At 33.2% G+C, this 461373-nt stretch carries 337 protein-coding genes, 3 tRNA genes, 3 rRNA genes, 1 pseudogene and 1 riboswitch (2 of these 345 cut by a window edge); of the genes and pseudogenes, 176 read left to right on the top strand and 168 right to left on the bottom strand.

The genetic code is table 11. From position 1 onward, the window contains the following. The 4 genes in view from AC3IPI_RS19125 to qhpG are tightly spaced (at most 45 nt apart) and all read left to right on the top strand, a layout consistent with a single transcriptional unit that may run on beyond the window. Window positions 1-1014, top strand: the 3' portion of a protein-coding gene (locus AC3IPI_RS19125; protein WP_489154955.1) for a ferritin-like domain-containing protein. 483 nt of this gene lie to the left of the window's left edge; only the last 1014 of its 1497 coding nucleotides appear in the window; its start codon lies beyond the left edge, outside the window; its stop codon occupies window positions 1012-1014. A 45-nt stretch (window positions 1015-1059) separates the two neighbouring features. Next, complete coding sequence (locus AC3IPI_RS19120) at window positions 1060-3366, top strand: hypothetical protein (protein ID WP_489154953.1); 2307 nt, start codon at window positions 1060-1062, stop codon at window positions 3364-3366. Then, window positions 3363-4748, top strand: a complete 1386-nt coding sequence (locus tag AC3IPI_RS19115) for a radical SAM protein (protein WP_489154951.1) — start codon at window positions 3363-3365, stop codon at window positions 4746-4748. The genes AC3IPI_RS19120 and AC3IPI_RS19115 overlap by 4 nt, the downstream gene beginning before the upstream one ends. 6 nt (window positions 4749-4754) lie before the next feature. Beyond that, the gene (qhpG, locus tag AC3IPI_RS19110) at window positions 4755-6248 is read left to right on the top strand and encodes a flavin-dependent monooxygenase QhpG (protein WP_489154949.1); all 1494 of its coding nucleotides are present in this window, start codon (window positions 4755-4757) and stop codon (window positions 6246-6248) included. A 107-nt stretch (window positions 6249-6355) separates the two neighbouring features. Here the strand turns inward: qhpG and AC3IPI_RS19105 are convergent, their stop codons facing one another. Together AC3IPI_RS19105 and AC3IPI_RS19100 are read right to left on the bottom strand one after the other, a co-directional pair. Continuing rightward, complete coding sequence (locus AC3IPI_RS19105) at window positions 6356-7426, bottom strand: TFIIB-type zinc ribbon-containing protein (protein ID WP_489154947.1); 1071 nt, start codon at window positions 7424-7426, stop codon at window positions 6356-6358. 186 nt (window positions 7427-7612) lie between these two features. After that, window positions 7613-8350 carry a MurR/RpiR family transcriptional regulator gene (locus AC3IPI_RS19100; RefSeq protein ID WP_489154945.1) on the bottom strand — a complete coding sequence of 246 codons (738 nt, stop codon included), beginning with the start codon at window positions 8348-8350 and terminating at the stop codon, window positions 7613-7615. A gap of 415 nt (window positions 8351-8765) precedes the next feature. On the opposite strand from AC3IPI_RS19100, the gene AC3IPI_RS19095 reads away from it, so the two are divergent. The 8 genes from AC3IPI_RS19095 to AC3IPI_RS19060 all read left to right on the top strand — a co-directional run bounded on the left by AC3IPI_RS19095 (window position 8766) and on the right by AC3IPI_RS19060 (window position 19367). Beyond that, window positions 8766-10241 carry an FAD-binding oxidoreductase gene (locus tag AC3IPI_RS19095; RefSeq protein ID WP_489154943.1) on the top strand — a complete coding sequence of 492 codons (1476 nt, stop codon included), beginning with the start codon at window positions 8766-8768 and terminating at the stop codon, window positions 10239-10241. Between the two features lie 22 nt (window positions 10242-10263). Further along, on the top strand, window positions 10264-11532 hold the full coding sequence (locus tag AC3IPI_RS19090; protein WP_489154941.1) for an MFS transporter: 1269 nt from the start codon (window positions 10264-10266) through the stop codon (window positions 11530-11532). Between the two features lie 216 nt (window positions 11533-11748). Beyond that, entirely contained in the window at window positions 11749-12525 is a 777-nt protein-coding gene (locus AC3IPI_RS19085) for an SDR family oxidoreductase (RefSeq protein ID WP_489154939.1), read from the top strand. 11 nt (window positions 12526-12536) lie between these two features. Next, window positions 12537-13973 carry an FGGY-family carbohydrate kinase gene (locus tag AC3IPI_RS19080; RefSeq protein ID WP_489154937.1) on the top strand — a complete coding sequence of 479 codons (1437 nt, stop codon included), beginning with the start codon at window positions 12537-12539 and terminating at the stop codon, window positions 13971-13973. A 201-nt stretch (window positions 13974-14174) separates the two neighbouring features. Beyond that, window positions 14175-15335, top strand: a complete 1161-nt coding sequence (locus tag AC3IPI_RS19075; protein ID WP_489154935.1) for a hypothetical protein — start codon at window positions 14175-14177, stop codon at window positions 15333-15335. 432 nt (window positions 15336-15767) lie between these two features. Continuing rightward, window positions 15768-16256, top strand: coding sequence for a MarR family winged helix-turn-helix transcriptional regulator (locus AC3IPI_RS19070; protein ID WP_489154933.1), 489 nt, complete (start codon window positions 15768-15770; stop codon window positions 16254-16256). Continuing rightward, window positions 16256-17131 carry an EamA family transporter gene (locus AC3IPI_RS19065; RefSeq protein WP_489154931.1) on the top strand — a complete coding sequence of 292 codons (876 nt, stop codon included), beginning with the start codon at window positions 16256-16258 and terminating at the stop codon, window positions 17129-17131. The genes AC3IPI_RS19070 and AC3IPI_RS19065 overlap by 1 nt, the downstream gene beginning before the upstream one ends. Before the next feature lie 214 nt (window positions 17132-17345). Beyond that, the gene (locus tag AC3IPI_RS19060) at window positions 17346-19367 is read left to right on the top strand and encodes a site-specific recombinase (protein WP_489154929.1); all 2022 of its coding nucleotides are present in this window, start codon (window positions 17346-17348) and stop codon (window positions 19365-19367) included. Window positions 19368-19571: 204 nt separating this feature from the next. Here the strand turns inward: AC3IPI_RS19060 and AC3IPI_RS19055 are convergent, their stop codons facing one another. Both AC3IPI_RS19055 and AC3IPI_RS19050 read right to left on the bottom strand, forming a co-directional pair. Then, the gene (locus AC3IPI_RS19055; RefSeq protein WP_489154927.1) at window positions 19572-20609 is read right to left on the bottom strand and encodes a serine hydrolase domain-containing protein; all 1038 of its coding nucleotides are present in this window, start codon (window positions 20607-20609) and stop codon (window positions 19572-19574) included. 691 nt (window positions 20610-21300) lie between these two features. Beyond that, complete coding sequence (locus tag AC3IPI_RS19050; protein WP_489154925.1) at window positions 21301-22281, bottom strand: GlxA family transcriptional regulator; 981 nt, start codon at window positions 22279-22281, stop codon at window positions 21301-21303. 138 nt (window positions 22282-22419) lie between these two features. On the opposite strand from AC3IPI_RS19050, the gene AC3IPI_RS19045 reads away from it, so the two are divergent. The 3 genes from AC3IPI_RS19045 to AC3IPI_RS19035 are packed head-to-tail and all read left to right on the top strand — an operon-like array spanning window position 22420 to window position 23511. Then, window positions 22420-22827, top strand: coding sequence for a VOC family protein (locus AC3IPI_RS19045; RefSeq protein ID WP_039112063.1), 408 nt, complete (start codon window positions 22420-22422; stop codon window positions 22825-22827). Between the two features lie 10 nt (window positions 22828-22837). Beyond that, window positions 22838-23251 (top strand): VOC family protein, encoded by a 414-nt coding sequence (locus AC3IPI_RS19040; protein WP_086896242.1) that lies wholly within the window; start codon window positions 22838-22840, stop codon window positions 23249-23251. Window positions 23252-23292: 41 nt separating this feature from the next. Then, window positions 23293-23511 carry a DUF4287 domain-containing protein gene (locus AC3IPI_RS19035; RefSeq protein WP_039112061.1) on the top strand — a complete coding sequence of 73 codons (219 nt, stop codon included), beginning with the start codon at window positions 23293-23295 and terminating at the stop codon, window positions 23509-23511. 91 nt (window positions 23512-23602) lie between these two features. Here AC3IPI_RS19035 and AC3IPI_RS19030 read toward each other — a convergent pair whose 3' ends face one another. The 4 genes from AC3IPI_RS19030 to AC3IPI_RS19015 form a co-directional block, all read right to left on the bottom strand. Continuing rightward, a complete protein-coding gene (locus AC3IPI_RS19030) occupies window positions 23603-25531 on the bottom strand; it encodes an OmpA family protein (RefSeq protein WP_489154924.1) in 1929 nt (642 codons plus the stop codon). Window positions 25532-25542: 11 nt separating this feature from the next. Continuing rightward, window positions 25543-26466, bottom strand: coding sequence for a PorP/SprF family type IX secretion system membrane protein (locus tag AC3IPI_RS19025; RefSeq protein WP_409416624.1), 924 nt, complete (start codon window positions 26464-26466; stop codon window positions 25543-25545). A 21-nt stretch (window positions 26467-26487) separates the two neighbouring features. After that, window positions 26488-36549, bottom strand: coding sequence for a PKD domain-containing protein (locus AC3IPI_RS19020; protein ID WP_489154921.1), 10062 nt, complete (start codon window positions 36547-36549; stop codon window positions 26488-26490). A gap of 421 nt (window positions 36550-36970) precedes the next feature. Further along, on the bottom strand, window positions 36971-38506 hold the full coding sequence (locus tag AC3IPI_RS19015; protein ID WP_489154919.1) for a peroxidase, FMP-type: 1536 nt from the start codon (window positions 38504-38506) through the stop codon (window positions 36971-36973). Between the two features lie 512 nt (window positions 38507-39018). Between AC3IPI_RS19015 and AC3IPI_RS19010 the strand changes: the two genes are divergently transcribed. The 5 genes from AC3IPI_RS19010 to AC3IPI_RS18990 all read left to right on the top strand — a co-directional run bounded on the left by AC3IPI_RS19010 (window position 39019) and on the right by AC3IPI_RS18990 (window position 44203). Then, the gene (locus tag AC3IPI_RS19010; RefSeq protein ID WP_489154917.1) at window positions 39019-39540 is read left to right on the top strand and encodes an RNA polymerase sigma factor; all 522 of its coding nucleotides are present in this window, start codon (window positions 39019-39021) and stop codon (window positions 39538-39540) included. A gap of 46 nt (window positions 39541-39586) precedes the next feature. Beyond that, complete coding sequence (locus AC3IPI_RS19005; protein WP_039112057.1) at window positions 39587-39796, top strand: hypothetical protein; 210 nt, start codon at window positions 39587-39589, stop codon at window positions 39794-39796. A 12-nt stretch (window positions 39797-39808) separates the two neighbouring features. Beyond that, window positions 39809-40651: a FecR family protein gene (locus AC3IPI_RS19000; protein ID WP_489154915.1), complete on the top strand. Its 843-nt coding sequence runs from the start codon at window positions 39809-39811 to the stop codon at window positions 40649-40651. 98 nt (window positions 40652-40749) lie between these two features. Continuing rightward, complete coding sequence (locus AC3IPI_RS18995) at window positions 40750-43359, top strand: TonB-dependent receptor (protein ID WP_489154913.1); 2610 nt, start codon at window positions 40750-40752, stop codon at window positions 43357-43359. A 4-nt stretch (window positions 43360-43363) separates the two neighbouring features. Then, on the top strand, window positions 43364-44203 hold the full coding sequence (locus AC3IPI_RS18990; protein ID WP_409416629.1) for a DUF4249 domain-containing protein: 840 nt from the start codon (window positions 43364-43366) through the stop codon (window positions 44201-44203). A 263-nt stretch (window positions 44204-44466) separates the two neighbouring features. Here AC3IPI_RS18990 and pgl read toward each other — a convergent pair whose 3' ends face one another. From pgl to AC3IPI_RS18970, 4 genes are all read right to left on the bottom strand, one after another. Then, window positions 44467-45183 carry a 6-phosphogluconolactonase gene (gene pgl / locus AC3IPI_RS18985; RefSeq protein ID WP_489154910.1) on the bottom strand — a complete coding sequence of 239 codons (717 nt, stop codon included), beginning with the start codon at window positions 45181-45183 and terminating at the stop codon, window positions 44467-44469. Beyond that, a complete protein-coding gene (gene zwf / locus AC3IPI_RS18980; protein WP_489154908.1) occupies window positions 45167-46702 on the bottom strand; it encodes a glucose-6-phosphate dehydrogenase in 1536 nt (511 codons plus the stop codon). Before zwf ends, pgl begins: the two co-directional genes overlap by 17 nt. Before the next feature lie 28 nt (window positions 46703-46730). Continuing rightward, window positions 46731-48140, bottom strand: a complete 1410-nt coding sequence (gene gndA / locus AC3IPI_RS18975) for an NADP-dependent phosphogluconate dehydrogenase (RefSeq protein WP_039112052.1) — start codon at window positions 48138-48140, stop codon at window positions 46731-46733. 356 nt (window positions 48141-48496) lie between these two features. Continuing rightward, window positions 48497-50104 (bottom strand): class I SAM-dependent methyltransferase, encoded by a 1608-nt coding sequence (locus AC3IPI_RS18970; RefSeq protein ID WP_489154906.1) that lies wholly within the window; start codon window positions 50102-50104, stop codon window positions 48497-48499. A 686-nt stretch (window positions 50105-50790) separates the two neighbouring features. On the opposite strand from AC3IPI_RS18970, the gene AC3IPI_RS18965 reads away from it, so the two are divergent. The 3 genes from AC3IPI_RS18965 (at window position 50791) to AC3IPI_RS18955 (ending at window position 56289) form a co-directional block, all read left to right on the top strand. Continuing rightward, complete coding sequence (locus AC3IPI_RS18965; protein WP_489154904.1) at window positions 50791-53964, top strand: SusC/RagA family TonB-linked outer membrane protein; 3174 nt, start codon at window positions 50791-50793, stop codon at window positions 53962-53964. Between the two features lie 12 nt (window positions 53965-53976). Further along, complete coding sequence (locus AC3IPI_RS18960; RefSeq protein WP_039112049.1) at window positions 53977-55401, top strand: SusD/RagB family nutrient-binding outer membrane lipoprotein; 1425 nt, start codon at window positions 53977-53979, stop codon at window positions 55399-55401. 291 nt (window positions 55402-55692) lie between these two features. Continuing rightward, the gene (locus tag AC3IPI_RS18955) at window positions 55693-56289 is read left to right on the top strand and encodes a murein L,D-transpeptidase catalytic domain-containing protein (protein WP_323489596.1); all 597 of its coding nucleotides are present in this window, start codon (window positions 55693-55695) and stop codon (window positions 56287-56289) included. Between the two features lie 338 nt (window positions 56290-56627). Here AC3IPI_RS18955 and AC3IPI_RS18950 read toward each other — a convergent pair whose 3' ends face one another. Continuing rightward, a complete protein-coding gene (locus tag AC3IPI_RS18950) occupies window positions 56628-58808 on the bottom strand; it encodes a TonB-dependent receptor (RefSeq protein WP_489154901.1) in 2181 nt (726 codons plus the stop codon). Window positions 58809-59085: 277 nt separating this feature from the next. Then, window positions 59086-59469, bottom strand: a complete 384-nt coding sequence (locus AC3IPI_RS18945) for a hypothetical protein (RefSeq protein ID WP_039118225.1) — start codon at window positions 59467-59469, stop codon at window positions 59086-59088. A gap of 557 nt (window positions 59470-60026) precedes the next feature. Between AC3IPI_RS18945 and AC3IPI_RS18940 the strand changes: the two genes are divergently transcribed. The 7 genes from AC3IPI_RS18940 (at window position 60027) to AC3IPI_RS18910 (ending at window position 66495) form a co-directional block, all read left to right on the top strand. Then, window positions 60027-61097, top strand: a complete 1071-nt coding sequence (locus AC3IPI_RS18940; protein ID WP_086895042.1) for a Ppx/GppA phosphatase family protein — start codon at window positions 60027-60029, stop codon at window positions 61095-61097. A gap of 58 nt (window positions 61098-61155) precedes the next feature. After that, window positions 61156-61761, top strand: coding sequence for a PAS domain-containing protein (locus tag AC3IPI_RS18935; protein WP_489154898.1), 606 nt, complete (start codon window positions 61156-61158; stop codon window positions 61759-61761). A gap of 53 nt (window positions 61762-61814) precedes the next feature. Next, entirely contained in the window at window positions 61815-63053 is a 1239-nt protein-coding gene (locus AC3IPI_RS18930; RefSeq protein ID WP_489154896.1) for an MFS transporter, read from the top strand. Between the two features lie 228 nt (window positions 63054-63281). Further along, on the top strand, window positions 63282-63872 hold the full coding sequence (locus tag AC3IPI_RS18925) for a TetR/AcrR family transcriptional regulator (RefSeq protein WP_489154894.1): 591 nt from the start codon (window positions 63282-63284) through the stop codon (window positions 63870-63872). 130 nt (window positions 63873-64002) lie between these two features. After that, window positions 64003-64695: an SDR family oxidoreductase gene (locus tag AC3IPI_RS18920; RefSeq protein WP_489154892.1), complete on the top strand. Its 693-nt coding sequence runs from the start codon at window positions 64003-64005 to the stop codon at window positions 64693-64695. Between the two features lie 8 nt (window positions 64696-64703). Next, window positions 64704-65468, top strand: a complete 765-nt coding sequence (locus tag AC3IPI_RS18915; RefSeq protein WP_489154890.1) for an SDR family oxidoreductase — start codon at window positions 64704-64706, stop codon at window positions 65466-65468. 25 nt (window positions 65469-65493) lie between these two features. Continuing rightward, window positions 65494-66495, top strand: a complete 1002-nt coding sequence (locus AC3IPI_RS18910) for an NADP-dependent oxidoreductase (RefSeq protein ID WP_489154888.1) — start codon at window positions 65494-65496, stop codon at window positions 66493-66495. A gap of 199 nt (window positions 66496-66694) precedes the next feature. Here AC3IPI_RS18910 and AC3IPI_RS18905 read toward each other — a convergent pair whose 3' ends face one another. The 4 genes from AC3IPI_RS18905 to AC3IPI_RS18890 form a co-directional block, all read right to left on the bottom strand. Beyond that, window positions 66695-67540, bottom strand: a complete 846-nt coding sequence (locus tag AC3IPI_RS18905; protein WP_489154886.1) for an alpha/beta hydrolase — start codon at window positions 67538-67540, stop codon at window positions 66695-66697. A gap of 16 nt (window positions 67541-67556) precedes the next feature. After that, a complete protein-coding gene (locus AC3IPI_RS18900) occupies window positions 67557-68597 on the bottom strand; it encodes an LLM class flavin-dependent oxidoreductase (protein WP_489154884.1) in 1041 nt (346 codons plus the stop codon). Between the two features lie 51 nt (window positions 68598-68648). Then, window positions 68649-68951, bottom strand: a complete 303-nt coding sequence (locus tag AC3IPI_RS18895; protein ID WP_489154882.1) for a hypothetical protein — start codon at window positions 68949-68951, stop codon at window positions 68649-68651. Window positions 68952-69080: 129 nt separating this feature from the next. Beyond that, on the bottom strand, window positions 69081-69656 hold the full coding sequence (locus AC3IPI_RS18890) for a TetR/AcrR family transcriptional regulator (protein ID WP_489154880.1): 576 nt from the start codon (window positions 69654-69656) through the stop codon (window positions 69081-69083). Between the two features lie 690 nt (window positions 69657-70346). Between AC3IPI_RS18890 and AC3IPI_RS18885 the strand changes: the two genes are divergently transcribed. The 7 genes from AC3IPI_RS18885 to AC3IPI_RS18855 all read left to right on the top strand — a co-directional run bounded on the left by AC3IPI_RS18885 (window position 70347) and on the right by AC3IPI_RS18855 (window position 90748). Further along, entirely contained in the window at window positions 70347-78107 is a 7761-nt protein-coding gene (locus AC3IPI_RS18885; protein WP_489154878.1) for a SpvB/TcaC N-terminal domain-containing protein, read from the top strand. Window positions 78108-78128: 21 nt separating this feature from the next. Continuing rightward, window positions 78129-78569, top strand: a complete 441-nt coding sequence (locus AC3IPI_RS18880) for an SUKH-3 domain-containing protein (RefSeq protein ID WP_052259567.1) — start codon at window positions 78129-78131, stop codon at window positions 78567-78569. Between the two features lie 181 nt (window positions 78570-78750). Further along, window positions 78751-79020: a hypothetical protein gene (locus AC3IPI_RS18875; RefSeq protein WP_039116224.1), complete on the top strand. Its 270-nt coding sequence runs from the start codon at window positions 78751-78753 to the stop codon at window positions 79018-79020. Window positions 79021-79092: 72 nt separating this feature from the next. After that, window positions 79093-79506 (top strand): hypothetical protein, encoded by a 414-nt coding sequence (locus AC3IPI_RS18870; protein WP_489154875.1) that lies wholly within the window; start codon window positions 79093-79095, stop codon window positions 79504-79506. A gap of 158 nt (window positions 79507-79664) precedes the next feature. Then, window positions 79665-80138 (top strand): hypothetical protein, encoded by a 474-nt coding sequence (locus AC3IPI_RS18865; RefSeq protein WP_039116223.1) that lies wholly within the window; start codon window positions 79665-79667, stop codon window positions 80136-80138. Window positions 80139-80168: 30 nt separating this feature from the next. Continuing rightward, window positions 80169-89333, top strand: a complete 9165-nt coding sequence (locus AC3IPI_RS18860; RefSeq protein WP_489154873.1) for a Tc toxin subunit A-related protein — start codon at window positions 80169-80171, stop codon at window positions 89331-89333. A gap of 392 nt (window positions 89334-89725) precedes the next feature. Further along, window positions 89726-90748, top strand: coding sequence for an LLM class flavin-dependent oxidoreductase (locus AC3IPI_RS18855; RefSeq protein WP_039116221.1), 1023 nt, complete (start codon window positions 89726-89728; stop codon window positions 90746-90748). A gap of 167 nt (window positions 90749-90915) precedes the next feature. Here the strand turns inward: AC3IPI_RS18855 and AC3IPI_RS18850 are convergent, their stop codons facing one another. Further along, the gene (locus AC3IPI_RS18850) at window positions 90916-91857 is read right to left on the bottom strand and encodes a PorP/SprF family type IX secretion system membrane protein (RefSeq protein WP_489154871.1); all 942 of its coding nucleotides are present in this window, start codon (window positions 91855-91857) and stop codon (window positions 90916-90918) included. 1 nt (window position 91858) lies between these two features. Then, window positions 91859-97312 (bottom strand): T9SS type B sorting domain-containing protein, encoded by a 5454-nt coding sequence (locus tag AC3IPI_RS18845; RefSeq protein ID WP_489154869.1) that lies wholly within the window; start codon window positions 97310-97312, stop codon window positions 91859-91861. 680 nt (window positions 97313-97992) lie between these two features. Here AC3IPI_RS18845 and AC3IPI_RS18840 point away from each other — a divergent pair. The 4 genes from AC3IPI_RS18840 (at window position 97993) to AC3IPI_RS18825 (ending at window position 104714) form a co-directional block, all read left to right on the top strand. Beyond that, window positions 97993-101430 (top strand): pyruvate carboxylase, encoded by a 3438-nt coding sequence (locus AC3IPI_RS18840; protein ID WP_489154867.1) that lies wholly within the window; start codon window positions 97993-97995, stop codon window positions 101428-101430. Between the two features lie 227 nt (window positions 101431-101657). Beyond that, window positions 101658-103082 carry an amino acid permease gene (locus AC3IPI_RS18835; protein ID WP_039116215.1) on the top strand — a complete coding sequence of 475 codons (1425 nt, stop codon included), beginning with the start codon at window positions 101658-101660 and terminating at the stop codon, window positions 103080-103082. Between the two features lie 337 nt (window positions 103083-103419). Continuing rightward, window positions 103420-103848, top strand: a complete 429-nt coding sequence (locus tag AC3IPI_RS18830; RefSeq protein WP_489154864.1) for a transposase — start codon at window positions 103420-103422, stop codon at window positions 103846-103848. Window positions 103849-103862: 14 nt separating this feature from the next. Next, a complete protein-coding gene (locus tag AC3IPI_RS18825) occupies window positions 103863-104714 on the top strand; it encodes an IS3 family transposase (protein WP_489154862.1) in 852 nt (283 codons plus the stop codon). 53 nt (window positions 104715-104767) lie between these two features. Here AC3IPI_RS18825 and AC3IPI_RS18820 read toward each other — a convergent pair whose 3' ends face one another. Together AC3IPI_RS18820 and AC3IPI_RS18815 are read right to left on the bottom strand one after the other, a co-directional pair. Further along, window positions 104768-104944 (bottom strand): histone H1, encoded by a 177-nt coding sequence (locus AC3IPI_RS18820; RefSeq protein WP_035621526.1) that lies wholly within the window; start codon window positions 104942-104944, stop codon window positions 104768-104770. Between the two features lie 72 nt (window positions 104945-105016). After that, window positions 105017-105631, bottom strand: coding sequence for a 3-keto-alpha-glucoside-1,2-lyase-like domain-containing protein (locus AC3IPI_RS18815; protein ID WP_489154860.1), 615 nt, complete (start codon window positions 105629-105631; stop codon window positions 105017-105019). A gap of 115 nt (window positions 105632-105746) precedes the next feature. Here AC3IPI_RS18815 and AC3IPI_RS18810 point away from each other — a divergent pair, with 115 nt between their 5' ends. After that, a complete protein-coding gene (locus tag AC3IPI_RS18810) occupies window positions 105747-106445 on the top strand; it encodes a DUF1826 domain-containing protein (RefSeq protein WP_489154858.1) in 699 nt (232 codons plus the stop codon). A 112-nt stretch (window positions 106446-106557) separates the two neighbouring features. Here AC3IPI_RS18810 and AC3IPI_RS18805 read toward each other — a convergent pair whose 3' ends face one another. The 5 genes from AC3IPI_RS18805 to AC3IPI_RS18785 are packed head-to-tail and all read right to left on the bottom strand — an operon-like array spanning window position 106558 to window position 109145. After that, a complete protein-coding gene (locus tag AC3IPI_RS18805; RefSeq protein ID WP_489154856.1) occupies window positions 106558-106962 on the bottom strand; it encodes a hypothetical protein in 405 nt (134 codons plus the stop codon). Window positions 106963-106986: 24 nt separating this feature from the next. Continuing rightward, on the bottom strand, window positions 106987-107460 hold the full coding sequence (locus AC3IPI_RS18800) for a hypothetical protein (protein WP_489154854.1): 474 nt from the start codon (window positions 107458-107460) through the stop codon (window positions 106987-106989). A 30-nt stretch (window positions 107461-107490) separates the two neighbouring features. Further along, window positions 107491-107970, bottom strand: a complete 480-nt coding sequence (locus tag AC3IPI_RS18795; protein WP_489154852.1) for a hypothetical protein — start codon at window positions 107968-107970, stop codon at window positions 107491-107493. Window positions 107971-107979: 9 nt separating this feature from the next. After that, a complete protein-coding gene (locus AC3IPI_RS18790) occupies window positions 107980-108405 on the bottom strand; it encodes a hypothetical protein (protein WP_086895056.1) in 426 nt (141 codons plus the stop codon). Between the two features lie 5 nt (window positions 108406-108410). Continuing rightward, window positions 108411-109145 carry a hypothetical protein gene (locus tag AC3IPI_RS18785; RefSeq protein ID WP_086895057.1) on the bottom strand — a complete coding sequence of 245 codons (735 nt, stop codon included), beginning with the start codon at window positions 109143-109145 and terminating at the stop codon, window positions 108411-108413. 272 nt (window positions 109146-109417) lie between these two features. Here AC3IPI_RS18785 and AC3IPI_RS18780 point away from each other — a divergent pair, with 272 nt between their 5' ends. The 4 genes from AC3IPI_RS18780 to AC3IPI_RS18765 all read left to right on the top strand — a co-directional run bounded on the left by AC3IPI_RS18780 (window position 109418) and on the right by AC3IPI_RS18765 (window position 114924). Next, window positions 109418-109900, top strand: coding sequence for an energy transducer TonB (locus tag AC3IPI_RS18780; RefSeq protein ID WP_489154849.1), 483 nt, complete (start codon window positions 109418-109420; stop codon window positions 109898-109900). 660 nt (window positions 109901-110560) lie between these two features. After that, entirely contained in the window at window positions 110561-112753 is a 2193-nt protein-coding gene (locus tag AC3IPI_RS18775; RefSeq protein ID WP_086895059.1) for an alpha-galactosidase, read from the top strand. A 150-nt stretch (window positions 112754-112903) separates the two neighbouring features. Beyond that, window positions 112904-113674, top strand: a complete 771-nt coding sequence (locus AC3IPI_RS18770; protein ID WP_489154846.1) for a GGDEF domain-containing protein — start codon at window positions 112904-112906, stop codon at window positions 113672-113674. A 104-nt stretch (window positions 113675-113778) separates the two neighbouring features. After that, window positions 113779-114924, top strand: coding sequence for a hypothetical protein (locus AC3IPI_RS18765; protein ID WP_489154844.1), 1146 nt, complete (start codon window positions 113779-113781; stop codon window positions 114922-114924). Between the two features lie 331 nt (window positions 114925-115255). On the opposite strand, the gene AC3IPI_RS18760 is transcribed toward AC3IPI_RS18765, so the two are convergent. The 3 genes and pseudogenes from AC3IPI_RS18760 to AC3IPI_RS18750 form a co-directional block, all read right to left on the bottom strand. Continuing rightward, window positions 115256-116551 carry a protein kinase domain-containing protein gene (locus tag AC3IPI_RS18760; RefSeq protein WP_489154842.1) on the bottom strand — a complete coding sequence of 432 codons (1296 nt, stop codon included), beginning with the start codon at window positions 116549-116551 and terminating at the stop codon, window positions 115256-115258. Continuing rightward, on the bottom strand, window positions 116548-117207 hold the full coding sequence (locus tag AC3IPI_RS18755) for a metallophosphoesterase family protein (protein WP_489154840.1): 660 nt from the start codon (window positions 117205-117207) through the stop codon (window positions 116548-116550). Before AC3IPI_RS18755 ends, AC3IPI_RS18760 begins: the two co-directional genes overlap by 4 nt. Window positions 117208-117487: 280 nt before the next feature. Further along, window positions 117488-117628 (bottom strand): annotated as a pseudogene (locus AC3IPI_RS18750) (XRE family transcriptional regulator); the annotation flags it as partial. A gap of 270 nt (window positions 117629-117898) precedes the next feature. Between AC3IPI_RS18750 and AC3IPI_RS18745 the strand changes: the two are divergent. Then, window positions 117899-119470, top strand: a complete 1572-nt coding sequence (locus AC3IPI_RS18745) for a lytic polysaccharide monooxygenase (RefSeq protein ID WP_489154838.1) — start codon at window positions 117899-117901, stop codon at window positions 119468-119470. Window positions 119471-119558: 88 nt separating this feature from the next. Here AC3IPI_RS18745 and AC3IPI_RS18740 read toward each other — a convergent pair whose 3' ends face one another. From AC3IPI_RS18740 to AC3IPI_RS18690, 11 genes are all read right to left on the bottom strand, one after another. Beyond that, on the bottom strand, window positions 119559-120905 hold the full coding sequence (locus tag AC3IPI_RS18740) for a TolC family protein (RefSeq protein ID WP_489154836.1): 1347 nt from the start codon (window positions 120903-120905) through the stop codon (window positions 119559-119561). A 10-nt stretch (window positions 120906-120915) separates the two neighbouring features. Beyond that, the gene (locus AC3IPI_RS18735) at window positions 120916-122055 is read right to left on the bottom strand and encodes an ABC transporter permease (RefSeq protein WP_039116201.1); all 1140 of its coding nucleotides are present in this window, start codon (window positions 122053-122055) and stop codon (window positions 120916-120918) included. 100 nt (window positions 122056-122155) lie between these two features. Then, entirely contained in the window at window positions 122156-123094 is a 939-nt protein-coding gene (locus AC3IPI_RS18730) for an HlyD family secretion protein (protein ID WP_489154833.1), read from the bottom strand. 16 nt (window positions 123095-123110) lie between these two features. Further along, window positions 123111-123815 (bottom strand): ABC transporter ATP-binding protein, encoded by a 705-nt coding sequence (locus tag AC3IPI_RS18725; protein WP_489154831.1) that lies wholly within the window; start codon window positions 123813-123815, stop codon window positions 123111-123113. A gap of 26 nt (window positions 123816-123841) precedes the next feature. Next, window positions 123842-124255, bottom strand: a complete 414-nt coding sequence (locus AC3IPI_RS18720) for a DUF2141 domain-containing protein (protein WP_489154829.1) — start codon at window positions 124253-124255, stop codon at window positions 123842-123844. A gap of 43 nt (window positions 124256-124298) precedes the next feature. Next, window positions 124299-125207 carry a DUF6268 family outer membrane beta-barrel protein gene (locus tag AC3IPI_RS18715; protein ID WP_489159245.1) on the bottom strand — a complete coding sequence of 303 codons (909 nt, stop codon included), beginning with the start codon at window positions 125205-125207 and terminating at the stop codon, window positions 124299-124301. A 116-nt stretch (window positions 125208-125323) separates the two neighbouring features. Beyond that, on the bottom strand, window positions 125324-126217 hold the full coding sequence (locus AC3IPI_RS18710; protein WP_039116196.1) for a helix-turn-helix domain-containing protein: 894 nt from the start codon (window positions 126215-126217) through the stop codon (window positions 125324-125326). A gap of 193 nt (window positions 126218-126410) precedes the next feature. Next, window positions 126411-127673 carry an MFS transporter gene (locus AC3IPI_RS18705; RefSeq protein ID WP_489154827.1) on the bottom strand — a complete coding sequence of 421 codons (1263 nt, stop codon included), beginning with the start codon at window positions 127671-127673 and terminating at the stop codon, window positions 126411-126413. Window positions 127674-127830: 157 nt separating this feature from the next. Then, window positions 127831-129198, bottom strand: coding sequence for an MATE family efflux transporter (locus tag AC3IPI_RS18700; RefSeq protein ID WP_323489620.1), 1368 nt, complete (start codon window positions 129196-129198; stop codon window positions 127831-127833). Between the two features lie 127 nt (window positions 129199-129325). Then, window positions 129326-130198 carry a helix-turn-helix domain-containing protein gene (locus AC3IPI_RS18695; RefSeq protein WP_039116192.1) on the bottom strand — a complete coding sequence of 291 codons (873 nt, stop codon included), beginning with the start codon at window positions 130196-130198 and terminating at the stop codon, window positions 129326-129328. 406 nt (window positions 130199-130604) lie between these two features. After that, window positions 130605-131147: a cysteine hydrolase family protein gene (locus AC3IPI_RS18690; protein ID WP_489154824.1), complete on the bottom strand. Its 543-nt coding sequence runs from the start codon at window positions 131145-131147 to the stop codon at window positions 130605-130607. A 406-nt stretch (window positions 131148-131553) separates the two neighbouring features. On the opposite strand from AC3IPI_RS18690, the gene AC3IPI_RS18685 reads away from it, so the two are divergent. The 26 genes from AC3IPI_RS18685 (at window position 131554) to AC3IPI_RS18560 (ending at window position 169184) form a co-directional block, all read left to right on the top strand. Continuing rightward, complete coding sequence (locus tag AC3IPI_RS18685) at window positions 131554-133074, top strand: catalase (protein WP_489154822.1); 1521 nt, start codon at window positions 131554-131556, stop codon at window positions 133072-133074. A 143-nt stretch (window positions 133075-133217) separates the two neighbouring features. After that, the gene (locus AC3IPI_RS18680; RefSeq protein WP_489154820.1) at window positions 133218-133736 is read left to right on the top strand and encodes an ankyrin repeat domain-containing protein; all 519 of its coding nucleotides are present in this window, start codon (window positions 133218-133220) and stop codon (window positions 133734-133736) included. Window positions 133737-134410: 674 nt separating this feature from the next. After that, window positions 134411-134590: a hypothetical protein gene (locus AC3IPI_RS18675; protein ID WP_489154818.1), complete on the top strand. Its 180-nt coding sequence runs from the start codon at window positions 134411-134413 to the stop codon at window positions 134588-134590. 48 nt (window positions 134591-134638) lie between these two features. Further along, on the top strand, window positions 134639-142072 hold the full coding sequence (locus tag AC3IPI_RS18670; RefSeq protein ID WP_489154816.1) for a T9SS type B sorting domain-containing protein: 7434 nt from the start codon (window positions 134639-134641) through the stop codon (window positions 142070-142072). 70 nt (window positions 142073-142142) lie between these two features. After that, complete coding sequence (locus AC3IPI_RS18665; protein WP_039116710.1) at window positions 142143-143072, top strand: PorP/SprF family type IX secretion system membrane protein; 930 nt, start codon at window positions 142143-142145, stop codon at window positions 143070-143072. A 12-nt stretch (window positions 143073-143084) separates the two neighbouring features. Further along, complete coding sequence (locus AC3IPI_RS18660; protein ID WP_489154814.1) at window positions 143085-145025, top strand: OmpA family protein; 1941 nt, start codon at window positions 143085-143087, stop codon at window positions 145023-145025. Between the two features lie 252 nt (window positions 145026-145277). Beyond that, window positions 145278-145928, top strand: coding sequence for a response regulator (locus AC3IPI_RS18655; protein WP_489154812.1), 651 nt, complete (start codon window positions 145278-145280; stop codon window positions 145926-145928). A gap of 202 nt (window positions 145929-146130) precedes the next feature. Continuing rightward, window positions 146131-147072: a hydrogen peroxide-inducible genes activator gene (locus AC3IPI_RS18650; protein WP_039116716.1), complete on the top strand. Its 942-nt coding sequence runs from the start codon at window positions 146131-146133 to the stop codon at window positions 147070-147072. Between the two features lie 194 nt (window positions 147073-147266). Continuing rightward, on the top strand, window positions 147267-147614 hold the full coding sequence (locus AC3IPI_RS18645) for a hypothetical protein (protein ID WP_489154810.1): 348 nt from the start codon (window positions 147267-147269) through the stop codon (window positions 147612-147614). Window positions 147615-147881: 267 nt separating this feature from the next. Then, the gene (gene katG / locus AC3IPI_RS18640) at window positions 147882-150098 is read left to right on the top strand and encodes a catalase/peroxidase HPI (protein ID WP_489154808.1); all 2217 of its coding nucleotides are present in this window, start codon (window positions 147882-147884) and stop codon (window positions 150096-150098) included. 744 nt (window positions 150099-150842) lie between these two features. Next, window positions 150843-152207 (top strand): hypothetical protein, encoded by a 1365-nt coding sequence (locus tag AC3IPI_RS18635; protein WP_489154806.1) that lies wholly within the window; start codon window positions 150843-150845, stop codon window positions 152205-152207. A gap of 97 nt (window positions 152208-152304) precedes the next feature. Beyond that, a complete protein-coding gene (locus AC3IPI_RS18630; RefSeq protein ID WP_489154804.1) occupies window positions 152305-152961 on the top strand; it encodes a hypothetical protein in 657 nt (218 codons plus the stop codon). Between the two features lie 654 nt (window positions 152962-153615). After that, window positions 153616-155129 (top strand): 16S ribosomal RNA (locus tag AC3IPI_RS18625). 120 nt (window positions 155130-155249) lie between these two features. Then, window positions 155250-155323 (top strand) — tRNA-Ile (locus AC3IPI_RS18620). 157 nt (window positions 155324-155480) lie between these two features. Further along, window positions 155481-155554 (top strand) — tRNA-Ala (locus tag AC3IPI_RS18615). Window positions 155555-155728: 174 nt separating this feature from the next. Next, a 23S ribosomal RNA gene (locus tag AC3IPI_RS18610) occupies window positions 155729-158613 on the top strand. 186 nt (window positions 158614-158799) lie between these two features. Beyond that, a 5S ribosomal RNA gene (gene rrf, locus AC3IPI_RS18605) occupies window positions 158800-158909 on the top strand. Together the 16S, 23S and 5S rRNA genes with 2 tRNA genes alongside form the textbook arrangement of a ribosomal RNA operon. A 601-nt stretch (window positions 158910-159510) precedes the next feature. After that, complete coding sequence (locus tag AC3IPI_RS18600) at window positions 159511-160068, top strand: TetR/AcrR family transcriptional regulator (protein WP_039118570.1); 558 nt, start codon at window positions 159511-159513, stop codon at window positions 160066-160068. Window positions 160069-160093: 25 nt separating this feature from the next. After that, window positions 160094-161275 (top strand): MFS transporter, encoded by a 1182-nt coding sequence (locus tag AC3IPI_RS18595; protein ID WP_489154801.1) that lies wholly within the window; start codon window positions 160094-160096, stop codon window positions 161273-161275. A gap of 542 nt (window positions 161276-161817) precedes the next feature. Beyond that, complete coding sequence (locus AC3IPI_RS18590) at window positions 161818-162606, top strand: SDR family NAD(P)-dependent oxidoreductase (protein WP_489154799.1); 789 nt, start codon at window positions 161818-161820, stop codon at window positions 162604-162606. Between the two features lie 230 nt (window positions 162607-162836). Beyond that, a complete protein-coding gene (locus AC3IPI_RS18585) occupies window positions 162837-163643 on the top strand; it encodes a phytanoyl-CoA dioxygenase family protein (RefSeq protein ID WP_489154797.1) in 807 nt (268 codons plus the stop codon). 154 nt (window positions 163644-163797) lie between these two features. Continuing rightward, window positions 163798-164484 carry a CDP-alcohol phosphatidyltransferase family protein gene (locus AC3IPI_RS18580; protein WP_489154795.1) on the top strand — a complete coding sequence of 229 codons (687 nt, stop codon included), beginning with the start codon at window positions 163798-163800 and terminating at the stop codon, window positions 164482-164484. 1 nt (window position 164485) lies between these two features. Next, a complete protein-coding gene (locus tag AC3IPI_RS18575; RefSeq protein WP_323491407.1) occupies window positions 164486-164902 on the top strand; it encodes a GtrA family protein in 417 nt (138 codons plus the stop codon). Window positions 164903-165134: 232 nt separating this feature from the next. Next, window positions 165135-165713, top strand: a complete 579-nt coding sequence (locus tag AC3IPI_RS18570; protein WP_489154792.1) for a DUF4833 domain-containing protein — start codon at window positions 165135-165137, stop codon at window positions 165711-165713. Window positions 165714-166111: 398 nt separating this feature from the next. After that, window positions 166112-167620, top strand: a complete 1509-nt coding sequence (locus AC3IPI_RS18565; protein WP_489154790.1) for a DUF1254 domain-containing protein — start codon at window positions 166112-166114, stop codon at window positions 167618-167620. A 46-nt stretch (window positions 167621-167666) separates the two neighbouring features. Continuing rightward, window positions 167667-169184 carry a DUF1214 domain-containing protein gene (locus tag AC3IPI_RS18560; RefSeq protein ID WP_489154788.1) on the top strand — a complete coding sequence of 506 codons (1518 nt, stop codon included), beginning with the start codon at window positions 167667-167669 and terminating at the stop codon, window positions 169182-169184. A gap of 417 nt (window positions 169185-169601) precedes the next feature. Here the strand turns inward: AC3IPI_RS18560 and AC3IPI_RS18555 are convergent, their stop codons facing one another. Together AC3IPI_RS18555 and AC3IPI_RS18550 are read right to left on the bottom strand one after the other, a co-directional pair. Beyond that, a complete protein-coding gene (locus AC3IPI_RS18555) occupies window positions 169602-170528 on the bottom strand; it encodes a DUF2806 domain-containing protein (protein ID WP_039118578.1) in 927 nt (308 codons plus the stop codon). 33 nt (window positions 170529-170561) lie between these two features. Next, on the bottom strand, window positions 170562-170969 hold the full coding sequence (locus AC3IPI_RS18550) for a helix-turn-helix domain-containing protein (RefSeq protein WP_489154786.1): 408 nt from the start codon (window positions 170967-170969) through the stop codon (window positions 170562-170564). A gap of 287 nt (window positions 170970-171256) precedes the next feature. Between AC3IPI_RS18550 and AC3IPI_RS18545 the strand changes: the two genes are divergently transcribed. Next, window positions 171257-171817, top strand: a complete 561-nt coding sequence (locus tag AC3IPI_RS18545) for a hypothetical protein (RefSeq protein ID WP_489154784.1) — start codon at window positions 171257-171259, stop codon at window positions 171815-171817. A gap of 317 nt (window positions 171818-172134) precedes the next feature. On the opposite strand, the gene AC3IPI_RS18540 is transcribed toward AC3IPI_RS18545, so the two are convergent. The 3 genes from AC3IPI_RS18540 to AC3IPI_RS18530 form a co-directional block, all read right to left on the bottom strand. Continuing rightward, on the bottom strand, window positions 172135-172413 hold the full coding sequence (locus tag AC3IPI_RS18540; RefSeq protein ID WP_489154782.1) for a type II toxin-antitoxin system RelE/ParE family toxin: 279 nt from the start codon (window positions 172411-172413) through the stop codon (window positions 172135-172137). Beyond that, window positions 172406-172651: a ribbon-helix-helix domain-containing protein gene (locus tag AC3IPI_RS18535; protein WP_039118581.1), complete on the bottom strand. Its 246-nt coding sequence runs from the start codon at window positions 172649-172651 to the stop codon at window positions 172406-172408. Before AC3IPI_RS18535 ends, AC3IPI_RS18540 begins: the two co-directional genes overlap by 8 nt. A gap of 114 nt (window positions 172652-172765) precedes the next feature. Beyond that, window positions 172766-172839: transfer RNA gene (locus AC3IPI_RS18530), tRNA-Arg, on the bottom strand. Between the two features lie 116 nt (window positions 172840-172955). On the opposite strand from AC3IPI_RS18530, the gene AC3IPI_RS18525 reads away from it, so the two are divergent. Together AC3IPI_RS18525 and AC3IPI_RS18520 are read left to right on the top strand one after the other, a co-directional pair. Next, window positions 172956-173468 (top strand): adenine phosphoribosyltransferase, encoded by a 513-nt coding sequence (locus AC3IPI_RS18525; RefSeq protein ID WP_489154779.1) that lies wholly within the window; start codon window positions 172956-172958, stop codon window positions 173466-173468. A gap of 39 nt (window positions 173469-173507) precedes the next feature. Then, window positions 173508-174287: a hypothetical protein gene (locus AC3IPI_RS18520; RefSeq protein ID WP_489154777.1), complete on the top strand. Its 780-nt coding sequence runs from the start codon at window positions 173508-173510 to the stop codon at window positions 174285-174287. A 64-nt stretch (window positions 174288-174351) separates the two neighbouring features. Here AC3IPI_RS18520 and pheT read toward each other — a convergent pair whose 3' ends face one another. After that, window positions 174352-176772: a phenylalanine--tRNA ligase subunit beta gene (pheT, locus tag AC3IPI_RS18515; RefSeq protein ID WP_086895997.1), complete on the bottom strand. Its 2421-nt coding sequence runs from the start codon at window positions 176770-176772 to the stop codon at window positions 174352-174354. A 276-nt stretch (window positions 176773-177048) separates the two neighbouring features. Here pheT and AC3IPI_RS18510 point away from each other — a divergent pair, with 276 nt between their 5' ends. The 3 genes from AC3IPI_RS18510 (at window position 177049) to AC3IPI_RS18500 (ending at window position 180090) form a co-directional block, all read left to right on the top strand. Then, window positions 177049-178554: an aldehyde dehydrogenase family protein gene (locus AC3IPI_RS18510; protein WP_489154775.1), complete on the top strand. Its 1506-nt coding sequence runs from the start codon at window positions 177049-177051 to the stop codon at window positions 178552-178554. Window positions 178555-178616: 62 nt separating this feature from the next. Next, window positions 178617-179651, top strand: a complete 1035-nt coding sequence (gene adhP / locus AC3IPI_RS18505) for an alcohol dehydrogenase AdhP (RefSeq protein ID WP_489154773.1) — start codon at window positions 178617-178619, stop codon at window positions 179649-179651. A gap of 64 nt (window positions 179652-179715) precedes the next feature. Next, window positions 179716-180090, top strand: coding sequence for a DUF779 domain-containing protein (locus AC3IPI_RS18500; RefSeq protein ID WP_039112151.1), 375 nt, complete (start codon window positions 179716-179718; stop codon window positions 180088-180090). A gap of 459 nt (window positions 180091-180549) precedes the next feature. Here AC3IPI_RS18500 and AC3IPI_RS18495 read toward each other — a convergent pair whose 3' ends face one another. From AC3IPI_RS18495 to recG, 6 genes are all read right to left on the bottom strand, one after another. Then, window positions 180550-181473: an AraC family transcriptional regulator gene (locus AC3IPI_RS18495; protein ID WP_489154770.1), complete on the bottom strand. Its 924-nt coding sequence runs from the start codon at window positions 181471-181473 to the stop codon at window positions 180550-180552. Window positions 181474-181546: 73 nt separating this feature from the next. Next, window positions 181547-182410, bottom strand: a complete 864-nt coding sequence (locus AC3IPI_RS18490; RefSeq protein WP_323491416.1) for a bestrophin family protein — start codon at window positions 182408-182410, stop codon at window positions 181547-181549. Window positions 182411-182437: 27 nt separating this feature from the next. Further along, entirely contained in the window at window positions 182438-183748 is a 1311-nt protein-coding gene (locus tag AC3IPI_RS18485) for a TolC family protein (RefSeq protein WP_489159244.1), read from the bottom strand. Window positions 183749-183839: 91 nt separating this feature from the next. After that, entirely contained in the window at window positions 183840-186938 is a 3099-nt protein-coding gene (locus tag AC3IPI_RS18480) for an efflux RND transporter permease subunit (RefSeq protein WP_039111941.1), read from the bottom strand. Window positions 186939-187028: 90 nt separating this feature from the next. Further along, window positions 187029-188090 (bottom strand): efflux RND transporter periplasmic adaptor subunit, encoded by a 1062-nt coding sequence (locus AC3IPI_RS18475; protein WP_039119214.1) that lies wholly within the window; start codon window positions 188088-188090, stop codon window positions 187029-187031. A 1045-nt stretch (window positions 188091-189135) separates the two neighbouring features. Further along, entirely contained in the window at window positions 189136-191244 is a 2109-nt protein-coding gene (recG, locus tag AC3IPI_RS18470; RefSeq protein WP_489154766.1) for an ATP-dependent DNA helicase RecG, read from the bottom strand. Window positions 191245-191664: 420 nt separating this feature from the next. Between recG and AC3IPI_RS18465 the strand changes: the two genes are divergently transcribed. The 3 genes from AC3IPI_RS18465 to AC3IPI_RS18455 all read left to right on the top strand — a co-directional run bounded on the left by AC3IPI_RS18465 (window position 191665) and on the right by AC3IPI_RS18455 (window position 193726). Continuing rightward, the gene (locus tag AC3IPI_RS18465; RefSeq protein ID WP_489154764.1) at window positions 191665-192216 is read left to right on the top strand and encodes an STM3941 family protein; all 552 of its coding nucleotides are present in this window, start codon (window positions 191665-191667) and stop codon (window positions 192214-192216) included. 48 nt (window positions 192217-192264) lie between these two features. Next, window positions 192265-193044, top strand: a complete 780-nt coding sequence (locus AC3IPI_RS18460; protein ID WP_039111945.1) for a hypothetical protein — start codon at window positions 192265-192267, stop codon at window positions 193042-193044. 130 nt (window positions 193045-193174) lie between these two features. Further along, a complete protein-coding gene (locus AC3IPI_RS18455) occupies window positions 193175-193726 on the top strand; it encodes a DUF1697 domain-containing protein (RefSeq protein ID WP_489154762.1) in 552 nt (183 codons plus the stop codon). A 13-nt stretch (window positions 193727-193739) separates the two neighbouring features. On the opposite strand, the gene AC3IPI_RS18450 is transcribed toward AC3IPI_RS18455, so the two are convergent. The 4 genes from AC3IPI_RS18450 to AC3IPI_RS18435 form a co-directional block, all read right to left on the bottom strand. After that, window positions 193740-194138, bottom strand: a complete 399-nt coding sequence (locus AC3IPI_RS18450) for a hypothetical protein (RefSeq protein WP_489154760.1) — start codon at window positions 194136-194138, stop codon at window positions 193740-193742. A 29-nt stretch (window positions 194139-194167) separates the two neighbouring features. After that, a complete protein-coding gene (locus AC3IPI_RS18445; protein ID WP_489154758.1) occupies window positions 194168-194857 on the bottom strand; it encodes an aspartyl/asparaginyl beta-hydroxylase domain-containing protein in 690 nt (229 codons plus the stop codon). A 3-nt stretch (window positions 194858-194860) separates the two neighbouring features. Further along, a complete protein-coding gene (locus AC3IPI_RS18440; protein WP_489154756.1) occupies window positions 194861-195373 on the bottom strand; it encodes a hypothetical protein in 513 nt (170 codons plus the stop codon). Window positions 195374-195538: 165 nt separating this feature from the next. Then, window positions 195539-196267: a Dph6-related ATP pyrophosphatase gene (locus AC3IPI_RS18435; protein WP_039111950.1), complete on the bottom strand. Its 729-nt coding sequence runs from the start codon at window positions 196265-196267 to the stop codon at window positions 195539-195541. Between the two features lie 96 nt (window positions 196268-196363). On the opposite strand from AC3IPI_RS18435, the gene AC3IPI_RS18430 reads away from it, so the two are divergent. From AC3IPI_RS18430 to AC3IPI_RS18420, 3 genes are all read left to right on the top strand, one after another. Continuing rightward, window positions 196364-197353: a transposase gene (locus tag AC3IPI_RS18430; protein ID WP_489154754.1), complete on the top strand. Its 990-nt coding sequence runs from the start codon at window positions 196364-196366 to the stop codon at window positions 197351-197353. Then, the gene (locus AC3IPI_RS18425; RefSeq protein WP_489154752.1) at window positions 197350-199437 is read left to right on the top strand and encodes a M1 family metallopeptidase; all 2088 of its coding nucleotides are present in this window, start codon (window positions 197350-197352) and stop codon (window positions 199435-199437) included. The genes AC3IPI_RS18430 and AC3IPI_RS18425 overlap by 4 nt, the downstream gene beginning before the upstream one ends. Window positions 199438-199560: 123 nt before the next feature. Beyond that, a complete protein-coding gene (locus tag AC3IPI_RS18420; RefSeq protein WP_039111952.1) occupies window positions 199561-200460 on the top strand; it encodes a patatin-like phospholipase family protein in 900 nt (299 codons plus the stop codon). A 78-nt stretch (window positions 200461-200538) separates the two neighbouring features. On the opposite strand, the gene AC3IPI_RS18415 is transcribed toward AC3IPI_RS18420, so the two are convergent. After that, complete coding sequence (locus tag AC3IPI_RS18415; RefSeq protein WP_039111953.1) at window positions 200539-201060, bottom strand: DUF7935 family protein; 522 nt, start codon at window positions 201058-201060, stop codon at window positions 200539-200541. Between the two features lie 124 nt (window positions 201061-201184). Between AC3IPI_RS18415 and AC3IPI_RS18410 the strand changes: the two genes are divergently transcribed. From AC3IPI_RS18410 to AC3IPI_RS18400, 3 genes are all read left to right on the top strand, one after another. Beyond that, the gene (locus AC3IPI_RS18410; protein ID WP_039119194.1) at window positions 201185-201952 is read left to right on the top strand and encodes a sulfite exporter TauE/SafE family protein; all 768 of its coding nucleotides are present in this window, start codon (window positions 201185-201187) and stop codon (window positions 201950-201952) included. 301 nt (window positions 201953-202253) lie between these two features. Beyond that, window positions 202254-204590: an ATP-dependent helicase gene (locus AC3IPI_RS18405; protein ID WP_489159243.1), complete on the top strand. Its 2337-nt coding sequence runs from the start codon at window positions 202254-202256 to the stop codon at window positions 204588-204590. 121 nt (window positions 204591-204711) lie between these two features. Further along, a complete protein-coding gene (locus tag AC3IPI_RS18400; RefSeq protein ID WP_489154749.1) occupies window positions 204712-205332 on the top strand; it encodes an L-threonylcarbamoyladenylate synthase in 621 nt (206 codons plus the stop codon). A gap of 434 nt (window positions 205333-205766) precedes the next feature. On the opposite strand, the gene AC3IPI_RS18395 is transcribed toward AC3IPI_RS18400, so the two are convergent. Genes AC3IPI_RS18395 through AC3IPI_RS18385 form a run of 3 tightly spaced genes read right to left on the bottom strand, consistent with a single transcriptional unit; the run spans window position 205767 to window position 208128 of the window. Then, entirely contained in the window at window positions 205767-206603 is an 837-nt protein-coding gene (locus AC3IPI_RS18395; protein ID WP_039111957.1) for an OmpA/MotB family protein, read from the bottom strand. A gap of 36 nt (window positions 206604-206639) precedes the next feature. Further along, complete coding sequence (locus AC3IPI_RS18390; protein ID WP_489154746.1) at window positions 206640-207659, bottom strand: glycosyltransferase family 2 protein; 1020 nt, start codon at window positions 207657-207659, stop codon at window positions 206640-206642. A 16-nt stretch (window positions 207660-207675) separates the two neighbouring features. After that, on the bottom strand, window positions 207676-208128 hold the full coding sequence (locus tag AC3IPI_RS18385; protein ID WP_039111959.1) for a type I restriction enzyme HsdR N-terminal domain-containing protein: 453 nt from the start codon (window positions 208126-208128) through the stop codon (window positions 207676-207678). 105 nt (window positions 208129-208233) lie between these two features. Between AC3IPI_RS18385 and holA the strand changes: the two genes are divergently transcribed. The 4 genes from holA to AC3IPI_RS18365 all read left to right on the top strand — a co-directional run bounded on the left by holA (window position 208234) and on the right by AC3IPI_RS18365 (window position 212804). Further along, window positions 208234-209238 carry a DNA polymerase III subunit delta gene (gene holA / locus AC3IPI_RS18380; protein WP_039111960.1) on the top strand — a complete coding sequence of 335 codons (1005 nt, stop codon included), beginning with the start codon at window positions 208234-208236 and terminating at the stop codon, window positions 209236-209238. A gap of 55 nt (window positions 209239-209293) precedes the next feature. Beyond that, the gene (locus AC3IPI_RS18375; RefSeq protein WP_035624132.1) at window positions 209294-209476 is read left to right on the top strand and encodes a CAL67264 family membrane protein; all 183 of its coding nucleotides are present in this window, start codon (window positions 209294-209296) and stop codon (window positions 209474-209476) included. A gap of 35 nt (window positions 209477-209511) precedes the next feature. Beyond that, entirely contained in the window at window positions 209512-211206 is a 1695-nt protein-coding gene (gene ettA / locus AC3IPI_RS18370; protein WP_039111986.1) for an energy-dependent translational throttle protein EttA, read from the top strand. A gap of 152 nt (window positions 211207-211358) precedes the next feature. After that, window positions 211359-212804 carry an IS1182 family transposase gene (locus AC3IPI_RS18365; protein WP_489153512.1) on the top strand — a complete coding sequence of 482 codons (1446 nt, stop codon included), beginning with the start codon at window positions 211359-211361 and terminating at the stop codon, window positions 212802-212804. Between the two features lie 458 nt (window positions 212805-213262). On the opposite strand, the gene AC3IPI_RS18360 is transcribed toward AC3IPI_RS18365, so the two are convergent. After that, window positions 213263-213706 carry a thiol-disulfide oxidoreductase DCC family protein gene (locus AC3IPI_RS18360; protein ID WP_489154743.1) on the bottom strand — a complete coding sequence of 148 codons (444 nt, stop codon included), beginning with the start codon at window positions 213704-213706 and terminating at the stop codon, window positions 213263-213265. A gap of 513 nt (window positions 213707-214219) precedes the next feature. Next, window positions 214220-216385, bottom strand: a complete 2166-nt coding sequence (locus tag AC3IPI_RS18355) for an endonuclease MutS2 (RefSeq protein WP_039111988.1) — start codon at window positions 216383-216385, stop codon at window positions 214220-214222. A gap of 111 nt (window positions 216386-216496) precedes the next feature. On the opposite strand from AC3IPI_RS18355, the gene ung reads away from it, so the two are divergent. Further along, window positions 216497-217168, top strand: a complete 672-nt coding sequence (gene ung / locus AC3IPI_RS18350; protein WP_489154740.1) for a uracil-DNA glycosylase — start codon at window positions 216497-216499, stop codon at window positions 217166-217168. A 154-nt stretch (window positions 217169-217322) separates the two neighbouring features. Here ung and AC3IPI_RS18345 read toward each other — a convergent pair whose 3' ends face one another. The 8 genes from AC3IPI_RS18345 to AC3IPI_RS18310 form a co-directional block, all read right to left on the bottom strand. Next, complete coding sequence (locus AC3IPI_RS18345; protein ID WP_489154738.1) at window positions 217323-217706, bottom strand: DUF4258 domain-containing protein; 384 nt, start codon at window positions 217704-217706, stop codon at window positions 217323-217325. A 36-nt stretch (window positions 217707-217742) separates the two neighbouring features. Next, window positions 217743-218942, bottom strand: a complete 1200-nt coding sequence (locus AC3IPI_RS18340; protein WP_489154736.1) for an alanine dehydrogenase — start codon at window positions 218940-218942, stop codon at window positions 217743-217745. 113 nt (window positions 218943-219055) lie between these two features. Further along, a complete protein-coding gene (gene tsaE / locus AC3IPI_RS18335; protein ID WP_489154734.1) occupies window positions 219056-219463 on the bottom strand; it encodes a tRNA (adenosine(37)-N6)-threonylcarbamoyltransferase complex ATPase subunit type 1 TsaE in 408 nt (135 codons plus the stop codon). A gap of 71 nt (window positions 219464-219534) precedes the next feature. Then, window positions 219535-221088 (bottom strand): T9SS response regulator signal transducer PorX, encoded by a 1554-nt coding sequence (gene porX / locus AC3IPI_RS18330; protein ID WP_039111993.1) that lies wholly within the window; start codon window positions 221086-221088, stop codon window positions 219535-219537. Between the two features lie 173 nt (window positions 221089-221261). Next, window positions 221262-222665, bottom strand: coding sequence for an efflux transporter outer membrane subunit (locus AC3IPI_RS18325; protein WP_086894660.1), 1404 nt, complete (start codon window positions 222663-222665; stop codon window positions 221262-221264). After that, window positions 222655-225825, bottom strand: coding sequence for an efflux RND transporter permease subunit (locus AC3IPI_RS18320; protein WP_039111995.1), 3171 nt, complete (start codon window positions 225823-225825; stop codon window positions 222655-222657). Before AC3IPI_RS18320 ends, AC3IPI_RS18325 begins: the two co-directional genes overlap by 11 nt. An 8-nt stretch (window positions 225826-225833) precedes the next feature. Beyond that, window positions 225834-226955, bottom strand: coding sequence for an efflux RND transporter periplasmic adaptor subunit (locus AC3IPI_RS18315; protein ID WP_039111996.1), 1122 nt, complete (start codon window positions 226953-226955; stop codon window positions 225834-225836). Between the two features lie 16 nt (window positions 226956-226971). Then, the gene (locus tag AC3IPI_RS18310) at window positions 226972-227469 is read right to left on the bottom strand and encodes a GbsR/MarR family transcriptional regulator (RefSeq protein WP_039111997.1); all 498 of its coding nucleotides are present in this window, start codon (window positions 227467-227469) and stop codon (window positions 226972-226974) included. Window positions 227470-227706: 237 nt separating this feature from the next. Here AC3IPI_RS18310 and AC3IPI_RS18305 point away from each other — a divergent pair, with 237 nt between their 5' ends. The 17 genes from AC3IPI_RS18305 (at window position 227707) to AC3IPI_RS18225 (ending at window position 244537) form a co-directional block, all read left to right on the top strand. Next, window positions 227707-228936, top strand: coding sequence for an HD domain-containing protein (locus AC3IPI_RS18305; RefSeq protein ID WP_039111998.1), 1230 nt, complete (start codon window positions 227707-227709; stop codon window positions 228934-228936). A gap of 40 nt (window positions 228937-228976) precedes the next feature. After that, a complete protein-coding gene (gene lpxD / locus AC3IPI_RS18300) occupies window positions 228977-230020 on the top strand; it encodes a UDP-3-O-(3-hydroxymyristoyl)glucosamine N-acyltransferase (protein ID WP_489154730.1) in 1044 nt (347 codons plus the stop codon). After that, window positions 230013-231401, top strand: a complete 1389-nt coding sequence (locus AC3IPI_RS18295) for a bifunctional UDP-3-O-[3-hydroxymyristoyl] N-acetylglucosamine deacetylase/3-hydroxyacyl-ACP dehydratase (RefSeq protein ID WP_039112154.1) — start codon at window positions 230013-230015, stop codon at window positions 231399-231401. Before lpxD ends, AC3IPI_RS18295 begins: the two co-directional genes overlap by 8 nt. A 72-nt stretch (window positions 231402-231473) precedes the next feature. Then, the gene (gene lpxA / locus AC3IPI_RS18290) at window positions 231474-232259 is read left to right on the top strand and encodes an acyl-ACP--UDP-N-acetylglucosamine O-acyltransferase (RefSeq protein WP_035624097.1); all 786 of its coding nucleotides are present in this window, start codon (window positions 231474-231476) and stop codon (window positions 232257-232259) included. Between the two features lie 94 nt (window positions 232260-232353). After that, window positions 232354-232920 (top strand): elongation factor P, encoded by a 567-nt coding sequence (efp, locus tag AC3IPI_RS18285; protein WP_039112000.1) that lies wholly within the window; start codon window positions 232354-232356, stop codon window positions 232918-232920. 142 nt (window positions 232921-233062) lie between these two features. Next, window positions 233063-233992: a UDP-3-O-(3-hydroxymyristoyl)glucosamine N-acyltransferase gene (locus AC3IPI_RS18280; RefSeq protein ID WP_489154727.1), complete on the top strand. Its 930-nt coding sequence runs from the start codon at window positions 233063-233065 to the stop codon at window positions 233990-233992. Between the two features lie 2 nt (window positions 233993-233994). Continuing rightward, a complete protein-coding gene (locus tag AC3IPI_RS18275) occupies window positions 233995-234357 on the top strand; it encodes a nuclear transport factor 2 family protein (RefSeq protein ID WP_039112002.1) in 363 nt (120 codons plus the stop codon). Window positions 234358-234443: 86 nt separating this feature from the next. After that, a complete protein-coding gene (gene sucD / locus AC3IPI_RS18270; protein WP_035624087.1) occupies window positions 234444-235316 on the top strand; it encodes a succinate--CoA ligase subunit alpha in 873 nt (290 codons plus the stop codon). Between the two features lie 142 nt (window positions 235317-235458). Next, window positions 235459-235887 carry a hypothetical protein gene (locus AC3IPI_RS18265; RefSeq protein ID WP_039112003.1) on the top strand — a complete coding sequence of 143 codons (429 nt, stop codon included), beginning with the start codon at window positions 235459-235461 and terminating at the stop codon, window positions 235885-235887. Window positions 235888-236009: 122 nt separating this feature from the next. Next, window positions 236010-236756 (top strand): 3-oxoacyl-[acyl-carrier-protein] reductase, encoded by a 747-nt coding sequence (gene fabG, locus AC3IPI_RS18260; protein WP_039119185.1) that lies wholly within the window; start codon window positions 236010-236012, stop codon window positions 236754-236756. Window positions 236757-236913: 157 nt separating this feature from the next. After that, entirely contained in the window at window positions 236914-238941 is a 2028-nt protein-coding gene (locus AC3IPI_RS18255) for a hypothetical protein (RefSeq protein WP_489154724.1), read from the top strand. A gap of 65 nt (window positions 238942-239006) precedes the next feature. Further along, on the top strand, window positions 239007-239840 hold the full coding sequence (locus tag AC3IPI_RS18250) for a DUF4846 domain-containing protein (RefSeq protein WP_489154722.1): 834 nt from the start codon (window positions 239007-239009) through the stop codon (window positions 239838-239840). Next, a complete protein-coding gene (locus AC3IPI_RS18245) occupies window positions 239841-240587 on the top strand; it encodes a M15 family metallopeptidase (protein WP_489154720.1) in 747 nt (248 codons plus the stop codon). Window positions 240588-240649: 62 nt separating this feature from the next. Continuing rightward, on the top strand, window positions 240650-241390 hold the full coding sequence (locus AC3IPI_RS18240) for an SH3 domain-containing protein (protein ID WP_489154718.1): 741 nt from the start codon (window positions 240650-240652) through the stop codon (window positions 241388-241390). Between the two features lie 8 nt (window positions 241391-241398). Beyond that, window positions 241399-242295, top strand: coding sequence for a LysR family transcriptional regulator (locus AC3IPI_RS18235; protein ID WP_489154716.1), 897 nt, complete (start codon window positions 241399-241401; stop codon window positions 242293-242295). A gap of 75 nt (window positions 242296-242370) precedes the next feature. Next, window positions 242371-243336 (top strand): YeiH family protein, encoded by a 966-nt coding sequence (locus tag AC3IPI_RS18230; protein ID WP_489154715.1) that lies wholly within the window; start codon window positions 242371-242373, stop codon window positions 243334-243336. A 202-nt stretch (window positions 243337-243538) separates the two neighbouring features. Beyond that, window positions 243539-244537 carry a zinc dependent phospholipase C family protein gene (locus AC3IPI_RS18225; RefSeq protein ID WP_323491436.1) on the top strand — a complete coding sequence of 333 codons (999 nt, stop codon included), beginning with the start codon at window positions 243539-243541 and terminating at the stop codon, window positions 244535-244537. Window positions 244538-244839: 302 nt separating this feature from the next. Here the strand turns inward: AC3IPI_RS18225 and AC3IPI_RS18220 are convergent, their stop codons facing one another. Then, window positions 244840-246933 (bottom strand): LTA synthase family protein, encoded by a 2094-nt coding sequence (locus AC3IPI_RS18220; protein WP_489154714.1) that lies wholly within the window; start codon window positions 246931-246933, stop codon window positions 244840-244842. 288 nt (window positions 246934-247221) lie between these two features. Here AC3IPI_RS18220 and AC3IPI_RS18215 point away from each other — a divergent pair, with 288 nt between their 5' ends. The 12 genes from AC3IPI_RS18215 (at window position 247222) to hisIE (ending at window position 258524) form a co-directional block, all read left to right on the top strand. Continuing rightward, the gene (locus tag AC3IPI_RS18215; RefSeq protein WP_323491438.1) at window positions 247222-247884 is read left to right on the top strand and encodes a response regulator transcription factor; all 663 of its coding nucleotides are present in this window, start codon (window positions 247222-247224) and stop codon (window positions 247882-247884) included. Between the two features lie 3 nt (window positions 247885-247887). After that, window positions 247888-249282 (top strand): sensor histidine kinase, encoded by a 1395-nt coding sequence (locus AC3IPI_RS18210; protein ID WP_323491439.1) that lies wholly within the window; start codon window positions 247888-247890, stop codon window positions 249280-249282. Window positions 249283-249619: 337 nt separating this feature from the next. Beyond that, window positions 249620-250477, top strand: coding sequence for an ATP phosphoribosyltransferase (hisG, locus tag AC3IPI_RS18205; RefSeq protein WP_489154711.1), 858 nt, complete (start codon window positions 249620-249622; stop codon window positions 250475-250477). Between the two features lie 109 nt (window positions 250478-250586). Beyond that, window positions 250587-251879: a histidinol dehydrogenase gene (hisD, locus tag AC3IPI_RS18200; protein ID WP_489154709.1), complete on the top strand. Its 1293-nt coding sequence runs from the start codon at window positions 250587-250589 to the stop codon at window positions 251877-251879. 269 nt (window positions 251880-252148) lie between these two features. Further along, the gene (hisC, locus tag AC3IPI_RS18195; protein ID WP_489154707.1) at window positions 252149-253198 is read left to right on the top strand and encodes a histidinol-phosphate transaminase; all 1050 of its coding nucleotides are present in this window, start codon (window positions 252149-252151) and stop codon (window positions 253196-253198) included. A 297-nt stretch (window positions 253199-253495) separates the two neighbouring features. After that, the gene (gene hisB / locus AC3IPI_RS18190; RefSeq protein ID WP_489154705.1) at window positions 253496-254632 is read left to right on the top strand and encodes a bifunctional histidinol-phosphatase/imidazoleglycerol-phosphate dehydratase HisB; all 1137 of its coding nucleotides are present in this window, start codon (window positions 253496-253498) and stop codon (window positions 254630-254632) included. Window positions 254633-254678: 46 nt separating this feature from the next. After that, window positions 254679-255323: an imidazole glycerol phosphate synthase subunit HisH gene (gene hisH, locus AC3IPI_RS18185; protein ID WP_489154703.1), complete on the top strand. Its 645-nt coding sequence runs from the start codon at window positions 254679-254681 to the stop codon at window positions 255321-255323. A gap of 61 nt (window positions 255324-255384) precedes the next feature. Continuing rightward, the gene (gene hisA / locus AC3IPI_RS18180) at window positions 255385-256146 is read left to right on the top strand and encodes a 1-(5-phosphoribosyl)-5-[(5-phosphoribosylamino)methylideneamino]imidazole-4-carboxamide isomerase (RefSeq protein WP_489154701.1); all 762 of its coding nucleotides are present in this window, start codon (window positions 255385-255387) and stop codon (window positions 256144-256146) included. A gap of 17 nt (window positions 256147-256163) precedes the next feature. Next, on the top strand, window positions 256164-256523 hold the full coding sequence (locus AC3IPI_RS18175) for a four helix bundle protein (RefSeq protein ID WP_489154699.1): 360 nt from the start codon (window positions 256164-256166) through the stop codon (window positions 256521-256523). Between the two features lie 26 nt (window positions 256524-256549). Then, window positions 256550-257305 (top strand): imidazole glycerol phosphate synthase subunit HisF, encoded by a 756-nt coding sequence (hisF, locus tag AC3IPI_RS18170; protein ID WP_489154697.1) that lies wholly within the window; start codon window positions 256550-256552, stop codon window positions 257303-257305. A gap of 28 nt (window positions 257306-257333) precedes the next feature. Continuing rightward, complete coding sequence (locus tag AC3IPI_RS18165) at window positions 257334-257900, top strand: STM3941 family protein (RefSeq protein WP_323491446.1); 567 nt, start codon at window positions 257334-257336, stop codon at window positions 257898-257900. Between the two features lie 24 nt (window positions 257901-257924). Next, complete coding sequence (hisIE, locus tag AC3IPI_RS18160; protein WP_323491447.1) at window positions 257925-258524, top strand: bifunctional phosphoribosyl-AMP cyclohydrolase/phosphoribosyl-ATP diphosphatase HisIE; 600 nt, start codon at window positions 257925-257927, stop codon at window positions 258522-258524. 125 nt (window positions 258525-258649) lie between these two features. On the opposite strand, the gene AC3IPI_RS18155 is transcribed toward hisIE, so the two are convergent. Further along, window positions 258650-259348: a carbohydrate-binding family 9-like protein gene (locus AC3IPI_RS18155; RefSeq protein WP_489154694.1), complete on the bottom strand. Its 699-nt coding sequence runs from the start codon at window positions 259346-259348 to the stop codon at window positions 258650-258652. Window positions 259349-259524: 176 nt separating this feature from the next. Between AC3IPI_RS18155 and AC3IPI_RS18150 the strand changes: the two genes are divergently transcribed. Both AC3IPI_RS18150 and AC3IPI_RS18145 read left to right on the top strand, forming a co-directional pair. Then, on the top strand, window positions 259525-261180 hold the full coding sequence (locus AC3IPI_RS18150; protein WP_323491460.1) for a M1 family metallopeptidase: 1656 nt from the start codon (window positions 259525-259527) through the stop codon (window positions 261178-261180). A 228-nt stretch (window positions 261181-261408) separates the two neighbouring features. Beyond that, on the top strand, window positions 261409-261618 hold the full coding sequence (locus AC3IPI_RS18145; protein WP_323491449.1) for a hypothetical protein: 210 nt from the start codon (window positions 261409-261411) through the stop codon (window positions 261616-261618). An 83-nt stretch (window positions 261619-261701) separates the two neighbouring features. Here AC3IPI_RS18145 and AC3IPI_RS18140 read toward each other — a convergent pair whose 3' ends face one another. Then, entirely contained in the window at window positions 261702-263246 is a 1545-nt protein-coding gene (locus AC3IPI_RS18140; RefSeq protein ID WP_086895136.1) for a hypothetical protein, read from the bottom strand. Window positions 263247-263401: 155 nt separating this feature from the next. Between AC3IPI_RS18140 and AC3IPI_RS18135 the strand changes: the two genes are divergently transcribed. The 14 genes from AC3IPI_RS18135 to AC3IPI_RS18070 all read left to right on the top strand — a co-directional run bounded on the left by AC3IPI_RS18135 (window position 263402) and on the right by AC3IPI_RS18070 (window position 279905). Beyond that, complete coding sequence (locus tag AC3IPI_RS18135) at window positions 263402-264577, top strand: 2-isopropylmalate synthase (RefSeq protein WP_039119225.1); 1176 nt, start codon at window positions 263402-263404, stop codon at window positions 264575-264577. Window positions 264578-264622: 45 nt separating this feature from the next. Continuing rightward, window positions 264623-265741: a 3-isopropylmalate dehydrogenase gene (gene leuB, locus AC3IPI_RS18130; RefSeq protein WP_039112027.1), complete on the top strand. Its 1119-nt coding sequence runs from the start codon at window positions 264623-264625 to the stop codon at window positions 265739-265741. Between the two features lie 270 nt (window positions 265742-266011). Continuing rightward, complete coding sequence (gene ilvD, locus AC3IPI_RS18125; RefSeq protein ID WP_039119159.1) at window positions 266012-267685, top strand: dihydroxy-acid dehydratase; 1674 nt, start codon at window positions 266012-266014, stop codon at window positions 267683-267685. Between the two features lie 124 nt (window positions 267686-267809). After that, a complete protein-coding gene (gene ilvB, locus AC3IPI_RS18120; RefSeq protein WP_039112157.1) occupies window positions 267810-269507 on the top strand; it encodes a biosynthetic-type acetolactate synthase large subunit in 1698 nt (565 codons plus the stop codon). Window positions 269508-269583: 76 nt separating this feature from the next. Then, on the top strand, window positions 269584-270108 hold the full coding sequence (ilvN, locus tag AC3IPI_RS18115) for an acetolactate synthase small subunit (RefSeq protein WP_039112029.1): 525 nt from the start codon (window positions 269584-269586) through the stop codon (window positions 270106-270108). Window positions 270109-270183: 75 nt separating this feature from the next. Then, the gene (ilvC, locus tag AC3IPI_RS18110) at window positions 270184-271653 is read left to right on the top strand and encodes a ketol-acid reductoisomerase (RefSeq protein WP_409416647.1); all 1470 of its coding nucleotides are present in this window, start codon (window positions 270184-270186) and stop codon (window positions 271651-271653) included. Between the two features lie 558 nt (window positions 271654-272211). After that, window positions 272212-274119, top strand: a complete 1908-nt coding sequence (acs, locus tag AC3IPI_RS18105; RefSeq protein ID WP_039112031.1) for an acetate--CoA ligase — start codon at window positions 272212-272214, stop codon at window positions 274117-274119. A 183-nt stretch (window positions 274120-274302) separates the two neighbouring features. Further along, window positions 274303-275436: an NAD(P)/FAD-dependent oxidoreductase gene (locus AC3IPI_RS18100; protein WP_489154689.1), complete on the top strand. Its 1134-nt coding sequence runs from the start codon at window positions 274303-274305 to the stop codon at window positions 275434-275436. Beyond that, window positions 275436-276149, top strand: coding sequence for a methyltransferase domain-containing protein (locus AC3IPI_RS18095; protein WP_086895133.1), 714 nt, complete (start codon window positions 275436-275438; stop codon window positions 276147-276149). The genes AC3IPI_RS18100 and AC3IPI_RS18095 overlap by 1 nt, the downstream gene beginning before the upstream one ends. Beyond that, window positions 276146-277198 (top strand): type III polyketide synthase, encoded by a 1053-nt coding sequence (locus AC3IPI_RS18090; RefSeq protein ID WP_489154687.1) that lies wholly within the window; start codon window positions 276146-276148, stop codon window positions 277196-277198. Before AC3IPI_RS18095 ends, AC3IPI_RS18090 begins: the two co-directional genes overlap by 4 nt. A gap of 12 nt (window positions 277199-277210) precedes the next feature. Next, window positions 277211-277639, top strand: a complete 429-nt coding sequence (locus AC3IPI_RS18085) for a 3-hydroxyacyl-ACP dehydratase FabZ family protein (RefSeq protein ID WP_489154685.1) — start codon at window positions 277211-277213, stop codon at window positions 277637-277639. A 226-nt stretch (window positions 277640-277865) separates the two neighbouring features. Next, window positions 277866-279134 carry a beta-ketoacyl-[acyl-carrier-protein] synthase family protein gene (locus AC3IPI_RS18080; protein WP_489154683.1) on the top strand — a complete coding sequence of 423 codons (1269 nt, stop codon included), beginning with the start codon at window positions 277866-277868 and terminating at the stop codon, window positions 279132-279134. A 31-nt stretch (window positions 279135-279165) separates the two neighbouring features. After that, window positions 279166-279420 carry an acyl carrier protein gene (locus AC3IPI_RS18075; protein WP_039119151.1) on the top strand — a complete coding sequence of 85 codons (255 nt, stop codon included), beginning with the start codon at window positions 279166-279168 and terminating at the stop codon, window positions 279418-279420. Further along, a complete protein-coding gene (locus AC3IPI_RS18070) occupies window positions 279417-279905 on the top strand; it encodes a 4'-phosphopantetheinyl transferase family protein (RefSeq protein WP_489154680.1) in 489 nt (162 codons plus the stop codon). Before AC3IPI_RS18075 ends, AC3IPI_RS18070 begins: the two co-directional genes overlap by 4 nt. Before the next feature lie 180 nt (window positions 279906-280085). On the opposite strand, the gene AC3IPI_RS18065 is transcribed toward AC3IPI_RS18070, so the two are convergent. The 3 genes from AC3IPI_RS18065 to AC3IPI_RS18055 all read right to left on the bottom strand — a co-directional run bounded on the left by AC3IPI_RS18065 (window position 280086) and on the right by AC3IPI_RS18055 (window position 283305). Further along, on the bottom strand, window positions 280086-280682 hold the full coding sequence (locus AC3IPI_RS18065) for a 3'-5' exonuclease (protein WP_039112037.1): 597 nt from the start codon (window positions 280680-280682) through the stop codon (window positions 280086-280088). 1 nt (window position 280683) lies between these two features. Further along, a complete protein-coding gene (locus tag AC3IPI_RS18060; RefSeq protein ID WP_039112038.1) occupies window positions 280684-282600 on the bottom strand; it encodes a DUF294 nucleotidyltransferase-like domain-containing protein in 1917 nt (638 codons plus the stop codon). 291 nt (window positions 282601-282891) lie between these two features. Beyond that, window positions 282892-283305, bottom strand: a complete 414-nt coding sequence (locus tag AC3IPI_RS18055) for a hypothetical protein (protein WP_039112039.1) — start codon at window positions 283303-283305, stop codon at window positions 282892-282894. Between the two features lie 150 nt (window positions 283306-283455). Here AC3IPI_RS18055 and AC3IPI_RS18050 point away from each other — a divergent pair, with 150 nt between their 5' ends. Beyond that, complete coding sequence (locus tag AC3IPI_RS18050; protein ID WP_489154677.1) at window positions 283456-284685, top strand: multidrug effflux MFS transporter; 1230 nt, start codon at window positions 283456-283458, stop codon at window positions 284683-284685. 343 nt (window positions 284686-285028) lie between these two features. Here AC3IPI_RS18050 and AC3IPI_RS18045 read toward each other — a convergent pair whose 3' ends face one another. The 4 genes from AC3IPI_RS18045 to AC3IPI_RS18030 all read right to left on the bottom strand — a co-directional run bounded on the left by AC3IPI_RS18045 (window position 285029) and on the right by AC3IPI_RS18030 (window position 290380). Continuing rightward, a complete protein-coding gene (locus AC3IPI_RS18045) occupies window positions 285029-286294 on the bottom strand; it encodes an NAD(P)/FAD-dependent oxidoreductase (protein ID WP_489154675.1) in 1266 nt (421 codons plus the stop codon). Between the two features lie 88 nt (window positions 286295-286382). Beyond that, window positions 286383-287717, bottom strand: a complete 1335-nt coding sequence (locus AC3IPI_RS18040; protein ID WP_409416638.1) for a DEAD/DEAH box helicase — start codon at window positions 287715-287717, stop codon at window positions 286383-286385. A gap of 482 nt (window positions 287718-288199) precedes the next feature. Beyond that, window positions 288200-289738 (bottom strand): DEAD/DEAH box helicase, encoded by a 1539-nt coding sequence (locus tag AC3IPI_RS18035; protein WP_039112043.1) that lies wholly within the window; start codon window positions 289736-289738, stop codon window positions 288200-288202. 108 nt (window positions 289739-289846) lie between these two features. Continuing rightward, window positions 289847-290380, bottom strand: a complete 534-nt coding sequence (locus AC3IPI_RS18030; protein ID WP_489154672.1) for a DUF6155 family protein — start codon at window positions 290378-290380, stop codon at window positions 289847-289849. A 104-nt stretch (window positions 290381-290484) separates the two neighbouring features. Here AC3IPI_RS18030 and AC3IPI_RS18025 point away from each other — a divergent pair, with 104 nt between their 5' ends. Together AC3IPI_RS18025 and AC3IPI_RS18020 are read left to right on the top strand one after the other, a co-directional pair. Next, a complete protein-coding gene (locus tag AC3IPI_RS18025) occupies window positions 290485-290769 on the top strand; it encodes a DUF3817 domain-containing protein (protein ID WP_039112045.1) in 285 nt (94 codons plus the stop codon). Further along, the gene (locus AC3IPI_RS18020) at window positions 290762-292018 is read left to right on the top strand and encodes a mechanosensitive ion channel family protein (RefSeq protein WP_489154670.1); all 1257 of its coding nucleotides are present in this window, start codon (window positions 290762-290764) and stop codon (window positions 292016-292018) included. Before AC3IPI_RS18025 ends, AC3IPI_RS18020 begins: the two co-directional genes overlap by 8 nt. 120 nt (window positions 292019-292138) lie before the next feature. Here the strand turns inward: AC3IPI_RS18020 and AC3IPI_RS18015 are convergent, their stop codons facing one another. After that, the gene (locus AC3IPI_RS18015; RefSeq protein ID WP_039117357.1) at window positions 292139-292522 is read right to left on the bottom strand and encodes an acyl-CoA thioesterase; all 384 of its coding nucleotides are present in this window, start codon (window positions 292520-292522) and stop codon (window positions 292139-292141) included. Between the two features lie 70 nt (window positions 292523-292592). Here AC3IPI_RS18015 and AC3IPI_RS18010 point away from each other — a divergent pair, with 70 nt between their 5' ends. Beyond that, window positions 292593-292994, top strand: a complete 402-nt coding sequence (locus AC3IPI_RS18010; protein WP_086895124.1) for a glyoxalase — start codon at window positions 292593-292595, stop codon at window positions 292992-292994. 233 nt (window positions 292995-293227) lie between these two features. Here AC3IPI_RS18010 and AC3IPI_RS18005 read toward each other — a convergent pair whose 3' ends face one another. The 4 genes from AC3IPI_RS18005 to AC3IPI_RS17990 all read right to left on the bottom strand — a co-directional run bounded on the left by AC3IPI_RS18005 (window position 293228) and on the right by AC3IPI_RS17990 (window position 298839). After that, the gene (locus tag AC3IPI_RS18005; protein WP_489154667.1) at window positions 293228-294970 is read right to left on the bottom strand and encodes a DUF885 domain-containing protein; all 1743 of its coding nucleotides are present in this window, start codon (window positions 294968-294970) and stop codon (window positions 293228-293230) included. 389 nt (window positions 294971-295359) lie between these two features. Next, window positions 295360-296634 carry a histidine-type phosphatase gene (locus AC3IPI_RS18000; RefSeq protein ID WP_489154665.1) on the bottom strand — a complete coding sequence of 425 codons (1275 nt, stop codon included), beginning with the start codon at window positions 296632-296634 and terminating at the stop codon, window positions 295360-295362. A gap of 432 nt (window positions 296635-297066) precedes the next feature. Beyond that, on the bottom strand, window positions 297067-298248 hold the full coding sequence (locus tag AC3IPI_RS17995; RefSeq protein WP_489154662.1) for an MFS transporter: 1182 nt from the start codon (window positions 298246-298248) through the stop codon (window positions 297067-297069). A gap of 96 nt (window positions 298249-298344) precedes the next feature. Continuing rightward, window positions 298345-298839, bottom strand: coding sequence for a hypothetical protein (locus AC3IPI_RS17990; protein WP_489154660.1), 495 nt, complete (start codon window positions 298837-298839; stop codon window positions 298345-298347). A gap of 351 nt (window positions 298840-299190) precedes the next feature. Here AC3IPI_RS17990 and AC3IPI_RS17985 point away from each other — a divergent pair, with 351 nt between their 5' ends. Together AC3IPI_RS17985 and AC3IPI_RS17980 are read left to right on the top strand one after the other, a co-directional pair. Continuing rightward, window positions 299191-299928 carry a hypothetical protein gene (locus AC3IPI_RS17985; RefSeq protein ID WP_489154658.1) on the top strand — a complete coding sequence of 246 codons (738 nt, stop codon included), beginning with the start codon at window positions 299191-299193 and terminating at the stop codon, window positions 299926-299928. 436 nt (window positions 299929-300364) lie between these two features. Next, the gene (locus tag AC3IPI_RS17980) at window positions 300365-301906 is read left to right on the top strand and encodes a hypothetical protein (protein WP_489154656.1); all 1542 of its coding nucleotides are present in this window, start codon (window positions 300365-300367) and stop codon (window positions 301904-301906) included. Window positions 301907-301984: 78 nt separating this feature from the next. Here AC3IPI_RS17980 and AC3IPI_RS17975 read toward each other — a convergent pair whose 3' ends face one another. From AC3IPI_RS17975 to AC3IPI_RS17905, 15 genes are all read right to left on the bottom strand, one after another. Next, a complete protein-coding gene (locus tag AC3IPI_RS17975; RefSeq protein WP_039112085.1) occupies window positions 301985-303013 on the bottom strand; it encodes a rod shape-determining protein in 1029 nt (342 codons plus the stop codon). 522 nt (window positions 303014-303535) lie between these two features. After that, window positions 303536-304486: a DUF8832 domain-containing protein gene (locus AC3IPI_RS17970; protein ID WP_489154654.1), complete on the bottom strand. Its 951-nt coding sequence runs from the start codon at window positions 304484-304486 to the stop codon at window positions 303536-303538. A 342-nt stretch (window positions 304487-304828) separates the two neighbouring features. Next, complete coding sequence (locus AC3IPI_RS17965; RefSeq protein ID WP_039112086.1) at window positions 304829-305050, bottom strand: heavy-metal-associated domain-containing protein; 222 nt, start codon at window positions 305048-305050, stop codon at window positions 304829-304831. Window positions 305051-305297: 247 nt separating this feature from the next. Beyond that, window positions 305298-307313 carry a heavy metal translocating P-type ATPase gene (locus tag AC3IPI_RS17960; RefSeq protein ID WP_489154651.1) on the bottom strand — a complete coding sequence of 672 codons (2016 nt, stop codon included), beginning with the start codon at window positions 307311-307313 and terminating at the stop codon, window positions 305298-305300. Window positions 307314-307678: 365 nt separating this feature from the next. Then, a complete protein-coding gene (locus tag AC3IPI_RS17955) occupies window positions 307679-308095 on the bottom strand; it encodes a Fur family transcriptional regulator (RefSeq protein WP_323490478.1) in 417 nt (138 codons plus the stop codon). 287 nt (window positions 308096-308382) lie between these two features. After that, complete coding sequence (locus AC3IPI_RS17950; protein WP_086895392.1) at window positions 308383-308949, bottom strand: DUF2652 domain-containing protein; 567 nt, start codon at window positions 308947-308949, stop codon at window positions 308383-308385. Between the two features lie 32 nt (window positions 308950-308981). Continuing rightward, on the bottom strand, window positions 308982-309182 hold the full coding sequence (locus tag AC3IPI_RS17945) for a heavy-metal-associated domain-containing protein (RefSeq protein WP_086895391.1): 201 nt from the start codon (window positions 309180-309182) through the stop codon (window positions 308982-308984). A gap of 434 nt (window positions 309183-309616) precedes the next feature. Then, on the bottom strand, window positions 309617-311044 hold the full coding sequence (locus AC3IPI_RS17940; protein WP_489154648.1) for an MFS transporter: 1428 nt from the start codon (window positions 311042-311044) through the stop codon (window positions 309617-309619). A 28-nt stretch (window positions 311045-311072) separates the two neighbouring features. After that, the gene (locus AC3IPI_RS17935) at window positions 311073-312449 is read right to left on the bottom strand and encodes a TolC family protein (RefSeq protein WP_489154646.1); all 1377 of its coding nucleotides are present in this window, start codon (window positions 312447-312449) and stop codon (window positions 311073-311075) included. Beyond that, on the bottom strand, window positions 312446-315550 hold the full coding sequence (locus tag AC3IPI_RS17930) for an efflux RND transporter permease subunit (protein ID WP_489154644.1): 3105 nt from the start codon (window positions 315548-315550) through the stop codon (window positions 312446-312448). The genes AC3IPI_RS17935 and AC3IPI_RS17930 overlap by 4 nt, the downstream gene beginning before the upstream one ends. A gap of 21 nt (window positions 315551-315571) precedes the next feature. Then, window positions 315572-316642, bottom strand: a complete 1071-nt coding sequence (locus AC3IPI_RS17925) for an efflux RND transporter periplasmic adaptor subunit (RefSeq protein WP_489154642.1) — start codon at window positions 316640-316642, stop codon at window positions 315572-315574. A gap of 463 nt (window positions 316643-317105) precedes the next feature. Continuing rightward, window positions 317106-317693 carry a helix-turn-helix domain-containing protein gene (locus AC3IPI_RS17920; RefSeq protein WP_039112092.1) on the bottom strand — a complete coding sequence of 196 codons (588 nt, stop codon included), beginning with the start codon at window positions 317691-317693 and terminating at the stop codon, window positions 317106-317108. Window positions 317694-318037: 344 nt separating this feature from the next. Then, on the bottom strand, window positions 318038-320458 hold the full coding sequence (locus AC3IPI_RS17915) for a heavy metal translocating P-type ATPase (protein WP_489154640.1): 2421 nt from the start codon (window positions 320456-320458) through the stop codon (window positions 318038-318040). 88 nt (window positions 320459-320546) lie between these two features. Continuing rightward, entirely contained in the window at window positions 320547-321110 is a 564-nt protein-coding gene (locus tag AC3IPI_RS17910) for a helix-turn-helix domain-containing protein (RefSeq protein ID WP_409416589.1), read from the bottom strand. A gap of 384 nt (window positions 321111-321494) precedes the next feature. Next, the gene (locus tag AC3IPI_RS17905) at window positions 321495-323357 is read right to left on the bottom strand and encodes a TonB-dependent receptor plug domain-containing protein (RefSeq protein ID WP_489154637.1); all 1863 of its coding nucleotides are present in this window, start codon (window positions 323355-323357) and stop codon (window positions 321495-321497) included. 64 nt (window positions 323358-323421) lie between these two features. On the opposite strand from AC3IPI_RS17905, the gene AC3IPI_RS17900 reads away from it, so the two are divergent. Continuing rightward, a complete protein-coding gene (locus AC3IPI_RS17900) occupies window positions 323422-324906 on the top strand; it encodes an aminotransferase-like domain-containing protein (protein ID WP_489154635.1) in 1485 nt (494 codons plus the stop codon). A gap of 71 nt (window positions 324907-324977) precedes the next feature. Here AC3IPI_RS17900 and AC3IPI_RS17895 read toward each other — a convergent pair whose 3' ends face one another. The 3 genes from AC3IPI_RS17895 to AC3IPI_RS17885 all read right to left on the bottom strand — a co-directional run bounded on the left by AC3IPI_RS17895 (window position 324978) and on the right by AC3IPI_RS17885 (window position 327776). Further along, window positions 324978-325361, bottom strand: coding sequence for a GreA/GreB family elongation factor (locus AC3IPI_RS17895; RefSeq protein WP_039112096.1), 384 nt, complete (start codon window positions 325359-325361; stop codon window positions 324978-324980). A gap of 471 nt (window positions 325362-325832) precedes the next feature. After that, window positions 325833-326441, bottom strand: a complete 609-nt coding sequence (locus AC3IPI_RS17890) for a hypothetical protein (RefSeq protein WP_489154633.1) — start codon at window positions 326439-326441, stop codon at window positions 325833-325835. A 297-nt stretch (window positions 326442-326738) separates the two neighbouring features. Next, window positions 326739-327776 carry an META domain-containing protein gene (locus AC3IPI_RS17885; protein ID WP_489154631.1) on the bottom strand — a complete coding sequence of 346 codons (1038 nt, stop codon included), beginning with the start codon at window positions 327774-327776 and terminating at the stop codon, window positions 326739-326741. A gap of 498 nt (window positions 327777-328274) precedes the next feature. Between AC3IPI_RS17885 and AC3IPI_RS17880 the strand changes: the two genes are divergently transcribed. After that, window positions 328275-328742: a hypothetical protein gene (locus AC3IPI_RS17880; RefSeq protein WP_039119736.1), complete on the top strand. Its 468-nt coding sequence runs from the start codon at window positions 328275-328277 to the stop codon at window positions 328740-328742. 66 nt (window positions 328743-328808) lie between these two features. Here the strand turns inward: AC3IPI_RS17880 and AC3IPI_RS17875 are convergent, their stop codons facing one another. Both AC3IPI_RS17875 and AC3IPI_RS17870 read right to left on the bottom strand, forming a co-directional pair. Beyond that, a complete protein-coding gene (locus AC3IPI_RS17875) occupies window positions 328809-329552 on the bottom strand; it encodes a DUF2490 domain-containing protein (protein WP_489154628.1) in 744 nt (247 codons plus the stop codon). Window positions 329553-329863: 311 nt separating this feature from the next. Next, on the bottom strand, window positions 329864-331240 hold the full coding sequence (locus tag AC3IPI_RS17870) for a sensor histidine kinase (RefSeq protein ID WP_489154626.1): 1377 nt from the start codon (window positions 331238-331240) through the stop codon (window positions 329864-329866). Between the two features lie 242 nt (window positions 331241-331482). On the opposite strand from AC3IPI_RS17870, the gene AC3IPI_RS17865 reads away from it, so the two are divergent. Both AC3IPI_RS17865 and AC3IPI_RS17860 read left to right on the top strand, forming a co-directional pair. Next, on the top strand, window positions 331483-332079 hold the full coding sequence (locus AC3IPI_RS17865; RefSeq protein WP_039112100.1) for a hypothetical protein: 597 nt from the start codon (window positions 331483-331485) through the stop codon (window positions 332077-332079). A 138-nt stretch (window positions 332080-332217) separates the two neighbouring features. Further along, complete coding sequence (locus AC3IPI_RS17860; RefSeq protein WP_489154624.1) at window positions 332218-332802, top strand: helix-turn-helix domain-containing protein; 585 nt, start codon at window positions 332218-332220, stop codon at window positions 332800-332802. A 163-nt stretch (window positions 332803-332965) separates the two neighbouring features. On the opposite strand, the gene AC3IPI_RS17855 is transcribed toward AC3IPI_RS17860, so the two are convergent. From AC3IPI_RS17855 to AC3IPI_RS17770, 18 genes are all read right to left on the bottom strand, one after another. Then, a complete protein-coding gene (locus tag AC3IPI_RS17855; RefSeq protein WP_489154622.1) occupies window positions 332966-334645 on the bottom strand; it encodes a DUF4983 domain-containing protein in 1680 nt (559 codons plus the stop codon). Between the two features lie 72 nt (window positions 334646-334717). After that, window positions 334718-335398 carry a phosphonatase-like hydrolase gene (locus AC3IPI_RS17850; RefSeq protein ID WP_489154620.1) on the bottom strand — a complete coding sequence of 227 codons (681 nt, stop codon included), beginning with the start codon at window positions 335396-335398 and terminating at the stop codon, window positions 334718-334720. Window positions 335399-335895: 497 nt separating this feature from the next. Continuing rightward, a complete protein-coding gene (locus AC3IPI_RS17845) occupies window positions 335896-337053 on the bottom strand; it encodes a TIGR03364 family FAD-dependent oxidoreductase (RefSeq protein ID WP_489154618.1) in 1158 nt (385 codons plus the stop codon). A gap of 40 nt (window positions 337054-337093) precedes the next feature. Then, window positions 337094-338374 (bottom strand): DUF5690 family protein, encoded by a 1281-nt coding sequence (locus AC3IPI_RS17840; RefSeq protein WP_117615801.1) that lies wholly within the window; start codon window positions 338372-338374, stop codon window positions 337094-337096. Window positions 338375-338564: 190 nt separating this feature from the next. Beyond that, a complete protein-coding gene (locus tag AC3IPI_RS17835) occupies window positions 338565-341441 on the bottom strand; it encodes a TonB-dependent receptor (protein WP_489154616.1) in 2877 nt (958 codons plus the stop codon). Between the two features lie 348 nt (window positions 341442-341789). Continuing rightward, the gene (locus AC3IPI_RS17830; protein WP_039112105.1) at window positions 341790-342077 is read right to left on the bottom strand and encodes a hypothetical protein; all 288 of its coding nucleotides are present in this window, start codon (window positions 342075-342077) and stop codon (window positions 341790-341792) included. Between the two features lie 202 nt (window positions 342078-342279). Beyond that, window positions 342280-343638 carry a S41 family peptidase gene (locus tag AC3IPI_RS17825; protein WP_489154613.1) on the bottom strand — a complete coding sequence of 453 codons (1359 nt, stop codon included), beginning with the start codon at window positions 343636-343638 and terminating at the stop codon, window positions 342280-342282. Window positions 343639-343679: 41 nt separating this feature from the next. Further along, window positions 343680-344468: a hypothetical protein gene (locus tag AC3IPI_RS17820; protein ID WP_489154611.1), complete on the bottom strand. Its 789-nt coding sequence runs from the start codon at window positions 344466-344468 to the stop codon at window positions 343680-343682. A gap of 60 nt (window positions 344469-344528) precedes the next feature. Beyond that, the gene (locus tag AC3IPI_RS17815; protein WP_489154609.1) at window positions 344529-345386 is read right to left on the bottom strand and encodes a T9SS type A sorting domain-containing protein; all 858 of its coding nucleotides are present in this window, start codon (window positions 345384-345386) and stop codon (window positions 344529-344531) included. A gap of 74 nt (window positions 345387-345460) precedes the next feature. After that, window positions 345461-346762 carry a hypothetical protein gene (locus AC3IPI_RS17810; protein ID WP_489154607.1) on the bottom strand — a complete coding sequence of 434 codons (1302 nt, stop codon included), beginning with the start codon at window positions 346760-346762 and terminating at the stop codon, window positions 345461-345463. Between the two features lie 470 nt (window positions 346763-347232). Continuing rightward, the gene (locus AC3IPI_RS17805; protein WP_489154605.1) at window positions 347233-348534 is read right to left on the bottom strand and encodes a hypothetical protein; all 1302 of its coding nucleotides are present in this window, start codon (window positions 348532-348534) and stop codon (window positions 347233-347235) included. Window positions 348535-348628: 94 nt separating this feature from the next. Next, window positions 348629-351475, bottom strand: a complete 2847-nt coding sequence (locus AC3IPI_RS17800) for a TonB-dependent receptor (RefSeq protein ID WP_489154603.1) — start codon at window positions 351473-351475, stop codon at window positions 348629-348631. Between the two features lie 29 nt (window positions 351476-351504). After that, complete coding sequence (locus tag AC3IPI_RS17795; RefSeq protein ID WP_489154601.1) at window positions 351505-351855, bottom strand: STN domain-containing protein; 351 nt, start codon at window positions 351853-351855, stop codon at window positions 351505-351507. A 174-nt stretch (window positions 351856-352029) separates the two neighbouring features. Continuing rightward, complete coding sequence (locus AC3IPI_RS17790) at window positions 352030-352878, bottom strand: FecR family protein (RefSeq protein ID WP_489154599.1); 849 nt, start codon at window positions 352876-352878, stop codon at window positions 352030-352032. Between the two features lie 225 nt (window positions 352879-353103). Further along, window positions 353104-353682: an RNA polymerase sigma factor gene (locus AC3IPI_RS17785; protein WP_489154597.1), complete on the bottom strand. Its 579-nt coding sequence runs from the start codon at window positions 353680-353682 to the stop codon at window positions 353104-353106. 192 nt (window positions 353683-353874) lie between these two features. Then, complete coding sequence (locus AC3IPI_RS17780; RefSeq protein ID WP_489154595.1) at window positions 353875-354471, bottom strand: hypothetical protein; 597 nt, start codon at window positions 354469-354471, stop codon at window positions 353875-353877. After that, the gene (locus AC3IPI_RS17775) at window positions 354468-355091 is read right to left on the bottom strand and encodes a hypothetical protein (protein WP_039119756.1); all 624 of its coding nucleotides are present in this window, start codon (window positions 355089-355091) and stop codon (window positions 354468-354470) included. The genes AC3IPI_RS17780 and AC3IPI_RS17775 overlap by 4 nt, the downstream gene beginning before the upstream one ends. Window positions 355092-355312: 221 nt before the next feature. After that, a complete protein-coding gene (locus AC3IPI_RS17770) occupies window positions 355313-356518 on the bottom strand; it encodes a CynX/NimT family MFS transporter (protein WP_323490448.1) in 1206 nt (401 codons plus the stop codon). 96 nt (window positions 356519-356614) lie between these two features. On the opposite strand from AC3IPI_RS17770, the gene AC3IPI_RS17765 reads away from it, so the two are divergent. Next, complete coding sequence (locus AC3IPI_RS17765) at window positions 356615-357385, top strand: helix-turn-helix transcriptional regulator (RefSeq protein WP_489154592.1); 771 nt, start codon at window positions 356615-356617, stop codon at window positions 357383-357385. Between the two features lie 181 nt (window positions 357386-357566). After that, on the top strand, window positions 357567-358640 hold the full coding sequence (locus tag AC3IPI_RS17760; protein WP_489154590.1) for a BamA/TamA family outer membrane protein: 1074 nt from the start codon (window positions 357567-357569) through the stop codon (window positions 358638-358640). 356 nt (window positions 358641-358996) lie between these two features. Here AC3IPI_RS17760 and AC3IPI_RS17755 read toward each other — a convergent pair whose 3' ends face one another. The 3 genes from AC3IPI_RS17755 to AC3IPI_RS17745 all read right to left on the bottom strand — a co-directional run bounded on the left by AC3IPI_RS17755 (window position 358997) and on the right by AC3IPI_RS17745 (window position 361629). Beyond that, window positions 358997-359485 carry a GNAT family N-acetyltransferase gene (locus AC3IPI_RS17755; protein WP_489154588.1) on the bottom strand — a complete coding sequence of 163 codons (489 nt, stop codon included), beginning with the start codon at window positions 359483-359485 and terminating at the stop codon, window positions 358997-358999. Window positions 359486-359619: 134 nt separating this feature from the next. After that, window positions 359620-361035, bottom strand: coding sequence for an aminotransferase-like domain-containing protein (locus AC3IPI_RS17750; RefSeq protein ID WP_489154586.1), 1416 nt, complete (start codon window positions 361033-361035; stop codon window positions 359620-359622). A gap of 183 nt (window positions 361036-361218) precedes the next feature. Beyond that, a complete protein-coding gene (locus AC3IPI_RS17745; protein ID WP_489154584.1) occupies window positions 361219-361629 on the bottom strand; it encodes a hypothetical protein in 411 nt (136 codons plus the stop codon). A 237-nt stretch (window positions 361630-361866) separates the two neighbouring features. Here AC3IPI_RS17745 and AC3IPI_RS17740 point away from each other — a divergent pair, with 237 nt between their 5' ends. Next, window positions 361867-366807, top strand: coding sequence for a hypothetical protein (locus tag AC3IPI_RS17740; protein WP_489154582.1), 4941 nt, complete (start codon window positions 361867-361869; stop codon window positions 366805-366807). Window positions 366808-366897: 90 nt separating this feature from the next. Here AC3IPI_RS17740 and AC3IPI_RS17735 read toward each other — a convergent pair whose 3' ends face one another. The 6 genes from AC3IPI_RS17735 to AC3IPI_RS17710 all read right to left on the bottom strand — a co-directional run bounded on the left by AC3IPI_RS17735 (window position 366898) and on the right by AC3IPI_RS17710 (window position 374935). Continuing rightward, window positions 366898-367845 carry a DUF4465 domain-containing protein gene (locus tag AC3IPI_RS17735; protein ID WP_052250143.1) on the bottom strand — a complete coding sequence of 316 codons (948 nt, stop codon included), beginning with the start codon at window positions 367843-367845 and terminating at the stop codon, window positions 366898-366900. A 79-nt stretch (window positions 367846-367924) separates the two neighbouring features. Then, complete coding sequence (locus AC3IPI_RS17730; RefSeq protein WP_489154580.1) at window positions 367925-369151, bottom strand: hypothetical protein; 1227 nt, start codon at window positions 369149-369151, stop codon at window positions 367925-367927. Between the two features lie 4 nt (window positions 369152-369155). Further along, window positions 369156-370397, bottom strand: a complete 1242-nt coding sequence (locus AC3IPI_RS17725) for a hypothetical protein (RefSeq protein WP_489154578.1) — start codon at window positions 370395-370397, stop codon at window positions 369156-369158. A 39-nt stretch (window positions 370398-370436) separates the two neighbouring features. Then, window positions 370437-371732, bottom strand: coding sequence for a cell surface protein (locus AC3IPI_RS17720; protein WP_489154576.1), 1296 nt, complete (start codon window positions 371730-371732; stop codon window positions 370437-370439). A gap of 12 nt (window positions 371733-371744) precedes the next feature. After that, window positions 371745-372890 carry a YncE family protein gene (locus AC3IPI_RS17715; RefSeq protein WP_489154574.1) on the bottom strand — a complete coding sequence of 382 codons (1146 nt, stop codon included), beginning with the start codon at window positions 372888-372890 and terminating at the stop codon, window positions 371745-371747. Beyond that, a complete protein-coding gene (locus tag AC3IPI_RS17710; protein ID WP_489154572.1) occupies window positions 372887-374935 on the bottom strand; it encodes a TonB-dependent receptor in 2049 nt (682 codons plus the stop codon). Before AC3IPI_RS17710 ends, AC3IPI_RS17715 begins: the two co-directional genes overlap by 4 nt. 117 nt (window positions 374936-375052) lie before the next feature. After that, window positions 375053-375261, bottom strand: a riboswitch (cobalamin riboswitch). A 350-nt stretch (window positions 375262-375611) separates the two neighbouring features. Between AC3IPI_RS17710 and AC3IPI_RS17705 the strand changes: the two genes are divergently transcribed. Both AC3IPI_RS17705 and AC3IPI_RS17700 read left to right on the top strand, forming a co-directional pair. Beyond that, window positions 375612-376454: a GNAT family N-acetyltransferase gene (locus tag AC3IPI_RS17705; RefSeq protein ID WP_489154570.1), complete on the top strand. Its 843-nt coding sequence runs from the start codon at window positions 375612-375614 to the stop codon at window positions 376452-376454. Window positions 376455-376817: 363 nt separating this feature from the next. Further along, entirely contained in the window at window positions 376818-377279 is a 462-nt protein-coding gene (locus AC3IPI_RS17700; RefSeq protein WP_489154568.1) for a DUF1810 domain-containing protein, read from the top strand. A 92-nt stretch (window positions 377280-377371) separates the two neighbouring features. Here AC3IPI_RS17700 and AC3IPI_RS17695 read toward each other — a convergent pair whose 3' ends face one another. The 12 genes from AC3IPI_RS17695 to AC3IPI_RS17640 form a co-directional block, all read right to left on the bottom strand. After that, entirely contained in the window at window positions 377372-377641 is a 270-nt protein-coding gene (locus AC3IPI_RS17695; protein WP_489154566.1) for a hypothetical protein, read from the bottom strand. Between the two features lie 138 nt (window positions 377642-377779). Continuing rightward, on the bottom strand, window positions 377780-378211 hold the full coding sequence (locus tag AC3IPI_RS17690; RefSeq protein ID WP_489154564.1) for a hypothetical protein: 432 nt from the start codon (window positions 378209-378211) through the stop codon (window positions 377780-377782). A gap of 189 nt (window positions 378212-378400) precedes the next feature. Beyond that, window positions 378401-379039, bottom strand: coding sequence for a peroxiredoxin-like family protein (locus AC3IPI_RS17685; RefSeq protein WP_489154562.1), 639 nt, complete (start codon window positions 379037-379039; stop codon window positions 378401-378403). 462 nt (window positions 379040-379501) lie between these two features. Then, the gene (locus AC3IPI_RS17680) at window positions 379502-379867 is read right to left on the bottom strand and encodes a hypothetical protein (RefSeq protein WP_489154560.1); all 366 of its coding nucleotides are present in this window, start codon (window positions 379865-379867) and stop codon (window positions 379502-379504) included. A gap of 289 nt (window positions 379868-380156) precedes the next feature. Continuing rightward, the gene (locus tag AC3IPI_RS17675) at window positions 380157-380420 is read right to left on the bottom strand and encodes a hypothetical protein (RefSeq protein ID WP_489154558.1); all 264 of its coding nucleotides are present in this window, start codon (window positions 380418-380420) and stop codon (window positions 380157-380159) included. A 12-nt stretch (window positions 380421-380432) separates the two neighbouring features. Continuing rightward, the gene (locus AC3IPI_RS17670; RefSeq protein ID WP_489154556.1) at window positions 380433-380579 is read right to left on the bottom strand and encodes a hypothetical protein; all 147 of its coding nucleotides are present in this window, start codon (window positions 380577-380579) and stop codon (window positions 380433-380435) included. 145 nt (window positions 380580-380724) lie between these two features. Beyond that, a complete protein-coding gene (locus AC3IPI_RS17665; protein ID WP_489154554.1) occupies window positions 380725-381225 on the bottom strand; it encodes a hypothetical protein in 501 nt (166 codons plus the stop codon). A gap of 11 nt (window positions 381226-381236) precedes the next feature. After that, window positions 381237-386756: a DUF6443 domain-containing protein gene (locus AC3IPI_RS17660; RefSeq protein ID WP_489154552.1), complete on the bottom strand. Its 5520-nt coding sequence runs from the start codon at window positions 386754-386756 to the stop codon at window positions 381237-381239. Between the two features lie 10 nt (window positions 386757-386766). Continuing rightward, a complete protein-coding gene (locus tag AC3IPI_RS17655) occupies window positions 386767-390030 on the bottom strand; it encodes a hypothetical protein (RefSeq protein ID WP_489154550.1) in 3264 nt (1087 codons plus the stop codon). Between the two features lie 10 nt (window positions 390031-390040). Beyond that, entirely contained in the window at window positions 390041-391699 is a 1659-nt protein-coding gene (locus AC3IPI_RS17650; protein WP_489154548.1) for a T9SS type A sorting domain-containing protein, read from the bottom strand. Between the two features lie 386 nt (window positions 391700-392085). Then, on the bottom strand, window positions 392086-392907 hold the full coding sequence (locus AC3IPI_RS17645; protein ID WP_489154546.1) for an alpha/beta hydrolase: 822 nt from the start codon (window positions 392905-392907) through the stop codon (window positions 392086-392088). A gap of 71 nt (window positions 392908-392978) precedes the next feature. Then, complete coding sequence (locus AC3IPI_RS17640; RefSeq protein ID WP_489154544.1) at window positions 392979-393551, bottom strand: Crp/Fnr family transcriptional regulator; 573 nt, start codon at window positions 393549-393551, stop codon at window positions 392979-392981. A 240-nt stretch (window positions 393552-393791) separates the two neighbouring features. On the opposite strand from AC3IPI_RS17640, the gene AC3IPI_RS17635 reads away from it, so the two are divergent. The 18 genes from AC3IPI_RS17635 to nagB all read left to right on the top strand — a co-directional run bounded on the left by AC3IPI_RS17635 (window position 393792) and on the right by nagB (window position 427619). Further along, window positions 393792-395006: a glycoside hydrolase family 88 protein gene (locus AC3IPI_RS17635; RefSeq protein ID WP_489154542.1), complete on the top strand. Its 1215-nt coding sequence runs from the start codon at window positions 393792-393794 to the stop codon at window positions 395004-395006. A 245-nt stretch (window positions 395007-395251) separates the two neighbouring features. After that, entirely contained in the window at window positions 395252-397234 is a 1983-nt protein-coding gene (gene hepC / locus AC3IPI_RS17630) for a heparin-sulfate lyase HepC (protein ID WP_489154540.1), read from the top strand. Window positions 397235-397381: 147 nt separating this feature from the next. Then, window positions 397382-400165, top strand: a complete 2784-nt coding sequence (locus tag AC3IPI_RS17625) for a polysaccharide lyase family 8 super-sandwich domain-containing protein (protein WP_489154538.1) — start codon at window positions 397382-397384, stop codon at window positions 400163-400165. A 122-nt stretch (window positions 400166-400287) separates the two neighbouring features. Then, window positions 400288-402270, top strand: a complete 1983-nt coding sequence (gene hepC / locus AC3IPI_RS17620; RefSeq protein ID WP_489154536.1) for a heparin-sulfate lyase HepC — start codon at window positions 400288-400290, stop codon at window positions 402268-402270. Between the two features lie 1460 nt (window positions 402271-403730). After that, a complete protein-coding gene (locus AC3IPI_RS17615; protein WP_039112141.1) occupies window positions 403731-406880 on the top strand; it encodes a SusC/RagA family TonB-linked outer membrane protein in 3150 nt (1049 codons plus the stop codon). A gap of 16 nt (window positions 406881-406896) precedes the next feature. Further along, window positions 406897-408783, top strand: coding sequence for a RagB/SusD family nutrient uptake outer membrane protein (locus AC3IPI_RS17610; RefSeq protein ID WP_489154533.1), 1887 nt, complete (start codon window positions 406897-406899; stop codon window positions 408781-408783). 11 nt (window positions 408784-408794) lie between these two features. Beyond that, window positions 408795-410222: an alpha-L-fucosidase gene (locus AC3IPI_RS17605; RefSeq protein WP_489154531.1), complete on the top strand. Its 1428-nt coding sequence runs from the start codon at window positions 408795-408797 to the stop codon at window positions 410220-410222. Window positions 410223-410250: 28 nt separating this feature from the next. Next, window positions 410251-410589 carry a hypothetical protein gene (locus tag AC3IPI_RS17600; protein ID WP_489154529.1) on the top strand — a complete coding sequence of 113 codons (339 nt, stop codon included), beginning with the start codon at window positions 410251-410253 and terminating at the stop codon, window positions 410587-410589. 180 nt (window positions 410590-410769) lie between these two features. Continuing rightward, window positions 410770-412149: a sulfatase family protein gene (locus AC3IPI_RS17595; RefSeq protein WP_039112145.1), complete on the top strand. Its 1380-nt coding sequence runs from the start codon at window positions 410770-410772 to the stop codon at window positions 412147-412149. Beyond that, window positions 412121-414853 (top strand): DUF4962 domain-containing protein, encoded by a 2733-nt coding sequence (locus tag AC3IPI_RS17590; RefSeq protein WP_489154526.1) that lies wholly within the window; start codon window positions 412121-412123, stop codon window positions 414851-414853. The genes AC3IPI_RS17595 and AC3IPI_RS17590 overlap by 29 nt, the downstream gene beginning before the upstream one ends. A 264-nt stretch (window positions 414854-415117) precedes the next feature. Continuing rightward, window positions 415118-419173, top strand: a complete 4056-nt coding sequence (locus AC3IPI_RS17585; protein ID WP_489154524.1) for a hybrid sensor histidine kinase/response regulator transcription factor — start codon at window positions 415118-415120, stop codon at window positions 419171-419173. Window positions 419174-419234: 61 nt separating this feature from the next. Continuing rightward, entirely contained in the window at window positions 419235-420077 is an 843-nt protein-coding gene (kduI, locus tag AC3IPI_RS17580; RefSeq protein ID WP_323490404.1) for a 5-dehydro-4-deoxy-D-glucuronate isomerase, read from the top strand. A gap of 6 nt (window positions 420078-420083) precedes the next feature. Next, window positions 420084-421214, top strand: a complete 1131-nt coding sequence (locus AC3IPI_RS17575; protein WP_489154521.1) for a BT3233 family polysaccharide utilization protein — start codon at window positions 420084-420086, stop codon at window positions 421212-421214. A gap of 471 nt (window positions 421215-421685) precedes the next feature. Continuing rightward, window positions 421686-422480 (top strand): gluconate 5-dehydrogenase, encoded by a 795-nt coding sequence (locus AC3IPI_RS17570; RefSeq protein WP_039116544.1) that lies wholly within the window; start codon window positions 421686-421688, stop codon window positions 422478-422480. A 6-nt stretch (window positions 422481-422486) separates the two neighbouring features. Next, a complete protein-coding gene (locus AC3IPI_RS17565) occupies window positions 422487-423497 on the top strand; it encodes a PfkB family carbohydrate kinase (protein ID WP_489154519.1) in 1011 nt (336 codons plus the stop codon). Next, window positions 423490-424155 carry a bifunctional 4-hydroxy-2-oxoglutarate aldolase/2-dehydro-3-deoxy-phosphogluconate aldolase gene (locus AC3IPI_RS17560; protein WP_489154517.1) on the top strand — a complete coding sequence of 222 codons (666 nt, stop codon included), beginning with the start codon at window positions 423490-423492 and terminating at the stop codon, window positions 424153-424155. Before AC3IPI_RS17565 ends, AC3IPI_RS17560 begins: the two co-directional genes overlap by 8 nt. Before the next feature lies 1 nt (window position 424156). Further along, a complete protein-coding gene (locus AC3IPI_RS17555) occupies window positions 424157-425428 on the top strand; it encodes an MFS transporter (protein ID WP_409416535.1) in 1272 nt (423 codons plus the stop codon). Between the two features lie 262 nt (window positions 425429-425690). Beyond that, window positions 425691-427619 carry a glucosamine-6-phosphate deaminase gene (nagB, locus tag AC3IPI_RS17550; protein WP_489154514.1) on the top strand — a complete coding sequence of 643 codons (1929 nt, stop codon included), beginning with the start codon at window positions 425691-425693 and terminating at the stop codon, window positions 427617-427619. A gap of 137 nt (window positions 427620-427756) precedes the next feature. On the opposite strand, the gene AC3IPI_RS17545 is transcribed toward nagB, so the two are convergent. The 9 genes from AC3IPI_RS17545 to AC3IPI_RS17505 all read right to left on the bottom strand — a co-directional run bounded on the left by AC3IPI_RS17545 (window position 427757) and on the right by AC3IPI_RS17505 (window position 435702). Beyond that, on the bottom strand, window positions 427757-428617 hold the full coding sequence (locus tag AC3IPI_RS17545; protein WP_131450977.1) for a hypothetical protein: 861 nt from the start codon (window positions 428615-428617) through the stop codon (window positions 427757-427759). Between the two features lie 236 nt (window positions 428618-428853). After that, a complete protein-coding gene (locus AC3IPI_RS17540; RefSeq protein ID WP_323490397.1) occupies window positions 428854-429960 on the bottom strand; it encodes an alkene reductase in 1107 nt (368 codons plus the stop codon). 25 nt (window positions 429961-429985) lie between these two features. Beyond that, a complete protein-coding gene (locus AC3IPI_RS17535) occupies window positions 429986-430369 on the bottom strand; it encodes a cupin domain-containing protein (RefSeq protein ID WP_323490396.1) in 384 nt (127 codons plus the stop codon). Between the two features lie 14 nt (window positions 430370-430383). Continuing rightward, the gene (locus tag AC3IPI_RS17530; RefSeq protein WP_489154510.1) at window positions 430384-431397 is read right to left on the bottom strand and encodes a zinc-binding alcohol dehydrogenase family protein; all 1014 of its coding nucleotides are present in this window, start codon (window positions 431395-431397) and stop codon (window positions 430384-430386) included. Between the two features lie 20 nt (window positions 431398-431417). Next, window positions 431418-431798, bottom strand: a complete 381-nt coding sequence (locus tag AC3IPI_RS17525; protein WP_489154508.1) for a VOC family protein — start codon at window positions 431796-431798, stop codon at window positions 431418-431420. A gap of 11 nt (window positions 431799-431809) precedes the next feature. After that, window positions 431810-432760: a polysaccharide deacetylase family protein gene (locus tag AC3IPI_RS17520; RefSeq protein WP_489154506.1), complete on the bottom strand. Its 951-nt coding sequence runs from the start codon at window positions 432758-432760 to the stop codon at window positions 431810-431812. A 314-nt stretch (window positions 432761-433074) separates the two neighbouring features. Continuing rightward, window positions 433075-433431, bottom strand: coding sequence for a hypothetical protein (locus AC3IPI_RS17515; protein WP_489154504.1), 357 nt, complete (start codon window positions 433429-433431; stop codon window positions 433075-433077). A 25-nt stretch (window positions 433432-433456) separates the two neighbouring features. Continuing rightward, window positions 433457-434878, bottom strand: a complete 1422-nt coding sequence (locus AC3IPI_RS17510; protein ID WP_489154502.1) for an L-dopachrome tautomerase-related protein — start codon at window positions 434876-434878, stop codon at window positions 433457-433459. 44 nt (window positions 434879-434922) lie between these two features. Continuing rightward, window positions 434923-435702 (bottom strand): acetolactate decarboxylase, encoded by a 780-nt coding sequence (locus AC3IPI_RS17505; RefSeq protein ID WP_489154500.1) that lies wholly within the window; start codon window positions 435700-435702, stop codon window positions 434923-434925. Between the two features lie 116 nt (window positions 435703-435818). Between AC3IPI_RS17505 and AC3IPI_RS17500 the strand changes: the two genes are divergently transcribed. Both AC3IPI_RS17500 and AC3IPI_RS17495 read left to right on the top strand, forming a co-directional pair. Continuing rightward, a complete protein-coding gene (locus AC3IPI_RS17500) occupies window positions 435819-436664 on the top strand; it encodes an AraC family transcriptional regulator (RefSeq protein ID WP_489154498.1) in 846 nt (281 codons plus the stop codon). Window positions 436665-436893: 229 nt separating this feature from the next. Next, complete coding sequence (locus AC3IPI_RS17495; protein WP_489154496.1) at window positions 436894-437628, top strand: tyrosine-protein phosphatase; 735 nt, start codon at window positions 436894-436896, stop codon at window positions 437626-437628. A gap of 100 nt (window positions 437629-437728) precedes the next feature. Here AC3IPI_RS17495 and AC3IPI_RS17490 read toward each other — a convergent pair whose 3' ends face one another. The 12 genes from AC3IPI_RS17490 to AC3IPI_RS17435 all read right to left on the bottom strand — a co-directional run bounded on the left by AC3IPI_RS17490 (window position 437729) and on the right by AC3IPI_RS17435 (window position 452717). Beyond that, window positions 437729-440089: a GumC family protein gene (locus tag AC3IPI_RS17490; protein ID WP_489154494.1), complete on the bottom strand. Its 2361-nt coding sequence runs from the start codon at window positions 440087-440089 to the stop codon at window positions 437729-437731. 7 nt (window positions 440090-440096) lie between these two features. Beyond that, window positions 440097-440861 (bottom strand): polysaccharide biosynthesis/export family protein, encoded by a 765-nt coding sequence (locus AC3IPI_RS17485; protein ID WP_489154492.1) that lies wholly within the window; start codon window positions 440859-440861, stop codon window positions 440097-440099. Window positions 440862-440896: 35 nt separating this feature from the next. Then, on the bottom strand, window positions 440897-441595 hold the full coding sequence (locus AC3IPI_RS17480) for a WecB/TagA/CpsF family glycosyltransferase (RefSeq protein ID WP_323490386.1): 699 nt from the start codon (window positions 441593-441595) through the stop codon (window positions 440897-440899). A 98-nt stretch (window positions 441596-441693) separates the two neighbouring features. Further along, window positions 441694-442749: a glycosyltransferase family 4 protein gene (locus tag AC3IPI_RS17475; RefSeq protein WP_323490385.1), complete on the bottom strand. Its 1056-nt coding sequence runs from the start codon at window positions 442747-442749 to the stop codon at window positions 441694-441696. A gap of 214 nt (window positions 442750-442963) precedes the next feature. Next, window positions 442964-444367 (bottom strand): hypothetical protein, encoded by a 1404-nt coding sequence (locus AC3IPI_RS17470; RefSeq protein ID WP_489154488.1) that lies wholly within the window; start codon window positions 444365-444367, stop codon window positions 442964-442966. A 30-nt stretch (window positions 444368-444397) separates the two neighbouring features. Next, a complete protein-coding gene (locus AC3IPI_RS17465; protein ID WP_489154486.1) occupies window positions 444398-445369 on the bottom strand; it encodes a glycosyltransferase in 972 nt (323 codons plus the stop codon). Continuing rightward, complete coding sequence (locus tag AC3IPI_RS17460; protein ID WP_489154484.1) at window positions 445370-446509, bottom strand: polysaccharide pyruvyl transferase family protein; 1140 nt, start codon at window positions 446507-446509, stop codon at window positions 445370-445372. Window positions 446510-446582: 73 nt separating this feature from the next. Then, entirely contained in the window at window positions 446583-447602 is a 1020-nt protein-coding gene (locus AC3IPI_RS17455) for a nitroreductase family protein (RefSeq protein ID WP_489154482.1), read from the bottom strand. After that, window positions 447599-449110, bottom strand: coding sequence for a lipopolysaccharide biosynthesis protein (locus AC3IPI_RS17450; RefSeq protein ID WP_489154480.1), 1512 nt, complete (start codon window positions 449108-449110; stop codon window positions 447599-447601). The genes AC3IPI_RS17455 and AC3IPI_RS17450 overlap by 4 nt, the downstream gene beginning before the upstream one ends. A 68-nt stretch (window positions 449111-449178) precedes the next feature. Beyond that, entirely contained in the window at window positions 449179-450402 is a 1224-nt protein-coding gene (gene wecC, locus AC3IPI_RS17445) for a UDP-N-acetyl-D-mannosamine dehydrogenase (protein WP_489154478.1), read from the bottom strand. A 31-nt stretch (window positions 450403-450433) separates the two neighbouring features. Then, window positions 450434-451567 carry a non-hydrolyzing UDP-N-acetylglucosamine 2-epimerase gene (gene wecB, locus AC3IPI_RS17440; RefSeq protein WP_489154476.1) on the bottom strand — a complete coding sequence of 378 codons (1134 nt, stop codon included), beginning with the start codon at window positions 451565-451567 and terminating at the stop codon, window positions 450434-450436. 73 nt (window positions 451568-451640) lie between these two features. Further along, on the bottom strand, window positions 451641-452717 hold the full coding sequence (locus AC3IPI_RS17435; RefSeq protein ID WP_165572116.1) for an MraY family glycosyltransferase: 1077 nt from the start codon (window positions 452715-452717) through the stop codon (window positions 451641-451643). A gap of 749 nt (window positions 452718-453466) precedes the next feature. Here AC3IPI_RS17435 and AC3IPI_RS17430 point away from each other — a divergent pair. Together AC3IPI_RS17430 and AC3IPI_RS17425 are read left to right on the top strand one after the other, a co-directional pair. Continuing rightward, window positions 453467-453775, top strand: a complete 309-nt coding sequence (locus AC3IPI_RS17430) for a helix-turn-helix domain-containing protein (RefSeq protein ID WP_489154474.1) — start codon at window positions 453467-453469, stop codon at window positions 453773-453775. A gap of 424 nt (window positions 453776-454199) precedes the next feature. After that, window positions 454200-458057, top strand: coding sequence for a M43 family zinc metalloprotease (locus AC3IPI_RS17425; RefSeq protein ID WP_489154472.1), 3858 nt, complete (start codon window positions 454200-454202; stop codon window positions 458055-458057). 170 nt (window positions 458058-458227) lie between these two features. On the opposite strand, the gene AC3IPI_RS17420 is transcribed toward AC3IPI_RS17425, so the two are convergent. Both AC3IPI_RS17420 and AC3IPI_RS17415 read right to left on the bottom strand, forming a co-directional pair. Beyond that, window positions 458228-459625: an MATE family efflux transporter gene (locus AC3IPI_RS17420; RefSeq protein ID WP_489154470.1), complete on the bottom strand. Its 1398-nt coding sequence runs from the start codon at window positions 459623-459625 to the stop codon at window positions 458228-458230. 224 nt (window positions 459626-459849) lie between these two features. After that, window positions 459850-460458: a nitroreductase family protein gene (locus AC3IPI_RS17415; protein WP_489154468.1), complete on the bottom strand. Its 609-nt coding sequence runs from the start codon at window positions 460456-460458 to the stop codon at window positions 459850-459852. A gap of 434 nt (window positions 460459-460892) precedes the next feature. On the opposite strand from AC3IPI_RS17415, the gene AC3IPI_RS17410 reads away from it, so the two are divergent. Next, a protein-coding gene (locus AC3IPI_RS17410) for an IucA/IucC family protein (RefSeq protein ID WP_489154466.1) crosses the window boundary here: on the top strand, window positions 460893-461373 show its start. 1361 nt of this gene lie beyond the right edge of the window; the window shows 481 of its 1842 coding nt (coding positions 1-481); it begins with the start codon at window positions 460893-460895; its stop codon lies beyond the right edge, outside the window.

The raw sequence follows: 461373 nt of genomic DNA, 5'->3' as shown, positions 1-461373 counted from the left end.
CTTGCTAAATATGTTTATGCCGAAGCTTCTTCGGATTGGTTGGATGGTGATGATCCTTTGGCTGCCGAAATTAAGAAATCCGTACAAACAACTGTAGATGATCCGCATACCGTTGGAGCATTGTTTATAGTATTACTTCAATTAATTAAGGATCCTGATGTAATATCCGATGAAACTTTTCAGGCTGCTACTTATAACTATCAGGCTAAATTTGGCGAATGGGGTCGTGGATATAAAGAAGGTGACAGAGGAAGTGATGGAAAAAGCATTTATACAAAAAGTCCCGACGTATTAGTTGCAGCATTATTATCTCGTGATGACGCTTATAATGCATTAAATGAAATTGCAGAGCAGGGAGAAGGTTTAGATGTAAAAGAAGGTACACCATCTCACTTCGAAAGGTTTTTACATATCTACAAAGAGTATAAAGAACTATTAGAAGATACCAAAGGTTCTTTTAATCCCTCTCGTGATGTTGCTACCAATCCTTATGTAGGCAAAAAAATCGAAGTAATAGAAGAATCAACGTTTAAAGCCTCGGCAGTAGAAGCAGAAAGTGAAAAAATTACAGATCCGCAGGCAATACTTTGGGCAAACTTGTGTGATATTCGTTATCGATTATTGCTTAATTTCTTAAATCATAGTTTTTTACTAGATGATGGTTATAATCATTCTGGGAATACTTCTCCTCGTGGTATGATTATCAATTCTTCATTTGGAGAAATGTATAATTTACGAAGTCTGGCTACTATATTGGTTCAGACTCCTATTGCTAAAAATAGCAGCAAAATGGCTGGACCACCATTTACACTCCCATATACATTTGATTTGCCTTTTGGAGAACACAATAGATGGAGATCACACAAAGACCTTCTCGAAGCATCAAATAATCTTATCGTACAGTTAAAGAACTTTAAAGACCAACCACATATTCAATATTTGAATGGATTACAAGAAGCTGATAAAAAGCTATTACAAGCAATTGTACACTTAACCCAGGAAAATCTGGTATAGTTTCAAATTAATTCAACTCAATTAAAACATTTAAAATACTACAATATGAAAATTATAGAATTACGAATTCTTCCTCCCATTGCAATTGGCAGACTAGGAGAATCAAATACACCAATGGAAGCGTATGACCTTGAATTATCTAAAGAAAAACCACTTGACTTTAGAGAAATAATACCAAAAACGACCTTAACAGTAGACCCCGTTTCAGGAGAAATTAAAGCTCATGACCCTATAAATATAAAATTTAAAGAGGTTACAAGTCTGGCAGATAGAAAAGGAAAAATACGTCCAGTTTCACCTTTCCTGGAAGTGTTTGCTATAACAGATGAAAACCCTGGCGAGTTAGTGCCTCTTACAGAAGAATTACTTGTTCAGGCAGGATTAAGTCTGAAAGACATTAGTTGGGATGTAGATGTGGCTAACATAAAAATATTTAGAAGAACCACCGATGTCAATGATAAAATGACAGCAAAAATTACTAACATTACCTCGCATGAATCAAAACCATTGCTAGCTGATTGTAATAACTTTTTGCCAAATAAAAAATTACCATTAGGTTCTGTTCAGTACATAAAACCAACAAAAGAGTTTCCAGAATTAAGATTACGATATACACCTGCAGGCGGTAAAGTTTATGGTTCAAATTTAAAAAGAAAGACAGGTCCTGGTGAAACAGAAATACAAGAAGACCCAACTTTTGAAAAGAAAGAAGATTTAATAATATACGATACAAGCGAAGGTAAAGGGACATGGCGTGGTTACCAGGAAAGTGGCACTCCTAATATATTTTACACTGCTCCGGCACAAATTTTTGCTGGTTATTCCTATACAGATGATAAACAAGTAAGCTGGCAAGTAAGCTGGGGATATATTGATGATGAATGTGATGGTTTTGTAACCGTTAAACTAAAGGTTTCAGATGAAAAAACATTAACAGCCAAAGCACATATTAGTGCAGGGCCACCATCTTTTGCTCCCGATACTTTACCAATTCGTGTAGTGTCTGATGAGTTAGAACAAATAATATTAAGTACAGATATAGATGGAGAAGTAAGTATAGAAGAAGCCGAAGAAATTATTCGCAGAGCTTTTGAAACCATTCGATTGATGAATACAACGATTATGAATGGGAATAGTTACGAAGGAAAACAAAATGTTGCAAGTACAATGGTACGCCAAAACACAAATGATTTCGGACGTTTTTTTGAACCCATTATGGCAACCTCCCTTGTAGATAATCTTGCTTTGCAATTATTACACGAAAGAGTTTTTAACGGGTTAAGTTCGGGTGCTTCGCCCTGGTTTGGTGATTTATTGCGAAAACCTACAGAAATAGGTGATTTATCGAGTAAAGCACTTCGAAAAATGCCTGCATTAATGCGTGGCGCCGATGGTAGATCACTAACTTTTACCTACCGCCAAATTAATACGATAATAAAGGCTGCAAGCACCTCTATTTTCAAGAATAATAATCCAGATACGCTGCCAGTATCATACGGTTCGCCATTAAAAGCTACAAATTTAACTGCACAATTACATTATAGAGGAACAGGAAACCCTATTGCAGTTTTGCCAAGAACGGCGATTTCGAATTGCTTTCCTGGGCTCGAATTTGATTTTAGAAATCTTTGGAGAAGAACATTTAATGGCATTGTTCTTATTGAAAATAATAATTATGTACTAGAAGCTACCGATATAAAATTTCAAAGTTTAGTAGGACATCGATTGGTAGCTATAGAAGGAAAACCTACAATGGTACAGACATTTGGGCCTGTTTTTCCCGATGGAGATAATACTCCCTTAAAGACGGATGCAAACCCTAACGGTGTTTCGTTTATGGAATGGTCGAACTCTATGGTTCACGTTTTGCAAAAACAAGGTCAGGAAGTAATATGTCATTTTACAGCTAAACCTTCAATGGAGGAAGTTGTAGTTGATCTAAAGGAATTACATGATGTAGAAAAATATATTGCTGTAATATTAGTAGTTAATAAAGTATTTGATGGTAATAGTGCTGCATTTTCAGATACTATTTTAAAACCCGGAGAATTAACTCAAGGACTTTGTGCGCCATGGCAAAATGATTACCGTGAATGTTCTTGCTATTATTGGGCAGCCAGCAGACCTGATTTTGTAAATATTGTACCAGATGAAAATGGCTTAAGTACAGGTGATTTATGGATGTCAAAAAAACGAACAGGCTCTTATATTCCAGACGATTGGAAAAATTCAAGATTAATTTCGTATCAAGACTTATTTGAGAATTGGCAAGGCGAACTCAACTTTATTATAAAAGGAAATGATGCAATAGAAAGCAGCAAAATAAAACCTAAATCAAACAAAACGAAATGATAGGAGTTATTGATACGTTTGCCGAACAGAAAAAAAATGCGTCGATTGCAACAAAATTGGCACAAATAATTGTCCCGCAATCAAAACCACGTTCAGCCAAAGCACATTTGATAAAAGGAGGACAATCGTCTCAGATTTTTATCCCAAATGGAAGCCGACTTTATACTATTTCTCCAGAAGTAGAGCAAAAAATAGCTTTCCTAATGGATAAAAAAGATGATAAAGGCCTGCAAGATGAACTAAACTTTTTGGGTCTGGATGCTCCCGAATACATTACAGATGAGCCTTTACAAAGTCCGCCATTGCATGCTTTATCATTAGCAATAGCGCAAAAATGTAATATGGGCTGTACGTATTGTTATGCCGATCAGGGTGATTTTGGAGGACCTACAAAAAACATGTCTTTAGAAACCGCTTATAAAGCCATCGATTTATTATTAAAAGATTGCCCGGAAGGAGGCAAAGCACAACTTACTTTTTTAGGAGGAGAACCACTAATCAACAGACAAGCAATTAGAGAAGCTACTGTTTATGCTGATACAATTGCAAAAAAGAAACAAATACAAGTCAGTTATTCCATTACTACAAACGGAACTTTAGTTACAGAAAGTGATGCTATTTTTTTTGAAGAATATGGTTTTTCAGTAACTATTAGTTTAGACGGAATAGGCAAAGATCATGACCTTAATCGCCCCATGAAAGGAGGTAAAGGAAGTTATGATAGAATCATAAAAAATATTCAGCCTTTATTGTCTTTGCAAAAAAAAATGCAAGTATCTGCAAGAGTAACCGTAACTCCCGAAAATACAAACCTTCCTGCTGTTCTGGATGAATTTATTAATATGGGTTTTCATGGTGTAGGTTTCTCGCCTTTGTTAAGATCTAGCAACGGACAAAATGAAATGAACAATGAGCAGCTAGCCATCATGTTAGAAAATATGATTGCTTGCGGACTTAATTTTGAGAAAAATGTACTGGCAGGAAAACGCTATCCTTTTTTGAATATGGTAAATGCTTTGAAGGAAATTTCCAAAGGAACACATAGACCTTATCCTTGTGGTGCAGGCGCGGGTTATATGGGCGTATCTGCGGATGAAGAATTATTTGCCTGCCATCGTTTTGTAAACGAAGACGTAGGGAAAATGGGCGACTTAAACAATGGTATACAAGCTGACTTGCAAAACAATTGGTTAGCTTCCAGACATGTAAACACACAAGAACCATGTTCTAAATGTTGGGCTCGATATCTTTGTGGAGGTGGATGCCATCATGAAGTAATCGAAAAAGGAAGACCAGCCTGTGATTATATACGTTCATGGTTGTTTTATACCATACAAGCCAATGAAAGATTATCACGATTAAAACCAAACTGGAATAATTAATTGTAAATGAAAACGGTACCTGATACTTTCGATGTCTTTATTCTTGGAGCTGGTCCTTCTGGATTATGTGCTGCAATACGCTTATTAGATATGGGATATACGGTTGGAATGCTAGAACAGGAACAATTTCCGAGACCACAAATAGGGGAGTCACTTTCACCAGGAATTCACAATATTTTCGAATATTTAAATGCAGCTCATTTACTGGAAGATTCTGCGTATTTAAGAAATATTCCCGCCAAGGTAATTTGGGAAAATACAACCGATATATACTATCGTTCTGCTCAAAATAACGAAGGGATAATTGTAGATAGAAGCAAACTGGATCAGGAATTACTAGAATTTGCTATTGCAAAAGGATTACATTCCATACAACCCGCAAAATTAAAGCAATCCATAAATACAGAAAACGGATTCATATTAGAAATCATAGCCGATTCAGTTGAAATTAAAGTTAATTCGAAAATAGTATTAGATGCACGAGGTCGCAAAGGGACGCTTTTAAGCGAGAGAGTTCCCATTGCACCTTCGGCTATTGCAGTATGGACACATATAGATAATAACTCAACTACCAAAGAAGCATTAATCGAAGCTGTTGATGATGGTTGGTTATGGGGATCTCCAGTTGCGGGAAATCGCTATCGCATTATGTGCTTTACAGATCCAATTACATTAAAAAATAATAGCGATTTGCATCTTTTAGATTTAATGAACAAGACCGAATTGTTTTCTCCATTAGCAAACAAAGCAAGAAACGGTCATATAGAAACTTGTTCCGTTACCTCGTTTGTTAATCAAAACCCATGGAATAAGCAGTTTGTAAAAATTGGAGAAGCCGCTTTTACATTAGATCCACTTTCTTCAACAGGTGTAGAAAAAGCAATGCGCTTTTCATTGCAAGTTGCTATTGCAATAAATACCTATTTAAAAAATCCCGATTCTCAGCATCCAAAGAATTTTTATGAAGAAAAGTTAATAGAATCGGTTGTTAATCACACACATTGGACAGCCGATTATTATCGCAAAGCATGGGCATACTCAGAAAAAAAAGAGTTTTGGATGAAAAGAGCAAACTTTCAACTTGATATTTTTAAAAACCAAACCAATTTTGCCTTCAAATTAGAAAAGGAGTACAATCAAGATCTGCCAATATTTGAAAAAAAACAAGTAGAACCAATTCCTGTAGATTTATTTTTATTTTCACTTTGGAACAAGGAAATTAATATTTCTTCGGATGTTACATTTAAAGATGTTTACGCAATTAATAATGATCGTATAATAATAAAACAAGCACTAATACATCCTAATTTAGAGCGGCCTACAGTTTATCTCGATCAAGTCGAATTATTTCCTTTTTACAAAAGTATGAATGGAAAAGTAGTTTCAAATGTTATAGCTGATTTAAATAAATTTATGGAAATAGAAAAATCTAAAAAAATATTAGTTTTTCTTTTATCAAATCAGCTACTTGTTGTTGACAAAAAATATGCAAATGTTTAAATCGTTATTTCGTGCTTTTTGACAAATCTTAAACGAATTTTAAATTTCGTAATGATTAATCTTTTGTATAGTTCTAAATAAACTATTTTGATGCATCTCCTAAATTTCTAGAGTAGTATAACAACAATTAAAATTAAGAATACAATAATAATAGCTAGTGCAATTTTTGTTGCACTATATGGTCTTTTACCTATCATTTTGCCATTTCTTCCATTTACATAAAAATGGTAAATTTTGCCATCATAATGATAAGAACTAACATAAACTGGCAGCAAAATATGTTTAAAATGTATGTTGCTATATTGTGTGTTAACAGAATTTATACGCTGATCATCTCCACCAATGTCATTATATATCTTTTTTGTAATGTTGTTATCAATGAGACCTTTTATAGATTGGAAACTTTCTTTTAATTTAATCTTATATTTTTCAGTTACAAAACCACTCAAATACTGGTCATTAACTTTCACCAAAGCATTTACATCCCAAGGCCCCAATTGTGCCAATGAATTTGGATCAATACTTCCTGATGCTGGAACCATGATATCATCAAAAAATATTGAAACATTGCCTGCTGTGTCATACCAACGGGTTTTAATTTTAGTTGTTTCATTATCACCACTACCAGTTGTAACTTTATAATTTTCTCCTCTTTCTCCCGTATACATAGTGTGAGTATTGACATCGAAAGTCCAATAAGGAACATAAACACCTCGTAATCCTATTGGAGAGAGAGCCGCCTTTTTTAAATTATTTGGAGCCCACCAAAGACCATCTACCCAACTCGAAAGTAAGTTATAAACTTTTGGAGTGTCTAAATTAAAAGGCAGTAAATAACTAGGTTTTATAACTCGTTCTTCTCGAATATCTTCCTCAACCAAAGGAGTACTGCAATAAGGACAATGAAAAGATTTTATGCTTTCATTGATAGAAGATGTAGCTCCGCAACTTTTACATTGAATCATTTTCTCTAATCCAAGACTTTCTGATTCAGATTTTTCTAGATAATCATTAAAATCGAGTTCTTCAATTATTGTTTTTTCCTGAGGAATTTCATTTTTAGTATTGCAGTGGTCGCAAACTAAAGTTGTAGTGCCAGGTTTGTATTTAAGTTCACCTCCACAATTAGAACAGGCAAAAACATTAAATTCTTTTTCTTTTAGCTCAATAGATTCCATTAGTTTTCTCTTGTAAGTTAGGCGCTCTTTTAAAATTTTTATTTACTGAATATCACTTACAAAAAAATGAAAAAATAACTTACTTTCATCCTAAATTTTTAGTTTTTTACTTTATTATCTTTTAAATTCTTACAGACAAGTTTGTATTTACGTTTACTTGATCTTGAACAAATTTTACACAATTACTTATAACTGCATTTTTTTTCTGGGTTTAGGTGTCTTTTCAGAAGATGAAGTTTCCAACTGTTTAATTACAGCTTCGATAAAAGTAAAAAAAGTAGTTCTTGTCTTTTCGTGTGGTAATAATTCTGGATTTTGCAGATAATTACTTAGAGTGATTGTGTAATCGTATGTATCTAAAAATTCAGCCCGACCTTCTTCTAATACAAAAGCTACTTTACCGTTTTTTGAAATAACATTCTCGTACAGTTCATTAAAAGATTTAAATTGTCCAGTAACAGAAAAAATAATAACCAGACTATTATTACTCAACATATCAGTTATTGAAGTTTCGTGAGCAACAGCCCATATCGGGATATCTAATAGGTTTCTTAATTTATATTCAAAATACTGCCCAGCAATAAATGAGGGACCGTAACCAAATAAAATGATTTTTTCGAACTTCTGGAGATGCTTAACAAAGTGATCAACAATATCTGGATTAAAATTATCTAAGAATTTATTTAAACGTTCGTTTTCGTCAAGGATTACAGTAAAGGCATTTCCGCTAGTAAATGCTAAATATTCCTTGTAGTTTTTAAATCCCAGCTTCTGCACAAATTTTGAAATTTTAGAAGGGGAGCAACTGCATATTATTGCCGCATCTGTAATAGATAGCGTATCGTTTTGTTTTATTTCTTTGAGTAGAATGGAATAAATATTTTTCTCTAATGGGTTGAGTAGATCTTTATTTACAATGTACATTTCCTTGATGTTTTTTAGTAAAAGTATTACATTTCCTTTAAAACAGGTATTCTTTCTGCTTTTTTATCAATTTTTTAAAATCTTCATTTTACAAATAAAGCATATTAATCTCATATAAATTGCTTTTATTTTCCATTTAAAATTATACTTATTTTTTGTTTTAACTGCTGTAAACCCCATTTAAAGCAGATGTATGCTCGTATAAGCTGCTTTCTATTTGATTATTTAGCATTGCAACCTTCCGTTTGTTGTTATCTATTCAATTTATTTTCCATTAATCTATATTAAATTAAAATTTAAGGAAAATTATTATTTTAATTGAAATACATTTCTTACGTTTGTTATGAAGTAAGTAATTTAATACAAATTAAAAGTAGGAATGAAGGCGGATTTTAATCAAGAAAGTTTAAATATTATGAAAGAAAATAAAACGATTTTAAAAGATTTAGATAAGATGCTTAAAAAAGAGCAGATAAACATCAATACTGATGATTTATATGAAGCATCGGCAGACAGATATAAAAAATATGCAAAAGCAAAGAAGGTGCTGAATGTTCCAGCTCCAATTGCGATTGTTTATCCTGATTCAGCAGAGCAAGTTTCTGAAATACTGAGATATTGTAATGCTTACGGAATTAATGTTATCCCAAGAAGTGGAAGAACAGCAACCGAAGGAGGTTTAGAAAACTGGAAAGAACAGACTTTAGTAGTTGACGGAAAAAATCTAAAAAAAGTAATAAAAATAGATCCTTATAATCTTCAGGTTACAGCGCAATCAGGTGTTGTATTACAAGAATTAGAGGATGAAGTTAGAAAGCATGGTTTAACAATGGGGCATTCTCCTCAATCTAAACCAGTTGCTCAAATGGGAGGTTTGGTTTCTACCCGCAGTATTGGGCAGTTCTCAACCTTGTACGGAGGTATAGAAGATATGGTTGTAGGATTAGAATGTGTTTTTCCTGACGGACATATTTCCCGTATCAAGAATGTACCAAGAAGAGCTGGAGGACCAGACATTAGGCATATTGTTATAGGTAACGAAGGGGCGTTATGTTACATTACAGAAGTAACGGTTAAGCTGTTTAAATATTTCCCAGAAAACAACCGCTTTTTTGGATACCTACTTAAAGATGTCGACACAGGAGTTAAGATTTTAAGAGAAGTAATGGCAAATGGATACAAACCTTCTGTAGCAAGAGTTTATTCTGAAGAAGATGCAGCGCAACATTTTGGCAACTTTCATAAAGGGCAGTGTGTTTTGATTTTTATGGCAGAAGGAAACGAAAATATGGTAGCTGCGAATGGTGTTGGAATAGAAGATGCCGTAGAGAAATTTAAAGAAGGTATCACGGAAAAAGTCGATCCTTCATTAATCGCAAATTGGTTTAATCATCTTAACTGGACTCAGGAGAGAATAGAGGAAGAGGTTAAAGATATGGTTACTAAAAATTCTCATGATGGTTTTACAACAGAAATATCTGCCGATTGGGAAAATGTTACTAAGATTTACTACAATGTAATCGAAAGAATCAGAAAAGAATTTCCAAGAAGTAAAGATATTACCATGCTTGGCGGGCATTCTTCTCACAGTTATATTAACGGAACCAATATGTATTTTGTATATAACTACAATATCAATTGCGAGCCACAAGATGAGATGCGTCTTTACCACCATCCAATACAAACCATTATTGTAGAAGAAACACTAAAACTTGGTGGATCTATGTGTCATCATCACGGAATTGGTAAGTACAGAAACGAGTGGACAAAAGAGGAGCATGGAAGCGCTTACTATATGCTTGAAAAATTAAAAGAAGCTTTTGATCCTAATGGAATCATGAATTTCGGAACCATTTTCCCTCAGGTTGAAGGTGAAAAATATCAAAAATAATAGCATTTAAAAAACGAAGCGTATGAAACGATATATTCAATTTATCCTCATAGTGCTGGCTGCCGGAGCAATTTATCCACTGATTTATTTAAGAACAAATTATCAGGAAACCATTCTATCTGTTTTTAATATTGGTTTAGATGATCTTAATATAATCTATACCGTGTTGGGTTTTATATTCATATTAGGATATTTCCCGAGTGGTATATTAAGTGATAAATTTTCTGCAAAATACCTACTGGTTTTTTCTTTGTTAGGTACAGCAGTCGGAGGATTTTGGTTTGCTCAGATTCCTGAATATACATCAGTCATAGGTATATTCTGTTTATGGGGAGTATTTTCCGTATTCACTTTCTGGGGAGCACACATGAAACTGGTAAAACTATTGTCTACTCCAGAAGAAGAGGGGCGATTCTTCGGGTTTCTTGATGGAGGCAGAGGTGTCGTAGAAGCTATATTAGCAAGTGTAGCATTGCTTATTTTTTCTCATGTTTTAGAAAAAGGAGAAACGCTGGTAAATAAAACCGAGGCATTACAGTATGTTATATATATGTATTCAGGCGTATTACTTGTTGTGGGGATTCTCATAGCTCTGTTTGTAGAAAAAGAAGTAGCTACATCAGGCAAAAATGAACTGACGACCATAAAAAGCTCTGAGGAAGAGGAAAAAGGCTTTGATTTTAAAGATGTCAATTCCGTTATAAAAAACAAGTTTGTGTACCTGATGGGAGCAATTATATTTTGCTCCTACGCGGTAACATGGGTAGTATATTATTACGGAGGTTTTATGGAAAAAAATCTTAAAATCACCCCCGTTACAGTAAATACTATTATGGTAATTGTATTATGGATGCGACCTGTAGGTGGAATTTTAGGTGGTTTTCTGGCAGATAAATTTGGGAAGACCTTAATACTAGTTTCCGCCTTATGCGGAGCAGTTCTTACTTTGTTTGCAATTGCTTTTCTTCCTATAACAACAAACTTCTATATCTATTACATATTAATAATATTGGGAGGAACATTTGTTTATGCTATTCGTGGTACGTATTGGTCATTACTGGGAGACAGCAGGATAGATAATAAAATAATGGGTACAGCGGTAGGTTTTATTTCACTTTTAGGATACTTGCCAGACATCTTTATACCGTATTTCAGTACGGTGGTTTTTAACAAATTTGGTCCAGAGGGAGGATACAACGCCTACTTTGTAATAAGTGCAGTTCTAGGAATAGCAGCAATTTGCTTTGTGACCATTTTTAAACAACAGACTCAAAAAAATAAATTAAAATAACCCATTGGGTTTAATTCTTTAAAAATATTCTTTAACACATAGAAACATAGATTTTACACTCTCAAAAAAGACGTTTCACTTATTTAAAATACATATAGCCTAGCTATACGAAAGAAATGTATTTCTTTTTTTGAGTTCTTTTTATACATGAAAGCTATGTTTCTATGTGTTAAAATCATTCACAGTCAAAATATTAATAATAAAAAAATATATAAAATGGAAATCACAGATTTTAACATGGGGTATTTTTCTCTAAAAGGGAAAAACGCAATTGTAACAGGAGGAAATACAGGATTAGGACAGGCTTTTTCTTTGGCTTTAGCCAAAGCAGGCGCTAATGTTTTTATGCCAAGTATAATGCCAGACGACGCTGCATTCAATAAATTGATAGAAAATGAAGGCGGAAAAGCTGTTTATATGGAAGCAGATATTACTAAAGACGGAATACCAAAAAAAATTGTTGAAGAATGCGTTTCAACATTAGGATCAGTAGATATCTTGGTGAACTGCGCAGGAATTTGCTTAATTGCTGATGTTCTTAATTTCGGAAGAAAAGAATGGGATCCGATGGTAAGCATCAATCTTACTGCAGCTTTTGAAATGTCAGCAGAAGTTACCAAGTTTTTCATTCCTCAAAAAAGCGGAAAAATCATTAATATTTGTTCTCTGTTTTCATTCTTAGGCGGACAATGGTCTCCAGCCTATGCCGCTACCAAACACGGATTAGCAGGTTTAACAAAAGCCTATTGTGACGAATTAGCGCAATATAACGTACAGGTTAACGGAATTGCTCCAGGTTATTTTAAAACAAAAGTAGCTCAGGCATCAATAGAAAATCCGGAACGTAATAAATGGATTGTAGATCATACGCCAGAAGGTCGTTGGGGAGATGTGGCTGATTTAATGGGAACTACAGTATTCTTGGCAAGTCAGGCTTCTCACTTCGTAAACGGACATATTTTATCTGTTGATGGCGGATTTTTAACGAGATAAACCGAATTGTTATGAACGAGCAATATTTTATTTCGATAGATAACGGGTCTCAAAGTACCAAAGTTTATATTATCAACTTAAAAGGGGAAATAATACATTCTGAAATTGAGCCTCTTAAACCTATGCTGTTCCGTAAAACCGGATATGTAGAGCATCCTGATGATGATTTGTGGGATAGTATACAGGTAGCTCTGATTAGGTTAATGAAGAATTTTAAAGGAGACGTAAACCTTATAAAAGGAGTTGGACTTTGTACTATTCGTTGTTGCAGGGTTTTTATGAAAAAGGACGGAAATCTCGCAGCTCCTGTAATGAGCTGGATGGATGTAAGAGCCTATGAGACTTTTAAAGATTCAGAAGAAATAGCATACACTTGTCCTACAACTGGATATATCACGCATCGTCTTACTGGAGAATTAAAAGATACGGCTGCAAATGCTTTTCAATGGCAATTTCCTGTAGATATGGATACCTGGAAATGGTCTGAAGACGCAGCTGTTCTGGACAATTTTAAAATTCCAAATGAGAAATTGCTACAACTACAAATGCCTGGGACTGTTTTAGGAACTATAACTAAAACTGCTGCTCAATTAACAGGTCTGCCAGAAGGATTACCTGTAGTAGCCACAGCCAATGATAAAGCGGTAGAAGCTTTGGGAGCAGGATTAATAGATTCGTCGAGAGGATTATTTTCTTTAGGTACATACATAACATCTATGGTTGTGGGTAATGAAAACAGACCAGCTCATGATAATTATTTTACAAACTTATCCTGTATACCAAATCGTTATTTATTCGAAAGTGGTGGAGTAAGAAGAGGTATGTGGTTAATTTCATGGTTTAGAGATCTTATTGGCGAAGAATTAAATAGCAAAGCAAAAGAAAAAGGAGTTTCGCCGGAACAAATTTTAGAAGAAGAAGCTATAAAAGTTCCCGTAGGATCAGATGGATTGATGATTGTACCAGATTGGCTCGCACCAGCATATCAGTCCTATAGAAAAGGAGTAATGATTGGTTTTAATGGTCATCAAGGTCGCGGACATATCTATCGTGCTATTTTAGAAGGAATTGCATTGACCTTGAATAATCATTATCAGTTAATGAATGAAACGCTGGGTCATAATCCTGAAAAAATCATCATATCGGGAGGTGGAGCAAATAGTAGTTTGTTTATGCAAATTTTTGCTGACATAAGCGGAACGCCAATTATACGGAATGAAATGAGCGGTTCAGCTGCTTTGGGAGCAGCTATTTGTGCAGCAGTAGCAACAGGATGTTATCCTGATTTTGAGACGGCAGTGAAAAAAATGGTAAAAGAAAAAGACGAGTTCCTTCCTGATTTAGATAATCATAAAAAGTATAAAAAAATCAATGATAAAGTGTACCATAAATTACCGCAACTATTAGAAAATACATTAAAAGAAATGCAAAGTCTGGAAGCAGAATAAATCCTTCCGTTTTCTTTTCAATATTTTAAAAATAGCTTTCTATTACCAGATTAGGGAGCTATTTTTTTCTCAAGTATAAAATCAATTTGGCTATAAAATGAAGGGATGATGTACCATTGTACATTTTATGCTCTCCACTTGTATGCACTTGACTGAAGCTTGAATTAGTCTGGATTTTATAATTTAAATACTATAAAAATTATGCGCTACACACATTTTAAATTGCTTTTAATTTTACTCACACTCTCTATAAGTAATTTTATTTATTCACAAGCTGAAATTAACGTCAAAGCAGATACTTTGGTTACAGATTCTGAAAAGCCAAAATTCACAATAAACGGTGCTTTTAGAGTACATTATAAAGATGAATTTTATAATGAAACAAGAAGAAAAGAAGGAGGGGAGTTTGGTTTCGACTTGTTTGGTCTTGTAATAAATGGCTCGTACAAAAAATTTAAAGTATTTGCCGATATGAGATTTATGCCCGCTACAGTTGGAGGAACAATGCCAAAAGAAGGCTGGATAGGTTATGATTTTGATAATGGCGATGATATTCAGGTAGGTTTAATACAAGATCCCTTTGGTAACTTAGACTATAATTCATATAGTTGGTTTTTAGGGATAGGATATGGTCTCGGCTTTGAAGGAAAATACAGTATGGGAGCAAAGTATCATCATAAAGGAAAGACCTGGGATTGGCAGCTTGCTTTCATGAAAAATGCAATGGAATCTTTTACAAACGATCCAGATTTAAGGGATAATCAATGGTCTGCAAGTGTGCTGGGCGATAATAAAGAGATCAATCAGGTCTCAGGGCAACTTGTATACAAGTTTAAAGCAAACGATTTCTCCCATAAAATAGGAGTTTCAGGACAATTAGGGCAACTATATAATTTTGTAGAAGACAAAATGGGAAGCCGAAATGCTTTTGCATTCCACTACAACATGGATTATAAAAACTTAGGAATAAAAGCGCAAGTTTATAGATATGAGTTTAATCCTAAAGGTGGAAATTCGGAATATGTAGACATGGGATCTTATAATTATACCTATCAAGTAGTTTCTAAAGCAGATGTTTATACTTTATCAGCTAAATATAGTATTCCTTTTAAAGGAAAATCTCTGAATGAAATAGCATTTTATAGTGAATACGGATATTTAGATAAAAAGTTTAATCTCAATGCAACGCATATGCTTACAAATGGGGCATTGATAAGAATATTAGATTCGATTTATACTTACGTAGAATATGTTGCAGGGTATAATCATCCTTTTTTAGGCGGTAGCCAAGCCAGTTTATATAATGAATTTGATAATAAATGGCACGCCCGTTTGCAATGTAACATAGGATATTACTTCTAATTAGAATCAAGTATTCTTTTAATTATAAAAGAGGATGTCTGAAAGTATTTTTCAGACATCCTCTTTACTTATACAAACAATCTTATTTCAAATATTTAAATTTCTCAATGATAGCGTGGAAATTCTTTCTGTGTCCACAATAGTGTCTTTTCGACGAAGGAGACCAGAGCGATAGCGAATAGCGAAGTAAATCTCCGTAAGTAACTCCACAACGGGAATCCGATCTTTGTCGAGCTTCTCGCGGAGATTTCTCCTTCGTCGAAAAGACAAACCTTTGCGATTTTGCGGCTTTGCGAGAGATTTATTCGACAAAGAGGGTGTCTTAAAAATTACTTTTTGGACTTCCTCCTTTTTTAAATTATTCCTCTTTTTTACAAACAACGTAACTAGTTACGTATTTTTTATATATTTGCGTAACTAGTTACGTAATTTATGATACAGAACGATTTTTTAATAGAATTACAGTTGGTGGGACTTACCAGCCGATTGAAGCGACTTACAGATAATATCCTTTATAGTACTAAAGATTTTTATAAAGCTGTTGGAGTAGATATTGAGCCGAATTGGCATCTTATATTCTTACTTTTAAAAAAACATGAAGAGCTCACGGTAACCGAAATATCAGAGCGTTTGCAAATGTCACATCCTGCAATTGTTAAGATTATCAGGAACATGAAAGAAAAAGGGTATATAGAAACCAAAACTGATACTACCGATTCACGGAAACAACTGCTATATCTTACAGAAAAAGCAAAGTTAGCCTTGCCTCAATTAGAAAAATGTTGGGAAGCTTGTATTCTTACCATGAACGAATTACTAGAAGGAAATGAACTTTTCTTGAAAAATCTAGAACTGATTGAGGAAAAAATCGGAAAGAAAAGCTACAAAGAGAGAACTTTAAATAATTTAAAAAAAATATAATGTTTAGATACGTTTTAATGGTACTTGTAGGCGCTGCAAGTTTTGGTATTCTTTCTTCATTTGTAAAACTTGCTTATCAGCAAGGATATACAACTCCTGAAATATCTTTTATCCAAGCTCTTTTAGGAGCAATTGTGTTATGGTCTATTGTTTTTTTTACAAATAAAGAACGTCGTAAACCTAAAGAAATAGGGTGGCTTTTAATCACAGGGGCAGCAATTGGTATTACAACTTTTCTTTATTACTTATCAGTAAAATTCATTCCTGCATCTATTGCAATTGTACTACTTATGCAGTTTACATGGATTGGTATCTTGCTAGAATGGCTTTTATACGGCAAGAAACCGCTTAAAATGGAATTAATAGTAACTGGAGTTGTTATTTTCGGGACGATTTTGGCAAGTGGAATAAATTTTAATGAAGAGAGTTCTTTATCGTTAAAAGGTATTGGATTTGTGCTGTTGGCTTCCCTTATTTACTCTATTTATATTATACTTAATAGCAAGACTGGAAAGGAAGGAAACTGGCAAAACAGAAGTGCATGGATTATGACAGGTTCTGCTCTTTGTATTTTGATAGTAAACTTTCAGCCTATTGTTTTCTCTAATCATTTTGACTTTCATTTATTAAAATGGGGGCTTTTCCTTTCTGTTTTCGGAACCATATTACCTCCGGCTTTGTTTGCAGTAGGTATTCCTAAAGTAGGAGTTACAACAAGTGGTCTTTTAATGACTGTTGAGTTGCCAGTAGCTGTTCTTACTGCTAGTTTGGTGTTAGGAGAAAATATAACTTTTGTCCAGATCATTGGAATTATAATTATGATAGCAGCAATTATAGCCATGAATCTAAAAAAGGCAAAAAGCACTTCTGTTTGACATTTTTTCCCCTTCAAAAGTAAAATCAGAAATCAGAAATGAATTAAAATTCTGTCTAAATAAACTATCGCGAGAATACTTTAAGAGAAAATTAAAATGACTATAATTCTTATACAGTATATTGCAAACTCAAACAAGCTCACTTTTTGTACCCGATATAAAAAGATTTGCTATAATAAATTTGATTAGAATGAAATTGAGGAGAAAACCAAAAATGACATTAAAATACTATTTTGAAAAAAACTTTAATAATGCCCAGTTATGGGAATTTAATAGCGAAAATGTAGAATTACTGGTAGAACTGGTGAATTTAATTCGCCCGAAAAACCCAAAAACTGTTACTTCTGTAGATCTATCAGAGCTAATTAGTCTACTTAAGGAGAATGAAAATTATCGTAACGGACTGATGGTTTGCGTTAATACCCATTTAGAAAAGAAAAAGTTTAATAAAATCCTTTCTGATGCAGGTATTCTTCAAGATGCCAATTTCTTTTTTGAAGTTCGCAAGAGGATTTTCGCTAAATTAATTCCCGAGCAACCTGAAAAGGACACATTACAATTTATTTTAAATCAAATATTCTTTGTTAATACTGACCCAATATGGATTAAAAAAATACCTCAAGAGCAAATTCTAGAGCTATTTTATTTGCTTAAATTTCATTCTATTTATGGATTCACTGACGAAAATTCCTCTTTTAATGAGTTAATTTTTGCAATGGAGGTTATTACTTATCGTATCTGTGGGTCTGCTATGGAGACTGATGTAATACAAATGGTGCCAGAATATGAAAATCTCGAAAGCCCGTTTATTGCTTTTCAGCGAGAATTGTTATTAATGAATGAGAAACTAATTGATTCTCCTGAGAATGCTATCAATGAAGATGATTTAGGTTACAAACAATTAATTATTCTGCACAAACAATGTGTAGATTATATAGAAACCGCATTTAAAAACAGTAATAAATTTGGTATTTCATTACACGTAAATCAAAGTCTTTTACGAATTCGTCAGCAACTTCAGCGACTTAAATCGCTATTACCACTTTTGATACAAGGCAATCAAGAAGATGCTAAAAGGAATACAATTTCTCTAGCATATAAACTGATTAAATACAATTGTGATAAAAATAATATCCAGAAACTAGTTAATGAGAGTACTCAGCTTTTATCTTATGAAATAACCCAACATACTGCCAATACTGGAGAACATTATATTACTAATAGTCGTAAGGAGTATTATAAAATGTTTTATTCTGCTGCTGGTGGAGGTTTTATCGTAGGAATACTGTGTATCATTAAACTGTTATTAGGTAAAGTAGAAGCAAGCGGATTTGGACATGTCTTTTTATACAGCATGAACTATTCTATCGGATTTATAATCATTTATATTCTTGGGTTTACGCTCGCAACAAAACAGCCTGCAATGACCGCTTCTGCACTGGTAAGGGCTTTACAAGAAGGATTTAAGCAAAAAACACAGGACAAAAAAGACTATAAGTATAAAGAATTTGCAATATTTTTTGCTCGTGTATTCCGCTCACAGTTTATAGCTTTTGTAGGGAATGTTATTATAGCTTTTCCAGTTTCATTACTCGGAATCTGGCTTATTGACCAAACTTTTCATTATAATATAGCTAAGGAAAAATGGCCAACTTTAATGCAAGATCTAAATCCGATTTATTCTGCAGCAATTTTTCATGCAGCCATAGCAGGGGTTTTTCTGTTCTTGTCAGGAATTATTGCGGGTAGTATCGCCAATCGTGATAAACACAATCATATATACTATCGTATTCAGGAACATCCATTATTAAAATTGAGTTTAGGTAAAAAATGGACTAAGAAATTAGCCTCTTTATATGAAAAAAAATGGGCAGGTATTATTTCTAATTTCTGGTTTGGTGTTTTTATGGGAAGTACAGCTTTTATTGGGATATTCTTCGGATTAAATATAGATATCAGGCACATTACTTTTGCAAGTGGAAACTTTGCGTTGGCTTTATACGGAACCGACTTTTATGTTACTCAATGGATGTTTATCTGGTCAGTATTAGGTATCGGAATCATCGGTTTGGTCAATTTCATGGTTAGTTTCAGCTTATCGCTTGGACTTGCATTTCGTTCTCGAAACATTCCGCTTTCAGAACTAAGACAAGTGGCAAGAGCAATCTTCAGGTACTTTTTAAGTAAACCTATGCATTTCTTTTTTCCACCAAAAAATAGCAGTATTTCACAATAGCTATTTACAAAACTCATTATTTCTTAAGTAATAAAAAAGGTGCTGTCTAATTTTTGGACAGCACCTTTTTTTTAGAAGTTTTAGAAAATTATAATCCGTAATTACTCCATCAGAACATTGTATTTATAGCACACATATCATAAAATTAAGGCCTAAATCTGCCATTATTATAGAGGTTATGTGCTGTTTTTTTTCTGTTTATATCTATTTATTTAGGTCTTCATATAATTTATCAACCACGTTTTCCAAAATTTCTCCTGTTTCATTAAAGCTGGTATTTGTTAATATAGATATTCCCATATTTTTTTTAGGATAAATCACAAACCAATTTTGCATTCCGTATATACCTCCGTGATGTCTATAAATTAATTCATTATCATTTTCTAATATATACCAATGATAACCCTCCCAAAAATCAGAACCTTCTTTGTATAATTTTTTATGAGATTCATTTACAACAAGATTTGACTTGTCAAGTTGTAATTTCATATATTTTACTAAATCCGTAGGCGTAGAGTGCAATCCTGAAATTCCGCCCCATAAAGTTCTATTGAAGTTTGGCATTAACTCGTTTTTATCATTGTAGCCCTTTACTAAAATTGCTCTTTCATTATCATTTAAGGTAAATTTGGTTTGGTTCATTTTATTTGGTTTCAAAACAAATTCAATTACCAATTCCTCATAAGGTTTTTGATATACTTTTTCAAGTATATATGCTGTTAACTCTGGAGCTGTGTTTGAATAGGAATATATTTCTCCAGGTTTCGTTTCAATTTTGATTAGTTTTAATCCTTCAAAAAAAGCTTCTTTATTTTCGCTTTTTATAGGAAAATTAGGAAACCCACTTGTATGCGTGAGGAGGTGCTTGATTGTTATACATTCTCCATTAAATTCTAAATTAGGATAAGGTTCGCTTAGATAAATTCTAATATCATCATCTAAATTTATTTTTTTATCAAGTACAGCTTTAGCGGCTACATAGCCCGTAAAAGTTTTAGTTACAGAAGCTAATTCATAAAGTGTAGAATCGTTTGGTTTGTTTCCTTTTCCAATAGATAATTCTCCAAAATGTTTTATTGTAGATTCTCCATCTTTAAACACAGCTATTGAAACAGAATGAAATCTTTTATCCTTTAATAACTGTAAGGCATTTTTTGTAATCGCATTTTCAACATTTTGCTGATTACTTTTACACCCAAGTAAGGCAAAAAACAAAAATATCGTTAAATGTTTTATTGTCATAATTTATAGTTTAATTATATGATTAGATTGCACATAACGTCAGTTTCTGAAAAAACTTTGGTTTTGTTGTAAACAAATATAGGAAAGTAATATTTTCAAAAAAGTCTTTTTTTACTTTAAGTGATGTAACATATGCAAGGAATTTCTCACTATTAAATATGATTTTCAAGTTTAGAAAATACTTTAGCTCTCAGGAAGTTTTAGAAAATTATAATCCGTAATTACTCCATCGGAGCATCATATTTATAGTAGATATACAGATTCTTGAGGCAAAACTACAGCGTAGTGACATTTAGTTTTTTTCTGCAGATTAATATATCACTCAATGGACAATGTTATTAAATTAAGAAAAATAGCTGCAATACTGTGTACCGAATAAATCTCACGCAAAGTCGCCAAGCCGCTAAATTTACGCCTAAAACCTTTGCGCTTTTGCGCAAAAATAATTCACCATAGTTAGATCAAAAGAGCTTAACTTAATGACATTGCCCTACGGGGTTTTGCAAAATATTTTTATGAATTTCTATAAATATAGCGTTCCTCTGAAATTTAAAATGATATAAACTTATATCTTGATTAAGAATTTCCGTGCTATCGGGTGTTATAAACATTGCCAACGGTTTTAACCGTTGGAGCGTAATCCATTATCGTAATCCGCATCACACGGTTGAAACCGTGAACTATATGAGTATTAATTAAGAACCATTTTATTGTACTTATTGCGGTATTCGATTGGGTTTAATCCTGTAACTTTTTTGAAAATACTACGAAATGCTTTGGTATCTGTATAACCTACATCGTACATTACTTCGTTAATATTCTTACGGCTGGTTTCAAAACTCTTTTTAGCAAATTCAATTTTTACTCTGTTTATATATTCTAAAACAGAATTATTGGTCGCAGCTTTAAATCGTCTTTCAAAACTTCTTCTGCCTAATAGTACTAGTTCTGCCAATTCATCAATTGTAATTTTCTCCTGAATATTATCTTCTATAAATTCCTGTACTTGTTTAATTGCAGCATCATTATGATTTTTTTGTCCCTGAAACATTGCAAATGCTGCCTGGCTATCTCTATCTATATCAATAGCAAAATATTTAGATGCCAATATAGCAGTTTGTCTATCAGTATATTTTTCTACCAGATGCAATAACAAATTCCAATAAGAATTTGCTCCTCCACTAGAATAAATACGCAGTTCTTCGGTAATTATGCTTCCATCTACAACTTCTACTTCGGGAAACATTTCTCTAAACTCGTTTTGAAAACCCCAATGTGTAGAACATTTTTTATTATTTAATAAACCTGTAGATGCCAATAAGAATGCGCCAACACATAAGGAAGCTACTTCGGCTCCTTTATCATATTGTTCGTTTATCCAAGGTAAAAATTGTTGATTTAGAGCTATTGCATTCTTCATATCCCCAAACAATGCGGGTATTACAATTAGATCAGTCTTTGTAATATCTTTTAAAAGATGAGATGCATTTACAGAATATAATCCGTCATTTAGCTTCACTTCATTTTTTAAGCCAACTAACTGCACATCAAACAGCGGTTCTTTACCTGATGAAACCATAAATTGGTTTACTGCCGAAAATAAATACTGAGGGTCTGCAATAGCTTGTAAAACAGAACTTTCAGGAACAAGAATACTAACTTTTTTTATCATAGCTTTAATTTCTTACTATTTCAAAGATAAATATAGTTTGTCGCAAATCACCCTTTTGTTGTCATTTTTGTATATTCATATTCTATTATTTCTGTTCGATCTTTGTATTAATCAATTAACAATTAAAAAATTAGACAAATGGCTACGAAAATTTTTATCAATCTGCCTGTAGCAGATTTACAAAAGGCAATGTCCTTTTATTCAGCAATCGGATTTACAAATAACCCACAGTTTACAGATGAAACTGCTGCTTGTATGGTTTTGACCGAAGAAATCTATGTAATGCTTTTAACGCATTCAAAATTTAATGAATTTACCAAAAAAGAAATCGGTAATACTTTTAAAACCGCTTCTGTAATTAACTCTTTATCTGTAGATAGCACTCAGGAAGTAAATACAATGATCGATAAAGCCGTAGGAGCAGGAGGTAAGGAATCATCTGAAGCTAAAGATTATGGTTTTATGCAACAACGAAGCTTTGAAGATTTAGATGGGCATCTTTGGGAAGTTCTATATATGGATCTAACTAAATTTCCACAACAATAACACAATAAAAATGGTACAGCTTAATTCTTATTTAACATTTAATGGCAATTGCCGGGAAGCTATGACATTTTACAAAGCTTGTCTTGGTGGTGAACTCAAACTACAAACCATAGCCGACTCACCAATGGCAAAAGATTTGCCTCAGAAAATGAAAAAATGTATTTTGCATGCCACACTTAAGAGTGACTCTATTGTAATTATGGGATCAGATATGGCTCCAGAAAATTTAGTTAAAGGTAATAATGTTGCTATGATGCTTACTTTTAACACTGAAGAAGAAATAAGAAATGCTTATGCTTATCTGGCTAAAGATGGCGTTGCAACTCATTCTTTAGAAGTAACTTTTTTTGGAGCCTTATTTGGTCATCTTACGGATAAATTTGGTTATCAATGGATGCTCTATTATTCATCTGCTAAAGATTAACTATTACTATAAATTGTATCACAAACTAAACCAACACGATTATGTCATTTCAAGCGTATATAGATAATATTAAAGCCAAGACTGGTAAAACACCAGCAGAATTTAAAGAACTGGCTGAAAAGAAAGGATTCCTGAAAGATGGAAACATTATTGAAACTGTAAAAGCCACCCAAATTACCAATTGGCTTAAAGAAGAATTTGAATTAGGTCATGGACATGCTATGGCAATCTACGCTTCATTCAAAGGGAAAACGGAATAAAATATTGTATAAAAGTAAAATAGAAAGAAGCCGTATCGATGTAATATTTGATACGGCTTCTTTTTTATTATAATATTTTTATTATTTTAAATTACATCTTAGTGATAATAAATTCACTACGTCTGTTTATTTGATGTTGTGCTTCAGTACAAGAAACTCCGTTTGAGCAATTATTAATAAGCTGTGTTTCTCCGTAACCAATCGCACTTTCGATTCTATCAGGGGCAATTCCTTGAGAGATTATATAATCTCTGGTTGATTTTGCTCGTCGGTCAGAGAGTTCAAGATTATATTGATCATTAGCTCTGGAATCGGTGTGGGATTCTATCTTAATAATTATTGTTGGGTATTGGCTCATTAATAAAACTACTTTATTTAATTCTATTGCGGCATCGTATCGGATATTCGACTTATCAAGATCAAAGAAAATAATACCAATTTTTATTTTTAATAAACCGTCTTTTCGTTCTATAAGAGCAGGGTCAAGGTCAATAGGAACTTGTATTACCCCAGAACTTTCGGCTGTTGTAATTGCTTTTGTATTTGTTGCAAAATTATCTTTTGCAGCTTCAATCGTGTAAGAAGTACTGCAAGCAATGTTTCCGTCAAACTCGTAACTGCCATCAATTTTAGAAACTGTTTCATCAATTTTTTGATTTTCTTTATTTTTAAGCGTAACAATGGCTCCCGCTATTTTAGCATTAGAAATAGCATCAAAAACATATCCTTTAATCGATTGTGTACAGCTTCTTTCGAAGGAATAAATATCATCATCACCTTTGCCTGTTTTTCTGTTGGAACAAACAAAACCTTTATTGGTTTCTTCGTTTACGATATAACCAAAATCATCCAGATTGCTATTTAATGGAGCGCCAAGATTAACTGGCGTATTAAAGATTTCGTTGTTTAATCGGCTTTCAAAAACATCAAGTCCACCCAGACCCAAAAAACCATCAGATGAAAAATATAATGCTTTATCTGTTATAAAAGGAAACATTTCGCGTCCGCTAGTATTTACTTTCTCTCCTAAATTTTTAGGATTCGAATATTGATCTTCCCCTAAAATATCAACAACAAAAACATCTGTAGAACCAATTGTTCCTGGCATATCCGAAATAAAGTATAGTTTCTTTCCGTCTTTACTTACAGATGGCTGCCCAACAGAATAGTTATCGCTGTTAAAAGGAAGTTCTTTTACGTTTTCCCATTTTACAGTACCGCTTCCATTTTCTACTGCTTTTGCCGAATACATTTTTAAATTATTGATTCCTTTAGCATCTCTTTTCAGTTTGCCGTTATAATTATTTCTTGTAAAATAAATTGTTTTTTCGTCAGGCGAAAAAGCCACACATGCTTCATGATATTGTGTTGTAATCTCTTTCCCAAAACGTTCTTTAAAAGTCACATCGGTTTGTGTCGGGCTAATTTTGCCTAGTTGAAGGTTTAAAAATGGCTGATCATTCCATCCGTATTTAGCTGTTTTTAAATAAGAGGAATCTACGGTTGTAGAGTAAACTAAATCGCTTTTATAAAACATTGGTCCAAAATCGGAATAAGCCGAATTTATATCCAGATTTTCGAGTATAAACTGTGGTTTTATAGCTTTAATATCTTCAAGTGTTACTGTTTTTAGTGAGAAATTCTCGCCTCTGGAATCTGATGCTTTTTGTTTTTCAGAAAAGCTTTTCATCCATTTTTTAGCCAATTCGTAATTCTGGATTCCTTGTAATGATTGTGCATAACGGAAATAATATTCAGCGGAAACTTCATTTGAATAATCGGCAAGGAGCTTACCATACCATTTACTTGCATTTTCCATTTGCGTATTAAAATAATGAGCATCACCAACACGCTGCAAAATCTCTTTAGAAACGTCTCCATTTTTTATAGACATTTCATACGATTTTGCTGCTTTTATATAATACATTTTATCAAATAGAGCATCGGCAGTTTTGTTTTTCGTTTGCGAATAAACCAACTGCATAACTAATAATACAAGTATAATAATCGTTCTTTTCATATAGCATAGTATTAAAAGAATCTAGGCGATTTTAATCCTTTTTTGCGTGATACCAATTCAAATCTTAGCATAATTTCATGTGTGCCACTATTGTAATTTTGTAATTCGGTTGTGGTATAATCATACGCATAACCTACTAGTATTTGCGGTGATATTTGCAAAGAAACCAATCCGCTTACTGAATCTGAGGTACGATAGGATGCGCCAAGAGTCAGACAATCGTTAAACATAAAGTTGGCCGAAAAATCAGCAATTAATGGTGCACCTGCAACGTACTTAAGCAAAGTTGCTGGTTTAAATTTTGTGTTAGCCGATAAATCAAAAACAATTCCACCAATAAGATATAAGTGCATGCGTTGGTTTACAAGATCGTCCGCAATATCATCATAATCATATCGTTCCCGTGTCATAAAATTCGGAATTGATAGTCCGATGTAATCTCTTTCTCCGTGCCAATATAAACCTGCACCAATAACGGGCAAGAATTTGTTGGTAATGTTTTCGCGAAACTGAGCATCAGGATCTCTATAACTTCCTTTTGTCCAATCGATATTTAATACTCGTCCGCCTCCTTTTATACCAAAAGATAATTGATGAGTTGGTCCTGATTGTATCGTATAAGAGAAATTAGCATCTATGTATTGTTCTTCCGAAGGTCCGATTTCTTCACTAATTACAGATAAGCCTAATCCAACACGTTTTCCTAGTGGCGTATCTAAACTAAATGATGCCGTTTTTGGTGCTCCTTCCAGACCAACCCACTGGGTTCTGTATATTCCGGTTACAGCCAAATGTCCTAACGATCCGGCATACGCAGAGTTAACACTAAGCGTATTATACATATACTGTGTGTATTGCGGATCTTGTTGTGCCAAACCGCTAAATACAGATAGCATCGTTATGATGGTGAAAATCTTTTTTATATTTTGAATCATAGCCAATTTAATTTTGGTTATTTATTTTAAATAAAGCCATCCTGAGGTTTTAGCCGAACCATCTCCGAGATCAAGGATGTAGAAATAGGTTCCTTCTGGAAGCACTTTCGCAGATCCATCTGCTTTTCCATCCCAAGTATTATTATATCCTTTTTTATTGTAAATTAAATTCCCCCAACGGTTAAATATCTGAAGGCGATTATCAGGATATTGTGATATACAATCGATATAAAAAGTATCATTTTGTCCGTCGTCATTTGGAGAAAACTCATTGTAAATTTTCAGGCAATTAGGAGAAATCGTTGCAGTATCCTGATTGTTTGACGGATTGGTATCTATCTGATCCATTTTTATTAGACTTGCCGTATTTAGATAATCTTTAAAGTCTAATACTTTTACATTAATTGTCAATGTTTGAGAACTTCCTGCATTTACACTTGGTATTGTCCAGATTCCTGTTGAACTATTATATGCTCCCGATGTTACAGTAAAACTAGTTAATGAATATCCTTTTGGGAGAATATCCTGCACCTCAACATTTGTAGCTGTTAAACCACCAAGATTTTCTGCTGTGATCGTGAAGATTACCTCGCTGCCCATAGGAACATCTGTTTTATCAACTTCTTTATTTATTGCAATATCAGTTGATGGAATGTTTATGAATTCTGAATCTTCGTCGTCTTCACTTTGATCTCCATTATCGTTATTTGGTTTACTATCTGGATCAAACTGATTACTAGCTGTAACCTGAGCAATATTTTGATAATCGAAGCTATCAAGTCCATGCGGATTCTCGACTGTTACCTGATACGTTAGCGTTATTCCGCCAACAGGTACGGTTAAATTCACCCATTTTATAATGCTTTTGCTAAATACTCCTCCGTTATTGATGTTGGTAATATGAGACAATCCTATAGGAATCATATCTTCTACAGCAACTCCTGTAGCTGTACTCGGCCCATCGTTGTTTAGTTGTATGGTATAAGTTACGACTTCATTTACATTTGCATTTTTATTGCTGACTGTTTTCTCTAAACTTAAATCGGCAACAGCTACTTTAATTTGTAAACTGTCATAATCATCTTCTGTTATAACTCCGTTATTTGGTGTAGAGTCAGGATCAGGCAGGTTACTAGCAATAATTTCGGTTGTATTTGTGTATTCATTAGCAACTCCTGTCGGAGGGTTTACTTTAGTATATATATCAAGAGATTGTGTTGTACCATTAGCAACTATTCCTGTATTCCAAATACCTGTAATATAGTCGTAAAGACCACTTGTAGGACTGCTGGTTGTATATTCAAAACCAGGCGGCAATAGATCTTTAACTAATACGCCAGTTGCATCTGCCGGACCATCATTGGTAACAGTAACAGTAAAAATAACTGTTGAACCTACATCATGAGTAGCATTTTCATTTAATGCCGTTTTACTGATAGATAAATCAGCCATAACAATTACTGGCGTTACTGATATGCTATCATAATCATCTTCTGTAGTAACTCCATTACCTGGAGTACTATCTGGATCTAATTGATCTGAAGTCATTATCTCGGCAGTATTAAGATATTCATCTGTAGCCCCAGTTGGATTTTTTACATAAACATTAATTAACAAAGTATGGCTATTACCAGACAAAATCGTTCCTGGCGACCATATTCCGTTAACGCGATTATAACTTCCAGAGGTTACATTATAGAATACAAAATCATATCCTGAAGGCAAAATATCTTTTATTGTTACACCAGTTGCAGTACTCGGTCCTGAATTGGTTACTGTTACCGAAAAAGTAATTAAAGATCCTACATTAGGTGTAAGGGTATTATTAACGACTTTTTTATCTATCGAAAGATCTGCAACAGCGGAAACTGGAGTAAGTACGAGTGTCGAAATATCATCTTCGTTAGGATCATTATTATTTGGAGTACTATCCGGATCTAATACATTTGAAGCATAAACCTCGGCCGTGTTAGCATAATTACCAGTAGTATTTACTTTTACAGTAACAAATAAAGATGCCGAAGTACCACTAGAAACAGATCCTATATCCCAAATTCCAGTTGTATTAAGATATTGTCCCACTGTTGAGCTGTAGGTGATATATTGATATCCGCTTGGCAATAAGTCTATTACTTTTACACCAGTTGCTGTTTGTGGACCACTATTACTTACCGTAATTTCAAAAGTAACTGTTGAGTCGAATACAGGACTTAAATTACCTCCTAAAACAGTTTTCACAAGGGATAAATCGGCCATGGGACTAGTAGGAGTAACTACGGCTGTTGCATAATCATCTTCGGTTACAACACCATTATTTGGAGTTGAATTTGGATCTGGCAAACTACTTGCCGTTACTTCAGCAACATTTACGTAATTACCTGTTGCATTTACAATGGCAGTAATTTGTAGCGTTTGTGAATCTCCATTTATCAAAGATCCAACATTCCATTTTCCGTTAGTCTTATTATAAGTTCCTTTAGTAGCTGTAAAACTGCTGTAAGTATACCCAGTAGGTAATAAATCAGTTACTTCAACTCCTGTAGCATTCTGAGGACCACTATTAGTTATTATTACTTCAAATACAACTTGATTACCAATTAACTGACTTAACTTATCTACAGTTTTAGTTAAAGATAAATTTGCAGCCTGATTGGTTGGAATCGTAGTTGTTGTTGCATAATCATTTTCTGTAGTAACTCCGTTATTTGGAGTAGAATTAGGGTCGGGAAGACCTGCTGCAATTACCTCAGCAATATTTAAATAATCGCCTGTTGTATTTACAGTTCCTGTTATTTGCAGTGTTTCTGATTTTCCGTTAATTAAATTACCAACTGTCCATAAGCCTGTTGTAGAATTGTAAGTTCCTGTAGAAACTGCAAAACTGTTATAAGTATATCCTGAAGGTAATAAATCGGTAACCTGAACACCAGTATTATCTTGCGGACCATTATTGGTCACTACAACACTAAATGTTACTTGTGAACCAACTAATGGTGTTGGATTATTAACTGATTTAGTCAAAGATAAATCCGAAGCTTGATTCATTGGTGTAATCGTTGCCGTTGCATAATCATCTTCTGTAGTAACTCCGTTATTTGGGGTAGAATCAGGATCAGGAAGACCAGCCGCAGTTACCTCGGCAATATTCATGTAATCGCCTGTTAGGTTTACAGTTCCTGTTATTTGCAGTGTTTCAGATTTTCCATTAATTAAATTACCAACTGTCCATAAACCTGTTGTAGCATTGTAAGTTCCTGTAGAAATTGCAAAACTGTTATAAGTATATCCTGAAGGTAATAAATCGGTAACCTGAACACCAGTATTATCTTGCGGTCCATTATTGGTCACTACAACACTAAATGTTACTTGTGAGCCAACTAAAGGCGTTGGATTATTAACTGATTTAGTTAAAGATAAATCTGAAGCTTGATTAGTTGGTGTAATCGTTGCCGTTGCATAATCATCTTCTGTTGCATCTCCATTATTAGGAGTAGAATCAGGGTCGGGAAGGCCTGCTGCAGTTACCTCTGCAATATTTAGATAATCGCCTGTTGTATTTACAGTTCCTGTTATCTGTAGGGTTTCTGATTTTCCGTTAATTAAATTACCAACTGTCCATAAACCTGTTATTGAATTGTAAGTTCCTGTAGAAACTGTAAATCCATTATAGGTATATCCTGAAGGTAATAAATCGGTTACCTGAACTCCCGTATTATCTTGCGGACCGTTATTGGTTACTACAACACTAAATGTTACTTGTGAGCCAACTAAAGGGGTTGGATTATTAACCGATTTGGTTAAAGATAAATCTGAAGCTTGATTAATAGGGGTAATGGTTGCTGTTCCGTAATCGTTTTCTGTTGGTACACCGTTATTTGGTGTAGAATTAGGATCAGGAAGATCAGACGCGGTTACTTCAGCAATATTTATATAATCTCCTGTAGCATTTACAGTCCCTGTTATTTGCAGCGTTTCTGATTCTCCATCGATTAAATTACCAATTACCCATAATCCTGTTACAGGGTTGTAAGTTCCTGTAGAAACTGTAAATGCGTTGTAAGTATATCCATCCGGAAGCAAATCGGTTACCTGAACACCAGTATCGTTTTGCGGGCCATTATTAGTCACTACAACTTTAAAAGTAACTTGCGCCCCAACTAAAGGTGTTGGATTATCAACCGATTTAGTTAAAGATAAATCTGTATAAGGCTGAATAGGGGTAATAAATACACTATCTTCATCATCTTCAGTCTGATTACCGTCATCATTATTTGGTGTACTATCAGGATCGGGTAAATCACTGGCTGTAACCTGAGTTATGTTTAAGTAAGTACCTGTAGGCAATACTTTTGCATCAAGAATAAGAGATTCTGAAACTCCTGTATCGATACTACCTACATTCCAAAAACCTGTACTTTCATCATAAAGTCCAGCAGATGAACTATAATTTATAAATTCATAACCAGATGGCAACAAATCTTGTACCTGAACACCTGTTGCATTGTTTGGTCCGCTATTGGTAATAATAAGTTCAAAAGAAATCTGAGTTCCTATAAAAGGACTTGAATTCCCTGCAACTACATTTTTAATCAAAGACAAATCTGCAGATGGACCAATAAAGATAATTTTTGCATTGGCTTCATCATCTTCACTCTGATCGCCATCGTCATTATTTGGTGTACTATCAGGATCAAGTAAATCACTTGCTGTTACCTGAGCCGTATTTAAATAATTGCCTGTAGGATTTACAGTTGCTTTAAATGTCAAGTTTGTAGAAGCACCGTTAGCCAATACTAAGTTTTTCCACTCGAGTTTTGCACTTGCTACTTCATATAATCCGCCATTAGATACTGATCCCGGAACTAAAGTATAACCAACCGGAATAACATCTTGTATGTTTACTCCAGTAGCATTTCCTGGACCTCTATTTACGAGAGTGAGGGTGAAATCTACTACATCGCCAGCTGCCGCACTTGTAGGCAATACTGTTTTGCTAAGTTCTAAATCTGCCAGTTTTAAAGTTATTGCGGCATCATCCATATCGTCCTCAGGGAGTCCGTTACCAGGAGTACTGTCAGGATCTAGTTGTCGGGCAGTTTGAATCTCGGCAATATTTATATAATTGGCAGAGGTTGCCACATTAACCTTTGCCGTAATTTGAAGCGAGATAGAATTCCCATTATTAAGATTCCCAACATTCCAGATACCTGTAGTATTGTTATATTTACCAGCACCATTATCGCTCACATAAGTATATCCTGGGGGTAATTTGTCCAGAACAGTTATTCCGCTGCCATTATTAGGGCCACTATTGGTAACACTTATAGTAAATATTACATTATCATTGATACTCACTACTGAAGGCGATACTGATTTGGCAAGTGATAAATCGACAATATCTAGTATTATAGCTGCTTTATCCTGATCATCTTCTGATGGGATATGATTATTTGGTGTACTATCCGGATCAAATTGATTTGAAGCAACAATCTCGGCAACATTTACATAAGATCCTGTTGAATTAATAGTAGCTTGAAAAATTAAGTTTAATCTGCCTCCGTTAGGAACAATTAGATTAGACCATAAAATTGTATTATCACCAATATTATATTGCCCAGCGAGATTAACAGAACCAGGCACTATAGTATAACCAGTCGGAAGGAAATCCCGAACAGCTACACCAGTAGCATCGACTGTACCACCCAGTGAGTTGTTATTAAAAACCTGAATATTAAAGGTTACAATATCACCTGCGCTTCCTTTACCAGGTGTAACTGATTTTGTTAATTCTAAATCAGCAACAGCAAGAATAGTTATGGTAACAGTATCTATAGAAGCAGCACAATTGCCATTAGTTACTGTCCATTGTAAAACATAAGTTCCTGAGATAGTTCCAGCAATAGCAGTTGTTGGAGATGTTTTATCATCAAACCCAATAACTGTTGGGCCAGAAACCTGACTCCAAACTCCTGTTCCTACTGTTGGTGGAACAGCATTTAGATTTACTGGCGAAAATTGCGGAATTGTCTGGTCTGGTCCAGCATTAGCCGTTGAAGGCAATTGATATATCGTAACTTTAACAGAATCCTGAGAAATACATCCATTTAAATTAAGAGTTGTTACAGTCCATAAGAATTCATACGTTCCGGGAATCAATCCCAACATTAAGGAATTTTCATTATTTGGCGATGCAATATTGGCTGTATTAGGGCCACCAGGTACTTGTGTCCAAGTTCCTAAACCTGAAGTTACAGCCACTGCATTCATAGTGGCAAGACTAACATCGCATAACTCTTGATCGGGTCCTGCGTTTGCTATAGAAGGAGGGATGTCATTAAACGTTATCTGAACAGTATCTGAGGTAGGCTGGCATAAAGACGGATTGCTAAATGGGCCATTTGTTACTGTCCATGTTAAGATATACGTTCCTAATGTAGTTATATTAGATAAGGTTGTTACGGGACTATTTGGACTGTCGATTACTACGTCTCCGCCGGATGGATCGTCGGTAGGGCTTGCAAAAGACCATGTTCCGATACCTACTGTTGGTGGCACTGCGGCAGTTTTATACGTTGTTTGGCAAGCAGCTGTATCATCAGGACCTGCATTTGCTGTACTTGGCACAGCATTCATCTCTATTCTTACAATATCTGATAAGGTACGGCAACTATTGCTTTCGAATACCCACTCTAAGATATAAAGTCCGGGAACAGTTAAACCTGAAACGGTACTATTGGGAGCATTAGGAGTATCAATAACGGCAACACTTCCTGAAGGCTGAAAAGCAAAACGCCACTGGGCTAAAGAAACATCAGGAGGTGGGGCATTCCCATTTAAAGATGTAATTCCTCCAACATCCTGAATACATAAAATTTGATCTGCTCCAGCATTAGGATCAACACTAGCTCCACTAAAAACATCAATATTTACTGAATCTGATGATCCGGGACAAACCGAACTATCTGGATAAGTAACAGGATCGGTCATATAAGTAAAAACATAACTGTTTCCGGGTACAACAGTAGCATTGGCAATATAACTGTCAGGTGGAGATTGCGTAATAATTACATCATTTACGTTTCCGGTTGTACTAGTAAGAACCCATGTTCCTGTCGAATTATTATTTCCTATAAGTTGTATACTGCTTACATCACAAAAGGACTGATCAGGTCCAGCATTGGCTGCAGGAGCAACTACAACAGTCATATCATCAAAACTACCAGTACATAGATAAATATTTTTTGCCAAAATAGTCCATCTAAAGATATAAGTACCAGCTACAAGTCCATTAATTACAGTGTTTGGATTTGATGGATTTAGAATATTTGGCTGATTAGGAGCTCCAGAGAGTAAAGTCCATTGTCCACTTTCAAAAAAATCATCATAATTATTTCCAACCATAGTAACACTCGTGTTACTACAAATATATTGATCTGGTCCTGCTACAGCAGTATGAGGAGGAATCCCGATTGATACGGTTACATCATCAAAGGCTACACCACAAACATCTGCATTTATAGTCCATCTAAAAATATAATAGCCGCTGTAAGTAAAAGTAAATACAGCATTTGGGTCATGTTCATCGCTTATGCTATAGTTTCCAGCACCCGAAATTCTTGTCCAGGTTCCAATTCCGCCACTACTGGCTGTTGCAGCCATGGTAATGGTGTTACCGCATATTTCCTGATCAGGTCCTGCATTTGCTGCTGGAGGAGTATTTGCTATAGTTACAGAAACGCTGTTTTTGTTGGGTTCGCATAGTCCGCTTACCGTTTCAATAGACCATGTAAAAACATAAGTCCCATTTCCGGGAACTGTCACCATCGTATTAGGATCATTTGGATCAGCGATTACAACTCCTGTCGTAGGAGTTACAGTCCAGGTTCCAGATTCTGATAGCGTAGGCGTATTACCTCCTAGATTAAAAGTACTTGTACCAGAAGGATAACAAGCATCTGGGCCTGCATCTGAGTTTGAGGCAGCCTGAGAGCTATTTGTAGTAATTGTAACTGTATCAGAAATAGATGCACTACAGGATGGACCAGGATGAAGATAAGATATCTTCCATTGAAATACATATGCAGATGAAACTGTAGCAAAACCTGTAGCAACAGCATTTGGATCATTAAGACTAGAAAATATAACTATATTAGGCCCACCTATCTGAATCCATTCTCCAATTTCACCACTTTGTGGGGGTGAACCAGCCATAGTGACTTGAGAGCTAGCACACACAATTTGATCAGGCCCCGCATCAATTGTTCCAAGAGCACTTGCAGAAACATATATTGTTACTGAGGCTACAGAAAAACCACAGGTTGCACCACCACCTTTTGTTATATATTGAAAAACATATGTTCCGGGAATAAGTCCGCTTATTTGTGTATCGACAGCAAAAACATCTGCAATAGTTGCGGTATTAGGACCACTTAACTGACTCCAAAAATGCATTCCATCATCTGTTACCACTCCAGATAACATTGCTGTGGTATCACCACAAGGCAAACTTACGTCAGAACCAGCGTTAGAAGGTGTTGGAGCTCCAGAAACCAGAATAGTCAGCGTGTCAAATCCGAAATCACAATTAACAGGAGATCCATTTTGGCTCCTGATAAATTCAACGCTATAATCTCCAGATGAGGTTAGGGTTAGGGTTAAAGAATTCCCAATATCTTGTAACGCAGTAGGGAATGGGCCTAATGGAGAACCGCTCGGGCCACTTACAATCCTGTACTGATTTACGCCAGTTCCTGTAACTGCAAGAGGAATCGTAAATACGGTTGCATTACAACTACCCACCATATCCTCACCATTATTAGCCAAAATGGTTCTTGTTGCGCCATTATATTGTACATTATAATCTTTGGTAAAAACACAACCTGTATTATTATTGGTTAGCGTATATCTAAAAGTATAAGGATTTCCTGCACTTGATATATTAGTCACCAATGTTGTGGAATTAGTTGGCGAAACAATGACAGCACCAGGATCTCCTGCAATCTGTGTCCATTGTACAGTTTCGCCAGTATACAAAGGTGTTTGTGCTATAAGTGTAACCTGAGTAATACTATTATTACAGAAGTATATATTTTCATCTCCTCCTGGCAAAGTAGTTACATTTTGCGTTGCAGCAGGAACAGTAATCGTAACCAAATCATTTCCAGACGCACAGGATCCTGTAACAGACCATCTAAAAGTATAGATTCCCTGAACAAGATTAGATATCTGAGTTTTATTTGAGTTTGGACTATCAATAGTAGGAGTATTAGGACCACTTACAAATGTCCATACACCTGCTTGCCCATTTATATTACATCCTCCGTAAGAACCAATAAGGTTTGTAGTTTGTGTTGTAGTATAACAATTGCTCAGGATTTGATCTGCACCCGCGGTAACGGGAGTAACTCCACCATAATTAGTCACAGTAATTTGCGATGTAGTTCGGCATCGTTGCCCTGGCGAATATTCTGGCCCTTCTATAACCCACTCAAGCGTACTAGTACCACAACTAGTTTGTGGTAATGTAATGGTTGATGTAGGTAGGTTTGGAAAATTAATTACAACTCCAGCACTATTAGCACCAACTATATCCCAAAATCCTGTTTCTCCAGAATTTTTTGGTGCATTTGCCATAATCGTAAGTGTTCCGTTACTATTAGGGCAGCTTGATATATTATTACCAGCGTTAGCAATCGTGATTGGTTGCACATTAACAACTTTATCCTGATAGGTTGCAATTCCGTCAGCGCAAGTGGCGCTATACCTAAAAATATAAGTGTTACCACCTGTGTAACCACCTACAGTTGTTGTGGGGCTATTAGGAGAATCTATAACTACAGTGGGGCCCGATATTTGAGTCCATAACACATTTCCAGTAATAGGAGATGGTGTGTTTCCGGCAAGGATTAAATCGTCTGTTGCACATATAGTGACATTAAGTACACCTGCGTTTACAGAACAGTTTTGTCCATAAGACCTCGTAGTAAAAGAAACAATTACAAGTGAAATAAAAATTAGTTTCCTGAAAAAAAACTTAAATAGTATAGATTGTTCCATAGACATTCTGGATTGAAAGGTGGACATGAACAATTTATTAAACCACGGCAACTTAAAATTTTAATACTGCTAAAATTTCAAAAAAAGGGGGTAAAAGAATATGTGGTCTCTCAAAATTAATTAAATATAACTTTGAGATATTTATTTATATGTTTCATATTATAACATGAAACATGAATAATACCATTGCTTAAATGTTATTATTTATATAATACAGAAAAAAATAAGTAAGAATGCCAGACTGGGTTAGTCTTTTTTTGAAAATTTATAATCAAAGTACTATTTCGATTATTTTATTGAAGAGAAAAACAAAAAAATCAATTTTGAGAAAATTATTGCTGCAAAACGGAAATAAGGCATAAAAAAAGCCCAAATTGGAGGGATTTGGGCTTTTAAACTAACACCAAAACACTTTAGTATAAAGGTGTAGTCGATTTTTTTTTAAATTTTATTCTTTTTTATAAGGACATTCCGAAGCTGCCCCAGAAGATTTAATTTTATTAGAGTTAAATTGCTCCTCGATTAAGCGTCTTTGATCCTCAGAAACATCTTCTATTTTGCGAAGCGTATTTACTTGTATATGTGGCCAGCTGGTAGTACCACCGTCATCACCAAAATGAAATTCAAATAATATAACTTGTTCGTATTGCAACTGAAGAATTTCTTTTCCGTCTTCTACAACCGTTTCAACCCACATTTGCATATTCATTTCGACAGTAGGCGCAAAACGATTCACAAACGGAACATTTAATATCCCACCCTGAGCACCCGTTTTATTTTTAGATGACATCTGGATGTGTACATGATTTATTATATCTTCTCCTTTGTTGGAATCACGAAGGCGTAAATCAGGTCTTACTGAATAAGGATATAAATGATGTGCAAGTATTCGTTGTGTGTATATTTTATTCTCTCTGGGGTCATTATCCGCGTTAAGTTCCTCAAATACCCAAGCAGGAGGAGCCGCATCAAGATTTATAGGCTCTTTTTTTGCATCAGCTCCACCCATAGTTTTCGAGATAGAAAGATGATCAAAGTCCCAAGCATTAAAACCTTCTGGAAATTTTGGAGCACCAGTATTTAGACCGCTAGGTCCAGTTTGAACTAAATCTCCCAATAAAGTTATCGTACTTCCATGTGGAATCACTCCGCTACGAGAAATAGAATAATCAGGTATAAAATAAGGACCTCTTTGACCATCTCCCGGTTTAAGTTCTTTCGCTGGGATAATTTCAGAATATTCTCGTCCGTTTAAATTCTCCTGAGTTACATATTCTTTACTACCTAAAGGCAAATAAAGAGTTTCATCTTTGTATCCGCTTTTATATAAATCTTTATGCTTGTCATCTGGATCTATAGGGTGCAAACCACGATCCTCTTTAATAGATTTTTCGGTAGCCGCATAGTTAAATATATCACTAAGCCATAAATACATACCGTTCTCCTCATGAATTGGAGTATATTTAAGCTTGGTATCGTTTGGTACTTTATTTACACTTTTAATACTTTGTTCGTATTTAACAGCGCCACAAAATTGTTCATTTACGCCACCGCGATTACGAACTCCGCCATCTATTAAATCAAATGTTAGTTTCTCTATATACTCCTCACATTCAAAACTATATTTCCCGGGAATACTACCTAAATTTGTACCTGGCGAAGGCATAATAGTAGTATGGATTCCAGTTCCAATTAATTTTTTCTTACTTGAGTCATTATTGCTATTATAGCTTACCCAGGTACCTTCTAATACTTTTAAAACACCATATTTTACATCATCTACTATATTCTGTAAATTACTTTCATGAAAAGCTCTAATTGGATCGTTAATTTGAACTTTTTCATATCCAAACATCAAATCATACAAAATATTTTTCTTATTCTTTTCAGCAGATTTTAATAATGTGTCGTTTCCTTCTTCTGTCAAATATGAAGATGCCTGGAACAAATCATTACCTTCTTCGGGGGCTTTACGTTTAAACATAATATTATTATTTTTTAAAGTTAATAGACTATTTATTAAAAAGTTACCCATGCATGATAGTACGCATCTAAAGACATCTTCATTAAACAAGCCTCAATAATGCTTTAACTTTTTTCGAAAATTATATTCTACAATGATAGAATTAAATTTCAAAAACCAACTAGGTATTTTTACTCGTTTTTCAATAAATACTCAACATTCACACAGATATAGAAAAAAACAGAATTACTTATAAATGAAATATGCCGATAGAGAAAGAGGTCTATTATTTAGTTATTGAATGTAAAATTTAGTCACGCCATTTATTTATATTTGAAGTGATAATGCAGTAGCAGAAACTGGGATATAATTTTTTTTAAACTATTTTTTTCCTGTTAAAAAATTTTAGAATAAAATTTCTGTTCTTTGTACCTAAAGGTTTATTAAAAAAATAAGCCTGTCAGACTTAGCTATAACTGTAATGTGCCATATTATTTTGGCGATTAGGTTAAGACTATGATCATATTTACGTTATGGACAACAGAAAGTTTATATTAAATTTAAAAAAAGGGAATGAAGCATCTTTCAAGGAGGCTTATCTTAATTACTATGATAAACTGATAAACATAGCCAGACGATTTAACTTTACAGTACTTACTCCGCAAGACTTTGTTCAGGAAACTTTTTTAAGATTATATAATAAAAGAGAATTACTTAATGAAGATGTTCTATTTGACAAACAACTGTTTACAATATGCAAGAACATCATTATTAATCATGTTAACCGAGAAAATAAAATAATTCAACTTGATACTTTACCATTACAAGTTGAAGAAGAGGATACAGAAACAATAATTTTTGAAGAAAGAAAAGAAAAACTTTATAATTTCATAAATCTTCTTCCCGAGCAACAACAAAAAATATACACTTTACACAAACTGGAAAACCTTAGCTATAAGGAGATTGCAGAAATGACGGATCTTTCTGAAAAGACCATTGCCAATCATATTTATCTTGCCAGTAAATTTATTCGAAAAAAAATAGAAGAGCATTAGGAACTTTTATGTTCTCGTTTGTTATAGATATAAACGGAAACATAAAATGCGTACTGAATCTTATAAAACAGATGTTAAAACCAAGGAAGAAGCAAGCTTTATTGTAGTTCTCCTGCAGTTTATCATTTCTGATTGTATAATGAATTTTGATTTGGATAATAGTGATCATATTCTAAAAATCGAAACCAACAGAGATATTAAAGAAATGGTTTATGGTGTTTTTAATAAACAAGGATTTTATTGTCAAAAACTTTAACGCACAAAAGATATGGACGAAAAGAAATTAGAAGAGGAATTAAAAAAATTATGGGACGAAACTCCCATTGCACATTCCGATACTGAAAAAGAGAATTCTTGGGAAGAATTTCAATTAAAAACATTCCCATCTCAAAAACAAAAAAATAAACCGTGGCGCTATTATGCAGCAGCGGCAGTTTTAATTTTTGCTCTTATAGGGACTGGATTATACTTTACTAATGATCCGATAAGTAATAATATTGAAATTGTTGAAAATACAATTGAAAACACAACTTCTATAATCAAAATTATTGACTTACCAGATAGTACAAGAGTAGAATTGAGTCCGAATTCTAAAATCATGTATGCCAGTAATTTTGCTATCAATAGAAAAGTAGAAATAAATGGAGAAGCTTATTTTAAAGTTAAAAAAGATAAAAAACATCCATTTCAGGTGTTTTGTAACGAAACCACAACTACAGTATTAGGTACCGCTTTTACAGTTAAAGGATATCCTCAAAAAGAAGTGGCAGTAGAACTTTATGAAGGAAGTGTTGAGATGAGTGTGAAAAACCAAGATAAAAAATGGATACTGAAACCTGGAGATAAATTTATCTACGGGAACGAAACTGCTTCAGTAACAGAATTTAACAGGTTTACGGATTTTGATAATGAAAAACTGAGTGTTATCAGTACTTACATCGAGTCTAATTATGGTTACAAAGTTATTATTCCAAAAGAATATTATGACCAACGAATTACTGTGCGAATAAATAAAAAGGAAGATTTAAAAACAATTGTTCTATTAATATCAGAAATGTATAACCTAAACTATGAAGTAAATGAAAAATTAAAACAGATTACTTTTCAATAGAAAAGAAAAGGATGCACTAGCCGCGAAACTAAACATCCTTCCTTAGTCAAGATAGTATAAAACTATCCATTTAATAATATTCAAAAATACAAAAATTCATGAAGCATATAATTTCAACATGCTTTTTTTTATTCAGTTGGACTATGTTCTCTCAAAACATAACCGTAACTGTAGATCAAACTGTAACATTAAAAGAGTTTTTTAAGCAAATTGAGAGTCAGACAGATTATAAATTTGCTTTTACAGATCAGATTAATATGAGCCAAAAATATTTTACCCAAAAAAAGGCTTATACTAATATCGAAATAAAACAACTTATAAATGAGCTTAACAAAAGTGGTTCAATCCACTTTTCGATCGTAGGTAATAATATTTTTGTAAAACAAAAAGTTACAAAAGGGTCCAAAAAGAATAAACTAACAGGGCAGGTTCTTGATCAAAATAGAGAACCTGTTATTGGGGCAAACGTATTTGTTGAAGAAATAGAAATAGGTGCTACAACCGATAAAAACGGAAAATATTCTTTAGACTTAGATAACGGAATTTATACTATTTTGGTTAGTTACGTGGGGTTTAAGAATAAAAAAAAACAAATTACGGTTTCTCAGGATGCAAAAAATGATTTCAGCATAGAGTCAGACAGTCAGGAGTTGGAGCAGGTAATTATAAGAACTAACAAAGCGGTTGATGTTAGAAACACCCAAATGAGTGTGAATAAGCTTTCGATGGCTGAGATTAAAAGATTACCGACTGCTATGGGCGAACCAGATCCTTTAAAATCATTATTGACGTTACCCGGAGTTACAAATGCCGGAGAAGCCTCATCGGGTTTTAATGTTCGTGGAGGTGCTGCCGATCAGAATTTGATTCTTTTAGATGGCGCTCCAGTATATGGTGACTCTCATATGTTTGGATTTTTCTCTATTTTTAATGCCGATGTTGTTAGCGGATTAGACTTATACAAAGGAGGAATTCCGTCTAAATTTGGAGGACGCGTTTCTTCAGTTCTAGATGTAAGTCAGCAAACAGGAGATCTTAATGAGTATAAAGTAAATGGAGGTATTGGCCTTATATCGAGTCGACTTTTAGTACAAGGCCCTATAAAAAAAGATGTTGGTTCGTTTATTATTGCCGGACGTGCTTCGTATGCACATTTATTTTTAAAACTCACTGATATTAAGAGTAGTGTCATGTTTTATGATATCAATGCCAAGTTAAATTATCGTTTGGGAGCAAATAATACAATTGCTTTTTCTGGTTATCTGGGAAATGATTTGTTTGATATCAACAATTTTTTCGCCAGTACATATGGTAATACTATGGGAACGGTTAGCTGGAAACATAAATTTTCGGAAAAGTTAAATACCAACCTTTCTGCTTTTTACAGTGATTATAAATTTAATCTGCAAATACCATTTCAGAAATTTGAATGGGATAGTAAAATAACCAATTACGGGGTAAAATATAACTGGAATCACACCATATCAGAAAACTTTAAACTTAACTACGGTATTGATGCTTTATATTATGATTTTAATCCAGGAACTGTAAAGCCGTTTGGTCTTAATTCGGGATATAATTATAATCAATTAGATAAAAAATACGCTTTAGAAACGTCTGCCTATCTTGATGTGGAACATCAGGTTACAGAAAAGTTGAATCTTCGTTACGGACTTCGTTATAGTTCATTTTATCGTTTAGGTGGCGAAAGTATCAGTACTTACGAAAATGATCAAGCAGTAGTATATAATCCGTTATATCATATTTATGAAGAAGCAACACCAACTGGAAGCAAGTATTACGGAAAAGGACAAACCATTAGCAGTTTTAATAATTTAGAACCACGATTGGCACTATCATACGCTTTTAATGATGAAACTTCTGTAAAGGCAAGCTACAACAGGATGGCACAATATATTCATATGTTGTCTAATACCCGTGCTCCGTTGCCTATGACTATCTGGACACCAAGCGGACCTTTTACAAAACCACAAATGCTGGATCAATATGCAGTAGGATATTTCAAAAATTTTAAAGAACGTGAGTATTCTTTTGAAGGAGAATTATTTTATAAAAAAATTAAAAACCGTATTGATTATATTGATGGTGCAAATCTATTAGGTAATAATAATATTGAGCAGGATATCCTGAACGGAGAAGCCAGATCATACGGTATGGAGTTATTATTCAGAAAAAATACGGGTCGTTTTACTGGATGGGTTTCTTATACTTTGTCTAAAGCTGAACAAAAAACTCCGGGAAGAACACCACAAGAACCTGGTATTGCTAATGGTGAATGGTATTTATCAGGATATGATAAATTGCATAATTTAAATATTACGGCAAATTATGATTTAAGCCCAAAATGGTCTTTTAATGCTAATTTCACCTTACAATCAGGTCAGCCGGTAACATATCCAAACGGTTATTATGAATTTGGAGGAAGAAATGTGCCTAATTATACGTTGAGAAATGCCAACAGACTTCCTGCATATCACCATTTGGATATTGGTGCAACCTATACTCCTAAACCAGATAAAAAGAAAGGATGGCAAAGCTATTGGGTATTTAGTATTTATAATCTTTATAATAGGCAAAATGCTGCATCGATGATGTTTTCACAAAATACTAACTCGGGAACTAATGAGTCCAGACAACTGTCTATTTACGGTTTAGTACCTGGTGTTTCTTATAATTTTAAATTTTAATAATATGCTAAGATTAAAAAAATACAACCTTAAAAGCAAAACAGTTACTTTATTTAGTCTTCTTTTTGTTTCACTTTTTTTATCCTGTGACAGGGTTGTTGAACTTGATTTAGAAACTGGTCCTCCCAGAATAGTTATAGATGCTGAGATAGTTTGGGAAAAAGGAACTAGCGGTAATGAACAGACAATAAAAATAAGCCGAATGGCTCCTTATTACAGTGCTGTTGTACCAAAGGTTTCAGGAGCACATGTAAGAGTTGAGAATAGTGAAGGGACTATTTTTACATTCAACGAATCAGCACCGGGTTTATATACCTGCACTAATTTTGTACCCGTGATTAATATGGAATATAAATTATTTGTAGAGGTTGATGGGCAAAGTTTAACAGCTACTGAAAAATTAATTGCTGTCCCGCCAATTGACAAGATAGATCAGGAATTTATGCCCGATATAACAGGACCTGATCTTATTGTGGTAACATTTTATTACAAAGACCCAGCAGATCAGACCAATTATTATCTTACAGATTACAAAAGTGATATCCTTGCTTTTCCAGAATACACATCAACAAGTGATGAATTTGTTAATGGGAATGTAATAGATGAAAAATTTTCTGACGCAGATCTTAAGCCGGGAAAAGTTCTTGATATAACACATCGTGGGATTTCTAAAAACTTTTATAATTATATGAATTTAATTTTAGAGGTAACAAATTCGAACCCTTTTGGTGCAGCACCAGGTAATATTAGGGGTAATGTTATAAACACAACTGACACTAATAATTTTGCATTGGGTTACTTCAGACTTTGTGAAACAAATCATATTATTTATACTGTAAAATAAGAATTTAATTGAAGGTTGATTTGTAAACACTTCTTGTTTAGGTTTGGATTCCGTAGAGTTATCTCTCTACGGGACTTCAAACTTTTTTATTTTTATAGATTTATGAAAACCTCTTAATTAATTCGGTTAGTATCGAAAACAGTATTATTACTAAGGTAAAAAACAAAAAAAGAGATAAAGAAGGAAATCTTCTCTATCTCTTTTTATACTTATGCTAATTAGTCTGTAGTATAATTTTAGCAAGAAATGTATAAAACAATTTCTTAATTTGTACCAGCAGCACTTTTATCTACAAGAAATAATAATTCGCCAGAAACAGGTTTAATTAACTGCATTGGGTAAAGTGTAGGATTATATGTTCCTGTTGTAACTTCTTTTAATGCTGGTGCTTTTTTCTCTCCAAAAGCCACTACTACAATTTTTTCTGCTTTGTTTATTAATGGTGCAGTAAGTGTAATTCTGTGCATTTTTTGAGGTTCAAGGTAGTAGGCAGAAACCCATTTGTTTTGTTCCTCTAATACTGCTTGTCCAGGAAAAAGTGAAGCTGTATGTCCGTCGTCTCCCATTCCTAATAAAATAAGATCAAACTTTCCTTCATTTCCTAATACCTCTCTAATAGACTCTTCATAAGTAACTGCATAATCTTCTGGTGTTACGCCATCCTTATACATTTCAAATATATTAGCTTTCGGAATAGGAACGTGGCTTAATAATGCAGCATAAGACATTTTTGCATTACTAAGATCATCATTAAGAGGAACCCAACGCTCGTCACCCCAAAATATAAAAACTTTACTCCAGTCTATTTTAGTTTTATAATCATCAGAAGCTAATAATTTGTAAATCCCTGCAGGAGATGAACCTCCGGTAAGTACGACTGTAAATTTGCCTTTTCCCACAATTGCTTTCTGTGCAGCAGCTACAAATAAATCTGCAGCTACAGTATTAATTTCTTCTGTGTTATTATATATCTGTATCATCTAATACTTCTTCTTTTATTTTATTTTGTGAGTTTTGAATCCAAGCGTGTCCTTGGCGAGCCAATAATTCGTCAGCTTCTTCCGGTCCCCAGCTTCCAGCTTTGTAATTAGGGAAATTGGTTGGCGCTATAGTTTTCCATACTTGCTGTATGGTATCAATAGCATCCCAAGCTTGTTCTACCTGATCCCAACGCATAAATAGGGTAGGATCTCCTGCCAGAGCATCGGCAATTAAGGTTTCGTAAGCTTCTGGCGACATTGTAGAGCAGGAGAAATAATCAAATATCATTTCTGCTGGTTCTAATGAAAGGGACAGTCCAGGTTTTTTGGTCATAAACTGCAACTTGATATCCATTGCAGGCTGAATATTGATAATAAGCCTGTTTGGTGTCATACCTTCTTTTCCATACGAAAATGAAGAATGCGGAACTGGTTTAAACTGTATGATAATAGAAGACTGTTTTTCTTCCATTCTTTTTCCTGTGCGCAAATAGAACGGAATTCCCTGCCATCTCCAGTTGTCCAGATAAATTTTCATCGCTACATAGGTTTCCGTATTAGAATCTGGAGCAATTCCTTTATCCTGACGGTATCCCAGAACTGGATTTCCCTTTATAAAACCAGCATCGTATTGACCTCTTACAATATAATGATCAACCTCATCAGGTTTAATGCGTCGAATAGATTTTAAGACATCTGCTTTGCGGTTTCGGATATCGTCTGCTTCTAATGATGCTGGAGCTTCCATAGCTGTCATACATAGAATCTGAAGAAGATGGTTCTGAATCATATCTTTTAAAGCACCGACTCCTTCATAAAATCCACCACGTTCTTCTACACCAACTTCTTCGGCTACTGTAATTTGAACAAAATCGATAAAATTACGGCTCCATAAAGGTTCAAACATCGAATTTCCAAAACGGAAGGCAAGTATGTTTTGAACGGTTTCTTTACCTAAATAATGATCAATTCTGTAAATCTGTTCTTCCTTAAAAGTGTGCGAAAGCATTTCATTAAGCTCAATCGCTGAAGTTTTATCGTAACCAAAAGGTTTCTCAATAATGATACGATCCTGCTTAGCATTAGCCGCAAGGCCAATTTTCTTAATATTACTAGATATTGTAGTGATAAAAGAAGGAGTAATAGAAAGGTAAAAAAGACGGTTAGCGCGTTCTTCAAATGCCTGATCAATACTATTTATTCTTTCATTTAATCTTTGATACGATTCTTCTTTATCTATATCAAAACTTTGGTAGATTATGTGCGAAAGAAATTCTTGAGTTTCTAAATCAGAAAGTCCTTTCTTTCTTGAAAAAGTATTTAGATTTTCTAAGACATAGCTGCGAAAGTCTTCATTGCTTTTTTCTGCTCTTCCCAGAGCGATAATCTGAAACTTATCAGACATACGGCCGTCTAGGTACAGATTTTGAAATGCGGGAAAGAGTTTTCTCTTTGCCAAATCACCCGTTCCTCCAAAAATAACAATGATTGTTGGATTTATATTTTTGAACTTATTCATTTTAGTGTGTTGTGTTGCTTAAAGTTCTTTATTCAGACCATTGTGTATGGAAAACTCCTGTCGTATCAATACGCTCGTAGGTATGTGCTCCAAAATAATCACGTTGTGCCTGAATTAAATTTGTTGGAAGATTTTCTGATCTGTAGGCATCAAAATAAGCTAATGAATTCATTAGTCCAGCTACAGGCAATCCTTTTTGAACAGCAAATTGTACAACTGCTCTCATCCCAGATTGGTTTTCTGTTAGTTTTGAAGCGATTCCAGAATCTAAAAGTAAGTTTGGCAAATCATTCTTAGTTGCAAATGCTTTTCTAAAATCTTCCAGAGCATTAGCACGAATAATACAGCCACCTCGCCATATCTTGGCAACAGTTTCGAGATTTAATCCGTAATTGTATTCTTTAGAAGCAGTATGAAGTTGTGCTAATCCTTGCGCATAAGTAACTACAATAGAAAAATATAAAGCTGATTTTAATGCCGCAATTGCTTCACTTGTATTTACATCTGTTTCGGCAGCGTTCCAAGCTAGTTTAGTAGCGGCTTCAATTCTTTCCGGTTTAGTTTTAGACATATCACGCATAAAAACTGCTGCATCGATAGTAGGAACTGGCACTTGTAAATCCATTGCGTTTTGCGAAGTCCATTTTCCTGTTCCTTTAGATTTTGCCCAATCAGAAATTTTATTAATCAGCCTGCTTCCGTCAGTATCTTTTTCTTTCAGTATGTTTCCTGTAATTTCGATCAAGTACGATTTAAGATCGTTTGTTTGGTTCCATTCCTCAAAAGTTTTCTGAATCGTATCTTCATCCAGATTATAACCTCTTTTCATTAGGTCATAAATTTCAGAAATCAACTGCATGATTCCGTATTCGATTCCGTTGTGAACCATTTTTACATAATTACCCGCAGATCCGTTTCCTAAATATTCTACGCAAGGTTCTCCATCTACTTTTGCTGCAATAGCTTCAAAAATTGGGCGAAGTCTCTCGTATGCTTTCTGATCTCCTCCAGGCATCATAGCCGGACCAAATCTTGCGCCTTTTTCTCCACCAGAAATTCCCATTCCAAAGAAGTGAATTCCCTTAGCAGATAATTCTAAAAATCTTCTGTCTGTATCGGTAAAATAAGTGTTACCACCATCAATTATAATATCTCCTTGGTCTAAATGAGGTAATAAGCTTGCTATTGCGCTATCAACAGGTTTTCCTGCAGGAACCAATAACATAATAGCTCTAGGTTTTTGTATAAGCTCTACAAAATGCTTAACATCTGTAGTAGCTTCAATTGTATGGTCAGAATCTGCTTCTTGTTGAAGTGAATTAACTTTTTCAGTATCTAAATCTAAACCTGCTGCCGCAAAGTTATGGCTCGCAATATTCAAAAGTAAATTACGTCCCATTACACCGAGTCCTACGATTCCAAAATCAAATTTATTCATAGTTTTCAATTAACTAAAATTATTATAAAAATGCTTTTCCAAAAAAATGTAAGAAAAAAAACAGTAACGCTTTTTCATTCAGTTCTTTGCGAAAAACAAAGTTTGTTTTAATCTTATATTTTAAGATTTACAGCGCTAAGTTAGAGAAAAATGATGAAACACTATATTATTTACTATCCTCTTTAAGCCTTTATTATGTTACTTTTTATGTGATAAAATAAATTTTATTGTCGAAAGTCTTTAGCAAATACAAAAAAGCTCCATTAGAAATAATGGAGCTTTTTATGTTTAATATTTAATACATATGTTTTTTCTTTCAGACAAGGATTATAAATTTATGTAACTGACATTATAGATTACTTTCCTTTTAATAAATTGATACTTACTGTAGCTATATCAGCATCTGGAAATCGTTTAAAAATTGATTTATCCGGGAATAATCCTGCTTCGGCAGCAACATTATTAAAAACATCTATCTCAACAATATATTGGTCAGAAAAACCATGAGTGGCATCGTACGCTGTTGCAGGAGTTTTACCTAAATTACTGGCAGCAAGTTTTGGATTTATGGTATGTAATTCGATAAGTAGCAATCCAAATTTACGCACATACGGCGACCATTTTTGTAAATGTTCCAGAAGATTATCTTCTACAAGGTTATTACTGACTCTTTTTCCTCTATAGGCAAATGCACCTGTAGATTCACTAATCCTGTCTTTGCGAATGTGTTCCGGATCTTTCCAAATTCGATTATGATCTAGAAAAGTCCTTACGTTAAGTAAATCTTTCAGATCAATATTATAATTTTCTCTTAAATCATCTGAGAGCATATCCGGACGACCAATGTCTCCCCAAATTACCTTTGCCCAAATATCTGCTTTTATAAGATTGGCTCTGGTTACTTTCAGCGCAGCTTGATTATAATCTGCCCCAACGAGAAATAATGGGTATTCATCGAGCATTTTACCTCGCAAGGTTTGCCTGTCGATTACTTCAAAAATATGTTGCAGAAAAGCGCCATTACCACAACCCATATCCAGGATTCCTTTTGGTTGTTCTTTAATTGGCAAATTGAAAAGTTTAACTATAATCTCATCTACGACTTTAAAATAAGTGTCGTGAGCACCACCGCTGCCCCAAACATTCATTTCGCGATCAACGTGAATTTCATTTTCGCCGTCAGCGATCATTCTTAACGCGGCTGGGTCGCCAAAAATTAACTCTTCAATTTTTGCAAATGTTGGCAAGTAAGAAACTGTAACACCGTAGGCACTGGCTCTTTTTGCAAAAAACAAACCGTCTTCGGTAAATTGATAATTGCCATTTTTTTCCAGAAACCATCCAAGATGCACAAAAAAGTCTAATATTTTTTTGAAATTTTCAGGAGATTTATGAAATTCTTCTGGCTTAAAAGAAGTCTCCATGAAATATTTATGAAACATTCCTTTCATTGCCAAACGCACTATCGTAGGTCCAATTAAATAGCCTTCTATATGTTTTAAAATCTGGGTCTGAATACTATTTATCAGAGCATCACTAGAAGGTTCAATTCCGTAGTTTTTTTTATATTTTTCAAAAATAGCATTGAGTTTTTCAAACGGCACATCTTCAAATAGGCGAGGGTGGAACTGGATAGAAAACTGAAGTAAATCAACAACATCTTCGTAAAGATGAAACATCGAAAAAGCTATTGCTGTCTTTTCATTTACCGAAATTTTAATTTCCTGTTTTTGGTTATCGACTTCATAATCTAAGAAACCTTGAGAAGCCAAAATCCTTAAGCCTACATTTAGATAACCTTCATTTGCTTTAAAAGCGATTGCAAGTTCAGTTAGTTGTACTTGCTTTTTGTTCAGGATAAACTCTAAAACATCTTTATTTCTTAATGCGATCGCCACTGGTGCAACTGCTAAGCCGTCTAGATGTCTGAAAATGGAACCTCGGAGTAGTGATTTATCGGTCATAGTAAAAGGTTGATGGTTTGATAAAAATAGTCATTTTTTTTAACAGAGAACATATCTGTTTTAGCAAATCACACTAGCATGGTATATCGCGTTTGATTCGGTAAAAACACGGCTTGTTTTTGATAATAACACGGTTTGGAAACTGCTAAGATCTCTTATTATTGCTATCCGTTTAGAAAAAATCTTACACAACAGAAAAGTATCTATTAGTATTAACTATTTTATTTTTAGATATTTAAATACTTCATAATATTTTAATTAACATTTTTTTACAAAAAAAACAGTTAAAATTTTGGGACTAATTTTTTTCAATATACTTTTGTTCTATCAAATTAGTAGAATTTAAATTTAAATAAATATAAAGTATTTCATTTTTTGAATAAGAGTAAGTCATTTATCGATCTAGATGACATATCGTTGATAAAAATTCTTCAATCTCTAATTCACGCAAATTTTTAAAAAGATAGGTTTTCAATTTTAGAGTTGAAATCTTATAAAGACCAATTCAAATAATAGTAATCCAAAATAAATAAAAATGAAAAGACGAATGCAATGCAGATAAAAAAAAACCATTTCTGTTGCAGCAGAAATGGTGAAGCTTAAAGAAATTGTACATCTCTATAAGGAAGCGAGAATGGATTAAATCCGTTTTCGGCTCGCCTTATTTATTAAACTAAAACAAAGTAATGAAAAAAAAAATAAATAGATATGCATGGCTATGCATTTTGTTGATTTCCATAGGGGTTAGAGCACAAGAAACCAAGCCATTAATTCAATCCAAACTAGAAGGAAAAGTAATCGATGCTATTACAAAGGAGCCTATTATTGGTGCTTCGGTAAATATTAAAGGTACTACACACGGAGTTATAACAGATACTGAAGGGCAATTTCATTTTCAGACAGGACAAAAACTTCCTTATACGCTAATAGTAAGCTATATGGGATATAAAAAGACGGAAATTGTAGCTAATGGAAATTCAATAACTATTAATCTAACTGAAGAGCAGAATGTATTATCAGAGGTTGTAGTTACTGCACTGGGTATTACAAAAGAAAAGAAATCTTTAGGATATACCACTCAATCACTTAAGGGCAAAGAGTTGGCAGAAACAAAAGAAACCAATTTCCTGAATAGTCTTACTGGTAAATTAGCAGGAGTACGTATTACAAATTCGCAAGGAGACATGGGGTCTTCACGTATCATTATACGTGGTGAAACCTCTATATCTGGAAATAACCAGCCTCTATTTGTAGTAGATGGAATTCCGGTAGATAACTCACAGTTAAACGCTGGTGGAGCTACCCGCGATTTTAAAAATGCTATTGCCGATTTAAATCCGCAAGATATTGAATCATTAAGTGTACTAAAAGGACCTAATGCTGCAGCTCTTTACGGATCGCGTGCTGCACATGGTGTTGTACTTATAACTACAAAATCAGGAAAAGGACAAAAAGGATTGGGCGTAAGCTTCAGTTCGGGTATAACTATCTCTCAAGTTGCTACTTTACCTAAATTTCAGAATTCATTTGGACAAGGATCCAATGGGAAATTTAGTTATGTAGATGGGAAAGGTGGTGGAATTAATGATGGTGTTGATGAAAGTTGGGGACCTAAACTAGATGGTCGTCTTATTCCTCAGTTTTATTCAAATGGAGAAGCAGTGCCTTTTGTGGCTAATCCTGATAATGTAAAAGACTTTTTTAATACTGGTCTTACTTATGATAACAGTATTTCGGTAGCTAAATCTGATGAGAAATCAGATTTTCGATTAGGAGTAAATAATCAAAAACAATTAGGAACTGTGCCTAATAGTGAAATAAACAAAACAAACTTTACGGTTAATACTAATTATCAAATATCTAAGAATATAAAAGTAGGAGTAACGGCAAACTATATTGTTACAGATGCTCCAGCACTACCAGGTGGCCCATTTGGTAGCCGTGCTGCTGGTGTAATGCTACAGTTTCTTTGGTTCGGGCGTCAGGTAGATATCAATGAGCTTAGGAATAATAGAGATGTAAACTGGAACAACAGCTATTATAGCAATCCGTATTGGAATGCTTATTATAATACTACCAGCCAGCAGCGTAACCGCTTGATAGGAGATATTCACTTAGATGCAAAAATTGCCGATGGGCTTAATTTTAAATTCCGTACTGGAGTTGACTATTATAACGATCGTAGAAAATACGAGATTAAATATGGCACAAATGGAACTCCTTTTGGGTCGTATGCAGAAGATGCTTATACGGTAAACGAAAGAAACACTGAGGGTATCTTGCAATATACCAAAAAACTGAGCCAGGATTTTAGTTTAGATGCTCTTGCCGGATTTAATATCCGTAACCACAGCGATGCAAACAATTATCAGAAAGCACCTCGTCTGGCTGTACCTGATTTATATACATTGACAAACTCTCGAGATCCGTTAACTTCATCAAACACATTCTCAGAATTAAAAGTATATAGTGTATATGCTTCAGCACAATTTGGTTATAAAAATTATGCTTTTTTAAACGTAACTGCGCGTAATGACTGGTCATCGACATTACCAAGCAGTAACCGTTCTTATTTCTATCCTTCTATTAATGGTAGTTTTGTAGTATCTGATGCCTTTAATCTAAAAAGCAATACACTCGACTTTTTAAAACTTCGTGGTGGTTGGTCTGAAGTAGGTAATGATGCAGATCCGTATCAATTGGCTACAGTTTACACTTTCAAATCTGCATTCGACGGAAATCCAATTCAAACCTCTTCTCAAAAGAAACTTAATGAGAACTTAAAACCAGAAACAACTCGCTCTACAGAGATTGGTCTAGAATCTTCTTTCTGGAAAAACAGATTACATCTTGATGTTGCTTATTATAACACCAATAGTTTTGACCAGATTCTGGAGATAAAAACAACAACTGCAAGCGGTTATAATTCGCAATTAATTAATGCAGGTAAAATAAACAATCATGGTATAGAAATTCAATTGGATGGAAATCCTATTCAAACTAAAGATTTTAAGTGGAATGTAGGTGTAAATTATTCAAAGAATATAAGCAAGGTAGATGTTCTTGACTATGAAGGAAACATTCAAAACTACACAATTGGTTCTTCTGGTGGTGTCGATGTATTAGCATCTGTAGGGCAAGCCTATGGCGCACTTTACGGTACTGCTTATCAGCGTGACGCAAACGGAAATATTGTAGTAGGGGCTAATGGATTACCAAAAGCTGATCCGCAAAAGAAAGTATTAGGACATTATACTCCTGATTATTTAGGTGGTATTACAAACACATTAACTTACAAGAATCTTGAATTTTCATTCCTTGTTGATGCTAGTGTAGGTGGGGAGCTTTTTTCGGGAACTAACAGAACTGGTAATTATACTGGTGTGCTAGCTCAAACTCTCCCGGGTCGTGATGCTGCCAATGGTGGATTAAATTACTACTATGCAGGTAATAACAAAACCTTATTAACAGGTGCAGCACCAAATGGAGCAACTGTATATGATGATGGTGTTATCTTTAATGGTGTATATGCAGATGGAACTCCCAATACTCAGGTAATTAGTGCACAAGAGTATTACAAAGCATCATACAATATCAGCGAAGCTTATGTTTATAGTTCAACTTTTGTAAAATTAAGAGAAGTAAGACTTACTTACAATGTCAACAAAAATTTAATTAAGAAATTTGGATTACAAGGAGCTAGTATTACTGCAACAGGGCGTAATCTGTTCTTTATCTACAAAGACGTACCAAATATCGATCCTGAATCGGCTTTTAATACAGGAAACGGACAAGGGTTGGAGAGTTTAGCCTTGCCAACTACCAGAAGTTTTAGCCTTAATGTTAATCTTAAATTTTAAAAATACGAAATCATGCTAAAAAAACTATCATATATAACACTATTTGCATTGTCTCTGTTTTCATGCAGTGACAGCTTGGATGAAATTAATAAAAATCCAAATGCAACAGAAACTCCATTGGCGCCTTACTTATTAACAGGATCATTAAAACAAGGTGCTGATTTATATTGGGGGTCAATAAATAACTTTGACTCGTCTTTATTATTTGTTCAGCATTGGGCTAAAATCCAGTATACAGAACCTGACAGATATGATGTATCTAATACTTCTTTCACTTCTTTATGGGATACGGGATACGCAACCTTAATTACAGATTTAAATACGATTTTGAATTTCCCAAACCAACAAGCAAATTCAAATTATAAAGGGATTGCACTAACGCTGCGTTCATGGACGTTTTTATTGTTGACAGATGCTTACGGAAGCATTCCTTATAAAGAAGCTGGTCTAAAAGTAACACCTGCATATAATACTCAAAAGGAAGTATATACAGGATTACTAGAAGATTTAAAACAAGCTCAGTCCTTGCTAAATCCAACAAATGGAACTGTAATTGGTGATTTGGCTTATAAAGGAGATATTACTAAATGGAAAAAACTGGTAAATTCGCTTCGTTTGCGTATTGCGTTAAGAATTTCTGATAAAGAACCTGCTTTAGCTAAGCAAACTGCGATTGAGGCAACAACCGATGCAGCGGGATTAATTAGCAACAATAGTGAAATCTTTAAGTTTACTTACACGAGTTCGCCTCAGCAAAATCCAGCTTCAGCTTGGTTCGAAACTAGAGATGATTATCGTATTTCAAAAACATTGGTTGATAAGTTAAATGCATTATCAGATCCTCGTTTGCCTGTTTATGCTCAACTACCATCAGATGCAAGCGTAGGCAAATATGTTGGAGGTGCCAATGGATTATCCAACAGTGATGCTAATAGTCAGGGGTTTGCTAAAACTTCAAAACCAGGTACGTATTTCTTAACCTCGGCATCACCAGCAGTAATTGTTTCTTATTCCGAAGTACTATTTAATCTTGCTGAAGCTGTAGCACGTGGCTATATTCCTGGAGATGCAGAGCAATTTTATAAAAATGCAATCACGGCATCGTTCAATCAATTTGGTATTACCGATGCAACAATTATTTCTAATTATCTTAATCAGACAACGGTTAAATATGATGCAACAAATTATGCAAAATCGATAGGTACTCAAAAATGGATTGCATTTTATGGGCAGGGTCTTGATGCTTTTGTAGAGTGGAGGAGACTGGATTATCCAGTTTTAACAGCTGGTCCAGCTACAGTTTTGGACGGACAGATACCTTCGCGCTTTTTTTATCCAGGTACAGAACAATCGCTAAACGGAAATAGTTATAAAGCCGCAGTAACTGCTCAAGGAAAAGACTTGCTTACTACAAAACTATGGTTTGATGTGAAGTAAACAGAATTCCGAAAGAGATATTCAACTTTAAGAATATAAAAAAGCTAAATCGAAGGATTTAGCTTTTTTTATGTCTAATAAATGCGACACATTGAAGCTCTATTTCCCAATGATATAAGATTAAATTAAAAAACGCCTCAGTAACTACTTGATATTTTGCTAACTAACTGTTTATTTAATAAATTTTAACATATTGTGTATTCTATAATTTATTATTTTTGCAGAGTAGATTAGAGCAGTGATTCTTTTTTGTTAAACGACTATCTTTAAATGCATTTAAAATTTGCTTTTATGAAAATACTTTATTTAATTTTATTTCTTAATATCGGATTTTTTTCTACCTCCAATAATAACAATTTAACGACTACATCTGGTACTGAAGTCGAAAGATTTAATAGTCAGTTAAGTGATCTTAAATGCATGATAGATGGAAATCCTAAATTTAATCCTAAGGTTGCCTTTTTTATCGATATGAAGATTAAATCAGGCATGAACCGCTTTTTTGTGTATGATTTAGAGAATAATAAAATCATAGATAAAGGATTAGTAGCTCATGGATCAGGGTCAGAAACAGGGATTAATGGAGATTTAAAATTTAGTAACATGCCAAATTCTAAATCTACTTCTTTAGGAAAATATATAATAGGTAAGGACTACAAAGGAATGTTTGGAAAATCTTATAAATTATTTGGTTTAGAGGAAAGCAATAATAATGCCTATAAAAGAGCTATAGTATTACATTCCTATTCTGCTGTTCCTTATGAAGAGCAAGATTATTACATTAGTCACAGCCAAGGATGTCCTATGGTAAATGAAGTGTTTTTTAAGAGAATAGAAAAAATAATAGATACTTCTAAATCGAGTATTGTTTTAGATATTTATTATTAAATAAAATACTGATATAGTTACAATAAGTCTTAATTTAATCCGTCGGGTGTAATTTTTTAACACATAGAAACATAGGTCTTGTACGCAGAAAAAAGGCGTTTTACTTGTTTTAGACGCACATAGCTAGCTATGTGAAAGAAATATATTTCTTTTTGCACTCTTTTTTACACATAAAATCTATGTTTCTATGTGTTAATAATTTTTTCACGACCCGAGCGAAGTGAATAGACGTAGTAATTGTACCCAACGAGTTTAATTTATTAAAAAATATCAAACCAAAAAAACCTCCAAAATCATTTGATTTTGGAGGTTTTTTAGTTCTAAATATGAAAGTTTTTTTAAAATGCTTGCGTAAAACTAATAGTCATACGCGTGCCATTTTCTTTCACATAATTCATGTTATTAGACTGCCATTGAGAAATAACAGTATAGTAATCTTTATTAAATAGGTTTTCTACACCTAAACGAATCGTGCTTTTTTCTCTAAAAGTATAACTAGAAGAAAGATTGAAAGCTGTAAAAGATTTAATTGGACCAGTTCCATAAGTATAAGCCCCATTAGTAGGTTCAAATCTATCCCTGCCTGTTGTACTTGTCATTTGTAAAAAGACTGACCAGGATTCCAGAGGTCTAAAAACGGTATAAGCTGCTATTTTAGGTGGATTTATGCGATCACCTCCTAAATATACTTTTTTGTCTGTAAGTTCACGTTTTCCTTCCGTAAAAGAATAATTAGCTCCAACATCAACTTTTGGATGAAGACGATATTTTGCTGACAACTCAAAACCATAAATTTTTTCAGGTGAACGTGAAATTTGTGGATTACCATCGACATAAACATAAGAAGCTCCTAATTTTGAAGTACTATAATATAAAGCTCCTTCATAAGAAAGTTTAGCCACAGATCCGGAAAATCCAAATTCATAATTGTTAGCTGTAACTGCTTTTATCGAAGTATTGTTTACTGTGTTTTCTTTGGCGGCACGTAGGACCAGACCTAAATCGGCTACACTGAAACTTTGAGAAAAACTAACAAAAGGTTTAAACAACTTCCATTTTGTATAACGCAATCCTGCATTAAACATAAGTGCATTAAAATCTAATGCACCGCCATTTACTGCAATACCGCCACCTACATAAGTTCCGTTTACATAATTACGAATACTAATAGTTGTATAATCTGGTACATCGATGTTAACATTTTCGAGCCTTAAACCCGTTTTTAATACCAAGTTTGGTCCAAACATATTTTTAAGCTGAAAATAAGGTGCCAGGTTTGTCATATTCATTTCAGGAATTACCAGTCTTCCATCTGTAAGATGTGTATCCGTTACATCTGAAAGAATGTCTAATCCATAAGTTATATTCCCAGATATAAGAGAATTGAATTCATACGGTGTATTTAAATTTAAACGAAAACCGAATTTCTTACTTTGTGTAGCTGGTTGTCCATTATTCTCAAAAAAATCACTGTAGTTAATTAGTGTAAGGTAATCTTGGAAATAAAGAGTAGCATTAAGATCCGTTTTCCCAATAAAATTCTGTCCAATATAACTTAAACTTGCGTTATGATTATAAGGCGTGCCTTCGGGATCACCTGGTCGTTGTCCTTTAATTCCTGTAGTTGGTGAATCAAAATTGCCATAAACACCAGCTTTAGCTATATAATCAGTATGCTGAGTACTCTCGAAATAGTTATACATTAATTCTAGACGATTGTTTGAATTAAAATCATAGCCAATTTTCGCGAAAGCGTTCCAATTTCGAAGATCATTCATTCCATATTCTGGAGAAAGTACACGCCCTTTAGCATCACGATAAAGTCCAGTCTCTTCATAGCGACCGCTAACTACATAATCTAACTTCTTTACTTTTCCTGTAAAAAGCTGAGATACAAAGAAACCAGCTGTCCCTCCAGGCTTAATAAGTGAGAAAGCAGTTCCTGCCTCTGTTGATCCGCTTATTGCCTTGTCTGTACTAGCTTTTTTAGTGATATAATTAATTAAACCACCATCTGCACCGTTGCCATAAATAGCGGTTGCTCCTTTAATTACTTCAACACGATCTAATACTGTAGGGTCTAGTGAACGCATGTCTTTAGCACCATCTCTCAGAGGTGTAGATTGCGGAATACCATCTATCATTACCAATACTCGGCGGCCACGTAAAGTCTGTCCCAAATTTTGAGTTCTATTAGTTGTAAAACCCAAACCAGGTACCGATGCTCCTAAGATATCACTAAGATTAGAACTTATACTTAGCTGCTGTTGCAACTGTTTTTTAGACAATAAAGTTACCGAAGAGGGAACTTCATCCAAAATTTCTGCTCGTCTGGTTGCAGATATAACAATTTCTTGTAATTCGTTATTTGCTGCAGGCTTATCTGTTAAGATAGTATCTTGGCTTTTAGTATTTACCTTTTTATCTTTTTCGTTATTCGTATTTGTTTTGGAAATCTGTTGCGCAGAAAGTGTACCTATTGTAAAGAACACTAGAAGTAAAGTAGAAATTCGTTTCATCTTCTTATTTAGACTTGTTTTAAATAATTGCAAATATAGAAAATGAAACACGAAAACAAACGCTGTGCTAAAAAAAAATATTCACGATAGTTTGGGTTATCATTAGGGTAATCGAAAGGATTTATCCTAAGTTATGCTATAATTTTTTATTTAAGAAAATAGAGCAAGACGATAATCTGAGGATTTCGCTAAGCTATAAGTCAAGAAGAATAGGAAAGGGTAGAGGCAATGGAATAAATAGTTAAAAAATGCATCAACAAATCCTCTAATTAGTTTTTTATTCAGAATGAAACATACTAGAAATCTCTGATATTTGTTTATTCAGAATGGCTTTTGTAAAAGTTAAATTTGCTTTTGAAGAATCGGCAATTAAATAAATAAAGTAACTATTATTTTTTGAAATTTTTAAAAACTGATACTGATTCGTTAATGTTATAGTAATATCGTCTATGCTTTGATTCAGTTTTAGAAAATCATTAGCATTTAACTGAGCTCGAATCATTTCTAATGCAAATTTTGATGCTACTTCTATATTAAAGCTATCATTAATTTTTTTTGAATAATATAGATTTCCACTTTTCACATCAATAACACTCAAAGCTACAAATCCGGGCATTTCCCTAGATATATTTTCTCCGAATAATTTTAAAAAATCTGACATCTATAAAAATTTAAGAAGCAAATTTAATTTTTTTCTGCTTCAAATACTACAAAACCTTTTTTATTCTTCTAAATATTTATTAATCTAATAACTGAAAGGCTGAGTACATTAAACACATAAAAAACATAGTAAAATTACTTACAATTCACATCTTTGTTTTATTAATTTAAGAACGGCTTGAAATATAGTTAAATTCTTATGATTAATGTAATGCTGAAATTGTATTAAACTGTAAATCACATCAAGAGATAAATTATATTTATCTAACATTAAAAAAAATCACTAACGAATTATATACTAAATAATTAAAGAAATATTCAGATGAAATCTTACATTTTATTCTTTAAAAATTGAGGTATGCTGATTTTTTTTTGTAGCTTCGCAGCCCAAAAACACTAGCAATTGCGATGAAAGTGACATCCAAAAATTTGCTTTACAACTAATTTAAAAAATCTTTCTTTTTCATTCTCAAAAGATATGATATTTCTGCATTACTAAATCACTATAATAAATTACGGGATTTTAAATGTCAACCCGAGACAAATAAAACTTAACCTATGAAAAATCTAAAATTGTATTTTACACTATTTCTTTTATTTTTTATTACACCAATACTTTTTTCACAAGAAAATATTTTTGCTGGAATTGAAATTGGAAGTAAAGGAATTAAAATGTCAGTTATTGATGTTTACAACATTAAAAGAGGAGACTTCACCGTCAAATCATTTTGGACAGAAAATGTAGCTATAGCAAAAGGTATTTCTATAGATGGAAATATGGCACTAGTTGATATTGATAGAGCTATTGCAGTTATTACAGCTAACTACAACAAAATGAAGACGACTATGAAAGTCCCTGATGAAAACATTTTTATAGTAGGTTCTTCTGGAGTAGCCATGGCACAAAACACTCAAATTCTTACCGATAAAGTAAAAGCTGCCACTGGTAAAGATCTTGAGTATATTGAAGTACAAATGGAAGGAAAAATGCTTCTAAAAGGTTGTATTCCTCCTGTTGATTATAAAAATTCTATAATACTAGACATAGGTGGAGGTAATACTAAAGGTGGTTATGTAGATGTTAGTAACAATAACACTTTTGTATTTTTCCCATTATCCCTTAATTACGGCAGTGTAACTCTTACAGAAAGTGTAAAAAAAATAGCTCGTAGTCAAGATATTGATGAATTCAACTCTAAATCATTCAGCTTCTTGCCAATCTTAAGAGAGCAGGTAAATGCGATGTACAAGTCTAGCCCTCAGGCTTTAGATAAAGATAAAGTCTATTTGTCTGGTGGAGCTGTTTGGGCATTTTATACTTTGTATAAAGGTGCTACTAAAGAAACATACAATCAGTTTAAACTTGAAGATGTTATAAACTATGATGCTATCTTAAAAAACAATTTCAAAAAATTTGAGGATCTGGCAAAAACAGATAATGAAGTCAAAAAAGTACTAGAAACATACTCGCAAAAATACTTAATTTCAGGTAGTAATATCTTATTGGTTAGCTTGGAAGCCTTTCCTGATATTAACAATAAAAAATTGTATTTTGCAAAAGAAGGACAAATAGCATGGTTAATATCTTATATTGCTGATCGTTCTAAAAGAGTAAAAAAAATCTACTAAATACAACGAACTCATATTTAATGAGTTATTTACTAATACCCAAATAAATTGAAATTTTATGGATAAAATATGTCCAACCCCAATTGATAAAGAAGTTAAGTGGGATACTACCAAAACTATTGTAAGTAAGGCAGACTTGTACGGAACTTTAGAGTACGTAAACGACACTTTTTCAAAAGTTTCAGGATATGATGAATCTGAATTGGTAGGTCAGCCACATAATATTATCCGTCATCCCGATATGCCTAAAGTGATTTTTAAAGTCTTATGGGATAATATTAAGATGGGAAGAAAATTTCACGGTATCATTAAAAACTTAGCCAAATCTGGAGAATACTACTGGGTAATTACTGATTTTGATTATATAGTAAATGAAGATGCAAAAATCACGAAATATATTGCTCGCCGTAAAGCTATTTCGGCTGGAGTAATAGAAAAAATCGAAGATTTGTATAGGAAACTATCTAAAATCGAACAAGTAAGCGGAATAGAGGCAAGTGAAAAATACTTAACTGGTTATCTTGAAGATCATAATCTTGATTATGTAGAATTGATTACAAAATTGATGATGGATGATTTAAATGAACAAATTAAATTAGAGTCATCTACTGAGGAAATTGAAGAAACTAAAAAAAGTTTCTTTGGTAGGTTCTTTGGAAATTAGTACTTCTTTAAAGTACTCAAAAAAATATATGCCCCAACTAAATATTTTTGAAAATGCTTAACCGTTATTTAGGAAATTTTAAAAATTTCCCAAGAGAAATATGGATTCTTGCCCTAATTACTCTGGTAAATAGAATAGGAGCTGTAGTAGTTCCTTTTTTATCTAAATATTTTAAAGACGAATTAAACTTAAGTTACTCAGAAATTGGTTGGGTTATGGTTTGTTTTGGAATAGGATCTTTATTCGGAACTTTCTTCAGTGGAAAATTATCTGATATTTTTGGGGCATATAAGGTCATGGTTTTTAGCTTGTTTTCTAGTGGACTAATCCTTCTTTCACTGCAATTTGTAAAAACTTTTGAACTATTATGTCTTTCCATTTTTCTTTTAACGGCAATAGCAGATATGTACAGGCCTGCAATGATGGTAAGTCTAAATAGTTATGTAAATAACGATTCACGACTGCGTGCCTTATCATTATTAAGAATGGCAACCAATGTTGGTCTTGTCGTTGGTCCTGTTTTAGGAGGACTACTAATTATAAATTCAGAGTATAATACCTTGTTTATTGTAGATGGTTTAACTTCTATTATTTCTATAGTAATTTTTGTCTTTTTTGTAAAAGAAAAGAAGCTATTGTATAAGCTTGAAATGAATACTGTAAATCAGGATAAATTTGCACCGCTAAAAGATTTTCCTTTTGTAATGAATTGGATAATTGCTTTAGTAACAGGATATCTCTATTTTCAGGTTTTTTCTATTGTACCCATTTATCATAAAGAAGCATATCATTTAACAGAATTTGATAGCGGAATGTTCCTTGGTTTTAGCGGAGTTATATTTGTCTTATTTGAAATGGTGGTGGTAAATTTTGTTCAAAAGAATAAAATCACTGATCTGGTTGCTATAATGATAGGATTATTATTAATAGGAACTTCATATCTCATGCTGTTCTTAGTACATCAGGCATGGGTATTTTGGATATTTATGTTTTTAATGTCTTTTGGAAATATGCTAACTTTTGCTTTTGCAAGTGGTTTTGTTATGAATAGAAGCCATAAAAACCTAGAAGGGATATTTATGTCAACTTTTCAAATGAGTTATGGTTTTGCACATGTATTTAGTTCTAAAACAGGTTTGACAATTATTCAAAATTACGATTACAATACAAATTGGATGTTTAATTATATACTTGCATTTGCTACAGCTTTTATTACTTATTTAATTTATTTAGTGGTTAAAAAAGAGCAAAAAAAGGTAAAAGAAGACATTGTAGTTTCCTTTTTTAAGTAATAAAATACTTCTATTATCACTCATGATGAGCATGGCTACTATTTTGACCATGTAAATCCTCCTGGAACAGTGCTACCTATTTGCCGGTATGAAAGGGGAGTGTGATTTTACCTTTGACCGTCTGGGTATTAGCGTTCCTAATATACAAGATAAATTATAAAGTTATCTTAATCTTTTTGTTTGTAAAATATACTTTTTAGTATATTTGTAATCAAATTATAAAAGACAATGTTGACAAAGGCAGAAAGAACGAAACAATTTATACTCGAAACAGCAGTACCGTTATATAATGAAAAAGGTATTTCGGGAGTGAATATAGATGATATCCTTAATGCAACCAAGCTTACAAAGGGTTGTCTGTACGGTCACTTTGAAAATAAAGAAGATTTGTCTGAACAAGTGATCGACTTATCGCTTAAGATGGTTTCTGACAAAATTAGAACTGCCGTTTATAACGGAAAAACGATAAAAGGTAAGATATTTGCCTTCTTGGATTTTTATAAAAACCCTATTCAAACCTATATAAGTGGGGGATGTCCAATATTTAATACAGCTGTAGAAGCTGATGATAATTATCCTTTTATAAAAGAAAAAGTTGCCAAAGTTTTTAGAAACGGACAGGAAGAAATTACTGGTTTGCTTCAGGATGGAATCAATAATGGTGAGTTTTCGAATACTCTTGATCCTGTAGTTTTTGCTTTTAAATTGGTAGCTTCAGTAGAAGGAGGAATTGTAATGTGCAGGGTTATGGATACAGCAAAACCTATGCAAGGACTTATTAAAAGCTTAAAAGCCGAGCTGGAACAATATACATTATAATTTTTTTTCTAATAAAATAGACTAAAAAGTATATTTAAAAATAGACTAAAAAGTCTAAATGTTAAAAAAAAGTTTGTATTGCAAATAGAAAAACAAATAAAATAGAAAAATTAATTTAAAAAATTAAAGAATGAAAACATCAGGAAATACAGTATTTATCAGTGGAGGAAGCGCTGGAATAGGGTTGGCAATAGCGAAAAAACTAAATGTTGCTGGTAATAAAATAATCATTAATGGACGTAATGAAGAACGTTTGCAAATTGCCTTAAAACAATTGGATAATGCAGTTGGTATACAAGGTGATTTATCTATTGAAGCAGATAGAATTCGCATTGCAAAACAATTAAAAGAAAACTATCCTGAGGTAAATATCATAATCAATAATGCAGGGGCAGCTTTTAGTTATCTTTTAAATGAAACTTTAAACGCACACGAAAAAGCAGCTATAGAGATGAATACAAACTATTTGAGTGTAATTCATTTTACAGAACTTTTATTGCCACATCTACTACAAAAAACTGCAGCTGCAGTTGTAAATGTTTCATCAATTGCAGTTTTTGGCAGTCATAAATTAGTACCAACATATGGAGCTACCAAAGCAGCATTGCACAGTTATACAGTTGCTTTAAGATATACTTATGAAGAAGAGAAAAATCTTCAGATATACGAAGTTTATCCTCCATTGGTAAATACAGCGTTTTCAGCAGAAATAGGCGGAGTCAATGGTATCCCACCAGAAGAGGTTGCTGATGAATTATTATTAGCCTTAGAAAAAAATCAGTTTGATGTTCCGGTTGGTGATTCAAAGCAATTTTTTAAATAACTTTAGATATGAATATAAAAGGTAAAACGATATTAATTACGGGAGGAGCTTCAGGCATTGGTTTAGAATCTGCAAAACAGTTTTTAGCCGAAGGATTAAAGGTTATTATCACAGGTAGAAATCAGGTTAAACTAGATGCAGCAAAAAAAATGTTTCCGTCGTTGATAGTAATAAAAAGTGATGTTGAAAATCAAGATGATGCAGCAGCGCTTTTTGAGAAAGTGGCTTCTTTGGGCGGAATTGACATTTTGTACAATAATGCAGGGGTTGGAAGCCCGCCACTTAATCTGGGAATTGCAAATGAGCAAATTTTGAAGAATGCAATCTATGAAATGAACATCAATTATTTTGGTGTTATAAGATTGAATACTCTTTTTATAGACATGCTGAAATCAAGAAAAGAAAGTGCTATTATAAATACAACCTCTATTTTGAGTTTGGTACCCGCCTTAGAAGAGCCAAGTTATTCGGCAACTAAAACCGCTTTAAGCTTTTATACCAGAACACTAAGAAAGAACTTGGAGATATTAGAAAGTAATGTAAAAGTATTTGAGCTGCTTCCGCCTGTTGTAGCAACAGAGATGACTGCTCAAAGAAATGACAAGAAAATGACTCCCGAGCAATTAGTAAAATCACTTATTTCAGGAATAAAAAAAGATCAATTTACGATTCGGGTAGGAGATGCAAAATTATTATATTTCGTGAGTAGGTTTTTTCCAAAACTGGCTTTCAATTTGGTAAACCCTAAAAAAATATATGCAAGCTTAAAGTAATAATTAGAACTCTAAAATATTTAAAATGAAAGCATTTATAATTAATAAGTATAGTAAAAATGGAAGTTTGCAGCTAGCCGAAATGCCTATACCGCAAGTAAACGATAATGATGTTCTGATTGATATTTACGCAACAGGAGTAAATCTTTTAGACTCAAAAATAAAAACTGGAGAGTTTAAACTCATTTTACCATATAAGCTTCCGTTAATTTTAGGACATGATGTAGCAGGCGTAATTACTAAGGTTGGGAAAAGTGTGAAAAAGTTCAAAGTTGGAGATGAAGTTTATGCCAGACCAGCAGATTATAGGATAGGTACATTTGCAGAATTTATTGCTGTAGATGAAAGAGATGTTGCTCTGAAACCTAAAAACCTTTCTATGGAAGAAGCAGCATCTATTCCGCTAGTAGCATTGACGGCCTGGCAGGTTTTGGTAGAAAGAGGACAAATAAAAAAGGGACAAAAAGTATTTATTCAGGCAGGTTCAGGTGGAGTAGGTACTATTGCGATTCAGTTGGCAAAGCATTTGGGTGCTACAGTTGCAACTACAGCAAGCACTAAAAGTTTCGATTTGCTTACTACACTTGGAGCAAATTTTATTATTGATTATAAGAATAGTGACTTTGAAAACAGTTTAAGTAATTACGATCTTGTATTGAATAGTCAGAATCAAGAGACACTCGAAAAATCATTACATATATTAAAATCAGGAGGAAAACTTATTTCGATTTCAGGGCCTCCAACACCAGATTTTGCTAAAGAAATTAATGCACCATGGTTTGTAAAAATAGTATTATCATTGTTAAGTTTCGGTATTCGTAAAAAAGCGAAAAAGAAAAATGTAGATTATTCTTTTTTATTCATGAAAGCCGATGGTGAACAATTAAGCAGAATTACAACACTTATCGAAGCTGGAATAATTAAACCAGTTCTTGATAAAATCTTTTCTTTCGAAAAAACGAATGAAGCCTTAGCATATGTAGAAAGTGGACGCGCGAAAGGAAAGGTAGTCATCAAAATAAAATAAATATCAGAATCATATACTGGTTGAGTACCACAAAAAGACATAAAAAACCAATTCCTAAGAATTGGTTTTTTCAGATTATGACCACCCAGCTGATATTAAAAAAAGCAACTTTAATAAAAAGCATTATATCTTTATCACAATTTTCAGCAAACGATGACTAAAAAACAGGAGTCTTTTACAAAATTCTATTGGTTTCAAACTATTTTGCTTCTGTCAGATTCATAATCCAATTTGTTATTAAATCCTTTGCCTGTTCTATGTATTGAAATTTGTTTCCAAACATATTAACTCCTTTAATTCCCCAACCGTGATCCCCCTGAGGAAATATAAATAAACTTGAATCTATCCCATTGTTTCTAAGTGCTTCATAATACATTATGCTATTAATGGGAGAAACAATGGTATCGTCATTACTTGTCAATATCAATGTAGGCGGGGTATTTACAGACACTTGGTTTTCACAAGAAAATGCTTCGATATCCTCTATTGATGGTTGATTTCCTAAAAGATTTTCTCTGGTATTTATTTGTGTATTACTATTCATGGTAATAACCGGATAAAATAAAATGGAGAAGTCTGGGCAGTATTCCATACCATCTTTAGAGGATAAGGTAGAGACTAATGCTGCAAGATGTCCTCCGGCAGAAAACCCAGCTATACCTATTTTGTTATCATCTAAATTTAATGTTTTTGAATTTTTACGTACATAACGTATTGCCTCCTTAACATCATCGAGAGGAATTTCTTTATTTGCGTTTGGCATTCTATACTTTAATACGATTGCCATAATACCAATTGAGGATAACCATTCTGCAAAATCATATCCTTGAGGAGTAATTGCTAAACCTGCATAAGCACCTCCTGGACAAATAATAATTGCCCTTCCACTATTTAAGGAAGGGGCAGGAGAATAGATAATAATCTCCGCTTGTGTAATATTACTGATTTCAATAACCTCATTAGGATGCAAAATTTCATTACCGATTAAGCCACTATTTGTTGGCATATTGTTATTCCAGAGATTAACTCTTTTTATTGTTTCCATTTTTTATAATTACGTATTATTTATTTGCTAATGCAGCTCTTACTTTAGGTGCAATTTTTGTCCCGAATATTTCAATAGATTTCATGATATGACTATGAGAAGGTGCACCTACATCCATATGAGCTGTGAAACGAGTCATTCCGTATAGTTCATGTGAATACAATATTTTATCGATAGCTTGGTTTTCATCTCCTACAAAAAGGGCAGCTTCTCTTGATCTTCCATAATCAAATTGGTTTTGACTAAAAGGTGACCATCCTCTGGTTTTTCCTATCCTATCCATTTGAGCAGCATATAATGGGAAGTAATATTTTGCTATGTCATTAGCATCATTACCAAATAACGAATGAGAAAACATACCCACTTGAAATTTGGACATATCATGACCAAATGCTAAATAAGTCTCTTTATAAAACTCAAAAAGAGGTTTAAAGTTAATTAAAGGAGTTCCAGCTACAATTGCAAAAACTAATGGCAATCCTAAACGACCTGCACGTTCTACAGACGCGGGAGTTCCTCCAGCAGCAATCCATACTTTTAGGTTATTATTAACTGCTCTGGGAAGCACTTGCTGATCGTGTAAATCTGGGCGAAATTCTCCAGTCCAGGTAATCTTTTCTTCATTATTGATTCTAAGCAGCAAGTCTAATTTCTCCTCATACAAAAGGTTATAATCTTTTAGATCATAACCGAATAGAGGAAAAGATTCTATAAAACTTCCTCTGCCGGCCATCAATTCAGCTCTGCCATTAGAAAGCAAATCGACCAATGCAAAATTCTGATACAATTTAACGGGATCCGAAGAGCTTAAAACAGTCACAGAACTTGTCAATTTTATATTCTTTGTTACTATCGCTGCAGCAGCAAGTACAATCTCAGGACTTGATACTGCATATTCTTTTCGATGATGTTCCCCAATTCCCGCAAGATCTAAACCCACTTCATCAGCAAGTTTTATTTCTTCAATTAATTCTTGTAAGCGCACTTGCGCAGATTGTATTTTGCCAGTAGTAGGGTTAACATGTAAGTCCCCAAAAAGGCTAATTCCTAATTCCATATAAAGTATTATTATTTTTAAAAATGCTGTTAAGTAAGATTTATTACTGTATTATCCTCTTTTTTGTTTCCATACCTCTAAGTAATCATACGTTAGATATGCTTCGGAATTAAAGGCGCCCCAAGCTCCTTTTTCGATGGCAAGATTTACTTCTCGTAATTGAGATGGAGCAAATCTGAGTGTGATTAAATGTCCAAGACCAACCAATACATTCCAACTCAGAACTTCTACATTAGGAGAAGGGAAAATTTCCCAGAATTTGTTATCCTCCAAAATCTCAGAAATGCTATCGAGATTTTTGTCTTGTTGATGCTTTAAGATGTAGCTAACTACTATTTTATTATTTTCTTCCATTATTATTACTATTATTATTTTTAAATATCACTTATTAGAACGATCGTTCTATTTTAAATCAAAAAAATATGGAGATTGTTTTTCTCCATTAAATAAGCTAATATGCTTTGATTATTAATTACATAAATATCATTTTAAACTTTCCAAAATACGTTCTGCCATTGCTTCGACCATGATTCTATCATTAAATAAAGACTGCATTTGCCAAAGTCCTGCAAAGCTTCCAACAATAAATTGAGCCGATTTTAATGCATTTTTTTCTGTTGAAATCTCACCAGCTTCCTGTGCTTTTATAATAAGATTTTCAAAAATTACAATTAGTCTTTGAGTGTGTTGTCTTAGTAAATCTCTCATGCTTTGATCTAGCGGAGCTAACTCAAATGAGGATTTAACAATCATACAAATTTTCTCCTTTTCAAACGAACGTTCAATTGCTTTTGATATAATGCCTTCTATGGCTTTTTTGGGTGATTTTTCTAATTGAACAATGCTATTAAATTCACCATATGTTTCGATTGCATAGCTTTCAAGACTTTGAATAAACAACTCATGTTTATCTCCATAAGTGTCATACATACTTCTTCTATTAACTTGCATTTGGTCTACCAAATCCTGTATAGAAGTTACATGATATCCTTTTTTCCAAAAAAGATCTCTAGCTTTTACTAGTTTTTCTACTGGGTTGAATTGTTTATTTCTTGACATAATGTGGCAAAGTTATGTAATTAGAACGACTATTCTAATATAAATTAAAAATATTTAGCGCTTCCCAGCTAGCATTGATTCTGTTTATAATTTTAAGCAGAACTTCTCTCAATACTGTTACTGGTTTTAAGAGCTAATTTGTCAATTACTTATGCTTTAATAAAGCTCTCATGAAGGACTTTTTTGGCATCATTTAAAAATGAAAAATAGAAGATGATAATTGCTTTTTTTAAACTGCTCATTAACATAATCTACGAAGATATTAAAACAGGTATTTTTACGTGATAGTATATAATTTTCTTTTTTTAAATTTGGTAATTACTTAGTTATCAATAGTTTGTTTCTTTATTGGACTTGTTTTTAATACAGGAACTAACCATTTAATTTTTATGGAGTTAATAAAACATATATCCCAATAAGGTAATTTTTTTGGTTTAATAGCAGGACTTAGACTTCTTCTTAAAGAACTTTTTTTAAACCATTTAACCCTTGTAATTTTTATCATTTTTATTAGATAAATAACATATAATCAGTGTATTATTTGTCATTAGAGAATTATATAAGAATCAATGACAATAAATTGAACAGCCAAGACAACACATTAGTAAAGTATAAAGTGTTGTAATCTCACCTACAAGTCGATAAAGTTACCCTCATTTGCTTTTGCCTCAACGCATTAAATAATAAGAAATGAAAGAACAGACTAAAAACAACTCTAACAATGAATTTCTCCAAACTGATGGAGGAAAAACTAAATCCAATGCAATAGAGGTTCCATCAATTTCTTTACCAAAAGGAGGTGGCGCTTTAAAGGGAATTGATGAAAAGTTTACTGTTAACGCTGTAAATGGCACATCTTCATTTTCAATTCAACTTCCGTTTTCATCTGCAAGGGGTACATCACCTTCATTAAGTCTTTCTTATAATTCAGGTACCGGTAATGGTATTTTTGGATTAGGTTGGGGGCTAAGTTTAGGGTCAATTAAACGTAAAACAGACAAAGGACTGCCTCAATATCTTGATTTAATTGATTCGGATACCTTTCTGTTTTCGGGTGCGGAGGATTTAGTTCCTGAATTTACAAAAGATCCGGATGGAAGTTTTCAGTTAGATGCTAATGAAGACTATATTATACACGAAAGAATCTCATCTGACGGACTATTTATTATAAGAAATTATAAACCCAGAATTGAAGGTCTTTTTGCTCGCATTGAACGCTGGACAGAAAAGGCGACTGGAAGAATTAAATGGCGGGTAATTTCAAGAGATAACGTTACAACTGTTTTTGGATGGACTAATAATTCTATTATTTCGAATCCAAAAGATCTGACAAAAATTTTTGAATGGTTTCCTGAATTTGTATTTGATGATAAAGGAAACTGCACTCAATATATTTATAAGAAAGAAAATGAGATTGGTTTTGATGATTCTTTATTGCATAACAAAAACCGATTTAAAGACGGTAAAATTACGTACACCAATCTTTATCTAGAAAAAGTTTTGTATGGTAATAAAACACCCTACAAAAAATTTGGTGATGCATTCCCAAGTGAATCTGATTATTTGTTTTCAACAGTTTTCGATTATGGAGAGTATAATGATGTCGCACCTTTCAATAAAATAAAAGATTGGATCTTCAGATTAGATGCTTTTTCAGATTACAAATCAGGATTCGAAATTAGAACGACAAGGCTATGCAACAGGATATTACTATTTCATCATTTTACCAATTCCAATGAATACGAAGGTTTGGTAAAATCCCTCAATATAGGATATGACCTTGCAACGGAGCAGGATTTTACATTTCTGAAATCCATAACTTCAATCGGCTATATTAAAAAAGGGGATGGTTCCTATTCTTCTAAAAAGATCCCTCCTATAGAGTTCGACTATCAAAGGCATGAATGGAATGATATTGTTAAATCCATAGATGCAGGAAATTTAGCTCATGCACCATCAGGCTTGGATGAACAGCAATATCAATTTACCGATTTATTTAATGAAGGATTGTCGGGTATTCTAACAGAACAAGCCAATGGATGGTATTATAAACACAATCTGGGAGATGGAAAATTTGAACATGCAAAATTAGTCTCCCCTAAACCCGCTTTTTCAGGATTGGGCAGTAGGATGCAACTAGTAGATTTAGATGCAGACGGTGGTAAACAACTAGTCAGTTTCAATACCGAACCTAAAGGTTATTTTGAATTGGATGACGATAATGCATGGCAGGGATTTCGCTCGTTTAAGGCGATTCCAAATATTGATTTTAACGATCCTAATACTCGAATGCTGGATCTGAATGGTGATGGAAAACCCGAAGTAGTTATTTCAGAAGATCAGGTTTTTACATGGTATGCTTCTGAAGGTAGAAATGGTTTTTCAGCTGCACAAAGAACACCTAAATCGTTTGACGAAGAAGCTGGCCCGCATATTGTTTTTGCCGATGCAAAGCAAACAATTTATCTAGCAGATATGTCAGGTGATGGTATGACTGACATTTTAAGGATTCGAAATGATGAGATCTGTTATTGGCCAAATATGGGTTACGGAAAATTTGGTGCAAAAGTAGCGTTGGATAATCCACCAATTTTTGATAGTGAGAACGATTTTAACCCTTCCTTTATAAAACTCGCAGATATTGATGGTTCTGGAACAACAGACATCATCTATTTGGGTAAAAACAAATTTACTTGCTGGAAAAACCTAAGTGGCAACCGTTTGAGTACAACTCCGTTTGAGATAGACTCCTTTCCAGAAATCGATTCCCATGCTAAAATTACTGTAACCGATTTATTAGGCAATGGCGTTGCGTGTATTGTATGGTCCAGCATATTATCAAAAAACACTCCCTCTCCATTAAAGTATATTGACCTAATGAACAGTAAGAAACCACACATCATGGTTTCCTATAAAAACAATTTAGGGAAAGAAGTATCATTAGAATATACACCCTCGACTAAATTTTACATCGAAGATAAGTTGGCAGGAAAACCTTGGATAACTAAATTGCATTTCCCTGTACATTGTGTTTCCAAAACCACCACCGAAGACAAAATATCAGGCTACAAATTTGTAAGCGAATACAAATACCATCATGGTTATTATGATCATTCAGAAATGGAGTTTAGAGGTTTTGGCATGGTAGAACAAATTGATGCCGAGAGTTTTGAACATTGGAAAAAGAGTAATGCCACTAACATTGTAGAAAAATCATTGCATCAGGAGCCCGTCGTTTCTAAAAGCTGGAATCATACCGGGGCTTTTTTAGAAAAGGATAAAATTCTGACTCAATTTTCGAAAGAATACTGGTATGAAGAAATGTCTCGCAATGGATTTGATGTTATTCATCATGAAATTCCTCTGCCAGATGCCCGATTGATAACCGCTCCCGAGGTTCAACCAACTATACTTAATCACCTTTCTGCTCAAGAATGGTGTGAGGCACTCCGAGCCTGTAAAGGCATGAGTTTACGCTCTGAAATTTTTGCAAAAGATGCTATTAATTTTGAAAACACAGCTGAAGCAAAAAGAAAAGAGCTTATTCCTTTTTCTGTAGCTTCACATAATTATGTTATTGAATTACTACAGCCCAAAGGAAAAAACAAACATGCCATTTTTATAGTTAAAGAAAATGAAGCAATAACTTATAACTACGAACGCAATCCAGAAGATCCGCGAATTGCTCATAACTTAAACATTAAACTAGATAAATACGGCAATGTATTAGAGTCTGCTGCGGTTGTCTACCCGCGATTGTTAACTGATGTAACTCTTCCTGTGGAAACACAGCAAGAGCAAAATAAAACTGTTATTATCTATACACAAAATCAGTTTACAAATGATGTCATTAATGCTGATACACTTCGATTGCGATTGCCTTCAGAGGCAAAAACATATGAACTAAAAGATGTCCCAAAAGCAAATGCATTTTATATACCAAATGATTTTAATGAAATACTCACTGAAGTAAAATCAGCAACAGCTTTATATCATGAAATAGATAAACCAACAATCCCTGGTTTATCGCAAAAGCGATTGATAGAACACACAAAAACGATTTACAGAAGCAATGATCTGAAAAGCCCTTTGGCTTTGTATAAATTAGAATCTTTAGCCATGCCGTTTGAAAGTTATCAATTAGCATATACTCCCGATTTATTGCAACATATCTACCATGAAAAAACAGACGATTGGGCACTTCAAAATTTAATGTTAGAAGGCAAGTTTACTCACGCATTAAATGAAAGTGGTTTAGAAGATGCTAATTGGTGGGTACGTTCTGGTACGATACAATTTCTAGCAGATGTAGAAGCTGTGATAGATGCAAGCAAAAGATTTTATGTCCCAATATCTTACACAGATCCTTATGGAGCCCTAACAAAAGTAAAATACTATGGGAATTATTTTCTGTTTATAGAAGAAACCGAAGACGCAATAGGGAACATGGTTAAAGTGAATTTATTCAATTTCCGAACACTATCGCCTCAGCGGATGAGTGATATAAATACCAACTTATCAGAAGTAATAACAGATGAATTAGGTTTGATAAAAGCTGTTGCAATAATGGGTAAGGGAAATGAAGCGGATGAATTGACCGATTTAACCGAAATAACAGATGCAGCCGAATTAATACTGATTAATAACTTCTTTCAGGCTTTTGACTCTGTTGATTTAACCAATATTGGAAAAGACTTATTAAATAAAGCAACGTCAAGATTTGTCTATGATTTTGATACTTATATCAATTCTGGTAAACCTGTTGTAGTAGCGTCAATAAGTAGAGAGCAACATTATAAGCAAGATAACAATTCACCAGTTCAAATTGGCTTTGAATACTCCAATGGTTTAGGTGAAGTAATAATGAAGAAAGTACAGGCAGAACCTGGGCTTGCCAAAAATGTTATTGTGCTTCCGGATGATACTATTACCGTTTCAGATATAGATACATCGAAAACTCTTCCTAAACAACTTCGTTGGATTGGCAACGGCAGAACCATCAAAAACAACAAAGGTAATGCTGTAAAACAATATGAACCTTATTTTTCGACAACGCATCAGTTTGAAGATCTAAAAGAATTGGTTGAAACCGGAGTAACGCCCATAATGTATTACGATGCAGCTGGACGATTGATAAAAACAGAAATGCCAAACGGTGCTTTGTCAAAAGTTATTTTTGATAGTTGGAAAGTAAGTATGTATGATCCTAACGATTGTGTATTGGAAAGTGAGTGGTATAAAAAAAGAACCAATATTGCACATCCAGAGTTTATCAATGACTTAAAAGAACAACAAGCAGCATTAAAAGCCGAAAAACATGCAGACACTCCAAGTATTCAATATTATGACACCTTAGGAAGACCAATACTATCTGTAGAAAATAATAAAAACGCTGTAACGAATAGTGCCGAATTACAATATACAAAGCAAAAATTAGATACCGAAGGAAACCTGCATTACGTAACCGATGCGCGATTTAATGCAGTCATGGAGTACAAATATGACATGTTGGGGAACAAAGTATACCAGCAAAGTATAGATGCTGGGCAACGTTGGTTATTAATAAATATTTTAGGCAATCCGTTACGCACTTGGGACGAACGAGAATATGAGTTTCAATATTTTTATGACACGCTGCACAGACCCCTTTACAGCATGGTTTTAGGTGGAGATGAAGTAGTCGCCTTAAATCACATATTTGATAAAATAATTTATGGAGAAGAACAGCCTGATGCCCTCCTTAAAAATTTAAAAGGAAAGATTTGGAAGCATTATGATACGGGTGGCGTAATAGAAACACCCAGCTATAACTTTCAAGGAAAATCAACAAGTACAAAAAGAACACTTTTTAAAAAATATAAAGAAGTCGCCAATTGGATCGATGATAATTTAGTCGATGATTTAGAAAATCAATCTTTTACTTTTATTACAGATACCGATGCATTGGGACGTATTATCAAGCAAATTGCACCTGACGGTAGTGTTATTACTCCTTTTTATAACGAGGCAGGTTTATTAGATAGTGAGAGTGTGTTGCATCCTGATAAAGTACAGGCAAATACCTATATCAAGAATATTGATTACAATGAAAAAGGCCAACGTAATAAAATTGTTTACGGAAATAATGTAACCACTAAATTTTATTACGATAAAGAAACGTTCCATATTAAACGATTGGAAAGTAAACGTCAGAATAATGAGCTATTGCAGAATTGTTATTATACATACGATCCTGTTGGAAATCTTACTCATATAGAAGACAGAAATATACCCGTTGTATTTTTTAACAACCAAAAAGTAACAGGTATTTCAGAATATACCTATGACGCATTATATCGATTAATAGCAGCAAGCGGAAGAGAAAATAATGCTGCACTAACGATAAATGGCCAAGACAATTGGAATGATGCTCCTTTTATGCAGCAATTAAATCCTAGTGACCCAATGGCTATTCGAAATTACACTCAAAATTATCGTTACGATAAAGTGGGAAATATGATGCAGATGAAACATGTTGCAGCTGGTAATAATTGGACACGCGATTATACTTATGAAACCAGTAATAATCGATTGAAAATGACACAGGTAGGTGGTGAAATGTTTACGTACCCACATCATGCGCAGCACGGTTTTATAACCACATTACCTCATTTACAGGAAATGGGTTGGAATTATAAAGAAGAATTAATTAAGACCATTAAGCAAAAACGGACTGATGGCGGTACACCAGAAACTACTTATTATCAATACGACGGACAGGGAGAACGCATCAGAAAAATAACCGAGAATACTGCCAATGAGGGAGAAATCCCCACATTAAAAAACGAACGTATTTATAATTCAGGTTACGAATTATATAAAAGCCATAGTGGTGCCGATGCCGGATTAGAGAGAATCAGTTTGAGTTTGATGGATGGAGGACATCGTTTTGTAATGGTAGATATGGAAACTAAACCTAAATATATTTTGGGTATTCCCTTTGGCAGAACATCGACTGAATTTACTACACGTTACCAGTTACATAATCATTTAGGATCTTCTGCTTTAGAACTTAACGAAACTGGTGATATTATCTCTTACGAAGAGTATCATCCCTTTGGTACCACTGCATATCAAGCTATAAATGCATCTATTAAAGCGGCAGCTAAACGCTATCGTTATACAGGTATGGAGCGTGATGAAGAAACGGGATTAGAATATCATAGCGCACGATATTATTTGCCCTGGTTGGGAAGGTGGTTGAGTAGTGACCCCGTTGGGATTGGAGATGGGGTGAATGTTTATATCTATGTACGGAATAATCCGATTAACACAACTGATCCTACAGGACAATGGGGTTGGAGAGAGGTTGCGGTTATAACAGCGGTAGTAGTGGTTGGTACAGTTCTTACAGTCGCAACAGCTGGGGCAGCTGGACCAGTAATAGCAGCAGCAGTTGCATCAGCTGGGGCAACTGGCTTAACGGGAGCCGTGATAACTGGAGCTGCAGTTGGAGCAGTTGCAGGTACTGTAGGAGGTTTGGCGGGAGGTTTGGCAGGTGAAGCTACACGTCAAACTGTACATCATAGTGCTTTAGGTTTAGGAAATGAACGTTATGATGGTGGTAGAATATTGAGTGAGGGTGGCAAAGGTGCAGCAGCAGGAGCAGTTGTTGGAGGAATAATTGGCGGTGCTGTCCCTCTATTGGCAGCAGCTATAGGGGCGGGCGCTAGTACAACTGTTGGTGCTGCTGCAATTGGAGCTGCAAGAACCACAGCCCAACGAGTGGCAACATCTACAGTTGGGAGAGCCATATCTTCAACAGGTCAACGTATTGCTAGTTCAACTACAGGTAGAGTAGTTACAGCAGTTGGAAGACAGGTAGCAAGACCTGCTCAAGCCATTAATAGGTCTCTTAATGCATTACAGCAAGGTGCTGAAGGTGTAGGAACAAGAGCTGCATCACTTATTCCAGGTAGAGGAGGTGATGCAGCAAGACGAGTATTAGCAGCAAGAGCAGCAGTAATAGAACATGCAAATGCAGTGCAAGGTTTATCTGGTAGTACGAGACCTCAAACAGTGGGAGCAATTGCAACAACAGATGGAAATGTTAGTGTAGCTGGTAGTATGAGAAGGGCAAATCCAGTTTTGGATAATGGTGTTCAAGGAAACTTAGATACAATAGCTGCTGGTGGTAGAACTGGAGTCGGGCATGCAAGATGCGCCGAGCCTCAATCTCTTACTGAATTAATTGAGGCAGGTTCTGAATTAAGAGGTAGTGTTTCGGCTAGTGCACTCGTTCGTAGTGCTGGAAATGCTAATCATGGACTTCCTATACCAGCTTGTCCCACATGTGAACAACTACTTCCTATGCATAACGTAGTAGATGCGAATGCAGTAATGGGAGTTACTCGAAGATTTGTTGATCAATTGCGTGGCGGAGTTGTCGGTAGAGCACTTCGAGCTGAATAAGAAAGATTATAAAATTTTAATATGGACACACCATTTTCAGAAGAATCGATTAAGATGCTGTTGGATTCAGGATGGAATGAAAACAGAAGAGTATTAGATAAAGTAAAACTTCCAAAGAGATACCATTTTCATGATGCTGCTCTAAAAATACTAAATGAATTTGGTAATTTAAGAATAGGCGATTATAAAAAAGGTAAAGGAAAATTTATGGCCAAATGTACTATTCAGTTTCTACCTATTCTGGCTAATTGCGAAGAAGACAGGTTTATCGAATTTTCGGATGCGCTAGGTGTTTCTTTATGTCCTCTTGGTGAGGTTAATGAAGGTTATTTTTTTCTTGCAGTTGATGAATACGGTAAAATATATGTTCTTGATCAAGAATTATTTCTAGCAGGAAATGATATTCGGGAAGGGATTGAAAATCTTATTACAGGGGGTAAAATAGAAAGAATAGATATTTAAAAATTAGTTATAAATACACATCCCGAGAGCATAGATCTGCAATCTGTACTCTCTGGAAAAATAGCTCCAATAATTAGAGTTAAATAAAAAATGGAGTACAAGAAAAATTAAGAAGATAAAAGGAATCTCATGACCATAGACTTTTAACACAATATTTTTTAACCATTTAAAATTTTAAATTATGACAGCAAAGAAAAAAAGTGACGAAGAATCGATCTTCTTAGTATCCTTAGAAGGGCTTGATTTATCTAAAGATCAGAAGAAAAGAATTGAAGAAGGTATAAAAAGCCTTGTTTTAAAGGAAATCGCGGGAATAGATTTTGAAGGTGACATAAAAATCAGTAGGAGATTTACAGGAAAGCCTGGCTGGGAAGATTTATGGAAAAGAGGACAACTAGCAGGTTTCTGGATTGGAGGTTTCCCAAACTTCCCATCTGAGATCCCAAAATAATGTTATCAAGGTTGCTAAAATTCATAATTATGAATTTTAGCAACTTATAATTGTCATTTAAAAAATAAAGAAATGGAAAACAATAAAGATAACGACAATAGTTATTGTCCTAGTTATGCCGTTAAACCAGGTGCAAAACTTTATGGTATTGTAAATGAAAACGGCTTCATTAATTATCTAAAAAGTCCCATTGAAATCAATCAGGATTTTATTGAAGAAGCTTATAAAGGGAGAGACCCCGAAAAAAGATTCAGATTTGCTGGCAATTGCTCCAAATCTGGTTGCAATCAATGGAATGGTACTTCAAAAGAATGTGGTCTGGTTGATCAATTGATTGATATCATAGGGAATGAAGAGTCTATACAGTTACAGGATTGCCCAATTCGGTCAAAATGCAGATGGTTTAGTCAACGTAAAGGTCATGCTTGTGCTCAGTGTAATGAGGTGATTCGGGATATAGAAATGAAAATTATTGGGGTTGATTGACATAATCGCTTCAAATAACTGATTTTATAAAACTGTCAAAATTCTAAAGTTTTGGTTTTTCGATAGCATGGATTTACACTCCATGTCACATCAAAGTATTTCTGCTAAGTCCAATAATTTAGGAAAAATTAGAGAATAATTTTAAAAAGTTGAAAATTATGAAACCTACAAACGATAAAAAAACACATCAAAATACACTACCCGTAAATGACAAAATATTTCAGGCAGTATATGATTCTCCCTCTTCATTACCAGGAAAGCAAAAATGGATAACAAAAGACGAAGATGTTCGCATAATAGAAAAATTATTAGGTATGCCGGACAAAACAATTGGTGCCCCGCTTTGGGTAAGTGGAGATAATAAAAAATGTCCAAAATGCAGACGCGAAATCAATTGGCTAGATATTGTTTCCTCCGCAGTAGATAGCATTCATGCTAAAGAAATGATTGCACAAGTTATTCTTGGCGAAACCAAATTTGTAAATATTGAAGTTCCAAGAGCTATAGCAAATCTACATTGCTTTAAATGTAAAACCGCTATTGAAAATCTTCGCAGTTTTAAATGCCATAATTGGGCTTATGCAAAACCAGCTTTGCTTAAAGTGCTGCAGGAAATGGAGAGAAAGCAATAACCGATTCAGAAAACATATAATAACAATATCATGGCAACACAATCTGACAACCAAGATCCAAATAAAAATAAACTCAATTTTTTTAAATTCGATTTAAAAGCCGGAAACCAACTCAAAGCATTCGATGCTATTTATAAAATACATCATGGCAATTGGGATGAGGTAAAAAGTGAACTATCCAAAGACAAAAGTTTTACACCAATACTGGTTAAGAATCTTGAGTTTACACACTACTTGTCTAAATGGAGTAATGATAATAAAGCGGTTGTTGAGCTTTTTCAGAAAGATGATAAGTTACTTTCGATGCGTGATATTGCTTTAAATTTTAATAAAGAAGCTTTTATCCAAAAAGTAAAAAGTAGTTCACCGGCAACATCAAACGAGGATAAAAAAGCATTTGCCATTGATTTGCATCATAAGCTTTTTGAGTTTGAACCCACTGCGGTTGTCGTAAACATGATAAAAGACCCACAAGTAACAGTGTTAAATACTGCTGTAGGAACAAAAGTTGCTACATTATTAGAAAAAAATCCGGATTTTAATATCAGAACCACTTCGATATATGAAGTATTCAAAAATAATAAGGAATTCAAGAAAATCCCGGTCGAATTACAACAACCTGTTCAAACAGAATTAAAAACGTTACAAAGAATTGTTGCTATTAGTCCCATAGCCGATGCTATTCCGGTTTTGTACGATGCCAAAATTCATACTGCATTTCAAATTTCAAACGTGCCACCTGCGCAATTCAAAACCGCAATGAGTGGTAAAGGATTGGATGAAACCGTATTGTTGCAAATTCATACCAATGCGCAGCATTTACGTGTACGTAATGAACACGCTTTAATTGCCTTAAAAGAAGCCAGTCAGAATACTGGTATTGACATGATTGACAGAAGTGTGCGCCTGGGTAATGGGGCTGAAATAAAAAAGGGGCTGGGAGCAATGAAGACAGAGAGTAATACCATTATATATTCTCCGGAAGAAGCTACAAAAGAGATTATAGAAAAAAATAATTTAACATGGGATATGCTTTTTGGCGATGCTGATATTTGCGAATGTGGCGAATGTACTTCCGTCTACAGTGCCGCGGCATATTATGTAGAATTATTACAATATTTACGCAACAACAATCTTGATCCTCTTGCCACGGGAGATATTGCAAAAAAATCTAACCAAAAGAATATTTCCGGAACTCCGTTAGAAAAATTATTTAATCGTCGCCCAGATTTAGGCTGTTTGGAATTGACTTGTAAAAATACCAACACTATTTTACCTTATGTAGATTTGGCAAATGAAGTCATGGAAAGTTATGTGGCATTCAAACATTTAAAACCTTTTAATGTAGCCGATGAAACTAGTAGTGAATTGCTTGCAGAGCCTCAGCATACAGAATATCAGGCGTATTGCATCCTGAAAAATGAAGTATATCCATTTACACTACCATACCATCAGCCCATTGATGCCACAAGAATATATCTGGATTATTTAGGAACAAGTCGTTATGAAGTAATAGATACATTCCGAAAAAACAATAGTAGTAACAATGCCAAATTAACTCAATTAAAAGATGAGGTTTTAGACAGGGCTTCTGATTCTGAATTTTTAAATATTACTAAAGAAGAATATATCATACTCACAAAGGAATGCTTTGAAAGTAAAGCCCTGATGAATAAGCTCAAAAATAAAACATTCACAGATTCAGAATATCAAGAACTGATTGGTGTAAAATCAGTAGGTGAATATTATGGCTATGATAATGATGCAACAATGTTGAGCGATAACGGACTCACATTAATCAAAAAAGAATTTTTACGACGCACAGGAATTGATTATTTCAACCTTGTTGATTTACTTAAAACACAATTTATCAACCCGTTTTTACCCAAAGGAAAATCAAAAAACATAACGGAAAGCCTGCATTTTAGCTATCGATTTTTACAAAACTATGCCAAAAAATACGGCATGGATAAAATGGCGGAAGATTTGGTAAAATTGGAAAAATTTGCTGATTTATTGCCAATGATTATAGATCAGATAGAAACATTAACCAACAAAAAAGTACTAAGCTGTCCTGATACATGCAAAGATAAAGTTGAAATAAGCGATAAAGATATTATTTGTTGGGTGAAATGCCATTTTGAGAAAATAGGCAAAATGATAGTCATAGAAAGCGGTAGAGGATGCGTGAACGGGGAAATACTGTTTGCAAATAATAATAGTTTATTTGATAATGACTTCAGCATAAGGGTTGAAAATTGTAAAATACTTTATGATACAGCAAAAGAAAAACTTCCACTTGGGCAAATCGATAAAAAAACAGGAAAAGTCACTTTTTTGATTGAGAATGGAGAAACGGATCCTAAAAGTTGGGAGCAAATAAAATTTGTAGGGGACAAGGGCGAAAAAGGCGTATTCTTAATAATAGACGGAGAAGTATATCTCATTTTCCTGGAACAAAAAGACAGTTGCGATTTAAATACGGCGCTATTGCAGCATTTAGACGGAACACCGCTGACTGTTGACGAATATGATCGTATACATCGTTTTATACGCTTGTGGAGAAAATTAGATTGGACAATTGATGAAATTGATAAAGCAATTATTGGATTAAGCATCCAAAAATCAGTAGATAATGAAGACGATGTAAGCGAGGATGATTCTATTTGTGATGATTGTGGTGATGAGTGCAATACTTCAGATTGTGATGAATGTGATTGCGATGATTGTAGCGAAGAATGTCATCATGATTATGCTATTTCAACAACCTTACTACATCAATTGGTAGCCGTAAAAAAACTATTGGATAAAACAGGAATTGAAGTAATAAAATTACTTTCTTTTTGGACAGATATCAGCACAGCAGGAGAAAATTCGCTCTACAAAAAACTTTTCTTAACACACAATGTATTAGGAATCGATAAGGTATTTAAGGCCAATGCAAATGGCAATTACCTTACTGTAAATACTACAATTACCGAACATTTTCCGGTATTAATGGCGGCTCTAAATTATACAGCCGATGATTTGCAAACTGTCATGCAGGCAACAGCAATGACAGATGAAATGACTATCAGCAACCTCTCAACACTATATCGCTACCGATTGCTTTCAAAAGTTCTGGGCTACAAGATTCCTGTATTTATGGATATCGTTCCTTTATTAGGTACTATATTTTATGATGCATACAGTACACTTGAATTTATAGAGAATCTATCTAAAATAGATGATGCAGGTTTTACACCACAAGAACTAAATTATATCATTAGCGATTTTGATGATATAAAAAAACCGTTTAAACCTACACAGAAATCAATTTTAATTTTAGCAAAATCCATATACGATGGATTAAACACAATCGACGAAACTCAACAGGATTTGAAGCCTGATGATAAAATAGGTAATGCAGCATTAGAACAAATTAATCTCAAAGAAAAAGCAACGTCAGAATTTGTAAGAGCTAAAGCAAGTTTGCTTTTTGAAACGGATATTGTAGAAAAAGTCATCGGTATATTGAATGGTACAAATGTATTTATAACCAATGCTCCTAAAAACATAGCGTTCATTCTAGGAGAAGATAAAACGCTTCAAAATAAATTAAAATATGATAAAATAAATGGTAGTATCCAAATTACAGGGATCTTAACCGAAGCTGAAAGCATTGATTATAAAGCAATCAGTAACGACCCAGAGTGGATATTTGCATTGATTAGGGTTGAAAAACAGCAAAACAAGCAATTCAAAGAATTATTGTCTAAAGTTTTTGAGACTGAAAAAACAAAAACAGACGCTCAAAAAGAAGCATTAAAAATAATAATTAAAGCAGGTGACATAAGTTTACCTATTGATAAAATACTTGATGGAGATCCTGATATTAATACAGCTCCTCAAAAAAGAATAACCTTTTTAGAAATTTTCATGCCTTACCTGCGTCAGGAACTGAGTCATCGTTTTATTGTAAACACTTTGTCTGGCATAGTAGGTTTACAATCTAATATTACTGACATATTGATTTCTGATATACTAAAAATTGGTAATATACCAGTTTCGTTATTCAGTATTTTTGAAAAAATAAAAGAAAGTAGTAAGCCTGTTGAAAGCAATTGGAACGGATACCTAATTCCTGCAACAACTGCTACATATACTTTTGTTATTAAAGAGAGCAATGTTCAACCCATACTCAGTATTGATGGAACAACATTGACTTTTACAGTTCAGGAAGATCCTACGAATGAATGGTGGAGTACTGATATTGTGCTCCAATCTGGCAAATTATATAAATTATCAACTACTGGTGTCGAATTAAAAAAGATTCATTGGAAAACAACAGCCTCTACTATTACAGCTGTTCCGTCATCGGCATTAATTCCCGACTTTGCCTCACAGCAATGCGAGCCCGCATTAATTGCATTAAAAAAAGCAGCCATGCTGGTTACTGGTTTTGATTTGAGTGCAGATGAAATTCAGTTTCTGGAAAAAAATAAAGTTCATTTTGATAATCTGGATTTTAATAAATTAACATTAATTCATTGGTTGCGACTGGAGGCATATACCAGATTGCGAAACTCTTTGCCTCAATCTGAATTCAATATACTGGATTTCTGGAACTGGACTTATAATCCATTATCTGATGTAACATCATTGAGCAGTAAAATTGATAAACTCACAACATGGAAAAAACAACGAATTGATAAGTTAATTACAACAAATCATTTCAATATAACACAACTACAAGATTACAACAACGAAAAAAATCTATTAAAACTGCAGTCTGCTCTAGTTGTTGCCGATAAGATAAGTGTAGATATCGATTTGCTTTTTGAATGGGCAATTCCTACTTCTAAATTCAATAAATGCAGAGTAATTGCCGATAGTATAAAAAATGCAATTCGTGCCAAATATAACCAAACCGATTGGGAACAGGCTGTAAAACCATTGAGTGATAAACTGCGTAATAACCAGAAAGAAGCCTTAATTGGATTTTTGTTGCAACAACAAACATTGTTAGATTGGGGAGTAACGGATGCAGACAGCCTATTTGAATATTTTCTGATAGATGTTCAAATGGATGCTTGCATGGAAACTTCACGTATTAAACAGGCATTATCATCGGTACAATTATTTATACAACGTTGTTTCTTGGGATTGGAAGAAGAATACAGCGGAATCGCGCCAGATATATTAGATAGAGAACGTTGGGACTGGATGCAGCGTTACCGCGTTTGGGAAGCTAATCGTAAAGTTTTCTTATATCCCGAAAATTGGATTGAAAGCAATCTACGAGATGATAAGAGCCCATTTTTTAAAGAATTAGAGGGCGAATTACTGCAAAAAGACATCAACAAGCAAAATGTTATTGATGCGTTAAAATCCTATCTCTATAAAGTGGACGAAGTGGCTAATATGGAAGTAGTAGGATTGTATATTGACGGCGAAAAAACATCCGAAAAATGGAATGAAGGAGCAAAATTGCATGTGTTTTCCCGCACCCGCAATGCTCCCTATTTTTATTATTATCGTTATTTGGCGTTGGATGAAATGAATTGGTATCCTTGGGAAAAAATGCAGGTGGATATACCAGGTTATGATTTGGAAGATGCAAGCGGGAAAGTTACCGATAATGGTTGTTTTTTAGCACCTGTGGTATGGAATGAACGCTTACTGATTTTCTTTCCTCAGATTGCAAAAAAAGTAAAGCCAGCTAAGACTGGTAATGATTCAATGAAAACTCTTGGAGATACAACAGTTAACAGTAATTTGCCTGTAGAATATTTTGAAATAAAAATGGCATGGAGTGAGTACCGAAATGGTAAATGGACACAGAAACAATTGAGCAAAGATGTTTTGGCTACAGGACCAAAAAGTAGCACACTCAATATTCAGTATTTTAAGCTTGTTCCTGTAATAAGTGAAAATGAAATACTGATAAGTGTAGGTAATCTTAAAGACGAAGATAAAAATTATTTTGGTGTATTTAAATTTGAAGGCAATACCATTAAAGTAGAATCAACGATAGGAACTGTACCAATTCCAATTCCAATTGATCAGTTTAATCAATCTGATGGGAAAATGTATTCATGGCAGCTCAATGACCCAACTTTTACACGTCATCTTGATTTTTATTTTAATGAAGAATCATCAAAAGAAAATTTAGTTTGGGATAATGTAAGTTCAAATACGGTAAAATTCCATCATTCTTTTACACACAAACTAATGGGTAAAATTAATTCTGGGAAACTGGAAGAATTTTTTAATTGTAATCTAAAAATAGTTGATAAAGAAGATGCTTTTGGTTGGTCAGACCATGACGGAGATCCAAATACACCCAAAATATACAATGAACTCAAACGTCCCTATTCGTTATATAATTGGGAGTTGTTTTTGCACACACCAATGATGTTGGCAGATGCATTAAGTAAATCGCAACAATTTGAAGATGCTATGAAATGGTATCATTTTGTGTTTAATCCTATTGCTGAAGGTTCTGATGATAAACGTTTTTGGCAATTTGCTCCCTTTAAAGAAACAGACAGCCAAAGAATTTTGGACAATATTTTTAATAATCTCAAACCAAATAAGGCTAATCAAACTATAAGCGAATGGCGTGATAATCCTTTTATGCCACACTTTGTAGCTCGTAACCGTCCGGTGGCATACATGAAATGGGTCGTAATGAAATATATAGATAATCTGGTAGCGTGGGGCGATTATCTATTCCGACAAGACACTATAGAAAGTATTAATCAGGCTACACAATTGTATATTTTGGCCATGCATATTATGGGACCTCGCCCCATGATTATTCCAAAGCGCGGTATTACAAAACCGCAAACCTATATTGGTTTATTAGACAAATGGGATGCTTTTGGGAATGCCATGGTAGAGTTGGAATTGGCAGCTCCATTCAGCAATCAAACTCCCTTACCTTTTGGGGCAGTAAATGGCGAATTGGCGTTTGCAAATATATTTGGTTTAGCTTCTTCACTTTATTTCTGTATCCCGAACAATCCTAAACTTATGGGCTATTGGGATACCATTGCCGATAGATTATATAAAATACGCCATTGTGAAAATATCGAAGGAGTATTCCGAAAATTACCATTGTTTGAACCGCCAATTGATCCTGCATTATTGGTAAAAGCTGCGGCACAAGGATTGAGCATTGCCTCGGTAATAAATGATTTAAATACTCCAATGCCTAACTATCGTTTTTACTATTTACTCCAAAAAGCATTGGAATTGTGCGGAGAATTAAAATCTATGGGAAATGCTTTGCTTTCCGTAATCGAGAAAAAAGATAATGAAGCCATTGCACTTATCCGTTCCAGACATGAAAATGCGATGCACAATCTGGTAATGGAAATTAAAAAAATGCAATTGGAAGAGGCACAGAAAAATATGGATGGTTTGGAACAGAATCGTAAAAGTCCGGAACATCGCATGAAGTATTACCTAAAATTAATAGGAGAGGACTTAGGCAAAGTACCAGGATTGGATGCTGAATTTGCTGAAATTGTAAATAGCATAGAAGCACCTGTAGATGAAAGCGGATTGAAACTTATACCTTTTGAGAAAGAAGATATGGATAAGGCCAGTGCTGCTGCCGATTGGCAAACTGGTATTGGAGTAGTAGAGACATTGGCTTCGGTTTTTCATGCATTACCAACGATAAATGGTCACGGAACACCTTTAGGAGTAGGAGTTGCTGTATCTTGGGGTTTCCCTAATTTGGCGAATGCTACATCAGCAGTTGCTAGAGGTTTACGAATTTATGCAGATCATCTTTCTTATCAATCCTCATCAGCTGGTAAAAAAGGGAATTTCAAACGTGCTTTACAAGAACGAGTTATGCAAGCTAATGCTGCTGGTTATGAATTGAAACAAATAGACAAGCAAATAACAGCTCAAAAAATCCGTATTGCCATTGCCAATCAGGAAATTACCAATCAACAAAAAATGATCGATAATGCACTGGAAATAGAAGATTTTTTAAAAAATAAATATACTAATGAAGAATTGTATACCTGGATGCGCGGAAGTCTTAAAACATTGTACCATCAGGTTTATAGTTTGGCACATGAACTGTCTAAAAAAGCAGAAAAAGTATATCGCTTTGAGCGAGGTATAAGCAATTCCAATTTCATACAATCAGGCTATTGGGATGCTGGACGAGAGGGTTTACTCGCTGGAGAACAACTTTATGTTGGATTAAAACAAATGGAAGCCGCTTATCAGAACGAACGTGGGTATGATTATGAAATCACAAAACATGTTTCTTTATGTTTATTAAGCCCATTGGCACTTATTCAGCTTAGGGAAACAGGCAAGTGCGAGTTTGAAATACCCGAAGTATTATTTGATATGGATTATCCGGGGCAATACAAACGTCGTATTAAATCGGTATCAGTATCATTACCATGTATTGCTGGACCTTATACAGGTGTCAATGCCAAATTCAGTCTGTTGGAAAATAAATTCAGAAATAATGCGATCGGAGGTAAGACATATGAGGAGAATACAGATGATACAGATGATCGTTTCAGTACATACCGAATACCAATTAATGCTATTGCCACCAGTACGGGGCAAAATGATAGCGGTATGTTTGAATTGAATTTTAAAGATGAACGTTACATGCCATTTGAAGGTGCTGGTGTTGTTAGTAAATGGCGTCTTGAATTACCAGAGATTCGTCAATTTGACTACGGAACAGTTACCGATGTTATTGTACATATTAGATATACATCCAACGAAGGTGGAGAACGATTAAAACTAAACGCTACAAAGACCGTATTTAAACAATTGGAAAATATTAAACAACAATTGAACGAAACTGGTCTCCATTTGGCATTAAACATGAAGCATGATATGGCTAATGAATGGCATTTATTAAAAAAATCAGGAACAGTTGAGTTGAATATTGACAAAGTACGATTGCCTTATTTGGCTCAGTCTATTAATTCAGTACATATTGAACAAGTTATGTTCTTGGCAAAAGTCAAAGACAATCCAGTTAGTTTTGTACTTAATATTGATGAAACCGAAACAATAGATCTTTCTAAAGTCAATGAATTGAATATGTGTCGTGGCATCAACTCGGATATTAAACTTAATATTCCATTTAGCCTATCTGTTGAAGAAGTCGATAAATTAAAATTGGAGGAATTGATAATGATAGTGAAATATGGTTTTTGAAGCTAAATGATTCTATATTTAGATGGAGAGGTAGTTGACCATGCCACAATATAATTGACTTTTTTTGTTGACTAAACAAAGACAGAGGATGGGTGTTTAGATATTTTAAATAGAGGTAATTGAGAATAATTGTAAACCAGATATACTAAATATTGATAAAAGAGGCTCAAATATCAGTACTGCCAGAGTTTATAGTAAACGTTTGTTTTCCAAAATAGCAATCCGACAGAACTTTATAATTTAACCATCATAAAATGGCGTCACTACAAAAGATTTAATTTTTTGTTGTAAATAAGGGGAGGAACTCCAATAAACACTTTCTATAAAAAGGCTGTAGACTCACTCGATAATGATGCGTATATTTGGAATTATAAATTATAATAATGCTATCTATGAAGAAAATAGGATTTTTATCGTTTGGGCATTGGGCCAATCATCCTTCCTATCAAACTCGTACTGCTGCTGATACACTGCTTCAATCTATTGATTTGGCCGTGGCTGCTGAGGAAATTGGTCTGGACGGCGCTTATTTTCGAGTGCATCATTTTGCTACACAGCTGGCATCGCCTTTTCCTTTACTTTCGGCCATTGGTGCTAAAACCAGTAAAATAGAGATTGGGACAGGAGTAATCGATATGCGGTATGAAAATCCGTTGTATATGGTGGAAGATGCTGGTGCTGCAGACTTAATTTCGGGAGGACGTTTGCAATTAGGAATCAGCAGAGGATCGCCGGAACAGGTCATTGATGGTTGGCGTTCTTTTGGTTATGAGCCCATGGAAGGTGAAACAGATGCCGATATGGGACGCAAGAAAGCTTTGGAGTTTTTGGATAAGTTAAACGGTGTGGGATTTGCTGAGCCAAACCCGTATCCGATGTTCCCAAATCCACCAGGTTTATTGCGCCTTGAACCACATTCTGAAGGTTTACGAGAACGAATCTGGTGGGGAGCAGCCTCTAATGCTACTGCCATTTGGGCGGCCGAAAATGGGATGCACCTGCAAAGTTCTACCCTGAAGTATGACGAAAATGGTAAACCTTTCCATGTTCAACAGGCCGAACAGATCAGGTTATATAAAGAAGCCTGGAAAAAAGCAGGACATAAGTACGAAGCACGAGTTTCGGTAAGCCGTTCTATTTTTGCACTGGTTAATGATCAGGACAAATACTACTTTGGAGATCAGGGTAAAGGATCAGATAGTTTTGGTAATATTGAGAGAGATAAACGAGCAATCTTCGGAAAGAGTTATGCTGCTGAGCCAGAGAAACTAATTGCAGAATTAGCACAGGATGAAGCTATTCAGGAAGCTGATACGGTGCTGTTGACCATACCCAATACATTGGGTGTTGACTACAATGTACATATACTGTCGGCTATATTAAAATATATTGCTCCAGAATTGGGTTGGCGTTAGTTTTTTATAAAAAGAGAACCTCCAAGATTAAATAATTTTGGAGGTTTTTTTGTTTCAAAAACTCTTAATACCATCGATTTATAAAAAGGAGGATACAAAATCACTTAGGCTCTAAAAGCTTTGAATCTGCAAAATAGAATGTTATATAATATATAAGCAATAGAACCTTAATTTACACAACTACAGTTACTTGATCTATTCTTAAAATCAAATCCAATAGTTAACATATGTGTTCCTGAGTTATGATTTTGAAGTTGATTTAAACTAATATTAAAGGAGTAAGCGGCATAAAACTTATTTTGTCTGAATCCTACTAAGGGTGCGATTGAATTGGGCTTAAATGATTGATCTGCTAACAATCGGAAGTTTATACCTCCCCAAATATAGTTTTCACCAGTCATTTTCCGAATCTTAAGGTTAAGATCAAGACTTGACCGACCATCGCTTTCGTATATTTGATATAGAATAGATGGTTCGTATTCTATAGAAGTAAATTTATTTTTTAAAAGAAATCCTGTATATAAATAATAGTTTCTAATATTCATTGGTTCTTTTAAGATTGTAGGTTTTACGGATTTATTTAAAATATTAACCGCATTGAAACTGACGAAAAAATTTTCTAAACGATATAAAAAGCTTAAATCAAAATTTGAGTTATTTACATTATAAGACTGGACACTCGGATCAGATGTGTTAATGTCGGATATATCAATATTAAAATTTGTAAACTTATAAGAGAGCCCAAATGACAAATACTGATTATTAAACTCTGATAAAGTAATATGATGAGCATAAGTTAACTGTCCTCCCTTTTGAGAAGTATTTCTATTTTTATCATTAAAAAAAATGGCACCAATGCCTGAGCGATCTGCAATTCTGGCATCAAAGGATAATGACTGTGTTTGTGGTGCATCTTCTACTCCTAACCATTGTGTTTCGCCAGTAAGACGTATTTTATAAAATTCACCAATACCCGCGTAGGCTCCAGCAATAACATACGGATTATCTGCTAAATATTGGCTAGTTGGTGCTAGTTGTAATTCTTGCCCATAAGTGGGAAGACTAGCTATTATGAAAAGTAATAATACTATTTTGTTTGTTTTTTTCATTTTATCTAAATAAAGTCATTCCGCCAATAAATTCTCTTCTATCCTTATCATTATTAGTTTTAATAACGTACCAATAATCCCCGGTAGGCAAAGGTTTCCCTTGATATGTACCATCCCATCCCATTGTTGTATTCCCTTTAAAATTCATGATTAATCTCTGATATCTATCAAATATTGAAACTTCTAAATTTGGATAATCTTCTATTCTTGTAGGATACCAATAATCATTACTTCCATTTCCATCTGGTGAGAAAAATTTAGGAAATTCTATTCCTTCATAAGCTAAATATGCTGTTTCAGTAGAGAAACAACCTTTGTTATCTTTAACATAAATGGTATAATTTCCAGAGTGATCAATCTTAAAAATTGGATTGGAGGCATAACTATTAGCGCTATTAATGCTATATTGATAAGGAGCAGTACCACCTGATGCAACAATTGTATATTGATTAACTCCTGTTTCGGAAAAAGAAAAATCTGGATTCTCAATATTTTGTGTAACTAAAACAGTATCACTAGAAGCACATCCCAAAATACTATTTGTGACTGTTAAAGTATAGACTCCACTGGAACTAACAACAGGAGTTAAAGTATTGGCACCACTATCGATAGTTCCCCCAGTCCATAAATAAGTAACACCCGAAATATCAGAACCAGCTCCATTAAGCATAATTGTTGATGAAGCACAAGTAATTATAGCTGGACTACCTGCTTCTGCAATGGGAGCTGTTTGAATATTTAAGGTTACAATAGCTGTAGCGGTTTGGCTGCAAGGAGAACTACTATTTACAGTATAAGTATAAATATTACCAACATTAGTCCAGATACCACCTGCATCTGGAGTTCCACCTAACTGAGCAAACAATTGTGCATTGGTAGGAGTAGTTCCTGAGCATAAAGTCAACGTTCCGTTTGTTCCTGCATTTGGAGTTGTTTGCCTATTTATAGTTACAGTAGCTGTAGCAGCTAGATTGCAAGGAGAAACAGCATTTACAGTATAAGTATAAATATTACCAACATTAGTCCAAATACCACCTGCATCTGGCGTTCCGCGTAACTGAGCAAACAATTGTGCATTGGTAGGAGTCGTTCCAGAACATAAAGTTAACGTTCCGTTTGTTCCCGCATTCGGAGTTGTTTGCCTATTTATAGTTACAGTAGCTGTAGCAGATAGATTGCAAGGAGAACTACTATTTACAGTATAAGTATAAATATTGCCAACATTAGTCCAAACACCACCTGTATCTGGCGTTCCGCGTAACTGAGCAAACAATTGTGTATTGGTAGGAGTAGTTCCAGAACATAAAGTTAACGTTCCGTTTGTTCCCGCATTTGGAGTTGTTTGTCTATTTATAGTTACTGTAGCTGTAGCAGATAGATTGCAAGGAGAAACAGCATTTACAGTATAAGTATAAATATTGCCAACATTAGTCCAAACACCACCTGTATCTGGCGTTCCGCCTAACTGAGCAAACAATTGAGCATTGGTAGGGGCAGTTCCTGAGCATAAAGTTAAAGTTCCGTTTGTTCCCGCATTCGGAGTTGTTTGTCTATTTATAGTTACAGTAGCTGTAGCAGCTATATTGCAAGGAGAAACAGCATTTACAGTATAAGTATAAATATCACCAACATTAGTCCAAACACCACCAGTATCTGGCGTTCCGCCCAACTGAGCAAACAATTGTGCATTGGTAGGAGTAGTTCCAGAACATAAAGTCAAAGTTCCGTTTGTTCCCGCATTGGGAACAGCTTGCGTATTTAAGGTTACAGTAGCTGTAGCAGGTATATTGCAAGGAGAAACAGCATTTACAGTATAAGTATAAATATTACCAACATTAGTCCAAATACCACCTGTATCTGGCGTTCCGCCCAACTGAGTAAACAATTGAGCATTGGTAGGAGTAGTTCCTGAACATAAAGTCAACGTTCCATTTGTTCCTGCATTTGGAGTTGTTTGAATATTGATAGTCTTAGTTATTCCTGTTAGAGCCTGACTACAGATACCATCTGTAGTATTTGTTAAATTTAAAGTCGTATTAGAACTTACTGAAGGAATTGTTACCACTACAGAACCTGTTGTTCCTATTACAGCTGTTCCTGAAACGGCTCCTGTATAACTCACATTATCACCAGTTTTCCCAGTTATTGTAAAATTAGCATCCGATCCTAAGCAAATGGAATTTGGAGCTGTTAATGTTGGAACTGTTGGTAATGAATATGCTCCTGTAACATTAACAGTTACCGGAAGAGAACTACAACCTCCACCAGCTGTATTGGTTACAATTAACTTATAAGTGCCTGCAGCATCAACAATTGGATTTAATGTTGTTGCTCCGCTGACAATTGAGCCATCAGTCGTTGTCCATTGATAATCGATACCAGCACCGGTTGTCGAGCCTGTACCGTTTAGTGTAACCGAAGGACTCAAGCAAGTAATTACCGCTGTAGTAACTACTTGTGCTACCGGAATGCTACAAGTTGGTGCTGTACTAGTCTGGCAACTATATTTTTCAACGTCAAAACAAGTACCAAGACTACCTACTGGAGTTACAAAAATATCGACATTATCAGATGGTTGCAATCCAGTTACACTATAGGTTAAGACATTACCAATGGCTCCAATATTTTGGATTAGATTAGTATTTACTTGATAAGAAATCGTATAATCGGTAGCTCCCGCAACTGCTTCCCATAGAAAAGATACCGCATTTTGTGATGGTACTCCGCATGAAATTTTAGGCTTTAATATTGAATTTATACCAACCTGTATCTGTTCTTTTTTTATAATGTCTGTACTACCATCACAATCCTTAACCGTGCAGGTTACTTCATAAATACCTGCATTAATTGTTTGCGCATTGGTAATACTCGGATTTTGGGTTGTATTAGAATAGCCGTTGGGTCCAGTCCATGAATAAGTAGTACCTGTAGGTAAAGTTCCGTTTACTTTTAAATCGATAATGCTGTTGGCACAAAGAGAAATTGGCGTAACAACGCTAGGCTCAAGAACCACGCTAGGAGTAACCACTAGTTCTTTGGTTCTTGTAATCAGGCAATCAAAAGAAGTAATTTCTAAGGTATAAATACCAGCATCTTGAGGTGTTACAGCGGAGATAGTATATTTATTAGACGTAGAAACGACTGTCCCCAATGGATTCTTCCATTTATAAGTAACTCTGGAATCTGTATCGAGATACTTTGGGAAATTATTTTCTACACTAAAATCTGCTTGGTATCCTTCGCATAATAGGGTAGGCATAGACTCGGTATAAAGTATATCTTCAAAATCATCTACATTAAACAAAAACATTTGTACACCCGAAACAGTACTTCCGTATGTAATATTCCTGAAGCCTATTTTTTGAGGTTTAGAACAATCACTGTTTACATAAATAGCATGCACTTTTCCAGGTTTAGAGTAGCGGGTATCAACTCTTCCTGCTTTAAATTGTGATTGGGTTTCGGCAATAGATGTCCAAATTCTTGGAGCGATGAGAGTTCCGTTATTTATAGTAATAGCCGTTTCTTCTCCTGCTATTGGGCTCACAGTATTTTTTTGTTCTACGTACATTTTACCTAAAACAGGAGTATCATCATTATTGCGCACCCCAGCATATAAGCCATCTTTACCTATAAAACCATTGCCATGTAATCGGTAGTATTTACCTTTAACGGCCCCACCAGATTGAAATTCAATATTATAAATATATAAACCAGTCGTTTGTATCTTGTAAATAATCCTGTCGGCATTAAGTCCCAATCCATTATACCAACTTCCATCGTTTATTCCCCCATTAGTGATTGCACGATCTGCAGATGTTGTGTACAAGCCATGACCATCTATTCCTGTTGGAAAACAAGGCGTACCTGTTAAACTTGGTGGCAAACAAGGACCTTGATTAGGTCCATAATATCCAGCATCATTGTTTCTAAAATTTAGCGTGTTATTAACCGCTCCAGTAGTATAATTTACTATATCAATTTTTCCAGATGAATTATTAAGTTGATGAAACCAACGTTGGGTAATATTACCAGAGTTATCTAATTTATCCCAGGACCACTCGTTTCCTCCAGGTAAATTTTGAGTTTCAATTAAATGGATTCTATTATCATGTCCCATATCGCGCACTCCATCGGCACCCTGAAAACTAAGCATATGCACTTTTTTCCCTGGGATCACTTTACAATCTAAAACACGTTGTTTGTCTATCCACAAATTGGTTTCTTTTTCTTCAACCTTAGGCAGTACCGTACTAAAAATGTCCACGAGTAAAGATCGCGATGTTAACAGCGTATGATCGGCATTCATTCTTCTGTAATATTCAGCATTGAATTTTTTGAAAACATCAGAATCTTCAACATACATTTTATAAAAAGCAGCCGAACTCGTACCATAGCGTTCCCAATGTGCTCCAATACCTTGATCACTTGACCAAAAATCAGTAGTGGTAAGTTGAGAGTGGTTCTGAAAATCATAATCCCAATCAAAGGCATAACCGTCCTCATGTCCCCAATGTTTATTTAGATAAGCAGTTCCTGCAGGGAAGTAATTAGGATATGCAGCAGCAAACTTATCCATTACAATCTGCGCAACACATTCTGCCATACCTTCTTCAAAACCACTTAAAGTATTTTGGTAATGCCAAAGATTATCAGAAGATAAACACACATTATCACGCCAGGCATGCAAAAGTTCATGAACCATTAAGCGTGGTTGAGTCATCTTACCAAAAGCATCAGCAGTATATTGAGTCGAAATCCAGTTAGGGCCATTATAAAATGTATTACTCCCAGAAGCATTACCATCATTCACTACATTTACTGTATAAGAGTGAGAAGACGGACCATATATTTGCGCTATAATGGGGATTACTTTACTGTAAAAGTCCATCATATTGGTAGCTTGCCAATTGGCAAAACCTCCCAATCCATTGACTCCAAATTGCGTCTCTATAGTAACATTTACCATATTGCCAGCTGTACCCAAATTTTGCCATGTAAAATTTAACGGACCAATCACTGTGTCTGTACCGCCATTTAATAAGTGAAAATAAAAATTTTGCCCTTGCATAAATGTAGTTCCCAAAGCGAGAGCCGTTAAACGTAATTCTTCATAGCTATAGCCGTAAGTCGTCTTATCTGTATTATTTAAACCTTGACTCCAACGAATATTTTGCGAATTAGGACCATTAGGAACTGAGCCTGTTCCGATAGAGAAGCTTGTAAATCCTCCAGTTTGCCAGTTTACAAAAGCACTATGAATACTTTCTACATTTCCTGTTATTCCTGTGGCTGCTACAGCCTTTAATTTGCTTTGTAGGTTTGATTTAATAGGAACCGGAGCAGGAACATTTGCCGGTTTACATCCCATTGGCAAAGTACCAGACTGTTGTACTTGAGCGACTAAAGTGAAGGAAAAAAAAGCAAACAAGGCTAGGATGTGTAATTTTTTCATTGCATAAAGTTGTAGGTTAATCGACAATGGACATGTTTTATCGAAGCACTACAAAATTAGTTTTGTCATGAAAAGAAAATAGTCATAAGTTATTCAGTATTGATATTAAATTAACATAAAAAATACACTTACAATAATTATTTACAATATATGTAGTATTAATCGTTGTTTTTGGTTTTCTGATTAATGAGAGATGAGGTATGGTTTATTAGTTGATGTAAGAGATCAAGCATTATAATCTGATTTAAACTTAGAACTAAATAAAAAATTAAAATAACGGCTGGGATCTCAAAGCCCGCTTCAAAAAAGTGATAAAAAAAATTAAATGACACTGTTTCTTTTTAGCTTGAATGTGGTCAACTCAAGAACTTTTATATATTTGTTGCGCCTTATAAATCAGTTTTTTATTGGGAATAAATGAACATTATTTATAAAATTATAACATATATAACAATGAATTTGAACACCAAATACGGGAAGAAAGAATTCCTGAAGCTATAAAAAATGTTTTTATTTTGAATGACCTGAACTAAGAGAATTACTTTATTTATTATCCATTCCATTGGAAGGAGTCTGAGAAGAATTGGATTTTAAGCAATATAAATTAATAGATTTTATCTTCAGAAGTTGTTCAGAATAAGCCGTTTTTATTTTGTGGATATTTAACTTAATTTATTAGAATGAGAACAATTTCTAAATTACTAGTTGCAAATAGAGGAGAGATTGCACTACGTATTTTTCGCGCTGCCGCGGAATTAAAAATTAAAACTGTAGCTATTTATACCTATGAAGATAGGTATTCCCTGCACCGTTACAAAGCCGATGAGGCGTATCAGATAGGCAAAGATACAGACCCCCTAAAGCCCTATCTTGATATTGATGAAATCATTAAAGTTGCCAAAGCTGAAGGAATCGATGCTATTCATCCTGGGTATGGTTTTTTATCAGAGAATGTACTATTTGCTACTAAATGTGCCGAGAATGGTATTTTATGGATTGGACCCAATCCAGAAGTCATGGAACAATTAGGTGATAAAGTGGCTGCCAAAAAAATTGCACTTGCTGCCAATGTACCTTTAATTGAAGACAGTAAGATAGACCTTTCTTCATTTTCTATTGCTCAGGAAGAAGCAAATCGCATTGGATATCCTTTGATGCTAAAAGCTGCTGCAGGCGGAGGAGGGCGCGGTATGCGAGTGGTTAGAAAGGCCAATCAGTTAGAAGCTTTGTTCAACGAAGCAAAAAGAGAAGCAAAAACAGCTTTTGGAGATGATACGTTATTCCTTGAAAAATTCATTGAAAATCCCAAACATATCGAAGTACAATTATTAGGAGATAATTATGGAAATATTGTCCATTTATTTGAACGTGATTGTAGTGTTCAGCGAAGATTTCAAAAAGTGGTTGAAATTGCTCCAGCCCCAAATTTAAAACAAGAAACAAAAGATAAGTTATATAAGTATGCACTTAGTATTGCAACTAAAGTAAACTATAATAATGCTGGAACGGTTGAATTTTTAGTCGATGCGGCAGAAAATATTTATTTTATAGAAGTAAATCCCCGCATTCAGGTAGAACATACCGTTACGGAGGAAGTAACAGGAATTGACATTGTTAGAAGTCAAATTCTTATTGCTTGTGGTCATAAACTCTCTAGTCCGGGAATTTATATTATGGGACAAGAAAGTTTAAAATGTAGTGGTTTTGCAATTCAATGCAGGATTACTACCGAAGATCCAGCAAATGATTTTACACCCGATTATGGGACAATTATTGCATATCGAAATGCTGGAGGTTATGGTATCAGAATAGATGAAGGTAGCTCATATTCGGGAGTTAAGATTTCGCCTTTTTTTGATTCTATGCTCGTAAAGATTACTGCCAGAGGAAGAACATTAGAAGGAACGAGCCAACGTCTTTTAAGAACGCTGAAAGAATTTACTATTGAAGGAGTAAAAACCAATATTCCTTTTTTAGAAAATTTAATTGTACATCCTGATTTTCAGGCAGGAAATATCACGGTGAATTTTATAGGAGATAATCCGTCATTGATGAAAATCAAAAGAAAATCTGATAATGTAACCAAGAATTTGGCATTTATTGGAAATATAATTGTCAATGGTAATGCAGATGTTCCTTTTATCGTTCCTGAGAAAAAATTTATGACACCAAAATTACCAATTCCATCAAGTGCCTTTCATGCTAATGGAACCAAACAACTACTAGATCAGTTAAAACCTAAAGGATTTTCGAACTGGATCAAAGAGCAAAAACAAATTTTGTATACAGATTGTACTATGCGAGATGCACACCAGTCATTACTTGCAACCAGAGTGCGTACGATCGATATGATGCCTTTTGCAGAAACATTTACAAAAGACTTTCCGCAAATGTTTTCTATGGAAGTTTGGGGAGGAGCGACATTTGATGTTGCGATGCGATTTTTGAATGAATGTCCTTGGAGTCGTTTGGAACAAATGCGAAAAGCAATGCCCAATGTACTGTTGCAAATGTTGATTAGAGGTTCTAATGGAGTAGGTTATACGGCATATCCTGATAACTTGGTTGAAAAATTTATTGAAGTATCCGCTCAAAAAGGGATAGATGTTTTTAGGATTTTCGATTCATTAAACAGTATCGACAATATGAAAAACAGTATTAATGCCGTACTTACAAATACAGATTCCCTTGCCGAAGTATGTATGGGCTATTCAGGAGATATCTTAAATCCTGAGCGTCCAAAATTTAATCTCAACTATTATTTAGATCTCGCTAAGAGAATAGAAGATACAGGAGCTCATATTCTTTGTATAAAAGATATGGCAGGTTTATTGAAACCGTATGCTGCCGAAAAATTAATTACCGAGTTAAAAAAATCTATTGACATTCCAATACATTTGCACACGCATGATACAGCAGGAATCCAGTCTGCAACCTATCTCAAAGCAGTAGAGGCAGGGGTTGATATTATAGATGTTGCATTATCCTCTATGTCAGGACTTACCTCACAACCCAATTTTAATGTATTTGCAGAAGCCTTAAAAGGAACTCCTCGTGATTCGGGGCTTGATGTCGAAAAACTAAATCAATACAGTAATTACTGGGAAGATATCAGGGAGTATTATTACCCTTTTGAGTCCGATTTAAAATCAAGTACGGCTGAAGTCTACAAGCATGAAATTCCTGGCGGACAATATTCTAATCTTAAACCTCAGGCTTATTCCTTGGGCTTAGAAACCAGAATGACAGCTATTAAACAAGCATATCAGGATGCCAATAGTTTGCTTGGAGATATTATTAAAGTAACACCATCCTCTAAAGTAGTGGGTGATCTGGCGATGTTTATGGTAAGTAGTAACCTGAGCAAGCAAGATGTTTTAGATCAAGGCACCACCTTGTCCTTTCCTAATTCTGTAAAAGGAATGCTTAAAGGAGAGTTAGGGCAACCAGACGGCGGATGGCCAATTGATTTTCAGCAAATGGTTCTCAAAAAAGAAAAACCATTTTTAGATTTGCCCAATGCACATTTAACTCCTATAGATTTTGATAATGAATTTGAAGCTTTTCAGGAAAAATTTTCATCATCCTGCACATTAGCTGATTTTATATCTTACCAATTTTATCCAAAAGTTTTTGAAGATTATTTTAAAACTATCGAAAAATATGGAGATGTGAGTGTAATTCCTTCGACTACATTTTTCTACGGATTAAAACCTAATGAAGAAGTAATCGTTAATATCTCGGAAGGAAAATCTATTATTGTAAAATTTTTGTATAAGTCAGAACCTGATTTACAAGGTGTCAGAACAGTCTATTTTAAGCTTAATGGCCAGACAAAAGCTATTGAAATAAAGGATAAGTCTATAAAGACAATGAATGTTCAGAACCGAAAGGCATTAACTGCTGCTGAAATTGGCGCTCCTTTACCAGGATTGCTGAGTAAAATATGGATCAAAGAGGGAGAGGAAATCAAACAAGACCAACCTTTATTTACTATTGAAGCCATGAAAATGGAAAATACAGTATTAGGAAAGTCTGGAATAATCCATAAAATCCATCTCAATGAAAATAGTTTGGTAGAAAAAGGAGATTTACTTATTGAGTATCTTGTTGAATAACATACTTATGTCAACTTTCAGTTTCGTCTAATAAAAAAAGCTCTTTTGTAACAAAAGAGCTTTTTTTTATAATTGATTTTGACCAATTAATTTTTAAACAACTTAAATACTTATTATTCGATTCTGACAGATGTGACAGAACTATGTTTTGTACGATTCCTTTTTTAACTTATCTTCGCTGTTTATACATTTGTGAGTACATTTAACTCATTTAAAAAATCTAATTTGTGAAAGAAAAACATGAAGACGTAAAAGAGAATCAGCTTAAACGTGGGCTGACTAACCGCCACATTCAGTTAATTGCCTTAGGCGGATCAATAGGAACAGGTCTTTTCCTAGGTATTGGTCCAGCAGCTGTATTAGCAGGGCCATCTGTTATTTTAGGATATGCTGTTGCCGGAATTATCGCTTTTTTTATTATGAGACAACTTGGCGAAATGGTTGTTGAAGAACCTGTTTCAGGAAGCTTTAGTCACTTTGCCTATAAGTATTGTGGTTCTTTTGCAGGTTTTGCATCAGGTTGGAACTATTGGATTTTATATATTTTAGTTAGTATGGCTGAACTTACAGCCATTGGTGTTTATGTACAGTTTTGGTGGCCTGAAATTCCGCTGTGGGCATCCAGTTTATTTTTCTTCCTGGTTATTAATGCTTTAAATTTTGCCTCTGTAAAAGTTTACGGAGAAACTGAATTTTGGTTTTCAATCATAAAAGTTGTCGCAATTATTGCAATGATTCTCTTTGGTACTTACTTGCTAATAAGTGGTACAGGAGGAGAACATGCTACAATTCATAATTTGTATAACGATGGAGGCTTCTTTCCAAAAGGAGTTTTTGAAAAAACGGGAGATGGTAATTTTCAGGGTTTATTATCAGCAATGGCTCTAATTATGTTCTCCTTTGGAGGTTTAGAACTAATTGGGATTACGGCTGCTGAGGCAGAAAATCCAGAAAAAAATATTCCAAAAGCAACAAATCAGGTTATCTACAGAATCCTTATATTTTATGTTGGTGCCTTAGTAATTTTATTTGCTTTGTCACCTTGGCAACAAATTACTACAGATAGTAGTCCATTTGTAATGGTTTTTCAAAATTTAAACGGAATGGAGTTTGAGTTGTTTGGTAACAAAATATTTTTTACAAGCCTTATCGCTAATGTGCTTAATTTAATTGTATTAACTGCCGCTTTATCAGTATATAATAGTAGTGTATATAGTAACTCACGTATGTTATATGGTTTAGCAGACCAAGGCAATGCTCCTAAGTTTTTAATGAAGCTAAACAAACAATCGGTACCAATTAATGCTATTTTAATTTCTTCCTGCTTTGCAGCGATTTGTATTTTAATAAATAAGCTAATTCCAAAAGAGGCTTTTAGTATTTTAATGTCTTTAGTGGTGTCTTGTTTAATTATTAACTGGGTTATGATTTCTTATACGCATCTAAGATTTAGACGTTCAAAAGATAAGGAAGGTACAAAAACTAAGTTTGCTTCATTATTTTATCCAGTAAGTAATTACATCTGTTTTGTATTTTTATTAGGTATTTTATCAATCATGTGGATTACTAATATGAAGTTATCCGTAGAATTAATTCCTATTTGGTTAGGTATTCTTTTTGTATGTTATAAAGTTTTTAAAACAAAAAAATAAGTAGTTTTTACTACATCATTCTAGCTATCTGTGTACATCTGCTAAAATCTTTTAAAATCTGCGAGAAACAAAACTAATATCTTCTAAGTATGCAGATATTAGATTATTAAACTAGCAACTTTAATTAAAGGATTTAACACCTAGTCGACAAAGATTGGATTCGTGTTGCGGAGTTATTTACGAAGTAACTGGACCCAATGGGTTAAAAAAAACAGATACAATTAAGATTTATAGTAAAAGTAAAATAAAAAAACCTTGCTTAAATAAAATTAAGCAAGGTTTTTTTATTTATTATGGTGTCTAGTCCTGAAATAACGATACATAAAAAAACATCGTTATGAAAGAGCACTCAAATTATGTAAAGCGTAGTCAACGCGACTACAGTATGTCATTAAAGCTTCAAATTGTTAGTGATATTGAGAAAGGATTTATATCTATTACTCAGGCAAAGAAACAATATGGTATTCAAGCCCGTTCAACTGTTGTTCAGTGGCTTATAAAATTTGGTAACTTTGATTGGGAGAACCAAACCCCAATCAAAATGATAAAAACACCCGAACAAAAGATTATGGAGCTTGAAGCTCAAGTCAAACTTTTAGAGAAACAAAAGGCATTCTTAGAGAGACAGGCTTTTGTTGCTGACAAAAAAGCGATTCTGTTTGATATGATGATTGATTTAGCTGAAAAGGAATATCATATTGATATCCGAAAAAACTCTGTGCCCGAACAATCGCCCATTTCAGACAAAGAGAACGAGAAACAATAGCATTTACCTGTTTTTTGTTCGGGATAGACAGACAGGTTTATTATCGAAAAATTAGAAGAACAACATCCAGTCAGAATAAAGCCAAAGAAGTTGTATCATTGGTTCATAATATTAGATCAGTAATGCCTAGAATTGGTACTCGAAAGCTCTATTATCTTTTATTGGATCAACTCCATTTAATGAAGATTGGAAGAGATAAATTCTTTGATATACTCAGAGCTAATCATTTGTTGATAAAGCCTAAACGGTTATATCATGTAACAACCAACTCGCATCATCGCTTTAGAAAACATGAGAATTTAATTTTAGATTTAAATATAATCAGACCCGAACAAGTTTGGGTATCTGATATCACATATATTGGAAAAAGAGATAATCCTCGTTATTTAAGTTTAATTACTGATGCTTATTCCAAGAAGATAATGGGGTATTATGTAGCTGACAATTTAAATACTCAAAGCAGCATAAAAGCTTTAAAAATGGCTCTTAAGCAAAGAAAAAATTGCAATTTACCTTTGATACATCATTCTGATAGAGGAATTCAATATTGTGCTAATGAGTATCAAAATGAACTTATTAAAAACAAGATTTTATGTAGTATGACTCAAAACTCAGATCCTTATGAAAATGCAGTGGCTGAAAGAATAAATGGAATACTAAAACAAGAATTTTGGATTGATAAGTATAATTCAAGAGATAAAATTGTAAATAAAATTATTAAGGAATCAATTGCTGTTTATAATGAACTTAGACCTCATTATTCCAACTATATGCTGACCCCTAATCAAATGCATTCTCAAAACAAAATAAACATGAGAACATATAAAGCAAAAAACAGCAGTAAAAACGTTTTTACTGCTGTTTAATATTTTAATTTTATTTAATAATTCGTATCGTTTTTTTAGGACGAGACATGGGCTTATTTTTTAGATTCTTCCACAGATACTTTTCTAAACTCTTTTAATAGTTTTTCAATTTCTAAAGTTGATTTACGAGCTCTTGGTCCTGCTGCTTTCACACCTTTCTCGATTAATGATTCTGATTCAGTTTTGAATGTTTCGAATTCTGCATTGATTTTTGATACTAGATCTTTCATGATGTTATTTTTAATTTAAGAATCCAAAAATATTCTTTTTGCTCTTAATACATAAATTAGATGCAATTAATTTTACTCAATGCTTTTAATCTTTAAATCAATTACTTTAATTTCACCGTCGGTTAAGAATCCTAGTTTTCCTTGTTGGCTTAAATTACTTTTTTCTATAGAACACTCTAATGTCTTTTCATTATTAACAGAGAAGTATAATTGATTGTTCGTTACCCTAATTTTTACCGAATACCATTTGTCATTTTCTAATTTCATTGGCTTATTAAACAAAGTAGGGCCGCCGCGTTTTTCGTATTCGTCACTTCCTTCTTTATAAACACCTTTCCCTATTACAATATTCTGATCAATATTATACAAATACGTTCTTATATATTGTTCTTTATCAATGTTTAGCATTACCTCAAATAGAGATCCTTTGGTCATGTTTACTCTAAATTCGATTTCATAATTTTTTGAGAGTTTCTTTTTAGATTCTATAACTCCCCAATGCATTGGTCCTCCAGTACCTATCAAGGTATCTTTTTTTAGTAACCATTCTTTTGAGTTAAAATTCCAATTTGATTTCAGTTTAGAAGCTTGAACAATTTTATATTCTTTTTTTGCAGTTGAAATTGTGCTAGAACACGAAATCATAACAAGAGATAGTATCAATAAACCGAAATATTTATTCTTCATTTTTGTTTTTAGTAAATTTATAATTATTTTTTTTAAGTCTTTTAGAAAACATAATTTTTAAAGGTAATTACATAATTTTGTAATGCACGAAGCAACTAGCTTCTTAAATTATACTATGAGCAATATATTTTCTGACAGCAACCAAATTGGGATGGTATCAACTTTCTCTGATCTTGTACAGACCAGTTTCATGGGAGAAATGAATGCGCTATGCTGGCACAGAAATTTGGATGGAGATTTTAACGAGATTGTAACCCAACTAGGTTTAAAAGAAAATATAACCGAAGTTTATCCTGAAGATCTAATTGCACTCCAACTATCAGAAAAGGGGAGTATAGCAAGAGAAATAATCTTAAATGATTTACAATTATTAACTGATTTTGGTGCTTCGCCAGCTCTTAATTTACTGAAGTGCTATGAACGTGATGATGAATTTGATTTCATATCTACAGATGTGTATTCTTTTCATGTTGATCGTTCGCCTATTGCAACAGATACTTTTTTATGTACTTATCACGGAGCGGCAAGTGATATTGTTTCTAATTCGGAAGCAGCCCAAAAAATCCTGATTCCGGAAATACGAGCAAAGCTAAAAGGCCTCTATGACGGACCAGAGGAAGAATTCGAAGACTTCTTGAGGGAAAATTATTTTGATTTGCATTATCAGATACACGACGATGCAGAGCCTATTAATTTAGGCATAGGACATCTTTGGCGATTGGCTGTAGATCATCCAAAACAACAAGTGCTGCCTTGTATTCATAGAGCACCAATAGAAAATGAAGGAGAGTATAGGCTGTTGTTGATTTGTTAGGGAAATTGTTGAGACAATGTAGTTGAGAAAAGCTTATTTAAATCCTTGAAAACCGAATAGATTTATGGCAATAAGTAAAGTAGCTAATCACGAAACCTCTTAATAATAGTATTTAATTTTTCTTTATTTTTGCGTTTTTATTAAATATATCTTCATCCTCTTTCTGTTTTATCCAAGTAAGATCATTAGTTTTTGTGGTGTAATTCCAAATCCTTTCCAAGTCGTTCATATATTTATATTTAATGTAAATCATACCATCTTTAACGATATAATCGTCTATCTGATGATCTAAAACAAATTTTATATTCTTGTAAAAATTTGGTGGTGTTTCATTTCTTTCAGCGATTCGATAGAAGTCATTTTGAAAAAATACTATATTACGACTAAACACTTTAACTCCGTGTATGTCATTATTTAAGATTACAGGACGAAGTTCTACATATCTATTTTCCCAATAATAGTAACCAGAAAACAAAAGAACTAGAGTGATTAAGGTTATGTATATTTTCTTTTTCATGAATAAACCTCTTAATAATAGTATTTAATTCTCTTTATTTTCCTGATCTCTATGGAATTTAATAGAGTCTGTCTTTATAGTTTTTAAAACAGAATCTATTTTTTTTCTCCGAGAATCTACATACTCCTTTTCGGAAATAAGATTGATGCTATCCATTTCTCTTTTTATTTTAAAATACTTCGTAGAGATAGCTCTAGTAGTGTAATTCCAAACCATCTCCATGTCGTTCAGAAATTTATTTCGAACATAAATAATTCCATTTTCTTCAATATAATCCACTCTGGAATCATTCAATACCCATCTTATGTTCTTATAGTAACTTGGAGAAATCTCATTTGGTTTTGCAAATTTATAGTAGTCATTTTGAAAGAATACTATTTGGCGATCGTATCCTTTTGAAATTACCGGCTTAAGTTCGACGTATCTATTTTCCCAATAATAGTAACCAGAAAAGAAAAGAACTAGAGCAATTAAGGTTATGTATATTTTCTTTTTCATTTTAATGAATAAATCCCTTAATAATAGTTTTTATTTCTCTTTATTTTCCTGATCTCTATGGAATTTAATAGAGTCTGTCTTTATAGTTTTTAAAATAGATTCTATTATTGTTTTTTGAGAATCTGTACGTTTTTTGATTCTAATAAGATATAGACTATCTCTTTCTCTTTCTTGTTTAAAATATTTCGTAGAGATAGCTCTAGTGGTGTAATTCCAAACCATATCCATGTCGTTCAGGAATTTATTTCGAACATAAATAATTCCGTTTTCTTCTATATAATCTACTCTGGAATCATTCAAAACCCATTTTATGTTCTTATAGTAACTTGGAGAAATCTCATTTGGCTTGGCAAATTTGTAAAGATCATTGTCAAAAAACGTTATTTGTCGGGTGTAGTTTTCTTCTGCTAAAATTACTGGACGAAGTTCAATATACCTATTTTGCCAATAATAATAAGAGGCATATAAAAGAACTATAACTATTATTGATATGTATATTTTCTTTTTCATTATTCTATTTTAATGAATAAATCCCTTAATAATACTATCTAATTTTTCTTTGCTTTCGTAATCTCCATTAATACTATCCATCTTTCTTTGCGATTTAAACCATTCGAGATTGTTAGTTTTAGTAGTATGGTTCCAAATCATTTCGTAATCATTCATGTATTTATATCTGATATAAATCACTCCATTTTTTACAATATATTCTTGATGTTCTCTTTCCAAAACCCACTTTATGTTTTTATAAAAATTTGGCGGAATTTCATTTGTTTTTGCGATTTTAAATAATTGATTATGAAATGTTTCTGAAAATAATACCGGTTCACGCAAATCCTCATTTACAAGTACAGGACGAAGTTCTACATATCTATTTTGCCAATAATAATAAAATGATAATAAAATAATTAGAATTGCTAAACCTATGTATATTTTTTTTTTCATTTTTTCTATTTCAATTTTATACTTAATCCTCCAAAAAATCCAGATTGAAAAGTTTTATTAAAACTTTGTTGCCATTGACTTCTCATTTCATACGGTCTTGCTCCGCAATGTTTTTCTACTAACAAAGCATCTGAGTCGTTAACATATCCAAAACCATTGATATAAGCATTTGCTCCTTTGTGCCAGTCGTACCTATCCCACCAATAATGAATTATTGTTCCTGATAATACAAAATTATTATTTACTCGGGTAATTTTAAAATCAGCCTTTGAGGTTATTGTACTTGTACCACAAACATAATATAATTCACGAAAAACACCGCCAACAAGTTGACGTTGCAATTCATTCTTATATTCTGAAAAATCTCCATTTTTAATTAATTTTTCATTAAAACGTTCAAGTCCAAGTCTTTCCTCGAATCGTTCAAGATTTACATTTTCTGCGGCAATAACCTCACTTTGCTTTCTCAACCAGTTAAAGTCTATGGTTTTTGTAAATCCTGTACCGTCTAACCACCATTGTAAACAATCTGCTGCCATATTGAAATTTCTTTCTCTGGCTTTTTTAATCATTTCAAGGTAATTCTTTTTTAACATTAAAGCTTTGTCTTTTTCGCTCAGCTGGAGATAAAAGTTTCTAGCTTTTGGACTTCCTTGTTCATTCCAAAAAGGATCTCCAAATAATTTTTTGTACTCTGAAGGATCTAAATTAGTTTTTGATTTAAAAATATCTTCATTCATATTTTATAATTATTTAATTATCTCTCAAATTTGAGATATCCAAATAACTACCATGCCTGAAATAAGATTTAAGAATGTTACTAAAAGTCTAAATATTGTTTTTTGTGTAAATCCGATCGCTCGGATATGCGCAACGAGAGCACGAAAAATCTTTCTGTGCCTGTAAAGCAATTAGTTTCGTCAAAATTAGATTTATGGATATTAAATTATTGACTTCTGAATGGAATAAATTTTGTTTTTTTACATATAAATTCTCCACTAAACAAAGAACTATGATAAGAAATTTTTTAATAGCCATTAGCTTTTTATTGTTATTGAGCTGTCAAAATACTACAGTTCCGGCAATGGCAGAGCCGGCTTCTGAAAATATCGAAAAGACTGTACCACAACAAACAATAAAATTAGAAAAGCATCACGATAGTAAGCCAAAAGATAATGAAGTTTATAATGCTTCTGCGGTAGAAACTCTGCCAAAATTCCCGGGAGGTATTGAAAAGTTTTATGCTTTTTTAAAGAAAAATTATGTTATGCCACAAGAATTAATGGATGATGAAGCTTCCAGAGGCGGTGTTTTTGCAACTATAAAAATTGAAAAAGACGGCAGTTTGTCTGAAATAAAAATTCTTCGTGATTTTGGTTACGGATCGGGGAAAGAATTAGAAAGGGTTTTAAGATTATCCCCAAACTGGATTCCGGCAATCAAAGATGGAAATCCAGTACGATGTTTATATAATATTCCGTATTATGTTCAATAATTAATAATAACTGTTGTTTATAATATTGTTTTTGAATTATTGAAACCACTGCTGCAAAGTCTCCCGACTTCTTGCCGTTCCGATATTCTATAATATGATGCTATTACTTTTTGAGACATCTCTTTGTTGATTCTCTATGCGGGTGCGAAGTCAGGAGACCTTCGCACAGCTTTTCATAAGAACTCTTCGGGGAGCGCGTTTTATTTAGTTCTATAATATATCTATACGAGAGGGGAGAACAGGGTCTGATAGTGTTTTGATTGCACTTTATCTTGTTTAATAGTGGCTGTTGTATTTTTTTTAAGTGTTAAGTTTTAAGCATAGTTCGATAGAAGTTTTGTTTGAGATTATACAATTTAGGATAATATAGTATTATTTGATGATAATATTGTATTTCTAAAATCTTATGAATTATTGTTTTTTTTGCTTAAAAATTAATTATGAATAATCATATATTTAAAAAGACTTCAAATACTATTTTGATTGCTAATGGCTATCATGCTTTAACATTATGAATGTAATAGAAGAAATAAGTAAATATAAACACTTGAGTTTTTTTATCAAACCAAACAGTGCAAATAAATATAAACCGAAAGATCATGGGAAAAGATGATTTTAATATCGAAGTTTCCCAATTTATTAATTTAAAATCCGCATAAAATGCATTCTAAACTTTTTAAAACCTGTTTCGTTGTGATGATATTTTTTACAGGCAAGGCTACTAGTCAGGAAACCATTACGGTATCCACTGAAAACACAGTTCTAGTACTGCAAACAGATAAAGACAGCTCTTTATTGGCTACCTACCTTGGGAAAAAACTAAAAAATACAGATGAATATGCAGTCATCAACTCACTGGATAAGTTTAAGGTGGGTAATGATGATTTGTTTAACAAGCGGGAAGCCTACGTAGCATCCGGCTCGCTTAACCTGATGGAGCCTGCCCTGTCTGTAACCCACAGCGATGGAAATAAATCCGCCGTGTTGAAGTATGTGAATCACGAAGTAAAAAAAATTGATGATAACCAGACGTTGACTACTATTGTGTTGAACGATGCGAGGTACAAATTCCAGGTTACATTATTTTACAAGGCCTATTATAAAGAAGATGTAATTGAACAATGGTCGGAAATAGAGCATAAGGAAAAGGGTAATGTTGTGCTGAATAAATATGCTTCTGCGAACCTTACACTTCAGGGTAAAAAGTTTTTCCTTAAAAATCATTACAGTGGCTGGGGGCGTGAGATGCTGTCGGAAGAACAACAGTTATTGCATGGCATCCGCACACTTGATTCAAAGCTGGGTACACGCAGCAACCTGTTGCATTCATCCTCCTTCATGATATCGATTAACAAGCCCGCAGGCGAAACAGAAGGTGAAGTAATTGCCGGTTCATTGGAATGGTCTGGTAACTTTAAAATTGATTTTGAAACCTTTGATGAATACTACTTGCGGGTAACAGCGGGCATTAATAATTTTTCATCGAACTACACATTAAAACCATCTGAGAAGTTCACTACACCACGTTTTGTTTACACTTATTCTGATGAAGGTAAAGGCAGGGCAAGCCGTAACTTGCAACGCTGGGCCAGAAACTATCAATTGGCGCAAGGCAGTGGCCAACGCCAAACCATATTAAACAATTGGGAAACCACTTATTTCGATTTCAATGATGAAAAACTGAGCGAGCTCACTAAAGACACAAAGAAACTAGGAGTGGATGTTTTTCTGTTAGACGACGGGTGGTTTGGTAATAAATATCCCCGTAACGGAGCCTCAGCAGGGTTGGGCGACTGGCAGTATAATAAACAAAAACTCAAGAATGGTATCAGCTCTATAGGTAAGGAAGCTACTGCCCATGGCGTAAAGTTTGGTATATGGATAGAACCCGAAATGGTGAATCCTAAAAGCGAATTGTATGAAAAAAATCCTGACTGGATCATCAGGCAACCAGGTATAAAAGAATTTTATATGCGCAACCAACTTGTGCTTGATCTTACTAATCCAGCGGTTCAGGATTTTGTGTACAACACTGTGGAGCAATTGTTTAAAGATGTACCTGAATTGGCATTCATCAAATGGGATTGTAATTCGCTTATCTATAATGCTCACTCACCATTCTTAAAAAACCAGGATCACTTTTATATTGAATATGTTCGTGGTTTAAACAAAGTATTGGAAAGAGTAAGAGCCAAACATCCAAAAACACCCATGATGCTTTGTGCAGGTGGTGGCTCAAGAGTTGATTATGCTGCCCTGCAGTACTTCACGGAGTTTTGGCCGAGCGATAATACCAACCCGTTTGACAGAATATTTATGCAATGGGAATATTCATATTATTTTCCTTCTATTGCAGTGGACAATCATGTAACGGATATGGGCAAACAATCCATCAAGTTTAAAACAGATGTTGCCATGATGGGCAAACTGGGTTTCGATATTCGGGTAAATGAATTAGATGCTAAGGATTTACTGTATGCACAAAATGCAGTGAAGCTGTATAATGGAATTAAAGATATCATTTGGCATGGCGATCAATATAGGTTACAAAACCCCGATGATGAAAAAGTGGCATCGATGGCATACGTAAAGGAGACTCAAGAAGAGGTAATTGTGTTTAACTATTATGTAGCCACCACATTCAATACCACCATTGGGTTGCCTATTAAAATGCAGGGACTGGATCCAAAAAAACAATATAGAATTGAAGAAGTAAATCTTTATCCCGAAACACAGTCACCCATTGATAGCTCTAAGATTTATTCGGGAGATTTTCTGATGAAGGTTGGTTTTAATCCTGAAGTCAATGCTAGAAGAACCAGTGTAATCTTGCAGGTGAAGGCTGTGAATTAAGTTAATTTTTATTTGTTTAGTCAAAAAAATAAGCTGAGGTTGAAGTTTAATAGAATTTCCATATTTTAATTGTATTTTCGGTTTCAGAAATTTTCGGTTCAAAAACTGTCAATTTTATAAAGTTATAATGTTCTAAACATAAATTCTATAATGATAAAATTTAAAGAAGCATTTAAGAAATTTCAGATTGATTTTTTACCTAAATTATATTACGATGCTTTTAAAATATTAATTGGATTGGTATTTGGATTCATAATTTTAAAGCTTTTTCAAAGAGAGGTAAAGGCTGAGGATTTTTTGGATAAAGTAATTTCCTTGAAATTTTATGAAATAATAATTATTTGTATAATTATTGTATTTATAACAATTGTAATTGTAAGAAATTTTCTTAAAAGGAAAATTGAACAATTAAAAAAGATAACTTATACAGATCAAAAAACAGGATTGAAAAGTCACCGCCTTCTTGAAGAATACCTTGAAGAAAAAATAAAAGAATCTAAAAAATCAGGGAAAGCTCTCTCAATTATTCTAATTGATATAGATGATTTTAAAGTATTTAATGAAACTTATTCTCCTTCAATAGGAGATTTGATTCTTTCAGAGGTTGGAAGATTATTACTAGATGACACTCGTATAACAGACGAAACATTTCGAAGATATGAAACGGGAGACGAATTTGTAGTAGTTAATTCAGATACTAATATAGCTCAAGCTAAAATTCCAGCAGAAAGAAAAAGGAAATTTATTGCAGATCATAATTTTCTTATAGATGATAAGGTATATAAAATTACCGTATGTTGTGGTTTAGCACAATTAAAAGAGACTGATACAGTTAAAACATTACTTGACCGAGCGAATTACGCAATGAGAAATATCGCAAAAAAAAGTCTAAATAAAAATACTACAGAACATACTTCTTAGGTGTTTTTTTGTAAATAACTTAAATGTTATAACCAAATTGATTCTTATAAATTAATATAATTAATGACATGATAAGATACCATCGAAATGCTCTAAAGAAGCTTTTGGATCAAGTAAAATTTGCTAGTAAAGAGCCATATTTAAATGCAGAAATGTGGAAACTAGTACAATTGAATATTATTAAAAAAATTATATCCTTAGAAAATAAAGTTAGAGCTAAAAAATCTGAAATAAAAGATTTAAATATTCGCAGGAAAAATCCTTCTCAAAAATTAACTAAAGAAGAATCGATAAAAATAAAAGCAAAAATTAAATCTTTAGAAAATAAACTTGAAGAAATAAGATTTGTGATAGATACTTATCGTAGCGTTGGTGATGCTGTAGCTTTTACTTTTATTAGCAAACTAGATATTAAGCCACAAAACTTTAAAAAATCTGCCGGTTTTATTTCAGAGAAGATAGGGTTAAAAAAAGAAATAAACACCTTTAAAAAAATTTATAAGGAAGGAATGATTGCTGTTTTCAACGATATTACTAGTGTTTTGAAATATTGTGATTTAACGATTGTTTATCCAGGAGGTTTTAGTCTTTTTGAAGTTAAATCAAGTACATTTGAAAATTCAAGAATTCATAGACAAAAAGAAAATGCTGATAAAATTGTTAAATATTTAGAAACCGACAAAACAGAAGGTTTGTATGGGATTCAAGGAGAAACAATACGTGTGGACTTGAATAGTAATGAAGTAAATTATATTAACGAATTAAATAAATTAATTCAATCTTCTAAAGAAACTAAAAACGCTGCTTCCGAAGTTGAAAAAGGAATTTATTATTTTGTTTCGAGAGAATTTGAAGAAGGATTCATGGAAGAAAATTTTAGACAATTTAAAAATCCAATGATGTTTTCTTTAAATAAGTATAAATTTTCGGGTCAAGGATATTATCCTTTTTCTTTAAGTATTTTAGATTCTAATGATTATTTGGATTTTATTAGCGGTAGTTTTGTCATCTTTATAATTATTGATTTAGAGGAAGTGAAAAATTACTGTTCCTTTAAAAACTATGATTTTATATATGCGGATGATGATAGGTATATTTTCACTATACAGCCACAAAAGAAAGAAAGTTCTGCTGGCATGATAAAAATTTCAGATCACTATTTTTTTCGTACTTGTACTGAATTTGTTTCTTTAAATTGGTTAATAGATGATTCAATTAGCCAATTTGAAAAGATGGAAAATTACAATTAAATAAAATTGTAATTTTTTTGTTTGATTTATTATAGCTTGTGAAAATTCCTTCCGTTTTAATTTCAAAGAGAATTTAAAAAGTTAAGATGGTAACTTCTTTAGTTTCCTCAATCCTCTTTATTTTTTTGTAAAGATTGGTTTCCATGAAATATCTTGACTCATAAGCTAGTGAGATACCCGATTATCAGATATGCGCAACGATAGCGCGGAAATTCGTTCCGTGCCCATTCCTATATTAATAAAAAGGTTGTAGATAAAAACCTGAGGTTTCTTTTTTTTAATCTGTTAATATACACTTTGCAAGCACGGATTTCAAATCCGCGCGATTGGGTTAAAATAAACTAGCAATTATTTCATGGTAATTGTTAACACTTAAGTTTATACCCTGTGCGCATCTATGAAAATTTCCTTTGTTTTTTGTATTAGAATCCATTTCAATAATAATTCTAAACGCTAAATCATCACTAATCTCCTTATTAGACATATTTAGTACATGACGCATTACGTACCATCTATTATGTGACTTCCCTAATTCAGCAGAAGTAACAACAGCTCTAGCTTTTACTTCCAAATCAAATGTTTTATTATAGATATCCAATATATATCCAATAATTACATCACAATAATCAAATTGATAGCTTGTTGAATAAACCCAATCAAAATACATTAAACAAAAGTCATTGAATAATTCAACATCAATTATATAAAGGTTGACTATTTTCTCTAAATTAGTTTCATAAAAAAATGAATGATGTAAAGCTTCATTTTTTTTCAAGAAAAAAACAAAACTTTCAAAAGTATCTACATTCCAATTTTGGGTATTTTTGAAATCTTCAAACCATTGATTATCTACAACAGCCTTTAAAATAGGCTTTTTAGATAAGACATATAAAAGTTTATTTCTTAATGTACTAATATCGCTAAAGCGATTTTCTTTTTTATGTTTAGTGCATTTCCCAATAATTACTCCAATTTCCCCATTCGCAGTAAGCTCGGAATAAGGAACTCTATTTCCATCAGTAAAAATATCATGTAGAATTGCTCCAAAAGAATATATATCAGCTTGAGGAGTTACTCGTCGAAATTCTGTAGTTTGTTCAGGTGCACAGTAATTAACAGTTCCAAACGCATTATTACTCGTAGTGATTGTTTGGGATAAAATTTCTTTATCTTGAGAAATTAACCCAAAATCTGCTAATTTCCATATGCCTTCGTGTTTTAATACGTTCTGCGGTTTTAAATCTCGGTGTACAAGCCCTTTACTATGTATAAATTCAAGAGAATTTAAAATATCACTTAATCCCTCAGGATTTCTATTTTCATTTTTGCAAGCAATTATCTCATTTACATATACATCTTCAGCTATTGGCATTAAAAACCAAGGATTACTGCTAATTAAATCGTGGAAGATAATTGGTATAAAATATTCTTTGGGCAATAATTTTTGCGTTTTTACTTCTCTTATAAATCTTATTTTTAATTTATCGCAAAGTTGTTTATCACTCAAAAATTGAGAAGAAGGACTAAAAGTTTTGCGAGCATAATTTTTCCCATCATCACATGTTACTTCTTCTATAATTCCAAATCCTCCCTGGTTAATTACTTTAACAACGTTTAAAATCTTCATCTAATAAAGTTATATTTATAATTTTCTAATTCAAGAATGCAGATACTGCCATACTCTTCCCTTTTTAAAAAGCTTCCATTATCAATGCATATAACTTTATTTTTATTTTCTATGCTAGAAGCTATAATGTTTTGTTCAGTTGGGCTATGCCCATGTATTAGTATTCTGTTTTTTATCCAGCTCTCATCATAATATTTAGATGGTTCTCTTTCCCATAAAATAGTTTCAATATCTGTGAAAGGATTTTCTATTGTCATGTTTAAAGACGCATGTACAAAAATAAAATTTTCATTTTCGTAGTAGTAAGTAAAAGATTTAATTAAATCAATGTACTTAGAGGGTATTTTGTTTATAGAACTTGTTAGAAAACTTAGTAAAGTTTTTTCTCCACCGTTCTTAAGCCAACTATTTAAATTATTAACATTATCGAAAGAGTCTAAAAGCATTTGTTCATGATTACCTTTCAAGCAGACTAGATTGAAATTATGCTCTTTTAGCAATAAAATTGTATCTAATACACCTTTACTATCTTCACCGCGATCAATAAAGTCTCCCAAAATAATTAGATGGTCAGTTTTTTTTAATTTAACATGTTTAAGTGCTTTTCTAAAAGCAACATTATTTCCATGTATATCGGATATAACAAAAGTTCTCATAAGTAAAAGAAACAAAAATAGAATAAAATACTTATTTTATTTTATAAAATAGATAATTTTAAAGTATTAAAAAGTATAGATTAGATTCAAAACTTTGTACGCGATTTAAGATACTTTAAATAATTAGCAAATATATAATTTCAAATTATTTGACAAAAGTATGGTTTAAATTATTTTTAACTTGTATTACCAAATCTATCCCCGTTGTAGTTCCAAAATACAAAGAGACTTCCAAGTCTCTTTTTGTAATTAATATATCTTCTATAAACGATTATCTAGTGATTAATTTTTCAAGCCTTGCCATAAATATTTTCTTCTGATTCCAGTCATTTCCCAGATTATAAGACACTGCTTCTTGTTTTATACCAAGCATTTCTCTGAAGAGTTTTAGGTTTCTTTCCTGATGTATTTTCTGTTCTATAATGAATATCAATTTTCTGAAGGCTCAAATTCCAAACCATTTTCTGCAGGATTTGAAGAAATAGGCATTTCTTTTTAGTGCATCCTTAACACTTAAAAAAGAGATTCTTAATATAGAATTCATTTTAAAAGTTCAATATTATCATTAATACAGGATATGCATATTTTCTTATTAAAATTTGTATTTTATGAGAAAAAAGTTTTAATTTTAAAGGAAATAAGGAATAAGATTAACCCAAATCTTACAATATTAACTTAAAACCTAAAAATTATGCAAGAAGCAAAATTAAAAACTGTTAAAAAAACCAGACATGGTTATGCATTCAACACGCGCGGAAGACTCGCTTATGATCTCGGTTGGTTACTCGATTGGAACATAAATCAATTTGAGGGAGGCAAATTTTTTACGACAATAGTAAGTTCCGGTTTAGATAAATATCCTCAAGATGAACAAGGTGGTCCTCACACCAGACCTGTACCTCCGGATAATTATATAAATAGCGGAGGGTGGACAAACGAATCTGGATCTGATTGGGATATCGTAAATTGTACTGACCGTGAGTTGCAAGCAAAAAAAGGGCAAGTATGGCCAAAAACAAAAGTTAATTCGGGTCAAAATTTTAGAATGAGATGGAGTTATAATGCTCCTCATGCCACCAGAGGATATAATCACTGGATTACTAAAGATGGCTGGAATCCTGATGAAAGAATAACTAGAGATCAGCTTGAGCCTGTACCGTTTAATATGCATCATTATGCAACTCCTCTACCATATGGAGCAGCACCAACCGAAACCAGTGTAGTACTTCCTCAAAAAAAAGGGCATCATGTAATGATAGTAGCATGGATTGTCTCTGACACTGCTCATGCATTTTATCAAACATTTGATCTTGATTTTGATGATTCCGAAAATCCAGAACCTGCACCTATAGTAAATATTACACCTAATGAAGTAGAGGTAGAAAAAGGAAACACAGCTTTTTTTAGTTGTTCTGCTGAGGGAGAAGCTCCATTTACTTATTTATGGAACTTGCCTTCAGGATTAGGTTCTAGTGGCAATAGTCTTGATAAAGAGAATGTAACCTATACTACAGATAATGTGGTAGGTAATAAAAGATTTGATATTACGTGTAAGGTGACTGATAAAAATGGTAAAACTACCGAAGCTTATGCTGATTTAATAGTAAAAGATAGTTCAGTTCCGTCATTACCTACATTAGAGATTATGCCTGCTTTGCTGACTGTAAAAAAAGGTGATGACGCTAAATTTAATGCTATGGTTTCAGACGGGGAGGGGCCATTTACTTATAAATGGAACTTACCTGATCCTTTGACATCTCCAGATATTGATCACAATATGTTTCATATCACTTATGTAACAGCTAATGTAGAAAATCATAGAGTATTTGATATTACATGTACAGTTACTGACAGTAAAAATCAGACTGCGACTGCTGTTGCAAAATTAACTGTATTACAAGATGACCCTGAACCAGGAAAATGTGTTGATGATACTGCAGGTGATTATCCGGTTTGGAATTCTACTATAGCTTATCCTGGAGAAAGAACTCATAAAGTAAGTTATAAGGGCTTAGTATGGGAGAACAAACATTATATTAATCCCGGAGAACTGCAACCAGATATAAATGATAGCTGGAAGTTGATTAGCAATATAGCAACAATCTGGAATAATATAAGAAGTTATGAAGCCAACAGTTATGTAAATCATAATCATTCTCAATGGAAAGCCAGTTACCAAGCTGAGCCAGGTAACGAACCCGGCAGCTCTACAGGTTCAATGTGGCAAGATCTTGGTTCAGAAGCATGTGAACCAAAATCATAAGACTACCTAAATTAATACTAGTGCAATAAATCCGACTCTTAAACAGAGTCGGTTTTTTTTGAAATTTTAATTAATCCCGTATTGAATATTATAAAACTAATTTTCCCGCAGCCTTTTTCCAATTAAGCCACGACACTATCAATTCTTTTTGAAGTTGATTATAGGCTAGTTCCAGATTTTGTAATTGAATCTCTTTATCATTTAGTTCATTAAACGATATTTGGTCAAACTTATATCGCTCCTGATAAACCAGTACCATTTCGGAAGTGAGTTTACTATTTTCACGTACCGTTTTTAACTGTTGCAAGACGTTATTATACGTAGCACTAGCATTCAGGGCATTGTATTTGTTTTTATTAACATCCTCAACAATTCGATTATTATTTTGCTCTTGCTGGAATTTTAATTGATCTATTCTTTTTGCCGTATTCTCTCCAAAAAAAATAGGTAACTTTAATGAGATACCAATATAACTATTCCCATACCAACTGTCTTGCTGAAAAGGGTTCATGTTTTCTGTGAACTGATCTGTTCCTAAATAACCATTGGCACTAATCATCGGACTATGTTTAGCTCTTTCTAGTTTCTTTTTATTCTCTAGTACTTCATTTTGTGTTTTCAAAATTTCGATCTGAGGTAAAGCCAGAATTTGATTTTCATCAAGATCAGTAATATTTTCATTTATATTATACTTCTCTAATATCATTGAAGACGCTAGAGAAGATTCATTTCCTGTAACATACAAAAGATACTGTTTTAGAACCAATACGTTATTTGTTGCATTAAGATATTTTTGTACAGCATTATTATGCGTTATTTTGGCGTCATTTATGTCAACTTTTAAAACTCTTTTATTATTATATTTTTGGGTTATAGTTTTCAGACTTAATGCTGTACGAGCGGTATCGCCTATAGCTTCTTTTACTTGTTCTTCTGTTACCAATATATTAAAATACACTTTTGAAACTTCATAAGTTAGTTCTAATCTTACTTCTTTTTCACTTAAATTGGCTAGTTTCTCGTGTAACTTAGACTCAGTAATTAATTTTGAAATAGAGATATCCAGTAAAGGTTGTTGCAGCAAAATACCTGCATTTTGAGAATAATTAGCGCCTAATTTTATCGGAATCATATCACTTGAAGAAGTTCCAGAGTTAAATGCGCTTGCAGGTAAAACATTTGTAGCAATAATTGGATTATACTGATAATTGTAATTCAGCGATACTCGGGGTAAATATTTTGCATTTAACTCTTTTGTCTTTAATTGATTGATTTTATATTCAGTTTCCAACGAAGCCAATAATTTTCGGTTTTTTTGTGCTTCTTCAATTGCTTTATTTAATGACCATACTACACTTTGCGCATTCATTTTTGAAATGCTTATTAGTATAAGACATCCTATAAAGAAGATATTAATTGAATTGTTTTTTATCATAATAACTTTTTTAGCCTCTAAATACTGAAGCTGGTTCTACATTTTTTATTCTTCTAATAGCAAACACAGCCCCAAAAAGCGAAATAGAAAAAGTGACCATTAGGATGGAGAAGAGTATTATTGGGCTAAAATCGATCACTATTCCCGATTGATACATGCCTTTTTTAAAACCCATTAAGAAAACCAGAGCAATTAGAAAGCCGACAACAGCAAACAAAGTAGCTTGAGTAAGTATTAACTTTCGGATGTACGAATCGGTAGCGCCAATTGCTTTTAAAGTTCCATAATCTTTAATCCTGTCAAGTGCCGACGAATACATCGTGAGACCAATAATAAAAAAACCGGCAATGATAGCAAATCCCACCAAAGATCCTGTGCTGGCACCTAAGCCAGTAGAAGCCAAAACACTTTTTATAGTAGAGGAACTTAGGGATGATGTACGCCAAGCTCTTACTCCATAAATAGAATTATTGATTTGATTTACAACATGATTCACATCTTCGCCTTCTTTTACATTGACCATTAAGGCACTTATATTAGTGGAAGAAATATTACCATAATATCTTGCTCTATCTATTGAGGTGTACATTAAATAACCACCCCAACCTCGTATTCCTTTAGTTTGTAGCATAATAACGGCTCTTTTTCCGTTAATTTCAAAATAGGTTCCAACATTTGATGAACCTCCAAAATTGCTCCGATCAAAGTAATCTGCAGAGACTCCCGCTTCTTGCAATAAATCAGGAAGTTTTCCCTCTATTATTTTAGTGCTGTCAGGACCTGCTTTAAAATAAGGGTATTCGCTGCCTATAATGTTTACCACAGCACTGGTTCCTCCAGAAAATTTAGCTTTTCCATTTGTCATAACAATAGGAAATGCTTCTTTAACACCTGGCAGGCTCTTAATCTCTTTTTCTTTTCTCGAGTCAATCAGGCTAAGTTGGTTGGCATCTGTCGTCTTATTATCAACAACCCAAATGTCAGATGTTGTATTTTTTACCAACACACTCATTAGTCCTGTCAAAAAATTAAATGTGCCGATTTGCTGACCAATAAGAAAGGTGCTTATCACTATCCCAACAACTACTCCTATACTTTTTGTTTTATCAAAGCGGATAAACTTCCAAGCTATTTTAATAATAGAATTCATTTTTAGAGGCTATTTGTTTATAATGGAACATTGTATTTGCATATTCAGATCGGTATTTGAAACCAATTTGAAGGTATATACAATTCCATTCTTGTTTATCTTACTTATTTGATGTTTGAATAACGCATTCAATCCTGGAATTAATTAAATACTTTGTTTGGTTTGCCAATAGAATTTTTATTTCCCGAACCCTTCTGTCTTCCTGATCGCCAGCCTTTTCAGAAAAAAGTGATTTGCGCTTAAGTGCCGAAGAAGTAAAAACTACAATACCAGAACCAATAGTTTTATTGGAACCAATTTGGCGGATAATAGCCTTTTGCCCTTTTTTAATTTTGTCTGCAAACAGCTCATCAATTTCACAAGTAGCAACCAATTTGCTTTTTGGAATAAAATCTGCAAATGATTGATTTGGTGATAGTGCGGCGCCTTTAGTAGCATTCATAGTTAAAATTTGTCCATCGTTTAGTGCTCTTACCAAATACTGTTGCAATTCCTTGTTTGAAACTTTCAACTCTTGTTTAATTTCCTGAAGTTGTGAATTTGCTATCAAAACCCGCGCTTGTAATTGTTCTACATTCGTTTGAAAAATTTTGGTTTCTGTTTCCAGATTATCAAAGTTTTGTTTTGTTTCAGCTCCTTCTTTAAGTAAGTTTCTCAATCGCTCCAACTCAATTTGTTTATTGGCTAAATTTATTTTCTGCTCTCTTAAGTTTAGTTGCGCTACATTAATTTCGATTCTTTGTGTTTCAATTCTACTCTTAATTTGGTCTTTTTTGGCATCCTGAACAGCATGATCCAATTCAATAATTAGATCCCCTTTAATAATCACATCATTTTCTTTCTTATGGATAGCTACAACAATGCCTCCCACTTCTGTCGCTAATGAGGATAGTTTCTCGTCAGGTTCTATGCGACCAAGACCTACAATACCTGATAGAGGAACTTCCTTGTGATCTGATGTCTGATTTGATATCTTTTCTTCTTTCTTACTACAACTGCAAAAAAATAGAGCTATTAGATAAATTAAAATATATTTCATTCTTTATAATATTGGTTTAATGATTTTCGTTATCGGTTGCAATCCCATTATCTACATAAATAATTCTGTCAGCAAATTGTTTAAGGCGCATATCGTGTGTAACAACAATAACACTCTTACCATTTTGGGCAAGTGCTTTTAACTCATTCATTACCAAACCAACGCTCTTAACATCTAATGCAGCCGTTGGTTCATCACAAAGCATTATTGGCGGATTAGTTACCAGGGCTCGTGCAATTGCAACTCTTTGCTGTTGACCACCACTTAGCATTTTGGGTAAGTTTTTCATTCGATCTTTCATCCCGACTAATTCCAATGCTTTCTCTGCTTTTTTCTTTGCTTCAGTATCACTTAAATTCATAAGTTGTAGCGGCATCATAACGTTTTCTAAAGAGTTAAGCGGAGCCAAAAGGTTAAAGCCTTGAAATACGAATCCTATTTTATTTAATCTCAAAAGCGATAATTCTTTGGCCGAAAGTGTATTTACCTGTTGACCATCTATAAAAACATCTCCTTTTGTGGGGTAGATAACACAACCTAACAGGGAGAGCAAAGTAGTTTTTCCTGAACCCGAAGGACCTACTATCAATGTAAGTTCTCTGGTTTTAAATTGAACAGTTGTAGGTTGTAAGGCTGTAATTAATGTATCGCCCGTTTGATATTCCTTGCAGGCACCTTTTATTTCTGCAATAATTCTATTTTTAAAAGTTGCCTCTTTCATAATTTGATATCATAATTTAAGTTTTCTTAATTGAGGTCAATTGTAATTGTAGAATCATTGTTTAAAACATAAATTGAGCAATCACTAAATGTTGGCGCTCCACCATCAGGCTTAAAATTAGTGCTGTTTCCCACAGGCTCTTTAGGAATCCCCAACCAGTTGCTATTAAGATTGCCGTTACTATCTAAATCCTGAAAAACGGTAATAGCATAAGTTCCTCTTGGCAAATCGATTTGAAATTTTATAGTTCCCTGATTTGCCTTTTGAACCTTGGTAAAGTAAGCGGTTTTAAGAAAATTTTCTTTTTTGTTGTAAACATTCAACACGACACTGCCTTTTCCTTTTTGAACATTGGTCACATCAACATTCATTTTTAATTGTTGCGCATTAGTAAAATACGACACTCCTAATAGTAGAACACTAAGAATTAATTTCATCATTTTTCCTTCTTTTTATTTATTGTTATTGATTTTTATTCTGTAATTATTTTCCAAAACGGTAGGTTAGCATCATCTTTACATAAGGCATTTCTTTTGCTTTATAGTTGCTAATGGTGTCATTATTAGAATTATATAAAGTGTATTTGTTTGCAAATCCGAGACCTCCTTGCAGTTGAAGCCAAAAACCATCAAAAAGACGTTGATTAATTTGTAAGCCTCCATGAATAGCCGAGAACTGAGCATAATCAATCTCCAGGTTCTCATCATTCTTGTAATTTTGTAAGTTGTGAAGCGTCCAGTCTATTGATCCCGCTACACCAATTTGTGTGTTATTGCCGAGATTTCGAAAAATATTAACTCTTGGCCAGTATAGCTGTGCAAACCACTTACCGTTGTTACTTTTATAATCGACAGATACGGCAGGTGTTATCAGAAATTTTCCAAAAGCATACATGATATGAGGACCAATCCCGATTTCGAGATTTGATTTTTCTCCGAATTTTCTTGAGACTCCAAAAATGCCATCATATACCATATCATTCATAGAAAAAGAGCTTTTAAAATCGGAAGCAATAGTTGGTATTAAAACTCCAAAAACTGCGCATCGTTTTCCAAAAGGATGCCGCACTACAATGGTTGGTTTTATCTCTTGTATTTTTGTGATGTAATTCGGACTAACTTCAATTTCCTTATTGAATGTAAAGTCTAAAATACGGTAGTTGACTGTTCCAAGAATACGAGTTTTTCCAATTTTAAAAGATGGTATTGGCAACCAAAAATCGTACGTATTATATTTGAATTTATTCCCATAATACGGATTTGCCGAAGATAAATTCTTAAAGCTGCTTTTTCCATTAACTGTAACGCCAATCCCCGCGCCATCGGTTATTAATTGAGCATAAAATTTATTAGGAAGGCAAATAAACAAGGTTAATAAAACCAATGATAGCACTTTTTTCAAAATAACATTTATTAAATTTAAACACACGAGCTGCATTAGCCCTCTAAGATTTTCTTAAGACAAAGGTGTGGTTAAAACAATAATTGTTGCTAGGATTTAGCTTGCCTTTATTCGGACAAATCGTGCCTAAGTGAACTTCGATACTGTGAAGGAGTTGTACCAGTTATTTTTTTGAAAAGTCGTCCAAAATACGAAGGGTCTTCATAATTCAATTCAAAAGCAATTTCGGAGATATCTTTAGTCAAATCTTGTAGAAGAATTTGGCTTTGCAGGATACTAACGTTGTTTATCCATTCTTTTGGGGCTATTCCTGTGGTTTGCTTAATGCATCTGTTGAGATAATTTACAGAAATTTTTAATTTATCTGCATAAAAGGATACCGATTTATCCTGGCTATGGAATTTATAAACCAACTCTTTAAAGGAAAAAGTGATTTCATTACCACGATGTACGGTTTTATTAAGTTCTTTATTTGAAGAAATTATTTTTTGAAAGGCTGCTTGCATAAGCGAATAACAAATTTCAATATTGGAATTTTCATTTCGAAATTCCTGACCTAATAAGCAAAATAATGAATTAAGCCATATACTAGTTTCTTTGGGTAGTTTAATAACCGAATTAGTGGCAAAAATTTGTATCAACTCTTGTTTAGACAAAATGTGATTGAGGACGCTTTCTTCAAATAAAATAAAATGACCCGTAATTACCAAATCAATTTCTTTCATTGCTGTAATATGGCCTTGTTTTATAAATAAAACATCATTTTCTGTTAATGATATTACCTCATTATCTACTTGCTGTTTTGCATTACCCTTAGTAACATGGACCATAAAATTATAATCAGGTCTAAAAAGGGGAGTTGGAATTTGTATATACTCTGTTGTTGTATTCAGATCATATATCTGTAAAGGAGTTTTTAAAAAATCAAACTCTAAAGAAGCATCAGACATAAATTGTCTTGGAAATTCTTCTGATGAAATAATTTTGATAGTCTTCTCCATGCTACAAACTTAATTATTTTTTTATTGGAATGATATGATTTATTTGTTTGAAGGTTGAGTAGGGGAGCTCATGTTGTGAGCCTTACGAGACAATTTATAAACCATTTCCTTTAAGATTTGAAGAAATGAGTGAATTGATCTCAACCAAGAAATAAAATTAATTAAATATTCACATCATAATTTAGGGCGTATTTTATATACCCTCTTGAGGTATTTTTGGAAGTGTGTTTTTTAGCCTCACTAATTGATTCACTCTCCAAATTAAAAATATGGTACAAAGCGTTATTGCGGCAAATACATATCCTAGTATATCATAGTTTTCCAGCGGTGATTGTTTAGTATCCTGATGTACAATAAACCCAGCACAGACAGCAGCAATCCCTCCGGCAATTTGTTGCAATGAAGAAGTTACAGACATATAGGCACCGCGATCTTTTATTTCTGGAATGGCTGTATTTAGAGTAGATGCAGGTATCATTCGGCTCATTATTGCCATATACAATACTATAGTTATTACTACGATTTCCCATAATGCTATGGGATTTAAATTGGTGTAGATTATGACCATAATTATCGAGAGAAGAGATGCTATTGTAAATAGCTTGAATTTATTAAACTTATCACTTAATTTCCCAATCAACGGCATTATTATAAGTATTGAAAGTCCTATAAGGAAAAATATCATAGGTAACTGGAGTTGACTAATATGTAAATTATTAACCATAAAAGCGGTTCCAAAGGGTTGGAGCATAAAAGCGCCAATAGACAAAAGAGCAATGGCTGTAAAACCTATCCTATATTCTTTATTGTTTAATGTGCCCCAAAGATGGAGAAAAGGATTCTTACTGGATTGGAATTCTAGATGCTTATTTATAGACTGCATTTGAGTCACTATCGCAATAAGGATTAAAATACCTATACCTGCAATCATAATAAAGGCCGAATGCCATCCCCAGTTATTGGCAAAATAAACACCTACCGGTATTCCTAAAATCAGGCTTGCAGCAAATGCCATTTGAATATAGGCCATAACACGTCCTCTTTGATTAATCAAAAATAAATCAGCTACTATGGCAAGGGAAATGGATCCGATTACACCGCCAAAGAGTCCTGTAACAATCCTTGCTATAAGAAGCATTAAGTAACTGGAAGAGATAGCACAGAAAATAGTACCAATAATAAATCCGGTATAGAAGAAAATTAAAATCTTTTTTCTATCAAATTTATCTGCAAATCCTGCAGCCAATAATCCTGATATTCCTGCACTAAAAGCATAAGCTGAAACTACAAAGCCAAAACTAGATGTAGTCATATCAAGGTTTTTAATCAGCATATCCCCGAGAGGAGAAATAACAATAAAATCTAATGTGACCGTAAATTGTAAAAGGAATAATATAACAATTATAAATTTTTGGTAAGGAGTAAAAGATGTACTCTCAACTATTGATTTTTTCATTTATAGGTGTGTATAAAATGATGTTTTTTTTCTCTCTTTTTTTTAAAGATATGGAGGTTCTGTTAAAATAGGATATTTCATTGCATCTAAAATCATTTTATCTGATTGATACATGACCATAGATTATCTTTTTATGCTGACTATTTAGAGATTAATATTAGCTTATAGATTTTTTTTCCAAGACCTTATTCATTACATATCTGAATCTTAAATACAGTAAGACAGACGATGTTAACAAACCAAGAGTCAGACCATACCAGATTCCATTTACACCTAAATTGAAGTGCATACCTAAGACATAGGCTGCAGGCAGACCAATAATCCAATATGCAACAAAGGTTATAAAAGTGGGAATGTTTACATCTCCCATTCCTCTTAGTGTTCCTAGTCCAACTACCTGTGTACCATCAAAGAGCTGGAATATTGCAGCAATTATTAATAATTGTGCAGCCAGCGCTACAACATTTACGTCATTTGTTATTAAGTAAGGTAAATATTGATTAAAGATTGTAAAAATTACAGCAAAGAACATCATGAAAATGATAACTAAATGATAGGATGCATAAGCAAACTTTTGAAGTCTTTTGTAATTTTTGTTTCCGAAACTATTTCCGACTTTAATAGTTGCAGCCGATGCAATTCCTCCTGCCATCATGTAGGTCATTGCGGCAAGGGTTATTGCTGTTTGATGGGCTGCCTGTTCTACTGCGCCTATATGACCCGCCATTAGAGCGGCAACTGCAAATACTCCAATTTCGAACACATACTGCATAGCAACAGGTAATCCTATTTTTACCACTTTTGCAATTTTTGAAAAATCAATAAACTTAACGGAGAAATGGTGCAGGTAAACTCTAAAGTTTTCTGAGCGAAGTACATACCACATCATAACCAGCATCATTAAAATCCTATCTATCAATGTTGCAATTCCAACTCCTTTAACTCCCATTGGCTCGATCCCAAACATTCCCTTTACCAGAATTACTGCGATAATTACGTTGAGCACATTTCCCCATATCGTTATGGACATTGCTTGTTTTGTAAAGCCCAGTCCTTCTGCAAACTGTTTAAAAGTTTGAAAGATCATTAAAGGTATAATAGATAAACTTAAAATAAGTAAATAAGGTTTTGCTGTTTCGACTACCTGAGGATCCTGATCTGCATGCTGCATGGCAAACATAGAACCATAGTACACTACTAAAAAAAGAAAAATTGAAGACGCGACATTAAGCCATAAACTGTTTGACAGAAGTTCGGCGCATTCCTTAAAATTTGATTTTCCATTTTCTTGTGCAATCAATGGCGTTAATCCGTAGGCAACTCCTAATCCTATGACCAAAACTACCATGAAAACAGAATGAACCAGCGAGACTGCTGCCAATGATATAGTTCCTGCATAATGCCCAATAATAACTGTATCAAGAGTCTGCACTAAGGTATGCCCCAGCTGAGAAATTACAACTGGTCCTGCAAGCGTTATTGTACTTTGGTAATATATCTTATTGGATTTGTATTTTTTGATCATATTGAAAAATTAATTGCCTTGAGGCAGATTTAAATGTATTGAAATTGCCATGCTGTAAACTTTCATTTAAAGTATAGTAATTCTTTTGTTGTAAAATTATCTTATTCTGTAACAGCTTTATAAAATGTTATGAAAATATACCATTTTGATAATCTGAGAGGAACTGACTGCTGGTTATTCCTGTCTGTGTTTTAAAAAATCGCATCATGTGTCCAGGTTCAGAAAAATGAAGATCATAAGCAATCTCAGCAATAGTCTTTCCGGAATGTATCAGGTCATTCTTTATCTCAAAAAGCAGTCTTTGTTTTATGAGCTCTGTCGCGGTTACATTAAACTGCTTTTTCACACAAGTGTTAATTGTAATCCTGCTCACATTTAATAAATCTGCATAGTAGTCAATTCGCTGCTTCTGCCTAATATGTATTTCTAATAACTGTTTAAATTGGTATGCAAAGTTATTTTCTGCCCTATCAATTGAAAGATTATTTGCATTAGCATATATTCTGTTAAACTTCAAAAGTAGGTAATAAGTAAGAGATCGTATAATATGAATACTATCTGTTTTGCTATTAACAAGTTCGTATTTGATTTCCATAAGCTGACCAAGTGCTTTTTGAAGCTCTTCCTTTTCAATACTAATATTTAAAGGATAATTCAATTGATAGAAATACAAAAGGCGATATGTAAAGAATTTGTCTGAGAAAAAATCATTAAGAAAATTTTCCTGAAAAACCAGAACCGTATAATCCAATCCCTCTTTCTCTAAAGTCCATTGCCTTTTTTGAAAGGGAGAAATAAAAACAATTGTATTGTCCCTTATATCGATCTTCTGCTGATTTAAAATCAGAGATCCTTTGGCAGTCTTAAAAAGCAATATTTCAAAAAAATCAGTATTGTAAGTATCGCGCTCTAGATATCTTTCGCTCAGCATATCGCCGTGCAATACATTTAGAAGCACTTCAACACCACATTCTGTTTTATGAAATTTGACCGTTTTCATTTTTTTAATTAGTTAATGTATTGGAATCTGTTCCTTGATTACTTTCTTTAAGAGGTGCTTAAAATATTATAATTAACCCGTTGGGTGTAATTAATTTTAACACATAGAAACATAGGTCTTGTACGCACAAAAAAGGCGTTTCACTTGTTTTAAATGCACATAGCTAGCTATGTGAAAGAAATATATTTCTTTTTGGACTCTTTTTTACACATAAAATCTATGTTTCTATGTGTTAAATAAATTTTTCACGACCCGAGCGAAGTGAATAGACACAGTAATTGCACTCAACGGGTTATAATTAAAGCAAATTTACAACTTCATTTACAAATTACTTCCAACCAAAAAAAATAAGCCGTAATAAATTACAGCTCATTTTATAAAAGTGATTCTTTATTTGCTCTTTATTTTACGACAGCAAATAATCTTCTGTAGTTATAATTTTTGCATAAAAGAATTCCAGTGCCGCCAAAAATGCATTATGAACATCTGCAGCCTTAACTTCCTGACCATTTATTTGAAGATTCAATGTAGCACAGGCATCTCCAATTACAGTACATTCAAATCCAAAGTCAACAGCAGCTCTTGTTCCTGCGTCAATACACATATGAGTCATCATCCCTGCAATTACCAAATGTGTTATTTCCTTTGACTGAAGATATTCTAATAAATCAGTCCCTCTAAAACTATTAGGAAACTGTTTTGTAATTACTTTTTCTCCTGCTAACGGTTTTACATTTTCATGAATATCCACTCCTTTTGTACCGGCAACAAAAATGGGAGCACCTTCTCCGGATATATGCTGAACATGAATAATAGTCCCATTTTCTTTTCTAAAATGCTCCAATAGTTTCTTGGCGTTTTCACTTGCAGCAATAGGATTTACAAGTTCTAATGCTCCGTTTTCAAAATATTCTTTCTGTATATCAATTAATAATAATGCCTTATTCATTTTATTTTTATTTTAAAATTTATATCTGACAAAATTAAAACTTAGACTAGCGATACCAGATACCAAAGCACTGCCAATACATACCATTTTGATAAGCACTGTTTTTTTTGTCTATGTTAATGGAAAAATTAGTAACTCGGATCACGCTCTTTCGGTAAAGTTTGAGCAGTAATTTAGAAAATATTGTTTAACACTTATGTAAACATCTAAAAAAGTACTGAAAGTAGCGTAAATCAGGATAGACCTCCTAAACTTTTTGTGACAAAAAAAGCAGCGATTTTACAGGTTATATCTTATAATCAATATGCATCCAAGGTGTTAGGTTTTACCTATGTCAACATTGTTTTTATCAGTTTGAATTTATAAATGTGCTCATATACATTTGTCCTCTAAAACAAAATGCTATATGAAAAAAAGATCAATTCTGTGTGCTTTGGTTATGTCATCAATATCAATAATGGCACAACAAAAACAGATTACAACTAATACAGGTACTCCTGTTGGTGATAATCAAAATTCAAAAACAATCGGTCAGAATGGACAGGTTTTATTAGAGGATATTCATTTAATCGAAAAACTGGCTTCTTTTGATAGAGAACGCATACCAGAAAGAGTAGTTCATGCCAGAGGTACAGGAGCTTATGGCGAATTTATAGCATCTGGAGATTTCTCAGGCTATACAAGAGCTTCATTATTTGAAAAAGGGAAGAAGAGTCCTGTTTTTGTTCGTTTTTCTACAGTTGTACACGGTACAGGTTCGCCGGAGACTTTGAGAGATCCAAGAGGATTTGCTACTAAATTTTACACAGATCAAGGGAATTATGATCTGGTAGGTAATAATCTGCCTGTATTTTTTATTCGTGACGCGATTAAATTTCCTGACATGGTGCATGCTTTCAAGCCATCACCCGTGACTAACAAGCAGGATGCAAGCAGAGTTTTTGATTTTTTTAGTAACATTCCCGAAGGAACACATATGCTTACACGTGTTTACTCTGATTACGGAATACCTGCTAATTACAGACAAATGGATGGTTCTGGAGTACATGCTTTTAAATGGGTTAATGATGGGGGCGAAGTAACCTACGTAAAGTATACATGGAAATCTCTACAAGGCGTAAAAAATCTAACAGCTGCAGAAGCTACCGAAATGCAAGGAAAAGACTTTCAGCACGCTACAGTAGATTTATATGAAAACATAAAGATGGAGAAGTATCCGTCATGGGAACTTTATGTACAATTATTAAAACCTAGTGACTTTGATAAATTGGATATCAACCCGTTAGATCCTACTAAAGTGTGGCCTGAAAGTATGATTCCCTTACAGTTGGTTGGGAAAATGACATTAAACAGAGTTCCGGATAATTTCTTTCAGGAAGTAGAACAGTCGGCATTCTCACCTGGAACATTAGTACCCGGAATAGAACCATCGGAAGATAAGTTATTACAAGGACGTTTGTTTTCTTATTTTGACACACAACGATACAGGATAGGAGCAAATTTTCAGCAATTACCTATAAATGCCTCTAAAGTAGCAGTAGTTACTAATAATCAAGATGGTGCTTTTTCTACAAAGAAAGGAAATGGAGATATTAACTATGAGCCTAGTGCTTCTAAAAATGGTTTTATCGATAACGAAAATTATCAGTATTCAAAATCAAGCTTTGTGAATACAACTACTGTTCAACAAAAAATTAGTAAGCCGAACGATTTTAAACAAGCGGGTGAATTTTATCGTTCTCTAAATGAAAAAGAAAAGCAAAATTTAATAAGTAATCTATCGGGTGATTTAAAAGGTGTAGCCAATAAAGATGTGGTTAAGAAAATGGTTGGTTATTTTTATATGGCTGATGCAGATTATGGAAAACGTTTGGCAAAGGAACTTGGTTTATCTAGAGAGGATGTAGAAAAAATGTTTTTAAGATAAACAGTCCAGATATACATTTAGAAGTAATATCACTCTAAAAAAAGGAGTTCAATTTTTAATTAAATGAACTCCTTTTTTTCTACTTCAATCATAACTAAATCAATAGTTTTTATGGCTATACTAATTTATAATACATCAAGAAAATGAAGACAAAACACAATATGCATATTTTGCTTTTAATGCTGTTTACATCTTTTATAACTTTTGCTCAAGAAGATATTTTTACAGCTGCACGTACCAATAATGTCAAACTATTGAACAAGCTGTTAGTTGAAGATATTAATAGAGCGGATGAAAGAGGGAGTACTGCATTAATAATAGCATGCTATAACGACAATTTTGAAGTTGCCGAATTGTTGTTAAAAAAAGGGGCGAACCCTAATATTCAGGATAAAATGGGGAATACGGCACTTATGGGAGTGTGCTTTAAACGATTGGATAAAATGGTTCAACTATTATTGAGTTATAAAACAACCATCAATCAAAGAAATTATAATGGAGCAACAGCATTAATTTTTGCAGCAACCTTTGGCACTGATTCAATAATAAAAATTCTACTTGATAAAGGAGCTGATAAAACAATACGAGATAGGTTTAATAAAACGGCATTTGATTATGCAATTCTTCAGGAAAATGAAATTGCAGTACAACTTTTAAAATAGATAAAAATGTTTATTGTTTCTCTTTAAAACTTAAATAGTTTTTTATTAACATGTCATCTTAATTGTAATAAGGTTTTTTTTAATTTGATATTTACTACTAAAAAAAAATTAAAAAAAAATATTCATTGTAATACAATTTAGATATATTTATATATAAATTCCTTATTTTCTTTTTGGAATATTAAAACGCCGAATCTTATTATACGCTGTTATTTTTAAACTTGTAAAACATTAAGTGTCTGTTTTATAAACGTATGAGTACCTATGTGGTATGTGTTTTTTAGGATGTTATCTAGTTTTTATAATATGTTTGCCTAACGTTTTTATGTAGTGTGAATATTGTTCCCAAATCAATCTCACATTATAAATTGCTTACTTAACCTCAAGAGCTATTGAGAAAATTTTTTAGTTTTTTACTTGTTAAAAAAAGTAACACAAGTACAAACCTAAATTTTATTTTCTTCTAAAAGAATTACTGAGTTATTAACACAAACTAAAAATTTAAGATATCCTTATGGGTATTGTTATTGACCAAAATCGCAAAGAAACTTGTTTTTCTTAACGTTTTTAGGCATGATGCAATATGACAATTTCAGTACCAGATAAATCTTAAATCTATAGCTAATAGCAGTAATCGCTTATTACGCATGTAATTTTTAAACAACTTATATATTATGGATCATTCTATTTTTTTGAGGCGCTTTGTGCCTTGGGCTAAATTGTTTTATAAAATATTTAAACCAATTAGTATTCGACATGGATTACAAATCCCGAATCATCAAGTAACGGCTAGTGGTAACAATAGTGCTTATAGTACTACACAGTCATTCTTGACAACACTGATCAGTTATTAACATTAAGCCCAATTTTAAATCAATTTAAAAACTTTATAACTGCGAAACATGAAAAAAATTACTTTAATTAAAAAATCCTGCTTGGCAAAGGTTTTTCACCGTAGATCGGTTTTATTGCTATTTCTACTGGTGAATTTTGCAATGCAAGCGCAAGTGACCTTGCCTACATTTACTCTCAGCGTGACGCCAACTCCAGAGACTTGCAGGAACAATGGCGCATTAGCATTTAGTACTACGGGAACAGATCCCGGTGCTACTGTTACCTATGCGATCTACAAAGCTCCAAATTTTAGTACGGCGCTTGTTACAACAACAAGCAATTCTCAGACGGGACTAAGCGGAGGTGTTTATCGTATCGTTGCCACCCAAAGTATGGTCGGACACACGAGTAACTCTCAAACTTGGGATGGCAATATAAGTGCAAATGTGAGTCCGCTAGGTTTTACTGTTACTAAAACAGATGTGACTTGCCCTAATTCAGGCGCAATTAATGTCACGATTAATGCAGGAAACCCAGCTGCTGTTAATGCGTATTCAATTACAGGCCCTATGAATGTAGGTCCTCAATCGAGCGGATCTTTTACAGGTCTTAGCGGAGGTTCTTACGTAGTGTCGGTTACAGATAATTGTGGGGAAATTGTAACTCAAACAGCTACTCTTACTGTATTTACACCTAATATAGAATTTGCTGATGGTAGTAATGGTATTAGTAGTTATAATACAGAAAGAAGTGCTTGTGGTTTTGGCGATTTTCGACAATTTATAAAAGCAGGAGCAGATAGTAACGTAATGGTTTACCCGCTTCAGTTTGACTATATTGTTCATCCACCTGGTGGAGGAGCAGACATAACAACTTCTAAAACAATTACAGGTCCTAATCGGTTTGGTAGTAGTACTGAGGACATAACTACCTCTATTCCTTTTTATACTGCACCTTTTGTATTAGATCTAAAGATCACAGATGCTTGCGGAAATGTCTTTCCTGCTACACGAAATATTAATAATCCTGCAGAAGTATTTGCTCAGATTTTACCTGCAGATTGTATGGGATCCTATATTTCTTTAGGCACTCAATATATGGTAAAAACTTTGCAATACGAGGTTTTATCGGCACCGCCGGGATACACCATTGGTGCACCATCTAACTCTAACCTTGTAGGAGGTGTTGGAAATCCAATACCAGATGGGGTTTATATGATTCGTGTAACGGATGCTTGTAATGTTTTTATTGATGAAGAGGTTACAGTATCTACTCCAACTCCGAGTGTATGGGTATTTCAGGGAATAGGTTGTGGAGCTGGAAATGGTACATTTTCGATATCACAAAATACGTCAACATATACTTTTGTAAGTGCAAGAATTTTGGCAGGACCTTCGGGTTTCTCTGGTTCTTATCCTGTTGACGTTACATCTCGTATTACTGCAGACGGATACAATGTTGTCTTTGATGATGTTGCAGGAGGAATATATAAAGTTGAAACGACAGATAATTGCGGACATATCATTCCTACCGATGTGACTGTTATAGGTTATGATCAAGGGACTGTAGTTGCAGCTAAAGTTCAAAAGTGTGGTAGTTTTGATGTTAATTTGAGTGTAACAGGAGATAATCTTGTTCAAGCTAATCAAAATGTGTTTTATTGGCTACAAATAAAAGATCCTTCAAGTAATAATTGGGGACATCCTACAGCAGGAGGTTTTTCCAGCGATGTACCTAGTGCATCAAATGCTCAATCATTAATAAATGGTCAGCAGCAAGGTTCTTGGACAGCACCGGGAACTTATAGAATAGTAAAGACTTTTACAACGCTTGAATTGTATCCAGGTGTTGCTAATTATGGTTATGGAAGAAATTGTTTTGATGTTCTTTCTACTTTTGATTATGCTACAATGGGGTTGAAACCGAAAGATTTATATTCGTTTAAATGTGCAGATGGGGTACATTATAACGCTTCTATAACTGGTTATGACGGTGTTGAACCTTATACGTATGCGATTACTACTAAAGATGGTAACCCATTTGTAGTAAATAATGGTAGCAGTAGCCTTTTTACAGGTTTAACCGGTGGTATCTATAATTTTAGGATTACAGATGACTGTGGTAATGTAGTTAACTCTTTACTTGATATTGAAAAACTAGGTTTACCAAAATTAACAGCTGTAAATATATGTAATGGTTCAACAACAGGAAAACTTTCTGTAGATGGAGTTCCATATCTTAATTTTAGCTGGACAAAAGACAATGATCCAACTGTATTGAGTACTACTTCAACGTTATCTTTTCCAACATTTAATACAGCTACCGATACGGGTACTTATCATGTAAGACTTACTTCGTCTCCTCCAGGATCTTGTGTAGATGTTGTTTTAGATTATCAAATAACCTCAAATTTAGATAACCCAAATTCTGGGGCAGATAGTTCAACAGCTGTTTGTAGATCAGTTACTACTTTAGATTTAAATACATTGCTTCCTGCTACAGCTGATCCTTATGGAACGTGGGTTGAAACAACAAACCCATCAAGCGGAAACTTAAATGGTCATCTTTGGTCACCATCAGTATCTGCAACAGGATCATTTACATTTACATATACTGTGAATGGGTTATGTTCAGGAACTTCTGTGTCAACTTATACAGTTGTTAATACAGCTGCTCCAGCTGCTCCAACAGCTGATGTAACGGAACCAACTTGTACTTTAAGCACAGGTACTATTACTGTTCTTACTCCCGTAGTAGCTCCGGATATTACTTATACGCTTACGGGAACAAATCCTGTAATTCCAGCTGTTACCAATGCAACCGGTATATTCTCAGGATTAGCATCGGGTATTTATGATCTTACTGCTTCTGCAGGAACATGTATCTCTGCAGCAGCTAGTTTTACCGTGAGTGCACAACCAGTAACACCTGCAATAGCTTTATTTGGTGCAGTAACACAACCAACGTGTACTGTTGCTACAGGTAGTTTTACAATTACCAATTATGATGCTACAAAGACCTATAATTTTACACCATCTGCAGGAGTTAGTATCTCTGCAGGAGGAGTTGTAACGGCACCTGCCGAAACATATACAGCAACAGTTACAGATGCAAATACAGGATGTACGTCGGCAGCTTCGGCTAGTTCAACAATAGATGTTCAGCCTGTAACGCCAGTTGCACCAACATTAGGAGCTGTAACACAGCCTACATGTGCCACAGCAACAGGAAGTTTTACAATTACCAACTATGATGCGACTTACACATACACTTTTACACCAAATACAGGAGTAAGTGTCTCTGCATCAGGAGTTGTAACAGCACCGGAAGGTAACTATACAGTTACGGCAACATTAGGAGCTTGTATTTCACCTTCGGCTAGTACAACAGTTAATGCGCAACCTGTTACACCAGTACAACCAACATTAGGAGTTGTAACACAACCAACAACTTGTGCTTCTCCAAATGGAAGTTTTGCAATTATCAATTATAGTGCAGCTTACACTTATGTTGTTACACCAAATACGGGAGTAACTATATCGGCTACAGGAGTTGTAACAGCACCGGCAGGAGATTATTCAGTAACAGCTACATTAGGAGCTTGTACTTCGGTAGCTTCTTTAGAGGTAACAGTTAATGCAGCACCATCTGCACCTGCAATAGCATTATTTGGAGCGGTAACACAACCAACGTGTACTGTCGCTACAGGTAGTTTTACCATTACCAATTATGATGCTACAAAGACCTATACTTTTACACCAAATACAGGAGTAAGTATCTCTGCAACAGGAGTTGTAACAGCACCGGCAGATTCATATACAGCCACAGTTACAGATGTAACTTCAGGATGTACGTCGGCAGCTTCGGCTATTTCAACAATTAATGTTCAGCCTGTAACGCCAGTTGCACCAACATTAGGAGCTGTAACTCAGCCTACATGTGCCACAGCAACAGGAAGTTTCACAATTACCAACTATGATGCGACTTACACATATACATTTACACCAAATACAGGAGTTAGTATATCAGCATCAGGAGTTGTAACAGCACCAGAAGGTAACTATACAGTAACGGCAACATTAGGAGCTTGTATTTCACCTTCGGCTAGTACAACTGTTAATGCACAACCAGTTACACCAGTACAACCAACATTAGGAGTTGTAACACAACCAACAACTTGTGCTTCTCCAAATGGTAGTTTTGCAATTACCAATTATAATGCAGCTTACACTTATGTTGTTACACCAAATACGGGAGTAAGCATATCAGGAACAGGAGTTGTAACAGCACCGGCAGGAGATTATTCAGTAACAGCTACATTAGGAGTTTGTACTTCAATAGCTTCTTTAGAGGTAACAGTTAATGCAGCACCATCTGCACCTGCAATAGCATTATTCGGCGCAGTAACACAACCAACGTGTACTGTTGCTACAGGTAGTTTTACAATTACCAATTATGATGCTACAAAGACCTATACTTTTACACCAAATACAGGAGTAAGTATATCGGCTACAGGAGTTGTAACAGCACCGGCAGATTCATATACAGCCACAGTTACAGATGTAACTTCAGGATGTACGTCGGCAGCTTCGGCTATTTCAACAATTAATGTTCAGCCTGTAACGCCAGTTGCACCAACATTAGGAGCTGTAACTCAGCCAACATGTGCCACAGCAACAGGAAGTTTTACAATTACCAACTATGATGCGACTTATACGTATACAGTTACACCATCTACAGGAGTAAGTGTATCTGCAACAGGAGTTGTAACAGCACCAGAAGGTAACTATACAGTAACGGCAACATTAGGAGCTTGTATTTCACCTTCGGCTAGTACAATTGTTAATGCACAACCAGTAACACCTGCAATAGCATTATTTAGTGCCGTAACACAACCAACTTGTTCTACTGCAACGGGTAGCTTTACCATTACCAATTATGATGCTACAAAAACATATACGTTTACACCAAATACAGGAGTAAGTATATCAGCAACAGGAGTTGTAACAGCACCAACAGGAGGATATACCGCTACAGTTACAGATGCAACTTCAGGATGTACATCAGCAGCTTCGGCTAGTGCAACTGTTAATGCACAACCAGTAACACCTGCAATAGCATTATTTAGTGCTGTAACACAACCAACGTGTTCTACAGCAACGGGTAGTTTCACCATTACCAATTATGATGCTACAAAAACATATACATTTACACCAAATACAGGAGTAAGTATATCAGCAACAGGAGTTGTAACAGCACCAGCAGGAGGATATACCGCTACAGTTACAGATGCAACTTCAGGATGTACGTCAGCAGCTTCGGCTAGTGCAACTGTTAACGCACAACCAGTAACACCTGCAATAGCATTATTTAGTGCAGTAACTCAACCAACGTGTTCTACAGCAACAGGTAGTTTTACCATTATCAATTATGATGCTACTTATACGTATACATTTACACCAAATACAGGAGTAAGTATATCAGCAACAGGAGTTGTAACAGCACCAGCAGGAGGATATACCGCTACAGTTACAGATGTAACTTCAGGATGTACATCAGCAGCTTCGGCTAGTGCAACTGTTAATGCACAACCAGTAACACCGGTAACACCAATATTAGGTACTGTAACACAACCAACTTGCGCCATCGCAACAGGAAGTTTTACTATTACCAATTATGATGCTACTTACACGTATACATTTACACCAAATACAGGAGTAAGCGTATCAGCTACAGGAGTTGTAACAGCACCAGAAGGTAACTATACAGTAACGGCAACATTAGGAGCTTGTACTTCACCTTCGGCTAGTACAATTGTTAATGCTCAACCTATTACACCTGCACAACCAGTATTAAGTACTGTAGTACAACCTACAACTTGTGCCATGACAGCAGGAAGTTTTACAATCACTAATTATGATGCAACTTACACGTATACAATTATACCATCTACAGGAGTAAGTATATCGGCTACAGGAGTTGTAACAGCACCAGCAGGAGATTATACAGTATCAGCTACATTAGGAGCTTGTACTTCAGTAACTTCTTTAAGTACAAAAATCAATGCAGCACCATCTGCACCTGCAATAGCATTATTCGGTACAGTGACTAAACCAACGTGTACTGTTGCTACAGGTAGTTTTGCAATTACCAATTATGATGCTACAAAGACATATACTTTTACACCATCTACAGGAGTTAGTATCTCAGCATCAGGAGTTGTAACAGCACCAGCAGGAACATATACTGCAACAGTTACAGATGTAACTTCAGGATGTGTTTCATCAGTGTCTGATGATGTAGTAATACAATCTGTAATTTGTGCCAAAATAGATGATTACACTCCAATGCCAATCATAGGAAGAGATGGAGGTACAACATTGAGTGTACTAAGAAATGATACTTTAAACGGATTAGCAATCATTGCATCTGAAGTGAACTTATCAGAAGTAAATGTACCAACAGGATTAACATTAAATGGTGATGGAACAATAACTATAGCTCCTAACACACCAGCGGGTATTTATGTTGTTACTTACAGGATTTGTGAGAAGTTGAATCCATCAAATTGTGATACAACAACTGCCACGGTAGTTGTAGTTACAGCTAGAATTGATGCAATAGTTGATGATTATTCTGCAACACCTATCAATGGGAAAAATGGCGGTACAACTACGAGCGTATTAACAAATGATACCCTTAACGGATTCCCTGTTATACCTGCTGAGGTAAACTTAACAGGAGAAAATGTACCAACAGGATTAACCTTAAATGCAGACGGAACTATCACGGTAGCACCAAACACGCCAACAGGTAATTATGTGGTTACTTACAGAATCTGTGAAAAGTTAAATTCATCAAATTGTGCTACAACAACTGCTACAGTAGTAGTAGCTACAACAGTAATTCAGGCAAACGATGATGATTATACTGCAACGCCAATTAATGAAAAAGATGGAGGTACAACGCCAAGTGTATTAACAAATGATACCCTAAACGGAGTACCGGTTATACCATCTGAAGTAAACTTAACAGAAGTATCTGTTCCGGCAGGATTTACATTAAATCCCGATGGTACAATCACGGTTGCACCTAATACGCCGGCAGGAAACTACACCATTAGTTACAGCATCTGCGAAAAAGCAAATCCAACAAATTGTGATACAGCGACAGTTTCAATAGTTATAGATCCATCTTGTATTATAGAAGTTTTTAATGCTGTTTCACCAAATGGAGACGGAGAAAATGATGTATTTAAAATTGATGGATTAGAATGTTTCCCTGATAACACAGTAGAGATTTATAATCGTTGGGGAGTTTTAGTATTTGACCAGGATCATTATAATAATTCAGACAGAGTCTTTAAAGGAATATCTGAAGGACGTGTAACGATTAATCAAAGTGCAGAGCTGCCAGTAGGAACTTACTATTATATTCTAAAATATAAAGACAACGCTTCAAATGCACATTCGAAAGCAGGGTACTTGTATTTAAACAGATAACAGATAAATTTAAATTAATCCCTGAGAGCTGGGAAAACTTTTCTTCTCAGGGATTTAAATAAAAAAACAGATGAAAAAAATAATATTAAGATTTGTTTTGCTACTGGCAACAATCGCAAGTTATGGACAACAAGACGCACAGTATACACAGTATATGTATAATACTATAAACGTCAATCCGGCCTATGCAGGATCAAGAGGAGTAATGAGTATTTTTGCTTTGCATCGTTCACAATGGGTAGGACTGGATGGTGCACCAGTAACTAATTCAGCATCGATAAATACCCCAATAAATGGAACTAATTTAGGAATAGGAGTTTCAGTTGTTAATGACAGAATTGGCCCATCAGACGAAAATAATATTGCTTTAGATGTTTCGTATACTATTCATACATCAGAGCGTTATAAATTATCTTTTGGAATAAAAGGAACAGCTAATTTATTGAATGTTGATTTCACCAAGTTGAATCAATACGATAAAAATGACTATGTTTTTGAAACCAACATTGATAATAAATTTTCGCCTAATATTGGAGCAGGAGTCTATTTGCATTCAGATAATACTTATGTTGGTTTGTCGGCACCACAATTGTTGGAGACCAAACATTTTGACAGATATGCTGATGCAGGATCTAATAGTCATGTGGCTAAAGAAAATATGAATTTGTATTTAATTGCAGGTCATGTATTTGATTTAAGCTATAATGTAAAATTCAAACCTTCTTTGCTAACCAAATACGTACAAGGAGCTCCTTTGCAAGTAGATGTATCAGGAAATTTTTTAATCAATGAAAAATTTGTTGCAGGTGTTGCTTATAGATGGAGTGCTGCATTAAGCGCCATGGTAGGATTTCAGGTAAGCAATTCTTGGTTTATCGGGTATGCATATGATTTAGACACCACCCGATTAGGAAATTACAATTCAGGATCACATGAAATCTTTTTGCGATATGAATTGTTCAATAAATATGATAAAATGATATCTCCAAGATTCTTCTAAACTACTACTATTATGAAAATAAAAACTCTACTTTATAGCACCATTTTTAGCGTTCTGGCTTTACATAGCTATGGACAAAAAGCAGGAATAGTTGCGGCCGACAAGAAATATGAAAGATATGCCTATGTCGATGCTATTGCCATCTATGAGCGTGTAGCCGAGAAAGGTTACAAAGATGAAAAAATGTTTCAAAAGCTTGGTAATGCTTATTACTTTAATGCTGAATTACCCCAAGCTGAAAAATGGTATGGTGAACTTTTTGCTATGAACCCAAACCAGGAACCTGAATATTATTATCGTTATTCTCAAACACTCAAGTCTGTAGGTAATTATGCCAAAGCAAACATGATGTTAGAGGAATTTAATAAGAAATCAGGCAATGACCTAAGAGCTAAATTATATGAGAATAATAAAAATTATCTGGAAATAATTACAGCCAATTCAGGTCGTTTTGATATAGCTGATCTCGGTATTAATTCTGCATCTTCAGATTATGGGAGTTCATTTTTAGACAATAAATTAGTTTTTGCCTCAGCAAGAGATACAGGAGGAGTTTCTAAGAAAGTGTTTAGCTGGACCAATCAATCGTTTACTGATATATATACTTCTGAAATAAAAGCTGGAGGAGAAATGGGGAAACCTGAGCGCTTTAGTAAAAAAATAAATTCAAAATTTCATGAGTCAACACCAGTATTTACAAATGATGGTCAAACGATGTACTTTACCCGAAACAATTATTTGAACAATAAAAAAGGAAAAGACAACAAGAGTATAACACTATTAAAATTATACAAAGCAACGCTAACGGATAATCAGTGGGGCAATGTAACCGAATTACCTTTTAATAGTAATGACTATAGCGTTGCACATCCTGCATTAAGTTTAGATGAGAAGACATTATACTTTGCCTCAGATATGCCAGGTACATTAGGGCAGTCAGATTTGTTTAGTGTAAAAATCAACAGCGATGGCAGTTATGGTGTTCCAATGAATTTAGGAAAGACTATTAATACTGAAGGAAGAGAAAGCTTCCCATTTATATCTGGAGATAATGAGCTTTATTTTGCAAGTGATGGACATCCCGGGCTTGGAGGTTTGGATGTATTTGTATCTAAGATAGGAAATGACAACAGCTTTGGCGAGGTTCAAAATGTAGGCGCTCCAATAAACAGTTCTCAGGATGATTTTGCTTTTTTGATAGATAGCAAAAATCGAAATGGATTTTTCTCTTCCAATCGAAGTGGTGGTAAAGGATATGATGATATTTATCGTTTTTTAGAAATGCGTAAACTAATTTGTGAGCAATTATTATCCGGAATTATAACAGATCGTGAAACTGGTGCTGTCCTTGCAGACTCAAAAGTAAGCTTGTACAACGAGAAAATGGAGTTAATAACTACCACAACAACCGATGATAAAGGAAGTTATAAATTTGATGTAGTGTGCGGAAAAATATATTCAGTACGAGCAGAGAAAAAAGACTATGAAACTAAGGAAGAAAGAATTACGATAAATAATGCAACGGGAAAAACGGTGCTATCATTGCAGTTAGAGCAACGAATCAAACCTATAGATGTAGGTACAGATTTAGCAAAAACCTTAAATATACCTATTATCTATTTTGATTTAGATAAGTCATTTATTCGCAAAGAAGCAGCCTTCGAACTAGAGAAAGTACTTGCTGTAATGCAACAATATCCAAAGATGAAAATCGATGTTCGTTCGCATACCGATAGTCGTGCAACATTTAAATACAATATTGCATTATCAAACAGAAGAGCCAAATCTACTATCGCATGGTTAGTGAAAAACGGAATTTCTTCAAGCAGGCTAACAGGAAAAGGTTATGGCGAATCGCAATTGGTAAACCATTGTTCTGATGGGGTAAAATGTACCGAAGAAGAGCATCAGGCTAATAGACGCAGTGAGTTTGTTATTGTTTCGATGCAATAGTGAAATAATGTTACACTATTAAAATTGCATTTATTTCAATAAATGATGGCATAAATATTTAGAAGGGATAGGCGATTTAGGATAATGATTTTAATTATTATTACAGCTGATTCCCTTCTTCTTAAATTTGGTTTGTAATTGTCATATTTATTTTAGTATTAGTCAAATCTTTAAATTGAAAATACAAATAGAGCCGTTATTCTCTTTACAATAACATTTTCCCCTTTTCAAAGTAAATATATTTAACCTAAAATGAAACAATCAAATAATTTTTGTTTTGTAGTTGCTGATCGTCATTGTGTAGTCCGGCATGGACTTTCTCTAATTATAAAAGAATCATTCTCAAACGCTTTAGTTTATCAAACAAAAAAATTTAGCGATATTATTAAAACCCTTACAGAAACTAAAGTTGATTTATTAATTCTGGATGTGAATTTTCCAGAAGGCAGTAGCCTGAATATTTTAAAAGAAATAAAAACAATTCAGCCCAATGTAAATATTTTAATATTCTCAATCTGTGATGAGGATTCGTATGCGATGCGATATTTAAACGCTGGAGCATCTGGGTTTCTAAGCAAGGAAAGCTCAGAAGAAGAAATAAAAAATGCCTTAAATGCAATGATTTTTTCAGGTAAGTTTATCACACCTAGTTTAAAAAATAAAATTTTAGAGTCTTGCATCTCAAAAAAACCAGTTAATCCACTAGATCTTTTATCTAACAGAGAACTTGAAATTGCTCGTTTACTAGTCGATGGGTATGGAAATTTAGAAATAATGGCATACCTAAAAATAAAATCAAACACTATTAGTACTTACAAATTTAGAATTTTTAAAAAATTAGAAATAGATAATTTGGCTAGTTTAATAAAGCTCTTTTTGCAATATTCAGATGTAGTAAATTAGTTAATTTCTATTCAAAAAAAATCATACAGAATTATGAATTCATTATTTATCTAATTTGTTTTAATGAATTAGTAATGAGTGATTTTGTAATGATTTGTTGTTGTTTTTATAAAGTTTCATCTTTAAAAAGACAAAAGTATATTTGCAGACTTATATACGTAAGCTAATAAATTTAATTATTATATAGATAAAATCTAACACAGTGAATATACAGCAATTAGAATACATAGTTTCATTAGATAAACATCGCCATTTCTTAAAAGCATCAGAAGCCTGTTTCATTACACAAGCGACCTTAAGCGGAATGATTAAAAAACTGGAAGATGAACTCAATGTCATCTTATTCGACAGGAGTAAGCAACCAGTTCGACCTACAGACATTGGCATGAAAATAATAGAGCAGGCAAAAATTGCTTTGCAGGAAACCAACAGGATAAAAGAGATAATACGTGAAGAAACAGGTGAGGTGAGGGGAGATCTCCGAATAGGAATTATACCATCACTAGCTCCATATTTATTACCTCTTTTTATAAAAGATTTTATGGCAAACTATAAAGAAGTTAAGTTGGTCATTAATGAGTTGACTACCGAAAAAATTCAGGAGAAATTGAAGGATGGCTCAATAGATGTAGCCATATTGGCAATTCCATTATTAGATAAAGGTTTAAAAGAAGAAACCTTATTTTATGAAGAATTCTATCATTATGGTGATTTGAATGCTGCTTCGGCTAAGAAAAAATACATTGTTCCGGAAGATATAAATCCTAATAAATTGTTACTGCTGGAAGAGGGGCATTGCCTTAGAAACCAGATTGTAAATTTATGTGAATTAAGAACCAAAGGCGCTTCAGATCTAAAAATAGATTATCAGTCGGGTAGTATCGAAACCCTCAAGCAAATGGTAGATTTGAATATGGGTACAACTATCCTCCCTGAGTTAACAGTACTAGCGTTAAATAAAGAACAAAAGAACAAAATTAGCCGTTTTGTATCCCCATACCCAGTTAGGGAAATAGGATTAGTTTATTACAATCATTTTGTAAAAAAAAGACTGATTGAGGCATTAAAAAAATCCATCCTTGAGACTATTCCCGACACCATGTTATTGAAGAAAAATATGTCTATTATTCCAGTAAAACAATAGTCACTTTGTTATAATCTGAATAACACAAAATAATAAATAAAATAAACGTGTATGAATTGTCATTGAAAAACTTTAATAGCCATTTCTGGATTATTACTAATGACAGTTTATAACAAAACTGAAAAAAAACAAATTCAGGAAAAGAAAGTACATGGAGAAGAATAAGTTAAATAGATGTAACGTTTAAATAATAAATGATGGAATCAAAACAGGTATTAGTGTATGATAATCAGCATGGTTATTCTAGATTTTTAAAAAAAGAATTTGGAAAAAGAATAGATTTTGAAGTTTATAAAAAATTTAATTTTATTAGCGATTTTGATAACAGTAAAAGTGATTACTCATTTATTTTTTTTGTAATTTATTCCGAGAATGATTTATTAGACTTTATTAAAATACATGACCAAGGACTTCCTATTGTCGTTTGTAGTTCTAAAGGAGTATTTGATAAGTTTGACAATAATTGCGGAGTAAATTTCATTGATATTTCTAAACCTAAAAAAGAACTAGTAAATGATTTTCAATCTTTTCTTTATAGATAACAACAAGCCATCAAAGAATACTAATATCTCATTTTTAGACTATTGATTAACTATTAGTTTTTAACTATATTATCATAGAAAATACCAGTTTGATTTAGATATACTTGTTTTGTAAATTTGCAAACAACTTGTTTACTGGGTCTTACAAAATAAGTAGAGATGATTTGTATTTTAATAATATCTTAAAATAAATACTTTAATTCGCTGTTTTATGGGTATCCTTTATGTTTATAAAATGTAGTTATCAATAATAAATTCATTAAAAAAATGGAAAATAATTCAAATGATATTAGTAAGTGTCCATTCCACAACTCAAGCAAAGAGCAAAGTATTGCGAATGGAGGCACAAAAAATCAAGACTGGTGGCCAAATCAATTAAAAGTTAATATACTACGCCAACATTCTTCTTTATCAAACCCGATGGGCGAAGACTTCGAATATGCCGAAGCTTTTAAAAGTCTAGATTTAGAAGCCCTAAAAAAAGATCTTCATTTTCTTATGACTGATTCACAAGATTGGTGGCCAGCAGATTTTGGACATTATGGAGGTTTGTTTATTCGTATGGCATGGCATAGCGCAGGTACGTATAGAGTAGGTGATGGTCGTGGTGGTGCAGGAGCAGGACAACAGCGTTTCGCTCCGCTTAATAGTTGGCCCGATAACGTAAACCTTGATAAAGCCCGAAGATTACTTTGGCCTATCAAACAAAAGTATGGAAGAAAAATTTCATGGGCAGATTTGATGATACTTACAGGTAATGTTGCACTGGAATCTATGGGATTCAAAACATTTGGCTTTGCAGGTGGTCGTACAGATGTATGGGAACCAGAACAAGATATATATTGGGGGTCTGAAAAGACATGGTTAGCTGGTGATGAAAGATATGCAGATAGTAATAGTACTCGTAATCTGGAAAAACCACTTGCAGCAGTCCAAATGGGTTTGATTTATGTTAATCCAGAAGGACCAGAAGGACAACCTGATCCAATAGCAGCAGCTAAAGATATTCGCGATACTTTTGGACGAATGGCAATGAATGATGAAGAAACAGTTGCTCTTATTGCAGGAGGTCACACTTTTGGTAAAACACACGGAGCAGCACCAACCGAACATGTAGGAGGAGATCCGGAATCTGAGAGTCTTGAAACGCAAGGTTTTGGATGGAAGAATAGTTTTGGTTCTGGAAAAGGTGCAGATACAATCTCAAGTGGTTTAGAAGTAACCTGGACAAAGACACCGACTCAATGGAGTAATAATTTCTTTGAAAATCTTTTCGGTTTTGAATGGGAACTTTCCAAAAGTCCAGCAGGCGCACATCAGTGGGTAGCAAAAAATGCTGAAGCTTTTATACCTGATGCCTATGATAGTTCAAAAAAACATCTTCCAACGATGTTAACTACCGACTTGTCTTTAAGATTAGATCCTGAATATGAAAAAATATCACGTCGCTTTCTAGAAAATCCTGATCAGTTTGCAGATGCATTTGCCAGAGCATGGTTTAAATTAACCCATCGTGATATGGGACCACGTGCTTTATATCTTGGAACAGATGTACCTAAGGAAGAGTTGCTTTGGCAAGATCCAATCCCAAGAGTTGACCATGACTTGATAAACGAAAGTGATATTACATTGCTTAAAGCAAAAGTATTAGCTACCGGATTAAGCATATCAGAACTTGTATCTACCGCATGGGCTTCAGCTTCAACATTTAGAGGTTCAGATAAAAGAGGTGGGGCTAATGGTGCACGAATTCGACTAGCTCCTCAAAAAGATTGGGAAGTAAATAATCCTGTGAAGCTGCAAAAAGTATTAAATGTGTTGGAAGGTATCCAAAGAGAATTTAATCAGACACAATCTAATACTAAAAAAGTTTCTCTTGCCGATATTATTGTATTAGCGGGTAGTGCAGGAGTAGAAAAAGCGGCCAAAGATGCTGGAAGCAACATTAATGTTCCTTTTGCTCCAGGTCGTATGGATGCTACACAAGAACAAACGGATGTAGAATCATTTGGATTCCTGGAACCAATAGCGGATGGTTTCCGAAACTATAAAAAAAATAAATACGCTGTTGCAACTGAGACTTTATTGATAGACAAAGCACAATTATTAACACTTACAGCACCCGAATTAACTGTACTTGTAGGAGGAATGCGTGTATTAGATTCCAATTTTGATGGTTCTAAAAAAGGTGTTTTTACAGAACGTCCCGAAGTATTAACTAATGATTTCTTTGTAAATCTGCTAGATATTGGTACAGTTTGGAAAGCAGTTTCCGAGGATAAAGAAGAATATAACGGACATGACTATACAACTGGGAAAGTGAAATGGACAGGTACACGTGCAGATCTTGTATTTGGTTCTAATTCAGAACTTAGAGCTCTAGCCGAAGTTTATGCTAGTGCAGATGTTCAGAAACAATTTGTTACTGACTTTGTTGCAGCATGGACTAAAGTAATGAATCTAGATCGCTTTGATCTGCTATAATGTAGTATATCGTACAGATAACCATTATAAATAAAAAGTTATTAAGTATAGAATGAAGAAAAGAAACAGCCTTAGGGCTGTTCTTTTTTAGATAATAAATCTCAATAAAAGATTGGGATTAATCAATTCTTGTTCGATTTGATTGAAAAGTAAGGTTAAAACAATAATTAATTTGTGAGGAATATTCCTGTAGTACAAAGTCTACAGAGCAATCGTTCACAGTTCTACTAATTTATAATTTTATTGATGCTATTTTTGCATGCTGATAAAACACCAGTTTTTAAAAGTTTTAAATCCCACTAAATCGAAAAAAAAAGTACTTACCATAAATACAAAAATCTTAACCTAAAACAGTATCCCACGTCTATTTTTACAATCAATAAAGGCTTTTTTTATACCATTAGCCATGTTATTGATTTTATTAAAACTAGATGTAAAATCACAATAACGCTTTAGTTTATAGCGAGTGTTTTTTATAAAGTTTACTTAATAATTTGCAATAAGATTTATCGAGAGAATAAAGTAAGAATTAAAGCCATTAATAAAATTGGTAGTACTCAACGATCAGTAAAACTAGTAAAAGTAGAGGGAATGCCTAATAAAAAAAAGAATAAATGAATAAACAATATGTCCCAAAATAAGTTTTTATTAGTAAAATATATGCGGTTATATTTTACTGTTTTTTATATTGTTTTTGGGTTATGGAATAGTTATGGTCAAAGAAAAAATTTGACTGTAAAGGAAATGGATAGCACTTTAAATTCGGTAAATCAGTATTTAAAAAAATCACCAAATGAAGGTTATGAAATTTCAAAAAATATATATCATATTGCACTAAAACAAGACTATCGTATAGGTTCGTGCTTCGCTTTATTAAACATGGGGAATTGTAAAGGGAAACTTCGTGACTTTGACAAGGCATTAAATTATCTAGAACAATCCAAAGAGATAGCCCAAGAAATAAGAAATGATTCTCTTTTGCTTTATGCAGATTTTGTTATTGCAGTTCAACATGGGAGAATGCACCTTAATAAATTAGCACTCTCCCAATTAGACAATTGCTTAACAAGAGTTAATTGTTTAAAAGGAAAATCAAAATACTGTTTTTTAGGTAGAGTGTATAGTTTTAAAGCTTGTTTCTCAGCTGGTCTCAAGAATAAACCAACTGTTGATGAATTTATAAAGTTACATAAAAAAGCAGCCTATTATTTTAGTAAGAATCCACGAGTTCCCAATTTTGCTTTGGTGAATATCGGAGATACGTATATGTCAGCGGGTAGACTTGATTCAGCCGAATACTATTTTAAAGTGGCATTGTTAGATTATAAAAAAAAGAACATAAGTTGCACAGAAATAGTACTAAGTAATCTGGGTGAAATTTATTATAAAAAGAAAGATTATGCTAGGGCAATTACATATTTAGACAAATCTACTGTCGTGGCCAAGCGCGAAAAAACTTATTACATTCTAGAATACAATTATGGATTATATAAAAAAATAGCAGAAGAAAAAGGTTTAAATCAGGCAGTATTTGATTATCAAAAACTAGAATTAATTTATAAAGACAGTACTCAAATAGCAGAACAAAAAAGTATGATTGCGGCAACTAATTATGTTGTTTCAAAAGCAGAAGCTGAAAAGGAAGTATTAGTAAACAGAAGTATGATTTTATTAATAATTGCAGGCTTACTTATAATTAGCTTGTTGGTATTTTCCTATTGGCAGTTTTGTTATAAAAATAAACTAAAATTAGATACTCAACAAAAAAAGAAAGAAATAGAACAAAAAGCGACTCAAATTGTATCCCTAAAACAGAAAGTAACAACATCTTATGATGAGGTAATAGAAATGGCTAAAAAGAATGATCCATTGTTTGTAGTTGTATTTAAAGAGTTGTATCCTGATTTTTATTTAAAATTGATTGCCATACAACCCGATTTAACGATTACCGAACAAAAAATTTGTTTTTATCTTAAACTTAAATTTTCAACTAAAGAAATTGCAGATTACACTTTTGTTACCGCTAAGGCAATACAGAATAGGAAAAATCGCTTGCGGAAGCGGCTTTTTCTGAAGGAAGGAGAAGATATTTACAAATATTTCGACTAACTAATATATTAAAGATAGTATAAGTAGATACTGAGGGGATTAGATATTCGAAGGCTACTTATCTTTTAAATCTAAGAACATAAAAAAAATAAAACAAATGAAAAAAACAATTTTGATCGTTGGAGCCATTGTAGTAATAATTTTACTGGCAGGAATTTATAAATTCAATTTTACAAATGACGACATTTATGTGAAAGATCCTGAGGGAAAGTCTATACCTATTGATGAAGCAAAAGACATTAGTAAGAATACAGATTCCAAGGAATTTAAAACTAAGACAGGAAAAATTATCATTATTACCGAAACTCATCCAGTTGGACAAAGTATTTCGTCTATAACCATTACCACAAAAGGATTCAAAGAAAATAAACTCATTGAATTAAGTGATATCGATCCAATTGAAAAAATAGAACTAAAAGATTTAGACAACGATGGTTTTGATGAGATATATTTGTTTACTCGATCTGTTGGATCTGGAAGTGGAGGTGATTTTTATGTATATGGCTCGGACAAAGATGATAGACTAATGGAATATGAAAAAGAAAAATTAGATGAAAAAGAATATCTAAAAGGAGGAAGACTAGAAGGATATATGGGACATGACACTTATTTCTTTGATAAACAAATGTTGGTAATGGAGTTTCCAATTTATAAAGAAAATGATGCAAATTTAAAACCTACTGGTGGGACAAAAAAAGTATATTATATGTTGAATCAATCAAAGTTCAAAATTAAAAAAATTGATATAAACTAGCTTAAAGTTTTACAATCTTAGAAAACGTGTAAGTTATCGTAAATAGGTTTTTAATTCGCACACGATGAGATAATATCAATAAGTATATTTAGCCAGTTGCTTCAAATCCTGAAAAAACAGGTTCGTAAAGACTGTTAAGAGGCTCCATTGTTACAAATGGAGTTTTTTTATGCTTTATTTTTATTGAACGGATTAGATTTTAAAAATTCTGAATCGCCTATACCTATATATAGTAGGTATGAAACAATAATTAAAGTGACTAAATTCGGAAAAACTCAGTCTTTTTAATAGTGACATTGCGAAAAATACAGTTGTAATAAGAAAATTCTTAAAAAGATAAAAAATGGATAAAATACAAATGTTACATTATCAGGTTGTTAGTAAAAAGTTTTAAAAAACATTCAAAAAAGTCTGTAAAAAGGCTTGCGAATCTAAATAAAGGGAGTACTTTTGCACCCGCAATGAGAAACAAACGAAACGAACAAAGCGAGAGTCACACAGAGTGAGACACATTAAAAAGAAGAACACGTTCCTAGACATATTGAATTGACAGCCGTTTTAAGAGAGATCTTAAAACAACAAAATAAGAGTAATAGAATCGAGAGATTTGAATAAAACCGATAGAATCATTAGTCGAATATAATATTAAAATATACGATGAAGAGTTTGATCCTGGCTCAGGATGAACGCTAGCGGCAGGCTTAACACATGCAAGTCGAGGGGTATGCTTCTTCGGGAGCAGAGACCGGCGCACGGGTGCGTAACGCGTATGCAATCTACCTTTTACAGAGGGATAGCCCAGAGAAATTTGGATTAATACCTCATAGTATAATAGCTCGGCATCGAGCAATTATTAAAGTCACAACGGTAAAAGATGAGCATGCGTCCCATTAGCTAGTTGGTAAGGTAACGGCTTACCAAGGCTACGATGGGTAGGGGTCCTGAGAGGGAGATCCCCCACACTGGTACTGAGACACGGACCAGACTCCTACGGGAGGCAGCAGTGAGGAATATTGGACAATGGGCGCAAGCCTGATCCAGCCATGCCGCGTGCAGGATGACGGTCCTATGGATTGTAAACTGCTTTTGTACAGGAAGAAACAGTTCTACGTGTAGAACCTTGACGGTACTGTAAGAATAAGGATCGGCTAACTCCGTGCCAGCAGCCGCGGTAATACGGAGGATCCAAGCGTTATCCGGAATCATTGGGTTTAAAGGGTCCGTAGGCGGTTTAATAAGTCAGTGGTGAAAGCCCATCGCTCAACGGTGGAACGGCCATTGATACTGTTAAACTTGAATTATTAGGAAGTAACTAGAATATGTAGTGTAGCGGTGAAATGCTTAGAGATTACATGGAATACCAATTGCGAAGGCAGGTTACTACTAATTGATTGACGCTGATGGACGAAAGCGTGGGTAGCGAACAGGATTAGATACCCTGGTAGTCCACGCCGTAAACGATGGATACTAGCTGTTGGGAGCAATTTCAGTGGCTAAGCGAAAGTGATAAGTATCCCACCTGGGGAGTACGTTCGCAAGAATGAAACTCAAAGGAATTGACGGGGGCCCGCACAAGCGGTGGAGCATGTGGTTTAATTCGATGATACGCGAGGAACCTTACCAAGGCTTAAATGTAGATTGACCGTTTTGGAAACAGAACTTTCGCAAGACAATTTACAAGGTGCTGCATGGTTGTCGTCAGCTCGTGCCGTGAGGTGTCAGGTTAAGTCCTATAACGAGCGCAACCCCTGTTGTTAGTTGCCAGCGAGTCATGTCGGGAACTCTAACAAGACTGCCAGTGCAAACTGTGAGGAAGGTGGGGATGACGTCAAATCATCACGGCCCTTACGCCTTGGGCTACACACGTGCTACAATGGCCGGTACAGAGAGCAGCCACTGGGCGACCAGGAGCGAATCTATAAAACCGGTCACAGTTCGGATCGGAGTCTGCAACTCGACTCCGTGAAGCTGGAATCGCTAGTAATCGGATATCAGCCATGATCCGGTGAATACGTTCCCGGGCCTTGTACACACCGCCCGTCAAGCCATGGAAGCTGGGGGTGCCTGAAGTCGGTGACCGCAAGGAGCTGCCTAGGGTAAAACTGGTAACTAGGGCTAAGTCGTAACAAGGTAGCCGTACCGGAAGGTGCGGCTGGAACACCTCCTTTCTAGAGCCCTACATGTTAGCATTTATGCACGTTAGGGAAAGAAGACGAATTGACCTATAGGTTAAATTGAAGATTATATTACTCTGCTGTTAGTTCAAATAATACAATTAAGTAAAACAGAGTCTCGTAGCTCAGCTGGTTAGAGTACTACACTGATAATGTAGGGGTCGGCAGTTCGAGTCTGCCCGGGACTACTTTTTTAGAGTTGTGAATTGATAATTATAAATTATGAATTTAAAACAAAAGAAAAGACTGTAAACTTAAAAAAAAAAGGAAATTTTAGAAGTTGAAAGATTAAGAATGATAAAGTTCATAATTTTTAATTCACGATTTTTAATTTTTAATTAAAATGGGGGATTAGCTCAGCTGGCTAGAGCGCCTGCCTTGCACGCAGGAGGTCAACGGTTCGACTCCGTTATTCTCCACAAAAAGCTATAAGCCGTAGGCTAAAAGCTTAATGCCTAAAGCGTAAAGCCTAAAGCATAATAAAGTTCATTGACATATTGAGATAAGAAAATAATAAAAAGTAGAAAGCATTTTTTATTGAAAGTAGTGATACAGACGATAAAGAAAACGGTCTTGATTTATCAAGACTGGTACAATAAGCAAAATAAGGGCGTATGGGGGATGCCTTGGCTCTCAGAGGCGATGAAAGGCGTGATAAGCTGCGAAAAGTTACGGGGATCGGCACACACGACTTGATCCGTAAATACCTGAATGGGGCAACCCACTATGTTGAAGACATAGTACACCGATAGGTGGGCAAACCCGCTGAACTGAAACATCTAAGTAGGCGGAGGAGAAGAAAACAAAAGTGATTCCGTAAGTAGTGGCGAGCGAACGCGGATTAGCCCAAACCAATGTTGTTACGGCAAGATTGGGGTTGTAGGACCACGACATTTCTTGCACAAAGAATTAGAATCTACTGGAAAGTAGAACCATAGAGGGTGATAGTCCCGTATAGGTAATGAGTGTAAAGGATAGTGGTATCCTGAGTAGGGCGGGGCACGTGAAACCCTGTCTGAATTTGGCGGGACCATCCGCTAAGGCTAAATACTCCTGAGAGACCGATAGTGAACCAGTACCGTGAGGGAAAGGTGAAAAGAACCGTGAATAACGGAGTGAAATAGATCCTGAAACCATACGCTTACAAGCGGTCGGAGCCCTTTCGTGGGGTGACGGCGTGCCTTTTGCATAATGAGCCTACGAGTTAACGTTGCTGGCAAGGATAAGTGGTTAAGCCACGGATCCGTAGCGAAAGCGAGTCTGAATAGGGCGCTTTAGTCAGTAGTGTTAGACGCGAAACCGTGTGATCTACCCATGGGCAGGTTGAAGCTGTGGTAACACACAGTGGAGGACCGAACCGGTTGACGTTGAAAAGTCTTCGGATGACCTGTGGGTAGGGGTGAAAGGCCAATCAAACTCGGAAATAGCTCGTACTCCCCGAAATGCATTTAGGTGCAGCGTTGTGCATAAAGTTATATAGAGGTAGAGCTACTGATTGGATGCGGGGGCTTCACCGCCTACCAATTCCTGACAAACTCCGAATGCTATATAATGTTTCACAACAGTGAGGGCTTGGGTGCTAAGGTCCAAGTCCGAGAGGGAAAGAACCCAGACCATCAGCTAAGGTCCCCAAATATATGTTAAGTTGAAAGAACGAGGTTTGTCTGCCCAGACAGCTAGGATGTTGGCTTGGAAGCAGCCATTCATTTAAAGAGTGCGTAACAGCTCACTAGTCGAGCGGACGAGCATGGATAATAATCGGGCATAAACATATTACCGAAGCTATGGATTTTGACTTAGGTCAAAGTGGTAGGGGAGCATTCTAACAGGGTTGAAGGTGTGTCGTAAGGCATGCTGGACTGGTTAGAAAAGAAAATGTAGGCATAAGTAACGATAATGCGGGCGAGAAACCCGCACACCGAAAGACTAAGGTTTCCACAGCTATGCTAATCAGCTGTGGGTTAGTCGGGACCTAAGGCGAACCCGAAAGGGACAGTCGATGGACCACGGGTTAATATTCCCGTACTACTTATTACTGTGATGGGGTGACGGAGTGATGAAAGCGCCGCGAACTGACGGAATAGTTCGTTGAAGTACCTACCTATAAGCTGCGCAGGCAAATCCACGCGGCTTGGGGAAATACGATAGTACTCGGAGACTTCGGTCAAAGAGATAGTGCGCCTAAGGGCTTCCAAGAAAAACCTCTAAACTTCAGGTAATAAGTACCCGTACCGCAAACCGACACAGGTAGTCGAGGAGAGAATCCTAAGGTGCTCGAGAGATTCATGGCTAAGGAATTAGGCAAAATAGACCTGTAACTTCGGGAGAAAGGTCGCCAGCAGCAATGCTGGCCGCAGTGAAGAGGTCCAGGCGACTGTTTATCAAAAACACAGGGCTCTGCAAAATCGTAAGATGAAGTATAGGGCCTGACACCTGCCCGGTGCTGGAAGGTTAAGAGGAGATGTTATCTTCGGAGAAGCATTGAATTGAAGCCCCAGTAAACGGCGGCCGTAACTATAACGGTCCTAAGGTAGCGAAATTCCTTGTCGGGTAAGTTCCGACCTGCACGAATGGTGTAACGATCTGGACACTGTCTCAGCCATGAGCTCGGTGAAATTGTAGTAGCGGTGAAGATGCCGCTTACCCGCAGTGGGACGAAAAGACCCTGTGCACCTTTACTATAGCTTAGTATTGACCTTGGATAAATGATGTGTAGGATAGGTTGGAGACTGTGAAGTGGCGTCGCTAGGCGTTGTGGAGTCATTGTTGAAATACAACCCTTTGTTTATCTGAGGCCTAACCCCGCTCAAGCGGGGGACATTGCTTGGTGGGTAGTTTGACTGGGGTGGTCGCCTCCAAAAGAGTAACGGAGGCTTCTAAAGGTTCCCTCAGTACGCTTGGTAACCGTGCGTAGAGTGCAATGGCATAAGGGAGCTTGACTGAGAGACATACAGGTCGATCAGGTACGAAAGTAGAGCATAGTGATCCGGTGGTTCCGCATGGAAGGGCCATCGCTCAAAGGATAAAAGGTACGCCGGGGATAACAGGCTGATCTCCCCCAAGAGCTCATATCGACGGGGGGGTTTGGCACCTCGATGTCGGCTCGTCACATCCTGGGGCTGGAGAAGGTCCCAAGGGTTGGGCTGTTCGCCCATTAAAGTGGCACGCGAGCTGGGTTCAGAACGTCGTGAGACAGTTCGGTCTCTATCTACTGTGGGCGCAAGAAATTTGAGTGGATCTGATTCTAGTACGAGAGGACCGAATTGGACAAACCTCTAGTGTATCTGTTGTTCCGCCAGGAGCACCGCAGAGTAGCTACGTTTGGAAGGGATAAGCGCTGAAAGCATATAAGCGCGAAACCCACCACAAGATGAGATTTCTTTTAAGGATCGTGGGAGATGACCACGTTGATAGGCTATAGATGTAAAGGCAGTAATGTCATAGTCGAGTAGTACTAATAATCCGTAAGCTTATGTACGCTTTTCCAGCCCCCTAACCCCCGAAGGGGGAACAAAGGGGCTGGGAGAAACTTTCTAAAAAATACTTTTTTCTTTATCTCAGTGTGTTAAGATATTTGCTCGACGCAGAGCAGTTGATGGTTAATAGTTGATAGTTGCTGGAGAAATCCATCAACCGACAACGAAAACCCAACAACTAACAACCTTAAGGTGGTTATTGCGGCGGGGCTCACCTCTTCCCATCCCGAACAGAGTAGTTAAGCCCGCCTGCGCAGATGGTACTGCAGTTATGTGGGAGAGTATGTCGTCGCCTTTCTTTAGAATCCTCATCAAGTAATTGATGAGGATTTTTTTTTGGCTTAACTTTTTGGGATTTGTAGAGATGAGAGTAATTAGGTAAAAAATACCGCAAAGAGCGCAAAGGATTACGCAAAGGTTCGCGAAGTTTAATCAATAGCTTTGCGAACCTTTGTGTTTTTCTCTTTCCTTACTTTGCGGTTAAAATGGATCAATTAGTAGCTCGACAATCTAAAAAAGCTTTGTGTTAGTATCTTGTGAAAACCCTTCGTTCCTCAGGATGACAAGACTGTGGTTGTTTTAATAGCAAAATAAACGCAAAGGATTACACAAAGGCTCACAAAGTTTTGTAAACCTTTGCGTTTTTTTATTTCCTTACTTTGCGGTTAAAACCGGAAGTATTATTTATGCTAAAAGACTTTACTAGATACTGTAATCTAAATTGATTTATATGCTAAGTTTTCTTTTGAACTCTCCGGTTTTATAATCTTACTATTAGCAACAATATTATTCTCCATGAGTAAAATGACAAATCGTAGACTCAGCTGCATATACATATAAAGATATATAATTGGAATATTTATTCCAATTGTATATCTTTGTCACATCATTATATTGTTATGACAAAAAAAGAAAAAATACTAGCTGCCACTTTAAAACTCATCGTATCGAAAGGAATAGACAATACTCCAATGTCTGAAATTGCTAAAGAAGCAGATACAGGAATGGGAACGATTTATAATTATTTTTCTACTAAAGAGGTATTGATAAACGAACTTTACTTCCATCTTAAAGTAAAAGAATCTGAAATCATCATTGATGGATATGATATCACACTTTCTGTTAAACAACGTTTTATCCATTTATGGAGGAAAATGGTTGATTATTTTATTCAGGAGCCCATGGATTTTTTGTTTTTGGAGCAATTTTATTATTCGCCAACTATAGATCCCGCTGCAAAACATAAGGGTGGATTATATGTGAGGGAATTAGATCAAGTCTATCTGGATGGGCAAAAACAGCAATTAATAAAAGAAGGAGATATCAAAGAATGGATTGGGTTTACGAGTGGATCTTTGGTGTCACTTGTCAAATTACATCATAGTAAATACATACATCTACAGGAAACAACCATAGATAATTATATTCAGGCAGCATGGGATGCCGTAAAATCGTGATTTATAAAAATGGAATAATCATTCCATGAAATACTACAACTTTATGTTTAAGAAAAAAATAGCTTACATAGGCTCCTTGAGCCTTATTGGGATGATTACGACTGAATTTGGAGTAATTGGCATTCTACCCCAAATAGCCTCATACTATCATATCAATATTAGTACAGCCGGCTTGTTACTAAGTGCTTATGCCATAACAGTGGCTATTGCAGGTCCGTTCATGACCATGTTCACTTCTGGAATTAATCGGAAAACATTAATGGCTGTGACGATGTTGATCTTTTTACTTACCGGTATTGTATCTTCCTTTGCTCCACCTTTTTGGTTATTAATGGTCGTGAGGATCTTACCAGCCTTTTTACATCCAGTGTTAGTATCAAATGCTGTTGCGGCAGCCACTAGTTCTGCAGATAAAAAAGTGGCACACCAAATGATGGCCATTGTTATGGCGGGTATAGGTATCGCAACAATTACAACGGTTCCCTTTGCAACCTATATTGCAGGGCTATTTGACAATTGGCAATTATCATTTATGGTTCAAGCATCCATTAGTTTAGTCGTGCTTGTAGCGATTATTATACTTTTGCCTTCAATGCCCATAAAAGAGAAAAAATCCTATGGGAGCCAGTTAAAAATATTGACAAAACCCACATTTTTGGTCAGCGCTTTCTTTTCATTCCTTATGATTGGGGGACTCTTTTCAACCTATAGTTATTTTGCAGATTACCTTAGCAAGGTTAATGATATGAATCCCAAGACAATTGGTTTAATGTTGTTGCTTTTCGGATCTACTGGTGTTCTTGGAAACTTTCTTGCAGGAAAACTATTAACCAAAGATATTACAAAAACTACAGCGGCTTTTCTAATCGGATTGTTGATGATCTGCATTCCGATTTATTACTCCGGAACAATGTCCTTTTCTACTGTGCTTCTGATTGCGGTATGGGGATTCTTGCAAACTCCCTGCTTTCTGACCGCACAGGCTTATATGATAGAGACTGCACCAGAAGCACCCGAATTTGCTAATAGTCTTGCGATCTCTTTTGGGAATCTGGGTATTTCTTTCGGTACGGCAATTGGCGGACTTTTTATTAATAACTATGGTGTTCAGAGCACGCCATGGGTGATGTTTGCATTCTGTACTCTAGCTTTAGTGATGATGTTGTTTAAGAAATTAATTGAAAAACATGTATGTAGAAAAAGTTAATAGTTTTCTACTATTAACTTTTTTACAATTTGCAATTACACCACTTCTTTTAAAACTTTTTCTGCAAGCATCAATAATTGATTTTATTTGTAGATACTTTAAAGATTAGTCAATTGAATACAAGTTTGTTTATAATGATAACTATTCGCATGATTCAAGTGGTATTCTGTAAATACTAAATAATTTTCTCCTTCTACTTCAAATCCTTGACCAGCAAAATAAAAAAAGGCTTGTATTGTAGTTTTTTAATCTGCTTTCAAATTCAGAAAGTAAATCCATAATATCCTGTGAATTTCTATTTGTGCTGAAAATTACATGGTAGCCTAAAATTCATTATAACCCTCTTTTAAAAAGACAAAAGAGGGCAGTATAAAATAAGTAATTAGTATTAGATAATTAGTTTAGGGGTACAACTTACCCGCTTAAAGCATTCGGAGTGCAATAAGTCAGTTCCAGAGGATAGGGCAGAGGATAACCATTATGCACGTTGCAAGCCCAACGGTTTACAATTAATCTTTATATTTGATCATTAAATTAATAAAATGAGCGAAAAAACTAAACCGTATGCCTTAATAACTGGTGCTAGCAAAGGAATTGGAAAATCTATTGCTTATGAATTAGCGAAACAGGGTTATCCACTTTTGCTTGTTGCAAGAAGTGATGAGGAATTAAAAGTATTATCTCATGATCTTCAAGTTAAATACGGCATCAATGCTCTGGTTTTATCGATTGATCTTTCGACAAATGGTGCATCGCTAAAAGTAACCGATTGGATAAAAATGAATAATTATTCAGTTGGCTTTTTAGTTAACAATGCTGGTTATGGTGTGTGGGGCGATTTTAGTCAGTCTTCTCTAACCAATCAGCTTGGCATGATGCAACTTAACATGAATGTAGTTGTAGAACTTTCACATTTATTAATACCTATACTTTCACAAGAAAAACAAGCCTACATTTTAAATATATCGAGTACTGCTGCATACCAAGCTGTACCTACGTTAGCTGTTTATTCGGCTACAAAGGCTTTTGTTTTATCGTTTACGCGTGCCTTGCGTTTCGAACTAGCGCAAACTTCAATTTCAGTAACTTGTTTTAGTCCAGGTCCGGTTGATACTGGTTTTGCTGCAAGAGCTGGTTTAGACGCTTTTAGCAAAATGGCCGAAAAGTTTAATATGCAGGCTGATGAAGTGGCAAAAATGGCAGTAAAAGCCATGTTTAACAAAAAATCAGAAGTTATTCCAGGTTTTACAAATATTATTTCGGTTTATGCCAACCGTATACTACCAAAGGGATTTATCGAAAAAATGGCTGCTGGAATTTATAAAATTTAATTTTTACAAAAAATAAATAAAAAAATATTCTTTGAAAAAAGAAAAATTATATTAAGTTTGTATTAAATTCTACTAATTCTATAGGGTATGTCAAATAAAAGAAAAAATATGTTTAATTTATCTGAAAACCGAATGCACGTAAACATGCTAATGTTTTGTTGCTGTTGTTGTTATTCTGTTTTAGATAAAATTACAAACTATATTATTTCATTTATTAAATCTATATTATCATGGTATCTTCTTATAAAACCTTTACCCTTACTGAGCAATTAACTAATGAGCAAATTGCGTTTTTTAATGAATATGGCTTCATCCATTTCAAAAAATTTATAAATCCGGAAACTGTTTCATCGATCATTGATGCCTCGAAACAAGTAGAGCAAAATTGGATTGAAAACGATCTTCAAAAAGTAAACGGTGTTCCTATTAAATACGGAAAAGATTTAGATGGTTCCCCTATTGTACAACGTTTTGCTTTTATCAATCAACATCATCAAACCTTAAGCGGTCTTTTACTTGATCCAAGATTTAATGGTTTATTACCATTGGCAGGCGATGGCGCAAGATTAGGAACTGAAGAAAAAGACGGAATGGTTTTCAATCATTATATCAACGGGCCAGAAAGTAAGTTTACTAAAATGGGCTGGCATACAGATGGATTGAGAGATATTTTTTATGGTGCAAAATTAAATCCGATGTTAAATGTGGGTATTCACTTAAGCACTTTAAAACCTGAAAATGGCGGTCTTAAAATCATTCCGGGTACTCATAAGCAAAGTATTTATCAAATGCTTTTTCGTAAAAAATACTTTTTAGATAATAAACCTGATCCTCAGGAGGTTTCTATCAATCCCGAAGCTGGAGATTTAACCATTCACGATGGCCGTTTGTGGCACAGAGTGGCAGAATCATCTATTCGTGGCGAAGAGAGTAGAAGAAGGGTTATCTATATTCCGATTATAGCTGGAAAATACGCTCCTAAAAATGAGAATAGCCCAACGGTTTTTTATCAACGTTTTGCAGGTATTGTTAAATAATTATGCTGTTTATTATCGCATTTAGTTATCTGGTTAGATCAGGTAAGCTAAAGAGTACCACAGATTTTTTTAAAAATAGTCAAAGAAAAGTAAAGCTAAAAATTGTAAAACTAGAATTGGCTATACTATCTGGCTTACAAATATTACGCTATTAATGGGAAAAGAAATACAGATTGAAGATTATAATGCAATTGCACAAAGAACATTTTCAGACCGTAAACGAACTAATATTTTAAAAAGAGCAGAACAGTTAACGATTGTATTTTTGCTTCCAAAAGTACCTAAATTCATTTCGCCAAACGTACTTACTTTAATGGGTACATTTGGTTCGGGATTCGTTTTTTTAGCTTTTGTTTTAGGTACTTATGTAACAAACTGGTATTTGCTTTTGGGTATTATCGGTTTGGTTATAAATTGGTTAGGCGATTCATTAGACGGAAGGTTGGCTTATTATAGAAATATTCCCCGACGTTGGTATGGTTTTGCACTCGATATTATTGCCGATTGGATTGGTATTGTACTCATAGGCTTTGGCTACTACATTTATGCTAAAAATGGCACACAAATAGTAGCCTTTGCTTTTGTCGCATTGTATGGCTGGTCTATTATCATCAGCCAGTTACGCTACAAAATTACAAATGAGTACAGTATAGATTCTGGCTTTGTTGGCCCAACAGAACTTAGATTTATTATTGCTTTAATTTTAATTATCGAAGTTTTATTTCATGGGTCAATTACGTATTTGGCTAGCTTAATCACTATTATATTATTCGTAATCAATACTATTGATAGCTTAAAACTTTTAAAATTGGGCGATTTAAGAGATAAAAACCAAGACTGATATGTTCAGTAAAAAATCCATTTTTACTTTTTTACGAGCACAAGTTGCGGCATTTTTAGGAGGCATTACCGATTATGGTTTAATGATTTTGCTAACAGAAGTATTTAAATTGCATTTTACTTTTTCTATTCTAATCTCCGGAACCGTTGGCGCCATTATCAATTTCAGCATTAATAGATTTTGGGTATTTAAAAATCAATCTGGTTATAGCGGCCACATCAATAGTCAGCTTTTTAAATTTGCGTTAGTTGTATTGGGAAGTATTTCCTTAAAATCATTTGGTACGCTTATTTTGCAAAAAGTATTTCAAATCGATTATAGAATCGGAAGATTAATCACGGATAGTTTTGTTTCTTATGGATTTAATTATCCGCTGATTAAATATTGGGTTTTTAGAGTAAACGAAAAAAGAATGTAATTAAATCAGATTAGCGTATAAATTATCAATTAAGTGTTTTCTATTCAACACATAGAAACATAGTCCCGAAGCTTCGGGATTAGATACCTAAAAAAGAATATAAAAAGAAACTAGTTTCTCACACATAATCAACTATGATTGTTTAAAGAAGTGAAACGCCTTTTTTAAGCGTTGTGAATCTAAGTTTCTATTGTTAAAATAACTGCAATCAGCAGATCATAAAATTCTCGTTATGAATAAATTATCATTTAAATATTTTACAAAATTACTAATCGTTATAACGATCTTAGTTAATATAATTTCTGGAAATCTATTGGCACAATCCAAAAATCCATCACCATTAAATTTTCCAACACCTAAAAATATAGAGAATATGCTATTTTACATTCAGCGTGATCCAAATACAAACACTGCTATTTATGCCATAAACTATCAGGAGAATGGAAAAATAGACAAAAGCAATCCTATAAAAGCCTATTGGATTCGATATGCTGAGAAAGGAGAAAGAAAAGATTTTAGTTACATGCAACGCAAATTTGCCTACGGAATAGAAAGTAAAACGGTAAATAATGAAGAGTTTGAGCTTCAGTTTGTATCGTATAAAAAGTTGCCTCTAACCTTGAAAAAGATAGATTCAGATCAAAAATATCATGTTTTTGTAAGTGTGAATCAGAAAAGAATTCAGGTAGAAAAAATATTTGTGCGCATTGAAGGAGGCTCTTTTTGGCTACCAAATGTGAAGTATGCCGAAGTTACCGGAATTGATGCTTCCTCAAATAAAATAATTACTGAGAGAATGTTGTTGAAATGAGATAGCTATATTTGGATACGTTAAAGGTTACCCAATCGTTCAGATATACGCAACGATAGCGCGGAAATTCTTTCCGTGCCCATTCCTATATTAATAAAAACTGGATTTTCTTTTTTTAATTTGTTATGATATATTTTGCGGGTACGGATTATAAATCCTCGAGATCGGGTCAGACTTTAAATTTAAAATTTCTCTTATTTTTTTTAAAAATATGTTTTTTTTTTTTTTTTTGAAAAAAAAGAACAACTAAAACAAATTTTTCTGTATTAAATATTAAAATATTGGTTTCATTCTATAAAATGAAACGTTTTTAAAATGTTTTGTTAATGTGTTGAATATTAAAGTTTTAAATTTGATTGTGTAAAATATGAAATTAATTAATTTAGAAATAATAACACATGAAACTAATTCTCAAAACTTTAGTAAAGAGAAAATTCTCCCTTTTTCTTTGTACATTTTTTGCTATATCATCTTATGCCCAAAAGTATAAGACAGAAATCCCTTCCCCGATCACTATACCAGATAAAGTAGAAACTCGTTTGGGTACATTAAATTTTAAAGATGGTTTTCCTGATGACAAAACAGTAGAAATAGTATATGACAATCTAGATTTTCAGCGTGGTACGCAGGCATTTTTAACTGCAATGCCTGCTGCATCATTGTATGCAATGCGCGAGGGACTAAAAAGTATTGGTGTAAACAATCAATCTGTTGCTATTTTTGAAGATCGAATGGATTCCAAAACACTTTTTTTAACAGCAAATACCGAATCAATTTATCTTGCAGGATGGCTCGATTTAAAAGATGGTCCTCTTGTGGTTGAAACCCCTCCAAACGTACTTGGTTTTGTTAATGATTTCTGGTTTCATTATGTTTCTGATATTGGAAATGCAGGACCGGATAAGGGTAAAGGCGGAAAATTCCTTTTTGTTCCACCAGATTACAAGGGAAATATTCCCAAAGGATATTTTGTTTTTAAATCTCCTACTTATGGAAATTGGCTGGTAATGCGTGGCTTTATAATTAATGGAAGCAGTAAAACTGCGGTTGATAATTTTAAGAATAAAATAAAGATTTATCCCCTGTCAAAGTCCGCTAATCCACCAAGTACAAATTTTATTAACGGGTCAGGTAAATATTTCAATACAATTCATTCTATGGATTATTCTTTTTATCAAGAAGTAAATCAAGTAATCCAAGAAGAGCCAAATAGCGCAATTGATTTGGAAACACTGGGATTGCTGGCTTCTATTGGAATTGAAAAAGGAAAGAAATTTGCGCCAGACGACCGGATGAAAAAAATACTAAACGAATCAGCCACTGTAGGAAATGCAACTGTTAGATCTTTATCTTATAAGTCACGTATTGCTGAATTTTATTTGTTTCCAAATAGTGCCTGGGGTAATCCATTTATTGGAAACAGCTATCTTTTTGAAAATAATGGAGTTAGACTTCTTGACCCTAGAAGTATGTTTTTCTTTGCCGCAACAGGAATTACACCTGCTATGGCGATAGCCAAAGTTGGAATTGGATCACAGTACGCAGCGGCTTTTGTTGATTCAAAAAAACAGGTCTTAGATGGTAGTAAAAACTATAAAATTCATTTGCCAGCAGGAATTCCCGCAAAGGATTTCTGGTCTTTTGTGGTTTATGATTTGCAAACACGTTCGATGCTTCAAACCGATCAGCAATTTCCTAGTGTGGGAAGCCAGAATAAAGAAATTGTAATTAACACTGATGGCTCTGTTGATGTCTATTTTGGACCAAAAGCACCAAAGGGAAAAGAAAATAACTGGGTACAAACCATGCCAGGGAAAAGCTGGTTTACCATTCTTCGTTTGTATGGACCACTGCAAACCTGGTTTGATAAAACATGGAAACCCAGCGAGATTGAAGAGATACAATAACCAATGGATTTTTGTAAAAATGTTTAAGTAACTTATCTTTTGACCAATGAAAAAAATATTTTTTTTTATAAGTATTATGCTAAGTTTGGCAGCATGTAACAAAAAGGATTCTAAAGCTACTGCAGTTGGAGTAAAGGAATCTGAAGATGGTAAAAATGCGCAGGGATGGATTGAGACAGAAACCGTAAAATCAAGATTAGGCGATTTTGAATTTAAAAATGGATATCCTACCACTGAAACAGTAAAAAAACTCAATGACGCTTTTATTTATACCCGCGCCCTTGAGGTTTATATGGATCAGATGCATGCGGTTTCATGGTTTGCCGTCTGGAAAGGTGTGGCAAATGCAGGAGATGCGAAAGCAAATCAGTTGGTAATTTGGGAAACTTTAATGGATGGAGAAACTCTTTTATTGACAGGCAATAGTGAAACTGTATACGGTCTTGCAGGTATAGATTTAAAACGTGACGGACCTGTTATAGTCGAAGTTCCCCCTATGATGTTGGGAGGCTTTAGTGATATATGGCAGAACGAAATTGCAAATATAGGGCCAACAGGGATGGATAAGGGAAAAGGAGGGAAGTACGTATTGCTGCCACCTGATTATTCGGGCGCAATTCCAAAGGCGTATATGGTTTTAAAATCTACAACTTTCAAAGTGGTATTGGGTGTTCGAGGTTTTTTGCAGGATGGAAAGCCTGACAAAGCAGCTGCCTTAATGAAAACAGCCAGGATTTATCCATTATCTAAAGTATCAAGTCCGCCAGCAATGGAATTTGTAAACGGTTCGGGCAAAGAAATCAATACGATTTTTGCTGATAACGCAGGTTTTTTTGATGATCTGAATGAAATTGTACAAACAGAACCGAATAATAAATTGCAAACAAATGAACGGTTTTTACTAGCTTCAATTGGAATTGAGAAAGGAAAGGCTTTTAAACCTGATGCAGAGCGTAAAAACTTATTTAGTGATGCTGCAAGAACAGGCTCGGCATTAGCCAGAACCAATAGTTTTGCATCTTCTGATCCGGCAAGATTAGTCTATAAGGACAGAAAATGGGAATGGGCTTTTGTGGGAGGAAGTGCAACATGGGATTCACAAGGGTATGTTAATACAGACAGGCGTGCCGCTTTTGCCTACATTGCAATTGGAATGTCTCCAGCGATGGTCATGAAAATTGTTGGCGGAGGTTCTCAATATCTGTGGACACCTCGTGACGCCAAAAATAAATTTCTCGACGGAGGTAAAAATTACAGTCTGCATATTCCCAAAAATATCCCGGTAAAGAACTTCTGGTCAGTGGTTGTTTACGATTCTCAAAGCCGTTCCATGCTACGTAATGGAGAAAAATTCCCAACGGTAAGCCAATTTACGGGACCAAAAAGTAATGCAGATGGTTCGATTGATGTTTATTTTGGACCAACAGCACCAAAAGGACAAGAAAATAACTGGATTAAAACAGTCCCAGGCAAAGGCTGGTTTGTGCTGATGCGTTTTTATGGTCCCCTTGATCCATTTTTTGATAAAACATGGAAACCTGATGATATAAAAGAACTTGATTAACGAAAATATTTTGATAAATGAGACATGAGGTTACGAAGACAACTTTTTTTAATCTTTGTAAAAAATAGTTCGTAAACAGGTTCGTAAGAACCACTATAATTTAGAAATCTCCAAAGTCATTTTGATCTTGGAGATTTTTGTTTAATGGGAGTGTATGAGGTTCTGTCGCATTTATGAATAACTTTTATCTTTAGAATTTTAAAGCGATCTAAAAATGAATACTAGAGGTCATTGTTATCCAAAACCCGATCGCTCGGATATGCGCAACGATAGCGCGGAAATTCTTTCCGTGCCCATTCCTGTATTAATAAAAAATTGATTTAACTATTTAGTTAAAACCCAATCGCTCGGATATGCGCAACGATAGCGCAGAAATTCTTTCCGTGCCGTTCCTTAATATGGGACTTGTTATTTTAATTAAGGATTATATTCAAAAACATCCGCGATTCTTTTTTCACCATCTTCATTCAGTATTTTTCCAACTTTTATCTTTGTATTAGGAGTAGATAATGCCTTACAGACATATTTTATATATTCTGTATTTGATTCAATGGGAATTAGTGTTGAAAGTTCTAACCCTATTTTTGTAAGTGTTAATATAGGTACTGAATAAGGTTCATTATGAGCACTTGTTGTTACGTATATTCCTGTTTCTCCAATTTCAAATAGTGATATTCCAGGTTCTTTTAAAGAAGGGAAATTTAGTCCTATAGCAGTTTCACTTGAAATCAATCCTAACTCAATCATAAGTAAGATTTCAGTGTAAGGAATATTAAATTGTATTTCAAAATATTCATAATAAAGAAAAGGAATAAAATGTCCACCATTATGTTTTACATTTAATTTAGCAAATTTCGTAAAAACCTCAGCTTCGTATTTTGTAATGTTCTTAAGAAGTTCCAAAGTTCTTAAAGAAAATGAACCTGGTTGTTTTACTTCTCCTGAAAGTATTCTTCCCCATAGTTTTTGCATTTCATGATTTGAAATGTCTTCTGCTATATTAAAAAATCTTGTTGTCCAGTCTGGATCCACCGATTCAGTTGAAATTTCAGGTTCTTGAATTATTTGTTTAACAGCAACATCAATTATATTGTCGATGTTATTTTGTTTCCTATGTTCTTTAAATAGAATTTTTTGTTCTATTGCATTTAGCATTTCAAATTCAATCAATTTATTCTCTGCGTCGGCAATAGTTTTGGCTTTTTCAATAACTTGTATTTTATAGGCTTCTGCATCAGCTTCTTTTCTAATTGCACGAGGTCTATATAAAGTTCCTATTCCTTGACTTATAACTTGAATTAATTTTTCAATTGGTTTTCCCTCAAATAATGTTATTCCTCCCATTTCATTAAGAATTATTTTTTATCAGAAAAACGATTATTTATTTATCAATTTCTCAAGCCTCACCATCATTTCATCTTTCTCTGTCATCATACGCTCATACAATGCAATTTTTTCTTCGTGTATTTGTACAATTTTATCAATTGGATTAAAAGTGCAATTGATATATCCAGAATTGTTAGCAACTGCACCTTCATGAAAAGTGTTAGCAATAATATTCACAGCTTGTTCCTCATCAAAATTCTGAAACGCTTCCACAGGAATTTTTAAGACATCTGAGATTTGATTCAATATATCATCTTCAATTACATCTTTTTGCTCCAGCATTGAAATTTTCTTTTGGTTCCAGTCATTTCCCAGATTATAAGCCAATGCCTCTTGTTTGATGCCAAGCATTTCTCTGAAGCGTTTTACGTTTCTTCCCTGATGTATTTTCTGTTCCATAATGAATGTCAATTTTTCTGAAGGCTCAAAGATAAAGCCATTTGGATAAAAATCCTGAATTTCAAAGATAAAAAAATATCTCGTAAAATATCTCTTTTGTCAGATATTATACCAATTTCATTTATGTTTTACTCCAATGTTTTCTGATATAATACCGATGTAATAGGAAAATAGTTACCATGCAATGGGACTATATTGAGTATACAATCGGTATTATATCCGTATTAGGAATAGATTATCCTTTGGGAAGAATAGAGCTTTGCCGGAGAATTTTTAATCTCCTTAGTATGAAAAAAAATAAAAGATTCTTCGAAACTAGATTTTGGGCAGGGGTTGAGGCGGGAAATCCATTTAAGGCTATTGATGCCTTTTTTGACTTTGAAGATCTTGATTATTATAAACAGACTTTAACCGAAGCGGTAATTTATAGCTATAAAAGAAAAGTCTACAAACAGGACAATCCATCCGATGTTTTTGTCTTTTATACTATTATTAATTCTTTTCTCAAAATCTGTTACTGCCTAAAACAGAAAAGTAAAAAATGGAAAGTTACAGCGTCTTTGCGCTCTGAAACTGTATTTCATCTTACTTCCCTAACGAAGGAAGAATACGATAATCCTTTTATTGTATTTCAAAATGCATTTGATGAAAAAAGGCTGGAAGAATTTGAATTGTTTTTATGTCTAATCCTGGAACTCTCCTTGTCTCCCAATGCCGGAGATGCTGAATCTGACCTAACGACGCCTTATATTTATTTAATCAAAATGCTGGATGCGGTGGAATTAATAAGAGAAAGGGGTGTTGAGAAAATCAAAAAAAAGAATCAGATTGATGTTGTAACGGAATAAAATATCCCTTATTCAAGCTTTAGAATACTAATCTGTTTAACCGCAAAGGTTTATCATTATGCATCTTATTTTTTAACGCAGAGAACGCAAAGATTTTCACAGAGTTCACTAAGATTTAAGTTGTGTTTAGACAATTTAAGTACGCAAAGCTTTGTGTTCCGAGGTTTGGGGTAATGTCATTAAGTTATGAAAAATGCCTTTAATACTGTGTCGGATAAATCTCTCGCAAAGCCGCGAAGTCGCAAAGAAAGTATGTGTAAATAGCTTTTTAAACCATTTTCTCCAGGATTTGAAGAAAATTGTTGGCTTTAAAAGATCTAAAAGTCTTGCCCTCCAATAATGGTAATAATCTCTACCCGTTTATTTCCATTGATTTGGTAGTAAATAGTATCAACACCACAAACACAATAACGATATCCTTTTTTAATATGGTCGGCAGATGGAAATAAAAAAGGATTTCCCTCTATTTTATCAAAACAATCGTAAAACATATTAAAATAGTTATCAGCTAGATCAATGCCAAACTTACTAACACCGTAATAATAAATTCTTTTTAAATCTTCTTTGGCTTCGCTACTTAAATAATAGCTATACATTAGGCAAATCTTTTTTAAATTCGGCTAACATTTCTTCTCTAGTTTGTTTTTTTGCAAAACCACTTTTTTCTCCCTTATCTATTTTAGATCTCACAAACTCATAGTATTCTTCTTGTGAACGAGCTTGTTTAATCAAATAGTTAATAGCTTCACTTTTACTACTAAACTCTTCTGTGTTAACCTGATTTTTCAACCATTCTTCATTAGGAGCAGTTAATGTTATACTTTGTCGTGTCATAATAATAAAAAGCTTTAGTTTGGTGTAAATTTACACCAAAACTTTGAAATGGAAATTATTAAATAATAAAAAGGCATAAAAAAAATCCCATTTCGTAAGAAATGGGATTTTTTGTGACCTCGACTGGATTCAAACCAGTAACCTCTTGAGCCGTAATCAAGTGCGCTATTCAGTTGCGCCACGAGGCCTTTTTTGTTTCTCAATTGGCTAATTTTTCGTAGCTTTGTTGAGCGCTTATTGCGGGTGCAAAGATAGAAACAAATGTGAGATATACAAGCGAAAAACAACAGAAAATTAAAAAAAAATGCAAATAAAAAATTACATCCGTGATATTCAGGATTTTCCAAAAAAAGGAATATTGTTTAAAGATATCACTCCGCTCTTAAATGACCCAATTGCCAGAGAAGAATGTCTACAGATTTTATTAGATTCTTTAAAAGGACAAAAAATCGACAAGGTAATAGGAGCAGAAAGTCGTGGTTTTTTCTTCGGAATGCTATTAGCACAAAAATTAAACGCAGGTTTTGTACCTGTAAGAAAACCCAAAAAGCTTCCTTATAAAGTAATTTCGGCAGAATATGATTTGGAATACGGTACAGATTCATTAGAAATGCATATTGATGCAATAAAAAAAGGTGATAAAGTATTAATACACGATGATGTGTTAGCTACAGGCGGAACAGCCAAGGCACTTTGTGATTTAGTTAATGAACTAGGAGGAGAAATTGTACAATGTAATTTTTTAATGGAACTATCTTTTTTAAACGGAAGAGAAAAGATAAAGGAAAATCCTATTTTTGCTGCTATAACATATTAGAGTAATTCTACACAAGCATCAAAAACATAAATTAACCAAATGAAAGCATTTTATTCGTTAGCCTTATTTACATTATTAATTTCTTGCAAAAATAATAACGACGTAGCCATTAAAACTGATTCAATTTCTCAAAAGGAAATTCCAAACGCAAAGGATACTATTAATAATATCCCTAGTGAGTTTAAAAGTGAAATACGTCCGAGCGAAAAATTAAAATTGCAGCAAGTATATACTGATGTAGCCGAATATGCAGGGTTTAATGAAGGTGGAGATTATTCATATGTTAAAATTAAAAAGAATAACAAGATAACATTTTTAACGTCTAACATAACTTCCGAGGAAGATCTTAAATATACTCTGGGGGATATTTATGAATTTAAATGGAAGATTGATAGTGTCTTTATTTCAGGAGATGGAGAAACACGAGATTTTACAGAATGGTTTGTAAGCGCTAAAAAAGTAAAAGACGGAAGTGTGACTCTATTTAGAAAAAAACACCCAGAGCCAATGAAATACAATTGGGCAGATGGGGAGGATAAATATACTACTGAGTTTAAAGATTATCTGTACACTTTAGTCGAATATTATTTGGCTAATTCTAAAAGTGAACTCGTAAAGGCTAACTTAAATGATCCAAATCTAAGTATATCTTACTCAATAGAAGATAGAGAAGAGGACGGACGTTCTTATACGGTTTTAGGCATCGCTAATGAATTTGAAAATCGTACAAGTATAATGCAATGGTTATATGTAGATAATGCAACCAGAGTCTTATATGAATATGATTTGCCAAATGAAAAATTAATAGAATTTAAGTAATAAAAAATCCGCTAGAGAATTAAATATTCTTTCTAGCGGATTTCTTTTATAATACAACTTTTAACTATCGTAAGGTTGCCCCAAGTTCAGTTTCAAAGTTTTGTTGCAATTTACTCATGATTTTATCAATTTGAGCGTCTGTAAGCGTTTTTGTGTTATCCTGAATGGTAAAGCTTAACGCGTAAGACTTCTTGCCTTCAGGAAGATTTTTACCTTCATACACATCAAATAGATTTACATCTTTTAATAAAGATTTTTCTGTTTGCTTAGCAAGATTGTAAATACTATCGTAAGTTACATTTTTGTCAATCAATAAAGCTAAATCTCTGCGTACTTCTGGATATTTAGGAATTTCGGTATATTTAATTTTACCTGTAATTATTTTCAAAATTAAATCCCAGTTAAAATCAGCATAAAAAACTTCTTGTTTAATCCCGAAGTGCTTTAAAATTGATTTTTTTACAACTCCCATTTCAACCAGAGTATCATGACCATATCCAATGGCAGCACCTTCAGAAAACACATCTGATTGTGTTGGAATATTAAGGATTTTATCAATTCCTAATCTAGAGATTACACCTTTTACATATCCTTTTAATAAAAAGAAATCTGTAGATTGTAAACCATTTGTCCAGGTTTCTTTATTTCTGTTTCCAGTAATAAACAAAGTAAGGTGTTTATGTTCTTCATAACCATTAAGAAATTTATGGTATGATTTTCCGAATTCAAATAATTTTAAATCTGAGTTTTTTCTGTTGACATTATATGAAATTGCTTCTAATCCTGAAAACAATAATGATTGACGCATTACTGATAAATCATTACTTAACGGATTTAATATAGTCACATTATGCTCTTCTTTTAATAGTGTCGAAAGATTAGCATAAGCCGCTGTTGTTAATGAATTGGCCATCATTTCGTGAAAACCTTGTGAATTCAGTTGAGCTGCAATACTATTTTGTACTTTATAATCTTCTGTTCTTGGCGAATTAGCAACTGTCGCATTGAATTTTTTAGAGAAATTAATATTGTTATATCCGTAAACTCTTAGAATTTCTTCGATAACATCAATTTCACGTTGCACATCTACACGATAAGCAGGAATTGTTAATCCCAAACCAGCTTCAGAAACACTATTAACTTTAATATCCAGAGATACTAATATCTTCTTAATGGTATCTTTTGGAATTTCTTGTCCAATAATTTTTGAAACATGGCTGAAATTTAAAAACACAGAGAAATCCTCAATTTTCTTTTGGTAAATCTCAACAATATCAGAAGTTATTTCTCCTCCAGCAATTTCTTTTATCAATAAAGCAGCACGTTTTAATGCATACGCAGTAATCGATGGATCAATACCTCTTTCAAATCTAAAAGATGCATCTGTATTTAATTGATGTCTTTTGGCTGATTTACGAACGCTTACAGGATTAAAGTAAGCACTTTCTAAGAATATAGAAGTTGTTGTATCAGTCACGCCAGATTTTTTTCCTCCAAAAACCCCTGCAATACACAACGGACCTTTTTCGTCACAAATCATTAAATCTTCTTGGTGCAAAGTTCTTTCTACATCGTCCAGCGTTACAAATTTAGTACCTGCAGGAAGTGTTTTCACAATTATTTTCCCGTTGATTTTACTAGCATCAAATGCATGCAAAGGTTGCCCTAATTCATGTAGCACATAGTTTGTAACATCAACAATATTATTTTTTGGAGTAATCCCAATAGCTTTTAATCTGTTTTGTAGCCAGCTAGGAGATTCGTTTATTGTAATTCCAGAAATAGTAACACCACAGTATCTAGGTGCCAAAGAAGGTTCTTCGACATTAACATCAATTTTTAAAGTTCGCATGTCAACTCTAAAATTACTAACCGACGGAGTAATTAATTCTACGTTTACACCACTTTGTAACAATCCCGCACGTAAATCACGTGCAGTACCAAGATGGCTCATTGCATCGGCACGGTTAGGAGTTAATCCTATTTCGAAAACTTCATCATTTTCTATATTAAAAACTTCTGCTGCAGGAGTTCCTGGTTTCAAAGCTTCGTCTAAGACCATAATTCCATCATGACCAGTTCCTAAACCTAATTCGTCTTCGGCGCAAATCATACCGTGGCTTTCCTGTCCGCGTATTTTTCCTTTTTTGATAGTAAAAGATTCTCCGTTTTTATCGTATAAAACAGTACCAATAGTAGCAACTGGCACTTTTTGTCCAGCAGCAACATTAGCTGCCCCACATACAATTTGTACAGGATGTTCTAAACCTAAATCTACAGTTGTAACTTTTAATCGGTCAGCATCCGGGTGCTGTACACAGGTTAATACATGCCCAACAACAATACCTTCTAATCCTCCTTTTATCGATTGGTATTTTTCAACCACTTCTACTTCAAGACCAAGGTCAGTAAGCAAAGCAGATGTTTCTTCGGATTTCCAATCTATTTTAATGAATTGTTTTAACCAGTTGTAAGATATTTTCATTTGAGTAATATTATTCTTGAATAAGTTTACAAATATAAGGATTGCACATTGTAGTAGGAAACAATTTATTTGGTTTTTTACAGCTGTTTTTACTTTATTATAAATCAGTATTTTTTGAATATACTTTGTTTTTTATGGTAATATTTTACTAATAGAGTATTAAATTTTAGTTATAAAAGAGAATCTGCATTTTTTGTGCTATCAGATGAATGAATTGTGCTATTCTTTACAAGAGAATGAAAGTAAATTTGAAATGAATCCAAAAAAAATATTTTTATGAGTACTCTAGCAAAAAGACCTGACTTTAAGGCAAAATACGATAATTACATTGGTGGAAAATTTGTAGCACCTATAAAAGGAGAATATTTTGATGTTCTTTCTCCAATAGACGGTAAAGTCTTTACAAAAGCAGCCCATTCTGGCAAAGAAGATATTGATCTGGCTGTAGATACAGCGTATGAAGCATTTAAAACCTGGGGAAAAACCTCGGTAACTGAACGTAGTATTTTACTAAATAAGATTGCTCAAAAGATAGAAGACAATCTAGAATATATTGCAACTGTAGAAACAATTGATAACGGAAAACCAATCCGTGAGACCTTAGCCGCAGATATTCCATTGGCAATAGATCATTTCAGATATTTTGCTGGTGTAATTCGTGCCGAAGAAAGTTCGATTGCCGAACTAGATTCACAAACAGTTTCTATCGCATTAAGCGAACCATTAGGGGTAGTTGCTCAAATTATTCCTTGGAATTTTCCGATATTAATGGCTGTCTGGAAAATAGCTCCGGCACTTGCAGCAGGAAATACAATTGTTTTAAAACCTGCCGAGAGCACACCGATTTCTATATTAGTATTAATGGAACTTATAGGAGATATTCTTCCTCCGGGAGTTTTAAATATTGTAAATGGTTTTGGTGCCGAACTAGGGCGTCCGTTAGTTACCAATAAAAAAGTTTCTAAAGCAGCGTTTACAGGTTCTACTACAACAGGACGATTAGTAATGCAATATGCTACCGAAAATATTATTCCGGTTACATTAGAATTAGGCGGAAAATCACCTAACATATTCTTCCCATCTATTGCCGATCATGACGATGATTTCTTTGACAAAGCCATAGAAGGAGCTGTTTTATTTGCATTGAATCAAGGAGAAATTTGTACATGCCCTTCACGATTATTAGTTCATGAAGATATCTATGATAAATTTATTAAAAGAGTAATCGAAAGAACTGAAGCTATTATTGCCGGAAATCCACTGGATAAAACAACCATGATTGGCGCACAGACTTCGATAGTGCAAAAAGAAAAAATCCTTTCTTATATAAAATTAGGAAAAGAAGAAGGCGCAGAATTACTTACTGGTGGTGAAGAAAATAATTTAGGCGGAGATTTAGAAGGTGGTTACTACATCAAGCCTACTTTGTTTAAAGGAAATAATAAAATGAGAATTTTTCAGGAAGAAATTTTCGGACCAGTTCTAGCCGTAACTACTTTTAAAACCACCGAAGAAGCTATTGCTATTGCAAATGATACAATGTACGGTTTAGGCGCCGGAGTTTGGACACGTGATGCACACGAAATTTATCAGGTTCCGAGAGCAATTCAAGCCGGTCGTGTTTGGATAAATCAGTATCATTCTTATCCTGCAGGCGCACCATTTGGAGGTTACAAACAATCCGGGATAGGTCGCGAAAACCACAAAATGATGTTGGGACAATACCGCCAAACCAAAAACATGTTGATTTCTTATGATAAAAAGAAATTAGGTTTCTTTTAAAGAATTGTATAAACCAAAGAGTAATAAACTATTAATTATTGCTCTTGCAAATAAATAAAATTATGTTGCCAAAAACAATGAAAGCCGCAGTTGTAAGGGAATTTGGTTCTCTTTTGAAGATTGAAGAAGTCGAAGTTAAGCGACCAGGTAAAAACGAAATCCTTGTAAAAGTCATTGCAAGCGGAGTTTGTCATACCGATTTACACGCCATAGAAGGGGATTGGCCCGTAAAACCCAAAATGCCATTAATTCTAGGACATGAAGCCGTGGGCTATGTTGTTGCGCTAGGTCAGGATGTAAAAAATGTAAAAGAAGGCGATGCTGTTGGCGTACCATGGCTTTATAGTGCCTGTGGAGGATGTGATCAATGTATTACAGGTTGGGAAACCTTATGCGATACACAACAAAATGGTGGTTACAGCGTAGATGGTGGATTTGCCGAATATGTAATTGCCGATGCAAGATATGTTGGACTTTTACCATCAAATGTCAATTTTATGGAAATGGCTCCCATACTTTGTGCAGGAGTAACCGTATATAAAGGACTTAAAGAAACTGAAGTTAAACCAGGAGAATGGGTAGCAATTTCAGGAATTGGAGGATTAGGTCACGTTGCTGTACAATACGCTAAAGCAATGGGAATGCATGTTGCAGCAATAGATGTTGCCGATGATAAACTTGATTTAGCTAAAAGACTTGGAGCAGATTTAGTAGTAAACGCAAAAAATCAAAATCCTGGAGAATTTTTAAAAAAAGAAGTTGGTGGAATGCATGGGGCATTAATAACCGCCGTTTCTCCTATAGCATTCAAGCAAGGTCTTGAAACTTTAAGACGAAAAGGTACAATGGCTCTTAATGGACTTCCTCCAGGAAACTTTGATTTATCAATCTTTGATACTGTTTTAAACAGAATTACAATTCGCGGTTCAATTGTTGGTACACGTAAAGACATGAAAGAAGCAATAGAATTTGCTGTAGAAGGAAAAGTAAAAGCAACAATTACTCCCGCAAAATTAGAAGATGTCAATGATGTTTTTGACAAAATGAAAAAAGGACAAATTGAGGGTAGGGTAGTGCTTGAGATTGCAAAACCATAATTAAATCATGAAAGCAACAAACTTTATAATTTTAAAGTTTGTTGCTTTTTTTAAATACAAAATCATGATAAAAAGAATCGATGCCACAGATAAAGCCATAGAATTGATAAATATATTAAAAGAAAAACATGGTGATTTAATGTTTTATCAAGCCGGAGGATGTTGTGAAGGAACACAACCGCAATGCTTTGAAAAAGGAGGTTTTTACCAACGAATGGGAGATGTATGTATTGGTACAATCGAAGATACAGAATTTTGGGTAGACAAAGATCTATTCGAATATTGGAAACATGCCCATTTTACTCTCAATGTAATTGATGCTTTTGGTGTGGGCGGATTTTCATTGGAAACACCATTAAAGAAAACATTCCAGATAGAATACCGAATTTTCACTGAAGATGAGGAGAAAGATTTGGAACCGATTAGAATTATTTCTTAAGGTTTAGAGGGGCTAAGGTTCAGAGGTGCAAAGAGACAAAGCGACAAAGGTTTCTTGTAGAGGCGCACCGCAGTGCGTCTTTTTTTTGCGCAATAATTGTTGAGTTACTAGCGGAGACCCTTCCTGCGTCAGGGTGACAAGATTGTGGTTGTATTGTGGGAAAGTTTTTCTATAACAAGATAGATGGTTCACGTTTCGATAAGAAACCTTAGCGCCTCAGAACCTTTGCCTCTTTGCACCTTTTTTTTAACCTTAGAACCTTTGCAACTTTGTACCTTCCTTAAATTCTCGAGTTACTAGCGGAGACCCTTCCTGCGTCAGGGTGACAAGTTTGTGGTTATGTATCACTAAAATTTCTTTATAACAAGATAGATTGGTTCCCGTTTCTATAAGAAACCTTTGTCTCTTTGTCCCTCAGAACCTTTTCTAGAAACCTTAGTGCCTCAGAGCCTTAGTGCCTCAATTTATAAACAACAACTGATATTGTTTTGGTGTAATACCTTCGTGTTTTTTAAATAATCGGATGAAATAATTTGCGTCTCCAAATCCTGATAAATAGCAAACTTCATTAATTTGTATGGAAGGATTCTTCAATAAATTTTTGGCACATTTTATTTTCTCATTCAATATATATTCTATCGGACTCATTCCTAATTCTCTCTTAAAAAAGCGGTAGAATGAAGCTGTACTCATACACGCTTTATCACTCAAGCTTTTTAAGTTCATGTTTTCCTTTAAATTCTGTTTGATGAATTCTGTAACTTCTGTTATTGGATTATTTGCCTGAATTACTGTTCCTTCATTAATAGATTTTACCGTTTGAGTTTGTATTATTCGAATCAACAATTCTTTCAAGGTCAAATCTGCCAAAACATCTTTGGTTATCGAGGTACTCATACATTCTTTTATAAGCTTATTGATTGTAGTAGCCATATCGACATTATTATAAAAGAAATAATTCTGATAATTTAATTGCCAATACATATCCTTTCCTTCTTTTGGATATCGTTCGTTTAAGAAATTTAAAGTGTCTGTAATTTTAGATTGCTCAATTGCCAGAGCCAAACATTGCGTGGGATTATTTCTTGTAGCATCTGGAAAATCAATTTTCATTTCTACATTTGCAGGAACTACAACAGTTTCTCCTGGTAAATAATCAAATTCGGGATCATCAAAGAGATGCATTATTTTCTTTCCTCTCAACATACTTGTAACAACCAAATCATCAAATTTTAAAGGAACTAAAGTAGATGATTCGTATGTTTCAAAAATATTTAACTCACAATGATTCAAGTTATAAATTGTCCTGTTTTCTACAAGAGTTTTTAACGATTTCTCTTTTGATAGTTGAAGTGGATTGATTAAATAACGTTGATTATTCATTGCTTTTTAAATTTTAAGACGGAACTTTAAATTTAAGCAAAATAATTATAAGAAGAGTAGATTTAACGTTTAATTAAATCAACTCTTCGACATGTTTCTTAATGTTTTCGGCTATTTTTTTGGTCGGTAAATCATTTTCATCATCACCAAATGGATCTTCAATTTCCTCTGCAATAAGTTCTAAACTCGCCAGTACATAAAAAACAAAAACAACTACAGGAGCAACATAATACCCTAAGCTAATAGAATAACCAAAAGGCAAAGTCATAATGTAAAAGAAAATAAATTTTTTGATAAACGCACTGTAAGAGTAGGGAATAGGCGTGTTTTTAATTCTTTCACAAGCTCCACAAACATCTGTAAATGCTTGCAATTCATCATTTAAAATAATGAGTTGTTCACCAGATATTTTTTTAGCATCGTATAAATCATTTATTTTATGAAATATGATTCTCTTTACCTGATTTGGCTTGTGTTTGTGGTGATCTATTTCTAAATCTACGTCTTCAAAAAGTTGTTTACTTGTTTCTGAATCATGCAAATGCTTATGCAAAATATCAGCATATAGCGGAATGAATTTTCTGAAAAATTTTCTATCATTTTCATCTTTTAGCATAGCTGAAAGTTTAATAGCAAGATTTCGGCTATTATTTACAAGGCTTCCCCATAACTTTCTTCCTTCCCACCAGCGATCATATGCTGTATTTGTTCTAAAAACTAGCAGTAACGAAATTACAAAACCTAACATTCCGTGCATAATTGGAATATTCTGAACATAATCGTTTTTAGTTATTTTAAAATAATAAATTTCCAGATAACCAACAGTTGACGCGTATATTGCAATAGCAATCATGATAGGAAACAACTTCCTAACTGTGTCTGATTTATGAAAATGAAAAATAAAGGTAAACCAGTCTTTTGTATTATATGATATCATTTGCTATGTGTTTGAAACAAATTTAGTTTAAAAACTAATATTTCCTGCTAATTCTTTTAATGCAATTTCAGATAATTTAGCTTCAAATTGCGCATTGCTGTAACGCACTTTTGCATTTACATAATTAAGCTGTGCCGTTCTAAACTCAAGTGTTGTGATTGTCCCAATACGAAATTTATCTAGTGTAATATCTAAGTTTTGTTTGGCTATTACTTCGTTATTTTCTTCAAGATTTATCAACTCCAAATTTGTTAAATACGTTTGATAAGCCGTTGCTAATTGTGTACTCAATACTTGATTTTGTTGTTCTAAAGCAAATTTAGTATTCTCAATTTCAAGCTTAGACGTTTTTTCATTTCTATGTTGATTAAAACCATCAAATACGTTTAAAGATGCGCTAAAACCATAATTTAATCCTCGGGAAGTTGATTCACTTGTAAATCCTAAACTAGAATGACTTTCAGAAAAATTATATCCTGTATTTAATTTTACAGTAGGATAGCGATTTGCTTTTACTTGCTTTAATTGTAATTCGGCAATTCTTAAATTAATAATTTGCGATTCTAATTGTGGATTTTGTTTCTTGGCTAATTCTAATAAATTATCCAAAATCAATGTATTATCTAAAGTAACATCATCCATAACCCTGAAATCAATTTTAGAATCTCGAGCTAAAATCTGATTTAATAATATCTTGGCATTTGCATATGATTCTTTCTGTCTCAATAATGTAACCTGATCTGTGTTTAAATCTACCTGAGCATTTAAAACCTCTAATTTTGAAGCTTTTCCAATAGTAAATCGGTTTTGTGCCAAAGTCAATCTTTGCTTAGAAATTACAATAGTAGTATCTAATGCTGCTAATTGTTGTTGTTGCTGAACCAAATCGTAGTAAGTAGAATTAACCTGTCCCACTTTTACTAAAATGGTACGTCGCAATTCGGCATCACCTAATTTCTGAAGTTCTTTAAGTTGATCTAATTGGGCAAACATTCTCATACCATCAAATATTGTCCAGTCTAATCCAACACCGTAATTTAAACTGTTATTTTTTGCGTTGTTCAATGAAGTTGATGTTCCGTCCTGGCGTGTTTGCGAGCTATTTTGTATGCTGTTATTATCTACAACAGTAGCTGTTACTGTTGGTAACATCCCTGCATTTCCAATTGTAGCATTGGTCTCGCTAATTTTTAAATTATTTGACGCAATTTTTATTTCAAAATTATTGTCTAATGCTATTTTTACTGCATTTTCTATGGTAAGAACTTCTTGAGCATTGCTTTTTGCAATACAAAAAAGAAACAAAACCAAGCATTTAAATAGAGTTTTAGTGTACATCATTTTTTATTTTTATTACCACAAATCAGCTATCAAAATTTTGTTTAAAAGCGATTTGTGGTTCCTATTTTTATTTAAAGTGAGTTTGAGATTATTTATTACTATCTCTTTCATATTCTTCGATATGATCAAACTCAGGGTAATGTTTACGTGCTTTAGACCACATTAAATACATGGCAGGAATTACAAATAAAGTAAGTACTAAAGAGAAAATTGTTCCTCCCACAATTACAACTCCCATACCTATACGGCTTGTAGATGCTGCTCCAAGAGACATTGCAATTGGTAATGCTCCTAATGCAATTGCTAAACTCGTCATTAAGATTGGTCTAAGTCGCGCCTCTGAAGCTTCTAGTATTGCTTCTAATTTTGGCTTGCCTTGTTCTCGTAATTGGTTGGCAAACTCTACAATCAAGATACCATTCTTGGTAACAAGACCAATAAGCATTACGGTACCAATCTGGCTAAAGATATTCCAAGTTTGGTTAAATAACCATAAAGAGAATAATGCCCCAGCAACTGCCATTGGCACAGTTAATATGATAATAAATGGATCTATAAAACTTTCAAATTGAGCAGATAATATCAAGAAGATTAATAATAAAGCTAATCCAAATGCAAATGAAGTATTCGAACTACTCTCCACAAAATCTCGCGATTCTCCACCTAAATCAGTTGTAAAAGTATCATCAAGAACTTTTGCTTTTATCTCGTTCATAGCATCGATACCGTCGCTGATACTTTTGCCTGGAGCTAAACCAGCCGAAACTGTAGCCGACATATATCTGTTATTATGATACAATTGTGGCGGATTGCTTTGTTCTTCAATCGTAACTACGTTATCCATTTGTATTAACTGTCCTTTTTTATTTTTTACAAACATCGAAGTTAAGTCCAATGGTTTCGAACGGTCTTTTTGGTCAAATTGTCCAATTACCTGATATTGTTTTCCGTTTTTAATAAAATATCCAAAACGTTGTCCACTTAAAGAAAGCTGTAATGTTTGTGCAATATCGATAATAGAAATACCTAAACTTTCGGCTTTTTCACGATCGATACTTACATTAATTTCGGGTTTATTAAATTTCAAGTTCACATCTGTAACCGAAAAAGTATCATTTTTATTGGCTTCGTCCATAAACAACGGAATTTTTTCTCGTAGTTTTTCGAAGGTTGGTGCTTGGATGATATACTGAATTGGCAATCCTCCACGTCTATTTACAGCAATTGTAGGCTGCTCTGTTACCGAGGTTTTTGCTTCAGAATATTTTTTTGTCCATTTTGTTAATTTCTCTGCAATTTCTTTTTGAGAACGGGTTCTTTCGTTTGGTTCTTTAAGCGCAATCCTAACCCTACCGCTGTTTACAGACGATGATCCAAAACCTGGTGAAGTGATTACCAAACTTACTTTTTTCTCCGGAATAGAGTCATCAATAAGTTGTCCTAGCTCTTGCATAAAACGATCTGTATATTCGTATGAAGAACCTTCGGGAGTTGTTACACTTAAAACCAATGCACTTCTATCATCATAAGGAGCAGTTTCTTTTGGTAAAATACTAAAGAACAAATAAATTAATCCAAAACAAATGGCGATAATAGGAAAGCTCAACCATTTTCTTTTCATAAAACGGGTTAAAGCATCTGCATATCCTTTATTTAAACTTTCGAAATAAGGTTCTGTTTTAAGATAAAAATTCGATTTCTTTTGTTCGCCACCTTTCATTAAATAAGCATTTAACATAGGTGTTAAGGTCAAAGAAACAAAGGCCGAAATTAATACTGCTGCTCCAATGACGACTCCAAACTCTCGAAACAATCGACCAACGAATCCCTCTAAGAAGATTACTGGTAAAAAAACGGCTGCAAGCGTTATTGAAATAGAAATTACAGCAAAGAATATCTCGTTTGATCCTTTAATTGCAGCTTCAATAGGTGACATTCCTTCTTCGACTTTCTTAAAGATATTCTCCGTTACCACAATTCCGTCATCGACCACAAGTCCCGTTGCCAAAACAATTGCAAGTAATGTTAATACGTTTATTGAGAATCCAAAAAGCCACATGATAAAAAATGTTGCTATTAAGGAAACTGGAATATCTATTAAAGGTCTAAATGCGATTGCCCAATCTCTAAAAAACAAAAAGATAATCAAGATAACCAAAACTATAGATATCAATAATGTTTCAGCAACTTCCAAAACAGATTTTTTTACAAAAAGCGTACTGTCTATCGCAATGTCAAGCTTAATATCTTTAGGAAGATCTTTCTTTAAAGCATCGTATTTTTTATAAAACTCTTTCGAAATATCTAAATAATTAGCTCCTGGCATAGGTACAATCGCAAGACCAATCATAGGAAGTCCTGATTGGCTCAATTTTGTTTCGGTATTTTCCGGACCTAATTCGGCATTACCAACATCGCTAAAACGAACTATTTTTTCACCTTCTGAACGAATAATAATATTATTAAATTCTTCTGGTTTAGATAAATTTCCAACCGTTTTTACTGTAAGTTCGGTATTGTTTCCTGTTAGTTTTCCAGAAGGTAACTCAACATTTTGTGCATTTAAGGCATTACGAACTTCGGATACGGTACAACCATATGCAGCTAGTTTTATAGGATCAATCCATAAACGCATGGCGTAACGTTTTTGTCCCCAAATTTGAACTGCACTTACTCCTGGAATTGTTTCTAATCGCTGCGAAATAACATTCTCTGCATAATCACTCAGTTCAAGCGCACTTCGTGTATCACTTTGAACAGTCATCGAAATAATAGATTCTCCATTGGCATCAGCCTTAGAAACAACAGGCGGAGCATCTATATCCTGAGGTAAACTTCTAACGGCTTGTGATACTTTATCACGAACATCGTTTGCAGCTTCTTCTAGATTTTTATCTAGATTAAACTCGATTGTAATATTACTACTTCCTTGTACACTCGATGAAGTAATGTTTCTAATTCCGTCAATGGCATTAATTGCTTTTTCAAGAGGTTCAGTAATTTGAGATTCTATAATGTCTGAATTTGCTCCTGTATAATTAGTACGTACAGAAACTTGTGCCGGATCAATAGACGGAAACTCTCTTACGCCTAAAAAGCTATATCCAATAAGACCAAACAATACAATTGCAAGATTTAATACAATTGTTAATACTGGTCTTCTTATACTTGTGGTTGATAAACTCATATGAGATTTATGATTTTAGTCCCGATAACTATCAGGATTAGATTTTAAAATAATGAAAATTGATTTGGATTATTAAATAATTCAAAATCTCTATTTTTTCACTTTTACTTTAATTGGATCGTCATTTTTTAATGCCATTACACCGCTAGTTATAACAGTATCTCCCTTTTTTAAACCTGATAAAATCAAGATAGACGCATCTGTTCTTGTAGCCGTTTCTACCATTACTTCTTTGGCTTTGCCAAAATTAGAAATAAAGACTTTTTTTCCGTTTTGTACAGGTACAATAGCTTCCGTAGGAACCACAATGGCATCTTTTATTATATCTAATGGTAATTTTACATCAGCAAATGTTCCAGGGAATAATTTGCCATCTTTATTTTCGGCGATAGCTCTAATCTGGAGTGTTCTTGTTTCTACAGCAACTTCAGGCTCAATAGCATAAACTTTAGCCGTATATTGAGTCTCAGACCCAGAAACCGTAAAAGTAATAATAGAATTGTTTCTTACCTGACTTGCGTATTTCTCTGGAATCGAGAATGTAATTTTTAATTTACTAGTATTAACCAATTTAGCAACCAAAATTGTTGGTGTAATATAAGTTCCCGGAGAAATTGATCGTAATCCTATCTTTCCAGAAAATGGTGCTTTTACAGATGTTTTTGCAATTTGAGCACGTATTAATTGGGTTTGTGCTTGCGCAGAAGCGTGGTCGGCTCTTGCAACTTCATATTCTTCTTGGCTAATAGCTTCTTTTTGAAGTAATAACTTTGCTCTTCTTTCATTTTCGGCAGCCAAACCTTCTTTAGTAGTCGCTTGTCTTAATTGCGCTCTTAATTCTATATCATTTACCTTAAAAAGAACTTGACCTTTGGTTACGTTGCTTCCTTCACTAAAATAAATTCCTTCGACAATACCCGAAACTTCACTTCGAATTTCTACTTGCTCATTGGCTTCAATAGATCCGGATAAAGATAAATTATTGTCAAAAGTTTGAGTGTCTACAACAACTCCCGAAACTGTTGTGGTTTTGTTTTTACCGTTCTGACCTTTAGATTCGTCGTTCTTATTTTTATTAGATACAACTCGGTAAGCGATAAATCCGCCAATTCCGATTATTAGCAAGGCATATACAAGGTTTTTTACTTTCATGAGATTTAGGTAAAGCTAGAATTAATAGATTATGGTTTTAAGTGAATTCACAAATTTAGTTTTTTGTATTGAAAACCTATGACCTTATTTTTTATTTAACAATTGTATGTACAAATATTAATATTTTCGTTAAAATAAGATGCAAAAGGGCAATGCTAGAAACAGAGGTTCTGAGTTACAAAGCCTCTAATTTTCTAAGATTTACAATAAACATAAGTTCAAAAATTTGTATTAAGACTCCATTCGTGAAGAAAGGTTTAAAGGGGGTAATAAAAAAAGGTACAAAGTTGCAATCCCGAAGCTTCGGGACTGAGGTACTAAGGTTAGAAAAACGAGGTTAATCACAAAATAACCGCAAACTTGTCTCCCTGACGGAGGAAGGGTCTCCGTAAGTAGCTCGACAATCTAAGAAAGGTGCAAAGATTTTAAGAAAGGTGCAAAGTTGCAAAGGCTCTGAGGTTCTAAGAAGGTTTATTATAGCTCACGGTTTTAACCGTGTGATGCAGATTGCCATAATACATTGCGTTCCAACGGTTGAAACCGTTGGCAATGTTTATAACATGTATTTAAGATTGTAATTCGTTGTCAAGCCATTACGCTGTCGCTTGAGAATTTAAGAAAGGTGCAAAGGCTTTAAGGAAGGTAAAAAGTTGCAATCCCGAAGCTTCGGGACTGAGGTACTAAGATTAGAAAAACGAGAAGAACTAGGTTAATCAAAAAGTAGCCGCAATATAAACCCAATCTTGTCTCCCTGACGGAGGAAGGGTCTCCGCTAGTAAATCGAGAACAAAGAGTAAAATTTAATTAATAGGCTTGTATATAGTACAGAGTAAATACTCTATATGTAAAATAGAGTAAACACTCATTATTGTGGTTATTATGTTGCCTTAAATTAGTAAATTCCTTTATAAGATAGACGCACTGCGGTGCGCCTCTACAAGAAACCTTTGCAACTTTGTACCTTTCTCAAAACCTTAGTATCTTAGAACCTTAAAACCTTTGCAACTTTGCACCTTCCTCAAACCTTTGAACCTTAAAAAAAGAATTAACTTATATAATTCCAGATATTCTTTTTCTTTGTTAATTCGATGAAAATGGCTTTAAGGATTGCATTTTCAGGTTTTTGCAATGGAGCGTCTTCTTTTAGGACTTTTAAAGCATAATTTCTGGCTAGAGCCAAAATATCACGATCACGAACAATATCGGCGATTTGAAGATTAAGTACACCGCTTTGTTGCGTTCCCATTAAATCACCAGGACCACGAAGTTTTAAGTCAACTTCTGCAATTTCGAAACCGTCATTGGTTTGAACCATAGTTTCCATTCGGGTTTTACTATCCGAACTTAGTTTATGCGAAGTCATTAAGATACAATAACTCTGTTCGGCACCACGACCAACACGACCACGTAATTGATGCAGTTGCGAAAGCCCGAAACGTTCGGCACTTTCTATAATCATTACACTGGCATTTGGTACGTTTACACCAACCTCAATAACGGTTGTAGCAACCATTATATTAGTTTTTCCTTCCGAGAAACGTTTCATTTCTGAATCTTTATCAGCTGGTTTCATTTTTCCGTGAAGGATAGAAATTGAGTAATTAGGTAGGGGGAAATCACGAGAAATACTCTCATAACCATCCATCAAGTCCTTGAAATCCATTTTTTCAGATTCTTGAATCAATGGATATACAATATATATTTGTCTTCCAAGAGCAATTTCATCACGCAAAAACTTCCAGACTTTCAGTCGGTTACTGTCATAACGATGAACCGTTTGGATTGGTTTTCGTCCTGGAGGCAATTCGTCGATTACCGAAATATCTAAATCACCATATAAACTCATCGCCAGAGTACGCGGAATAGGCGTAGCGGTCATAACTAATACGTGCGGCGGAATTTCGTTCTTTTTCCATAATTTAGAACGTTGCTCTACACCAAAACGGTGTTGCTCATCGATAACAGCCAAACCTAAGTTTTTAAATTTCACTTTATCTTCAAGTAAAGCGTGTGTTCCGATTAAAATATGTAAGCTACCGTTTTCTAATTCTTCATGAATTATTCTTCTGGCAGCAATTTTGGTAGATCCGGTTAGTATTTTTACATTGATATCTAATGTCGCTGCTAATTCTGATAATCCCACAAAATGCTGATTTGCTAAAATCTCTGTAGGTGCCATTAAGCATGCCTGAAAACCATTATCGAGCGCCAATAACATACTCATAAACGCAACGATAGTTTTTCCCGAACCTACATCTCCTTGTAACAATCGATTCATTTGGGCATTACTACCCATATCGGTACGTATTTCTTTGATTACTCTTTTTTGAGCATTTGTAAGTGCAAAAGGCAAGTGATTTTGATAAAAAATATTAAAATATTCGCCTACTTTTACAAATGGATGCCCTTTTATTTTATGCTTTCTAATCAGGTTTTTAGTTATCAGTTGCAACTGAATAAAAAACAATTCTTCAAATTTTAATCGATATTGGGCTTTCGCCAAAGCATCGGCACTTTTAGGAAAATGTATATTGAATAAAGCTGCTTTTTTAGGAATCAGTTTTAATTCATTTGCCAAATAATCGGGAAGTGTTTCAGTGAATAAAGTTTGTGTTTCCAGAAATAATTGCTGCATGAGTTTGTTAATCACACGATTTGAAATCCCTCTATTAGCCAAGGTTTCTGTCGATGGATAAACAGGTTGCATTGCAGAGCGAAGGCTTTGTTCGTGTTCGCTCATGAGTTCAATTTCGGGATGCGACATACTAAACTGACTTCCGTATAAACTACATTTCCCAAAAATCACACAAACTTCGTTGAGTTTTAAACTCTCACGAATCCATTTATGTCCCTGAAACCAGTTTAAGTCAATTTGTCCTGTATCATCTACAAAAGTAGCAACCAAACGCTTCTTGTTTTTGGCAAATTCAACGGTTTTTATATTGATGATTTTACCAACAATCTGAACTTCGGCAGCAGTATTCTGTAATTCGTTAATCTTATAATATCGCGTTCTGTCTATATATCGGTTCGGAAAAAAATTAACCAAATCAATATATTTATGAATCCCCAATTCCTTACGCAGCAATTCGCCACGATTAGGGCCAACACCTTTTAAGTATTCGATAGGAGTTTGAAGAAGATAATTAGACATTCTTTATTTAGACGATTAGATTTTTAGACTTCTTAGATTTACGAACTTTTTTATCTTTAAATATTTCAATAATTAAATCTTTTAATTTCTATTTTATCTTTAAATATTTATAAAAAGCGAAGATAGATTTTAATTAGGAAAATAGAAAATACAATTGTTTTGAAAAAGTTAAATGCTTTTATTTATAGTAAGAAAGAATCATTTATCTATCTCATAAAATAAATAGTCAACTCTATAAAACAAATATTTTAAGAATATATTTCTTAAAAAAGTTTCTTTTAGTAAGTTTTTTATACAAAATAAAATACTTATTTTTGAAAAACTCTAGAGGAAGAGCTAATTAATTCTATAATAAATTCTTTTCTCAACACTATTTGAGATGAAGAATTATAATATAAAATTACTGCTGAAATAAAAATTATGCAAAGACTTCCTTACCACATTTACCTAAATAAAAAAACAATTATAATCCGTTTTGCTTTATGTCTATCCCTCTTCTTAATTGCAGTTTGGATGTTATGGCATAATACAAAACAGTTTTATGATGGTCAAAATTTTCATCCAGAGGTACTATTTTTATCTCCTTTTGTGATTATTGGAATGCTCTTTTATACAATAAGAGAAGTGCGCTTATTTGATAATAATGAAATACAAATAACACTTAATCATAAAGGAATTATTTTTTACGGAAAATATTTCATTGAAATTGGAGTAGTAAATTGGGAAGACATAACAAGATGTGTTGAAACAAAGGAACAATACGAAACTGTATTAAATATAATTGTTCATCAACCAGATACTTATATAAATAAAATTAAAAATGAAAAGTACCGTAAAAAAGCAGAAACTTACTGCAATGAAAATGGTAATGTCTTATTATGGATAAATGTAAGGCTTTTAAATTGTGATCTTACGGAGTTAAAAAGAAACATTTTTCAAATGATAGATAAAACAAAGAATACAAATAACTAAGATTGAGCAATTATTTGCTATTTAATAACCCCCAAACTAATAAACAAAATGATTTACGTTTACGAAATTGTAACAAAGCCTTTAACTTCAAAAATTATTTCAGATGAAATCTGTCCCGTATGTAATAAAAATGGTTGCATTGAATTAACATTGTATGTGCGTTATATCTCTATGGTTATCCCTTTCTTTGGAATGGGACGAAAAACAGGAGTAGTTTGTACCAATTGCGGTGAAGTTTTAAAAAATCCTGATGCATCTGTATTTGCAAAGAAAAAATACTCAGCCAATATAGAAGCTGAGATTAATCAGATTAGAAATAATCATAAAAGGACTTTATGGCAGTTATTATACCCATGGTCATTTTGTATTGTATTGCCATTAATCGTTTTAATCGCATTGGGTTATAGTAAGATTAATAACAAATCAATTGAGAAAAAGTCTGAGGAGTATGCTGCATTAATTACTAATCCGCAATCTGGAGATATTTACAAATCAACATGGTCTCAAGAAAATAGCCAGTTGCAAGGTGCATTAGTGAAACTGATACGAATTGATGCTGATACGATGTATGTTATTCGTAGTAAAGAAATGATTCCTATGAGTTTTTCTAAAGCAGAATGGGATAAGCTTTCTTCTAATGCCGACGCATTCGATTCTAAAGAGTATAAAGTAAAGAAATTTACAGATTTAAAAGGAGGCAATTTTGGGCAGTTTTTCATGTACAATAAAGATCATAATGGTAAAATGACTCCAAAATATTTGGGAGCAATACTTGATAATACTGCTGCAATGGATTTAAATTTTGAAACGATAGTACGAGCAAAATAAAAAAGATAATATCAGTAGTTTTTATGATTCTAAATAGTTTTATAAAAACTACTAATATCTTGATAATTTAAATCACTCTAGGTTTTTATTATAATTGAATCTTTATCTTTGAAAAAATAAAATCAATACAATGACAACTCATCTCGCATTACTTCGTGGAATCAATGTTTCTGGACACAACATGATAAAAATGGAAGCTCTAAAAACAACACTTGAAGCTATTGGTTTTAAGAACGTACAAACATATATTCAGTCGGGAAATGTTTTTGTAGATACCGATGAAGACAATGCATCCAAAGTTGGCTTTGTAATCAAGCAAGAAATTTTTAAAGTTTTTGGACACGAAGTGCCTATTGTTGTTATTAATAAACAAGATTTAGAAGCTTGTTTTAAGAACAATCTTTTCTTAAAAGAAAAAGACGCTGACATTAAAAAATTGTATGTAGCTTTTATTTCGATAGCATTGAAAAGTGATAGTATAAATGATTTAAAAATAAGTCAGTTTAAGCCAGACGAAGCTAGTATTGATGGTAACAGAATATTTATTAAATATGCTGTTGGCGCAGGAAAAACCAGATTTGACCAGAAATATATTGAGAAAAAACTAAACGTAACTGCAACGATAAGAAACTGGAATACAGTAACTCAATTATTAAAAATTTACGAAGAAAGAGAAGCTTAAAAACTAAACGTATTTACTTAGAAATTTGAATCGATACTTTTTTTAGATAAATAGTATCGGCATCATGTACGGCACCTTTTCTCATTCCGCCACCAAAAGGATTGTGCAGATCTATAGATTTCTTTTCGTAACCCTCTTTGTATATAGCTTCATTAACATGTAATGGTGGTGCTTCATAACCAACAAAAGTAAATTGAGAATATCTTATTTCTTTTAAATTAAAATAGCCCATTGCATTGGTTAAGCTTTCTCCTACGTTACAATTTTCGATAGGAGTATGGGTTGTTTCGTCATAGATATAGCCCATAATTTGTGGTCTTTGGCATCTACTTACTAAACAACTCTGGAATGAAAATGCGACAATAATTAAGGTAATTATTATTCCGAATTTTCTAAAATTTGATTTATTCACTTCTGTTTATTCTTTTAATTAAATTAGGCTTACTCTAAATTTTTAATAAGCTCATCTGCCATTGGCGTATTCATTCTTTTTAACTCGGAAATCATGAGTTGTTTTTGCTCTTCGCTCATTACTGGTGCAGCTTTTACAAATTGGTCTTTGTCTGCCTCTTTATAAAACATCGCATCAGTCCATTCATTTCTTATCCCATCGATTACAAGATGAATGCGGTTTTCTGTGCCACGATTGGCAACCGAATGAATAAAATTAGCATCTATATACCAACATTCTCCTTCATTCATAATTAAGCGAGTACCATCTAAGATAAACTCGACTTGGCTATTTGTAATTATGGGAATATGTAATCGAAAAGAATCATCTTCATATCCTAAACAATTATCGCTATGCGGCTTAATTTCAGCTCCAGCAGCTAATTGCAATAATCGAACAGCTGTTTTTTCGAATAAAAAACCATCTAATATTTCTTTAAAATAGGTGCAAGAATCTAATATTTCGGTAGCAATTAGTTTTTCATCATTGTTTGAAAAAGCATAGATAGCGTCCGATTTTCCGCTTTGTGACATTAAAGCAATCGAAGTCCATTTCCCTGAATAATCATTAGTATTATAATGATCAATCCAGTTCTTATCCATGATTTTCTGGAAATCATTTTTTAGTTTTTCCTTATCAAACAAAAGAGGAAACTTTATAGAGCGTACTAATTTATCCATAATTTATTCTCTTAGCCATTTTATCATTGTAGGAAATGCTTCTTTTCCTTCATTTGTTGCTCGTTCTTTACCTAATGTAAGTCCTGCCCATTCAAGAAAAGGCAAACCTATATAGTTTTCATCGTTAAAATTTGAAATTAACCATTCTGAATCGTTCTTGTATCCATTAGGATGAAACACAAATTCTATTGGTAATTTTAAATGTTTTGCTGCTGCAAAAGACCATAAGATTGTTGCAATTTCTTCTCCTTCAGTTGGCCAATTAGCAGCCATTTTATCTGTACCAACTAATTCTCTTTCAGCAGTAGTAGTAACTGCCAGATGTCCTGCTTCATGTAGAATATCTCCAGGATATGATAATTTTTCAAAATCAATATAAATACAATTTGAGCCTAAAGATAATCCAGGTAAAAAAGTGTTATTTAATTCCTTTTCGACAACTTTAATACCGATTTCGTCTAAGAAAAATAAAATCTTTTCTATTTCTAAGCTCTTTTCTTTTACAGGTATTTGCATGAGTTTTAAAATAATATTATATAGTTAGAATACATAAAACCAAGACTGTAACAAAAAAAAGCTAACCATATAAGTAATATAAGTTCATTTAAGTTTGCACAGATTCGATTATACTTACATTTACTTACGTTGCTTATATGGTTAAAATAATTAATGTCTTACTGTTTATATCAAATCGCAATACCAAAATCCATAATCAAAAGCATCGCTTGCATTTGTATCACAAGCTGTATCGCTAGATTCTGTTTTAGGTTTTTCATATTTTCGATGTACAATTTCTCCAATTTCAAATTGTATTGGTTCAGAAAAAATAGGTCCATCGAAAGTAAAGGTATGAAATTCGCCATTTTCTCCACATACATCTACATTATCTGGCAAATCATTTATAAAATTCTGATCGATTACACGACCTACAAAACTTTTATCCAGAAAGCGTTCGTTTACACAAACCACTATTGTTTTAAAACCTAAAGATATAAATTCCTGAATTAAATCTTTTGTTGGTATTTTCCATAACGGGAATACGGCTTCAAAGCCAATATCTACCAATTTATCTTCACGGTACTTTCGTAAATCTTCCAGAAATATATCTCCAAAAATAGAATATTTAACACCTTGATCTTTAAGTTTAGCCAATGTTTTAGTCATTACTTCTTCGTACACTTCCATAGTTGGCATTTCTGGAATTTGCATAATTTCTAGCGGTAATCCAATACTTTTTGCTTGTTGTTCTAATAACTCTACACGAACTCCATGCATCGAAATACGCTGAAACTGCTGGTTGACACTGGTAAGTAAACAATTTATTTCGAATTCTTTTTCTTGTTGTATTTTATATAATGCTAAAGCTGAGTCTTTGCCGCTGCTCCAATTAAATAAGGCGATTTTTTTCAAAGGAATTGTTTAAATATTTTCTGAAAGTAAACATACAAATTTCCTTCGATTTGTTCATCAATCCTTTGTAACTTTGAAGACCACGCAAGTTATTTTATGTCATTATTTAGAAACAAATACAAAACAGAGTCTAATAGATTACTAAATTGGGATTATTCCAGTGATGGTATTTATTTTATTACGTTGGTTTGTTATAATAGAGAAAATATTTTTGGCTCAATTGATTCTGATTTGATGATTTTAAATGATAACGGAAAAATTATTGAGAATGAAATTATAAAATCTACAGAAATCAGGGATAACTGGATTTTTCATAATTGGATTGTAATGCCAAATCATATTCATTTGTTAATTGAAATTCAAAATAATGATATCCAAACCATAGATACGCAATCTATACAGACGCAAGGTTTTCAGATGCACGATGTAGAGACGCACCGCAGTGCGTCTACACATAGCATATCAAACAATACAGAGACACGCATTACGAATACCCATATTGCGGAGACGCACTACGGTGCGCCTCTACAGAACCAAAATACAAACCAATCGATAGACGTACAATCTGTAAATACAGAATCTATTGATGCGCAAACCATAGATACGCAATCTATACAGACGCAAGGTTTTCAGGCGCACGATGTAGAGACGCACCGCAGTGCGTCTACGTTCAGTATATCAAATAACACAAAGACACGCATTACGAATACCCATATTGCGGAGACGCACTGCGGTGCGCCTCTACAGAACCAGAACCAAAATCAGAACCAAAATCAATCAATATTAAAATCATCCCGTAAATCCAATTCAATTTCGTCATTTATTGCGATATTTAAATCGGTTACAACAAAACAAATTGTTTCACTAGATGACATAGATGGTGTAGACCCACTGCGGTGTGTATCTACGTGCACATCTTCAGAAAATCCATTCGTTTCCAGAACACCAATTTGGCAATCTAATTATCACGACCACATCGTTCGAAATTATAAATCATTAGAAAAAATAGATTCTTATATAACAAATAATCCTGCAAACTGGAATTCTGATTCTATAAATATTCTAAATGCAAATACATCAATATGAAATACCTCTTTTTTTTCTTTTCCCTTTTCAGTTTTGCTCAACAAACCCAATATGTCGATTTTAAATCAGTTTTAGGGGAAATCACTATCAATACAACAGACAGATCACTATCAGGAAATGTGATATATGATTTTGATGTTCTAAAACCTATCGATACTATAAAAATTGATGCTCAAAACATGTCGTTTTCGAATTTAAAAATCAACGGAAATGAAATTATATTTATTAATACAAACAAGCAATTACAATTGATTTTTCCGTTCCAAAAAGGAAAAAACACACTTACATTTAATTATTCAGCCAAGCCAAAACAGGCATTGTACTTTGTCGGTAACTTTGACTCTGCTCAAGGTGATAAATCAGATGATGTAAATGGACAAGTATGGACACAAGGGCAGGGAAGATATACCAGCAACTGGTTCCCGAGTTTTGATGATGTAAATGAAAAAGTAGTTTTTAACCTAAATATTACTTTTGATAAAAACTATAAAGTTATCTCAAACGGATTATTAAAAAACAAACTCGAAAATGGGAATTCTGTTGTTTGGCAATACCGAATGCAAAATCCTATGAGTTCTTATTTACTTATGCTTGCCATTGGGAAATATGAAGAAAAAGAGCTCAAATCTAAATCCAAAATCCCTTTAGAATACTACATCGAAAATAATGATATCTCTCGTTTTGAGCCAACTTATCGCTATTCTAAACAAATTTTTGACTTTTTGGAGAAAGAAATAGGAGTGAAGTACCCTTGGGAAATATACAAGCAAGCTCCTGTTCGGGATTTTATATATGCGGGTATGGAGAATACAACCGCTACTTTGCTTTCTACCAGATATGTTGTTGATTCTATAGGCTTTGAAGATAGAAAATACACCAATGTTAACGCACACGAATTAGCGCACCATTGGTTTGGGAATTTAATTACTGCCGAAAGTAGTACGCATCATTGGCTGCAAGAAGGTTTTGCAACCTATTATGCTTTGCTTGCTGAGAAAGAAATTTATGGTGAGGATTATTTTTATTCCAAATTATACGATACTGCACAACAATTAAAATATGCATCAAGAACCGACACAATTCCAGTTTTGAATGCCAAAGCTAGTTCGCTTACATTTTACGAAAAAGGGGCTTGGGCTTTATTTGTTTTACATGACGCTTTGGGCGATAAAACATTCAAAAAAGTAATCAAAAATTATTTGAAAAAATATGCCTTTCAAACTGTAAACACGAATGATTTTTTTGATGAAATAAAAAAACTATCCAATTATGACTTAAATGAATTCTCTAAAATATGGCTTGAAACAACTACTTTTAATACGCAACAAGCAAATGAATTGTTGAGTAAAAATAAAGCAATTCAAATACGCTTAGAAGTCGATAAAGCAAATAAAAAACCTTTAGCTGAAAAAGAAGCTTTTCTTATCAAAACATTACAATCCGATGTTTATTTTACAGCTAAAAAAGCAATTGTAAACCAACTCAAGAATGAAAAATACGAAGCTAAAAAACAATTACTCATTCTGGCTTTAAACACAAATAACCTTCAGGTTCGACAAGAAGTAGCTGTTTCTTTGCCAAAAATTCCTGAAGATTTTAGACCACTATATGAGACTTTACTAGATGATAAATCATACCAAACGCAGGAAATAGCATTGTTTTATTTATGGAATAATTTTCCTTCTCGTCGCAGCGAATATTTAGATAAATCGAAAAACTGGATAGGATTTAACGACTATAATTTAAGAACATTATGGTTATCATTAGCTTTATCAACACCTAATTACGCAACAGAACCAGAGGGTTTAATTAATGAATTAATAGAATATTCTTCGTCTAAATATGAAGCAACAACGCGCCAAAATGCTTTAGAGAAATTAATAGATTTTCGATTAACAAATGATGTTGTATTAACAAACTTAGTAAACGCGACAACGCATCATATGTGGCAATTTTCTAAATTTGGTAGAGATACTATTCGATTATTATTAAAAAATAGTGAAATGCGTACTTCATTTGAAAGAATTTTGCCTAATTTGTCCTCGAATGAACAGTTTCAATTAGAACGTTTGTTGAAAGAGTAAAAAGAGAATAGAAGAAAGAGAATAGAAGAAAGAGGATAGAGTAAAGAAATAGATTAAAGGTTTAGTCTATTTTCTAGCTTCTTTTATCTATTTTCTTTCAGATAAAAAAACTACAATACATTTATGAGAGCATTGGTTATTTCAGGAGGAGGAAGCAAAGGAGCTTTTGCCGGAGGAGTTGCACAATATTTATTACAAATAAAAAAATGTGAATACGATTTATTTCTAGGCACATCTACAGGAAGTTTACTTATTCCGCATTTGGCACTTGGAAATATTGATAAAATCCATGGAATCTACACCAATGTAAGCATGAATAAAATATTTAATATCAGCCCTTTTGTTGTAAAAGAGAAAGGCGGTATTGATATTGTTACCATAAATCACTTTAATGTATTACGTCAGTTTTTTAAAGGAAAAAGAACTTTTGGCGAAAGCAAAAGATTGCAAAAATACATCAAAGATCATTTGTCTTTATCTGAATTTAACCAGCTAAAAAAACTAAAAACGGATGTTGTTGTTACGGTTACCAACTTGTCTCGAAATGAAGCTGAATATAAATCGATAAAAGATTGTTCTTACGACGAATTTTGCGATTGGATCTGGATATCAAGTAACTATATTCCGTTTATGAGTTTAGTGTCTAAAAACAACTCAGAATATGGAGACGGAGGATTCTCTAGTCTCGTACCAATACGTGAAGCCATAAATCGTGGTGCAACCGAGATAGATGTGGTTATTCTGGAAACTGAAGTAAACACTACAAAAAGCACTATTGGTAAAAATCCGTTCTCGTTAATGATAGATTTGTTCCGAATTGCTCTAGATCAGGTCGAAAAACATGATATAGCTATCGGAAAACTATTGGCGAAAAACAAAAATGTAAAACTGAACTTGTTTTATACACCTACAAAATTAACCAATAACGCATTAATTTTTAACAAAGAAGAAATGAAAAAGTGGTGGGAAGAAGGATATGAATATGCTCAGAATAAGTCTGAAATTATGAGTGATAACAGGTAACATCTGATTTTAGATTGTTGAGTTCAGATTTTAGATTGACATTGCAGGAATCTAAAATCTAAACTCAACAATTAAAGATTACCACATTTCGCTTACTTCTCTTTTAATATATCCTAAAGCAGCACTGCTTGGTGATTGCTTATCAAATAAATCATTTAAGATAACCTCACGTAATTTATCTGCACTGTCTACACGGTCGCTCATATTTGCTTTACGAATCATCTGGATTGTAGCATTTTTAGCTGTGGTTACAATAGTCCAACATTCATCAGACATGTATATTTGTTGTGTTAAGTTATGCTCAAATTCTTGCTCGATTTGTGCAATAACTAAATTTTCATAATCATTTTTATCATTAGATATTGGCGCAACGCGTATCAATAAATTAGTTAAGCTAATGCGTTCTAAGTATAAAGTAATTCGTTCATAAGCTTGTAATCGTAAAGGCAAAGCTTGTTTTTGAGCATCTTTTTGCAATAACCATCTTCGTGTATTTTGTTTATCCTGAAGATACGATTTGAAAAAATAATAAGCTACGCTTCCTGTTATGATTGAAGGTATAGTATAAGCTAGAACTTCTATGATTTTGTTTGAATCCATTTTTATAATTTAAGGAAACAAAAATATTCTTTTGGTTGTAATTCAGCATCATTTTAATTGTAATATTTGTTTAAGAAGGCTAATTTTGCCGACATTCAAATTTTAATCAAATACTACACTATAATTGGAAAACTATATTATAATTTTGCTTTGTTTAGCTGCTTTTGCAGCAGGATTTATTGATGCTATTGTAGGCGGTGGCGGGTTAATCCAAACTCCCATGGGATTAATTTTATTACCAAATTTACCTGTTTCGACTGTTATTGGAACTTTGAAATTACCTGCATTTAGCGGAACTGCTTTTGCTGCTTTTCAATACATGAAAAAAGTAACCATTCAATGGAAGTTATTATTGATTATGATGGTTTTAGCAGTCCCATCTGCATTTTTAGGATCTACTTTATTGACTTATGTTAGCAATGATTTTATGAAACCATTGTTACTGGTAGTTTTATCGCTATTGCTAATTTATACTTATGCTAAAAAGAATTTTGGTCAACATGTGGCCAAAGATCATTCAGCTAAAACCCAAATATTATATGCTGTTGTAATTAGTGTAATAGTTGGTTTTTATGATGGTTTTATTGGGCCTGGAACGGGTAGTTTTTTTGTGGTTGCTTTTATAGCCTTAATGGGTTTCGATTTTTTGCAAGCTTCGGCAAATGCCAAAATGGTAAACTTAGCTACTAATTTCGGATCTATTTGTTTGTTTATTATAAAAGGAAAGATCATTTGGACAATCGCAATTCCTATGGCCATAAGTAATGGACTTGGCGGATGGCTAGGTGCTAAGCTGGCAATAAATAAAGGGAATGGTTTTATTAGAGTTTTCTTTTTGATTGTCGTAATCGGTACGTTGATACGTTTTGCTTACGATGTATTTTATAAATAGAGGTTCTGAGAGGCTAAGATTCTAAGAAGCTAAGTTTTTTTCATCTTTGATATTTTGAACCTTAGTGCCTCAGAAACTTAGAATCTTAGTCTCTTTCTAGAAAAACTATTGTTTGAGTCTAGCCCCGATAGAGGTGATATCCTCGCAGTGAAACGTAGAGATAAAGCCGAAAGCGGGAACTTTGCTTCTTAAAAAAGCCTTTTGTTGTGCTTCAAAAAAAACTTAGCAACTCAGTGTCTTAACAGCTTAGGAACTTTCTTTTTAAATTCTTATTTTTGCATCAATTATGGAGAAAAATTTCATGCAAAAATACATTGACCAGCTCAATGACGCACAGAGACAGCCTGTTTTAAAGAAAGACGGGCCGATGATTATTATTGCTGGGGCAGGTTCGGGGAAAACACGTGTTTTAACAATTAGAATTGCTTATTTGATGGCGCAGGGTGTTGATGCGTTCAATATTTTGTCGCTTACTTTTACCAATAAAGCGGCACGTGAGATGAAACACAGGATATCTGATATTGTGGGAGCATCGGAGGCAAAAAACCTTTGGATGGGAACTTTCCACTCTATTTTTGCGCGTATTCTTCGTGCAGAATCTGATCATTTGGGATATCCGTCTAATTTTACGATTTACGATTCTCAGGATTCGGCAAGACTAATTTCTTCTATTATAAAAGAAATGCAGCTGGATCGTGATGTTTATAAACCAAAGCAGGTTTTAGGACGTATATCAAATTATAAAAATAGTTTGATTACGGTAAAAGCCTATTTTAATAATCCTGAATTGGTAGAGGCTGATGCCATGGCTAAAAGACCAAGATTAGGAGAAATTTATCAGCACTATGTTGACCGTTGTTTTAAAGCGGGTGCTATGGATTTTGATGATTTGCTGTTGAAAACCAATGAATTACTGAATCGTTTTCCAGAAGTTTTGTCGAAATATCAAAACCGTTTTCGCTATATTTTGGTTGATGAGTACCAGGATACAAATCACTCTCAGTATTTAATTGTAAAGGCTTTATCTGATAAGTTTCAGAATATTTGTGTTGTAGGAGATGATGCGCAGAGTATTTATGCTTTCCGTGGAGCGAATATTAATAATATTTTGAATTTTCAGAAAGATTATGAAGGTGTAATAATGTTTCGTTTAGAGCAAAATTATCGTTCAACCCGTAACATAGTTGAAGCTGCAAATACTGTAATGGAACATAATAAGACCAAACTTGATAAAATAGTTTGGACTGCAAATGATTTTGGACAAAAAATTAAAGTCCACAGAAGTTTAACAGATTCTGAAGAAGGTCGTTTTGTAGCGAGTACCATTTTTGAACAAAAAATGCAAAATCAATTGCATAATGGCTCTTTTGCAATTTTGTATCGTACTAATGCACAATCCCGTGCGATGGAGGATGCATTAAGAAAACGTGATATTCCGTATCGAATCTATGGTGGATTATCGTTCTATCAACGTAAGGAAATTAAAGACGTTTTGTGTTATTTGCGTTTGGTAATTAATCCGAAAGACGAAGAAGCACTGGTGCGTGTAATTAATTATCCTGCTCGTGGAATTGGAGATACTACTGTTGAAAAATTGACTATTGCTGCCAATCATTACAAACGTTCTATTTGGGAAGTAATGGTTAATATTGATAAAATTGACTTGAAACTGAATGCCGGGACAAAGAATAAAATCAGGGATTTTGTAACGATGATTCAGAGTTTTCAGGTTATTGATCAAAATCAGGATGCTTTTTATATTACGGATCATGTAACAAAAAAAACTGGATTAGTTCAGGAACTAAAGAAAGATGCTACACCTGAGGGTATGGCAAAAATTCAGAATATTGAAGAATTACTAAACGGTTTAAAAGATTTTACCGAAGGCCAGAAAGAAATTGATGGAGCAAGAGGGGCATTGTCTGAGTTTATGGAAGATGTGGCACTTGCTACTGATTTAGATAAAGATACGAGCGATGAAGATAGGGTTGCTTTAATGACGATTCACCTTGCAAAAGGTCTGGAATTTCCTCACGTTTTTGTTGTTGGGATGGAAGAAGATTTATTTCCTAGTGCCATGAGTATGAGTACAAGAAGTGAACTTGAGGAAGAACGTCGTTTATTTTACGTAGCTTTAACACGCGCAGAGCATCAGGCTTATTTAACGTATGCACAATCGCGTTATCGTTGGGGTAAATTAACGGATAGTGAACCTTCTCGTTTTATTGAAGAAATTGATGGTCAGTATTTAGAATATTTGACGCCAGCAGAAAGTGGTTATCGCTATAAACCAATGATTGACATTGATGTTTTTGGTGATGTTGATAAATCAAAATTGCGTTTAGCTAAACCAATTGGTACAACACCTCCTAAACAGGTTAATAGCAACGAACCAAAATCGGATTTAAATATTCGTAAACTTAAACCTGTATCGAGTAATAATCCTAATGCAAGTGCTCCTAATTTATTTGATAATAAATTGACTATTGGAAATCTTGTAATGCATGAACGCTTTGGAAGAGGTGAAGTTGTAAATATAGAAGGAGTAGGTGCTGATAAAAAAGCTGAAATAAAATTTGAAGTTGGCGGACTTAAAAAGTTGTTACTTCGTTTTGCAAAATTAGACGTGATTGGGTAGAAGATCATTGAAGTAAGAGAATAGACTTAGATAGCTAGATAATAGAATCAAGAAAAAGTTAATGAACTCTTACTGAAATCTTTTGAATTTTAATCAAATTAAAACTTTAAACTAAAACAAAATGGCAGAATTTATAAAAATATATCCCGATAAACCGAGTGAAGCTGCTATTGCAAAAGTAGTAAAGATTTTAAAAAATGGTGGTTTGATTATTTATCCAACAGATACTGTTTACGGTTTAGGTTGTGATATTACCAATTCTCGTGCTTTAGAGAAAATTGCAAAAATAAAAGGAGTAAAGCTCGAAAAAGCAAATTTTTCCTTTATTTGCCACGATTTAAGTAACTTATCTGATTATGTACGACAAATAGATACATCGACTTTTAAAATACTAAAAAGAGCTCTACCAGGCCCTTATACTTTTATTTTACCTGGGAATAATAATTTACCAAAAGAGTTTAAGAAGAAAACAACTGTCGGAATTCGTGTACCAGACAACTCAATTGCTTTAGAAATTGTACGCCAGTTAGGAAATCCTATTGTTTCTACTTCTATTCGAGATGAGGATGATGTTATTGAATATACAACCGATCCTGAACTTATTTTTGAAAAATGGCAAAATGTAGTTGATATGGTTATCGATGGTGGTTATGGAGATAATGTTGGTTCTACTATTATTGATTTATCCGAACATGAGCCAGTAATCGTTAGAGAAGGAAAAGGAAGTTTAGATATTTTGTAAAAATATATTGCTACGGCAAGGTATTTGAAGTTAATTGCTTATATTAGAGCTACATTAACAATGCATTATAAACATATATCACGATAATGTTATTCTTAATTGATATTTAATTGGTTATTAAAAAGATTAAGGATACATAAAAGCAGGTCAACCGACCTGCTTTTTCTGTTTTTATAAATAGGTTTTTTTAAGGCATAGCTTATCAGTGAATTCACTTCAGTACTATCACTGTAAATTTTTAGGTACAAACCCTTCGACTTCGCTCAGGGAGACAAACATACTTTCGTCAGACTGAGCATTCAAAACTACAAGAGAAGCTTAATTAAGTAGAAAATAGTAAGCATAAAAAAAGCCAGTGAAAATTTTCACTGGCTTTTAATTTATTCTAGAATCTTAAATCCTAAAAAGGACGATTCTAATATGAAATCATCAGATTATTTACCTGATTGTTTTTTCATTTCTTTTTCAACCATATCATAGAATTGGTCAATTTTTGGCATAACAACGATACGAGTTCTTCTGTTACGAGCTTTATCTTCAGCTGTATCATTAGCTACTAATGGCACGTAAGAACTTCTACCAGCTGCAATTAATTTTGCTGGGTTAACACCAAGGTCGTTTGTTAATACACGAACGATAGATGTAGAACGTTTAACACTTAAATCCCAGTTGTCTAACAAAATTCCGTTGCTTTTGTAAGGAACGTTATCAGTATGACCTTCAACCATACATTCAAAATCAGGTTTGTCATTAACTACTTTTGCAACTTTAGCTAAAACAGTTTTTGCTTTATCAGTTACATCATAGCTACCACTTTTAAATAATAATTTGTCAGCGATAGAAATAAATACAACTCCTTTTTCAACATTAATTTCGATATCTGGATCATTGATACCTACAGCTCCTTTTAAGCTAGTAACCAAGGCAAGAGTAACACTATCTTTCTTAGTTAAAGCATCTTGAAGTCTAGATATTTTTAAATCTTTTTCTTTTAAACTTTCTAAAGATTTTTCTAGATTTTCAGCTCCTTTAGAAGTAAGCATTGTTAAATCTTTTGAACTGTTTATCAAATTCTGATTGTGATCTTTCAAACTAGCAACTGTAGCAGTTAATCCAGCTTTTTCTTCTAAACAAGAATTTAATTTTACAGTACAAGAATTTAGTAAATCTTGTGTTTCTTTGTTTTTAGCTTCTAAATCAGCATATTTCTTTTTAGAAACACACGAAGATAGTACCATTAGTGCAGTTAGGGCAATGAATATTTTTCTCATAAAAAATAAAATTTAATTAGACTTTCAATTACAAAGTTAAGGGTTATTAATTTGATTACTGTTAAAGATATCTTTAAAAACACGGTTTTTCGTTACATAGTACAAGAAAACGACACTTTTAATCATATAGTATTTTCGTGTTTGAAAATTACTTCTTTTTTTATAATATTCCGAAAAAAGACTATAAAAAGAGAAATGAGCTTTTATAATTGCCCAAGTGTGTTTGAACTTTCCTTGCACAAAAAACTGTACTCCAGCGATACCATCGAGTACTAGCCTTGCAAAAATAATGCCGTAAAACCCTTGCTTAGGTAAGTTTTTGGTAAGCATTAGCAAGGAGTTTCTAAAATTAAGGAAGGTCTTTCTAGGGTTACCTTGTTGTAATGTTGCTCCACCAACATGATATACAACAGATTGCGAATTGTATTTAATTGTATGACCTAGATTAATTGCACGCCAGCACAAATCTATTTCTTCTTGATGGGCAAAAAAACCTTCATCAAAACCGTTTAATTCTTTATAAACAATGCTTCTTATAAAAAAACAAGCACCCGAAGCCCAAAACAATTCACAATTATCATCATACTGATTATCGTCTTTTTCGATAGTATCAAAAATACGCCCACGACAAAACGGATAACCATATTTATCAATAAACCCTCCGGCTGCTCCCGCATATTCAAAGAAAGCTTTATTTTTAAAATCTAATATTTTGGGTTGGATAATAGCGGTTTTTGGTTCTTTTGCGAAAGTATCCAGAATTGGTTGTAACCAGTTTTCGGTAACTTCAATATCCGAATTTATCAAAGCATAAATTTCGGCATCGATATGTTGCAATGCATCATTGTATCCTTGTGCAAACCCATGATTACCTGTGTTTACAACGATTTTTACAGTAGGAAAATGCTCTTTTACGTAAGTTATAGAAGTATCTGTCGAAGCATTATCGGCTACATATATAGTAGCTTCAGGCGAAAATTGTATTACTGATGGTAAAAACTGTTCTAATAATTTTACTCCATTCCAATTTAATATAACAACTGCTATTTTATCCAAGTGTATAGTATTTTATTTATGTTAGAGAATTATAATTCGGTAACTCCCTTAAAAATTCATATTTTTCATTCTCAAAATCCATTTGACAGAAATAATGACTCAATCCATTGGTAACTGTCAGAAATTGCGCATTCATGGTCATATTATATCTAGCAATCTGATCAAAGGTAGCTTGCGAAATTTTTACTTCTGGTGCTTTACATTCTACCAATATATATATAGTACCATCAGGATTATAAACTACAATGTCGTAACGTTTACGCAACCCATTGACCTTTAAAACTTTTTCTACATTTATCAATGATTTAGGGTATTTTTTCTCCACCATTAAAAACTGAACAACATGTTGGCGAACCCATTCCTCTGGAGTGAGAATGATAAATTTTTTCCTGATTTCATCAAAAATAGACACTTTATTTTCGCTATTTTTGAACCGAAATATATAAGAGGGAAAATTTAGTTTTTGCATGAAGCAAAAATATAAAATAGTTTTAGGTTTCTCCCGAAGTCTCGGGATAAAGTTTCAAGTTATTGAAACAACAGCCTTAAACATTTAACTTGAAACAATAAAGAAATGGATGAAGTTATAAAAATTGTTAATGATATAAAAGCTGGGAATATCATGCCTATCTACTTCCTTATGGGAGAAGAGCCTTATTACATTGACAAATTAGCCGAATATATAGAAAAAAACGTTTTATCTGAAGAAGAAAAAGGCTTTAACCAAACGGTTTTATATGGTCGCGATGTAACTGTAGATGATGTTGTTTCAGCCGCCAAACGTTATCCTATGATGGCTGACCGCCAAGTTATTATTGTAAAAGAAGCTCAGGATTTATCCAGAACAATCGATAAGCTCGAAGCTTATGCAGGAAACCCAATGACTACAACAGTTTTGGTTTTTTGTTACAAATATAAAACGTTGGATAAACGTAAAAAAGTAACCAAATTATTAGGGCAAAAAGGACTTGTTTACGAAAGTAAAAAATTATACGAAAACCAAGTAGGGGATTGGATCAAAAGAGTTTTATCAGGCAAAAATTATACGATAGAGCCAAAAGCCAATGCGATGCTGGTTGAGTTTCTTGGAACCGATTTAAGCAAAATCAATAATGAGCTGGAGAAACTACAGATAATTTTACCAAAAGGTACTACTATTACACCAACACATATAGAGGAAAATATTGGTTTTAGTAAAGATTATAATGTATTCGAACTACGTAAAGCAATCGGAGAACGAAATCAAGTAAAAGCATACAAAATTGCAGAGAATTTTGCTCATAACCCCAAAGATTATCCGCTAGTTATGACAACAGGATTAATTTTTGGTTTCTTTATTCAGTTATTAAAATACCATGGATTAAAGGATAAAAACCCAAAAAATGTAGCGGCTGCAATTGGTGTGAATCCTTATTTCTTAAAAGAGTATGATTTAGCAATAAAAAATTTCCCAATGAAAAAAGTGAGTCAGGTAGTTTCGGCATTACGAGACATTGATTTAAAAAGTAAAGGAGTGGGAGCCAATGCATTACCACAATCTGATTTATTAAAAGAAATGCTGTACAAAATATTTAATTAAGCCACTAAAATTACCGATATTTGTAAGCTGATATAAAAATAAAAAACCGCAAATTATGGGGATGAATAAAAACACAATCTTAGGATGGGCAACTTTTATAATGGTGATCATGGGATTTCTCTTAATAGGACTTGGCATTTTTAGATACAGAGATGTTTCAGGTTGGGGATTTGCTGCGACTGGAGTTGGTTTTTTAGCCAATGCATGGGTTTTCAACGCTTTAAAAGGAAGAGTTTAAACAAGAATAAATAATAAAATTTAAAATAAATAGGCATGTCAGACGATAAGAAAGTAATTTTCTCGATGTCAAAATTGAGTAAAACCTACTCAAGTAGCGACAAACAAGTATTAAAAAATATTTATTTGAGCTTTTTTTACGGAGCTAAAATTGGTATTCTAGGTTTAAATGGTTCTGGTAAATCTTCACTTTTGAAGATTATTGCTGGAGTTGACAAAAATTACCAAGGAGATGTAGTTTTTGCTCCAGGATATACAGTTGGTTATTTAGAGCAAGAACCACAATTAGACGATGAAAAAACAGTTATCGAAATTGTACGAGAAGGAGTTGCCGAAACTATGGCAGTTCTGGAAGAGTACAATAAAATCAACGACTTATTTGGTCTTCCAGAAAACTACGAAGATCCAGATAAAATGGATAAGTTGATGGATCGTCAAGCTGCTTTACAAGATAAAATAGATGCATTAGGAGCTTGGGAAATTGATACCAAACTTGAAATTGCAATGGATGCATTACGTACTCCAGACGGAGATACGCCAATTAAAAACCTTTCAGGAGGAGAGCGTCGTCGTGTTGCATTATGTCGTTTGTTGTTACAACAGCCTGATGTATTGTTACTTGATGAGCCTACCAACCACTTAGATGCTGAGTCTGTTCTTTGGTTAGAGCAACATTTAGCACAATATGCTGGAACTGTAATTGCTGTAACGCACGATAGATATTTCCTTGATAATGTTGCTGGTTGGATTTTAGAGCTTGATAGAGGAGAAGGTATTCCTTGGAAAGGAAATTATTCTTCTTGGTTAGATCAAAAATCTAGCAGAATGGCACTTGAAGAAAAAGTAGCTTCAAAACGTCGTAAAAACTTAGAGCGTGAGCTTGACTGGGTTCGTCAAGGAGCCAAAGGTCGTCAGACAAAACAAAAAGCACGTTTACAGAATTACGATAAATTATTAAACGAAGATCAAAAACAACTAGATGAAAATCTAGAAATCTATATCCCGAACGGTCCACGTTTAGGAACAAATGTTATCGAAGCTAAAAATGTAGCTAAAGCTTTTGGAGATAAATTATTGTATGATAATTTAAACTTTACTTTACCACAAGCTGGAATTGTTGGAATTATCGGACCAAACGGTGCTGGTAAATCGACTATTTTCAGAATGATTATGGGAGAGCAAGAGCCAGATAGTGGTGAATTTTCTATCGGTGAAACTGTAAAAATTGCCTATGTAGATCAAGCGCACTCTAATATTGATCCTAATAAATCTATCTGGGAAAATTTCTGTGATGGTCAGGAATTAATCATGATGGGCGGACGTCAAGTAAACTCTCGTGCTTACTTAAGCCGTTTCAATTTTGGTGGAAGTGATCAAAACAAAAAAGTTTCAACTTTATCAGGTGGTGAGCGTAACCGTTTGCACCTTGCAATGACCTTGAAAGAAGAAGGAAACGTACTTTTATTAGATGAGCCTACCAATGATTTAGATATAAATACACTTCGTGCACTAGAAGAAGGTTTGGAGAATTTTGCTGGTTGTGCTGTAGTTATCTCTCACGACAGATGGTTCTTAGATAGAATTTGTACACACATCTTAGCTTTTGAAGGAAACTCAGAAGTGTACTATTTCGAAGGAGGATTCTCAGAATACGAAGAAAACAAAAAGAAACGTTTAGGTGGAGATTTAACTCCAAAACGTCTGAAATACAGAAAATTAATAAGAAGCTAGTATTCTTATCAATCACAAAAAAGCCTCAAATTAAATTAGAGGGCACTGAAAAAGTCCTTTTCACGAATAAATTGTTAATTAAAAGGAGTAGAAGCTAAAAGTTTCTGCTCCTTTTTTTTGTATCTTTTGAGTGTAATCATAAGGCTTTTTAGATGTTAATTCAACAGCAACAAATTCAGTTTAGTCCCTATTCCTCATTATATGATTTAATTGTTCCTCAGGATAATCTCCTTAGAAAAATCAACGAACTCATAGACTTCTCATTCATCTACGATGAGTTGCTAAATAAATATTGCATCACTAATGGTCGTACAGCAGAAAGCCCAGTGCGTATGTTTAAGTATTTACTTCTAAAAACAATTTATGATGTCTCGGATGTTGATGTAGTAGAACGTTCACGTTTTGATATGTCTTTTAAGTATTTCTTAGAAATGACACCAGAGGAGAGTGTTATTAATCCAAGTTCTTTAACGAAATTTCGTAAACTTCGCCTGAAGGATACGGACTTATTAAATCTACTCATTGGTAAAACAGTATCTATAGCCGTCGAAAAGGGAATCATCAGATCCAGGTCTATTATAGTTGATGCTACACACACTTTATCAAGATCAAATCCATTTGCAGCAATTGATGTATTAAGAGAGCGCTCTAAACTTCTACGAAGAACAGTATATTTATTTGATGACCAATTCAAAGAGCATATGCCCGAGAAGAACAATACCAATGAATTGGAAAAAGAATTAGCCTATTGTAAAGAACTGGAGCAGCGCATAGAAAAAGAAGAATCTTTGAGTTCTATACCTGCTGTAAAAGAAAAGCTAAATCTGCTTAAAGAAACTATAGAAGATACTCAGGAAAATTTTATCTTATCAAAAGATATAGATGCTAAAACAGGTCATAAATCCGCAGATAGCTCTTTCTTTGGATACAAGACTCATTTAGCGATGACCGAAGAGCGAATCATCACAGCGGCTGTAGTTACCTCAGGAGAGAAAGCAGATGGTCCAGAGTTACCAAAACTCTTAGAGATTAGTCAGCAAAACGGAATTGATGTAAATACCATTATTGGTGATGGAGCTTATTCAGGAACAGAAAATCTCAAGCGAGCAAACGGGAAAAATATTAGAGTTGTAGCTAAGTTAAATGTTTCAGTAGCAAATGGGACAAGAAAAGAGGAAGATAAATTTCAATATAATAAAGATGCCGATAGAATGGTTTGTCCTGCAGGACATATGGCTATACGAAAAGCTAGACAGGGCAAAAAAAATGTTGGGAAAAATCAAACATATACCTACTATTTCGATGTCGAAAAATGCAAATCTTGTTCTTTAAAACAGGGGTGTTATAAAGGGGCAAAAACAAAAACCTACTGTGTAAGGATAAAATCAGACTTACACCAAGAACAAATCGCCTTTCAAGAAACGGATTATTTCAAAGAAAAAGCAAAACATCGATACAAAATAGAGGCTAAAAATAGTGAGTTAAAAAACGTACATGGCTATGATAGAGCAATATCGTACGGCATTGCCAATATGCAAATGCAAGGAGCAATGGCTATTTTTACAGTCAACTTAAAAAGAATACTGAAATTAATGTAAGAAATTTATAAAATAAGTATGCCTACACAAAATGCCTCTCTATAAATCAAAAATCGATTCATATAGCTGCAAATAAAAAACAGATATAAAACGAAAAACGCTTACAACGGATATTTTTAAATCCTGTTATAAGCGTTTTTTCATTGTCTAAAAAATAAACCTGATCAAAATAAGGGATGTTTTTCAGTGCCCTCTTAAATTATTTGAGGCTTTTTTTATATAGTAAACTTTGATGTTTTTTAGGAGCTAATTCCTGCTGTCTGCTGTATCTTTTTATTTTTAAAGAAAAAATAAAAAGGATGCCGCGACCATCAGGGCTAGAGATTTAGTTTTCAGTTTCAGTTTCCAGATTTCAGTTACAGTTGTGATTTCTCTCCACTCAAAAATGACAAGATTATGTTGAATCAAAATTTAGTTTAAAATAAAATTTGCTAAATCTGCGTAAAAAAAAATAGGTCTTACAAAAACTTAGCTTTTAATTCAGGAGTAGGAATCATGCAGCTTTCTTTTTTCCCGTACCACTTATATCTGTTCTTAGCAATATAATTATATAGTGGATCTCTCAAAAAAACAGGAATTATTTTAAAAACAGAAAACCAACTCCATAAAACTCCAAGATTTTCGGCTATGGCAATCGCTGCTCCCGATTTGTAATAATAAGCAACTCCAGGTTCGTAAAATATAATACTATCAACTTTAGTAATATCAACTCCTATATGTTTACAAATTTCTTTTCCTATTTCAGATTGCAAAGCGGCAAAACGAAAAACATCTTTTTTATCATGCTTAATAATAAACAGCACCGCCGAATCGCATAAATTACAAACTCCATCAAAGAGAATTATTTTTTTGCCTTGAGCCGTCATTGCGAGGAACGAAGTAACGTCATCTTGTGGATTCATTTTTTTGTTTGTTAAAATTTTAAAAAGCTTTGTCAAAGTAAAAAATCAATGATGAAAGAACTTTAGTATTTACACAAAATAACCCCAAGCTTGTCATTTCGACGAAGGAGAAATCTTCGCGAGAAGCTCGACAAAGATTGAACTTTCGTTACGGAGTTACTTGTGAAGATTTCTCCTTCGTCGAAATGACAAAAATGCGCAGACCAACATTAAACTTTAGCTTTTATCAAAGTTCCTTACATCCTTAGTTCAAAACTTTGACAAAGCTACTTTATGTAGTTTATTTCGTTAAAAATATTCCTTTTTATTACTATTGGTTTATTCTATCAATGTTGATTATTGTATAAATTTATTAAATCTAAAACAGCTTTCATAAATAACTTTTAAGTGGTTTTTTAAAATCTTCCAACTCATTAAGTGTCTTTCTGAAGATGATTGTTTAAATCGCTTTATTTTGGTTTTTGATATAATTTAAGCTTTTTAATGCTGAAAACTGCGACAAAAAACTAAAAACTATTTTTTAGCTGCTTCAACAAATTCCAATTCATCTAAATTTACTTTCGAAGTAAAAATGCCATAATTTACCGTAGCTTTATTTTTTTCGATAGAGTCAATACTTCCTACAGACCTTCCGTCAATCATACGCACTCGATCACCAACTTTTAAAGTTACTTTAGGTTTTTCGACAACAGCTTTTAATTTCTTTTCTTTTTTCTCTTTTCGAATTTCTTCAACCTGAACAGTTACTTCGGCAATAACTTCTTTTTTCTTTTCAACTATTGCTTTTGCTTCTTTCGGAGTTGCTTTTTTGCGTTTGGAATTTTCAATTTCAATAATCTTCAAAAATTCTCCTATCAGTTCTTTTTTATTTTTATTATTGAAATATTTCTCAGAGATGTCTTCAATTTTTTGCCCAATATAAATCGTCTTCTGGTTACTATCATATAATTCCTGATAGCTTTCTAGTTTTTGTTTTATCTTGACATTTATATTTTCCATTTTGTTACTTTCGGCACGCGCTCTAGTTTCTTCTTCTTTTAAGTTCAAAGAAGTTTTTTCTAGTTTCGAGCGTTCTTTCTGAAGTGTTGCAATGGTTTTGTCAAAACGAACTTTTCCGATTTCGATTTTCTTTTTTGCACGATTAATCAAACCATACGGAATTCCATTTTTCAATGCAACCTCAAATGTAAACGAACTTCCAGCTTGACCAAGAACTAATTTGTACATTGGCTCTAATGATTGTTCATCAAAAAGCATATTGGCATTTGTTGCAAAAGGCAATTCGTTTGCCAAAATCTTAAGATTAGAATAATGCGTCGTTATAATTCCGAAAGCTTCACGATGGTAAAATTCTTCTAAGAAAATTTCAGCCAAAGCTCCACCTAATTCGGGATCAGAACCAGTTCCAAATTCATCGATCAAAAACATGGTTTTCTTGTTGCATTTCTTCAAGAAATAATTCATGTTTTTTAATCTATAACTATATGTACTTAAATGATTTTCAATAGATTGATTATCACCAATATCAGTTAAGATTCTGTCAAACAAGAAAGTTTCACTACGCTCGTGCACAGGAATCAACATTCCTGATTGTAGCATTAATTGTAGTAATCCTACGGTTTTCAGCGAGATTGTTTTACCTCCGGCATTTGGTCCAGAGATTACAATGATTCTGTTATCTTGTTTTAATTCAATAGTTTGCGGATGCGTAATTTCATTCTTCTGTTTGTTATTTAAATACAAAATAGGATGAAAAGCATCTCTAAAATACAAACGACGTTCCTCTGTAATTGTTGGTAAAATACCATTTATCTTATTGGCATATTTAGCTTTGGCAGCAACAACATCTATATCACTTAAAAAAGCCTGATAATCAACAAGTAAAGACAAATACGGACGAATAGCATTTGATAATTGTTTTAAAATACGAGTGATTTCTTCTTTTTCCTCATATTCTAAATTGCTAAGTTCTCTAGAGTATTTAAGAGTAGTTTCTGGCTCTATATAAGCAATACTTCCGGTTTTTGAACTTCCTAAAATAGAACCTTTTACCTTACGACGATACATTGCCAAAACTGCAAGAACACGACGGTTTTGCACAAAACTTTCTTTAATATCGTCCAGATAACCTAAACTGTTGTATTGTGTTAAAGCTACACCAAAACTTTGGTTTACTTTACCACGAACCAAATTCATATCACGTCGAATGTTAGCTAATTCTGGAGAAGCATTATCTTTAATTTCTCCATACTTATCTACAACAACATCTATTTGCGAAATAATTTCTTTTGTAAATTCTACTTGTGAAGCTCTCGCATTTAAATTTGGGTAATAATCATCAAATTTTTTAAAGTAATTCAATAAGAAATTAACTGTAGATGATAAGGTTGCAATTTTTCTAAAACTGCCAACTTCCAGAAAACTATCTTCGATTGCCAGAAATTTAATTTCGTAAGTAATCGCATCAAAACCATGATTTGGAATTGCATTGTTATTTTGGAAAGACGAAATATACTCGGATGTTTGCATCAATGCTTGCATCAAAGTTTCTTTATCTCTGAAAGGTCTTATTTCTAAAGCTTTTTGTTTGCCTATATCGGTATTACAAATGTCCGAAATAGTTTCGAGCACTGTAGGGAATTGTAAATCTTGTAATGTTTTATCAGTAATAGATATCATATTATATCGTAAGTTGTAAAGCTTCAAAGTTACAAAGTTTTGAAACTAAATAGTAGTATTAATTGGTTCTTTGCAAAAAACTTTGCGTAATTTGTAGTAAAATTTATTGAAATGAAAATTAACCTCAATCCAGATTGGCAAGCAGTATTATCAGATGAAATAGGAAAACCTTATTTTAATGATTTGTTATTATCTCTTGAAGATGAGTATAAAAACCAAGTTTGCTATCCTCCAACTGATTTAATTTTTTCGGCATTCAATCATTGTTCATTTCAAGATGTAAAAGTAGTTATCATTGGGCAAGATCCCTATCATGGAGTAGGAGAAGCTAATGGTTTAAGTTTTTCGGTAAATGATAATGTAAAAATTCCTCCTTCTCTCCGTAATATTTTCAGAGAATTAAATACAGATTTTGATTCGGTTTTTATGCCGACTTCGGGTAATTTAGAATCTTGGGCAAAACAAGGTGTTTTACTTTTAAATGCTTCTTTAACTGTTCGAAAAGATAGACCTAATAGTCACAAACATTTAAAATGGAATTTATTTACCGATGCAGTAATCAAGACAATATCTGATCAAAAAGAAGATGTTGTATTTTTATTGTGGGGTGCTTTTGCTCAAAAGAAAGGTCTTAAAATAGACCGTACAAAACATTTGATTCTAGAATCTGGTCATCCATCGCCTATGAGTGCCAATCAAGGAAAATGGTTTGGAAATAAGCATTTTACTAAGACAAATGATTTTTTAAAATCGAAGAAAATCGAAGAAATTAAATGGCTCTAATTTGATACCACTTCAATATAAAAAAAGTAAACACGAATTTCTCTAATTCTCACTAATTATAATAATTAACTTAGTTTGTGACTCGAGACTGAAAGTCGAACAGACGAAGTAAACTCGTGTTTAGTTTTTTAAAATATCTGTATATACGATAGCTTTAATTTGCTGGTTTCTTTTCTATAGATTCTAAAACAGCTTTCCCAGGATAATTAATTACTTTAAGTATTACTTCTTGATTTTTCAAGGTTTTACCTTCTATAATGTATAATTTCCCTTTTTTATATTCTACATTACTTTTATCAAAATCAACATCACCAAATTGTAATGTGTTTTTTATATCCAAAGTGTCAATCCATTTTTCTGTCAAAATTTTAGAAGCTTCTTCAGAATAGTGAAATGGTTTATTTCTTAAATCATTTAAAACTCTTGCATTAGGAAAATAATTACAACGTGTATCTTTTCCACTAAATACAAGGGCTACAAAGAAACATCCCATAACTAATCCAACTAAATAATATGCAAAACGATGTACAAACTTCATGAATTCTATTTTTGGCAAAGGTACGCTAAAGTTGCCTTAAAATACAAGTAAATTAATGTCATTATCAGGTAAATCAAACCATTCGCCTATAGCTTTATTGGTAAGGATTCCGTGATACATATAAATTCCGTTTTTCAATCCTTTATTGCATCTTATAGCGCTTTCAAGTCCGCCATCTTCAGCAATTTGTAATAAATAAGGCGTAATTATGTTACTTATTGAAAGTGAGGCAGTTTTAGAATATCGAGATGGGATATTTGGAACGCAATAATGCAAAACATTACTTTTAATGAAAGTTGGTTTTTCATGTGTAGTTACTTCTGAGGTTTCAAAACAACCACCTGTATCAATACTTACATCTACAATTACAGCACCTTTTTTCATGTGCTCTACCATAGTTTCGGTTACTATAATCGGGCAACGTTCTTTACCTCGCATAGCACCAATAGCCACATCACAACGTCTTAACGCTTTTAATAACGCTTTTGGTTGTATTGTTGATGTAAATACACGCTGATTAAGATTGTTTTGTAAGCGACGTAATTTGGTAATCGAATTATCAAAAACTTTTACAGTTGCTCCTAGACCAATTGCTGTTTTAGAAGCAAATTCACCAACAGTTCCTGCACCTAAAATTACAACATCGGTAGGAGGGACTCCTGTAATATTACCAAATAGTAATCCTTTTCCAAACTCATTTGTAATCATTAATTCGGCAGCAATAAGTATTGATGCTGTTCCTGCAATTTCGCTTAATGATTTTACAGCTGGATAAGTTCCGTCTTCATCTTTTATATACTCAAATGCTAATGCGGTAATTCTTTTTTGAGCCAAAGCTTCAAAATAGGTCTTTTTCCTAGTTTTTAGTTGAATCGCAGATATTAAAATTGTTTCTGGATTCATTAATTTAATCTCTGCAACTGTTGGTGGTTCAACTTTTAACAACATAGGGCAACCAAAAACTCGTTTGGTATCTTTTGTTACTTCTGCACCAGCATCACTATATTCTTTGTCGGTATAACTAGAACTTTCTCCTGCGCCAGATTCAATCATAACTCTGTGACCCTGATAGGTAAGTGAGTTTACGGCATCTGGTGTTAAGCAAATACGACGTTCCTGATAACTTGTTTCTTTAGGAATTCCAATGAAAAGTTCTCTTTTGTATCTGCCAATTTCAAGTTTTTCTTCTTGAGGCAACAAATCTTGTTTCGTAAATGGAGTTATCGTTATTGACATTGTTTATGCAAAATTAAGAGTACAAATTACGTAAAATCTTTTTAATAAAACAGTATTCTCTAGGCTAATACACATTCTTCAATGAAGTATAATTTTTGTATTAGCCTAAGGAATTAAACTAGTTTTAATAAACGTTTTCCGTCTGGCAACAATTCTATTGTTACAATCGAATGTTGTTCTGGGATTAAACTTGGAATTTTTTCTGACCATTCAATAAAACACCAATTTCCAGAATATAAATAATCATCAACTCCCATGTCTAGAGCTTCGGTTTCATGATTTAATCTATAAAAATCAAAATGATATACAGTTTGATTGTCATTAGTTTGATATTCATTAACCAAAGAAAAAGTTGGGCTACTTGTGGCATCTTCAATTCCTAAACTTTTACACAATTGCTTAATAAGTGTGGTTTTTCCCGCACCCATTTCTCCATTAAAAAGGAGAATTTTATTAGGGTTTTGTGCTAAGATTTGTTGTGCAACTTGCTGAATTTGGTCTAACGAAAAAGTAACTTCCATTTTTTATTTATATTTTTTTTAAGCTAATTTTTTTTACTTCCGATGTAAACTGAAGCTAAATTTTTCTCCTTTTACTTTGGATTAAATATCAAGAACGGGATTATCATTTCTTCTAGTGAAATTCCTCCGTGCTGATATGTGTTTTTATAATAACTCACATAATGATTGTAATTATTTACGTAAGCCAAAAACAAATCATTTTTTGCAAAAATAAACGAACTGCTCATATTTATTGCAGGTAAACCTATTTTTTTAGGTTCTTTTACAACGTACACATCTTTATGCTCGTAGGTTAAACTTCGTCCTGTTTTGTATCGTAAATTTAAGCTTGTGTTTTTATCTCCTACTACTTTCGATGGATTTTTTACATTGATTGTTCCGTGATCTGTAGTTAGAATTAATTTAAATCCTAAGTTCTGAGCTTGCTGTATAATTTCTAACAAAGGAGAATTTTTGAACCAGCTCAATGTCAGCGATCGGTAAGCTTTATCATCCGAAGCTAATTCTTTTACAACATCTAGCTCTGTTTTTGCATGTGATAGCATATCTACAAAGTTGTAAACGACTGTTACAAGATCATTATTTTTAAGTGCTTTAAAATTTTCAGCTAGTTTTTTTCCACTTGCTAGGTTGGTGATTTTAAAATAGTCTTCTTTTATATTTAATCCCAATCGTTTTAATTGTGCACTTAAAAACTCAGCTTCGTATAGATTTTTTCCTCCGTCTTCTACATCATTTTTCCAATACTCAGGAAATTGTTTTTCCATTTCTATTGGTAATAAACCTGAAAATATCGCATTTCGGGCATATTGTGTTGCCGTAGGTAGTATCGAGAAATAAGGAACTTCTTTTTCTAGTTTATAATAATTTCCTACTACAGTTTCAAATGATTTCCATTGATCGTAACGTAAATTATCAATTACAACAAACAAAATTGGTTTGTCTTTCTTTTTAATTTCCGGAACTACTAATTCTTTAAATAAAGTATGTGATTGAATTGGTTTATCTGCTTTTGGTGCAAACCAATCTTCATAATTACGTTCTATGTATTTCCCAAATTGAGAATTTGCTTCAACTTTTTGAGATTCCAAAATTTGAATCATTCCCTGGTCATTGATATTCTCCAATTCTAGTTCCCAAAAAACTAGTTTTTTGTACAATTCAATCCAATCTTCATAAGAATTAACCATCGCCATTTCCATAGCAATTTTCCTGAATTCCTTTTGATAATCTAGTGTTGTTTTTTCAGAAATTAATCTTGAGTGATCGAGATTTTTCTTTAAGCTCAACAAGATTTGATTAGGGTTTACAGGTTTTATCAAATAGTCGGCTATTTTAGATCCAATAGCTTCTTCCATGATATATTCCTCTTCACTTTTGGTAATCATAATCATCGGAATAGTAGATTTTTTCTCTTTCATTTCCGAAAGTGTTTCCAATCCGCTCATTCCAGGCATATTTTCGTCAAGAAAAACAATATCAAAATTTTCATCTTCGAAAATCGCAATTGCATCAAGTCCATTATTACATGTCGTTACTGCATAGTTTTTTTTCTCTAAAAATAATATGTGTGGCTTTAATAAGTCGATTTCATCATCAACCCAAAGTATTTTTATCTTATCCATAATTATATAGCTTGTTCAAAATTGTTAAATCTAAGTGGCAATTTACTTCTTTTTAAAACGGCTATTTATTAATATTATGATAATTTTACTATGAAAAAAATAAAAACCACTGAATATAAAAAATATCCAGTGGTTTAAATATGAAAATTAATAAGTAACCTAATTATGAAATCTTATTGCCATCCACCTCCAAGGGCTCTGTATAATTGAATAATGGCATTATATTGTGAAAATTTGTTTTCGATTAAAGTTAATTCTGCATTTAACGCATCGTCTTTTGCAGTAAGAACTTCTAAATAATTCACTAAACCATATTTTAATAATTCATCTGAATATCCTGTAGCAACTTTTAATGCTTCTACTTGTTTCTCGCGAATTGCAATTTTTTTGGTTTCATTGTTATATTGCGCTAAGGCATCAGAAACTTCTTTTCCTGCAGTAAGCAATGATTGCTCAAATTGTAGGTATGCTTTTTCCTGATTTGCTTTAGCTATTTCAAAATTTGTTTTAATCTGGCGTTGATTAAAAATTGGCTGTGTTAATCCTGTTACAACATTTGCGAAAAATGAATTTGCACTAAACCATTCTTTTAAATCAATACTTTGAAGTCCGCCAGTTGCTGTAATTTTAAGTGTTGGATAAAAATTACTTCTTGCAACATTGGTTCTTTCAAAATTTGAAATCAAATTATATTCTGCAGCAATTACATCTGGTCTGTTTCTTAATAAAGTTGCAGGTACACCAAGCGTAATTTCTGGTTGCATTTTCTGCACTTCAAAACTACTTCTCTCTACTTTAGTAGAAGATTCTCCTAAAAGAATGCTCATTTTGTTTTCATAAAGAATCGTGCTTACTTTTAAATCAGCAATGATAATTTCTGTAGCATATTTTTGAGCTTCTGTTTGCTTAACTCCAACTTCGGTAACGTTTCCTGCATCTTTTAAAGCAATAATCGTTTCTACACTTTCTGTTCTGTTAATCAAAGTCTCTTCAGATAATTTGATTTGCTCATCTATTGCAATCAATTGATAGTAAGTAGAAGCAATATCTGCAATTAATTGAGTTTTTACAGCTTGATTTGCAGCAGTAGTTTGTAAATAAACAGCATTTGTTGCACGTTTATTACTTCTTATTTTACCCCAAATATCAGCTTCCCAACCTAGAGTTCCAGCAAGCTGGTATTGATCGGTACTGCGATTTTGAAGTAAAGCTCCAAACTGGCTGTTTTTTGATAACTGTTGGTGTGTCCAATCTGCACCTACAGAAAGAGTAGGGAAGTACCCTGATTTTCCTTGTTTCATTGATGCTTCGGCAGCAGCAATGTTTTGCATTGCAATTCGGATATCCAAGTTGTTTTCTAATCCTTTTTTGATGTAACCTTGCAAAATTGGATCTGTGAAAACTTTGTCCCAAGAAAGATTTGCCATCGAAGTACTGTCTTTAGAAACCACTTCGGTTCTATATAAGTTTTCGGTTTTAATATCCTTTGGTCTTTCGTATTCTTTTGCAACGAAGCAGGATTGCATAACAGTTGCCGTGATGACAACTGTTACTATTTTATTTATATTATTTTTCATTTTCTTCGTCTAAAAGTATAACATCTGATTCTTTCTCTGTAAATGGTTTTCCAGAGATTCTTTCTTGTAAGCTTTGGAAAATAATAAACAATATTGGAATTACAAATACTCCAAAAATTGTTCCTATCAACATTCCACCTACAGCTCCCATACCGATTGAACGGTTACCTACAGCACCAACTCCTGAAGCTAAAGCCAATGGCATTAAACCAAAGATAAAAGCAAGAGAGGTCATTAAAATAGGACGTAAACGTGCTTTTGCACCTTCTATCGCAGCTTGTGTCAAGTCCATTCCGTGTCGTCGCCTTTGTATGGCAAACTCGACTATCAGAATGGCATTCTTCGCTAGTAGTCCTATAAGCATTATCAGGGCTACCTGGAAATAAATGTTATTTTCTAATCCTGCGAGTTTCACAAATCCAATTGCTCCGGCAATACCTACAGGCAATGAAAGCAATACTGATAATGGAACTAAATAACTTTCGTATTGTGCACTTAATAAGAAATATACAAATATTAAACTCAATAAGAATACACCAGCAGCCTGACTTCCGGCAAGGATTTCCTCACGTGTCATACCAGAGAATTCATAGCTATAAGTTTTTGGCAAATGCTGAGCTGCTACTTCCTGAATTGCTTTAATAGCATCTCCAGAACTATAACCAGGTTTTGCTTTACCATTAACGTTCACGGCTTTTAGCATGTTGAAACGTGCAACTGCTTCTGGTCCATAAATTCTTTTGAAATCAACAAACTGGCTTATGGCTACTTGCTGACCTGCAGCATTTTTAACATAAATCGTATTGATTGATTCAAGAGTTGCTCTGTCTGATGGTTTTGCCTGAATCATTACACGGTATTGTTTACCAAATTTATTAAAATCGGTAGTGTACAATCCTCCGTAGTATCCTTGCATTGTATTAAAAATATCAGAAACAGAAACACCTGCATTTTTTGCTCTTTCTACGTTAATATCCATTTGATATTGTGGGAAAGTAGGATTGAAGTTGGTAATTGCGTACTGAATTTCCGGTCTCTTCATTAATTCAGCCAAGAATTCATTACTTACTTTACTCACTGTTGTCCAATCATCATCTCCTTTATCCTGGATTTTTAATTCGAAACCATCGGCAGAACCAAAACCTTGTACACTTGGAGGTGTAAAGAATAATGCTTTGGCATCTTTAAAATGTGCTGTTCTACCAAATAATTCACCTACAACTGCATCTACAGATTGATTGGCTTCTTTACGGTATTTCCAGTCTTTTAATTTAATTACTGTAAATGCATAAGATCCTCCATTTACACTATTTAATAAACTAAAACCAACAACACTCATTCTTGATTCTACAATATCCATTGAGGCCAAAATAGAATCTAATTCATTAACGGCTAATTGTGTTTTCTCCAAAGTTGTTCCTGGAGGAAGCGTTAAATCTGCCATGATGATTCCTCTATCCTCATTAGGAATAAATCCTGATGGTGTAGTTTGGAATAAAAATATAGTGATTGCCGTGAATACTAATAATCCTGAAATTGCAACCCATTTTTTTCTTGCTAAGAATCCAAGAGACTTAACATATTTATTGTTCATTCTATCAAAACTAGTATTGAAAGCAATGAAGAATCTATCTTTGAAATTCTTATCGTGATGATCTGAAGCTTCATGAGGTTTTAAGAACAAAGCACATAATGCAGGACTTAAAGTCAATGCATTAATTGCCGAAATTAAAATCGCAATTGCCAATGTAATTGCAAACTGTTGGTAGAATACTCCCGATGGTCCACTTAAGAATGACACAGGAATAAATACCGCAGACATTACTAATGTGATAGAAATAATCGCTCCTGTAATCTCGCTCATTGCAGAAATTGTAGCTTCTTTTCCTGATTTTGCTCCTTCATCCAGCTTGGCGTGGACTGCCTCGACGACGACAATTGCATCATCGACCACAATACCAATAGCCAGAATCATTGCAAACAATGTTAACATATTGATAGAGAAACCAAATACTTGCAGGAAGAAAAACGTACCAATAATTGCTACAGGAACTGCTATTGCAGGAATTAACGTAGAACGGAAATCTTGCAAGAACAAGAACACAACAATAAATACTAATATAAAAGCTTCAATTAACGTTGAAATTACTTTTTCTATCGAAGCATCTAGGAAGGTTTTAGTATTATAAGGAATTACATAATCTACTCCTTTTGGGAAATCTGGTTTTGCATCGTCTAAAATGTTTACTACTTCGGTTATAATGTCTTGTGCATTTGAACCAGAAGTTTGAAATACCCCAACGGCAACCCCTTGTTTACCCATTGCAATATTTTTGGTTCCATAATTAAAACCACCTAATTCTACTGTTGCAACATCTTTTAAGTGAACAAAGTTTCCGTTACCAGTAGCTTTGATAACAATATCTTCGTAATCTTTAATTTCCGAAAGACGACCTTTATATTTAATTACGTATTCGTAAATACCATCGGCATTTTCTCCAAATTTACCAGGAGCTGCCTCAACGTTTTGCTCTTGTAAAGCTGCCTGAATATCTTTTGGCGCTACATTATAAGCAGCCATTTTTTCTGGATTAATCCAGATTCTCATCGAGTAATCCTTAGCTCCAAAAACGTTTACTTGTCCTACACCTTTAACACGTTGCAATTTTGGTACAAGGTTAATTTTGGCATAATTCTGAATATATGTCTCGTCAAAATCGTCGTTGTTCGAATACAAAGCAAAGAACATCAAAGCACTCGTTTGACTTTTTAGGGTAGTAACCCCTGTTTGCACAACTGCTTGTGGCAATTTACTAGTTGCACGAGAAACTCTGTTCTGAACGTTTACCGCAGCAATATCTGGATCAACTCCAAGTTCAAAATAAACAGATATTTTTGCAGAACCATCATTTGCAGCAGAAGAAGTCATGTATGTCATTCCTTCCACACCATTAATTTCTTCTTCTAGAGGAATAACGACACTATTTAATACTGTTTCAGCATTTGCTCCAGTATATGTTGCACTTACCTGAACGGTTGGTGGTGCAATTTCGGGGTATTGTTCTACCGGTAATGACATCAATCCTAAAATACCAAGTATGGTAATTAAGATGGATATTACCGTCGAGAGAACAGGTCTTTCTATAAACGTTTTTAACATCTTGTATATTATTTTTTAGCTGTAGTATTTGTTGTTTCTGTAGCTTTATTAGCTGCATCTTTGGCTTGTTGTGGCGTGATTTCCATGTCATCTTTTAATTTTGACGCTCCTTCTACAACAACAACATCGCCTGCTTTAAGACCTTCTGTTACAATGAAATCTAAATCTGAAGTACCATTTGTTACTACAATTGTAGATTTTACCTTGTTTCCTTTTTCAACAACATAAATCATTTGTTTCCCTTGCACTTCAAAAACTGCATTTTGAGGAACTAAAATCACATTTTTTTGCTCAATAGGTAAACGGATAATTCCTGTACTACCACTTCTTAAAATACCTTGTGGGTTATTAAAATCTGCTCTAAATTGTGTGTTTCCTGTTGCTGCATTAACTAAACCATTCATTGTAGCGATTTTCCCTTTTTGGTCGTACTCTGTATTATCAACCAATAATAATGAAACTGGCGGTGCAGATTTTAATTTTTCGGCAGTAGTTGCTCCTTTAAATGTTTTATTAAAGAATAATAACTGTTTTTCATTCATAGAGAAATAAGCACGAACAATTTTTGTATCAGATACTGTTGTTAAAGGCACTTCGCTAGTTGCACTAACCAAGCTTCCTTCTCTAAAAGGTAAACCACCAATTACTCCACTTACCGGAGAAATGATTGTTCCGTATCCAATATTGGCAGCAATACTTCCATAAGCACTTTTGGCTTGAGCCAACTTAGCTTTTGCAGTTTCTAATTGAACGATACTAATGATTTTTCTATCAACTAGTGGTTTCAATCTGTCAACTTCTACTTGTGCTGCTTGAACAGAAGCTTTTGCTGCAGATGCATCTTGATTTAATGTTTGAGTTTCAAGTTTAAAAAGCAATTGTCCTTTTTTTACAACCTGACCTTCATCAACATAAATCTTTTGGATATATCCATTTACTTTCGGACGAATTTCAACATTTTGCTGACCCTCAAGATTTGCGCTATACTCTTGATATACTACTGCATCTTGTATTGAAATTGTTTTAACAGGGAACGGAGCTGGACCTTGCGGCGGGGCTTGTTCTTCCTTTTTTTTACATGACGCAAAAACTAGCATGATAGCTATTAGGGAGAATGAGATATTCTTCATTTGTATTAAATTTGATTTATGATTTATTATTAACTTTTTCGATTTCTATAATTTCAGTAATTGTTTCTATAACTAATTCTTCGACTTTTAGGATGTGGCTTTTATATGCTTTTGCATGTTCCATATTCATTCTTTCTTCAGGGGTATTCATTGTTTTCTCTCTGTAAAAAATCATTTTGTCAATTATTTTATTCTCAAACTCAAGAATTTTTAAATAATTAGTAAATCGTTCACTAAACGGTGGCGGTCTGAAATATTTTTTTCGATCACCATGTAAAGTATAATAATCTATCTTTCCTATTTTTAAAAGAAAATTCAAATTTGTAGATACAGAACTTTTACTAGCACCCATTTTTTCTACTATTTGCTCAAAAGTCAGCCCATCTTTAAAAGCTTCAACGATTAATAGTCCAAGAATTCTTGAGCAAAGCGGGGGCAAGTTATATACTGATTCAAAATGAATACCGAATAACTCTATAAGCTCCTCTCTTTCCTTTTGTATGTTAGTATCCATGATTTTTTGGGCAAAGATAAAATTGGTTCGTAATTTACCGAACTAAACGAACTTAAATTTGTGTTAATTGTTTGTTACCAATAAAAAAGCGTAATATTGTCTTTTCGATGCACTAATTTAGATAATTATGATAACATTACATCATAAAAACTTAATTTGTTTGCTTTTTTGCCCAAAATGTAAAACAAAATAAGTAGTAATTTAGTTATATTTGTTGACCTAAAAAATAACCAAATAGTGAACGTTATAAATAAGCTGAAAATTTTCAATGATCCCATATATGGTTTCATTTCCATTCCAAATGCTTTTATATATGATTTAATAGAGCATCCTTATTTTCAGCGTTTACGCCGAATCTCTCAAATGGGACTGTCTTATTTGGTTTATCCTGGAGCTAATCATACTCGGTTTCATCATGCCTTAGGTTGTATGCATTTAATGCAAAAAGCAATCGAAACATTACGCTTTAAAGATGTTACAATTTCCGTCGAAGAAGAAAACGCATTATATATAGCGATTATACTACATGATATAGGTCATGGACCTTTTTCGCATGCAATGGAGAGAAGTATTGTTGAAGATGTAAATCATGAAGCAATCTCGTTATTGTTTATGAATCAATTAAATATTGAGTTTAACGGAAAGCTAAGTTTGGCAATTCAGATATTTAAAGGAGACTATCACAGAAAGTTTATGTTGCAGTTGATTTCGAGCCAATTAGATATGGATCGTATGGATTATCTTAAACGTGATAGTTTTTATACTGGTGTGGCCGAAGGGAATGTCAATTCTGAGCGTTTAATCCAAATGATGAATGTTGTAGATGATGTTTTGGTTATTGAAGAAAAAGGTATTTACTCTGTCGAAAAGTTTTTGCTCTCTCGCAGATTAATGTATTGGCAAGCTTATTTACATAAAACGAGCTTGGTTGCAGAACTTATTTTGACGAAAGTCTTAAAAAGAGCCAAAGAATTAACTCTAAAAGGAATTCATTTGCCTTGCAGCGAACCTTTGATGTTTTTTATGCAAAACAAAATTACCTTGGAAACTTTTACTCCAGAAACATTGGATTTATTCTCTCAACTGGACGATTTTGATATAATAGGCGCTTTAAAAGCATGGCAAAAACATGATGATTTTATATTATCTACTTTAAGTAAAATGATAATAAACAGGGATTTATTAAAAATTAAACTAAGTAGCGAAAAAATTTCATTAGAAGAATTGCAAAGCCTGAAAGAAAAATTTGCATCTCAGAATAATATCTCTGCAATTGATGCCAGTTACTTTATATATAGAGGGAAAATAAAAAATCAAGCATACAGTAAAGAAGCCGAACCTATACGAATATTAAAAAAAGATAAGACAATTGAGGATGTTGTAGAAGCCTCAGACCAGCTGAATTTGAAATCGTTATCTAAATTGGTAACAAAGTATTACCTCTGTTTTCCAAAACAACTGATCTAAAATTAACATTTAAAACCTATTTTTTTATATTTTTGTCGCAATGAAATTTACAGCAGAACAAATAGCAGAAATTTTAGGAGGAGAGGTAGTTGGGAATCCCAATGCAGAAGTTTCTCGCTTATCTAAAATAGAAGAAGGTACAGAAGGATCTCTTACTTTCTTGGCTAACCCTAAATATATCAATCATATATATTCGACAAAAGCATCAGTAACAATTGTTAATGATACTTTTGTACCCGAAACAGAAATTAGCACAACATTAATTAAAGTTGACGATGCTTATGCGTCATTTTCTAAATTATTAGAGTTTTATAATCAAGTAAAATTGAATAAAAACGGAATTGAACCACAATCTTTCTTGTCTGAAAGTGCAAAATATGGCGATAACCTATACCTAGGTAGCTTTAGTTATGTGGGACAAAACGTAGTTTTAGGAAACGATGTCAAAATTTATCCAAATTCTTTTATTGGAGATAATGTTGTTATTGGCAATAATGTACATATTTTTGCAGGCGCTAAAATTTATTCCGAAACAATCATAGGAAATAATTGCACAATTCATTCAGGAACAATTATTGGAGCCGACGGTTTTGGTTTTGTACCAAATGAAGAAGGTATATATAGTAAAGTACCACAAATAGGGAATGTAATTATCGAAGATAATGTTGATATTGGTGCAAATACAACTATAGACAGAGCAACTTTAGGATCTACAATTATCCGAAAAGGAGTGAAGTTAGACAATCAGATCCAGATTGCCCATAATGTAGAGATTGGTGAAAACACTGTTATCGCAGCCCAATCTGGCGTTGCTGGCTCTACAAAAATCGGTAAAAATGCAATGATTGGCGGTCAAGTAGGTATTGCAGGACATTTAACTATTGGAAACAATGTTAGATTGCAAGCACAATCTGGAGTTGCCAGAAATATTAAAGATGACGAAATTTTGCAAGGAACACCTTCACTTGGATATACTGATTTTAATAAATCATATGTTCATTTTAAGAATTTGCCTAAAATCGTTGCTGAATTAGAAGAATTAAAAAAACAAATATTAAACCAAAAAAATGGAAATAATGGTTAAACAGAAGACCATCAAGAAGGAAATTTCACTAACAGGAGTTGGACTACACACTGGGAAAGAAGTAACAATGACTTTTAAACCTGCTCCAATAAATAATGGATTTACTTTTGTGAGAGTTGATTTACAAGGACATCCTATTATTGAGGCAGATGCTAATTATGTAGTAAATACACAAAGAGGTACTAACCTTGAGAAATTAGGTGTTAAAATTCAAACGCCAGAGCACGTTTTAGCTGCATTGGTTGGATGTGATCTTGACAATGTTATAATCGAGTTAAATGCATCAGAGCTTCCTATTATGGATGGTTCATCAAAATATTTTGTTGAAGCAATCGAAAATGCAGAAATAGAAGAGCAAGAAGCACAACGTAATATATATGTTGTAAAAGAAGTTATTTCTTTTACAGACGAAGCTACAGGAAGTGAAATTCTTGTTATGCCAAGTGATGATTACCAAGTAACTACTATGGTCGATTTTGGTACTAAAGTTTTAGGTACTCAAAATGCTACTATGAAAAGTATTGCCGACTTTAAAGCTGAAATTTCTAATTCAAGAACATTTAGTTTTTTACATGAACTAGAATCTCTTTTAGAGCACGGATTAATTAAAGGTGGTGATTTAAACAACGCTATTGTATATGTAGATAAAGAAATATCTGACGCTACAATGGAAAATTTAAAGAAAGCTTTTGGTAAAGACAAGATATCTGTTAAACCAAATGGTATTTTAGATAATCTAACTTTGCATTATCCTAATGAAGCTGCAAGACACAAATTACTTGATGTTATTGGAGATTTAGCTTTAACAGGAATAAGAATTCAAGGAAAAATTATTGCTAATAAACCAGGGCATTTTGTAAATACTCAGTTTGCTAAAAAATTAGCTAAGATTATAAAAATAGAACAAAGAAATCATGTTCCGGTTTATGATTTAAATCAAGAACCATTGATGGATATTAATAAAATTATGGCAGTTTTACCTCATAGACCTCCATTTTTATTAATTGATAGAATTATAGAGATGTCTGATAGCCATGTTGTTGGGATGAAGAATGTTACTATGAACGAAAATTTCTTCGTAGGGCATTTTCCTGAAGCACCAGTTATGCCAGGTGTTTTAATCGTAGAAGCTATGGCACAAACAGGAGGAATCTTAGTATTAAGTACTGTTCCTGATCCGGAGAATTACTTGACTTATTTTATGAAAATAGACAATGTTAAGTTCAAACACAAGGTATTACCTGGAGATACGTTAATATTTAAATGTGAATTAATTTCTCCTATCAGAAGAGGAATTTGTCACATGCAAGCAAATGCCTACGCAAATGGTAAATTAGTTACCGAAGCAGAATTGATGGCGCAAATTGCAAGAAAACAATAAAGAAAATAGTTAATTATTTAGATTTATTGTTTCAAAAAAAGACAATTTTAATTTAAAATATAAAAAATACAGATGAATCAACCTTTAGCTTATGTTCATCCTGGCGCCAAAATCGCTAAAAATGTTGTAATTGAGCCTTTTACAACAATTCACAATAATGTAGTTATTGGTGATGGTACTTGGATTGGTTCAAATGTAACCATAATGGAAGGCGCGCGAATAGGGAAAAATTGTAATATTTTTCCAGGAGCGGTAATTTCTGCCGTACCGCAAGATTTAAAGTTTGGAGGAGAAGATTCTTTGGCTATAATAGGGGATAATTGTACAATTAGAGAGTGTGTTACGATTAATCGTGGTACAGTTGCATCAGGGCAAACAATCCTTGGTAACAATTGCTTAATTATGGCTTATGCACATATTGCTCACGATTGCGAGATTGGGAACAATGCAATTATTGTAAATGGTGTTGCTTTGGCAGGACACGTAGTTGTAGGAAACCATGCCGTAATTGGTGGTTTAGCTGCAATTCACCAATTTATTCATATTGGGGATCACGCAATGATATCTGGAGGTTCTTTGGTAAGAAAAGATGTTCCTCCTTATACAAAAGCGGCAAAAGAGCCTTTATCATATGTAGGAATCAATTCTGTAGGTTTAAGAAGAAGAGGATTTAGCACAGATAAAATTAGAGAAATTCAAGAAATTTATAGAATTTTATACCAAAAAAATTACAATACAACCCAAGCACTTAGCATAATCGAAGGTGAAATGGAGGCAACTCCAGAAAGAGATGAAATTTTAGATTTTATCAGAAACTCATCACGTGGTATTATGAAAGGATACTCAGGAAATTATTAAATAAAAGTTTAATCGTTTATTTGTTTATTCGTTACATCGAAAACAGATAAACGATTTAACGATTAAACAAAATATTAAATAAAACAAGAACAAAATGGCATCAACATCAGATATTAGAAACGGATTATGTATCAAATTCAATCACGATATTTATAAAATCGTAGAATTTCTTCACGTAAAACCAGGAAAAGGTCCAGCTTTCGTAAGAACGAAATTAAGAAGTTTAACTACAGGAAGAGTATTAGATAATACATTTTCTGCAGGACACAAAATTGAAGATGTACGTGTAGAGACACATAATTACCAGTTTTTATATGCTGAAGGAGATGAATTTCATTTTATGAATACTGAATCTTTTGAGCAAATTTCTTTGAATAAAAATATCCTGGATGCTCCAGGATTATTAAAAGAAGGAACAAGTGTAATGGTTCAGGTAAATACTGAAACTGATTTACCTTTATCTGTAGATATGCCATCTTCTGTAATCTTAGAAGTTACTTATGCTGAGCCAGGAGTAAAAGGAAATACAGCAACAAATGCTACTAAATCTGCAACTGTTGAAACTGGGGCTACAGTAAACGTGCCTTTGTTTATTAATGAAGGTGATAAAATTAAAATTGATACTGCTTCTGGTTCTTACATGGAGCGTGTAAAAGAGTAGTTTTTCAATAAGATAATTTGTCAATGAGTCAATTAGAAAATTGATACATTAGCAGAAATTAACTAAAAGCTTTTGTTTTTTCTAATTGACACATTTTCTAATTGACACATTCTCTAATTGACAAATTTTCTAATTATAAATTATGAAATTTCAAAAAGTTCACTCTTTACAAGAAATTGCAAATTTGCTTAATTGCGAATTTGTTGGTGATAAAAACTTCCAAGTCCTAGGTATGAATGAAATTCATGTTGTCGAGCCTGGAGACATTGTTTTTGTAGACCATCCAAAATATTACGACAAAGCCTTAAATTCGGCAGCAACAATTATATTAATCAATAAAGTTGTTGATTGTCCCGAAGGTAAAGCACTACTAATTTCTGATGATCCTTTCAGAGATTTTAATACCCTAACTAAACATTTTAGACCTTTTCAGGCAACAAATGTATCTATAGCTCTTTCTGCAACTATTGGAGAAGGAACCGTTATTCAGCCTAACTGTTTTATTGGAAACAATGTTACAATTGGTAAAAACTGTTTAATACATCCTAATGTTACTATTTACGATCATACCGTAATTGGTGACAATGTCATGATTCATGCAGGAACAATATTAGGTGCAGATGCTTTTTATTATAAAAAACGCCCAGATGGTTTCGACCAGTTAATTTCAGGTGGAAGAGTAGTAATAAAAGACAATGTTGGCATTGGTGCATTATGTACTATTGATAAAGGAGTTACTGGCGATACAACTATCGGAGAAGGTACTAAACTAGATAATCAGGTTCATGTTGGGCACGATACCGTTATTGGTAAAAAATGCTTAATTGCTTCACAAACTGGTATTGCTGGTTGTGTAATTATCGAAGATGAAGTAACAATTTGGGGACAAGTTGGTACAACAAGTGGTATTACGATAGGAGAGAAAGCTGTAATAATGGGACAAACAGGAGTTACTAAATCTGTAGAAGGAGGGAAGTCTTATTTTGGTACACCAATAGAAGAATCTAGAGAAAAGCTAAAACAATTAGCTAATATCAAGAAAATTCCAGAAATTCTTAATAAATTAAAATAACTATGACTGCTAAAGAATTTGTTCAGAAATTTTATAAATCGGATGCATTGATTGATAGTGAAACTTTCAAATTATATCTGCATCCTGAGGTAATAGTTGATTGGCACAGTACAAAAGGACCTATCCAGTTGAACTACAATGGTGTATTGGATTTATCTAACGAATTAGGCAGAGCTTACGTACGTTCTAAAGTAAGAATTAGTCATATTATAGAAGAAGATGATTTAGTTTCTGTACGATATTCTCATTATGTAAAAACAATAGAAAATCCTAGAGAAGAAATGCTTTTAGCCCATTTTATGGCTATTTGGCAAATAAAAGACAATAAATTATACAGAGGTTATCAAATGAGTCAATTATTATAAGATATTTTGATAATAAAAAGGTTTAAAATAATTTACAAAACCTTACTTTTGCATCACAATTTTAAAAACTACATAAAATATATATCATGAGTGTTTTAGTTAATAAAGATTCCAAAATAATTGTTCAAGGATTTACAGGAAGCGAAGGAACTTTCCATGCTTCTCAAATGATTGAGTACGGTACTAATGTTGTTGGTGGTGTAACTCCAGGAAAAGGAGGAACTACACATTTAGATCGTCCGGTTTTTAATACAGTACAAGATGCTGTAGAGCAAGCTGGAGCAGATACAACTATCATTTTTGTACCACCTGCATTTGCTGCTGATGCTATCATGGAAGCAGCTGACGCTGGAATTAAAGTTATCATCGCTATTACAGAAGGAATTCCTGTAGCAGATATGATTAAAGCTAATAGCTATGTAAAAGAAAGAAACGCTAGATTAATTGGACCTAACTGTCCTGGTATCATTACTCCAGGTGAAGCTAAAGTTGGAATTATGCCAGGTTTCGTTTTCAAAAAAGGTACTGTAGGTATTGTTTCTAAATCTGGAACTTTAACTTATGAAGCTGCTGATCAAGTTGTAAAACAAGGATTAGGAATTACTACAGCAATTGGTATTGGTGGAGATCCAATTATCGGAACTACTACTAAAGAAGCTGTTGAGTTGTTAATGAACGATCCAGAAACTGAATGTATCGTAATGATTGGTGAAATTGGTGGACAATTAGAAGCTGATGCTGCTAAATGGATTAAAGCTGATGGTAACCGTAAACCAGTTGTAGGTTTCATCGCAGGAGTTACTGCTCCAGCAGGACGTACAATGGGTCACGCAGGTGCAATCGTTGGTGGTACTGATGATACAGCTGAAGCTAAAAAACAAATCATGAGAGACAACGGAATTCACGTAGTTGATTCTCCAGCTGAAATTGGTAAAAAAGTAAAAGAAGTATTAGGATAATCTCTAATATTCAAAATAATAAATTCCAAAAAAAAGTCTCAATATCTGTTGAGACTTTTTTACATTTTTAAAATGTACGGAGTATAATTTAAAAACGTAGCAACTTAGATACTCCCTTTCTTAGAAGCTTAAAAAAAGAAATATGTATAAAGAATTAGAAAAGTTTACAGTAAAAGGAAATTTTACTTACACACAAGACGATAGCTTAGAAGAAGTTTGTAATGCTTCTGAATCAGGAAGTGGTGTTTTTGTTGTTTACGCTGTTAATGGTGATGACAAAGAATTAATCATGGTAGCTTCTACAGGAACCGTACAAAACGACGGAACTTTAAAAAGTAAAAATGGTGGATTACACGATAAAATCGTAAACGGTCATCAATTTGCAAAAACTGGAAGAAAATATTCTTGGCCAGCTCAAATGAAATTGGAAGGAATCGAAAGATTAGAAGTTTCTTGGTATGAGACTTTTAATGCAGATGTAAAATTAATCCCAACATACATTGAAGGGAAAATATTGCAAGATTTCTTAGATGAAAATGGTAGATTACCAAGATGGAATGTAGCTTTCTAGTCATACTCCTAATAAAATATAAAAAAGCTTCACTTCGGTGAGGCTTTTTTGTATTACAAATTTTATAAAACGCCTAAATAATCTATATTTGTATTTCAAAAATAAAAAACGAATACCTTAATATGAAATTACTAGAAGGAAAAGTAGCCATCATTACTGGCGCAAGCCGCGGAATAGGAAAAGGAATTGCTGAAGTTTTTGCAAAACACGGTGCAAACGTAGCTTTTACATACAGTGCATCTGTAGAATCGGCTTTGGCTTTAGAAAAAGAATTAAACGCTCTAGGTATTAAAGCAAAAGGATATCAATCGAATGCAGCAGATTTTACAGAAGCTCAAACTTTTGTAGATGCTGTTTTAGCTGATTTTGGAACTGTTGATATCTTAATAAATAATGCAGGTATTACTAAAGACAACCTTTTAATGCGTATGTCTGAGGCTGATTTTGACCAAGTTATTGATGTTAACTTGAAATCAGTTTTTAATATGACAAAAGCTATTCAAAAAACATTTTTGAAACAACGTTCTGGATCAATCATCAACATGAGTAGTGTTGTTGGAGTAAAAGGAAATGCTGGACAAACAAACTATGCTGCTTCTAAAGCTGGTGTTAACGGATTTACAAAATCAGTAGCATTAGAGTTAGGTTCTCGTAATATTCGTTGTAATGCAATTGCACCAGGATTTATCGAAACAGAAATGACTGCAAAATTAAGCGAAGATGTAGTAAAAGGTTGGAGAGAAGGAATTCCGTTGAAACGTGGAGGAACTACTGAAGATGTTGCAAACGCTTGTCTTTTCTTAGCTTCAGATATGAGCGCTTACGTTACAGGACAAGTTCTTAATGTTTGTGGAGGAATGCTTACTTAGAAAGGTACTGAGGTTCTGAGTAACAAAGGTTCAAAGGTTTTTGTTGTAAAGATTTAGGTTACTATTGCTCAATAATTTAAAGATTTGAGTAATAACGACTGATTTATTTTTTTCAATCATTCAACCTTTCAATCATTAAATCTTTTAATAAAAAATTATGACTACAAACACGATTCTATTATTAGTACTTTCATTAGTAATTGCAGGAGGTTTGTCGTTTTTTCAATATTATTATAAAGCCAAAAGCAAATCAAAACTGAATTTGTTTTTGGCTTTTTTACGTTTTCTATCCATTTTTGGGATATTGGTTTTATTGATAAATCCGATAATTACCAAGAACTCGTTAGAAATCATCAAAACTCCATTACCAATTGTAGTGGATAATTCAAGTTCGATAACAGCTTTAAACTCTAAAGAAAAAGTTCTTGAATTGTATAAAAAATTAACGTCGAATAAAGATTTACAAGATAAGTACGAAATTCAATCGTATCAATTTGATGCTGACTTTAAACAATCAGAAGAATTTGATTTTAAAGGAACTCAGACTAATCTAGACGAAATTGCCAAGAATTTAAAAAGCATCAACAAGAATGTGGTTTTTCCAACTGTAGTTATTACCGACGGAAACCAGACTACAGGAAATGATTATGTATATCGATTTGATCCAAACAATAAAGTATATCCTGTAATTGTAGGAGACACAACAACTTTTTTAGATTTAAAAATTAATCAGCTCAACGTAAACAAATACGCTTTTTATAAAAATAAATTCCCAGTTGAAGTATTCTTGCAATATTCGGGAACAAAAAATATAAATTCTGATTTATCGATTTCTCAGGGAGGTACAGTTTTAGCCAAAGAGAGAGTTTCTTTTTCGCCATCTAAAAAAACAGCGACTTTAAATATATTATTACCAGCAGATAAAGTAGGCGTACAAATTTTTAAAGCTACCATTTCGTCAAGCGAAAAAGAAAAAAACACCTATAACAATACTAAGAATTTTGCTGTAGAAATTATAGATCAAAAAACAACTGTAGCTATTGTTTCAGCAATAAATCATCCAGATATTGCAGCTTTAAAACGTTCTATAGAATCTAATGCACAACGTAAAGTGGTTTTGGTTAAGCCAAATGAAATCAAATCATTACAAGATTATAATATTTTAATTTTGTATCAACCAACAGCTGCATTTAAATCTGTTTTTGATACCAATAAAGCGGCAGGAATTAATACCTTTATTATAACAGGAAACAATACCGACTTTAATTTTCTGAATCAGCAACAAACTGCTTTCTCATTTAGAATGAGCAGTCAGAAAGAAGATTATTTGGCTGAATTTAATTCGCAATTTAATCTGTTTGCAGCCGAAGAAATTGGATTTGAAAATTTTCCGCCTTTGCAAAATTCATTCGGAACAATTACTACTAATGGAAATGTTTCGGTATTACTTTCGTCAAAAATCAGAAATGTAGCAACCAATGCCCCATTATTGGCATTTACCGAAAATCAAGGAAAAAGAAATGCCTATCTACTAGGAGAGAATACCTGGAAATGGCGCATGCAAAGTCATATCGATAATCAGTCGTTTGCCAAATATGATATTTTTATTGATAAAATCATACAATATTTAGCATCTAATAATACTAAAAAATCATTAGTTGTAAATCACGAAAGCTTTTATAATTCGGGTGATGCGCTAGAAATCAATGCTCAGTATTTTAATAAAAATTATGAGTTTGATGAGAAAGCCAATCTTACCATTTCTGTAACCAATACAGAAACCAAGCAAACTAAAAATTACGATTTATTAAAAGGGAATAATTCTTACTCAGTAAACTTAGATGGACTCTCTGCCGGGAAATATTCTTTTTCTGTTAAAGAATTAAATTCTAAAACCACCTATTCAAGTCATTTTGAGATATTAGATTTTGATATCGAAAAACAATTTGTAAATCCAGATGTTCTGAAATTGCAGCAATTGGCATTGCAAACCAATGGGAAAGCTTTTTTTCAAGACCAATCGGATGCATTAATAAAAACTCTTTTAGAAAATCCTGAATACAAAGCAATCCAAAAAAATGTGAGTACCAAAACTCCTTTAATTGATTGGGTTTGGCTTCTTGTTTTAATTTCTATTGCATTAGCAACCGAATGGTTTGTTAGAAAATACAATGGAATGTTGTGATGAAATATAATCGAATTCCTTCTAGCTTTTTGTAATCTTGTGGTTATGAATTAAAAGTCTAAATTATGAAAGTTAAATTCTTGTTTATTGTAGCAATTTTGATGGTAATTTTTTGTTTTTTTTCATTTTCAAAGACAAATAATACAGTTAAAAGCAATCTTTTTGGAAACACAATTCAGCAGCGTTTTCAACTACCTCAGGGATTTGTGCGAGAAGAGGAATCTAAAACTTCGTTTGGATTTTTTTTGCGAAATCTTCCATTAAAACCTACAGGTTCAAACGTTTTGTATTTTGATGGAACTGTAAAATCAAATCGAAATGTTTATGAAGCGGTTGTGGATTTGCCGATTGGAAAACAGGATTTACATCAATGTGCTGATGCCGTGATGCGTTTGCGAGCGGATTATTTTTATAGCCAAAAACAGTACGATAAAATACATTTTAATTTCACAAATGGTTTTCGAGTTGATTTTAGTAAATGGGCCGCAGGTTACAGAATTGCAGTTAAAGGAAACAAAACCAGTTGGGTTAAAACTGCAAAACCATCTGACAGTTATCAAACCTATTGGAAATACTTAGAGACGGTTTTTATGTATGCAGGAACTGCTTCGTTAGAAAAAGAACTGAAATCAATTAATGCTTCAGACATAAAAATTGGAGATGTTTTTATAAAAGGTGGCTTTCCAGGTCACGCTGTTATTGTAGTTGATGTGGCTGTGAATCCTAAAAACAATCAAAAAATTATGCTTTTAGCACAAAGCTATATGCCTGCACAGGAAATTCAAATATTGAAAAATCCAAATAATAGTTCATTGAGTCCTTGGTATACTGTCGATTTTGGAACCTCTCTGAAAACACCTGAATGGACTTTTAGTTCCTCACAATTAAAACGTTTTTAAATGAAACGATTCCTTTTTTTAGTCCTTATATTCCAAAATGTTTTTTCTCAAGAAATCCCATTGAATGTTCAAAAATTAATTAAAGCATACCCAAATCAAGTTGTTGGTTATAAAGATAATAAAGTTATTTTTAGTGATAAATCAAATTTGATTTATGATGATTTTAAAAATAAAACGAATCAAGAATTGTTAGAGAATCCTGATATTGAGGATCAATTTAAGTTTGTTTATAATAAAGCAAATAAGAATTTAATTCCAAAGGATGATGCAGGAAGAATTCGAAATGAAGCTTTTTTTAAGAAAATTTACGGAAACTCAAAATCAGAAGTTGAATCAAAAATGACTGAAGTTATTTGGTGTCCAAAATTAGTCAATCAAAAAATAAAAGTAACAACTGTAAATGGAATTGATAAAATAGTAAAAAAACTCTCTGCAGAATTAGATAATTATCCAGAATTTAAAAAATATATTAATGTTATTGGTGGTACATTTAATTGGAGAAAAATTTCAGGAACTAACCGATTGAGTATGCACAGTTATGGGATGACTATAGATATTAATGTTAAAAATTCCAATTACTGGCAATGGGATTGCAAATGTAAAAATGAAGAAGCTGCTCTTTCGTATAGAAATCAAATTCCCTTGAAGCTAGTTTCGATTTTTGAAAAGTATGGCTTTATTTGGGGAGGCAATTGGAAACATTATGACACAATGCATTTTGAGTATCGACCTGAACTTTTTTTATAAATTATTTTATTAAAAAAAATGTAGTCAAATAAATTCCAAAAAGAAGATTTAGCAGACATAATATGAAAATTATAAAATTACTATTAATTTTAAACCTCTTTTTTATAAGTTCAATTACAAAAGCACAACTTGCAATTGTATATGATAAAGATGGTTATGTAAATGTTAGAGAAAAACCTGGTCTTAAATCAAAAATAACAGGAAAAATTATTGAAGGACAAGTTTTTTGTATTAACACATTTGATGATGAAAGGAATAATCCTGAATGGTTAAAAATTTGGTATCCGATAAATCCTGATTCAAAGATTAAAGATTTTACCAAATTCAGAGACATAAAAGAGGATGGATACATTCATAAAAGTAGAGTTTTTTATCTAGAAAATTTAAAAGAGATATCTTTTAAAAATGAGAGTTCTAAAAAAATTAGTGTAAAGAATGATACTTTACAAATTTACATTGAGTCAAAACCATTTGAAAAAGAAAAACATCAGATTATTAAAGATAATGATGGAGGACTTATTATCGATAAAGATGCATTTTATTGGGGATTTCTTGGTCAAATTCCAAGAAACGAATTAAAAGCAATAAAAGTTGTAACAAATAATAGTAGTTATAGTTTTCCTAAAGAGGCAATTTCTGGCTTGTATGAACTAAATTTAGAATTTACAAAATTATATATCGGAAATAAAAATGAAATCTATATTAATCTTTCAGGAGCAGATGGTTCAGATTCTTATGAAGTTGTTTGGTGTTTAAAGAATAATAAAATTTATTCGATGACTACAATGCAAATAATACCTTAAATAAAAATATGGATTTTAGGCTAAAAGTATTTTCTGCTGTTGCAAATAGGCTAAGCTTTACCAAAGCTGCTGCCGAATTGTATATTACGCAACCCGCTGTTTCTAAGCATATTCAGGAATTAGAAGAAACTTACAAAACCAAGCTTTTTGAACGAAATGGTTCTAAAATTACACTAACAAAAGCTGGAGAAATACTTTTAAAACATACCAAAGACATCTTCGAAATTTATCGGGAAATCGATTTTGATATGAGTAAGTTTATCAACGAACGTCAGGGATTATTGCGATTGGGAGCAAGTACAACCATTTCACAATATATTATTCCGCCATTACTGGCGCGCTTTCATCAGAAATTGCAAGACATAAAAGTCAATTTATTAAACGGAAATACAGAGCAAATTGAGAGTGCTTTAATTAATAAAGAGATAGAAATCGGAATTGTTGAAGGACAATCCAGAAATCAATCTATTAAATATACTGAGTTTCTAAAAGATGAATTGGTTTTGGTTTGTAGCAGTAAAAATCCTTTGGTTAATAAAAAAGAGATTCTATTAGCTGATTTACAAAATTTACGTTTTATAACTCGCGAGAGAGGTTCTGGAACACTTGAAGTTATTGAATATGCGTTAAAACAATTCAATATCAAGTTATTAGAATTACAAATCGAAATGCAATTAGGAAGTACTGAAAGTATTAAATCCTATCTTTTAAATTCTGAATGTGTTGCCTTTATGTCTATACATGCCGTAGATAAAGAATTAAAAAACAATGAATTAGTAGTTTTGGATATAGAAAAACTAACCATCGAAAGATTCTTTTACATTATAACACTTCACGGAAAATCAGATGCTCTTACAGAGTTATTTATAAAAAACATGTCTAGTTACTATAACTTGAAGTTATAGACGATTGCATTTTACGATTGGTAAATGTTGTAATAAGTGCAGACCTTTGTACTGTAATTATTAAATAGATTTACCTTGAAAACAAAACAACAAACAGCGAGTCATTTATTTGAAATTAGTACAATTTCAAAACAAATCATTTTTGTTTTTCTAATTTTACTTTGTCTAACTTCAATTATATCTCCACCAATCGCCTTATTATTAGGTTTATTGGTGGCAAATTTATCTGGGAACCCATTTTTAGATTACAGTCATAAAGCAATTACTATTTTACTACAATTCTCCGTTGTAGGATTAGGATTCGGGATGAATGCAACTAGTGCATTATCAGCCGGAAAAGAAGGATTGGTTCTTACTATTGCATCAATTTTTAGTACAATTATTCTAGGGACTTTTTTAGGAAAATGGTTTGGAATCGATAAGAAAACATCTCACTTAATCTCTTGTGGAACTGCTATTTGTGGCGGGAGCGCTATTGCAGCAATTGCTCCAGTAATAAAATCTGATGAGAAACAAACATCGGTAGCCTTAGGAGTTATTTTTATACTAAACTCTATTGCTTTGTTCTTATTTCCATATATAGGACATGAATTAAACCTGTCGCAAAGAGAATTTGGCTTATGGTGTGCCATTGCAATTCACGATACAAGCTCGGTAGTAGGAGCAGCCAATAGATTTGGTGCAGAAGCTTTACAAATTGCAACAACAGTAAAACTAGCGCGTGCTTTATGGATTATCCCGATTGCGCTTATTACAACGGTGCTTTTTAAAAATAAACAAACAAGAATTAAAATCCCATACTTTATCGGGTTGTTTATTCTGGCGATGTTACTAAATACTTATGTACCACAAACGGCTATTATAGCCCCTTCAATGGTTGTTCTTGCTAAAATAGGACTAACGGTTACTTTATTCTTAATTGGGGCAGGATTGAACCTAAGCGTACTAAAAACAGTAGGAGTAAAGCCTTTGTTGCAAGGAGTTTTACTTTGGGTATTTATTGCTTCAGTTGCACTAATAGCAATTATACATTTTTCTTAATAATGGCAATCAAGAGTTTTGATTTACAATACTAACCTAGTAGTTTTAAAAATCTGTTAGGTTAAATTATTAAACTTCAACATCATTTGGACCTTTTTGATACTATCAAAGAGGTTATTTTTTTTAATTAACATAATCTTTAGCAATATCCTTTTGAATTCTGCTTAAATAAAATACTTTTGCACCCCTAATAAATATAAAAATGAAAAACTTTAAAATGAAACCAAGACTAATTGCATTATTTGCATTAGCAATTGGTTTTTTGACATTATCCTGGGGTATTGTTGGTCACGAGCGTATTAATAAAGCCGCAGTTATGGCTTTGCCAAATCAACTTCAGGTTTTCTTTTACAATCACATCGATTTTATTACACAAGAAGCTTCTGTACCAGATATTCGTAAATATGCCTTGAATTATAAAGATGAGAATCCGAGACATTATTTTGATATGGAAAATTTTGGTTCTGCAGACAGCTTACCAAAAACTTTAGAAGAAGCTAAGAAAAAATATGATGATAAATTCCTGAACGTAAACGGGATTTTGCCTTGGTATATCGAAGAAATGATGGTTAAATTAACCAAAGCTTTTAAAGATAAAAATCGTGCTGAAATCTTATTTCTTGCTGCCGATTTAGGTCATTATATTGGTGATGCGCACATGCCATTACATACTTCTGCAAATCATGACGGACAATTAACGGACCAAAAAGGAATTCACTCTCTTTGGGAAAGCAGATTACCTGAATTATTTGCTAAAAATTACAAGTTAAATGTTCCACAGGCGGTGTATTATGAAGATGTTCATAAAGCAACTTGGGATATGATTAATGATACACATAGTTTAGTTCAGCCGTTATTAGACGTTGATAAAAAACTAAGAACAGCAACTCCGGAAAATCAGGTTTTTAAAATTGATGCTGATGGAAAAGTAGTGAAAAGCAAATACAATTCGGCTGTTTTCTCTGATGATTATGCTAAGAAATTACATAAAGAGTTAAACGGAATGGTTGAAAGTCAGATGAGAAAAGCTATTACTGCAACTGCAAGTTTTTGGTACACTGCGTGGGTAAATGCAGGAAAACCTGATTTAAGTGGTTTAGATGCTCCAGCAGTTACACAAAGAAATTATCAAGCTTTAAGAGATGATTTAAAATTGTTTCAACAAGGAGATTTATTCGGAATGAAAAATCAAAATGACTAGAGGAAGGGACTAAGGTTCTGAGGCTCTGAGGTACTAAGGTTTTAGGCTCAAAGGTACAAAGGGGCAAAGGTTTTTAAAGGGACTGAGACTCTAAGTTACTAAGGTTCTAAGAAAGACAAAGGCTCAGAAGTTCTGAGAAAGATAAAAAGGCTCAAATTCTATTGAATTTGAGCCTTTTTTAGTGCTTTTTACTTTGCGAACTTAGCGTAAAACTTTGCAATCTTTGCGGTTAAATTTTCAAAACCTTAGTGCCTCAGAACCTTTGAACCTTTCCTAAACCTTTGAGCCTTTGCACCTTTTTTTTAAAACTCATATTTCTTATGCTTCAACATATCCGAAGCAGTTTGATAATACGAAATCGTCTCGTTAACCAAATCGGTTCTTTCTTTTGCTAAAGGAATTTCATCGTAGAATATCTGATATTCTGGTGCAATACCTTTCTTCGGAATTAAGTTTAGCTGAAATTGTTTTACTTTTTGCTTTGGTGAAAGTATCGTTAATACATTATCTTTTATCAATCCCATATCTTGGTATGTTGCGATAAAAGCTCTAGGCTTATAATCTGATTTTAAAACATCTTCGCCATAAAACTTACTTTCGTAGCTAAAATTTAGTAATCCAAATACAGTTGGCATAATATCTATTTGCGACATCAGCTTATTATACTTTTGAGCAGGAACAAAACCAGGGCTATAAATAAAAGCCGGAATTCTATATTTATCTAGTGGAAGTTCTGTTTTTCCAGCACTAGACGCGCAATGATCGGCTACAATTACAAAAACAGTATTCTTAAACCAAGGCTGTTTACTAGCCATCTCAAAGAATCTTTTTAGGGCATAATCAGTATATTTTACGCCTCCATCACGGGATTTAATATCCCCAGGAATATCAATTTTACCATTAGGATATGTAAACGGACGGTGATTACTTACTGTCATGATATGATTAAAGAAAGGCTTATTTGCTTTTGCTTCAGCATTCATAACCTTTATCGCTTTATTGGACATATCTTCATCACAAACACCCCAAACATTTGAGAATGTAATTTCTTCGGGTGTAAAACTAGATTTATCTACAATATCATATCCATTTCCTGAATAAAAATCCTGCATATTATCAAAATAAGCATCTCCACCATAAAGATATTTAGTAGTATATCCTTTCTCTCTAAAAACAAATCCTGTCGAGAACTTATTCTTATTGTCTTCTCTTTTTACAACGCTTTCTCCGGCAGTAGGAGGAATACATAATGTAACTGCTTCCAGACCACGAACGGTTCTATTACCAACTGCATATAAATTAGTAAACTCTAAGCTTTTATTAGCCAGACTATCTAAGAATGGAGTCATATTCTCTTCGTTACCATAACGTTTCATAAACTCGGCACTATAACTTTCGATAGTTATCAAGACTACATTTTTACGATTTTCTGCAGAATCACTTTGTATCTTTCGTAAAGTACTTTCGCCAGATATAGTTGGTAATTGTTGTTTCAGAATTTTATAAGCTTCGGCATTAGGAATAGTTTTATAAAATTTAAAATAATCTAAACTACTGTTTTTGTAGGCTAAATAGAATTTATACAATCCGTTTGATTGAAGTTCATTGGAAAATACATTTTCAGAATTTTCACTAAGCGCTAGACGTGGAATTGCAAATAATGAAAAAACAAAAAGCGTAACGTATAAAGCTGATATTTTTATCTTTTCAAGAAATGAAGGAATAGCATCAATATAAATTCTTGTTTTCTTTACAATAAAATAAGTAACTGTTCCTGCAATTAAAAAAAGAGCAGAAAATAAAGGAATTACAGGATAGGATTGTATTATATTACCAATAACCTCATTAGTATAAACCAAATAATTTACTGCAATAAAGTTATACTTTACACCAAATTCATTCCAGAAAAAATATTCACTTATTCCGTTTTGCAAGATTAAAAGCACGTACAAAAAGATCACAAAGGCAAATAACCAAAATCTAATTTTATCACGATAGTTAGGAAGAAAAAGTAATAATCCAAATAAAAATGTTTTTATACCAACAAAAATAAGTACTATTTGTGGTAAGGCTCCACCATACTCGTTAAGGATACTTTTTCCGCTTGCTATATAAAGAAAAAGAGCTATAAGTATTCCAAAAATAATGTAACCTGATGGTTTTAAATACTTAGAGTTGGAGATAAAAATAAGATACAACCATAAAAAAACACTTGCTACAACAAACACAAAAACATCAGATACTAATCCCAATCCAAATATTTTGATGGTATCAATAAAACTAAATGAAGTTTCGGTTATAGGATGAAAAAACAAAACTAATCTCAATACAAAACTTACTAGTAAATAAAATAAAGAGAGATAATAAAATGGGGCTAATTTCTTGTATAATGTCATCTAAAAAATTTTATTGCAAATTTAATTCTTTCTATTAGTCGGCTATTAGCCAAACCTTTCGCATGACTTAGCATTGCCTTAAGATTGTCTTAAGATGGTGTTTTTTATCTTTAATTTAAGGAAATATACAGCTTTTTATTTAGAATCTAATTCTTACAAAGAGATGTAAAAATAATTAGGTAGTAATAACGCTTAGTTTTTTAAGTTCAAAAACATTTATCTTTGAAACTAGTAAATAGAATTATTTAGAGAATCTTATCAATTTTAGAATATATAACAAATTAAAAAATGCATATTTTAATAGTCGAAGATGAAGCTGGTATTGTACAATTTCTTCAGCAAGGTTTAGAAGAAGAGGGATACCAAATTACTACAGCATCAGATGGATTGGCTGGTTTTGAATTAATTCAGAAACAAAAATTTGATTTAATTTTACTCGATTGGATGCTTCCCAAAATCACAGGAATAGATTTATGTAAAGCCATTAGAATAAAAGATACTACAACACCAATCATTTTTTTAACAGCAAAAGATACTATTCTTGAAACCGTTGAAGGATTAAAAGCTGGGGCAAATGATTATATAAAAAAGCCATTTAGTTTTGAAGAGTTGGTCGAACGAATTAAAATTCATTTCAGAAACCAGAAAACCCCCGAAATACTCACGCTTGGAGCAATCCAAATTAATTTGGTGCAACACACCGTTATGACAAATAACACAACTGTTTCGCTTACTCAACGTGAGTTTGAATTACTAACTTATTTGGTTAAGAATAAGGGCAAAGTGTGTACACGAAATCAGATTTTGCAGGATGTATGGCAAATAAATTTTGAATACGACACTAGCGTTATTGATGTTTTTATGAATGCTATTAGAAAAAAGCTGAATTTAAAAATCGAGGAAGATTACATAAAAACAATTCGAGGTATTGGTTACATCGCAAACGACTAAAAAATGCTACAATTTTCGTTTAAAAACAGAATCGCTTTTAATTATATAATTATTACCGCATTATTAATTTTTGTGGTCTTTTTTACTATTTATTCTATTGTAAAACAAAGTGTTTACAGCCATATAGATAATGATATCATCGTTGAAATTAAAAATCATTTAGATGAAATTAAAGTCAAAAATGGGATATTGACTTTAATAGATGTAGAAGAATGGAATGAACGCGAACATAATACTGTCGATGTAAATCCGGTTTTTGTTCAGTTCTTAGATGTAAATGGAAAAATTATAGAGAAATCTCCCAATTTAAAACTTGAAACACTAACGTTTCATAGCCAAAAAGAAAATTTTGAATTGTTTAATACCAAGTTACTTGATAATATTATCAGACAAATTCAGGTTCCTATTTATGTAAATCAAAAGAAAATAGGATATTTAATGATCGCCATGTCATTAACAGACTCTACATTGGTACTCGACAACTTATTTTATATACTGGTTGTAGCGTTTCCGCTTATTTTGATATTATTATTTTTTATAGCAAGATTTTTTGCAGGAAGAAGTATAAAACCAATTAATACTATTATCGAAACCTCGAATATTATTACCAAAGACAATTTAAGAACCAGGATTCCGCTACCAGTAAATCGAGATGAATTGCATGTATTATCAAAAACAATAAATAGCTTACTAGACAGACTTGAAAATGCTGTAGAGAGAGAGAAACAGTTTACATCTTATGCGTCTCATGAATTAAGAACACCATTAACTATTATTAAAGGAACACTTGAGGTTTTAATACGTAAACCTCGTAATAACAATGAATATGAAGAGAAAATAAATTTTTGTATTACCGAAGTTGATCGATTAAATATTCTAGTAGATCAATTGTTATTATTGGCACGATTCGAAAATCAAAAGCAAAGTTTACATATCGAAAAAGTATATTTAAATGCTTTAATTTTAGATACAATTTCGCAGTATTCAAGTAATATACAATCTAAAAATATTCATATTGTTACAGAATTTAAAAAAGATTATTGTCTGGATACCGATCGCTATTTGCTTTCGATAATTATGAATAATTTAATTTCAAATGCAATCAAATATTCTCATGAAAATGGTAAAGTCAGTATTATAGTTGCTGAAACTTCTGATGGTGTTGAATGCCAAATAATCGATTCCGGAATAGGAATTACATCGGATGATTTACAAAAAGTATTTGACCAATTTTTCCGTTCACATTCAGAGCTACATCCCGATATTAACGGAATGGGACTAGGTTTGTCTATTGTAAAAAAATTAAGTTTACTATTAGATATTACAATTTCTGTGTCCAGTAAATTAAACGAAGGAACGACATTAAAACTTGGTTTTTATAAAAATGAAATCGATTAAATCAAACTCAAATTTCATTAAATAAATAGCAATATTTCCCTGTATAAACGGGATAGAATTAGGTAATTTAACAATAAAGTCATTTTAAGTTAAATTAAAAATTGCTTTTTAATTAATTAATCTAGTATATTTGCAAACGAAACAAAGAAAAAAAACAATTCTAGTTATGTTATTAATTCAATTACATCATCATCATTTTCATTATTGCCCTCAAGCGATGTGTTAATGGTATGCGTGTAAATCATCATATTTTAAAAACCCGTTTGAGTACATCAAACGGGTTTTTTTATACCCAATTCTTTGTACTCAGACTATTAATTTAAACCAAAAAACTAAAATGAGTACTTTAAAAATTGCAATTCAAAAATCAGGTCGTTTAAACGAAGAAAGCATTCAAATCTTAAAAGATTGCGGAATTTCGATAGATAACGGAAACGACCAATTAAAAGCCGAAGCGACTAATTTCCCGTTAGAAGTTTTATTTCTAAGAAATTCAGATATTCCACAATATTTAATCGATGGAGTTGTAGACGCTGCTATTGTTGGAGATAATTTATTGGTAGAGAAAGGAAAAGGCATTCAGATTGCACAAAAATTAGGATTTTCAAAATGCAAAGTTTCTGTTGCAGTTCCTAAAGCCTTCGAATACAATTCTATAAAAGACCTTAACGGATTGCGTATTGCAACTTCATACCCTAACACCGTTACCGAATATTTTAATTCATTCGGATTATCAGTAGACATTCACCAAATATCAGGATCAGTAGAAATTGCTCCAAACATAGGTCTTGCAGATGCAATTGTAGATATTGTTTCAAGCGGAAGCACCTTGTTTAAAAATAACCTGAAAGAGGTAGAAATAATCTTAAAAAGCGAGGCAGTTCTAGCTGTTTCTCCTAAGATAAACCCTGAGAATCAAAAACTAATTGATACCCTTAAATTCAGAATAGAATCAGTTCTTAGAGCTAGAAAATCAAGATATATATTGATGAATATTCCGAATGATAAAATCGAAGAAGTAGGTAAAATACTTCCTGTTTTACGAAGCCTTACCGTATTGCCATTAGCGCAGGAAGGATGGAGTAGTGTACACTCCGTAATCGATAAAGACACTTTTTGGGATGTAATAGATAAACTAAAAGATGTTGGCGCCGAAGGAATTTTGGTTTGTCCAATCGAAAAAATGGTTCTTTAGAGCTTCGCTCGCATTAGGCTTTAGGCAATATGCTTTTAGCCCAAAAAAATACAACACAAACTTAATAAAGCTTATGGCTTAGAGCCTAAAGCTTAAAGCATAAAAGAAAATGAACAAGATATATAACCCAACACCCGAGACTTGGTCGGAAATATTAAAAAGACCAACCAAAACCATCGATGATATCGAAACTACGGTTAAAGAAATTTTTAAAGAAGTACAAAAAAAAGGAGACGAAGCAGTTTCTAAATACACTTCGATATTTGATGGAATTGTCTTAGATACCAATGAAGTTTCGCAAGAAGAAATAAACGAAGCAATTACTTTGATATCTGATGAACTTAAAGAAGCTATTCAGCTAGCTAAAAGCAATATTTACAAGTTTCACTCGGCACAAAAAACCGAAAGAATCACAATCGAAACTACCAAAGGTGTAAATTGCTGGCAAGAAAAAAGACCAATCCAAAAAATTGGTTTGTACATTCCGGGAGGAACAGCGTCTTTGTTCTCAACCGTTTTAATGCTTGCAGTTCCAGCAGCAATTGCAGGTTGCAATGAAATCGTTTTGTGTTCTCCCCCAGATAAAAACGGAAAAATAAATCCAGCTATATTATATGCTGCAAATTTATGCGGAGTAACCAAAATTATAAAAGTAGGAGGAATCCAAGCTATTGCCGGAATGACATTTGGTACAGAAACAATTCCTAAAGTGTATAAAATATTTGGCCCAGGAAATCAGTTTGTAACTGTTGCTAAACAACTGGCAACACAGTTTGGAGTAGCGATAGATATGCCAGCAGGACCATCAGAATTATTGGTAGTTGCCGATGATAGCGCCGTTCCAGCCTTTGTAGCTTCTGATTTATTATCGCAAGCAGAACACGGAACGGATAGTCAGGTAATATTAGTTTCGACTTCAAAAATTCTGATTGATGCTGTAGAAAGCGAAATTCAATCGCAAATGGCTGTTTTACCAAGAAAAGCAATAGCCGAAAAAGCAATCGCAAATTCAAAATTAATCTTTGTAGAAAATAGTACTATTGCGCTTCAGTTAATTAATGAATATGGTCCGGAACACTTTATTATTTGCACTAATGATGAGGATTTTTATGTAGATGGAATATATAATGCTGGATCAGTTTTTATAGGTAATTATACGCCAGAAAGTGCTGGAGATTACGCATCTGGAACCAATCATACTTTGCCAACAAATGGATATGCCAAGAATTATAGCGGAGTGAATCTGGATAGTTTTATGAAATCGATGACTTTTCAGAAAATAACCGAAAAAGGAATCCAGAATATCGGAAAAGCGATCGAAGTTATGGCTGAAGCCGAAGGATTACAAGCTCATAAAAATGCAGTGACTTTGCGATTGGCGAAAATAGAGGCAAGTGAATAGAGTAAAGAGTAAAGAGTAAAGAGTAAAGAGACAAGATAACAGAGTAAAGACTATACGATAAATAAATAGAGTAAAAACTATATAGTAGAGAGTAGATGATAGGTTAAAAAAATATAGAGTAAAGACTATATAATAAGTGAATATAGAGTAAAAGCTATACAATAGAATAAAGAAAATCAATACTATGTTTTTAAAGCCAATGGCTATTATCTATTCTCTTGCTTCTATTCTCTTTCTTCTATAAATCTTACCTCTCTAAAAAAAATAACATGGAAAATTTTGATATAAATAACTTAGTGCGTGAAAACGTAAAACAATTAAAACCTTATTCGTCTGCACGTGATGAATTTGAAGATTTTGATACTGCCGATATGGTTTTTCTGGATGCTAACGAAAATCCTTTTGAAAATGGTGTAAATCGTTATCCAGATCCACAGCAAAATAACGTTAAACAAGTTTTAGCAAAGCAAAAGGGCATTAATCTAAACCAGATTTTATTAGGAAACGGAAGTGATGAAGTATTGGATTTATTATTTCGTGCATTTTGTGAACCAAAAAAAGACAACATAATTTCGTTACCGCCAACATACGGAATGTATAGTGTTCTGGCTAATATAAACGATGTAGAAAATAAAGAGGTTTTGCTTTCGGAAGATTTCCAACCAAAAGTTGACCAAATATTAGAAGCTGTTAATGACAATACCAAAATACTCTTTTTATGTTCGCCAAACAATCCAACAGGAAATTCATTTTCTGATGAAAGCGTGGTAGCTTTATTGCAGAATTTTAAAGGTTTAGTGGTAATTGACGAAGCATATATAGACTTCTCTAAAAAAGAAAGTTGGATAAACGAATTAGATGAATATCCTAATTTAGTAATCACCCAAACACTCTCTAAAGCTTATGGTTTAGCAGGAATACGTTTAGGAATTTGTTATGCATCGGCAGCAGTAATTTCGGTTTTAAATAAAATAAAACCACCTTATAATGTAAACGAACTAACGCAACAAAGAGCTGGTTTACGATTAAAAGAAACCGCTAAAATAAATACCGAAATAGCTGCTATTATAGCACAAAGAGAGCAATTACTTAAAGTATTACTTAATGTGAAATTTGTAGAGAAAATATATCCAACCGAAGCTAATTTTATATTGGTAAAAGTAGATGACGCTAACAAAAGATATGATGAACTTATTGCAAAAGGAATCGTTATAAGAAACAGAACGACTCAGCCATTATGCGAAAATTGTTTGCGATTAACTATTGGAACTGAAGCTGAAAATAAAAAATTAATTGAAGCATTGAAGCTATTAAACTAAAAAACAGGCCACAGATTTTTTAGGACTTTGAGAAAGAGTTGCTAACTTAGATTGTCTATAAAGGGACGCGGATGATACGGATTTACAAAAGTAAAGCCGCGGATTAAAACTGATTTAAAAACAATCAAAAATAAAATCCGTTTTAATCCGTGTTTTCGCGATAGCGAATCCGCATAATCCGCGTTCCTTTCGCAAAGAGTTAGATTGAATTTCACAGATTAAACGGATTATTAAAGTTTCTCCTCACTAAAAGAAATCTTCTTAATCCTTGAAATCAGTGGCAAAAAAAAATATAACATGAAAAAAGTACTTTTTATAGACCGTGACGGAACGATGGTTCTGGAACCAGCAGATTACCAATTGGATAGTTTTGACAAACTAGAGTTCTATCCAAAAGCGTTTCAATATCTGGCTAAAATTGCCAATGAATTAGATTATGAGTTAGTAATGGTAACTAACCAAGATGGATTAGGAACTGATTCTCATCCTGAAGATTCATTCTGGCCAATACATAATTTTATTATGAAGGCGTTTGAGAACGAAGGAGTTATTTTTAAAGCTGTTTTTATAGATAAAACTTTCCCGCATGAGAACGCAATAACGCGCAAACCAAGAACGGGAATGCTTACTCAATATCTTGATAATCCAGAATATGATCTGGAAAATTCATTTGTGTTAGGAGATCGTTTAACAGATGTAGAATTGGCTAAAAACCTAGGTTCTAAAGCTATTTTTATTAATACTGATGAAGGTTTGGGGAGCACAGAAGTAGCTTCAAAAAGAGAAGAATTAGATCCTGTTATTGCACTACAAACCACCGATTGGAAGACGATTTACGAATTTTTGAAGCTAGAAGCACGCTCGGCTTCGATAACTCGTAAAACCAACGAAACTGATATTTATATCAACCTGAATCTTGATGGAACTGGAAAAAGCAAAATCGAAACTGGGATTGCATTTTTTGACCATATGCTGGATCAAATAGCGCGTCATGGACAAATGGATCTTGAAATCCTTGTAAAAGGAGATCTCGAAGTCGATGAGCACCACACAATCGAAGATACTGCAATTGCGCTAGGAGAAGTGTTTGCTAAAGCATTAGGAAACAAACTAGGAATTGAACGTTACGGCTTTTGCTTGCCAATGGACGACTGCTTATCGCAAGTTGCTATAGATTTTGGAGGAAGAAATTGGCTGGTTTGGGAAACCGAATTTAAACGTGAAATGGTTGGGAAGATGCCAACAGAAATGTTTTTCCATTTCTTTAAATCATTCTCGGATGGTGCCAAAGCAAATATTAATATTAAAGCTGAAGGAACAAACGAGCATCACAAAATTGAAGCGATTTTTAAAGCTTTCGCGAAAGCAATAAAAGTTGCCGTAAAAAGAGATACCGAGAAAATGATTTTACCATCGACAAAAGGAATGTTGTAGCCCCCTTACCCCCAAAGGGGGAATTACCAATCTATACAAATATATTATGAATCAAAATATCACACAATCTACAATAACTCCCCCTTCGGGGGCTGGGGGGCTTGTCATTATAAATTACGGTGCAGGAAACATACAAAGTATCATGTTCGCAATCGAAAGATTAGGATTTAAAGCTACTTTGAGTAATAATCCTGACGAAATACAAGCTGCGGATAAAGTTATTTTCCCCGGAGTTGGCGAAGCAAGTTCGGCAATGGAAAAATTAATTGAGAGCGGCTTAAATAATTTGATTCCAAATTTAAAACAGCCCGTTTTAGGTATTTGTTTGGGAATGCAGTTAATGTGCAAATCATCTGAAGAAGGAAATACCAAAGGTTTGGGAATATTTGATGTCGATGTAATAAAATTCACCCCTTCGGTAAAAGTACCACAAATGGGCTGGAATAATATTTATAATTTGCAATCGCCTTTGTTTACTGGGGTTAATGAAAACGAGTATATGTATTTAGTGCATAGTTTTTACGCGCCACTTTGCAAAGAAGCAATCGCTACAACGAATTATGAAGTAGAATATGCATCGGCTTTACAGAAAAATAATTTTTACGGAACCCAATTTCACCCTGAAAAGAGCGGAGATATTGGAGAGAAGATTTTGTCGAATTTCTTAAAAATGAATGATTTAATAATTTAAATATTGAAAAAATCCAACAATCTTTAAATTATTAAATTTTTAAATCTTTTAATAAAAAACAATGAGAATAATACCAGCAATAGATATCATCGAGGGAAAATGTGTTCGCTTATCCAAAGGGGATTACAATACTAAGATTATTTACAACGAAAATCCGCTAGAAGTAGCTAAATCATTTGAAGCACACGGAATAGAATACCTGCATTTAGTAGATTTAGATGGTGCAAAATCGAGCCGAATCGTGAACTATAAGATTCTGGAAGAGATTGCTACAAAAACAAGTTTAAAAATTGATTTTGGAGGAGGATTAAAATCCGATGCTGATTTAAAAATTGCTTTCGAAAGTGGTGCAAACCAAATAACCGGCGGAAGTATTGCAGTAAAAAACAGAGAAATATTCGAAAAATGGATTGCCGAATACGGTTCTGATAAAATAATCCTTGGTGCTGATGCTAATAATGAAAAAGTTGCTGTTTCGGGCTGGCTAGAAGATTCTAATGAAGATTTGATTCCGTTTATTAAAGATTACATAAAAAAAGGAATTGAATACGTCATTTGTACCGATATTGCCAAAGACGGAATGCTCGAAGGTCCAAGTTTTGATTTGTATGAAAAAATATTAGATCAAGGAACAGTGATTGCTGATGATAAAGCCATCGTAAGAAAAATAAAACTAATTGCTTCTGGTGGAATTTCAACCTTTGACGAATTACCAAAACTAGAAGAATTAGGTTGTGAAGGAACCATTATTGGGAAAGCGATTTATGAAGGACGGATTTCATTGAAGCAACTAGAGAACTATATATTAAGTATTAATTATTAAGGATGAAGTATTAAGTTATGAATGAGGATGTTATTAAAAAGAAAAGTTTTTCATTTGCTATAAGAATTGTTAATCTATATAAAATATTAAATGGTAGAGGAGAGTATGTAATGAGTAAACAAATATTGCGTTCAGGTACTTCTGTTGGTGCAAATATTAGAGAAGCAAAAAATGCAGAAAGTAAAGCTGATTTTATACATAAAATGGGAATTTCTCAAAAAGAGGCTGATGAAACCTTATACTGGTTAGAACTTTTACAAGCAACAGATTATATTTCTAATGAAGAATTTTTAAGTATGAATAATGATGGTATTGAAGTTTTAAAATTAATAAAAAGCATAATTATAACTTCGAAAAACAACCACAAAAAGAATTAATACTTCATCCTTAATACTTACGATAGATGTTAACAAAAAGAATAATCCCTTGTCTTGATATAAAAAACGGAAGAACTGTAAAAGGTGTAAATTTTGTAGATTTACGTGATGCGGGAGATCCAGTGGAACTAGCCAAAATATATTCGGATGAAGGTGCCGATGAATTGGTTTTTTTAGATATTTCGGCAACCGAAGAAAGACGCAAAACCTTGATCGATTTAGTTCGAAAAGTGGCTTCGACAATAAATATTCCGTTTACCGTAGGCGGTGGAATCTCATCTGTCGAAGATGTTGAAATTTTGCTCAATAACGGAGCAGATAAAGTTTCTATTAATTCTTCGGCAGTCAAAAATCCGCAGTTAATTAATGACTTAGCACAAAAATTTGGAAGCCAATGCGTGGTTGTGGCTATAGATGCCAAACAAATTAACGATCAATGGATTGTGCATTTAGTAGGCGGAAAAGTCCCTACGGAATTAAACCTATTCGATTGGGCTGTAGAAGTTGCCCAACGTGGTGCAGGCGAAATCTTGTTTACCTCAATGGATAATGACGGAACTAAAAACGGATTTGCAAACGAAGCTTTGGCTAAACTTTCAGAATTGGTAAATATCCCGATAATAGCATCAGGCGGAGCAGGAAATATTCAGCATTTTGTAGATACTTTTAAAATAGGTAAAGCAGATGCAGCACTAGCGGCAAGTGTTTTTCATTTTAAAGAAATTGAGATAAAAGCTTTAAAACAAGAACTTAAAAATAATAATATTGAAGTAAGGCTTTAATTTAAATATTTACAATACAAACCAATATATGCAGAACAAAGACAAAATAGAAATCCCAATGAGTAAAGGTAAATTGATAAAACTATTATTTTTTTCAATCTTATTTTTAGTCGCAAGCCTTTGGATATTATTGGATCAACCAGAAGTAGGTAATCCGATTTTTAATAATCTAATTATAAAAAACACAGCCTCTATTTTGGGGACTTTAATGGGATTGTTTGGTATATATTTTTGTACAAAAAAAATATTCGATAAAAAACCGGGAGTTATTATTGATAATATGGGAATAGTCGATAATTCTTCGGGAGTTTCAATAGGAAGAATACCATGGACAGATGTTATGGCTGTTGCCGAACGAGCAGTTATAACTCAAAAATTTGTTACCATTTATCTTAAAAATCCAGAAGATTATATTAACAAAGAAACTAATTCGATTAAAAGAAAAATGCTTAAAATGAACTTTAAAGAATCCGGTTCGCCAGTAAGTATTTCTGCGAATGGACTTAAAATTCCTTTTATCGAACTGAAATATAATATAACACAGAAATTTGAAGAATTTCAAGCTAATGAAATTAAATCATCTTTAAATTCTTAAATTTTTTAATCTTTAAATAAAAAAATGAAAATAGATTTCTTAAAAAATAGCGACAGATTAATTCCGGCAATAATCCAGGATAGCGAAACCAAAAACGTATTGATGCTTGGTTACATGAATGAAGAAGCGTATCAAAAAACAATCGAAACTCAAAAAGTTACATTCTACAGCCGTACCAAAAAACGATTGTGGACAAAAGGCGAGGAGAGCGGTAACTTTTTGCACCTAAAAAGCATTAAAAATGACTGCGATAACGACACACTTTTAATACAGGTACAACCCGAAGGACCAACCTGTCATACAGGTGCAGACACCTGCTGGCAAGAAGAGAACAAAACTAATTACGGATTTATTTCGGATCTTGAGGATACAATTAAATCAAGAAGAGAAAACGCCGATTCTGAGAAAAGCTATGTCGCTTCCTTATTTAAATTAGGCATTAACAAAATAGCTCAAAAAGTAGGCGAAGAAGCCATAGAAGTGGTTATCGAAGCCAAAGACGATAACGATGATTTATTCCTGAGCGAAAGTGCCGATTTACTTTTTCACTATCTAATATTACTACAAGCCAAAGGTTTTCAGATAGATGATGTTGTAGAAGTATTAAAAAAACGTCAGAAGTAGATTATTAGGGAACAGCAACCTTTGTCAAAGTTCAAACTTTGACAAAGGTCTCTAAGACGCACTGCGGTGCGCCTCTACGGAAAACCTTTGTCCCTTTGCGCCTCAGAACCTTAGTACCTTTAGCCTTACTCCACAAACTCAAAAACCTTAAACTGATCAGGTTGATGAAATCCAAATTGTGAGCCGTCATAAGGGGAAATTGCCTGATATTCGGTTTCATTACCATAATCGATTCTAAAAAGATTTCCTTTCCATTTTGTACCAACTACAGGAACAGTAAAACCTGCATCTTTAACTGCGGTTAAGCTAGAAAACGGAATCATGATTTCTGTATCATAACCGTCTTTGTTAATTTTACTGGCGGTTTTTAGTCCAGTAATATCTAATGAAATATCGGTATCCCAGCCACCGCAAGAGGGTGAAATACAATGAATAATCATATCATAATTGCTTGAAAAAGCATTAACACCAATCTCAATATAGTTTTCAGAATCTCCATCGGGATCCAGAAATAACTCAACCAAATCATCGGTGTTAAATATTTGAGTATCATGATTTATAGCCGAGCCAATAATTTTGGAATCTTTACTCTTATATCCTAAATATAAGTTTTCATTATCCCAAGAAAGGGAAACATAGGTTTCCTGAGTGGCTTTTGCTCCAGAATCATGTATAACAAATGGGCCAATAAAAGGAGTCTTCCAATCGGATAAATCACCATCGATAGTAATAGCATTCGTTATTCGATGAATAGGAATATTTTGAGAATAAGATAAAAATGAAAAAAGAAAAACTACAAAATAAAATAAATGGGAGAGCTTCATAACTAGGATTATAGCTTTATATCTTGCTAAAATAAGCAAGAAAATTTAGATAACAATAGTTAAATATTTCAATAATTTTAAAAATGAAAACTATCACGAATTTAATTCGATTAGTTACATTTGTTGAAATAAAAATTAATACCAGAAAATTATCTATTATCCAAAAACTGAAATTCATGAAAAAATGTTTTAGCGTTATCTTTTTCGCAGCATTTGTTTTTAATTACGCAAGTGCACAAGGGCTTCTCAATAAGTCCGAAACTGCCTTTACAAGACAAGATACCTTACGCGGCAGTATTACCAAAGAGAGAGCTTGGTGGGATTTAAAATACTACCATTTAGATGTAAAAGTAAATCCAAAAGATAGTACGATTACGGGATCAAATACTATACGATATACCGTTTTGCAGGATTACAACAAAATGCAAATCGATTTGCAAAAACCAATGGATATCTACAAAGTTATCCAGGATGGTAAAGAATTAAAATTTGAAAGAGAAGGAAATGCTTTTTTTGTTCAATTAACGGCAAGCCAAAAAGTTGGCGAAGTAAAAGAAATAAAAGTATTTTTTGGAGGAAAACCAAAAGTTGCAGTAAGACCACCATGGGATGGAGGAATTACTTGGAAAAAAGATAGTAAAGGCAATGATTTTATCGCCTCATCATGCCAAGGATTAGGCGCTAGCGTTTGGTGGCCTTGCAAGGATCATATGTATGATGAAGTCGAAAATATGCTTATTAGTGTAAACGTTCCGGGACATTTAATGGATGTTTCTAATGGTCGTTTGCAAAGCGTAAAAAAATTAAAAGATGGTACAAAAACGTATAACTGGTACGTTGCAAACCCAATTAATAATTACGGAGTAAACATAAATGTTGGAGATTACGTTAATTTCTCAGAAAAATATAAAGGAGAAAAAGGCGATCTGGATTGTAACTATTATGTTTTAAGAGAAAATTTAGAAAAAGCTAAAATACAATTTAAAGATGCACCAAGAATGCTTAAAGCGTTTGAGCACTGGTTTGGTCCTTACCCTTTTTACGAAGACAGTTATAAACTGGTAGAAGCTCCTTATTTAGGAATGGAACACCAAAGTAGTGTAACTTATGGTAATGAATATAAAAATGGTTATTTGGGACGTGATTTAAGCGGAACAGGTTGGGGATTAAAATTTGATTTTATCATTATTCACGAATCAGGACATGAATGGTTTGCTAATAATATTACCTATAAAGACATCGCTGATATGTGGGTTCACGAAAGTTTTACCAACTATTCTGAAAGTCTGTTTGTAGAATATTATTATGGTAAAGACGCTGGTGCAGAATATGTAAGAGGTTGCCGAAAAGTTATTCGTAATGACAAACCAATCATTGGTAATTATGAGGTAAACAATGAAGGTTCTGGCGATATGTACCAAAAAGGAGCCAATATGCTGCATACAATACGTCAGTTAGTAAATAATGATGAAAAGTGGAGAGCTATTTTAAGAGGTTTAAATGCTACATTTTATCACCAAACAGTTACTACACAACAAATAGAAGATTATATGAGTAAAGAAGCCGGAATAAACTTAACTCCAGTATTTAATCAATATTTAAGAACAACGATGATCCCAACATTAGAGTATTACTTTAAAGGAGAGCAATTAACATATCGTTGGTCAAATGCAGTGGCAGGATTTAATATGCCAATAAAAGTTACTCTAAACGGTGTTGAAACTTGGTTAAAACCAGTTGCCGAATGGAGTAATCTAAAAGTAGCATCTGGAAAAACAGATTTAAAATTAGATATCAATTTTTATGTTTCTGAATTCAATATTACAAAATAAGAACTTGCATAAAACCTATAAAAAGGCTTCCAAATTGGAAGCCTTTTTTTATTGAGAATAATTCAAGATTTTTTACTATAAAACTATTATTTGTTATAAAACTTACAAATTAATTATGTTATGTTAATTATTTTTATAATTTAGATTAGCTAAACTTATAACTATTAGCAAATTAAAAAGCGTAATCCGAAAAGCTAAAGAGTAGGAAAAAATTAAATTATTACAATTATGAAAAATTTAAAAAACCTAAAAAACATTGAAATTATTAGTAATAACGCTCAAAAATTAATATTCGGAGGTGTTAAACTTCCATACGTAAATCCTACAATTGGTTTATGCGATAGATTATGTGGAGAAGCTGGAGGAGTACTATCTAATACGCCAGGACAAGGAGATGTTTGTTTACAAGGAACATCAACATGCTGTTATTGCAGATAAAATAGACTCAAAGGTTCTGAGGTTCTAAGTTACAAAGGTTTAAAATCTTTTAAATTTTCTTAGTACCTCAGAACCTTTTCTCTTTATCTATTAATAAGCTTCGCTTTTTCTCTCATGATATCGGCTATTTTTCGATTCTCGATTTTGCTTTCAAGCCACGAAATAATATCCAAGTATAAAAATGCTCTTTTTTCGTAAGTGTTTTTTTCCAACTCGATAAAACGCTCACGCATCTTTATAAATTCCTTTTTAATATCGTTAGGGTAGAAGTTATTTAGGTTCTTTAAGAACTTAATAATCTCTTTTTGTACTTCGTGTAAGTCATTCATTTTTAATAAAAACTTATACGTGTTCTTCAGTTGATTTTCTAAGTAATAATCTTTCCCTAACTCATAATGAACGATAAGGCATAATATTCGGGAGAAACACATTAAATCCTCACGCATCGTAAGATTCTTATTGTTTATGATTTTCTCTAAATAAAATATAGATTCATTATACTTTTCGTTACCAAAATAAATACAAGCAATTTTATAGTAAAACAACATCTCGTGATGTTCATCAAGATGCTCGCTATGAAGTTTTATTTTATCTAATATTTCTGGAATTAAATATTCGCTTTCAGCAAAAGACGCATCAAGAATATGATAATTCAGTTTATTGTTATACAAATACAAGAACGATAATGAAGCAACGTTGTCATTTACAGGAAAACGCGGATCATTAATAGTTTCTTCTAATAAAGATAGGTATTTCTTAAAATTAGATTTGTATTTCAACATATACAGCGACTCCAGAAAATAATGGTTTCCTTTTAAAAAGAACACAGGATTTAAGAAAATCATATTTGGATTATCGTAAAACAACGTAACCCATTTATAGGCATATTTATAACTTGCCAAGAAATCCTGAACCAAGAAACTACGCCATAAATTGGCATTATAAAACCAATATTTTTCGCGGAAACCAAACTTAGTTTCGTCTAATTTGGCAATATGTTTATTAAAATAATCATCGATGTATTTATATTCTTCATCACTCTTTACATAACCCGTTTTTAGCATTATACCATATAGCTGTAGCGAAAGATTAGAAAGTTTACTAGAAATAGTATTACGGTAATTTAATTCTTTGGCCTGAATAACCAATTCGTCGGCACGACCTTGAATACTTCGTGTAATATATTGAGACTCGATTAATTTCTCGAACTCAACAATTTCATACGCCATATACTTTTCGTCATTCTCCAAAGCTTGCTGTTTGGTTTTATCCAAAATTTTCAAACTCTGTTTATACAACCCTTTATTATAAAGAATAGCAGCAAAATCAATTTGTTCACGTAACTGATAACGAATGTTCTGGCTAGGAATATTCAACCGAATACTAACCAAAATTTGCTTGTATAAATACGATTTAAGATTTGATAATTGTACTTTTTTAATAATACCACTTTTCAAAATGAGCTTCTCATCGTAGACTTCAGATTTGTCTAAAATATTAAAAAGCTCGATAAATTTTGTATTTGAGCTAGTTTCTAATCGACTAGCAAAAATCTTGAATTGTCTTTTTTCGGATTTGGAAAGGGACTTTATTAATACAAATAAAAAATCTTTTTGATGGTTAGCCATTGTAAAATATAATAATGTAATTTATTGATATTTAGATAGTTGATAGGTTTTAATTTGTGTTATGAACAGTATATTTTCACTAAAATGAATTTCATACTAAAGTAATACAATATAAGTTTGTTATCAGGATGTGAAATTACATTAAATATATTAAAATGAATAGAGAGAAAGTTCAAATTTTTGATACCACCTTAAGAGATGGCGAACAAGTCCCAGGATGTAAGTTAGATACAAAACAAAAGTTAGTGATAGCAAAACGCCTGGACGAAATGGGAGTTGATATCATTGAGGCAGGTTTTCCTGTGTCTAGCCCAGGGGATTTTTTATCAGTCTCTGAGATTTGCAAAATTGTAGAGAACGCCACCGTCTGTGGTCTTACAAGAGCTGTAAAAAATGATATTGATGTTGCAGCAGCGGCATTAAAACATGCAAAAAAACCTAGAATCCATACAGGAATCGGAACCTCTGAATCTCACATCCTCCACAAACTCAATACAACCAGAGAAGACATTATAGCAAGAGCAAAATTTGCAGTATCGCACGCCAAATCATACGTAGAAGATGTAGAATTTTATGCAGAGGATGCTGGTAGAACTGATAATGCGTTCCTTGCAAAAGTCTGCGAAGAAGTAATAAAATCGGGCGCAACAGTGCTTAATATTCCAGATACAACAGGATATTGTTTACCTGACGAATATGGTGCAAAAATTAAATATTTAAGAGAAAATGTAAAAGGCATCGAGAATGTAATTCTTTCATGTCATTGTCATAATGATTTAGGAATGGCAACTGCAAACTCAATCGCAGGAGCTATAAACGGAGCAAGACAAATAGAATGTACTATTAACGGTATTGGCGAAAGAGCTGGAAATACAGCACTTGAAGAAGTAGTAATGATTTTTAAGCAACATCCTTACTTAAACCTAGATACCAATATTAATACAAGACAGTTAAACGAAATGAGTCGTTTGGTTTCTGAAAGTATGGGAATGATAGTTCAGCCAAACAAAGCAATTGTAGGAGCAAATGCTTTTGCACACAGTTCAGGAATACATCAGGATGGTGTGATTAAGAACAGAGCTACTTACGAAATCATGGATCCGCTAGATGTTGGAGTAAATGAGTCTTCGATTATTCTTACAGCAAGAAGCGGAAGAGCAGCATTGGCTTACCGAGCCAAGAAAGTAGGTTATGAACTTACCAAAGTACAATTAGACATTGTATATGTTGAGTTTTTAAGATTTGCAGATATTAAAAAAGAAGTTATAGATGAAGATATTCATCAAATTATTGAAGCTTGTAAAATAGAAAGTGAATTAATCAGAAGTTAATTTAAAAAATAAAATAAGATTTAAATACATAAAGAACGAGGCATTATGAATTTGAAAATAGCAGTTTTATCGGGGGACGGAATCGGACCAGAGGTAATTTTACAAGCCAAGAAAGCATTACATGCTATAGGCGAGGTGTACAATCATGAATTTGTTTTTGAAGATGCACTTATGGGAGCAATTGCAATCGATAAAACAGGAAATCCACTTCCTGAACAAACACTGAATCTTTGCTTAAATACCGATGCTGTTTTATTTGGCGCAATCGGAGATCCTAAATATGATAATAATCCAAGTGCAAAAGTTCGTCCGGAGCAAGGATTATTAAAACTGCGTAAAGAACTTGGTTTATTTGCAAACATACGTCCGATAAAGCCATACAAAGCATTATTAGACGCATCACCTTTAAAAAGACAAATTATTGAAGGTGCTGATTTTACAATTTTCAGAGAACTTACCGGAGGAGCATATTTTGGTGAGAAAACATTAAACGAAGCAGGAACACATGCTTCTGATTTATGTGAATATTCAGAAGAAGAAATCACAAGAATTGCACATTTAGCTTTTAAAGCAGCACAAAATCGTCGCAAAAAAGTAACAATGGTCGATAAGGCTAATGTACTTGAAACGTCTAGATTGTGGAGAAAAGTTGTAAAAACGGTAAGTGAGAATTACCCAGATGTTGCCTTAGATTTTCTATTTGTAGATAATGCAGCAATGCAAATTATCCTTAACCCAAGACAGTTTGATGTTATTCTAACAGAAAACTTATTTGGAGATATCCTATCAGATGAAGCAAGTGTAATCACAGGTTCTATCGGATTATTAGCTTCGGCTTCATTAGGAGAAAAAAATGCGCTTTTTGAACCAATTCATGGTTCTTATCCGCAAGCAAAAGGAAAAAACATTGCAAATCCTATTGCATCAATATTATCGGCCGCCATGTTATTAGAGCATTTTGGTCTTTTTACCGAAGCAAATAAAGTATACGAAGCTGTAGAAAAAGCAATAGAATATCAAGTAGTGACAACAGATTTAAAATCTGATTCAAAATTTGGAACTAACGAAGTAGGAGAGTTTGTTTCTAATTTTATTTTAAGCAAAGATGACTTGCTTTATTTCAATAATGATAACGTATATATTGGACAGTCTACGATTGTTTAAGGTAAAATGTTAAAATCGTGAAATTAATCACAAGAAGAAGTTGAAATGTTGAGATTTTATTTTTTTAGTAGTATTAGTTTTTATACTTTTGACACATCTAAAAAGAAAACATGAGAATTTCAATTATTATATCTTCTGTCATTATTGTCAATGTGGTAATCACATATACATAGGGGAATGGTATAAATATAATTGAAAAATAATATTATAAACCTTCCAAATACTGGAAGGTTTTTTTTTGAATAAAAATTAAAATACAAATAACACATAATGGAATTAAATAAGTACAGCAAAGTCATTACTCAAGACCAAACACAACCAGCAGCACAAGCAATGTTGTACGGAATTGGTCTAACTGAAGAAGATTTGAAAAAAGCACAAGTTGGAATTGTAAGCATGGGATATGAAGGTAACACTTGTAATATGCACCTGAACGATTTAGCAAAAGATGTCAAAAAAGGAGTTTCAAATGCAGATTTAGTTGGATTAATTTTCAACACAGTTGGGGTAAGTGATGGAATCTCAAACGGTACTGACGGAATGCGTTTTTCATTAGTTTCTCGTGATGTTATTGCTGACTCTATCGAGACAGTTATGGGGGCACAATGGTACGATAGTTTAATTGCTATTCCAGGTTGTGATAAAAATATGCCAGGAGCTCTAATTGCAATGGGAAGAGTAAATCGCCCTGCACTTATGGTTTATGGAGGATCAATTCATTCAGGAAAATGGAAAGGAGAATCTTTAAATATTGTTTCTGCTTTTGAAGCATTAGGGAAAAAATTCCAAAATACTATTTCTGATGAAGATTTTAAAGGAGTAATTCAAAATGCATGCCCAGGAGCAGGTGCTTGTGGCGGAATGTACACTGCAAACACTATGTCATCGGCAATCGAAGCATTAGGTATGAGTTTGCCATTTAGCTCATCATATCCAGCTTTGAGCCCAGAAAAAAGACAAGAATGCATTGAAGCAGGAAAAGCAATCAGAGTATTATTAGAAAAAGATATTAAGCCAAGAGATATTATGACTCGTAAGGCTTTTGAAAATGCAATTACACTAGTAGCAGTTTTAGGAGGTTCTACAAATGCAGTTATGCACTTAATTGCAATGGCACATTCTGTAGATGTAGAAATTACATTAGCAGATTTCCAAAGAATCAGTGATAAAACACCAGTACTTGCTGATTTAAAACCAAGTGGTAAATACATGATGGAAGATTTACATGATGTAGGAGGAGTTCCTGCAGTAATGAAATATCTATTAAAAGAAGGATTTATTCACGGAGATTGTTTAACAGTAACAGGGAAAACAGTAGCCGAAAATTTAGCTTCAGTTCCAGATTTAAATGATGGACAAGAGGTGATTTTTGAAATTCAAAAAGCATTAAAACCAACTGGAAATATCCAGATTTTATACGGAAACCTGGCTACAGAAGGAGCGGTTGCCAAAATAAGCGGAAAAGAAGGAGAATATTTTGAAGGAACTGCAGTCGTTTTTGAAAGCGAATTTGATGTAATTCCAGGTATTCAAGCCGGAAAAGTAAAACCAGGAGATGTAGTCGTCATCAGGTATTGTGGGCCAAAAGGTGGTCCGGGGATGCCCGAAATGCTAAAACCAACATCGGCTATTATAGGAGCTGGTTTAGGAAGCAGCGTTGCTCTTATTACAGACGGTAGATTCTCTGGAGGTTCGCATGGATTTGTGGTAGGACACATAACACCAGAAGCTTATGATGGTGGTGGTATAGCCTTAGTACAAGATGGAGATTTAATTACCATCGATGCAATTAAAAATACCATTAACCTGAAAATATCTGACGCAGAATTTGATGAAAGAAAAGCTAATTGGATTCAACCAGCTTTAAAAGCCTCAAAGGGAGTTTTGCTTAAATACGCAAGATCAGTTTCCAGCGCTTCTACAGGTTGCGTTACTGATAAATAGTATTCAATACAATTTCAAAAGTTTAATTTCAAAATTCAAAAAAATGAAGGAATTATTGAAAGAAGAAAATATAGATCTAATCTCTACTTTATTTGAAGGTAGGAGTGAAGAAAAAGATACCGATATGGAAAAGATAAAAATATCAGGCGCTGAAGCCGTGATAAGATGTTTGTTAGAAGAAGGAGTAGACTTGGTTTATGGATATCCGGGTGGAGCTATAATGCCTGTTTACGACGAGTTATACAAATTTAAAGACCAATTACACCACGTTCTTGTACGCCACGAGCAAGGTGCAACGCATGCAGCTCAGGGATATGCAAGAGCAACAGGAAAAGTAGGCGTTGCAATTGCTACATCTGGTCCCGGAGCAACAAACTTGGTTACAGGAATTGCCGATGCACAAATCGATTCGACTCCAATGGTTTGTATTACAGGACAAGTTGGGAAACATTTACTAGGTTCAGATGCTTTTCAGGAAACTGATATCATCGGAATTTCGACTCCAGTAACAAAATGGAATTACCAAGTTACCGAAGCTTCAGAAATTCCTGAGATTATCGCAAGAGCATTTTATATCGCAAGATCAGGTCGTCCAGGCCCAGTTTTAATAGATATTACTAAAAATGCACAATTTGATGAATTTGAATTTAGCTATAAAAAATGTACAGGAATAAGAAGTTATACTCCAGTTCCTAAATTAAAATTGGATAAAGTTGCAGAAGCAGCCGAATTAATCAATAAAGCTAAAAAACCATTTATCGTTTTTGGGCAAGGAATTATTCTCGGTCAAGCCGAAGAGCAATTAAAAGCTTTGATTGAGAAATCTGGAATACCAGCTGGTTGGACAATATTAGGACTTTCAGCTTTACCAACAGACCATCCGTTAAACGTAGGAATGTTAGGAATGCACGGTAATTACGGACCAAACTTACTTACTAACGAATGTGATGTTCTAATTGCGTTAGGAATGCGTTTTGATGATCGTGTTACAGGAAATTTAGCAACTTATGCTAAACAAGCCAAAGTGATTCATTTTGATATCGATCCAGCCGAAATTGATAAAAACGTTAAGACAGAAGTTGCTGTTTTAGGTGACGTAAGAGAAGCATTAGATGCATTACTTCCGTTAATCGAAAATAACAAACACGAAGCTTGGCATAATATATTCAAAGAAAAGTATCAAATAGAGTTTGATTCGGTTATAAAAGAAGAATTAAACCCTACAAATAATAAAGGTATTTCAATGGGTGAAGCCATGGAAATGATTAACAAACACTCCAAAGGTGATGCGATAATTGTATCGGATGTTGGTCAGCACCAAATGTTTGCTTGTCGTTATGCTAAATTTAATACAACCAAAAGTAATGTTACTTCTGGAGGTTTAGGCACAATGGGATTTGCTTTACCAGCTGCAATTGGAGCTAAAATGGGAAGACCAGATCGCGAAGTTGTAGCAATTATTGGAGATGGAGGATTCCAGATGACCATTCAGGAATTAGGAACTATTTTCCAAACAAGAGTACCAGTAAAAATCGTAGTACTTAACAATGAATTCTTAGGAATGGTACGTCAGTGGCAAGAACTATTTTTTGACAACAGATACGCTTCTACAGAAATGATTAATCCAAATTTTGTTGCTATTGCTGAAGGATATTATATCAAAGCAAAAAAAGTAACAAAACGAGAAGATTTAGATGCAGCTGTTGCCGAAATGATGGCTTCAGAAGATGCTTATTTCTTAGAAGTTATGGTTGAAAAAGAAAATAATGTATTCCCAATGATTCCAACAGGAGCATGTGTTTCTGATATCAGATTAAGCTAAATAAAAAAGTTTAAGGTTTAAGGTTTAAAGTTGAGCAACTTGGAACTTTAAACAAGAAAACTTTAAACAAATAACTATGGAAAATAGAACATTTACCATTTCGGTATACTCAGAAAACAATGTGGGTTTATTAAATAGAATATCAGGAATATTCTTAAAGCGACACATTAACATATTAAGTCTAAACGTTTCAGAATCAGAAATAGACAATGTTTCAAGATTTATTATCGTTGTAGAAACAACAGAAAAATGGGTTAAGAATATTGTTGGACAAATCGAAAAACAAATCGAGGTAATAAAAGCTTTTTATCACACAGACGAAGAGACTATTTATTTAGAAAATGCATTATTTAAGATACATTCAAGTTTGTTATTTGATGAAAAACAAATTCAGAATATCATCAAAGAAAGCCAATCTACCATCGTAACTGTTTCGCGTGACTTTTTTGTGATTTCAAAATCAGGAAGACGTTCAGAGATTGAAGAAGTTCATGCAAAACTGAAACCATACGGAATCATGCAGTTTGTACGTTCAGGAAGAATTTCGGTTTCTAAAGAAAAAATGGAAGTATCAACATTACTAGAAGAACTGAAACTGTAGTCAGTTTTAGTCTGTAATACCAACTAACTTATACAATTATTAAATTACACATTCATTAAATATTTTTTAAAAAAAATGGCAAATTATTTCAACACATTACCACTAAGATTACAATTAGAACAATTAGGCGTTTGCGAATTTATGGAACAATCAGAATTCGCTGATGGGATTGCTGCTTTAAAAGGAAAAAAAGTAGTTATCGTAGGTTGTGGAGCTCAAGGTTTAAACCAAGGTTTAAACATGAGAGATTCAGGACTTGATATTTCTTACGCTTTACGTCCAGATGCAATTGCAGAAAAAAGAGCTTCTTATAAAAATGCTGCCGAAAATGGTTTTAAAGTAGGTACTTATGAAGAATTAATTCCAACAGCAGATTTAGTATGTAACCTTACACCAGACAAACAACATACAGCTGTAGTTACAGCGATTATGCCATTAATGAAAAATGGTTCTACACTAGCATATTCTCACGGTTTTAATATTGTAGAAGAAGGAATGCAGATTCGTAAAGACATTACTGTAATTATGTGTGCTCCTAAATGTCCAGGTTCTGAGGTTCGTGAAGAATACAAAAGAGGATTTGGTGTACCAACATTAATTGCTGTTCACCCAGAAAACGACCCAAATAATTTAGGTTTAGATCAAGCCAAAGCTTATGCTGTAGCAACTGGTGGACACAAAGCAGGAGTTTTAAAATCTTCATTTGTTGCCGAAGTAAAATCGGATTTAATGGGAGAGCAAACTATTCTTTGCGGAATGTTACAAACTGGATCTATCTTATGTTTTGACAAAATGGTCGAAAAAGGAATCGAGCCAGGTTATGCTTCAAAATTAATCCAATACGGATGGGAAACTATTACAGAAGCCTTGAAACATGGTGGAATCACTAATATGATGGATCGTCTTTCTAATCCTGCTAAAATCGAAGCTTACGAAATTGCAGATGAATTAAAAGATATTATGCGTCCTTTATTCCAAAAACACCAAGACGATATCATGTCTGGAGAATTCTCTAGAAACATGATGATTGACTGGGCTAATGACGATGTTAATTTATTGACTTGGAGAGCTGCAACAGGAGAAACTAACTTCGAAAAAACGGCTCCAACTGAAGCTGCAATTTCTGAGCAAGAATACTTTGATAACGGAGTATTAATGATTGCAATGGTAAAAGCTGGTGTAGAATTAGCTTTTGAAACTATGACAGAAGCTGGTATTATCGAAGAATCTGCTTATTACGAATCATTACACGAATTACCTCTAATTGCAAATACTGTTGCAAGAAAGAAATTACACGAAATGAATAGAATTATATCGGATACTGCCGAGTATGGTTGTTATTTATTTGATCACGCTTGCAAACCGTTATTAACTGATTTCATGAAAACGGTTGATACAAATGTAATCGGAAAACCATTCTCATCTTCAAATGGAGTTGACAATGCAGTACTTATCGCAGTTAATAAAACTATTCGTCTACACCCTATCGAAGAAGTAGGAGCGTGGTTGAGAGAATCGATGACTGCAATGAAAAAAATTGGATAATTAAATTAGGACTTCAACAAATGTTGGAGTTTGCGCTGTATCTCTGTTTTTATATAATATTTTGAATTAGTAAGCACTTATTAAGATAATATGGATATAGATGCATATTACTTTCACTTAACTACAAACGAGGCGATAGTTAAGTGGAGTAATACCTAATAAAAGACATTTTAAACCCTGTCTTTTTGTATCCTATTAATTAATAATGTTGCTGCTATTTTCAAAATCGAGAAGATATTGTAAGATGCAGAAAAATGAAATTAATGCCTTATTTACACATTAATAAATTAGTGAAAACAATTGATTCGAATTTATCTAAATCGCAATTTTCTGGCATTAAAATTAATTGTTGTTGATCTTGTTAAGACTAAAGGCATGATATTGTTTATCATGCCTTTTTTCATGCAAAGTAAATTTACCTATAATCGCAAATTTTTAAATGAATGCAAATAAATTGCTAAATTTTAAATACATAATGCAATTTTTTGTCATAATTAATAAATTAAATAGTTTTAAGAATAGAAAGAGATTTAATACTTTTATAAAAAAATTGGAAACATGAGTTATTACAAAATTGAAAATTTAGAACAATATTTTAAACACTACAATAAATCTGTTCGTGAACCAAGAAAATTTTGGGGAAAAATAGCAGAGGAAAATTTCACATGGTATCAACAATGGGAAAAAGTTGTTGATTTTAATATGGCAGATGCAGAAGTAAAGTGGTTTTCTGAAGCAAAAGTAAATATTACTAAAAACTGTATTGACAGACATTTAAGTAAAAGAGGAGAAAAAACAGCAATAATATTCGAACCAAACGATCCATCAGAAAGTTCATTACATATTACTTATAATGAGTTGTACGAGAGAGTTTCGAAAATGGCAAATGTTCTTCGTGAACAAGGAATAAAAAAAGGAGACAGAGTTTGTATTTATTTACCAATGATTCCAGAATTGGCAGTTTCAGTTTTGGCATGTGCTAGAATTGGAGCAATACATTCAGTTGTATTTGCAGGATTTTCGGCATCGGCAGTAACTGCTAGGATAAATGATAGCGAATGTAAAATGGTTATCACTTCTGATGGAGGTTATAGAGGTAACAAAACGATTGATTTAAAAGCAATTGTTGATGAAGCGTTAGAAACTTGTCCATGCGTAACCAAAGTATTGGTTGCAAAAAGAACAAAAACTGAAGTAAAAATGAAAGAAGGGCGTGACCAATGGTTGCAACCGCTTCTAGATGCAGCATTAGACTATAATGTTGCAGAAATTATGGATGCAGAAGATCCGTTATTTATCTTATATACATCTGGTTCTACAGGAAAACCAAAAGGAATGGTTCATACCACAGCCGGATATATGGTTTACACAGCTTATACATTCAAAAATGTTTTCGCTCACGAAGAAAATGATATTTTCTGGTGTACAGCCGATATTGGTTGGATTACAGGTCACTCATACATATTATACGGTCCATTATTAAATGGAGGAACAACTGTAATCTTTGAAGGAGTTCCGTCATACCCAGATTTCAGCCGTTTTTGGGAAATTATAGAAAAACATAAAGTAACTCAGTTTTACACTGCGCCAACAGCAATTCGCTCTTTGGCAAAAGAAAGCTTAGATTATGTTCAAAAATACCCTTTAAAATCACTTAAAGTAATTGGATCAGTAGGAGAGCCTATCAACGAAGAAGCTTGGCACTGGTACAATGACCACGTAGGAGATAAAAGATGTCCAGTTGTAGATACTTGGTGGCAAACAGAAACTGGAGGAATCATGATTTCGCCAATTGCTTTTGTAACGCCTACAAAACCTACATATGCAACATTACCGCTTCCTGGAATTCAACCCGTTTTAATGGATGAAAAACGTAATGAAATAGAAGGGAACCAAGTAGTAGGAAGTTTATGTATTAAGTTTCCATGGCCAGGAATCGCCAGAACTATCTGGGGAGATCATCAACGTTATAAAGACACTTATTTCTCTGCCTTTCCAGGTAAATACTTTACAGGAGATGGTGCTTTAAGAGATGAAGTAGGATATTACAGAATCACAGGTAGAGTAGATGATGTTGTAATTGTTTCGGGACACAACCTAGGAACGGCTCCAATAGAAGATGCTATTAATGAGCATCCTGCAGTAGCAGAATCTGCAATTGTTGGATTCCCACATGATATAAAAGGAAATGCTTTATACGGTTTCGTAATCTTAAAAGAAACAGGAGAATACAGAGACAGAGCCAATTTAAGTAAAGAGATTAACCAATACATTTCAGATCACATTGGGCCAATTGCTAAGTTAGATAAAATTCAGTTTGTATCTGGTTTACCAAAAACACGTTCAGGAAAAATCATGCGTAGAATTTTACGTAAGATTGCCGAAGGAGATTACTCAAACTTTGGAGATATCTCAACTTTATTGAATCCAGAAATTGTAGAAGAGATTATGAAAGAAAAAATCTAATATCTTTTTCAAAAAATAAATTTCTAAGCTGTCTCAAATCGAGACAGCTTTTTTTGTTTTAAAATGGGTTATTATCAATAAATTAGTTAAATTAGCAATAGCATTAATTCGTTAAAATCTAAAACACCTTATAAAAAATAGATTAACGAACTCATAACTGTTAAAAACGAATAGTATCTACATATGAAAAAAAATGCTGATGTAGTGATTATTGGTGGCGGACTAGCAGGACTTACTTGTGGGATTCATTTATCTAAAATGAAACTACAAGTGATTTTAATTGAAAAAAATGAATTCCCAAAACATAAAGTTTGTGGCGAATACGTTTCTAATGAAATCAAGCCCTATCTGGATTGGCTTGATTTGAAAATTCAAGATTTAAACCCTACAACAATTACAGAGCTAGAATTCTCTGCACCCAACGGCAAATTAATTCATTGTACCTTACCATTAGGAGGATTCGGGATTAGTCGGTACACATTAGATTATCATTTATACCAAAAAGCAATCGAAAATGGATGCGAAATAATTCATGATACTGTCGAAGATATTGATTTTGAAAATGATGTATTCACAGTTTCAACTTCAGATGCTAAAATGTTTATTGCTAAAATTGCAATAGGCGCTTTTGGCAAACGTTCTAATTTTGATCAAAAACTACAACGCAATTTTATTCTGAAAAAAGCACCTTGGCTCGCTGTAAAAGGGCATTATAAAGGAGATTTTCCTAATGATCTTGTAGGTTTGTACAATTTTGAAGGAGGTTATTGTGGTGTTTCAAAAGTTGAAAATGACATCATAAACATGTGTTATTTAGTGAATTTTGAAACTTTTAAAAAATTCAAAAATATCGATGACTTCCAAACTAATATTATCTATAAAAACGCACATTTAAAGCAGATTTTCACAAATAGCACCCCATTGTTTGAAAAACCATTAACGATAAGTCAGATTTCATTTGAAGAGAAAACAGCAATAGAAAATCACATACTGATGGTTGGTGATAGCGCAGGACTGATTCAGCCATTATGCGGAAACGGGATGGCAATGGCAATTCATAGCGCCAAAATTGCATCTGAATTAATTACAGATTTTTTTACTAATACAATTAAGTCAAGAAAAGAACTTGAAGAAAAATATACCAAATCATGGAATTACAATTTCAAAAAGAGATTAAGAACTGGACGCTTTCTAGCTTCTCTTTTGCAAAATAAAACCAAATCTACATTTGTTATGTGGTTATTAATTCAATTTCCTTTTTTGTTGCCTCAAATCATAAAAAGAACACATGGCAAACCTATAACTCTAAATTATTAATGGCAATAAAAACCAAATACAGAACTGATGATCCTGAAATTATGGATGATTTCAATTTAGAAGGTGAAATTTTGCAAAATGCTTTGGATAAAATCGCCAGAATAAACCAACTGCTAGGAGGGAACCAATTAACTTTACAAGGAGTAGAAAAATTATTAAAAGGTATTGATAAAAACCAAACTATAACAATTATAGATATAGGATGTGGAAATGGTGATATGTTAAGAAAATTAGCAGATTATGCATTAAAACACGATTGGGATTTTCAGCTAAGAGGTATTGATGCTAATGCATTTACAATAAGCTATGCTCGAAAATTATCCAAACATTACCCCAATATCAGCTACCGTTGTGAAGATGTGTTTAGTGAAGCTTTTAATCAATTAAAATATGATATTGCCTTATGTACATTAACCTTACATCATTTTAAAACGGATGAAATTATTAATTTGGCAGCTATTTTTAATGTTAATGCAAAGTATGGCGTTGTTATTAATGATTTGCAAAGAAGTATAATTTCATATCGTTTATTTCAAGCATTATGCTTTATTACCCGATTAAACGGAATGCCTAAGAAAGATGGATTAACATCTATTTTAAGAGGATTTAAAAAAAGTGAATTGGTTGATTTTTCAAAACAATTAAACTTAAAAAAATATACCATTCAGTGGAAATGGGCTTTCCGATACCAATGGATAATTTCAAAAATATGAGCGTAAAAATAACCACAGTTGTTAAGCAATTACCAAAATATTCCAGGACAACAGAAGAAATTATTCCTTTTTTAGATTCATGGCTTATTGGTCAGGATGATCGGTTTATTCGAAAAGTCAAGAAAATTTTTGAAGGAGCAGCAGTAGATAAACGTTATTCTATTATGGATCCAATCGAAGTTTTTACCAATACTTCCTTTGAAGACCGAAACGATATCTATGTTCGTGAAGTTATTGATTTAGGTGAGAAAGTATTAAGCAAAGCACTGCATAAAGCAAATTGGAAACCAGAAAGTCTTGATTATATCATTACTGTAAGTTGCACCGGAATAATGATTCCGTCCTTAGATGCCTATCTAATAAACAAGCTCAAACTACGCCAAGATATCGTGCGTCTTCCAGTTACCGAAATGGGCTGTGCGGCAGGAATTTCAGGAATTATTTACGCTAAGAACTTTTTAAAAGCTAACCCTGGAAAACGAGCTGCAGTCATTGCGGTAGAAAGTCCTACGGCAACATTTCAGTTAGATGATTTTTCGATGGCAAATATTGTCTCAGCTGCAATTTTTGGAGACGGAGCAGCTTGTACATTGTTATCATCCCATAAAGACGATAACGGGCCAGAGATTCTGGATGAAGAAATGTATCATTTTTATGATAACATACACATGATGGGTTTTAAACTTGTAAATACAGGATTGCAAATGGTGCTAGATATTGAAGTTCCAGAAACTATAGCTTCCCATTTTCCAGATATTATTCATCCCTTTTTAGCCAAGAACAATTTAAAAATAGAAAATATCGACCATTTGATATTTCATCCGGGAGGGAAAAAAATCATACAAACCGTGGAGGAATTATTCTCGGATCTAGGTAAAAACATTGACGATACAAAAGAAGTGTTGCGATTGTACGGAAATATGTCTAGTGCAACCGTTTTGTATGTTTTAGAACTAGTTATAGATAATCAACCTAAAAAAGGAACTAAAGGTTTAATGTTAAGCTTTGGTCCTGGGTTCTCAGCGCAACGCGTTTTATTACAATTTTAAATTAAAGCAGAAATGACGAATAAGGATATAATAGCTAAGTTGCCTTATACGAAACCCTTTTTGTTTGTAGATGAACTTATTTCTATATCCGAAAATGGAGTAGAGGGGAATTATTATTTTGATGAAAATTTAGATTTTTATAAAGGACATTTTATCTCAAATCCAGTTACGCCAGGTGTAATCTTAACGGAAGTTATGGCACAAATTGGGCTTGTGTGTTTAGGAATATTTTTATTAAACAAAGAGTTTATAGAAACTACCTCAATTGCTTTAACATCAGTTGAAATTGATTTTTTAAAACCTGTTTATCCAAAAGAAAAAGTTACTGTTATTTCAGAAAAAATGTATTTCAGATTTGGAAAATTAAAATGCAAAGTAAGCATGAAAAATGAACAAGGAACAGAAGTTTGTTCCGGGACGATTGCAGGAATGATTGTTTAGCCTGAAGAAAGCTTTGTCTCAAAATGGAACGCTGATGATACGGATTCGCTATAGCGAAAACACAGATTAAAACGCATTTCCTTTCGTCCCGAAATGTCGGGATCGTTATTATTAAAAAAAATGCGTTTTAATCCGCGTCTTACTTTTTGCAAATCTGTATCATCCGCGTTCCTTTACAGGCATCGGTGTTACTAACAATTAGATTATAAACTTAAAAGTAAGTAAAATGCAAAATAGAGTTGTCATTACAGGTCTTGGAGTTGTTGCCCCAAATGGGGTAGGACTTGATGCCTTTACAAATGCATTAAAAAAAGGTTTATCAGGAATTAAACATGATTCAGAATTAGAACGATTACAATTTTCTTGTCAGATTTCAGGAAAACCAGAATTATCTCCTGAATTAATTGCGGAGTATTTTACCGAGCTCGAATTACGAAATTTTAATGCCTCAGGGATTTTATATGGCGTAATTGCTGGATTAGACGCTTGGAAAGATGCAGGATTATCAATTGAAGAAAATGAAGAACCCGATTGGGATAGCGGAACAATATTTGGTTCGGGAACATCAGGAATAGAAAAATTTAGAGAAAGCATTTATAAAATTGATGATTTCCAAACCAGAAGATTAGGAAGCACTGTTGTAGCGCAAACAATGAATAGTGGTGTAAGTGCTTATTTAGGAGGGAAACTTGGACTTGGTAATCAAGTAACAACCAACTCATCGGCATGTACAACTGGTACAGAAAGTGTTTTAATGGCGTATGAGCGTATAAAGCTAGGTCAGGCAAAACGTATTCTGGCCGGAAGCACTAGCGATTCTGGGCCATATATTTGGGGCGGGTTTGATGCAATGAAGGTGTGCACATTCAAACACAATGATTCTCCCGAAAATGGTTCAAGACCAATGAGTGCAAGTGCTTCGGGTTTTGTTCCCGGAAGTGGTGCAGGAGCTTTGGTACTAGAAGATCTGGAAACTGCTTTAAGTAGGGGAGCCCGAATTTATGCAGAAGTTCTAGGCGGAAATGTAAATTCTGGCGGACAACGTGGTAGCGGGAGTATGACTGCGCCAAACTCAGTTGCTGTACAAAAATGCATTAGTAGCGCATTAGAAAACGCTAAAATTTCGGCTTCGGAAATTGATTTAATCAACGGACATTTAACGGCAACTTCTAAAGATGCTTTAGAAATTGAGAACTGGAGTATTGCATTAAACCGAAAAGGAAAAGATTTTCCGTATGTAAATGCATTAAAATCAATTATCGGACATTGTTTGTCAGCGGCAGGAAGTATCGAACTTGTAGCAGCGGTTTTGCAACTACATCAAGGTTTTATTTCTCCAAATACCAATTGTGAGGATCTAAATTCTGAAATTACATCTATTATCGATAAGTCAAGAATCCCAACTCAATTAATTAACTCAGATCTAAATATTATTGCTAAGGCAAGTTTTGGTTTTGGAGATGTTAATGGTTGCGTGATTTTGAAAAAAATATAACCAACTTTCAATTTAAAACTAATAATCAAATATGAACAACGACCAATTACTTACCGAATTAAAGAAGATTGTAAAGCCTTATACTAAAAATGATGAAGCTTTTGAAAACTTTACTGAAGAAACAAATTTCATAACCGATTTAAATATTAACTCTGCCAATTTAGTCGATATTGTATTAGATGTCGAAGAAGCGTTTGATATTATAATCGATAATGAATCGATGGAGAAAATGGTTAATGCTAAAGCTGCTTTAAGTATTATTCAATCCAAACTCGATGAAAAATGATTGGCAATGATATTGTTGATTTAGAAACTGCTCGGCAAGAAAGTAATTGGAAACGAAAAGGATTTTTGGATAAAATCTTCACTCCAGAAGAGCAATTTCTTATTCTGAATTCCGAAAAACCCGAAATTATGGTTTGGAATTTATGGAGCCGAAAAGAAGCTGCTTATAAATTATACAATCGCGAAACGAAAATAAGTGGCTATTTTCCAACCAAACTAGTTTGCTTTTACGAAAGTGCTAATTCTGGTACCGTAACTATAAATAGCACATTGTATTATACAAAAACAACAATTACAGAAGATTGTATTGATACTATAGCAGTTTCTAGAAAGAATCATTTAAAAAGAATCTCTGTTTTAGATACTGAAACTAAAATATTCAAAGATGTTGGGATTCCGTACATAATTGATGCTGCAACAAAATCTAGAATACCTGTTTCGGTAAGTCATCACGGACGTTTTATTAAGTTTGTGAGGATTAAGTAAAAAATTAAATACATTATAAAATAAAGTTTTGAACCATTAAGAGGTTAAGAAAAATTAAGTCAAATCTAAGTGAAGTTTAATCTCTTAATGGAAAAAAAAAACAAAAAATTCCACAAATTCACACTAATGGGTTTCGTGAAAATTTGTGGAATTCGTGTTAGTTTTAAAACTTTATAAATATTATTTTATCCCTAATCTTGATTTAAGCTTTAAGAATAATAAAGCAATTTTGTAAGCATCTTCAGAAGATGAATTTCTTTCGCTTTTTGGAATTTTATAAATTTCACATAATTCATCCAGAGAAAACTGTCTGTCGTTGATATCGTGTAGTTTGCGATACATCACATCAACATCTAAAGCTTCATTTTTAAGTCTTCCGCAATCTAATTTTTCTAAGGCAGCATTAATCATTTCGACATCAAAATTAATATGATGTCCAACTAAAATACCGTTCCCAATATATTCGATTAATCCTCTAAGCGCATCAGGTTCAGCTAATTTTTCCATTTTACTTTCTATAATAAACTCATTTGTGAGTCCGTTATCATGAAAGAATTTATACTGCAATAAAACGGCTTCAAAGCTATCCTGAATAACAATGCTATTATTTACTACTGCAAATGAACCAATAGATAAGATTACATCTTTTGATGGATTTAAGCCAGATGTTTCGGTAGATAAAACAACAAAACGCTCTGATTTAGTTTCAAATTTAGCAAGGTATTCTTTCCAGAAATCAGGATATTCTTTGTTGATATTTTTCAGCCAGTCTAACATATTATGAAAATTGGGTCAGTTGAAATTTACTCTTAATAAGCTCTTCAAGTTCTTTCATTGGAGCTAATGCATTTTTTAATTTTTCTTTATCGCTTTTAGATAATTCTCTTAGATTTATATATTGACCAGAGTCATCATTTTTAAAACCTTCGATTGTTCTAAACTTTGATAACGTTAAAAAAGCTTCAGCACAGCTAAGATAAATATCTGCATTCTTAGAATCTGTAATTGCTAATTGCTTAAATCTTAAATAAGTATTTTTGATTCCTTTTATATTCGAACTTAATATCAATAAACGTGCTCCATCAATTAATGGCATTAATGCACGAGTTTTAATATCAAACATAAATTTATGCGGTCCATCTTCTTCAACTATAAATTTCTTAAAGAAACTTAAAGGAGAGTTTTTTCTCAAAGCATCATTTCCTAAGAAATCAAAGAATAATGTATTATTAATTGCGTTCTTGAATATCACATTTTCTATTGCTTCTTCAATTTTTGGTTCCCCAAAAACAATCTCATAATCAAAGAAAATACTACTTAAATCGTTACTATTTTCACCTGGAGTATTCATCCAACTGTTGTATTGTTTTGTCCAGTCTGTCAATGACTTACACCAAAGCATATTACTTGCCATGTGTCCGTTTGGGCAATAGTCGTATCCGATTTTTTCTAACGTTCCTGTAGTTCTTTTAGCCAGACGTAAAAAGTAATCTTTTACATCACGATACTTATCTGCAGTTACATCTTCAAAGATTAGGATGCTATCCTGATCAGTTAACAAAAGCTGTTCTTTTCTTCCTTGACTTCCAATACTTAACCACGCAAATCGAGCAGGAGGTGAGCCCATTTCTAAAATAGAAAGCTCAACTGAGCGTTTAATCAATGCTAGATTGATTTCGTTTGCAATATTACTTATATGTGAAAGCGGAATATTCTTTTGTATGTAATTCTGAATTAAATCAGACAAACGATCTCTGATTTGTTTTAAATCCTTTGGTAATTGCGAACGTTTGATTTCTTTTATCAATACACCAGGATTACTCGCTTGAGCAACAATTAAATCATGCTCGGAGATAACTCCTTTTACAGCAGATTTACTTGTTCCGTCTTTTGTAACACACAAATGGCTTACATTATGTTTTAGCATCAATAATTGAGCTTCTGCTAATGAAACATTTTCTATTACAGTTACAACAGGCGAGGACATGATTTTATCTACAGTTTCTTCTATTGAGAATCTACCTGTAGCAATTTTAGAAGATAAATCGGCATCGGTTACAATCCCAATTGGCTTATGATTCTCACAAACAACAATATTATCTACCATAGCATCTGTCATACGCAAAGCAGCATCTTTTACAATATCGCTTGCAACAGCTGTTAATGGCGAATTGTTATATGTTAATGACTGAATGTATTGTATTTCAGATTGTTGATCTGAATAGAATATATTATCAGAAATATGATTTCCTTTAGCGTCAGAATTGTCTTTTGTGTGACGTGTGTTTGTCGCAAAACTCTCCAGCAAGAAATTTAAAACATCTGGATTGTTTGCAACAAATGGCCTAAAGACAGCAATTGGTATTGCATACACAATACTTTCTTCTCTGGCTTTTGCAGTCATCATATAGTTATTCTTGGCAAAAAATGGACGTAGCCCAAATATATCACCATCATGGCATTTATTTAGTAAAGTTTCTTCGGCATCTGCAATTACCGATAAATTAATAACGCCAGAAGCAACTACATAAAAACTATCGTGTAAGGCATCGTTAACTTGAAATAATACTGCGTGTTTTTCTAAATTAATAACACGAATATTAGTTGCAATCTCAGATAATTCTTGAAAAGTTAAATTATCGAATGGCGGATATTCTTTCAAGAAATCTGCAATATGCTCAGCAATTGTATTCATAAGATTGATAAATTTTTAGAAAGTATCGTTTGTAAAAATAATAAAATAAACCCTTACAATGAAAGCATAAATAATTTTGAATCTATTTATTTTGCTGTATATTGATTAGCTAAAATAAGCAATAAAAGTATTCAATACCAAACATAGGGATTGATATGATCGTTTTCGGGTTTAAAAACATTCTATTTTACATAATATAAATTATAGTTCATTTATGTACTAGTAGAATAGGCGCAAATAAAAAACCATCTTATTGCTAAGATGGTTTGCTTATGCTTAATACAAATGAATTTAATATTTCTTTGAGTAAACAGATTTCCCGTTTAAGAAAACTTCAAATCGACCGTTATCATCATAATAAGCTGTTTTATAAACGTCTCCTTTAAATATCGAAATGTCACCATGAACTCTTCCGTCAGCTTTTGTAGTGTAATCAAATATAATTTTTTTATTGTAAGGACCTATGCCTAAGCTATAATCTGTAAATGGCGTTCCTTTTAAATCAAATTCTTGCTTAGAATCTATAATTTTATCATCTGAGTAAAAATTTGTAATTTGTTTTGTAAGCGGAATATCCGGATAAAATTTGTTGACTTTTTGAAGAAATTCATACTGTTCAACGCTTACAGGCTCAATTTTGGAAACCACTTTTTGAGAAAAAGAAACTGTAGTAACTAATAGTAATAATAAGGCACATCTTTTCATAATTGATAATTTTAAATTAATAATTATAGCCCTTTACAAAGCTAACTATGTTAAAAAAATAGTTTTTTCACTAAAAATTTCTTTAATGAATTAACAAGGTACGAAATATTTATCTTTGCAGTCAAATAAAAAATATATTTTTAAAATACAATGACTACAAAAAAATACATTCAACTTATACTTATTTTAGGTTCATTAACTGCTCTGGGACCATTTTCTATTGATATGTATTTACCTGGTTTCTCTGATATTGCAAAAGACTTAAACACCACAGTTGCAAAAGTTTCTATGAGTTTATCTAGTTATTTTATAGGAATTTCGGCTGGACAATTACTTTATGGGCCTTTATTGGATAGATTTGGAAGAAAAAAGCCTTTATTTATCGGATTGTTGGTTTATATTTTGGCTTCATTGGGATGTATTTTCGTTACAGATATTGATACTTTTATTGGTTTACGTTTTTTACAAGCCGTTGGTAGTTGTGCTGCAACTGTTGCTTCTGTAGCAATGGTTCGAGATCTTTTCCCTGTAAAAGATATTCCTAAAGTATTTTCTATGTTAATGCTTGTTGTGGGACTTTCTCCAATGCTTGCGCCAACTATTGGTGGTTACGTAACATCGTATTCTGGTTGGCATACAGTATTCTTTATATTAATGTGTATGGGAATTGTTATTTTATTGGCTTCACAAATTGGTTTACCAAATACTCATAAACCAGATACATCTATTTCATTAAAACCGAAACCAATTATTGCAAACTTCCTTAAGGTTGTAAAAGAGCCTCAGTTCTTTACTTATGCTTTTACTGGCGCAGTATCTTTTTCTGGATTATTTACTTATGTAGCGTCCTCTCCTATCGTTTTTATGGATATTTTTAAGGTTGACGCTAAAATGTATGGTTGGATTTTTGCCTTTATGTCGTTGAGCTTCATTGGTGCCAGCCAACTTAATTCTTTGTTGTTAAGAAAGTTTTCTAGCGAACAAATGATATTTGGTGCATTAATTACGCAATCTGTGATAAGTATCGTATTCTTGATTTTGGCAATGAACAATCTTCTTGGTTTGTACGAAACAATTGGTATGTTGTTTATTTATCTGGCTTGTCTAGGAATTTCTAATCCTAATACGGCTGGTCTTACAATGGCTCCTTTTGCGAGAAATGCAGGAAGTGCATCGGCATTAATGGGTGCAATTCAGCTTGGTTTGGGTGCAATTGCATCATTTGCAGTTGGTATATTTGTTGTAAACTCTATTATTCCGATGGTTGCGATTATGACTACAACTACAATTACCGCATTTATAATTTTAAATATTGGGAAACGTTTTATAAAAGAAAAAATAGCTGCTTCTAATGATGAAGAAACAGCAATGATTCATTAATGAAATAAATATAGTTTGCGAAAGGAACGCAGATGAAGCGGATTCGCAAAGGCGAAAATGCAGATCAAAAACGGATTTTTAAAAACATTAAGATGTCTCCCGGCTGGATCTTTAACTAGAAAGACGTGCAAATTGACTATAAATATTACGCTCCGCTGGAGCTTTTAATGAAAAATTAAAATTTAGATTATTTACTCAGTCTAAACTCTTTGTTAAAGGAACGCGAAATACGGATTTACGAAAATAAAAACACGGATTAAAAGATAAAAAATCTGTTTAATCCGTGTTTTCGTTTAATCAGCGTTCCTCTAGATCAAGTAGATCTGTGCCCGAAAAATACCTTCTAGTTTATTGCTTTCTTGTCTGGTCTGATAATCATACGCAATGATTGATCTTTTGCAAAATAAGCAATCATCCAGTTATAGAATGTACTAAGACGATTACGATATGTTATAAGTGAAACTAAGTGTATAAATAACCAAATTGCCCAAGCTAAGAATCCATTAAAATGCCATTTTGGTTTTGGTAAATCTACAACCGCTTTATTTTTACCTATAATTGCCATCGAACCTTTATCTACATATATAAATGGTTTTAATGGTTTGTTCTGAGCAATTGCTTTGAAATTTTTGGCTAAGTTTATTCCTTGCTGAATCGCCACTTGTGCTACTTGCGGATGTCCGTTTGGAAATGCAGGATCAGTATCCATGATTGATGTGTCACCGATAGCATAAATATTCTCAACTCCCTTTACTTTATTATACGCATCGGTTGCCATACGTTTACCGCGTCCGTAACTTTCCACAGGAATACCATCGAAAGCTTTGGCTGAAACTCCGGCTGCCCAAATTAGGTTTTTGGTATGAATGGTTTCTCCGTTAGAAAAATATACAATATCATCTACATAATCGGTAACTCGATTATTTAGTTTTACCACAACGCCCAACTCTGTAAGTGCTTTAAGAGTGTCTTGTTGCGATGCTTTGCTCATTGGCGCCAACAGTGCATCTCCTCCATCGACTAAGTAAACATTACTTGCTGTGGTATCTAGCTCTGGATATTCTTTTAATAAGATGTTTTTACGCATTTCGGCAAACATTCCCGAAACTTCTACTCCTGTTGGTCCGCCTCCGGCTACAACAATGGTTAATAATTTACGGCGTTTACGAATATCCTTGGTAATAGCTGCTTTCTCTAGGTTTTTAAGCAATGTATTACGCATTACGATGGCGTCATTTAGGGTTTTCATCGGAATGGCGTTTTTCATTACGTTTTCCAATCCAAAATAACTGGTTTCGGCACCAGTTGCAAATACTAAATAATCGTATGCTAATTCTCCGTTATTAAGAATTACTTTATTTTCAGCAGGAACTACTTCTTGTAATTCTCCTAATCTAAAGTTAAGGTTCTTTTTGCCTGCAAAAAATTTTCTAAATGGGTAGCTAATACTTGATGGTTCTAAAAAAGCTGTAGCTACCTGATAAATAAGCGGCGGAAAAAAATTATAATTGTTTTTGTCTACAAGTGTGACTTGGATTTGATTGTGATTGATTAGCTCTTTTGCAAGATTGATTCCTGCAAAACCGCCACCTATAATAACTATTTTCATATATTGTTATTTTATAAGTAAGATTGTTTTTAAAAAAATTACCTTATAAAAGTACAACATTAATGTGCAATGACAATTGTCAGTTTTATTACTTTTTGAATTTTTTAACAGGTTTTTCGACTATCTCAGTTTTGTTTTGCAACAAATAATTGGCAAGTAACTTTTCTATCAATTCGTCTTTGGTTAAATGATGAAAAACTGTTTTTACTTTGGTTTTTAAATCTGTAGAAACGTCGTGATTTGGCTTTGTTTTAAAGATTTGTTTTGCCCACAATAAGGTATTGTTTTCTTCCAAACTTGCTACAGATGGTTTCTTGAACTCGGTAAATTTAATTCCTAGTTCTTTTTCAAAATCTGCTATTTCTTTTACTTCTTCTGGTTGTAAAACTGTAAGCGAAAGTCCCTTTGCCCCTGCCCTAGCAGTTCTACCGCTACGGTGTACATAAGCTTCGTAAGCATCTGGCAAATGATAATTTACAACATATGAAATTTCTTTAACATCTATTCCTCTAGCTGCCAAATCTGTAGCTACTAATATATTGATGTGTCCTTCGCGGAATTGCTCCATGATTCTATCACGGATTCCTTGCGATAAACTTCCGTGTAAAGCTCCTGAAGAAAAACGGTTAATGGCTAAGTTTTTGGCCAATTTATTTACGGCTGCTTTTGTTTTACAAAAGATGATTCCGCGTTCTCCATCTCTGGAGTTTAAGAAATGCATTAAAACTTCTAGTTTCTCTATCGGATCTACTACAATATATTCGTGGTCAATTCCTTGGTTTCCTACCGTTTCCATATCTGCACTTACCTGAACTACATTTTTAGATAAGTAATTCTGGATTAATTGCTTAATTGTTCCTGGTAATGTTGCCGAGAATAATAACGTTGTATGTTTTTTTGGTAATTCGGCTACGATTTCGTCAAGACTTTCTTTTAGGATAGAAACCATTTCGTCGGCTTCGTCTAAAATAAGGTATTGTGTCTCTTTTAAGTTAACCGCTTTACGCTGAATTAAATCGATTAAACGTCCTGGTGTTGCAACTACAATGTGTGTAGGTTGTGTAAGACGCTCTATTTGTGGTTTTATTGGGATTCCTCCGCAAGTTGCTGCAATAGAAACTTGTGGCAGGTGTTTTGAAAAATCTTCTAAATTTTTAAATATCTGATGTCCTAATTCTCTTGTTGGAACTAAAATTACAGCTTGAACCGTAGGAAGTTCAGGATTGATTAACTGCAATAATGGTAATCCAAAAGCAGCAGTTTTTCCTGTTCCTGTTTTAGCTAAACCTACTACATCACTGTTATTTGCTAAAATAAGCGGAATTGTTTTCTGCTGTATTTCAGTTGGTGTAACTATGTTTAATTCGGTTAACGCTTTTAATATCGGTGCTGAAATTCCTAAATCTGAAAATTGTTTTGACATTGTTTTAATTTATTTAAAAATTGAAAAATTTAAAGATTTAAAGATTTCTGATTGTGTTTTTTACCATTAAGAGATTAAGGAAAATTAAGTTTAATCTCTGATATAGTTTATTTTTTTGTTTTCTTGCCACAGATTAAAAAGATGAAAATGATTTTTTTCAATCTTGTCATCTTGACAAAGTAAGAATCTCCACTCGCTTAATCAGTTTTGCATAGAATTATGCAACTTTTAAAAAGGCTTAAATTTTCTTAATTTTATTTTACCATTAAGAGATTAAGTTTTATTTAGACTTGACTTTTCTTAATCTCTTAATGGTTCAATTTTTTTTATAAATACGAAACTCCTAGCCCTGATGGCAACGGTATCCTTTTATTTTTTTTCTTTATAAAAATAAAAGATATAGTGTACAGCAGGAAATAGCTCCTTACTCTTCTCTCGAAGTTTCGGTACGCTCAGAGTGACAAACTTTAGGACTTAAAAAATCAATCTGGTTCGTTCATTATTTTTTCGCGGTATTTTTTACCGGTTAATAATACTAATCTTAATTTATAATCGTCTATAAGCCATTCGCGGTAATTCTTACTACACTGACTTAAACATTTTGAATAGCGTTTGATTCGGCAATCGATATCGTCTTCTAATTCTTTTCCTAATGCTTTTGCTTCTTGTAATGTTTCGGTATTATCTACACACATTGCTGCGTGTTGCTCTAATGATTTATCCAAAACTACTTTTGAACGTAAATTTTGTGCTATGGCGATTTTGTGTTCTTCATCGACATCAAAAGTTACATCGGCAGTTTTGCTGAATTTTGCACGCAATTCTGGTGGCATGCTATATTTAAAGTACAATTCGATTTCGGTATCGTCACGTAAATTCTCTAAATAGAATTCTGGTGATTTAAAGATATGTTGCCAGTTTACTGGTTCGCTCCATAAACCAAAACGTGCTGCATTGTTTCCTAAATCAATTACTGTAAATTCGTCTTTATTAGGTAATTTTCTTGAACCACGACCAATCATTTGGTAATATAATGTCAATGATTTTGTAGCTCTGTTTAATATAATAGTTTCTACTGTAGGCTCATCAAAACCTGTAGTTAAGATTCCTACTGATGTTAAAATAGCATCTGGAGTTTTCTTAAACCATTGCAAAATGTCTTTTCGCTCTTCGTTACTACTTGTATTATCCAGATGACGAATATCGTATCCTGCTTCTCTAAATGTTTCATACACATATAATGATGTATGAATACCATTGTTGAAAATTAGGGTTTTCTTACCAAGTGATCTTTCTGTATATGCATGCAATAATTTTTCTTGCATGATTGTATTTGTATATAAATCATCTGAGGATTTTACGGTGTAATCTCCATTGATACCTACTTTTAATGATGTTAAACCTACATCATAACTATAAGTGGTTGCTTTTGCCAAAAAGCCTTTCTCGATTAATGAACCTATTGTGTCTCCTACAATTAGTTCATCGTAACTTTCGTGCATTGGCAATTTAATATTCGAACTTAACGGCGTTGCTGTTACTCCTAATATAAATGCATTTTTAAACGAGCTTAATAGTTTACGGAATGAGTTGTAATGCGCCTCATCGATAATTACTAAACCAATATTATCTAAATGTAGTTTTTCGTCATTAATACGGTTTTTTAATGTTTCGACCATCGCCACAAAACAAGAATATTCGTTTTGATCTAATAGTTCTTTTACTTTACTATTGATTATCTTATTTTTAACACCAAAACCTTTCAACATTTTTGAAGTTTGCTTGCAAAGTTCAATTCTGTGTGTTAAAACTACTACTTTTTTATCGTGTTGTGACAAATAACGGCGTACGATTTCGGAAAAAACTACTGTTTTTCCTCCACCTGTAGGCAATTGATACAACAAATGATGTTGCGCTGAACCGTTGTCTAGACGATCAAAAATGGCGTCGATATCGCCTTTTTGGTATGCATATAGTTCTTTTTTTTCTTCTCTTTCTATTTCTAAAGTGTTTTGAGACATTGTATTTTATTGGTTTTTGCAAAAATACACCTAAAAAACAGTTATTCTGTCTTTTTTATCTTAAAATAAAAGGAAAAGTTTCGCTATTATTTAATTATGAATTTGGTTCTAAAAGAACATTTTATCCAAAATTACTTCAAAATCAGGCTCGTTTTTCCATTTTTGGGTAATAGTTTCCTGATGAATTTGATTGATTCTGGATTTAAATTCGGCTAAAATTCCGTTTGAAATTATAAAATTTACGGCTTGTTCGAATGAATTAAACATACTTTTGTAAAAAAGTTCTTGCTTTATTATGTTTTCTGAAGAGTATGTTTGGGCAATTTCGATATTATAAAGCATAACATCGGCGATTACAAAGGGGTCTACTCCTAAAAGTATAAAGTGTTTGATGTATTTTTGAGCTACTGACCGACGCATTTTTGGTTTTACCCGACGGCGTGTTGCTTTTGCTTTTACGGGAAAATATTCGTGCGAAATTTTTAATTTACATTCCTGTAAAAGGGTTTCTTCTTTAGGATTAAAAACAAAATTGTAATACACTTTTACTGGGCTAAATTTCTCGTATAATTCGATTATTTGCTCTTCGAGTTGTTCTTTGGTAAGATCGTTTAAATATTTTTTTAAATCGCGTTTACTCATTATCACTGTTTAAGATTGTAAAAGTAAATTACTTTAGCTTTCGATACCCTAAAAATCAAGCAGAATCATTAATTTTACCGATAATAATTTAAAAAAATAATTAAATGCTCAAGATTTTTAAGATTACAGCGATTTTAGAAGGAATTTCATATTTGGTTTTATTCTCTAACATGCTTTTTATTAAGCCTACAAATTTCCCATTATATAAAACATTATTGTTCCCTATCGGAATGAGTCATGGTTTGTTATTTGTTGCTTATATTTTATTGGCAATTTTATTAAAAAGTGCTCAAAAATGGGATTTTAAAACATTTATGTTGATTTTGGTTGCTTCTGTAATACCGTTTGGAACTTTTTATGTTGAGTATAAATACTTAAAAAATGCCTAATTTTTTGGAGAAAATATTTAACTTCTTATACCCTCTTTTTAGAGACTGGGGTATGAGCCGCAATATTGCGTCTTATCTCAGCCTTACTATTAATATTGCTTTATTAATAATCATGGCTTATGCCGTGTATTATGTAGCAAAATTTGTTTTGGTTACGCTAACTGCAATTTTTGCTCAAAAGACAAAAACTAAATTTGATGATTTTTTAATCAATAATAAAACAACTAAATATACGGCTTACTTAATTCCGTTTTTCTTTATTTATAAAGCTGTTCCGATAATCTTGGATAAATATGAATATTGGGAATTGATTTTCGGAAAAATAGTAGGTGTTTATATTGTATTATTATTGTTGTGGATTATCCGTACTGTATTTAATTCGCTTAAAGATTATTTAAAACAAAAACCAGAATACAGCGACAAACCTATTGATAGTTTTATTCAGGTTGTCATGATGGTGCTCTGGATTTTTGGGGTAGCAATTATTATTTCTAAATTATTTGGAATCAAGCAAGGCGAATTGCTAACTATTTTAGGAACGCTTTCGGCAATTATTATCTTAATTTTTAGAGACACTATTCTGGGGTTTGTTTCTAGCGTACAGGTTGCGATAAACGACATGGTACGTATTGGTGACTGGATTACGATGGAGAAATTTGGTGCCGATGGTGATGTTATCGAGATTAATCTTACTACGGTAAAGGTTCGAAATTTTGACAATACTATCACTACCATTCCTACTTATGCTTTAAGTTCGGATTCATTCCAGAACTGGCGCGGAATGCAAAAATCGAATGGACGTCGTATCAAAAGACATATTTTGATTAAAACCAGTACAATTCGTTTTTTAAATGATGAAGATTTGGCTTTGATGAAGAAAATCCAACTGATTACTCCTTATATTGAATCTCGACAGGCTGAAATAGAAAAGTTTAACACGATGCATGGCATAGATAAGTCGTTGGCTTTAAACGGTCGCAATATGACTAATCTTGGTTTGTTCAGAAAATATATCATCCAGTATATGGTGAATCATCCTGGATTAAATAAAGAGATGCATATGATGTGTCGTCAGTTACAATCGACTGCGCATGGTGTACCTCTGGAAATCTATACTTTTTCGAGTGACAAACGTTGGGCAAATTATGAATATATTATGGCCGATATCTTTGATCACGTTATGGCTTCGATAGTATATTTTGATCTTGAGATATTCGAATTACCATCACAGATAGGACATTTAGAATAGATTTTAAACCTATAAGGTTATATTAAACCATATAAGTTATATAAGAAAATATAGGCTTTGCTTAAATGAACTTATATAACTTATGTGGTTATTTTTTTATATAACTTACTTTGTAATACTCTATAAACGGTCTTTTACGTATTCTATCTTCGTTTTTCCGTGTGCTTTTGGTTTGCCATCTTCTCCAAGGTTTACCATTGTAATATTATCGATTGTAATAATCGTTTCTCTGGTCATCATGTTTCGCACAATACATCTTAATACTAGCGAAGTGTTTCCGAATTTAACTACATCAATCCCAATTTCGACAATATCTCCTTGTCTGGCTGAGCTTTTAAAATTAATCTCGGACATGTGTTTGGTCACTACTCTGTAGTTTTCTAACTGAATAATTGTATATAAAGCCAACTCTTCGTCTATCCATGCTAGTAATTGTCCTCCAAATAAAGTTCCGTTTGGATTTAGGTCTTCGGGTTTAACCCATTTTCGAGTATGAAATCTCATAATTGTTAATTTATTAGTAACAAAAATAACATTTTAGTATCATTATTTTTTTTAATTTTAAAAGAAAAACATGAGCCAGCGAGATACTTTTTTACAAGAATTCCGAGGACCAACTTTAGGCACTGTAAATGCTCAATCTTCTGCAGATGAATTATTTCAAAACGAAGTACTTCGGCCAATTTTACAACTTCAAAATGATTTATTGGTGGATGTTTTTATAAATTATGTGAATAAAAACAAAACTGATTTTTATTCTTATACCGTAGAAAAGAAACTATCGGTAATCGAAAACTCCATTCAGAAAGACATTAAGTTTCGAAATTCTTTAAAAGGAATGGTCATCGCTCTTTTTACATTAGATGAATATCAAACTTATATTCTAAACTCATCTAGCCTGAACAAAAGAATGATGAATCTGGTAATTGAAAGACTTAAAAACCAAGTTCAGTTGTTTGAGTTGGAATCGAATTAGAAATATCTATAATGGAACGCAATCCCGAAGCGTCGGGACAGATTCGCTAAGGTGAAAACACGGATAAAACGGATTTTCTTTTAATGCTTTAAATAATCTGTTTTATCAGCGTTTTTACTTTTGTAAATCCGTTTTATCTGCGTACTTCTTTTTCACACATACTAAAGGAAAAATATCATTTGAGTAATTAATACAAAAAAAGCCTTTAGAATCATCTAAAGGCTTTTTGTTTTTTACTTTTTACTAGTCATTAGCTCTTTTATGTATTTTACTGGAGCACTACCATAGCTTAGGAATTTTTCATGAAACTCTTTTAAGTTAAACTTCGTTCCTTGTTCTTTCTTTAATGCTTCTCTAAAATCATAAATCTCTGTATATCCTGTAAAATAAGAACAAAGCTGAACTTGAGATAATGTTACACGCTTCCATTTTCCATCGGCTTCTGCTTGTTGTTGGAAAGCTTCTTTAGTAAGTAAAGCTATTGCAGCTTCTTTACTCATATCTTTAGTATGTACACTATAATCTAATATTGTATTACAAGTTGTTCTTAGATTCCATTTGTAATACATCAACCACATTTCATCTGAGTTTTTGTAGCCGCTTTCAAGCATCATTCTTTCAGTATAAACCGCCCAACCTTCAACCATTGCTCCATTTCCTAAAATAGATTTTATGATACTTGGCGATTGATTGCTGTAAACTAATTGTGTGTAGTGTCCCGGAATTGCTTCGTGAATGTTAAGAATCTGCAATATATAATCATTGTATTCTCTTAAATAACTTTCGGCATTTTCGGCTGTCCAACCTACCATGCTACCAACATTATAATACGTATTTGCATTTTTATCGTAAGGACCAGGCGCAGATATCGAAGCTCCTGCAACTCCAGCCATATAAGCAGGTTCTTTTCTTACTACAAGCGGTTTTGATGGATCTATATAAAGTAAATCTTTTGCCTTAACGTAAGCAACAAGTTCAGGGATTTGCTTTTCTATTTCTGATTGAAATTTCTCTGGAGTTGTATGCTGTAATGAAATCTTATCGATTACTTGCTTAATTAATTCCAGTTTATCTGTTGGTTTTACTGCTGTTCCGTTATATTTTGACCACAGTTTATTAGCTAGAACAAACATTTTATCATGTAGATCATTTTTATGGTTTACTGCAATTTTAAAAATTTCATCGGCAGTATATCCTGACTCAATATCAAAATTAAATTTCTTAGCATATAACTCAGATCCTAATCTAAACGAACGAGGGGTTTTATTATCTAATTTTTTCAACCAATCAGCATAAGCTGTAATTGCTTTTACTGATGCATCTGCTTTATTAATAATAACTTTTTTCTCTTCAGGAGATAATTTACTTTTGCTTAAAGCGGCAACTAAATCTTCTTTAAATACCGAAGTTCCTCCTAGGTTTTGATCTATTGCAAGTGATGTATGTTCTTGAGTTGGGTTTTTAATATTCAATTTTGCTGCTTCATAATAAGCAGGAATTGCATTCATCTTTAAATTAAAATTATGCAATCTTACATCTAATGAATCATATTTTCCGTTTAATATTTCTGCGAAAGCACCACAAACATTATACTCAGATGGATCCCATTGTCCAGATTTAAGCTCATTTATGCTAAAAAGTGTTCCTTCTAGCTGATTTTTAATCATATAGAAATCAGTTTTATTATTATCAGAAAGGCTTTCTAAAGAATATTGTTTTAATGAATCTAATTGAGAATTAGCAAAATCCAATTGTTTCTTTTGATTTTCGGCATTTGGTATAACCAAAACGCTATCTAATTTATGATATCCTTGGCTTGCAGCCCAATCAGGATTCAGTTTCCATAAGTCGGTAATAAAACCATCCTTATATTTCTCAAATTTTTCGTTTGAAGCTTTATCGTCACCTGTTTTAGAATTTTTATTACAGGAAACTAGTAGAGCTACAATAACAATAGGAATAAAAAGTTTTTTCATATATAATGTATTAAACCGCTAAAGATAAAAAATGATCTTTATGCTGGGCAATTTTGCGATCTTTTTTAATTAACCGCAATGTTAAATTCTTTGCGAAAGGAACGCGGATGATACGGATTTTTTAAATATCATAGATAGAAAATCCGTTTAATCTGTGGCAAAAAAATTAACCGCAAAGAGCGTAAAGGTTTACGTGAATATTGCTACGTTTATTCTTTGATTCTTAACGACTTTGTGTCTCAGAACTTTTATCAGATTACGGAGCTACTTACGGAGACCCTTCCTGCGTCAGGGTGACAAGTTTGTGGTTTTTTTTTGCCTCAGAATCTTTGAATAAATTAATAAGCTATTAAATCAAGAAGTTCATCTTAACTAATTGATGTATTGTTTTAACTAGCAAGCAAACTCTTGTAATAAGCTTCTACATCTTTCCAATGATAATATGGTGCTTTATCTGTTTGTATAGTTGGAACAAGTATTTCTTTTTCGTGCAGAAGGAATTTCACAAGAATATCATCAGATTTTGATTTTCTGAAAAATACAATTTGTATGTTACCAGCCATAGGTGCTACTTTAAAGTTGCTCCAAGCTTCATAAAATTTAGCAGGATCTGAGATACTATTATAACTTCCGTCTAAATGAAGTAACATCGCCAACGGAATTATATTACCATCATGAGCAAAACGTAGAGTTGCTCCTTTTCCTTTAGAAGCAATTATTTTATTGGCACTTTCCAGAATATTCTTTAAAGTAGGCTTTTGGTTTTCAAACATGATTCCGTTATTAAGGGCTGAGTTTGCATCGTTTACATACAAGCGATAGTTGCCAGTTTGCCATAGGTCAAACAATTCCTGTTTTTCGAATAAATCATAAAATGATAGTTTTGTTTCGGTATTTTGCATCCCTCCTGCTATGGCAAATAACTTTTTCATGAGATCATCAGGATTTACTTTTTTAACGATATAATCACTATCGGAAAATAGAGAATTTACTAAACGATCTGGGTTTGTATGTTTAGCTTCAAATTTTAGGAATTCTTCTTTCCATGTGTCTTTAGCAGATCTAAAAGCAATTGCTTCTTTTGTATGATAGTTTAAATACTGTTGCCATTTTATACCCGCATTTCGAGAAATTTGCAGGCTTGGATTAAGTTCTTTAATACGTTCGCTAAAAGCATCCATACTTAGAACAACACGCACAACTGTTGTAGCGCTGGCTTCGACTTGAGCATCTTTTGCAAAAACTTTTGGATAATGCGCATACATACGTTCAGCGATTCCTCTTTGCTCCCTTTGTCCTAATGGCGTAAGATCGCCCCCTCTAAATTCTACTTCAGTCCAAAGTTCTTGCAATCGTTTTAAAGCGTCTTTACCTAAATCTGATAATGCTCCATTTTTATTTGCATCTTCAAATAGGTTAATTACATCTTTATAATCATTATCACTTATTAAATAACGGGAACCATGTCGCCCAAAATGACTGATATAAAATGCCTCATATCCTTTTGGTACGGGTGTATAAGCTACAATATCCTTATCTGGATAGGCATAGTGTACGCCTGCAGTTTTTTCGGGAGTATCAAATAATTCTTGTTGGGTAGTTTGGGCTAAAATAACAGACAAATTAGCTAGCGTAAATAATAATGATAAACGGATTTTTTTCATTTTGGTTTAGTTTTTTGCAAAGTAAATATATTGTAAATACTAGAAAATAATTGCGGTTATTTAGCTCATTAAATTATCATTAACAACCCGTTGGGAAATGTCACTAAGTTAAGGGAAAATGATAAAAAGATTTAAGATTTTTGACTAACGTCCCGAAGCGTCGGGATTGATTTTAGATTTGTGAAACTGCGTAAAATATAAAATCTATTAACTTAACGACATTGCGGGATGAGAGAAAATCTGCGTTTATCTGTATTTTCACTTTAGCGAATCAGTGTCATCCGCGTTCCCTTATAGACAATCTTTGTCGAGAATAGAAATTAGTGGTTTAATAAAATTGAAGCGTATAAAAAGACTTCTCTATAAAATAGAAGTAATCAAAATCAATAAAATAAAAACGAATTCGGAAACTATTTGGTGTTATGAAAAAAGTTAGGCTTTTTCAGCTTTTCGCAATCGCATCCAAACATATCCAAGTGCAAGGAAAACCATTGTTGCACTGGCATACATAAGCATCGGAATGTTTGCAATTACATCCTGATACATCCATCCGGCGATAAGTGCGCCAAGACCAATTCCTGCTTCAAGGGCAATGTACATAGTTGCCATGGCTTTACCTCTATGATCTGCAAAACTCATATCGACTGTCCAGGCATTTAGTGCTGGCGAAACAATTCCTGTAGCGATTCCGTAAATTGCTGCTCCAACTAGAAGTCCGCTAATTGAGGTTGAAAATCCAACAATGATTAGTGATATTATTAAAAAGAAAAGTCCGATTCCTATTAAATGTAAACGCCCATATTTATCGGATGCTTTTCCTGCTCCAAAACGAATCATTACTGAAGTAATTGTAAAAACCATAAAGAATAAGCCTTTGTTGGTTATTCCTAAATGCTGACTCCAATCGGGAATTAATGTAAGTATGACTCCATATGCCATATAAGAAAGGAATGTTACTATGGCTGCAGGTAAAACTTCGACAGCAATAATATCTTTTCTGGAAATCTTTAGGATATGCAAGCTAAAACGCTGTTTATATTTCAACGTTTCTTTCATATTCATTAAAATGGCGATGGACAAAAGAGCAAAAATGGAAGATGCATAAAAAAGCATGTTCATAGATGAATATATTTTAATTGTACTCCCAATGGCTGGCCCTAATGCCATTCCGATAGAAAAACAAAGACCATGTAAACCCAACGCTTCGCCCCAACGTTCTCTCGGCACAATATCGGCAACATAAGCTGCTGTTGCTGTAGGTTTAAATCCGGTAGAAAATCCGTGAATTAGTCGCAAGAATAAAAATCCTGAAACTGTTCCTAAAATTGGATAAAGTATACCACAAACAAAGCATACAATAGATCCGACCGCCATGACAGGAACTCTTCCTAAAGTATCGGTTAACCGACCACTGAATGGTCTTGAAATTCCGGCTGTTAATGTAAAAAGCGCAACAATTAATCCTTTATATTCTGCTCCACCCATATTACTTAAATATTCTGGAAGTTCAGGAATTAGCATATTAAAACTAGCAGAAAAGAGCAAGGAACTTAAACATACTAATCCAAACTGAAGATTATAGATTGGATGAACGGCTTTTACAGGGGAATTCATGAGGTATTTTTAGAAATGCAAAGATAGGCAAAACTCTAACCTCAAACTAACGGATAATTGAAGAAGTTGTTATGTAAAAAGAGTTTAAATTATAAGCTATTCATAAGTCTCATAATTGATATACAAAACACAATTAGGCAGTATTTCTTTCATTGTAATAACGTATTCCAGAAGGTATTCTCTATCAATGTTTTCGGAAGAAACGTACAATTCTTTTAATTTTTGAAGGTTAAATAATCCTGGTAAATCTTCTAAATGAATTTCTGTTTTTAAGATATCTAAGTATTCTAAATCGACTAATTTATTAAGATATGGTATAGATTTGTTTGTGATCTTTTCATGCTCTCTTAAAGTAAGTTCCCGTAAGTTTTTAATGTTACTAATATGCCTTACTCCTTCATCGGTTATGAGATTAAATTTAAAATAAAGCCGATGAATAGATGGAATTCTAGATATCATTGTAAACAAAAAGTCATCATCGAGTTCGGTATCAATAGCCTTATAACCATCTATTTCTGATGGTATAGCAGCAAGATTTCCAATATCAAAGTTGCTTCTCCAGAAGTGTTTTTCTTTTCCTTTTAAATGCATGACTAAATTGATTTATAGGTTATCAATGTGAAATAACTTGATTTACAATTACTGCGTTTGTTCCTTCACTCGGAGTGCTAAAATTAATTAATAGCTGTATATAAAATTAATAATAAAACATTCATTATCATTGATAAGAAAAGAATTAAAGTTGCCCAGACATAATTACTATATTTAAAGCATTATATGTAATCATGCTAACCAAATTAATCCTAATGTTTTCATAATTTGTACGTTTCTATAACCGTTTAAAAAGTTAAAAATACTTATATTTACTTTTTTGGTGATAAAACCCGATTACACGAATAGTAAATTTGAGTAGGTTAAGCCGATTAATTTTAAGCAGTCAAGATGGAACAAAATACCATATCAATAGCATCATTATCTTTAGAGGATAATCCTATACCGAATAATAAAATAATAAAAGCTGATTTATTACCCAATCCAGAATCCAGGTTAGATTCTATGGAAATGAAGGAAACACCTCTTTATGATTCTAACATTCCTTATAGAGATTTAACGGATGTTGCTAGTAAAAAAGAAAGTATTGCCCGACTGATAGATAAATTAGATGTTGAAAAAAATGTTAGATATCAAAGAACCGTAGAAGATACTTATTGTAATGTGTACTCTTACGATTATTGTTATTTTTCTAAAGTTTATCTTCCTACGGTTTGGTGGACTGATGAAGCTCTGGAAAAAATATTGAACGGACAAGATGTGGAAGCTGTTTTTGAGCAAACTGTAGATCGTATTTATTCTAGTGCAATACACGACTGGTTTTTACAATGGGGAGCCAGTTTTGGTTGGAAAAGAATGTTTTCTGTTGATGAAATTCAGGAAAAAGTAAATACAAATGGTGGAATCGGAATGATTTGTGCCAAAAGAAGAGAAAAAGGACTGTCTGGACATATAGTTCCTGTTGTTCCCGAAACAGATTTACATAAGGCATATCGTGAGAATGATGTGGTAGTGTATCCGCTGCAATCACAAGCAGGAAAGCTAAATTATAATTACTTTTCTGAGGATAGAAAAGATTGGTGGAATGATGAGTTATATTCCTCTTATGTGTTTTATTACCATGAATAAAAAAACTTTTGCACTTTATTTTTAAACCCAAAAAAAGTATATTGATTTTCAATGTGTTAACAACTTGGAAATGATAAAACAATTCACTACTTTTGCAACTTAGAAAATACTAGGAATAGCAAAAGTTGTAATTAAGCTATCCTTATGCTTAAATTATTGATATAAAAGTGATTAATAACAATAGTAATTTTATAACCTTATTATAAAATTTTAGTTTTTTTTCAATTCATCAGTCGCTACAAGTACAAAAAGTCTAAAATATATTTTCCTATATTTTTAAAAGTAAACGAAAACTTTTATAATGGAGGCAACAATGATGCTCAATCCGTTACAAGGTTTCTTGTGTCTAATTTAAACTGATTAGACTCTTGTTTGCGGATAAAAAGTATCATCTTAAAAAAAGTATTATCAACCATAAAAAAGAAAATTAGTATAAATGAAAGACAATCAGACAAAAAAATATTATTGGGGAATTGGATTAGAAAACGAAACCTATTTGCAATTTGAAGACCCCCTAATAGTTTCTGGTGAATTTATACAAGAAAAAATTGGATTTGAGAAATACAGTATTGATTATAGAAAATGCTATAAACCAGAAAGCCTGGCTCCTATTTTGAAAAAAGCTTTTGGATTAAATGAAAGCTATAAAGTAAGCCGAATGATGAATAGTCATTCTCTGGAAAAACTCGATATAAACTATCAGCACAAAACATTATCACCAATAAAGCCATTAATTGATACAGAAAATGGTGAGGTGATCGCAGAACCACTTGAGAATCCTGATTATCTTGGAAAATCTATCATGGAACTTTTCCTTGAGGATCAACCGTACAATATTCAGAGTATGATTACTCAAAGAAACAAAACAATGGGTTCTGTTCATTTTGATGGTGATTCTATCGAATTTGTAACTAAATATTTTGAAAACAGAACAATAGCCGATTCGTGCAAAGAACTAAAAGCTACCAAAAAGTTATTCATTGATAAAATTAATGAATCACGTGTATTAAACGGAAAATTAAACTTTCCGGATTATAACAATGGACTTAATATGTTTATGACCAATCAGGAAAATTTGGTTTTGTTTAATAACGGAACGTACCATTTTCATATTACTTTGCCTTCATTAACAGAAGATAGCAGAATTGTAGATTACAATGAATTTGAAAAAACACATGCCAATGCTATTTATTTGTTGCAATGGTTTGAACCATTTTTTATAGCTACTCTTGGAAGTCCAGATATTATGGGAGTGATAAGTGATACTTATAGCATGGACAAAAAATTTACTTTGGGCTCTATGCGCAATGCAATGTCTCGATATATAGGTGTAGGAACTTATAATAAAGCAATGCCAAAAGGTAAAATTCTGACTTATAAAGTAGATGATTTTAGAAAATTACTAAAATTTGAAAAAGAAGAAAATGTTTGGTGGCGTGATCAGGTTGAAGCTGATATGGAATATGAAATGCTTTCGGAAGTTGGTCTTGATTTTAATCAGGAAAAAATGTACCAAAGTGGTTTTGAATTCAGAAGTTTTGATGAGTTTCCAGCGCAGTACTTAAACGATGTTCTTTTTTCTATAATTTTAATTTGTGAGCATTCTTTAAACCTACCCGATGTACAATGGGGACATGATAGTAAAGCATGGAATAATCTAGTTTTTAGAACTTTAAAAACCGGTTATTTAACTGAAATTAATGAAGATGAAAAGAATGAAGTTTTAAATTTATTGCAAGTATTAAATCCTACTGATAGTAATTATAATGCGCTAAAAGCTGAATTTGATGCTATCATAATGTTAGATGAATTCTTCTTTAAAATTTTGGCTGTCTTACATGATAAATACAAAGACAATAATGTTTGTTTGGATTCTATGTACGGACAAAAAACAAACTTCCCTCCTAAATGGGATAACTTTAATAAATACCAAACAGAGAAACATTTAAAGCAAATAGGTTCTTTCTGTGAGAATTAAAAAATCTTAAGAAGTTTTAAAAAAAATCATACAACGTCATAAAATTATGGCATTGTATGATTTTTTTTTTGACTCCTACTATTTTATAAGCACGCTTTTATACTTAGCTATATCTTTTAAGACAGTTCCGGTACCAATAACCACGGCTCTTAACGGATCTTCTGCAATATATACCGGTAAATCGGTCTTCTGAGATATTCTTTTATCAAGACCACGTAACATTGCGCCTCCTCCTGCCAGATATAATCCGGTATTATAAATGTCGGCAGAAAGTTCTGGTGGTGTTAATGAAAGTGTTACCATTATTGCATCTTCAATTCTTTGTATTGATTTATCCAATGCTTTTGCAATCTCTCTATAGCTGACTTTTATTTCTTTTGGTTTCCCCGTAAGTAAATCTCTTCCACGAACCAACATATCATCAGGAGCTTCCTCAAGTTCTTCCATTGCAGCGCCAACCTCGATTTTTATCATCTCTGCAGAAGCATCTCCGATATACAAATTATGTTGCGTTCTCATATAATACAAGATATCATTGGTAAAGACATCCCCTGCAATTTTTATCGATTTGTCACAAATTATTCCTCCAAGCGCAATAACTGCAATTTCGGTGGTTCCTCCTCCAATATCAACAATAAGATTTCCCTTTGGGAGCATCACATCTAAACCAATTCCGATGGCAGCAGCCATAGGTTCATGAATTAAAAATACTTCTTTCCCGTTTACCCGTTCACAGGATTCTTTTACAGCTCTCATTTCAACCTCGGTAATACCACTCGGAATACACACAACCATTCGTAATGCGGGAGTGAAAAAACTTTTCTTTAGTTCAGGTATATTTTTTATAAACCAACTAATCATTTTCTCAGAGGCATCAAAATCGGCAATAACCCCATCCTTAAGTGGTCGGATTGTTTTAATATTTTCGTGTGTTTTTCCCTGCATTAAACTGGCTTCCTTGCCTACAGCGATAATTTTTCCGTTTCTAATATCTCTGGCTACAATAGAAGGACTGTCAACAACGATTTTTCCGTTATATATTATTAAAGTATTAGCTGTTCCTAAATCCATAGCTATCTCCACCATCATAAAATCAAATAAGCCCATAATATTGTTTTGTTTAAGAACGGTTATTGTTGCGGCTTTATTTTCTGCAAAAAATAAAATTCAAATGCGGCAATTAAATATGTTTAAGGATGAAATCTAGTTAAAAGGCACTAAATCATTCTTATACTAAGGTAGAACAAAAGATATGATTATTATGATGATTTGTTTTTATTAAATTATTTAATATTTTCTTAGTGTTAATTATCAAATTTTTTGTAAGGATTGGTTTATACTCGTGATTTACAGAGTTATTTATCTGCCAATTTAAAGCATTAAGTTACATAGTGAGATTCATGAAATTAATATTACAGCAAAAAAATAACCATAATAAGAGAAGTAAGGTCATTTAAGTTTACGCCGATTAGGAGTACTTATATTCACTTATTTTTTCCTATTATGGTTAAAAGATTTTTATTGTATTCGCTAAAAATTTTAGCAATACTTAAATAAATTTCTAGCAACACTTATCATTACTTTATCTATACAGCAAAATAAATTATTTTATTGGATAGCAGTTTGCTTTTAGTGGTGAGCATGTTTATCATGATTATCGCCTGCATCTTTAGGGCCTTCAGAAACATTTACTGTAAAATCTGCTGTATGAAGTTTACCATCAATTTTAAACTGTACCCACATTCTATAAATACCCGCTTTTTTAACTTGAGTCTCTGCGTAAATTGGGAAGTTTTTATCAGATATTGGATGAATATGCAGGAAGTCTTTAGTTTCTTTAGCAACCATTACAATATGAGCGCTTGCTCCAAGATACTGTTCAATATCTTTCTCCTCTAGTTTCTTACCCCCTTTTTCTACAGTAAATTTTAGTAACTGACCTCTGTCTGTTTTTAAATCATTTCCGTTAGTTAATGTAACTGTATAATTATCAACTTTAGATACTAGTTTTTCTGTTGCCGTTTTTGGTATATCCAAAGGAGTTCCTTTTACTTCAACTTCCATCATTTTGACGTTACCAGATGCGCCAACTGGTTTATAATCGGTAAATAATAAATATTTGCCTCCACCTGGAAATGTCTCGGAAACACTATAAGTACCATCCGTTTGTTCTTTTGGGTGAACGTGATCAAACCATGTTAATTCTTCGTTCATAACCAAAAGATGCATCTTCATTTCATGTACTACATCCATTGTTACATTTTTACCATCTTCGGTAACTGAGATTGATAGACTTGTTGTTTTTCCAGCCTGAATTACTTCAGGATTACTAGATAACTTAACATCAAAAGCCCTATCCTTCTTTGCTGCAGAAAGTTCTAATTCCATTCCGCATTTTGGACATTTTTCTCCTTTTTTTCCTATTACTTCAGGATGCATAGGGCAAACATAATTAGCTTCTTCATTAGCGTGCTGATGTATATCCATATCTGATGTGTTTTGTTTCTTTCCTGTATTATTACAAGCTGATAGCATAGCAATAGATGCTGTTCCGAGCAATAAAATTTTTAGTTTATTCATACTATTTTTAATTATTTTAAAGGCTTTATTACCTGTTACAAAGTTCTATGTTTCTTAGAATCTAATCATTACACTTTTTCTGGTTTTATTTGTGACATTTACAGATAATGGATTGCGAACAAAAAAATATCTTATAAATATTGCAACGGTTTTAACCGCTGGAGCGCAATGTATATCATAATTCGTATCGCATGGTTGAAACCGTGCGCTATGATTAAAATAGAATTTAAGAACTAAAAAGAAAGAGCCCGATATGGTATCGAGCTCTTTCCAAACTGCATAACTGTAATAATATTGACTTTTTGCTTTTAACCTCTTTTGGAATAAGGTGTATTTACAATACTAAACAGATAAAGGTTCCGCTTTAAAACCTTTACTTTTAATGATAGCAACGATTTCGTCTTCTGTTGCTCCTTCTGATTGCACTGTAAGGATTTTGTCGGCATTATCAGTGTCTACATTCCATTCGCCAATACCTTGAGCATTGTCTAAATCAGATTTTACTTTTGCTACACATCCACCACAATTAAGGGTTGTTTTAAATTGAAGATTTTTATTTTCCATTTTAATTGATACTTTAATAATTATTTGATACCACAAATTTCCGTCAATAATGCCTCAATACGTTTACAATATTCCTTATTTGATTTGTGATATTTACTGATTAATAAGTAAGTCAAAAGTTTTAAAGTCATAAAGTCAAAAGGACTAATGTTAATTAAATTATCAAAATCAATGAATTACTTATTTTTATCTGATTTTAAAATACGACATTACAATGTGATTGTTGCTTAGCTATCTTTTATATTCTTTAAAATTTCATCTTTTGAATTCTAACAGCATTTAGTATAGCTAATAGCGCAACTCCTACATCGGCAAATACAGCTTCCCACATGGTAGCAAGTCCGCCTGCTCCAAGTATAAGTACAATGGCTTTTATAGAAAATGCCAGTATGATGTTTTGCCAGACTATTTTTTTGGTTTGTTTACCAATATTTATTGCCATTGCTATTTTTGATGGCATATCGTCTTGTATTACCACATCGGCAGTTTCTATGGCAGCATCACTTCCTAGGCCACCCATTGCAATTCCTGCATCACTCAGAGCAATTACTGGAGCATCGTTTACACCATCGCCCACAAAAGCTACACTACCATTACTGGCTTTGATTTCTTTTACTTTATTCACTTTGTCCTCAGGTAGTAAATCTCCGTAAGCATTATCTATTCCTAATTGCTTAGCAACATGATTTACAACGGCACTTTTATCACCGCTGAGCATAGTGACTTTTACATTCATGCTATGTAACTTATCGATTGCTATTTTTGCATCAGCTTTAATGCTGTCTGAGATTGTGAGATAGCCTACAAATTTCCCATCATAAGCAATAGCAATAACCGTGTAAACAATATTTGCTGTGTCGGCATCATGGCTGATATTGAATTTATCAAGTAATTTAAAATTACCAACAAGTAATTCTTTTCCTTTTACAGTCGATTTTAGTCCGTGTCCGGCTATTTCTTCCGTCCCTACTAAATTGATGGTATTATCTATCTCGCCAACATAGTCATGAATGGCAGTTGCGACCGGATGTGTGCTTTGGCTTTCGAGCGCATTGACCATTTTAAGGATTTCATCTTTATTAAACTCGGGTTTTATAATTACTTCCTGAACTTTAAAAACGCCTTCGGTCATTGTTCCTGTTTTATCAATTACAACATTTTGAATATTAGCAAGAATATCCAAAAAGTTAGAACCTTTAAATAAAATACCATTATGACTTGCCGCTCCAATACCTCCAAAATATCCTAGTGGAATAGAAATTACCAAGGCACAAGGACAAGAAATAACTAAGAATACTAATGCTCTGTACAACCACTCACTAAAGACATAATTATCTACAAATATTGCTGGCAACAACGTAATCGCTATAGAAAGCAATACGATAATAGGTGTATATACTTTGGCAAACTTACGAATGAACAATTCTGTAGGTGCTTTTTGAGCAGTTGCATTCTGTACCAGCTCCAATATTTTACTAAGTTTACTATCCGAATAGGCTGTGGTTACTCTTACTAAGCTTATAGTACTGCCGTTTATCATACCTGCCAATACCGTTTCGCCTTTAGATTTCGTGTCGGGTTTACTTTCTCCCGTAAGGGCGGCAGTGTTAAATGAGGCATTTTCCGAAACCAGTTCGCCGTCTAGTCCTAATTTTTCTCCTGGTTTTAGCTGAATGAGATCTCCTATTTTTGCATCTTCAGCTTTTATAACTAGCTGTTTGTTATCTCTCAGTACAGTAACTTCATCTGGGCGTTGATCCAGTAGTGATTTTATATTTCCTTTGGCACGAGATACGGCAAGTGTTTGGAACACCTCGCCTACTGCATAAAATAACATAACAGCTACAGCTTCGGGATATTCGCCTATGGCAAAAGCACCAACCGTAGCAATTACCATAAGAAAGAATTCCGAAAAGAAATCTTTGTAGCGTATACTCTCAATCGCTTCTTTTATAACTGGTAGCCCAACAGGAATATAAGCTATGATGTACCATGCTAATCTTACCCAGCCAGTAAACCAAGGTTGCAGAAAATAATTATCAAAAGCTATAGCAATTAGCAATAAAGTAAGGGAGATAATAGCAGGCAAAAATAACTGAAATGCTGTTTTATCTTCGAGGTCGTGGCTATGATCATGATCGTGTCCGTGACTATGGTCATGCCCGTGATCATGGTCTTTTTTGGTAGTATCGCACTGATGTGGGTGCACCTCTTTTTTTTGAGGTTTTACATGATTATCCGTAGTGCAACATTGCTTTGACATATCTATTAGTTTTTAATTCTATGGCAAAGTTATAAGTCTGTTTTGGCAACCTGGTTGCAATTGTCGAAATGATAAAATTGTGTTTAAGCTTTACGGTTTTAAATCTTTACAAGATTAATCCCGATACCGCAGAAATTCTTTCTGTGCCCACAAACATTGCATATCCACGCGGTTGCATTTCTAGCCCTGATAGAAGGGAAAATCCTTTTTTATTGTTTTTCTCAATAAAAAAGATTTGGAATGATAGCAGGAAATAGCTCCTAAAAATCTTTAGAGAATAAATTATTTCCTGATTGTCGGGCAATTCAAGGCTTGAAATAAAGGATTTTCTAATGATATAAATACTAGTTTATTCTTGAGGAAATCTAAAAGAATTTGGAGCAATTTTCGCAAATTCCTTTCATTACAAAATTGACACTTTCTAATAAAAACTTTTCAGGAAGCTGAATTGGTGGTATAGAAATGCTTTCGAGACAATACGTATTATGGCAACGGTTACAATTAAAATGAACGTGTAATTCTCCAACGGTACACATACAGGTTTCATTACAAATTGAATATTTCATTGAACCAGAACCGTCGTCAATGTTATGAATAAGTAAGTTTTCATGAAACAAAGATAAGGTTCTAAAAATGGTCGATTTATTCACGGTTTCTAATTCCGTTTCCAGATCAGTCAGGCTAAAAGTTTTTTTAAATTCAGTCATTGTTTTAAATATCAATAACCGTATTGATGTTGGCTTTATATTCCTGTTCAATAATCTTTTTTCTAAGCTTTCCATTTTTATACTTTATTTAGGCTTCTATTACAAATTTAAGAAAATAGCGAACGATACTAACGTTACAAATATTCCATTAGGAGTAATTACTTCGTCTGTTTGCGTCGCTTGGGCTATAAAAGTTCAATTAAACACATAGAAACATAGGTTTTATGTGCAAAAAAGAGCACAAAAAGAAATACATTTCTTTCGCATAGCTAGAGTTATGTGTATTTTAACTAAGTGAAACGCCTTATTTATAACTAAAAAAATCTATGTTTCTATGTGTTAAAAATAATTATACTCAACACTTACAAATAATGTATATAACCAATTTCTGGTAAGTACATACAATTATCGCAAGTGTCATATTCGATAGTTGCTTTAGCCGGTTGTTCAAAATTGGCCTTTAAAAATGCATCTGAGAACAAAGCATACGGCGGAAATTTGGCAATATGATTTTTAAGCATTTTGTGAGCTTCTACAACAGGCGTTCCATAAAGTTTCTCAAATCTTCCAATTTTATATTTAGTAAAAGTACCATAATGCACAATGATTTTTAATGATAAAGGAATTTCCATTGCAAGTTGTTGTGATAGTCTGGCTATTTCTTTTTTGAAGTTGTTGTACATTACTTCAATTTGAGTTAATGTAGTACCAAACGACGGTATTTTGTGGTATTTGTAAAATAATATGGCATCACCTTCAATCTCCGAAACTTCTAAGGATAATGTGTTGCTGTCTATTATTGATTTTAGCAGACTTTCGGTTATGTATTTACCGATAAACATATTGGTATTTATTACAAAATCTGTAAAACCAGATATGTCTGGAATCATCACCATTCCTGTTTTATATTGTGCAGTATCATTTTTCATAATTCGGATTACAGCTGGGCTGATTACTATTATTAATTACCAACTGTATATCCCGCCTTTTTAATAGCATCTATAAGATTTTCTGCAGCATCATTGTCTTCTACAGAAGCGGCTAGTTTTCCAGCCTCTATTTTTTGAATTTGAATTCCATCTATATCTTTGATAACAGTATTTACTCTAGCCTGACAATGTTCACTTTTCATATCAGGTATATTTAATATTATATTTTCCATTTTGCTTTATTTTATTATACAAATTTCAGAATTGTACCACTGTTTTTCATGGTGTAATTCCTTGTTTGATTTATAATATTTACTGATTGATTGAAGAAGGTTCAGAGGTTCTGAGAGGCAAAGGTTCAAAGGTTTTCCTGTAGAGACGCACCGCAGTTTGTCTTGAAGAATGTATTTATAAAGGTTCTGAGAAGCAAAGGTGCAAAGGTTCAGAGGTTTCTCTTGCGCAGATGCCAAGTTGTCTAGTGAATAAGTTTTAAAGTTTTTATTTAAAATAGTTGATTTATAGCTTTTTATGGTGTTTTGGAATTTATTTTCCAAAAAAAAGACCCCATTATTAATCAACTTCCATACTATTAAAGAAGAGGATTAAAAATGAGGTCAAAAAAATGGTTTGTTTTAAGAATTTATAAAGCTCGTTTTTTGAATAGCATTTATTGTTTAAGCGTTTTTATAGAAAAAGCTGCTATAATTGCGGCAATGGCACATATAATGGCTGCTGAGAAAAAAGCCGTCTGAAAACCTGCGTTTAATGCCGCAATATCAGTTTCACCCATTGCTTTGAGCGTATTCGTTTTTGCTGCTGAAATAGCTACAACAATACCCAGTCCTAAAGCCGAACCTACTTGATAACTTGTATTAACCAAGCCAGAAGCAAGTCCCATTTCTTGGGGTTTAGCGCCAGACATTGAAGCAATAGTTCCTGGAATATAGGCTAATGACATACCAAGTGCTCCCAATAAAGAAGCAGGCAAGACATTGATTAGGAATGTTCCGTCAGGCGGAATTGTACTAAACAGAAGAAGTGACCCTGTAAGTGCAATTAATCCAGCTATTAGATTTGCTTTAAAACCAAATTTAGCGACCAACTTTCCTGTAACGCCAACCATCAAAAACATGATTGCAATTGTCATCGGTAATAAAGCTAGTCCACTATTGAAGGCAGAATAATTCAGCGTTTGCTGCAAATAAAGATTTAGAAAAAACCATAACGGAATCCATCCTGCGGCCATTAAAGCCATTACTAGATTACCTCCCGAAAGATTTGGAACTTTAAAAATGCTCATAGGTACTAATGGTTCTTTCTTCTGTTTCTGAACAATAAAGAAAACAAGAAATAATAACAAAGAAAGACCTAGTAAGCCAATGGTTTGTAAAGATTTCCACCCTGCTCCTTCTCCCGACACGATTGCATATATCATTACTAATAATGCTGTTGTGGCTAGAATTGCTCCTGCAATATCTACTTTTCCTTTGCGGGTAGCACCAGCAAATAATAAACTCTTGCTATATGCTAATACTATAAGTCCTACGGGAATATTAATTAGGAATATCCAATGCCAAGAAAGCCATTGAGTAATTGCTCCGCCAAGGAAAACTCCTGCAGAACCTCCCGCAGCGGCAGATGCTCCCCAAAAACCTAATGCTTTATTGAGTTCTTTAGGGTCAGTAAATTTAGATAATACTAAAGTAAGTGCTGCCGGAGCAATAAGTGCCGAACCTAAACCTTGTAGAGCTCTTCCTGTATTTAGCGCTGCTTCTGACCATGCCACGCCAGCCAAAAGTGATGCGGCAGAAAGGATAATGAATCCCCACATAAAAATTTTACGTGCACCAAACAAATCCGACAAACGCCCGCCGAGGAGTAAAAAACCTCCGAATAGGATAACGTATGCATTAAATATCCATTGCAAGCCACTTTGCGAATAGCCAAGATCTGCTTTTATTGCGGGCAAGGCTACCCCAATAATTGAGGTGTCCATAATTACTATAAATTGTGCTGTACATAGCAAAAAAAGTGCCGACCATCGTTTGCTATATGGTGTAGGTTTGTCTATTGGTTGTTTATTATTTTTAGTCATATTTTTATTTAATTGTTTTAGTTAGTAATTATAGAGTTAGCAGTCCTAGGGCTTGTTGTAATTCTACATGTAGCATTCGCAGGTTATATACGGCGTTTAGGTAATTTATTTTGGCTTGTGTTAGTGCTAGTTCAGCATCTGTTAATTCAAGTCTTGAGCCTAAGCTATTTCTAAAACGATCATCAATCATTCGGTAGTTTAATTCTGCCGACTTTACTGTTGTTTCCTGTATGACTAATTGCGTTACTGCTTCTTTCCATTTGCTTATAATCGTAGCAAGTTCTGTCTTAACTTCATCTTTTAAATCGTTTAGTAATATGTCTTCTTGCTGCGTTTTAATTTTTGCTTGATTAATCTGAGATTTAGTGCGGTTACCATTAAAAATAGGTACGCTAAGCTGTAGACCTAAGAAAGAAGTTCTTGGCCAGGCATATTCGTTAAATTCCATATCATCAGCTTGGGCTTGTATCTGATATTGCCCTATTAATGCCAGCTTTGGTAATAATTCTGACTGAGCAGCCTTTAATTTTTTTTGCTGAAGATCAATAGTCAGTTTTTGAATATTCAAATCATTCCTGTTTTTATCAGCAATTAGCAATGCTTCATCAACTTGGTAAAATTCGCCTTGACTTACTTTTATGTTATCTTCAAGGTTGTCAGTCAGTTCAATTTCTCCCGAATCTTCTAATCCAACGAGTCTTTTTAATTCAATGCCAGATACCTCTATATTATTTTTTAAATAAGAAACAGATGATTTTAAATTTGCTACAGCAATAAAACTCCTTAGCGTATCTGATTTTAGTCCTCTGCCTTGCGCAAATAGCGATTTTGAATCTTGAAGCGCTTTGATATTACGTTGATGGCTTTGTTGAAGTAAACCTAGTTGTCTATTCATCATCAGTATGTTAAGATAGCGACTAGAAACCTGAAGTGCCACCCGACTTTTTAAATCGGCTGTTTTTTCGTCTTGAATTTTCTCGTTGATTTTCGAAGCTTTTGTAAGCTGATGTGTCGCTGGTGCAAAGATGGGTTGGTACAACGATACGAATGCATTATAAGTATTTCTTCCGCCAACAGCGAAATCCTGAACTGCTTTGTCTGTGCCTACAAAGGAACCTGGGAGGAATATAACCTGCCTGTCGAAATAATGAGAAAACCCTGCATTTGCCGAAATACTGGGCAGCAAACCACCTCTTGTTTCTCTGGTCATTTCTTTAGCATTTATTTCCTCTAACATTTGAACCTGTAGTGCTTTGTTTCCTTGTTTTGCCATTTCTAATGCATCTGTGAGAGCCAGCTTTTTTTTCTGTGCATGCACTGCATTAGTGCTGCTTAGCAATAGCAGCGCTGTAACTATGTGTAAGATATTTGTTTTCATTTTATCTTCTTTGAGATTTAAAATCATGATTCTATGGCTGGACTGTTTGTGTCTTCGGAATCTTCTTCTACAATAACAACTTCTCCTTTTTTGCTTGACAAATAAGAATAAACTGCTGGGATGATAAACAATGTTAATATTCCCGAAAAGACAAGTCCTCCCACAATAACAATTCCTAATGACTGGCGGCTGTTAACGGTAAGCGCAATAGGTAATGCTCCGAATATCATGGCTAGCGATGTCATTAAAATTGGACGGAAACGTTGTTCTGCTGCCTGTATTGCAGCATCGTATTTAGAAAGTCCTGTATCTTTTAGATGATTGGCAAATTCTACGATAAGTATTCCGTTCTTGGTAATTAATCCTACCAGTGTAATAATCCCGATTTGGCTGAAGACGTTTAAACTTTGACCAAACCATGATAAACTTAAAATTGCTCCTGTTACTGCCATTGGTACCGTTAACATAATAGTTAGCGGATCACGAAGATTTCCGAACTGAGCGGCTAGAATCATATAAATAAGTAACAATGCGAGAACTAGTGTAAAGGCTATATTACCTTGACTTTCGTCATAATCTCGTGATTGACCTGCTAATGAACTTTTGAAATTTTCTCCTAGAACCTCTTTCTTAATCTTTTCGATTTCCTCAATTCCTTCTGCAAGGCTTACTCCTTCTGCGGTTGCTGCCGATACTGTTGCCGATATATATTGGTCGTATCGGTATATCGCTGCTGGACTTACAGCTTCTTCAGTTGTTATCAGGTTGTTCAACGGAATCATCTTACCTGTTGTTGAACGAACATATATAGCGCTTAAATCACTTTTGTCATTTCTGTGTTGGCGGTCTAATTGTCCAATTACTTCATACTGACGATCGTTGCGAAGGAAATATCCGTAACGTTGTCCTGAGAATGAAAGTTGCAGCGTGTGGGCAACTACCTCCATAGATACGCCCATTAAGGCTGCTTTTTCTCTGTCAATATTTATTTTCACCTCTGGTTTATTAATCTTAAGATCAGCATCAACAAATAGAAGTTTTTTGCTTTGGCGTGCTGCTGCCAGAAATTTAGGAAGCACCGCTGTTAGACTATCAAGATTTGGCGATTGTAATACATATTGTATTGGCATACCTCCACCATAACGACTTCCGATAGTTGGTGGCAAATATGGAAACAAAAGGAACCCTCTAAATTTCCCAGACGCCGCACCATATTGATTGTATAAATCCTTAATACTTGATTTTCTATCTTTAGGATCTTTAAGATAGATACTTTGTACGGCAACATTAACAGGCGCTGGAGCAGGAATAAATGAGATCGCAACCATCGAATAGGTCTGATATAATCCATCGGTAGAATCGTTTACATATTTTCCAACTTCGGTCATATGTTTTTTCATATAATCGAAAGAAACACCCTCGGGAGCAACGGCAATTAGATTCATGTTCGAACGGTCCTCTATCGGTGCTAGCTCAGAAGGAAGTCCTTTCCCAATAAGATAAATAAGTAAAGTTGTGCCTATCAAAAATACCCACGCTAACCATCTAAACTTCATAAATGTGATTAACAAACTAGCGTATCCATTATTCATACGGACGAAAAAAGGCTCAGTCACACTATAAAACCAGCTAGGCTTTTCTTCTTTCTTCAAGAAATAAGCACTCAGCATTGGAGTTAGCGTCAGTGCTACAAAAGCCGATACCATAACAGAACCCGATACTACAATTGCAAATTCCTTAAATAGCTGACCGCTGATTCCTCCCATGAAAACAATCGGCAGAAATACTGCTGCCAACGTAATGGTAGTAGAAATAACTGCAAAATAAATCTCCTTAGAGCCTTTAAATGCTGCTTGTATGGGCGACATTCCTTCTTCTATTTTTTTGTAGATATTTTCGAGTACTACAATAGCATCATCGACCACCAATCCTATGGAAAGTACTAATCCCAAAAGGGTAAGTATATTGATAGAAAAACCAGCTATATACATAATAAAAAATGCGGAAAGAATAGAAACTGGAATTGCTAATACTGGTATGATTGTAGATCGCCAGTCTCTTAGAAATAGAAAAATAATTAATACGACTAAACCAAAAGCGATAAAGAGTGTTTCTTCTACTTCTTTAATAGATTCTCTTACAGAACGGGTATAATCGAAACCTACTATTAAGCGGTATTCAGATGGGATATCTTTTTTTAGCTGATCTAATCTTCTATAAAATTCATCTACTACTTCTATAGCATTTGCACCACGTTGTATCTGGATAGCCACACCCACACCCACGCGGTTAAGACCTCCAGTTTCATTGATGATAGCCGTACGTTCGTTTACTTCTCCTAATTCGGCAGAACCAATGTCTTTTAATCGGATTACTCTATTATCAACTTGTTTGATGAGCATTTCCTCAAAATCTTTTACGGAAGTAAGACGTCCCATTGTACGAATACTTAGTTCGCTGTTATTCCCGTCTATCCTACCCGCAGGCAAATCAATGTTTTCTCTTAGCAATGCCTTGCGGATATCTTCGGGAGTTAGCTGATAAGCAGCAAGTTTAGACGGCTCAAACCGAAGACGCATTGCGTATTTATGTTCTCCCACGATAGCAACATTATTGATTCCGGGGATAGACTGTATTCGGTCTTTGATTGTAGTAGATGCGAGGTGACTGACCTCTTTTATGTCTTTAGTATCGCTTTCTACTTCAAGAAATGCTACCAAATTATCTGGCGAAGATGCTTTTTGTACAATCGGCGGATCTACATCTGTAGGAAGCTGTTTTCGTGATTTGGCAACTTTATCCCTGACGTCATTTAATGCGTCTTCAATGTTTATTTCACGGTTAAACTCTATCGAAATAACACTCACTTGTTCTCTGGATTCGGAAGAAATAGTACGTATTCCGTTTGCTTCTGATATAGATTCTTCCATTGGTCTGGTAAGCTTAGATGCGATTACATCTGGGCTTGCACCAGCATAGAAAGTAATTACCGAAATTACTGGTGGTTCTGTTAATGGAAATTCTCGAATCCCTAATTGTTTCCATCCTATTATTCCTAAAATAACAATGAGGAGGGAGAATACACCGGCTAAAACCGGTTTTTTTATGCTTAAAGCTGATATACTCATAACGCTAAAATTTGAATTTGATTAATTGGGTACAACGGCTTTTACAGGAGTACCATCTCCTATGCGCAGCATATTTGAAATTATGATACTATCGCCAGTCTTAATCCCAGATGTGATTACAGCATCCGTTTCTGTCCTATTACTTATGGTTACTGCCACAGGTTTTGCTACTCCGTTTTTTATTATAAAAACAGCATAACCTTTATCACTTGGCGACAAAGCTTCTGTTGGTATCATTATACCTTTTGCTCCTTTCTGAGTGACACTGAAATAAACTTTTGCCGAAAGACCTGCACGAAATTTCCCGTTTGAATTATTAGTTATTGCCTGTACCTCTAAACTTCTGCCTTGAGCATCAAGACCTGGTTCGGTAGCATTGATAGTTGCCGAATATTCTTGATCAGATAACTCAGAAGTAAATCTTACTTTGTTTCCTGTTTGTATCAACGGTAAGTATTTTTCTGGAACAGAAAAATTGATTTTGATACTGCTTTGATCTTGCAACATTACTAGTTCAGCTCCAGGCGATACGTAAGCTCCAAGATGTACTTTTGAAATTCCTATTTTCCCTGAAAATGGAGCTCTAATTACGGTTTTGGCTAAGTCAACTCTAAGGAGTTCTTGCTGTGCAATCAAGGATTGGTAACGCATAACTGCCTCGTCGTTTTCTTGTGGTCTTACAGTTTCGGTTTTTAAGAGGTTTGCCATTCTGTCTTTTGTAAGACGAGCCAGTTCTAGTTCGGCACCAACTTGTTTTAACCGCGATCTGATGTCGGCATCATTCAGTTTGTAAAGCACGGCTCCTTGGTTTATGTAACTACCATCTTTAAATGCCACATGAGTGATCTTTTGAGGGAGTTCGCTCACAATAGAGACTTCGCGATACGGCATCATCGTTCCCACTACAACCTCTTCCTGATTGAGTTGTTTTTCTTGGGCAATTATAATGTCAACTGGTAGTTTGTTGGCATCTGCCTTTGCTGTTGCATCCTTTTCTGGTGCTTTTTCAGTTTTGTTCTCACAAGCAATCAATAAGATGCTCAACAAGGGAACTAAAATTCCCAACCTTTGTGTAGTATGTTTGTATAACATGTTCTTTTTTTTAATTATCCAACTAACTATTAAATTTCAATGTCAAAATTACAGTGAGATGCTAGCGAGCTTTATACACAATTACAGGTAAGAGTTGTGAGATTTACTTTTTGTTTAGAGGTTCTAAGAAAGGTTCAAAGGCTCTGAGGTACTAAGGCACAAAGGTTTTCCGTAGAGACGCACCGCAGTGCGTCTTAGGTTTTAGGGGAAGAAAGGTTCAAAAGAGAAAGGTTCAAAGGTTCTGAGGGACTAAGGCGCAAAGTTTTTCCGTAGAGGCGCACCGCAGTGCGTCTTAGGTTTTAGGGGAAGAAAGGTTCAAAGCTTTTGAGGGGCAAAGGTTCAAAGACGCAAAGGTTTTCCGTAGAGGCGCACCGCAGTGCGTCTTAAGTAATCTATTTATGGAGGTTCTGAGCCGCAAAGGTTTTCGTAGAGGTACACCGCAGTGCGTCTTAAGTTATATATTCTAAGAAGCGCTATTTATATGAGATTGCTTCTCAATAATAGCAAGCTTATCAAACCGTATTTTTTTATAATAGGAAGAAGTAAAACCAGTATATTTTTTTAACTGGTTAGATAAATGTGCAGGACTGCTGTATCCTAAAGTATGAGTAATCTCAGACATCGATTGATCTGTATAAACAAGAAGTTCTTTTATCTTTTCGATTTTTCTGAGGATGATATATTTTTCAAGTGTTTGTCCTTCTACAGACGAAAATAAAGCGCTAAGCGTATCATAATTCTTGGTCAGTTTATTACTGATTAATGTAGAAAATTTGGTTGGTTTTCCATTGTCCAATTGCATTTTGATTCCTATTTCTACTAGTTCCTTAATCTTTTCTACAGTTTCTTCGGTTTTAGTAAATAATAATTCAAATCCATTTTTTTTAAGCATGGACTTAATTGCCTCTTGGTTCACAGAAAAGTTGGCTGTATCTTTTATTACAACGCGGCCTAGCTCAATAGCAATGATTTCTAAATCTAGATTTAAAAATTCCTGTTCGAGAACATAAATGCATCTGTTGCACACCATTCCTTTTATTAGTAATGTCATAAAATTGATATTAATGATGCTTTTTCCATTTCCTTGAATTTTGTTTTACAAATTTCCTGATAGTTGAGCTGTGTCTTATATTGCTATTCCTAATTTGATTTATAAAATTTACTGATTGTTTTAAAAAGGTTCTGATCCCGAAGCGTCGGGACTGAGTGACAAAGGCTCAAAGGTTTCTCTTGCGGCGCGTATTTCTCAAAAAAAAAGACCTCATTTTAACTAGCTTCAAAGATTAATGAAGAGGAAAAATGAGGTCAATAATAAAAATCAATTAAACTAAGAAGTAATATAAAACGGCGGCCAATGCATTAGGAAACCGCCGTTTGGCAAACGCATCAAGGAGTTTACTTTTTCCATTTTAAGCGTAAACTGTTACTTACTACACTTACGCTGCTCAAAGCCATTGCAGCTCCAGCAATCATTGGGTTTAGCAAGAATCCGTTTATTGGATATAATATTCCCGCAGCAAGAGGAATACCAATTAGATTATAGATAAACGCCCAGAATAGGTTTTGTTTTATGGTTGCTACTGTTTGTTTAGATAGTCGAATAGCCTGAGGTATTTTGTTAAGATCTGATGATATAATAGTCATCTTTGCCACATCCATTGCGATGTCGCTTCCCTTACCCATTGCAATACTTACATCGGCAGTTGCCAAGGCTGTACTATCATTGATACCATCACCTACCATAGCTACAACTTTGCCTTGCTGTTGCAATTCTTTTACAAAGTCTGCCTTATGTTGTGGCATTACCTCTGCTTTATAATGTTTTATTCCTGTTTGTTCTGCGATAGCTTTTGCAGTAGCTTCATTATCTCCAGTAAGCATATAGAGTTCAATACCCATACCTTGCAGATGTTTGATCGCTTCTACAGATGTTTCTTTGATTTTATCAGAAATTGCAATAACCGAAAGTGCTTGCTTGCTATTAGCAAACCAAATTACTGTCTTAGATTCTTTACCCCATGCATCAGCATGATCCAATAATGTATTGTCAATAGTGATATTATTCTCTGCTAGTAATTTCTTGTTACCTACATAATAGGTTTCGTCCATATAGATTGCTTTTGCTCCCTTACCAGTAATACTATCAAAATGGGTTAGAACTACGTTTGGTATACTTTCGAAATTTTTTACTACGGCTTCCGCCAAAGGGTGCTCAGATTGTTTTTCGATACTAATTAAAATATCTTTTGTTACATCGTTATTATTTAGCCATTTAACACCTGTTACCTGTGGTCTTCCTTCAGTAATAGTTCCGGTCTTATCTAAGACAATTGCCGTAACTTTTCTTGCTAGTTCTAAACTTTCGGCATCCTTAATTAATATACCATTTTCGGCACCTTTGCCCACTCCCACCATAATTGCTGTAGGTGTTGCAAGACCTAATGCACAAGGACAAGCAATAACTAATACTGTAACTGCTGCTAATAAAGCTTGTGCCACAGCATTTTCTCCTCCTAGAACTATCCAAACAATAAAAGTAAGTATTGCTATACTAATCACGATTGGAACAAAAACACCTGCAATTTTATCTACTAGTTTCTGCACAGGAGCTTTACTTCCCTGAGCATCTTGTACCATTTTGATAATTTGCGCAAGCATGGTTTCTTTTCCAACTTTAACTGCCTTGAATTGAAAACTTCCTTTTTGGTTTATAGTTCCAGCAAAAACTTTTTCGTTTTCCGTTTTCAGTACAGGAACTGGTTCACCGCTTAGCATACTTTCATCTACATACGAGTTTCCTGAAGTCACCATTCCATCCACAGCAATTTTTTCTCCTGGTTTTACAAGGATAATATCGCCAACATTTACGTTTTCAATTGCTATTTGTTTTTCCGTTCCGTCAGGCTGAATAACCATTACAGTTTTAGGCTGTAAACCCATTAACTTTTTAATTGCAGATGAAGTATTTCCTTTAGCTTTTTCTTCTAATAATTTACCAAGAAGAATAAATGCAATAACTACTGCTGCCGCTTCAAAATAAACGTGAGCATGTAATCCGCGTTGATGCCAAAAATCCATGAATAGCATATTAAATACACTAAATAAGTAAGCAATTCCTGTGCTTAAAGCCACCAAAGTGTCCATATTGGCAGATCTGTTTTTCGTTTGTTTCCATGCATTTATAAAGAAATCTTTCCCTAACCAAAGTACTACTGGAGTCGAAAAAAAACACATAATCTCATTTCCATAAGGCATATCCATAAAGAACATACCAATCGTTACTACGGGTAACGACAATAGAACTGCCCAAATGGTTTTGTTTTTTAATTTTTTGAATTTCTCGGCATGAATTGCTTCCAGAGATTCTTGCTGTTTGGTTTCGTCTACAATAAGTAAATCGTAACCAACGGCTTGCATGGCCTTTTGAAGTTTATTTGCATCTGTTAGATTTGGAAGATATTCTACAGTTAGGTTTCCTGTTGCAAAGTTTACCGATGCATCAACGACTCCCAATTCATATGTTACGATACTTTCTGCGCTGCCTGCACAAGAAGCACAAGTCATACCTAGAACAGGAAAAGTATTTTTAACAGTGGGAACATTATATCCCAAGTCTTTAATAGCCTTTACAGCATTACCAACGGTTTCATTACCTTTAACGGTAATGGCAGCCCTACGGTTGTTTACTTCTACTTTGTGAGTTTCAACGCCTTTAACCTCCGCTAATCCTTTTTCTACGATTAAAGCACAATGCTCGCTATCTACATTTTCTAGCGGAATGAAAATTGTTTCTTTACTATTATTATTTGTCGCCATATTTCACGTGTTGTAATTTACATGCAAAGTTGGCGACAATATCTATGAATTTTATTGTGTAATTATGGGTTTGATTTGTAATATTTACTTAAACCTTATCCAATGGTTTTCTTTTTTCTTCCCTAATTTGTTTAAAATGACTTGGTGTTAACCCTGTTACCTTTTTAAATTGATTACTTAGGTACGCAACACTGGAATAATTTAAACGTAAAGCTATTTCGCTCAGTGATAACTCATCATAAACCAAAAGTTCTTTTATCTTTTCGACTTTTTGAGCGATGAAATATTTTTCTATCGTGGTGCCTTCTACCTCCGAAAATAGATTAGAAAGATAATTATAGTCATGATTGATTTTTTCGCTCAAGATATCAGATAAATTGTTTTTTGTGTCATTATCCTGATGATGCACCAGGTCGATGATAATGTTTTTTATCTTTTCGATAATTCTACTTTTTTTATCATCAATTACCTCAAAACCTAAAGGAACTAATGCTTCTTCTATCGAATTTCTTTCGTCGGAGCTTAGTTCTTTTGTCAGGCTAACCTCTCCAAGCTTAATATTTGTAAAGTCTAAACCGAGTTTTTCGAGTTCATTTTGAACTACCATAATACAACGGTTACAGACCATGTTTTTAACGAATAATGTACTCATATCCTTGTTAGATCAGATTTTTTATTAAATATAGTATCGACAAATCTACTATTAAAATTCAATTAACCGTTTTATAAATATCGTTAAGTTTACCGCAAAGAGCGCAAAGGTTTATAATCTGTAGGTTAAAAAGTTTAACCATTAAGACATTAAGTTTCATTAAGGATTAGCGTTAAGTTTACCGCAAAGGTCACAAAGGTTTATAATCTTTAAGGTTGAAAATTTTAACCATTAAGGATTAAGCTTAATTTTTCTTTTTTTCTTAATGGTAAAAAAATGGTCAAGTTAGGTTAATAATAAAGGACGAAAGGGTTTACGTTAAGCTTTGTACCCTTTGCGTAAACCCTAGCGCCCTTTGCGGTAAAAATATTTAGTTTATGATGTTTAGAAAGTCACAAATTTCACTCCTAAACTAAACCATCTTGACGGAAGCGGAACTGCTCCAACCTCGTAATAAGTAGTGTTGAAGATATTTTGCGCATCAACATAAATAGTTATTTTTTTTATAGATTGACTTACTCTAAAGTCGTTAATCCAGTATGATGGCCCTGTTATTCTTTTATTAAAACGAGTAGCAAATAACGCCGTAAAATTTTTATGCTGAAAATCGATTGTATTGGTTATTTGGTGCTCTAAAGAAGAAACCAAATATTTAGAATAAAGATCATCAATAACATCTTGAAATTTAAAATCTAAATAAGAATACGCCAGATTGATATTTAATCTGGAATCATTAGAAAAGTTAACTCTATAGTTGGTACGTAAATTAAAACCATTTGTATTTAGATTTCCGTAATTATTACTTTGCCAAGGCTGAGTGGTTACATTTCTTGTCCAATCTATAAAATTGCTAATCTTTCTGTAAAAATAATTGGCATTAAAACTAAAATTTTGCTTGGTGTATTTAAAACCTATTTCGCTCTGAAATGCATTTTCGGTTAACAAATCAGGATTTCCAATATTCCCCGGACGTTGGTTAAGGTATAAATCGGTAAATGAAGGTATACGCTGACTTGTTCCGATATTTCCTATTATCTTAAACGCATCAGTTATAGCATAACTAGCATCAATTGCTGGATAAGCTTGCCATTTATAATCTGAATTATAATTAAGATAAGTACCAAAATTCACATCTAATTTTTCAATAAATGTAGTTCTGTATTGTAGATAAATTCCAAAATTTTCTCGATCATGATCCCCAATGTTAGACGAACTAATGTCTTCATTTCGTACTTCTGCACCAAAGCCCAGTTCTCCCCTTTCCATCTTATACGTTGTATTAATTTCTGCAGCTATAGAGTTGGTATAATGCTGACTTCTACCCGCTTTTAGATTAGAAATTCCGTAGTAACGATAATCATCATAATTATATCTGTAGCTTACTCGAGGCATCAATGTCCATTTTTCAGATAGATTATGTTTAGATTGTACAGATGCAAAAGTAGTTTGTACAACTTCACTTGAGTTTCTGTCCCCAGGAGCAGCATAAAATCCATTAGCGCCAAAGCCATTGTTAATATAACCGAATGAGCTTAAAATTTCATTGTTGTCGTTAATCTGAAAATTACCCTGATAAAATATTTTATTGTTTTCGAAAGCTGTATTGTATCGATAGCCGTTGCTTTTATCATGTGAAGCAAAAAGCGAATGTTGTTGTTTCTCTTTGCTTAAAACTCCTCCTACCTGAATTCCGGTACCATAAAATGTATCTCCTGTATCTTGCGTATCTTTTTCAAAATTAGATCCTGCATACGTATTTACTAAAAAGCCAGATTTGGTTGGTTTTTTTGTAATAATATTTATAGCTCCAGTTAAGCTGTTAACACCATAAGTAAGAGCAGCTGGCCCACGAATTATTTCGATTCTTTCGATTAATTCAACCGGAATGGGCAAATTAAGCATATTGTGTGCCGTTTGTGAGTCAATAATTTTTGTTCCATTTATAAGAACAACTGTTTGCTCAAAACTTCCTCCATCTATACTTACATCGGCTTGGCTTCCAAATGGTCCTCTTTGTCTTAAATCAACACCATTGGCATATTGTAAAATTTCCTGAATAGATTTTCCTGGTAATTTTTCAATTGCAACTTTATCAATTATATATACATTTCTGTTTTTTTTAGAAATTGGAGTACTAAATCTATTTTCGTGAATTATTACTTCGTCAATTTTAATAGTGTCTTTTTGTACTTGAGCGTATAAACCGACGCTCATAAAGGTTAATATAGCAAAATAAATCTTTGTCATTTGTTTTAATTTTTTGCAAAAGTAGTATCTTGCCGTACTACTAATGTGTACCAGTTTTATAAAAATGGATAGTCCGGTTCAAATTCCTTTCAAAAGTTTTATTCAGCTTAAGCCTGAAGAGTCTACTGCTATATATTTGCAGATCGTTTTTGAATTTATAAAAGCGATACAAATCGGATTACTTCCTGAAGGCACGAAACTTCCCGGAACTCGTATATTATGTAAATTATTGGAGGTTAATAGAAATACGCTTATTAAAGCTTTTCAGGATTTAGAATTACAAGGTTGGATTGAAATTTTACCAAATAAAGGAACGTTTATCTTATCTGAAAAAAAACAGAAAAACAAAGCCGAATTTGCTCCGATTGAAACTGAAAATGCTTCAAAAATAAATGAACCTTTTACTTTTAAGCGTTCTACAATTCTTGAAAACCCGAAAGAAACCAGCACTTTGCCCTATCAATTTAATGATGGTTTACCCGATTTACGATTGGTTCAAACTGATGTTCTGGCGAGGTTATATGTATCTAAATTAAAAAGAAAAAAAAATACTAAAACGTGGGAACAAATTCAGACACAATCTCATTTGAATTTTAAGACTCAGTTCTCTAATTTTTTAAATCTGACACGGGGTATTCGTATTTCAACATCAAATTTACTCACAACTACTAGCCATGAAATCAGTTTATATTTGGTTACAAAATTACTGATTAGTCCTGGCGATAAAGTTGTTGTTGCTTCTCCGGGGTATTATATGTCGAATATGACATTATCTGATAGTGGTGCGCAAATTATTACAATACCTGTTGATAAAGACGGAATCGATACGGGGCATCTAAGGCAGATTTGCGAAAAACAGAGTATCAGACTATTATATCTTACGTCTAATTATCATTATCCTACAACAACTTCTCTTAGTGCCAAAAGAAGAATGGAAGTGCTGGAATTAGCTAATAAATATGGTTTTGTGATTCTAGAGGATGATTATGATTTTGATTTCCATTATGATAATAATCCCGTATTACCTTTGGCTGCCTTAGATTCTAATGAAAGAGTAGTTTACATTGGTTCGTTTGGGAGATCTTTGCCAGCAGGCTTTGGTTATGGATTTATTGCTGCTCCATCAGAATTTATCAAGGAACTAGAAAAACATCAAAACATTCTGGAACCTGAAATTGATGTTATTAAGGAACAGGTTTTAACCGAATGGATTATGGAAGGTGAAGTTCATCGTCTTTCTAAAAAAAATAAAAAAATTTATAAAGAGCGAAGAGATTATTTTGTTTCGTTATTAAAGGAAAAATTAGATGGAAAAATCAAATTTCAAATTCCGCTTAGAGGTTTGGCTATTTGGGTAGAATGGCTTGATAATTTTAATTTAATAAACTTGCAAAAGCAATGTATTATAAATGGATTATTCTTGCCGAAAACTATTTTGTATCAAACAAAAAATCTAACCGCTACACGTTTAGGTTTCGGACATTTAGATGAAGCTGAAATGGAAAAGGCGGTTGCTATTTTAAGTAAATCTCTTGATGAAATTATTTAAATATTAGTCAAAAAAAAATATCCCATAAAGAAAGGCTTCTTTTGGGATATTTTTTTGATTGAAAAAGGGTTTTAAGCTACTTCTTCTACTTTTAGGATTTCTAATTTCAAATCCCCTTTTTTAGCAGGCCATTCTACTAGATTACCTACTTTGTATCCTACCATTGCAATACCTTCATCAGAAAGAATTGAAATTTTGTTTTTGCTTACTTTTGTTTTCTCAGGACCTACAAACACAACTGTTTTTTCTTCGTTTGTTGCATGGTCTTTATAGGTTACTTTTCTATTTACTGAAACAATATCTTCTGGTAAATCTCTTCTTAGTACCTGTGTTGCCTTTTTAAGTTCAAAAAGTAATAATTTTTCTTCTTCTATTGTTACTTTTTTTCTTCTTACGTGATCCTTAATTAAATCGTATATTCCTGTTGTTAAAATGATGTTTTGATTTGCTGACATAACTTTCTGTTTGCTCCATTCTCATAGGTATGATATATAACTCATCATTGAACTTTTTGTGGCTCTTGGTGTGTTTGAATTCAATGATATCAGAATCCTAAATAAAAATTGAAGATTAAATAAATGAGTTGCCTTAATAAAAGGGTCCCTGTCTAGAGTTTTGACAGGGCTTAATTAATAAACTCTTTTGAACTTTTTAAGAAAGTATCATCATGCAGATATAGTAACGTGCCCATAAGGCGCATCAAGCGATTATTTTTTAAATAAAAATTTGAAGTAGTCATTACTATATTTGCTTTTAACTCTGCAAAGATAGCTATTTTTTTTGAAAGAAAAAAATTTCAAAAATAGAACTTTAATAATGTTAAATAAAATGAGGAGTCTCAAGGTCAGTTATATAGGTTTTTGTATTGCAAATACTTACCTATAAAAAGTTAGGGTTAACTTAAAGTTGACTTGAATCTCTTAAAACTAAAGTTTATAGCTTATTCCTGCCACTATTATTCCTTTATAACCAAAGCCTAGCTCCGCAAACGCTCCTAACTTCTTCCCTACTCTTAAACCAACCGGATTTACCTGAAAACCAAATGCAGTTGCATTATCTGTATAAGCATTGGTATTATCAATTTCTTTGGTTTGCATCATGATGATTCCAGCTGCAGCCGAACCATAGAAATTTATAAAAGATGTACGAACATAACTGAATTCTATAGTGGGTAGTACCAAAAAATATTGCGCTCTACGCTTATTGTGCTCTATCCCACCAGAATTTGGAAGTTTTGTTTCAAACGATTTATCGGTTTTAAGATAACTTACATCAACCCCTATTTTTAATCTTTCAGTAATACGATTTCGATATCCTGCTTCAAACATTCCAAGGGTACTATCTTCTGCATTATCGATTTTGGCTCCGTTGATGCCAGAAATAATTGCATCACCAAAAGCATTCGAAATCCCTGTTCCCATAATAAGGAATGTTGCATCACTATAACCTACGCGAAATTCGTGTTTTTCATTTTTTTGTGCTTTTGCAATAAGTGTAAAAAATAGTAACCCTAAGATAATAATCGATTTTTTCATTTTAATTCAGTTCTAATTTATATGTTCTGTTAAGTAATTTTCTTTTTTGCAAATATAAAAATGTTTGCTTATAACGCAACTATGTTGCATTATAAAAAGGGATTTAATTTTAATAGTTACAAATGTATTAGTCTAAAAAATGATTTTCGATGTAATTTATCATTGCCTTTTAGTATAAATTTATTATATAAGGAAAAAAGAGTCTATTGAACTTTTAGTATCAGAGTTTCATCAACTTGTATAAACAACAAAAGCCTGAACATTGTCAGGCTTTTGTTGTTATATATACTATAAGATTTACTTTGTAGTTGCGAACATCATTATCAATTTATCACCAAGATAAAAATTTAAGGTTTGCTCTGCTACATCAAAACGTAGCTCTTTATTATCTAAAAGAGAAAGTACTTTTTGTTCAATTTTAGAAGTTTTTTCATCAAGACATGCCATTCTTGTTGATCCTAAATTACCAAACTGAATTTGATCGTTACCTTTAAGTGTATAAGTTCCGAAGAAGTTGTTACATCCAGAATTTCCGCTCACTTTTTTAGTAGTTGGATCAAATTTAATTGAAGCTCTTCCGTAATCCTGCCCTACATTTTCAAGCATGATTAATTTCCAATTGTTTTTAGCAATAAAGCTCCAAACATCATTTTGTGTAGGAATAGTAAATTCCATAATGATTTTGTTTTTAGAGTTTTTAAACTGCACTTTATTTTTTTTCTGTACAATTTTAAACTTTTGATCTTGTATAGCTTTAGTAAACTCTTGTTCTAATTTCATGTTCGCTTCATCACAAGCCATTAAAGTTCCTATTGATGAACCAATTTGAATTTGATTTTTTGAAGCAAGTTTAGTGTATTTTGCACTAAATCTGTTACATCCGCTTTTTCCGCTAATTGTTCCTGTAGCTGAGTCGATTGTCAAATACACATTTCCTGTAGATATTGTTTTACCATTTAAACGGGTTAATGTCATTTTAGTATCATAAATACCTTTAGCAGTTTTGGCAGCTGTTACAGGTGTTTTAGAGATAATACTTTTTAGTTTGTACGTATAAATAGATGCGTCTGCAGGAACAATCCCTTCACGTTTTGTTCTGATTACAGTAATCTCGTATTTATTTCCTTTTTCAAAATCAAAACCTTCAATGCCATTATAAAAAAGTTGATAGTCTTTTTCATTGTCATATCTTACTTGTAAGCACTCCATAGGACCTACACCTTGACAAGGTACTTTATTCTCTTTTACAAACATTTTCAGGGTCTCTTGTCCATAAGTAAATGATGAAACTAGTGTTACCATCATCAAAACAAACATGCATTTTAAATTTTTCATTCTTTTTAAATTTTGTAATACTTCAATAAGTATTGATTATTCTATGTTTTGGTTCTTTTGCATTAACTGTGCCATTTTGAAATATTTTTAAGATTTTAAAATATTTTTAAGATTTTATGGAAATTAAAATGATGACTAAATTGTCTATCTATTATAGACAATAATTTGTTTTGTAGGGACTTATAAAATTATTAAATAAATAGATTTAAGCTGACGATTATTTCATTTTTTTTTCTGCCAACTAGAAAAAATATCTTGATTATAAAAGAAGATTTTATAGAATAATATTTTTTTAGGATGTTTTAAGCCCATAGCGAAGAGCTAGACAGGAGCAAGAAATGCCGTTATAATATAATTTTGCAACAGAATATTTTATAAATTTAAACACATTGACAAGAGATATTCATTATTTTATTTTAATAAATATTCTCAAAAAATAACTTTAGGTTCGATTTTTGTTTTTACATATCTATTATTAATCTAATAAAATTTGAAATCATGAAAATATTGAAACATTTATTTATAGGAATAGCATTTCTTACGATTAGTTTTTCATCTGCTCAAGTATCAGTTAATGTTAATATTGGTACTCCACCAGCATGGGGACCTGTAGGATATACAGATGTACGCTATTATTATTTGCCAGATTTGGAAATGTACTACGATATAAATGCATCTAATTACATTTATATTAGTAACGGAAAATGGATAAGAGCAAAATATCTTCCTAGAAACTATAGAAATTATGATCTTTATAACGAATATAAAGTTGTTCTTACGGATTACAGAGGAAATTCACCATATGACAATTATAGAACTCATAAAGAAAAATATGGTAAAGGTTATAAAGGTAAACCACAAAAAACCATTGGTCAAAAACCAGGTAAAGGGAATAACAAAGAACATAAGAATAATGGTAATGGTAATAATGGGAATGGGAAAGGACACGGTAATGGAAAACATTAAATCATAAAAAAAGGGTTACTCTAAAAATTGAGTAACCCTTTTTTTTATTTATAGAATGATATATTTTTACAACCTTACATAGGCTGCTACTTGCACTATATTATTTACAGTATTATTGCTTTTGCCAAGAACATACTGATTCATGTAACCTGCTTCAAGATCAAATTTTGGGCTTAATCTCCAACCCAATGCCAGATAGGCTCTGTTTTGGTCAAAAAAACTATCGTTTGGAGCATTTTGTACATTCAAGAAAACTTCATTTTGTAATGCTAAGAAAGCTCCTTTGGTAAAATTGTCTGTTTTAGAGAGCGGAAAGATAGAACGTGTAAAATAACGTAAACGCTGTGCAAACTCATAACTGTCGGTTACAAGCTCATTTTGCTCAATTATTGCTTGTCCCATAAAACGCTGTTCTAGTCTAAAACGATGTTGCAAAGTAACTGGACGATTAGCTAGTGTGAATTTTTGATTGAAAATAAATTGTTCCCATATTCTGTGCTCAGGTACCCAACCATCAATATCCATAACGCTTCTGTTATTTCCTATATAAGCATATCCTACTGTAGCAATCATATTATCTTTTATATGATAATTTAAACCTGGGCGTATAATATAAGATTGAAGATTTTTTAGTTCATCTGTAGATCTTGCTTGTCCATCAAAATGAAGACTGAATTTATCATTAAGTTTATAAGTAAAAAATACGGCACTCCATCCGGTAAATGTGTTTTGTGTTTGTGCGTTTACAGTTGTACTTAGGAATAGAATTGTTATGCTAATTAAGCTAATGAGAGGTAATCTAGAAATCATTTTTTAATAAATTATATAAGGGAATTGCTAATTTATATAATTTATAATATAGTTCTGTTCCCAGCATTGTTAATTCTCATTTTATTTATGAAAATCATATTTTTTCTAAGTTATTTTTTGCTAAAAAATGTTAAAGCAATTTCAATAATCCATTTGTTTGATTTTTGAGGGGCATGAAGATTAAATTATTTTCCCTAGCAATAATCTATAAAATTGGGTATTAAATAATTATAGTATATATTTCTAATTCTATTTAATTAGCAGTAAACTTTATTTCTGCTTATTAAAAAAACAGATAAATTTCCGTTTAATTATTTATTGGTTTCGAGTAATGGCAAAGTAAATTTAAAGGTACTTCCTTTCCCCGCTTCGCTTTCGGTCCAGATTTCACCTTGATGCATTTTTATAAATTCACTACAAAGTAAAAGTCCGAGTCCGCTTCCGGTTTCGTTTTCTGTTCCTTTCTGGGTGACAATTTCGTTGATCTTAAATAATTTTCCTTTTATGTTATCAGGAATTCCAATACCATTGTCTGTGATAGAAATTTCAGCCTTTTTAGGAGTTTTTTGAATTTTGACAATAATTTCTCCGCTTTTTTTTGTAAATTTAATAGCGTTACTTAGTAAGTTACGTACGATGGTATCTATCATATTTTTGTCTGCATCGACTTCAATAAGTTCAGTAGATTCAAATGAAAGAGTGATATTTTTATTTAATGCTAAATTTTTATTTAGTTCTACGTTTTCTTTAATTAATGTGTTTAATGCAATTTTTTCAGGACTGTATTCTATCATTCCTGTTTGTACTTGCGACCAATCTAAGAGATTTTCTAGTAGTTTGTAACTGTTTTTATTCGATTGATGTAACATTTCTATGATTTCCTTAATTTCGTCTTGACTATATTCTTCAATGTTTTTAGTCAATATTTTCGAAAGCCTGAACGACGATCCTAATGGTCCTCTTAAGTCATGTGCTATTATAGAAAAAAACTGGTTCCTATCTTTTAGAAGTTTACGGATTCTAAGATCTTGTTTTTCCTTCACTAATAATAAAAATCCAACTGTACCAATAAGAGTAAGCAAAAACAAACTAATGTTATACAAAGAGTCAAAAATATTATGGGAGAAAAAATCCTGTTGTGGATTATGATAATTGTTGATTGCTCTCATAACAACCAGAACTTCAAATGTTGCATAGCATAGCACGTAGAAAGTCCTAAAAAAGGTATATCTCTTTTCTGTAAAATAACTAATTGTAGGAGGTAAATAAATGGCAAATACTGCCAAAGACATAATTATAATGCGAGTATTGATTGTGCTCCCTAATAATACTGCGATGTTAAAAACTATTGCAGTAACAATAGTTATCCCTATTTGAAGCTTATAGGACTTTTTTTCTTCAGATTTAAGCATCGATAGCATTGCTATCGTTTCATAACAACAAGAAGCTAAAATGATTGTATTGGCTACATTTATAGAGATAAAATCGGGGACTATAGTCCTTAAAGCAATCAGGATCCAACCTATTGATAGTAAAAATTTTCCATATCCTAATTTTTGTATTATTTGCCTGTTCTCGCTGGTAGCATACGAAATAGAATAGCTAAAAATAAGAATGCAGATAAAAAAGTTTGCCCAAAAGTAAAGATGGAAAACAGTTTTAGAATCTAACAATAAAAGTTCGGACATTGTAGGGTTTCGTTTATTTAAAAAACTGATTGTCAAATATACAAATTATGGTAATAATCGAATGCTATTTTATAGTGAACTCGTTGTCTTTTTTGTAAAAAAGTAAATGGATAATAAGTTAAAATGCAAAGAATCGTTCGCTGAGTTTTATGATAATTAGTTTTCTATAAATACAATAAATATTATAATTAAATGTTTGTTTTAATTAAGAGTTAATGAGATTAATTTAATACAGAAAAGTCATGAAAAGGATATTGTTTTTAATAATTATAATTTGTGTTTCTCTAAAGGGATATGCACAGGACGAACTTAATGGTAAATTTAAACCGATTCCTCCAAAAGATTCGAAAATTAAAGAAGTTATTCCTCCAAAAGAAATTAAACCAAAAGTTGATCCGCCAGTAATTGTAGAGAAACCAGATCCTTTACAAATTAATCCTGAGGAACTTTTTAAGGATGGTAATTTATATAAAAAAGATGCTAATGTAGAAGGTATATTTTATAGACGAAACCAGTTTTTAGGAAGTTTTAAAACAAAATCATTTACATCTACAATACGTTATCGCGATGCAGCTTTTGTAGATGGCGATAAAATAAAAGTATATTTAAATGATAAAATAGTTGTCCCTGAAGTGAGTTTGAATGGAGATTTTCAGGAATTTAAAATAGAACTAGTACCAGGGATTAATAAAATTGATTTTGAAGCTTTAAATGAAGGTTTTGCTTCGCCAAATACAGCCGAGTTTCAGGTTTATGATGATAAAGGAGCTGTAATTGAGTCAAGCCAATGGAATGTTGGTACAGGTTATAAAGCTACAATTGTATTAGTTAAAGAATAAAAGCTGTATTTTTCTAATCACTTTCCTCCTGTTTCGTATAAAAAGAGATTAATTATAAGTATCCATTGATAAAGAATCTATGTAAAAAGTTTAGGACTAAATATATTATATTTACGTTTTAAACGGAAGTTACTTACTATGGAAGATTTTTTAATTGGTATTGGAAAAAGACTAAAAGAAATAAGAAAAAAAAATGCCTTAACTATAAACGAAGTTGCCAATAGAGCTGGAGTTAGTAATGGTTTGGTTTCCAGAATCGAAAATGGCAGAACAATTCCTTCATTACCAGTTTTAATAGAGTTGATTCAATCTTTGAATACCGATGTAAGTTATTTTTTTGAAGGTGTCGAAAACACTAAAAATGCCAAATACATCCATATAAAGAAAACCGATTATCAAAAAATAGAAAAGGAAGACAGAGCAGAAACTAAAGGGTTTAATTACTATCATATTTTTAGCAAAAGCATTAATTCTATTGGTTTTGAAGCTGTAATATTAGAAGTTGAACCAAACTGCAAGCGAGAAAAAGTTATAACCGATGCCTGGGAATTTAAATATATTATAAAAGGCAGTGTTACCTATATTATTGATGATGTAGAAGTTATTGTTAATGAGGGAGATTCTTTATGTTTTAACGGAAGACACCCACATGTTCCCGAAAATCGAACTCAGGAAAATTGTGTAATGTTAGTGCTTTATTTCTACTCAGAAAGTAATAGCTAAATTTTAAAATAAGTGGTAGGGAATTTAACCGCAAAGGGCGCAAAGTTTTTCGCAAAGTTAAATAATCCTAGCTTTGCGAACTTTGCGGTTAAGTAAAAATTTAAAAAGGCTACCTCCAAAATGGAGATAACCTTTCAAAAAAAAACAAAAAACACTATTTATATTAGTTTGCTGCAGGAAGCCAAGAGCGTCCATCTAGTGACCAAGCTGAATTAATTGGCACACCAAACCATTCAAGCGAAGAATAAGCTATATCTACCATTTTTGGAACAACTTTTTCAGCAGTACTTCCGCATTTTAAAGAAGCTGTACTTGAAACCCAAGTTGGATTGTTTGCAAAAGGAATTGAAATAGCATTAGAACTAGAATCTATAAAAACGTTTCCAGAACCCGTATTTCCTTTCCAGTATCCTATAAGGTTAGCATAATCCGGATGTGAACTTGTTATAGATGAACAGGTATAGTTTAAGATTGCAGCTTCGGATAAAGCCTTATTCCATACACGTACTTCGGCAATATTCCCGTTTACATTTGCAGGATAAGCCAATGTTCCGTCCTGACCAATTGCAAAAGGTAATCCTGAGGTTAAACTTCCAAATCCGTTAATAATAGTTGCCTGTCCCACAAATGCACCATCCTGATATGTTTTAACCAATTTTGCTGCACGATCAACTACTAAAGTTAGATGATGCCATTTTCCATCTTTAATTACTCCTCCTGATATATCAACACGATTTTGAGTATCACCAATATTTACTTTCCAGCTACCACCAGTATTTGCCGAAATTACAAATCCACGATTTTTACCACTAGCCCAGTTTTTATTTGAAACCAGAGACGGATCACTTGTATAACCCGAAGTTTTAACTCGACACTCAATTGTAAAGCTTGAAGTACCAAAATTATAAAGTGCATTATTTGTACTCGCATAAATTGCATTGGAATTAAAATTTGCAAATGATCCAGTTATTGATGTTGTCACATCTGCTGCTTTTTCAATTTTATTGGCTGCAAAGTTTTTATTATTGAAAATTGTAAAAATATTTCTTTCTTCGTAAGATGAACCGCCATGAGATCCGCTAGAACCCGTTACTATTCCGCCATGATCAGGTGCAATGATAACCAACCAATCTTCATTGGCATAATTAGGTCTATTCTTTAAGGCTGTCAGGATTTCTCCAATATAAGCATCCGTAGTTTCTATTGAGGCTTTGTATTGAGGAACATTTAAAGAGAATCCGTTGCTGTGTCCTGCATGATCTACATCATCAAAATGCATGAATAACGCATCTGGATTATCATTTGTAAGTGCACTTACTACTTCGTTTTTTACAGCTAGATCGGTTGTAAGAGTTTTTTCAACATCAATTCCATCAACAATATAAGTGTTAATTGGAGCCCAGTGTACTATAGACATGGTTTTTAACGTAGAATTATACGTTTCAAGACGTTTTAAAAAACTTGGATATGTTGTAAAATTAGGAGTCAAAAAAGAATTATCGGTAACCTTATGTTTTAAATGTGTAACCCCACTTAGCATTGTAGACCAGCCGTTTCCGCTCCAAGTTGGAGATTCTGTTAAGGCATCGAGACTATAAACCGAGTTACTGAGTAAGCCATGTACATTTGGCGTGTTTGCTCCCATTAAGGCATCTCCTCTACAGCCGTCAATACCTATAATAAGTAACTTTTTTACTCCGCCAGTTAATTTTGTAGTTTTTACTGATTTTGCATTTGCAGCTAAATTTACTGGTTCTTCTTGTAAAGATTCTTTAGTACAGGAAATGGTCAAAAACATACCTGCAAGAATGGTAACATAACTAAACTTTAAAAATTTTTTCATTTTATTTAATTGTTTTAGGGGTTACTATATTAATTACTGTGTGAAACTCTTTTTAGCTACAACAAGTTTTACTTAATTAAAAATGCTGTATAATGAAGCCAAAGAGGGTAATATATAATCTGGTTTTGCATTTTCTAATTGTTCTCTCGTTTGTGCCCCCGATAAAACTCCAATGGTAATCCCGCATTCAGCATTTTTCCCTTCATTGATGTCTATTGCCGAATCTCCAGCTTTTAATACTTTTGAGGCAGCTGTAATTTCAAACAATTGCATTGCTTTAATTATCATATCAGGATAAGGTCGTCCGCGCTCAACATCATCAGCAGTTATTAAAGCATCGTATTGTTCGCCTTTTTTCCAGTTTAATTTTTCTAGTAAAACATTGGCTACTTTACTGTTATATCCTGTATTTAGGACTATTTTTATGCCGTCTTTTTTAAGATTACTAAGTGTTTTTTCTACACCATCAATTGGAGAAACTGGAGCAGTAAGATATTCCTGGTCTAATAGTTCTTTAAAATATTCAAATATTGTTTTGGCTTTTTCTTCATCTATATTGTTTATATGTGCCAAAATATCTTTTATTGCCTGATATTTTTCTTTCCCTGCTCCTATTAATAAAACCAGTTCCAGAGAAACATCAATACCAAATTTGTTAATGGATTTATGTAAAGATTTATAAACTATATTTTGCTCATTAATTGTTGTTCCTGCCATATCAAAAACAACCATTTCAATTTCATTAATTTTCATTTTGTGTGTATTATTTGTTTTTCTAAACATTTTATATTTTCAATGCTATCTGACTCTTTGTCGAAGGAACGCGGATTATGCGGATTCGCTAAGGCGAAAACACGGATTAAACGGATTTTCTTTTGATTATTTTTAAATCAGTTTTAATCCGCGGCTTTACTTTTGTAAATCCGTATCATCCGCGTTCCATTATAGACAATTCAAGTTTGCAATACTTAATTTTTCTTAATCTCTTAATGGTTCATTTTTTTATCTGTGCGATATTTTTTCTCGCAGATTATGCAGATCAAGCAGATTTTTAATATTTTTATCATTACTGATTAAGAAGCAATACTTAATTTTCTTAATCTCTTAATGGTTCATTTTTTTTAAATCTGTGCGATATTTTTTCTCGCAGATTATGCAGATCAAGCAGATTTTTAATATTTTTATCATTACTGATTAAGAAGCGAGACTTAATTTTTCTTAACCTCTTAATGGTTCAATAAAGGGATAGCTTAAGCATTGAAAATTTTATCGATATTGTGCTTTGCAAATCCTGCACTTCCTGTCATTCCTTTCCCTCCTATTCCTGTTATGATATGAATGTTTTTGCCAATAGTATGTTCAAAAATATCTTTGGTTTTGCATTGAGAATACATTCCAAACCATCTGCTTTGGATTTCGTAAGTAGGCAAATCAATAATTTTTTTAGCTTCCTCAATCATAAAATTATCTATGTCCATATTCAAATCAAATCCTAGTGTATCTATCTCTTTTGCACTAGCGTATTCATGTGAATCTCCTAGAATTACCGAACCATCCATAGCTTGTTTAAATAAGATATGAACGCCATATTTTTTCTCAAAACTATTAGGGTCTTCTTTAGCTTTGATTGCTTGATACGATGGGCATTCCTCAAAAGATTCGTATCTTCTTATCGTTAATCCCGTTAAGATCGAGCCATCTAATTTATAATTGTTTTGAGGTTTTGTTTGCAACATCTGTAGCTTAGAAACTATCAAATCACTATTATTATAAATTTCCGGATATAATATTTTAAAGTCACTTCCGTTACAAATAATGATTTTAGAAGCCTTATATTCTATTCCTAATGAAGTAGTTGCAACCACTTCATTAGTGTGATCCTCAGTAGCGACAACCGTAGTATTCGTGTATAAATCTAATCCTAAATGAGCTATCATATATTCATGAAGCTTATGAATCATTGTATTGGGCTCGACCGTAACTTCCTGAGGAAAAAACAAACCGCCTTTGCAATAATCAGAACGTAATCCTGGGTATTTAGATAAACATTGGCTTTTAGTCAGTAATTCTGATTCGTAATCATTGGCAGCGTTAATTTGGCACAACTCTTCTATAAGTTGCATTTCTTCCTCATTTGAAGCTAAATATACCGTTCCGTTTCGGCGTAGATTGATATCGAATTTATCCTGAATTTCGTTGTATATTTTTAGACTTTTTTTACCGAAATTCTGCCATTTTCGGTCCATTCCCGATGGAACTACCTGACCAAAGTTTCTTACTGTTGCTCCTTCTGGTTTAGTGTTTTTTTCGAGTATAGCAACCGACATTCCTTTTCTCAAGGCATGGTAGGCATGAAATGTGCCTAAAACCCCTGATCCTACTATGATTAAATCATATTTATCTTTCATGTGTGTTTGTTTTATTTTTATATAGATGTGCTGCTTTTATTTAAGAATATAAAGGAGCAACAATGATTTTGAATGTTTTTTTGAATTTGCGTTTAAAGTAATTATAGGACAATACCGTTGTTAATATCCCTATAAATGACAAGAGATAAATACAAGTGGTAAAAAAGCTAAGCAGAGAAATATCCTTGTTACCAAAATTTTTAAATAGCAAGACTAAGACACTTCCTAAGTAGCCAAAAGCATCGGCTATATAAATCAAGAATCCTGCATTTCCCTTTATTTTATAGGTTGCTATCATCCTTTCAAAAAATAAACCGTTGAAAGGAATATAACATACATACATCCCGAAACCTGATGCTATCATCCACGGTAATGGTGTTATCATATTTTTTTGGAATAAAAATGTAGTTACTCCAATAAGTAATGAACCTAAAAACAATACCAAATGATAATTTTTGAATGCTTTGTAGTTGTTTTTCATACTTCCTAAAAAGCCTAGAATCACAAGAACTGATATTGCAATTGGAATTTCTGAGTACATATAAATAGAAATACTTTCTTTATAGCCCAAAGTATCCCATAATTCTCTGGCAAAATTATCTCTGAATTCCCGCATTGCGGTAAGCATTGCATAGAAAATTATTATAATAGTTAATGGAAAAGCAAATTGGTTGAATAATAAAATGCGCTCTTTTCTTTTTAATGGTTTTCGTTTAGAACGTAAGGCTAAATCCTCTGTTGTTGGATTTGGAATTTTTTCCAGAAAAAGAGAAAATATTATTAACGGAATAATAAAAATTAGACCTGATACAAAAGGCATCCAAAATTCATTGCAACCTAAAACTTTCAGAACAAATAAACCCACAGATTTTGCTGCGCCAGAAGAAACTATAAAACTAGAACATAATATCACACCAAGTAATTCAGTTACTTTTCGACCTTCAATATAAGAGAAAACAATTCCCCAGATCATTCCTAATGGCAATCCGTTTATAAATAAAAACAAGATGTTATATGGAGCTGGTGTTACTGCAAACCCAAGTAATGCCAACTCAGATATTAGTATAAAACCAATAAGATAAAAGGTTCTTTTGGACGATTTTAATTCGGATATGATTTTAATTCCTAAAAATTTAGAACATGTATAACCTAAAACCTGTGCTAAAATAAGTAGTATTTTATAATCAATTCCCCAAAAGGATAAATTATCAAATGTTGCTACTGTAAAAGGCTTTCTGAACGCATACATACAAAAGTAGGTGCCAAAAGCAGCTATTGATGTTTTTAAAATAAATCGAAAATTGGATGCTTTTTTTGACATTAGTTCATTGTTATTAGAGTAAGAAATGATAAAAAATATTTAAGATTTTTGACTAACGTTTTTTGATTGCAGATGTGTGAAATTCTATAAAATGAATATCCTTAATTATTCATTCATGCAAATTCAAAAAGCGTTAGTCAGTACTCAAAAATCTTTTAATTTAAAATCTCATTGGTTAACATAATGTTGTCTATAAATTATATTTAAGACCTAAATTGAATCTTGCTCCATAATATTCTACTTGCTTTGGTCTGTTTGGAGTTTCACCAAAATGATACATCAACGGTTCATTTAAGATGTTATTTACATCTGTAAAAATTGTAAAATGCTCACCAATTCTATACGATGCAGAGAAGTCAAGAGAATTGTATTTTCCATAATAAATATCATTCATGTCTGTGTTTTTTGCATTGGCATCAAACCCAATTGCATATGCACCTTTATGATTAAATGCTGCTCGGGCATTAAAACCTCCTTTTTCGTAGAACAACTGTATATTATATAACTCTTTGGCTTGGTATGGAGTTGAAACTTTTCTTCCGTTAGGATTATTTGTATTATCTCCCAAGGTCATTTCAGAGTTCATTAATGTTGCATTTATCTGAGTTCCAAAATATTTTAAGAATCCAGGTAAGAAACTAAAACGTTTTGTGATTCCGAATTCGATTCCGCCAATCCACGCATTTCCACCATTTGTAGGAGAACTGATTTCTATATTAGGAATTCCATTTATTGTACCTTGATACGTATCATCAAAAATTGGATCGGTGATTGATTTGTAAAACACTCCAGCGTTGATTACCCCTACTTCATCCAGGAAATATTCTCCCAATAAATCAAAGTTCCAAGAATAGGTTGGATTTAAATTTGGGTTACCACCTGCATATTCACCATCAATTGTATTTAATGAACCTGCTGGCGAAATATCTCCAAAATTTGGTCTGGCAAATGTTCTTGTAGTTGCAAAACGAAGATTTAAATTCTCAATTGGAGTATATTTTAAATGAAGCATCGGAAGTACAGATGTATAACTTTTTGTGTTTTTAGCATCAACAACAACATTGTTTTCAACTGTTTTACCTGTAACTTGTGTAATGGTATTAGTTACTCGAACTCCTCCTAAAACTGTTAATTTATCAGATATTGAGTAAGTTGACATTGCGTATGCAGATGAAGTAGTTTCGCCTACATTAAAGTTTCTTCCTAATCCTTTTCCTAATTCTGGAATTTGAGAATCTGCAGGGTTTAAAACCAAATTACCTTGTGAAGAATTATATAAATTGTTCATTCCGTTGGCAGACAAAACCGGACCAAAACTATTTCCTATATTAGTTCCAATTTCTTTTCTTAAATAATCTGTTCCGCCAGGCTGATTAATTAAATCCTGACTATAGTCTGATAAAAATGGTGTTGGTGATCCTGTCCAATTATAATATTCATCTCTAAAAGTTGCAATACGATCTTTGTCAGTTAGTTTTACACCAAATTTAATTTTAAGATCTTCATTAAAAATGTGCTCATAGTTTGCAGCAGCAATAATATTGTCTCTCTCCGTAATGCTTATTTTATACAACTCCAAAGTAGAAAACTTCATTTTTGTAGGATCGGTTTTAAAATTTGGATCAGAATAGAAATCAAATATCGATTTTGGATTATTGGGATCCAGCATTCCTCCATCTGCTGCCCAATATGCTCTTGGCCCTCCTGCTCCACCACTGGCTAGTGGTACTGTATTAAAGTATTCTGGTTTAACGCCAACTCCAGTTTGATTGAACTGAATTAAAAAATAACTATTGTTTTCTGCAGTTGGTATGTTACCATATTTAAAACTATTTCTATAAGAAGCCAAACTCCAATCTAAATTTCCATTTGTTAGTTGATGTTTTCCTCCTAAATCAATACCTATAAATTGTGTAATTAATTCATTGTGAATATCTTGTTGTTCAACAGTTAAAGCATTTGTAGCAGAGTTAAATTTATCAAATCTAATGCGGTGTTTGTAATGAGTTTCTTTATCAGAAAGTCCTCCATAAGTTGCTTTCAAGAATATTTTATCTCTGGATGATGGGTTAAATTCCATAGCACCATTTAAACCTGTAGTTTTTCTAACTCCTGTATAATCTCTTAATTCTAAGCGATAAACACCTTGATCTCCATTTCTTCTTGCTTCATAATTATCTGTAGCCCAGTTTCTGTCCCAATAAGTAGCGTTTATAATGTATCCAAATTTTCCATTTTTACTTTTATCACCAATAGTAAGCGAACCACTATAGATTCCCTTATCCGATTTTTGATTGTATCCACTGAAAACACTTACTTTAAATGTTTTTTTGGTTGGTGCAGTTTGTGTGGTAAAATTTACGCTTCCGCCAATGGCATCCCCATCCATATCGGGCGTGATTGCTTTTGTAGCTTCAACATAAGCGATAAGGTCTGATGGAAAAAAATCAAATGCTGTGGCTCTGGAAGTAGTTTCTTCTTCGGCTGTTGGAATTCTGTTTCCGTTTATTGTAGTTGATGACCAAAAAGGTGGTAAACCTCTCACGGAAACGAAACGCCCTTCACCCTGATCTTTTTCGATAGAAACTCCCGACATACGTTGTACCGTTTCGGCAGCATTACGATCTGGTAACTTTCCTATTCCATCAGCAGCAATTACATTTACGATACTCATAGATTTTTTTTGCATATTTAGTGCTCTTGCTTCGCTATTGCGAAGACTCATTCCGCTTACTACAACTTCATTCAATTCTTTTGAATTTGTCTTTAAAGAAATGATCCCTAAATTCAATCGCTGATTATCTTTTATTTCAATTTTAATAATTTTTACTTCATAACCTATATAAGAAATTTGCAATTCTAAGCTTCCAGATCTTACATCATTAATAGTAAACTCTCCGCTAAAATCGGTTGTAGCATTTTGTTTATTAGATAATGTAATAGTTGCTCCAGGTAATGGAGATTGTGCATCTGTAACCGTTCCGCTAATTGTTGCTTTTTGTGCAGTAATTTTTTGCGCTAGTAGTGTAATCGAAAAGATAATAAATACCTTGTATATTGTTTTCATAATTCAAATGTTTACAAATATTAAATTTTACTATGCAAATAAACATTCAATTTTATAAATAGTAAAAAAAATGATTTTATCTAATTGTTAAAAAAATGAAAACTTAAAGCGTCTATTTTCTTAATTATTCGTTAAGAAATCTTGAATTATGGAGTGTTTACTGGGGATTATTCAATAATAACTTTATTGCTTAGTTTAAGAAATGTAGAATTATTGATAAGTTTGATAAAAGAATTAAGCATAGGAAATCGCAAAAGTTGCATAGATGTAAACATTTGTTTCCTTTGGTTATATAAACAGTAAAGCCCGACAGTGATGCCAGGCCTTTGAATATTTTAGGAAATATTTCTAACTATATTGGTCCCTTTTTTGCGCCTCAGGAACTAATCTTCGCATGCTTTTATTGATAATGCTACGTACTGATTTCTTTTTGAACTCATAAGCTTTGGTGCATTTCTCGAGTTCAACATATAATAACTGAAACTTATCGTATAGCGCATCAAGCTCTTCCATGGCTTTTCGCGTCTTTTCGTCTTCAGTTTCTTCGATTTTATTTTGGGATATCTTAGACAGATATTCAAATTTATGAAATGCTGTTAGCAAAATTCGATGCTCTCTTGAGTTTATTCCTTGCATAATATGGTAATCTAAATATTGATAAACGATATAATTGTTTTAGCTATATAAACCTTAACTATAAGTTTTTGCACACTTTGCTTAAATGGACTTATATGACTTATATGTTTGACTTTTTTTAAACCATATAAGCGATTTAAGAAAATATAAGTTTCTAAATGTAACTTATATGGTTAAAATTTCTTCTAAATAAAACTTGAATTTAAGGTGTAAAGCGCAATAAGGGATCTATATCGGTATAAATTCTAGATGTAGGCAACAATCGCAATTTTGTGCTCTCTCTTTTGCTTACATTTCCCGATATTTTTCCTAATACTGCACTTAACAGAACTTCTGAACGGTTGCCTAAAGGAAAGACTTCGAGTTCTTGTAGTTCATCTGAATATATCAATGGGTTTATTCCCTTTGAATAATTACCTTCATGTTTAGCATTAAATAATTTATAAATTGAAGGATATAATACCCAACCTTTAGTTCCTGTAATTCGATTATCTTCTATAGGAAATCCTGCTACGTCTTTACCAAAGGTTTTATCGCCAATGGTAATTACATCCATATATGGTTTCAGATTATTTATGATTAATTCTGAAGCAGATGCTGTACGATTTCCGCATAATATATATACTCTTTTAATGAGAGGATGCGCATTTTGTAATGCTTCAAAACTTATTTTAGATTCATTACTTTCTAATGCCTGCTTAAAGGATTGATCTACATTTCCTCCATTTTTATTTCCTTCAAATTTTATAAAAAGATCATTGGCACGAACATTTGGAGCTATGGCAATACTCAGCGCAGTTGCCGATGCGATATCTCCTCCTCCATTATATCGTAGATCCAGAACGAGTTCTGTTATTGATTTACTTTTTAGCTCCTGAAAAATTTGCAGGATTTGTTGTGATTGTCCAATATCAAAATGTGGAATTTGAACATATCCTATTTTTATGTTTTTATCAGTAATTATTTGATATGATATAGGTTGTGAAAAAGTGAGGCCTGATGATAAAGTAACATCTTTTGTTTTAGAAAAACCTGATTGTGCTGTATAAGAGTTTATACGTAAGCTTAATTGGGACGAGGCTATCATGTTTGTATACATACGATCATAATTACCCTGATTAAGATCTGTCCCGTTTATCTGAGTAATAAGATTTCCTCTTTGCAGTCCGTTATTTTTGGCTGGAGAATCTTCTAATACATATAATACAACACCATAGTATTTTCCATCAGACTCAACAAAGCTTACATCAAAACCAAATTTTCGCCTTAGACTTTGTGGTGCTGTATCTGGCATTGCTGGATGTAAAGCATAAGAAAAAATATCATCTTTCTGTAACAGTTTTGCGAAGTACTCTTTTGGAGTAGCCGACAAATCGCCTTGGGCTGGCATAGTTTCATTCCAGCGATAATATTTTTTCATTTGTTGGTACATCCATTCATTTACATATTCGTTGGTCCCTTCATTATAGACTTGCGTCGAATGATCATCTGGCGTACAGGAAATAAATAAACACCATAGAAAAAAAGATAAGTAGGTAATAAAAATAAAGGGGTGTTTCATATTTTATGCTTGAAATTTATAAGTGTAGGTTTATTTATTAACTATTTGAAAGTAAAAAAATCAACTAAATTTAAAGTTCCCTCTACTCCTGAAAATGCGCCGCTTGCATCTTTCTTTTCATCGAGTACAATTAATCGTGATTTATTTACCGACATAGTCATCATAACAGTAACTTTTTTTCCTGTAATGTAAGATTCTGTTGTGCCATGTTTTACTAGTTCCATTATGATTGTAGGTGGTGAACTAAAAGGAAACTCTATAAACGAACTAAATTTATCTTTATCAATATTCTCAACAACTCCCAGAACCTGCCCGTTAATTTTACGGATAATTCCGTCGAGCTTTCCTTCGTATCCACTATTCGAATATTTGTTTTTGGATGGGAAAATAAATTTAAAGCCACTATTACTTGGTTTGCTTAATACACCAGGTTTTATGGATGTAATTTTATCAATCCAAATGTTTTCTTTAGCAAAAAAAGAAAGTGTATCAATAGGTGTTTTAGAGTTAAAACGATACGTACGTAATAACTCTTTTGTTACTTTATTTGTAATTTCTAAAGTCTTCTCAGCGTTTCCGTAATAAACAAATTCATACTCTTTTTCGATTTTTTTTGCAAAGGCAGTTTTTTTATCCTTCCCTATTTCAATCAGTTTACCATTTGCAGTTATCTGAATAGAATCTGCTAAAGCGCTATATCCTACTATAACTACTTTTCCGGGTTGGTTGGTTTCATTACTATAATAAGGTGTTAGCTCATCATTGGCACAAGATCCAAAAAAAGCCATTGTAATCGTAAAAAATAATGCTCTTGTTACTGTATTCTTCATATTTGTTTTTTTATTGTAGAAACTCTGTTTATCTGAAAAGCGCGAAAACTTTCTCTAATATTATTTTTTAATGAATTTTAATTTTTTAGAAATGTTATTGTTGGTTACTAAAAGAAAATATACGCCTTGTGATAAATTATCTACTGCTATACCTTCTTCTTTATATGCAGACGCTGCAACTAACATTCCGCTTGTATTGTAAATTTTTAAAGTTGTTTTTTCAGTCTTAAATTCTTCTCCTAATTCTAATTGTAAATTTCCTTCAACGGGATTTTGTTTTAATTTACAAACTTGTGCTTTTAATTCTGATTCATCTACACCTAGCAATGATTCTGCTGTAACCGAAATTTTATCGATTTCATAACCAAAAAAATTAAAATCACGAATAGTACCTAAAGCTATATATACAGCTGGTTTACCTACAAATTGTGAAATATCTACTGTATAATCTTTAAACTCTGCATCTTCAACTGATGATCTTTTTAAGTTTACTGTACTTAAAAGTGTAAAAGTTGCTGGATCTGGAGAAGTCGATCCATATACAAATAAATCCTGATTACCATCATAAACACTTGTTTGCGCATTTAGGATTAAGGAAATTTTTCCCGAATAAAAGGAAATATCTATAGCAGGTGATATAGCTAGATTGTCTTCTGTAGTTCCTAATTGTGTTCCTCCATTTAATAGATCGATATTGTAAGTTCCTAAAACATCAATTGTACCACCTACAATTGCACCTGTACCTGAATCTAATTGAATATTTTTTCTGGTAAGCCAATTACTTCCATTTCCGTCTTTATCCAATAAAGTCCAGTCTGAAGCATCAGCATCATCAAAATCATCTTCCCAAATTGTATATTGAGCAAATGATGTCCCTGTAACCATGATAAGTAATAATAAAAGTAGAATTTTTTTCATTTTTTTTAGTTTTTTTTAAAACATGGGCAGTACTAAACTGCCCACGTAGAGTTTTAATAATTAACCTAATGCAATTAAAAATTTGTAAACTTTGTCCAAGTACCAGTCCAGTTAGATTCAGTTTTGAATGCACCTGTAAGACCTGTAAAGTTTAACGTTCCATCATTAAAGAATGGTTGGCTAAGAGCCCATTTTGTAGCTGGATCTGCTATAGAAGTACTAGTACCTATACCAGATATTGTTGTTCCTACTGGTAATAATGGGTTATCAAATCCGTGGATTGATATTCTTAAGTATGAAGAACCAGTTGGAACTGAAGGAGATTCCCAGTTGATACCTCTGTTGTATCCTGTAACTGTAACATCTGTAAGGCTGATGTTACCTGCTCTACGTACGTGAATAGCATTTTCGTATAAATCTGCTACTGTATTAGAGCTAACTCCGATAATTGATAATTGAGAAATAACAGGACGTGTAATAATTGTAGTAACAGTTCCTGTTGAATTGTTGTCTAATTCGATACCATTAGAATCTGGTTTTCCGCTACTTAAACTATGAGTTGAATTACTATCTGCAATTGCAATTGCTTTTGTGATCTTTCCAGTGTAACCAAAATCGAAATCGAAGTTGTCATCATCTGGTGCAAATGAAACTAAGTGACTAGCATCTACTTTACCACCAAAGAATTCAAATGAATCATCTTTACCATAAGATACCTGAATGTGATCTACTACAGTTCCGCTACCTACTCCTGCAAGTGTAAGACCGTTAATTTCAACATCAGTATCTAAGATACGCCCTGCAAATTCGATACGTACATAGTTTAATGCTCCTGCACTATGAGCATTATTTGTACCTCCATAATAGAATTCAGCAAAATTAGGCTGATCATCTAATCCTTCAACGATATTAGTAACTGAACCAGTGTTAACTTCGGCATCTCCTAAAAGTACTATACCTCCAAAATCTCCAGGAGTTGCTCCTGTATTTGCGTTACCATCTAATAAATTATAACTTGTGAAAATTACCGGAGCAGTTGCAGTTCCCTGCGCATCTATTTGTCCAGTTTTTGTAATGACAAGAACTCCTGTAGCTACACCAGCAGCAAGTGGCTTAGCTTTAATATAAGTACCTGGCTGAATAGTAAGTTTAGCACCACCCTTTACAGTAATAACTCCATCAATTTCCCATACTCTGTCGTTTGTCCAGGTTGTATTGGTTGTTATAGCACCGCTTACCGTTTGAACAGCTGCTGGATACCCTGTGTAATCTGCTCCAGAAGCTTTCATAGAAAAAGAAGAATCTGTAGATGAATCATCATTTTGGCAAGAGCTCACAACTAGAGCTACCATTGCGAATAGAAAAAATTTTTTCATAAATAATTTAATTATTGCTATATTTGCCGCTATTACAATCTAGGCCTTTGGAGAGAGCAGCAAAATATCTTTCCTCAGGTCTTTCTCTTTTTTTGGTAAAGATTTTTTTATAATTTCCCCGCTTTACCATCGGATTTTGTACCTACTATTTCCATCTTTTGCTCTTAGGATTTTTTACCGCAACAAAAGGTTATCTTTCCATTCTTTTAAAATTTTATTACCCAAAATTGTAAAAGACCTTATTAAGTATTTCGTTATTTTTTGTGCTTAATGCATTAAAGCAAATAATCAAATTCAATACTTACAACTACTTATATTAGATTTTGAAAAACCAAAATATCATGCCTGATTTTATTGTTAACGGTTTCTTAATATTCAGTGATTGAAATCATTTTTTTATAAGATGTAATACTTTAGATTATAAAATTTAATCACCTGATAAATTGAATGTTATGAATAAATTATTAAAATTAAAAGTTTATAAACTTGGTCCAAGTGTTAGTCCAGTCAGTTTCAGTTTTAAATGCCCCTGTAGTACCTGTAAAATTTAATGGTCCATCATTAAAGAATGGTTGGTTAATAACCCATTTTGGAGCTGGATCTGCTATAGAAGTACTTGAACCTGGACCAAATAAACTTGTGCCGACTGGTATTACAAAATTATCAAAGCCATGAATTGATATTCTTAATCTTGAAGAGCCACTTGGTACTGAAGGAGATTCCCAGTTAATACCTCTGTTGTATCCTGTAACTGTAACATCTGCAATGCTTATATTACCTGCCCTGCGTACATGAATAGCATTCTCGTATAAATCTGCTACTGTATTAGAGCTAACTCCAATAATAGACATTTGAGAAATAACCGGATGTGTAATAATTGCTGTTGCCTGACCAGTTGGATTGTTATCCAACTCAATACCATTAGAATCTGGCCTTCCTCCGCTTAAACTGTGAGTTGAATTACTGTCAGCAATTGCAATAGCTTTTGTAATAGTTCCTCTATATCCTAAATTAAAATCAAAATTATCATCATCTGGAGCAAAAGATACCAAATGGCTTGCATTAACCGTTCCTCCAAAAAACTCTATAGAATCATCTTTAGAATAAGATACCTGAACATGATCTACTATAGTACTGCTACCTACCCCTGCAAATGTTAATGCGCTTAATCCGTAATTTGAATCTATAAGCCTTCCTGCAAATTCGATTCGTACATAATGTAAAGCTCCTGAATTATGAGTATCATTGGCTCCTCCATAATAAAAATCAGACCAAGTAGGTTGGTCATCTAATCCTTCGACAACATTTGTAGTAGAGAAAGTATTAATTCTTGCATCTCCTAATATTGCTACACCTCCAAAATCCCCAGGAACTGCTACAGTATTGGCGTTGCCATCTAATAAATTATAACTTGTAAAAATTACTGGAGCAGTTGCAGTTCCCTGTACATCAATCTTTCCAGTTTTAGTAATGACAAGTACTCCTGTTGCTACATAACTTCCTAAATATTTTGCTTTAATAAATGTACCTGCCTGAATGGTTAGGGTCGCTCCGTTTTTTACAGTAACAATTCCGCTAATTTCCCATACTCTGTCGTTTGTCCAGGTAGTATTGGTTGTAATAGCGCCATTTACAGTTTGTACCGTTGCAGGATATCCTGTGTAATCTGCTCCGGAAGCTTTCATAGAAAAAGAGGAGTCAACAGCATCATCATTGTTTTGGCAAGAGCTCACTGATAGAGCTATCATTGCGCATAGAAGTAATTTTTTCATAAAAGTATATTTATTAGATATTTGCCGCTCTTAAAAAGAAACCTTAGAAAGAGCAGCAAAATATCTTTCCTTAGTTTTTTGATAAAAATCTCACTTAAAACGAATAATTAACCGATACACTTATAGTTCTACCGCTCCAAGCTTTAAACATGACCTGATCTATGTCTTCATCATATTTTTTACTAGCATTGGCTCCTAATGAAAATTGGCTTCTAGGATTACTCCCCATCGAAAAATCTTCAAGATGTGAATAGCTATTAGCATTATTATAGGTTTGAATACCAGCATCAAACATGTTTTTTATACTGCATTTTAATTCCAGATTTTTTTCTTTAAAAAACTTATAACTTACCTGAGCATCAGTTACAGCATAAGGCATTCTGATTTCTTCTCTGGAATATTCAAATCCTACCAAAATATATTGGTCACCAATTCCATTTTGCCTCACACTAAATCCCATGCGGTCTCCTATATAGTCTAATCCTAAATTATAGGTATAAGGTGATTGTCCGTAAAGTGGTCTGTTAGCCTCATAAAGTCCACCCTCACCATCTATACGTACGTATGATGTTACTTTTGTATCATTAATAGAAACATTTCCTGAAACGAATAATTTTTCTAAAATTGGTCCTTCTCCTAAAAAAGTAAGATTTTTATAAAATTCCGCTTCTATCCCCCACAGTTTGGCGTTATAAGAATTAAGATTATAAATAATACCTGAGTTTCCGTTTACAGTACCAATAGCTTCTATAGGATCCTTAATATCTTTATGATAAACTCCAAAAGACAAAATTTCACCACCTGATGGAAACCATTCTAATTTTAAATCATAATTATTAGATACACTAGAAATCATTCCTCCAGACCAGTTTAGAATTTTGGCGTTACGAATGGGATCATAATACGGAGTACCTACGCGTTCCGAAAATTGAGGACGTAATACAGATCTATTATATCCAACTCTAACATTCATTTTATTGGTTGGACTAATTGTTAAACTAGCGGATGGTAAAAATTGCCACTTTTTGTCTTCTTTTATGAATGAAAAAACGCCAGAACCTTCAAACTGATTCGATGTTTCGCTATAAATATAACTTTCGGCTCTTGCTCCCCAAACGAGTCTTACAAAACGACCAATTTTATTATCAAGCATTAAAAAAGGGGAATGTACTTTTACATCTCCTTCATATTTATCTCCATATTTTCCGTAATCATCCCAGCCAAAACCACCATAATAATATTGCGAACCATTCAAAAATTCTGAAAGCGGCATATAAATTTCAGCTGTTTCACTCTTTTGTCCAACAGTTATAAGTTTAGCCGATCTTTGCTGATTTGTAGCTGTTTTATATGTTCCGAAATAACCTGCTTTAATATCATTTTTGCTTACTTCACCTAAATCAAAAGAATAATCTAAATTAATAGCCCAGTTATAATCCGTTTCATCATTGGAATAATTGTCTCTGCTAAATGGTAATCTATTTCCGCTGTTGTAGACTGTATTATAAGCTAATACATCGTCACCTACTTTTTTATATGAGGTTTGTAGAAAAGTAGCATCTTTTGTGTCTTTTGTGATATTGCTATAACTAGTATACCAATTAATCTCAAGTTGATCAAAACGATGATTTCCCTCAATTTTATTTTGAATAAAAGTTGTATAAATAGGATAATTAGTTTCAATTGTTGTTGGAAGATCACTACCGTCTATAATTCCGGTAATAGTATTCCCTTTTTCCCAACCCGTAATTTGAGTCAATTGATTGTTATAGATATGCATTGCGGTGTTACGAGTAGTAATTTTATGTTTACCTAGCTGAATAGCAGCATTAAACATTCCCCCCAAAGTAGAATTATAATTATAATTTGCACCTGAGTTATTAAATCCATATTTTTCAAAAATCGAATATGCTCTTCCTCCTTCTCCTTCTTGTGCAAATCTTGAGTTTTCAATAAATCTTCCTCTTTGTGTGTGTTCGATGTCTATTTTTTCTTGTGTATTCTTGAAAAGTATGGATCCCACAAATCCCCATTTATTGTTATTTTTTAAATTATATGATCGCCCCAATGCAAATTGTAATGTAGTTCCTGGTGCACCATACGTTTTATAGGTAGAAAAATTATCCTCGGTAAACTTTTTAGACTGTTCTATAAATGGGCCGGAGGTTGCTTCACTAGTTGGTGGCTCTAGAGGTAACATATTAGGATAATCACGTCTTCCGTCATCAAAACCCAAATAATCATAAGCTCCTTCTTGTTTGGTAAGTCTTTCTTTAAAAGCACTTCGGCTGTTATACGAGGTACTTACCGAAAAACTTGTAAAATCTTCTTTAGGAATATCCTTTGTTTTTATCTCAACATATCCTCCTGCAAAATTAGCGTACATATCTGGCGTTGCCGACTTACTAACTACTATACTTTCTACCATAGCAGTCGGGATAATATCAAAAGAGAAGTTTTGCTGGTATGCATCTGTACTTGGCAACGTGATTCCGTCCATTACGGCTTGGTTCCAACGTTCTCCCATAGAACGAACTACAACATATTTATTATCAATTGTTGTTACGCCCGTGATACGCTTAAGGGCACTACCAACATCTTTGTCTGGTGTTCTTGCTATTTGTTCTGCCGAAATTCCATCAGAGAATTGTGCTGCTTTTTTTTGCTGTATCAACATTCCCTGAACAGATGCTGTTGCTTGTTTATAATTCTGAATTATAATTACTTCATTAAGCGATTGCGCATCTTCTTTTAATGAAACTACTAATGGTGTTTCACCACCTTCAAGCACTTTTATGCCTGTAATTTTTTGTGTTTGAAATGAAATGGCGCTAATCTCAATAGTATATTCGCCAGGCTCTAATTCTAAAACATAATTACCATCAATATCCGATTGTGCTCCCAAACTCAGTTGGGTTACTTTTATATTTACTCCGGGCAATGAAAGTCCGTTTGCATCGACAACTTTACCTACGATTTTGCCCTTCTTTTTTTTTTGCCTGAATCTTTACTATTTACAGCTATATTATTTTCATTTCTTCTGAAATTTAAATTTGTCTGATTTTGTAAATCATTTAAAATTTCATCAATTGTAACATTTTCTTTTTTTAGTGTAACTAGAGGTAAACTTAGATCCAAATCTTTTTGATAAATAAATTGATATGGAGTTCTGGATTTTAAATTATCAATAATTTTTTGTGGTGTAGAGTTTTTAAAATCAACCGAAACTGTTCCGGTTTGTGAGTAAATAATGTTTGTTCCGAAGAATAATCCGAAAAACAAAATCCAAATGGCAAATTGCCTGGAGTAATCATTGTTCATAATTGATAATTGTTAGTTTGTTATTGGTATTTATTTTAATATGATATTTAGGGTTAATATTTTTATAAAATTTTAATGGCTTCCTAGCAGCTAGCTATTAAATCATTTTTCTTATTGATTTAATACTGCTGTATTCTTTCTGTTAAAGTCTGTTTAAAAAAACTGTAGAACGGATTATCTACTTATGAGATAGGTGTCTTTGCCGGTTGTTCTTATTTTAATTTCCAGAGCAAACGCTACAGTTTGAAGCATTTCATAAAACCCTTGTCTAGTATCGAGGGTTCCCTGTATTTTAAGGTCTTTTAGATTTTCCTCTAGATAGTCAACCGTAAAAGAATGGTCAAGTTTTAGTTTCTCTATAACTTGTGCGAGAGTTAACCCATCTACATAAATTAAAACCTTTTTCCATTCAGGCTCAAGCAAAGTAGTTTTTTGCTTTTCAATTTTTGCATCAGCATTATTATAAATAGCCTTATCCCCTTTTACCAAGAAAACTACATTCTGTTTACTTTCTACTTTTACTTTACCTGTTCTTACATTTACTTGAGGTTCTTTGTTAGCGTAAGAACTAATATTAAATGATGTACCTAAAACAGTCGTTTTTATAGCTCCAGATGTAATTACAAAAGGTCGTGATACATCTCTCTTAACTTCAAAGAAAGCTTCTCCAGTTAATTTTACTGCTCTTTCATTTTTAGCAAATTCAGTTGGATATTCTATTAAAGTATTTTGATTTAGCCATACACGTGTTCCATCAGGTAAACTTATCAGGCGTATATCTTTGTTAAATGTTTTTGTTGAAGTAATTGCTACTGTAGCATTATGCGATGGAGTAAAAACCTGATATCCACTAAAAGACAAAATTATTACTGCACACGCTGCTGCAACCCAATTATAAAAGCTTTTGTATTTATTAATTGTAACGTTCTGAATATTATCCCACATTCGGGATGCAATTTGGTCAGGAAGAATACCTCTATTAGGTATTGCGTTCCATTCTTCTTTTAATTTTTTAGATCTCATTACAATTAAGTTTACTATTGAAAATTATACATGAATTTTATCAATTCAATTACATTAGATTCCTAGTCGGGCAAATATCATGGGGTAATATTACTATTAACGTTTTCTTAATCTAAGTAACCATTTGAGGGATGTTTATTTGATGGTAAAAAACAGAAAATTCAAAAACAAAAGAAAAAAAGAGCTGGTAAAAAGTATTGTATAGGGAGAAAATCTGAAATCGTATTATATCATCAAACTTGGCTGACTTATAAAGAATAATGCAAACCAGTACAGTTCATGATTATGTACTGAATTCTTTTTAAGAAATTGTAAGGTCTTTGAGATTTGGTTAGCAACCGCGCTTGGCGACATATCCATCTCTACGGCAATTTCTTTATAACTAAGATCTTCAAATTTATGTAGATTGAAGATTTTCCTTCTTTTTGGAGGGATCTTATTCAGGAGGTATTCTATTTTTTCTAGCTTGGAACTTATATCATCTTCCGTTTCAGATGCGCTATCGAGTTCTTTAATTAACTGGTCATTTTCTACAGAAAAGATTCTGTTTTGTTTTTTATACCATTTCGATATCTCCTGTTTTGAACTTTTAAACAAAATAGCTTCTAAGCTTACATTTGGGTCCAATTTGGTTCTATATTTCCAAAGGTGAATAAATACATTTTGAGTCACATCTTCAGAATCTGCAAGCTGCGAGGTGTATTTCTTTATAAAACAAAAAACTTTATAATGATATAGATCATAAATTTCTTTGAAGCAGGAATCATCTCCCTCTCTTAACCTTATTACTAAATTAGAACTCATATTGTAATTTTAAATCGTTAAAGAAGACCCTTACAAAAGTAAGATTAAACCTTTATCAATATTTTTGTCGTTCAGTCATTTAATAATTTATTAATATTACGCTATGTCTGTTTTATAGATTTATGCTGAATTATTTAGAGAAACTATCACAATAAAAAAAGCCATCTTTTTAGGATGACTCTTTGTATAGTTTTAATTGAAAGATATATAGGATGAAGAAGGAAGCGGAAATATATCTTTATCTAAAATGATACTCGCATTAAACAGAGATACTAATTTACTTGCATTAAGCGTTGTGCCAAATTGGGAATCATCCAGGTGATTAAATATTACTTCTAGAAAATTACAAAGTCCTAATACTTTTATTATAGCGGAACGATTCTCACTTTGAAATCCCATTTCTATAATCAAAGCAAAATAAGATTCCCATAATTTTTCTTTATTTTCCAGATAAGAATCACTTTTTAGATATATTAAAAAATCATTTACATTAGTATTAAAAAACACACAGGTTTGTTCTACTATTTGTGTGAAATTTTTATCTTTATTTAAGATGTTATAAAATGATTTGAATTTGCTAATATTTCCTTGTAAGTTGCTTGGATTAGATACATATTGCAATTCATAAGGGGCAATTCCGTCAATATAAGCAATAGCTTCATTTTGTATTTGTTCCCTATGTCCTCTTATTTTTAACGACGCTAATTTCGCTAGGAAAGAAAAACTGGCGGAGTCTTTAGTAAAAGGTTTGTACTGAAAAAAATCTAATGTTTTTATTTCTCTGTTCATTGTTTATTTATGTTTTCTAAACTAAAATTGAATGCTGGCGAGTGATTACCAGGTCCTCCTCCTGTCATTACAATATCTGCACTAGTTATACCAAATAAATTTATTTGTGAATTAATCTGTGAGATTATAGCAGAGTCTAATACATCTCCTTCTTCTATTTCAGGAACAACACCTATAAAAAGTCTTGGGTAAAATTCAAAAACTGCTTTTTCTCCAGGAGCTAGGTTTGTTTTTGTAGCAATTAATCTATTGTTTCTGTAGCAGTTTGCGTTGATTATTCCAGACGGAAGCGCGTTTTTTACTTCTATTTGGCTAAGATTAGTAGCTGGTTTTGATGCAACTCTCAGTACACTGCCAGCGTTATCCTTGACCATTTCATACGCTGTTCCTTCATAAGTGTAAAGCATTGGGGTAAAATTGCCGTATGAATCACAAGTAGCTACTTCATACCCCATTGAAAATGCAAAAGGATGGTTGTCTAGTCTGCTACTATTTTCTATTACCTTCCAGGCAATAGCACTTTTTTCAAATTCCTGAGCAACATTTTGTTGAAAAATAATGACATTATTGTTATTTGCGTCATTAGATTTGTTGATGAAATTCAATTTAATTTTGTCCATTATCATAATAATTTGGGGGTTGAACTTTCCTTTTTTACTTACCCTAATAATATTTGGTTTATGGATTTTTAATTTAAATACAATTTAAAACGAAAATTTAAATATCAATACCGTATTTATACCTATTTTGAAAATGTTAAATTCATACAAATAAGGATGATTATATACATAAAAAAAACAGGCAATTACGCCTGTTTTAAACTTAAATATGTAGGTTAAGACTACTTTATAAGATGGTTTCTTGCCGCCTTAAGCCCTACAAAAAACATTATAACTATCATTATTAAAAGAAAGTATAAAGATAAATTCCATGTCTCACCGTATTCATATAAACTACCAAATATGGGAGGTCCAAATGCAGCCAATAAATAACCTACCGATTGTGCCATACCAGATATTCTTGTAGCAGTGTGACTATCTGCAGTACGAAGAACAAAAAACATCATTGATAGACTAAAAGATAATCCTGAAGATATTCCGAAAAGGATAACTGCAGTATAAATATATTGTAATTGAAAGAATAGTATAAGCAAAACACTAATAAACATTCCTGCAGCAACAACAAAAATTAAGCTTTTCTGGTTAGTAAGTTTAGATGCAATAATTGGCCCAAGGAAAGTTAAAGGCAACATCGCCATTTGCATAAAAGACAAAACCCATCCACTTTCTTCTTTTACCATACCAAAACCCTGTAACAACATCGGAAGCCAGGTTACAAGAGAATAATACATTAATGATTGAAGCCCCATGAATATACTAATTTGCCATGCCAATGGTGATTTAAATATATTTAGATTGCTCTTTACTATTCCTGTCTCTTCAATGTTTTTTGTTCTTTTTAATACGATTGGTAACCATATTAAAAAAGAAAATACAGCAATCCAAATCCAGATTCCTAAAGAGCCTTTCCAGCCAAGACCGCTTAATTTACCAATTGCTATACTAAATCCAGATGCTAGAGCTGCTGTAAGATTCATCGATACAGAATAGAAACCGATAACCATTCCGGATTTATTAGGAAATGTTTTCTTGATATATCCTGGCACTAAAACATTTCCGATGCAAATTGCAATACCAAGTATGGCAGATCCTAGAAATAGTGTTACTACTGTACCCATTATTCTTATATATAATCCTGCGATTAAAAGTGCAATCGAAAAAAGTAAAAATTTCTCCAGACTCAGTTTTTTAGATAATTGCCCAACAAGAATAGATAGGAATGCAAATGCCATTAATGGAATGGTTGTAAGGAATCCAGCCTCACTATTTGAAAGATTTAATGATTTACTAATCTCGGTTAATACAGGTCCAAGTGCTGTTAATGGCGCTCGCAATGTGGAGGCAACAAATAATATTCCTATAAATGGCAGTACGATTCCGAAACAAAACCCTGTCTTACTTTTCCAGTCTTTTTTATGCTTATTCATAATATTTTTTTTCTTCTGCAAATTTACCATGCGTATTATAATTAAATTTGCCATATATTTAATCTAAAACGACAAAAGCAAATTATATAATGCATTATGAAAAACCATGAATTAGTAGATCGTATTGCCAAAAAAGCCTACGTTTGGTTTGAAGATAATTGGATACATGACTCCAATGAGCATTCTCATAATAGGGCGCAACTTGTTTATGTAGAGAAAGGTTTTCAATACTTACATGTGGCTGGGCGTATCTATCTCTTGCCTCAAAATCATGCTGCATGGATTCCCTCTAACCTATCACACAGAACAACTGCAGTTTCTGAAGATATAAATTTGAGAACCATTTTTTATTCTATTAATGAGCAAGATAATTTTTATGATAAACTAAGAATTTTTTCTGTACCTCCAGTACTTCGGGAGATGATATCTTATTGCGTAAAATGGAGTAAAAAAGAAGAATATTCGATTGAAGAGGAAGCTTTTCTGAATGCCATTTTTGTAGAGTTGCCTAGCTTTTTTAAAGATGCAATAACTTTAAATATCGTTATCCCGAACGATGAGCGATTGTTACAAATAAGCAATTTTATTCTGGATAATATGGCAAATTATATACATATAAGTACCATTGCCGAAAACAACAATATGTCTTTGCGATCCTTAGAACGAATATTTAAGAAAGAAACAACAATTACGATTTCTAAGTATATTCAATTGGTACGCATTATAAAAGGAATCGAGTTTTTAAGTACTGGGAAATATACAGTTTCTCAGGTTGCTTATCTTGTGGGTTACAAAAGTATACAAGCATTTAGTACTAGTTTTTTTCAGATACTCAACAAAAGACCTAATGAATTCTTAGGGTCTTGAAAATCAGTGTGATTTAAAATATTTGAATCTGTCACGAGATGATTTTGCTGCTTTAAAAAAATAATTTACCTTTAAGTTTTATGAAGAGTAAATTTATTTATTCATATCAAAAAACACCCCATTTGCATACCTTCTGGAATACATTAAATAGTTTATAAAGTAACTTAAAAATACATCCAAAATGCATAAAATCTTACCTACTATAATGCTGTTTTTATTTTGTTTATGTGCATCATCTCAAACAAAACCAATTGATAGCTCAGTTACAACAAAGGCAAAACAAAAGAATATAGATTTTAATGTAATGCCTTATCTTAATTATAATAGAACGCTGGATTTTATGTTTGGTGCTATTCCTATGATGATGTATAAACTCAATAAAGCCGATACTATTTCGCCTAAATCGCTATCGGGTATATCTGCTGTTTATACGACTAATAAATCCTATTTTGTGGCTTCTTTTAACAAATGGTATTTTAACGAAGACAAGTGGCGGGCTCAATTTATTTTTGTAACTGGTGATCAAAATGCCCAGTTTTATGTGGATGATATCGACACGCCAGACTTTTATGATTATGCAACCAAAAAAACAGTTGTAGCCATGACTCTCCAACGAAAAGTTGTTAAATCGCTGTATGCTGGTATCGGTTATTCGTATGCGCATTACGATACAAAATATGAAGATGATATACAACCATCTTCTGTTACTCAAACAAATGGTTTGCAGCTAAATATGATGTACGATACTCGTGACGCAGTTTATTATCCGACCAAAGGTGATAAAGTAAAATTGCGTTGGATTGGCTATCCCACATGGGTTGGTAATGATGTTAGTGCCAATAAAATTCTCTCAGAGTACAATAAATACTTTCCTATGAGAAGTGGAACCGATGTACTAGCAGCTCGTTTTTCGGGTAAGTTTGGTTTAGGGAATATTTCTTTTGAGCAACAAGTAACTATTGGCGGTGAGGATATTAGAGGATATTCAGAAGGGAAATACCGTGGCGACGGACTAATGGCTTTACAAGCGGAATACCGTTATAACTTTAATAAAAAAATGGGACTTGTAGGTTTTGCTGGCGTAGCAACTATTTATGGCTCTGATACATCCGATTTTAATTGGAATTTATATCCTGGTGCAGGAATTGGCTATCGCTACAGAGCCTTTAAGCACGAGAAATTTAATGTTGGCTTGGATGCAGCTGTTGGAAAAGGCGATTGGGGACTTTATTTCCGAATCGGAGAAGCTTTTTAAATTTATTATTAGTTGCTAAGTTACTGAGTCACTAAGCTTCTGAGGTCGTAGCTTGTATAGTTTAACCGCAAACTTGTCTTTCTGCGTCAGGGAGACAAGTTTGGGAATAAATTATGCTTAAAGCTTTGCGACCTTTGCGTATCCCGACGCTTCGGGATTGCTTACTTTGCGGTTAAAAACGCACTAGTGCCTTCTCCATTTTAATATTTTTCCTTTTATTCTTGAACTACTTGTGGAGACCCTTCCTGTGTCAGGGAGACAAGATTGGGGAATACATTGTGGTTAAAATTAATCTCGGTCTCTTCTTTTTTTTTCAACCTTTGAGCCTTTGTTGCTTTTTTTCTTTGTTCCTCCTCTTAAGGTAGCTTCTTCTCCATTTTAATATTTGCTCGTTCATAAAGCCCCTGCTCCAATGGGATTTCTTCAAATCCATATTTGCGATAAAGATGTATTGCTGACTCTAACTTTGTGTTAGAATACAGAATTAGCTTTTCTATTTTCATGTCCTTTGCAGTTGTAATGCAATGCTCCAATAATAATGTGCCAATACCATAACCTTGTGCTTTATCACTGACCGCCATTTTTCCTAATTCGAAAATAGTATCGCTTTTTTTTAGAAGTGAAGCTGTCCCAACAATTTCATTATCTAATGTAGCGTAGTATATAAAACCACCTTTATCAATGATTTCTTCTTTTGGATTTGAGAGTGAAACTTCATCCATTTTTTCAATTTTAAAATATTTTTCTAGCCAAGCGTAGTTCAGAATTTTGATAGATTCTTTGAATTTATCTGTGTAATCTATTATTTTTATTCTTGATTGAGAGTTAATTATATCTTGATTCATTTGTTTTTATATTGAACTTATTAGTTTAAGTAGTTTTGTTTAAAATACTGATATATAGTTGTTTTGGTTAAAAACTAATACTAGTAAAGACGAGCTGTCACAATGACAGTTATATGTTTTTATAGGCAACAGTATTACAAAGCATTTTTTACAATTGTGCCAAGTCGTTTTATATCTAGATTTAGTTTATCATTCCACTCTAAAGCAAAATTAAGACGCATGCAATTATTGTATTGATCATGTTGGGTAAAAATTCTGCCTGGAGCAAAACTGATTTTTTGCTTTATTGCAATATCATATAATGAAGCGGTATCAATATTTTTGTCAAGTTCAAGCCAAAGAAAAGATCCTCCTTGCGGTTGAGAAATCTTAGTATTTTCAGGAAAATAATCTTCGACAGCACGCTGAAAATGTAGGCAATTTGTATGCAAAGTGTGTCTGAAATTTCTTAGATGATGATCATATCTTCCAAATTCCATAAAATCGGCAACTACTTCTTGATACAAAGATGGCGTAGAGATTGTTTGTACTAATTTCTGCCTGATTATTTTCTCTTTAAACTGTCCCGGAGCAACCCACCCTACTCTATATCCTGGTGCAAGTGTTTTAGATACTGATCCGCACCACATAACAATTCCAGCTTCATCATAATATTTACAAGGTTTTGGTCTGGCTGCGCCAAAGAAAAGATTGCCATACAAATCATCTTCTATAAGCGGAATGTTATGATAAGTAAGCAATTCGACCAATTCCTTTTTGCTTTCATCGGGCATTAAACTCCCCAAAGGATTACTGAAATTGCTCATAAAACAACATGCTTTAATCTTTGGTATTACTTTTTTTAAAGCATCAAGATCTACTCCAGTTGTGGGATGTGTAGGGAGCTCGATAACATTAAGTCCCATAGACTTTGCTATTTGGAGTATTCCAAAATAAACGGGACTTTCGATAGCGATGGTATCTCCTCGTTGGGTTGTGACCATTAAGCAGCTATAAATAGCATTCATAGCTCCAGAAGTAGTTACAAAATCATCTTCGGTTAGTTTACCTTCTAATACAAGCGACCATTTTGCGAGATTGCGTCTTAGATTTAAATTTCCCTGAACCAAATTATAGTCTGTTCCACTCTCCTCCAGATTTCGCGTAGCTTTAATAATTCCTTTATTCAGTTTGGCAATAGGAAGCAAACTCTTATGCGGAACTCCCAAAGAAAATTGGGTAATGCTTTTATCACCAAAGGTGTCAAATACCTTAGTAATTAAATCGTCAGGACTTTTTTGGGTTTCAGATACTTTCAATTTATTCATCGAAGGAATTGAAAATTTCCTATTAGATGTATTACTTACATAAAACCCAGATTTAGGTCTCGATTCTATCAAAGATTTACTTTCTAACTCTAAAAATGCCTGTTTAACTGTATTTATGCTTACGTTGTATAATTTTTGTAGCGCACGAATTGAAGGTAGCTTATCTCCTATCTTTAGCGTTTCAGATAAAATCTGTTCCTGAATTATGTGGGCAATTTTTATATATAAGACTTCTTTAGCCATTTCTTTAATTTTATCTTAACAAGTTATATAACCTTATTGGCTAATATTTTATTAAAAAGCATTTTAAACCATATAAGTGATTTAAGAAAATATAAGTTTTAAAACACTTCGATTAAATGAACTTACATAACTTACATGGTTCGTTTTTTTTTGTAAACAAAGCTTAATTATTTGTTCTAAAAACTAGCACTGATTTATCCAGTTTGTTAGTTTATCTATCGCATTTTGAACCGCATTTTCTTTGGAAGCATTATCATTAAATAAAGCTTTGAAAGCTTTTTTTGCTTCTAGTTCTAAACCATCTTTTATTTGTGATGCATTATGTTCTTTTTCTTCAAAGTAATAATTAAATTCTGTTTCTCCAGAAGTATTAATCGATACAAATCCGTAGCCTAACATTTGGTTTCCGTAATGAGCAACACTTAGCGGAAGTCCAAAATGATTCATATTGTTTTCGTCTATATTTTGTATCAGATTTGGGTCATTTTTAGTCCGTTCTTTTGCTCGGTTGCATATGTTTAAAATACTACCAAGGTGTGAGATATTTACAGTTCCAAATTCTAGATGTTGCACTTTATTTATTTGAGTATTCATAAGGAGGATTTGTTTACTGCAAACCTACGCACTAAATAAAAACAGGTACAGATACAGAAAACAATTTATATACGGATACAGATTATAAATATATGCTATTTTATCGGTAAATTATTCAGGTATTTTTACCTATAAAAAAACACTTCCTTTTTATTTACTTTGAGCTAAGCGGCTACTTATAAATTATTGATTTATATGTGGCACGCGATTATTTACTAATACCCCAATTATAGTATTATGGCAATTATAAAAAGTAAAATTACACTAGGTACCACAACTAATTTAATCTTTGGATATAACCCTTCTTGGAATCCTTCGTCTGTAGATAATCAAGGCTTGTTTCTGCAAGATAAAAAAGCTTTGAAAGAGCTAGAAATAGATATAAATCCCGATAAAAAACTGGAATGGAATTACCCAATAGTTTCTATTCACGAAGATGCAGAAAATCTTTTAAATGCTCTATTTCCATATCAAATTGATAACCCTAATGATGGTGCTCCAGATGCTGAAGTCGCTGCGGGAACTATGTTATTGCGTGATCAGGATCGCGATGAAGCACTAAAAAAACTTTCTGAGAATCTAGGTTTAGATTTAAAAGCATCAGATACCTCGTATGCTCTTGTTAAGCTAGAACGCTTATCAGCTGCGGCTTTTCATCCTATCAATAAATCTGGAACAATATTACATCCTAATCCGTTATTACCTTCGACAGAATATCAGATTGAGGAAGATTTTCGCAAAAGTTTGATTAAAGTAAGAGCTTCTGATGATGAAAAAGGACAATACAATCCTGCAGAAACGACTTTAAATCAGGCAAATATTTGCATGAAGCATTTTAACGAATGGGGAACTCATTTTGTATCTGGTGTAAATGTGGGAGATATTATTTTTCAGGTGTTTGCATACAATAAAGACTCCTTTAAGAAGGTTTCGGCTAGTTTTTCTAAAAATAAATACACAGATGAAGACTCTGTTAATTTTTGCTATTTTACAACAAATGCCCTTACAGGAGCTTTTGGTTTTGTAAAAGAATATAGTAAACTCATTAGTTTTGGTAATAGCAAACTCTTAGAAAGCGACATCAAAAAGAATCTTTGGCATGATCAAAGATGGTCAGAAACCAATAGTATTTTTGAACCGTTTTTAGATGGAAAAATAAATCTTGCTAACTATAAAGAAAACGCAGTTACAAGATTCAAACTTACAACCTTGTCCGTTTTTGCAGAGTATAACCGCCGCTTGGTAATGAAGCGTATCTTAAAAGGGGCGTTAATCCAAAAATTCACAGATCGTGTTGTTCCTAACTTCGAAAAATATTTCCCGTATGATATTAAGAATGTTATCCCTGACTCCGAAATTCCGGGATTTCTTAGTACAATTGTAACAAAAGACATAAACACGTATAAAGCCAAACTAGCATTGGATGAAATGCAGTTTATAGCCAGTAATAAGGCATTAAAATTTATACTTTGTTCGCAATATCTATATTCAAAAATTGGCACGATAAGCATTCCTGGAAACTATATTAATATACTTACTCAAAGTACTAATATGGAAACTGATAAAGGCGTTGTTGTTTGCAAACTAAGTAAAGACGGTTATAAATCATTTAACCTCAATAGTAAAGTTTTTTATGGCGGAATGGTTGTTACAAAAGACGATTTTACGGAGCATTTTACCATAGTAGACGGGCTAAAATTTATGCATGATACAGCCAAAATACACGGTAGATCTCTTGTATTAATCACAGATGATGTTCGTAAGGAACCTAAAGAAAGTGATGTATTTCCAGATATGGAAGAAAATTTATCTTTTGCTTATTCTTTTGCCGAATCTATTATGGCAGGTTGTACAGATTTTAACGATACGAATCAAAAAAATGCATTAAACTTTGTGGCAGACACGATGGGTTGGATTACCAGTATTCTTCCTCAAGTAAGTAGTAATGCAAATGTGCTAGATTTGAGAGTACGAGCAATGGATAGTGTCCGAAATGCTATGAATCCCGAATATGCTGCTTATGTACCACTATTACCGGCTAAAGAATACAAAAAACATATAGAAACTATTATACAATATTCTGACGGTATTGCTCTTGAGATACAAAAATATCAGGATATTATTGAGGCAAGAAAGACAAAGGAACTAATTATAGATGTAGGTAAATCGCTGAATGAGAATATAATTGAATCGGGTAAATTGCTTACAAAGTTCATTCAGGCAAATGCCGACCAGCAGCGTGATTTGAGTTCTTATTACAAAGAAATTATTACCCAAAAAGAGAAAGAACTCAAAAGCCTAGAAGCTAAAATTGCTACTTTTCAGAAAAATGTTGACAGTCAAAAATCTGATTTGCAAACTGCCGTACTAAATTATAAGCAGGCTGTAAGAGATTGGCAAACTCGACAAGCGATACAATTTGGTCTTGATATGGCGACGACTATTTTTTCCGTAGCTACATCTATTGCAATTCCTGCCAAATCAATCAAAGCTGTAGAGGAATTAGGACTTAAAGTGCAACAGATGCAGAAATTACTTAATATTTTAAATGCATCGTATAAAGTATTTACAACAGGGGTTAAAGGTGTTGAGGAATTGCTAAATGCAGAGAAAGCTCTTAATGAACTAAAAAATGCTTCGTTTTCTATTGAATCGAATCTGACATGGGATGAAATGAGTGCTAATATGAAGCTTATAATCGATTCTGGACCGACTGTACAAGAAAAGAATGATTTGATAAATGCATTCCAAATTCTACTTCTTCGCGGAAAAGCGTTGCTTAGCGCAAAAGATGCAGCAAACCAACTCGCCAAAGATATTTATAATCAGCAAAGATTAAACGTATTGAGCGAAGCGCAGCAAAAAAGACTCGATGGAATAAAAGACCAACTAAAACCGGGTAATATTCCGTCGCTAGAACCGCTTAATCTTGATTTGATTGGTATGACTGCTTCACTTCAATTCTTACGAAATCGTATGTTGAGCATGCTTTCTAAAACGCTGATTTTACAAGATCAGGCACTTCAATATGAGAATCTTCAAGCGCCTACATTAATGACAGCATTTGATTTGCTGAGTTTTAAAGGTACAATTGTCAAGCAAAGTCAGAATACCTTAACTGCCTTGAATTTGCTAAATTCTATTCATCAATCTGTAACTAGTCCGATACGTATTACGGTAGAAGTGCCTGTAGGTAAATTAATCAATGGTAATGCTTATATTCTGGATATTGGTCTTGATAATGTAAATTTTAGCGAATACATTAATTGTCGTGTTAAGTCTGTAGTGGCAAGCGTTGGAACTTCGGTAAAAACAAAAAGTGGTAAATACCTTTTAAAATTAACGTATGAAGGTAATCCGTTTTTTGATCGTGCTCCCAATAGGATTCCGCGTATGTTTAAAACGCCTTCTCGTGAACGTATCTATGAGTATAAATGTGATACTAACACCCCGAATTTTACAGACGGCGGCGATACATGGTCTAAAGCCGTTAGCCCGATTACGCCATTCTGTAAGTGGAACATTAGTTTTCCTAAAACAGAAATTAATAAAGAAATAGAGTTAGAAGATGCATTTGTACCCGTAACACTAGAGTTTGTACTTGAGGCAAGAATAGAGGATCTACCTGGTAGATTATTATTGGGAGTTAAAAAAGGACTTCTTGGTAATGCTCTTACCTCCGCTCCTTCTTTGCAGGATATGCTGGTATTAATGCAAGGAAAAACGGTTACAAATGGTTGGGATGTTGTTTTTAATATGGGGCTTACCAAAATTCAGGAAACCATTAACAAACAGTATGATGAATTAAAAAAAGATAAATCATACGGAGGAAAAATTAAATTAGAGTATCATTATGATGCCACATCTAAAGTAAAAACCTGGGTAAAGTTTGAAGCCGAATATGGATATCCTAAACTCTCTTTTCTTCCCAACAATCCATCCAATGTAAAGATGGAATGCAACATCCATTCTGGAAAGATAACGAAAGGATCACAATACAAATCAGAACCTATAGAATGGGATGAACCAGAAGTATCTAATCCTGGGGCTCTTATTCAAGCACAGATTCCGCTAAGCGAGGCAAAAGGAATTGTAGGATCGGGTACAATTGCAAGCGAGAATGTGTTGAGCGTAATTCTGGACATGTCACAGGGAACTTTTGTACCCAAAAACATTAATATTGAAGGGAATGATGAAAAAGCAAGATTCAACTTGGAACTCATTTCTTATTTTACGCAGAATCCTGTAGTTTTTGTTATTAGCTCAATAGATAAAAGTAAGATTGGTAAAATTAGCGATATGAAACCTAACCAATTTTTATTTAAAACGCTGATTACACGCAATTCTGCTAATCAAATTTTACAGCTTTTCATTATGACTAATGATAGAATTGCGGAAAGTAGTCAAACATTTCTTAATGATTTACCCGAACCTATCCCAATGGGATCAGATGTGAGTATGATTGTAAGTAGTAAAGTTTTATTTGAAAGTGTGTTGCCACAAAGTTTGGATAAATCGGGTTGGCAATTAGAAGGCACTAATCCTAAAGATACTAATAAGTCGAAGGCATGGACGGGAAAGTTTAATCAAGGTGCGCTTACTGCAGAAGTAAATTTAAGCGCTCTGGATAGTAGCTATACAAGTCCTAGAGGTGTTGTTGAAATATCCAAGTATGCTGTTGATGGAGGAATAATTTCTGAACCAATTTCAGGAATGACTTTAACTCCTACTGGAACAAATATAAAATTAGATTTTAATCAGCAGCGCACGCAACATTTTACAGAATATTGGAAAACAATTATTTGGTTCCGTACGGAGTCTGGTACTAAAGACCATTCATCAGATTATACCTTAAATATTTCTGCTTCTATGCCTCTTACCATATCGGGTACTGGCAGAGAACAAAATATTTCATTTAAAATGACTAATCAGGATGTTAAAATTAGCGGGCATCTTTCGGGGGGTGGCCCTTGTGGTTGTGGGAATGATTTGCAGGCATTATTCAATATTCAATTGAACGAACAAATTCCGCCAAAATTAACGAAGCAACTCAATGTAAGTTTTAATGATGTTTCTGTATTTGCATTAAAGAATTTGATTTTCCCGCAAGGAAATTATATTGAATTAAAGGATGTAAATTGCCCAGGAGATTTGCTTATTACGGGTAGTATTATTTAAAAACGGGTCATTTTAAACAGATATAAAAAATTAGATAATAAAAAGAGCCATCTTTTGAATGGCTCTTTTTTGTATTGTAAACAATTTGTTTTAGTCTATACGTTTTACCGAAAGTTTGTCTAAACAAAAGTATGCTGCAGTATTGATTCCGTAAATGGGATCTGAGTCTGTTGAAGCCATTTGGAAAATAAGATATTTAACATCTCCTAAACTAGCTAGTTTAAGAGCTGTTACATCTACCCAGCCTGTTGGCATTACAAGAGAAGTTCCTGTATGATTTGCTAATGTATGTGTAACTGGAGCAGAGATAACTCCACTTGCATCAACACCATAAATTAATAATTCGAAATGATCACCAGAAACAAATTTCTTAGCAAAACCATCTCCATTTAAACAACCATAATAAGGCCACGGATGCATATTAATTTTCAATCCTTTAACTTGGTATGTTCCTGTATTTCCTATTTTTACCCAGTTTGAAAATCCACCTTCAGTAAAAGTAGTTCCTTGTGGATTTTTAGGATCTAAATAACTAGACCAATAAGCTACAATATAAGGATCTCCTGTTGTTCCCGGAGTTCCTGGCGCAATTGTAGAAGAAGTATTAAAACCACTTCCTGCCATAGTTCCCCATTGGTGAGGCACCCAACCATCTGATCCACCCGGAGCAGCGCCAGAACCGTAATCTTTAATATCATTTACGTTAGATACTATAAAACCATCCCAGTAGTTGTATCCCGCAGATGTGGCTGTGTGCGAAAACGTAAATATATCTACATTTAATTTTGTGTTAGATACATAAGTGTTTTCCCAATACTTACCACCAGTTGTAGTGATTCCACTTGCCAGTAAAGAACTCGTTAGATTAAGAGTTGTTGTAGTTCCTATTGCCGGATCAGCAAGGATTCTGCTTGTAGATGCATTTGCGCTGTTTGCTGTTGCATTTGCACCACCATCAATTAAAACATTGTCTTCGTTGCTACAGGACGAAAGTCCTAAAAGTAAACCAACGGTCAAAAAATAAATTACTTTCTTCATTAATTTATAAAATTAGGGGTTAATAATTCTTCTTTAATGTTTTTGCAATAGCATACTTTTTAAGAATATGCAGTTTTAATTATTTGCTTTTTGCAAAATTCAAATCCTCAGCTTCTTTAAAAGAACTTGTTAATAAATCTGAAGCTCCAAGCTCTGTGTATGTTGACACATATACTTTAACAAAATCGATTCCAGGTAAATGCACTTTTTTTCCGTTACTATCTACTGCCCAGCTAATATCTATCGAAGGATCTTTGATACCAGCATAACCCCATTCAAAAGTTCCTACATTAAAAGCTGTTCCTTCTCCATCACTTACATCTTTTACAGGCAAGTATAGTTTTGTTCCTTTTAGGGTATAAGAATCTCCTATCCATTGTGGGTAATAATTTAAACGTCTCCATTTTTTTGTTTTAGTAATAAAGTTGGATGTGTTTTTATTATCTGTCCATTTTAAATATTCTTTATCAAACTGCCAATCGGCTTTGCCTGTTACAGCTGGTTTGGCAGGATCTGGCTTGAAATAAGTGATTTCGTAATTTTTTGTTGTCGTAGATTTATTATGCTCACTCCCTCCTATCTCATACCATTCATTATCATCTGCAATACCGTTTTTATTAGCATCATACGCTACATATACACTTACTGGGAAAACTTTTACAGTAGTACTGTTAGCAACAGTTTGAACTGTAAAATCTCGTTTGCCATAAGAATTAATAACAGTATGATCAAATTTTGTAACAATGTACCCGCCAAAAGTTCCAAGGTTAATATCTTCTCCCTGATTAAGACTTGCCTGAATATTTTCTAAAATTTCAGTTTTAGTAGTAAACTCATAATTATCAAGAGCATAACTTGGTGCTGGCAAATAATCTATAAGCGATAGTGCTTTTGCTGTATAGGTTTTTCCTGTTTCTGAAACTTTAACTTTCGTTGAAGCTTGTTTTACTAATTTATCCAATGTTACAGTAAATTCTACAGCATAATCAGCCGCTTTAGGAGCAATAAATTGTAATGTCTTTGCATCGCTAATAATAGAATCCTTGACAATTCCATCAGTACCGGTTACTTTAACAGTCCATTTGTATTTTGCAACAGCTTCACTAGCGTTTTCAATAACAACTTCTGGATTTATAGTTACTACGCTATATCTTTCTACAGCAAAATTTGGTTCTAATTTTAAAGTAACAGTAGCATTTTTAACGGGTTCAGGTGTTATTTCAGGCTTTGAATCATCATCGTTACTACAGCAATAAAAAGCACCAATAGCTACTAAAATCAAACTATATTTTAAATATTTTTTCATTTTCTTATTCTTTTACTTTTCTTAAATTGTATTTTTTTAATATATGAAGATCTGCTGCTCCTGCGAATCTTGTTGCCATTGATGATTGCTGATGACAAAGTCCCATTGGCTCACTAACACAGTTTACAATTTTTATAAAATTTATTCCCGGTAGATTTGCTTTATTTCCATTTTTATCTACAGCCCAGTCTATATCAATATCAGGATTTACAGCATTTACATATCCCCATTCAGGAGCTTCAAAATTCCATAGTGTAGTTTGTCCGGGACGTAGTGGTGTAAATTTTACATTTAGCCTGGTTCCTTCATATACAGCAGTATTTTGAGTTGCCCAAGCAGGATAATATTCTTTTTTTGTCTTAGATCGTGGTAAATAATACGTTTCAGAATTATTGTTTTCGCAATAAATGTGTTCACGATCTATAAATGGATCATTAGGACCACTTACTACTACAGGCTTTCCTATGGCAGGTTTATGGTATGTAATCTTAAAGTTTTTGGTTGTATTTTCTTTAGTATGCTGGCTTCCTATTATTTCGTACCATTCATCATCATCTGGTTTCCCATTTCCGTTTTTATCATAGGCTACAAATAGTAATCCTGGAGCTGGGGGATTCCCTTTATCGGTTAAATCTCCTCCATAAACTCTAAAATCTTTTTGTCCTGCATTATTAATAACAGTATGATCAAACCCAACAATAATAGATCCTCCAAAACCACCTAAGTCTAATGGATAACCAACACTGGTTTCATTAATCCTGCCTAATGCTACTCGCATTATATCTTCTTTTGTAAAACCAATTTTAAATAAATCATTGGCAAACATTCCGGGTGCTGGATCAAAATCGTAGATTGCTGTTATATAAGGATTGAAATTTTTAGTCTCATTAGTAACATTTACTAGTGTTTTTTTGCTTCCTTTTTTCCCATCTGCTGATACATTTAATGTCAGTTCGTATGCACCTGAGTATAGCGCTATGAATCTTAAATCTTTAGAATTTCCAACAATAGAATCTGTAGTTTTATTAACTGGATTTTTGGTCATTACCCATTGATATGTTGGGTTTGTTGCAGTAGCTGAAGCATTTATATTTAAGACACTAAATGTCCCTATCTCATGTTTTTCTTGAAGTGTAATTGCTATTGTATTCTTAGCCTCGTCTACTGGTTTTGAGTCATCATCATTACTACTGCATCCTATAACTAAGAATGCAAGGAATAATAAATGGGTTAAATTTTTTTTCATGGTTTCTGGTATTATAGTTTTAATTTAAAATCCTTTTTTTTATGGTCTGGTAGGAATATTTTCTCCTAAAAGATGCAAATCTGTAGCACCCATTATTTCGGTAGAAGTTTCTCCTAACCATCCGGCTTGCTGATTAAGTGCATTATAAACTTTTACGAAATCAACTCCTGGCAAATGAATTTTGTTTCCGTTTTTATCTATTGCCCAATCAATATCTATTGCAGAATCATTATCATTGTTTGGGGCATTATCTGCATATCCGTATAAAAATGCGTACTGAACAAAATAGCTTCCTGTTCCGCTTTCATCAACAGCATTATCTGGTAATCTTGTACCTTTAAAAGTGATTTTTTCTTGATCTTTGAGCCATTTTGGCCAATAATCTAAGGAATGATTATAAGCGTTGTTTTGGGCTAAATAACCGTCTTTGCCTTGGTTATCTTTCCAGTATATATATTCTATATCTGTAAATTGTACTGTACCTGTACCACCTCCTGGAACGGGAATTTTATTAGCATCAGGTCTATAATAGGTGATTTCATAATTCTGAACTGTTTTTTCCATTTTATGCCCAGCTCCTTCTATTTCGTACCATTCATCATCCGGAAGTCCATTTTTATTTTTGTCATAAGAAACCATTATAACTCCAGCTTCACTACTCCCACCACGCATATTTTTATCAGGATTAGGATTGGCTTCTGCCCAAAAAGCATTCCCTAAAACTCTAAAATCGCGTTTGCCTTTTACGTTTACAATTGTATGATCGAAACCAAAAACTATATAACCACCAAAGGCTCCTAGCGAAATCAGATCTCCGTTTTTCTTGGCTAGATACGTATTAGCTCTGCTTAAAATTTTATCATACGTTTCACCGTCATTCGCTGCAGGCAGATCATTTATAAATTGTCCCGGAGCAGGTTTAAAATCAAATACTTTGGCAATAAATGTTTTATAATCCTTAGCTTCTTTGCTTACGTGTACTTTAATTTTTTGTGTTTGTGTATTTCCATTATCAGTTATAACTACTGTAAGTTCATACGTTCCTATTTCTGTTGCTGCAAATAAGGCTTCTTTTACGGTGTTGTTTGCCAAAGAATAATTGTCTGATGGAGAATTTGTTACACTCCAACTATAAGTTGCATTTGCGCTTACGGTACTATTTACAGTAATTGGTACTATTGTAGCTCTTTGCGCATTGTACTCATTGTTACCAATACCACCTGTTGGCGGATTGCTATTATCTGCACCATCGTCGCCACTGGAACAATTGGTTACCAATGCTGCTGCGAGTAAAAGCAATAGCGTTCGGAAGTGTTTTAAAGATTTGTTATACATGATTTTACTATTTTAGTTTTTGGTTATAAAAGCAATATGTGCAGGTATATTTCCTGCTGTAGTTTTCCATTTTAATTTTCCATCGGGTGTAAAGCAATAGATATAGCCTGTTACGACATAATTTTGTGCATCGGTGATATAAATTTCTTTGGTTTCGGGATTTACCTGTAGTCCGTAAGGAATCATTATTTGTTTATCTGTACCGTCTGTGATTATCTTATCGCTTATTATCTTTTTGGTTTTAGTGTCTAATATTCCGTAGGTTACTTTATTACTATTAGTAAGATAGCTCCAGGATACACTATAGAAATAGAGTAAATCATCTACTAAACACATTCCTAGAACCGGAATATCGAGTTGCATTTTTTTCTCATCCGTTTTGGTATCAATTACAAAAAGATTTGATGGTGTATTGTAATAATCTCCTCTGGAACTCACGTAAATATCTCCTCTACTGTCTATTTGCATACTGTAAAGATTTATACCTACATCTATTTTTTTTATTTCGGTAAAAGTCTCAAGATCAATCACAGATACGGTTCTGTCATAATTAGGAACTCTGTAACCTCCTGAGTTTGCTACATATAATTTTCCGTTGCTTACCACCATTTGCTCTGGCTGATAACCTACATTTACTTTTCGTTTTATTTCTAATGATGTGGTATCAATTTCAGCCACAAAACCTATCTCTGCGTTAGGATCTATGGCTACAGGACCAGAATAGGAACTTACATAGGCTTTGTTTTTATAAAAAGCTACATATCGGCAATTAGGAATATCAATTTTTTTGATACGTTTTGCTGACCATTTATCGATTACTTCAACTTTATTAGAACAGTTTATTACAGCATAAACTTTATTACCATAAATTTTTACATCGTTACCTACATCACCTAGTTCTTTTATAACTGTAGGATTTCGTTCCGAATAAATATCGGTAGTATAGTTTCCGGTTCTGTAATTAAATATATCGATGCTTGCCCGGTTCATCCCCATATTTCCTTCGTTAAGCAGATAAAAACCTTCTATCTTGCCATCACTTCTTGGGGCAGCAACGCTTTTATCCGAAGACGGAAAAATGGTTTCTTCTTCTCTACAAGAAGCAAAAGCAAGAGCTATAAATAAACCGAGGATTAATTGTGTAGTTATCTTTTTCATAGCGCAATACTTATTATAAATTTCATTGTACGTCCCGGCATCGGATAATTGTATATAACCTCATACTGCTGATTAAGTACATTGTTTACCTCTATTGTTCCTTTTATTAAATATTTGCTTAAAGCAAAAGACTTTTGTACCGCTAAATCGTGTGTGTACCAAGGCTGAATTTCATTGATTTTGATATTGTTGACATTACCATTATATCGTTTTCCTACATAAACAAAACTGTAGTTAAAATTCCAGGTTTTATAATCAGCATTTAATATTCCAGAGCCGCTATGCCACGGAGTATAAGGAATCTGATCTCCGTAAGAAGACAATTCTAAACCTGCAAATTTTGTATAATCCCTACTTTCAGAATAAGTGTAGGTAAGATTCGTAGCTAAGTTTACATTACCAATATGCATTCCTATATTAAGTACCGATTCTATACCTTTTCCTTTTACTTGTCCCATATTGGTCATCATCCAGCGGAATAAATTTCCTGTTGGAGCTGCTACAATTTTATCTTTGGTATTGGTATAATATCCATCAACCTGAATAGAAAGTTTGTCTAAAAAAGAATTATTTACTGGTAAATTATAAGTAAACCCAACATCGTACTGGTTCATATATTCGGGTCTCAAAGTACTGGATCCAACCATGGTATAATACAAGTCATTAAAAGTGGGCATCCTGAAAATACGTTTTGCAAATGCTCGTAAATTAAAATCGTAGTCTTTAAATGGTGTATAACCAAGGAATAATGCAGGAGTAAACTCTTTTTTGTCCGGAGCTTTTGCGTTATAGCGCACTTCTTCCTGAACATAAGTACCAACAACACTACCTAAAGCTTTAAATTGCCCAAGTCTGAAGGAACTTGCCAATGAAAAGAATGCTGTATAGCGTTGCGGAAATGAAAATTGAGTTTGTATCCCTTTTCTTGTAGCATTTAGTTTATTGTATTGAAAATCTGTAGATAACGAAACATCCCATGTAGGCAATATGTTGTACATATTTACTGCCGAGAAATATATTTCCTGTTGGTAATAACTATCATCAGATTGTGCTCCTTCGGTTACTGTTTCGCCTAAAATATGGGTTGTATCTCTGGCAACATAATGCGTGTAATCGTAAGCGTATTTTGCCTTTGCCTGAAATTTGTATTTTCTTGTAAAATCCTTTACTATAGATGCCTGAGTGAAGAAATTCTTGTCGTATTGTCTAAATCCGTCAGAAAACTTATTTTCGACAATTGCCCCAGGTGCTCCCCTATCTGAGTCGTAATAATAAACTTTGGCATCCCAGGAACCGTTATTTATTTTTCCGAAAAGCCCAGATTCAAATCTGAATGCTTCAATATCACTATTATGTCTTGTGGCAGTAGTATCGTAGGCTACAGTACCATCCTGATTGTTTCTTTTGTACCTGAATTTATATTCACCGTTAGATTTTATATATTCAGAACTTACGCTCATGCTTACTTTATTGCTCAGCTTTTGTTCCCATCTAAAAGACGGATCAAAATAATTTATGGTCATGGTTTTAAACCGCACCAATAAATTAGTTTTTTTATTCCCTTCAAAAACGGGACGTTTGGTTCTTAAATAAATGGTAGATGCAGCTGCAAAGTCTTTTGCTGACTGAAAGATTTCACTTTTCTGACCGTTATACATGGTAAGAGATTCCATGTCGTCTAGGGAATACTTACCTAAATCTGTAACTCCGTTTTGCGCATTACCTAATTGGATTCCATCATAAAAAACACCTACGTGGTGCGTTCCCATATTACGGACATCTACGGTTTTAAGTCCGCCAAGACCACCATAATCTTTAATCTGGACTCCGGCAAAATAACGAAGCGCATCGGCAACATTATGACTAGCAAGATTTTCTAGTAATTTCCCCGAAAGACTTTGCACAGGAATTACTTCCTGGTATGGTTTTGCCTTAAGAATTACTTCTTTTAGTTTGCGAATACTATCATTAGTTGCTTGCGAATGAAGCAAAAATGGAGTAAATAAGATAAAAACGAATAAAAGCTTTTTGTTTGTATTATACATCACTAAATAAATTATAAAAACTTTTCGCGATGTAATAATCAAGAAGCATAATAAGAAAGTCCCGCTATAAAATAACAGGCTAATTTTCTTGTTCTTCAACTTTATTCCTCGAAAGTTTTAAACTATGTGATTTTGGCAGGTCTCCTGACTTGTTCCATCTTTAAACAACCTTCTCATTCGCCGCGGCGAACAATGGCATAAGTAACGTTTAAAGACTTATATAGAACTTACAGTAGCGGGTCTGTTCAGGATTTACACCTGATTCCCTTTTAACTATTTCTTCTTAAAATTTTAAGAAAAAGTAGACCAAAATTTTGAGCAAATATATAACATAAGTTTATGAAAAAAAGTTCTTATTTAATTTAATTACAATTAAGACAATAAAACAAGGGTATAATCTGCTAATTTGATAATTTTCATTTATATCCAATAAATTTGAAAAAGAAACAATGTGTAAATTAGAAAATTAGGTAATTAGATAATTTTAATACTAGCTTGATATTTTAGGATGCTTGGGTAACGATTGACTTCTCTCCTATTTTTTAATAAAAATCAAAAATACTTGACCTTTGTTTTTTACATAAAATGTATATTTGATTTTCTCTATTTCGATATTTAAAAAATTTTGAAGAACTAGAGAAACTCAACATTAAACTCAAAAGCTTTAGAATAAAAAATGGAAATAAAAAGTTTAGAAAACAGCAACCTTAAAGATTTATTAGACGTTATTAATTTGTCTTTTTCAGATTATATCGTACCTTTTAGTCTTACTTTAGAACAATTACAATCCAAAATACATGCAGAAGGAATTAAATTAGATTTATCCATCGGAGTTTATGATGATGATAAATTAGTTGGTTTTATGTTACACGCTTTAAATACCGCAAACGCACAATTTATTGCCTATAATGCTGCAACAGGAGTTATTCCTGATTATAGAGGAAAAGGTTTAGTTGGTAAAATGTATGCTATTTTAGTACCTAAATTAGAAGAACTTGGCGTAAAACAAATGGTATTAGAGGTTATAGAAGGAAATCATCCAGCAATACGAGTTTACGAAAAAATGGGGTATACAATCCATAGAAAGCTTGATTGTTTTAGAGGTAGCGTACCTACATTAGATATAAACCCTAAAGTTACTATAAAGAATCTTAAAGAAACTCAATGGGAATTGTTTAAATCTTTTTGGGATATTGAACCTTCATGGCAAAACGATATTATGGCGGTTAGCAATAGTATGGAATATTGCCAAATTCTAGGAGCTTATATAGATGATGTATTGGTAGGTTATGCAATATATAATACTACATCCAGAAAAATTAATCAAATAGCGGTGTCTCCTGACTACCGCCGCAAAGGAATTGGTACGAGTTTATGTAATCATATTAGTAATGCTGTAGATCAAAATGAATTATTAGTATATAATGTTCAAAATAGTTCTGTAGAAGCAAAAGGTTTTATAAAAAGTTTGAATATTCCATACACGATTTCGCAGTTTGAAATGAAGAGAAATCTTTAAGAAAAATAGAATTACAAAAAGCAAACACGAATTTTAACAATTTGTACAAGTTTTAATGATTAACTTCGTTTGTGAAATTAATTTAGCAAATGAATTAGTGATAATTGATAAAATTCGTGTTTAAAATTGATTTATAATAGTAGAACCTTGATGGGAGTTTGTTAAAATTGAGATTTTTTTTATAATTTTTAGATAGAATTGTATTTTTAATTATATCAGTTATTTGAAGCATTTTTTTATAAAATTTTAAGTAAGATTATTACTCAACTTAGTCATAAAACTCACATAGTCTGAGTCTTCCATTAGGAAGTACCTATCTTTTTTAGTACTTTTGCACCCTTTTTTACACAATATAATACAACAATGGCACATTCAAACAATGATTTAATCCGTTTTTTAGAAGCACAAAACCAGCTGTATCTTACTGCTCTTTCTGAAATTAAGAAGGGAAAGAAAGAAAGCCACTGGATGTGGTTTATTTTTCCTCAAATTACGGGTTTAGGCACTAGCGATACGGCCAATTTTTATGCTATTACCGATTTAAAAGAAGCTACAGAATTTGCAGCGCACCCAATTTTAGGAAAACATCTTATCGAAATTTCTGAGCTTTTATTGACTTTTAAAATGAAATCAGCAGAATCACTTCTGGGAGAGTTAGACGCTAGAAAATTACGTTCTTCGATGACTCTTTTTAGTTTAGTAGAAAACTGCCACCCTATTTTTCAGGAAATATTAAATGCTTTTTTCTCTGGAGAACAAGATCCACGTACTTTGTCCATTATTAATTCAATTATAGAGCAATCTATTGAAACAACTACGCTGTAATTATACAGTAATGTAATAGATTATTTACTCAAAAAAAGACACTACGTTGTATTTGCTTTCGCAAATCGGTAGTGTCTTTTTAGTTTTGTTAGTTAGTAAAGAAACTCATCAATAAATTCTTTTTCTTCATTAACATATAAGTAATAGGAACTTACCTCTATATCTTCTTCTTGGTGATGAAGTTCTAATCTTATTTGAATACATGGTGTCGGAATGAATTCATGATCAACTAATATTGAGATTGATTTAGGTACAATCTTGCTAATGTCCACTAAAATTTCCTCTTCAATATTATAATAATATTTAATAGCTAAATTATAAAACTCTTCTTTTTTATCTAATATATCTTTATAGGAATTCATGTTGAGTATTATTTATGTAAGGTAAAGTTATTTATAAATTTAACCTTGGCAATCCGACCACAATCTCCTTTTAAACAAGAATTGAAGGTTAAAACCAATAAAAAGTAAAAACTATATTTCACAATCGTTATCATTTATTCAATTTATCCCTATTTTTTCTAATTCTTTTATTATTCCTTCTATTTGCTTTTCATCCCATCCATCAAGAATACCACCAATACTAATTATACTTTTATTGCTGTTTTTTTTATAAATTCTAAATTTCATACTTAGTGAACTTGCCTCATATTCATTCCTATATGTAAACCTTAGATTAGTATATTCATAAAATTCCGTTTCTTCTTTATAAAAGTATTTATTAAATACTAACTTGATATGATTATTCTTAATTTCTATTGCTTTTAAATTTTTAAGGGAACAGAGAATTAAATTTGGAAAAACAACTGTGATAAACCATATCGGTAAAATATTAGTATAGGTCAAATTTTGACCAACGGCAATTAATAGAATGAAAATATGAGAAGCTAAAAATCTGTGTAATAAATATTTTTTATTTTTTTTTAAAATCATGAACTTTTATTCCTTTTTGATATTATAAATAATTATTAATTTGCTTTTAATTCTGCTCCACTAAGTAATCAGTATGCTATGGAAACACAATTTCACATTATGCACAAATATAACATTGATTTTCAATCAGTGTTCACAATAAGCTTTAAAATAAAAATCCCCGTTCATTAAAACGTGATTTTATTTAGATTACAATTGTTCTATTAATTCTTGAATGTTTATTCTATTCATATAATTGGTATCAACAAACTTATAAGTAATGCGATAATCCGTATCGATAACAAAAACCGCAGGAATAGGTAATTCGTTGTTATCATTATCGTTATAATCAGATAACTCTATACCTAGACTCTTGTAAGTAGGGATTGCATAATTTTGAAGTTCAAAGGAAATGCCAAGTTGATTAGCCAAAGCATTGTCTTTGTCCGTTAATAACTCAAAATCTAGTTGGTGATTATTCTTTAATTCTTTGCTATAATCAGGTTTTTGCGGAGAGATTACTACCAATTTTGCTTTTTTGTCTACAATTTGCTTTAGGTTTTCCTGTAATGCTCTCAATTCTAAATTACAATAAGAACACCAACTGCCTCGAAAAAAAGCGACAATCACTTTCCCGTTTTTTAGAAGCTCTTTTAATTCTATAGTTTCATCATTTGTATTTGGAAGACAGAAATCGGGAAACCGTTCGCCTATCCCGATGCTACTTTCTTCAATCCCCTGAGTTTTCAATTCCTCAATGGATTTACTAAATATTTCTAAAACTTCTGTCGGAAGTTGTTTTGCCAAATTTTGATTTAACTCCTCTATCTGTTGCGCTAAAATCTTCATATTTTGTTTACTATTTCCGCAAAGATTTAAAAGTTAATTCAGAACCGCAATACCGCATAAAATTGTCCTTATGGGATAAAAAAGTCAATTTTAAGAAAACAAAGGAATGAGTGATAAAATAAAAAAAAATCAATTTGAATTTACCTGAATTTCATTAGCCAAAAATGAAAAATTAGTACGGCTCAGGCATTCTAAGTTATAAAAAAAACTCGCCAGTATTAGACGAGGTTTTATTGGTTTCTGCGATTTGCTTTGTGGGCACGAAGTCAGAGACGTTCGCGCAGCTGGTACTTTAGAACTCTTCGCAGAGCGGGGTTTAAGAATTTACTTTGTGGGCACGGAAAGGATTTCCGCGCTATCGTTGCGCATATCCGAGCAATCGGGTAAGTATATTGTGCTAACGTTATACTTATAATCACAGTTGAATTTAATAAGATTAGTGTATATATTCTAATTAGCAACTTATTTCATGTTTTTTACAACATTATTATAATCTAAAATTTCTAATAATTTTCCTTCTCGATAGTGCTCAACTTTCAAACTTCCTCTCTTTTTATAAATCGAGTCATCAACCTTAAATTTGTTTTCCCACTTTGGAGGAACATAAAAATTATGGTCAGATATCTTTAAGGTTAAGGTATTATGACTCATTTTTAATCTATATATAGAATCTACCTTACCACTATATTCAGTATCAATCTCATGATTGAGGTAAACTTCTTTATGTGTTTCTTTATCTGTTATTGATTCAAAAAAGACCCAACTAAATAGTAATAAAAGAGGAATAACTATTACTCCTGTTAAAATAATTTTTTCTTTAGCACTCATTTTTAAATTTATTATTTTTTTAATGTTTTTGTTGTTCCATATGAATAAATACCTCCAACTTCCATTCTTGACTGATTAGCTCTATAGCAAAATGCAAACTTTTAAAAACCAAAGCCACTCCGTATGGAATGGCTTTTGCTTTTTAGTCAATTAACTTTAGTTATTTTTTTTAGTATCTCTTTTTTCATCATATAACAACAAACTCTTTTTAGCCATAATATGATAATATTGTGGGAACAAAGTCAACACAATAGCTACACTTTAAAGAGCTGTTTAAAAATCTGCTCTATCATGAATTTTTCCAACGGATTGCTTCTATATGTTCTAAAATAGATTGGTTTTTATCATATATAACAAACTCTAATTTATCATCTGAAATAGACTGTTTTTGTATAAATTCTTTTGCTAAATCTATATTGTCAAATAACCAATATATTTCATCCTCAGTATCATTTCTGTAGAGTTCTAGCTTAATATTCAATACATGACCCGTTGCTCCATCAGCAATAACTACTACAACTTGCTTTTCACTTAAAGTTGGGAATTTCTTCATATTTTTTATTTTTTATTTTATTGGAGTTACAGTTGCACCCGAAAACGTACCTCTCACTAAAACTTCAGATTCATTAACAATTCCACCACCCTGTTTTAATACAACATCCTTAACACTCGGACTTGTTACTGTTTGACCAATAAGCACTTCAGCTTCCATTATAACACCTTCCCCGCTGGTTCTTAAAGCATAATTTTTAGCTAGCTCAGGATTTGTCGTCCAAGAAGTAAAATTACTATTTGTATTACCACTATTATGCTCTACAGCCGCTAGGTTTTATAAAAACACTTAATCTGAAACACTATCAGTTATTGCAATTTTTTTGTTTTTTCGATAATTTATTTTGGACTCTACGCATTGAACCTTCACTCCAATCATATTCAAATGTAAATTTCTTTCCTGGTAAAGGGTCATATATTTCTTTATATTTCTTATTTGTGGTATCATATATGTATAAAATAAAATGACTGCCTTTATTTAACCAAGGTAATTTGAAACTTTCAATATCATAATTAAAAGAATCCATATTATCTTCACATATTTTATTATATCGAACAATCAAATTTATGTTTGTAATATTCTCTGAAGTTAATTTTTCATAGTCGTTTGCTCCAATAGATAGGCTACCCGGTACGTAATTAATTATCACTGTCTCACTCTTACCATCTTTATCTTTTATTATAAATTTGTCTGCATAAACATTTCTTAACTCATTATCTACGGATATAATTAAATTAAATTTTTTTTGCTGTGAATAACTTATTAAAGTACTTAAGGTACAGAAAATTACTATTATTTTTTTCATTCTATTCATAATTAATTTCCGATTATTTTATTTACCATTCTACGACTAAATTGAAAAGATGGTGTTGTTCCACCGTTATTATAAATTACTACTCCATTCTCAGGTTTCTTTATATTAGTAACATTATTTCCCGTACGAGAATCGATTCCTTGAGTAGCTGAAGCTTGTCCTAGAGGACCAACTATTATATTGGTTCTAAATTGAGCAAAAGTTGAAGCATCTGCCCCCAATCCTGAAGGAACTGTTGCATTGCCACCAAAAACCTGACTTCCAACTACTTTAGCTTCTGTTGGATGTGAGTGTATCGAAACTTCTACATCTCTAGTGGTTTTGCCAAGAAGAAGACTAGGAAGGCTGGCATTAGCTTCAGTGTCAACACCTAGATTTATAGCTGCTCCCCTAGAACCTTGTGCCACTTGTCCATCCCTGTATACCAAAGAACTCTCTTCGCTTAAACCTCCATTTGCAATTGTTCTATCAAGTACATTTAATGCTTCTCCTAAAGCATTATCACTAGGTAAAAAACTAATATCAGAGCCACTAAGAGAAAACTGGTCATCTAATAAATTTACTGTTCCATCCTTTTTGTACACATCTTTGACTTGACTAGCTAATGTTTCATTATTTATCATTACATTAACTCCATTATTATCACCATCATCTCCAAGTTTATTTCCGTCTTTATCTAAGTAATCAGTAGCCATCATTCCATCAGGGTCAATAAAATAAACAGGATTATTAAGAGCGTATGTATAAGGGCTAAATCTACGTGATTTCTCTGCTAATGGGTCAATGTTCATCCAACGTCCTAATGCTGGATCATAATTTCTTGCCCCATAGTCGTACATGTTAAGCCCCAGCTCGTCTTGGAGCTCTTTGCCATTGTACTTATACTTGTAATTTAGTTGATTATTATCAGTATTATACCCCTCATGTTTTAAACCAAAAGGATAATAATTATTTTCTTCGAGAATTTCAAGAACGTTTTGTGCATTTTTTTTGTAACTCACACGAACATTCCCTAAATGGTCGGTATAATTAAATATGTAATTATAATTATCTGCTCCACTTGCAGGTGTATTGTTTACATAACCCTCTGCTGTTGGGAAAAACTGTAACGCGTTATCTTTATACTGGAATCCTCCTAAATAATAGGTCTTTGTTATAATCCCATTATCAGTAACTGTTTTACCTAATTTTTGTCCTGTTGCGTTGTAAATATACTCAATCGTATTTGTCCCTCCAAATGTTATTTTGGTTGGCAAATTAAGATGATTATAGCGTATCTCGGTAATGTTTTTATTTTCATCTTTAATTAAATTACCGTCAGCATCATAAGCATAATCATCTGAGCTGTCATTATAACCATCACTATCGTCTTTAAATCCTTTTGGAGAATTTGATGTATCGCTTACTTTTATCAATTGGTTTGAGTTGTCAGTATAAAAATACCCTAAGTTGTCTATGTCTCCAACGTAAGGATTGCTTGATACTCCAGCCATGGACTTACGTTGTAGTCGGATAATGTTTCCGTTTTTATCATAATCCAGATTCTCTCCAAAATAATTCTTGTTATCTGTAAGATTTGGAGTTTGATAGGTTGCATCTTTTAAGCGGTTCAATTGATCGTATTGATATCCATACCCACGAATAACTCCAATACCATCGGTACCAGTAGCCCATGATATTTCAGAAATATTACCGTTATATAGTTTTTTAGCAGCTCCAGCATCCCAATCAACCTTATTATAATTAATCTTAAAGGCAAATAAATCTTTTGGATCGGTGTCTTGCTGTAGGTTTTCTGTTTTATTTATTCCAGTTAACCAACCTCTTATATTATAACTATAATCAACCTTTTGTAGAGGGTTACCAGTACTTTCACCTACCTTTTTAGCTTTAAGTTGTCCTAACTCATCATAAATATTCTCTGCTAAGAGTTGCACTATTCCTCCATTAATTTGATGCGTATGAGTTAGTAAGCGGTCTTGTGCCGAATAAGTGAATTCTTCCCTTATTGTAAGCTCAACAGTTCCTGTAGCACGTTTATGTTTGGTTATGGTGTATAATGGTTTTCCTGTAAAATCTAGTTTACTATCAGTAGTAGTATAGCCTCCTAAATAATTTTGAGTATAATTACGGATAGGTCTTGCTTTGCTATCATAAAAAGTACTCGTAGTTTCTCCCGAAATCACAAAAGCTGATGTAAGTGCTCTTATCCAACTACCTGTTGCCAAACCTTTGGCATTAGCCAAAACATCTTGCCCTTCGATACTTGTAGCTACAGTCGAAACATTAGGATACTCATAATTGTCATAATAGTTTACTGTAAGTAACTTAAAACTAGTTGGCGCAATAAGATTACTATAATTGGCAGCAACTCCATCAATTGTGCCTGAAGTTTGCTTTGTTTCGAATATTTTTGATGCTGTATTTTGTGCATCCTGCATCGTCTTTCTACTTTCTGCATTAGCCGCAGAATTTAACCAACCCGTATAAATTGGTCTGTTAAAAGCATCATATTTAGTTATTAACCAACCTATTGTAGTTTCTCCTTTAAAGGGAGAATTGGCTGGACCTGTAGCTACAGGACGATCCAATTTATCATATACAATAAACTCCCATTGCTTTCCTGGTAGTTTCTTCTCGACCAAACGGTTACGATAATCGTATTTGTACTGGTAACATAACCCTTTTAAAACTTCATCACTTATAGCTCCATCAGCTTTTGGAGGAATTACATAAGTTAAATTCCCGTAATCATCATATACATAATAGGTATCATATTTTTGTTGTGATTCGTAGGTTCTCTTTAAAATTACCTTGCCTTCTCTATCTTTAAATTCTACTGTGCTTCCTGCTGTTTCGGTTGGATTTGCCGAAGTGTTCTCATCGTAAGTTACCGTTTTAGATAACTCATTAGCATCGTAAAATACCCCATTATCCGAAAAGGAAATATCAAATATTCCTGCTGAAGCATTCCAACTTGTAGCTACTGTATATAATTTTACTTCACTAGCTGTATTCGTTTGATAATCCAATTTAATTTCATGACCTCCGCCCATAGCCCAGTCCGTTCCAGGAGCAGCTTGTTTTAGAACTCTGCTAAGAGGAGATGATTCTAATTCCTTTACAGAAAAAGGATTTGCTGTATTTTCATATTTTTCTGTATTATAAAAATTAATAGTATTTACATCAGCATTTGCTTCATAAGCCATATTAGTTGATGTTGCTTCATAAGGCAAGTATTCCTTCGTTTGTCGGCCAAAATCATCATAGCCAATATGTGTTATAATATCTTTACCCAAATTAGATTGCTGATTAGCAATTTGTTGTATGGGTCTGCCTAATCCATCAAAATAAGTAATACTAGTTTGAGCTTGATTTGGTGATGGATTCGATAAAACAGTTTTAACTGGCTCTTTGTAATTTGTCGTTATGACATAATTATGATCTGATGAAGGATTTTTAATACTAGAACAATCTGGATCTGAGCCATAAAGCAAGGGACAATTATCGGAGTAATTATCTACATAATTTCCAGCTGGTTTGGTACATTGTTGCACAAAATTAGAAGGATCTCCCAAGCCATCAACTTCGTTATCTGCATACCATTTTGTATTGGGATTTATGAGTATAGCTTTATCATCGCAATCTGAAGCGTTGGCTACATAACCTGTAGGTTGAATACTGTAATACAGGCTTACATTTGGATTCCCAAAAGTATCTTTATCAAAATCCTCATAAAATGTTTGTGGAGGAATATTAGTAATATTTCCAGTCCGATCATTATAGTCTGAATTATTGGCTACATATCCTGAAGGCTGAATACTGTAAAACAGGCTTACATTTGGATTCCCGAAAGTATCTTTATCGAAATCCTCATAAAATGTTTGTGGAGCGATGTTGGTAATAAACTCTGTTCTATCATCATAGTCAGAATTATTGGTTACATATCCTGTAGGCTGAATACTGTAATACAAACTTACATTTGGATTCCCAAAAGTATCTTTATCAAAATCTTCGTAAAAAGTTCGCGGCGCGATATTAATAATATTGCCTGTCCTATCATCATAATCGGAATTATTAGTAACATATCCAGTAGGCTGAAGACTGCATCTAACACTCACATTCGGATTTCCAAAAGTATCTTTATCGAAATCTTCAAAAAAAGTTTGAGGAGCTATATTTGTGATACACCCTGACTCATCATCATAATCACTAGCATTATCTACATAATTAGTAGGCGGGATACATCTAGCTATTGTAGTTGTACTGCGTCCATAACCATCTCCGTCTTTGTCATAGTACCAAGTCCTAATATACTTATATGTCGGGTTATAATCATCACAATCGTCGAAATTTTGAACGTACCTGTCTGGTTTTGTACAACTTTGTACAAATGTAGAAGCATCACCGGCTCCGTCACCATCATTATCATAATACCAAATATTATTAGGATGTATTGTTACATTGCCATCATCACAATCTCCAAACTTATCAGTATACCCCTCAGGTCTTATACAATTCAATACAAAATTAGCAGTCGCTCCAAACCCATCACCATCCACATCACGATACCATATTGTATTTTCATTTATATCAATATTATTATCATCACAATCTCCTCCATTTCTTATGTATCTAGGAGGTGCAGCACATCCTTTAACTGTCATATTATCATCACCACTGCCATCTTTATCGTTATCATAATACCAAACGGTATCAGGATTTAGATCTGTAGCTGCATCATTACAATCATTTGCATTATCTACATAACCTGTAGGTTTGGTGCAACTTACTGTCGTTACTGCACGATTCCCAAAACCATCTCCATCTCCATCTTTATACCAAACTGTATTTGGGTTAATTGTGATATCTCTATCATTACAATCTAAGTTATTGGTTACATAACCTTCGGGTATTACACTGCAGTACATTGTCTCGACAGCACTCCCATAAGTGTCCTTATCGAAATCTCTATAAAAAGTTTGTGGTGTAATATATGTAATCGCTCCATTAGCATCATCAAGATCCCATCCGTTTGATACATAATTTGTTGGCTGTAAACAACTGGTTGTAGTGATTGAACGGCTACCATATCCATCATGATCACCATCATAATACCAAACCGTATTTGGTGTCATCAATCTATCATTGTCATTACAATCTAAATTGTTGGCAACATAGTTTGGGGGTTGCAAAGTATAAAATACACTAGCATTGGGATTACCAAATGTATCTCCATCCATGTCCTGATAAAAATACTGGGTAGGAGGCCTATTGGTAATATAAGGATTGGTATCATCTAAATCATCACCCTCCGATACATATCCCTCCATTGGTTCTGTACTCATATAATATTTGGCTGGATTCCCAAATCCATCTCCATCAACATCTCTATACATTTTAACAGGACGGTCACCACCTCCACCTCCACCAGGAGGGGCAGCTTTAAGGATTTTAGCCTGTCCATATCCTAATGAAACTATTAAGAATAGTAGTAAAAAACTGTATATATATTTTTTCATCGTTCTCATACTAGTTTTTATAATGATATTGGTTTTCTGATAAAATGTTTCCCTGACTGTCTTTTACTACTTTCAAACGATTAAATTCGTCATATTCATAATAGGTAATTAAGCCTTTAGGATCTGTTACAGTACTTACTCCTATTAATGGTTTATAAGTATAGGTTGTAATCATTGCATTGGATAAGTTATTCCTAAATGTGTTCTCGTTTGTTGTGTATGCTGCACTTGCCTGATCGTAAGTTGCATTTTCAACCTTAGCGATTGGTTTTGTTTTATTATAGCCCCAAATAATTGCTACTGGTGTACCACTCTCTAAAGTATACTGAAGAATATTACCTGCATCATCATATTTATCATATGTAATTTTTTTCTCTAAAGAATTTGCTGTAGAAAGTGAATTAGGGAATTTGGCAGCATAGATAAACTTTGGTAACAACAAATTACCTGTTGTGGCATCCTTTGCATATTCTGTTTTTTGCTCGGATTGTTTTGTACCACCTCTAAAAGTTTCTGTTTTCAGTGGGGTATCAATTCTATTATTTGTAATCATTTCAGAAACAAAAGGTTCTGTAGTTAAATCCTGAGGATAGTAATACTTGGTTTCCAAAGTTTCTTTTAACGAGGATTTGGTACTTTGCGAAGTTAGCTGAAGATGTACAGGATTATTATATCCATAATTTGTTGTAGTTTCTATTGGATTTAATCCTTTAAGATCATACGTTTTAGATATGGAAGATTCCAAATAGAACCAGTATGCTATTGTTTTATATTCTGCGATACTCAAATTATCAACAGAATTTACAGTTGCGCAGAGTTCTTCAAAATCTTTTCTTACAGTATATCCTTTTATCTCCTTGTTATAAGAAGCATCTAACTTGTACTTATTTTCCTTCTCGGTTACAACTATAAATGGAGCACCTCCAATTTTTTTCTGAAATACCTGTGATTTTATTTCCAAGCCGTTATCCCATCCAGTATTAGTAAGCGGCGCGCTTTTAAGTTCGCTTCCTAAAATAGGATTACTAAAATAGTCTCTATGAATAATAAATTCTTTCATTTCTCCTCCATTTTCAAAAGCATCTCCTCCTTCACTAACAGTTACGTACTTATAAAAACAATTACTACTACCGGTATCAAATAAAGAAATCAAACTACTAGAGCTAATTGTAAGATTACTATTATCTACAAAAGAACATGCTACTCCCATTTGTCCATCTGATACTGGACACTTAGTCCTTTGAGTGGATATATCTGCATAAAAAGGAGTTTTCCCTCTATCTCCCGAAGAATGATTGATATCATCTTTATTGGCATAATAATATCTTTTATAATTTGCCTTAGCCAATGGTTCTGAAAAATCTTTAGTAGCTTTAATTCGTACGCCTCCTGTTTCTATATTTGTATTTGTCGTTACTGAGGCGGTAGCGTAATAGGTAATATTTACCCATGCTGAAGCTTTGATTCCGTTTTTAGAAAGATGAAGTGTATATGTCTTACCCGCTTTTGCATCAAAATAAAATTTATTGTCTACAACATGATGATCTCCATTACTGGCAGTTATAAAAACAAAACCATCATCATGAAAAAAATCACCAAACTGAGAATCTTCATAAAATCTAGGGCAATCTTCTGAAGGATCTGCACAGGTTATTTGCATTGCTGCACTATAATGTCCTGTATTGCCAGAGCCTGGTATTGGGTTACCATTCTGATCCAAAAGAGGTTCTTGTTCACCTGCATAAACAACACTACCCATAAGCTCAATTTTTTGATCAGTAGGTGAAGTAATGTTTATAGTTTTTGCTTCATGGTTTGTTTCTGTTTTGTCTTTTTCTAAGATTAGTGTAGTTTTTTTAGGATAAGTTGTTTTCTCTCCCCAATAAGTATTACTCTCATAATCAAATTCGGTATATCCTTTGGTAGGATAAATAATTTTATTTAACAATCCTATTTTAGTAAAATTCCCATCAGGCTCTTTATCAGCTCCATAGTAGTCTATATCATCTAAGCCTAAACCAAAATCCTTTATATTTTTAGGCACTAAATTAATATTATCCTTACCATTATAATACCCCCAATGATCCTGGCTTGTAGAGAGTCTTCTAGGGAAACCAGACTGGTTTAGATATTCGAAAGCGTATTTTTTACTTGGATCGTTAAACGTGATATTTTGCAAAAAAACACGTTGGTTAGATGTTTTTAAATAATTGAAACTTATTTTTTCAATCACAAGCCCATCGGTATTATATTGCGTAATGGTTTCGATCTTGCTATTACCATCGACTTCCTCATTAATCCCCGAAGCAGTATAAGCAAAAGTTACATAGCCATCACTACTATTATTACTGCTTATTTTGCTTATTCGTTTCCCAATAACTTTCATATTAAACGATATAATACCACTAAGGGCTGGAGCATTACTGTATGGAGAATTACCCTCGCAACTTCTTTGCGTTCTTGGATACGACATAGAGAGTGTTTGAGAATTTGAAGCAGTATAATCCATATTGGCTCCATCGTAGGTTAGATAAATTTCGGATCCGTTTGGGTGTACCATCTTGCTTAAATACCATGCCGTTACACTGGCACTTATTACTGAGTGTCCCTCCCCCTGACTTCTAAAAGCTGTTGTTTCTTTTTCGGTAAAATAATATTTAACACCATTAGTAGTAGTCAATAAAAAATCGGCATTATTAGTGATTCTTTCTATTTTAATTTTTTGGTTATTTATTAAAACCGGTATATTATTTTTATCATATATAAATTTTCCTGAGTTACCATTAAAATTAAAAGAATATATATCTTTTTCTGTATCAGCATTAGCTTGTCCTGCTGCTTTATAAAACGCTACTCTTTCAGCATTGGTAGCATTAGGCATATCATCTGGTGGATAAACCATTGTTTGCAAATCATCTGATTTATCTCTTACGGTCCGGGTAATAACTCCTCCAAAATTAAGATTCCAACCCAATCCCACATTCGAAGCAACTTCATCTACCTTAATTCCGTTAGAGCCATAAAAAAGCGACATCGGAGATTCTAAATCTTTAGTTTTAAAACTTATTAATGGAACTGAAATATTTGCCGCTCCTGTAAACATTCCAACAGGAACGTTACCATATTTACCTAATTCCCCAGCTACAGGTGATGGTGGTGTTATATTAGGCATGAATTTACTATCATCAGACTGTGCAACACTATGCAAGGTTGTAAAAATGAGCAACAAGAAAAATATATGTTTAATCCTGTTGGTGGTATGTATTGTATTCATTATGATTCTTTTAATTTTTTCCTCTTCTTATTACTTTTATTCCATCGCTCTGCACATTAGTTTTTATGTTTATTACATAAATACCTTCGGGATAACGGCTTAAATCTACAGGGACAGTTCGCTCTGTGATACTAAACTGTTGCAGGATGCGACCCGCCATGTCTACAACCGTAGCAGTACCAGTCTCGTACTCATATCCTATAATAATATTGGTAAATGTTACTACTGGATTAGGAATGGCTTCTACACTTATTTTAACTTTTTCGAGTTTGGTTTTGTCTTTGAGTTTTACAACCCAAAAATCATTTCCGCCTATACTTCCGTTTTTATCCTTAGATGCGCTGGAATTTGAGGTTCCTGCCATAAGATATCCACCATCTCTGGTTTCTACAAGCTTACGAAGGATATCCTCTCCTGCACTTCCTACTGTTTTCTTCCAAAGTTCTTCCCCTTTATCATCTATTTTTAGAGCGATATAATCATTGATCCCTTCTTTATCTTTGTCTATCAAACCAGTTACTTTACCCACAATACCTTCTTTAGGAGATTTTTTTTCGCTTTGGGCATATCCTCCAATTAGGTAGGTATTGTCTTTATTTTCTACTAATGAAGTCAAGATATCTACTTTGCCAAAATCATAGGTTTTACTCCATATTACTTCTCCTTTCTCATCTAATCGTAATACCCAATAATCGGTACCATTACCTACTGTACCGCCTAAAGTCGTGAGAGGTTGAGTACTATTAGAGTTTCCCCCTGCTATATAACCTCCATCTTTTGTTTGGTGAATTACATACAACTGATCATCACCATTGCTTCCATATGTTTTTTGCCATTCTATCCCGCCTACATCGTTAATTTTTATAATCCAGTAATCTCCTATTCCTTTATTGGGTTGGGTTTTGTCTCCTGATAGTGTGGAATTAGAATATCCTCCTAATATATATCCTCCGTCTTGGGTTTGCTCCATACTTCTTAATAAATCAGCATACTGACCTCCATAAGTTTTTTGCCACTCTACAACTCCAGCTTTATCTAGCTTTACGATCCAATAATCCATGTTTCCACGGCTTTTTTCAGATTTAGCGTATATATCTGCTTTGGTATCTAGAGGTAAAGATTTTGAAGTACTTATTAATGCTGGGCTTGAACTTGAAGAACCTCCAAGCATATATCCTCCATCTTTAGTCTGAAAGGCACATAAAAGTTCATTTTGTCCACTACCGCCAATCGTTCGCTGCCAAATCTCTTCGCCTTTGGCATTGAGTTTTATAACCCAAAAATCGGAAATACCTTTACACGGATCTTTCTTTTGGAAATCATTTGGCGAGCTGGAAGTTCCTGCAAGGATAAAACCGCCATCACTTGTGTTTTTTATGCTTTGTAGTAAATCAAAACCGCTTCCTCCAATGCTTTTTTGCCAATCGAGGTCACCTTTTTCATCCATTTTCCAAATCCAATAATCCAAATCGCCATGATTATTGTCGGTTTTGTTTCCTGTTTTGTCAGATAAAGAACTGCCTGCCAATATAAAACCATAATCGGCTGTGGGTTGTGCATCAAAAAGATAATCTGCATGTTTGCCTCCATACGATTTTTCCCAAAGTATGTCCTGAGATTGCATGAATAACGGGCAAATAAATAAGAGTAGTAAGTAGTTTTTTTTCATATTAAAACTGGATTAAGATAAATGCAGCTATATATTACATAATACTGTTAAATAGCTATAATTTGCGCAATGATAGTTCTGCTATTCTGAAGATACAATACCCACTTTTAGTGATTTTATTATAAAATCATCAAAAAAAACCTTATATATTGATAATTAGTTAATTATAAAAAACATCAATACATATAATAAATAAAACATTAACATAATAAAATAATGTTAGGAAGAATAAGCGTACAGTTATAAAGTCTATTCTTGCTTCAGCTATATTTATTTTAAACAATAAACAGTTAAAAGTCAGTATACTTAAAATCATAAACTAAAAAAGCTGATACGTAATGTATCAGCCTTTTTAAAATAAACCTTGCAACAATCTGTATAAGTTTTTACTTTCCCTCACTACCAAAATAATTTTCAAACAAAGCCAACTGATTAGATAACGCTTTGCTCCAATAATTTGTATCGTGTGCGCCCAGAGATTCTATATAAAGATGTTCAATTTTTTCATTTATTAGGAGCTTATGAAAATCTCTATTCATATCAATCATTTGAGCATCCTCTGTACCACAATCAAATATATAAAACTGATTTGAGGCTTGCATTTGTTTCGTTTTATCAAATGTTAAGTATTGCTTTGGTAAACTTTTAAATTCGCCTAAAAATTTATCTACTTGATAATTATGGAAACTTTCTCCAAATCGATTAAAATCTAATGCGCCACATGAACTTCCTACTATCGAAAAAGTATTTTGATATGCAATTCCGATGTTTGTTGCGCCATATCCTCCCATACTCCATCCTAAGATTCCTCTAAATTTTCGGTTTTGGATTGTTGGATAATTAGCATCGATATAATCAACTAATTCTTTCCCAATAAAGGTTTGATATTGCGAAGATTTATCGACAGGACTATCTACATACCAACTATTAAAATTACCATTGGGTAGGACATAAATAGTTTTATTTTTTTGAGATTTGCTTACAAGATCAGGAATATCCTGCTTATATGTTCTATCAGGATTACCGCTATAACCATGGAGTATATAAATGGTTTTATATGTTTCACCATCTACAAGATTTGGTGTAATAATTACGGTTTCAATTTCCTTATTCATTTTTTTGCTATATACATTCTTATGAATGATTTTCTGAGCAGAAATTGATACTGATAAGGCAAGTAGTCCAACTGTGGTAAGTAATGTTTTCATTTTTTTGTTTTTTATTTATAAGGCAAAAGTCAGATATATAAAAAGCAAAAAAGTTTACAAATGTTGATGGATTAAAAGTTTATTTCTTTACGAATTCGACTTAACTGAGTTGGTGTAATCCCTAAATACGATGCAATATGATGTTGTTTTAACCTCAGGAACAAATGTTGGTTTTCATATAACTCTATATAGCGCTGTGTAGCCGATTCCCATTTTAAGTTAATTTCTAAAGGCTCTTTTCTTACCACCCAATTTTTCTCTAGATAATTGATGTGAAATAATGCTAAATCATGATGTTTTTTAACCAATTCGCGAAAAGCATTTGCAGGATAAACAATTAATTCTACATCTTCTAAGGCTATGATATTAAAATTACTGGGCTTGTCTTCAATAATTGCTGCTGTAGATGCTACAAAGTTATGCTCTTCAAAAAATATTTTATAAATCGTATCCCCATTTTCATCAATCGTATAATAGCCAAGCAAGCCTTTCTGAACAAAATAATAATACAATGCCAGATCTCCAGCCTGAAGTATTAATTCGTTTTTCTTAAATTTTTTTACTCTACAAATACCCAATAACGCTTGCGAAGTTTCATCGGAGATAGGATAATATAAATTGATTTGTTTTAAGAAGTCTTCCATAATTGTTTTAAATGAGTTTTATTAAATCAATCTCCATTTATGAGCAACAAATTTACTCATTATTGATTGACTATTTTCTCTAATAAATGATTGAATTAACTTGAATAGATGCATAAAACATGATGTTTACACAAATTCGAAACATTTATGATAAAATTTGAAAGTTCGTTTTCTAACTCCCGTCTAACTTCGCTTAATTAAAGATTTAGAACAAAAGATTATAAATAAAAATATCAAACCATGAAAAAAACCTTTAGCCTATTTTTAGCAATCACTACCATTACCATAAGCTCCTTTGCCAAACCTAAACAAGATGATCCCTCTTTTGATTGGTTCAAAAAAACAACAGAGGTAATTCATTTTCAATTAAACAAAGCGGCTCAAACGTATAAACCGGGTAAAAACCCACGTTCTGTAAATCCTGATGGATCAGTAAGATTGGCTGGTTTAACCGATTGGACAACTGGATTTTTCCCAGGAAGTCTTTGGTACGGATATGAACTTACTGGTGACAAAGTAATGGGAGAAGAAGCTAAAAAGTTTACCCTAGCTTTAGATTCTATCAGAAATATAAAAAACACGCATGATGTTGGTTTTATGCTTTACTGTTCTTACGGAAATGCCTATAGAATTACTGGTGATAAAACTTATCTTCCTGTACTTGCCGATGGTGCTGCAAATCTTTATGCTCGCTTTAACCCAACAGTTGGAGCTATTCGTTCTTGGGATTTTGCTTGGTTACATTACCCTGTAATTATCGATAATATGATGAATCTTGAGTATTTATATTGGAGTGCTATTGAGTTTAATAAACCTGATTATGCAAAGGCTGCAAGTACTCATGCATTGACAACGATGAAAAATCATTACAGAAAAGATTATAGCTCGTATCATTTAGTCGATTATGATCAAAAAACGGGCAAAGTATTACGCAAAGGAACACATCAAGGTGTTACCGATGATTCGGCTTGGGCTCGTGGGCAAGCATGGGGACTTTATGGCTATGCTATGTGTTATGAAAACACCAAGAATCCTAAGTTTTTGCAACAAGCAGAAAATATTGCTTCTTTTATCATGAATCATCCACGTATGCCTAAAGATAAAGTACCAGTTTGGGATTTTGATGTACATAACGCAATGGATACTGCAGAACTTGCACCAAGAGATGCTTCGGCAGCTGCAGTTATTGCATCAGCTTTACTAAATTTAAGCACTCAGGTAAAAGACGGAAAAAAATATGCAGATTATGCCGAAGATATTTTGAAATCATTATCATCAGATGCTTATTTGGCTAAACCGGGTGAAAACAGTTATTTTTTATTAAAGCATAGTGTGGGTGCATTTTTGTATAATTCAGAGATTGATACACCACTTGATTATGCAGATTATTATTATTTGGAAGCTTTAAAAAGATATGCTACCATCAAAAAAATAGATTTTTCGGAAAAATCATAATTTAATAACCCGTTGGCTGGAATTAATTTTAACACATAGAAACATAGGTCTTGTACACACAAAAAAAAGGCGTTTCACTCGGTTTAAATGCACATAGCTAGCTATGTGAAAGAAATATATTTCTTTTCGTTCTCTTATTTACACATAAAATCTATGTTTCTATGTGTTAAATATTTTTTTTACGACCCGAGCGAAGCGAATAGACGTAGTAATTGTACCCAATGGGTTAATTTAATAATTGAAAGATGAAGATTAAAAAACACATATTCATTTTAGCGTTTATCTTACTTCTTATGCAAAATATTTTTGCACAAGAAGCAAAAATTAATCAATCAAGTTTTGAGAATATTAATCTTGACAGCAAAGGACTTGAAAAAGTAAAAGCATTGGTCGTTTCTAAAAAATATGAAGATGCTGCCACAGCACTTTTAAAATACTATAGAACTCGCACTAGTGTAAAATCGCTGGATTTTAATCCTGCAGATAAAGAAAATTTAGCTGGTAAAAAGGTAAATGCTAATACATTAGAGCTTGCTAACAATATATTATTACACAAGTTTAAGCCCCATAAAGGATATCCTGCTTACGATTATGGCAAAGATATTAACTGGCAATATCGCCCGGTACAAGATCAGTTGGTAACGACTTTTTTGCATCGTACAGCTTTTTGGGAACCATTAGGGGTTGTATATAACAGTACTGGCGATGAGAAATATGCTCAGGAATGGGTACTCGAAGTGCGTGATTGGATTAAGAAAAACAAACAAGGAGCATATCCTGATGATAAAGATTACGCTTGGAAGGCATTTGTTGTTTCTTTTAGACTTAATCATTGGTCGGGTTATTTTAATATGTTTTTAGATTCGTCAAATTTTACGCCTGCTTTTTTAATGGAATTTTTAAACTCCTATAATGAACAGGCAAATTATGTAATGGCAAATTACACCGATATAGGTAATCATCGACTGTATGAAGCACTTCATTTAATGTATGCAGGAAGTTCATTTCCAGAATTAAAACAAGCTACAACTTGGCGTAAAAGCGGTATTGAAGTATTAAACGAAGAAATTAAAAAGCAAGTATTACCAGACGGAGTTCAGTTTGAGCTATCCCCTTCTTACCATATCGGAACCATTAAAATATTTTTAGATGCATTGCAAATTGCCCAATTAAATGGGGCTGAAAATGAGTTTCCGGAAAGTTACCGCAATCTGGTAGAAAAAATGATTCTTGCTGTGAGCAAATATTCATTTCCAGACTATACATTTCCTTTATATGGCAATTCGTTTTTAACGAATAAAACTCTAATGCTCAAAAATTATGAGAAATGGGCTAAAACTTTCCCACAAAACGAACAGATTAAATATTATGCAACAGATGGTAAATCAGGAAAACAACCTGATTATCTTTCTAGTAGTTTGCCTAATGCAGGCTTTTATGCTTTTAGAAATGGCTGGGATTTAGCAGCAACAGTAATGCAAATTAAAGTTGGGCCTCCGGCAGAGTTTCACTCTCATCCAGACAATGGTAATTTTGTTCTTTGGGTAAAAGGTCGTGATTTTACTCCCGATTCAGGTAGTTTTATCTACGCCAATGTTGGTAATCAGGAAAATTCAAAAAGAGATTGGTATCGTTCTACCAAAGCACATCAAACCCTAACTATTGATAATAAAAATATCATAAATGATGCTAAAGTAATGAAGTGGAAACCAGATGGTAATCTTCAGCAGCTTTCTTATATAAATCCTAGTTACAAAGATTTAGATCATCAGAGAACCTTTCTTTTTATAGACAAAACTTTTTTTGTAATTATAGATAGAGCAATCGGGAGCGCTACAGGTAATTTAGGAATTCATTATAATCTAAAAGAAGATAGTAAAGCCACTTTTAATGCTTCAAACAATAGCATTATTACCAATTATAACGATGGTAATAATCTCTTGATTCAAGTGTTAGATAAAGATAAAGTAAGCCTAAAAGAAGAATCTGGTTTTGTATCGTACCAATATCAAAAAGAAACTAGTCGTCCAGCATTTGTTTTCGAAAAAAATAAAAGCGATACTACAACTCGAGGTTTTATTTCGATACTATATCCATACAGCAGTACTACTGCACCAGTTGTAAAAATCACCGAAAATGCAGCACATAATCTATCTAAAGGAATAATTGATATAATATTGACTATTGATAATAAAACTAGTCATATTAAAGAAAATTTAAACTTCTAAAAAAACATAAAAACCTGATTTAAAATTAAACAATGAAATACCTTTATAAGTAAACTATTTTGATGTGTTTGATGAGTTAAAGTTGATAACGGATGAATGGCTAAGAATACAGAAAATAATAAATGAAACTATTTAATAAATAATCTTATGCGAAAAAAATTATTTTTATCCGGATGGCTAATTGCCATAGTATTCAACTTTTCGTACGCTCAAATGAGTGATGTAAATAGCATTAAAACAAAATATAGAAATTGGCTCACGGGTGAAAATCTTGATTATTCGAAAACACAAGTTAATGAAAGATACAGCCGATTCCTGAGCAACGGAATTGCAGCCAAAAACCTATCTGCATATAATTTTACTAATCCGGGACCAGTTTGGAATTTCACTGTAAGTGCAGATCAAAATGCCTATCAGGTTCTTGTAGAACAAAAACTAATTAGACTTGTATTTTTATATCAGTTAAAGGGATCAAGTACCACTCCTAATCCAGATTATCATAGTCCGGCACTTAGAGATATAATCCTGAGTCTTTTTAATTATATGAAAGCAAAAGGAATAAGTAGTACAACCAATTTTGATTACGTCTCAATTCCTGCTACCGAAGAGATTATTACCAGTGGTCATGGTGTATGCCTGCGTTCTTCGGGATATGCAACAGCTATTTTCTTGATGAAAGACGAACTAGTTACAGCAGGAGAATTTACGCATCATATGGGAGCACTTAATGCGCTTACCGCTTTTATAGCGCCAGAATTTCAACCCTTTAATTTTACTAATCCAGGTTTTAATACTGATGTTATTCGTTCGTCAGTTCAACAACGACTTTGCTATGTCTTAGCTCAGGATGATTCAGACAATTCCAGACTTGCCAATATGGATTTTCTAAAAAGATTTATTAATAATGCCTTAAAAATCGGCAATGGATGGAACGATTGTATTAAACCCGATTTTATTACCTATCATCACAGAGGAGCGTATGCTAATACCTATGGTGTAGAGGCTTTACAGCAATCTTCTATCATGAATATGATGCTGAAAAATTCTACGTATGAATTGAACACAGAAGCACAAAGCAATTTAAAAAGTGCTATTTTAAACTATAGCAAATTCAGTAAAGATTTTGAAATGCCTTTAGGACTTGCCGGAAGATTCCCTACTAATACTGATGCAATAAATGATTTAAGACAAGCTTTGGCATTTTTATATGTAACAGATCCTGCTAGTAATCAAGATGCAGGAAGAGAGTTTCTCCGACTTTGGGATATATCTGTAACTGCTAATACTGCTTTACTGAGACAGAATGCCTTATCGATTACTATGATTTATACACCTAGTGGTGTAATGGATATTTTGCAAACTTTAAACTCTGGACTTACTCCTCTTCCCGAAATAACCGAAGCACAGTTTAGTTTTCCGTATGCGGGATTAAGCGTTCATAAATATAACGGATTTCAGGTAAGTGCAAAAGGAACAAGCAAGCATATTTGGCATTTTGAGAATTCGAGTACCGAAAATGTTTTTGGAAGATACACTTCTGCAGGAGCTTTGGAGTTACTTACAAAAGGAAGCCAAATGACCCGTGCTACAAATGGTTATATAGAAAATGGCTGGGATTGGTCGCACGTACCTGGAACTACAGTAGCATATCTTCCGTTAAGTACACTTGCAATTGGTACAATGAGAGAAATGAACGGAAAATCTTTTCTAGCACATGCATCCCTTGATAATAATGGAGTTTTTGGTATGGATTATAAAGATTTTAATTCAGCAACAGGAATGACAGCCTTAAAATCTAATTTCTTTTTTAAGGATATGATACTTTGTTTAGGTTCTAATATACAGGACACAAACGGAACCTTTCCTATTCATACTACTTTGTTTCAAACTGCTCTAGCAGATACCAACACTCCTACTTACGTAAATGGAAATTCTGCTACAGGAACTAGTTTTACAATTACACAAACTGGTGGTGATTTTTGGGCAACCGATGCAATTGGAAATGGTTATGTAATTCCTCAAAATCCTAGCAATACCGAAGCTATTACAGTTACCAGATCAGCACAAATCTCTCGTAATAATGCCAATACGGTTAATACTACAGGTAATTTTGCTACAGCATACATAAATCATGGTATTGCTCCTACGGCTGGGAAATTTGAGTATGCAATTGTAATGCAAGGAGGTCAAACGGCTACACAACAACTGGCTAATAATTTTGCTTCATATTTTAAAATTCATCAACAAAATAATCAGGCGCATATTGTTGAGTATGTACCAGATGCAATATTTAGTTACGTTATTTTTAACCCAACGACTGTATTTGCTTATGATGCAGTGGTAAGTGTAAATAAACCAGCTATAGTAATGACTCAAAAAACAGATGGAGGAAATAAATTAAAAGTAAGCTTTACGAATCCAAATCTGGGGTTATTATCAGCTACCGAAACTTACAAATGGAGCCAGATTAGTAGTCAAAACGCAATATTAAATAGAGAACCACAAACTGATGTTGTTACACTTACAATTGCAGGTAACTGGGTTTTAGTATCGCCAACAAATAATGTAACAGCGGCTATTAATGGTACTAATACCGATATTAGTTTTAGTACTATTAACGGTTTAACTATACAAACAGAATTGATAAACTCATCTCTAGGAACTAACAATCCTAAAGACGAAGATGCAAACGGATTAAAAGTAATTGTTGCACCCAACCCAACGCAAACAGATTTTAAGATAAACGTAAAAGGAAATTCTACACAAGGAATTTATGCACTTGTATTTGATGCTTTAGGAAGAAAAATAAAGACTTTAAAAGCCGATTATAATCAAACAATTGTACTAGGGAGTGACCTTAATTCAGGAATATATTTTGCCGAAATACATCAGGGTAACAATAAAAGAACAGTAAAACTGATAAAACAATAAACAAAAACTTTAATCAATTTAATGAATAAATAAAGACATTAAGAAGCTATTTTTGACATAAAATATCAATATAAATAGCTACTTAATTATTACAGAAATTAAATCTATTTAATTAAAAACCAATGATAAATTTAAAAAGAACAGCAGCATTATTTTTTATGCTAATGACATTTTGCTTAACCAATGCACAAGAAGCGCCTATTACCAAGGCAAGTTTTGACAACATTAATCTTGCCTATCCCGGTTTAGAAAAAGTAAACAAACTTTTTACTGAAGCAAAGTATGATGATGCAGCCAAAGAATTACTTATCTATTACCGCAATCGTAAAAACATCAAACATCCTGATTTTAATGTTGGTGATGAAGCCCGTTTTAAAGGAAAAGATATTGGTAAAGCCAATCAGGAAAAAGCAGACAATGCCTTATTACATAAATTTCAGCCGCATAAAGGATATGGATTTTTTGACTATGGCAAAGATATCGATTGGGATTATTGGCCTATAAAAGACAATGAAATTCGCTGGCAATTACACCGCGTAACCTGGTGGCAATCTATGGGAATGGCATATCGCGTAAGCGGAGATGAGAAATATGCCAAAGAATGGGTTTTCCAGTTTCGCGATTGGGAAAAGAAAAATTATTTAGGAAGATCTAAAGAAAATGATGGTATAGCTTGGCGTCCGTTAGAAGTTTCTGAACGTATACAGAGTTTTCCTGGAACATTTAATTTATTTGTAGTTTCGCCAAATTTTACACCGGCATTCTTACTGGAATTCTTAAATAGTTTTAATAAGCAAACAGCTTATATCCCTAAACATTATAGTAAAGAAGGAAATCATTTATTGTTTGAAGCACAGCGTGTATTAGGCGCAGGAGCATTTTTTCCTGAATTTAAACAAGCTGAAGAATGGCGCAAAAGTGGTATCGAAATCCTGAACCGCGAAATAAAACTACAAGTATTTGCCGATGGTGTACAATGGGAACTTTCACCAACGTATCATGTAGGTTGTATCGAAATTTTTACAAAAGCATATAATTCTGCAAAAATGGCGGGTGTAGAAAAAGAATTTCCAGAATCCTACATTAAAACAATCGAAAAGATGGTTTATGTTACAGCCAATATATCTTTTCCCGACTATAACTATCCTATGTTTGGTGATACTTGGGTAGTCGATAAAAAAGTAAGAATCAAACAATTTTCAAGTTGGTCAAAAATGTTTCCACAAGACGGACTTATCGAATATTATGCTACAGAAGGAGCATCGGGTAAACTACCTGATTATCTATCGAATGCATTCCCAAATGGAGGTTTTTACACATTTAGAAACGGATGGGATAATAAAGCAACCATACTAGTTTTAAAAGCTGGACCACCTGCAGAGTTTCATGCACAACCTGATAACGGAACTTTTGAACTTTGGGTAAAAGGACGCAATTTTACACCAGATAGTGGTTGTTATATTTACAGCGGAGATGCCGAAGTTACCAAAATGAGAAACTGGTTCCGCCAAACAAGAGTTCATAGTACGCTTACCTTAGATAATCAGAATATGGTTATTACCAAAGCAGAGCAAAAGAAATGGAAAACGAGTAAAAATCTAGATATACTAACGTATACAAACCCTAGTTATACAAGTTTAAACCACGAGCGTAGTGTACTTTTTATCAACGAAAAATATTTTATAATAATTGATAAAGCAATAGGTAAAGCAACAGGGAATTTAGGAGTACATTTTCAGTTAAAAGAAGATAGTAAACCTGTTTATGATAAAGCCAATAATAGAGTATATACTACATATGCAGATGGTAACAACCTATTAATTCAGTCATTAAATAGTGATAAAGTTGTACTAAATGAAGAAGAAGGAAAAGTATCCTATTCATACGCAAAAGAAACGGCAAGACCCGCTTTTGCTTTCGAGAAACCAAAGAATGATGATAAAACACAACAATTTATAAGTGTAGTATATCCTTACGATGGCAATAAAGCTCCAGAAATCAGTATTAAACCAAATACAGGTAATGATTTTGAAAAAGGAAACATAGACCTGAGTATTATTGTTGATGGCAAAAAAAGTGATATAAAAGCTAGTTTGAATGACTAAATCATTCTAATTATAAACAAGTAGTTCAGTTTGTAAAAGCGTCTAGAAAGTAATTTTTAGGCGTTTTTTTATGTTTCAAACTTATCTGTGAGCTAAAATAGTACGCGGATGACGCAGATTTACATAAGTAAAGACGCTGATCCCGAAGCGTCGGGACGGATTTTAAAACAATCTAAATCTCGTCAGAAACTTTGTATTGTGATGAGAGAAAATCCGTCCCGACGCTTCGGGATCGTGTTTTCGCTCTAACGAATCCGCGTCATCCGCGTACTAATATGGACATTATATATCGAGTTACTTGCGGAGATTGCTTCGCCAGTTTGCTATCGCTCGTGTCTTCCTTCGTCAGGATGACAATTTTGTGGTTATTTGGAGCTGAAAACGTAGGCGAAAAATAGAATAGTTATTTGAAAAAATCCGTTTTTATCAGCGTTTTCGCTTTAGCGAATCCGTATCATCCGTGTACCAATATAGGCATCGCATGTCGAGTTACTTGCGGAGATCCTTTCTTCGTCAGGATGACAATTTTGTGGTTATTTGGAGCTGAAAACGTAGAAAAAAAATAGAATAGTTATTTGAAAAAATCCGTCCCGACGCTTCGGGATTGTGTTTTCGCGATAGCGAATCAGTTTAATCCGCGTGCCTATATAGGCAATCCACAACAGAAAATTAATAGAAAAACTCGTAAAACTTTGCGGAATCTGCACCTAAAAAAGACTCCTTATGAACAGAAAACAACTCATCAGGATTTCATTTTTCCAAAATTTTGAATTATTTATTGTTAAATAGATTTAAAAAAATCAATCCCATATAAAAAAGAGAAATGTAATATCAAATTCTCAATCAAAATTGCAATAAAAGTAGTACTTAATTCCCTTTATTGGTCAAATTTACTTAACATTTCATTAAATTTTATTTAACCATTCTCCCCTACTTTCTATCTCAAAATTGTCCAGTAATAGCGGTGTTTTCTTCAAAAATTGAAGCTAAAATAGTTTAAGTTTTTTCTTGTTTTTCCTTTGTTTAAAGGGCGTATTAATCAAATTCAATAGTATTTTGGACGTATTCAAAACATTGATGTACCCTTGATGTATATATTTGTTTTTGTTAAACCAAAATCAAATTTAAATAAGCCACAAAATGAATAAACCAACACACCTCCGTTTTTATTTACCAGACGCAAAACTCCCCAGCGTTTTTCTCCCAGTTAACAAATTGTTATAATTGATTAAACCGATAACAATTCAATAATTGATTAAAAAAAATAACCATATTAACTAACACTAAAAACCCAACTTATGATAAAAACTAATTTAGAGTTTATATAAAGCTCATGAAAAATTATTTGATGAATATCTTTTGAGAAATAACAAAATTTATAAATCAAAATCGAATATCAATTTAAATAATATCAATTAGGAAATAAGAGGGTAAAACTTATTCCAGTTTAAACAAAAAATATGAAAAGGACTATATTTTTATTTTTGTTGCTACTAGTTTGTAAAGTTACGTACGGACAGACTATAACCGTAAAGGGTGTTGTAACTGATAGCCAACAATTACCATTGCCTGGAGCAACAGTTTACGAAAAGGGAACTAAAAACAGTACGATTACATCTATGGATGGAGAGTATCAAATTAAAGTAAAACCAGATGCAACATTGGTATTTAGTTTTATGGGAACAAAAACGGCAGAAATAAATGTAAAAAACAGAACAACTATAAATACAAAATTAGTAGATGATGCTAATAATCTAGACGAAGTAGTTGTTGTAGGTTACGGAACAAAATCAAGAAAAAATCTTACGGGAGCTATATCATCTTTAAAAGGTGAAGAAATTGCAAAAATGCCAGTGCAAAACGTTGCGCAAGCTTTGCAAGGTCGTATAGCAGGTATGCAAGTTACAATGGCCGATGGAACACCAGGATCTGAACCTTCGTTAAGGATTAGAGGAGGAACATCTATTACACAAAGTAACGAACCATTGTATGTTGTAGATGGAGTGGCTCAAACTGGCGGATTAGGCTTTATTGATCAAACAGATGTAGAATCTGTAGATGTTTTAAAAGACGCCTCCTCTACTTCTATTTATGGAGCTCAGGGTGCAAACGGAGTTGTTCTTATTACGACTAAAAAACCAAAAGGCGGAAAACTGACAATTGGTTATGATACTTATGGGGGAATAAAAACGATTGCCAGAAAACTTGACGTAATGAAACCGTATGATTATGTTCAATTAATGTACGAAGGAGCGACTGACGATGCAAAATTGCAGAAATTCACGAAAAATTTTGGTACATATGATGAATTAGCATCTCTTTATCAAAACAGACCGGGTATTAACTGGCAAGAAGAAATTTTCGGTAAAGCTGTAGAAACTCAATATCACAAAATAAGTTTCAGCGGTGGCGGAAGCGAAACTAACTTCAATGCTTTTTATTCTGTAAATAATGATCAGGGTATTATGTTAGGAAGCGAATCGGTAAAAAATATTGCAAAATTGGCAGTAACTCATAATGTGAGTAAAAAATTAACTGTTAGCGCAATTGTTAACTATTCCAATCAAAAAATAACAGGATTAGATACAGGCGAAGGTGGAAATGCAAGATTAAGTATGTTGCAAACTTTGCTACAATACCGCCCTACAATAGGGAAAAATGGTGTAGATGAAGATCTTAAAACCCTTGTTGTAGATCCATTTGATAATCAGGATTCACCTATATTTCAGAGTCCATCGATTACAATAGATAGTCAGAAAAGAGAAGCGATTAAAAAGTCTCTTAATATGAATTTTCAACTTCAGTATAATTTAACTCCTAAGTTGGTATATCGCGGATTAGTTAGTTATACAGATAATAATAATAGCGACAAATATTTTAACGATGCCAGAGGTATTCAGGCTATCAGAAGCGGCGGACCTAATGGTGGAGTTACTTACACCACATCTAACCGTTTAAACTATAACAATGTCCTAACATACAGCAATACCTTTGCTAAAAATCATAAGTTTGATGTTACAGCAGGTCAGGAATATATTTATAATTATTCCGAAGGAATTAATGCAAGTGCAAGTGCATTTCCAGATGTAAACTTAGGTTGGGATAAATTACAATTAGGTACGATTGCCGGAATCCCAACATCATATGCTGAGGATGATAAAATGTTGTCATTTTTTGCAAAAACAAGTTATGCATTCAAAAATAAATATTTATTTGCAGCAAGTATAAGAGCCGATGGATCTTCAAAATTTGGTGCAGATAACCGATGGGGTTATTTTCCTTCAGTATCTGCTGCATGGAGAATTATCGAAGAAGATTTTATGAGAAGCATACCTGAATTTTCAGATTTAAAACTTCGTGTAAGTTATGGTGAAGCTGGAAACAACCGAATTGCAAATTATGCAGCATTAGGTATTTTTAATTTAGGATCCTACCCTATTAATAATCAATCAAATATTACAGCATATCAAAATAATATTCCTAACCCACAATTAAAATGGGAAGCTACAAAATCGACTAATATAGGTTTAGATTTAGGATTTTTTAAACAACGCATCTCACTTACAGCCGAGGTATATGAAAACCGTTCTAAAGATTTACTTTATAACACACGTGTACCAGCAAGCTCTGGTTTTAAAAAGCAGTTTCAGAATATTGGAGCAACTTCTAACCGTGGTTTAGAATTTACATTAAATACTGTAAACATCAAAAAAGCTGATTTTAGTTGGAATACAAGTTTTAATATCGCCTTTAATGAGACTAAAGTACTTGCTTTAAGCGAAGGAGAAAACTCTTTAATAACAAATAGTTACACCAATGCAAATGATTATATACTTGAAGTAGGAAGACCAGTTGGAGTTATGTACGGTTATGTAAGAGATGGTTTGTATCAGGTAAGTGATTTTGATTATAACCCTACGCTTAATACCTATACTTTAAAATCGGGTGTGGTTAGCGATAATGTTGTGGTGCAACCTGGATTTATAAAATTTAAAGATATTAGCGGGCCAAACGGTGTGCCAGATGGTGTAATTAATGATCTTGACAGAACTGCAATAGGAAATTCTAATCCTAAATATACAGGAGGTTTAAATAATACATTTAGCTACAAAGGATTAGATCTTAGTATATTTTTAGATTTCTCAGTAGGTAATGATATCTATAATGCAAATATGCTTAACAATTCAAGGCTTAATCAGGAAAACCTAAACACGTTTGCGGTATATGCTGATAGATGGACAACTATTAATTCAAGCGGACAACGTGTTACTAATCCTGCTGAACTAGAAGCTCTAAATGCTGGCAAAAAGAATCCCGCATTTAATGGTAATTCAACAGGACGTTTGTATAGTGATATTATAGAGGATGGTTCATTCTTGAGAATCAACAATATAAGTTTAGGCTATACTTTTCCAAAAAAATGGTTGAGTAGTACGAAAATTTCAAACTTAAGAATTTATTTTACTGCTAATAATGTGTACGTATTTACCAAATATTCAGGGTATGATCCAGAGGTAAGTGTTATAAATAGCGCCATAACAAGAGGAGTCGATTTTAGTGCTTATCCAAGAAGCAAAACCTTCCTTACAGGTTTAAATATCTCACTATAATTTAAAGCTTAAAAAAATGAAAAAATATATATTCTCCTTTAAAACAATTGCAATAGCTGGGATAACTTGCCTACTATTACCGCTTAATTCTTGCGAAAAAGATCTAGAAGTAACACCTTACTCCTACTTTACAACGGATGCTTTTTTTAGTAATATAAATGAAGCCTATATGGCAACATTAGGAGTTTATGAGCCAATGTCATCTGTAGATAGTTATGGTTGGAATATGTCTTTAACTTTTGATGCCGATACAGATATTGGTCAATTAAGCGGAATAGGTTCTGATGATTGGCGTACTGTAGCACATTACCAGGGAATTTCTCAAACAAACACATTCTACCTTGTATGGAGTAAATTATACGAAGGCATAGACAGAGCAAATGTGGTGATTGAGAGAATACCTAAAATGGATTCGTATTTAAATGGAAGTCAAGCTGAAAAAGATCAACTAAACAGAATGATTGGCGAAGCAAAATTTTTGCGTGGTTTTTACTATTCAGAGTTAGTACGTTTATGGGGAGATGTTCCTTTTAAAACAAAAAGCTCACAACCAGGAGATAATCTTAGAGGAGGACTTGTAGATCGTTATGAAATATACACACAAATCATAAAAGATATGCAAGAAGCTGCGCTTGTCTTGCCAGTTCAAACACCAGTAGATGAACGCGTTAATAAATGGGCTGCAAAAGCCATGCTTGCCAGAGTGGCTCTTTTTGCAGGTGGATATTCCTTAAATGCAGATGGAACGATCAAACGCCCAGCTAATTACAAAGAATATTACCAATTAGCACAAAAGGAAATTAATGATATTATGGCGCAAAATCCATATAAATTAAATCCATCTTATTCTAAAGTATTTAAAAACCAATGTCTGCACGTTTTAGAACCTACCGAAAACATTTTTCAGGTCGCGTTTTTTAATTCTGCCGGAGCAAAAGAGAATGGATCTTGGGTTGGATATTTTAATGGAGCATTAACATCAAATGGTGTTTATCCTACTAGTATAGGCAGATGCTTAGTACCAAAACCATTTTATAATAGCTTTACCGAAGGAGATCAAAGACGAGATTTCTCTATAGCAACCTATACAATTAATGCACAGGGAAATAAAGTAGCCCTTTTAACCGCAAAACAAGACGAAAGCTGGACAGCTGCAAAATGGAATAGAGAATATCAAACTAATTCTACGCAAGAGAGATCTTATACCCATATAAACTGGGTGGTGATGCGCTATTCAGACTTATTGTTAATGCGTGCCGAAGTAGAAAATGAATTAAATGAAGGACCAAATACTATTGCTTATGATGCCATTAATCAGGTAAGAAAAAGAGCTTTTGGTGGTGATATAGCAGGTAGCAGAATTGCTATTGATTTAAAAAACAAAGGAACAGGATATACATCGGCAGCCAATGTTTTGATAAAAATTACTGGTGGCGGTGGTACCGATGCTGCGGCTGCAGTAGTTACACTAGCAAGTGGTGGTATTAGCACAATTGGTATGTTACGTTCAGGAGATGGATATACATCTGAGCCTACTGTAACGATTACCAGTGTAGACGGAAAAGGTTCTGGAGCAACTGCTGTAGCAAGAGTTTTACCAAAACTAACAACTACAGAAATGAATCTTACAACTGGATTAAGCAAAGCTAATTTTCTTAAGGCATTACAACAAGAGAGAGCTTGGGAACTTAGTAACGAAGGTATGCGTAGAGCCGATTTAATAAGATGGGGAATTTTGGCAGATAAAATAGCCGAGACAAGTGCAGCAGTAAAACTGATTCGTTCGGGTTATTTTTATCCATCTGTAACAAACTTTGTAAGCGGTAAGCATGAATTATATCCGTTTCCTCAAAATGAAACAGATGTAAATAAGTCAATTACGCGTCAGAATCCTAAATATTAATTTATAAACTTATGTATAAAATAATAGTTTTATTAGTCATTTTTTTTCTTCCACTTTATGGGCAAGCACAAGTAGATGTTCACGAAGCTTCTGGCGAATACGAATATCCTACAGATCCATTAGTTCGTGAAAAATTAGGCAAATGGCAGGATTTAAAATTTGGAGTTATTTTACACTGGGGACTTTACAATATAACCGCCATGAATGAATCGTGGCCTTTGGTTAACGAACTTTGGAAAAGAAGAGATACTACAAAAACATACGAAGAATATAAAAAATGGTATTGGGATCAATCAAAAAGCTTTAATCCTGTTAAATTTAATCCCGAAAAATGGGCTGAAATTTCTAAAAATGCAGGAATGAAATATCTGGTATTTACGACCAAACATCATGAAGGCTATTCGATGTTCGATACTCAACAGAGCGATTTTAAAGTTACCAATGGGCCATTTGCAAACAACCCAAAAGCCGATGTAACCAAATATATTTTTGAAGCATATCGTAAACAAGGTATGATGATTGGCGCTTATTTTTCTAAACCCGATTGGCATTCAGAATATTTTTGGTGGCCACGTTTTGCAACAGTAAATCGTAATGCAAATTATAACACAAACGAATTTCCAAAACAATGGAAAAAATTTAAAGATTTCACTTACAATCAAATAGGGGAAGTTTTAGGCAACTATGGCAAAGTAGATATTTTATGGTTAGATGGTGGTTGGGTTAGAAATCCTCAGCCAGGAGAAATGGAAAAAGCATATGTGCAAAGTAGCAAATCTTACTATCCTCCCTATCCACAAGATGTAGATATGCCTAGAATAGCTAAAATGGCAAGAGAAAAACAACCTGGGATTTTAGTGGTAGACAGAACCGTACACGGATCTTATGAAAACTATCGTACACCAGAATTAACGATACCAAAAGTACAATTAAAAGATCCTTGGGAAACTTGTCTTACCATAGCTAAAGGTTGGGGATATACAAAAAAAGCTCCAATAAAATCAGGAACTTGGATAATACAAACGTTGGTAGAAGTTGTAGCCAAAGGTGGTAACCTACTTTTAGGCTGGGGACCAACCGCAGAAGGTGAATTTCCGGAGTATATAAATAAACCATTAGGAGAAATTGGTGCTTGGCTTAAAGTGAATGGTGAAGCCATTTATGGAACACGAATCACTGAAAACTATAACGATGGTTCGACTTGGTTTACACAATCTAAAGATGGGAAAAAGAAATATGCTATTTCTTGTATAAAAGAAGGAACAACCATTCCTGCAACAATAAAATGGAAAGGAAATATCCCAACAAATGGAAAAAAAATAAAACTAATTTCTACAGGTAAAAATGTAGTTTGGAAACAAGAAGGAGATTCTGTTGTGATAGAAATACCAAAAGAATTAGTAGGAAGTCAAACAGCTGCTTTAGCTTTTGCATTTTAAAAAAATCAATCAAATAAAAATTATGATTATGAAAAACATACTATTGGTATTAAGCTTCGCCTTAATGACTACAGTTACATTTGGACAAAGCAAGCCTCAAAATATGAAAATATTAAGAGATTCTATTTTTACAGTCATGAAACTTAGTGATGAAAACAAACTCAAAATGCATAATTTAATTGCAGAGAACGGAAAAACTCAAAAAGCAATAAAAGAAGACGCAACACTTACCGAAGAACAAAAAAAAGAAAAACTACAAGCTTGGAGAAAAGAGATATCTGTAAAAGAAAAATTAATTCTAACTCCCGAAGAATTCCAAATTTGGAGAGATTTTGGAAAGTCATTAAGCGATAAGTCTAAGAAATAATAATTGTCAATTGAATCTTTTCTAGTGAATTACCAAACTAGAAAGTTGCTGAATACGGGTTTTAATTGAATTTAATATCATTTTGAACAAAATTAAAACCCTATTTAAACATTGATGATTAAATTCGTTTTGTGGTTTTAAAGGGTAGCAAAAAAAATAATCTATATAATATAAGTAGATATGAAATTTAGAATAAACATTTTGCTTTTATGCGTACTAGGATTGATAATTACTCCATTAATGAGTATTGCTCAAACCAAAGAACGTCCAAATATTCTCATTATCATGACCGATCAGCAAACTGCTGATGCGATGAGTATTGCGGGTAACAAAGACTTACATACACCCGCAATGGATAAGCTGGCACAAAACGGAGTTCGTTTTACCAAAGCCTACTGTGCACAACCACTTTGTACGCCATCCCGTACTGCAATCTTTAGTGGAAAAATGCCCTATGAAACAGGATTTATTGGCAATGCACCAGAAAAAGACGGACAATGGCCAGATGATTTATTAATGATGGGCAAAATCTTCCAAAACGGAGGATACAAAACAGGTTACGTAGGTAAATGGCATTTACCAGTTCCTACTACAAAAAAGAGTCAACATGGTTTTGAATATATCGAGAACACCAATTTTCAAGATTATAATGATGCAGCTACACCATCATTTTGTGCCCGATTTATCAAAGAGAATAAAAACACCCCGTTCTTGCTAGTAGCTTCATTTTTAAATCCTCATGATATTTGCGAATGGGCAAGAGATGAAGATTTAAAAATGGATGTATTGGCCAAAACACCTCCAGTTGATCAGTGTCCGCCATTGCCGATTAACTGGAGAATTCCAGATAACGAACCACAAATAGTACGTGATCAGCAAAAAGTAAGTGCCCGCACCTATCCTACTGTAAACTGGAGCGGAGACCAATGGAGACAATACCGTTGGGCGTATAATCGCTTAGTCGAAAAAGTAGATAATTATATCGAAATGGTATTGGCATCATTAAAGAAATATGGTATCGAAAAAAACACCATCATTGTTTTTACAGCAGATCACGGCGATGGTTATGCAGGTCATAGCTGGAACCAAAAGCAAATATTATATGAAGAAGCCGCAAAAGTACCTTTTATCATTTCAAAAATAGGACAATGGGAACCTCGCACCGATGATATGTTGGTTTGTAATGGTATCGATATAATCCCAACCATTTGTGGATTTGCTGGCGTAGAAAAACCTACCTATTTAAAAGGAATTGATATTAGTAAAAAAATTGAGAATCCAGCGCTAGACTTACGTGATACACTAGTTATAGAAACTGATTTTGCCGATAACGAAGAATTATTAGGTATAAGTGGTCGTGCCGTAATTACTAAAGATTATAAATATATTGTTTATAATAAAGGAGAGATTAAAGAGCAACTTTTTGATTTGAGCAAAGATCCGGGAGAAATAACTAATCTGGCAGTAAATAAATCACATAAAAAGAAACTCGTAGAAATGCGCAATTATTTAAAAAATTGGTGCAAAATAAATGGAGACACTTTCGTATCAGGATTATAAATCAGATGAAAAGAAAAGAATCATGATAAAGAAAAAAATAATTGCTTTGTTATTGTTAATCACGTTTAACGCGTTTAGTCAACAAGAACCAGCAACAATCAAATTAAACGTAGAAAAACTGCATTCGAGAGTACGCGAATGGCCTTATCCTATAAACGGAATAACGGTGCCAACGAATGCTCCAGCCCTGCTTTGGCCTGCAACCAATGGTAAAACCATGGTAAAACCTATGGAAAGCGGAAGTGCAGTACCAGAAGATCCTAATATTGGCAATGTACGTTACAAAGTAATGTTGGCAAGTGATATAAATTTTACAAAAGAGCTGCTTACTAGTTCAGAACAGCGTTGGGCTGTTTATCCGTTACATCAATCATTAAAACCAGGAAAATGGTACTGGAAATATGCGTATGCTTTAAAAGGCAGCAATCATTGGACCTGGTCTACTGTTTATGATTTTGTAATTGATGCTAAATATGCCAATGAAAAAGTATCTCCACCAATAACCGAAGTGCTAAAACGAAACCAAGGTTCACATCCCCTATTATGGGATATGAATCGCATAGGTGAAGATTTTTATAAAAATAATCTGGAAAATCTAGAAGCCAAAACGTTTATCGCTTTCGCTGAAAAACTGATGTTAGCTCCCCTTCCTACAGAGAAACCTCAAAGAGTAATTGATACAACGGGAAAAAATCCATTGGAAAAAAAGTTAATTATTGAAAGAATGTACCATGGTTTTGGTGATGCAGTAGGTACACCAGTCCGTAATTTGTGTATTGCGTATCAATTAACCAAGGACAAACGATTTATCTTAGATGCAAAACGCAGAGCATTAAATATTGCTAATATGGATCCCGATGGTTTAGCCACAGGAGATGATTTTACAAGCGGTGCAGTTCTCGAAGCATTAGGATGGTTTTACGATGCAGGATATGATTTTTTAAATCCACAAGAAAAAGAATTATTCAAAAACATAATTACACTTAGAGCACAAAGAGTTTATAATCATTTACCAAACCGTTTTGAGTTGCATGTAAGTGACAATCACGTATGGCAAATCACCATGCGCAATTTAGCCATTGCAACAGTAGCTGTTATAAATGATGTGCCCGAAGCCAAAGAATGGCTTACCTATATGTACGAAGTCTGGTCGGCACGTTTCCCGGTATTAGGCACAACCGATGGAGGTTGGCATGAAGGGAATGGCTATTTTAGAGTAAACTTTAAATCTATTATCTACCTTTCTCAAATGTTTGGAGATTTTAGTGGCGTAGATTATTTTAAACTACCGTGGATGCAAAATCTACCTTATTATATGTTATATACACATCCTAATGATGGGGCAAGTACCGCCATTGGGGACATGTGGGAAAACATACCATACATTGTAAAAGGAGAAGCTTGGTTTGCAGATGCGCTTACTTATAAAATAGATAACCCGTATTTAAACTGGTATGTAGATAGAATAAAAAAAGATCATCCAGATTATTTTCGAGGCACAGATGATTACTTATTATTTAGATTATTAAACTTTAAACCAAATAGAAATTTACCTGTTTCCTTGCCTACTGATTTGCCTAAAACACGCAAGTTTGGTGATGTCGGAGTAATAGCAATGCACGAAGATTTGGCTAAAGCCGATAAAACACTAAGCAGTTATTTATTCAGTAGTCCATTTGGTGCTTCAGGACATGGGCATGCTTCGCAAAATGCATTTACAGTAAACTTTAAAGGGAAAGTAATCTTTGGTGGAACTGGATATTATAGCAACTTTAGCGATAAGCATAACCTTTTGTATTATCGTACATCCAAGGCATATAATACAATTTTGGCGGATAGTTTGAGTCAGAAAATTGGAGAAGAAGGTTACGGATGGACACCACGTGCTATTTCTGGACAACATATTCAATATGCATTAGGTGACGCAAGTAACGCTTATGGCGAAATTAAAAGTGAATTTTGGCTGAATAGATTCAATCAAATTAATGTAGTTCCAAATAAAGAAAATGGTTACGGAGATCCGGGAGTAACATTATATCGCCGACATATGTTACAACTAGATGGTGGATATATTGTATTGTATGATGAACTAGAAGCTAAGAAACCTGTAAAATGGACAACACAATTTCATTGCCCCTATTACACAATCGAAGCACAAAATACCGAAAACACAAACCAACAAAACTTTACGGTAAAAACAGATTTAGGTAGCGTAACTGCAAGTGTTTTTGCTAATAGTCCTTTGAATATGAAGGTACACAACAAATTTTTTGAAGCAGCGGTTAATTGGAACAAAGTAACCAATGATACAGGCGAAATAAAAGATTTTAAAGACCAATGGCACGCAGGAATTACATCAGAATCTAAACCGAAATTCAGATATTTAACCATTATACAAGTTAAAGATGGTAAAACTGAAGTAATTAAAACGGTTTCAAACATAGATGGATTATATAATTTACAAGTTGGAGATTGGGAAATACAAGCACAATTAAATCGAGAAAAACCAGCCTCATTACAAGTAGCTGGCAAAGCAGTAAAATCATTATTTAATTATGGTGGTTTACCAATTAAATTTCAAGGAAAAACATATATCCCTAAAGTTATGGGAAGTTCTATTTTGTTAGAAATGGAAGGTTCTAAAGTAAACAAACAAGAGGTTGTAGATGAATTGCCAGATGTAGCTAAATACGATAAGAATTAAAAAAGTGAACCATACAAGTTATCTAAGTTCATTTAATCGAAATTTATTATATTTTTAAAGTAAAAAAAAAGTTAGATTGCTTCAGCTTAACGCATTGAATAGCTTCCTGCTTTAGCTGGGGTTTAAGAAATGATGATGAATAATATGGCTTTAGCCAAAATAAAAATGAAAATAGAATTTGTGAAAATCATCACAATTTAATTACAATACCTACAAGGTCAAAAAAAGACCTTGCAGGATAAAACAAGAATTATTTAAACTACCATGAAGAAAAAGATTGCTATAATAACCCTTTTATGCACTGTACTTTTTGCAATAAAAAGTCACGCCCAAGTGCAAGACCGATATTTTCGTAATATTTCGGTTGATAAAGGCTTATCGCAAAGTTCAGTTTTTGCAATTCAGCAAGATCAACTCGGATTTATCTGGATTGGAACTCAAGATGGTTTAAATCGTTATGATAGTAAAGGGTTTAAAGTATACAGACCCGTAAAAGGAGCTAAAAACAGCTTACAATCCTACTACATCCGAAGCTTGTTTAAGGATCATAAAGGGCAATTATGGGTTGGAGGAAACCAAGGAATCAGCGTTTATAATTACGATACAGACAATTTTGTTAATTATAAACTTCCGCGTAGTCTTGGAGAATGGTATATATCATCAATAACAGAAGATAATGCGCATAGAATCTGGGCTACATCAATAGCAGGAGATGTATTTATGCTTACTCCCGAAGCCGAAAATTTTACAACAATAAAGTTTAATGCCTCATCACATGAAGTAAAAAAAATTGCCTATATCGGCGTTTGGCAACAACAAATTATTTTAGGAACAGATGTTGGGCTTTTTAAATTAAAACCAAAAACACACGAATTAATCAAAATTAATCTAGGAGCAAAAAAGCCTTATATTAATGATGTTTATGTAGATGGGAACAAATTATGGGTAGCAACCGAAGGATATGGAGTAATACAATATAATAGCCAAAACGGGCAAGCTACTTCCCTCCTGCACAACTCAGGAACAAACAGTATAGCCGATAATAATATAAGATGTGTTGGTAAAGATACCGAAGGAAATATTTGGCTAGGAACTTTTAAAGGGCTTACTATTTTTAATCCTAAGGCAAATTCTTTTGCAAATTACTACCACCAAATATCACAGCCTTACACCATTAGTCAGAACTCGGTGCGTTGTTTCTTTAAGGATAATCAAAACGGAATTTGGTTAGGAACGTATTATGGTGGACTCAATTACTATCATAAAAACGATATTAAGTTCAATTTACTAAGTCAGAACTCTGGTAAACCTTCTTTAAATGACGAAGTTATCGGTGTTATAAAGCAAGATCCAAAAGGTGATTTTTGGATTGGAACGAATGACAAAGGAGTAAATTATTGGAACAAAAACAATAATACAATCAGCTATTATTCAAACAGCGAGAATAACCCAAATAGTCTAAGTTCTAACAATATCAAAGCCATTGCTTTTGATGATAACGGCAATGTATTAATTGGGACTCACAACGGCGGATTAAATTTATTAAACCCAAATAGTGGTCATGTGCAGCGCTTTCGCCACGACGAAAACAATCCAAGTTCTATTGCGGGCGATTTAGTTTATAGTATTCTTAAAGATCATAAAGGACGTATTTGGGTAGGAACAAGATCAGGATTAGATCAATTTCATCCAGAAACAAAATCATTTACACATATTCATTTAGATAAAGCCGGAAAACGACCAACTTCTGATGATATTACTTTTCTTTATGAAGATAGTAAGCATAGAATCTGGATTGGAACTACTAACGGAGTTACACTGTTTTATCCTGATAATCTATTATTTGGAAACATCGGACACGGAAAAGTCAGCGAAGATATTGTCAATTGTATTACCGAAGACAAAAAGCACAGAATATGGATTGGTACTAGAGAAGGATTGAGTTTATATAATGAAACGCAGGAATCTTTTATCAGTTTTAAAACAAAAAATGACTTTGTAAAAGGAACTATTTACGGCATAATTCCAGATGAAGATAATAATTTATGGATTTCGACTAATAGCGGATTAATTAAATTTAATCCAGACAGTGGTTCTGTACAAACTTTTGACGAAAGTGACGGACTTCAAAACAAGCAATTTAATGAGTATTCATTCTATAAAGCCAAAGATGGAATGTTGCTTTTTGGAGGAATAAAAGGTATTTCTTATTTCTATCCTGCAATGGTTAAGCAGCAATTACTTCCGCTAAAACTTAGTTTCACAGGGCTGGAAGTTTTAAATAAAACAGTTGCTGTAGATGATGAAACAAATATACTCGAACAACATATCGATCAGGCCGAAGAATTAGAGATTGGACCAGAATACAAACAATTCAGTATCTTTTTTAATACATTTAATTACATATCTGCCAATCGTACCCATTATTATTACAAATTAGATGGACTCGACAAAGATTGGCAACGTACCGATGAGCTAAAAATAAGCTATAGTAATTTGCCCGCAGGAAATTACAATTTGCAAATAAAAGCAATGGGACCTAACGGAGAAATGAGCCCAATAAGAAGTTTAAAAATTATAATTCTTGCTCCATGGTATAAAACAATATGGTTTTATTTATTGCTGTTGGCAATTATTGGTACAGCGGCATATATTGCTTTCAGAATGATTACTGAGCGTATAAAAGCGCTACAACAATTAAAACTAGAACGAATAGATAAAGAAAGAGTGAGTTATATTAATCAGGTAAAAATGGATTTTTTCACCAATGTATCTCACGAACTAAGAACACCTTTAACATTGATTTTGGCACCTCTGGAAGATTTATTAAAATCACCATTTGCAGATAAAACATCCAAAAAGAAACATGAACTCATGTTTATCAATGCCAAAAGATTATATAACCTGGTTGATCAATTATTTGAGTTTAGAAAAACCGAAATGGGAACGCGCCAACTTAAAGTAGGTAAAAGCGACCTTGTGAGTTTTACCAATGAGATTTTTGAATCCTTTAAACCACTTGCCGAAAAAAATCACATTCATTACACCTATCATTCATCAGAAACGCAACTTATATTTTCTTTTGATAAAGATGCTATGGAGAAAATCTTGTTTAATCTACTTTCAAATGCATTTAAATACACCCAAAGTGGTCAAAGCATAAAAGTAGAATTATTAAAGGAAAATGAAAAAGTATTTATAAAAGTAGCAGACACAGGAGTTGGAATAAGCGAGGATGATTTGTCTAAAGTATTTGATCGTTTTTATCAGGTAAATAATAAAGAAATGAATTTGGGTTCGGGTGTTGGTTTAGCTTTTACCAAACGATTGGTCGAACTACATCATGGCGAAATCATTGCCGAAAGTACAAAGGAAAAAGGAACAGTTTTTACTGTAGCAATTCCTACTTCAGAAACTATATATATAAATGATTCGCGTGTAGAAGATTCTGTATATGAGTTATCTATGGTAACAGACGATAATCTTGTTATAGAAGATGATATACTCCTGCAGGAAAATGAAATTTTAATAGATGAAACTGCCGATGGAGATCAAATAATCAAACTACTTATTGTAGATGATAATAAAGAGATTCTGGATTACCTGCAAGATTATTTGGGCAAGATGTATGAAATTGTAGTTGCTTACAACGGACAGATGGCACTGGAACTATTAGAAATTCAACAATTTGACCTCATTATTAGCGATGTAATGATGCCAGAACTAGACGGATTGCATTTTTGTAAACGTGTAAAACAAAACATCAATACATCACACATTCCATTAATGCTTTTAACTGCAAAAACAGAAACGAGCCAACAAATAAAAGGATTAGAAATGGGAGCTGATGATTATATCACAAAGCCATTTTCGCCAAATTTGCTTGCCGCAAAAATTGCAAACTTATTACGTTCCCGTAAACGATTAAAGGAATACTATTCGGCTGGAAAAGAAATGGTCCCTGAAAATATTGCTTTTAATGCCCTTGACGAAGAATTTTTAAAACAAGCCATAAATATTGTCGAGGAACATTTAGCCGATTCGGAATTTACAGTAGATAAATTCAGTAAGGAAATCGGAATGAGCAGATCCAACCTTTATTTAAAATTAAAGGCAATTACAGGAGAATCGGCTATGGATTTTATAAAAAGAATACGATTTAAAAAAGCAGTCGAGCTAATGCAAAACAAGCGGCATACTATTGCACAAATTACTTATATGTGCGGTTTTAACTCGCCTTCATATTTCTCAACAGCATTTAAGCAATACTATGGTTGCATGCCAAGTGAATATTTAGCCAAGCTAAATGATGAAAAATAATATTACCAAAATACAGTGTAAAAAACTGAAATTTCAATAATACAAAACAAACCAAATTATTATGAATACCAATTTTGAAAGCCGTTTTGCAGTAAGTCCAAAAGAAGCAAAACAAATGGATACAGAAACATTGCGCGAAAATTTTTTAATCGAAACTATTTTTAGCGCAGAACAAGTAAAACTAACCTTATCACATTACGATAGATATATTATTGGTGGAGCAATGCCAGTAAACCAAAAAATTGTATTACCTAATCCTACCGATTTAAAAGCGGAATATTTTCTGGAAAGAAGAGAAATTGGAATCATTAATGTAGGCGGAAAAGGAATTATTACCGCTGATGGCGAAAGATTTGAAATAGATTTTAAAGAAGCTTTATATCTGGGAAAAGGTATCAAAGAAGTAGTTTTTGAATCTGTCGATGCTAATTCTCCAGCTAAATTTTATTTAAACTCTGCTCCTGCTCACCACAAATATCCATCAAAAAAAGTGACAAAAGCCGATGCTGAGATTGTAGAATTAGGAACTATGGAAACGGCAAATCATCGCATTATAAATAAATTAATTGTAAATAGTGTGGTACAAACCTGTCAGGTTCAAATGGGAATGACAGAGCTAAAATCAGGTAGTGTTTGGAATACTATGCCAGCGCACACACATGATCGCCGTATGGAAGCTTATTTCTATTTTGAAGTACCCGAAAATCAAAGTGTTTGCCATTTTATGGGACAACCACAAGAAACAAGACATATCTGGATGCAAAATGAACAAGCCGTAATCTCTCCTAATTGGTCTATCCATTCAGGATCAGGAACCTCTAATTATACCTTTATTTGGGGAATGGCAGGAGAAAATTTAGATTATGGAGATATGGATCATTGTGCTATTAACGATTTAAAATAAGTGATTATGAAATTGATTAAACTCTTTCTTTGTCTTGCTTTTGTCTCGCCGTTAGGTGTTTTCGCACAAGCAAAAGCAACAATTACCATTCAGAATAATTCGGCTCAGGAACGAAAAGAAGCTGTTGTAGCTATAAAATGGGCAACGGTTTTATCACATTATCCTCAAATAGATACAGCAAATTTTGTTGTGATTAATCAGGCCACAAAAAAGCAAGTTCCTTTTCAGTTAGAACACCGCGGACTTTCCTCAATTCAAAATCTTTTAGTACAAGTTAATGCTAAAGCAAAAGCGTCACTTACTCTGGTAATACAAAAAGGAAAACCAGAAACTTTTGCTACAAAAACTTATGCGCGTTATGTACCAGAACGCAAAGACGATTTTGCTTGGGAAAATGACAAAATAGCCTTTCGTGCCTACGGAAAAGCCATAGAAAACACAAAGGAAGATGCTTCTGGATTTGATGTTTGGGTAAAAAGAACCGATAAAATGGTCATTAACGAACGTTATAAGATTGGAAACTACCATATCGATAGTGGCAACGGAATGGATTATTACCACGTAGGCCCTACATTGGGCGCAGGAAATATGGCACCATATGTAAATGACAGTATTCGCTATTCGGGAAATTATCGCAAATGGTTAGTGCTCGACAATGGTCCTTTGCGCAGTACATTTCAATTAACTTACGACAGCTGGATTGCTGGAGGAATAGAAGTTAAAGCTACAAAAATCATTTCTATAGATGCTGGATCACAACTTAATCGTGTAGAAAACACCTATACATTTAATGGAAATAAACCTATGGAAGTTGTAGTTGGCTTAAGCAAAAGACCTGAAGTCGGAGTTATTTCATTAAATGAACAACAAGGTATTATGGGATATTGGGAACCTACATTTGGTGAAGACGGAACTACTGGAGTTGGTTCTATACTAACTACACCAGTAAAAAGTATGTGGGTAGATAAAACACAAATATTAGGAAAAACGACTGTTGTAAATAACGAACCTATCGTGTACTACACTGGAGCAGCTTGGAATAAAGCAGGAAAAATTACTGATGCGAAACAATGGTTTACTTATTTGGATAATTTTTATCAGCAACTAAAGAATCCATTAATTGTAAAAGTCGAATAAAGCTACAGTAGCACTCAAATAAAAACTTTAGATAAATATACCTAGTCAGCGCATTAAATTGTAGTTGACAGCCCTACTTATGCCTTTTTTGAAAAGAATTTAGCACATTCCTGCAAGGTTTTAAACCAAGAGTATAAGGAACTTTGATAAAAGCTCAAGTTTAAAGTTGGTCTGCGCATTTTTGTCATTTCGACGAAGGAGACTCGAGCGTTAGCGAACAGACGTAGTAAATCTCCGTAAGAAACTAACTAACAGGTTTTTCTTAAATTATCGAGCTACTCGTGGAGATTTCTCCTTCGTCGAAATGACAAGTTTGGGGATTATTTTGTGTAAAACTAAAGACCCTTAGACCTTTGGTTTTAAACCTTGTTGGTATAATTTAAGAATACAAGAATAATACCTAACAGGTTTTAAAAACCTGTTAGGATAACAATAACTCAGAATACTTATTAACTATAAAAAAGAAAAAAAATGTCAATTAACTTATTTGATTTAACAGGGAAAACAGCACTTATAACAGGAGGAGTTCACGGTCTGGGAATGGCAATGGCAAAAGGTCTTGGACATGCAGGTGCAAAAATTGTAATAAATGATCATTCATCACAAGAAGCTGTAAATAATGCAGTTGCAGAATATAAATCTGTAGGGATTGAAGCTTACGGATATATTTTTGATGTTACCGATGAAGCTGCTGTAATAGAAGCAATAAACAAGATAGAAGCCGAAGTTGGACCTATAGATATTTTAATTAATAACGCAGGAATTATCAAAAGAACTCCAATAATAGAAATGGAAGTTGCAGATTTTGAAGCAGTAATAAAAGTAGATTTAACAGGACCTTTTATCGTTTCTAAAAATGTTGCCAAAGGAATGATTATTCGCGGAGGCGGAAAAATTATAAATATGTGCTCTATGATGAGCGAACTTGGTAGAGACTCCGTAAGTGCTTATGCTTCTGCAAAAGGAGGATTAAAAATGCTAACCAAAAATATGGCTACCGAATGGGCTAAGTTTAATATACAAACTAACGGAATTGGTCCTGGATATTTTGCTACAAGCCAGACTGCACCGATTAGAGTTAACGGACATCCTTTTAATGAATTTATTATAGGCAGAACACCAGCTGGTCGTTGGGGAGATCCTGAGGATTTACAAGGAGCAGCAATATTTTTAAGTTCTAAAGCAAGTGATTTTGTAAACGGACATATTGTGTATGTAGATGGTGGAATACTTGCTACAATAGGAAAACCATCAAACGAAGCATAATTTATCATGGGTAAAGTACTTTGTTTTGGGGAAATCCTTTTACGATATAGCATGGGGGAAAACTTCCCCAAACAACAAGATATGTCTGCTTATGTAGGCGGTGCCGAAAGTAATGTAGCATTAGCATTGGCAAGATGGAATGTTCCTGTAGCCTATTGTACCGCCCTACCCGACCATTTTTTGTCGGACACCATTCTTACTTATTATAACAAAATGGGGGTTGATACAACTACAGTTATAAAATCTGGAGAAAGAATAGGTACCTATTACCTTAATCAAGGAGCAGACGTTAAGAATTCAGGCGTAATTTATGACCGTAGATATTCTTCTTTTTCAGAACTAGAACCGTCAGGCATAAACTGGGAAGAAGTTTTTGAAGGTGTTTCCTGGTTTCATTTTACAGCCATTGCACCAGCTTTAAATGCAAAAATTGCAGCACTTTGTGAAGAAGCATTACTTGTTGCCACAAAAAAGGGAATTGCTATTTCTTTGGATTTGAATTACAGAGAAAAACTTTGGAAATATGGTTCAGAACCTAACGAAGTAATGCCTAAACTGGCTAGTTACGCTCATGTAATTATGGGGAATATTTGGTCGGCAGAAAAAATGCTCGGAATAGGTATTAATCAGCAATTAATAGCATCCGAAAAAGAAATTGATTTAGTAGAGCAAGCCAATGCAAGTTCTCAAGAAATCTTGGCAAAATATCCTAATTGTAATATCGTTGCGAACACTTTCCGCTTTAATAAAGAAGATAGTGTAACCTATTTTGGAACACTGTATCAAAAAGGAAATAGTTATAAAAGCGAAACTTTGTTTGCTGCAAATACAATAGACAAAGTTGGAACTGGAGATTGTTTTATGGCTGGACTTATTTATGGGATATTACATAGAAAAGAGCCACAACAAATAGTAGATTTTGCTGCAAGTGCAGCCTATCAAAAATTATTTATAAAAGGTGATGCTACAACATCCCGAGTAGAAGAAATCGAACAGTTAATAAAGCAAAATGAATAAGTCAGAAAAAGTTATTCAACAAATCATTCATTCGGGTTTGTTGCCTTTATATTATCATGAAAGTAAAGATTTAAGTGTAAGTATATTAAAAGCTTTATATCAATCAGGTATTCGCATTGTAGAATATACAAATCGAGGTGAAAATGCTTCAGTAAATTTTGAAGCATTAAGGACAATAGCTTCACAAGAAATGCCCGATTTATTGTTAGGAATTGGTACTATAAAAACGGCTAAAGCGGCCAAAGAATTTATAGACTTAGGAGCTGATTTTATAGTAAGTCCTATAGTTTCTGCTGAGGTTGCCAAAATTGTTTTAGAGCATAATTTAGCTTGGATTCCGGGTTGTTTAACACCTACAGAAATTCATCAGGCACAAGTTTATGGAGCTAGATTAGTAAAAATATTTCCAGGGAATTTAGTTGGAGCATCTTACGTACAATCTATAAAAGACATTTTTCCTGATCTTCTTTTTATGCCTACTGGCGGAGTTGAGCCAGAAGAACAAAACCTAAAATCATGGTTTGATGCAGGCGTATCTGCTGTAGGTATGGGAAGCAAACTCTTAAAAACCAGTGCAATTGAAGAGAATAATTTTGATGCGCTTTCGGATTATATTACAAAAGTTACTATTCTAATTCAATCTTGTAAACATTCTTAAAATGAATATAACTTCAGAAAAAAGAGTTCGATATGGCATATTAGCCCTATTGTTTTTTGGAACAACCATTAATTATATCGACAGGCAAGTAATTGGTTTGTTAAAGCCCACATTAGAGAAAGAATTCCATTGGACAGAAACTGATTATAGCAATATTGTTATGGCTTTTTCAGCAGCATATGCCATTGGTCTTATAGGTTTTGGAAGATGGATTGATAAAATCGGAACTAAACTAGGATATGCTGTATCGGTTTTCTTTTGGAGTGTTGCTGCCGTAGCACACGCATTTGCCAAAAGTACGTTTGGTTTTGGATTAGCAAGAGTTGGTTTAGGCGTTGCCGAAGCAGGTAATTTTCCTGCTGCAATAAAATCTGTAGCCGAGTGGTTTCCTAAAAAAGAACGTGCCCTTGCAACAGGTATTTTTAACTCAGGTGCCAATGTTGGTGCTGTGGTTGCTCCTATTATGGTTCCTGCAATTTTAGGTGCTTATGGTTGGCAAGAAGCATTTGTTATAACTGGAGCTATTGGCTTTATTTGGCTGATTTTTTGGTGGAAATACTATGAAACTCCTGCTAGACATAAAAAAATATCCAAAGAAGAATTTGACTATATCCACAGTGACAATGAGGTAGTTTCAGAAACCGAAGTGCCTGTAAAATGGACTGCTTTATTTAAAGTAAAACAAACGTGGGCTTTCATCTTTGGGAAACTATTGACAGATCCTGTTTGGTGGTTCTTTTTGTTTTGGTTGCCTTCTTATTTTTCCGAAACATTTAATCTTGATTTAAAGAAGCCAAGTTTACCATTGGTAATTGTTTATACAGCAACAACTATTGGTAGTATCGGAGGCGGTTATTTATCTTCATATTTAATAAAAAAAGGATGGAATGTACAACGAGCACGCAAAACAACCATGTTTTTTATCGCCGTTTGTGTATTACCAATAATGTTGGCACAGTTTACCAAAAATATATGGGTAGCTGTTGGCTTAATTAGTTTGGCAGCAGCAGCTCACCAAGCTTGGAGTGCTAATATTTTTACAACAGTATCTGATTATTTTCCTAAAAAAGATATCAGCTCGGTTGTAGGTATCGGTGGTATGGCAGGTTCTGTTGGAGGTATTCTTTTCCCTCTGGCAATAGGAATCATCTTAGACCATTATAAAATCTTAGGAAATATTACCGCAGGTTATAATATCATATTTATCATGTGTGGTTCTGCCTATTTATTGGCTTGGATAGTGATGCATTTTTTAACCAGTACTAAAAAATAACTATTTATAAAGAAACCCAATCCCGAAGCGTCGGATAATGTCATTAAGTTAAGCTCTTTTTATCTAATTATGGTTAATTGTTTTCGCGCAAAGACGCAAAAGCGCAAAGGTTTTAGGCATAAACTTAGCGGCTTGGCGACTTTGCGTGAGATTTATTCGGTACAGCATTGTAGCTGTTTTTCTTAACTAAATGACATTGCGCTTCGGGATGGGGACTATATATTGAAATGAATTACGCCCAATGGGTAAAATAAATTTAAAAATGATAAAAAGCATAATAGATAAATCAACTGGTTTCGAAAAACGATTCGAAAATATTGACACGGTAGTTTTTGAGAATTCCACCGATGCATCCAAAGCAGTTGCGCAGCAAATAGCGGCACTTATCAAGTCAAAACAAGAGAAAAACGAATCATGTGTATTAGGATTAGCCACAGGATCATCCCCAAAAGGATTATATGCTGAGCTAGTACGTTTACACAAAGAAGAAGGATTAAGTTTTAAAAACGTAATCACTTTTAACCTGGACGAATACTATCCAATGGAACCAGATTCAGTAAATAGCTACGTACGATTCATGAAAGAATTGTTGATGGATCAAGTAGATATTTTACCTGAAAATTATCATATTCCAGACGGACTTTTGACAAAAGAAGAAATAGCAGATTATTGCGCAGATTACGAAGCTAAAATAGAAGCTTTGGGCGGAATCGATCTACAAGTTCTTGGGATTGGAGCAAATGGACATATCGGATTCAACGAATCAGGTTCCTTACAAAATTCAAAAACAAGATTAGTAGCATTAGACCATATCACCAGAGTTGCTGCAAGTAAAGACTTTTTTGGATTAAACAATACACCAAGAACAGCCATTACACTTGGAGTAAAAAAGATAATGGAAGCCAAACAAGTTATTCTACTGGCTTGGGGAGAAGGAAAAGCAGACGTTGTAAAAAAATCTGTAGAAGGAGAAGTTACTAATAGAATTCCTGCGTCATTTTTGCAAGAGCATAACAATGTAGTTTTTGTTCTGGATAAAGAAGCATCATCAAAACTAACAAGAATCAACAGACCATGGTTAGTAGAGAAAATTGTCTGGACAGACAAATTAACCCGTAAAGCTGTTTTAGGATTAGCACTAGATTTAAAGAAACCAATCCTAATGCTTACCGATGCCGATTATATCGAAAACGGAATGAGCGATTTATTGGCAGATTCAGGACCAGCGTACGATATCAATATTAAGATATTTAATAAACTGCAAAATACCATTACAGGATGGCCAGGAGGTAAACCAAATGCAGATGATACCAAACGACCAGAAAGAGCAGAACCAGCAAGAAAAAGAGTATTGATATTCAGCCCGCATCCAGATGATGATATCATTAGTATGGGAGGAACATTTATGCGTTTGCAAGAGCAAGGACATGAAGTACACGTAGCGTACCAAACTTCAGGAAACATTGCAGTTGCAGATGATGAAGCGTTGCGTTTTGCAAGATTCGTTACCGATTACAACGAGAAATTCGGAATCAAAAGTGCTGAAGCAGAAAATATCTATCAAAAAGCAGTAACCTTCTTAACTAATAAAAAGAATAGTGAGATAGATATTCCAGAAGTTCGTTACATAAAAGGATTAATCAGAAAAGGAGAAGCACGCTCAACAAGTCATTTTGTAGGTTTGCCAGACGAACAAATTCATTTTATGGAACTTCCATTTTATGAAACAGGAACAATCGAGAAAAAACCAATTGGTAAAGAAGACATTCAGTTAACGATGGATTTAATCGAAAAAATCAAACCACATCAAATCTATGCTGCAGGAGATTTAGCCGATCCACACGGAACACATAAAGTATGTCTGGATGCTATTTTTGAAGCAGTAAAACGATTAAAACCAAAATCATTTATGGATGATTGTTGGTTATGGTTATACCGTGGCGCTTGGCAAGAATGGGGAATTGACGAAGTAGAAATGGCAGTACCAATGAGTCCTGATCAGGTATTAGCAAAAAGACATGGAATCTTTAAACACCAATCTCAAAAAGATGGAGTTGTGTTCCAAGGATCAGATGCCCGTGAATTCTGGCAAAGAGCCGAAGACAGAAATGCTGAAACAGCCGAATTATACAACCAATTAGGTCTATCACGTTACGCTGCAATGGAAGCTTTCGTGAGATGGCATTATTAAAAGGTTCTAAGGTTTTTCGAAAAGGTTCAAAGGTTCAAAGGTTCAAAGGTTTAAAGGATAAAAAAATCTAATTATTTTTTTAAAGTAATTCAATAAAAAAGAGCGCTTTAGCGCTCTTTTTTATCAATTATCAATTATTAATGTTTTGCTTTAGATCCAAACGGGCAACGCTTTATAAGATAATTGATTGTAGCGTGGTAAGCATCGAATCCGGTTCCAAAAGAATTTCTAGATTCCGAGTATAAGTTCGATCCTTTATCGTTATAAATATTCAGATTAATTTTAGTTTCATAATTAATCATTGTTGTAGCATTATTAGAGTTATATGCTGAACCCGATGATTTAGTAGTTTCTTTTCGTCCCTCTTTATTTTGGGTTTCTTTATCATTATAACTAGAAACACCACTTCCGTAAGACGAAGTTCCTTTATTAGTTACAGTGGCAATTCCGTATAAAACATTTTCAACCCCTAGTAATACGGCCATTTCCTGTGGAGTTATCGATTTTAAATTAGCATGTGTAATTTTATTCTTAGCCAATATACTATTTGTTGTAATAGGATCTTGCAAGTCTAAACCATAAGTATTGTCTTTAACAGACAAATATCCTTCTGCTTGCAACTGCTCAGCCATCGAATTAACATTAAGCGAAGGATCATTAGATATGAACTCAAAAGGCAATATAGCTATTCTCCCTCTGCGATCTGTAGATGTAGAAACTGGTGAAATTGTTTCGGAACCAGCCGTTTTATTAACTACTTCCGTTCTTCCGCTGGCAAATACGATTACATTTATATCTGCCTTTTTAAATTCATATTCTAGGGATTCTCCCTTAAATATAAACTTAATGGCATTATCTTTAACCGATACAACTTTGCCTTCTCTTTTTTCTCCATTTACCATAATAACAGTATCAACTTTATCCTGAGCAGACATGGTAATTACACTGCAAAAAAGGATTATAAAAAAAGTGATTTTTTTTAAAATAAGAATTTTCATTTTTTCAAAGATTAAATTTTTAAGAATTAAAACCAATCTAAATGCATTAAGCAAAATCTTTAATCAAGACAATAGTCGCGTATACAATTGTTAAAAAAAATGTTATTTGTAGATAAATTGATACTATAAAAATAATTATTTTTTTATTAAAATCCAATATAAACCCATATTAATCATAGGTAAGCACTAGTTTTATCAATCGATTGCGCAAGTTAAATTTTTCTTAAATTAAGGTTTTACCCCATAAAAGGATAATCTGTGTAACCTCTTCCTGTACCACCACCAAATAAAGTATGATTATCTGATATTTCATTTAGTGATGTATGTAATTTGACTCTTTTTGGATAATCGGGATTCGTAAGAAATTTTCTTCCAAAGCCAATTAAATCAACCAAATTGTTTTCTATTAATTTTTCACCTTCTTGAGGGGTTTTATTACCGGTGGCAATAATTGTATTTTTAAATTTAGCTCTAAGTTCTTTCCTGAAATCATTTGAAATTTGTGGAGCATCATCCCAATCCGCTTCACAAAGATGAATGTACGCAATATCTAATTTATTCAATTCCTCTGAAGCTAACATAATAGTTTCCAGAATCTCAGGATCATTCATATCTTTAAAGCTTATAAAAGGAGAAAGCCTTACTCCTGTTTTTTCTTTTCCAATAACTGATGCTACTGCTTTAGAAATTTCAATTAATAATCGAATTCTATTTTCTTTTGAACCACCATATTTGTCGGTTCTTTTATTACTATTACTTCTTAAAAACTGATCGATTAAATAGCCGTTTGCTCCATGAATCTCTACACCATCAAAACCTGCTTCTATAGCATTTTTAGCACCCTGAACAAATTCTTGGATTACGTTATCGATATCAATCTTAGTCATTTCTCTAGGTTTTTCTACAGGAATAAAAGTAGCATCCCCATTTGGAGCACCATCAAAAATATAAACGTTGGTATTTTGTGCCAGTAAAGCCGAAGGAGCAATAGGTTGCAATCCATTTACTTTAGAACTGCTTACCCTGCCTACATGCCATAATTGAAGAAATATTTTGCCTCCTTTTTTGTGTACAGCATCTGTTGTTAGTTTCCATCCTTCTATTTGTTCCTGACTATATATCCCTGGAGTTTTTGCATATCCCATACCTTGCATAGAAATTTGCGTTGCTTCGGTAATTATAATACCTGCCATACTCCTTTGAGCATAATATTCTGCCATTAATGCATTAGGTACATCTCCGGGTTGTGTAGCTCTAGAACGTGTCATAGGAGCCATTAAAAAGCGATTTTGTAATTCGATTCCTTTTAAGTTATATTTCTGAAATAATTCTTGATAATTCATTATTATGTCAATTTAGAATTGTAATTTATTTTTTGAATTCTACTGTTGAAAAAATCAATGTTGTTTCTCCAGTATTTTTTAAATTATGAATGAAAAAATTCTCTTCATTAAGCTTATCAAAATAAACTGTATCTCCTTTTTCATAAATTATTTCCTTTACAGAACCATCATTATAGTAAGAAATAGATTTGCCAGATGAGAGTGCTGTCCAGAAATAGCGTAAACAATGTTTATGAAACGGAAGTTCTTTTCCTGCAGGTAAATGAATAGTCCAAACTTTAAATTCTTTATTTTCAAAAACTAATTTTTCACCTACTGTCCTATTGTTTTCAGCATTATTAAGTTCATCGCGTAATTTATTAGTCCACAGTTCCCAGGTTCCTGCAGGATTTATTATTGTAGCTTGCATGTTTATCTTTTAATTTAAATTTCAATAGCAATCTTTCCTATTGTTTTTCCAGATTCCAATAGTTGATGCGCCTTTTTTAAATTATCAGCCGTAAGACCAGTTAATGTTTCATTCAAAGTAGTTTTGAGTATTCCATTATCTAATAAATCAGCTATTTTATTGAGAATATTATGTTGTTCTTGTATATCATTTGTTTGAAACATAGAACGGGTGTACATTAATTCCCATGAAAACGAAACGCTTTTGTTCTTTAATTTATTCAAGGCAACAGGGTCACTGCTTCCGGTAATAGAAGCAATATGTCCTTGAGGTTTAATAAGCTCCACCATAATATCCCAATAAGAATTTGTATCAACAAAATCGAGAATGAAATCAACATTTTCGAATCCTAATTCCCTAACAGCAGAAATCAAGTTTTTATGATTAACCACATAATCGGCTCCTTGCTCTTTGCACCAAGCAATAGTTTCCAGACGAGATGCTGTGGCGATAACAGTTAAACCTGCTATTTTTTTAGCCAATTGTATAGCAATAGAACCAACTCCTCCTGCCCCTCCAATTATTAAAACCGTTTTACCTTTATCCTTTTCAGGATTAATACGAATGCGGTCAAAAAGTATTTCCCAAGCTGTTAAACCTGTTAAAGGTATAACGGCAGCTTCTGCATTCGTAAGAGATTTTGGTTTTCTGCCTACAATGCGCTCATCTATAATTTGATATTCTGCATTGCTACCTTGTTTCGTAATATCTCCTGCATAATATACTTCGTCGCCAACTTTAAATAAGTTTACATTTTCACCAACAGCTTCTACTATACCTACAGCATCCCAGCCGATAATTTTTGGAGTTTCTAAAACTGTATTTACAGCACTATTCTGGCGAATTTTAAAATCGACTGGATTTACAGATACCGCATTGATTTTTACCAATAAATCATTTGCACCTGGTATAGGTTTAGCAGTTTCAAATTCTAAAAAACTATTTTGTTCAGTTATTGGTAATGATGTTTTAAATCCTATTGCTTTCATAATTTTAATTGTTTTATTTATTATTCATTTCTAAAAACGGCTTCAAGCAAGACTCCTGTCGGAGTATGCAAAAAGATTCTTTTTTCATTAATATCCTTTAATTCCATTGTACTATAATCCATAGCTAGTGAATCTAATTTTGACTTAAATTTTTCATATTCATTCATAAAAAATGCTGTATGATCTATTGCTTCGGCAGCATAATTACTACTTTGTTGAAATCTTAAATTAGATTGAATGACATGAACTATCGGGTTATTTCCTTCGTATAACCAATAACCAGGAATAGATTTTTCGATCACATCGGGGCGTTTCCCTTCTTTTAAATCAAATACAGAAATAAAGAACTTTTTTGTGTTGTCTATATCCCTTGTTCGAATGGTAGTATGATCAATGTGCATGGAAATTATAATTAGTTATTAAACTTTTCTTCGGCATTATCGATAGGCGTTTTAGGATCATTTTGAACCATCTTAGCAATATCATCCTTTCTCATATACACAACTCCTTTTTTAGTTTTTGTATATTGAATAAAGGTATCCATTGCTTTTACCATTGCTGGAGTTCCGCCTATTCTGTCATGAAAACTAATAGACATCATTCTTCTTTTGGTAGCTCCTTCTTCATAAAGTTGGTCAAATTCCATTTTTAATTGAGCCAAAAATTGATCTGGACTCCAATGTTTGCCTTCTACATTTACAATATCATTATTACGAAGTGTATATGGCATTACGACAAAGTTTTTACCATTTACTTTAGTGATAAAAGGTTCATCACGACTTAAATCATCGATATGATATAAAAAACCAAGTTCTTGCAATACTTTTAGAGTGTTTGGACTTCTGCGTAACCAGTTTGCATTATATCCAACTCCCCTTTTACCAGTAATAGATTCTACAGTATCAATCCCTTTTTTTACAAATGCTAATTCATCAGCATAACTCATATTCCATTGATTACTCCATGACATTCCATGAGCTGCGATTTCATGACCACCATTTGCAATAGCTTTTGCAATTTCGGGATATTTTACAGCAGCTTCACCTACTACATGCGAAGTAACTTTAATATCGTATTTCTTCCATAAATCCAGCATTCTGTAAATCCCTTCATTTGCTCCATAACGAAACCAACTTTCGGCAGGTAAATCTGGTTGTCCTTTGGCTAATGGACTTCCAGAAAAAGGACTTTCTGCTCCTTCTGGTTGACCTCCTGTTTCAAATTGCATGGATACTGAAATTACTAATTGAGCTCCATTTGGCCAATTTTTAGTAGTGTTTTCTTTTTTTGTCTGTGCATTAAATGATAAAAATAACATCATGAAAATTGAAGTTATTATTGTTTTGAAAAAAGTTGAATTCATTTTTTATAAGTTTAAAATTTTTAACAAAGTTAATATGGTTTTACAGCTGTTTTGTTGTAAAATATCATTGAATGTTTGTAAATTTCGATCAACCAGTTAGATTTGTTTTTATAATCTTTACAGAATATAATTTCATATTAAATTTGAATATTAATAACAAGTAAATAAAATAATAAGTACTTATTATTAAATAACATACGTTGATTTAATAATCTATATAAAAAGAAAAGCACACAATAAAATTATAAAAAATTATTGTGTGCTTTCTTTTATCTAAACTAGTATAAGTATGTTTATATTAATTGGGATTTTTGTTACCCAAATAAAGTAGTTCCGCTACTTATTCTCTCTAATAATCCCATGCAAAGTGAGCAGGTAAATAGCGTAATTGCAATTGCCATTAATCCAAAAATCATTAACAATTTTCGAATAGATACTCTTGCTAAATTTTGTTCGTTATCTTTTGAAATGTATTCATAGATATTTTTGAAATTTTTATAGATGATAATTCCCGTAAAACCTATCGCAAAAAATATCACTGCTGCTATAACAGTCAATACATAAAAACGAAGTTGATTACTATGAATAAAAACATCACTAAGCGTAATTAAACTTAGTATAAAAAAAGCTACTACAGCCGTATAAACAGAAATCTTGAAGAATGTAAACATAGTTGCTTTTAAGTATTTAATTAGTCTATTTTTTAAAACGATAAATATAATAAGGTGGTTTGCCCTCATCACCAGCTCCTGTAAATGCAGGCGAACTATCAAGTTGGTTTACTGAAATATACATCCAGCCATCTGGACCTTGGTAAACATTATCAGGCCATAATATTTTTTCATTATCTTGTATAATATTGGTTAATTTACCTTTAGCATCTAGTTTGGTAATTGCATGTTCTTGCAAGTTAGTAAAATAATGATTGCCATCTGCATCCGTAATTGCTCCATCACTAAAAGGTTTGCTTCCAACTCTTTCTATCGAATTACCAATTACGGCATCACTTTTACCATCTCTTAACAGTTTTGCAGACACTTTATACCAAGAAGAACCATTCATAGCTCCAAAAAATATAGTTTCTCGATCATTCGAAAGCGTAATTGGATCAATTGCCACACGAGCAGGTTTACCGCCAAAATGTGTTACTTTACCTTTAATAATCATGTCTTTATCTTCTGCTTGCAATGAAGTATGTCCACTAAATCTACGAACATTTTTAGTTTTTAAATTCAGTACAATAATTCCCGGATTGGCAATATCGGCTAAATAAGCAAAACCATTCTTTTCATCTATTGCTACATCTTGAGTAAAAGTTCCTTTGGGAGCTACAGATGAAGGTAATTCGATTTTTTGAGTTACTTTATTTTTGCTAATATCAAAAGCCCAAAGCCTTGTTTTACCAAGTTCAAGTCCCATATCGATAACCCATAATTGATTGTTTTTATCAAAAATAAGTCCTAGCATTGCATCAAATGTAGCATTAGTAGCTTTTTTACCATTCTTCTGAAAATTTTCAGATGGATAAGGAATTGCTTTACCATTTACAATTTCTACCAATTGTATTTTTTGACTTCCTAGCGGGTGTATAGTTGCAAAAACACGACCTTCTGCCGATACAGCTACATCCCCCGGACGTATATCCATTGCTGCTACAACTTCTAGATTGTTATTAGTTTTATTAGCGTTCCCAAAATAACTTGCAGTACCTTCTATCCAGTCTTTACGAGGAGGAGCAAAAAAGTCAACATCGAGTGTTCCATCTTCAAGACATTCAAATTGATGTGGTATATTCCCTGGAATTATAAGTACTTCTCCAGCCTTAACGATATAATCTTTGCCTTGCATAGTTACTTTTACGCTCCCTTTTGTAATGTAAGATGTTTGTTCATTAGGATGCTGGTGCAAAGGTACTTTTGCTCCTTTATCCATCTTAAATAAAGCTAACATTCCTTGCTCTCCATATACATATTTTCGTTGTAATTTATCTCCCAACTGTTCCCAACCCAAATCATCAAACTTAATATGTTGTATCTCTTTTGTATTTTGTGCTGTCATACTATTCGTAATCAAAGTCATTACAGCGATTGCCAATATTGTTAATTTTAATTTTATCATTTTTATTGTATTTAATTATTTGAAATAGATTTTCCCCTCAATTATTAATAAGAGCTTTTGGCGTTACTTTGCTGCGGCCAGGGTTTATCAAAAGTTTTATTTTGCTTTGGCAAAAGAATCTCATAACCTGATTTTTCGTCTATACTAATTTTTATTTTTACAGAAGATAATTCTCCAGAAACTAAATGTCCCCCATATGTTTTATCATCCGATATAAAGTGAAAATGAAACGGTGATAAATCTATAGCTGCAAAAGATGGTGGATTATAAAAGCCAACCAGAGTTCCCGAAATATTTCCTTTTTTGTATAAAGGCCTTGTTTTCATTAACTCAGCTAAACCTGTAGTATCCCAATCTTCGAGTTTATTTGCGCCACCCACTACAATAGATTCAAAAACACATTCTATTCGTAATGCATACGGCTTATTTGCAGATGGGAGTTTGCTTATGATTTCTTTTTGGAGCATTTCAATATTTTTAATACCACTCACCTCAAATTCTTTGTCAGCTCTAAAAAAAGCAACAGATGCAAATGGAACTTCTCGTTCAACTTCTGCTTTTGTAACACGTCCATCCGAAGCTATACGATAAAAAACACCATCCAAAGCAATCATTTCACCATCGAGATGATTATATGTACCTAATCCAAAACTTCCTTTAGCAGCAAGTGATTTTATACTAAGATCACCTATGTAAACACCGTTTCGCATGGCGTCCATTACAGAATAATGGAAAATTGGCTTCTCTTCCTGAACTTGCCCATTTACTGTTAAGAAACTAGCAGTAGTAATTAAAGAAGCTATTGTTGTTAATTTTTTTCTCATTGTTTAATTTATTATTCTGTTTACACAGAAAGGATTATAAAAGCAAAGATATTTTTTAACAACTAAGATATATTGTAGATTTTCATTGTATTTTTGTATAAATTAATCATAAGTATATGAAACGTTTTAGTAGCTATCATTCCTTAAATGTATTTAGATTACAGCTCGACGAATGGGAATTTCCAATGCACAAACACAATTTTTATGAATTCATTTTTATAGAGAAAGGAAGTGGTAATCACATTCTAAACGAAACCATGTTCAATTATAAAGAGGGAGATGCCTTTTTATTAAGACCAGAAGATTCCCATTCTTTTGAGATAGAGGAAAATACAAGCTTCATTTTTGTAAAATTTACAGAGCAACTTTTTATAGAAAAACTTGAAGGAGGCAAAACTGCCAAATGGATGGAAATAATTAAAGTTCTTTTACAAAATCCATCTGCTGTAGATGGAACTTTGATAACAGATGAAGAAGATAAAGAACATATTTGCAACTTATTGAAAATACTATTAATTGAATTTTCAAAAAAATGTGCCTACAGTCGTGAAGTTGTATTAGAGCTTTTTGGCGCAGTAATGATGATGGTTGCAAGAAGCCATTCTACTTCTAAACACGGGGATCAATGCCCTAGTAATACAGAACTTGATAAGTTAAATCAAATATTAGGTTATACCCGTCTACATGCGTTAGATGCTGAAAAAATGCGCATTGAAAATATAGCAGAGTTATTTGCCATGTCCCCCAACTATATTAGTATTTATGTAAAAAAGCACAGTGGAGTTTCGATTCAGCAACATATTATTCAGACAAAATTAAAAGCTGCTGATCAATTACTTAAAAATGGTCGCCATAATGTAAATGAAATAGCTGCCAAATTGGGATTTACAGATGCAAGTCATTTTAATAAAATATATAAAAAGTATAAAAAAGTAAGTCCTACCGGATTCATGAAACCATGATAGATTTTTACAATCTTAAAAAGTCTAAAAAGTGTTATTTTGTCCTAAATCAGGAGAATTATGTTTTTGACTTATTTAATAAAATAACTAAATAAACTTACCTTTGCGGCACTGCTTTATATTCTAAATGAGAGTCTTACAAGTAATTAAAACCTTTTTTTATCTCAAAATACAATTGCTCAAATAGTGAATATTTTAAAGTTCTATTCAAAAAACACACCTATTCCATATGTTTTCATTATTTAAATCCCGCTATTATTTAAAAGATTTAATACCTAATCATTATATTGATATTCATAACCATCTCTTACCTGGAATTGACGATGGGGCTAAAACAATCGAAGAAACTAAAATGCTTATTTCAGGCATGAAAAAAATCAATATTGCAGGTGCGATAGCTACACCGCACACTTTTGCTAAATATTGGAATAATACTCCCACTAGTATAAAAACCGCATATAATGTTGCCATAGAATCTGAAGAAGAAAAATCTTTTTTAAAAGGATATGCTAGTGAATATATGTTAGATAATACTTTGATCGAACGATTGAGTAAAGAAAATCTTTTATGCTTACAGGATTCATACATTTTAGTAGAACTATCACTTGTAAGCTGTCCATTAGACTTGTATGAAATGCTATTTGAATTAAAATGCAAAGATTATAAAATTATAATAGCGCATCCTGAACGTTACTTTTATTTTCATAAGCATATTGATAAATTTGAAAAATTAAAAGCATTTGGTGTTTATTTCCAACTTAATTTATTGTCATTAACTGGATACTACGGCAGGGAAGTTCAGAGAACTGCTGAACGTTTAATCGAGAAAGATTTATATGATTTTACAGGTACAGATATCCATAATGAAGAGCAAATGAACCAATTTTCAACTGAATCAATTTACTTCAATAAGAACAAAATTGGTGATTTGATGCAGAAGAATAGTATCTTTTACAGGGATTAATTTCACTTTATCATGTTCCAACATATTATAGCTTAAAATAAAAAAGGTCCTCATATAAATGAGGACCTTTTCGGTTAAAGCATATTTAATATAGATTCAACTACTTCTTAAATAAACGTTTAAATAACGTTTTCTTTTCAACATATCTGCCATAACCATAATTATGACCATAATTATAACCACTGGCAATATCATTAATTACATACCCCATATTATTGAGTTTTTTGTCTTCATTAAGTTTACTAGAATAAGAGATTAATTTTTTCTCGGTCATTCCTGAGCGTACAACATACAAGGTTGTATCTGCATATTTAGAAATAATTAATGAATCTGAAACCAATAATGTAGGTGGCGTATCAAAAACTATAATATCGTACAGTTCTTTTATTTCATTTACAAAAGTTGTAAATCTTTTACTTGATAATAAAAGTATCGGATTAGGTGGTATATCTCCAGATAACAATACATCAAAAGAAAAATCGTTTGTTTTATTCTTATAGAGTAAATCCTGCCATTCCAATGAACTGTTATGTAAATAATTAGATAATCCTTTATTGTCAAGTTTAGATTGATCTAAATGTTTATGCAATTGTGGGTTTCTTAAATCTGTACCTACAATAAGTATTTTTTTGCCTAATTGAGCAAGAGTATTAGCTAAATTAAATGATACAAAAGTTTTCCCCTCACCTTTAATAGATGAAGTAACAAAAAAGATTTTTCCTTTTTTAGTATCATCAAATGGAGTAATAAATTCGGTGTTATGAACTAACGTTCTAAACGCTTCCAATACTTCTAAATTAGCTTCATTATTTTCATTTTTATTTTCTTGTAATGAAGGTAATTCTCCAAGAATAGGGATATGATTATTTATTTTTTCGATATCATTAGTACTGTATATCTTATTGTCAAATTTAAAAAGCAGATACAAAGCGCCAAATGGAATAAATAAACCTAACATTAAGGCCATCAAAAAAACAAAACTTGTTTTGGGATAAATAGGAATATTATTTGTTATGGCATAATCTATAATTTTGGTATTAGGTACCGTAACAGCTAGATTAATAGAAGCTTCTTCTCTTTTTTGAAGCAATAATAGATATAAGTTTTCTTTTAGATTTTGCTGACGTTCTATACTACGTAATACTTTTTCTTTTTCGGGTAACGTCGAAAAAGCACCATCTGCAGTTCGCTGAGCTAATACACCTTGATTACGAGTAGTTTCTAATTGTTGCTTGTAGCCTTTTATAGAATTTATAATATTATCTTTTTGATTCTTAAGAGAACTTAACACAACTTGAACTGATGGGTTATTGCTACCCGCACTCGTTTGTAGTTTTTGATATTCTAATATTAAAGTATTATATCCTGCAATTAACTGATTTATAGTAGCATTTTGAACTCCAATATCAGCAGGTAAAAGATCAAAACCAGACTGTTTAAATAAATTATCCTGAAGAAGTTTGACCAATAATAATTGAGATTCTACATCAAAGAGTGCTTGTTCCTTGTCAGACTTTATTTTTATACTCACTCCAGCATCTTCTTGAATAAAACTTAAATTGTTACTTGTTTTATAGTCCTTTTTAGATATTTCTATCGCATCTAATTCTTGCTTTAAATACACAAACCTATTATCAACAAAATCAATTGTTCTTCGGGAAACTTGTTGGTTATCCTTAATTCCATCCTCTTCAAATACTTTAATTAAATTATTCAAGATAACTTGAGCGTGTTGTCCATCAGAATTTTTTAAAACTAACGAAATGATATCACTATCTTTCCCCATTGCAGTTACTTGTACTGCTTTAGTTAGCTCTAATGTTGCTACTCTAATAGGCTTTAAAATTATCTGATACGTATTGTCAACAAATGAGTTTATACTTTCATTCGCAGATGGCTGGATTGTAATCGGGAAATTAGGAAGTGGTTTATTAAGCCAATATCCTTTAGTTTTTAAGGTCTTTCCTGAATCTGTGTCTAAAATTGTATATCCTGTTTTCGTAATACTTATGTCATACCGTATTATATCTGATAAACTATCTTGTGGTAGCGCATAATTGATAACAAATGGTGGATTAAAATTTATTTTAGAATTTATTTTTCCTTTTGAAATATAAATTACATTCAATTTTAAATTCTGCACTACTTGTTCAGAAAGACGATATGAGTTAAAAAGAGCAATTTCATTTTCTAAGTTAATAGCAGATTTACTAAATACTTTGGACATGTCCAGAGAAAAATTAGTATTTTTTTTATCATCTATAAGCTTAACTTTCGCTTCTGTTGTATATATTACATCAGCATAACGCAAGTATGTAAATGCGATTATTAATGAAAGCAATATTGATCCCAAAAACCAAGGCCAATAACGCAAATATTTTTTAAAGGCCTCAGTAATATTTATTGAGCTTTCGTTTTCGTCTAAGCCCAAAAAACTATTTTTGTTTGTATTTTTATTCATGTCTAAATTATCGTGTTAACAAAATAACAGTGCTTAATACCAATGAAGCAATCGTTAATATGGTAGCTGCATTTCCTATATAGCCTGATGATTTTACTTTAGAATTATTAGGATTTACTACTAGTACATCGTTCTGTCTAATAGTATAATCTGGATTATTCATCCAATCGGTGGTAGTAAGATCTAGGTGTTTAATAGTACGTATCCCTAATGCTTCTCTAATAAGTATAATATCTTTTCTTTTACCATTAATAGTTAAATCTCCTGCATATCCTAGAGCTTGAGGTAAAGTAAGGTATTGCTCTGTAAAAGAATATGTTCCTGGTTTATTTACTTCTCCAAGTACTGTAACTTTAGCATTTAAAAGACGAATGCTTACCGTTGGATTTATCAAATGACCTCCTACCTCTAATACATTCTTTAGCTCTTGTTCCAGCTCAGAAGTACTTTTATTGACTACAGGAATTTCACCTAATACAGGAAAAACAATTGTGCCTTGCGGAGATACTAAGTATCCTTGCAATTTTATTGTCTCAATATTAGACATACTGTTAGAACCTAATTGTTGAATATTATAAGGAATAACTGTTTCTGGAACTTTTGCTCCCACAGTAATACTTAAAATATCGTTTGGTTGTATTAATGAACCTGCATACTCAATACGACTTGATTTGTAATCAGCACTGTCTTGAAAATATAAAATGTCTTTTTTGGAAGCACAGGATTGCAAAAGCAAGAGAATGGATGCCAGTGCGTAAATGTATTTATTCATGATTTTATTTATTTATTTATTTATTTATTTATTGTTTAAAGCTTATTAAACTGGAGTAAAGCAAAAAATCGAATTAAATGAATTTGTCTTTTTATGCGTAAAGGCTGACATACTAAGCGATAAGCCCATTCTAGATTATTATTTATCCACCATTTTGGTGCTCGTTGAACATGGCCAGTAAATACATCAAAACTCCCGCCTAATCCTTGATAAGTTGCTTTATGTCTCTTTTGAATTTCTTCCATGAGCAATTCTTGCTTAGGAGAACCCATTGCTACGAAAACAATATCAGGTTGTTTCTCGACAATATCTTTTATTAGATTTTCTTTTTCTTCATCCGTTTTTAAAAAACCATTTCTGTAATTTAAAATCTGAATCCCTGTAAAATCTTTTTTTAAATTTGCCACGGTAGCTTCAATTACTTCATCTTTTCCTCCAACTAAATAAAATGTTTTAGTAGTATGATATGCAGCAATTATGTCTAACCAAAGTTCGCATCCTGGAATTTTTACTGCTTTTTTAAAACCTTTTTTGCGAAGTGCCCAAACTGCTCCTATTCCATCTGGATAGCCCAAATTTCTATTAATAATAGAACGACTTTTATTAGTTGCATGGAGTATTTTTTCTGCGTTTACAGCAACTAAAATTTTATGATTAAAAACAGCATAATTTATAAGTTCAATTCTAGATTGAGGGGCATAAATATTAACGCCATTTGAAAAACTTGATTCCATAAATTAAAATTAATTATGTGATTATTATGTTATCCAGTAACTATCTGGATTGATTAATAAAATATGTTGTACCTGTTTTTTTAATTGAAAGCTTAGTTCTAGTTTAAATAAAATTCGATATCAGTTTCAATTTTATTCACAACTGAACTAGCCAAAAAACGATTAATAGCATATTGGTGATTAAATAGAGCTGAGTTCTTAGTTTTTTCAGAATCTAAAATGTATTTTTCTAATTCAAAGGCAAATGATTCCGGAGCTAAATCAGCTACTAAACTGCCCATTTTTTTTGTATCAAAAAAATCATTTAGCCCTCCGACAGGTCTTGTTATTATAGGCAAACCAAATGCCATTGCTTCTAAGACAGATGTTGGCATTCCTTCACCGTAAGTTGGTAAAACATAAATGTCAGATTTACTATATTCCTTAGCTACATCCATTCCATGTAGTGGTCCCGTAAAGTTTACATCTTTGATATTCTTTTTATTGACAAATTCTTTAGCCTCATTCAATAAACCTCCTGATCCTACTATTGTTAATGTGAGCCAATCATATTTTGTTTTTAATATGATAAATGCATTTATAGCTATTAGTATCCCTTTTTCTTTTTCGATTCTTGCCAAAAAAAGAATGTTTGTTACTTTTCCAGTCCTTTCATTAATATTAAAGTCTTTTATTAATTTATCATCTACTTTAGTAGTAGTTAATAAAATCGGACATGTAATTCCCATTTCTAATAATTGCTCTTTAAATGAAGATGACAATACATATATGAATGTGGATTTATTATAGACAAATTTAAAAAGTGATGGTTTTTTAATTATTATTCTAGCATATTTTTCATCCCATCCATGTATAAAAGTTATTACATCAATCATTAATATTTTTGCGAGTAGTAAGTACAAACCATCACGTATAATTTGATATCTTCTAAGCGATGGATTTATAATTACTACATCTGGTCTTTTAAAAATTAGCTTTAAAATATATTTAATTAGATCATAAAAAAAAGTGATATAAGCCGGAATATTTTCTCTTTTACCATAATACTCGTATTTAATAGTATTATCCCATAAATTATTTAGTCCTAAATAATGATTTGCTACACCTCCAAGCAATTTGGGATGTGGAGAAATAATTAAGATGTTTTTTTTCATTTTTTGTAAAATTGGGTAATACTCAGGACTTAAAATACTGCAAAGCATTTCAAATAGAAGGCTATGATGTTTTGAATTCGACCATCTAGGTTTTTAGAATAGTCTATAATTTTATATGATGAATATGACTTTATAAAGTCAATTAGATTTAATGCAAAGAGTATTCAATTACTAGAAATTGTTTGAGTATGTGTTTTAGTTTAAACTATTGATATCAACTAAAACTATATAGTTTAATTCCGTCTAATTTATTTCTAAATACTACTCCTAAAATCCACATATAAGAAATTGAAATTGCTCCAAGAATTGATGTTTCAAATGAATAAGTATAATAATCGATAAGGACAATAATTAAAATTAGTATACTAGTTAGATATAAATGCTTACTCTCAATATCATTCTTAATGTTTTTGTTTTTTATTAATATCCAGAATAAATTAATAAATATGGAAGTGTAAAAAAACAATCCTAAAAAACCAACTTGCAAAAGCATTTGTAGAAATCCAGTTCTTGCACCATACCCAACGCCATATAAGCTTTCAGTAATCTCATCTGAAGTTTTATCCTTTACATCATCATTAAAACCCGATTTTACTAAATGTCCAGCTCCAAACCCAAAAAGAGCATTATAGCTTTCTTTAGATAGCATTAAATTTACCAAATAAGCAGGTGCTTCACTTCTCCCAATGTTATCTTCTATACGCCCTCCAGATGTATATTCTTGTGAGTATACTACAATATATTCAAGGTCAAATGAACCTCCAATTTTATTTTCTGGATTTAATGAAGGGATAACTCTTGCAGAAACATAAAATATCATGCATATTGATATTAGAGCAATAAAAAGCTTCTTTAAAATATTTATTTGTCCATCCTTAAATTTGACCATTAAAAAATAAAGTGCCAATAAATAAATAAAAGGGAAATAGGCTATAGTAGCCCTCTTTCCTCCTGTTAATGAGAAAAGAATAAATCCTAAAACAGCTACTAAATATATTTTTTTTGAAGTCAAAAAATACCCAACTATACAGTATGCCCCTCCTAAAAGTGCTATTACTGTAGTTATACTTCCTCCTCTATTAGCAATAGTGCCGATAAATTCTTCGGCAATACTTCCTAAAACAACGACCTTTATTATTCCTGCAAATATTTGTGAAACATATAAATAAATAATGAGTTTAGTTAAAAGGTTAACCTGTCTTGTAGAAAAACTAGAATTTATTAGTATGTAGAAAAATATGATAACAGGTAAATAATCTCTAAAAAATAATGCAAGCTGTACTATTTCAAGATTATTTATAATATACGATACAATCGAGACTATAATGAATCCTAAAAAAAGCCATAGAGAAGGGAATCTATAAACTTTTTTTTCAGAGAAAAATGCCTCTAAGAATAGTAACAAAAATAAAAACTCCATCATTAATTTTGTCACCGTAGGTGACATTCCTAACAAATCTAGAGTTCCTCTGGAAAACGAAACAAAGAATAGGAGACCGTAAATTAAATCTCTCTCTGTTTTATAATTTTGAAAAAACCATATGATTACTGGAATAACCGAAAGATAACAAAGTATCATTAATGGATGCTCCCCTACAGTAAAATGTACTTGACTCATAAGTCCTAAAAATTTTAAAAGCTTATATTGTTAAATCCTCTTATATTGAGGTATAATTTTTTTAGGAAAAAAGAATAAAAAAGCAATCCAAATTGAAAGATCAGATGAAAACTGATAAATTAATCTTTCAAAAAAATATTTTATTTTATTAGCTTTACTTTTAATAGCTAATGTATGCATGATTGATCTGGTTATTAAAATTAACATGCAGACTGATAAAACGATCCATGAATTATAAAAAAGTATTGCCAATAGCAAAAAGATTGCTGAATAATTTGACCGAATAAATCTCTTTATAACATAAACATCTAATAAATGTTCCCTAAGAATTATAGCAGGATAAAGCGTATAACCTGAGAAAAGCATATTCCACATTCGTTTTTCATTTCTATAATCTATAGTATGGTGCAAACATATAAGCTGTGGGATTCTAATTATTTTTACATTTTTCTTCCTTAATCGAATTGCTAAGTCTAAGTCTTCATTTACTTTAAATTTAGAATTCATCCCTCCTACTTCAATCCATTTTTCTTTAGTTATCATAAAAATCCCTCCATTTTCAGAAAGTACTTCAATATCCTTTGGGATAACGTTTGTATAAGTTCGAGGAGATTTTGTTATAAAAGTTCCTTTATCATCATAGAAATAATCATCTAGATGTCCAGTTACATATTCTGATACTAATTGATTTTTTTTATTAAAAATGTATTTAAAAAAATCTTGTTGAATTTCCATGTCACCATCCACAAAAAAAAGAATGTCACCGGTAGATTCATTAGCACCAATATTTCTGGCAACGGCAGCATTACATTGTCCTATAACTTTAAAAATTTTTATATTTTCATAAACCAAAGCTCTTTCAATGCTATCATCTGAAGAATTAGAATCAACATAAATTACTTCGAATTTAATTTGGCTAGATTCAATTATTTTATAAATACTTTCCAAGCATTTTGTTAACCTCCATCCTTCATTCTTCCCAATTATTATTATACTTATCATTTAATTAAGATTATCTAATAAAAATTTAGTCGACTTTTCTCTTTCCTCTTCAAGTATTAAGTTTACTTTATCCCAATCTATTTTTTTAGATAGCAATATTGGATCTATTTTTTCTGAATCTAATACAAATCTATCTTCGAGGTCAAACTTTTCGAGTAAAGATTGAAATCTGCTTAAGCCTCTTCTTTTGTTTCCTATAGCGATGAATGGTTTATTAAATAAAATAGAAAACACACATCCATGAAACGAATCTGTAATCACAAATTCAGCATCATCAAAACCTTTAAGCCATTTTGTTACTGAAGGAAAAACTACTTCATCTAAATTATTAATTGATTCTTTAGTGAATTTAGTCTTAGGCATTATTGAAAAAGGCGTAAGATTTAATTCATTACTTATTTGTTCGATATAATTTTTTTTAATTCCTGTGGTATCTAAAAAATACGACATTAGTTTGCCTTCACTAATTGACTCATTCTCATCTGTTATTAGTTTTTTATAAACTTTTACATCTAATAGCATAGTTGGATCTAAAACTTGCACAGCATTAACACCTAGATGCTCTTGACATAATTTAATTCCAGATGATTCTCTTACAGATACAGAATCAAAATTACTCGCTAGTTTTGAAATTAAGCTTCTTTTATTTTGATCAATTTCAAATTCAGATGTGCCAAAAGAAGCTGCATAAGAGATTCTTTTAATGTTTTCAAATTCTATCGCAAAATCTAAAAAATAATTAGTAATACATGGAGAGTAATCTTGCCTCCATACTTGATCACTTCCCACAATAAATGTATCAAAATCTAATTTTTTTAGATTATTCATGCCTTTTGTATCGTATATTTCATGCGTGATTGGAAAGATGAACTTCGATTTAAAATGACTTATTTTGCCATAAATGTATCTGTATTCAAATTCATTCATTGATAATGGAATATCCTTCTTAGTAGTTATATGTCTATAAAAAATATTTTTTACTAGTTTTATTAATTTTGGTTTAACTCCAGGTTTAGAATATAATCTATTAATTATCCAAGTATCATGTCCTAAGCTTTTTAATTTTTGCTGTAAAGCAAAAGCTTGTAGTAATCCTCCATAATTATTAAGTAAAGGCTGGGTAAGAATTCCAATTTTCATTTATAATATTTTTTTGTAAATTAAATTGTCGTCCTGCTTTGGTAAAAAAAGCATTGTGACTAAAATTAAAATGCTAGATATTTTTATATTTATAGATTTCATCAAGATCTCTACGTTGAGATAATGTAATCTTAAAATCTTCTTTTGCAATTCCGATAGGAAGCATACAAATAATTTTTTCTGATGCTGGAATATTAATTACACTTGCAAGTTTTGCTTCATCCTTAGAAGTTTTACCCCAATTTGCTGGACAATTTGCAATTTGATAAAAATGTAAACTGTATAATAAGTTCATTAAAAAAATTCCACCATCTATGTATAATTGATTTCTTTCTCCAACCGAAAAAAAGTAATTTCTATCTGATGAAACTATTAATAGTTGGTTTACATTTTCTGTATGTCCTGTAAAACCATTTTGGATTGATAAAACTTTATCAATTTTAACTTTGTCTTGTAGTAAATAAACCTTAGAACTCTGTCTATTACAAACAGAAGGAGCTTTTAATGCCAGAGAAATTGCTTTTTCTATTAATTCAGTATCAATTAATTCTCCTGTAAAATCTCTTATACTCTTTCTAGATGAAGAAAAATCATAAAAGTTACTCTGATTATGCATATAAAAATCATCTTTTTTATACTCGATAGCACCACTAAAAGATTTATCGTAGGCATCTGATAGAATTTTTTTATAAGAGGAATATTGTTCCTGACTAAAATAATCATCAATCTTCACATCAATTTTTAGGTGAAATTCATAGTATTCACACATTACTTGATATGCAACTCTTATTTGAGAAAGATTAGATTTTTTTATAACAGTTGCATCATTAAGCAAAATGTGCAAATTTTTAATTCTTTCTTGAGCAAAACGAGGTCTAATTTTTTGATATAGAAGTCCTTTTTCAACTGAATGATAATATAGAATGATTTTGGCTTCTTTTTTATTAAAATTATCTACCTTAAAAACATTAGAATATTTATAATATAGTTGAAAATCAATGATGTAATTTAAAAGTAATTCTTTAAAATTTATTACAAATGAAATATTATTTGCTCCGAATATTTGCTTAATTATTTTTTTTAAGGATATCATTTTTTATTGAATATATATTTAGAAATAAGAATTCTTTCTTGTTTTTCTAAACCAATAATGTAAATTATTAAAACACATATAAAAACTATAAAGCTAGATTTTATGAGGAAAAGCATAAATTGATTTTCTATGCTTAAAAAATGTAAAACACTAATTATTAAAAAATTAGATAAAGCTGTCACAGCAAAAATTTTAAATAAAACTCTTTTTACAAACAATGTTATATTAAAACTTAGCATTTTTTTTAAAAAGAATAAGCGAAAAATTAGAGACAGAATATTAATCGAAATCATTACATAAAATACCACTACAGGGTCTTTGTACAACCTAATGAAAAAGTAAGATATCGGTAAGGAAAGAAAAATTAGAGATCCAATAATAATTTGGTACCATTTAATTTTTCCGGTTGCTTGTGATCCTGTTATTAAAGGTCCAGAAATGCAATCTATCAATAAACTTATTAAACAAAGAATTACAAATATTGAAATATATTGAGGTGGTTTTTTAAGCCATAATTCCAATATAAAATCTATATTATATACTATTGGACAAACAATTAAAAACATCAAAAAATAGGAAAACTTAGAGCTTTGAAAGATTAACTTTTTGCTTTGTTCAATATTTCCTTGAGCATAATTTTTAATAATCTGCGGATTAACAGCCATCTGGAAATTAGTTACAAATAAACTAACTGCCGATTGAACTTGAAGCGTAATACCATATGTAGCATTTAGTACCGTTCCAAAAAATAGATTTAGAATAACGTTTATACCTTGACCTCTGGCAACTGAAGCAATGTTTCCGAATAAATTCCATCCTGAATAAGCAATCAATTTATGATATAATTCTTTTTCAAAATAAAACTGATACCTACTTTCTGAATAATATCTCTTACAATAAATTTTGTGAGACATTCTTATAATAAATGCCACTAAAAATAATAATCCAGCATATAAAATCAGTTTATCGAAAGAAAAGATAACAAGTAAATAGACTATTATCAACTTCAAAATAACTTCTACAAAACTCATAATTGCATAAATTCCCATTTTTTCACGGGCGATAATTAATGCATCATATGGTACTTGTATTATTCCTAAAAAAAAAGTAAAAATTGAAAACTGATATACCCAATTAACTGCTGTCATTCTTTCTGCGGGCAAATTCAGCGTATTATTTACAAACCAAAGCCCAAATGTCTCGGCTAATACTAAAATTAAAAGACCTATGATTATATGTATGTTTAACGTTGCATTAAACGTTTTCTTTAATTGCTCTGAATCATTTTTACCAATATCAAAAGACAAAAAACGTTGTGTAGCCGAGGTCATTGCGCTATTGAAAAAACCAAACAAAGTTATGATTCCTCCCACTACACTATAAATACCGTAATCTTCTACACCTAATGTATTTAAAATTATTCTAGAAGTATAAAGAGTTACTCCCATTGTAAAAAACATTCTTATATAAAGAAATACAGTGTTTTTTGCTATAGTTTTGGAATTCACTGTTTTGAATTTAAAATTCTTATCTCCTTATAAATTAATTTAAAAGGAGATAAGAAATAATTTGTTAGTTATGCTCCGAAAGTTTGTAACGCTCCACAAAAATCTAAAACCTCTTTGTCCTCAGTGATTTCAATTTCTTTAAATTCCTTATGATTAACTAGAAATACGATTATATCAGCCAAACGAGCTGCTTCTTCGTAATTAGTTAATTTAAAAACTTTGTGTTCTGTGATGTTAGGTTCTACTATAAAATATTCTCCATTGTTATCATCTTGCAAAACTTTTTGAACTATATATTTAGCTGGAGATTCTCTTAAATCATCAATATTTGGTTTAAATGCTAATCCCATAAGAGCGATACTAGCTTTTCTTCCATGTTTTAATTCAAATTTTAGTTTGGTAGATTGAATTTTTTCAGCACACCAAAATGATTTAAAATTGTTAATTTCTCTGGCTGTGTTTATTATTTTAGATTCCAGCGGATATGTTGAAACCAAAAAATATGGATCAACAGCGATACAATGTCCTCCAACACCAGACCCAGGTTGTAGAATGTTTACTCTCGGGTGTTTATTAGCAAGAGCAATTAATTCCCAAACATTTATGTTTGCTTTATCGCAAATCAATGACAATTCATTAGCGAATGCAATTTGTACATCTCTTGACGAGTTTTCGACTAATTTGCACATTTCTGCAGTTCGTGCATTTGTAGCGTGTAATTTAGATTGTACAAATCTTGAATAAAAGGCAATTGCTTTTTCTGTTGATTTATCATCTATTCCGCCGATTACTCTATCGTTATATACCAATTCATACATAACATTTCCGGGCAATACACGCTCAGGACAATAAGCAATATCTAAAAAACCTTCTAATTCAGGTCGTTCACTAAAGATAAAATCTCTCATTTTTTCAGTAGTTCCGATTGGAGAAGTAGATTCTATAATATACAAATCTCCTTTCTTTAAAATCGGGATAATACTTTTTGTAGCTGCTTGAACAAATGAAATATCCGGTTCATTTCTTCCTTTAAAAGGTGTAGGAACAACTATTAAATAGGTTGAAGCTTCTACTGGCGTTGTAGCAGCTTTTAAAAAACCTGCTTTAACAGCATTTTCAACAGCAATATCTAATTGTGGTTCAACAATGTGAATTTTACCCCTATTTATTGTATCTACTACTATTGGGTTAATATCTACACCTAATACACGGATATTTTTAGACGCTATTAATGCTGCTGTTGGTAGACCTATATAGCCTAAACCAATCATTACAACTTCTGGTTGATTCATTGTTATTATTTTTTATTCGTGAGTTCCCTCATTATTTTATTTCTGTGCCTTCTAATTCTGCAATAAAATTTACTATTCTATTACTTGCATTCCCATCTCCATAAGGGTTATGTAAAGAACTCATGCTTTCAAAACGATCTTTATTATTTAAAAGATCTAAGGTTTCTTTTATAATCAATTCTTTATCAGTTCCAACTAGTATTACAGTTCCTGCTTCTACCGCTTCAGGACGTTCAGTAATATCACGCATAACTAGAACTGGTTTTCCTAGACTAGGTGCTTCTTCTTGTACGCCTCCACTATCTGTAATAATAAGTTTGGCACGATTCATCATCCAAATAAAATCTTCATAAGCTAAAGGGCTTATAAGTAATACATTTGAAATACCTGATAAAATTCGGTTTACAGGTTCTTGTACCTTAGGATTTAAGTGAACTGGATAAACAATTATTCGGTCCAGATTATCTATTGCTATAGCTTTTAATGCCTCACATATACGGATAAATCCATCTCCATGATTTTCTCGTCGATGCCCTGTCACGAGAATCATTTCTTTTTTACCAAGCTTTGATGATAACTCTTGAATTAAACTACTTGGTGCTTGATTTACTTTGTCTATACTCTGTAGTAATGCATCAATAACTGTATTTCCTGAAATTATGATTGAATCTTCAGCAATGTTTTCGTTTAATAAATTTTGCTTAGACAATTTGGTAGGTGCAAAATGATAATCTGATAAACGTCCTGTTATCTGTCTATTTATTTCTTCTGGAAACGGCGCCCATTTATTATGGGTTCTTAGACCAGCTTCAACATGGCATATTTTAGCACCGCTATAAAAAGAAGCGATACTTCCTGCCATAGTTGTTGTGGTATCTCCATGTACGAACACATAATCTGGTTGAAAATCTTCTAACACAGATTTCATGTTAATAATTATATCCGATGTTAAGCTATATAAGTCTTGATTTGGTTTCATTAAATCAAGGTCGTAATCTGGAGTAATGTCAAAAAAGTTTAATACTTGATCTAACATTTCTCTATGTTGAGCTGTTACACATACTTTCGTAGTAAATGTTTTTGGATACTTCTTAAATTCTTTAACCAATGGGGCCATTTTAATTGCTTCAGGACGAGTTCCGAATACAATAAGTACTTTTGCCATTTTAATTATTTTAATTATTATGTTATAATTTGAATTTTAGATATTCTCTAAAGAATACTTTTTATCATACTAATTATCTTGACTTCCTCAATGTTAAAGGCAGATAGACAATAGAAGAAATGATAATAATTAAGAATAAAGCAAGATTGATATTTACGTTCTGTAGTAAAAATGCACTTAGAATTACAATTAAGGATAATGATGTAATAATAATTGTTGCTTTTATATGTGTCAATCCTGAATCTAAAAAGTAATGGTGAATATGATTACGATCAGCTTTAAAAGGGCTTTGGCCATTTTTAATTCTAATAATAAAAACTCTTAAAGTATCTGTTAAGGGCAAAGAAAGAAATGCTAAAATAAAAATAGGTCCATTATCTAGTGAAAACGGAATTGCCAAAGTCTCATTTATTGTTAGGAAATTGATAGATTGATACATTATAATAAAACCAATTACCATACTTCCGGTATCACCCATAAAAATTTTTTGAGTTTTGGAAACATTAAATTTAAGAAAGGCAATTAGTGGACCTATCAAAGAAAACGAAATCAGCATTTGCGTGAATTGTCTATTTGCTAAAAAATAGAATCCAAAAAACAAACTAATTATTAAGGCAATTGCGCCAGCCAAACCATCAATACCGTCTATTAGATTGTAAGCGTTTATGACAACTACAAAAGCAAAAAAAGTAAAAATGATTGAGATAATATATGGAAGTTCATGAATACCAAAAATTCCATAGAAATTGGTTATATATATATCTGAAAACAGAATTAAAATTCCTGCTGCAAAGAATTGCGCTATTAATTTTTTTAAAGGAGAAATGACTAATAAATCGTCCTTGATACCAATAAAGAATAAAATTAAAAGGGAGGCTGTTAAATCTAATAAGGTATCTATTTGTAAATATTTATTTAAAATTGATCCTAAAAATGCAAACGTCAATGTAAAGCCAAAGAAAATCCCTACTCCACCCATAGTTGGTGTATTATATAGGTGAGAACTTCTTTCTTCTGGTATTTTGGATAATTTTTTTACAGAACTTAAATGAATCAATATAGGAAATAGTTTATAAGACGCTAAAAAAGAAAAAAGTACTATTATAAAAGCTCCTAAAAAGTAGTAATTCAGAATATATGTCATTAACATTTGCATAAAACTTATAATAAAATCGTGTTTTTAATTTATTTAGATTTGATGTTTATCAGATATAGATAAACGCAATTTCGATAACAACTAAAAAGACAAATGGATAGAATATTTAAAATATAGAAAAGGGTCCCCCGTAGCCAGTCACATTTTGGCTATTATTTGGATATATTATTAAGAAAATCAAGCAGATCAAATCACAGGTAAATACTTTAAAATACAGTACTTAAAAAGGAGTCTTTCATGCTGTTTTTAGCACCAATAGATAGTAGCTAATTTTTTACAAAAGTACTTGTAAGCTTAAAAAAAAGACTGAATTAAAAGTGGCATAATGTCCTAAATAAGGACATCTTATTCGGAAAAAGAGTTGATTAATAGAAAAATTAGATATATACACTAAATCTTATTTAGCATATATTATTTTGAATAAATTTTACAGCACAAAATCAACTAATTTATTCTTTTTTTTGATTTAGAAGTTATCAAAAAAACGTTTACACAAACAATAAACAACTCACAAACAGTAACATAGATACTGTTCAAAATATTGATATGGTTCGTTTTTTTACTAAAATTAAGTTCTCAAACAATTATTTTGAAAAAACTTATTATAATATTTTAATGATTTATTGTGGCTTTTTAGTTTTCATTTCCTAATTAATTTTGCGTATAATTTATTAACAATTAAACAGATACATTTTTTTGAATGATTTATTGCTTTAAAATGTATTTACAAAAATTAGTTTCTCATGAATAAAAATATATCAGAAAATATCAGAACTATACGTGAAATGAAAAATCTTACAAGAAAATTTGTAGCTTCTGAGATGGATATGAGTATTAGTGGATATGGTAAAATTGAACGTGGTGAAATTGATTTAACAATTTCTAAATTATCAAAAATAGCTTCCGTTTTTGGAGTTTCATTAAATGATTTATTATTCCTTGATATATCTTATTTTTTTAATAAGAATTATAACAAATCTTCTAATCATGATTATGTAGATAATAATATAAAAAAGCATGATTTTATATTTGGACAATTACAAACATCGTAATTTAAATTGTCCTGTGATACTACCTACCTATATATACTATAGGTAGAAAAACCTTCCTGAGTTTAGATTCTCATAATATTCCTCTACCCTACATTAGAAATTCAGTACTTATTGAATTTCGTAACTATCACTTATCTCTCCATTAATACTATCCAAATTGCTTAGAATTTAGTATTCTAAAAATGCTCCTTTGTAAGCCCAAAGCTATAACTGGAATACATCAATGGATATAACATTTTAGAACAAGACACTTTTTTATCAATTACATTAAACCTATTAAATTAAGAGTAAAAAAACACTTAATATAATTTTAAAGTTAATTTATTTGGATTATTTCATATTAAAACAGAATAATATAGTATAATCATATTTTAAACTATTCAGATATCTTTGGTCTCATTATTAACAAACCCCAAAAAAAATTATGAAACCAAAATTATTATTATTTGTGGCGTTTATTTTTGTTCTTAAAATTAGTGCTCAAGGGCTACCCTGCAGAACAAAAGAAGAAAATGACAAAATTTACAAACAGAACCCCAATGCATTAAAAGAACGGCAAAACTTTGATGCATTTACCAAAAAGTTTAGTGCAGAACGGAAATCCAAGACTTCCAAACTACTACAAACATCCTACGTAATTCCGGTTGTTTTTCATATTTACGGAGATGTTCAAAGTGGAAAAACCATTACCTACGAAAAAATAGTAAATCATCTTGCTCAACTTAATGATGATTTTAATGGTCGAAATGCTGATTATGCTACAGTTGATCCATTTTTTCAACCCAGAAGAGGCTCGTTAAACATTGAGTTTAAACTTGCCAAAATTGATCCGAATGGAGGCTGTACCTCGGGAGTCGTCTTTCATTCTGCCAAAAACGGGTATGGCAACGGTAGCGGATATGATGATCAGATTGCAGCCGATGCTTGGGATAATACAAAATACATGAATGTATATATCCAAAATGATCTTTACCAAGATGGAGCTCTCAATAACTCAGGAGTAGCTTGGTACCCTGACTCTGGTATGACTGCTGACAATACAGCCCGTGTAGTCTTTAATGGGGCTTATTTATATGATAACTCCTATAGTAAAGAATTTTCAGCTACACTAACACATGAATTTGGGCATTTCCTCAATCTAATACACACATTTGAGGGTGGTTGCACAGGCACAGATCAAGTGGCCGACACTCCTCTTGAAGACGGATTACATACCTTAGCCTGCACTCAAGGAACAAATTGTAACGGTGACCGAGTGAATAATGAAAATTACATGGGTTACAATGGTGCACAAGGATGTTATAAAATGTACACTCAAGGGCAAATAGATCGGATGCTCGCTGCCTTAGAACATCCCGCAAGAAAAACCCTTTGGCAAGAAAGTAATCTCATTGCAACGGGAGTTAATTATACAGGAAGCTTATTAACTGTGAATAAAAGTTCTTTTAAAGAAGCTGTAGTAAATGATGGATCTTTTGACACATCATCGATAATAACACTATCAGGAACAAAAACACTTGCGATTAGTTCTGGAACTATGCTAGCGGGAACACATTTTACTCACACATTCCCAGCAGGAATTACACCAATACTTACTGTTAACTCCAATTCTCAAATAACAGTTACCTTAACAGGAAAAGCAACAAATCATTTATTAACTAATAATACTAAAGGGGCAATCTCATTTTTGCCAGCAGCATTTACAGGAGGCACAACAGGTTTATCTTGTACAAGTATATATTTCAATTTCAATTTTGTAAATCCTTATGGGATTTTTTTTGTTGATATGCCTGACGTAACTGTTTCATCAGCCCTAACCTGGAAATATTTTGAAATAGAAAAAGGAGATGATCCAGCTTTTGGAGGTTGGAGATTTGCAGCCAATGCGCTAAAAATTGAAACTTATGCTAAAAAATTAGTATGTCAAACCGGAACTAAAAATATTTCGCTATTAGCTCCAAATACTCAAGTAGGTCCTGCAAGCAATTTTACAGCACCGGGAGCTTATCCCAACCAATTAGATTTACGTACTGCAGCTTATACAAACTGGGATGGGAAATCTGGATATGTTGGTTTTGATTATCTTATTGATGGTTTAACTTGCTATGGATGGTTCAAAGTTACCGTTGCAGCAAATGGAGACGGTTATACAATCTCTGAATATGCTTATAATACACAACCAGGTGCGACAATTAACACAGGAATGACCGCTAAAACTGCTGTTGTGTTATCTGCAAATACACTATATGAGGCTGATGCTAATGATGGTGGCATAACGTCAAGCACTGAGATTTCGCTGTCGACCAATAATGGAACTTTTACCAAAAGTACGGGAACATTTACCGCTGGAACTGATTACACAATATCGGGAGTACCAACTGGTTTAACAGCTGTTTTAACATTACAAAGTAACTCTAAAGTAGTGCTTACCTTTACAGGGAAAGCAAATCCACATTTACCTGCCAATGATGCTGCTGTTATAGTTACATTTAAAGACGCTGCAATAACTGGCGGAATTATAACTGTGGATAATCCTGCAAAAACAATAAATATAAAATTCGATGCTCCTTATGGAATTGTTTATGTAGATAATCCTGATTTTATAGTTTCTCCTGCAATCACTTGGAAATATATAGATTTGGGTATTGGTGACAATACCGAATATGGTGCTTGGCAATTTGCTGCCAATGCATTAAAAATTGAAACTTACGGCAAGAGATTAGTCGGAATAACTGGAACAAGAAATATTACAAAAATTGCTGCTGGTACATCTATAGGTGCTTCAAGTACTTTTGTTACACCTGGTGCAGCATACCCAGATCAATTAGATTTACGTACAGCAACTTATACAGCTTGGGACAATCAAACTGGTTATGTAGGTTTTGAATACACTAGCAGAGGAAGAACTTGCTACGGTTGGTTCAAAGTAAAAGTTACAGCTAGCGGAGATGGATATACTATTACCGATTATGCTTACAACACTAAACCTTTTGAAGCTATAATAGCTGGAGCTACAAGCGGAACAACAGTTGCAGCGCCAACAAATTTAGTAGCAACTCCTAACTCTACTACGCTACAAACTGTATTAACGTGGACAGATAATGCTACTAATGAAACTGCTTATACTGTTGAAAGAGCTTCGGCAGACGGTATTTATAGTGTTGTTGCAACACTTGGAGCAAATGTTGCAACCTATACAAATACTGGATTAACAGCTGGAAATACATATACTTATAAGATAAGAGCAAATGCTAATACAACATATTCTGATTATTCTAATGTTGTAACGGCAGTATTAACAGCTACTTCACCGTATTGTAGTGCGCAAGGAGCAAATCAATATGAGTATATTAAAGATGTTGTAATAGGAAGTTTTACAAATTCATCTGGTGCGAATGCTTCCGGATATGGAAACTACACTTCTCAGAATATTACATTAACTCCAAACGCAAGTACACCAGTTAGTTTAACTCCAGGTTTTTCTAGTTCTAATTATACTGAATCTTGGGGAATTTGGATAGATTACAATAAAAATAACACATTTGAAGCTTCAGAGAAAGTAATAACTGGACTTTCGTCGAATGGTACAGTTACTGGTAATTTTACGGTGCCAAACGATGCTACTGGAACAACTAGAATGCGTATTGTAATGAAATATAATTCGAACCCAACTGCTGTATGCGGAAATATTGGCGATGGAGAAGTTGAAGATTACACCGTAACTTTTGGACCATCAAATCCAAATCCTGTAACTCTGGCAACTCCAACAAATATTACTAATTCGGGAATTTACGCTCAAGGTTTTTATGCTTCATGGACACAAGTTGCAAATGCAACAAGCTATGAAGTACAATTATACAAAGCTGCAACTGGATGGGCAACCCAAGGAACATCGACTACGTATTATTTGTGGGTTCCAAAACAAGGAACTGAAACTGCATATAGATTTAGAGTAAGAGCTGTTAATGCTGCTGGAACAAGCGATTGGAGTAGTTATCTTGACATAACTCTTCCTCTTGCCGGAGCTGAAGCTAATGATTCACTAGCAGGAAATAAATCCTTTTCGATGTATCCAAATCCTGCTTCAGATGTAGTTAATTTTTCTTTTGAAAATGTAAATAGTGCTACTGCAATAATTACCATTTACAACAATAACGGCGTTGTAATAGATACTGTACGCAATGCATCTAGTTATACTATCAAGAATTTGCCAACTGGTATTTATCATGTTATACTTACTGACGGGGCTTATAAACAAAGCAAAAAATTATTAGTGAAATAAAATTTGCTAATACTTTATAAGTAATCATAAAACTAAAACCGCTGAAAATTATTTCTCAGCGGTTTTTTATATGTTGTAAAGATCTACAAGAAAATGAATCGTAAATAATAGCAAGTCTTCCTTTTTATAGTTCCCGTCAGATTGATTGGTTTAATTGTAATTCAAATCTTTTACAACTTCACCGTTTTCCATTTGCCAGTTCTAAAAACTAAAACACTGCTGGTTGCCAATACAATTTCCGAAATTAGGATTGCAATAAATATTCCTTTTGGTCCCCATTCGTAATAAGTACCCAGTAAATATGATAACGGAAGCTGGATCATATAAAACATTAGGATATAAAGTACGGTCACCGTGTTTACGCTTCCGGCTGCATTTAATGCACGGGAGATTACCATGGTGTAACCGAAGAAAAAGTAAGCAATAGCCATATACTGCAAATAGGTACTTGCATAAGAAAGGATTTGCTCATCATGAGTAAAAAATCCTGCCAGAGTTTTGGCATAGAACAATAAAAAAATGGCAATTAGCCCCAGAAAACACATATTAAACGCTCCTGTTTTCCATACCGAAGCTTCTGCCCTTTCCGGCTGTCTTGCGCCAAGGTTCTGTCCAGTTAATACACCAGCCGCATTAGCAATTCCATAGGCAGGTAAAACACTAAACATAATAATCCGATTGGCAATAATATAGCCGGCCAGTACATTTTCACCAAGTTTGGCAACAATCACAATCATTAAAAATCTACTTGAAGAAGGCACCAGGTTCTGAATCATTCCGGCAGTTGCAAGTTTTAGGATTCGTTTCATCAGGGCAGGAACCATCAACATCTGTCGTTTTCCTATAATAATTGTGCTATTATTTTTAAATAAATACCATAACTGATAGCCAACACTAAAGACATTTGCAATCACCATAGCCACTGCAGCTCCCAATAAACCCAGCTTTGGAAATGGACCCAATCCGAAGATCAGTACCGCGCACAGCAAACCATTTAAAACATTCGAAAATGCGAGGGTTCGCATGGCCATCGAGGCATCTCCGGAACCTCTAAACACTCCGTTAATCAAAATACGCATGATCATAAAAATGAGTCCTGCAAACATAGTTTTAGAAAAAGTGTTGCCGTAGCTCACCAAATGATCTGATCCACCTGCAAAACGCATAATCTCCTGGTTAAAAATTACGGCTAAAACGCTGCATATCACAGAAAGGAAAATCCCTAAATAAATGACCTGCATTGCGGTCTGTCCTGCTCTACGAGGTTTTTGTTCTCCTACCCTTCTTGAAATCATTGCTGTTGCCGCAATACTCAAACCCATAGCTACCGACTGAATAAGAATCACTACAGAGTTAGTAATCCCCACGACTGTAATGGCATTTTCGCCCAGACTGCTTACAAAAAGAAGATCGACTAAAACAAAAAGCGACTCCATACTGAGCTCTAACATGGTAGGTACAGATAATAAAAAGGTCGCCCTGTTTACATTACCTGTGGTAAAATTCTTTTCAGTTCCTTGCAATGCAATCCTGAATAAAGTAAATATTGAACGTATTTTTACAAGCACAATTATTTGGTTTAAAAGAGAAATATTAAGATTTTTTTTGAGGAATGGCAGCGGTACTAAAATACCCGGATCAATCCTCTCTGGTGGGGTGATTATCTGCCTTTATTTTTTCGTAAGTGAAGTGCTAAACCGCACCCTTATTATCACAGCTGCAGATTCTTCTTTTTAAAATTTAGCTTAACTTTTGTTTCGCGCGGTTTTCAAGATAATTTCAAACCTCTTTATTAAATATGCCAGGAAACTTTTTTATTTATAGTAGTTCTTCTTTTGGTTACAGAAAGTGCCGACTCTTCAGGGAAACCTATAAAAAATAGTCCTAAAGATTGCTCATTGGCCTCAAGATCAAAATTTTTTACATACTCTATCGCGGCACCACTTGAATCCCAATAGGAACCCAACTGATAAGAAGTTGCACTAATAGCCATATTTTGCACTGCGCAGGAAACGGCAGCCAGTTCTTCCCACTCGGGGATGTTCACTTTGGTGCTTTTAGAAAGAATCACTCCGATCAGACACGCCGCTTTAAGTGGGTATTTTTTTAGATAATTATACTTTGCCGCTTTTTTTTCGACATCAGTAATATCCTCATACAGATACTTATAATAGTCTGCCATATAATTTCCATATTTTTCAAGTTGACTTCCTTCAAGCACTATAAATCTCCAGGGTTCTGTCATTTTATGTGTAGGCGCCCATGTTGCATTGATTAGAATTTCCTGCAATACTGTATCTGAAAGACTTCCTCCTGCATAAGAATCAGCATAAATACTTTTTCTAAATCTAATTAGCTGAGTTGCAACTTCAGATGAAGAACCTATGATACTTGTTTCCATAAACTTTAATAAAGATTTAGTGATAATTTAGATAAAATTAAGTACGAAAAATATGCAAAATAAATTTTGTTATTTAAAATTATTATAAATAGCTTTGCTGGACTAAATTATTATTTATAATTAGAATAAATAAGAACAAAGCAAATATATATAGTAATTCTCATAAAAACAACATAAATCTTGTTATCACATCAAAAAAAACCTATGTAATCTACTATAGAACCAGGCAGGCTAAGAAAAACAAAATTTTACAATACTAAATAATTGTCCCATAATTATGAAAAATACAACCACTTACTTCCTACCCTTAACGGAAAAGATCATTATCAAAATTTTAACAGATTAAAGCAATTAAGTATACCACTTAAAAACGCTTATCTGATAAAAGAAAACACTTTGAAAAAGTAATCATATCCATTAAACCAAAAAAACCAATGAAAGAAAAATCCCGAATCGTAAGACATGAGAATGGTCAATTAAATCCTCAACTAGTCACATCACATCTTCAACCTGAAATATGGGAAAAAGTAAACAGAATACAACTAAGAAAAATGCTATGTGAATATTCACATGAATTATTACTTAGTCCTCAACTGCAGGGCACTAACGGAATCTGGGGGCTTTACAGCCTTAGTGCACAAGATGGAATAACAGAATATCAATTTCATGCACAAATACTTGCATTAGACCATTGGCATATTGACATAGACTCTATTACTAAAACAGTAAACGGAAATCCTGAAGCTCTTGATGCTATCGCTTTTCTTCTTGAATTTACAGAGGAATTAGCTTTTACTGATCTAAATCTGCCTACTTACCTTGAAGAAGTAATCAGCTGTCTCTATGGTAGTGCTTATATGTATACTAATAGTGAGCTTTCGGCTAAAGATCTAACTGAAGCAAGTTACGCTGATG

The sequence above is a fragment of the Flavobacterium sp. GL_143 genome, from assembly GCF_057834355.1.
Note: the sequence above shows the minus strand (reverse complement) of the source record. Positions and strands in the feature narration are given on the sequence as shown.

Excerpts from the sequence above, each read along its gene's own strand:
- AC3IPI_RS19070 (WP_489154933.1), top strand. The coding sequence starts at position 15,768 with ATGATACAGAACGATTTTTTAATAGAATTACAGTTGGTGGGACTTACC.
- AC3IPI_RS17820 (WP_489154611.1), bottom strand. The coding sequence starts at position 344,468 with ATGAAGAATACAGTAACAAGAGCATTATTTTTTACGATTACAATGGCT.
- AC3IPI_RS18955 (WP_323489596.1), top strand. The coding sequence starts at position 55,693 with ATGAAAATACTTTATTTAATTTTATTTCTTAATATCGGATTTTTTTCT.
- AC3IPI_RS17475 (WP_323490385.1), bottom strand. The coding sequence starts at position 442,749 with ATGAAAAAAAACATCTTAATTATTTCTCCACATCCCAAATTGCTTGGA.
- AC3IPI_RS17685 (WP_489154562.1), bottom strand. The coding sequence starts at position 379,039 with ATGAAGATTTTAGCGCAACAGATAGAGGAGTTAAATCAAAATTTGGCA.
- ettA (WP_039111986.1), top strand. The coding sequence starts at position 209,512 with ATGTCAGACGATAAGAAAGTAATTTTCTCGATGTCAAAATTGAGTAAA.
- holA (WP_039111960.1), top strand. The coding sequence starts at position 208,234 with ATGGATGAAGTTATAAAAATTGTTAATGATATAAAAGCTGGGAATATC.
- AC3IPI_RS17535 (WP_323490396.1), bottom strand. The coding sequence starts at position 430,369 with ATGCAAGCTACAATAATAAATCCTGCAGGAACCTGGGAACTGTGGACT.
- AC3IPI_RS17905 (WP_489154637.1), bottom strand. The coding sequence starts at position 323,357 with ATGACAAAGATTTATTTTGCTATATTAACCTTTATGAGCGTCGGTTTA.
- AC3IPI_RS17545 (WP_131450977.1), bottom strand. The coding sequence starts at position 428,617 with ATGAAAATTCTTATTTTAAAAAAAATCACTTTTTTTATAATCCTTTTT.
- AC3IPI_RS18035 (WP_039112043.1), bottom strand. The coding sequence starts at position 289,738 with ATGTCTCAAAACACTTTAGAAATAGAAAGAGAAGAAAAAAAAGAACTA.
- AC3IPI_RS18675 (WP_489154818.1), top strand. The coding sequence starts at position 134,411 with ATGGATCATTCTATTTTTTTGAGGCGCTTTGTGCCTTGGGCTAAATTG.
- AC3IPI_RS18140 (WP_086895136.1), bottom strand. The coding sequence starts at position 263,246 with ATGGCTAACCATCAAAAAGATTTTTTATTTGTATTAATAAAGTCCCTT.
- hisG (WP_489154711.1), top strand. The coding sequence starts at position 249,620 with ATGAGTACTTTAAAAATTGCAATTCAAAAATCAGGTCGTTTAAACGAA.
- AC3IPI_RS18555 (WP_039118578.1), bottom strand. The coding sequence starts at position 170,528 with ATGGGAGGAATAACATTATTTGAGGGAAAACCAATTGAAAAATTAATT.
- AC3IPI_RS18660 (WP_489154814.1), top strand. The coding sequence starts at position 143,085 with ATGAAAATAAAAACTCTACTTTATAGCACCATTTTTAGCGTTCTGGCT.
- AC3IPI_RS17765 (WP_489154592.1), top strand. The coding sequence starts at position 356,615 with ATGAAAAACCATGAATTAGTAGATCGTATTGCCAAAAAAGCCTACGTT.
- AC3IPI_RS18655 (WP_489154812.1), top strand. The coding sequence starts at position 145,278 with ATGAAACAATCAAATAATTTTTGTTTTGTAGTTGCTGATCGTCATTGT.
- AC3IPI_RS17425 (WP_489154472.1), top strand. The coding sequence starts at position 454,200 with ATGAAACCAAAATTATTATTATTTGTGGCGTTTATTTTTGTTCTTAAA.
- AC3IPI_RS18910 (WP_489154888.1), top strand. The coding sequence starts at position 65,494 with ATGAAAGCATTTATAATTAATAAGTATAGTAAAAATGGAAGTTTGCAG.
- AC3IPI_RS18510 (WP_489154775.1), top strand. The coding sequence starts at position 177,049 with ATGAGTACTCTAGCAAAAAGACCTGACTTTAAGGCAAAATACGATAAT.
- AC3IPI_RS18795 (WP_489154852.1), bottom strand. The coding sequence starts at position 107,970 with ATGAAAAAGAAAATATACATATCAATAATAGTTATAGTTCTTTTATAT.
- AC3IPI_RS17920 (WP_039112092.1), bottom strand. The coding sequence starts at position 317,693 with ATGACATTACTAATAAAAGGAATGGTGTGCAACAGATGCATTTATGTT.
- AC3IPI_RS17435 (WP_165572116.1), bottom strand. The coding sequence starts at position 452,717 with ATGTTAATGACATATATTCTGAATTACTACTTTTTAGGAGCTTTTATA.
- AC3IPI_RS18560 (WP_489154788.1), top strand. The coding sequence starts at position 167,667 with ATGAAAAAAATATTTTTTTTTATAAGTATTATGCTAAGTTTGGCAGCA.
- AC3IPI_RS18595 (WP_489154801.1), top strand. The coding sequence starts at position 160,094 with ATGAAATACTACAACTTTATGTTTAAGAAAAAAATAGCTTACATAGGC.
- AC3IPI_RS19100 (WP_489154945.1), bottom strand. The coding sequence starts at position 8,350 with ATGTACATTGTAAATAAAGATCTACTCAACCCATTAGAGAAAAATATT.
- AC3IPI_RS18135 (WP_039119225.1), top strand. The coding sequence starts at position 263,402 with ATGAATAGAGAGAAAGTTCAAATTTTTGATACCACCTTAAGAGATGGC.
- AC3IPI_RS17590 (WP_489154526.1), top strand. The coding sequence starts at position 412,121 with ATGGAGACACTTTCGTATCAGGATTATAAATCAGATGAAAAGAAAAGA.
- AC3IPI_RS17575 (WP_489154521.1), top strand. The coding sequence starts at position 420,084 with ATGAAATTGATTAAACTCTTTCTTTGTCTTGCTTTTGTCTCGCCGTTA.
- AC3IPI_RS18400 (WP_489154749.1), top strand. The coding sequence starts at position 204,712 with ATGGCAGAATTTATAAAAATATATCCCGATAAACCGAGTGAAGCTGCT.
- AC3IPI_RS18725 (WP_489154831.1), bottom strand. The coding sequence starts at position 123,815 with ATGAAAGAGGCAACTTTTAAAAATAGAATTATTGCAGAAATAAAAGGT.
- AC3IPI_RS18645 (WP_489154810.1), top strand. The coding sequence starts at position 147,267 with ATGATGGAATCAAAACAGGTATTAGTGTATGATAATCAGCATGGTTAT.
- AC3IPI_RS17810 (WP_489154607.1), bottom strand. The coding sequence starts at position 346,762 with ATGAAAAAATTTTTTCTATTCGCAATGGTAGCTCTAGTTGTGAGCTCT.
- AC3IPI_RS17815 (WP_489154609.1), bottom strand. The coding sequence starts at position 345,386 with ATGAAAAAAATTCTACTTTTATTATTACTTATCATGGTTACAGGGACA.
- AC3IPI_RS18055 (WP_039112039.1), bottom strand. The coding sequence starts at position 283,305 with ATGAAAAGATGTGCCTTATTATTACTATTAGTTACTACAGTTTCTTTT.
- AC3IPI_RS17680 (WP_489154560.1), bottom strand. The coding sequence starts at position 379,867 with ATGAGTGCTAAAGAAAAAATTATTTTAACAGGAGTAATAGTTATTCCT.
- AC3IPI_RS18710 (WP_039116196.1), bottom strand. The coding sequence starts at position 126,217 with ATGGAGAAGACTATCAAAATTATTTCATCAGAAGAATTTCCAAGACAA.
- AC3IPI_RS17740 (WP_489154582.1), top strand. The coding sequence starts at position 361,867 with ATGGCAATTATAAAAAGTAAAATTACACTAGGTACCACAACTAATTTA.
- AC3IPI_RS18965 (WP_489154904.1), top strand. The coding sequence starts at position 50,791 with ATGAAAAAAAAAATAAATAGATATGCATGGCTATGCATTTTGTTGATT.
- AC3IPI_RS17495 (WP_489154496.1), top strand. The coding sequence starts at position 436,894 with ATGTTTTCATTATTTAAATCCCGCTATTATTTAAAAGATTTAATACCT.
- AC3IPI_RS18565 (WP_489154790.1), top strand. The coding sequence starts at position 166,112 with ATGAAACTAATTCTCAAAACTTTAGTAAAGAGAAAATTCTCCCTTTTT.
- AC3IPI_RS17855 (WP_489154622.1), bottom strand. The coding sequence starts at position 334,645 with ATGAAAAAATTTTTAAAGTTTAGTTATGTTACCATTCTTGCAGGTATG.
- AC3IPI_RS17615 (WP_039112141.1), top strand. The coding sequence starts at position 403,731 with ATGAAAAGGACTATATTTTTATTTTTGTTGCTACTAGTTTGTAAAGTT.
- AC3IPI_RS17990 (WP_489154660.1), bottom strand. The coding sequence starts at position 298,839 with ATGCATTTAAAAGGAAAAGAAAAACACTTCTGGAGAAGCAACTTTGAT.
- AC3IPI_RS17585 (WP_489154524.1), top strand. The coding sequence starts at position 415,118 with ATGAAGAAAAAGATTGCTATAATAACCCTTTTATGCACTGTACTTTTT.
- AC3IPI_RS17570 (WP_039116544.1), top strand. The coding sequence starts at position 421,686 with ATGTCAATTAACTTATTTGATTTAACAGGGAAAACAGCACTTATAACA.
- qhpG (WP_489154949.1), top strand. The coding sequence starts at position 4,755 with ATGAAAACGGTACCTGATACTTTCGATGTCTTTATTCTTGGAGCTGGT.
- AC3IPI_RS18945 (WP_039118225.1), bottom strand. The coding sequence starts at position 59,469 with ATGTCAGATTTTTTAAAATTATTCGGAGAAAATATATCTAGGGAAATG.
- AC3IPI_RS17840 (WP_117615801.1), bottom strand. The coding sequence starts at position 338,374 with ATGTCAAAAAAAGCATCCAATTTTCGATTTATTTTAAAAACATCAATA.
- fabG (WP_039119185.1), top strand. The coding sequence starts at position 236,010 with ATGAAATTACTAGAAGGAAAAGTAGCCATCATTACTGGCGCAAGCCGC.
- AC3IPI_RS18590 (WP_489154799.1), top strand. The coding sequence starts at position 161,818 with ATGAGCGAAAAAACTAAACCGTATGCCTTAATAACTGGTGCTAGCAAA.
- kduI (WP_323490404.1), top strand. The coding sequence starts at position 419,235 with ATGAATACCAATTTTGAAAGCCGTTTTGCAGTAAGTCCAAAAGAAGCA.
- AC3IPI_RS18760 (WP_489154842.1), bottom strand. The coding sequence starts at position 116,551 with ATGAAGATTTTAAACGTTGTTAAAGTAATTAACCAGGGAGGATTTGGA.
- AC3IPI_RS18735 (WP_039116201.1), bottom strand. The coding sequence starts at position 122,055 with ATGAATTCTATTATTAAAATAGCTTGGAAGTTTATCCGCTTTGATAAA.
- AC3IPI_RS18540 (WP_489154782.1), bottom strand. The coding sequence starts at position 172,413 with ATGTATAGCTATTATTTAAGTAGCGAAGCCAAAGAAGATTTAAAAAGA.
- AC3IPI_RS18385 (WP_039111959.1), bottom strand. The coding sequence starts at position 208,128 with ATGCAAAAACTAAATTTTCCCTCTTATATATTTCGGTTCAAAAATAGC.
- AC3IPI_RS17470 (WP_489154488.1), bottom strand. The coding sequence starts at position 444,367 with ATGAGTCAAGTACATTTTACTGTAGGGGAGCATCCATTAATGATACTT.
- hepC (WP_489154540.1), top strand. The coding sequence starts at position 395,252 with ATGAAGATTAAAAAACACATATTCATTTTAGCGTTTATCTTACTTCTT.
- AC3IPI_RS18520 (WP_489154777.1), top strand. The coding sequence starts at position 173,508 with ATGAAAGCATTTTATTCGTTAGCCTTATTTACATTATTAATTTCTTGC.
- AC3IPI_RS17825 (WP_489154613.1), bottom strand. The coding sequence starts at position 343,638 with ATGAAACACCCCTTTATTTTTATTACCTACTTATCTTTTTTTCTATGG.
- AC3IPI_RS18020 (WP_489154670.1), top strand. The coding sequence starts at position 290,762 with ATGCCTAATTTTTTGGAGAAAATATTTAACTTCTTATACCCTCTTTTT.
- AC3IPI_RS18545 (WP_489154784.1), top strand. The coding sequence starts at position 171,257 with ATGAAAAAAAATAAAAGATTCTTCGAAACTAGATTTTGGGCAGGGGTT.
- AC3IPI_RS18950 (WP_489154901.1), bottom strand. The coding sequence starts at position 58,808 with ATGAAACGAATTTCTACTTTACTTCTAGTGTTCTTTACAATAGGTACA.
- AC3IPI_RS18970 (WP_489154906.1), bottom strand. The coding sequence starts at position 50,104 with ATGACCGATAAATCACTACTCCGAGGTTCCATTTTCAGACATCTAGAC.
- AC3IPI_RS18025 (WP_039112045.1), top strand. The coding sequence starts at position 290,485 with ATGCTCAAGATTTTTAAGATTACAGCGATTTTAGAAGGAATTTCATAT.
- AC3IPI_RS17485 (WP_489154492.1), bottom strand. The coding sequence starts at position 440,861 with ATGAATAAATACATTTACGCACTGGCATCCATTCTCTTGCTTTTGCAA.
- AC3IPI_RS18805 (WP_489154856.1), bottom strand. The coding sequence starts at position 106,962 with ATGAAAAAGAAAATATACATAACCTTAATCACTCTAGTTCTTTTGTTT.
- AC3IPI_RS17835 (WP_489154616.1), bottom strand. The coding sequence starts at position 341,441 with ATGAAAACAATATACAAGGTATTTATTATCTTTTCGATTACACTACTA.
- katG (WP_489154808.1), top strand. The coding sequence starts at position 147,882 with ATGGAAAATAATTCAAATGATATTAGTAAGTGTCCATTCCACAACTCA.
- AC3IPI_RS18345 (WP_489154738.1), bottom strand. The coding sequence starts at position 217,706 with ATGAAGTTTGTACATCGTTTTGCATATTATTTAGTTGGATTAGTTATG.
- AC3IPI_RS17565 (WP_489154519.1), top strand. The coding sequence starts at position 422,487 with ATGGGTAAAGTACTTTGTTTTGGGGAAATCCTTTTACGATATAGCATG.
- AC3IPI_RS17540 (WP_323490397.1), bottom strand. The coding sequence starts at position 429,960 with ATGAATTATCAAGAATTATTTCAGAAATATAACTTAAAAGGAATCGAA.
- AC3IPI_RS18700 (WP_323489620.1), bottom strand. The coding sequence starts at position 129,198 with ATGATCAAAAAATACAAATCCAATAAGATATATTACCAAAGTACAATA.
- AC3IPI_RS17960 (WP_489154651.1), bottom strand. The coding sequence starts at position 307,313 with ATGTCAAAGCAATGTTGCACTACGGATAATCATGTAAAACCTCAAAAA.
- AC3IPI_RS17700 (WP_489154568.1), top strand. The coding sequence starts at position 376,818 with ATGGCACATTCAAACAATGATTTAATCCGTTTTTTAGAAGCACAAAAC.
- AC3IPI_RS19115 (WP_489154951.1), top strand. The coding sequence starts at position 3,363 with ATGATAGGAGTTATTGATACGTTTGCCGAACAGAAAAAAAATGCGTCG.
- AC3IPI_RS18680 (WP_489154820.1), top strand. The coding sequence starts at position 133,218 with ATGAAGACAAAACACAATATGCATATTTTGCTTTTAATGCTGTTTACA.
- AC3IPI_RS18075 (WP_039119151.1), top strand. The coding sequence starts at position 279,166 with ATGAACAACGACCAATTACTTACCGAATTAAAGAAGATTGTAAAGCCT.
- AC3IPI_RS18010 (WP_086895124.1), top strand. The coding sequence starts at position 292,593 with ATGAGCCAGCGAGATACTTTTTTACAAGAATTCCGAGGACCAACTTTA.
- AC3IPI_RS18575 (WP_323491407.1), top strand. The coding sequence starts at position 164,486 with ATGTTCAGTAAAAAATCCATTTTTACTTTTTTACGAGCACAAGTTGCG.
- AC3IPI_RS18050 (WP_489154677.1), top strand. The coding sequence starts at position 283,456 with ATGACTACAAAAAAATACATTCAACTTATACTTATTTTAGGTTCATTA.
- AC3IPI_RS19090 (WP_489154941.1), top strand. The coding sequence starts at position 10,264 with ATGAAACGATATATTCAATTTATCCTCATAGTGCTGGCTGCCGGAGCA.
- AC3IPI_RS18720 (WP_489154829.1), bottom strand. The coding sequence starts at position 124,255 with ATGATGAAATTAATTCTTAGTGTTCTACTATTAGGAGTGTCGTATTTT.
- AC3IPI_RS18440 (WP_489154756.1), bottom strand. The coding sequence starts at position 195,373 with ATGCAAATACCTGTAAAAGAAAAGAGCTTAGAAATAGAAAAGATTTTA.
- AC3IPI_RS17875 (WP_489154628.1), bottom strand. The coding sequence starts at position 329,552 with ATGATTTCTAGATTACCTCTCATTAGCTTAATTAGCATAACAATTCTA.
- AC3IPI_RS18445 (WP_489154758.1), bottom strand. The coding sequence starts at position 194,857 with ATGGATAAATTAGTACGCTCTATAAAGTTTCCTCTTTTGTTTGATAAG.
- AC3IPI_RS17755 (WP_489154588.1), bottom strand. The coding sequence starts at position 359,485 with ATGAATCAAGATATAATTAACTCTCAATCAAGAATAAAAATAATAGAT.
- AC3IPI_RS17525 (WP_489154508.1), bottom strand. The coding sequence starts at position 431,798 with ATGCACATTGATCATACTACCATTCGAACAAGGGATATAGACAACACA.
- AC3IPI_RS19005 (WP_039112057.1), top strand. The coding sequence starts at position 39,587 with ATGCGTACTGAATCTTATAAAACAGATGTTAAAACCAAGGAAGAAGCA.
- AC3IPI_RS18425 (WP_489154752.1), top strand. The coding sequence starts at position 197,350 with ATGAAATACCTCTTTTTTTTCTTTTCCCTTTTCAGTTTTGCTCAACAA.
- AC3IPI_RS17790 (WP_489154599.1), bottom strand. The coding sequence starts at position 352,878 with ATGAGATCTAAAAAATTAAAAGAAGAATGGAACGCAATACCTAATAGA.
- hisC (WP_489154707.1), top strand. The coding sequence starts at position 252,149 with ATGGAAAATTTTGATATAAATAACTTAGTGCGTGAAAACGTAAAACAA.
- AC3IPI_RS17995 (WP_489154662.1), bottom strand. The coding sequence starts at position 298,248 with ATGAATTCCCCTGTAAAAGCCGTTCATCCAATCTATAATCTTCAGTTT.
- AC3IPI_RS18005 (WP_489154667.1), bottom strand. The coding sequence starts at position 294,970 with ATGAAAAAACTTTTTATTCCTATTGTTATTGTAGCTCTACTAGTTTCC.
- AC3IPI_RS18320 (WP_039111995.1), bottom strand. The coding sequence starts at position 225,825 with ATGTTAAAAACGTTTATAGAAAGACCTGTTCTCTCGACGGTAATATCC.
- wecB (WP_489154476.1), bottom strand. The coding sequence starts at position 451,567 with ATGGCAAAAGTACTTATTGTATTCGGAACTCGTCCTGAAGCAATTAAA.
- AC3IPI_RS18090 (WP_489154687.1), top strand. The coding sequence starts at position 276,146 with ATGAGCGTAAAAATAACCACAGTTGTTAAGCAATTACCAAAATATTCC.
- AC3IPI_RS18630 (WP_489154804.1), top strand. The coding sequence starts at position 152,305 with ATGAAAAAAACAATTTTGATCGTTGGAGCCATTGTAGTAATAATTTTA.
- AC3IPI_RS17785 (WP_489154597.1), bottom strand. The coding sequence starts at position 353,682 with ATGAGTTCTAATTTAGTAATAAGGTTAAGAGAGGGAGATGATTCCTGC.
- AC3IPI_RS18885 (WP_489154878.1), top strand. The coding sequence starts at position 70,347 with ATGAAAGAACAGACTAAAAACAACTCTAACAATGAATTTCTCCAAACT.
- AC3IPI_RS18875 (WP_039116224.1), top strand. The coding sequence starts at position 78,751 with ATGACAGCAAAGAAAAAAAGTGACGAAGAATCGATCTTCTTAGTATCC.
- AC3IPI_RS18100 (WP_489154689.1), top strand. The coding sequence starts at position 274,303 with ATGAAAAAAAATGCTGATGTAGTGATTATTGGTGGCGGACTAGCAGGA.
- AC3IPI_RS17610 (WP_489154533.1), top strand. The coding sequence starts at position 406,897 with ATGAAAAAATATATATTCTCCTTTAAAACAATTGCAATAGCTGGGATA.
- AC3IPI_RS17775 (WP_039119756.1), bottom strand. The coding sequence starts at position 355,091 with ATGGACAAAATTAAATTGAATTTCATCAACAAATCTAATGACGCAAAT.
- AC3IPI_RS18255 (WP_489154724.1), top strand. The coding sequence starts at position 236,914 with ATGACTACAAACACGATTCTATTATTAGTACTTTCATTAGTAATTGCA.
- hisIE (WP_323491447.1), top strand. The coding sequence starts at position 257,925 with ATGAAAATAGATTTCTTAAAAAATAGCGACAGATTAATTCCGGCAATA.
- hisD (WP_489154709.1), top strand. The coding sequence starts at position 250,587 with ATGAACAAGATATATAACCCAACACCCGAGACTTGGTCGGAAATATTA.
- AC3IPI_RS17890 (WP_489154633.1), bottom strand. The coding sequence starts at position 326,441 with ATGAAAAAATCGATTATTATCTTAGGGTTACTATTTTTTACACTTATT.
- AC3IPI_RS17805 (WP_489154605.1), bottom strand. The coding sequence starts at position 348,534 with ATGAAAAAATTACTTCTATGCGCAATGATAGCTCTATCAGTGAGCTCT.
- AC3IPI_RS18705 (WP_489154827.1), bottom strand. The coding sequence starts at position 127,673 with ATGAAAAAATCAATAGTTGAGAGTACATCTTTTACTCCTTACCAAAAA.
- AC3IPI_RS17510 (WP_489154502.1), bottom strand. The coding sequence starts at position 434,878 with ATGATAAAATTAAAATTAACAATATTGGCAATCGCTGTAATGACTTTG.
- AC3IPI_RS18570 (WP_489154792.1), top strand. The coding sequence starts at position 165,135 with ATGAATAAATTATCATTTAAATATTTTACAAAATTACTAATCGTTATA.
- AC3IPI_RS18175 (WP_489154699.1), top strand. The coding sequence starts at position 256,164 with ATGAATGAGGATGTTATTAAAAAGAAAAGTTTTTCATTTGCTATAAGA.
- AC3IPI_RS17780 (WP_489154595.1), bottom strand. The coding sequence starts at position 354,471 with ATGAACAGAGAAATAAAAACATTAGATTTTTTTCAGTACAAACCTTTT.
- AC3IPI_RS19015 (WP_489154919.1), bottom strand. The coding sequence starts at position 38,506 with ATGTTTAAACGTAAAGCCCCCGAAGAAGGTAATGATTTGTTCCAGGCA.
- AC3IPI_RS18235 (WP_489154716.1), top strand. The coding sequence starts at position 241,399 with ATGGATTTTAGGCTAAAAGTATTTTCTGCTGTTGCAAATAGGCTAAGC.
- AC3IPI_RS17690 (WP_489154564.1), bottom strand. The coding sequence starts at position 378,211 with ATGATTTTAAAAAAAAATAAAAAATATTTATTACACAGATTTTTAGCT.
- AC3IPI_RS17595 (WP_039112145.1), top strand. The coding sequence starts at position 410,770 with ATGAAATTTAGAATAAACATTTTGCTTTTATGCGTACTAGGATTGATA.
- AC3IPI_RS18150 (WP_323491460.1), top strand. The coding sequence starts at position 259,525 with ATGAAAAAATGTTTTAGCGTTATCTTTTTCGCAGCATTTGTTTTTAAT.
- AC3IPI_RS17870 (WP_489154626.1), bottom strand. The coding sequence starts at position 331,240 with ATGTCCGAACTTTTATTGTTAGATTCTAAAACTGTTTTCCATCTTTAC.
- AC3IPI_RS18900 (WP_489154884.1), bottom strand. The coding sequence starts at position 68,597 with ATGGAATTAGGAATTAGCCTTTTTGGGGACTTACATGTTAACCCTACT.
- AC3IPI_RS17515 (WP_489154504.1), bottom strand. The coding sequence starts at position 433,431 with ATGTTTACATTCTTCAAGATTTCTGTTTATACGGCTGTAGTAGCTTTT.
- AC3IPI_RS18690 (WP_489154824.1), bottom strand. The coding sequence starts at position 131,147 with ATGAATAAGGCATTATTATTAATTGATATACAGAAAGAATATTTTGAA.
- ilvC (WP_409416647.1), top strand. The coding sequence starts at position 270,184 with ATGGCAAATTATTTCAACACATTACCACTAAGATTACAATTAGAACAA.
- AC3IPI_RS17950 (WP_086895392.1), bottom strand. The coding sequence starts at position 308,949 with ATGAAAAATGATACTGCACAATATAAAACAGGAATGGTGATGATTCCA.
- AC3IPI_RS18740 (WP_489154836.1), bottom strand. The coding sequence starts at position 120,905 with ATGATAAAAAACAATTCAATTAATATCTTCTTTATAGGATGTCTTATA.
- wecC (WP_489154478.1), bottom strand. The coding sequence starts at position 450,402 with ATGAATCAACCAGAAGTTGTAATGATTGGTTTAGGCTATATAGGTCTA.
- AC3IPI_RS17625 (WP_489154538.1), top strand. The coding sequence starts at position 397,382 with ATGCGAAAAAAATTATTTTTATCCGGATGGCTAATTGCCATAGTATTC.
- AC3IPI_RS17945 (WP_086895391.1), bottom strand. The coding sequence starts at position 309,182 with ATGGAAAATATAATATTAAATATACCTGATATGAAAAGTGAACATTGT.
- AC3IPI_RS19120 (WP_489154953.1), top strand. The coding sequence starts at position 1,060 with ATGAAAATTATAGAATTACGAATTCTTCCTCCCATTGCAATTGGCAGA.
- AC3IPI_RS17665 (WP_489154554.1), bottom strand. The coding sequence starts at position 381,225 with ATGAAAAAAATAATAGTAATTTTCTGTACCTTAAGTACTTTAATAAGT.
- hisB (WP_489154705.1), top strand. The coding sequence starts at position 253,496 with ATGAAAAAAGTACTTTTTATAGACCGTGACGGAACGATGGTTCTGGAA.
- AC3IPI_RS18485 (WP_489159244.1), bottom strand. The coding sequence starts at position 183,748 with ATGTACACTAAAACTCTATTTAAATGCTTGGTTTTGTTTCTTTTTTGT.
- AC3IPI_RS18095 (WP_086895133.1), top strand. The coding sequence starts at position 275,436 with ATGGCAATAAAAACCAAATACAGAACTGATGATCCTGAAATTATGGAT.
- AC3IPI_RS17900 (WP_489154635.1), top strand. The coding sequence starts at position 323,422 with ATGGATAGTCCGGTTCAAATTCCTTTCAAAAGTTTTATTCAGCTTAAG.
- AC3IPI_RS17955 (WP_323490478.1), bottom strand. The coding sequence starts at position 308,095 with ATGGAAAGCTTAGAAAAAAGATTATTGAACAGGAATATAAAGCCAACA.
- nagB (WP_489154514.1), top strand. The coding sequence starts at position 425,691 with ATGATAAAAAGCATAATAGATAAATCAACTGGTTTCGAAAAACGATTC.
- AC3IPI_RS18865 (WP_039116223.1), top strand. The coding sequence starts at position 79,665 with ATGAAACCTACAAACGATAAAAAAACACATCAAAATACACTACCCGTA.
- AC3IPI_RS18860 (WP_489154873.1), top strand. The coding sequence starts at position 80,169 with ATGGCAACACAATCTGACAACCAAGATCCAAATAAAAATAAACTCAAT.
- AC3IPI_RS18475 (WP_039119214.1), bottom strand. The coding sequence starts at position 188,090 with ATGAAAGTAAAAAACCTTGTATATGCCTTGCTAATAATCGGAATTGGC.
- AC3IPI_RS17600 (WP_489154529.1), top strand. The coding sequence starts at position 410,251 with ATGAAAAACATACTATTGGTATTAAGCTTCGCCTTAATGACTACAGTT.
- AC3IPI_RS19055 (WP_489154927.1), bottom strand. The coding sequence starts at position 20,609 with ATGACAATAAAACATTTAACGATATTTTTGTTTTTTGCCTTACTTGGG.
- AC3IPI_RS18215 (WP_323491438.1), top strand. The coding sequence starts at position 247,222 with ATGCATATTTTAATAGTCGAAGATGAAGCTGGTATTGTACAATTTCTT.
- AC3IPI_RS18070 (WP_489154680.1), top strand. The coding sequence starts at position 279,417 with ATGATTGGCAATGATATTGTTGATTTAGAAACTGCTCGGCAAGAAAGT.
- AC3IPI_RS17865 (WP_039112100.1), top strand. The coding sequence starts at position 331,483 with ATGAAAAGGATATTGTTTTTAATAATTATAATTTGTGTTTCTCTAAAG.
- AC3IPI_RS18905 (WP_489154886.1), bottom strand. The coding sequence starts at position 67,540 with ATGGAAACAATAAAAAGAGTTAATCTCTGGAATAACAATATGCCAACA.
- AC3IPI_RS17490 (WP_489154494.1), bottom strand. The coding sequence starts at position 440,089 with ATGAATAAAAATACAAACAAAAATAGTTTTTTGGGCTTAGACGAAAAC.
- AC3IPI_RS17940 (WP_489154648.1), bottom strand. The coding sequence starts at position 311,044 with ATGACTAAAAATAATAAACAACCAATAGACAAACCTACACCATATAGC.
- AC3IPI_RS17660 (WP_489154552.1), bottom strand. The coding sequence starts at position 386,756 with ATGAAAAAATATATATACAGTTTTTTACTACTATTCTTAATAGTTTCA.
- AC3IPI_RS18890 (WP_489154880.1), bottom strand. The coding sequence starts at position 69,656 with ATGTCAAGAAATAAACAATTCAACCCAGTAGAAAAACTAGTAAAAGCT.
- AC3IPI_RS17465 (WP_489154486.1), bottom strand. The coding sequence starts at position 445,369 with ATGATAAGTATAATAATAATTGGGAAGAATGAAGGATGGAGGTTAACA.
- ung (WP_489154740.1), top strand. The coding sequence starts at position 216,497 with ATGAAAATTAACCTCAATCCAGATTGGCAAGCAGTATTATCAGATGAA.
- AC3IPI_RS19025 (WP_409416624.1), bottom strand. The coding sequence starts at position 26,466 with ATGATTCAAAATATAAAAAAGATTTTCACCATCATAACGATGCTATCT.
- AC3IPI_RS19105 (WP_489154947.1), bottom strand. The coding sequence starts at position 7,426 with ATGGAATCTATTGAGCTAAAAGAAAAAGAATTTAATGTTTTTGCCTGT.
- pgl (WP_489154910.1), bottom strand. The coding sequence starts at position 45,183 with ATGATACAGATATATAATAACACAGAAGAAATTAATACTGTAGCTGCA.
- AC3IPI_RS17730 (WP_489154580.1), bottom strand. The coding sequence starts at position 369,151 with ATGAAAAAATATTTAAAATATAGTTTGATTTTAGTAGCTATTGGTGCT.
- AC3IPI_RS17970 (WP_489154654.1), bottom strand. The coding sequence starts at position 304,486 with ATGAATAAACTAAAAATTTTATTGCTCGGAACAGCATCTATTGCTATG.
- AC3IPI_RS18280 (WP_489154727.1), top strand. The coding sequence starts at position 233,063 with ATGAAATTTCAAAAAGTTCACTCTTTACAAGAAATTGCAAATTTGCTT.
- AC3IPI_RS17980 (WP_489154656.1), top strand. The coding sequence starts at position 300,365 with ATGAAAGACAATCAGACAAAAAAATATTATTGGGGAATTGGATTAGAA.
- AC3IPI_RS18895 (WP_489154882.1), bottom strand. The coding sequence starts at position 68,951 with ATGGAAGAAAATAATAAAATAGTAGTTAGCTACATCTTAAAGCATCAA.
- ilvB (WP_039112157.1), top strand. The coding sequence starts at position 267,810 with ATGGAAAAGATAAAAATATCAGGCGCTGAAGCCGTGATAAGATGTTTG.
- acs (WP_039112031.1), top strand. The coding sequence starts at position 272,212 with ATGAGTTATTACAAAATTGAAAATTTAGAACAATATTTTAAACACTAC.
- AC3IPI_RS18420 (WP_039111952.1), top strand. The coding sequence starts at position 199,561 with ATGAGAGCATTGGTTATTTCAGGAGGAGGAAGCAAAGGAGCTTTTGCC.
- AC3IPI_RS17520 (WP_489154506.1), bottom strand. The coding sequence starts at position 432,760 with ATGAATTCAACTTTTTTCAAAACAATAATAACTTCAATTTTCATGATG.
- AC3IPI_RS18085 (WP_489154685.1), top strand. The coding sequence starts at position 277,211 with ATGACGAATAAGGATATAATAGCTAAGTTGCCTTATACGAAACCCTTT.
- tsaE (WP_489154734.1), bottom strand. The coding sequence starts at position 219,463 with ATGGAAGTTACTTTTTCGTTAGACCAAATTCAGCAAGTTGCACAACAA.
- AC3IPI_RS17430 (WP_489154474.1), top strand. The coding sequence starts at position 453,467 with ATGAATAAAAATATATCAGAAAATATCAGAACTATACGTGAAATGAAA.
- AC3IPI_RS17505 (WP_489154500.1), bottom strand. The coding sequence starts at position 435,702 with ATGAGAAAAAAATTAACAACAATAGCTTCTTTAATTACTACTGCTAGT.
- AC3IPI_RS18500 (WP_039112151.1), top strand. The coding sequence starts at position 179,716 with ATGATAAAAAGAATCGATGCCACAGATAAAGCCATAGAATTGATAAAT.
- hepC (WP_489154536.1), top strand. The coding sequence starts at position 400,288 with ATGATAAATTTAAAAAGAACAGCAGCATTATTTTTTATGCTAATGACA.
- AC3IPI_RS18635 (WP_489154806.1), top strand. The coding sequence starts at position 150,843 with ATGGATAGCACTTTAAATTCGGTAAATCAGTATTTAAAAAAATCACCA.
- hisF (WP_489154697.1), top strand. The coding sequence starts at position 256,550 with ATGTTAACAAAAAGAATAATCCCTTGTCTTGATATAAAAAACGGAAGA.
- AC3IPI_RS17985 (WP_489154658.1), top strand. The coding sequence starts at position 299,191 with ATGGAACAAAATACCATATCAATAGCATCATTATCTTTAGAGGATAAT.
- AC3IPI_RS17750 (WP_489154586.1), bottom strand. The coding sequence starts at position 361,035 with ATGGCTAAAGAAGTCTTATATATAAAAATTGCCCACATAATTCAGGAA.
- AC3IPI_RS18495 (WP_489154770.1), bottom strand. The coding sequence starts at position 181,473 with ATGAATAATCAACGTTATTTAATCAATCCACTTCAACTATCAAAAGAG.
- AC3IPI_RS17860 (WP_489154624.1), top strand. The coding sequence starts at position 332,218 with ATGGAAGATTTTTTAATTGGTATTGGAAAAAGACTAAAAGAAATAAGA.
- AC3IPI_RS18960 (WP_039112049.1), top strand. The coding sequence starts at position 53,977 with ATGCTAAAAAAACTATCATATATAACACTATTTGCATTGTCTCTGTTT.
- AC3IPI_RS18045 (WP_489154675.1), bottom strand. The coding sequence starts at position 286,294 with ATGAAAATAGTTATTATAGGTGGCGGTTTTGCAGGAATCAATCTTGCA.
- AC3IPI_RS18465 (WP_489154764.1), top strand. The coding sequence starts at position 191,665 with ATGCAAAGACTTCCTTACCACATTTACCTAAATAAAAAAACAATTATA.
- AC3IPI_RS19045 (WP_039112063.1), top strand. The coding sequence starts at position 22,420 with ATGGCTACGAAAATTTTTATCAATCTGCCTGTAGCAGATTTACAAAAG.
- AC3IPI_RS18850 (WP_489154871.1), bottom strand. The coding sequence starts at position 91,857 with ATGAAAAAAACAAACAAAATAGTATTATTACTTTTCATAATAGCTAGT.
- AC3IPI_RS18535 (WP_039118581.1), bottom strand. The coding sequence starts at position 172,651 with ATGACACGACAAAGTATAACATTAACTGCTCCTAATGAAGAATGGTTG.
- hisA (WP_489154701.1), top strand. The coding sequence starts at position 255,385 with ATGAGAATAATACCAGCAATAGATATCATCGAGGGAAAATGTGTTCGC.
- AC3IPI_RS18870 (WP_489154875.1), top strand. The coding sequence starts at position 79,093 with ATGGAAAACAATAAAGATAACGACAATAGTTATTGTCCTAGTTATGCC.
- AC3IPI_RS18525 (WP_489154779.1), top strand. The coding sequence starts at position 172,956 with ATGCAAATAAAAAATTACATCCGTGATATTCAGGATTTTCCAAAAAAA.
- AC3IPI_RS18480 (WP_039111941.1), bottom strand. The coding sequence starts at position 186,938 with ATGAGTTTATCAACCACAAGTATAAGAAGACCAGTATTAACAATTGTA.
- AC3IPI_RS18080 (WP_489154683.1), top strand. The coding sequence starts at position 277,866 with ATGCAAAATAGAGTTGTCATTACAGGTCTTGGAGTTGTTGCCCCAAAT.
- leuB (WP_039112027.1), top strand. The coding sequence starts at position 264,623 with ATGAATTTGAAAATAGCAGTTTTATCGGGGGACGGAATCGGACCAGAG.
- AC3IPI_RS17850 (WP_489154620.1), bottom strand. The coding sequence starts at position 335,398 with ATGAAAATTAATGAAATTGAAATGGTTGTTTTTGATATGGCAGGAACA.
- AC3IPI_RS18880 (WP_052259567.1), top strand. The coding sequence starts at position 78,129 with ATGGACACACCATTTTCAGAAGAATCGATTAAGATGCTGTTGGATTCA.
- AC3IPI_RS18360 (WP_489154743.1), bottom strand. The coding sequence starts at position 213,706 with ATGAATCCACAAGATGACGTTACTTCGTTCCTCGCAATGACGGCTCAA.
- AC3IPI_RS17455 (WP_489154482.1), bottom strand. The coding sequence starts at position 447,602 with ATGATATCCTTAAAAAAAATAATTAAGCAAATATTCGGAGCAAATAAT.
- AC3IPI_RS18775 (WP_086895059.1), top strand. The coding sequence starts at position 110,561 with ATGCATTCTAAACTTTTTAAAACCTGTTTCGTTGTGATGATATTTTTT.
- AC3IPI_RS17975 (WP_039112085.1), bottom strand. The coding sequence starts at position 303,013 with ATGGGCTTATTTGATTTTATGATGGTGGAGATAGCTATGGATTTAGGA.
- AC3IPI_RS17710 (WP_489154572.1), bottom strand. The coding sequence starts at position 374,935 with ATGTATAATACAAACAAAAAGCTTTTATTCGTTTTTATCTTATTTACT.
- AC3IPI_RS18365 (WP_489153512.1), top strand. The coding sequence starts at position 211,359 with ATGTTAATTCAACAGCAACAAATTCAGTTTAGTCCCTATTCCTCATTA.
- AC3IPI_RS17720 (WP_489154576.1), bottom strand. The coding sequence starts at position 371,732 with ATGTATAACAAATCTTTAAAACACTTCCGAACGCTATTGCTTTTACTC.
- AC3IPI_RS18800 (WP_489154854.1), bottom strand. The coding sequence starts at position 107,460 with ATGAAAAAGAAAATATACATAACCTTAATTGCTCTAGTTCTTTTCTTT.
- AC3IPI_RS17645 (WP_489154546.1), bottom strand. The coding sequence starts at position 392,907 with ATGAAAACATTACTTACCACAGTTGGACTACTTGCCTTATCAGTATCA.
- AC3IPI_RS17460 (WP_489154484.1), bottom strand. The coding sequence starts at position 446,509 with ATGAAAATTGGAATTCTTACCCAGCCTTTACTTAATAATTATGGAGGA.
- AC3IPI_RS18455 (WP_489154762.1), top strand. The coding sequence starts at position 193,175 with ATGACAACTCATCTCGCATTACTTCGTGGAATCAATGTTTCTGGACAC.
- AC3IPI_RS18920 (WP_489154892.1), top strand. The coding sequence starts at position 64,003 with ATGAAAACATCAGGAAATACAGTATTTATCAGTGGAGGAAGCGCTGGA.
- AC3IPI_RS18460 (WP_039111945.1), top strand. The coding sequence starts at position 192,265 with ATGATTTACGTTTACGAAATTGTAACAAAGCCTTTAACTTCAAAAATT.
- AC3IPI_RS17935 (WP_489154646.1), bottom strand. The coding sequence starts at position 312,449 with ATGATTTTAAATCTCAAAGAAGATAAAATGAAAACAAATATCTTACAC.
- AC3IPI_RS19050 (WP_489154925.1), bottom strand. The coding sequence starts at position 22,281 with ATGATAAAAAAAGTTAGTATTCTTGTTCCTGAAAGTTCTGTTTTACAA.
- AC3IPI_RS18245 (WP_489154720.1), top strand. The coding sequence starts at position 239,841 with ATGAAACGATTCCTTTTTTTAGTCCTTATATTCCAAAATGTTTTTTCT.
- lpxA (WP_035624097.1), top strand. The coding sequence starts at position 231,474 with ATGAATCAACCTTTAGCTTATGTTCATCCTGGCGCCAAAATCGCTAAA.
- AC3IPI_RS18265 (WP_039112003.1), top strand. The coding sequence starts at position 235,459 with ATGTATAAAGAATTAGAAAAGTTTACAGTAAAAGGAAATTTTACTTAC.
- AC3IPI_RS18695 (WP_039116192.1), bottom strand. The coding sequence starts at position 130,198 with ATGAAAACGGTCAAATTTCATAAAACAGAATGTGGTGTTGAAGTGCTT.
- AC3IPI_RS18240 (WP_489154718.1), top strand. The coding sequence starts at position 240,650 with ATGAAAATTATAAAATTACTATTAATTTTAAACCTCTTTTTTATAAGT.
- AC3IPI_RS17530 (WP_489154510.1), bottom strand. The coding sequence starts at position 431,397 with ATGAAAGCAATAGGATTTAAAACATCATTACCAATAACTGAACAAAAT.
- AC3IPI_RS19010 (WP_489154917.1), top strand. The coding sequence starts at position 39,019 with ATGGACAACAGAAAGTTTATATTAAATTTAAAAAAAGGGAATGAAGCA.
- AC3IPI_RS18030 (WP_489154672.1), bottom strand. The coding sequence starts at position 290,380 with ATGAGTAAACGCGATTTAAAAAAATATTTAAACGATCTTACCAAAGAA.
- AC3IPI_RS19075 (WP_489154935.1), top strand. The coding sequence starts at position 14,175 with ATGCGCTACACACATTTTAAATTGCTTTTAATTTTACTCACACTCTCT.
- pheT (WP_086895997.1), bottom strand. The coding sequence starts at position 176,772 with ATGAAAATATCTTACAACTGGTTAAAACAATTCATTAAAATAGATTGG.
- AC3IPI_RS18015 (WP_039117357.1), bottom strand. The coding sequence starts at position 292,522 with ATGAGATTTCATACTCGAAAATGGGTTAAACCCGAAGACCTAAATCCA.
- AC3IPI_RS17605 (WP_489154531.1), top strand. The coding sequence starts at position 408,795 with ATGTATAAAATAATAGTTTTATTAGTCATTTTTTTTCTTCCACTTTAT.
- AC3IPI_RS17845 (WP_489154618.1), bottom strand. The coding sequence starts at position 337,053 with ATGAAAGATAAATATGATTTAATCATAGTAGGATCAGGGGTTTTAGGC.
- ilvD (WP_039119159.1), top strand. The coding sequence starts at position 266,012 with ATGGAATTAAATAAGTACAGCAAAGTCATTACTCAAGACCAAACACAA.
- AC3IPI_RS17655 (WP_489154550.1), bottom strand. The coding sequence starts at position 390,030 with ATGAATACAATACATACCACCAACAGGATTAAACATATATTTTTCTTG.
- AC3IPI_RS18745 (WP_489154838.1), top strand. The coding sequence starts at position 117,899 with ATGCAAGAAGCAAAATTAAAAACTGTTAAAAAAACCAGACATGGTTAT.
- AC3IPI_RS18855 (WP_039116221.1), top strand. The coding sequence starts at position 89,726 with ATGAAGAAAATAGGATTTTTATCGTTTGGGCATTGGGCCAATCATCCT.
- adhP (WP_489154773.1), top strand. The coding sequence starts at position 178,617 with ATGTTGCCAAAAACAATGAAAGCCGCAGTTGTAAGGGAATTTGGTTCT.
- AC3IPI_RS17930 (WP_489154644.1), bottom strand. The coding sequence starts at position 315,550 with ATGAGTATATCAGCTTTAAGCATAAAAAAACCGGTTTTAGCCGGTGTA.
- AC3IPI_RS18925 (WP_489154894.1), top strand. The coding sequence starts at position 63,282 with ATGTTGACAAAGGCAGAAAGAACGAAACAATTTATACTCGAAACAGCA.
- AC3IPI_RS19035 (WP_039112061.1), top strand. The coding sequence starts at position 23,293 with ATGTCATTTCAAGCGTATATAGATAATATTAAAGCCAAGACTGGTAAA.
- AC3IPI_RS19020 (WP_489154921.1), bottom strand. The coding sequence starts at position 36,549 with ATGTCCACCTTTCAATCCAGAATGTCTATGGAACAATCTATACTATTT.
- AC3IPI_RS18155 (WP_489154694.1), bottom strand. The coding sequence starts at position 259,348 with ATGAAGCTCTCCCATTTATTTTATTTTGTAGTTTTTCTTTTTTCATTT.
- AC3IPI_RS18340 (WP_489154736.1), bottom strand. The coding sequence starts at position 218,942 with ATGTCAATAACGATAACTCCATTTACGAAACAAGATTTGTTGCCTCAA.
- AC3IPI_RS18815 (WP_489154860.1), bottom strand. The coding sequence starts at position 105,631 with ATGAAGAATAAATATTTCGGTTTATTGATACTATCTCTTGTTATGATT.
- AC3IPI_RS17770 (WP_323490448.1), bottom strand. The coding sequence starts at position 356,518 with ATGAATAAGCATAAAAAAGACTGGAAAAGTAAGACAGGGTTTTGTTTC.
- AC3IPI_RS18490 (WP_323491416.1), bottom strand. The coding sequence starts at position 182,410 with ATGATATCATATAATACAAAAGACTGGTTTACCTTTATTTTTCATTTT.
- AC3IPI_RS18395 (WP_039111957.1), bottom strand. The coding sequence starts at position 206,603 with ATGAGAAAAATATTCATTGCCCTAACTGCACTAATGGTACTATCTTCG.
- AC3IPI_RS18930 (WP_489154896.1), top strand. The coding sequence starts at position 61,815 with ATGCTTAACCGTTATTTAGGAAATTTTAAAAATTTCCCAAGAGAAATA.
- AC3IPI_RS18145 (WP_323491449.1), top strand. The coding sequence starts at position 261,409 with ATGAAAAATTTAAAAAACCTAAAAAACATTGAAATTATTAGTAATAAC.
- lpxD (WP_489154730.1), top strand. The coding sequence starts at position 228,977 with ATGAAATTTACAGCAGAACAAATAGCAGAAATTTTAGGAGGAGAGGTA.
- AC3IPI_RS18600 (WP_039118570.1), top strand. The coding sequence starts at position 159,511 with ATGACAAAAAAAGAAAAAATACTAGCTGCCACTTTAAAACTCATCGTA.
- AC3IPI_RS18250 (WP_489154722.1), top strand. The coding sequence starts at position 239,007 with ATGAAAGTTAAATTCTTGTTTATTGTAGCAATTTTGATGGTAATTTTT.
- zwf (WP_489154908.1), bottom strand. The coding sequence starts at position 46,702 with ATGAATAAGTTCAAAAATATAAATCCAACAATCATTGTTATTTTTGGA.
- AC3IPI_RS17795 (WP_489154601.1), bottom strand. The coding sequence starts at position 351,855 with ATGAACAATGATTACTCCAGGCAATTTGCCATTTGGATTTTGTTTTTC.
- AC3IPI_RS18220 (WP_489154714.1), bottom strand. The coding sequence starts at position 246,933 with ATGACATTATACAAGAAATTAGCCCCATTTTATTATCTCTCTTTATTT.
- AC3IPI_RS17705 (WP_489154570.1), top strand. The coding sequence starts at position 375,612 with ATGGAAATAAAAAGTTTAGAAAACAGCAACCTTAAAGATTTATTAGAC.
- AC3IPI_RS18000 (WP_489154665.1), bottom strand. The coding sequence starts at position 296,634 with ATGAAAAAAATCCGTTTATCATTATTATTTACGCTAGCTAATTTGTCT.
- AC3IPI_RS18995 (WP_489154913.1), top strand. The coding sequence starts at position 40,750 with ATGAAGCATATAATTTCAACATGCTTTTTTTTATTCAGTTGGACTATG.
- efp (WP_039112000.1), top strand. The coding sequence starts at position 232,354 with ATGGCATCAACATCAGATATTAGAAACGGATTATGTATCAAATTCAAT.
- AC3IPI_RS18770 (WP_489154846.1), top strand. The coding sequence starts at position 112,904 with ATGATAAAATTTAAAGAAGCATTTAAGAAATTTCAGATTGATTTTTTA.
- AC3IPI_RS18845 (WP_489154869.1), bottom strand. The coding sequence starts at position 97,312 with ATGAAAAAATTACACATCCTAGCCTTGTTTGCTTTTTTTTCCTTCACT.
- AC3IPI_RS19030 (WP_489154924.1), bottom strand. The coding sequence starts at position 25,531 with ATGAAAAGAACGATTATTATACTTGTATTATTAGTTATGCAGTTGGTT.
- AC3IPI_RS17670 (WP_489154556.1), bottom strand. The coding sequence starts at position 380,579 with ATGGAAGCTGAAGTGCTTATTGGTCAAACAGTAACAAGTCCGAGTGTT.
- AC3IPI_RS18040 (WP_409416638.1), bottom strand. The coding sequence starts at position 287,717 with ATGTCAAAACAATTTTCAGATTTAGGAATTTCAGCACCGATATTAAAA.
- AC3IPI_RS18780 (WP_489154849.1), top strand. The coding sequence starts at position 109,418 with ATGATAAGAAATTTTTTAATAGCCATTAGCTTTTTATTGTTATTGAGC.
- AC3IPI_RS19000 (WP_489154915.1), top strand. The coding sequence starts at position 39,809 with ATGGACGAAAAGAAATTAGAAGAGGAATTAAAAAAATTATGGGACGAA.
- AC3IPI_RS18585 (WP_489154797.1), top strand. The coding sequence starts at position 162,837 with ATGGTATCTTCTTATAAAACCTTTACCCTTACTGAGCAATTAACTAAT.
- AC3IPI_RS17650 (WP_489154548.1), bottom strand. The coding sequence starts at position 391,699 with ATGAAAAAAAACTACTTACTACTCTTATTTATTTGCCCGTTATTCATG.
- AC3IPI_RS18935 (WP_489154898.1), top strand. The coding sequence starts at position 61,156 with ATGGATAAAATATGTCCAACCCCAATTGATAAAGAAGTTAAGTGGGAT.
- AC3IPI_RS19060 (WP_489154929.1), top strand. The coding sequence starts at position 17,346 with ATGACATTAAAATACTATTTTGAAAAAAACTTTAATAATGCCCAGTTA.
- AC3IPI_RS18375 (WP_035624132.1), top strand. The coding sequence starts at position 209,294 with ATGGGGATGAATAAAAACACAATCTTAGGATGGGCAACTTTTATAATG.
- AC3IPI_RS18225 (WP_323491436.1), top strand. The coding sequence starts at position 243,539 with ATGAAAAACTTTAAAATGAAACCAAGACTAATTGCATTATTTGCATTA.
- AC3IPI_RS18940 (WP_086895042.1), top strand. The coding sequence starts at position 60,027 with ATGAAAAATCTAAAATTGTATTTTACACTATTTCTTTTATTTTTTATT.
- AC3IPI_RS18990 (WP_409416629.1), top strand. The coding sequence starts at position 43,364 with ATGCTAAGATTAAAAAAATACAACCTTAAAAGCAAAACAGTTACTTTA.
- AC3IPI_RS19065 (WP_489154931.1), top strand. The coding sequence starts at position 16,256 with ATGTTTAGATACGTTTTAATGGTACTTGTAGGCGCTGCAAGTTTTGGT.
- AC3IPI_RS17885 (WP_489154631.1), bottom strand. The coding sequence starts at position 327,776 with ATGAAAAATTTAAAATGCATGTTTGTTTTGATGATGGTAACACTAGTT.
- AC3IPI_RS18355 (WP_039111988.1), bottom strand. The coding sequence starts at position 216,385 with ATGATATCTATTACTGATAAAACATTACAAGATTTACAATTCCCTACA.
- AC3IPI_RS18065 (WP_039112037.1), bottom strand. The coding sequence starts at position 280,682 with ATGTTAGACTGGCTGAAAAATATCAACAAAGAATATCCTGATTTCTGG.
- recG (WP_489154766.1), bottom strand. The coding sequence starts at position 191,244 with ATGTCTAATTATCTTCTTCAAACTCCTATCGAATACTTAAAAGGTGTT.
- AC3IPI_RS17500 (WP_489154498.1), top strand. The coding sequence starts at position 435,819 with ATGAAACGTTTTAGTAGCTATCATTCCTTAAATGTATTTAGATTACAG.
- AC3IPI_RS18840 (WP_489154867.1), top strand. The coding sequence starts at position 97,993 with ATGAGAACAATTTCTAAATTACTAGTTGCAAATAGAGGAGAGATTGCA.
- AC3IPI_RS18550 (WP_489154786.1), bottom strand. The coding sequence starts at position 170,969 with ATGGAACAGAAAATACATCAGGGAAGAAACGTAAAACGCTTCAGAGAA.
- hisH (WP_489154703.1), top strand. The coding sequence starts at position 254,679 with ATGAATCAAAATATCACACAATCTACAATAACTCCCCCTTCGGGGGCT.
- AC3IPI_RS17640 (WP_489154544.1), bottom strand. The coding sequence starts at position 393,551 with ATGGAAGACTTCTTAAAACAAATCAATTTATATTATCCTATCTCCGAT.
- AC3IPI_RS17695 (WP_489154566.1), bottom strand. The coding sequence starts at position 377,641 with ATGAATTCCTATAAAGATATATTAGATAAAAAAGAAGAGTTTTATAAT.
- AC3IPI_RS18430 (WP_489154754.1), top strand. The coding sequence starts at position 196,364 with ATGTCATTATTTAGAAACAAATACAAAACAGAGTCTAATAGATTACTA.
- AC3IPI_RS17925 (WP_489154642.1), bottom strand. The coding sequence starts at position 316,642 with ATGTTATACAAACATACTACACAAAGGTTGGGAATTTTAGTTCCCTTG.
- AC3IPI_RS18210 (WP_323491439.1), top strand. The coding sequence starts at position 247,888 with ATGCTACAATTTTCGTTTAAAAACAGAATCGCTTTTAATTATATAATT.
- AC3IPI_RS17560 (WP_489154517.1), top strand. The coding sequence starts at position 423,490 with ATGAATAAGTCAGAAAAAGTTATTCAACAAATCATTCATTCGGGTTTG.
- gndA (WP_039112052.1), bottom strand. The coding sequence starts at position 48,140 with ATGAATAAATTTGATTTTGGAATCGTAGGACTCGGTGTAATGGGACGT.
- AC3IPI_RS17635 (WP_489154542.1), top strand. The coding sequence starts at position 393,792 with ATGAAAAAAACCTTTAGCCTATTTTTAGCAATCACTACCATTACCATA.
- AC3IPI_RS19085 (WP_489154939.1), top strand. The coding sequence starts at position 11,749 with ATGGAAATCACAGATTTTAACATGGGGTATTTTTCTCTAAAAGGGAAA.
- AC3IPI_RS17745 (WP_489154584.1), bottom strand. The coding sequence starts at position 361,629 with ATGAATACTCAAATAAATAAAGTGCAACATCTAGAATTTGGAACTGTA.
- AC3IPI_RS18785 (WP_086895057.1), bottom strand. The coding sequence starts at position 109,145 with ATGAATGAAGATATTTTTAAATCAAAAACTAATTTAGATCCTTCAGAG.
- sucD (WP_035624087.1), top strand. The coding sequence starts at position 234,444 with ATGAGTGTTTTAGTTAATAAAGATTCCAAAATAATTGTTCAAGGATTT.
- AC3IPI_RS18755 (WP_489154840.1), bottom strand. The coding sequence starts at position 117,207 with ATGAGAACTTTTGTTATATCCGATATACATGGAAATAATGTTGCTTTT.
- AC3IPI_RS17480 (WP_323490386.1), bottom strand. The coding sequence starts at position 441,595 with ATGGAATCAAGTTTTTCAAATGGCGTTAATATTTATGCCCCTCAATCT.
- AC3IPI_RS18275 (WP_039112002.1), top strand. The coding sequence starts at position 233,995 with ATGACTGCTAAAGAATTTGTTCAGAAATTTTATAAATCGGATGCATTG.
- AC3IPI_RS17910 (WP_409416589.1), bottom strand. The coding sequence starts at position 321,110 with ATGAGTACATTATTCGTTAAAAACATGGTCTGTAACCGTTGTATTATG.
- AC3IPI_RS18730 (WP_489154833.1), bottom strand. The coding sequence starts at position 123,094 with ATGAAATATATTTTAATTTATCTAATAGCTCTATTTTTTTGCAGTTGT.
- AC3IPI_RS17965 (WP_039112086.1), bottom strand. The coding sequence starts at position 305,050 with ATGGAAAATAAAAATCTTCAATTTAAAACAACCCTTAATTGTGGTGGA.
- AC3IPI_RS18295 (WP_039112154.1), top strand. The coding sequence starts at position 230,013 with ATGGTTAAACAGAAGACCATCAAGAAGGAAATTTCACTAACAGGAGTT.
- AC3IPI_RS17760 (WP_489154590.1), top strand. The coding sequence starts at position 357,567 with ATGCATAAAATCTTACCTACTATAATGCTGTTTTTATTTTGTTTATGT.
- AC3IPI_RS17715 (WP_489154574.1), bottom strand. The coding sequence starts at position 372,890 with ATGAAAAAGATAACTACACAATTAATCCTCGGTTTATTTATAGCTCTT.
- porX (WP_039111993.1), bottom strand. The coding sequence starts at position 221,088 with ATGGATAAGATAAAAATACTTTGGGTTGATGATGAAATCGACTTATTA.
- AC3IPI_RS18325 (WP_086894660.1), bottom strand. The coding sequence starts at position 222,665 with ATGAAAAATAATATAAATAAAATAGTAACAGTTGTCATCACGGCAACT.
- AC3IPI_RS18165 (WP_323491446.1), top strand. The coding sequence starts at position 257,334 with ATGCAGAACAAAGACAAAATAGAAATCCCAATGAGTAAAGGTAAATTG.
- AC3IPI_RS17725 (WP_489154578.1), bottom strand. The coding sequence starts at position 370,397 with ATGAAAAAAAATTTAACCCATTTATTATTCCTTGCATTCTTAGTTATA.
- AC3IPI_RS18315 (WP_039111996.1), bottom strand. The coding sequence starts at position 226,955 with ATGAAGAATATCTCATTCTCCCTAATAGCTATCATGCTAGTTTTTGCG.
- AC3IPI_RS18810 (WP_489154858.1), top strand. The coding sequence starts at position 105,747 with ATGAGCAATATATTTTCTGACAGCAACCAAATTGGGATGGTATCAACT.
- AC3IPI_RS19095 (WP_489154943.1), top strand. The coding sequence starts at position 8,766 with ATGAAAGAAAATAAAACGATTTTAAAAGATTTAGATAAGATGCTTAAA.
- AC3IPI_RS18685 (WP_489154822.1), top strand. The coding sequence starts at position 131,554 with ATGAAAAAAAGATCAATTCTGTGTGCTTTGGTTATGTCATCAATATCA.
- AC3IPI_RS18415 (WP_039111953.1), bottom strand. The coding sequence starts at position 201,060 with ATGGATTCAAACAAAATCATAGAAGTTCTAGCTTATACTATACCTTCA.
- AC3IPI_RS18790 (WP_086895056.1), bottom strand. The coding sequence starts at position 108,405 with ATGAAAAAAAAAATATACATAGGTTTAGCAATTCTAATTATTTTATTA.
- ilvN (WP_039112029.1), top strand. The coding sequence starts at position 269,584 with ATGGAAAATAGAACATTTACCATTTCGGTATACTCAGAAAACAATGTG.
- AC3IPI_RS17915 (WP_489154640.1), bottom strand. The coding sequence starts at position 320,458 with ATGGCGACAAATAATAATAGTAAAGAAACAATTTTCATTCCGCTAGAA.
- AC3IPI_RS18580 (WP_489154795.1), top strand. The coding sequence starts at position 163,798 with ATGGGAAAAGAAATACAGATTGAAGATTATAATGCAATTGCACAAAGA.
- AC3IPI_RS18670 (WP_489154816.1), top strand. The coding sequence starts at position 134,639 with ATGAAAAAAATTACTTTAATTAAAAAATCCTGCTTGGCAAAGGTTTTT.
- AC3IPI_RS18665 (WP_039116710.1), top strand. The coding sequence starts at position 142,143 with ATGAAAAAAATAATATTAAGATTTGTTTTGCTACTGGCAACAATCGCA.
- AC3IPI_RS18915 (WP_489154890.1), top strand. The coding sequence starts at position 64,704 with ATGAATATAAAAGGTAAAACGATATTAATTACGGGAGGAGCTTCAGGC.
- AC3IPI_RS17895 (WP_039112096.1), bottom strand. The coding sequence starts at position 325,361 with ATGTCAGCAAATCAAAACATCATTTTAACAACAGGAATATACGATTTA.
- AC3IPI_RS18830 (WP_489154864.1), top strand. The coding sequence starts at position 103,420 with ATGAAAGAGCACTCAAATTATGTAAAGCGTAGTCAACGCGACTACAGT.
- AC3IPI_RS18310 (WP_039111997.1), bottom strand. The coding sequence starts at position 227,469 with ATGGATACTAACATACAAAAGGAAAGAGAGGAGCTTATAGAGTTATTC.
- AC3IPI_RS17675 (WP_489154558.1), bottom strand. The coding sequence starts at position 380,420 with ATGAAGAAATTCCCAACTTTAAGTGAAAAGCAAGTTGTAGTAGTTATT.
- AC3IPI_RS18405 (WP_489159243.1), top strand. The coding sequence starts at position 202,254 with ATGCAAAAATACATTGACCAGCTCAATGACGCACAGAGACAGCCTGTT.
- AC3IPI_RS18060 (WP_039112038.1), bottom strand. The coding sequence starts at position 282,600 with ATGAATACAATTGCTGAGCATATTGCAGATTTCTTGAAAGAATATCCG.
- AC3IPI_RS19080 (WP_489154937.1), top strand. The coding sequence starts at position 12,537 with ATGAACGAGCAATATTTTATTTCGATAGATAACGGGTCTCAAAGTACC.
- AC3IPI_RS18820 (WP_035621526.1), bottom strand. The coding sequence starts at position 104,944 with ATGAAAGATCTAGTATCAAAAATCAATGCAGAATTCGAAACATTCAAA.
- AC3IPI_RS17555 (WP_409416535.1), top strand. The coding sequence starts at position 424,157 with ATGAATATAACTTCAGAAAAAAGAGTTCGATATGGCATATTAGCCCTA.
- AC3IPI_RS17415 (WP_489154468.1), bottom strand. The coding sequence starts at position 460,458 with ATGGAAACAAGTATCATAGGTTCTTCATCTGAAGTTGCAACTCAGCTA.
- AC3IPI_RS17830 (WP_039112105.1), bottom strand. The coding sequence starts at position 342,077 with ATGCAAGGAATAAACTCAAGAGAGCATCGAATTTTGCTAACAGCATTT.
- AC3IPI_RS17880 (WP_039119736.1), top strand. The coding sequence starts at position 328,275 with ATGAAAATATTGAAACATTTATTTATAGGAATAGCATTTCTTACGATT.
- AC3IPI_RS19040 (WP_086896242.1), top strand. The coding sequence starts at position 22,838 with ATGGTACAGCTTAATTCTTATTTAACATTTAATGGCAATTGCCGGGAA.
- AC3IPI_RS17735 (WP_052250143.1), bottom strand. The coding sequence starts at position 367,845 with ATGAAGAAAGTAATTTATTTTTTGACCGTTGGTTTACTTTTAGGACTT.